Annotated in this window: 421 protein-coding genes, 3 tRNA genes, 3 pseudogenes and 1 riboswitch (1 of these 428 cut by a window edge); of the genes and pseudogenes, 265 read left to right on the top strand and 162 right to left on the bottom strand. The window is 72.4% G+C overall.

All coding sequences use genetic code 11. From position 1 onward, the window contains the following. Nucleotides 1-704, bottom strand: partial view of an SDR family oxidoreductase gene (locus ES689_RS07735; protein WP_146902524.1) — the 5' portion only. Its footprint begins 10 nt before the window's first position; only the first 704 of its 714 coding nucleotides appear in the window; the start codon lies at nt 702-704; the stop codon falls past the left edge of the window. A gap of 25 nt (nt 705-729) precedes the next feature. Beyond that, on the bottom strand, nt 730-1,185 hold the full coding sequence (locus ES689_RS07740) for a hypothetical protein (RefSeq protein ID WP_146902527.1): 456 nt from the start codon (nt 1,183-1,185) through the stop codon (nt 730-732). 109 nt (nt 1,186-1,294) lie between these two features. Between ES689_RS07740 and ES689_RS07745 the strand changes: the two genes are divergently transcribed. From ES689_RS07745 to ES689_RS07760, 4 genes are all read left to right on the top strand, one after another. Then, nucleotides 1,295-2,206 (top strand): hypothetical protein, encoded by a 912-nt coding sequence (locus ES689_RS07745; protein WP_146902530.1) that lies wholly within the window; start codon nt 1,295-1,297, stop codon nt 2,204-2,206. A gap of 462 nt (nt 2,207-2,668) precedes the next feature. Next, a complete protein-coding gene (locus tag ES689_RS07750; RefSeq protein ID WP_223269478.1) occupies nt 2,669-4,762 on the top strand; it encodes a glycosyltransferase family 2 protein in 2,094 nt (697 codons plus the stop codon). Then, nucleotides 4,759-5,490 (top strand): HlyD family secretion protein, encoded by a 732-nt coding sequence (locus tag ES689_RS07755; protein WP_146902534.1) that lies wholly within the window; start codon nt 4,759-4,761, stop codon nt 5,488-5,490. The genes ES689_RS07750 and ES689_RS07755 overlap by 4 nt, the downstream gene beginning before the upstream one ends. 74 nt (nt 5,491-5,564) lie before the next feature. Then, on the top strand, nt 5,565-7,661 hold the full coding sequence (locus ES689_RS07760; protein WP_146902537.1) for a glycosyl hydrolase: 2,097 nt from the start codon (nt 5,565-5,567) through the stop codon (nt 7,659-7,661). Nucleotides 7,662-7,700: 39 nt separating this feature from the next. On the opposite strand, the gene ES689_RS07765 is transcribed toward ES689_RS07760, so the two are convergent. After that, nucleotides 7,701-9,380: a PQQ-binding-like beta-propeller repeat protein gene (locus tag ES689_RS07765; RefSeq protein WP_146902540.1), complete on the bottom strand. Its 1,680-nt coding sequence runs from the start codon at nt 9,378-9,380 to the stop codon at nt 7,701-7,703. A 275-nt stretch (nt 9,381-9,655) separates the two neighbouring features. Here ES689_RS07765 and ES689_RS15590 point away from each other — a divergent pair, with 275 nt between their 5' ends. Further along, nucleotides 9,656-9,799 (top strand): hypothetical protein, encoded by a 144-nt coding sequence (locus ES689_RS15590; protein ID WP_191330286.1) that lies wholly within the window; start codon nt 9,656-9,658, stop codon nt 9,797-9,799. 208 nt (nt 9,800-10,007) lie between these two features. Here the strand turns inward: ES689_RS15590 and ES689_RS07770 are convergent, their stop codons facing one another. Then, nucleotides 10,008-11,990: a PQQ-binding-like beta-propeller repeat protein gene (locus tag ES689_RS07770; protein ID WP_146902543.1), complete on the bottom strand. Its 1,983-nt coding sequence runs from the start codon at nt 11,988-11,990 to the stop codon at nt 10,008-10,010. Nucleotides 11,991-12,150: 160 nt separating this feature from the next. Here ES689_RS07770 and ES689_RS07775 point away from each other — a divergent pair, with 160 nt between their 5' ends. Further along, on the top strand, nt 12,151-13,683 hold the full coding sequence (locus ES689_RS07775; RefSeq protein WP_146902546.1) for an APC family permease: 1,533 nt from the start codon (nt 12,151-12,153) through the stop codon (nt 13,681-13,683). Between the two features lie 115 nt (nt 13,684-13,798). Here ES689_RS07775 and ES689_RS07780 read toward each other — a convergent pair whose 3' ends face one another. From ES689_RS07780 to ES689_RS07795, 3 genes are all read right to left on the bottom strand, one after another. Next, the gene (locus ES689_RS07780; RefSeq protein ID WP_146902549.1) at nt 13,799-14,455 is read right to left on the bottom strand and encodes a peroxiredoxin-like family protein; all 657 of its coding nucleotides are present in this window, start codon (nt 14,453-14,455) and stop codon (nt 13,799-13,801) included. A gap of 525 nt (nt 14,456-14,980) precedes the next feature. Further along, the gene (locus tag ES689_RS07790; RefSeq protein ID WP_146902552.1) at nt 14,981-15,757 is read right to left on the bottom strand and encodes a DNA-formamidopyrimidine glycosylase family protein; all 777 of its coding nucleotides are present in this window, start codon (nt 15,755-15,757) and stop codon (nt 14,981-14,983) included. A gap of 60 nt (nt 15,758-15,817) precedes the next feature. Continuing rightward, a complete protein-coding gene (locus ES689_RS07795) occupies nt 15,818-20,740 on the bottom strand; it encodes a DEAD/DEAH box helicase (RefSeq protein ID WP_146902555.1) in 4,923 nt (1,640 codons plus the stop codon). 120 nt (nt 20,741-20,860) lie between these two features. On the opposite strand from ES689_RS07795, the gene ES689_RS07800 reads away from it, so the two are divergent. The 4 genes from ES689_RS07800 to ES689_RS07815 all read left to right on the top strand — a co-directional run bounded on the left by ES689_RS07800 (nt 20,861) and on the right by ES689_RS07815 (nt 23,715). Beyond that, nucleotides 20,861-21,505, top strand: coding sequence for an FMN-dependent NADH-azoreductase (locus ES689_RS07800; RefSeq protein ID WP_146902558.1), 645 nt, complete (start codon nt 20,861-20,863; stop codon nt 21,503-21,505). Beyond that, complete coding sequence (locus ES689_RS07805; protein ID WP_146902561.1) at nt 21,502-21,723, top strand: hypothetical protein; 222 nt, start codon at nt 21,502-21,504, stop codon at nt 21,721-21,723. The genes ES689_RS07800 and ES689_RS07805 overlap by 4 nt, the downstream gene beginning before the upstream one ends. Nucleotides 21,724-21,761: 38 nt before the next feature. After that, nucleotides 21,762-22,742 carry an aldo/keto reductase gene (locus ES689_RS07810; protein WP_146902564.1) on the top strand — a complete coding sequence of 327 codons (981 nt, stop codon included), beginning with the start codon at nt 21,762-21,764 and terminating at the stop codon, nt 22,740-22,742. 79 nt (nt 22,743-22,821) lie between these two features. Continuing rightward, nucleotides 22,822-23,715 (top strand): SDR family oxidoreductase, encoded by an 894-nt coding sequence (locus tag ES689_RS07815; protein ID WP_146902567.1) that lies wholly within the window; start codon nt 22,822-22,824, stop codon nt 23,713-23,715. A 273-nt stretch (nt 23,716-23,988) separates the two neighbouring features. Here the strand turns inward: ES689_RS07815 and ES689_RS07820 are convergent, their stop codons facing one another. Together ES689_RS07820 and ES689_RS07825 are read right to left on the bottom strand one after the other, a co-directional pair. Beyond that, nucleotides 23,989-24,840: an SDR family NAD(P)-dependent oxidoreductase gene (locus ES689_RS07820; protein ID WP_146902570.1), complete on the bottom strand. Its 852-nt coding sequence runs from the start codon at nt 24,838-24,840 to the stop codon at nt 23,989-23,991. A gap of 203 nt (nt 24,841-25,043) precedes the next feature. Then, the gene (locus ES689_RS07825; RefSeq protein ID WP_146902573.1) at nt 25,044-25,508 is read right to left on the bottom strand and encodes a DUF1810 domain-containing protein; all 465 of its coding nucleotides are present in this window, start codon (nt 25,506-25,508) and stop codon (nt 25,044-25,046) included. A gap of 197 nt (nt 25,509-25,705) precedes the next feature. Here ES689_RS07825 and ES689_RS07830 point away from each other — a divergent pair, with 197 nt between their 5' ends. After that, on the top strand, nt 25,706-26,839 hold the full coding sequence (locus tag ES689_RS07830; protein WP_146902577.1) for a GNAT family N-acetyltransferase: 1,134 nt from the start codon (nt 25,706-25,708) through the stop codon (nt 26,837-26,839). 158 nt (nt 26,840-26,997) lie between these two features. Here ES689_RS07830 and ES689_RS07835 read toward each other — a convergent pair whose 3' ends face one another. Further along, nucleotides 26,998-27,675: an SIMPL domain-containing protein gene (locus ES689_RS07835; RefSeq protein WP_146902580.1), complete on the bottom strand. Its 678-nt coding sequence runs from the start codon at nt 27,673-27,675 to the stop codon at nt 26,998-27,000. Nucleotides 27,676-27,697: 22 nt separating this feature from the next. Further along, on the bottom strand, nt 27,698-28,399 hold the full coding sequence (locus tag ES689_RS07840; protein ID WP_146902583.1) for an alpha/beta hydrolase: 702 nt from the start codon (nt 28,397-28,399) through the stop codon (nt 27,698-27,700). Between the two features lie 100 nt (nt 28,400-28,499). On the opposite strand from ES689_RS07840, the gene ES689_RS07845 reads away from it, so the two are divergent. Further along, nucleotides 28,500-29,057 (top strand): NUDIX hydrolase family protein, encoded by a 558-nt coding sequence (locus tag ES689_RS07845; RefSeq protein WP_146902586.1) that lies wholly within the window; start codon nt 28,500-28,502, stop codon nt 29,055-29,057. 247 nt (nt 29,058-29,304) lie between these two features. Continuing rightward, entirely contained in the window at nt 29,305-30,219 is a 915-nt protein-coding gene (locus ES689_RS07850; RefSeq protein WP_146902589.1) for a hypothetical protein, read from the top strand. Between the two features lie 199 nt (nt 30,220-30,418). Here ES689_RS07850 and ES689_RS07855 read toward each other — a convergent pair whose 3' ends face one another. From ES689_RS07855 to ES689_RS07865, 3 genes are all read right to left on the bottom strand, one after another. Then, nucleotides 30,419-32,287, bottom strand: a complete 1,869-nt coding sequence (locus tag ES689_RS07855; protein ID WP_146902592.1) for a DEAD/DEAH box helicase — start codon at nt 32,285-32,287, stop codon at nt 30,419-30,421. A gap of 393 nt (nt 32,288-32,680) precedes the next feature. Continuing rightward, nucleotides 32,681-33,307, bottom strand: coding sequence for a DUF1684 domain-containing protein (locus ES689_RS07860; RefSeq protein ID WP_146903578.1), 627 nt, complete (start codon nt 33,305-33,307; stop codon nt 32,681-32,683). A gap of 181 nt (nt 33,308-33,488) precedes the next feature. Beyond that, nucleotides 33,489-33,980 (bottom strand): hypothetical protein, encoded by a 492-nt coding sequence (locus ES689_RS07865; protein WP_146902595.1) that lies wholly within the window; start codon nt 33,978-33,980, stop codon nt 33,489-33,491. A gap of 241 nt (nt 33,981-34,221) precedes the next feature. Here ES689_RS07865 and ES689_RS07870 point away from each other — a divergent pair, with 241 nt between their 5' ends. Both ES689_RS07870 and ES689_RS07875 read left to right on the top strand, forming a co-directional pair. Continuing rightward, nucleotides 34,222-34,929, top strand: a complete 708-nt coding sequence (locus ES689_RS07870; RefSeq protein ID WP_191330288.1) for a hypothetical protein — start codon at nt 34,222-34,224, stop codon at nt 34,927-34,929. A gap of 51 nt (nt 34,930-34,980) precedes the next feature. Then, entirely contained in the window at nt 34,981-35,286 is a 306-nt protein-coding gene (locus ES689_RS07875; RefSeq protein ID WP_146902598.1) for a DUF427 domain-containing protein, read from the top strand. 132 nt (nt 35,287-35,418) lie between these two features. On the opposite strand, the gene ES689_RS07880 is transcribed toward ES689_RS07875, so the two are convergent. The 11 genes and pseudogenes from ES689_RS07880 to ES689_RS07925 all read right to left on the bottom strand — a co-directional run bounded on the left by ES689_RS07880 (nt 35,419) and on the right by ES689_RS07925 (nt 46,196). After that, nucleotides 35,419-36,096, bottom strand: coding sequence for a CGNR zinc finger domain-containing protein (locus ES689_RS07880; RefSeq protein ID WP_146902601.1), 678 nt, complete (start codon nt 36,094-36,096; stop codon nt 35,419-35,421). 294 nt (nt 36,097-36,390) lie between these two features. Continuing rightward, a complete protein-coding gene (locus ES689_RS07885) occupies nt 36,391-36,846 on the bottom strand; it encodes a SprT-like domain-containing protein (RefSeq protein WP_146902604.1) in 456 nt (151 codons plus the stop codon). A gap of 207 nt (nt 36,847-37,053) precedes the next feature. Further along, a complete protein-coding gene (locus ES689_RS07890; RefSeq protein WP_146902606.1) occupies nt 37,054-38,331 on the bottom strand; it encodes a tetratricopeptide repeat protein in 1,278 nt (425 codons plus the stop codon). Between the two features lie 129 nt (nt 38,332-38,460). Next, nucleotides 38,461-39,708 (bottom strand): sorbosone dehydrogenase family protein, encoded by a 1,248-nt coding sequence (locus ES689_RS07895; protein ID WP_146902608.1) that lies wholly within the window; start codon nt 39,706-39,708, stop codon nt 38,461-38,463. Between the two features lie 136 nt (nt 39,709-39,844). Further along, a complete protein-coding gene (gene fliW / locus ES689_RS07900; protein ID WP_146902610.1) occupies nt 39,845-40,237 on the bottom strand; it encodes a flagellar assembly protein FliW in 393 nt (130 codons plus the stop codon). Beyond that, entirely contained in the window at nt 40,234-41,103 is an 870-nt protein-coding gene (locus tag ES689_RS07905) for a flagellin (protein ID WP_223269479.1), read from the bottom strand. The genes fliW and ES689_RS07905 overlap by 4 nt, the downstream gene beginning before the upstream one ends. Nucleotides 41,104-41,120: 17 nt before the next feature. After that, nucleotides 41,121-42,536: a flagellar hook-associated protein FlgK gene (gene flgK / locus ES689_RS07910; protein WP_146902614.1), complete on the bottom strand. Its 1,416-nt coding sequence runs from the start codon at nt 42,534-42,536 to the stop codon at nt 41,121-41,123. After that, the gene (locus ES689_RS07915) at nt 42,536-43,063 is read right to left on the bottom strand and encodes a flagellar protein FlgN (RefSeq protein ID WP_146902617.1); all 528 of its coding nucleotides are present in this window, start codon (nt 43,061-43,063) and stop codon (nt 42,536-42,538) included. The genes flgK and ES689_RS07915 overlap by 1 nt, the downstream gene beginning before the upstream one ends. Before the next feature lie 430 nt (nt 43,064-43,493). Beyond that, the gene (locus ES689_RS07920; protein ID WP_223269522.1) at nt 43,494-44,261 is read right to left on the bottom strand and encodes a hypothetical protein; all 768 of its coding nucleotides are present in this window, start codon (nt 44,259-44,261) and stop codon (nt 43,494-43,496) included. A 159-nt stretch (nt 44,262-44,420) separates the two neighbouring features. Beyond that, nucleotides 44,421-44,963 (bottom strand): annotated as a pseudogene (locus tag ES689_RS16120) (DUF2510 domain-containing protein); the annotation flags it as partial. Between the two features lie 48 nt (nt 44,964-45,011). Further along, nucleotides 45,012-46,196 (bottom strand): ROK family transcriptional regulator, encoded by a 1,185-nt coding sequence (locus tag ES689_RS07925; protein WP_146902621.1) that lies wholly within the window; start codon nt 46,194-46,196, stop codon nt 45,012-45,014. Nucleotides 46,197-46,426: 230 nt separating this feature from the next. Here ES689_RS07925 and ES689_RS07930 point away from each other — a divergent pair, with 230 nt between their 5' ends. The 7 genes from ES689_RS07930 to ES689_RS07960 all read left to right on the top strand — a co-directional run bounded on the left by ES689_RS07930 (nt 46,427) and on the right by ES689_RS07960 (nt 53,838). Continuing rightward, nucleotides 46,427-47,155, top strand: a complete 729-nt coding sequence (locus tag ES689_RS07930) for an amino acid ABC transporter ATP-binding protein (protein ID WP_146903581.1) — start codon at nt 46,427-46,429, stop codon at nt 47,153-47,155. Between the two features lie 75 nt (nt 47,156-47,230). Further along, entirely contained in the window at nt 47,231-48,190 is a 960-nt protein-coding gene (locus ES689_RS07935; RefSeq protein WP_223269480.1) for a glutamate ABC transporter substrate-binding protein, read from the top strand. Nucleotides 48,191-48,339: 149 nt separating this feature from the next. After that, nucleotides 48,340-48,984, top strand: coding sequence for an amino acid ABC transporter permease (locus ES689_RS07940; protein ID WP_146902623.1), 645 nt, complete (start codon nt 48,340-48,342; stop codon nt 48,982-48,984). Next, nucleotides 48,981-49,919: an amino acid ABC transporter permease gene (locus ES689_RS07945; protein WP_146902625.1), complete on the top strand. Its 939-nt coding sequence runs from the start codon at nt 48,981-48,983 to the stop codon at nt 49,917-49,919. Before ES689_RS07940 ends, ES689_RS07945 begins: the two co-directional genes overlap by 4 nt. 35 nt (nt 49,920-49,954) lie before the next feature. Further along, complete coding sequence (locus ES689_RS07950; protein WP_146902628.1) at nt 49,955-51,001, top strand: asparaginase; 1,047 nt, start codon at nt 49,955-49,957, stop codon at nt 50,999-51,001. Then, nucleotides 50,998-52,833, top strand: a complete 1,836-nt coding sequence (locus ES689_RS07955; protein ID WP_146902631.1) for a copper homeostasis protein CutC — start codon at nt 50,998-51,000, stop codon at nt 52,831-52,833. The genes ES689_RS07950 and ES689_RS07955 overlap by 4 nt, the downstream gene beginning before the upstream one ends. 204 nt (nt 52,834-53,037) lie before the next feature. Beyond that, a complete protein-coding gene (locus ES689_RS07960) occupies nt 53,038-53,838 on the top strand; it encodes a DNA-formamidopyrimidine glycosylase family protein (protein WP_146902634.1) in 801 nt (266 codons plus the stop codon). 146 nt (nt 53,839-53,984) lie between these two features. Here ES689_RS07960 and ES689_RS07965 read toward each other — a convergent pair whose 3' ends face one another. Then, the gene (locus tag ES689_RS07965) at nt 53,985-54,545 is read right to left on the bottom strand and encodes a CGNR zinc finger domain-containing protein (RefSeq protein WP_146902637.1); all 561 of its coding nucleotides are present in this window, start codon (nt 54,543-54,545) and stop codon (nt 53,985-53,987) included. Nucleotides 54,546-54,634: 89 nt separating this feature from the next. Between ES689_RS07965 and ES689_RS07970 the strand changes: the two genes are divergently transcribed. Both ES689_RS07970 and ES689_RS07975 read left to right on the top strand, forming a co-directional pair. Continuing rightward, entirely contained in the window at nt 54,635-55,591 is a 957-nt protein-coding gene (locus tag ES689_RS07970) for a DMT family transporter (RefSeq protein WP_146902640.1), read from the top strand. Nucleotides 55,592-55,980: 389 nt separating this feature from the next. After that, nucleotides 55,981-56,802 (top strand): sigma-70 family RNA polymerase sigma factor, encoded by an 822-nt coding sequence (locus ES689_RS07975; RefSeq protein ID WP_146902643.1) that lies wholly within the window; start codon nt 55,981-55,983, stop codon nt 56,800-56,802. A gap of 59 nt (nt 56,803-56,861) precedes the next feature. On the opposite strand, the gene ES689_RS07980 is transcribed toward ES689_RS07975, so the two are convergent. After that, nucleotides 56,862-57,482: a hypothetical protein gene (locus ES689_RS07980; RefSeq protein WP_146902646.1), complete on the bottom strand. Its 621-nt coding sequence runs from the start codon at nt 57,480-57,482 to the stop codon at nt 56,862-56,864. Nucleotides 57,483-57,731: 249 nt separating this feature from the next. On the opposite strand from ES689_RS07980, the gene ES689_RS07985 reads away from it, so the two are divergent. From ES689_RS07985 to ES689_RS08000, 4 genes are all read left to right on the top strand, one after another. Beyond that, nucleotides 57,732-58,559, top strand: a complete 828-nt coding sequence (locus ES689_RS07985; RefSeq protein WP_223269481.1) for a flagellin — start codon at nt 57,732-57,734, stop codon at nt 58,557-58,559. A gap of 211 nt (nt 58,560-58,770) precedes the next feature. Continuing rightward, a complete protein-coding gene (gene fliD, locus ES689_RS07990; protein WP_146902649.1) occupies nt 58,771-60,153 on the top strand; it encodes a flagellar filament capping protein FliD in 1,383 nt (460 codons plus the stop codon). Continuing rightward, nucleotides 60,153-60,770: a flagellar export chaperone FliS gene (fliS, locus tag ES689_RS07995; protein ID WP_146902652.1), complete on the top strand. Its 618-nt coding sequence runs from the start codon at nt 60,153-60,155 to the stop codon at nt 60,768-60,770. Before fliD ends, fliS begins: the two co-directional genes overlap by 1 nt. Then, entirely contained in the window at nt 60,760-61,074 is a 315-nt protein-coding gene (locus tag ES689_RS08000; RefSeq protein ID WP_146902655.1) for a hypothetical protein, read from the top strand. Before fliS ends, ES689_RS08000 begins: the two co-directional genes overlap by 11 nt. 109 nt (nt 61,075-61,183) lie before the next feature. On the opposite strand, the gene ES689_RS08005 is transcribed toward ES689_RS08000, so the two are convergent. Beyond that, complete coding sequence (locus ES689_RS08005) at nt 61,184-62,737, bottom strand: CitMHS family transporter (RefSeq protein WP_146902658.1); 1,554 nt, start codon at nt 62,735-62,737, stop codon at nt 61,184-61,186. Nucleotides 62,738-62,898: 161 nt separating this feature from the next. Here ES689_RS08005 and ES689_RS08010 point away from each other — a divergent pair, with 161 nt between their 5' ends. Further along, nucleotides 62,899-64,803, top strand: a complete 1,905-nt coding sequence (locus tag ES689_RS08010; RefSeq protein WP_223269482.1) for a sensor histidine kinase — start codon at nt 62,899-62,901, stop codon at nt 64,801-64,803. Then, nucleotides 64,800-65,495: a response regulator gene (locus ES689_RS08015; protein ID WP_223269483.1), complete on the top strand. Its 696-nt coding sequence runs from the start codon at nt 64,800-64,802 to the stop codon at nt 65,493-65,495. Before ES689_RS08010 ends, ES689_RS08015 begins: the two co-directional genes overlap by 4 nt. 121 nt (nt 65,496-65,616) lie before the next feature. Here ES689_RS08015 and ES689_RS08020 read toward each other — a convergent pair whose 3' ends face one another. Then, entirely contained in the window at nt 65,617-66,207 is a 591-nt protein-coding gene (locus ES689_RS08020; protein ID WP_146902661.1) for a DJ-1/PfpI family protein, read from the bottom strand. Between the two features lie 242 nt (nt 66,208-66,449). On the opposite strand from ES689_RS08020, the gene flgB reads away from it, so the two are divergent. The 5 genes from flgB to fliG are packed head-to-tail and all read left to right on the top strand — an operon-like array spanning nt 66,450 to nt 70,342. After that, nucleotides 66,450-66,809, top strand: coding sequence for a flagellar basal body rod protein FlgB (flgB, locus tag ES689_RS08025; RefSeq protein ID WP_146902664.1), 360 nt, complete (start codon nt 66,450-66,452; stop codon nt 66,807-66,809). Further along, entirely contained in the window at nt 66,809-67,204 is a 396-nt protein-coding gene (locus ES689_RS08030; RefSeq protein WP_146902667.1) for a flagellar basal body rod protein FlgC, read from the top strand. The genes flgB and ES689_RS08030 overlap by 1 nt, the downstream gene beginning before the upstream one ends. Further along, nucleotides 67,204-67,569, top strand: coding sequence for a flagellar hook-basal body complex protein FliE (gene fliE, locus ES689_RS08035; protein WP_146902670.1), 366 nt, complete (start codon nt 67,204-67,206; stop codon nt 67,567-67,569). The genes ES689_RS08030 and fliE overlap by 1 nt, the downstream gene beginning before the upstream one ends. Next, a complete protein-coding gene (gene fliF / locus ES689_RS08040; protein ID WP_146902673.1) occupies nt 67,569-69,263 on the top strand; it encodes a flagellar basal-body MS-ring/collar protein FliF in 1,695 nt (564 codons plus the stop codon). The genes fliE and fliF overlap by 1 nt, the downstream gene beginning before the upstream one ends. Before the next feature lie 41 nt (nt 69,264-69,304). Continuing rightward, a complete protein-coding gene (gene fliG, locus ES689_RS08045) occupies nt 69,305-70,342 on the top strand; it encodes a flagellar motor switch protein FliG (RefSeq protein WP_255515950.1) in 1,038 nt (345 codons plus the stop codon). Nucleotides 70,343-70,521: 179 nt separating this feature from the next. Here fliG and ES689_RS08050 read toward each other — a convergent pair whose 3' ends face one another. Continuing rightward, nucleotides 70,522-70,851, bottom strand: a complete 330-nt coding sequence (locus tag ES689_RS08050; protein ID WP_146902680.1) for a transcriptional regulator — start codon at nt 70,849-70,851, stop codon at nt 70,522-70,524. Beyond that, entirely contained in the window at nt 70,848-71,291 is a 444-nt protein-coding gene (locus ES689_RS08055) for a hypothetical protein (RefSeq protein WP_146902683.1), read from the bottom strand. The genes ES689_RS08050 and ES689_RS08055 overlap by 4 nt, the downstream gene beginning before the upstream one ends. A gap of 227 nt (nt 71,292-71,518) precedes the next feature. On the opposite strand from ES689_RS08055, the gene ES689_RS08060 reads away from it, so the two are divergent. The 9 genes from ES689_RS08060 to ES689_RS08100 all read left to right on the top strand — a co-directional run bounded on the left by ES689_RS08060 (nt 71,519) and on the right by ES689_RS08100 (nt 80,604). Next, the gene (locus ES689_RS08060; protein WP_146902686.1) at nt 71,519-72,280 is read left to right on the top strand and encodes a hypothetical protein; all 762 of its coding nucleotides are present in this window, start codon (nt 71,519-71,521) and stop codon (nt 72,278-72,280) included. After that, nucleotides 72,277-73,614: a FliI/YscN family ATPase gene (locus tag ES689_RS08065; protein ID WP_146902689.1), complete on the top strand. Its 1,338-nt coding sequence runs from the start codon at nt 72,277-72,279 to the stop codon at nt 73,612-73,614. The genes ES689_RS08060 and ES689_RS08065 overlap by 4 nt, the downstream gene beginning before the upstream one ends. Beyond that, entirely contained in the window at nt 73,614-74,117 is a 504-nt protein-coding gene (locus ES689_RS08070) for a flagellar export protein FliJ (RefSeq protein WP_191330292.1), read from the top strand. Before ES689_RS08065 ends, ES689_RS08070 begins: the two co-directional genes overlap by 1 nt. Then, complete coding sequence (locus tag ES689_RS08075; protein WP_223269484.1) at nt 74,114-74,911, top strand: C40 family peptidase; 798 nt, start codon at nt 74,114-74,116, stop codon at nt 74,909-74,911. Before ES689_RS08070 ends, ES689_RS08075 begins: the two co-directional genes overlap by 4 nt. Then, nucleotides 74,911-76,695: a flagellar hook-length control protein FliK gene (locus ES689_RS08080; protein WP_146902692.1), complete on the top strand. Its 1,785-nt coding sequence runs from the start codon at nt 74,911-74,913 to the stop codon at nt 76,693-76,695. The genes ES689_RS08075 and ES689_RS08080 overlap by 1 nt, the downstream gene beginning before the upstream one ends. A 93-nt stretch (nt 76,696-76,788) precedes the next feature. Continuing rightward, nucleotides 76,789-77,229 carry a flagellar hook assembly protein FlgD gene (locus ES689_RS08085; RefSeq protein ID WP_123547645.1) on the top strand — a complete coding sequence of 147 codons (441 nt, stop codon included), beginning with the start codon at nt 76,789-76,791 and terminating at the stop codon, nt 77,227-77,229. A gap of 137 nt (nt 77,230-77,366) precedes the next feature. Then, nucleotides 77,367-78,539 (top strand): flagellar hook protein FlgE, encoded by a 1,173-nt coding sequence (locus tag ES689_RS08090; protein WP_146902695.1) that lies wholly within the window; start codon nt 77,367-77,369, stop codon nt 78,537-78,539. A gap of 287 nt (nt 78,540-78,826) precedes the next feature. Next, entirely contained in the window at nt 78,827-80,140 is a 1,314-nt protein-coding gene (locus ES689_RS08095) for a mannosyltransferase family protein (RefSeq protein WP_146902698.1), read from the top strand. A gap of 110 nt (nt 80,141-80,250) precedes the next feature. Then, nucleotides 80,251-80,604, top strand: a complete 354-nt coding sequence (locus ES689_RS08100) for a hypothetical protein (RefSeq protein ID WP_146902701.1) — start codon at nt 80,251-80,253, stop codon at nt 80,602-80,604. Between the two features lie 76 nt (nt 80,605-80,680). On the opposite strand, the gene ES689_RS08105 is transcribed toward ES689_RS08100, so the two are convergent. From ES689_RS08105 to ES689_RS08125, 4 genes are all read right to left on the bottom strand, one after another. Continuing rightward, nucleotides 80,681-80,965, bottom strand: coding sequence for a DUF4190 domain-containing protein (locus ES689_RS08105; RefSeq protein ID WP_146902704.1), 285 nt, complete (start codon nt 80,963-80,965; stop codon nt 80,681-80,683). A 122-nt stretch (nt 80,966-81,087) separates the two neighbouring features. Continuing rightward, the gene (locus ES689_RS08110; protein WP_370512349.1) at nt 81,088-81,936 is read right to left on the bottom strand and encodes a YitT family protein; all 849 of its coding nucleotides are present in this window, start codon (nt 81,934-81,936) and stop codon (nt 81,088-81,090) included. Nucleotides 81,937-82,152: 216 nt separating this feature from the next. Then, nucleotides 82,153-82,341: a hypothetical protein gene (locus ES689_RS08120; protein WP_146902710.1), complete on the bottom strand. Its 189-nt coding sequence runs from the start codon at nt 82,339-82,341 to the stop codon at nt 82,153-82,155. Between the two features lies 1 nt (nt 82,342). Further along, nucleotides 82,343-82,684, bottom strand: coding sequence for a hypothetical protein (locus ES689_RS08125; RefSeq protein WP_146902713.1), 342 nt, complete (start codon nt 82,682-82,684; stop codon nt 82,343-82,345). Nucleotides 82,685-82,823: 139 nt separating this feature from the next. On the opposite strand from ES689_RS08125, the gene ES689_RS15595 reads away from it, so the two are divergent. After that, nucleotides 82,824-82,994, top strand: a complete 171-nt coding sequence (locus ES689_RS15595) for a hypothetical protein (protein WP_191330295.1) — start codon at nt 82,824-82,826, stop codon at nt 82,992-82,994. Between the two features lie 106 nt (nt 82,995-83,100). Here ES689_RS15595 and ES689_RS08130 read toward each other — a convergent pair whose 3' ends face one another. The 6 genes from ES689_RS08130 to ES689_RS08155 form a co-directional block, all read right to left on the bottom strand. After that, entirely contained in the window at nt 83,101-83,616 is a 516-nt protein-coding gene (locus ES689_RS08130; protein ID WP_146902716.1) for a hypothetical protein, read from the bottom strand. 99 nt (nt 83,617-83,715) lie between these two features. Continuing rightward, nucleotides 83,716-84,264 (bottom strand): hypothetical protein, encoded by a 549-nt coding sequence (locus tag ES689_RS08135; RefSeq protein ID WP_146902719.1) that lies wholly within the window; start codon nt 84,262-84,264, stop codon nt 83,716-83,718. Further along, on the bottom strand, nt 84,261-85,595 hold the full coding sequence (locus tag ES689_RS08140) for a hypothetical protein (protein WP_146902721.1): 1,335 nt from the start codon (nt 85,593-85,595) through the stop codon (nt 84,261-84,263). The genes ES689_RS08135 and ES689_RS08140 overlap by 4 nt, the downstream gene beginning before the upstream one ends. Further along, nucleotides 85,586-86,224, bottom strand: coding sequence for a hypothetical protein (locus tag ES689_RS08145; RefSeq protein WP_146902724.1), 639 nt, complete (start codon nt 86,222-86,224; stop codon nt 85,586-85,588). Before ES689_RS08145 ends, ES689_RS08140 begins: the two co-directional genes overlap by 10 nt. Nucleotides 86,225-86,226: 2 nt before the next feature. Then, a complete protein-coding gene (locus ES689_RS08150; RefSeq protein WP_146902727.1) occupies nt 86,227-87,516 on the bottom strand; it encodes a hypothetical protein in 1,290 nt (429 codons plus the stop codon). Then, nucleotides 87,513-87,827, bottom strand: coding sequence for a hypothetical protein (locus ES689_RS08155; RefSeq protein WP_146902730.1), 315 nt, complete (start codon nt 87,825-87,827; stop codon nt 87,513-87,515). The genes ES689_RS08150 and ES689_RS08155 overlap by 4 nt, the downstream gene beginning before the upstream one ends. A gap of 363 nt (nt 87,828-88,190) precedes the next feature. Between ES689_RS08155 and ES689_RS08160 the strand changes: the two genes are divergently transcribed. The 13 genes from ES689_RS08160 (at nt 88,191) to csrA (ending at nt 100,066) form a co-directional block, all read left to right on the top strand. Beyond that, nucleotides 88,191-88,625: a flagellar FlbD family protein gene (locus ES689_RS08160; RefSeq protein WP_146902733.1), complete on the top strand. Its 435-nt coding sequence runs from the start codon at nt 88,191-88,193 to the stop codon at nt 88,623-88,625. Next, nucleotides 88,625-89,473 carry a motility protein A gene (locus tag ES689_RS08165; protein WP_146902736.1) on the top strand — a complete coding sequence of 283 codons (849 nt, stop codon included), beginning with the start codon at nt 88,625-88,627 and terminating at the stop codon, nt 89,471-89,473. Before ES689_RS08160 ends, ES689_RS08165 begins: the two co-directional genes overlap by 1 nt. After that, nucleotides 89,470-90,510 (top strand): flagellar motor protein MotB, encoded by a 1,041-nt coding sequence (locus tag ES689_RS08170; RefSeq protein WP_370512350.1) that lies wholly within the window; start codon nt 89,470-89,472, stop codon nt 90,508-90,510. Before ES689_RS08165 ends, ES689_RS08170 begins: the two co-directional genes overlap by 4 nt. 46 nt (nt 90,511-90,556) lie before the next feature. Further along, a complete protein-coding gene (locus ES689_RS08175) occupies nt 90,557-91,504 on the top strand; it encodes a flagellar motor switch protein FliM (RefSeq protein WP_223269485.1) in 948 nt (315 codons plus the stop codon). Continuing rightward, nucleotides 91,501-92,241 carry a flagellar motor switch protein FliN gene (gene fliN / locus ES689_RS08180; protein WP_146902739.1) on the top strand — a complete coding sequence of 247 codons (741 nt, stop codon included), beginning with the start codon at nt 91,501-91,503 and terminating at the stop codon, nt 92,239-92,241. Before ES689_RS08175 ends, fliN begins: the two co-directional genes overlap by 4 nt. A gap of 2 nt (nt 92,242-92,243) precedes the next feature. Then, nucleotides 92,244-92,918 carry a flagellar biosynthetic protein FliO gene (locus tag ES689_RS15600; RefSeq protein WP_191330297.1) on the top strand — a complete coding sequence of 225 codons (675 nt, stop codon included), beginning with the start codon at nt 92,244-92,246 and terminating at the stop codon, nt 92,916-92,918. Nucleotides 92,919-93,151: 233 nt separating this feature from the next. Then, nucleotides 93,152-94,033: a flagellar type III secretion system pore protein FliP gene (gene fliP / locus ES689_RS08190; protein WP_223269514.1), complete on the top strand. Its 882-nt coding sequence runs from the start codon at nt 93,152-93,154 to the stop codon at nt 94,031-94,033. After that, nucleotides 94,033-94,308, top strand: a complete 276-nt coding sequence (gene fliQ, locus ES689_RS08195) for a flagellar biosynthesis protein FliQ (RefSeq protein WP_123547654.1) — start codon at nt 94,033-94,035, stop codon at nt 94,306-94,308. Before fliP ends, fliQ begins: the two co-directional genes overlap by 1 nt. Before the next feature lie 39 nt (nt 94,309-94,347). Further along, entirely contained in the window at nt 94,348-95,067 is a 720-nt protein-coding gene (locus ES689_RS08200; protein ID WP_146903609.1) for a flagellar biosynthetic protein FliR, read from the top strand. Between the two features lie 2 nt (nt 95,068-95,069). Continuing rightward, nucleotides 95,070-96,326, top strand: coding sequence for a flagellar biosynthesis protein FlhB (locus ES689_RS08205; RefSeq protein WP_146902742.1), 1,257 nt, complete (start codon nt 95,070-95,072; stop codon nt 96,324-96,326). After that, nucleotides 96,326-98,377: a flagellar biosynthesis protein FlhA gene (locus ES689_RS08210; RefSeq protein ID WP_146902745.1), complete on the top strand. Its 2,052-nt coding sequence runs from the start codon at nt 96,326-96,328 to the stop codon at nt 98,375-98,377. Before ES689_RS08205 ends, ES689_RS08210 begins: the two co-directional genes overlap by 1 nt. A gap of 19 nt (nt 98,378-98,396) precedes the next feature. Continuing rightward, a complete protein-coding gene (locus ES689_RS08215) occupies nt 98,397-99,620 on the top strand; it encodes a hypothetical protein (protein ID WP_146902747.1) in 1,224 nt (407 codons plus the stop codon). A 191-nt stretch (nt 99,621-99,811) separates the two neighbouring features. Next, nucleotides 99,812-100,066 carry a carbon storage regulator CsrA gene (gene csrA, locus ES689_RS08220; protein ID WP_146902750.1) on the top strand — a complete coding sequence of 85 codons (255 nt, stop codon included), beginning with the start codon at nt 99,812-99,814 and terminating at the stop codon, nt 100,064-100,066. Between the two features lie 40 nt (nt 100,067-100,106). Here the strand turns inward: csrA and ES689_RS08225 are convergent, their stop codons facing one another. Beyond that, nucleotides 100,107-100,964 (bottom strand): spermidine synthase, encoded by an 858-nt coding sequence (locus tag ES689_RS08225; RefSeq protein ID WP_146902753.1) that lies wholly within the window; start codon nt 100,962-100,964, stop codon nt 100,107-100,109. 340 nt (nt 100,965-101,304) lie between these two features. On the opposite strand from ES689_RS08225, the gene rpoB reads away from it, so the two are divergent. From rpoB to ES689_RS08240, 3 genes are all read left to right on the top strand, one after another. Continuing rightward, a complete protein-coding gene (gene rpoB / locus ES689_RS08230) occupies nt 101,305-104,796 on the top strand; it encodes a DNA-directed RNA polymerase subunit beta (RefSeq protein ID WP_146902756.1) in 3,492 nt (1,163 codons plus the stop codon). A 49-nt stretch (nt 104,797-104,845) separates the two neighbouring features. Next, complete coding sequence (locus ES689_RS08235) at nt 104,846-108,727, top strand: DNA-directed RNA polymerase subunit beta' (RefSeq protein WP_133738215.1); 3,882 nt, start codon at nt 104,846-104,848, stop codon at nt 108,725-108,727. A gap of 182 nt (nt 108,728-108,909) precedes the next feature. Beyond that, entirely contained in the window at nt 108,910-110,031 is a 1,122-nt protein-coding gene (locus ES689_RS08240) for an N-acetyltransferase (RefSeq protein WP_146902759.1), read from the top strand. A gap of 21 nt (nt 110,032-110,052) precedes the next feature. Here the strand turns inward: ES689_RS08240 and map (ES689_RS08245) are convergent, their stop codons facing one another. Next, the gene (gene map / locus ES689_RS08245) at nt 110,053-110,823 is read right to left on the bottom strand and encodes a type I methionyl aminopeptidase (RefSeq protein ID WP_146902762.1); all 771 of its coding nucleotides are present in this window, start codon (nt 110,821-110,823) and stop codon (nt 110,053-110,055) included. 91 nt (nt 110,824-110,914) lie between these two features. On the opposite strand from map (ES689_RS08245), the gene ES689_RS08250 reads away from it, so the two are divergent. Next, nucleotides 110,915-111,217 (top strand): helix-turn-helix transcriptional regulator, encoded by a 303-nt coding sequence (locus ES689_RS08250; protein WP_146902765.1) that lies wholly within the window; start codon nt 110,915-110,917, stop codon nt 111,215-111,217. A 156-nt stretch (nt 111,218-111,373) separates the two neighbouring features. Continuing rightward, nucleotides 111,374-111,913, top strand: coding sequence for a GNAT family N-acetyltransferase (locus ES689_RS08255; protein ID WP_146902768.1), 540 nt, complete (start codon nt 111,374-111,376; stop codon nt 111,911-111,913). On the opposite strand, the gene ES689_RS08260 is transcribed toward ES689_RS08255, so the two are convergent. The 5 genes from ES689_RS08260 to ES689_RS08280 form a co-directional block, all read right to left on the bottom strand. After that, nucleotides 111,910-112,239, bottom strand: coding sequence for a hypothetical protein (locus ES689_RS08260; protein ID WP_146902771.1), 330 nt, complete (start codon nt 112,237-112,239; stop codon nt 111,910-111,912). The genes ES689_RS08255 and ES689_RS08260 overlap by 4 nt on opposite strands. A gap of 318 nt (nt 112,240-112,557) precedes the next feature. Next, entirely contained in the window at nt 112,558-112,917 is a 360-nt protein-coding gene (locus tag ES689_RS08265; protein ID WP_146902774.1) for a hypothetical protein, read from the bottom strand. Between the two features lie 179 nt (nt 112,918-113,096). Then, nucleotides 113,097-113,603 (bottom strand): roadblock/LC7 domain-containing protein, encoded by a 507-nt coding sequence (locus ES689_RS08270; protein WP_191330299.1) that lies wholly within the window; start codon nt 113,601-113,603, stop codon nt 113,097-113,099. After that, on the bottom strand, nt 113,600-114,202 hold the full coding sequence (locus ES689_RS08275) for an ATP/GTP-binding protein (RefSeq protein ID WP_146902777.1): 603 nt from the start codon (nt 114,200-114,202) through the stop codon (nt 113,600-113,602). Before ES689_RS08275 ends, ES689_RS08270 begins: the two co-directional genes overlap by 4 nt. Then, nucleotides 114,202-114,933, bottom strand: a complete 732-nt coding sequence (locus ES689_RS08280) for a hypothetical protein (RefSeq protein ID WP_146902779.1) — start codon at nt 114,931-114,933, stop codon at nt 114,202-114,204. Before ES689_RS08280 ends, ES689_RS08275 begins: the two co-directional genes overlap by 1 nt. A gap of 366 nt (nt 114,934-115,299) precedes the next feature. Here ES689_RS08280 and ES689_RS08285 point away from each other — a divergent pair, with 366 nt between their 5' ends. The 42 genes from ES689_RS08285 (at nt 115,300) to map (ES689_RS08490) (ending at nt 149,070) form a co-directional block, all read left to right on the top strand. Continuing rightward, entirely contained in the window at nt 115,300-116,973 is a 1,674-nt protein-coding gene (locus ES689_RS08285; RefSeq protein WP_146902782.1) for a GspE/PulE family protein, read from the top strand. Nucleotides 116,974-117,073: 100 nt separating this feature from the next. Next, nucleotides 117,074-118,924: a type IV pilus twitching motility protein PilT gene (locus tag ES689_RS16045; RefSeq protein ID WP_305038352.1), complete on the top strand. Its 1,851-nt coding sequence runs from the start codon at nt 117,074-117,076 to the stop codon at nt 118,922-118,924. Then, complete coding sequence (locus ES689_RS08295; protein WP_146902785.1) at nt 118,924-120,156, top strand: type II secretion system F family protein; 1,233 nt, start codon at nt 118,924-118,926, stop codon at nt 120,154-120,156. The genes ES689_RS16045 and ES689_RS08295 overlap by 1 nt, the downstream gene beginning before the upstream one ends. Nucleotides 120,157-120,417: 261 nt before the next feature. Next, nucleotides 120,418-120,918, top strand: coding sequence for a type II secretion system protein (locus ES689_RS16125; protein WP_146902788.1), 501 nt, complete (start codon nt 120,418-120,420; stop codon nt 120,916-120,918). Nucleotides 120,919-121,000: 82 nt separating this feature from the next. Then, on the top strand, nt 121,001-122,425 hold the full coding sequence (locus ES689_RS08305) for a prepilin-type N-terminal cleavage/methylation domain-containing protein (protein ID WP_146902791.1): 1,425 nt from the start codon (nt 121,001-121,003) through the stop codon (nt 122,423-122,425). Next, on the top strand, nt 122,422-123,093 hold the full coding sequence (locus ES689_RS15610; protein ID WP_191330301.1) for a type II secretion system protein J: 672 nt from the start codon (nt 122,422-122,424) through the stop codon (nt 123,091-123,093). Before ES689_RS08305 ends, ES689_RS15610 begins: the two co-directional genes overlap by 4 nt. Further along, entirely contained in the window at nt 123,090-124,976 is a 1,887-nt protein-coding gene (locus ES689_RS08315) for a hypothetical protein (RefSeq protein ID WP_223269486.1), read from the top strand. Before ES689_RS15610 ends, ES689_RS08315 begins: the two co-directional genes overlap by 4 nt. Further along, nucleotides 124,973-125,806 carry an A24 family peptidase gene (locus ES689_RS08320; protein ID WP_146902793.1) on the top strand — a complete coding sequence of 278 codons (834 nt, stop codon included), beginning with the start codon at nt 124,973-124,975 and terminating at the stop codon, nt 125,804-125,806. Before ES689_RS08315 ends, ES689_RS08320 begins: the two co-directional genes overlap by 4 nt. Nucleotides 125,807-125,837: 31 nt before the next feature. Then, entirely contained in the window at nt 125,838-126,887 is a 1,050-nt protein-coding gene (pilM, locus tag ES689_RS08325; protein ID WP_146902796.1) for a type IV pilus assembly protein PilM, read from the top strand. Further along, on the top strand, nt 126,884-127,546 hold the full coding sequence (locus ES689_RS08330; protein WP_146902799.1) for a PilN domain-containing protein: 663 nt from the start codon (nt 126,884-126,886) through the stop codon (nt 127,544-127,546). Before pilM ends, ES689_RS08330 begins: the two co-directional genes overlap by 4 nt. 4 nt (nt 127,547-127,550) lie before the next feature. Further along, nucleotides 127,551-128,351, top strand: coding sequence for a hypothetical protein (locus ES689_RS08335; protein ID WP_146902802.1), 801 nt, complete (start codon nt 127,551-127,553; stop codon nt 128,349-128,351). Nucleotides 128,352-128,439: 88 nt separating this feature from the next. Next, nucleotides 128,440-128,994 carry a DUF6121 family protein gene (locus ES689_RS08340; protein ID WP_146902805.1) on the top strand — a complete coding sequence of 185 codons (555 nt, stop codon included), beginning with the start codon at nt 128,440-128,442 and terminating at the stop codon, nt 128,992-128,994. Between the two features lie 335 nt (nt 128,995-129,329). After that, the gene (gene rpsL, locus ES689_RS08345; protein ID WP_043593380.1) at nt 129,330-129,704 is read left to right on the top strand and encodes a 30S ribosomal protein S12; all 375 of its coding nucleotides are present in this window, start codon (nt 129,330-129,332) and stop codon (nt 129,702-129,704) included. Beyond that, complete coding sequence (gene rpsG / locus ES689_RS08350; RefSeq protein WP_123547680.1) at nt 129,704-130,174, top strand: 30S ribosomal protein S7; 471 nt, start codon at nt 129,704-129,706, stop codon at nt 130,172-130,174. Before rpsL ends, rpsG begins: the two co-directional genes overlap by 1 nt. An 84-nt stretch (nt 130,175-130,258) precedes the next feature. After that, on the top strand, nt 130,259-132,373 hold the full coding sequence (gene fusA, locus ES689_RS08355) for an elongation factor G (protein WP_146902808.1): 2,115 nt from the start codon (nt 130,259-130,261) through the stop codon (nt 132,371-132,373). Between the two features lie 126 nt (nt 132,374-132,499). After that, nucleotides 132,500-133,693 (top strand): elongation factor Tu, encoded by a 1,194-nt coding sequence (tuf, locus tag ES689_RS08360; RefSeq protein ID WP_146902811.1) that lies wholly within the window; start codon nt 132,500-132,502, stop codon nt 133,691-133,693. A gap of 152 nt (nt 133,694-133,845) precedes the next feature. Further along, entirely contained in the window at nt 133,846-134,058 is a 213-nt protein-coding gene (locus ES689_RS08365) for an Rv0909 family putative TA system antitoxin (RefSeq protein WP_146902814.1), read from the top strand. Nucleotides 134,059-134,153: 95 nt separating this feature from the next. Next, the gene (locus ES689_RS08370; protein WP_146902817.1) at nt 134,154-135,128 is read left to right on the top strand and encodes a DNA topoisomerase IB; all 975 of its coding nucleotides are present in this window, start codon (nt 134,154-134,156) and stop codon (nt 135,126-135,128) included. Between the two features lie 115 nt (nt 135,129-135,243). Further along, nucleotides 135,244-136,074 carry a DarT ssDNA thymidine ADP-ribosyltransferase family protein gene (locus ES689_RS08375; protein ID WP_146902820.1) on the top strand — a complete coding sequence of 277 codons (831 nt, stop codon included), beginning with the start codon at nt 135,244-135,246 and terminating at the stop codon, nt 136,072-136,074. Between the two features lie 440 nt (nt 136,075-136,514). Beyond that, nucleotides 136,515-136,823, top strand: a complete 309-nt coding sequence (gene rpsJ, locus ES689_RS08380) for a 30S ribosomal protein S10 (protein ID WP_043593369.1) — start codon at nt 136,515-136,517, stop codon at nt 136,821-136,823. Between the two features lie 17 nt (nt 136,824-136,840). Then, nucleotides 136,841-137,491, top strand: coding sequence for a 50S ribosomal protein L3 (gene rplC / locus ES689_RS08385; RefSeq protein ID WP_191330343.1), 651 nt, complete (start codon nt 136,841-136,843; stop codon nt 137,489-137,491). Between the two features lie 3 nt (nt 137,492-137,494). Next, nucleotides 137,495-138,157 (top strand): 50S ribosomal protein L4, encoded by a 663-nt coding sequence (gene rplD, locus ES689_RS08390; RefSeq protein WP_123547686.1) that lies wholly within the window; start codon nt 137,495-137,497, stop codon nt 138,155-138,157. Further along, nucleotides 138,154-138,453 carry a 50S ribosomal protein L23 gene (gene rplW / locus ES689_RS08395; RefSeq protein ID WP_123547687.1) on the top strand — a complete coding sequence of 100 codons (300 nt, stop codon included), beginning with the start codon at nt 138,154-138,156 and terminating at the stop codon, nt 138,451-138,453. Before rplD ends, rplW begins: the two co-directional genes overlap by 4 nt. A gap of 19 nt (nt 138,454-138,472) precedes the next feature. Then, entirely contained in the window at nt 138,473-139,312 is an 840-nt protein-coding gene (gene rplB / locus ES689_RS08400; protein ID WP_123547688.1) for a 50S ribosomal protein L2, read from the top strand. Between the two features lie 12 nt (nt 139,313-139,324). Next, nucleotides 139,325-139,606: a 30S ribosomal protein S19 gene (rpsS, locus tag ES689_RS08405; protein WP_056057385.1), complete on the top strand. Its 282-nt coding sequence runs from the start codon at nt 139,325-139,327 to the stop codon at nt 139,604-139,606. A 24-nt stretch (nt 139,607-139,630) separates the two neighbouring features. Next, nucleotides 139,631-140,023 carry a 50S ribosomal protein L22 gene (gene rplV, locus ES689_RS08410; protein ID WP_123547690.1) on the top strand — a complete coding sequence of 131 codons (393 nt, stop codon included), beginning with the start codon at nt 139,631-139,633 and terminating at the stop codon, nt 140,021-140,023. Next, complete coding sequence (gene rpsC / locus ES689_RS08415; RefSeq protein WP_123547691.1) at nt 140,023-140,802, top strand: 30S ribosomal protein S3; 780 nt, start codon at nt 140,023-140,025, stop codon at nt 140,800-140,802. The genes rplV and rpsC overlap by 1 nt, the downstream gene beginning before the upstream one ends. A 2-nt stretch (nt 140,803-140,804) precedes the next feature. Then, nucleotides 140,805-141,224 carry a 50S ribosomal protein L16 gene (rplP, locus tag ES689_RS08420; RefSeq protein WP_043593355.1) on the top strand — a complete coding sequence of 140 codons (420 nt, stop codon included), beginning with the start codon at nt 140,805-140,807 and terminating at the stop codon, nt 141,222-141,224. Continuing rightward, nucleotides 141,224-141,556, top strand: a complete 333-nt coding sequence (gene rpmC, locus ES689_RS08425) for a 50S ribosomal protein L29 (RefSeq protein WP_123547692.1) — start codon at nt 141,224-141,226, stop codon at nt 141,554-141,556. The genes rplP and rpmC overlap by 1 nt, the downstream gene beginning before the upstream one ends. Continuing rightward, a complete protein-coding gene (rpsQ, locus tag ES689_RS08430) occupies nt 141,556-141,852 on the top strand; it encodes a 30S ribosomal protein S17 (protein ID WP_133738229.1) in 297 nt (98 codons plus the stop codon). The genes rpmC and rpsQ overlap by 1 nt, the downstream gene beginning before the upstream one ends. A gap of 34 nt (nt 141,853-141,886) precedes the next feature. Continuing rightward, entirely contained in the window at nt 141,887-142,255 is a 369-nt protein-coding gene (rplN, locus tag ES689_RS08435) for a 50S ribosomal protein L14 (RefSeq protein WP_043593350.1), read from the top strand. A 3-nt stretch (nt 142,256-142,258) separates the two neighbouring features. After that, nucleotides 142,259-142,618 carry a 50S ribosomal protein L24 gene (gene rplX, locus ES689_RS08440; RefSeq protein ID WP_133738230.1) on the top strand — a complete coding sequence of 120 codons (360 nt, stop codon included), beginning with the start codon at nt 142,259-142,261 and terminating at the stop codon, nt 142,616-142,618. Further along, nucleotides 142,618-143,205, top strand: coding sequence for a 50S ribosomal protein L5 (gene rplE, locus ES689_RS08445; protein WP_146902823.1), 588 nt, complete (start codon nt 142,618-142,620; stop codon nt 143,203-143,205). The genes rplX and rplE overlap by 1 nt, the downstream gene beginning before the upstream one ends. Before the next feature lie 141 nt (nt 143,206-143,346). Beyond that, a complete protein-coding gene (gene rpsH / locus ES689_RS08450) occupies nt 143,347-143,745 on the top strand; it encodes a 30S ribosomal protein S8 (protein WP_123547696.1) in 399 nt (132 codons plus the stop codon). Between the two features lie 6 nt (nt 143,746-143,751). Next, on the top strand, nt 143,752-144,288 hold the full coding sequence (rplF, locus tag ES689_RS08455) for a 50S ribosomal protein L6 (RefSeq protein WP_123547697.1): 537 nt from the start codon (nt 143,752-143,754) through the stop codon (nt 144,286-144,288). Nucleotides 144,289-144,290: 2 nt separating this feature from the next. Further along, nucleotides 144,291-144,662, top strand: a complete 372-nt coding sequence (gene rplR / locus ES689_RS08460) for a 50S ribosomal protein L18 (RefSeq protein ID WP_123355181.1) — start codon at nt 144,291-144,293, stop codon at nt 144,660-144,662. After that, nucleotides 144,659-145,414: a 30S ribosomal protein S5 gene (gene rpsE / locus ES689_RS08465; protein ID WP_123547698.1), complete on the top strand. Its 756-nt coding sequence runs from the start codon at nt 144,659-144,661 to the stop codon at nt 145,412-145,414. Before rplR ends, rpsE begins: the two co-directional genes overlap by 4 nt. Further along, nucleotides 145,414-145,599, top strand: coding sequence for a 50S ribosomal protein L30 (gene rpmD / locus ES689_RS08470; RefSeq protein WP_123547699.1), 186 nt, complete (start codon nt 145,414-145,416; stop codon nt 145,597-145,599). Before rpsE ends, rpmD begins: the two co-directional genes overlap by 1 nt. Beyond that, nucleotides 145,599-146,222 (top strand): 50S ribosomal protein L15, encoded by a 624-nt coding sequence (rplO, locus tag ES689_RS08475; protein ID WP_146902826.1) that lies wholly within the window; start codon nt 145,599-145,601, stop codon nt 146,220-146,222. The genes rpmD and rplO overlap by 1 nt, the downstream gene beginning before the upstream one ends. Nucleotides 146,223-146,291: 69 nt before the next feature. Continuing rightward, the gene (gene secY, locus ES689_RS08480; RefSeq protein WP_123547701.1) at nt 146,292-147,614 is read left to right on the top strand and encodes a preprotein translocase subunit SecY; all 1,323 of its coding nucleotides are present in this window, start codon (nt 146,292-146,294) and stop codon (nt 147,612-147,614) included. Beyond that, complete coding sequence (locus tag ES689_RS08485; RefSeq protein WP_146902828.1) at nt 147,611-148,231, top strand: adenylate kinase; 621 nt, start codon at nt 147,611-147,613, stop codon at nt 148,229-148,231. Before secY ends, ES689_RS08485 begins: the two co-directional genes overlap by 4 nt. 5 nt (nt 148,232-148,236) lie before the next feature. After that, the gene (map, locus tag ES689_RS08490; protein WP_146902831.1) at nt 148,237-149,070 is read left to right on the top strand and encodes a type I methionyl aminopeptidase; all 834 of its coding nucleotides are present in this window, start codon (nt 148,237-148,239) and stop codon (nt 149,068-149,070) included. Nucleotides 149,071-149,079: 9 nt separating this feature from the next. Here the strand turns inward: map (ES689_RS08490) and ES689_RS08495 are convergent, their stop codons facing one another. Further along, nucleotides 149,080-150,342, bottom strand: a complete 1,263-nt coding sequence (locus ES689_RS08495) for an LCP family protein (protein ID WP_146902834.1) — start codon at nt 150,340-150,342, stop codon at nt 149,080-149,082. Between the two features lie 180 nt (nt 150,343-150,522). On the opposite strand from ES689_RS08495, the gene infA reads away from it, so the two are divergent. The 13 genes from infA (at nt 150,523) to ES689_RS08560 (ending at nt 161,947) form a co-directional block, all read left to right on the top strand. Continuing rightward, nucleotides 150,523-150,744 carry a translation initiation factor IF-1 gene (gene infA / locus ES689_RS08500; protein WP_055857193.1) on the top strand — a complete coding sequence of 74 codons (222 nt, stop codon included), beginning with the start codon at nt 150,523-150,525 and terminating at the stop codon, nt 150,742-150,744. Nucleotides 150,745-150,812: 68 nt separating this feature from the next. Then, nucleotides 150,813-150,929: a 50S ribosomal protein L36 gene (gene rpmJ / locus ES689_RS08505; RefSeq protein ID WP_043593327.1), complete on the top strand. Its 117-nt coding sequence runs from the start codon at nt 150,813-150,815 to the stop codon at nt 150,927-150,929. A 195-nt stretch (nt 150,930-151,124) separates the two neighbouring features. Beyond that, a complete protein-coding gene (rpsM, locus tag ES689_RS08510) occupies nt 151,125-151,499 on the top strand; it encodes a 30S ribosomal protein S13 (protein ID WP_056057338.1) in 375 nt (124 codons plus the stop codon). A gap of 44 nt (nt 151,500-151,543) precedes the next feature. After that, on the top strand, nt 151,544-151,942 hold the full coding sequence (gene rpsK, locus ES689_RS08515) for a 30S ribosomal protein S11 (protein WP_055799944.1): 399 nt from the start codon (nt 151,544-151,546) through the stop codon (nt 151,940-151,942). Between the two features lie 188 nt (nt 151,943-152,130). Further along, entirely contained in the window at nt 152,131-153,123 is a 993-nt protein-coding gene (locus ES689_RS08520; protein ID WP_123547705.1) for a DNA-directed RNA polymerase subunit alpha, read from the top strand. A gap of 50 nt (nt 153,124-153,173) precedes the next feature. Then, nucleotides 153,174-153,731 (top strand): 50S ribosomal protein L17, encoded by a 558-nt coding sequence (gene rplQ, locus ES689_RS08525; RefSeq protein WP_146902837.1) that lies wholly within the window; start codon nt 153,174-153,176, stop codon nt 153,729-153,731. 238 nt (nt 153,732-153,969) lie between these two features. Continuing rightward, nucleotides 153,970-156,723, top strand: a complete 2,754-nt coding sequence (locus ES689_RS08530) for an ExeM/NucH family extracellular endonuclease (RefSeq protein WP_146902840.1) — start codon at nt 153,970-153,972, stop codon at nt 156,721-156,723. 82 nt (nt 156,724-156,805) lie between these two features. After that, entirely contained in the window at nt 156,806-157,762 is a 957-nt protein-coding gene (gene truA / locus ES689_RS08535) for a tRNA pseudouridine(38-40) synthase TruA (RefSeq protein WP_146902843.1), read from the top strand. Further along, a complete protein-coding gene (locus ES689_RS08540) occupies nt 157,759-158,241 on the top strand; it encodes a GNAT family N-acetyltransferase (RefSeq protein WP_146902846.1) in 483 nt (160 codons plus the stop codon). The genes truA and ES689_RS08540 overlap by 4 nt, the downstream gene beginning before the upstream one ends. 209 nt (nt 158,242-158,450) lie before the next feature. Beyond that, nucleotides 158,451-158,897: a 50S ribosomal protein L13 gene (gene rplM, locus ES689_RS08545; protein WP_146902850.1), complete on the top strand. Its 447-nt coding sequence runs from the start codon at nt 158,451-158,453 to the stop codon at nt 158,895-158,897. A gap of 32 nt (nt 158,898-158,929) precedes the next feature. Further along, nucleotides 158,930-159,415 carry a 30S ribosomal protein S9 gene (gene rpsI, locus ES689_RS08550; protein ID WP_123547710.1) on the top strand — a complete coding sequence of 162 codons (486 nt, stop codon included), beginning with the start codon at nt 158,930-158,932 and terminating at the stop codon, nt 159,413-159,415. A 30-nt stretch (nt 159,416-159,445) separates the two neighbouring features. After that, on the top strand, nt 159,446-160,807 hold the full coding sequence (gene glmM, locus ES689_RS08555; protein ID WP_146902853.1) for a phosphoglucosamine mutase: 1,362 nt from the start codon (nt 159,446-159,448) through the stop codon (nt 160,805-160,807). A gap of 102 nt (nt 160,808-160,909) precedes the next feature. Further along, a complete protein-coding gene (locus tag ES689_RS08560; protein ID WP_146902856.1) occupies nt 160,910-161,947 on the top strand; it encodes a YdcF family protein in 1,038 nt (345 codons plus the stop codon). A 42-nt stretch (nt 161,948-161,989) separates the two neighbouring features. Here the strand turns inward: ES689_RS08560 and coaA are convergent, their stop codons facing one another. Continuing rightward, complete coding sequence (coaA, locus tag ES689_RS08565) at nt 161,990-162,934, bottom strand: type I pantothenate kinase (protein ID WP_146902859.1); 945 nt, start codon at nt 162,932-162,934, stop codon at nt 161,990-161,992. A 93-nt stretch (nt 162,935-163,027) separates the two neighbouring features. On the opposite strand from coaA, the gene glmS reads away from it, so the two are divergent. The 9 genes from glmS (at nt 163,028) to ES689_RS08610 (ending at nt 173,516) form a co-directional block, all read left to right on the top strand. After that, entirely contained in the window at nt 163,028-164,887 is a 1,860-nt protein-coding gene (gene glmS, locus ES689_RS08570) for a glutamine--fructose-6-phosphate transaminase (isomerizing) (RefSeq protein WP_146902862.1), read from the top strand. A gap of 29 nt (nt 164,888-164,916) precedes the next feature. Beyond that, nucleotides 164,917-165,297, top strand: a complete 381-nt coding sequence (locus ES689_RS08575) for a holo-ACP synthase (protein WP_146902865.1) — start codon at nt 164,917-164,919, stop codon at nt 165,295-165,297. Further along, nucleotides 165,294-166,382 (top strand): alanine racemase, encoded by a 1,089-nt coding sequence (alr, locus tag ES689_RS08580; protein WP_146902868.1) that lies wholly within the window; start codon nt 165,294-165,296, stop codon nt 166,380-166,382. Before ES689_RS08575 ends, alr (ES689_RS08580) begins: the two co-directional genes overlap by 4 nt. Then, complete coding sequence (alr, locus tag ES689_RS08585) at nt 166,379-167,572, top strand: alanine racemase (protein WP_146902870.1); 1,194 nt, start codon at nt 166,379-166,381, stop codon at nt 167,570-167,572. Before alr (ES689_RS08580) ends, alr (ES689_RS08585) begins: the two co-directional genes overlap by 4 nt. Further along, on the top strand, nt 167,569-168,147 hold the full coding sequence (tsaE, locus tag ES689_RS08590; protein ID WP_370512351.1) for a tRNA (adenosine(37)-N6)-threonylcarbamoyltransferase complex ATPase subunit type 1 TsaE: 579 nt from the start codon (nt 167,569-167,571) through the stop codon (nt 168,145-168,147). Before alr (ES689_RS08585) ends, tsaE begins: the two co-directional genes overlap by 4 nt. Before the next feature lie 71 nt (nt 168,148-168,218). Then, nucleotides 168,219-169,811, top strand: a complete 1,593-nt coding sequence (locus tag ES689_RS08595) for a polysaccharide biosynthesis tyrosine autokinase (protein WP_146902874.1) — start codon at nt 168,219-168,221, stop codon at nt 169,809-169,811. Further along, a complete protein-coding gene (locus ES689_RS08600; RefSeq protein WP_223269488.1) occupies nt 169,808-170,941 on the top strand; it encodes a glycosyltransferase in 1,134 nt (377 codons plus the stop codon). The genes ES689_RS08595 and ES689_RS08600 overlap by 4 nt, the downstream gene beginning before the upstream one ends. Then, the gene (locus ES689_RS08605; RefSeq protein WP_223269489.1) at nt 170,938-172,503 is read left to right on the top strand and encodes a lipopolysaccharide biosynthesis protein; all 1,566 of its coding nucleotides are present in this window, start codon (nt 170,938-170,940) and stop codon (nt 172,501-172,503) included. The genes ES689_RS08600 and ES689_RS08605 overlap by 4 nt, the downstream gene beginning before the upstream one ends. Continuing rightward, complete coding sequence (locus ES689_RS08610) at nt 172,503-173,516, top strand: glycosyltransferase family 4 protein (RefSeq protein WP_146902877.1); 1,014 nt, start codon at nt 172,503-172,505, stop codon at nt 173,514-173,516. Before ES689_RS08605 ends, ES689_RS08610 begins: the two co-directional genes overlap by 1 nt. A 26-nt stretch (nt 173,517-173,542) precedes the next feature. On the opposite strand, the gene ES689_RS08615 is transcribed toward ES689_RS08610, so the two are convergent. After that, the gene (locus tag ES689_RS08615; protein ID WP_146902880.1) at nt 173,543-174,475 is read right to left on the bottom strand and encodes a glycosyltransferase family 2 protein; all 933 of its coding nucleotides are present in this window, start codon (nt 174,473-174,475) and stop codon (nt 173,543-173,545) included. 88 nt (nt 174,476-174,563) lie between these two features. Here ES689_RS08615 and ES689_RS08620 point away from each other — a divergent pair, with 88 nt between their 5' ends. Next, nucleotides 174,564-175,550: a glycosyltransferase family 2 protein gene (locus tag ES689_RS08620; protein ID WP_223269490.1), complete on the top strand. Its 987-nt coding sequence runs from the start codon at nt 174,564-174,566 to the stop codon at nt 175,548-175,550. A gap of 2 nt (nt 175,551-175,552) precedes the next feature. Here the strand turns inward: ES689_RS08620 and ES689_RS08625 are convergent, their stop codons facing one another. From ES689_RS08625 to ES689_RS15615, 3 genes are all read right to left on the bottom strand, one after another. After that, entirely contained in the window at nt 175,553-176,593 is a 1,041-nt protein-coding gene (locus ES689_RS08625; RefSeq protein ID WP_146902887.1) for a glycosyltransferase, read from the bottom strand. Further along, nucleotides 176,590-181,302: a PKD domain-containing protein gene (locus ES689_RS16050; RefSeq protein WP_191330303.1), complete on the bottom strand. Its 4,713-nt coding sequence runs from the start codon at nt 181,300-181,302 to the stop codon at nt 176,590-176,592. Before ES689_RS16050 ends, ES689_RS08625 begins: the two co-directional genes overlap by 4 nt. A gap of 141 nt (nt 181,303-181,443) precedes the next feature. Beyond that, nucleotides 181,444-182,106, bottom strand: a complete 663-nt coding sequence (locus ES689_RS15615; RefSeq protein ID WP_191330305.1) for a hypothetical protein — start codon at nt 182,104-182,106, stop codon at nt 181,444-181,446. 155 nt (nt 182,107-182,261) lie between these two features. Here ES689_RS15615 and ES689_RS08640 point away from each other — a divergent pair, with 155 nt between their 5' ends. Further along, on the top strand, nt 182,262-183,833 hold the full coding sequence (locus tag ES689_RS08640) for a glycosyltransferase family 39 protein (protein WP_146902896.1): 1,572 nt from the start codon (nt 182,262-182,264) through the stop codon (nt 183,831-183,833). Here the strand turns inward: ES689_RS08640 and ES689_RS08645 are convergent. After that, on the bottom strand, nt 183,775-185,070 hold the full coding sequence (locus ES689_RS08645) for a hypothetical protein (RefSeq protein ID WP_146902899.1): 1,296 nt from the start codon (nt 185,068-185,070) through the stop codon (nt 183,775-183,777). The genes ES689_RS08640 and ES689_RS08645 overlap by 59 nt on opposite strands. A 307-nt stretch (nt 185,071-185,377) precedes the next feature. Here ES689_RS08645 and ES689_RS08650 point away from each other — a divergent pair, with 307 nt between their 5' ends. Beyond that, nucleotides 185,378-187,909: a nitrous oxide reductase family maturation protein NosD gene (locus ES689_RS08650; protein WP_146902902.1), complete on the top strand. Its 2,532-nt coding sequence runs from the start codon at nt 185,378-185,380 to the stop codon at nt 187,907-187,909. A 138-nt stretch (nt 187,910-188,047) separates the two neighbouring features. Here ES689_RS08650 and ES689_RS08655 read toward each other — a convergent pair whose 3' ends face one another. Beyond that, nucleotides 188,048-188,896, bottom strand: coding sequence for a helix-turn-helix transcriptional regulator (locus ES689_RS08655; protein WP_146902905.1), 849 nt, complete (start codon nt 188,894-188,896; stop codon nt 188,048-188,050). Between the two features lie 144 nt (nt 188,897-189,040). Between ES689_RS08655 and ES689_RS08660 the strand changes: the two genes are divergently transcribed. The 6 genes from ES689_RS08660 (at nt 189,041) to ES689_RS08685 (ending at nt 193,818) form a co-directional block, all read left to right on the top strand. Beyond that, complete coding sequence (locus ES689_RS08660) at nt 189,041-189,787, top strand: SDR family oxidoreductase (RefSeq protein WP_146902908.1); 747 nt, start codon at nt 189,041-189,043, stop codon at nt 189,785-189,787. Nucleotides 189,788-189,978: 191 nt separating this feature from the next. Continuing rightward, on the top strand, nt 189,979-190,653 hold the full coding sequence (tsaB, locus tag ES689_RS08665; RefSeq protein WP_146902911.1) for a tRNA (adenosine(37)-N6)-threonylcarbamoyltransferase complex dimerization subunit type 1 TsaB: 675 nt from the start codon (nt 189,979-189,981) through the stop codon (nt 190,651-190,653). Then, nucleotides 190,650-191,192 (top strand): ribosomal protein S18-alanine N-acetyltransferase, encoded by a 543-nt coding sequence (gene rimI, locus ES689_RS08670; protein ID WP_146902914.1) that lies wholly within the window; start codon nt 190,650-190,652, stop codon nt 191,190-191,192. The genes tsaB and rimI overlap by 4 nt, the downstream gene beginning before the upstream one ends. After that, nucleotides 191,189-192,268, top strand: a complete 1,080-nt coding sequence (gene tsaD / locus ES689_RS08675; protein ID WP_146902917.1) for a tRNA (adenosine(37)-N6)-threonylcarbamoyltransferase complex transferase subunit TsaD — start codon at nt 191,189-191,191, stop codon at nt 192,266-192,268. Before rimI ends, tsaD begins: the two co-directional genes overlap by 4 nt. Nucleotides 192,269-192,369: 101 nt before the next feature. Continuing rightward, the gene (locus ES689_RS08680; RefSeq protein ID WP_146902919.1) at nt 192,370-192,741 is read left to right on the top strand and encodes a DUF4190 domain-containing protein; all 372 of its coding nucleotides are present in this window, start codon (nt 192,370-192,372) and stop codon (nt 192,739-192,741) included. Between the two features lie 159 nt (nt 192,742-192,900). After that, a complete protein-coding gene (locus tag ES689_RS08685) occupies nt 192,901-193,818 on the top strand; it encodes a DUF4190 domain-containing protein (protein WP_146902922.1) in 918 nt (305 codons plus the stop codon). 110 nt (nt 193,819-193,928) lie between these two features. Here ES689_RS08685 and ES689_RS08690 read toward each other — a convergent pair whose 3' ends face one another. Beyond that, on the bottom strand, nt 193,929-195,116 hold the full coding sequence (locus ES689_RS08690; protein ID WP_146902946.1) for an SAM-dependent methyltransferase: 1,188 nt from the start codon (nt 195,114-195,116) through the stop codon (nt 193,929-193,931). A 141-nt stretch (nt 195,117-195,257) separates the two neighbouring features. Between ES689_RS08690 and groES the strand changes: the two genes are divergently transcribed. From groES to ES689_RS08705, 3 genes are all read left to right on the top strand, one after another. Next, nucleotides 195,258-195,554, top strand: a complete 297-nt coding sequence (groES, locus tag ES689_RS08695; RefSeq protein WP_123355202.1) for a co-chaperone GroES — start codon at nt 195,258-195,260, stop codon at nt 195,552-195,554. 211 nt (nt 195,555-195,765) lie between these two features. Beyond that, nucleotides 195,766-196,782: an EamA family transporter RarD gene (gene rarD / locus ES689_RS08700; RefSeq protein ID WP_146902949.1), complete on the top strand. Its 1,017-nt coding sequence runs from the start codon at nt 195,766-195,768 to the stop codon at nt 196,780-196,782. Between the two features lie 108 nt (nt 196,783-196,890). Continuing rightward, entirely contained in the window at nt 196,891-198,225 is a 1,335-nt protein-coding gene (locus ES689_RS08705; protein WP_146902952.1) for an ABC transporter substrate-binding protein, read from the top strand. Between the two features lie 486 nt (nt 198,226-198,711). Here ES689_RS08705 and ES689_RS08710 read toward each other — a convergent pair whose 3' ends face one another. The 4 genes from ES689_RS08710 to ES689_RS08725 form a co-directional block, all read right to left on the bottom strand. After that, entirely contained in the window at nt 198,712-199,479 is a 768-nt protein-coding gene (locus ES689_RS08710) for an ABC transporter ATP-binding protein (RefSeq protein ID WP_146903628.1), read from the bottom strand. Between the two features lie 17 nt (nt 199,480-199,496). Next, nucleotides 199,497-200,567, bottom strand: a complete 1,071-nt coding sequence (locus tag ES689_RS08715) for an ABC transporter ATP-binding protein (protein WP_146903631.1) — start codon at nt 200,565-200,567, stop codon at nt 199,497-199,499. A gap of 94 nt (nt 200,568-200,661) precedes the next feature. Continuing rightward, nucleotides 200,662-201,648: a branched-chain amino acid ABC transporter permease gene (locus tag ES689_RS08720; protein WP_123547729.1), complete on the bottom strand. Its 987-nt coding sequence runs from the start codon at nt 201,646-201,648 to the stop codon at nt 200,662-200,664. An 11-nt stretch (nt 201,649-201,659) separates the two neighbouring features. Continuing rightward, nucleotides 201,660-203,027 carry a branched-chain amino acid ABC transporter permease gene (locus tag ES689_RS08725; protein ID WP_223269491.1) on the bottom strand — a complete coding sequence of 456 codons (1,368 nt, stop codon included), beginning with the start codon at nt 203,025-203,027 and terminating at the stop codon, nt 201,660-201,662. A 275-nt stretch (nt 203,028-203,302) separates the two neighbouring features. On the opposite strand from ES689_RS08725, the gene guaB reads away from it, so the two are divergent. Beyond that, the gene (gene guaB / locus ES689_RS08730) at nt 203,303-204,805 is read left to right on the top strand and encodes an IMP dehydrogenase (RefSeq protein ID WP_146902955.1); all 1,503 of its coding nucleotides are present in this window, start codon (nt 203,303-203,305) and stop codon (nt 204,803-204,805) included. A gap of 114 nt (nt 204,806-204,919) precedes the next feature. On the opposite strand, the gene ES689_RS08735 is transcribed toward guaB, so the two are convergent. Next, entirely contained in the window at nt 204,920-205,873 is a 954-nt protein-coding gene (locus tag ES689_RS08735) for a hypothetical protein (RefSeq protein WP_146902958.1), read from the bottom strand. Nucleotides 205,874-206,148: 275 nt separating this feature from the next. On the opposite strand from ES689_RS08735, the gene ES689_RS08740 reads away from it, so the two are divergent. From ES689_RS08740 to guaA, 7 genes are all read left to right on the top strand, one after another. Continuing rightward, nucleotides 206,149-207,270 carry a GuaB3 family IMP dehydrogenase-related protein gene (locus ES689_RS08740; RefSeq protein ID WP_146902960.1) on the top strand — a complete coding sequence of 374 codons (1,122 nt, stop codon included), beginning with the start codon at nt 206,149-206,151 and terminating at the stop codon, nt 207,268-207,270. A 117-nt stretch (nt 207,271-207,387) separates the two neighbouring features. Continuing rightward, the gene (locus tag ES689_RS08745) at nt 207,388-209,247 is read left to right on the top strand and encodes a glycerol-3-phosphate dehydrogenase/oxidase (RefSeq protein WP_146902964.1); all 1,860 of its coding nucleotides are present in this window, start codon (nt 207,388-207,390) and stop codon (nt 209,245-209,247) included. Nucleotides 209,248-209,460: 213 nt separating this feature from the next. After that, entirely contained in the window at nt 209,461-209,991 is a 531-nt protein-coding gene (locus ES689_RS08750; protein ID WP_146902966.1) for a cation:proton antiporter regulatory subunit, read from the top strand. 6 nt (nt 209,992-209,997) lie between these two features. Then, the gene (locus tag ES689_RS08755) at nt 209,998-211,524 is read left to right on the top strand and encodes a cation:proton antiporter (protein ID WP_146902969.1); all 1,527 of its coding nucleotides are present in this window, start codon (nt 209,998-210,000) and stop codon (nt 211,522-211,524) included. 76 nt (nt 211,525-211,600) lie between these two features. Then, on the top strand, nt 211,601-212,416 hold the full coding sequence (locus ES689_RS08760) for an SURF1 family protein (RefSeq protein ID WP_191330311.1): 816 nt from the start codon (nt 211,601-211,603) through the stop codon (nt 212,414-212,416). A 99-nt stretch (nt 212,417-212,515) separates the two neighbouring features. Beyond that, nucleotides 212,516-212,959: a DUF3817 domain-containing protein gene (locus tag ES689_RS08765; protein ID WP_123547737.1), complete on the top strand. Its 444-nt coding sequence runs from the start codon at nt 212,516-212,518 to the stop codon at nt 212,957-212,959. Beyond that, nucleotides 212,956-214,542, top strand: coding sequence for a glutamine-hydrolyzing GMP synthase (guaA, locus tag ES689_RS08770; RefSeq protein WP_123547738.1), 1,587 nt, complete (start codon nt 212,956-212,958; stop codon nt 214,540-214,542). Before ES689_RS08765 ends, guaA begins: the two co-directional genes overlap by 4 nt. Before the next feature lie 175 nt (nt 214,543-214,717). Here the strand turns inward: guaA and ES689_RS08775 are convergent, their stop codons facing one another. Then, nucleotides 214,718-215,557: a Bax inhibitor-1/YccA family protein gene (locus tag ES689_RS08775; RefSeq protein ID WP_146902975.1), complete on the bottom strand. Its 840-nt coding sequence runs from the start codon at nt 215,555-215,557 to the stop codon at nt 214,718-214,720. Between the two features lie 243 nt (nt 215,558-215,800). On the opposite strand from ES689_RS08775, the gene ES689_RS08780 reads away from it, so the two are divergent. The 3 genes from ES689_RS08780 (at nt 215,801) to ES689_RS08790 (ending at nt 219,914) form a co-directional block, all read left to right on the top strand. Beyond that, nucleotides 215,801-216,808, top strand: a complete 1,008-nt coding sequence (locus tag ES689_RS08780; RefSeq protein WP_146902978.1) for a glycerophosphodiester phosphodiesterase family protein — start codon at nt 215,801-215,803, stop codon at nt 216,806-216,808. Further along, nucleotides 216,798-217,424, top strand: a complete 627-nt coding sequence (locus tag ES689_RS08785) for a hypothetical protein (RefSeq protein WP_146902981.1) — start codon at nt 216,798-216,800, stop codon at nt 217,422-217,424. Before ES689_RS08780 ends, ES689_RS08785 begins: the two co-directional genes overlap by 11 nt. Before the next feature lie 66 nt (nt 217,425-217,490). After that, on the top strand, nt 217,491-219,914 hold the full coding sequence (locus tag ES689_RS08790; protein ID WP_146902983.1) for an ATP-dependent helicase: 2,424 nt from the start codon (nt 217,491-217,493) through the stop codon (nt 219,912-219,914). Between the two features lie 32 nt (nt 219,915-219,946). Here ES689_RS08790 and ES689_RS15865 read toward each other — a convergent pair whose 3' ends face one another. Next, a complete protein-coding gene (locus ES689_RS15865; RefSeq protein ID WP_146902986.1) occupies nt 219,947-220,570 on the bottom strand; it encodes an FHA domain-containing protein in 624 nt (207 codons plus the stop codon). 96 nt (nt 220,571-220,666) lie between these two features. On the opposite strand from ES689_RS15865, the gene ES689_RS08800 reads away from it, so the two are divergent. From ES689_RS08800 to ES689_RS08825, 6 genes are all read left to right on the top strand, one after another. Continuing rightward, complete coding sequence (locus ES689_RS08800; RefSeq protein WP_146902989.1) at nt 220,667-220,960, top strand: WXG100 family type VII secretion target; 294 nt, start codon at nt 220,667-220,669, stop codon at nt 220,958-220,960. A gap of 73 nt (nt 220,961-221,033) precedes the next feature. Further along, nucleotides 221,034-221,324: a hypothetical protein gene (locus ES689_RS08805; RefSeq protein WP_146902992.1), complete on the top strand. Its 291-nt coding sequence runs from the start codon at nt 221,034-221,036 to the stop codon at nt 221,322-221,324. Nucleotides 221,325-221,479: 155 nt separating this feature from the next. Beyond that, nucleotides 221,480-222,652 carry a hypothetical protein gene (locus ES689_RS08810; RefSeq protein ID WP_146902995.1) on the top strand — a complete coding sequence of 391 codons (1,173 nt, stop codon included), beginning with the start codon at nt 221,480-221,482 and terminating at the stop codon, nt 222,650-222,652. Between the two features lie 520 nt (nt 222,653-223,172). Next, nucleotides 223,173-223,823, top strand: a complete 651-nt coding sequence (locus ES689_RS08815; RefSeq protein WP_146902998.1) for a hypothetical protein — start codon at nt 223,173-223,175, stop codon at nt 223,821-223,823. A 51-nt stretch (nt 223,824-223,874) separates the two neighbouring features. Next, nucleotides 223,875-224,483 carry a hypothetical protein gene (locus ES689_RS08820; protein WP_146903001.1) on the top strand — a complete coding sequence of 203 codons (609 nt, stop codon included), beginning with the start codon at nt 223,875-223,877 and terminating at the stop codon, nt 224,481-224,483. A gap of 47 nt (nt 224,484-224,530) precedes the next feature. Beyond that, nucleotides 224,531-228,922 (top strand): FtsK/SpoIIIE domain-containing protein, encoded by a 4,392-nt coding sequence (locus ES689_RS08825; RefSeq protein WP_223269492.1) that lies wholly within the window; start codon nt 224,531-224,533, stop codon nt 228,920-228,922. Nucleotides 228,923-228,957: 35 nt separating this feature from the next. On the opposite strand, the gene ES689_RS08830 is transcribed toward ES689_RS08825, so the two are convergent. The 6 genes from ES689_RS08830 to ES689_RS08855 form a co-directional block, all read right to left on the bottom strand. Next, the gene (locus ES689_RS08830; RefSeq protein WP_146903007.1) at nt 228,958-230,886 is read right to left on the bottom strand and encodes a thioester domain-containing protein; all 1,929 of its coding nucleotides are present in this window, start codon (nt 230,884-230,886) and stop codon (nt 228,958-228,960) included. A gap of 191 nt (nt 230,887-231,077) precedes the next feature. Further along, nucleotides 231,078-231,398: a hypothetical protein gene (locus tag ES689_RS08835; protein ID WP_146903010.1), complete on the bottom strand. Its 321-nt coding sequence runs from the start codon at nt 231,396-231,398 to the stop codon at nt 231,078-231,080. A 2-nt stretch (nt 231,399-231,400) separates the two neighbouring features. Then, nucleotides 231,401-231,673, bottom strand: coding sequence for a hypothetical protein (locus ES689_RS08840; protein WP_146903013.1), 273 nt, complete (start codon nt 231,671-231,673; stop codon nt 231,401-231,403). 368 nt (nt 231,674-232,041) lie between these two features. Next, nucleotides 232,042-232,275 carry a hypothetical protein gene (locus ES689_RS08845; RefSeq protein ID WP_133738265.1) on the bottom strand — a complete coding sequence of 78 codons (234 nt, stop codon included), beginning with the start codon at nt 232,273-232,275 and terminating at the stop codon, nt 232,042-232,044. Between the two features lie 48 nt (nt 232,276-232,323). Beyond that, nucleotides 232,324-232,734, bottom strand: coding sequence for an ester cyclase (locus ES689_RS08850; RefSeq protein ID WP_146903016.1), 411 nt, complete (start codon nt 232,732-232,734; stop codon nt 232,324-232,326). Between the two features lie 104 nt (nt 232,735-232,838). Beyond that, nucleotides 232,839-234,572 (bottom strand): RecQ family ATP-dependent DNA helicase, encoded by a 1,734-nt coding sequence (locus tag ES689_RS08855; RefSeq protein ID WP_146903020.1) that lies wholly within the window; start codon nt 234,570-234,572, stop codon nt 232,839-232,841. A gap of 316 nt (nt 234,573-234,888) precedes the next feature. Between ES689_RS08855 and sucC the strand changes: the two genes are divergently transcribed. From sucC to ES689_RS08890, 7 genes are all read left to right on the top strand, one after another. After that, the gene (gene sucC / locus ES689_RS08860; RefSeq protein ID WP_146903023.1) at nt 234,889-236,052 is read left to right on the top strand and encodes an ADP-forming succinate--CoA ligase subunit beta; all 1,164 of its coding nucleotides are present in this window, start codon (nt 234,889-234,891) and stop codon (nt 236,050-236,052) included. 17 nt (nt 236,053-236,069) lie between these two features. Further along, nucleotides 236,070-236,957 (top strand): succinate--CoA ligase subunit alpha, encoded by an 888-nt coding sequence (gene sucD, locus ES689_RS08865; RefSeq protein ID WP_123547757.1) that lies wholly within the window; start codon nt 236,070-236,072, stop codon nt 236,955-236,957. A 196-nt stretch (nt 236,958-237,153) separates the two neighbouring features. Further along, nucleotides 237,154-239,079: a DUF6350 family protein gene (locus ES689_RS15870; RefSeq protein WP_223269493.1), complete on the top strand. Its 1,926-nt coding sequence runs from the start codon at nt 237,154-237,156 to the stop codon at nt 239,077-239,079. A gap of 72 nt (nt 239,080-239,151) precedes the next feature. Then, nucleotides 239,152-239,745, top strand: coding sequence for a phosphoribosylglycinamide formyltransferase (gene purN, locus ES689_RS08875; RefSeq protein ID WP_146903026.1), 594 nt, complete (start codon nt 239,152-239,154; stop codon nt 239,743-239,745). After that, nucleotides 239,742-241,409, top strand: coding sequence for a bifunctional phosphoribosylaminoimidazolecarboxamide formyltransferase/IMP cyclohydrolase (gene purH, locus ES689_RS08880; RefSeq protein WP_146903029.1), 1,668 nt, complete (start codon nt 239,742-239,744; stop codon nt 241,407-241,409). Before purN ends, purH begins: the two co-directional genes overlap by 4 nt. A 493-nt stretch (nt 241,410-241,902) precedes the next feature. Beyond that, nucleotides 241,903-243,735, top strand: a complete 1,833-nt coding sequence (locus tag ES689_RS08885; protein WP_146903032.1) for an ABC transporter ATP-binding protein — start codon at nt 241,903-241,905, stop codon at nt 243,733-243,735. Then, nucleotides 243,732-245,699, top strand: a complete 1,968-nt coding sequence (locus ES689_RS08890) for an ABC transporter ATP-binding protein (protein ID WP_146903035.1) — start codon at nt 243,732-243,734, stop codon at nt 245,697-245,699. Before ES689_RS08885 ends, ES689_RS08890 begins: the two co-directional genes overlap by 4 nt. A 198-nt stretch (nt 245,700-245,897) precedes the next feature. Here the strand turns inward: ES689_RS08890 and ES689_RS08895 are convergent, their stop codons facing one another. The 4 genes from ES689_RS08895 to ES689_RS08910 all read right to left on the bottom strand — a co-directional run bounded on the left by ES689_RS08895 (nt 245,898) and on the right by ES689_RS08910 (nt 248,213). Further along, nucleotides 245,898-246,323, bottom strand: a complete 426-nt coding sequence (locus tag ES689_RS08895) for a hypothetical protein (RefSeq protein WP_146903038.1) — start codon at nt 246,321-246,323, stop codon at nt 245,898-245,900. A gap of 34 nt (nt 246,324-246,357) precedes the next feature. Continuing rightward, on the bottom strand, nt 246,358-246,741 hold the full coding sequence (locus ES689_RS08900) for an MGMT family protein (protein ID WP_146903041.1): 384 nt from the start codon (nt 246,739-246,741) through the stop codon (nt 246,358-246,360). Then, nucleotides 246,738-247,211: a GNAT family N-acetyltransferase gene (locus ES689_RS08905; RefSeq protein ID WP_146903044.1), complete on the bottom strand. Its 474-nt coding sequence runs from the start codon at nt 247,209-247,211 to the stop codon at nt 246,738-246,740. Before ES689_RS08905 ends, ES689_RS08900 begins: the two co-directional genes overlap by 4 nt. Before the next feature lie 66 nt (nt 247,212-247,277). Further along, complete coding sequence (locus ES689_RS08910) at nt 247,278-248,213, bottom strand: ROK family protein (RefSeq protein ID WP_146903047.1); 936 nt, start codon at nt 248,211-248,213, stop codon at nt 247,278-247,280. 343 nt (nt 248,214-248,556) lie between these two features. Here ES689_RS08910 and ES689_RS08915 point away from each other — a divergent pair, with 343 nt between their 5' ends. From ES689_RS08915 to ES689_RS08945, 7 genes are all read left to right on the top strand, one after another. After that, complete coding sequence (locus tag ES689_RS08915) at nt 248,557-249,792, top strand: ROK family transcriptional regulator (RefSeq protein ID WP_146903050.1); 1,236 nt, start codon at nt 248,557-248,559, stop codon at nt 249,790-249,792. A gap of 181 nt (nt 249,793-249,973) precedes the next feature. Next, entirely contained in the window at nt 249,974-251,296 is a 1,323-nt protein-coding gene (locus ES689_RS08920; RefSeq protein WP_223269494.1) for an extracellular solute-binding protein, read from the top strand. A gap of 106 nt (nt 251,297-251,402) precedes the next feature. Continuing rightward, on the top strand, nt 251,403-252,365 hold the full coding sequence (locus ES689_RS08925) for a carbohydrate ABC transporter permease (RefSeq protein WP_146903056.1): 963 nt from the start codon (nt 251,403-251,405) through the stop codon (nt 252,363-252,365). Then, nucleotides 252,362-253,348: a carbohydrate ABC transporter permease gene (locus tag ES689_RS08930; protein WP_223269495.1), complete on the top strand. Its 987-nt coding sequence runs from the start codon at nt 252,362-252,364 to the stop codon at nt 253,346-253,348. The genes ES689_RS08925 and ES689_RS08930 overlap by 4 nt, the downstream gene beginning before the upstream one ends. A 4-nt stretch (nt 253,349-253,352) precedes the next feature. Continuing rightward, a complete protein-coding gene (locus tag ES689_RS08935) occupies nt 253,353-255,086 on the top strand; it encodes a beta-N-acetylhexosaminidase (RefSeq protein ID WP_146903059.1) in 1,734 nt (577 codons plus the stop codon). A 137-nt stretch (nt 255,087-255,223) separates the two neighbouring features. Further along, nucleotides 255,224-256,828 carry an amidohydrolase family protein gene (locus ES689_RS08940; RefSeq protein WP_146903063.1) on the top strand — a complete coding sequence of 535 codons (1,605 nt, stop codon included), beginning with the start codon at nt 255,224-255,226 and terminating at the stop codon, nt 256,826-256,828. Between the two features lie 208 nt (nt 256,829-257,036). Continuing rightward, nucleotides 257,037-257,657: an NAD(P)-dependent oxidoreductase gene (locus ES689_RS08945; RefSeq protein ID WP_146903066.1), complete on the top strand. Its 621-nt coding sequence runs from the start codon at nt 257,037-257,039 to the stop codon at nt 257,655-257,657. A gap of 76 nt (nt 257,658-257,733) precedes the next feature. On the opposite strand, the gene ES689_RS08950 is transcribed toward ES689_RS08945, so the two are convergent. After that, on the bottom strand, nt 257,734-258,615 hold the full coding sequence (locus ES689_RS08950) for a trypsin-like serine protease (RefSeq protein WP_146903069.1): 882 nt from the start codon (nt 258,613-258,615) through the stop codon (nt 257,734-257,736). 162 nt (nt 258,616-258,777) lie between these two features. Beyond that, nucleotides 258,778-259,182 (bottom strand): RidA family protein, encoded by a 405-nt coding sequence (locus tag ES689_RS08955; RefSeq protein WP_146903072.1) that lies wholly within the window; start codon nt 259,180-259,182, stop codon nt 258,778-258,780. A 138-nt stretch (nt 259,183-259,320) separates the two neighbouring features. On the opposite strand from ES689_RS08955, the gene ES689_RS08960 reads away from it, so the two are divergent. Continuing rightward, nucleotides 259,321-260,673, top strand: coding sequence for an alanine racemase (locus tag ES689_RS08960; RefSeq protein ID WP_146903075.1), 1,353 nt, complete (start codon nt 259,321-259,323; stop codon nt 260,671-260,673). A gap of 169 nt (nt 260,674-260,842) precedes the next feature. On the opposite strand, the gene ES689_RS08965 is transcribed toward ES689_RS08960, so the two are convergent. Together ES689_RS08965 and ES689_RS08970 are read right to left on the bottom strand one after the other, a co-directional pair. Continuing rightward, entirely contained in the window at nt 260,843-261,823 is a 981-nt protein-coding gene (locus tag ES689_RS08965) for an NAD-dependent epimerase/dehydratase family protein (protein WP_146903078.1), read from the bottom strand. 47 nt (nt 261,824-261,870) lie between these two features. Further along, nucleotides 261,871-262,743: a copper homeostasis protein CutC gene (locus tag ES689_RS08970; RefSeq protein ID WP_146903082.1), complete on the bottom strand. Its 873-nt coding sequence runs from the start codon at nt 262,741-262,743 to the stop codon at nt 261,871-261,873. Between the two features lie 232 nt (nt 262,744-262,975). Between ES689_RS08970 and ES689_RS08975 the strand changes: the two genes are divergently transcribed. Beyond that, nucleotides 262,976-264,715: an AMP-binding protein gene (locus tag ES689_RS08975; protein WP_146903085.1), complete on the top strand. Its 1,740-nt coding sequence runs from the start codon at nt 262,976-262,978 to the stop codon at nt 264,713-264,715. Between the two features lie 343 nt (nt 264,716-265,058). Here the strand turns inward: ES689_RS08975 and nagB are convergent, their stop codons facing one another. After that, complete coding sequence (gene nagB / locus ES689_RS08980) at nt 265,059-265,847, bottom strand: glucosamine-6-phosphate deaminase (RefSeq protein ID WP_146903088.1); 789 nt, start codon at nt 265,845-265,847, stop codon at nt 265,059-265,061. Nucleotides 265,848-265,850: 3 nt separating this feature from the next. Next, the gene (locus ES689_RS08985; RefSeq protein WP_146903091.1) at nt 265,851-267,107 is read right to left on the bottom strand and encodes a PTS transporter subunit EIIC; all 1,257 of its coding nucleotides are present in this window, start codon (nt 267,105-267,107) and stop codon (nt 265,851-265,853) included. A gap of 235 nt (nt 267,108-267,342) precedes the next feature. Between ES689_RS08985 and ES689_RS08990 the strand changes: the two are divergent. Then, nucleotides 267,343-267,579: pseudogene (locus ES689_RS08990) on the top strand (glucose PTS transporter subunit EIIB); the annotation flags it as partial. Further along, a complete protein-coding gene (locus ES689_RS08995; RefSeq protein ID WP_146903096.1) occupies nt 267,576-268,037 on the top strand; it encodes a PTS glucose transporter subunit IIA in 462 nt (153 codons plus the stop codon). The pseudogene ES689_RS08990 and the gene ES689_RS08995, both read left to right, overlap by 4 nt. 39 nt (nt 268,038-268,076) lie before the next feature. On the opposite strand, the gene ES689_RS09000 is transcribed toward ES689_RS08995, so the two are convergent. Continuing rightward, entirely contained in the window at nt 268,077-268,895 is an 819-nt protein-coding gene (locus tag ES689_RS09000) for a GntR family transcriptional regulator (protein ID WP_223269496.1), read from the bottom strand. Between the two features lie 165 nt (nt 268,896-269,060). Here ES689_RS09000 and ES689_RS09005 point away from each other — a divergent pair, with 165 nt between their 5' ends. After that, nucleotides 269,061-270,155 carry a M23 family metallopeptidase gene (locus ES689_RS09005; RefSeq protein WP_146903099.1) on the top strand — a complete coding sequence of 365 codons (1,095 nt, stop codon included), beginning with the start codon at nt 269,061-269,063 and terminating at the stop codon, nt 270,153-270,155. A gap of 140 nt (nt 270,156-270,295) precedes the next feature. On the opposite strand, the gene nagA is transcribed toward ES689_RS09005, so the two are convergent. The 4 genes from nagA to ES689_RS09025 are packed head-to-tail and all read right to left on the bottom strand — an operon-like array spanning nt 270,296 to nt 273,293. After that, complete coding sequence (nagA, locus tag ES689_RS09010) at nt 270,296-271,507, bottom strand: N-acetylglucosamine-6-phosphate deacetylase (protein WP_146903103.1); 1,212 nt, start codon at nt 271,505-271,507, stop codon at nt 270,296-270,298. Further along, nucleotides 271,504-271,890, bottom strand: coding sequence for a YrdB family protein (locus ES689_RS09015; RefSeq protein ID WP_123547788.1), 387 nt, complete (start codon nt 271,888-271,890; stop codon nt 271,504-271,506). The genes nagA and ES689_RS09015 overlap by 4 nt, the downstream gene beginning before the upstream one ends. Before the next feature lie 43 nt (nt 271,891-271,933). Continuing rightward, nucleotides 271,934-272,827, bottom strand: a complete 894-nt coding sequence (gene purU / locus ES689_RS09020) for a formyltetrahydrofolate deformylase (RefSeq protein WP_146903106.1) — start codon at nt 272,825-272,827, stop codon at nt 271,934-271,936. Between the two features lie 58 nt (nt 272,828-272,885). Beyond that, nucleotides 272,886-273,293: a DUF1304 domain-containing protein gene (locus ES689_RS09025; RefSeq protein WP_146903109.1), complete on the bottom strand. Its 408-nt coding sequence runs from the start codon at nt 273,291-273,293 to the stop codon at nt 272,886-272,888. Nucleotides 273,294-273,466: 173 nt separating this feature from the next. Between ES689_RS09025 and ES689_RS09030 the strand changes: the two genes are divergently transcribed. The 7 genes from ES689_RS09030 to rbsD all read left to right on the top strand — a co-directional run bounded on the left by ES689_RS09030 (nt 273,467) and on the right by rbsD (nt 280,908). Next, entirely contained in the window at nt 273,467-274,585 is a 1,119-nt protein-coding gene (locus ES689_RS09030; RefSeq protein ID WP_191330317.1) for an acyltransferase, read from the top strand. Between the two features lie 307 nt (nt 274,586-274,892). Further along, entirely contained in the window at nt 274,893-275,924 is a 1,032-nt protein-coding gene (locus ES689_RS09035) for a LacI family DNA-binding transcriptional regulator (protein WP_146903116.1), read from the top strand. Between the two features lie 2 nt (nt 275,925-275,926). Beyond that, nucleotides 275,927-277,450, top strand: coding sequence for a sugar ABC transporter ATP-binding protein (locus ES689_RS09040; RefSeq protein ID WP_146903119.1), 1,524 nt, complete (start codon nt 275,927-275,929; stop codon nt 277,448-277,450). 107 nt (nt 277,451-277,557) lie between these two features. Beyond that, nucleotides 277,558-278,529, top strand: a complete 972-nt coding sequence (locus ES689_RS09045; protein WP_146903122.1) for an ABC transporter permease — start codon at nt 277,558-277,560, stop codon at nt 278,527-278,529. Nucleotides 278,530-278,585: 56 nt separating this feature from the next. Further along, nucleotides 278,586-279,533: a substrate-binding domain-containing protein gene (locus ES689_RS09050; protein ID WP_146903124.1), complete on the top strand. Its 948-nt coding sequence runs from the start codon at nt 278,586-278,588 to the stop codon at nt 279,531-279,533. Next, nucleotides 279,533-280,528: a ribokinase gene (locus tag ES689_RS09055; RefSeq protein ID WP_146903127.1), complete on the top strand. Its 996-nt coding sequence runs from the start codon at nt 279,533-279,535 to the stop codon at nt 280,526-280,528. Before ES689_RS09050 ends, ES689_RS09055 begins: the two co-directional genes overlap by 1 nt. Further along, nucleotides 280,525-280,908, top strand: coding sequence for a D-ribose pyranase (gene rbsD / locus ES689_RS09060; protein WP_146903131.1), 384 nt, complete (start codon nt 280,525-280,527; stop codon nt 280,906-280,908). Before ES689_RS09055 ends, rbsD begins: the two co-directional genes overlap by 4 nt. Before the next feature lie 61 nt (nt 280,909-280,969). Here the strand turns inward: rbsD and ES689_RS09065 are convergent, their stop codons facing one another. Continuing rightward, on the bottom strand, nt 280,970-281,521 hold the full coding sequence (locus ES689_RS09065) for an AI-2E family transporter (protein ID WP_146903134.1): 552 nt from the start codon (nt 281,519-281,521) through the stop codon (nt 280,970-280,972). Nucleotides 281,522-281,839: 318 nt separating this feature from the next. Between ES689_RS09065 and ES689_RS09070 the strand changes: the two genes are divergently transcribed. From ES689_RS09070 to ES689_RS09100, 7 genes are all read left to right on the top strand, one after another. Further along, nucleotides 281,840-282,967 (top strand): LacI family DNA-binding transcriptional regulator, encoded by a 1,128-nt coding sequence (locus ES689_RS09070; RefSeq protein WP_146903137.1) that lies wholly within the window; start codon nt 281,840-281,842, stop codon nt 282,965-282,967. A gap of 280 nt (nt 282,968-283,247) precedes the next feature. Continuing rightward, nucleotides 283,248-284,516, top strand: a complete 1,269-nt coding sequence (locus tag ES689_RS09075; protein WP_223269497.1) for a hypothetical protein — start codon at nt 283,248-283,250, stop codon at nt 284,514-284,516. Between the two features lie 74 nt (nt 284,517-284,590). Beyond that, entirely contained in the window at nt 284,591-285,880 is a 1,290-nt protein-coding gene (locus ES689_RS09080) for a sugar ABC transporter substrate-binding protein (RefSeq protein ID WP_146903140.1), read from the top strand. Between the two features lie 5 nt (nt 285,881-285,885). Further along, on the top strand, nt 285,886-286,860 hold the full coding sequence (locus ES689_RS09085; RefSeq protein WP_146903143.1) for a carbohydrate ABC transporter permease: 975 nt from the start codon (nt 285,886-285,888) through the stop codon (nt 286,858-286,860). Between the two features lies 1 nt (nt 286,861). Then, nucleotides 286,862-287,695 (top strand): carbohydrate ABC transporter permease, encoded by an 834-nt coding sequence (locus ES689_RS09090; RefSeq protein ID WP_123547795.1) that lies wholly within the window; start codon nt 286,862-286,864, stop codon nt 287,693-287,695. Nucleotides 287,696-287,765: 70 nt separating this feature from the next. Continuing rightward, nucleotides 287,766-288,779, top strand: coding sequence for a glycosidase (locus ES689_RS09095; RefSeq protein WP_146903647.1), 1,014 nt, complete (start codon nt 287,766-287,768; stop codon nt 288,777-288,779). Between the two features lie 56 nt (nt 288,780-288,835). Continuing rightward, the gene (locus ES689_RS09100; RefSeq protein ID WP_146903146.1) at nt 288,836-290,926 is read left to right on the top strand and encodes a hypothetical protein; all 2,091 of its coding nucleotides are present in this window, start codon (nt 288,836-288,838) and stop codon (nt 290,924-290,926) included. Nucleotides 290,927-291,099: 173 nt separating this feature from the next. Here ES689_RS09100 and ES689_RS09105 read toward each other — a convergent pair whose 3' ends face one another. From ES689_RS09105 to ES689_RS09130, 6 genes are all read right to left on the bottom strand, one after another. Beyond that, nucleotides 291,100-291,777, bottom strand: coding sequence for an NADPH-dependent F420 reductase (locus tag ES689_RS09105; RefSeq protein WP_146903149.1), 678 nt, complete (start codon nt 291,775-291,777; stop codon nt 291,100-291,102). A 121-nt stretch (nt 291,778-291,898) separates the two neighbouring features. Beyond that, entirely contained in the window at nt 291,899-292,138 is a 240-nt protein-coding gene (locus tag ES689_RS09110; RefSeq protein WP_146903152.1) for a hypothetical protein, read from the bottom strand. A 347-nt stretch (nt 292,139-292,485) separates the two neighbouring features. Then, nucleotides 292,486-292,926: an OsmC family peroxiredoxin gene (locus ES689_RS09115; protein ID WP_146903156.1), complete on the bottom strand. Its 441-nt coding sequence runs from the start codon at nt 292,924-292,926 to the stop codon at nt 292,486-292,488. Nucleotides 292,927-293,006: 80 nt separating this feature from the next. Next, nucleotides 293,007-293,453 carry a MarR family winged helix-turn-helix transcriptional regulator gene (locus ES689_RS09120; protein WP_133738305.1) on the bottom strand — a complete coding sequence of 149 codons (447 nt, stop codon included), beginning with the start codon at nt 293,451-293,453 and terminating at the stop codon, nt 293,007-293,009. Between the two features lie 67 nt (nt 293,454-293,520). Beyond that, complete coding sequence (locus tag ES689_RS09125; protein ID WP_146903159.1) at nt 293,521-294,195, bottom strand: hypothetical protein; 675 nt, start codon at nt 294,193-294,195, stop codon at nt 293,521-293,523. After that, on the bottom strand, nt 294,192-295,316 hold the full coding sequence (locus ES689_RS09130) for a hypothetical protein (RefSeq protein ID WP_146903162.1): 1,125 nt from the start codon (nt 295,314-295,316) through the stop codon (nt 294,192-294,194). The genes ES689_RS09125 and ES689_RS09130 overlap by 4 nt, the downstream gene beginning before the upstream one ends. 191 nt (nt 295,317-295,507) lie before the next feature. Between ES689_RS09130 and ES689_RS09135 the strand changes: the two genes are divergently transcribed. Together ES689_RS09135 and ES689_RS09140 are read left to right on the top strand one after the other, a co-directional pair. Then, nucleotides 295,508-295,738 (top strand): hypothetical protein, encoded by a 231-nt coding sequence (locus tag ES689_RS09135; RefSeq protein ID WP_146903165.1) that lies wholly within the window; start codon nt 295,508-295,510, stop codon nt 295,736-295,738. A 54-nt stretch (nt 295,739-295,792) separates the two neighbouring features. Continuing rightward, entirely contained in the window at nt 295,793-296,368 is a 576-nt protein-coding gene (locus tag ES689_RS09140; protein ID WP_146903167.1) for a GIY-YIG nuclease family protein, read from the top strand. A gap of 69 nt (nt 296,369-296,437) precedes the next feature. Here ES689_RS09140 and ES689_RS09145 read toward each other — a convergent pair whose 3' ends face one another. Further along, complete coding sequence (locus ES689_RS09145) at nt 296,438-297,439, bottom strand: hypothetical protein (RefSeq protein WP_146903170.1); 1,002 nt, start codon at nt 297,437-297,439, stop codon at nt 296,438-296,440. Nucleotides 297,440-297,567: 128 nt separating this feature from the next. Between ES689_RS09145 and ES689_RS09150 the strand changes: the two genes are divergently transcribed. Together ES689_RS09150 and bla are read left to right on the top strand one after the other, a co-directional pair. Next, nucleotides 297,568-298,113 carry an MOSC domain-containing protein gene (locus tag ES689_RS09150; RefSeq protein ID WP_146903173.1) on the top strand — a complete coding sequence of 182 codons (546 nt, stop codon included), beginning with the start codon at nt 297,568-297,570 and terminating at the stop codon, nt 298,111-298,113. 149 nt (nt 298,114-298,262) lie between these two features. Beyond that, on the top strand, nt 298,263-299,306 hold the full coding sequence (gene bla / locus ES689_RS09155) for a class A beta-lactamase (protein ID WP_146903176.1): 1,044 nt from the start codon (nt 298,263-298,265) through the stop codon (nt 299,304-299,306). A gap of 129 nt (nt 299,307-299,435) precedes the next feature. On the opposite strand, the gene ES689_RS09160 is transcribed toward bla, so the two are convergent. Beyond that, on the bottom strand, nt 299,436-300,836 hold the full coding sequence (locus tag ES689_RS09160; RefSeq protein ID WP_146903179.1) for a LysM peptidoglycan-binding domain-containing protein: 1,401 nt from the start codon (nt 300,834-300,836) through the stop codon (nt 299,436-299,438). Between the two features lie 137 nt (nt 300,837-300,973). Here ES689_RS09160 and ES689_RS09165 point away from each other — a divergent pair, with 137 nt between their 5' ends. Continuing rightward, entirely contained in the window at nt 300,974-301,492 is a 519-nt protein-coding gene (locus ES689_RS09165) for a DinB family protein (protein ID WP_146903182.1), read from the top strand. 197 nt (nt 301,493-301,689) lie between these two features. On the opposite strand, the gene ES689_RS09170 is transcribed toward ES689_RS09165, so the two are convergent. The 3 genes from ES689_RS09170 to ES689_RS09180 are packed head-to-tail and all read right to left on the bottom strand — an operon-like array spanning nt 301,690 to nt 302,916. After that, on the bottom strand, nt 301,690-302,121 hold the full coding sequence (locus ES689_RS09170; protein ID WP_146903185.1) for a DUF202 domain-containing protein: 432 nt from the start codon (nt 302,119-302,121) through the stop codon (nt 301,690-301,692). A 28-nt stretch (nt 302,122-302,149) separates the two neighbouring features. Beyond that, a complete protein-coding gene (locus ES689_RS09175; RefSeq protein WP_146903188.1) occupies nt 302,150-302,524 on the bottom strand; it encodes a YidH family protein in 375 nt (124 codons plus the stop codon). Continuing rightward, the gene (locus ES689_RS09180) at nt 302,521-302,916 is read right to left on the bottom strand and encodes a DUF2256 and DUF3253 domain-containing protein (RefSeq protein WP_146903191.1); all 396 of its coding nucleotides are present in this window, start codon (nt 302,914-302,916) and stop codon (nt 302,521-302,523) included. Before ES689_RS09180 ends, ES689_RS09175 begins: the two co-directional genes overlap by 4 nt. A gap of 294 nt (nt 302,917-303,210) precedes the next feature. On the opposite strand from ES689_RS09180, the gene ES689_RS09185 reads away from it, so the two are divergent. From ES689_RS09185 to ES689_RS09195, 3 genes are all read left to right on the top strand, one after another. Beyond that, complete coding sequence (locus ES689_RS09185; protein ID WP_223269519.1) at nt 303,211-303,702, top strand: DUF805 domain-containing protein; 492 nt, start codon at nt 303,211-303,213, stop codon at nt 303,700-303,702. 192 nt (nt 303,703-303,894) lie between these two features. Beyond that, nucleotides 303,895-305,232 carry an MFS transporter gene (locus tag ES689_RS09190; protein ID WP_146903197.1) on the top strand — a complete coding sequence of 446 codons (1,338 nt, stop codon included), beginning with the start codon at nt 303,895-303,897 and terminating at the stop codon, nt 305,230-305,232. A gap of 489 nt (nt 305,233-305,721) precedes the next feature. Then, nucleotides 305,722-306,354, top strand: a complete 633-nt coding sequence (locus tag ES689_RS09195) for a hypothetical protein (RefSeq protein ID WP_146903200.1) — start codon at nt 305,722-305,724, stop codon at nt 306,352-306,354. On the opposite strand, the gene secA2 is transcribed toward ES689_RS09195, so the two are convergent. The 3 genes from secA2 to ES689_RS09210 form a co-directional block, all read right to left on the bottom strand. Further along, nucleotides 306,351-308,723 carry an accessory Sec system translocase SecA2 gene (secA2, locus tag ES689_RS09200; RefSeq protein WP_146903203.1) on the bottom strand — a complete coding sequence of 791 codons (2,373 nt, stop codon included), beginning with the start codon at nt 308,721-308,723 and terminating at the stop codon, nt 306,351-306,353. The two genes, ES689_RS09195 and secA2, sit on opposite strands and share 4 nt — an antisense overlap. A gap of 97 nt (nt 308,724-308,820) precedes the next feature. Further along, entirely contained in the window at nt 308,821-310,101 is a 1,281-nt protein-coding gene (locus tag ES689_RS09205; protein WP_146903206.1) for an SGNH/GDSL hydrolase family protein, read from the bottom strand. Beyond that, nucleotides 310,098-311,804 (bottom strand): ABC-F family ATP-binding cassette domain-containing protein, encoded by a 1,707-nt coding sequence (locus ES689_RS09210; protein WP_146903208.1) that lies wholly within the window; start codon nt 311,802-311,804, stop codon nt 310,098-310,100. Before ES689_RS09210 ends, ES689_RS09205 begins: the two co-directional genes overlap by 4 nt. Before the next feature lie 207 nt (nt 311,805-312,011). Here ES689_RS09210 and ES689_RS09215 point away from each other — a divergent pair, with 207 nt between their 5' ends. Beyond that, the gene (locus ES689_RS09215; RefSeq protein WP_123547822.1) at nt 312,012-312,197 is read left to right on the top strand and encodes a PspC domain-containing protein; all 186 of its coding nucleotides are present in this window, start codon (nt 312,012-312,014) and stop codon (nt 312,195-312,197) included. A 65-nt stretch (nt 312,198-312,262) separates the two neighbouring features. Here the strand turns inward: ES689_RS09215 and ES689_RS09220 are convergent, their stop codons facing one another. Both ES689_RS09220 and clpS read right to left on the bottom strand, forming a co-directional pair. Next, nucleotides 312,263-312,721 (bottom strand): DUF2017 domain-containing protein, encoded by a 459-nt coding sequence (locus ES689_RS09220; RefSeq protein ID WP_146903650.1) that lies wholly within the window; start codon nt 312,719-312,721, stop codon nt 312,263-312,265. Further along, nucleotides 312,721-313,023: an ATP-dependent Clp protease adapter ClpS gene (gene clpS / locus ES689_RS09225; RefSeq protein ID WP_123547824.1), complete on the bottom strand. Its 303-nt coding sequence runs from the start codon at nt 313,021-313,023 to the stop codon at nt 312,721-312,723. The genes ES689_RS09220 and clpS overlap by 1 nt, the downstream gene beginning before the upstream one ends. A gap of 162 nt (nt 313,024-313,185) precedes the next feature. After that, nucleotides 313,186-313,270, top strand: a riboswitch (ZMP/ZTP riboswitch). A gap of 63 nt (nt 313,271-313,333) precedes the next feature. On the opposite strand from clpS, the gene glyA reads away from it, so the two are divergent. After that, complete coding sequence (gene glyA / locus ES689_RS09230) at nt 313,334-314,653, top strand: serine hydroxymethyltransferase (RefSeq protein WP_146903211.1); 1,320 nt, start codon at nt 313,334-313,336, stop codon at nt 314,651-314,653. A gap of 179 nt (nt 314,654-314,832) precedes the next feature. Then, on the top strand, nt 314,833-315,726 hold the full coding sequence (locus tag ES689_RS09235; RefSeq protein WP_146903653.1) for a bifunctional methylenetetrahydrofolate dehydrogenase/methenyltetrahydrofolate cyclohydrolase: 894 nt from the start codon (nt 314,833-314,835) through the stop codon (nt 315,724-315,726). A gap of 268 nt (nt 315,727-315,994) precedes the next feature. Here the strand turns inward: ES689_RS09235 and galK are convergent, their stop codons facing one another. Next, the gene (galK, locus tag ES689_RS09240) at nt 315,995-317,224 is read right to left on the bottom strand and encodes a galactokinase (protein WP_146903214.1); all 1,230 of its coding nucleotides are present in this window, start codon (nt 317,222-317,224) and stop codon (nt 315,995-315,997) included. Continuing rightward, nucleotides 317,224-318,324 carry a galactose-1-phosphate uridylyltransferase gene (galT, locus tag ES689_RS09245; RefSeq protein WP_146903217.1) on the bottom strand — a complete coding sequence of 367 codons (1,101 nt, stop codon included), beginning with the start codon at nt 318,322-318,324 and terminating at the stop codon, nt 317,224-317,226. Before galT ends, galK begins: the two co-directional genes overlap by 1 nt. 90 nt (nt 318,325-318,414) lie before the next feature. On the opposite strand from galT, the gene ES689_RS09250 reads away from it, so the two are divergent. Both ES689_RS09250 and ES689_RS09255 read left to right on the top strand, forming a co-directional pair. Next, the gene (locus ES689_RS09250) at nt 318,415-319,263 is read left to right on the top strand and encodes a DeoR/GlpR family DNA-binding transcription regulator (protein ID WP_146903220.1); all 849 of its coding nucleotides are present in this window, start codon (nt 318,415-318,417) and stop codon (nt 319,261-319,263) included. A gap of 96 nt (nt 319,264-319,359) precedes the next feature. Next, nucleotides 319,360-320,319, top strand: coding sequence for an aldose 1-epimerase family protein (locus tag ES689_RS09255; protein ID WP_146903223.1), 960 nt, complete (start codon nt 319,360-319,362; stop codon nt 320,317-320,319). A gap of 415 nt (nt 320,320-320,734) precedes the next feature. On the opposite strand, the gene ES689_RS09260 is transcribed toward ES689_RS09255, so the two are convergent. Continuing rightward, nucleotides 320,735-320,807 (bottom strand) — tRNA-Lys (locus ES689_RS09260). Beyond that, on the bottom strand, nt 320,798-320,983 hold the full coding sequence (locus ES689_RS09265) for a hypothetical protein (RefSeq protein WP_146903225.1): 186 nt from the start codon (nt 320,981-320,983) through the stop codon (nt 320,798-320,800). Before ES689_RS09265 ends, ES689_RS09260 begins: the two co-directional genes overlap by 10 nt. A gap of 18 nt (nt 320,984-321,001) precedes the next feature. Between ES689_RS09265 and ES689_RS09270 the strand changes: the two genes are divergently transcribed. The 3 genes from ES689_RS09270 to ES689_RS09280 all read left to right on the top strand — a co-directional run bounded on the left by ES689_RS09270 (nt 321,002) and on the right by ES689_RS09280 (nt 323,741). Continuing rightward, complete coding sequence (locus ES689_RS09270; protein ID WP_146903228.1) at nt 321,002-321,631, top strand: DNA-directed RNA polymerase subunit beta; 630 nt, start codon at nt 321,002-321,004, stop codon at nt 321,629-321,631. A 602-nt stretch (nt 321,632-322,233) separates the two neighbouring features. Then, nucleotides 322,234-322,830 (top strand): ECF RNA polymerase sigma factor SigK, encoded by a 597-nt coding sequence (gene sigK, locus ES689_RS09275; RefSeq protein WP_146903656.1) that lies wholly within the window; start codon nt 322,234-322,236, stop codon nt 322,828-322,830. Next, complete coding sequence (locus ES689_RS09280) at nt 322,827-323,741, top strand: anti-sigma factor domain-containing protein (RefSeq protein ID WP_146903231.1); 915 nt, start codon at nt 322,827-322,829, stop codon at nt 323,739-323,741. The genes sigK and ES689_RS09280 overlap by 4 nt, the downstream gene beginning before the upstream one ends. A gap of 82 nt (nt 323,742-323,823) precedes the next feature. Here ES689_RS09280 and pstB read toward each other — a convergent pair whose 3' ends face one another. The 7 genes from pstB to ES689_RS09315 form a co-directional block, all read right to left on the bottom strand. Then, entirely contained in the window at nt 323,824-324,603 is a 780-nt protein-coding gene (gene pstB / locus ES689_RS09285; protein ID WP_123547836.1) for a phosphate ABC transporter ATP-binding protein PstB, read from the bottom strand. A gap of 69 nt (nt 324,604-324,672) precedes the next feature. After that, a complete protein-coding gene (pstA, locus tag ES689_RS09290; RefSeq protein ID WP_146903233.1) occupies nt 324,673-325,770 on the bottom strand; it encodes a phosphate ABC transporter permease PstA in 1,098 nt (365 codons plus the stop codon). Further along, complete coding sequence (gene pstC, locus ES689_RS09295) at nt 325,770-326,732, bottom strand: phosphate ABC transporter permease subunit PstC (protein WP_146903236.1); 963 nt, start codon at nt 326,730-326,732, stop codon at nt 325,770-325,772. Before pstC ends, pstA begins: the two co-directional genes overlap by 1 nt. A gap of 157 nt (nt 326,733-326,889) precedes the next feature. Next, nucleotides 326,890-327,987, bottom strand: coding sequence for a phosphate ABC transporter substrate-binding protein PstS (locus ES689_RS09300; protein WP_370512353.1), 1,098 nt, complete (start codon nt 327,985-327,987; stop codon nt 326,890-326,892). 250 nt (nt 327,988-328,237) lie between these two features. Continuing rightward, complete coding sequence (locus ES689_RS09305) at nt 328,238-329,182, bottom strand: NUDIX domain-containing protein (RefSeq protein WP_146903239.1); 945 nt, start codon at nt 329,180-329,182, stop codon at nt 328,238-328,240. Next, nucleotides 329,179-331,347, bottom strand: coding sequence for an RNA degradosome polyphosphate kinase (locus tag ES689_RS09310; RefSeq protein WP_146903241.1), 2,169 nt, complete (start codon nt 331,345-331,347; stop codon nt 329,179-329,181). Before ES689_RS09310 ends, ES689_RS09305 begins: the two co-directional genes overlap by 4 nt. Nucleotides 331,348-331,462: 115 nt before the next feature. Next, nucleotides 331,463-332,449: a DMT family transporter gene (locus tag ES689_RS09315; protein ID WP_146903244.1), complete on the bottom strand. Its 987-nt coding sequence runs from the start codon at nt 332,447-332,449 to the stop codon at nt 331,463-331,465. A 34-nt stretch (nt 332,450-332,483) separates the two neighbouring features. Between ES689_RS09315 and ES689_RS09320 the strand changes: the two genes are divergently transcribed. Next, nucleotides 332,484-333,104 carry a TetR/AcrR family transcriptional regulator gene (locus tag ES689_RS09320; protein ID WP_146903247.1) on the top strand — a complete coding sequence of 207 codons (621 nt, stop codon included), beginning with the start codon at nt 332,484-332,486 and terminating at the stop codon, nt 333,102-333,104. A 29-nt stretch (nt 333,105-333,133) separates the two neighbouring features. On the opposite strand, the gene ES689_RS09325 is transcribed toward ES689_RS09320, so the two are convergent. The 4 genes from ES689_RS09325 to ES689_RS09340 form a co-directional block, all read right to left on the bottom strand. Continuing rightward, entirely contained in the window at nt 333,134-333,352 is a 219-nt protein-coding gene (locus tag ES689_RS09325) for a hypothetical protein (RefSeq protein WP_123547843.1), read from the bottom strand. A 189-nt stretch (nt 333,353-333,541) separates the two neighbouring features. Further along, a complete protein-coding gene (locus tag ES689_RS09330) occupies nt 333,542-334,681 on the bottom strand; it encodes a hypothetical protein (RefSeq protein WP_146903249.1) in 1,140 nt (379 codons plus the stop codon). A gap of 103 nt (nt 334,682-334,784) precedes the next feature. Next, entirely contained in the window at nt 334,785-335,615 is an 831-nt protein-coding gene (gene mshD, locus ES689_RS09335) for a mycothiol synthase (protein WP_223269498.1), read from the bottom strand. Further along, nucleotides 335,612-336,292, bottom strand: coding sequence for a winged helix-turn-helix domain-containing protein (locus tag ES689_RS09340; protein ID WP_123547852.1), 681 nt, complete (start codon nt 336,290-336,292; stop codon nt 335,612-335,614). The genes mshD and ES689_RS09340 overlap by 4 nt, the downstream gene beginning before the upstream one ends. Nucleotides 336,293-336,412: 120 nt before the next feature. Here ES689_RS09340 and ES689_RS09345 point away from each other — a divergent pair, with 120 nt between their 5' ends. The 4 genes from ES689_RS09345 to ES689_RS09360 all read left to right on the top strand — a co-directional run bounded on the left by ES689_RS09345 (nt 336,413) and on the right by ES689_RS09360 (nt 339,771). Then, nucleotides 336,413-336,706, top strand: a complete 294-nt coding sequence (locus ES689_RS09345) for a hypothetical protein (protein WP_146903252.1) — start codon at nt 336,413-336,415, stop codon at nt 336,704-336,706. 197 nt (nt 336,707-336,903) lie between these two features. After that, nucleotides 336,904-337,539, top strand: coding sequence for an FABP family protein (locus tag ES689_RS09350; protein ID WP_146903255.1), 636 nt, complete (start codon nt 336,904-336,906; stop codon nt 337,537-337,539). Next, complete coding sequence (locus ES689_RS09355; protein WP_146903258.1) at nt 337,532-338,671, top strand: folate-binding protein YgfZ; 1,140 nt, start codon at nt 337,532-337,534, stop codon at nt 338,669-338,671. Before ES689_RS09350 ends, ES689_RS09355 begins: the two co-directional genes overlap by 8 nt. 5 nt (nt 338,672-338,676) lie before the next feature. Beyond that, a complete protein-coding gene (locus ES689_RS09360) occupies nt 338,677-339,771 on the top strand; it encodes an FUSC family protein (protein WP_146903261.1) in 1,095 nt (364 codons plus the stop codon). 3 nt (nt 339,772-339,774) lie between these two features. Here ES689_RS09360 and ES689_RS09365 read toward each other — a convergent pair whose 3' ends face one another. Further along, on the bottom strand, nt 339,775-340,551 hold the full coding sequence (locus ES689_RS09365) for a class I SAM-dependent methyltransferase (RefSeq protein WP_146903264.1): 777 nt from the start codon (nt 340,549-340,551) through the stop codon (nt 339,775-339,777). 41 nt (nt 340,552-340,592) lie between these two features. On the opposite strand from ES689_RS09365, the gene ES689_RS09370 reads away from it, so the two are divergent. After that, entirely contained in the window at nt 340,593-341,348 is a 756-nt protein-coding gene (locus tag ES689_RS09370) for a phosphoglyceromutase (protein WP_146903267.1), read from the top strand. Between the two features lie 113 nt (nt 341,349-341,461). Here the strand turns inward: ES689_RS09370 and ES689_RS09375 are convergent, their stop codons facing one another. Next, complete coding sequence (locus ES689_RS09375; RefSeq protein ID WP_191330321.1) at nt 341,462-341,995, bottom strand: AAA family ATPase; 534 nt, start codon at nt 341,993-341,995, stop codon at nt 341,462-341,464. 133 nt (nt 341,996-342,128) lie between these two features. Then, nucleotides 342,129-342,782, bottom strand: a complete 654-nt coding sequence (phoU, locus tag ES689_RS09380; RefSeq protein ID WP_146903273.1) for a phosphate signaling complex protein PhoU — start codon at nt 342,780-342,782, stop codon at nt 342,129-342,131. Between the two features lie 193 nt (nt 342,783-342,975). Here phoU and ES689_RS09385 point away from each other — a divergent pair, with 193 nt between their 5' ends. Then, nucleotides 342,976-344,166, top strand: coding sequence for a cell wall metabolism sensor histidine kinase WalK (locus ES689_RS09385; RefSeq protein WP_146903275.1), 1,191 nt, complete (start codon nt 342,976-342,978; stop codon nt 344,164-344,166). Beyond that, nucleotides 344,163-344,849, top strand: a complete 687-nt coding sequence (locus tag ES689_RS09390; protein WP_146903278.1) for a response regulator transcription factor — start codon at nt 344,163-344,165, stop codon at nt 344,847-344,849. The genes ES689_RS09385 and ES689_RS09390 overlap by 4 nt, the downstream gene beginning before the upstream one ends. Before the next feature lie 95 nt (nt 344,850-344,944). Here the strand turns inward: ES689_RS09390 and ES689_RS09395 are convergent, their stop codons facing one another. Further along, complete coding sequence (locus ES689_RS09395) at nt 344,945-345,574, bottom strand: hypothetical protein (RefSeq protein WP_146903281.1); 630 nt, start codon at nt 345,572-345,574, stop codon at nt 344,945-344,947. Between the two features lie 135 nt (nt 345,575-345,709). Here ES689_RS09395 and ES689_RS09400 point away from each other — a divergent pair, with 135 nt between their 5' ends. The 4 genes and pseudogenes from ES689_RS09400 (at nt 345,710) to rlmB (ending at nt 350,055) form a co-directional block, all read left to right on the top strand. Further along, on the top strand, nt 345,710-346,192 hold the full coding sequence (locus tag ES689_RS09400) for a CarD family transcriptional regulator (RefSeq protein WP_043597211.1): 483 nt from the start codon (nt 345,710-345,712) through the stop codon (nt 346,190-346,192). Then, a pseudogene (gene ispD, locus ES689_RS09405) lies at nt 346,182-347,465 on the top strand (2-C-methyl-D-erythritol 4-phosphate cytidylyltransferase); the annotation flags it as partial. The gene ES689_RS09400 and the pseudogene ispD, both read left to right, overlap by 11 nt. Nucleotides 347,466-347,599: 134 nt before the next feature. Continuing rightward, nucleotides 347,600-349,018: a cysteine--tRNA ligase gene (gene cysS, locus ES689_RS09410; protein ID WP_146903288.1), complete on the top strand. Its 1,419-nt coding sequence runs from the start codon at nt 347,600-347,602 to the stop codon at nt 349,016-349,018. Next, nucleotides 349,015-350,055, top strand: coding sequence for a 23S rRNA (guanosine(2251)-2'-O)-methyltransferase RlmB (gene rlmB / locus ES689_RS09415; protein WP_146903291.1), 1,041 nt, complete (start codon nt 349,015-349,017; stop codon nt 350,053-350,055). Before cysS ends, rlmB begins: the two co-directional genes overlap by 4 nt. A gap of 108 nt (nt 350,056-350,163) precedes the next feature. On the opposite strand, the gene ES689_RS09420 is transcribed toward rlmB, so the two are convergent. Further along, nucleotides 350,164-351,474, bottom strand: coding sequence for a DUF4032 domain-containing protein (locus ES689_RS09420; protein ID WP_146903294.1), 1,311 nt, complete (start codon nt 351,472-351,474; stop codon nt 350,164-350,166). Between the two features lie 164 nt (nt 351,475-351,638). After that, on the bottom strand, nt 351,639-352,739 hold the full coding sequence (locus tag ES689_RS09425; RefSeq protein WP_146903296.1) for an ABC transporter ATP-binding protein: 1,101 nt from the start codon (nt 352,737-352,739) through the stop codon (nt 351,639-351,641). 276 nt (nt 352,740-353,015) lie between these two features. Here ES689_RS09425 and ES689_RS09430 point away from each other — a divergent pair, with 276 nt between their 5' ends. After that, nucleotides 353,016-354,026 (top strand): thioredoxin domain-containing protein, encoded by a 1,011-nt coding sequence (locus ES689_RS09430; protein WP_146903299.1) that lies wholly within the window; start codon nt 353,016-353,018, stop codon nt 354,024-354,026. Here ES689_RS09430 and ES689_RS09435 read toward each other — a convergent pair. Next, nucleotides 354,023-354,574: a metallophosphoesterase gene (locus tag ES689_RS09435; RefSeq protein ID WP_146903303.1), complete on the bottom strand. Its 552-nt coding sequence runs from the start codon at nt 354,572-354,574 to the stop codon at nt 354,023-354,025. The two genes, ES689_RS09430 and ES689_RS09435, sit on opposite strands and share 4 nt — an antisense overlap. 32 nt (nt 354,575-354,606) lie before the next feature. Between ES689_RS09435 and ES689_RS09440 the strand changes: the two genes are divergently transcribed. The 4 genes from ES689_RS09440 (at nt 354,607) to ES689_RS09455 (ending at nt 359,430) form a co-directional block, all read left to right on the top strand. Further along, on the top strand, nt 354,607-355,416 hold the full coding sequence (locus tag ES689_RS09440) for a glycosyltransferase family 2 protein (RefSeq protein ID WP_191330323.1): 810 nt from the start codon (nt 354,607-354,609) through the stop codon (nt 355,414-355,416). An 83-nt stretch (nt 355,417-355,499) separates the two neighbouring features. Next, the gene (locus ES689_RS09445) at nt 355,500-356,642 is read left to right on the top strand and encodes an AI-2E family transporter (RefSeq protein WP_146903309.1); all 1,143 of its coding nucleotides are present in this window, start codon (nt 355,500-355,502) and stop codon (nt 356,640-356,642) included. A gap of 279 nt (nt 356,643-356,921) precedes the next feature. Continuing rightward, nucleotides 356,922-358,910 (top strand): MDR family MFS transporter, encoded by a 1,989-nt coding sequence (locus ES689_RS09450; RefSeq protein ID WP_191330356.1) that lies wholly within the window; start codon nt 356,922-356,924, stop codon nt 358,908-358,910. Beyond that, nucleotides 358,891-359,430, top strand: a complete 540-nt coding sequence (locus ES689_RS09455; protein ID WP_146903312.1) for a MarR family winged helix-turn-helix transcriptional regulator — start codon at nt 358,891-358,893, stop codon at nt 359,428-359,430. The genes ES689_RS09450 and ES689_RS09455 overlap by 20 nt, the downstream gene beginning before the upstream one ends. A gap of 245 nt (nt 359,431-359,675) precedes the next feature. Here the strand turns inward: ES689_RS09455 and ES689_RS09460 are convergent, their stop codons facing one another. Beyond that, entirely contained in the window at nt 359,676-360,719 is a 1,044-nt protein-coding gene (locus ES689_RS09460) for an NAD(P)-dependent alcohol dehydrogenase (protein ID WP_146903315.1), read from the bottom strand. A gap of 155 nt (nt 360,720-360,874) precedes the next feature. After that, nucleotides 360,875-361,804 carry an ROK family protein gene (locus ES689_RS09465; protein WP_146903318.1) on the bottom strand — a complete coding sequence of 310 codons (930 nt, stop codon included), beginning with the start codon at nt 361,802-361,804 and terminating at the stop codon, nt 360,875-360,877. 122 nt (nt 361,805-361,926) lie between these two features. On the opposite strand from ES689_RS09465, the gene ES689_RS09470 reads away from it, so the two are divergent. After that, nucleotides 361,927-362,817, top strand: a complete 891-nt coding sequence (locus ES689_RS09470) for a PfkB family carbohydrate kinase (RefSeq protein ID WP_146903321.1) — start codon at nt 361,927-361,929, stop codon at nt 362,815-362,817. 118 nt (nt 362,818-362,935) lie between these two features. On the opposite strand, the gene ES689_RS09475 is transcribed toward ES689_RS09470, so the two are convergent. The 3 genes from ES689_RS09475 to ES689_RS09485 form a co-directional block, all read right to left on the bottom strand. Further along, nucleotides 362,936-363,937 (bottom strand): NADP-dependent oxidoreductase, encoded by a 1,002-nt coding sequence (locus tag ES689_RS09475; RefSeq protein ID WP_146903324.1) that lies wholly within the window; start codon nt 363,935-363,937, stop codon nt 362,936-362,938. A gap of 133 nt (nt 363,938-364,070) precedes the next feature. After that, nucleotides 364,071-364,967 (bottom strand): neutral zinc metallopeptidase, encoded by an 897-nt coding sequence (locus ES689_RS09480; RefSeq protein ID WP_146903327.1) that lies wholly within the window; start codon nt 364,965-364,967, stop codon nt 364,071-364,073. 38 nt (nt 364,968-365,005) lie between these two features. Beyond that, nucleotides 365,006-365,455, bottom strand: a complete 450-nt coding sequence (locus ES689_RS09485) for a DUF5997 family protein (RefSeq protein ID WP_146903330.1) — start codon at nt 365,453-365,455, stop codon at nt 365,006-365,008. A gap of 321 nt (nt 365,456-365,776) precedes the next feature. Here ES689_RS09485 and ES689_RS09490 point away from each other — a divergent pair, with 321 nt between their 5' ends. From ES689_RS09490 to ES689_RS09515, 6 genes are all read left to right on the top strand, one after another. Beyond that, nucleotides 365,777-366,550: a LysR family transcriptional regulator substrate-binding protein gene (locus tag ES689_RS09490; protein WP_146903333.1), complete on the top strand. Its 774-nt coding sequence runs from the start codon at nt 365,777-365,779 to the stop codon at nt 366,548-366,550. A gap of 161 nt (nt 366,551-366,711) precedes the next feature. Then, nucleotides 366,712-367,116, top strand: coding sequence for an SRPBCC family protein (locus tag ES689_RS09495; protein ID WP_146903336.1), 405 nt, complete (start codon nt 366,712-366,714; stop codon nt 367,114-367,116). Between the two features lie 45 nt (nt 367,117-367,161). After that, nucleotides 367,162-367,926, top strand: a complete 765-nt coding sequence (locus ES689_RS09500; protein WP_146903340.1) for an SDR family oxidoreductase — start codon at nt 367,162-367,164, stop codon at nt 367,924-367,926. 15 nt (nt 367,927-367,941) lie between these two features. Further along, nucleotides 367,942-368,424: a YdeI/OmpD-associated family protein gene (locus tag ES689_RS09505; RefSeq protein WP_146903343.1), complete on the top strand. Its 483-nt coding sequence runs from the start codon at nt 367,942-367,944 to the stop codon at nt 368,422-368,424. A 151-nt stretch (nt 368,425-368,575) separates the two neighbouring features. Beyond that, nucleotides 368,576-368,782 (top strand): DUF2945 domain-containing protein, encoded by a 207-nt coding sequence (locus tag ES689_RS09510; RefSeq protein WP_123547883.1) that lies wholly within the window; start codon nt 368,576-368,578, stop codon nt 368,780-368,782. Nucleotides 368,783-368,793: 11 nt separating this feature from the next. Further along, nucleotides 368,794-369,030, top strand: coding sequence for a hypothetical protein (locus ES689_RS09515; protein ID WP_146903346.1), 237 nt, complete (start codon nt 368,794-368,796; stop codon nt 369,028-369,030). On the opposite strand, the gene ES689_RS09520 is transcribed toward ES689_RS09515, so the two are convergent. Then, entirely contained in the window at nt 369,021-370,316 is a 1,296-nt protein-coding gene (locus tag ES689_RS09520; protein ID WP_146903349.1) for an MFS transporter, read from the bottom strand. The two genes, ES689_RS09515 and ES689_RS09520, sit on opposite strands and share 10 nt — an antisense overlap. Nucleotides 370,317-370,392: 76 nt before the next feature. Here ES689_RS09520 and ES689_RS09525 point away from each other — a divergent pair, with 76 nt between their 5' ends. Continuing rightward, on the top strand, nt 370,393-371,046 hold the full coding sequence (locus ES689_RS09525; protein WP_191330325.1) for a TetR/AcrR family transcriptional regulator: 654 nt from the start codon (nt 370,393-370,395) through the stop codon (nt 371,044-371,046). On the opposite strand, the gene ES689_RS09530 is transcribed toward ES689_RS09525, so the two are convergent. Together ES689_RS09530 and ES689_RS09535 are read right to left on the bottom strand one after the other, a co-directional pair. Further along, nucleotides 371,033-371,881: an ABC transporter permease gene (locus ES689_RS09530; RefSeq protein ID WP_146903354.1), complete on the bottom strand. Its 849-nt coding sequence runs from the start codon at nt 371,879-371,881 to the stop codon at nt 371,033-371,035. The genes ES689_RS09525 and ES689_RS09530 overlap by 14 nt on opposite strands. Next, nucleotides 371,878-372,894 (bottom strand): ATP-binding cassette domain-containing protein, encoded by a 1,017-nt coding sequence (locus ES689_RS09535; RefSeq protein WP_146903357.1) that lies wholly within the window; start codon nt 372,892-372,894, stop codon nt 371,878-371,880. The genes ES689_RS09530 and ES689_RS09535 overlap by 4 nt, the downstream gene beginning before the upstream one ends. Before the next feature lie 204 nt (nt 372,895-373,098). Here ES689_RS09535 and ES689_RS09540 point away from each other — a divergent pair, with 204 nt between their 5' ends. Further along, the gene (locus tag ES689_RS09540; protein ID WP_146903360.1) at nt 373,099-376,587 is read left to right on the top strand and encodes a bifunctional proline dehydrogenase/L-glutamate gamma-semialdehyde dehydrogenase; all 3,489 of its coding nucleotides are present in this window, start codon (nt 373,099-373,101) and stop codon (nt 376,585-376,587) included. 190 nt (nt 376,588-376,777) lie between these two features. Here ES689_RS09540 and ES689_RS09545 read toward each other — a convergent pair whose 3' ends face one another. From ES689_RS09545 to ES689_RS09560, 4 genes are all read right to left on the bottom strand, one after another. Further along, complete coding sequence (locus tag ES689_RS09545) at nt 376,778-377,761, bottom strand: NAD(P)-dependent oxidoreductase (protein ID WP_146903363.1); 984 nt, start codon at nt 377,759-377,761, stop codon at nt 376,778-376,780. Continuing rightward, nucleotides 377,758-380,625, bottom strand: coding sequence for an alpha/beta fold hydrolase (locus ES689_RS09550; RefSeq protein WP_223269499.1), 2,868 nt, complete (start codon nt 380,623-380,625; stop codon nt 377,758-377,760). The genes ES689_RS09545 and ES689_RS09550 overlap by 4 nt, the downstream gene beginning before the upstream one ends. Beyond that, on the bottom strand, nt 380,622-381,584 hold the full coding sequence (locus ES689_RS09555; RefSeq protein ID WP_255515951.1) for a 3-oxoacyl-ACP synthase III: 963 nt from the start codon (nt 381,582-381,584) through the stop codon (nt 380,622-380,624). The genes ES689_RS09550 and ES689_RS09555 overlap by 4 nt, the downstream gene beginning before the upstream one ends. A 409-nt stretch (nt 381,585-381,993) precedes the next feature. Continuing rightward, nucleotides 381,994-382,275: a hypothetical protein gene (locus ES689_RS09560; protein WP_146903369.1), complete on the bottom strand. Its 282-nt coding sequence runs from the start codon at nt 382,273-382,275 to the stop codon at nt 381,994-381,996. Nucleotides 382,276-382,359: 84 nt separating this feature from the next. Here ES689_RS09560 and ES689_RS09565 point away from each other — a divergent pair, with 84 nt between their 5' ends. Next, on the top strand, nt 382,360-382,611 hold the full coding sequence (locus ES689_RS09565) for a hypothetical protein (RefSeq protein WP_146903373.1): 252 nt from the start codon (nt 382,360-382,362) through the stop codon (nt 382,609-382,611). A 23-nt stretch (nt 382,612-382,634) separates the two neighbouring features. On the opposite strand, the gene ES689_RS09570 is transcribed toward ES689_RS09565, so the two are convergent. Then, nucleotides 382,635-383,705 (bottom strand): FUSC family protein, encoded by a 1,071-nt coding sequence (locus tag ES689_RS09570; RefSeq protein ID WP_146903376.1) that lies wholly within the window; start codon nt 383,703-383,705, stop codon nt 382,635-382,637. Between the two features lie 127 nt (nt 383,706-383,832). Here ES689_RS09570 and ES689_RS09575 point away from each other — a divergent pair, with 127 nt between their 5' ends. Continuing rightward, complete coding sequence (locus tag ES689_RS09575; RefSeq protein ID WP_146903379.1) at nt 383,833-384,345, top strand: MarR family winged helix-turn-helix transcriptional regulator; 513 nt, start codon at nt 383,833-383,835, stop codon at nt 384,343-384,345. Nucleotides 384,346-384,401: 56 nt separating this feature from the next. Here ES689_RS09575 and ES689_RS09580 read toward each other — a convergent pair. After that, nucleotides 384,402-384,475 (bottom strand) — tRNA-Thr (locus tag ES689_RS09580). 166 nt (nt 384,476-384,641) lie between these two features. On the opposite strand from ES689_RS09580, the gene ES689_RS09585 reads away from it, so the two are divergent. Continuing rightward, nucleotides 384,642-384,824, top strand: a complete 183-nt coding sequence (locus ES689_RS09585) for a hypothetical protein (protein ID WP_123547894.1) — start codon at nt 384,642-384,644, stop codon at nt 384,822-384,824. A gap of 27 nt (nt 384,825-384,851) precedes the next feature. On the opposite strand, the gene ES689_RS09590 is transcribed toward ES689_RS09585, so the two are convergent. Next, nucleotides 384,852-385,412: a nitroreductase family protein gene (locus tag ES689_RS09590; RefSeq protein WP_146903382.1), complete on the bottom strand. Its 561-nt coding sequence runs from the start codon at nt 385,410-385,412 to the stop codon at nt 384,852-384,854. After that, nucleotides 385,412-385,840 (bottom strand): peptide-methionine (R)-S-oxide reductase MsrB, encoded by a 429-nt coding sequence (gene msrB / locus ES689_RS09595; protein ID WP_146903667.1) that lies wholly within the window; start codon nt 385,838-385,840, stop codon nt 385,412-385,414. Before msrB ends, ES689_RS09590 begins: the two co-directional genes overlap by 1 nt. A gap of 157 nt (nt 385,841-385,997) precedes the next feature. Between msrB and ES689_RS09600 the strand changes: the two genes are divergently transcribed. The 6 genes from ES689_RS09600 (at nt 385,998) to groL (ending at nt 392,281) form a co-directional block, all read left to right on the top strand. Continuing rightward, nucleotides 385,998-386,960 carry a DUF2332 domain-containing protein gene (locus ES689_RS09600; RefSeq protein ID WP_191330327.1) on the top strand — a complete coding sequence of 321 codons (963 nt, stop codon included), beginning with the start codon at nt 385,998-386,000 and terminating at the stop codon, nt 386,958-386,960. A gap of 90 nt (nt 386,961-387,050) precedes the next feature. Next, nucleotides 387,051-387,344 carry a DUF3263 domain-containing protein gene (locus ES689_RS09605; RefSeq protein ID WP_223269500.1) on the top strand — a complete coding sequence of 98 codons (294 nt, stop codon included), beginning with the start codon at nt 387,051-387,053 and terminating at the stop codon, nt 387,342-387,344. 25 nt (nt 387,345-387,369) lie between these two features. Next, nucleotides 387,370-387,984: a LytR C-terminal domain-containing protein gene (locus ES689_RS09610; RefSeq protein WP_146903388.1), complete on the top strand. Its 615-nt coding sequence runs from the start codon at nt 387,370-387,372 to the stop codon at nt 387,982-387,984. A 135-nt stretch (nt 387,985-388,119) separates the two neighbouring features. Next, complete coding sequence (locus ES689_RS09615) at nt 388,120-390,057, top strand: hypothetical protein (RefSeq protein WP_191330329.1); 1,938 nt, start codon at nt 388,120-388,122, stop codon at nt 390,055-390,057. 266 nt (nt 390,058-390,323) lie between these two features. Further along, nucleotides 390,324-390,527 carry a cold-shock protein gene (locus tag ES689_RS09620; protein WP_146903394.1) on the top strand — a complete coding sequence of 68 codons (204 nt, stop codon included), beginning with the start codon at nt 390,324-390,326 and terminating at the stop codon, nt 390,525-390,527. 134 nt (nt 390,528-390,661) lie between these two features. Further along, entirely contained in the window at nt 390,662-392,281 is a 1,620-nt protein-coding gene (gene groL, locus ES689_RS09625; RefSeq protein WP_146903398.1) for a chaperonin GroEL, read from the top strand. A 418-nt stretch (nt 392,282-392,699) separates the two neighbouring features. Here the strand turns inward: groL and ES689_RS09630 are convergent, their stop codons facing one another. The 6 genes from ES689_RS09630 to ES689_RS09655 form a co-directional block, all read right to left on the bottom strand. Next, nucleotides 392,700-394,472, bottom strand: a complete 1,773-nt coding sequence (locus ES689_RS09630; RefSeq protein WP_146903403.1) for a cell wall metabolism sensor histidine kinase WalK — start codon at nt 394,470-394,472, stop codon at nt 392,700-392,702. A gap of 67 nt (nt 394,473-394,539) precedes the next feature. Beyond that, nucleotides 394,540-395,232 (bottom strand): response regulator transcription factor, encoded by a 693-nt coding sequence (locus ES689_RS09635; protein WP_123355366.1) that lies wholly within the window; start codon nt 395,230-395,232, stop codon nt 394,540-394,542. Nucleotides 395,233-395,334: 102 nt separating this feature from the next. Beyond that, complete coding sequence (locus ES689_RS09640) at nt 395,335-395,904, bottom strand: hypothetical protein (protein ID WP_146903406.1); 570 nt, start codon at nt 395,902-395,904, stop codon at nt 395,335-395,337. Further along, a complete protein-coding gene (locus ES689_RS09645; RefSeq protein ID WP_146903409.1) occupies nt 395,901-397,535 on the bottom strand; it encodes a DNA repair helicase XPB in 1,635 nt (544 codons plus the stop codon). Before ES689_RS09645 ends, ES689_RS09640 begins: the two co-directional genes overlap by 4 nt. A 53-nt stretch (nt 397,536-397,588) precedes the next feature. Next, complete coding sequence (locus ES689_RS09650; RefSeq protein WP_146903412.1) at nt 397,589-399,442, bottom strand: helicase-associated domain-containing protein; 1,854 nt, start codon at nt 399,440-399,442, stop codon at nt 397,589-397,591. A 39-nt stretch (nt 399,443-399,481) separates the two neighbouring features. Further along, nucleotides 399,482-399,760: a hypothetical protein gene (locus ES689_RS09655; protein WP_146903415.1), complete on the bottom strand. Its 279-nt coding sequence runs from the start codon at nt 399,758-399,760 to the stop codon at nt 399,482-399,484. A 93-nt stretch (nt 399,761-399,853) separates the two neighbouring features. Here ES689_RS09655 and ES689_RS09660 point away from each other — a divergent pair, with 93 nt between their 5' ends. Both ES689_RS09660 and ES689_RS09665 read left to right on the top strand, forming a co-directional pair. Next, on the top strand, nt 399,854-400,231 hold the full coding sequence (locus tag ES689_RS09660) for a cold-shock protein (RefSeq protein WP_146903418.1): 378 nt from the start codon (nt 399,854-399,856) through the stop codon (nt 400,229-400,231). After that, the gene (locus ES689_RS09665; RefSeq protein WP_146903421.1) at nt 400,224-400,988 is read left to right on the top strand and encodes a DUF3027 domain-containing protein; all 765 of its coding nucleotides are present in this window, start codon (nt 400,224-400,226) and stop codon (nt 400,986-400,988) included. The genes ES689_RS09660 and ES689_RS09665 overlap by 8 nt, the downstream gene beginning before the upstream one ends. 112 nt (nt 400,989-401,100) lie before the next feature. Here ES689_RS09665 and serC read toward each other — a convergent pair whose 3' ends face one another. Beyond that, nucleotides 401,101-402,213: a phosphoserine transaminase gene (serC, locus tag ES689_RS09670; RefSeq protein WP_146903424.1), complete on the bottom strand. Its 1,113-nt coding sequence runs from the start codon at nt 402,211-402,213 to the stop codon at nt 401,101-401,103. An 87-nt stretch (nt 402,214-402,300) separates the two neighbouring features. Between serC and ES689_RS09675 the strand changes: the two genes are divergently transcribed. From ES689_RS09675 to ES689_RS09690, 4 genes are all read left to right on the top strand, one after another. Beyond that, entirely contained in the window at nt 402,301-402,993 is a 693-nt protein-coding gene (locus ES689_RS09675) for a metal-dependent transcriptional regulator (RefSeq protein ID WP_146903427.1), read from the top strand. Nucleotides 402,994-403,274: 281 nt separating this feature from the next. After that, complete coding sequence (locus tag ES689_RS15875) at nt 403,275-404,267, top strand: C40 family peptidase (RefSeq protein ID WP_223269501.1); 993 nt, start codon at nt 403,275-403,277, stop codon at nt 404,265-404,267. Between the two features lie 342 nt (nt 404,268-404,609). Continuing rightward, entirely contained in the window at nt 404,610-405,104 is a 495-nt protein-coding gene (locus ES689_RS09685; RefSeq protein ID WP_146903430.1) for an HNH endonuclease, read from the top strand. A 184-nt stretch (nt 405,105-405,288) separates the two neighbouring features. Beyond that, nucleotides 405,289-405,360, top strand: a tRNA-Arg gene (locus ES689_RS09690). A 100-nt stretch (nt 405,361-405,460) separates the two neighbouring features. Here the strand turns inward: ES689_RS09690 and ES689_RS09695 are convergent. Continuing rightward, nucleotides 405,461-406,531, bottom strand: coding sequence for a hypothetical protein (locus tag ES689_RS09695; protein WP_146903433.1), 1,071 nt, complete (start codon nt 406,529-406,531; stop codon nt 405,461-405,463). 271 nt (nt 406,532-406,802) lie between these two features. Between ES689_RS09695 and ES689_RS09700 the strand changes: the two genes are divergently transcribed. Further along, nucleotides 406,803-407,648 (top strand): phosphatase PAP2 family protein, encoded by an 846-nt coding sequence (locus tag ES689_RS09700; RefSeq protein WP_146903436.1) that lies wholly within the window; start codon nt 406,803-406,805, stop codon nt 407,646-407,648. A gap of 29 nt (nt 407,649-407,677) precedes the next feature. Here the strand turns inward: ES689_RS09700 and ES689_RS09705 are convergent, their stop codons facing one another. Continuing rightward, nucleotides 407,678-408,109: a hypothetical protein gene (locus ES689_RS09705; protein WP_146903439.1), complete on the bottom strand. Its 432-nt coding sequence runs from the start codon at nt 408,107-408,109 to the stop codon at nt 407,678-407,680. Between the two features lie 215 nt (nt 408,110-408,324). On the opposite strand from ES689_RS09705, the gene ES689_RS09710 reads away from it, so the two are divergent. The 4 genes from ES689_RS09710 to ES689_RS09725 all read left to right on the top strand — a co-directional run bounded on the left by ES689_RS09710 (nt 408,325) and on the right by ES689_RS09725 (nt 410,327). Beyond that, complete coding sequence (locus ES689_RS09710; protein ID WP_123547924.1) at nt 408,325-408,822, top strand: pyridoxamine 5'-phosphate oxidase family protein; 498 nt, start codon at nt 408,325-408,327, stop codon at nt 408,820-408,822. A 178-nt stretch (nt 408,823-409,000) separates the two neighbouring features. Beyond that, nucleotides 409,001-409,411, top strand: coding sequence for a CrcB family protein (locus ES689_RS09715; protein ID WP_146903675.1), 411 nt, complete (start codon nt 409,001-409,003; stop codon nt 409,409-409,411). Further along, nucleotides 409,411-409,785, top strand: coding sequence for a fluoride efflux transporter CrcB (crcB, locus tag ES689_RS09720; RefSeq protein WP_146903679.1), 375 nt, complete (start codon nt 409,411-409,413; stop codon nt 409,783-409,785). Before ES689_RS09715 ends, crcB begins: the two co-directional genes overlap by 1 nt. Before the next feature lie 140 nt (nt 409,786-409,925). After that, nucleotides 409,926-410,327, top strand: a complete 402-nt coding sequence (locus ES689_RS09725; protein WP_146903443.1) for an arsenate reductase ArsC — start codon at nt 409,926-409,928, stop codon at nt 410,325-410,327. Nucleotides 410,328-410,500: 173 nt separating this feature from the next. Here ES689_RS09725 and ES689_RS09730 read toward each other — a convergent pair whose 3' ends face one another. The 8 genes from ES689_RS09730 to ES689_RS09765 all read right to left on the bottom strand — a co-directional run bounded on the left by ES689_RS09730 (nt 410,501) and on the right by ES689_RS09765 (nt 415,563). Further along, on the bottom strand, nt 410,501-410,884 hold the full coding sequence (locus tag ES689_RS09730; RefSeq protein ID WP_223269503.1) for a hypothetical protein: 384 nt from the start codon (nt 410,882-410,884) through the stop codon (nt 410,501-410,503). Between the two features lie 68 nt (nt 410,885-410,952). Further along, nucleotides 410,953-412,056 (bottom strand): Asp23/Gls24 family envelope stress response protein, encoded by a 1,104-nt coding sequence (locus ES689_RS09735; RefSeq protein ID WP_146903449.1) that lies wholly within the window; start codon nt 412,054-412,056, stop codon nt 410,953-410,955. A 153-nt stretch (nt 412,057-412,209) separates the two neighbouring features. After that, on the bottom strand, nt 412,210-412,815 hold the full coding sequence (locus ES689_RS09740; RefSeq protein WP_146903452.1) for a hypothetical protein: 606 nt from the start codon (nt 412,813-412,815) through the stop codon (nt 412,210-412,212). Further along, nucleotides 412,812-413,393: a DUF6286 domain-containing protein gene (locus tag ES689_RS09745; RefSeq protein ID WP_146903454.1), complete on the bottom strand. Its 582-nt coding sequence runs from the start codon at nt 413,391-413,393 to the stop codon at nt 412,812-412,814. Before ES689_RS09745 ends, ES689_RS09740 begins: the two co-directional genes overlap by 4 nt. Further along, nucleotides 413,390-413,743 (bottom strand): hypothetical protein, encoded by a 354-nt coding sequence (locus ES689_RS09750; RefSeq protein WP_133738387.1) that lies wholly within the window; start codon nt 413,741-413,743, stop codon nt 413,390-413,392. The genes ES689_RS09745 and ES689_RS09750 overlap by 4 nt, the downstream gene beginning before the upstream one ends. Beyond that, nucleotides 413,740-413,928 carry a DUF2273 domain-containing protein gene (locus ES689_RS09755; RefSeq protein ID WP_123547931.1) on the bottom strand — a complete coding sequence of 63 codons (189 nt, stop codon included), beginning with the start codon at nt 413,926-413,928 and terminating at the stop codon, nt 413,740-413,742. The genes ES689_RS09750 and ES689_RS09755 overlap by 4 nt, the downstream gene beginning before the upstream one ends. Next, on the bottom strand, nt 413,928-414,359 hold the full coding sequence (locus ES689_RS09760) for an Asp23/Gls24 family envelope stress response protein (protein WP_146903457.1): 432 nt from the start codon (nt 414,357-414,359) through the stop codon (nt 413,928-413,930). The genes ES689_RS09755 and ES689_RS09760 overlap by 1 nt, the downstream gene beginning before the upstream one ends. Nucleotides 414,360-414,558: 199 nt before the next feature. After that, nucleotides 414,559-415,563 (bottom strand): helix-turn-helix domain-containing protein, encoded by a 1,005-nt coding sequence (locus ES689_RS09765; protein WP_146903460.1) that lies wholly within the window; start codon nt 415,561-415,563, stop codon nt 414,559-414,561. 419 nt (nt 415,564-415,982) lie between these two features. Between ES689_RS09765 and ES689_RS09770 the strand changes: the two genes are divergently transcribed. The 6 genes from ES689_RS09770 to ES689_RS09795 all read left to right on the top strand — a co-directional run bounded on the left by ES689_RS09770 (nt 415,983) and on the right by ES689_RS09795 (nt 422,009). After that, the gene (locus tag ES689_RS09770) at nt 415,983-416,471 is read left to right on the top strand and encodes an RNA polymerase sigma factor (protein ID WP_255515948.1); all 489 of its coding nucleotides are present in this window, start codon (nt 415,983-415,985) and stop codon (nt 416,469-416,471) included. Continuing rightward, entirely contained in the window at nt 416,468-417,103 is a 636-nt protein-coding gene (locus ES689_RS09775; RefSeq protein WP_146903465.1) for a hypothetical protein, read from the top strand. Before ES689_RS09770 ends, ES689_RS09775 begins: the two co-directional genes overlap by 4 nt. Next, a complete protein-coding gene (locus ES689_RS09780) occupies nt 417,100-417,495 on the top strand; it encodes a hypothetical protein (RefSeq protein WP_146903468.1) in 396 nt (131 codons plus the stop codon). The genes ES689_RS09775 and ES689_RS09780 overlap by 4 nt, the downstream gene beginning before the upstream one ends. Nucleotides 417,496-417,616: 121 nt before the next feature. Further along, a complete protein-coding gene (locus ES689_RS09785; RefSeq protein WP_146903471.1) occupies nt 417,617-419,827 on the top strand; it encodes an NADP-dependent isocitrate dehydrogenase in 2,211 nt (736 codons plus the stop codon). 212 nt (nt 419,828-420,039) lie between these two features. Then, nucleotides 420,040-421,257: a Gfo/Idh/MocA family protein gene (locus ES689_RS09790; RefSeq protein ID WP_146903474.1), complete on the top strand. Its 1,218-nt coding sequence runs from the start codon at nt 420,040-420,042 to the stop codon at nt 421,255-421,257. Then, nucleotides 421,254-422,009 carry a ThuA domain-containing protein gene (locus ES689_RS09795; protein ID WP_146903477.1) on the top strand — a complete coding sequence of 252 codons (756 nt, stop codon included), beginning with the start codon at nt 421,254-421,256 and terminating at the stop codon, nt 422,007-422,009. Before ES689_RS09790 ends, ES689_RS09795 begins: the two co-directional genes overlap by 4 nt. 36 nt (nt 422,010-422,045) lie before the next feature. Here ES689_RS09795 and ES689_RS09800 read toward each other — a convergent pair whose 3' ends face one another. Further along, nucleotides 422,046-422,582, bottom strand: a complete 537-nt coding sequence (locus ES689_RS09800) for a GNAT family N-acetyltransferase (RefSeq protein WP_146903480.1) — start codon at nt 422,580-422,582, stop codon at nt 422,046-422,048. A 226-nt stretch (nt 422,583-422,808) separates the two neighbouring features. Between ES689_RS09800 and glsA the strand changes: the two genes are divergently transcribed. Further along, nucleotides 422,809-423,807 (top strand): glutaminase A, encoded by a 999-nt coding sequence (glsA, locus tag ES689_RS09805; protein WP_223269504.1) that lies wholly within the window; start codon nt 422,809-422,811, stop codon nt 423,805-423,807. 67 nt (nt 423,808-423,874) lie between these two features. After that, nucleotides 423,875-424,447 (top strand): YdeI family protein, encoded by a 573-nt coding sequence (locus ES689_RS09810; RefSeq protein ID WP_146903484.1) that lies wholly within the window; start codon nt 423,875-423,877, stop codon nt 424,445-424,447. A gap of 598 nt (nt 424,448-425,045) precedes the next feature. Here the strand turns inward: ES689_RS09810 and ES689_RS09820 are convergent. Next, the gene (locus ES689_RS09820; RefSeq protein ID WP_223269505.1) at nt 425,046-425,675 is read right to left on the bottom strand and encodes a class F sortase; all 630 of its coding nucleotides are present in this window, start codon (nt 425,673-425,675) and stop codon (nt 425,046-425,048) included. A gap of 80 nt (nt 425,676-425,755) precedes the next feature. Then, nucleotides 425,756-426,499, bottom strand: coding sequence for a CHRD domain-containing protein (locus tag ES689_RS16055; protein ID WP_305038353.1), 744 nt, complete (start codon nt 426,497-426,499; stop codon nt 425,756-425,758). A 210-nt stretch (nt 426,500-426,709) separates the two neighbouring features. On the opposite strand from ES689_RS16055, the gene ES689_RS09830 reads away from it, so the two are divergent. From ES689_RS09830 to ES689_RS09845, 4 genes are all read left to right on the top strand, one after another. Further along, on the top strand, nt 426,710-427,906 hold the full coding sequence (locus ES689_RS09830; protein ID WP_146903496.1) for an FAD-binding domain-containing protein: 1,197 nt from the start codon (nt 426,710-426,712) through the stop codon (nt 427,904-427,906). Between the two features lie 134 nt (nt 427,907-428,040). After that, entirely contained in the window at nt 428,041-428,622 is a 582-nt protein-coding gene (locus ES689_RS09835) for a sigma-70 family RNA polymerase sigma factor (protein ID WP_146903499.1), read from the top strand. Further along, nucleotides 428,619-429,491 (top strand): hypothetical protein, encoded by an 873-nt coding sequence (locus tag ES689_RS09840; protein WP_146903502.1) that lies wholly within the window; start codon nt 428,619-428,621, stop codon nt 429,489-429,491. Before ES689_RS09835 ends, ES689_RS09840 begins: the two co-directional genes overlap by 4 nt. Before the next feature lie 167 nt (nt 429,492-429,658). Then, entirely contained in the window at nt 429,659-430,702 is a 1,044-nt protein-coding gene (locus ES689_RS09845) for a diacylglycerol kinase family protein (RefSeq protein WP_223269506.1), read from the top strand. Nucleotides 430,703-430,727: 25 nt separating this feature from the next. On the opposite strand, the gene ES689_RS09850 is transcribed toward ES689_RS09845, so the two are convergent. Beyond that, the gene (locus ES689_RS09850; protein ID WP_146903505.1) at nt 430,728-431,765 is read right to left on the bottom strand and encodes a Gfo/Idh/MocA family protein; all 1,038 of its coding nucleotides are present in this window, start codon (nt 431,763-431,765) and stop codon (nt 430,728-430,730) included. After that, nucleotides 431,762-433,099, bottom strand: a complete 1,338-nt coding sequence (locus ES689_RS09855; RefSeq protein ID WP_146903508.1) for an ROK family transcriptional regulator — start codon at nt 433,097-433,099, stop codon at nt 431,762-431,764. The genes ES689_RS09850 and ES689_RS09855 overlap by 4 nt, the downstream gene beginning before the upstream one ends. A gap of 91 nt (nt 433,100-433,190) precedes the next feature. On the opposite strand from ES689_RS09855, the gene ES689_RS09860 reads away from it, so the two are divergent. Further along, nucleotides 433,191-435,749: a glycoside hydrolase family 2 protein gene (locus ES689_RS09860; protein ID WP_146903511.1), complete on the top strand. Its 2,559-nt coding sequence runs from the start codon at nt 433,191-433,193 to the stop codon at nt 435,747-435,749. 89 nt (nt 435,750-435,838) lie between these two features. Further along, a complete protein-coding gene (locus ES689_RS09865; protein WP_146903514.1) occupies nt 435,839-436,717 on the top strand; it encodes a LacI family DNA-binding transcriptional regulator in 879 nt (292 codons plus the stop codon). Nucleotides 436,718-436,729 lie beyond the last annotated feature (12 nt).

Here is a 436,729-nt window from a genome sequence, read left to right on the forward strand (position 1 = left end):
CGGGTAGGCCGCACCGACACGACCTCGGCCGTGGCGCCGTGAGGCAGGTCCACGACGAGGCGGACGGCGTCGGCCACCGACTGCGGCTCGAGGTAGAGCGCCACGTCGTAGACGCCGCCCTCGCTCTCGACCAGCTCGTGCTGCATGTCGGTGTCGACGCGGCCCGGGTGCACCGAGCTGACGCGGACGCCGTGCCGCCGCTCCTCCTCGCGCAGCGAGTCGGTGAGCGCCCGCAGAGCGAACTTGCTCGCGGCGTAGGTGCTGCCGCCCGGGCCGGCGGTGAAGCCCGAGCCGCTGTTGACGGCCACGACGGTGCCCTGCGCGGCGCGGAGGGCGGGCAGCAGCTGCCGGGTCAGCTCGGCGACGGCGAAGACGTTGACCTCGAACACGCGGCGCCAGTCGTCACGGCTCGTGCCCTCGACCGCCCCGCCGCCGATCACGCCCGCGGCGTGCACGACGACGTCGAGCCGGTCGAGCGCGGGCGCCTCGAAGGGCGACCCCGCGAGGTCCGCGACCCAGGGCGAGGCCGACGGGAGCGACCCGGCGAGGGCGACCAGCGCCTCCTCGTCCCGGCCGTGCACCACGACGTGGTGCGTCCGCGACAGATCGCGGGCGATCGCCAGGCCGATGCCGCGGGTGGCCCCGGTGACGAGGGCGATCGGGCGTGACGTGTCGCGGCCCCGGGCGTTCGTGCTGCTGTCCATGCCCTCAGTCTGGCCCGTCGCGAGGTCAGCTGCGGATGATCGGCAGCGGACCCGTGAGCTGCGGCAGCTCACGGTCGCTGAGCAGCCAGCGCTCACCGGAGGCGGTCACCAGGAACGCGAGCGGCCCCGGCCGGCAGACCACCAGAGCCCCGCCGGACTGCTGCTGCAGCACCTGGTCGAGCGCTCCGCCGAGGTCGCGGTCGTCCTCGGAGCCGCTGGCCGAGAGCACCGCACAGCGCCCGTCGGCGCCCATCGCGGAGAGCAGTCGGCGCACGCCCTCGGGGTCGCGCAGCTCGGGAGCCATGGCGTGCACGACGCCCATGTCGACCCACTCGACCGACTCGAGCAGGGCGGCGAGGCGCTCACGAGGGGCGTCGGCGCCCTCGGCGGCCTCGTGGGCGAGGCTCTGGACGGCGTCGCGGGCGTCGGGCGCAGCGAAGGCCTCGAGCGCCGCGATCACGGGTGCGGGCAGCTGCGGCACGGAAATCTCCTTCGGGGTCTGGGCCTCCCATCCTCCCACCCGGTGCGGACGGGCGGGTCCTCCGCGCGGTCGAGGGCGCGACGACCGCGGCGACTGCGAGGATGGGCGGGTGACCACCGCCTCCTCGACCACCGCCTCCACGACGCCTCCGCTCCTCGGCCTCCTCCTCGACGTCGACGGGCCGATCGCCAGCCCGGTCAGCCGCAGCATCGCCCTGCCCCAGATCACTCGCGACCTGGTCGCCCTCGCCGCGGCGGGCATCCCGGTGGTCTTCAACACGGGCCGGTCCGACGCGTTCATCCGCGACGAGGTCGTGGGTCCGATGATCTCGGCGGGCCTGCCCGCCGGCGCCCGGGTGCACGGCATCTGCGAGAAGGGCGCGTCGTGGTTCTCGATCGGGCCCGAGCACGGCCCCGACGGCATGAGCGAGGTGCAGGTCGACTCCGACCTGGCGATGCCCGCCGACTTCGCCGCCGAGATGGACGAGCTCGTCACGGCCGAGTTCGCCGACCTGGTCTTCTTCGACCACACCAAGCGCGCGATGGTCTCGATCGAGCAGCTCACGACCGTCGAGTCGGCCGTGTACCTGGCCCGCCAGCGCGACTTCGACGAGAAGGCGATGGAGGCGCTCGTCCGGCGAGGTGCCGGCGTCCGGCGACTCGACGACGAACGTCGCGACGCCCGCGGCGAGGTGCAGTGGCGCGTCGACCCGACCATCATCTCGACGGACATCGAGTCGGTCCGGCTCGGCAAGGACCTCGGCGCCGAGCGCGCCCTCGAGCTCCTGGCCGAGGACGGCGAGCTGCCCCTGGCCTGGCGCACCGTGGGCGACTCGCGCAGCGACTACGCCATGGCCGACTGGCTGCACGCGAACGGCCACGACGTCGCCCACGTCGACGTGCGGCCGGCCGACGGGGTCCCGCCCACCGAGTACCCGGTGCTCACCAGCGCGTCGGGGCTGATCCACGACGAGGCCGGGGCGGAGTTCCTGGCGCGCTGGGTCCGCGACGTCGGCGCCTGATCCTGGGCACCCCGGGTGAGACTGTCCCTCGCCTGGGTGACACGACGGGCGATGTCTCCGGGTGCGAGGCCTGCAACCACGCGGGGTCCGAGCGGCATGTGCCCCTGAAGAGGGGTACGACCCCCCGAACGGGTGACAACCTGTTCAGGGGTCAGCCTGTATCGTTCTGACCAGTCGCCGCGAGGTCCCCCGAAAGGCCCACACGACGGCTGTTCCACCAGCACCACCGCATCACCCGCAGCCCGGCCACCCACCGGGCGCACCCGACAGGCCCGTCCGAGAGGACGTGCCGCGGAGGCCCCCTCCTCCGATCACCGCCGTCGCCGGCTCACACCCAGGCCGCCGACTGCACGCACATGTCGCCACAGCTGCCGACGCCCTCCCCGGACGTCTGCAGGCCACAGCTGCTGTTCTCTGCCGTCCGGGATCTCCGTAGTCCCGAACCAGGAGAGAAGCACTCGCATGTCCCGAACCATGCGCGGCAGCACCAGCGACGCCGTCCACCCCGTACGACCCGATGCGTCGGAGGGATCCCCCGAAGGGTCCTGGCCGCTGCGCCCCGTCGTCGCCGAGGCACCTCGCTCGCGCCGCGAGCTGAGGCACCTAGCAACCCTCGGCGACGCACGGGCGGGTCGTCCCGAGGCGAGCCAGCGCCTCTCCAGCGACCACCACGCGACGATCGTCGCGCGCACCGAGGGGCGGGCCCACTCGCCGTTCATGGTGCTGCTCGTGCTCGCCTGCACCCTCGGCATCCTGCTGTACGGGCAGTTCCTGCTGAACCCGGCGAACCGCGGCGACCTGCTCCCGTACGCGGCGGTCATCGTCGCCGAGGCCGTGCTCGTCGTGCAGGCCCTCCTCTCGATGTGGACGATCCTCTCCGGGGGGCAGAACCCCCGGGACTTCGACTTCCACTCGACCCAGGACACACTGTACGACGAGGCCGAGATCGACCGGCTCGGCGTGCGCGACCAGCCGCACCTGTGGCCGATCGTGGTCGACGGCGAGCGGAAGACGGTCGACGTCTTCATCACCGTGTACGGCGAGGAGCTGTCCAAGATCGCCATGACGGTCCAGGCCGCGATCGCCCTGCAGGGCGAGCACCGCACCTGGGTGCTCGACGACGGTCGGAGCGACGAGGTCCGTGACCTGGCGGGCACCCTCGGGGCCCGCTACATCCGTCGTCTCAGCAGCAACGGCGCGAAGGCCGGCAACGTGAACCACGCGCTGACGGTGGCCAAGGGCGACTACTTCGCGATCTTCGACGCTGACTTCGTGCCGAGGCCGATGTTCCTGCACGAGACCGTGCCGTTCTTCGTCGACGAGAAGGTCGCCTTCGTGCAGACCCCCCAGTCGTACGGCAACCTCGTCAGCTTGGTCAGCCGCGGCGCCGGCTACATGCAGGCCGTCTTCTACCGGTTCATCCAGCCGGGCCGCAACCGCTTCAACGCCGCGTTCTGCGTCGGCACGAACGTCATCTTCCGTCGCGCCGCCGTCGACGACGTGGGCGGCATCGACACCGACTCGAAGTCGGAGGACGTCTGGACGAGCCTGTTCCTGCACGAGGCCGGCTGGCGCTCGATCTACATCCCGTTGACCCTCGCGGTCGGCGACGCTCCCGAGACGATCGAGGCCTACAGCAAGCAGCAGCTGCGCTGGGCGACGGGCGGCTTCGAGATCCTCTTCCGCCACAACCCGCTGAGCCCCCGCCGCAACCTCACGATGGACCAGCGGTTCCAGTACATGCTGACCGCGACGCACTACCTGACGGGCATCGCGCCCCTGCTGCTGATCATGGTGCCGCCGATGGAGATCTTCTTCGACCTCCGGCCGATGAACCTGCACATCTCGGTGCTGCAGTGGCTGTTGTTCTACTCCGGCTTCTACCTGCTGCAGATCGCGCTCGCCTTCTTCACGCTGGGGTCGTTCCGCTGGGAGGTGCTGATGCTCGCGTCGGTGTCGTTCCCGATCTACGTCAAGGCGCTCTGGAACGTGCTCAGCGGCAAGGACACCGCCTGGAACGTGACGGGCGGCAAGGCCGCCTCGAGCCCCTTCAACGTGATCGTGCCGCAGGTGCTGTTCTGGGTGTTCCTCTCGCTCACCTCCCTCGTCGCGATCTGGCGGGACTGGGACAACCGCGTGCTGACCCTGGCGACCGTGTGGAACCTGATCAACACCGCCGTGCTCAGCGGGTTCCTCCTGGCCGCCCTGCGCGAGGCACGGGCGATCAAGCGGGCCGCTCGTTCCGGCTCGAGCGCGCGGACCACCGTCGGCGCTCCGATCGCTGCGGTGACGACGGTCGGGCAGCCGACGCCGGAGCTGCGCACCCAGGTGGCGCGCCCCCTGCCCCGCAGCCACGAGGAGCTCCTGGCGATGTCCGACGAGGCGGCCGCCCAGGCGCGCCGCGACCAGGACCGCCGTCAGCTGCTGGAGGCGCGTCTGGCCGTCGAGGACGACCAGCGTGACCACGGCGCCCGCCAGCACGACCCGTCGTCGGCCGTGGGCCGATCCGACTTCGACGCAAGAGATCTCGACGCAAGAGAGAAGGTGGACTCGTGACCTGGGCCAACCGCATCAAGATGACCGTGGGGATCCTCGTGGTCCTGGCCCTCGTGGCCGTGTTCACCGTGATCTTCACCCAGCGCCAGGCGCAGGTGATCAGCACCAGCGCGGCGATCGCCAGCCAGGACTTCGTCGTCGGAACCGACTACAGCGGCACGGTCACCTCGACCGACGCGGAGGTCGGCGACGTGGTCGCCAAGGGCGACCCCCTCTTCTCGCTGCAGAGCCTCACGTTGCAGAAGGACCTCGCCGACGACGTCGCCGTGCCCAGCACCGACGCCTACACGGTGTCGGCGGACGGCACCATGACGTTCCTCGCGACGGTCGACGGGCGCCTCTCGCAGCTCGACGTCCGTGAGGGCGGGTTCCTCGGCTCCGGCACGGCCGTGGCCACCATCGAGCGCTCCGGCACGCTGTTCGTCACCGCCGACTACACCCTCACGCCCCGCGACTACGAGCGCATCCAGGACGGCGCGGTCGTCGACGTGATGCTGCCGAACCAGGTGGTCGTCACGGGGAACGTCGACCTCGTGAGCGTCGAGACCAAGGAGGGCGAGGCAGCCGCGACGGTCCGCGTCGTCAGCGACGACCTCACGGAGGGCGCGTACAACGGCCTCGTCTCGAGCGGCACGCCCGTCGAGGCCACCATGCACCTCCGCGACGACGGCATCCTCGCCGGGCCCGTCGACTCGGTCCAGGGCTTCCTGCGCCAGATCGGGGTCTGAGGATCGTCCGCGGCAGCAGGGGCCCTGCACGCCTCCTCGCCGGGGTCGGCGCGGCCCTCACGCTGGTGCTCGTCGTGACGGCGTGCACGAGCGGCGACCGTGACGACGCCGGGGTCGACGCGACCCACGGCGGGCGCGCGGGCGACGTGCTGCCGGCCTCCCGGATCGACCCGCTCGTCGCGGCCCTCCCGCAGGAGTCGGTCGGCGAGGCGCCGACGACGCGCCTCGCCGACGGCCTCCTGCCGCCGACGAACCGCTGGTTCTCCGGCCTGGTGTTCGGCGACGAGCCGATGCCGGTCTTCCCGTTCCCCATCTCGTTCCAGCTGACCGACGACGGCTTCGCCGCCGGCCAGCCGGCCCCGGTGCCCTCCGCCACGGCGATCGTCGGGCCTGCCCTCACCGACGTCTCCGTCGACCTCGGCTCGTCCGACTCCGTCGTCAGCGGCTACGACGACGTGTCGGTGACCCTCGAGCACCGCGACGGCGACACGGTGCTCGGCCACACGACGATCGCCGAGGGCTCGCCCACGGTGTCGTACACCGCGGCGACTTCGCAGACCGACGCTCTCTCGGTGCTCGGCGACGGCACGTTCCGGGCCGCCGGCGACGGCCGTGCCACGGTCGAGGTCGGCGACGCCACGTGGGGGGTCGTCGTCACCGGCGGCACCCTCGACGTCGACGCGTCCTCCATGGCACTGGACGAGGGCGGCTCGCTCGTGCTCGTCTCCGTCCCGGCCGGCGCCTCCTCCGACCAGGCCGCGCAGGTGCTCGACGCGGCGACGTCGCCGCTGACCGGCGTCACCACCACGTACGGCACGAGCGGCAGCGGCGACCAGCAGCAGCAGACCACCGAGCTCGGCTACGCGACCGCGGCCGGCGGCGACGCCCTCGTCGTGGCGGCCCCGCACCAGGGCGACTCCGGCCCCGCGGCGGGCGGCACCGACACCGGTCTCACCTACCCGACCGTCTACGGCACCGTGCCCCTCTCGATCGGCACCGGCCTGGCGTTCTCGGCGCCGACCACGACGGCCTCTGCGGCCCTCGACCTGAGCGGGCTGAGCGACGCCGAGCGCGCCTCCGTGCGTGACCAGCTCGACGCCGACGTCAGCCTCACGCAGGCCTTCCCGGCCGACACCTACTACGGCGGCAAGGCGCTCTACCGGGCGTCGATGCTCTGGCAGCTCGCCGTGCAGCTCGACGACCAGGAGGCGGCGGCCGACCTGAAGGAGCGGATCGTCGACCAGCTCGACCTCTGGACCCGGCCCGACGGCTGCGAGTCGCGCGACCAGGAGTGCTTCGTCTACGACCCCGCGGTGGGGGGCGTCGTCGGCAAGGCGCCGTCGTTCGGCTCGGAGGAGTTCAACGACCACTACTTCCACTACGGCTACTTCCTCTACGCGGCCGGCGTCATGGCCGCCGACGATCCTTCGCTCGCCGAGGGCTGGCAGCCCGTGATGGACCTGCTCGCCGCCGACATCGCGTCGGGCTCGCAGAACGGGTCGTTCCCCGACCGCCGCGCGTTCGACCCGTTCTGGTCGCACAGCTGGGCGAGCGGGTACGCGCCCTTCGTCGACGGCAACAACCAGGAGTCGTCGTCGGAGGCGGTGGGCGCCTACGCAGGGCTCTCGCTCTGGGCGTCGGCGACGGGCGACGAGGCACTCGGCGCCGAGGCCAGCTGGATGCTGAGCGCCGAGTCGCAGGCCGCCCTCGCCTACTTCGTGGCCCCCGACCTCAGCGACCCGGTGTTCCGTGCTGACACTGCCGCCGGCGTCGCCGGCGCTGCCGACTCTGCCGGGGCGACGACCTTCGACCATCGCGTGGTGTCGCTCAACTGGGGCGGCAAGCGCGACTACGGCACCTGGTTCTCGGCCGAGCCGTCGGCCATCGCGGGCATCCAGCTGATCCCGCTGAGCCCGACGTCGGTCGACTACCTCACATCCGAGGCCGCAGGAGGCGCGGAGCAGGTCGACGCGTTCGTCGCGGAGGCGGCGCCTGACGGCTTCGACGGGCCGCTCGCGGACTACGTCCTGATGTACTCGGCGCTGGCCGGGAAGGACGCGGCCGCGTCGGCGCTGGCGACGCTCGCCGCACTGCCCGACACGAGCATCGACGACGGCAACTCGCGCTCGTACGCGATGGCGTGGATGCTGGCCGCGCAGGCACGCGGCTAGCGGCGGAGCGCGGTTCCTCGTGCTCCCGGCCGGCGGCCGTCAGCCCGCGACGCGGGTGTCGTCGACGAGCCGCGTGACGACGCCGTCGTCGCCGACCGCGACGAGGGAGCCGCCCCAGAGCTGCACGTCTCCGGTGCCGGCGGCGGCGGAGTCGGCCGCGCGCGCCTCCTCGTCCGTGGCCCCGCCCTGGCCGGGGACGAGCCGCCAGAGCTCGCGGCCGTCGGCGAGGTCGTAGGCGAGGACGGCCTGGCCGACCGCGCCGTCGGCCAGGCCGTAGCGGCCGGGCGAGGACACGTAGAGCACGGTGCGCGACGCGGCCACGGCGGTCGCCTCGAGGGGAGCCGAGATCCGCGTCCGCTCCGCACCCGTGGCGGCCTCGAGCACGATCAGCTCTCGTCGCGGCCCCGTCGAGCCCGAGCTGCGCGACGGTCTCCCCGCGACGCCGGTCTGCAGCAGGACGTCGCCGCCGCCCTGCCCGGGAGGCGTCGCCAGCACGAGCGGCAGCGAGCCGTCGGCGCCGCCGGACGGCACCGACCAGCGCTCGTCGCCCGTGTCGCGCTCGACGCAGGTGACGGAGCCGGCGTCGACGAAGACGACGCAGCCTCCCGCCACGACCGGCGGCCGGTCAGGGTCGAAGCCGCGGCTCCAGACCCGGCGGCCCTCGGCCGCGTACGCGACGCGCTCGACCGGGAACCCGTCGTCGCCGTCGGCCTGCAGGTCGACGAAGACGCGGTCGCCGTCGACGACGCTCGACGTGCCGCGGCCCCACGCCTCGCCCCACTCACGCGAGGTGCCGGTCGCCGGGTCGACGAGCGACGCCGCCCCCGCCGTGACGACGAGCACGCGACCGTCGACGAGCTGGGCACGCCCCACGGTGCCGAGGTCCGCCTGCCAGGTCGACCTGGCGATCTCGTCGCGCGGCATCGTCGCGACACGGGTGCGGGCGGGACCGTCGACGAAGCCCGTGCCCCGGTCGCCGCCCCCGCCCGCCCGCGTCTCGACCAGGACCCAGTCGTCGTCGGCCTCGAGCACGGTGACCGGGCCGTCCGGCGACGTGCGCCTCTCCAGCACGAGGCCCGTCGCCAGGTCGAGCCGCGCGACCACGGCGCTGCCCGAGCCGAGCTCTGCCGTCGCGTTCCCGACGACGGCCGTCGACACGTCGTCGTCGACCCACGCGCCGAGCTGCGCGGGCGAGACGACGTCGCTCACGTCGGAGGTCGGCGTGCTCCAGAGCACTGCGCCCGAGCGCGGGTCGACCCGGGCGATCCGGTCGCCGCGGGCGTCCTCGTCGAGGCACCCCGGACTCTCGGCGTCGAGCTGCGTGGTCGTCACGACGAGCACGTCGTCGCCCGCGCGCGCCAGCACGCGGACGTCCAGGCAGCCCGGCTGCACCGCGGGGACGCCGAGGTCGGCGGGCTCGATCCGCCAGCCCCCGGCGGAGGGCGCGTTCCGCAGCTCGTCGACGACGAGCCCGTCCGCGGGACGTCCCACCGGGTACCGGGGCTGCGAGGCCAGCCCCGCACCGACGACGAGGGCGGCCGCGACGACGCCCGCCGCGGCGGCCGTGCCCGCTCGCCGACCCGAGGAGGCGCGGTGCCAGCGCGCCCGCAGGCCGCCTCCTCGTCCGCCCGGCCGGGCGTCGCCGACGTGCGCGTCGCCGTCCGGACGACCGTGGTCGGACCGGGCGTCGTGGGGGCCTGCCTCCTCGTGATCCGTCACGGTGCTCGTCCCCTCTCGCGCGCCTCCGCCGATGGTACGGCTGCTGCCCTCGCGCGGATCCCTCTCGGATCCGAGCGTGGTCCGCGCTGTGCGGCCCCGTGGAGCCCGGAGCTGCGGCCGCCCGGCGACGGATGTCTCTCGGCGTGCCCGGAACCGCCCGCCGGTAAGCTGGTCCGGCCCGATCACCGCCGCCCAGCCCGGAGGACTCCCTCATCGAAGCCCTGGTCATCTCGATCCTCGCCGTCGCGGCGGTCGTCCTCATCGTGATGCAGGTCATGTACCGCCGCAGGGTCATGCGCCGCCGCCAGGCCGCCGGCCAGGACCCTGTCGGCCGCAGCACCTACGTGGTCTTCGCCGTGACCGCGGCCTTCTTCCTCTTCGCCGTCTTCGTCTTCCCGCTGCTCGTCCGCGGGAACTGACGGGCACGGTCCGCTGCTCGTCCGCGGGAACTGACGGGCACGGTCCGCTGCTCGTGCGCGGGAACTGAGGGGCACGGTCCGCTGCTCGTCCGCGGGAACTGGCCCGCGCCTCCTGCGGGTCGTGACGCGTTCCGGACGAGATGACGCGCTGGATCGCGTCAGATCGTCCGGAACGGATCAGCCCGGCAGGTGAGGCCGCTGCCGCAGCTCAGCCGGCGAGCTCGACGCCGGTCGTCAGGCCGTGCACGACCCCGTCGGGGTCGACGCGCACGAGCGTCGGCCCCCAGAACGCCGACGTGAACGAGCCCGACGAGAGCTCGATCGTCCACAGGCTGCGGCCGTCGGCCAGGTCGAAGGCGATCAGGGTGGGGGTGTCCCGGCCGCTCGGGAAGAACGTCGCCGCGTAGCCGGTCGTCCGCGAGGTGGCGATGACGTAGGAGGCGACCGGCAGCTGCGTCACCCACCTCTCGTCGCCGGAGCGCGCGGCCAGGGCGTGCACCTCCTTGCCTCGGTCCAGACCGCTCGGGTCGCCCTGCTCGTCCGCGTCGACGACCGCCGCCAGCACGTCGTCGGTCGCAGTGCCGAAGTACGCCTGCACCTGCTCGGCCTCGGCGCCCCCGCTGCCCTCGCCCCCGTCGCGCTCGCCGCTGCCGTCGCCGTCGCTGCCCTCGCCGTCGCTGCCCTCGCCGTCTCCCGGGGCCACGAGCGTGCGGCTCCAGAGCTGGTCGCCGGTGCGGGGGTCGAGGCAGGTGACCTCGCCGCCGGGGACGGTGATCGAGATGCACGCGTCCGTCACCGACGGGTAGCTCGTCGACGGGAGACGGATCGACCAGCGCAGCACGCCGTCCGAGTCGAGGGAGACCATCGTGGGGTCGCCGTCGGCACGGCCGCTGAGCACGACGCCGCCGAGCGAGGCCGCCCAGGACTCGACGTTGCGCAGGCCGCCCGGCAACGGCTCGACCGCGCCCGTGCGGGCGTCGACGAGGAGCGGCTCGTCGCCCACGTCGATCACGAGCAGGTCGCCGACGAGCCGCACGCTGAGGCCGGCGCCGGCGTCGCCGGTCCAGGTCGGCGCGGACAGGTCGTCGGCGCGGTAGAGGCGGTAGAGCGAGCGGCCGCCCTGCGCGACGGCGGCCCCGCCGTCCGAGAAGCGGTCGACGGGCTGCTCGGAGACGACCACGGCGGTGCTGCTGAGGCCCTCGACCTGGAGGACGGTGTCGGTGTCGGTGTCGGTGCCGGTCTCGGTGTCGGTGCCGGTCTCGGTGGACGGGCCGGAGCCCTCGGGGTCGTAGCCGGCGTCGCTCCCGTCCGCGGTGCCTTCCGTGGCCGACCCGGCCGACCCGTCCGATCCGTCGGACTCGTCCACCTCGCCGGCCGCGCCGTCGCCCGCCGGTCCGCGCAGCACCTCCCGCACCTCCCCGGTCTCCGTGTCGACCCGGGCGAGGCCCGATCCGACGATCGACTGCACCGCGACCAAGGCGTCCCCGGTCATCGGGTCGACGCTCACCTGCAGCCCGATCGCGTCGATGCCGACCGCCGCGGCCACGTCGACGACCCAGAGCACCTCCCCGGTGCGGGCGTCGAGACGGGCCAGCCGGCCGGGAGCGTCCTCGCAGCCGGAGTCGGGCACGTAGCCCTGCGCCGAGGTCGTGACGAGGACGTCGTCGGTGCCGACCCGCGTGCTCCCGTCGAAGCCGACGCAGTCCGCCTCCGCACCGGGGGCGAGGGCCGTTCGCAGGTCGGTGCTCCACGCCGTCGTCATGGGCGCCGTCCGGAGGTCGTCGACCTCGAACGAGGCCCGGGCGACGGGTGCGTAGACGGGCTCCGCCGCGACGCCCCCCACCGTCACGAGCGCGGCGACGAGGGCCGTCCCGCCGAGCACGCCGAGCACCCGTCGCGTCGGGGGCATCTGCCGCCAGCGGAGGGCCACGGCACGTGCGGCGCGGTTCAGGGCCGAGGAGGCGCGGCTCGGCGCGCGTCCGCGGTCGGCCGTCGAGGCGGCCGGGTCCGCCGTCCCGGGGCCGGGGTCGACGCCCGCGTCGGTGCCCGCGGCGGGATCGGTGCCGGTGCCGGTGCCGGGCCGGTCGCGGGGCCGGTCGCCGTGCTCGGACCGCGCCGGCACCGCCTCCCACACGGCCGTCGCACGGGCGGGAGTCGCCGGGCGCCAGGGCTGATCGTCGTCGTCCCGCACGTCTCCATGCTAGGTCGGGACCTGGTCGTCCGGCCCGGCCCGCGCCTCCTCGACGGTGCCTCGTGAGAGCCCCGCCCTGCCTCGCGCGCGTGCACGGGCCGCAGTATGCTGGCGCGTCGCCCCCGGTCGGGGGCCGCGTCCGCCCACCGAGGAGTCACCCATGGCGACCACCCCGCCGCCGAGCGCCCGCCGCGGCCTGATGCGCACCAAGTCCGTCGAGTCGTCGATCGCCGACTCGCTCGAGGGCGAGAGCAAGCTGAAGCGCTCGCTCGGCACCGCCGACCTCACGCTGATGGGCATCGCCGTCGCCGTCGGCGCGGGCATCTTCTCGGTCGGCGCCAACGCCGCCGCGAACTTCGCCGGGCCCGGCGTGATCATCTCGTTCATCCTGGCGGCCGTCACCTGCGGCCTCGCGATCATGTGCTACGCCGAGTTCGCCTCGACGATCCCCGTGGCCGGCAGCGCGTACACCTTCACCTACGCGACGATGGGCGAGTTCCTCGCGTGGATCATCGGCTGGGACCTGATCCTCGAGACCCTCACCGGCGCGGCCGTCCTCGCCAAGTACTGGGGCATCTACCTCAGCACCGTGTTCGAGCAGTTCGGCGTGCCGCTGCCCGACACCGTCGCGCTCGGACCGGTCGAGCTGAGCTGGGGGCCGTTCCTGATCGTCGCGGTCTTCACGGTGCTGCTCGTGCTCGGGACGCAGCTGAGCTCGCGGGTCGGCAGCGTCTTCACCGTGATCAAGGTCGGCATCGTGCTGTTCGTGATCGTCGTCGGCTTCTTCTTCGTCAAGGCGTCGAACTACTCGCCGTTCATCCCCGAGTCGCAGCCGCGCACCGGCGAGGGCTCGACCGACGCCTGGACGCAGTCGCTGTTCTCGTTCCTCAGCGGGGCCGCCCCGGCCCAGTACGGCGTCTTCGGCCTGCTGGCCGGCGCCTCCCTCGTCTTCTTCGCCTTCATCGGCTTCGACATCGTCGCCACCAGCGCCGAAGAGGTCAAGGACCCGCAGAAGACCATGCCGCGCGGCATCTTCCTCGGCCTCGGCATCGTGACGCTGCTCTACGTGCTCGTCGCCGTCGTGCTGACCGGCATGGTGTCGTACCGCGACCTCGCGGCCAGCGAGACGCCGAACCTCGCGACCGCCTTCGAGCTCGTCGGCATCGACTGGGCCGCGAAGGTCATCGCCGTCGGGGCCCTGATCGGCCTCACCACCGTGATCATGGTGCTGCTGCTCGGCCTCGCCCGCATCGTGTTCTCGATGAGCCGCGACGGGCTGCTGCCCCGCGGCCTCTCGAAGACCTCCGCGAAGCGCGGCACGCCCGTGCGCGTCCAGGTGCTCGCGGGCGTCGTCGTCGCCCTGATCGCCGGGCTGACCGACGTCGGCGTGCTCGAGGAGATGATCAACATCGGCACCCTGTCGGCGTTCGTGCTGGTCAGCATCGGCGTGATCGTGCTGCGCCGCACCCGCTCGGACCTGCCGCGTGCCTTCCGCGTGCCGCTCGTGCCGTTCCTGCCGATCGTGTCGGCGGTGCTCTGCATCTGGCTGATGCTCAACCTGACGACGCTCACCTGGGCGCGGTTCGCCGTGTGGCTCGCGATCGGCGTGGTCGTGTACTTCGCGTACGGACGGCGCCACTCGCGCGTCGGGCGTGAGCAGGCGGCCGAGCTGCAGGAGGCGCCCCGCCCGTAGGGTGCGCTGGCTGCCCGCGTGCGTGCGTGCGTGCGCGTAGCTCCGCGAAAGCGACAAACCAACGCGATAGCCCGCGTCGGTTTGTCGCTGTGGCGAAGGTTCTCGCTCGCCCGGGTCAGCTCAGCTGGTCGAGGGCGGCGACGATCTCGGCGACCTCCGTGCGGGTCGTGTAGTCGACGTGGACGTCGGCGAAGACGACCCGTCCGTCGCGGTCGACGACGAGCACCGTCGGGAACGGGATGTCGCCCGTCGAGTCCGCGTTGCTGTCGGCGACGTCGAAGCCGAGCTGGCCGTGGGCCGCCCGGGCGTCGGCGGTGGGCTCGGTCACGATGCCGAGTGCGCGGCTGAGGACGTTGCCCGGGTCGGACAGCACGGGGAACTCGAGCGAGCCGTTCGTCGTGGCGAGGTCGCTGCCCTCGGGGGTCTGCGGGCTGACGGCGACCAGGGCGACGCCGCGGTCGCGCAGGGTCGGGAGCAGCTCCTCCTGGTAGGTCTTCAGGGTCAGGTTGCAGTACGGGCACCAGGCGCCGCGGTAGAAGACGAGCACCGCGGCCGACTCGCCGATCGTCTCGGCGAGGGAGACCTCATCGCCCGCCGGGGTGAGCAGCGTGGCGTCCACGACCTGGTCGCCGACCGCGATCGCGTCCTCGGGGACTCCGGCCTCGCGGAGGCTGCGCTGCTCGGCGTCGAAGACGGCGCTGAGCTCGGGGCCGATCTGGGCCGTGAAGCCCTCGTTGAACGTGCTGACCTGCGTGGCGATGTCGGTCGTCATGGCGTGCTCCTCGGTGAGGCCGCGCGTCGGGTGCGGGCCGGGTGCGTGCGACTGTAGGGGCACCTCCTCGGCATCGGCTCCGGGCACGTCACGGTTCGTCACGAACGCGCGTGTGGTCGTCGCCGAGGAGGCGCGCGCAATTCAGGATCGGCTGGCCTGGGCCTCCTGAATCGTGCACCGTTCAGGACTCAGAGTCCTGCGTTCGCACCATTCAGGCCCCAGATTCCTGAAAGAGGAGCGGAGCGCGGAGCACGGTGCGCGGTGCGCAGAGCAGGGTGGCAGCCGCAGCCGCTGCCGCTGCCGCAGCCGCAGCCGCAGCCGCAGCCGCTGCCGCTGCCGCTGCCGGTGCCGGTGCCGGTGCGGCGCGAGCCAGGTCGGCATCGGCGGCGACGCACAACTCAGGAACACGCGGCCCGGCTCTCCTGACCTGTGCACGGTCCAGGACTCCGAGTCCCTCCCTCGCGCAGCTCAGGACGGAAGTTCCTGAATGAGGAGGGGCGACAGGGCGATCGCGGAGGAGGTGCGTCAGCTCTGGCAGTGCGGGCACCAGTAGGTGTCGCGCAGCTCGAGCTCCGACTCGCCGAGCTCTCCCCGGACGATCTTCGTGCCGCAGCGGAGGCAGGGCTTGCCCGCTCGCCCGTAGACCCAGTCGGTGGTGCCGCGGAGGTTGCCCGTGGTCGTGCGCTCGATCCTGTCCTTGTTCGCGACGATGAGCCGGTGCGCGAGGTCGATCATCTTCGGGCGGTTCTCGACCTCGCCGACAGGACGGGTCGGCAGCACCCCGCGCAGGAAGCAGACCTCGGCCCGGTAGACGTTGCCGAGCCCGGCGAGCACGCGCTGGTCGAGCAGGGCGAGCCCGACCTCGCGCCCGAGGTCGGCCTCGAGGTTGCTCAGGGCCAGCGCCGCGTCCCAGTCGGGGCCGAGCAGGTCGGGGCCGAGGTACGCGGTGACGCTGTCGTCGGGGTCACGGGCGACGAGCTCGACGATGCCGAGGTCGAAGCCGACGGTGACCCACTCCTCCGTCTCGAGCACGACCCGGGCCTGGTACGCGGGCCGCCGCCACTTCGTGCCGTGCTTGTAGACGTGCCACGAGCCCTCCATCTTGAGGTGCGTGTGCAGCGTGTGGTCGCCGATGTGGTGCAGGAGGTGCTTGCCGCGGGCGATCACGTCGTCGACCACCTCGCCGCTGAGGTCGACCGTGGCGAACGCCGGGACGCGGAAGTCGGTCGCCGTCAGCACCTGGCCGTGCAGCACGGCGTCGAGGTTCTTGGCGGAGCGGTAGACGGTGTCTCCCTCGGGCACGGTGGGGGCTCCTCCTGGTCGGTGTGGGTGCGGGTGCGGGTGCGGTGCGGTGGGCGCGGCCTACGACCGCAGGCGGATGCCGCTCGGGGTCGGGGCGAAGCCGGCGTCGCGCAGGGCGTCGCCGAGCCGCGTGCCGAGCACGAACTCGCCGTCGACGCGCTCGACCGCGAGCTTGCCCAGCCTCGTGCGCACGACCGACGCGAGCGAGCCCGCCGCCAGCGCCAGTTCACGGTCGTCGGGCTCGCCGAAGGTGAGCAGGGTCTTGCCGCCGCGCTCGACGTAGACGGTGAGGCGTCCGTCGACGAGCACGACGAGCGAGCCGGCCTTGCGGCCCGGACGGTGCCCGGTCTTCTTCGACGTGCCCGTGCTCGCCCCCGTGTTCGTGCCTGCGCCGGCGCCGGTGGTCGGCCGGTCCGCGACGCCGCCTGCTCCGTCGGGACGGGTCAGCCCCGCCGCCGAAGCCACGGCGCCGTCGCCGGCGGTGCCCTCGGCCGCGGCGGGCTGCCCGGGCCAGGGCAGCGCGGCTCCGTAGGGGTTCGCGGGGTCGGTCGCGGCCAGGGTCACGACCGGGATCTCGCGCCCGCGCCCGGCCGAGGCGAGCGCGTCGTCGTCGCGGCGGTCGGTCTCGTCGCGGACGAACGACCTCAGTCGGTCGACCGTCGGCCCGGTCGCGAACTGAGCGGCGCCCAGCCCCTCGACGAAGTAGCCACGGCGGGCCCGGCCCGTCTCCTCGAATCCGCTCAGCACCTTGTAGACCGTCGAGAAGCCGCCGCGCACGCCCTCGTTCATGACGGCGCCTCGCGTCACGACGCCGTGGCGCTCGAGCAGGATCTCGGCCTGGGCAGCCGCGCGCACGGTGGCGTCGGGCTCGGCCAGCGGCAGCAGGGACCAGCGTCCGCCCACGGTCGGCGGCCCGGCCTGGCGCGGCATCGTCACGCGACCCCGGCTGCGGTACGACGATCGCGACCTCGTGGGTGTGCGGGGGCGGGACGCCTTGCCGCTCACCTGGGTGCGCAACGGCGCGAAGGTGTCGTTGGTGATCTGACCTGCCCAGACGAGGTCCCAGATGGCGGTCACGAGAGCCGCGTCGTCGGTGCTGCCCACGGCGTCGGAGAGCTGCCGGAAGAAGTACGCGCCGCCGCCGGCCAGCGCGCCGAGCACCTCGCGCTGCAGCTCGTCGGTGTCGGTGCCGAGCGGCTCGGGCAGCGTCACCTGTGCGCCGTCGGCGAGGTGCAGGCTGACCCAGCCGTCGTTGCCGGCCAGGCTGCCGGAGCCCGACCAGATGACCTCGCCGGTGGCGGTCAGTTCGTCCAGCATGCCGGGGCCGTAGTCGGTGACGCGCGCGGGCAGGATCAGCGTCTCCCAGGCGGAGGCCGGCAGCGCGACGCCGCTCAGCTGGTCGACGACCTGGACCACGCCGTCGAGGCCGCGCAGGCCAGAGCCCTTCGTGCCGGTGGCGACGTGCTGCCAGGCGGGCAGGAACCGGCCGAGGGTGTCGGGCGCGACCGGCTCGACCTCGTGCCGCAGCGCGGCGAGCGACCTGCTGCGCAGGCGCTTCAGCACCTCGGAGTCGCACCACTCGCTGCCCTGCTGCTGCGGTCGGAACTCGCCCTCGACGACCCGCCGCTGCACCCCCAGCTTGCGCAGCGTGTCGAGCACGACCGCGGTGCCGAGCCCGAGTCGGTCGGCGACCATCTGCGGCGTGAAGGGCGCGTGGGTGCGCGCGAAGCGGCCGACGAGGTCGCCGAGCGGGTCATCGACCGGCTCGACGAAGGCCGTCGGCACGCCGATCGGCAGGGCGACGCCGAGGGCGTCGCGAAGTCGCGACGCGTCTTCGATGCCGGCCCAGCGGTCGGTGCCGCCATGGGTGAAGCGCAGCACGCGGTTGGAGCGCACGAGGTCGTTCAGGGCCGCCTCGAGCTTGACCCGGCCCTCGGTCGCCTCGTCGGGCCCGGTCGTGGCCAGCCAGCTCCGGTCGACGATCTCGGAGGTGGTCAGCGGCCCGAGCAGGCGCAGCAGGTCGACGACGCCCTCGATGTCGCGGGCGCGACGGTCCGGCGCAAGGCGCTGCAGCTCCAGCTCGTGCTGGTCGATGACGTCGGCGTCGAGTAGCTCGCGGAGCTCGGCCCGGCCGAGCAGTTCCTGCAGCAGCGTCGAGTCGAGCGAGAGCGCGGCGGCCCGGCGCTCGGCCAGCGGCGAGTCGCCCTCGTACATGAACGCGGCGACGTAGCCGAAGAGCAGCGACCGGGCGAACGGCGAGGGCACCTCGGTCTCGACCTCGACGACGCGCACGGCGCGGGTCTCGAGCTCGCGGGTGAGGCTCATCAGGGCGGGCAGGTCGTACACGTCTTGCAGGACCTCGCGCACGGCCTCGAGCACGATCGGGAACTGCGGGTACTTGCGGGCCACGTCGAGCAGCTGGGACGCCCGCTGGCGCTGCTGCCAGAGCGGCGACCGTCGACCAGGGTTGTAGCGGGGCAACAACAAAGCGCGGGCCGCGCACTCGCGGAAGCGGGAGGAGAACAGGGCGGAGCCGCCCACCTCCTCCGTGACGATCGCGTCGAGGTCGTCGCCCTCGAACCGGAAGAGCTCGGACCCGGGAGGCTCGGCGTCGGTGTCGGGGATCCGCACCACGATGCCGTCGTCGGCCGCCATGGCACCGCCGTCTACCCCGAGCTGGTCGCGGATGCGGGCCGAGATCGCCAGCGCCCACGGCGCGTGGACCTGCATGCCGTAGGGAGAGTGCAGGATCAGGCGCCAGTCGCCGAGCTCGTCGCGGAAGCGCTCGACGACGAGGGTCGTGTCGGAGGGCACGTGCCCGGTCGCCTCGCGCTGCTCGGTGACGAAGGCGAGCAGGTTGCGGGCGGCTCGCTCGTCGAGGCCGCCCTGCGTGACCCGCTCGGTGGCGTCGTCCGCCGAGGAGCTCGCGAGTTCTCGGATGTAGCCGCCGATGGCCCGACCCAGCTCGGCCGGGCGTCCGATGCCGTCGCCCTTCCAGAACGGGACGCGCCCCGGCTGCCCGTACGCCGGAGAGACCAGCACGCGGTCGTGCGTGATGTCCTCGATGCGCCAGCTCGTCGCGCCGAGCGCGAAGACGTCGCCGACCCGCGACTCGTACACCATCTCTTCGTCGAGCTCGCCGACGCGAGCGGCCTTCTCGCCGACCATGAAGACGCCGAACAGGCCGCGGTCGGGGATGGTGCCGCCGCTCGTGACGGCGAGTCGCTGGGCCCCGGGACGGCCGGTGAGCGTGCCGTGCACCCTGTCCCAGACGATGCGCGGGCGCAGCTCGGCGAACTCGTCGGACGGGTACTTGCCGCTCAGCAGGTCGAGCGTCGCGTCGTAGGCCGAGCGCGGCAGGGTCGCGAAGGGCGCGCTGCGACGCACGGTCTCGAACCACTCGTCGGCGTCGATCTCGTCGAGCGCGACGGCGGCGACCGTCTGCTGCGCGAGCACGTCGAGCGGGTTCGTGGGCACGCGCAGTTCTTCGATCAGGCCCGCCACCATGCGCTCGGCGGCGACCGCGGAGTGGATCAGGTCGGCTCGGTGCTTGGGGAACATCACGCCCCGGCTGATCTCGCCGACCTGGTGCCCGGCCCGCCCGACGCGCTGCAGCCCGCTGGCGACCGACGGCGGCGACTCGACCTGGACGACGAGGTCGACCGCGCCCATGTCGATGCCGAGCTCGAGCGAGCTGGTCGCGACGACGCAGCGGAGGCGTCCGCTCTTCAGGTCGTCCTCGATGATGGCCCGCTGGTCTTTCGAGACGGAGCCGTGGTGCGCCCGCGCGAGCAGCGGCTCGCTGCCCTGGGTCTGCCCGCTGCCGCCGATCAGCTGGGCAGGTGCGCCGCCTCCCACCATCGGGTTGCGGGGCGGGCTCGCCGGTGCGGACGGCGCGAAGGGGTCGACCACGGTGGAGGCGTTGGAGGCGTCGATGGGGTCGGAGCCGCCGGAGGCGCCGGCCGCGCCCTCGGGGACCGCACCTGCGGGCACCAGCTCGCCCCGCGCCTCGTCGGCGGCCTGCAGCGCGGCGGCCCTGGTCTCGACGTCGGCGCCGGTGCGCTCGAGGTAGATGTCGTTGAGGCGCGCGGTGAGCCGCTCGGCGAGCCGGCGCGAGTTCGAGAAGACGATGGTCGAACGGTGGTCGAGGATGAGGTCGACGATCCCCTCTTCGACGTGCGGCCAGATCGAGCCCTGGGGAGCACTGCCGGCGGCGGACCCCTCGAGGGGCGCCGCGGTGCCGAGCTCGGTCATGTCGTCGACGGGCACGACGACACGCAGGTCGAACGTCTTCTCGGAGCGTGGGTTCACGATCGTGACGGGCTTGCGGCCGGAGAGGAACCGGGCCACCTCGGTCGGCGGGCGCACCGTCGCGGACAGCCCGATGCGCTGCGCGGGCTTCTCGAGCAGCGCGTCGAGCCGCTCGAGCGACAGGGCGAGGTGGGCGCCGCGCTTCGTGGCGGCGACCGCGTGCACCTCGTCGACGATGACGGTGTGCACGCCCTTGAGGTTCTCGCGCGCCGCCGACGTGAGCATCAGGTAGAGCGACTCGGGCGTCGTGATCAGGATGTCGGGCGGGGTGCGCTGCAGGAGGCGGCGGTCGCCGGACGAGGTGTCGCCCGACCGCACCCCCACGGTCAACTCGGGGGCGTCGATGCCGAGTCGACGAGCTGTCTGGGTGATGCCGACGAGGGGCGAGCGCAGGTTGCGCTCGACGTCGACGCCGAGGGCCTTGAGCGGCGAGATGTAGAGGACCCGCGTGCGGTGTTCTTTCACCTCGGGCGGCGGCCCGCTCGCGAGCGTGTCGATGGACCAGAGGAAGGAGGCGAGGGTCTTGCCCGAGCCAGTCGGGGCGATCACGAGCGCGTCGTCGCCCTCGCTGATCGCCTGCCACGCCCCCTGCTGCGCGAGCGTGGGCGCCGCGAACGCGCCCCGGAACCACTCGCGGGTCGCGGGGGAGAAGCGCTCGAGGATGTCGGTCATCGTGAGGACCATCCTGCTCCGGACCACCGACACTGCGCCGAGCGCGGTGCGGCGGGCCCGCCGACGTCCAGCGCGCCGGGCGCAGCCCCGGACGTCGGGGGCCGCCGCTACGGTGGGCGCATGCCGAACCTGCTGCACCTCGACTCGTCCGCCGACACGGCGACCAGCCGGTCGCGCGCGATCACCGCCTCCTTCGCCGACGCCTGGCGGTCGCTCGACGACGACCACACGGTGACGCGCCGTGACCTGCACGTCGACCAGCTGCCGCACCTCAGCGACCCTGCGCTGCACTGGCCCGCGCGGCTGCGCCTCCCGGGGGCCGCCCCCGACCCTGCCGCCGAGGCGCTGCAGGCCGAGCTGATCGCCGAGCTCACGGCCGCCGACGTGGTCGTCGTCGGCGCCCCGCTCTACAACTACACGGTGCCGTCGACCCTCAAGGCCTGGCTCGACAACGTGCACTTGCCCGGGGTCACCGCGCCGTTCGACGGCGACGACCAGCAGCCGATGCTCGGCCGTCCGCTGCTGATCGCGACCAGCCGGGGCGGGTCGTACGACGTCGGATCGCCGACCGAGGGCTGGGACCACGCGGTGCCGGTGCTCGAGCAGATCCTGGGGTCGACGCTCGGCATGGTCGTCGAGGTGATCGCCGTGAACCTCACGTTGAGCGGGCAGATCCCGATGCCCGACGGAGCCCGCGAGCGAGCCGAGCGCGAGCTGTCCGAGGCCCTGGTGGCGGCTGCCGACGCCGCGCGCCGGCTCGGGTGAGCAGCCGTGCCGGCCGCCTGGGCCGCCGCGCCCAGGTCGTCGCCGCACGGGTGCTCGGCTACCTCTCGGCCCTGCTCGCCGTGGTCGGCGTGGTCACGCTCGCCAAGGGCAGCCCCGGCGTGGGCGGCCTGCTGCTGCTCGGCGCCTTCGTGCTCGTGGCGGTCGCCTACGCTTTCGTGCGCCGCGTGAACCGGCGCGCAGGCCGACCCCGCCGCTGACCGGCCCCGCTGTCGGGGGCTGCGCCTAGGCTCGCAGCATGCAGAGTCGAACCCTGGGCCGCACCGGCCGCGAAGTATCCGTCATCGGCCTCGGCACCTGGCAGCTCGGCGCCGACTGGGGCGACGTCAGCGAGAGCGACGCGCTCGACGTGCTCGGCGCCTCCGTCGAGTCGGGTGTCACGTTCTTCGACACCGCCGACGTCTATGGCGACGGCCGCAGCGAGAAGATCATCAGCACATTCCGGACGGCGAACCCCGACGTGCCGCTCACCGTCGCGACGAAGATGGGCCGCCGCCTCGAGCAGGTGCCCTCGAACTACGTGCGTGAGAACTTCATCGCCTGGACCGACCGCTCGCGCCGCAACCTCGGCGTCGACACCCTCGACCTCGTCCAGCTGCACTGCCCGCCGTCCGCCGTCTACGACGACGACGCCGTGTACGACGCACTCGACGAGCTCGTGCAGAACGGGGCGATCGCCTCCTACGGCGTGTCCGTCGAGGAGGCGCAGCAGGCGCTCACCGCGATCGCCCGCCCCGGCGTCGCCACCGTCCAGATCATCCTCAACGCGTTCCGGCTCAAGCCCCTCGACGAGGTCCTCCCCGCGGCTCAGCGGGCCGGGGTCGGCATCATCGCCCGCGTGCCCCTCGCCAGCGGGCTGCTCTCGGGCAAGTACACGGCCGAGACGACCTTCGCCGAGAACGACCACCGCACCTACAACCGCCACGGCGAGGCCTTCGACCAGGGCGAGACCTTCAGCGGCGTCGACTTCGAGCGGGGCGTCCGCGCCGCACAGGAGTTCGCGGCGGCCGTGCCCGACGGCGTCACCGTGCCGCAGGCGGCCCTCGCGTGGATCGTCGACCAGCCGGGGGTCAGCACCGTCATCCCCGGGGCCCGCAATGTCGGCCAGGCGAAGGCCAACGCGGCGGCCGGCGACGTCGAGCTCGAAGAGGGCCTCGACTCCGAGGTCGTGCGCATCTACGACGAGCACTTCCGCGCCGTGGTGCACGCCCGCTGGTGACGTCCCGCCGGCGAGCCCGCGCCGCTCGGGGTACAGGGACCTGATCGGGCGCGCGGGGGCCCCGGCGTAGACCGGGGTCATGGCCGACAACATGTACACGCCCCAGAACCCCGTCGAGCAGTACCCGCAGCCGCCCTTCGAGCCGCAGCAGCAGGGCGCTCCCGGCGACGTCCACGCGATGAAGCCCGAGCCCGACCACGGCGAGACCAGCTACGTCGGCAGCGGCCGTCTGGCCGGCCGCAAGGCCCTGGTCACCGGTGCCGACAGCGGCATCGGCCGTGCCACCGCCATCGCCTACGCCCGTGAGGGTGCGGACGTCGCGCTCAGCTACCTCGCCGACGAGCAGGCCCAGGCCGAGGAGGTCGCCGCACTCGTCCGCGAGGCCGGTCGTACCGCGGTGCTGCTGCCCGGAGACCTGCAGGACGAGCAGACCAACGTCGACGTCGTCGAGAAGACCGTCGCCGAGCTCGGCGGCATCGACATCCTGGCGATCATCGCCGGGGTCATGCCGACCGTGGACAGCATCGACGACTTCGAGACGAAGACGCTCGACCACGTCCTGAAGGCCAACATCTACCCGCTGTTCTGGCTGACGAAGGCGGCGTCGCCGCACCTGAAGCCGGGTGCGTCGATCCTCACCTGCTCGTCGATCCAGGGCTTCCAGCCGTCGCCCTCGCTGGCCGAGTACGCCGTCTCGAAGGCCGGCATCGCCAACTGGACCCGTGCCATGGCCCAGCAGCTCGCCGAGCGCGGCATCCGCGTCAACGGCGTCGCCCCCGGCCCCGTCTGGACCCCGCTGCAGCCTGCGTTCGTGCCGAACGAGAAGATCGAGTCGTTCGGGTCGGAGGCCGCCTACGGCCGGCCCGGCCAGCCCGTCGAGCTGGCCCCGTCGTTCGTGTTCCTCGCGAGCCAGGAGTCGAGCTACATCAGCGGCGAGACCATCGCGGTGACCGGCGGCACACCGATCCACTGACCCGCGCCTCCTGAGGTCGTCGACGGCCCGTCCCGCTGCTGCGGGGCAGGTCGTTCGCCGTCGCCGGGGCGGCGTGCTGTCGCGATCCGAGACGAGATCCGAGACGGATCCTGTCCTGGGCGGCCGTTCTGCCGCCTCCTTCGAGCCCTGGAGCGCGGATCACTCTCGAATTCGAGAGTGCCCCCGAGCCCGAGCCCGAGCCCGAGCCCGGCGCTGGGGCCGGTGCCGGCGCTGAGGCCGGGGCAGGGGCCGGTCCCTGGCCCCGCCGCGGCCCTACGCCCAGCGCGTGCCGTCGCCCGCGAGAACGGCCCGGTACCCTTCGCGGAACGTCGGGTACGCGAACGTGAACCCCGTCCCGCGCAGCAGCGCGTTCGAGAGACGCTTGTCGCCGCCCGCCTGTCGCCCCGCAGGAGGCGCGGGCCGGGGAGCAGGCACGCCCAGCTTCGCGGCCAGGAACACCAGGACGTCGTCGAGCCGCGCCGGCTCGTCGTCGGTGCCGAGGTAGACCGGCCCCACCATCGCGAGCCCGGCGAGGTGGACCAGCGCGGCGGCCGCGTCGTCCCGGTGGATCCGGTTCGTGTGCGGCGACGTGCCGGGAGTCTCGGCCAGGGTCGCCGACCCGCTCCGCACCTGCTCGATCAGCCGTTCTCGCCCGGGCCCGTAGATGCCGGACAGCCGCACGAGCGTCGCGTGCGGGGCCCGTTCCCGCAGCAGCGCCTCCGCCTCCACGAGCACCGCGGCGGTGGGGGTCCCGCCGCTCGCGGGGGTCTCCTCGGTGACCAGGCCGCCGTCCTCGACGTCGTACACCGCCGTCGACGAGACGACGAGGAGGCGAGGGTCGGCCCCCGAGCGCTCGATCCCGTCGAGCACGTGCGCCAGTCCGTCGACGTACGTCGCGCGGTACTCGTCGGGGTCGCGGCTGCCCGCGGCGAGGGCGACGACGACCACCGTCGCGTCGTCGTCGATCATGGGCACCTCGGTGCGCAGGTCGACGGCGCGGCCCTCGATCGCGTCGGGCAGCACCTCGGGTCGACGGCGCAGACCCACGACGCGGTGCCCCTCGGCGGCGAACCGCAGGCCGGTCTCGGTGCCCAGGTCGCCACAGCCGGCGATGACGATGCTCATCGATCGAGCGTACCCACGGAGGTGCGGAGCGGCCTGGGCAGGCCCGCGCCGCACCTCCTGCGCCCCCCGACCTCACCCTCCTGCGTCGGTTCCCCTCGCACATGCCGACCGGGATGCCTCCAATAGGGGCTTTTCCCGTCAGAGAGCACGGATTCTGCGCCGGATGGTCGGCATCTGCGGTGCCGCCGCTGCCGCCCGACCCGTCAGAGTCGCTCGAGCGTCGCCGGGTCGAGGGTCCCCTCGAAGAACCGCTCGATCGCCCGGGCGAAGCGCTGCTCGGACGGGTCCGCCTGGGCGAACAGCGTCAGCGACGAGTGCAGCTTCATCGCGTCGACGTCGCCGAGCACGTCGGCGGCAGAGGGCGCCCCCGCACCGTCGATCTCGCCGTCGGGCAGCTCGAGCAGGGCGTCGACGCAGTCGAGGAGGCGCGGGCCGAGCACCGGGTGCGCGAGGAAGGCCCGGGCGGCCCCGACCGTCTCGAGGGCGAAGCGTCGGGAGGTCTCGCTGGTGCCCAGCCCCGCCACCTGCGGGAACACGAACCACATCCAGTGGCCGCGCTTGTGGCCGGCGCGCAGCTCCCGCAGCGCGTGGTCGTAGGTGCCGTCCGCCTCCTGGGCGTCGACGAATCGGTCGAGGTCGTGGCGGGAGAGCAGGTCGTCGTCGGTCATGCTCCTGGTCTACGCCCTCACGGGCGTCGGGCGTCGGGCGTCGGGCGTCGGGCATCGAGCGTCGGCCACGCGGGGTGCTGGCTGCGCGGGGCAGCAGCAGGGGCTGGTGCGCCCGCCGCCGCACCAGCTAGTCTGGTCGGCTGCCCGGACGGGGCGGCGCGTCCCCGCCGCACGCCCCCGCGGCCCGAGAGACCACGATGCCCTCCACCAGCGAGTCCCCCAGCGCGTCGACCAGCGAGTCCGGTCCCGAGCCCCTGTCGACCGCCGTCGTCGAGCAGCTCTCCGTCCCCGCCTCCGTCGACGCGCCCGACGCCGCCGACTACGTCGCCGCGGTCGAGCTCGAGAACGCCGTGCGCGCCGCCGCGGTCGGCTCGGACGAACTCGCGTGGCTGCCGGACGAGCAGCTGCCGCACCTGCTCGACACGGTGCACGCCGACCACCGGCTGTTCGGCGTCCGCGAGGAGGGCCGGCTCGTCGCGGTCGGCTGGTGGGAGACGCGGCGCGACGGCGACGCCGCCTCGACCGCCTGGGTCGACGTCTCGGTGCTGCCCGGGGCGCGGCGTCGAGGTCACGGCACGCGGCTGGTCGAGCACCTCGAGCAGCTCGCCCGGGCCGAGGGGCGGACCCAGCTCATCGCGTACGTGCGCTCCCGCGGCGACGGCGAGCCGCGCCTCCTGCCGCCCACCGGGGTCGGCTCGGTGCCCCGGGGCAACGGCGAGGTGCAGTTCCTGCTCGGGCGCGGCTGGCAGCTCGGCCAGGTCGTGCGGTGCAGCAGGCTGCCGCTGCCCCCGGACGAGGAGGCGCTGGCGGGGGTCCGCGAGCGCGCGCGGTCGGCGGCGGGCGACGCCTACCGCCTGCACACCTGGGTCGGGCGCTCGCCCGAGCGTTGGATCGACGACCTCGCCGACCTCGAGACGCGGATGAGCACGGACGCCCCGGCGGGCGGTCTCGACGAGCCCGAGGACGTCTGGACGGCCGAGCGCTTCCGCGACTCCGAGGAGCGCTCGCTGGCCGGGCCTCGCACGCGCTTCACGGCCGTCGTCGAGCACGCCGCCTCCGGGCGCCTCGTCGGGTTCAGCCAGCTCGAGGCACCGGCCGACCGCTCGCGCCCGGCCTTCCAGCAGGACACCCTCGTGCTGCGCGAGCACCGGGGACACCGGCTCGGCTGGCTGCTCAAGGTCGCCACCACCGACCTGCTGCAGGCCGAGCGGCCCGGCCACCCCGCGGTGTTCACCTACAACGCCGAGGAGAACCGCCCCATGCTCGACGTGAACGAGGCCGTGGGCTTCGTGCCGTTCGAGCACGAGGGTGCGTGGAGCACGAAGCTGTAGCGGCCCCGGCCTCGGCCTCGGCCTCGGCCTCGGCCTCGAACGAGATTCAGGAACTCAGCGCTCGAGCATCCTGATCCGTGCACGGTTCAGGAACATCCGACCCCGCGCCGCACGGATCAGGACTCGAGTTCCTGAATGAGGAGGCGCAGGGACCGGAGCTACGCCGTGAAATCGGCGCTGATCTCGGCGTGCACCTCGATGTCGGCGGGGGCGAGGTCGAAGCCGCCGCCGCCTCCTGCAGGCGACATCGCGGCGCGAGCCAGGCCGAACGTGGCGGCGCCGCCCGCCGCTCCCGGACGCAGACCGGGCTCGAAGACGGCGACGAGCGCCGGCTGCGACAGCCCGAGGGCCTCGGCGTAGTCGCCCGCCCGGGTGACCGCGTCGGCCACGGCTGCGACGCGGGCCGCACGCTCGGCCTCCGCCCGCGAGTCGTGGCTGAGCGACCACTCGAGAGCGTCGACGGACACGCCGTCGACCCGCGCCAGCTCGGACACCCAGGACGAGAGGGCCGCGAAGTCGCTGAACCGCACGACGACGACCGAGCGCGCCCGGAAGCGGGCGGGCAGGTCGGGGTCGGGAGCCGAGGAGGTGCCGTCCGCGTCCCAGCGCGGCGGCTCGGCCACGGGGCCCACGGTCACGTCCTGCGCGCTCCACCACGTCGCGGCGCCCTGCCGCCGGTGCCCCGTGGCCTGCTCGGAGACCCGGGCGTGCAGGGCCTCGGCCTCGGCGACGACGGTCTCGCGGTCGGTGCCCTCGGCGACGAGCGACAGGTGGACGACCCCGCGCTCGGCACGGTGCCGGTGGACGACGGAGCCGTTGACGGCGATCGTGGTCATGGTGTCTCCTCTGACGAGGACCTCAGGCTACGGGCGCCTCGTCCGCGCCGTCGAGCACGGCGGGGGCCGTGACCCGGGACATGAAGGCGACCAGGTCGACGAGCTCCTCCTGCGAGACGCCGTGCGCGAGGCCCGGGTAGACGGTCTGCTCGGCGTCGGCGTGCTCGTCGAGCCAGGCCGAGGTGCGCTCGACCGCGGCGACCGGGATGATCGAGTCGACGTCGCCCCGACCGTAGAACACGGGCGGTCGGACCTCGGCTAGGGCCTCGTCGCGAGCGGCGGACGCGGCCGCGGTGTCGGGGTCCGCGTCGGGCGCGGTCGGCACGACGAAGCCCGCCAGCACCGCCGCGAACTCGAAGCGGCGCGGAGCGTGCCGCAGCAGCTGCAGCGACAACGACCCGCCCTGCGAGAAGCCCAGCAGGCTGACCGAGGGGTGTGCGTCGCCGAGCGAGTCCAGCCAGGTGAGGACCGCCTCCGCGGCGTCGTCCACCGCGCCGGCAGACGGGGCACCGGGCGTGCTCAGGGGGTACCACGAGAAGCCGTCGCCGTGCGGCAGCGGGGCACGGAGCGACGCGAGCACCACGGTCTGCGGCAGGTAGGGGGCCAGCCCGATCAGGTCGCCCTCGTGCGAGCCGACGCCGTGCAGCAGCACGACGAGCGGCCGCCCGGCCCGGTCGGGCTCCTCGACGGACCAGCGGACGAGGGCGGGATCGATCGTGACCATGTCTCGACCCTGCCAGACGGGTCGACGGGGCGCGCGCCTCCTCGGGGCTCGGAGAGCGTTTCGTCACCCGACCGTGACGAAGGCCTAGTAGACAGGGGCCATGAGCTCCGTCCAGACCCCCGACCCCACGCCCGGCGACCCCAACCCGGGCTGGCTGTCCGAGGAGGAGCTGTACACGATCCGGCAGCGCATGCCGATCCTCTACGTCGAGGCCGTGCCGGTGCGGACCGACGGCATGGGCGTCGTGACCGAGGTCGGGGTGCTGCTGCGCGCCTCCGAGGAGGGGTCGATCTCGCGGATGCTCGTCTCGGGCCGCGTGATGTACGGCGAGAGCCTGCGGACGGCGCTGTTCCGCCACCTGGAGAAGGACCTCGGGCCGATGGCGTTCCCGCAGCTGCCGCCGTCGCCGGTGCCGTTCCAGGTCGCCGAGTACTTCCCGCTGCCGGGGTCGTCGGTGTACACGGACGCCCGCCAGCACGCCGTGTCGCTCGCCTACGTCGTGCCCGTCACCGGCACCTGCGACCCCCGCCAGGACGCGCTCGAGCTCACCTGGCTGACGCCGCACCAGGCCGCGTCGGACGACGTCGCCGGCGAGATGGAGGGCGGCCGCGGGGCGCTGCTGCGGAGCGCGCTCGCCTCGGTCGGCGCGCTGCACTAGCGCTGCGCCGCGCCGCGCTGCGCTGCGCCGCGCTGCGCCGCGCTGCGTGGCGTGCCCGGCGGCATCGCTGCACCCCTGAACCAGCGCTGCACCCCTGGAACCGAGGGTGCCAAGCGGATCCGAGGGTGCAATTCGGATGCGAGGGCGCAATTCGAATGCGCGGGTGCGGCGGGCGACTTGTCCACAACCGAGGAGGCGCGGGTCGCGCCCCGAGGACCGCCTGCGACATGCTCGTCTCGTGCGTGACATGTCAGGACTGCTCATCCTCCGGCAGGAGGTCGTGGCCGACGGGGGCGACAGCTCGACCCTCGAGCGCGACGCTCGGCGCGGGCGCATCGTCCGCCTGACCGCAGGGGCGTACGTCCGCGCCGACGAGTGGGCCGCCCTGACCCGCGCAGAGCAGCACGGGGCCCGCGTGCACGCGGTCGTGCCGCGTCTCGGGCCGGACACGTTCGTGTCGCACGAGTCGGCCCTGGCGCTGCAGGGCTTCCCGCTGCTGGGCGAATGGCCGACGCGGGTGCACGTCGTATCCCGGGGACGCCCGCGCACCAAGGTCAGCTCGACCGTGCACCGACATGCCGTGGCCCTGCGGAACGACGAGACCAGCGTGGTCCAGGGGCTGCCGGTGGTCCTGCCGCGACGGGCAGCGGTCGACGTCGTCCGCCGGCGGGACCTCCGTGGCGGGGCCGTCGTCCTCGACCACGGTCTCGCGGTCGGCGCGTTCTCCCGAGGTGACCTCGAGGGAGTCCTCGCCGAGCACGGTCGTGCGCAGGGCAGCCGCCGAGCCGCCGCCTCCGTGGCTTTCGCCGACGGGCGAGCCGAGTCGCCTGGGGAGTCGATCAGCCGCGCTGCGATGCACTCCGCGGGGTTGACGCGACCCGAGCTGCAGGCCCGTCTGCCGGCCGAGGGGTCGCTCGTCGGGTTCGTCGACTTCTGGTGGCCGTGCTGCGGGGTGATCGGCGAGTTCGACGGAGAGGTGAAGTACAGGGACGCCGCGATGCGTGCAGGGCGCACCGCCGAGCAGGTCGTCGTCGAGGAGAAGCTGCGGGAGGACGCCCTGCGTGCACTGCCCGGCGTCCGCACCGTCGTGCGCTGGGGCTGGGCGGAGGCGCTCGCGGTCGAGCCGCTCCTCCGGAAGCTCGCCCGCGCGGGCGTCTGCTGAGGCGGTGCCGCCGGAGCGCCGCCCGAGCGCGTGGCCCCCGCCGGGCGGTGCACCCCCTGTTCGGCACTGCACCAACGGTTCCGGAGGTGTCGTGCGGGTTCGGGGGCGCGGCGCGGGCGCGCAGCGGGCGCAGCGCGACGCCCCCGGGCGGCGCGGTGGGCGCCGCCCGGGGGCGTGGGTGCAGGTGGTGCCGTGGGGCCTAGCGGCCGCCGCGCTGGCCGCCGCCGCTGCGGGGCTTGCCGCCGACGAGGCCGCCGACCTTGAGGCCGCCGGGGCGTCCGCCGTCCGAGGAGGCGCGACGCGAGCCACCGCCTCCGCTGCCGCCCCGCGAACGCTCGCCCTGCGACGCCGCGAAGTCGGCCTGGTCGTTGCGCACGGCGTTCGTGCGGCTCTGGCCGCCGTCGCTCTGGGCGCGGCGTCCGGGCTGGCGGGTGCCGCGAGCCTCGGAGTCGCGAGCTGCGCCGTCACGGCCGCCCGCGTCGCGAGCACCGCCGTCGCGCACCGGCGACACCGCGCCGCGGCCCGACTCGGTCGAGTAGAACGTGGAGGCACCGCCGCGGGGAGCCGCGTCGCGTGAGCGTCCGCCGTCACGTCCGCCACGGGCCGCTCCGTCACGACCGCCCGAGCGAGCGGGCCCGCCGTCGCGACCCGCGCCTCCTGCACGACCGCCGCCGGCTGCGGGACGACCCGAGCGGTCGGCACGCGCGATCGGGGCGCCGGTGCTGTCCTGGCGGGCGGCGCGCTTGCGCTGGGCGTTGGCGCCCTGCGAGCGACCTCCGCCGCCTCCGCCGTTGCCGCCCTGCTGCTGCTGCACGGCCGACTTCGGCAGGGGCTTCACGTACGCGGCGACCTCGCCGACGAGCGCCGCGACCTCGGGGGAGGAGGTCGTGACGGCCGTGGTGGTCGGCTTGATGTCGGCCTTCTTCATCAGCTGGGCGACGTCGCGCTTCTGGCTGGGGATGACGAGGGTGACGACGTCTCCCTCGGCTCCGGCACGGGCGGTGCGGCCCGAGCGGTGCAGGTACGCCTTGTGCTCGGTGGGCGGGTCGACGTGGATCACGAGCTCGATGTCGTCGACGTGCACGCCGCGGGCGGCGACGTCGGTGGCGACGAGGACGCGGGCGGTGCCGTCCTGGAACGCGGCGAGGTTGCGGTCGCGCTGCGGCTGCGACAGGTTGCCGTGCAGGTCGACCGAGGGGATGCCGGCCTCGGTCAGCTTCTTGGCGAGCTTCTTGGCGTGGTGCTTGGTGCGCATGAAGAGGATGCGGCGGCCCTTGCCCGAGGCGAGCTTCTGCACGAGGGCGTTCTTGCTGTCGAGGTCGGGCGTCTCGAAGACGTGGTGGGTCATCGCGGCGACGGGCGAGTTCGCCTCGTCGACCGAGTGCAGCACCTCGTTGTGGAGGAACTGCTTGACCAGCTTGTCCACGCCGTTGTCGAGGGTCGCGCTGAAGAGCAGGCGCTGGCCGTCGTTCGGGGTGGCCTTCATGATGCGGGTGACGCCGGGCAGGAAGCCCAGGTCGGCCATGTGGTCGGCCTCGTCGAGCACGGTGATCTCGACGGCGTCGAGCTTGATGAAGCCCTGCTTCATCAGGTCCTCGAGGCGGCCGGGGCAGGCGATGACGATGTCGACGCCCGACTTGAGGGCCTGGACCTGGCGGTTCTGCGAGACGCCGCCGAAGATCGTGGTGGTGTTCATGCCGTACGCGGCCGCCATCGGCGCCAGGACGGCGTCGATCTGCGTGGCGAGCTCGCGGGTCGGGGCGAGCACGAGGCCGAGCGGGCGGCCCGGGCGGCGCTTGCCGCCGGCGAGCTTGCCGCCGAGGCGCGCGGCCATCGGGATCGAGAAGGCGAGGGTCTTGCCCGAGCCGGTCTTGCCGCGGCCGAGGACGTCGCGTCCGCCGAGGGTGTCGGGGAGCGTGTCGACCTGGATCGGGAACGCGTTCTCCTTGCCGTCCTTCGCGAGGGCGGAGACGATCGGGGCGGGGACCCCGAGGGAGGCGAACGAGACGGCGGGCGCGTCGGTCGCGTCGGCGGCCGGGACGACGGGGGAGTCGGTGATGAGTGACATGCGTGCCTTTCAGGGGCAGGTGTCGAGCCGGGCCGAGGCTGCGGGCCACGCGTCTCGGTCGCCCCGACGCGTGGTCGTGGGGTTCCGGAGAACGGCGGTGCAGAGCCGGTGAGCGGCTGTCGTAGCCGGGCTCGAGGTGTGGCGACGGTGCAGGTGTGCACGATCGTTTCGCCGCAGAGTGAGCTTCGCGCGCCTGCTGGTGCCTGGGTGTGTGCCAGGGCGAGAGGCGAGGAGGGGCGTGCTACGACGCAGGGAGCCGGTCGGGCCGACTCGCAAGTGACCCCAGCTTAGCGGCACTCGTCGCAGAACGCGAGGAGGTGCGGGCCGGGCACCGCGGTCACGTGTCCGCCAGCAGGGGGAGGGACTCCCCACCGGTTCCCCGAGGCGGGGGATTCAGTGCGCCCCGGAGTAGCGCTCGCCCACCGGGATCTCGACGGCGACGCGGTTGCCGGGCTGTGCGAGCGGGCAGGCCCACGCGGGGTCGTAGGCGCAGCTCGGGTTGTAGGCGAAGTTGAAGTCGAGCACGATCGTGCCGGGCTCGGAACCCGGCCCCAGGTCGGCGCCCTTGACGGAGTCGATCAGGTACCGACCACCTCCGTAGGTGCCGCCCGGCTTGCCGGCGAGCGCGTCCCCGACCGGGACGAACAGGCCGCCCCCGTACGAGCGCAGCCGCCAGACGTCGAGCGAGCCGACGCCCGGCACCTCGACCCGGCCGACCCGGTCGAAGGGCACGTCGCCGTCGGTGCCCGTCTCGACGACCATGCGGTGCGGCTCCGCGGGCAGGATCGGCACCTCGAAGCGCCACGCGGCGTCATACGGCTTCGTCGGCAGGCCGGTGAAGTGCGGCCTGTCCTCGGGGAGCAGCGGCGTGACCGGGTTGGTCGTGAAGAGCTCGTCGCGCGTGCGCCGCCACAGGTCGTGCGCCGCCTCGAGGTCGGTCGCCTCGCGCACCTGCCGGTACAGCCCGTGGATCGTGCGGCGCCACGCGGCCAGGGCGAGGCCCGAGTCGGTGTCGGGCACGAGCGGCGCAGCCGCGCCGGCGTCGCCTGCGGCAGTGGAGGACGAGGAGGTGGGGGTCGGGTCGGTCACGCGGGCGACGGTAGTCGGACCGCCTCCTCGGGGACCGGGAGGGCGCCTCCTCGGCTCGGGGACCTCGGGGACCTCGGGGGCCTCGGGGGCCCCGGGTCCGGACCTGCCTGCCTCAGCCTGCGTGCCGCGGGTGCGCCTCGGGTGCGCGCCAGCCCGGTGCGAGGGCGCGCATCCGGAGCGCGCGCCACTGCCAGACGAGCCAGAGCCCGGGCCAGAGCGCGATGCCGATCGGGCCGGCGTGGAAGACCAGGCGGTCGCGCAGCAGGGTCTCGTCCTGGCCGAGCGGCGACACGGCCATGCGGTGGTCGATGCGCATCCGCGAGAACTGGCCGGCGGTGCCCTTCCCGGTGTCGCGCTGGATCCAGGCGCCGTCACGGTCGTGCCAGTCGAGGTCGACGTGCGTGTCGCCGAGGGGCAGCAGGCCGAGGATGTGGGCGGTCACGGGGTGCGCCTCCTCGGTCCAGCGGTCGGGGAAGCCCTCGGGCGCGAGCGAGCGGTAGCGCACCAGCGGCTTCGTCACGGCGACCATGACGGCGGGGTCGCGCAGGGCGTCGGCCGCGGCGTCGACGGGACAGGCGAGTCGGATCTTGAGCTGCACGTGCATGCGGACGAGTCTGCTCCCGTGGGCTGGGCGGCGGGCCCCGCGGCGTCGTCGTTCGTCTCTCCTCATTCAGGAACATGGGTCCTGAGTCGCGCGGCGGGGGGACTCGCGGCCCTGAGTCGTGCACCGTTCAGGAGGCGGGGGTCGCGACTTCCTGATTCGTGCGAGACCGGAGGTGGGGGAGGAACGCGTAACGCGGCGCAACCCACCGAGCCGAGGAGGCGGCGCGACCTACCCTGAGGAGGTGACGATCCCGCAGACGACACCGCAGCAGACCGCCGGGCAGCAGGCCCCCGGGCAGCAGGCCCCGCAGCAGGCCCGGCACCAGAACCCACCCCGGGCCCCGCACCAGTCCAAGTACCAGGTCCGCCTCGACCAGGGCGTGGCCGGTGCCGCCCGCATCGCGCCCGGGGCGCACGTCGTCGTCGTGGCGGACGTCCTCGACGGGCACGGCCTGCTCTCGACGGCGGACGTCCTCGACGCGGTCACGGCCGTCGCGGACGACGCGGCGATCGTGCTGCACGCGACGGCCGCCTCCTCGGCCGACGTCGCCCGCCGGGTGCTCGACCGCCAGGCCGAGCGGGGCGACCGCGCCGTCGTGGCCGTCGTCGCCGCGGGCGCGCTCGACGACGACGGGTTCCGGTCAGCCGTCGAGGACGTCCTCGCCGCGGGGGCCGTCGTCGACGCGCTCGCCGCCTCCGGCATCGACTTCTCGTCGCCCGAGGCCGCCGTCGCGTGCGCCGCCGCCGTCTCGCTGCGGAGGGCGCAGTCCCACCTGCTCACCGCCTCCTCGTCTGCCGCCGAGCTCGTGGAGGCCGGACGCGAGGAGGCGCTGGTCGCCGCCGGTGCGCCCGTCGCGGTGGCGACGGTGCACCGTGCACCCCTGGCTGCGGAGCCGGTGGGGGCGCACGGACCGGCCAGCTCGCACGGGGAACAGAGCGACTCGGCGTAGCGTTCCGACCAGGACGCGGGCCGATCGGGCCCCTGATCGAAGGAGTGGACGATGAAGGCAGTTCTGAGCGACGGCACGGTGGTGGCCGAGGCCCCGAAGGACGAGCTGATCTCGATCGAGGGCAACTGGTACTTCCCGCCGGCGAGCGTCAACGACGAGCTCTTCGAGGAGAGCCCCACCCAGTACCACTGCCCGTGGAAGGGCGACACGCAGTACTTCAGCGTCAAGGACGGCGAGACCCTGCTGCAGGACCGCGCGTGGAGCTACCCGACCCCGATCCCCGCGTCCTTCGACCGCGTCGGCAAGGACTACTCGGGCTACGTCGCGTTCTGGAAGGACGTGCAGGTCGTCGAGTAGCGACTGCTGCCGCGCTCTCTGTGTCGAGGGCGGGTCGAAGTGGTCGAGGGCGGGTCCGTGCGGACACGCCCTCGGCCGTTCTGACCCGCCCTCGACGGAGCCGGGCAGCAGGAGCAGCAGGAGCAGCAGGAGTCAGGCGTCGGTGCTGTTGGTGCTGGCGTTCGCGTCGCCGCCGGCGAGCCTGGCGCGGTGCGCGCGGACCTTCGCGCGGTTGCCGCAGCGCTGCATCGAGCACCAGCGACGGCTCCGGGCCCGGGACTCGTCGCGGTACACCAGGCCGCAGAGCGGGTTGGCACAGCGCCGGAGGCGCGACTCGTCCCCGCCGCCGAACCCCACCTCGTCGAAGAGCCGCACCCCGTCGCGGGCGACCGAGGCGAGCGCCTGACCCAGCCGCAGCCGGCCCGCGCCGGCCTGACGGCGACCCCCGGCGAGTGCGGGAGGCACGTCCGGCGTCGCGGCGAACAAGTTGAGCATGTCGACGTCGCCGGGGTCGGGCGAGGCTCCGTCGACGGCGGCGACGGCCAGGCGGGCCGTCGCGTCGCGGAGACCTCGGGCGTCCGCGAGCTCGCGGTCGGAGGCGCCGGTGCCGATCCCGGGGAAGCGCTCCGCGAGCCAGTCGTCGAGGTCGGCGGGCAGCAGGAGGCCGTCCCAGGGCGACGAGCCGTCGGTCGGCTGCGCGAGACCCGACTCGGGGCCGAGGCGCGAGCCCGCACGGAACCCGCCGAGGTACGCGAAGTCGAGCGCGAGGGCTCCGGAGTCGAAGAACCAGCGCGTGCCGGTGTCGGAGCGCAGCCACTGCCCAGTGCTCATCTGACCACCTTAGCTAGTTACGGGACCGGGCTCGCGCCTCCTCGGCCTTCCGTGTCCGCAAATGCCGACCGAGGAGGTGCGACACGCCACGTGTCGAGGCGCATCCCGGGCGTGGCGCAGCGCTGCGGTCGGCATCTGCGGGCCCGACGGGGCGGCGGCAGCAGGGCGAGAGAGATCCGGCAGATGACTCCCCTCGGGTCTGAGCCCTGGGTCGCCGACGGGCGGATCCCTCTCGAATTCGCGAGAAACGAAACGTGGCGCCGGGCGCAAGGCGCGACCTCGGGGCCCCGAGCCTCAGACCGCGCGCTTGGTCCAGGTGATGAGGTGAGCGGGGTCGTACCGGCGCGAGCAGCGGCCGCAGGCGAGGGGCCGCTTCGGCTCCCGGTAGCGGAAGTGCTCGTGCCCGGCGGCGCAGACCCCCACCCACGGGGCCAGCTCGGACGCGATCGCGCCGTCGTGCAGCCGCCCGCCGACGTAGCCCAGCTCGGTGGCGACGCTCTTCCAGCGCGGACCGTGGCCCGCCCGCGACCCGGCGACGGCGTGCGCGACCTCGTGCAGCAGCACCTGGTGGATCTCGTCGTCCTCGTACCTGCCCGCGAGGTGCCGCGAGACGGTGATCCGCTTCTTGCCGTAGTCGCAGAGTCCGGCACGCGTCTTGGCCGCGTCGAAGGCGAAGCTCCAGACGTCGGGGTCGAGGTGCAGGGCGATCAGGGCGTCGGCCCAGCGCCGCACCCGCTCGAGGTCGGCCACGCTCAGCGCCTCCCGGTCGTCGGCGCGGCGCGGCCAGGGAAGAGTGCGGCGCCGCACGGAGGCGACGTGGAAGCGACGAAGCGACGCGATGTTCCCGGTCGTCTTGTCGCCTTCGAGCAGGTTCTGCGGCCGAGAACCCGACCGGGCGACGGCACGAGGCGCGCCCGAGGCGTCACGAGGAGGTGCGGTGCAGCATCGACGCGCAGGTCAGCGCGCCGGGAACGGCCAGGTGGTCGGTTCGTCGTCGCGCGGCAGCCCGTCGACGGCGCCGGTGACCCCGGTGACCCCGGTGGTGCCGCGACGGGGCTCGCCCTCGTCGTCGACAGCGGGCGCGTCGACGACGACGGCGCGCTCGCCGTCGCGGTCCCGGTGCCCCGCGGCGTTCGCGGCCAGGCTCGAGATCTTGCCCCAGAGGCTGGTGTCGGCCCGGGTCGACGGCTTGTCGAGCACGCGCTCCGACGGGTCGGCAGGCGCCGAGGAGGCGGCAGGCGCCGAGGAGGCGACGGGCGCGTCGCCGGGATCGGTCCGCATCGCGGCCGCGAGGGCTGGCTCGATCGGGGCAGGGGCCTGAGGTGCGGGAGCCTGCGGAGCAGGGGTGTGAGCTGCGGGAGCAGCCGGGGAGGCGTCGGGCGCGGACGCGGGGACCGGGCCGGCGGACGAGTCCGCCGCCGTCGGGGACTGCTGCGCGCCTCCTTCGCCCTGTTCGCCGCGCCCTGCAGACGCAGACGCAGCAGCGGTCGCGGCCGACCCGCCCTCGACGCGGGGGAGACCGGTGGGGTTCGTGTCGCCCTCCTCGGGCGGCGAGGCGACGGCCGCGTGGGCACCCGGCGCGGACTGGCCGATCGGCGTGATCGATCCGGTCTCGCGGGCGTGCGCCGGTGCGTCGTGGGCAGCTCGCATCAGCCCGTCGATGACGGTGCGGAGCGCGTCGAGCCGGTCGCGAGCGGCACCCGCCCGCTCGTAGGCCGTCAGCGCGACGGCCAGGACCTCGTCGCTCTCGTCGTGGCGACCCAGGTCGAAGAGCGTGTAGCCCTCGAGCTCGGCGGCGGTGGCCTCGAGCACGCGCCATTCCTCGGTGGAGGCGGTGATGCGGCTGGTGTGCAGGTCGCCGAGCGCGCGCTCGAGCTTGCCCTGCTCGCGGAGCACGTGTGCACGACGGATGCGCGCCGCCGTGGAGTCGGCCCGGTCGCCGGTGAAGTGGGCGAGGCGGAACGCCTCCTCGGCGATGGCGAGGGCCTCGTCGAGGCGGCCGAGGGTGCGCAGCAGGTCGGCACGCTCGCCGAGCGCGGAGGTGCTGCGGCTCTGGCCGAGGGCCGCGAGACGGGCCTCGGCGGTCCGCACGTCGACGGCGACGCGGAGGCTGATCGGCTCGACGCCGGGCACAGGGCGGGAGGTGCGGCCCGAGGGCGCGTCGGAGCCCGGCGGCACGCTGCGGGGGCGGGTGCTGCCGGTCGCGGATCCGGGGTTCGAGTCGTGCTGGCTCATCGAGTACGAGGGTAACCGCAGCGCCCCCGATCGGACCGTGCGGCGCGCGCTCCGCGGCGGTCATCTCGAATTCGAGGGCGATCGGGCCCGAGGCGAGCGGCCAGCGGCGAGCGGCGAGCGGCGCGTCGCTCAGTCGAGCGGCTCGAGCGGCACGCTGACGATGCGGTCGTCACCGCCCCGGGCGTCGCCGCGACCGTCGGTGTTGTTCGTCAGGAGCCAGAGGGCCCCGTCGGGGCCCGGCAGCACGTCGCGGATGCGCCCCAGCGACTCGTCTCCCGAGAAGCGCTCGGTCGAGGTCGCGTCGCCGGTCTCGGGCACCTGGATCTCGAACAGCACCTCGCCGCCCAGCCCGGCCATGAACAGGGTCGAGCCGATCGCCGTCAGCCCGCTGGGGCTCGCCTGGTCGGTGCGCCACTGCAGCACCGGGTCGAGGAACTGCCCGGACGCCCCCGACGACCCGGACGCCCCCGAAGCCCCTCGCCCCTCGACCTCGGGCCAGCCGTAGTTCGCGCCCGGCGCGAGGGAGTTGAGCTCGTCCCAGGTGTCCTGACCGAACTCGGCGACCCAGCCGCCGCCCCACGCGTCCCAGGCGATGCCCTGCGGGTTGCGATGGCCGAGGCTCCAGACGGGCGAGCCGGGCATCGGGTTGTCGCTCGGCACGGCGCCGGTCGGGGAGAGCCGCAGCACCTTGCCGCCGAGCGAGATCTCGTCCTGTGCTGCCGTGTCGTCGGAGGCGTCGCCGGTCGTGGCCCAGAGCATGCCGTCCGGGCCGAAGGCGATGCGGCCGCCGTCGTGGTTCCGGGCTGCGGGGATGCCGGTGAAGACGTCCTCCACGGCGCCGAGGCCGTACGACCCCGGCTCGCCCGTGATCGGGGCCCGGACTATCCGGTTGTCGTCGGCGGTCGTGAGGTAGGCGTAGAGGTACGACGGCGACCCGGCCAGGACGGCGAGCCCGAGCAGGCCCGATTCGCCCTCGTGCACGACGCCGTCGATCGTCGCGACGTCTCGTACCGACCCGTCGCCGGTGAGCTCGACCACGCGGCCGCTGTCGCGGAGGCTCACGAACGACGATCCCGTGTCCAGGCGCACGACCGACCAGGGAGCCTCGAGGCCGGTCGCGACGTCGGTCGGCTCGGCGTCGGGGGCGACGCGGACCGCCGTGGTGTCGGTGGTGGCCGCCACCGGTCCGGGGCCGGGCACGCCGTCGACGGGCACGGCCGCGTCGCTCGCGGCGCGGGACGACGTCGAGCCCGTCGTGGGGGAGTCGCCTCCCGTGCAGCCGGCGAGCACCAGGGCGATCACGGCGGCGCCGACGGCGGCGGCGACCACGGGGCGCACGGGCCGTGCGGGCTGGCGGCGGGGCCTGTCTCGTGTCATGTCGTGCGCCTCCTCGGGTCTCAATCAGACACGAGGAGGAGCGGGTCGGGCGACGAGTGCGGCGCATCGTTGCACGACCGTGACGAGTCCGACACCGGACCGTGACGTGTGAGCCAGGCTCACCTGCGAGAGCGACTCAGGCGCGGGCGGCGAGCTCTGCGCGGAGCGGCCAGTCCTGGCCCTCGAGGATGAGCTGTGCGGCCTGGCCCGTGCGCGTGTTGACGACGATCGGCGCGAGCAGGTTGACGGTCATCCCGCTCGGGGCGGGCGTCGCGACGACGAGCAGCAGCGCCTCCGCGGCGTCGTGCAGGTCGAGCCCCGTCGTCTGCTCGTCGGTCAGCACCGGCGAGTAGTCGGGCAGGTGCACGGCCGCGTCGAGCACGTAGAGCCGGACCTCGGCCGACGCGTCCGTCGCCCGCAGCGCGAAGAGCCCGGCGGCCCCCTTGACCTCGTCGAGCACGAAGTCGACGAGCGGCTCGAGCCCGAAGGGAGGCGCGACGAACGCCACGGGGGCGGTCACGGTGCTCATCGGAGGAAGTCCATCAGCGAGACCTGCAGCACCTTCGCGGTGACCTGCAGGGCGGCCTGGTACGAGTTGTTCTGCAGCTGCAGGTCGAGCACGGCCTGGCCGAGGTCGAGGTCCTCGAGCCCGGCGCGCTGTGACTCCAGCGTGACCTTCGTGTCCATCAGGGTGTCCTCGGCTCTCAGCAGCTGGGCGTGGCGCGCGCCCATGTCGGACTGCACGCTGCGCAGGCCGGACACACGGGCGTCGACGGTGGTCAGGTGGGACGCGACGTCGCCTCCGGTGCGGAGGCTGGTCGCGATGTCGTCGATCAGGGCGAAGACGGAGGAGGCGCCGGTGCCGAACGCGACGGAGCCGTCCGAGTCGACCGCGACGGTCGTCTCCGGCCCGATCCGGCGGGTGACGCTGGAGCCCGGGGTGCCGGTCCAGCTGTAGTCGGCGCGGAAGGCCGCCCCGGCGTCCGAGGTGCCGGCGAAGACGCTGCGGCCGTTGATGCTCGTGTTGGCGACGCCCAGCAGGTCGGCCTTGAGGCCCTCCAGCTCGACGGCCACCGCCTCCTTGGCGTTCGGCGACAGCGCCCCGTTGGCGCCCTGGAGCGTCAGCTCGCGCACCTTCGCCATCAGCGAGTCGGCGGCGATCAGCGCGGAGTCGGTCGTGCTCAGCCAGCCGTCGCCGTCGGCGACGTTGCGGGTGTGCTGGGCGTGGGCCGACTGCAGGCTCTTGACGCGCAGGGCCTCGGCCGTGGCGGTGGGGTCGTCGGAGGGGCGGGTCAGCTTGTCGAGGCTGGTCGCCCGCTCCTGCGCCTGCGCGAGGCGCACGGAGCCCGCCTGCAGGTGCTGCTGCGACTGCAGCGCCGTCATCTGGTTCGTCACGCGTGTCAGCATCGTCCCTACCTCCCGACCCGGCCCATGCCGTTGATCAGCGTGTCGAGCATCTCGTCGATGGCCGTCATCACGCGAGCGGCGCCCTGGTAGGCGTGCTGGTAGCTGAGCAGCGAGACGTTCTCCTCGTCGAGGCTCACGCCTGAGCCCGACAGCTGCCGGTTCTTGGCGGACGACGCGGCGAGGTCGGCGAGCGACGACTGCGCCATCTCGCTCTTCGCGGAGGCGCCGATGCCGGCGACGATCGACGACCAGGCGCGGTCGGGGGACCCCGAGCCGACGCCGAGCTGCGCGATGCGCTGCGCGACGGAGCCGTCGAGGGCTCCCGCCCCGCCGCCCGAGGCGATCGAGGAGGCGCCGGTCGGCACGACCGTGAGGCCGCGTGCCGCCGAGACGCCGGGCGCCAGGGCGAAGAACTGCCCGGCGGGCTGGCCGTCGGCGCGGACTCCGCCGGCGTGCACGGCGTTGACCTGCGTCGCGAGCTGCGTCGCGAGGGCGTCGTACGACGCGGCCGCCTCGGCGAGGGCGCCGCCCTGTCCGCCGGCCGCGGGGCCGAGCAGCGAGACGGCGCCGGCCAGGCTGCCGCCGTCCATGGCCACGACGTCGCCGGGACGGTGCGCCCACTCGACGGCGACGCCGGTCGAGGCGCTCATGGTGAACTCGCCCGTGACGACGACGCTGCGGGCCGTGGTGCCGCTGACGAGCGCGTTGCCGCCGATCAGCACGTCGACCGTGCCGTCGCCCGCGTCGCGCACGGTGCCGCCGGCGATCGAGGCGATCTGCTCGGTGAGGCGGGCGCGGGCGTCGAGCAGCTCGTTGGCGCTCGTGCCGTCCTGCACGGCCGAGCGGATGCGCCCGTTGAGGTCGGCGACCTGGCGGGCGGCGTCGTTCAGCTGCACGCCGAGGGTCTGGGCGGTGCCGCGGGTGGCGCTCCACTGGTCCTCGACGGCCTGGTGGCCGGAGGCGATGCTCGCGGCGAGCGTCTTGGCCTGGCCGAGCAGCACCGACGCGGGGCCGGTCTGGTCGGGGTGGCTGCCGAGGTCGCTCCACGAGTTCCAGAAGGCGCCGAGCTGGGCGGTGATGCCCGTGCTGCGGGGCTCGCCGAGGCCCTGCTCGAGGGTCGAGAGCGCGTCCGCGCGCACCGACTGGTAGCCGGCGGCGGCTGCGGCGCCGCGGACCTGGCCGTCGACGACGGCGTTGCCGAGGCGGGCGATCGCGTCGACCGCGACGCCCTGGCCGGGCACGACGCCCGCGCTGAAGCGGCCCGTGCGGGCGGGGGCTTCGACCGAGCTCTGGCCGACGCGCTGGCGCGTGTAGCCCTCGGTGTTGACGTTGGCGATGTTCTGTCCGGTCACGTCGATGCCGGTGCGGGCGGCGACGAGGCCGGTGTAGGCGGTGTGCAGGCTGCCGAAGGTGCTGACCATCACAGCCGCCCGTCGAAGAGCTGACCGCCGGAGGCGGCGGTCGCGCCGGCACGGCCGGCCCGCGACGCCGAGGCGCCCCCGACCGAGCCGCGGGCGTCGTAGATGCTGCCGGCTGCCGCGTCGGCGGCCGTGGCCATCGTCTCCTGAGTCGCCCGGGCGGCGGCGCGGAGGAACCGCTCGTTCTCGTCGCGCAGCTGCGCGATGCGGGCGGTGAGGTCGGTCATCGACTTCAGGTGCGCCGTGAAGATCTCTCCCCAGGGGCCTGCGGGAGCCGCGGCGATGATCTCGCGCAGGGGCGCCTCCTCGTCGGTGCCCCACTCCTGGGCGACGGACGAGACCTCGACGGCACGGGCCAGCCCGGCCTCGCGGAGGCGCTCGAGCACCTGCTCGACCTCGCGGGTCGCGTGCTCGATCCAGCGGGTGCGGCCGGCGGTGAGCAGCAGCTGCTCCTCCTCCAGCTTGAAGGTCAGCAGCTCCAGCAGCTCTCGCTCGCGCCAGAGCAGCGCGGACAGCTCGTTCGCGCCCATGGGGCCTCCTCGGTCAGGGGGTCGTCGGGTGGTGCAGCGGAGCGGTGATGTCCTCTGCACGGGGGACTATCGGCGTCCCGCGTCCCGGCGTTAGGCGACGTCCGTCTGCGTGCGCTCCTCATTCAGGAACATGTGTCCTGCGTCTCGCGTCGGGGGGACCCGTGCTCCTGAATCGTGCACGATGCAGGAACCCGCGCGCGGATGTTCCTGCACGGCGCGCGGCGGGCGGCACGGCACTGCGCGGTGAGCCGCCGCGCCGAGCGGTCGATGGCGGCATCGCGTCGACTCTTCATGACGCCTAGGGCAAGGACGAAGGGCCAGGCGCGCGCTCGGCGTGCCTGGCCCTTGCGGGGAATACGTGGATCAGGTCGAGGTGAGGGATGAGGTCGATGCGCCTCGTTCGCCTTCTCGGTGACCCGAGCCGTCAGTTCTAGAACGAGATGTAGTTGCCGTTGTCGTACAGAACGAACGACTGTGCGCTCTCGGGCACGATGTAGGCGGTGTAACCGGTGAAGGCCGACCCGGGATAGAGGGTGGGGCCGTCGCTCATCGACGGCATCCCGTCGCCGAAGACGATGTACTCGGTGTCGTACCGGTTGCCCTCGGGAGTCGCCAGGGACAGGTCGTACGACGCGAGTGACGGCTCGACCCCGTCGGGGTCGATGCCTGTCATCGCGAGTTCTGCCACGACGTACTTGAAGCCCGCGGGGGCTTCGCTGTTGAACATGTTGTACTGCTCGACGGCTGCGTTGGCGTTGGCGTCCACGATCCGCGCGGTCAAGCTGTACTTCTCACCCCCCAGGAGTCCCTTCGCGACGTACGGCTGCGGCACGGGGTTCTCGACGGTGCCGGTCTCCGCGGGTGCCTCGCTCTCTGCCGGTTCGGGCTCGGACGCTTCGGATACGGGTGCCTCGGATGGTTCAGCTTCGACGCTGGCCTCTTCCGCCGGCTCCGCAGGCTCCGTCTCGCTCGCTGCGGTCGAGGAGGAGTTCGAGTCGTCCGCCCCGGCACCCGCGACGATGATCCCGGTCAGCAGAGCGACACTGCCCAGAGCGAGCCCCACGACGGCCAGGCCCTTCTGCTGCTTCTTGACGAGAGCCGCGATGCCCAGGGCGACGGCTGCGATCGCCAGGAGCAGGCCGAGCACCTTCACGAGACCCGTGAGGAACGCCAGGATGCCCAGGACGAGGGCGGCCACGGCCAAGTTCCTCGACGGTGAAGCCTGTCGGACTCCGTACGGCTGAGGAGGCGTGACCTGATCCGCGGGCTGGCCCGGTGCCGGAACCGTCGGCGGACCGGCCGGCGGACCGGCCGGCGGACCGGTCGGCGGACCGGCCGGCGGCATCGGAGGCGTCTGGGCAGGCGTCGGCGGTCCTTCCGACCAGCGCTGTCCATCCCAATAGCGCTGTTCGTTGTTGGCGTGCGGGGCTGGGTACCAGCCGGCGGGCGTCTCCTGGGGCAAGGTTCGTTCTCTCGGGTCTTGGCGCAGGGCGCCTCGGGTTCGTCGCTTCTTCACGATGAATGGCGACGTGGAAGGAGCATCAGGTCGACCGCCGCACAGCGACGTCGACTCATGAGAACTCGACGACCGTGATCCTGAGCGCGTCCGAGAACCTGTGTGCCCCCGGGTACAAGGTAGACGAAAACGAATGATTCTCGTGACTGGGCCGAGACCCCAGAACGGGTCCGGGTGCACTCGGCCGATCGCGGTCCGGGACCGGCGGGGCCCCACCCTGGGGATCCGCGCGCACCCTCGAGCGCGAGGGCTGGTAGGCGTGGGTTCGGCGAATGCGACCGGCCGACGCGCTGAGCTGCACCCCTGGTCCGGCGCTGCGCCCCTGGAACGGCGGGTGTCGCGCGGGGAACAGGGGGCGTAGCTCGAGGCCGCGGCGCGCGGCACTGCGCGGCGCGCGGCACTGCGCGGCGCGGCGCGGCGTCGGCGCGACGTTCAGGCCAGGCCGCGCACCGAGAACACCTGGTCGAGGAACACCCGCCCCGCCCCGCGCAGCCCGCCCGTGCCCTGGTGCCGCGTCACCTCGACGAGCAGCTGGTCGGTCGCCATCGGCAGGCAGTCGGCCCAGAGGGTCGAGCGGACGCCGGCGACGAAGACGTCCGAGTCGGCGAGCACCCCGCCGAGCACGAGCCGGTCGGGGTTGAAGAAGTTGACGATGGTCGCGAGCACGCCGCCCGTCATCACGCCGGCTCCGCGCAGCAGGCCGGTCGCGAGGGGGTGGGCGTCGCGCGCGAGGTCGATCATCGCCTCGACGGTGCCGACGTCGTGCCCCGCCAGCTGCATCTCGCGCACGAGCGCGTTGCCCGAGGCGAGCGCGTCGAGGCAGCCGGTGCGGCCGCACGAGCACGGCACGGCGGTGGCGCCGGGCACGGTGACGTGGCTGATGTCGCCCGCCCAGCCGTTGCTGCCCGTGTAGAGCTCGCCGCGCGAGACGATGCCGCAGCCGATGCCCGAGCCCACCTTGACGAAGACCTGGTCGGCGGGCACGGCCTCGTCGCCCTCGGCCACGAGCTCGCCGGCCGCCATGAGGTTGGCGTCGTTGTTCACGACGACGGGCAGGTCGACCTCGCGCTGCACCACCTCGGCGACCGAGATCCCGTTCCAGCCGGGCATGCGCGAGGGCGAGACGATGCGCGACGTCGCGGTCGAGACGGGCCCGGGCACGCCCACCGACAGCCCGCTGAGCCGGCCGTGGCCCGTCTCGTCGAGCTCGCCCAGCATGTCGAGGAGGTGCGCCAGCGACGCCGAGACCACCGCGGTCGGCCCCTCGGCCACGTCCAGGGCCACGTGGCGCTCGGCGAGCAGCACGCCCGCGAAGTCGACCAGCCCGAAGGAGGCGCGGTCGACGCCGAGGTCGACGCAGCCGACCAGGCCGGCGCCGCCGCGGACCTGCAGCCGGCGCGGACGGCGACCGCCGCGCGACTCGCCCTCGCCGGTCTCGACGACGTGGCCGAGGCGGATCAGGTCCTCCACGCGGGAGGCGACGGTCGAGGGCGACAGGCCGGTCACCCTCGCGAGGTCGGCGCGTGACCTGGCGCTGCCCGCCCGCAGCGGACGCAGGACCTCGACGGCCTGGGGCGTGTGCCGGAGCGGAGCGCGGAACGCGTCTGTCGTCGTCATGGGCCCCTCGTGCTGATCGGTCGCGAACGCCGCCGAGCCCGTCGCGTTTCTCCAGTATTGCATGAAGTTGATCGAAATCTACGTGTAACAATCGCACAGTAGGTTCCCGTCCACACGGACGACGACCTCACCGGACGGCGACGCGGCCCCCTTGCCGCACCTCTCGAGAAAGCGGCACCAGCGTGGACAGCACGGCCTCAGGCACCAGCTCGGGCACGAGCGCGACCGACATGGTCACGATGCGCGACGTCCAGAAGCACTTCGGCGAGCACCACGTCCTCAAGGACGTCACCCTCAGCGTCGCGCCGCGCGAGGTCGTCGTGGTCGTCGGCCCCTCCGGCTCGGGCAAGTCGACGCTGTGCCGGTGCCTCAACCGGCTCGAGACGACCACGAGCGGCGAGATCCTCGTCGACGGCGTGCGGCTGCCCGAGGAGGGCAAGGCGCTCGCCGCCCTGCGCGCCGACGTCGGCATGGTGTTCCAGTCGTTCAACCTCTTCGCGCACCGCACGATCCTCGACAACGTGACGCTGGCGCCGATCACCGTGCGGGGCGAGTCGAAGAAGGACGCCCAGGCGCACGGGCTCGAGCTGCTCGCCCGGGTCGGCATCGCCGACAAGGCCGACGCCTTCCCGGCACAGCTCTCGGGCGGCCAGCAGCAGCGTGCCGCCATCGCCCGAGCCCTCGCGATGCGTCCGAAGGTGATGCTGTTCGACGAGCCGACGTCGGCGCTCGACCCCGAGATGGTCAACGAGGTGCTCGACGTGATGGTCTCGCTCGCCGCCGAGGGCATGACGATGATCGTCGTCACCCACGAGATGGGCTTCGCCCGGCGCGCCGCGGACCGCGTCGTCTTCATGGACGACGGCCGCATCGTCGAGCAGGCCGACCCGGCCACGTTCTTCGACCACCCCGAGTCCGACCGGGCGAAGGCGTTCCTGTCGAAGATCCTCACCCACTGACTCCCTCCGCTCCTCCCCTCCGCACCTCCCGCATCACCACCTCCCACAGCAGCCCCATCGAAGAGAGGCACCACCGTGCGCACGTCCCCCTCCCCCCTCCGCCTGCGTCGGGTCGTCCCGGCAGCCGTCGCCGTCGTCGCGATGCTCGGCCTCGCGGCCTGCTCGAGCGACAGCTCGGCCGTCCCCGGGGCCGACCCCGGCGCCTCCTCGGCCGCCTCGGCCCTCGACGAGGTCTACGCGAACGCGGTCGTCGCCGACGCGGCCGACATCCTGCCCGACTCGACGATGGCCAAGATCAAGGAGCGCGGCACGCTGATCGTCGGCGAGGCACTCGACGCGCCGCTGCTCTCGCAGCAGGACCCGTCGAACCCCGACGACGTGCAGGGCTTCGACGCCGACCTCGCCAAGCTGCTCGCCATCTACATCCTCGGCGAGCCGAACGTCGAGATCGTGCCGCCCGCCTCCGAGACCCGCGAGGCCCTGCTGCAGAACGGCACCGTCGACGTCGTCTTCAACACGTACACGATCACGGAGGAGCGGGCCGAGCAGATCTCGTTCGCCGGCCCTTACCTCGAGTCCGGTCTCGCCGTCGCGGTGAAGGCCGACAACGACGACATCGAGGGGATCGAGGACCTCGGCGACAAGACCGTCATCGTCGGCGCCAACACGCCCGCCGTCACCGCCGTGCCCGAGGAGCAGCCGACCGCCACGCTCGTGTCGTTCGCGACCGACCCGCAGGCGATGCAGGCCCTCAAGCAGGGCCGCGGCGACGCGTACGTGCAGGACTTCACGCTGCTCGCCTCGAACGCCGCGTCGGACGACTCGATCAAGGTCGTCGGCCAGCCCTTCACGACCGAGGCCTACGGCATCGGCCTCGCCAAGGACGACGCCGACTTCAAGGCCTTCATCAACGACTGGCTCGTGAAGATCGAGGACGACGGCACCTGGGCGAAGGTCTGGGACGAGACGCTCGGCGCGGCCGTCGAGTCGGACACCCCCGAGGCGCCCGAGATCGGCTCCGTCCCCGGCTCCTAGCCGGACCACGGGCGCCGGTGCGCCGGCCGGCCGTCGGGGCGACCCGTCGACCGGCCGGCGCCCGGTCCCGTCGCTGCAGCCGCACCTCCTGCGGTCTGCGCACCTCCTGCCCGTTCTCCGCCCCGCCCGCCCTCAGCCCGAAAGACCCCATGGACTTCTTCGTCGACAGTGCAGGGCCGCTCCTCACGGCGCTCGGCACGACGATCGTGATGGCGCTCGTCGCCGGCGCCGGGGCCCTCGTGCTCGGCACCCTGGTGGCCGCCGCCCGGATCAGCCCGGTGCCCGTGCTGCGCGGCGCCGCCTGGGCGTACACGCAGTTCTTCGTGAACGTGCCGCTGCTCGCGCTGCTGATCCTGGCCGTGTTCGCCCTGCCCGACGCCGGGCTGATCATGCCGCTCGCGCCGACCACGGTGCTCGTGCTCGCCCTCTACGAGGCCGCGTACGTCGCGGAGGCGGTGCGCAGCGGCGTGAACACGGTCGGCAACGGCCAGGTCGAGGCGAGCAGGGCACTCGGGCTGACGCTCGGCCAGACGCTCCGGCTCGTCGTGCTGCCGCAGTCGCTGCGGGCGGCCGTGCAGCCGATCGGCAACGTCATGATCGCGCTCACGATGAACACGGCGCTCGCCGCGGCCGTCGGCGTCGTCGAGCTGACCAGCGCCGTCAACAAGCTCAACCTGGTGCAGGCGCAGCCGATCCTGATCTTCACCGCCGCTGGCCTCGTCTACATGGTGCTCGCCCTCGTCATCGGCCTCGGCGCCGGACGCCTCGAACGAAAGGCGGCGATCGTCCGATGACCACGCCGACCACCCCCTCCGCCTCCTCCCGTCCTGCCGGAGGCGCCACCGCCGTCACCCCCGCCGCCTCCGTCCGGAAGGCGCCCACGGTCTCGCTCTACGACGAGCCCGGCCCGCGGACGCGACGTGCCATCCGGCTCTGGTCGGTCGTCGTCGTGCTCGCCCTGGCGGGGCTCGTCGCGGCCGGGCTCGTCCAGTTCGGCTCGCGCGGGCAGCTCGACGCCGACCGCTGGACGCCGTTCCTCTCCTGGCCGATCTGGCAGTACCTGCTCGTGGGCCTCTGGGGCACGATCCAGGCCGCCGCCCTCGTCGCGGTGCTCGGCGGTGCGCTCGGGCTCCTCCTCGCGCTCGGACGGCTGAGCCCGCGTCGCCCGCTGCGCTGGCTGTCGACCGCGTACATCGAGGTCGCCCGCACGGTGCCCGTGCTGCTGCTCATCTACCTGATGCTGTTCGGGCTGCCGCAGCTCGGCCTCGACCTGCCGCTGATCTGGAAGCTCGTCGTGCCGCTCACCGTGGCGAACTCCGCCGCGTTCGCCGAGATCGTCCGCGCCGGCATCCTCGGGCTGTCGCGCGGCCAGCGCGAGGCCGGGCTCAGCCTCGGGCTCTCGTCGGCGCAGACGACCCGGCTCGTCGTGCTGCCGCAGGCGCTCCGCTTCGTGACGCCGTCGCTCGTGACCCAGCTGGTCAGCCTGGTCAAGGACACCTCGCTCGGCTACATCGTCGCGTTCACCGAGCTGCTCTACCGCGGCCAGGTGCTGTCGTCGTTCAACCACCTCCTGATCCAGACGTTCCTCGTCGTGACGCTCGTGTACCTCGTCTTCAACGGGGCGCTGTCGACCCTCGCCGCCCGCCTGCGGGCGCGGCCGTCGCGGCGCAGCCCTCGTCGGGCGACGGCTCCCGTCCCGACGCCGGCCTCCGCGCCCGCGCTCGACTGACCCTCCCGCCCTCCCCGTCACCAAGGAGCACCACCGTGGCCCCCTCCCTCACCGCTTCCCCCGACTCGTCGACCGCCGTCGCCGCTGCGGCGTCGCTCGCCGAGCTCGCCGTCGTCGTCCGCTCGGGCGTCGTCGAGAGCCGCCACCTCGGCTGGCTCGTCGCCCTCGACGCCGAGGGCCGGGTCGCCGCCGACCTCGGCAGCGGCGGGGCCCAGGTGCTGCCCCGCTCGACCACGAAGCCCGTGCAGGCGCTCGCCTGCCTCGAGGCCGGGGCCGACCTCGAGGGGGAGGAGCTCGCGATCGCAGCCGGCAGCCACACCGGCGAGGACGCGCACGTCGAGGTCGTCCGCCGCATCCTCGCGCGTGCAGGGCTCGACGAGTCCGCACTCGGCTGCCCCGTCGACTGGCCCGAGGACGAGGCGACGCGCGAGCGCCTGATCCGCGACGGCGAGACGCGGTCGCGTGTCCGCATGAACTGCTCGGGCAAGCACGCGGCCATGCTGCTGGCGTGCGTGTCCGCGGGCTGGGACACCGCCTCCTACCTGGACCCTGCGCACCCGCTGCAGCAGCTCGTCCGTCGGACGCTGGAGGCGGTGGCCGGCACGACCGTGGAGGCCACGGCCGTCGACGGCTGCGGCGCACCGCTCTTCAGCACCACCGTCGAGGGGCTGGCGCGGTCGTTCCGGGCGCTCGTCACCGCGTCGGCGGGGTCGAACGCCCGCCGCGTCGCCGACGCGATGCGCGCGCACCCCTTCTTCGTGGGCGGGAACGACCACGCCAACAGCGACGCGATGACGCGCGTGCCCGGCCTGCTCGCCAAGGGCGGCGCCGAGGGCGTGATCGGGATGGCCACGTCGACCGGCGAGGCGGTCGCGATGAAGGTCGTCGACGGCAGCCCGCGGGCGACGACGCTGGTCGCGCTCGAGGTGCTCGGAGCGCTCGGCGTGGACGTCTCCGCGGCCGGGTCGCTGACCGCGCTGCGCGTGCTCGGCGGCGGGGTGCCCGTCGGCGAGATCCGGGTCGGGGCCGACGTCGCAGCGTGGGTCGCGCAGGCGCGCGGCGCCGGGGCCGGCGCCCGATGACGGATCCCGCAGCGCCTCCCCGAGTCGTCGTCGAGCTCTGCGTCGACGACCTCGACGGCGCCCTCGTGGCCGACCGGGCGGGCGTCGAGAGGATCGAGCTCTGCGCCGACCTGGTCGAGGGCGGGACGACCCCGAGCGTCGGGCTGGTCCGCTCGGCGCTCCGGGCCGTGCGGCACGTCGGCGTGCAGGTGATCGTCCGCCCTCGCGGCGGCGACTTCGCGTACGACGACGGCGAGCTCGACGTGATGTGCGCCGACCTCGAGGCGATCGTCGAGCTCGCCCTCGCGGCCTCGGCCGGTAACGGGAACGGGAACGAGGGCCGGACCGAGGTCGGGGTCGTCCTCGGGGCCCTGACCGCCGCCTCCGAGGTGGACGTGCCGGCGATGCGCCGCCTCGTCGCCGCCGCCGGGCCGCTGCCCGTCACGTTCCACAAGGCGATCGACGCCACGCCCGACCTGCTCGCCGCGTACGACGTGCTGCACTCGCTCGGTGTGCGCCGCGTGCTCACGGCGGGCGGCCCGGGTACCGCGGCCGAGGGCGCGGAGGTGCTGGCCGAGCTCGTGCGGCGATCTGCGGCGAGCCCGGACGCCCCCGAGGTGCTCGTCGGCGGCGGGGTCAGGGCGGCCGGCGTCCGCGACCTGCTCGACGCGACCGGCGCCTCATCGGTGCACCTGCGGGCGATGTCGCCCTCGCCGCGCGGGGACGGGACGCTGCGGACCGACCCTGCCGTCGTCGCGGAGTTCCTCGCGGCCGTCGGGCGCCGGGCGGGCGACCCTGCCGCAGTGGATCTCGTGGATGCCGCGGACGCTTCGGCTGCCCAGCACGCAGGAGGCGCGGTGCCCGGCCCGGCGCCGTCCCGGTCCGCGGTCGTCGCGGTCGACATCGGGGGCACCTCCTTCAAGGGGGCGGTGGTCGACGACTCGGGGCGCACGGTCCTCTCCCTCTCGGTCGCGGCGGGGTCCACGGGCGAGGAGTCGATCGACCTCGTCGTCGGCCTGCTGCACGAGCTGCGGGCTGCGGCTCGTGCCTCGGGGCACGACGTCGTCGGCGTGGGCGTCGTCACGCCGGGCATGGTCGACGCCGAGCGCGGGATCGTCCTCTTCGCGTCGACGCTCGGCTGGACCGACGTCCCGCTCGGGCCGATCCTCTCGGCGGAGCTCGGCGTGCCCGTCGAGATCGACCACGACGTGCGGACCAGCGGCCTGGCCGAGAGCCTGTTCGGAGCGTCGGCCGGGGTCGCCGACTCGGTGCTGGTCGCCGTCGGGACCGGCGTGGCCGCCTCGATCACGAGCGGCGGGCACGCCGTCCGCGGGGCCCTGACGGCGGCGGGCGAGCTCGGCCACGTGCCCGCGGTGCCCGGCGGCGAGGCCTGCACGTGCGGCCAGCACGGCTGCCTCGAGGTCTACCTGTCGGGGGCCGGCGTCGCTCGGCGCTACGCGGCCCTCGGCGGAGAGCCCGGGCTGGACACGGCGGCCGTCGTCGCGCGGGTCGGGAGAGTCGAGGGCGTCGGGACCGGCGTCGACGCGATCGCCGACCGGGTCTGGGCGGACGGCGTCCGGGCGCTCGCGCTCGGCCTCACGTCGCTCACGCTGCTCGTCGACCCGGCGGTGATCGTGCTCGCCGGGGGAGTGTCCCGGGCGGGAGCGACCCTCGTCGACCCGCTGCGGGCCGAGCTCGCGGCCGGGCTGGCCTGGCGTGCCGCACCCGAGGTGCGGCTGTCGGAGCTCGGCACGCACGGCGGGCGCATCGGCGCCGCGGTGCTCGCGTTCCGCGCCGGCGGACGGGGGAGCGTCGTCGACTCGTGGTCGCGGGCGGACCTGCTCGCGGACTGAGCCGCGGCCGCTCGTCTCCTCATTCAGGAAGATGGCTCCTGCATGTTGCGAGGAGAGGAGCTTGGTTCCTGAACCGTGCACGATTCAGGAATCGACGGGCTGAAGTTCCTGAGTTGTGCGCGCGGTGCGGCCGTCGGCGGTCCGGCCGTGCGCGCGGTCCGGCCGTGCGGGACGCGTGTCGGAGGCGGCGGCTAACCTGCCCGCATGCCCGAGGGTGACAGCGTCTTCCGACTGGCCGAGCGCCTCCGTGCGTCCCTCGACGGGCAGCGCCTGGCGAGCGGCGAGCTGCGGTCGGGCGCCGCCGCGGGCACGCCCCTGGCGGGGTGGACGATCCTCGAGCACGACACGCACGGCAAGCACCTCCTCACGCGCTTCGACACCGGGCGCACGCTGCACACGCACCTCCGCATGCAGGGCTCGTGGACGATCACGGGGCCCGGTCGGCGTCTGCCGACGGCGGTCGCGAAGGAGGCGCGGGTCCGGATGCAGACCGAGGCCGGCTCCGCCGCGTGGGGCCTCGACCTGCCCGTGGTCGAGCTGCTCGACACCCGCGACGAGCGCTCCGTGGTGGGCCACCTCGGGCCCGACCCGCTCCGCGACGACTGGGACCCGGCGGAGGCCCGGCGACGGGTCGAGGCGACCGACCCGGGCCGCACGGTGGCCGCCGTGCTGCTCGACCAGCGGGTGCTGGCCGGGCTCGGCAACCTGTGGGCGAACGAGGTCTGCTTCCTGCGCGGGGTCTCGCCGTTCACCCCGGTGGGCGCGGTCGACGCGGCAGCGCTCGTGCGGGTCGCGGCGCGGGGGCTGCAGGCGTCGGTGCGGGTGCCCGGCATGTTCCAGACCACCACGGGGAACACCCGCCGCGGCGAGCGGCACTGGGTCGCCGGGCGCGCCGGGCGCCCGTGCCTGCGCTGCGGCACGACCGTGATCGTGCGTGCCGAGGTCGCGGACGACCCCGGCCGGCGCCGCACCTGGTGGTGCCCGAGCTGCCAGCCGCTGCGCTAGCCGTGCGCCGCCGGCGCTCGCGGGGCGCTCGCGCTGCGTCCGGACCCCTCGAAGCCGCGCGCACCCCGCTGCGCGCCGGAGGGTGTGCGCGGGTTCCGAGGGTCCGGGGGTGCAGCTCGCGGCGCGGCGCGGCGCGGCGCGGCGCGCTACGCGAGCGGGTCGGCGGCGCGCCGCTCGCGGAACGCGACCGCGTTCACGCGGTTGCTGCAGCGCACGCTGCAGAAGCGCTTGGAGGCGTTCCGCGAGAGGTCGACGAGCACGCCGTCGCAGTCGTCCGCCGCGCACTCGCGGAGCCGCCCGGTCTCGTCGGTGCGGACGACGTCGACGAGGGCCATCGCGGCCTCGACGAGGATGCGGTCCGCGAGGGGCGCCTCCTGCGGGGTGGCGTGCACGTGCCAGTCGAGGTCGCCGTGCCGCACGAGCCGCGGCACGGCCTGCAGGCGGGCGAGGAGCTCGTTGACGGCCTCGACCATCGGGTCGCGGTCGAGCGTCCAGAGCTGGCGGAGGCGCGTGCGGGCCCGCCGCACTGCCTCGAGCTCGGCCTCGTCGCCGTCGAACCGGCCCGAGAAGCCGAAGCGCGTCATCAGCGCCGTCAGCTGGTCGGTCGTGGCGAGCTGGTCGACGCCGCTGCGGGTCGCTCGGGCGGCCGTGTTGAGGATCGTCGCGTCGAACTCGAGCACGTCTTCCGTGTCAGGGGCGAAAAGCACATTGACTCCTTACTCGAGACCAGTCTACTGTCATGACTCATCACCCTTTAGGCCCTTACTCGCAGTGGGCCCTGACGAATCGAGCAGCCGTGGACCGCCGCCACCTCACGACCGGACTGATCGTCGCGGTCGTGGCCGCCGCCTCCTTCGGGGTGTCCGGTCCCTTCGTGAAGCCGCTGCTCGCCTCCGGCTGGAGTCCCGTCGCCGCCGTCGCCCTGCGCGCCCTGGTCGGCGGAGCGCTGCTCGCCCCCGTCGCGCTCGCGACGCTTCGCCTCGACCTGCGACCGATCTGGCGGGCGCGTCGGCGCGTGCTCGGCATGGCCGTCGTCGGCGTCGCCGGCACGCAGGTCTTCTACTTCGCGGCGATCCAGCACATTCCGGTCGGCACGGCCATCCTGCTCGAGTACATGGCCCCGCTGCTGCTCGTCGCCGTCGCGTGGGTCGCGTCGCGGCGTCGGCCGGCCGGGGTCGTGCTGATCGGCTCCGCGATCGCCGCCGCCGGGCTCGTCCTGGTCGTGTCGCCGAGCGGCGGGGGAGCGCTCGATCCCCTCGGCCTCCTCTTCGGCGTGCTCGCGATGATCTGCTGCGCCGGCTACTTCGTCATCGCGGCCCAGCCGTCGGGCGACCTGCCGCCCGTGGCACTGGCCGCCTCCGGCCTGCTCGTCGGGTCGGCGCTGCTCGGGCTGCTGGGCCTCACCGGGCTCGTGCCCTTCACGGCGTCCGCCGCCGACGTCGTGGTGCTCGGCGGGGTCGTCGCCTGGTGGGTGCCGATGCTGGTGATCGGGGTCGTCGCGACCGCGGTCGCCTACGCGACGAGCATCACCGCGAGCTCGATGCTCGGGTCGCGCCTGGCCTCGTTCGTCGGCCTGCTCGAGGTCGCCGCCGCAGCGGCCTGGGCGTGGGTGCTGCTCGACGAGGCGCTGACCCCGTGGCAGCTCGTCGGCGGCGCGTTGATCGTCGCGGGCATCGTCGCCGTGCGCTCGGACGCGAGCTCGGACGACCCGAGCCCGGCCCCCGAGGTGCTGGCGGCGGCACCGGCCGCCTGACGCGCCCACGCCCCTTATCGGCTGCCGCGCCTCCGCCGCTACGCCTCCGCCGCCCCAGCCCGGGGGCCACCGTCGAACGGCACCCCCCGAAGGCGCGCCGCCCGCGCCCCCTCACTGGGGACAGCGGAGCACTTATGGGCTTCCCAGCCGGTCGATAAGTTTGCTCTTGCACGGCGGAGGAGATCCGCCGGGCCGGGAGACCCGAAGTCCCTGGCCCGACGTCCACGGAGTCCGAGCCGCACCGCACACCACGCCACACCGCCTCGCTTGCCCGCGAACGCACCGAACGAGCGCACCGACGAACCAGCCCTGATCAGAGGGCTCATCGGCGCGCCCGGACCTTGAACCGGCCTGCCCCGTGCAGGCCCCCGTCCTGCTGGGAGCACCGGATGAACCGCACCGAACGCAACGCCATGGTGGTCGAGAACCTGCCGCTGGTGGGCTACCTGGTCAGCGAGGTGTGCGCCCGTGCCACCCACCTGTCCCGCGACGACCTCGCGAGCGTCGGCGCGGTCGCCCTCGTCCAGGCGGCGGACGCGTTCGACCCCACCCTCGGCATCCCGTTCGGCGCCTACGCCCGCACCCGCATCGTCGGCGCGTTCGCCGACGACATGCGCTCCGGCGACTGGGCCAGCCGCGGCACGCGCAAGCGCATCAAGGAGACGCTCTCCACGCAGGAGGCGCTGACCGCGTCCCTGGGGCGCGCCCCCTCGGTCGACGAGATCGCCGGTGCCCTCGGCGTCGACCGGCAGACCGCGTCGAGCGCCCTCGCCGACGCGGCCCGCACCGTCTCGACCCTCGACGACACGGTCGCGGACCACCTCGCGGCCGACGTGCCGATGCCGGGCGACCACCTCCTCGCCAGCGAGCGCAGCCGCTACGTGCGCGCCGCCGTCGAGGCCCTCCCCGAGCGCATGCGCCTCATCGTCGAGGCCGTCTACTTCGGCGACCGCACCGTCACCGAGGTCGCCGCCGAGCTCGGCATCACCCACAGCGCCGTCTCGCAGCAGCGCACGGAGGCGGTCCGCCTGCTCAGGGACGCCCTCGCCGCGCACTACGCGGACGACGAGCAGGCCGCGTTCGTGCCCGTCTCGAAGACGGCGCCCGCGCGCCGCAGCGCCTACCTCTCGAAGGTCGCCACGAACGCCGCCGTGGGCATCGCCCGCGCCGTGCGCGAGCCCGCCGTCGAGGGCTTCAGCGCCGCGGTCTGAGACGACGCAGGCGTCCGCGCCGGGCTGTGGCCTCGGCGCGGACGCTCTGCTGCCGGCCCTCAGATGATGCCGCAGGCGATGCCGTTCGCCTCGGGGAAGAACGCCGACAGCTCGTTCGAGAGGATCTTCTTGCCCGTGAAGACGTTCGTCTTCTGGACCTGGTAGGTCACGCGGGTGCCCACGGCGAAGGCGGCGAACGCCTGGCCCTTCCTCAGCGGCGGTGCCGAGCACCCGACGTTCATGGTCACCGTGAGCGACGACGACGCGTTGAAGCCGCCGGTGATCGTCGGGCCGAGTCCCTGCACGACGGCCTGCGCGCTCACCCCGAGGCTGATCCCGACGGTCGCCGTCGTCGAGACCCCCGCCGAGATCGTGCAGGACGTCTCGTCGCTCGCCGCGGCGCACTTCGCGATCGGCAGCTTGCCCGGCGCGTTGGCCGTCACCTGGGCGTTGACGATCCTGTACCGGTAGATGCTGCGCTCGTCGCCCGCGCCGGCGTCCCGGTCGGGCACCGAGGCGGTCGCCTCGGGGCCGGGGCGCACGTCGGTCGACCACGTCGTCGGCGTCGGCGCCGGTGCTGCCGTCGTCGCGCTCGCGTGGACCGCGGGCGTCACGGCGAGCACCGCGGCCAGGGCCATCGCCCCGCTCAGGGCCGCGGCGCGGCCTGTCGTCTTCCTCATGGGATCTCCTTCGTGTGGACGGCCCGTCCTCGAGGACGGGCCACCAGTCAAGGGGCCTCGTCGCGGCCCGACGTCCCCCGGAGGTGCCGTCTCAGCTCGTCCGCTGGTACGCGACCCGACGCGACCCGAGCCGGCACGGGAAATTCTTCCGACCCGTCGCTAACGCCTCCTCCACACCGGCCGATAGTCGTCTCTGTCAGCCCACGGACGGGCCGACGAACACCACCCAGTCACGGAAGAGGAACCACCATGGGCATGCAGATCAACACCAACCTCGCGGCGAACAACACCTACCGCAACCTGAACGCCACGCAGAACGACCTGTCGAAGAGCCTGGAGAAGCTCTCGTCGGGCCTCCGCATCAACCGTGCCGCTGACGACGCGGCCGGCCTCGCGATCTCCGAGGGCCTGCGTTCGCAGGTCGGCGGACTGACCGTCGCCGCACGCAACGCCCAGGACGGCATCTCGGTCGTGCAGACCGCGGAAGGCGCCCTGACGGAGGTCCACTCGATCCTCCAGCGCGTGCGTGACCTCTCGGTCCAGGCCGGCAACGACTCGAACAACACGGACGCCCGCGGCGCCATCACCACCGAGGTCACGGCCCTCACCGACGAGCTCACCCGCATCGCGGGCTCGACCAACTTCAACGGCATCGACCTGCTCAACGGCACGTCGGCGTCGCTGCAGTTCCAGGTCGGCGCCGGCAGCGCCACGGCCGTCAACCAGATCGCCGTCAAGCTGACCGACGTGACTGCCGTCGTCACGGGTCTCGCGGACCTCGACTTCACGGACGCCACCACGGCTGCCGCGTCGATCGCGCTCGTCGACACCCAGATCAAGGCCGTCTCGTCCGCTCGTTCCGAGCTCGGTGCCGTCCAGAACCGCTTCGAGCACTCCATCGCGTCGACCAACGTCGCGAAGGAGAACCTCACGGCGGCCGGCTCGCGCATCCGCGACGTCGACATGGCGGAGGAGATGGTCAAGTACACGCGATCCAACGTCCTCAGCCAGGCCGGCCAGGCGATGCTCGCACAGGCGAACCAGAGCACCCAGGGCGTGCTGTCGCTCCTCCGCTAGTCGTCACCGACCGGCGGATGACCGGTTCCCGATCCCAGCGGGAGCCTGACACCACCTGAGCTCGGCTCCCTCGGGAGCGAACGGTTCACGACCGGTGGTCGGGACGCAGCAGCTGATCCTCTGCGTCCCGGCCCTCGGTCATCCCGAGCGTCGACGACGACCTCGCCCGCACCTCCCAGTCCCCCCGCCCCCGCCCCCGAAGGAGCACCCGATGGCCTCGTTCGGCATCGACGGCCTCGTCTCCGGGCTCGACACCACCACGCTGATCAACGGCCTGATGGCGGCGGAGGCGGTGCCCCAGACGATCCTGAAGAACAAGGCGACCGCGAACCAGGCGCTGGTCACCGCGCTCCAGGGCCTCAACACGAAGGTCGCCGACCTCGCGACGCTGGCGAAGACGACGGCGAAGGCCGACTCGCTCGCCGCCTTCACCGCCAGCAGCAGCTCGAAGGACGTCACGGCCACGACGACCGCGACCGCGCTGCCCGGCTCGATCGACTTCACCGTCGGCGCCACCGCGCAGGCGAAGAGCGGCGTCACCGCCGCGATGACCGCCTGGCCCACGTCGCCCGCGACGCTGACCTTCACGTCGGCCGCCGGCAAGGCGGTGGAGGTGACCAGCGCCTCCTCGTCGCTCGACGACCTCGTGCGCGCCGTCAACTCGTCGGAGGCGGGCGTCAAGGCCGTCAAGGTCGCCTCGGGCAAGGACGCCGACGGAGCCGTCACGTACCGCCTGCAGCTCACGTCGGCCACGACGGGCGCGGCAGGCGGGTTCACCGTGCACCAGGGCACGGCCGCCGAGGTCGCCGCCGGCACCGCCCCGGACCTGCTCGCCGCCCCCGGCGCCGCCGTCGTCAAGCAGGCGCGCGACGCCTCCGTCACCCTCTGGGCCGGCACCGCCGCCGAGCAGGTCGTGACGAGCGCGACGAACACGTTCGCCGACCTGCTGCCCGGCGTCTCGGTCACCGTCACCGCGCCGAGCGCCGACCCCGTCACGCTCACCGTCGCCCGCGACGGCGCCGCGTCGTCGAAGGTCGCCTCCGACCTCGTGTCGGGGCTCAACGGCGTCCTCACCCTCATCGCCTCGAAGACGTCGACGTCGACCTCGACCAACGCCGCGGGCGTCGCGACGGTCACCTCCGGCGTCTTCACCGGCAACTCGACCACCCGCGACGTCGTGCAGAAGCTGACGACCGCGATGTCGGCGCCGATCGGCGGCGTCTCGCCGTCGAGCATCGGCATCTCGATCACCCGCACCGGGGCCTTCGAGTTCGACGAGGCCACGTTCTCGGCGGCCCTCGCCGCCGACCCCGTGAAGGTGCAGGCGGCCCTCTCCGAGATCGCCGGCCGGGTCGAGGCCGCCGCGACCGCCTCCTCGGACAAGCGCGACGGCAGCCTGACGAAGGTCATCACCGGCCAGCAGTCCGTCGTGAAGGACCTCACCGCCCAGATCGCGAACTGGGACGACCGACTGGCGTCGCGTCGCACCCAGCTCCAGAAGACCTACACCGCCCTCGAGGTCGCCCTCAGCTCGCTCACCGCGCAGCAGAGCTGGCTGACCAGCCAGATCTCGAGCCTGAACGCGAGCAGCTGATGGACGCCACCTCCTTCGCGGCATTCGCCGCCTCCCCGCCCACCGCCGTCGTGCAGCGACAGCGGTCGCACTTCGCCGAGCAGGCCGTGCTGTCGGCGACGCCGGTCCAGCTCGTCACGATGCTCTACGACCGCCTGCTGCTCGACCTCGCCCGTGCCGAGAAGGCCCAGGTCGGCCAGGAGTGGGCGATCGCGTCCGAGCAGCTGCTGCACGCGCAGGCGATCATCGCCGAGCTCACCTCGTCGCTGCGCGTCGACGTGTGGGACGGCGGCGAGGGCCTGCTCGCCCTCTACGGCTACACCTCGACGGCGCTCGTCAACGCGAACGTGCACCGCGACGTGGCCCTGACCCGTGAGGTCACCGGGCTGCTCGAGCCGCTCCGCCAGGCCTGGCACGAGGCCGCGACGTCGCTCGGCGGCGGCGCGGCTGGTGGGGCCGGTGCGGCCGGTGCGGCCGGTGCGGCCGGTGTGGCTGTGCCTGCCTCGCCGACGGCGTCGCAGCCCGGCGCGGGCTCGCCGCTGCCCGCGGGAGTCGCCGCCTTCGGGGCCGCGACCTCCGGCTACGGGGCGACCAACGCCTCCTCGACCTCTCTCGGGGGCGAGCTCGGTGTCGCCTAGGACCGACCGCACCCACGCCGCCTGGCTCGCCGCCCTCGACGAGCTCGAGGCGGTCGCGGGGCGCGACCCGCAGCTCGCCGCCGACGGTGCCGGCGTGTCCGGCGCCTGGGCTCCGCCCGCCGGTCTCGGCCCGATGCCGGCCGAGCTCGCCGACCGCGCGGCGGCAGTCGCCGGAGCGCAGCGCGGTGCCCTCGCCCGGCTCGACGCCGCCCGCAAGGCCGTGCTCGCGCACCTCGGCGCCGTGCGCAGCGTCGAGTCGTCGCACGAGCCCGAGCGCCCGGTCTACCTCGACGCCACCGGCTGAGCCGCCTGACTCTGTCGAGTGGTCAGGAACTGTCCCTCATGACCAGAGGAGGGACGAGTTCTGACCACTCAGCGTTCCGGTCGGGCCCACCGGCCGAGGAGGCGCCTCCTCAGCCCCAGGGGATGACCCCGACGACGATCGCCACGGCGAGCATCACCAGCGACACGATCGCCGCGCGCCACAGCACCTTCTTGTGGTGGTCGCCGAGGTTGACGTTCGCGAGGCTCACGAGCAGCAGGATCGCGGGCACCAGCGGGCTCTGCAGGTGCACGGGCTGCCCGACGACCGAGGCGCGGGCCATCTCGACGGGGTCGATGCCGAACGCGGCGCCGCTCTGCGCGAGCACCGGCAGGATGCCGAAGTAGAAGGCGTCGTTGCTCATGAAGAAGGTGAGCGGCAGGCTCAGCACCCCGGTGATCACGGCGAGGTACGGCCCCATCGAGGTGGGGATCACGTCGACCAGCCACTGCGCCATCGCGTCGACCATGCCGGTGCCGTTGAGCACGCCGATCAGCACGCCGGCCGCGAAGACCATCGACACGACGCCGACGATGCTGGGGGCGTGGGCGACGATCTCGGCGGACTGCTCCTTGACGCGGGGGAAGTTCACGAGCAGCGCGATCGCGGTGCCGACCATGAAGACGTAGGCGAGCGGGAACAGGTCGGCGACCAGCAGCACCATCACGGCGACGGTGAGCACGAGGTTGAACCAGATCATCCGCGGGCGCAGGGTGGGGCGGTCGGGGTCGAGCATCGTGTCGGCCATCGTGACGCCTCCGCCGAGCGAGCCGTTCGCGCTGCCGTCCGAGCCCGAGCCGGCACCCGGACCGGAGCCGGGGTTGTCGACCGCGCGCTCTCCCGGCCCGTCCGCCCGCGAGCCGTCGGCCCGCCCGCCGCGCACGCCGAGGGCGACCGTCGGGCTGGTGAACATCGAGACGCCCACGCCGGGCATGCCGGGTCCGCCGCCGCGCGAGGCGCTCGCGAGCTCCTGCGAGAGGGGCGACATCGCCGACGCCGCCGCGGCCAGCTTCGATCCGCCCAGCTCGAGCGTCCCGAGGCGACGGCGCTCGCTCAGCCCCATCAGCCACGAGAACACGAACACGAGGACGAGGCCGGCGATCAGCGACGGCACGAGCGGCACGAAGATCTCGCTCGGCTGCACGCCGAGGGCGGCGGCGGCGCGCACGGTGGGCCCGCCCCACGGGACGATGTTCAGCGTGCCGTTCGCGAGGCCGGCGACGCAGGTCAGCACCACGGGGCTCATGCCGAGCTTGAGGTAGATGGGCAGCATGGCGGCCGTCGTCACGATGAACGTCGTCGAGCCGTCGCCGTCGAGCGAGACGGCCCCGGCGAGCAGCGCCGTGCCGAGCACCACCTTCGCCGGGTCGTTGCCGGTCACCCGCAGGATCAGCCGCACCAGCGGGTCGAACAGCCCGACGTCGATCATCAGGCCGAAGTACATGATCGCGAACATCAGCAACGCGGCCGTGGGGGCCAGGTCGCCGATCGCCTCGATCACCATGTCGCCGATGCCGAGCCCCGCGCCGGCGAAGAGGCCGAAGATCGTCGGCACCATGATCAGCGCGAGCATCGGCGAGAGCCGCTTGGTCATGATCAGCACCATGAAGGTGAGGACCATCAGATAGCCGAGCAGTACGAGCATCAGGACTCCTTCGTCCGTCGGGCGCGGTGGCGCGTCCGGGCACGCTAGCCGGGCACGAGGAGGCGCGTCCTGCTTCTGCGCGTTGGGGCCGTTCCGCACGTTGGCCGCGTTCTGCGCGTTCTGCTCACGCGCCTCCTCGGCTGCCGCCTACGCTGGCCGTCGTGACCGACGACAGCTCACGGGCCGTGCCCGCCGCGCCCGCGACGCGGCCCCGCCGGCGCACCCGGTTCGCGACGCAGGTGCTCCTGCTGCAGCTGGGGGTCGTGACGGCGATCGTCCTGCTCACCAGCGCCGTGTTCGTCGGCATCGCCGTGCAGCGCCTCGAGCGCGAGGCCGAGTCGACGGCGCTCGCCGTGGCGCAGAGCGTCGCGAGCGACGTCGACGTCCGCACCGAGGTCGCGCGGCTGAGCGTCGACGGCACCGACCTCGACGAGGAGGCGCTGGCCGGCGGCGACCTGCAGCGCACGGCCGTCGCGGCGCAGCAGCGCACCGGGGCCCTCTTCGTCGTCGTCACCGACGACCGCGGGGTCCGCCTCGCGCACCCCGACCCCGACCGCATCGGCGAGGTCGTGAGCACGAGCCCCGACGCGGCGCTCCGCGGCGAGGAGACCGTCTCATGGGAGCGCGGCACCCTCGGCGACTCCGCCCGCGCGAAGGTTCCGATCTACGAGGCCGACGCCGATGCCGACGCCGCGGCGGGCGGCCGTGCCTCGGTCGTCGGCGAGGTCAGCGTCGGCTACACCCCGGCGCGGGTCTACGACACGCTGCTCCGCGACAGCCTCCCGGTGGCGGCCGTCGCCGTGCTCGCCCTCGGGCTCGGCGTCGTCGCGTCCGTGCTGATCCGCCGCAGGCTCGACCGGCTCACCCTCGGGCTGCAGCCCGACGACCTCGCGTCGCTCGTCCAGAACCAGGAGGCCGTGCTCGCCGGGGTCGGGGAGGGGGTGCTCGCGGTCGCGCGCGACGGGCGCGTGAGCGTGTGCAACGAGCAGGCGGCGCAGCTGCTCGGGCTCGGCGACGGGGCCGTGGGGCGCCTCCTCGGCGAGCTCGACCTGCCCGAGCCGCTCGTGACGCTGCTCGGCCGGGGCCCGGCCCGCCCCGAGTCGACGACCCTCGTCGTCGGCCTGTACGTGCTGTTCGTCGACGTGCGTCCGGTGCAGCGCGAGGGAGTCGACCTCGGACGCGTCGCCGTGCTGCGCGACCGCACCGCCGTCGAGGCCCTGACCCGCCGGCTCGACGCGGTGGGCGCGATGACGACCGCCCTCCGCGCCCAGCGGCACGAGTTCGCGAACCGGCTGCACGCGGTCAGCGGGCTGCTCGAGATCGGGCGGGTCGAGCAGGCGAGGGGGTACCTCGCCGACGTGCTCGAGCACGGGCCGCTGCGCTACCCCGTCAAGCACGCCGACCGGCTGACCGAGCCGCACCTGCAGGCGTTCCTCGGCGCGAAGGGGGTGGAGGCGGCGGAGAAGGGCGTCCTGCTGCGGCTCGGCCCGGAGACTCTCGTGTCGGGCTCCGTGGTCGATCCGGGAGACGTGACGACCGTGCTCGGCAACCTCGTCGACAACGCGGTGCGCGCCGCGGTCGCGGGCGGCGCCTCCCCGGCGTGGGTCGAGGTCGAGGTGCTCGACGACGGTCGCGACCTGCACCTGTCGGTGATGGACTCCGGCCGCGGGGTCGACGACGAGCACGCCGTGTTCGAGCGGCGGCCCGCCGCGGAGCTGCTCGCGGGCGACGCCGACGCTGCTGACGACGGCGACGCCGACGCTGCTGACGCCGCCGCCCTCGATCCCGATCGCGTGCACGGGCTCGGCTTCGGACTGCCGCTCTCGCGCGAGATCGCCCGTCGCGCCGGCGGCGACGTCTGGCTCGCGTCGCCGCGCGGCGACGGGCACGGCGCCGTGTTCTGCGCCCGGCTCGTCGGCGCGGTCGACCCGGCCGGCACCGACCCGGCCGGCACCGACCCGGCCGGCACCGACCCGGCCGGATCCGACCCGGCCGGCACCGACCCGGCCGGCACCGACCCGGTCGGCGAGCTCGACCCTGCCCCGACCCCGAGGAGCACCCCGTGACCGACGCGCCCGCCCCCGCATCCGCCGCCCCCGCGCCCGCCCCCGCCCCGCTGACCGTGCTCGTCGTCGACGACGACTTCTTCGTGGCCGAGGTGCACCGCGCGCAGGTCGACGCGCAGCCCGAGCTCCGGGCGCTGCCGGCGGTCGGCACGGTCGCAGAGGCCCGCCGGGTGGTCGCCCGCGAGCGCGTCGACCTCGTGCTGCTCGACCTCTACCTGCCCGACGGGCGCGGCCTCGACCTGCTCCGCGAGCTCGACGTCGACACGTTCGTGCTCAGCGCCGCGTCCGACGGCGAGACGATCCGCACGGCCCTCCGCCGCGGAGCCCTCGCCTACCTGATCAAGCCCTTCGCCGCCGAGCTGCTCGTGGACCGGCTGCGGTCCTGGCTGCGGTTCCGGCACGTGCTCGACGGCGGCACCGACCAGGAGGCGGTGGAGCGTGCCCAGCGCATCCTCCACTCGGGAGACGCGCGCGCCTCCTCGCGCTCGCGCTCGGCGACCGAGCAGGCCGTGCTGGAGGCGGTGGTCGCCTCCTCCGTCGAGGTCTCGGCCTCGGAGGTGGCCGACCAGGTCGGCGTCAGCCGCGCGACCGCGCAGCGCTACCTCGCCCAGCTCAGCGCCGACGGGCAGCTCGCGATGCAGCTGCGCTACGGCGCGACCGGCCGGCCCGAGCACCGCTACCAGCGCCGCTGACCCTCCCCGCGCCCGCGGGTGAGCAACGGTCATGTGTCGCGTGGCGCGGCCGCGCACTCCGCCAGAGCGCGCCAAGCGACACCTGACACGTCCTCACGTCGGAGCGTCAGCTGACCCTCGGTCACACGGGCGGCCGCGGGACGTACTCGATGCCGCGACGCACCTGCTTCGCTCGCGCCGCGCCTCCCAGGCGCATGACGAGGTGCAGCGCCATGTCGATCCCGGCCGAGACCCCGGCCGAGGTGATCACGTCGCCGTCGTCGACGAACCGCTCGTCCTCGCGCACGTCGATCGTCGGGTCGAGGCTGCCGAGCAGTACGGTCGACCCCCAGTGCGTCGTCGCGGCCCGTCCGGTGAGCAGGCCCGCGGCGGCGTACACGAGGGCGCCGGTGCAGACGCTCGTCATCAGCGGCACGGTCTCGGCCTGCTGCCGCACCCACTCGAGCCGCTCCTCGTCGTCGAGGTGGGCGCGGGTGCCCTTGCCGCCGGGGTAGATCAGCACGTCGAGCGGCGGCAGCTCGTCGATGGTGGTGTCGGGCAGCACGCGCAGGCCCTTCGCCGCGGTGACCGGCCCGGGAGCGTCGCCGAACGTGATCACCTCCCAGCCGTCGCCGGGGTGCCCCTTCGTCCAGTACGAGAGCACCTCCCAGGGGCCGATCGCATCGAGCTCCTCGTACTGGTCGAACAGGAAGATGCCGATCGTCTTGGTCATGCGCCCAGTCTCGTCGCCGCGCCCCCGCCCCCGCCGCGCCTCGCCGCGCCCCCGCCCCGCCCCGCCCCGCCGCGCCTCGCCTCGCCGCGCCGCGCCTCGGCGCGCCCCCACTCCGGGGGCACGCGCCCCGCGCGGCCTTACGCGCCCCCGGTCCGCGCCGATAGAGCGCCCTGAGCACGGATCGCTCGACCCCTCGGCCACGGATCGGCCCCCAGACCACACCACACCCCGGACGGGCACCAATGCCGATCGAATCCGTGACCCAGGCGGCGCTGCAGAGCGCCCTCGACGGCCTCTCGCTGCGCCAGAAGACCATCGCCGCGAACATCTCGAACGTGAACACGCCCGGCTACCAGGCCAAGCGCGTGCAGTTCGAGGAGGCGCTCGGCCGGTCGGTCTCCCAGGGCGGCGCCGTGCCGGGGGCCGGCCGCGTCGAGGCCACGACGCAGCGCTCGCTCGAGCCGACGCGGCTCGACGGCAACAACGTGAACCTCGACACCGAGACCCTGTCGAACATCGACACCGTGCTCCGCTACCAGTTCGCCACCCAGGCGATGAACGGCGAGCTGACCAGCGTGCGCGCCGCGTTCAGGATGGGCTGATGACCGCCTTCGACGCGATCGGCATCGCGAGCAACGGCCTCACCGTGCACCGCAAGTGGCTCGACGCCGTCTCCGACAACATCGCCAACGTCAACACGGTCAAGTCGATGGACGACACCGCGTTCCAGGCCCGTTACGTCGAGGTCCAGGAGGGCGCCGGCACCAGCGGCGTCTTCGTCAAGGCCGACCGCTACGGCAGCGAGGCCGGCCGTGTCACCTACCTGCCCGACCACCCGCTCGCCGACGCCGAGGGATACGTGCGCATGCCCGACATCGACCTGGGAGCCCAGATGGCCGACCTGATCATGGCCCAGCGCGGCTACCAGGCGAACGCCGCCGTGGTCGACCGCGCCAAGACCGCCTACGAGGCCGCTCTCCAGATCGGTCGCGGCTGATGCCGGTCGGAGGGATCCCCGCCGTCGGCGCGGTCGCGCAGTCGGGCTACGCCGACGTGTCCGGCCTGCTGCAGGGCGGTGCGGTCGGGAGCGCAGGAGGCGCCTCCTCCGTCACCGGGACGACCGGCGCCGCCAGCGCCTCCGGTGCCGCCTTCGGCTCGAGCATGGTCGGCGCGGTCGAGGGCCTGCAGCAGCTGCAGAGCGAGTCGAAGACGCTCGCCGTGAAGGCCGTCACCGGCGACCTCACCGACATCCACGACGCGACCATCGCGGCCACCCGTGCCCAGGTGACGCTCGAGCTCGTCGCCGCCGTCCGCAACAAGGGCGTCGACGCCTTCACCGAGATCATGAGGATGCAGGCCTGATGCCGACCGCAGTGCAGAACTCCCTCGCCCGGATGCGGGCGACGATGGGCGGCTTCTCCGTCGCCCAGAAGACCATCGCGGTGATCCTGATCGCCGCGCTCGTGCTCGGCACGGTCGCCCTCGTGAGCTGGCTGACGAAGCCGAGCTACTCGCCGCTCTTCAGCGGCATCGACCCGGTCGACGCGAGCGCGATCGTCGAGCAGCTCCAGGCCGACGGGGTGCCCTACGAGCTGACCGCGGGCGGCGGCACGATCCTCGTGCCCGAGGAGCACGTCTACCAGGAGCGCCTCACCGCCGCCGCGGCCGGCCTGCCCTCGACGAGCGGCCAGGGCGGCTACTCGCTGCTCGACACGATGGGCGTCACCTCGTCCGAGTTCCAGCAGGACGTCACCTACAAGCGCGCCATCGAGGGCGAGCTCGCCAAGACGATCGGGGCGATGGACGGCGTGAAGACCGCCAGCGTGCAGCTCGCGATCCCCGAGGAGTCCGTCTTCGTCGCGGAGCAGAAGGACCCCACCGCGTCCGTGTTCGTCGAGACGCAGGGCGGCGTGACCCTCACCGGCAAGCAGGTGCAGGCCATCGTCAACCTGACCAGCGCCTCCGTCGAGGGCATGGCGACGACCGACGTCGCCGTCACCGACTCGACCGGCGCCGTGCTCTCGCAGGTCGGCACCGGAGCCGTCGGCGGCGCCGGCGACCAGGTCAGCGACTACGAGTCGAAGGTCCAGACCGCGGTGCAGACGATGCTCGACAAGGTCGTCGGCCCCGGCAAGTCGTCGGTGATCGTCGCCGCCGACCTCGACCAGGCCTCGGGAACCAAGGTGACCGAGTCGTTCGCACAGCCCACCAGCGGCCCGATCGCCCTCAACGAGTCGAGCACGACCGAGCAGTACGGCGCGGGCTCCGGGGGAGCGGGCGGCGCCGGCTCGACCGGCGTGCTCGGCCCCGACAACATCGCCGTGCCGAACGGCACCGGCACGGGCACCGACGCGGCCGGCACCGCCACGGCGACCGGCGACGACGGCTACGTCAACGAGTCGGCCACCAAGAACAACGCGGTCGACAAGGTCACCGAGACCCTGAGCGTGCCCGCAGGAGGCGTCAGCCGGCAGACCGTGTCGGTCGCGCTGGACGCGGCCGCGGCCTCCGGCGTCAACATGCAGAGCATCAACGACCTCGTGCGGAACGCCGCGGGGATCGACACCGCCCGCGGCGACGCGGTCGAGGTCGCCCTGGTCGACTTCGACACGGAGGGCGCCGAGGCCGCGAAGGCGGCGCTCGCCGCGGCCGACGCGGCGGCCGCCTCCGAGGCGATGTGGGGCACGATCCGCACCGTCGGCATCGTGGCGCTGATCGTCATCGCGCTGATCGTCGGCCTGATCGTCTTCGCGAAGAAGAACAAGCGACACGACCGCGAGGACGTCGACCTCGGCGAGCTCTCGGCCGGCAACCCGGCCCAGACCTGGGACGCGACCATGCGGCTCGACCTCGACGACGCGGGCGCCGCCTCCCGCCGTCAGCTGCTCGCCGACGAGGCCGCCACCGTGGCCCTGCCCGTCGCCGCGCCCGAGCCCTCGCCCGAGTACGTGTCGGCCGAGCGTCGCCGCGCCGAGATCGACGCGCTCGCCGAGCGCGACCCGGAGAAGACCGCCGAGCTGCTGCGCGGCCTGATGGACGAGCGGGTGCAGTCGTGAGCCCGACCGCCGCCGACCTGACCCCGACCCAGGCGTTCGGCGTGCCGGGGGCGTTCGGCGCGCCGGCCGCGCGCCCGCCGCTGACGGGGCCGCAGAAGGTGGCGGTCATCCTCATGCAGATGGAGCAGGCGCACGCCGCCGTCGTCATGAAGCAGTTCAGCGAGGAGGAGGCCGAGGAGATCACGGCCGAGATCGTCAAGCTGCGCCGCGTCGACCCTGCCGTGGCCGAGTCGGCCGTGGCCGAGTTCCACGACCTGACGCGCTCGGGTCGCTACCAGCGCCGCGGCGGCCACGACGTCGCCGTCGGACTGCTCGAGGCGTCGTTCGGCTCGGAGCGCGCCGCCGGCGTCATGGAGCGCCTCGCCTCGAACGCCATGGGCAAGAGCTTCGAGTTCCTCGACGAGGCCGACCCCGGCCAGGTCATCACCCTGCTCGACGGCGAGCTGCCGCAGACCATCGCCCTCGTGCTCGCGCACCTGCGGCCGCAGCAGGCCTCCGCCGTCCTCGCCGGCCTCGACGTCGCCGCCCGCACCGACATCGCCCAGGCCATCGCCACGATGGGCACCGCGACCCCCGAGGCCGTCGGCATCGTCGCGACCACGCTCAAGGTGCGGGCCGGCGCCGTCGTCGCCCCGCGCGAACAGGTCGAGGTCGTCGGAGGCATCCAGCCCCTCGTCGAGATCATCAACCGCAGCGACAGCGCCACCGAGCGCGCCCTGCTCGACGGCCTCGACGAGCGCGACCCCGAGCTCGCCGAGGAGGTCCGCTCGCGCATGCTCACCTTCGAGGACATCGTCAAGCTCGAGTCGCGCGACATCCAGCAGGTGCTGCGCGGGATCGACGCCGCCGTGCTCGCGACCGCGATGAAGGGGGCGCTCGCCGCCGTCACCGAGGTCATCCGCGGCAACGTCTCCGAGCGCAACCGCGAGCTGCTCGACGACGAGCTGCAGTCGATGGGACCCGTCCGCAAGTCGCAGGTCGAGGAGGCGCGGGCCGAGGTCGTGCGCGCCATCCGCGAGCTCGAGGCGCTCGGCACGATCACGATCCACCGCGCCGACGAGGACGCCCTCGTCGAGTAGCCCCCGCCGCCGGATCACTCTCAGATTCGAGGGCGATCCAGCGTGTGACGACCATCGAGCCCAGGAGGCGCGGTCGAGCTGGGCAGGATCTCTCTCGTTCTGCGGGCGGCAGGTGCAGCCAGCCGGCGGGCTGACCGGCGGGCTGACCGGCGGCGAGGGCGCGGCGCTGGCCCGCGGCGCTAGCCCGCGGCGATCTCGCGCAGCACGGCGAGGTGCGCGGTCCAGGCGGCGCGCCCCTCCGACGTCAGCCTCAGCGAGGTGCGCGGCCGCTTGCCGACGAACCCCTTGGACACCTTCACGAACCCCGCGGCCTCGAGCGTGCTGATCTGCTTGCTCAGCGCGGAGTCGGTCACCTGGACGGCGTCGCGCAGGTCCTTGAAGTCGAGCTGGTCGGCCGCCGCCAGCGCCGCCACCATCGAGAACCGCACCGGCTGGTGCAGCGTCTCCGACAGCCGGAGGCGCGGGTGCGGATCGCCGGACGTGCGGCCACCTGCCGCACCGTCGCTCATCGCTCCGCCTGCCGAGCCTCGTGCGTCGCGGCGGCCACGGAGACGACCATCAGCGCGGCGGCCAGCACGCAGGTGCCCACCACGTCCTCGCCCTGGGACGACCCGACCACGACCATCGCCACGACGTAGATCGCGAAGATCGCGCCCAGGTAGAGGCCCCAGCGGCGGCCGAAGCCGATCCGGTGGGATCGGAGGAAGGCCAGCTGGAACCCGACCACGACGCCGATCCAGGCCAGCAGAGCGATCATGGCCACGAAGTAGTTCGTCCCGGTGGTGAGCCCCAGGGCGAGCGTGCCGAGCGACAGCACGGAGCCGAGCGACAGGAGCACGGCGACGCCCGGCCAGCCGGCCCTGGCGGTCGCGTGGCGTCCGGTCGAGTCGGCCTGGGCCAGCAGCTGGCGGGCCTCGTCCGGCGTGGGGAGCCTGGTCTGGTCGGTCATGGTGCCGTCCTCTCGTCGATGTCCTCCCACTCTAGGAAGTACTTTCCCTTTGAGCAAGTACTTTCCGGCGATCGACGAGCCGCACCGCGCACCGCGCACCCTGCCCCCGTTCGGGGCAACGCCTTACGCGCCCCCCGCGACCTGCCGAGAGTCGCCCTTGAGCACGGATCGCTCGACCCCTGGCCACGGATCGGCCGCACCGCCCTCCTGTCTGAACGGCCCCGTCGATGCTCGATCCCGCGATCTCCTCCCCGGAGACGATCTCCGCCCCGGAGTCGTTCTCGCGCGTCGTCTACCCCTCGCTCACGGAGGCGCGGTCCGGCTCGACGACGACCGCCCACGCGCTCAGCACCGGCACCGCCGGTCACGCCGGTCACGCCGCCACGCGCGCGGCCCGTGCCGAGGCTCGTGGCCACGCGGCCGGCTACGCCGCAGGCCTCCGCGCCGCCGAGGCCGACCTCGCCGCGCGCCGCATCGCGACGGAGGCTGAGCACGCCGAGGCCGTGACCCGTCTCGAGCGCTCGCTGGCCGCCTCCTTCGCCGCTCTCGACGCGGCAGCCGAGGCGCTGCGTCGGCGGGTCGCGCCGGTGCTCGCCGAGTCCGAGGAGGTGCTGGTCCAGACCGCGCTCGACCTCGCCTCGGCCGTGGTCGGCTACGAGGTCGCGGCGTCCGAGCCGGTCGCCGACCAGCCCGCCGCCGAGCAGCCCGCCGCTGACCACCCTGCCGGCCCGCGCGAGGGCCGCACGGCGCGTGCCGCCGTCTCCCGCGCGCTCGACGGGCTCGACCGCTCGCTCGTCGTGGGCGTGCGCCTGCACCCGGCCGACCTGGCCGCCCTCGGGGACGCGGCCGCCGCCTCCTCGGTGCCGTTCGTCGCCGACGCCCGGCTCGCTCGGGGAGACGCCGAGGTCGACCTCCCGGCCGGCCTCGTCGACGCCCGGCTCGTGACGGCGCTCGGCCGTGCGCGCACAGCTCTCCTGGGGGCCTCGTGACCCTCACCGCCCCCGTCGAGACCCGGCTGTCCGCCGCCCGCGCCGCCGCGCGCCCGCAGCGCGTGGGCAGCGTCGTCAGCGCCGTCGGGCTCGGCGTCACGGTGCGCGGGCTCGACGCCGCGGTCGGCGACGTGCTCGAGATCGGCACCACCACCTCCGCCCTGGCCGAGGTCGTCGCGACCACCCCCGACGGCCTCCGCTGCATGCCGCTCGGCCGCCTCACCGGCGTGACGGCCGGCACGCCGGCGCGCTCGACCGGCCGCCCCCTCCTCGTCCCCACCGGCACCGGCCTCTTCGGCCGCGTGCTCGACGGCCTCGGCCGTCCGATCGACGGTCGCGGCCCGCTCCGTGCGCCCGACGGCGGCGCCGTCGACCTCGTCCCGCTGCACCACGAGACCCCGTCGGCGATGCACCGTGCGCGCATCGACACCCCGCTGCAGCTCGGCGTCCGCGTGCTCGACACCCTCACGACCGTCGGCCGCGGCCAGCGCGTCGGCCTGTTCGCCGGCTCCGGCGTGGGCAAGTCGTCCCTGCTGTCGATGATCGCGCGCGGCACCGACGCGCAGGTCAGCGTCATCGCGCTCGTCGGCGAGCGAGGCAGGGAGGTGCGGGAGTTCCTCGAGGACGACCTCGGTCCCGAGGGCCTCGCCCGCTCCGTCGTCGTGGTGTCGACCAGCGACGAGCCGGCGCTGATGCGCCTGCGGGCCGCGTTCGTCGCGACCCGGATCGCGGAGTCGTTCCGCGACCAGGGCGCCGACGTCGTGCTGATGATGGACTCCCTGACCCGCGTCGCCATGGCGCAGCGCGAGATCGGGCTGTCGGTCGGCGAGCCGCCGGCGACCCGGGGCTACCCGCCGTCGACGTTCTCGGTGCTCGCCGAGCTGCTCGAGCGCGCCGGGACCGACCGGATCGGCTCCGTCACCGGCCTCTACACGGTGCTCGTCGACGGCGACGACCACAACGAGCCCGTGGCCGACGCGGCCCGCAGCATCCTCGACGGCCACGTCGTGCTCGACCGCAAGCTGGCCGTGACCGGGCACTTCCCGTCGATCGACGCGCTCGGCTCCGTGTCGCGCGTCGCCTCGAAGGTGACCACCGCCGAGCAGCGCGCCGCCGCGACGAGCCTCCGCAAGGTGATGGCCGCGCGTCGTGCCGCGCAGGACCTGCTCGACGTCGGCGCCTACCAGCGGGGCACGAACCCGCTCGTCGACGCGGCCGTCGAGCACCAGGGCGCGATCGACGCGTTCCTGCAGCAGGGCATGGACGAGCGCGCCGAGACCGCGGCGTCGTGGGCCGGTCTCGCCCAGCTCACCGCCCGTCTCGGAGGTGCCTGATGGCCCGCACGTTCTCGCTCGCCGGGCTGCTGCGGCTGCGCCACGCCCAGCAGGACCAGGCCGCCGGGCGCCTCGCCGAGGCGAACGACCGGCTCCGCGACGCGGCCGACCGCCGCCTCGCCGCCAAGCGCACCCTCGACGACGGGCCCGCCCAGGTGACGGACGCCGCCATGCTCAGCGCGATCGCCGCCTCCCGCGCGTCGAGCCGGGGCATGCTCGCCGAGCTCGACGCGGTCGCGGCCCGTCGTCGCGCCGAGGCCGACGAGGCGCAGGCCGAGTTCGGGGCCGCGCGCCGTGCCGCGATCGGCCTCGAGAAGCTCGAGGCCGCGCACGCCGTCGAGGCCGCCGCCGACGACCTCCGCACCGAGCAGGCCGCCCTCGACGAGATCGCCGGCCAGTCGTGGCGGATGCGCGAGGCCGAGACCGCCGCCTCCTCGTCCACCGCCCCGACCCGCACCCCGACCACCCCGACCCACACCCCGACCCGAGGAGGCGCCCAGTGAGCCCCGTGAGCGAGGTCCTGTCCCGGATCGACGACATCAGGACGCAGATCGACCAGCTGCGCAGCGGACGCACGCCGTCCGTGCTCGGCACGGCAGCCGCGGCGTCCGCCGGGTCGGGCGCCTCGGCGACCTCGGCCGGCGCGTTCGCCGACGCGCTCGCCGGCACGAGCGGTGCCGGCGCGACCGGGGCCGCAGGTGCTGCGGGCGGCCTCGCGACGACCCCCTCCGTGGCGGCCGTCAAGGGGTCCGTCGCGACCGGCAGCGGCGCGACCGGCGCCGACGTCGTCAGCGGCGCGAAGAAGTACCTCGGCGTGCCCTACGTCTTCGGCGGCGAGAGCGCGAGCGGCATGGACTGCTCCGGCCTCGTGCAGACCGTGTTCGGGGAGCTCGGCGTCTCGATGCCGCGCGTCGTGCCCGACCAGGCACGGATGGGCGCCGAGGTGCCGTCGCTGGCCGAGGCGAAGCCGGGCGACCTGCTCGTCGCCAAGGGCGAGGGGCACATCGTCATCTACCTCGGCGACGGCAAGGTGCTGCACGCGCCCCGTCCCGGCAAGGACGTCCAGATCGTCGACAACTGGTACAAGGACTCCGACCTGTCGACGATCCGCCGCGTCGTGCCCGCGACGGGGACGGCTGCCGCGTCCGGCGCTGGCTCCGCGGGCGCCTCCGCCTCCTCGCTGGCCTCGCTCGCGTCCTCGCTGGGCGTGACCGGTGCCGGTGCGGCCGGCGGGTCCGGCTCCACCGACCTGATGACCGCCGCGCTCCAGCGCATGATGAGCGGAGGGGCCGCCTGATGAGCGTCCTGCGCACCCTGCCCCCCGTCGTCCCCGGCCTCGCCGACCGGGCCGACGCCTCCTCCGGCTCCGACCGCGCGTCGGGCGGTCGCGCTGCAGGCGGGCGATCGTCGGCCGGACGCTCGGCCGCGGGCTTCGGCGAGGCGATGTCGAGCGCTGCGCCGCGCGACCCGGCCTCACGTCGTCCGTCGTCGGCCCCCACGCCCTCCACCGCCTCCGGCGCCTACGGGGCGCCCGCCGCGACCGCCGCCGCCGCCGAGCCTGCGGCGGGTGCGACTGCGGTCGTCGCTGCGGGGCCGGTCGGCTCATCGGAGCCGGCCGAGGGCGGGGCGCGGGATCGCGCCGCCGCTGTCCCTCAGCCCGCAGCGCCCGCCCAGGGTGCGGCTTCCCTGCAGGCGGCACTGGCCGCCGCCGGGCTCGGCTCCTCGCCCTCCGCGGCGGCCGTCCCTGCTGAGGCTGATCCGTCACAGGACGGATCGGCGACCCCTCCGCTCCCCTCTCTCCCCGGCCAGGACTCGCCCTCGGCGCTGGCCCAGGCGCCGACCCCTGATCCGTCTCGTGACGGATCAGCCGTCGACGAGTCCGGCCTGGCCGGCGGTCCGTCTCGTGACGGATCGATCGCTCCGGCCGCGAGCCCCCCGGCACCGGGCGAGCTCCGGCAGGAGGCGGCCCTCGCGCAGGCCGTGTCGGTCGCTGATCCGTCCCGTGACGGAACAGCCCTGAGCGCGAGCCTCCCCCCGACGACGCCCGTCGACCCCGCGACCGGCCGCGACGAGACCTCCGGTCTGGCGACCGCGACCGCCGCCTCGACCCCGGCCGCTGCCGCCACCGCCGTCGCAGCGGCCGCGGCCGCTGCCGCCACCGCCGTCGCAGCGACCGCGGCCGCGGCTGCGACCGGCGCGACGAGCTCGTCCGGCCGCGTCACGGCGACGGCATCACAGTCGGCGGCACCGGCACCGGCACCGGCACCGGGCGAGTCCCCGACGGAGGCCGCCGCACCGCCTCCCGCGCGCCCGACCGCGGTCCCGGCGGCCTTCGCGAGCGCGCTCTCGACGGTCGGTGCGAACCAGTCGGCGGCCACCTCGGCGTCTGCTGCCGACCGTGCCCGCATCGCCGACGCAGGCGTCGCCACGGCCACCACGACCACCACCTCCACCTCTGCTCTGCCTGTCGCCCCGCCCGTCGTGGCCGCGCCCGGCCCGGCCGCCCCGGCGTCCGCAGCGGGCGCGACCCCCGTCGCCGCACCTCCTGCGACCCCGGCGCCCCTCGGCCAGCAGCTCGCGCGTCCCCTCTTCTCGCTCGCCGCCGCGGGTGCCGGCACGCACGTCGTCACCGTCACCGTCAGCCCCGAGGCCCTCGGGCCGGTCACCGTCAGAGCCCACGTCGGGGCCCACGGCATGCACGTCGAGATGTTCGCCCCGACCGACGCCGGACGGGAGGCGGTGCGGGCGATCCTGCCCGACCTCCGCCGCGACCTCGGGGGAGCCGGCCTCCAGGCGAGCGTCGACCTCTCGAGCCAGAACCAGCCGTCCGACGACCGGGCCGACCAGCAGCGGCTGCTCGACCAGCGTGCCGCACAGCAGTCACCGCAGGAGGCGCGCTACGGCTCCGCAGAGCGCGACGCCTCGCAGACCGCCGGGTCGCGGGACCGCGGGGACGGTGCTCGTCGCGACGACCCCGACCCCGATCGCCTCCGGGCCGGCGCCCTCGCGGCCGCCGCCGATGCGGGCGGGCTGCACCGCGCCTCCTCGTCGCCGACCGTCTCGATCGACGTGCTGGCCTAGCGGCCGCCCAGCACCGCCCGCACCGCACCGCCCGCACAGCACCGCCCCTCCACAGCTCGTCCCCGCTCCGCCCTCCACAGGAAGACACAGCAGATGCCCTCGATCGACCAGATCTCCGGAACCGTCGACCCGACCGTCATGGCCGCGGCCCAGCAGTCGTCGTCGGCGCGCACGACGAAGACCGCCATGGACGGCGAGATGTTCATGAACCTGCTGGTCACGCAGCTGAAGAACCAGGATCCGTCGTCGCCGATGGACACCAACGCGATGATGGCGCAGACCACCCAGCTCGCGATGATGGAGCAGATCACCAACCAGACGACCACGGCGAACGAGGGCTTCTCGCTGCAGATGCGCACCTCGGCGTCCGCCCTGGTCGGCCGCGAGGTCAGCTACACGGGCCCCGACGGCAAGGCCGTCACCGGCACCGCGACGAGCGTCTCGTTCGCCGAGTCCGTGCCCAAGGTCACCGTCGGCGGGAAGGAGGTCGCGTTGGATCTCATCTCCGGCATCACCGCGACGCCCAAGGCCTAGCGACTCGCTCCCTCGCGGCTCGGCCGCACAGCACAGCACCGCCCCCACGTACTTCTCAGCACCGCCCCGGACGCAGGACGCGACCGGTCTCTCCGCGCAGGACGCGCCTCCTCAGCTCCGTCCGAAAGGCAGCTCCCATGCTCCGCTCCCTCTACTCCGGCATCTCGGGCCTCCGGTCGCACCAGACCATGCTCGACGTCACCGGCAACAACATCGCCAACGTCAACACCGCCGGCTTCAAGTCGTCGACCACCCAGTTCCAGGACACCCTGTCGCAGATGACCCAGGGCGCCGGAGGCCCCCAGACCGGCATCGGCGGCACGAACCCTGCACAGGTCGGCCTCGGCGTGCAGGTCGCGGGCATCTCGACGAACTTCGCCCAGGGCTCGGCCCAGGCGACCGGCAAGGCGACCGACCTGATGATCTCGGGCGACGGCTTCTTCGTCACGCGCCTCGGCAACGACACCGTCTACACGCGTGCCGGCGCCTTCGACTTCGACGCCGACGGCCGCCTCGTCTCGGCCGACGGCAAGATCGTGCAGGGCTACTCGGCCACGAACGGCGTCGTCAACGACGGAGGCGCGGTGGGCGACATCATGCTGCCCCTGAACGGCGCGGCGCCGGCCACGGCCACGACCGGCGCGAACGTCGCCGGCAACCTGCCGTCCGAGACCGCGGTCGGCGAGACCCTGACCCGCGACTCGAAGGTCTACGACGCCTTCGGCACCGAGCGCACCCTGACCCTGTCGTTCACGCGCACCGCGGGCGGCTGGAACGTGACCGGCACCGACGGCGTCGGAGCCCCCGGCAGCACCGCCCTGACCTTCACGAACGGCGCACAGAACGGCACCGGCTCGCTGACCGTCGGCGGCATCGCCGTCGACCTGTCCAAGATCACGGGCTTCGCCGCACTCAACACGGTCGCCGTCACCGACCAGAACGGTCGCGAGGCCGGCACGCTCAAGGGCTTCAGCCTCTCGAAGGACGGCACCCTCGTCGGACAGTTCAGCAACGGCGAGTCGCTCGCCGTCGGCCGCATCGCGCTGGCGACCTTCGCCAACCCGGGCGGCCTCGAGAAGTCGGGCTCGTCGGGCTACCGCGCCACGGCGAACTCGGGCAACGCGGCGCTCGGCGTCCCCGGCTCGCCCGGAGTCGGCTCGCTCTCGAGCGGCACCCTCGAGATGAGCAACGTCGACCTCTCGCAGGAGTTCACGAACCTCATCGTCGCCCAGCGCGGCTTCCAGGCGAACGCCCGCATCATCACCACCTCGGACGAGGTCCTCCAGGAGCTCACCAACCTGAAGCGCTAGCAGCTGCTGCTGCTGCTGCTGCTGCTGTCGGCGCAGCCGCAGCCGCAGCCCGGAGCGCAGGAGGCGCGGGCCCGGTCCTCGAGACCAGCCCGCGCCTCCTGCGTTCCCGCCCGCGCCCGCCCCACCACCTCCTCCCGCACCCCGAAGTGGACGATGCACCCCGTCGTTGCGGGGTGCATCGTCCACTTCGGGGTGCGCTGCCCCCGGCGGCTCGCGTGGGCGCGGGCGCACCGGCGCGCGGGGTACGGCGGCCTGCCCTCCCAGCGCCCGGCGGGTAGACAAGATCGATGACGACGGGGACGGAGGCGCGGCGCGGCACGCAGCCGGAGCCGTCCGCTCCCCGCACCGGCGGTAGCACCGTCCGCGGAGTTCCCGCCGTGCCCCGCCCCGGCCTCGTCACGGTGCTGATCCTCCTCGGCGTCTACGCCGCCTCGCGTCTGGTCACGACGGCGATCCTCGCGGCGGTGCACGCGCTCACGGCGACCGCGACCTGGGCGCAGCACGACGGCGGCCCCGGCTTCACGGGCTACCTCTCGTCGTGGGACGCCGTCTTCTACCGGGAGATCTCCGAGGAGGGGTACCCGACCGAGCTGCCGCGGAACGACGACGGCCAGGTCGTCAAGAACGCGTGGGCCTTCATGCCGCTGTTCCCCGTGCTGGTGCGGGTCGTGCGGCCGGTGGTGGGCGGCGACTGGCTGATCGCGGCGATCGTCGTGGCGGTGCTGGCGGGAGCCGGAGCGACGCTGGTGCTCCACCGGCTGATGCTGACGCGGTTCGGCGCCCGCGCCTCCTTCTGGGGTGCCGTCTTCTTCTGCACGGCGCCGATGTCGTTCGTGCTGCAGGTGCCCTACGCCGAGGGGCTGTTCCTGCTGCTGATGTTCGGTGCCCTGCTCGCGATGACGGCGCGGCGCTGGGCCTGGTTCACGGTGCTCGGCGTGCTCGCGGCGTTCGCGCACCCCGGCGGGCTCGCGCTCTCGGCGGCGCTCGGGCTGACCTGGCTGGTGCGGCTGGTCCGCGAGCGCCGAGCCCGACGCCACGCACAGGACGCGCGCGCCGACGAGCGCGAGCGCGAGGGTGAGCACGAGTTCGAGCGAGACCGCACGCCCCTCGCCGAGCACGTCCGCATCTGGGCCGCGGGCCTGGTCGTCACCGCGGCGGGCTTCGCGTGGCCGGTCGTCGTGGCCGTGGTCACAGGCGAGCGCGACGGCTACTTCGCGACGGAGTCGTCGTGGTGGCGGGACTACATCGGCACGGACGGCTTCGTCCCGTTCACCCCGTGGTTCCGCTTCGGCGAGGCGATGGCCGGCTGGCTCGGGGTGGTGGCCGTGGTGCTGCTGCTCGCGGTCGTCGTGCTCGGGCTGGTGCGTCGCTCGGGCAGGCTAGGCCTCGAGCTGCAGACGTACACGATCGGCTACGTCGCCTACCTCGTCGCGGTGTTCCTGCCGCAGCAGTCGAGCTTCCGCATGCTGATGCCGCTCGCGCCCCTGCTGGGCGATCCGCAGCTGTCAGCCACGAGGAGGCGCGTGGTCGTCACGATCGTCGCCAGCGTCGCGCTCCAGGTCGTCGCGATCGTCCTGCTCTGGACGGCCTGGCCGCCGTAGATCTCGTTCGCGTGGCGGAGTCGATCCTGGTGCGGCGTCCGTAGCCTCGTCGCACCGCACGCGTCGACCCTGTCGGACGTGCCCGCCACGAGCAGGACAGGAGTCCCACCATGACCCTCGTCACCCGCAGCGTCCACGGTGTCGCCACAGCCTTCCGGGGTCTCGTCACGGTCGTCGGCGCCGTGGTCGCGAGCGCGGCCGTCATGGTCGTGGTCCTGCTCGCGGCCGTGGCCGTCACCCTCACGACGGGCACGGCCGTCCGTCTGCCCGGTGTCCTGCGGACGTGGCCCAGCACCGAGAACGGCGCGCCGGCGGTGCTCTTCGAGCCCGACGGTGTCGGGACGGGGGTGGCGGTGCTCCTCGTGGCCCTCGTCCTCGTGATGGCCAGCGGGCTGTGGAGCCGGCGATCGCGCGCCCGCGCCCTCGCCCTCGCCCGCGCCCGCGCCTCCGCCTCCGCCTCCTGACGACCCCCTCGGAGACGAAGGAGGCGCGGTGCCCGTCGAACGGGCACCGCGCCTCCTGCAGGCGATCTCGCAGAGATCAGTAGGTCGGGACGGTGCCGACCTGCTCCATGATCATGGGCAGCAGCACCGTGATGTAGATGATGCCGAAGACGATCGACAGCAGGCCGATGATGATGCCGGCGATGGCGAGGCCGCGGCCGCGCTCGCCCGTCTTCTTGATCTGCGACAGGGCGATGAAGCTGACGACGACGCCGGCGATGTTCACGACGAAGGCCAGCACGAAGCCGACGATGGCGAGCGTGTTGAACTTGGCGGACGCGCCGGGGGTCGTGGTGGCGGGGGTGTTCTGGTCGTACGTCATGGTCGTGACTCCTCTAGAGCGGGGTGGCCTCGACGGTCGTCGGCCCGACTCCGAAGGTAGAGACTTTCTCGAGTCTGTGTCCGACCTGGGAGCGGTTCACCCACAGATCACCCCCGAAGTGGTCACGTGCGACCGAGGTACCGTCCCTGCTTGTGGTTGAGCGCGAGCACGAGGTTGAGCACCACCGCGCCCGCTGCCGAGAGCAGCACGATCCAGGGGGAGACGACGGTGAGCGAGAACAGGATGATGACGACGTCGACCGCCATCTGCACGTAGCCGGCCCGCCAGCCGAGCTTCTCCTGCAGCACGAGCGCGAGGATGTTGATGCCGCCGAGGCTCGCCCCGTGGCGGAACAGGATCAGCAGGCCGACCCCGACGAGCAGGTTGCCGCCGAGCGTGCCGTAGACCGGGTCGATGTCGTCGATGTGGAACACCGCGGGGTGCAGGTACGACATCGCCGACACCATGCCGACCGTCAAGACCGTCCGCAGCGTGAACGCGACCCCCTTCTTCCACACCGCGAGCGCGAAGAACGGCACGTTCACCAGCATGAACAGCGCGCCGAACGACAGCGGCCCGGCGTAGTCGAGCAGCAGCGCGATGCCGGCGGTGCCGCCCGAGACGGCTCCGCTCGCCTTCAGCAGGAACAGCCCGAAGGAGGCGATGAAGACGCCGGTCACCACCCCCATCACGTTCTCGACCAAGGTGTGCCGGTTGGCGTCGGCCGTCGCGGCGGTCTCGGTCAGGGCCGGGTCGTCGACCAGCGGGGTCGCCGTGTCGGGCGACAGCGCGGCGTCCGGCCCGGTCGCCTCGGGCGTCGAGTAGACGGGCGTCGAGCCGGTCGGCGTCGAGCTGGTCGAGCTGGTCGAGCCGGAGCCGGTCGCGGGGGCAGGGGAGGCGGAAGTGGGGGAGGAGGGCCGGGCGACAGGGGTGGCGTCGCGCGTGCCGTCGTTCGCGGGGGTGTCGGTCACCGCAGCATCTTGCCAGCCCGGTGTTGCGCGCATGTGTCGCCCGCCGCCTCCTGCGTCACGTCCCGCTAGTCCCTCCCTCCTCGATCGTGCCCCGCGCCGCTCGAGTGGTCAGTTCTGGTCCGTCAACGAGCCATGAGCGACAAGATCTGACCACTCGTCGACGCACGCGGCACGACCCGCTAGCGACAACCGTCCGCCGAGGGTCATCCGACCCGTCTACGGCTCGTCTCGCCGTCTCGTCCCCCGGCCAAAGAGGACGCGCTTGTCGATCAGGAGGGAGGCGACGGCCGCGGCGACGAACAGAACGGCTCCGCGGGCCACCGGGTGCCCCGCCAGGGCCACCTGCGCGCCGAGGGCGACCCCGACGATGACGCAGAGGACGATGATGCTCGCTGTCGTCCGCACGTCAGGCGATGAGTCCGCCGACGCAGGCGAGCACGCCGGCGACGACGACCCGGTACATGAGAACTCGGGCTGGTTCGCGCGCGAGACGCTGGCCGGCGAGGACGCCCGCGACCGAGATGCCAGCGCCCTTGACGCACCGGATCTCCGCGGCGGTGGGCTTGCGGTTCGTGGCGATCTTGGCGAAGCAGTCCGCCCTGCCCCGAGCCGTGGCCGCGGTCGCACAGATCTGGGCGCCCGTATCGAGGCGCGGCTGGATCGTGGCCGCCGAGGCTGCCCCGGCCGAGAGCGGCAGGAGCCCGATCACGAGAGCCGTGGTGACTGTGATGGTCGTGAGCTTCTTCATGTTCTTCCTTCCGGTAGCCCCTGCGGCGCGACCAACATTCCACACATGGAAGAGGAATACAAGAACGACTTGTCTGCACGTTTGCGACCAGCTGCCGGCGTCAGATCTGACAGAATCCCGGAGGCGCCCCGCGGCGCCCATGATCGTCGACCGCCTCACGGACCACGGGCGGGTCAGCAAGGCCCTTCTCTACGAGCCGCCCTTCACCGCGTGGGCGCCCACCGGGCCCGACGACCTCTTCGAGACGGCCGTCGTCCGCGACCTCTTCCACGTGCTCGACCGCATCGACGCCTCCGCCGAGGTCGGCTGACCCACGCGGGAGCGACAAGGCAACGTGATCTTCCGCGTCGTCTTGTCGCTCCCGCGCAGTCACGTCCTGGGTCGGCGCGCTCCGCGTCGCAGCGGCCGGAGTGCGCTCAGGCCATCCAGCGCGGGATGAGCCCTGGGGCGTGGCCCCGGATCTGCTTGCCGGTCAGCGGCTGGTCGGGCGAGGCGATCGGCACTCCGCAGCGCTCGGCGATGTCTGCCAGGACGGCGAAGTCGAAGTACCCCTCGGTGAGCACGATGCGCGTGCCGTCCGCGCCGCGGACCGCCAGCACGCCGAGCCGCTGGATCCTCTGGTCGACTAGGCAGAGCAGCCCGCGCTGCTGCCCGTCGAGCAGGACGACCTTCGTGGACCAGGGGCGGCGGTACGTGAGCTGCGTCGGCGAGGCGGTCACGGTCGTGCCGCGGAGGTACGACGCGAGCCCGACGGCGAGGATCGGCGCCAGCACGGCCAGGACGACCAATCCCGCCCAGTTGCCCCTGAGCACAGCCCAGGCGATCACGACCGCGACGAGCACGAAGCGGGTCTTGGCCACGGACACGAGCTGTCTGGACGACGGGCGGTGCACGACGGACGGGGAATGGGTGTCGGGGACGGGCGTGTTCATGGGCGGGGCTCCTGGGGGATGGGTGAGGGATGGGCAGTGGGGGGAGGGAAGGCGTGAGGGAGCCGAGGGCTAGGCGGCGACGGGCCGGGCGGCCCGTTGCTACGCGAGGTCGGGGCGGGGGCCGAAGCCCCGGGCGAGGTCGTCGAACAGAGGCAGCACCTCGGCGGCGGGGTGGGGCGCCGGGGTCTCCGTCCCGAGGCTGACGACGACCTGGTCGCCGTCGTCGACGATCTGCCAGAGCCAGATGACGTGGGTGAGGAGGACGCTGCCGAGCGACCCGGCGCCGTCGACGCGGAGGTGGTGGACGCGGTCGTGCTGCAGCCGGACCGCGCGCCCCAGCCGGGTCTCGACCCGATCGACGGTCGTCGCCGAGACCGCCGACGGAACGACGCGGAACCCCTCGACGACGGCCTCGACGGTGCACCCGGGCACGTCCTCGACGTGGACGGTCGCCCAGGACACCAGCGCCGCGGCAGGCTCGGCTGCATCGGCCAGCACGAACCCCGCGGCGGCCCCCTCGGTGAGCATGAGCTCGCGGGTGCGGTCGCTCCCGGCAGGCAAGGGCGGAGGAGGTGCGCCGTCGATCCGGCCGGGATCCAGGCCCAGCACGGGTACCCACCGCGGGTCGTAGTCGATGCCGAACGTCATGATCTCTTCTCCTTCCATCGCCGGACGACGCCGACGAGTCCTCCTCTGACGGGGTGTCCGAGCAGGGCCCAGACGACGACGGTGAGGACGGCGACGTCGGCTGCGACCAGGACGCACGCCGAGAAGGCGGCTACGACACGGGTCGGGGAGTCGTCGACGAGGTCACCCGCGAAGAGGAAGGGCAGGAGCATGCTCGAGGCCAGGATCGCGAGACGGGCGCTCACGTAGAGCGGAGGGACTCGCCACGGCCCGAGGCCGACGACGGCGTCGAGCCCGTCGAGGCGGCTTCGAGCGACGTCGAAGGGGGCCGGCAGATCGACGTCACGCCGCCGATGTGCAACCTCGGTCAGGCCTGCTCGCCGAAGCGTGGCGCGGAGCGCAGCGAGCGCAGTCTCGGTGGGGGCCCACAGCTCGAGAGGGAGGACCAGCCGGGGTGCGCCCGAGACGTCCCAGATGACGAGCGAGCCGCGCCGCGTCTGCGTCGACGGCCGGACGTCGAAGTCCTTGAGGCCGAGCGGCGAACTGTTGTCGGTGCCGCACCTCACACGTGACCAGACCCCGGTGCCGTCGACGGCGACGAGCTCGTCGTCGAGTGCCTCGATGCGTGCACGTCGTCGGAACCACGCTGGACAGGGCCCGGTTGGTGCGAGTGAGACCGATGGGTTCGCCTGAGCGGGGGCTCGGCGCCAGGACGGGAGCGGGGCGGCGGCAGCGACCGAGCAGAACAGCGCGATGGCGCACAACGGCAGCATCCACGGCGTGAACGAGAACGGGGTTCGCACGATGAGGGCCGCCACGGGAAGCGAGACGAGGAGGACGACGTAGCTGAGTGCCACGATGAGCATCGCGACGGCCTGGGCCCGCATGAGGGGAGACCGCCTCATGAGCACCAGGCTCTTGGACGGCACCACGGCGGCGAGGATGTCCTCGTGAACGGCCGGCGGGGGCGCCTCTGTCGACGGGGTGACGCCGGCGAGCTGGAACAACACGGCGAAGCCCGTGCTCTCCAGCGCCCCCTGGAGAGGGTCACCAGGGCGGAGGGGCCACCAGTCGTCCAGCGCGAAGGTGACCGTTCTCGTCGCCGTTTGCATCCACACGAAGCCCTTGTCGCCGACGTCGAGCCAGCCGCCGGGGATCCCGTGCCCGGGCGACCAGCCGCCGACGACGATGTCGGGGAGCGTGCACAGGCGGGTGCGGTGGCCGTCGCCGGAGACCAGCACCACGGCGTCCGCGGCATCCACCACCACGGAGGACGGCGAGCGTCGTCCTCCCACGAACGGGCTCATGGTCGTCCGTCGCGCGACGACCTGGTCGCGCAGAGTCACGTCCATCGCAGCGTCCTCACGATCGAGTCGGCATGGGCAGCCTCGGCATCGACGTGCCGGCCGCCGATCGCGCGGAACGAGATCACGAGTCGCACGCCGAGTTCGCCGGGCACGGCGACGAGGTATTCGACCGACGCGGAGTCGCATCGATGGCCCCGTGCCTCGCCCAGGGCGGTCTCTCGGTCCGCCACGGAGACGTCGGGACCCGCCACGGCGACGATGTCATCGACGACGTCGCCGAGCGGCACGGTCTCGCACCGTGCGCCGCGGAGTGCCTGCCCGACGGGGAGGTCGACGCGGACCAGGGCGGGTCCGCTCCCATCGACACCGGCGCGGAGGAGGGCTTCGTCGTCCAAGCCCGGCGCTGCGAGGACGGACACCGCCAGGGACATCGGGCCGATGCCGGTCCGGGTCGGGCCGGAGTGCACGAACAGGTCGACGACGCCGGTGGCACGGGCCCGGCCGACGAGATGGGTCACGGTCTCGCGGAAGCGATGACGGGCGAGCGCCGAGCGGGCGGAGTCGTCGTCACGCGCCAGGAATCGCCGCTCTGCCGTACGGACCACCGTGGCGTCGTCGTCCCCCACCTCGAGCCGATGCCACCCGAGGGGCAGCGCGAGTGAGTACCCCGGCACCGTCACACGCTCCCGATGTGGATCAAGGTCTTCTTGTCCCAGTAGGTGCCAGACCGGTAGTCCCGAAGATGTCCGATCGTCTCCCCTCCTGACCTGACGAAGTCCACGGCACCGTAGGGGCCGACCGTCGCAGCCCACGCGATCCCGGGTCGCCACACCTGGGCGGCCAGCGGCCCACCGCTGCCGACGGCGAGCCTCCGCAGCTGAGAGAGCTCCGACGCGCCTCCGGTCACCAGCCCGTCGAGAACGCGAGTCCGGAGGCTCGCCGCGATGGCGTCCGCCTGTCTCGTGACCCTTGCCGCCTCGGCGAGGCGAGCCCGGTGGAACACCGCCGCGGCCTTGCGCGCGGGCACCTTCCCGGCCACCGCCCTCCGCGCCGCCGCCATGGACCTGCTCGCGACGACCGACGTGCGGGTCGCCGAGACGGCCGAGGCCACGGCTCGTGCGCCGCCGAGGCCGACCACGGCCATCCCGACGTCGACGAGGTCGGCGAGCACGTCGCCCACGGTCGCGTCTCCCGCGACCGCCTGAGCCAGGGTGAGCAGCAGCGTGACCGCGGCGAGTGCGAGCCCGACGGCGAGCAGGGCGGGGACAGCAGCGATCGGGACGAAGATCGCCGCCACCGTGAGGAGCGGACCGAGGGCCCTGAGAACGTCCTTGACGACGTTGATGACGCCCCTGTTGTCGTGCACGAACTGCTTGGCCGGGTCGAGCCACGAGTCCTTCAGGTCATCGTCGCCGGCTGCCGCCAGGGCCACGACCAGGGCGTCGTCGAGGGCTGCCAGCTCGCCGCCCCCGCCCCCGTGGCCGACGAGCTGGCGGACGACCGCGAGGGCCGCGTCGCGGTCGTCCGAGCTGGCGGCGATCGCCCGCTGGCGGGCCTCGGCCTGGTCGGCCTCCTCCAGCGTGCCGGGCACCGCGTCGACGGTGAGGGCCTGCGCGCGGCGACCTGCGGCGGCGGCGGCCTCGGCATCGGCGAGCGCCGCGTCGGCCCGCCGCTGCAGGCCCTCGAGCCCGGTCGCGTAGTTGTCGAGCGTCGTGCCCAGCCCCTCATACCGCGCCTGGGCGCGGGCGATCGCGTCGGCGAGCACGGGCGCCTCGGTCGCGAAGGTTCGGCCGGAGTCGGCGTCCCAGCCCTCGGCGGTGCCGAGGCGGCGCAGGTCGCGGACCTGCGACTCGATGAGCTGGGCCGTGCCGCGGGCGTCCGTCGCCGCGGCCCGGATGTCGTCGGGGTGCCCCGGCGCCGGATCGGACGCGAGGTCGAGCGCCGACCAGTCGAGGGGTCGCGTCACCGCGTGCCCGCGACCGGCTGAGCGGGTGTGACGGACGCCGCGAGGTCGTCGTCGACCTGGGTGAACGCCGCCGCGGTCTGCTCGGCCATCGTGCCCACCGCCTCGATCGACTCGAGCAGTCGGCCTCGTCTGACCGCCCAGTCGTCGACGAAGTCGCGCACCGCCGCGAGGCTGCGGGGCGTGCCCAGGCCCGAGTGCGCCCCGGTCGTCAGGGCGGTGGCTGCCGTCGAGCCCAGCTGCGCGTGCAACAGCGACAGGCCGTCAGCGACTCGCCGCACCCTCTCGAGATCGATGTCGATCCGCTGTGCCATCCGCGCCTCCTTCGTGTCATGGGCAATGTGACATACCGTACTGACCTGTAGGTTCGAGGGGCAAGTCGCTCGTCGCTCCTGGGGAGAACCAGCGCGACACCGGGTGATCGTGCGGAATGACGCCCCCGCGTCGTCCCCGTGCCCCTCGACTGGTCAGTTCTGGTCCGTCGACGCGCCATGAGCGACAGGAACCGACCACTCGACGCCGCGAGCCGGGCGCGGCGTCCGCCGAACGGAGGACACCCACCACGCCAGCCCCTAACGCCCGCGCGCCCCCTGCCGATAGTCACCCGTAGCCGCTCAGGACGAGCAGCGATACCTGCCCCACGGACGGAGGCAGGAGACACAGACCTAGGACGGGCCATGATCGTCGTCACGCGACTCAACGACAGCAGATTCGCTGTCAACCCAGACCTGATCGAGCGCATCCACGAGACGCCCGACACGACGCTGATCATGGTGGACGGGGCGAAGTACATCGTCACCGAGCCGATGGCCGTGGTGATCGAGATGATCGCCCGCTACCGCGCCCGCATCGTCTCGCTCGCCTACGACGCGCCCGACCTCGCCGCTCCCGCGACGCAGCCGCTCGGCAGCCGCACGTCGACCGGCCCGCAGCTCGGCATCGTCCGCGGCTCGCGAGGCGGCACCGGCGGCACCGGCAGCACCGGCAGCGAAGGAGGCGGCGGTCTCGTCTCCGCCCTCCGCCCGGCCGAGCAGACCCCCGCGGCTGCAGTCGCCCCCGCCGTCGCACCCACCAGCACCACCACCGTGCCCGCACCGACCGGAGCCCGCTGATGGATCCGGCGACGATCATCGGCATCCTGCTCGCGTTCGGCGCGCTGTTCGGGATGATCAAGCTCGAGGGCGTCCACGTCGAGGGCCTGTTGCTGCCCGCGCCGATGCTGCTCGTCTTCGGCGCCACGATCGCGGTCGGCATCGCCGGCACGACGATCAAGGACGCGATGCTGAGCTTCAAGAAGATCCCGCACGCCTTCACGGGCAAGGTGATCCCGCCGCAGTCGGTCATCGACGACATCGTGGCGCTCGCCGAGAAGGCGCGCAGCGAGGGTCTGCTCTCACTCGAGGCGGAGGCCGAGAAGGTCGAGGACCCCTTCATGAAGGGCGCCCTGCAGAACATCGCCGACGGCACCGACGGCGAGGAGCTGCGGATCCTGCTCGAGGACGAGATGGAGTCCCGTCTGGCCGCCGACCGCACGGCGAGCAAGTTCTTCAACAGCCTCGGCGGCTACGCCCCGACCGTCGGCATCATCGGCACGGTGGTCAGCCTGACCCACGTGCTCGAGAACCTCGCCTCGCCCGACGAGCTCGGCCCGCTGATCGCGGCGGCGTTCGTGGCGACCCTGTGGGGCCTGCTCAGCGCGAACTTCCTCTGGCTGCCGTTCGCCGGCCGCCTGAAGAAGCTCGCCGACCTCGACGAGGCGCGCATGACGCTGCTGATCGAGGGCGTGCTCGCCGTCCAGGCCGGGAGCCAGCCGCGCCTCCTCGGCGAGCGCCTCAAGGCCATGGTGCCGGTGCACTCGCTCGAGGCCGGCGCAGGCAAGGGCGGTGCAGGCAAGGCAGGCAAGGCCGGCAAGGGCGCCAAGGCGGGGGCCGGCGCCGACGACCAGGGCCTCGCAGCGTGAGCGGCGCGCGCGGTGGCCGCCGCAAGAAGGCGCACGCCGAGGAGGAGCACCCCGACGAGCGCTGGCTGGCCTCGTACATGGACATGGTCACCGTGCTGATGTGCATGTTCATCGTGCTGTTCGCGATGTCGAGCGTCGACCAGGACAAGTACATCGCCCTCCGCAACTCGCTCGCCACCGGCTTCGGCCAGACCGACGTCGGCAAGGTCGACACGGCGTCGGGCACCGTCGTCACGGTCAACGACGTCACTCCGGAGGGCCAGGGCTACTCCACCGGCGACGAGACCGACATGAGCAAGGCGTCGGCGAGCGGCACGGCGGGCACCGCCGAGGAGCTCGCGCAGGCGCAGGCCGAGCTCGACGACCTGACCGCCATCAAGGAGGCGATCGCCGCGGGCCTCGCCAGCTCCGGCCTCACCGCCGACGTGCAGTTCTCCACCGACGCGCGCGGCCTCACCGTGCGCCTGGTCGGCTCGGAAACGTTCTTCGGCACCAACAGCGCTGACCTGAGCGACACCGCCCGCCGCGTGATGGACGCGATCGCGCCCGTGCTCCGCGGCGCCGGCCACGACGTGTCGATCGAGGGCCACGCCGACCAGCGCAGCTCGACCGCTCCCTACGCGACCAACTGGGAGCTGTCCTCCGCCCGGGCCACGCAGGTGCTGCGCGACCTGGTCGAGCGGGGCGGTCTCCCCGTCGAGCACGCGCAGGCCGTCGGCTTCGGCTCGTCGCGTCCGCTCTCGACCGGCGGCACCGAGGCCGACTTCGCCACGAACCGGCGGGTCGACATCGTCGTCCTGTCGAACCAGTCCGACGACGTGAGCGCGCTGCTGCCCCAGCTGCAGGCGGCTGCCGAGGGCGCAGGAGGCGCGGTGACCGCCGGCAGGAACGCCGCGGCCGAGAGCCCGCCCGCCGTCGAGGAGGCCGCCGCGACCACGACGACCACCGAGAAGAAGACCGAGAAGAAGACCGAGGAGAAGAGCGAGAAGGAGTCCGACGACGCCCACGCCGAGGGGGCCCAGTCCGGGGGTCACTGACGACGAGCGCCTAACGACGAGGAGGCGCGGGCCGAGAGTGCCGGTCGTGACGCTCCTCGAGACCCTGCCCCCGGGCACGCCCGCACCGGCCCCGGCCGTCGCTGCGCCGCGCCCGCCGAAGCAGGCCGAGATCTACGACTTCCGTCGTCCGACGACGCTTCCCCGCGAGCACTCGCGGGCGCTCGAGCTCGCGTTCGAGACCTTCGCGCGTCAGTGGGGCACCCAGCTGACCGCCAAGGTGCGCGTGCTCTCGCAGGTGACCTGCGAGCAGCTGCAGGTCCTCACCTACGACGAGTTCGCCGCCTCGCTGCCCGCGACGACCGCGATGGTGCTCTGCGGCATCGAGGGCACGACGCCCAAGGCCGTCATCCAGTTCCCGACCTCGGCGGCCCTCAGCTGGGTCAGCCACATGCTCGGCGGCACCCGCGCCGGGGCCGTGCCCGAGCGCACCTTCACCCCGATCGAGCAGGCCCTCGTGCGGCGCCTCATGGAGGACGCCCTCGACGACCTCCGCTACTCGTTCGGCAACCTGCTCGTCGCGCAGATCGTCGTCGGCGGCTTCCAGTACAACTCGCAGTTCGCCCAGGCCGCGCAGAAGTCCGACCTGATGATCGTCGCCTCGTTCGACATCCGGGTCGGCGAGCGCAGCGCCGCCGGCACCGTGGCCATCCCCGCCGAGGTGCTGCTGCCCCAGCTCGGCGAGTCCGAGTCCGCGGTCGACCCTGCCGAGGTGCGCCGTCTGCTCGGCGGCCAGCTGGCCTCCGTGCCCGTCGACGTCGCGCTCCGCCTCGCCCCTGCCGCCGTGCTGCCGAGCGTCGTGCTCGACCTCGCCGTCGGCGACGTGCTGCCCCTGCCTCACCCGCAGTCGCGCCCGCTGGCGATCACGGTCGACGGCCAGGTCGTCGGCCGCGCCGCCGTCGGCTCGGCCGGCTCGCGCCTCGCGGGCATCGTCGTCTCCACCTCCCTCACCGGCACCGAAGAAGGAACCTCATGACCGGCACGACCATCACCCTGCACACCGCCGCGGCGGAGGCGCTCGTCGCGCAGCTGCCGACGCCCGTGCCGCTGCGGGCCGTGCCCGTCGACGCCGTGACCGCCCAGGCTCGCCGCAGCACCGCCTCCTCGGCCGTCGTCACCTCGTTCGTCGGCTCGCTCTCGGCCGACACCGCGCTGCTGCTCGCCGACATGGACCAGGTCGCCGCCGCCGCGGGCACCGACTCGCCCCTCGTCTCGGTCGTCGACGTGCTGCGGCCGGCGCTCGAGGCCGCGACCTCGGTGCTCGGCGCCGGAGTCCTCGGCGACAGCCGCCTCGAGTCGGCCGACGCCCTCTTCGCCGACCACTCCACCGTCGTGTTCGACCTGACCGCCGCGGGCGAGACGGTCGGCTGGTTCGCCGTGCGGCTCCGTGAGGACGGCACCGTGGGCCTCGTCTCGTCGAGCGCGCCCGCCTCCTCGGCCTCGTCCGCCGCGCCGCTCGGCGCCGGCAACCTCGGCCGCATCAACAACGTCGAGATGGCCCTCACCGTCGAGATCGGCCGCACCCGCATGTCGGTCCGCGACGTGCTCGGACTCGAGCCCGGCGCCGTCGTCGAGCTCGACCGCTCCGCCGGGGCCCCCGCCGACGTGCTGCTCAACGGCCGCTTGATCGCGCACGGCGAGGTCGTCGTCGTCGACCAGGACTACGCCATCCGCATCACCCGCATCCTCGACGTCGCCGACGGCGTCGCCTGATCGTGGACACGCTCTTCGTCGCGCTGCGCGTCGCCCTCTCGCTGGGCGTCGTGCTCGCCCTGCTGTGGGTGCTGCAGAAGCGCCTCGCGAAGGGCGGGCTCCGCGGGGGCCGTGCCTCTGCCCCCGTCTCGATCGTCGCCCGTCAGGGCATCGGCGCCAAGGCCAGCGTCGTCGTGGTCGACGTCGAGGGTGAGCGTCTCGTGCTCGGAGTGACCGAGTCGTCGATCACCGTGCTGGCCGCGGCCGACGCTCCTGTCGCACAGCCGTCCGTCGTCGCGCTCGAGCCGGCCCCGCAGGAGGCGCGGGTCACGCCGATCGTCCCCCTCGCGTCGGTCGCCCCCGCGCCTGCCCCCTCCGCGGCCCCGAGCTTCGAGGCCGTGCTCGCCGCCGACGGCGCCGCGCACCCCGCTCGAGTTGCCCCGTCGCGGGCCTCTGACGCCGCCGAGGCCCCGCGAACTGGCAACTCCGCGATCGCCGCTCCGCTGCTGCGGCCGCGCGGGGCCGAGCGTCGCGCCGCGACGCTCGGCTCGCGTGCCGGCACGCGCGGCGGCGCCGCCGCGCGCGACCCGCGCGAGCGCGCCCGCGGCCGCGCCGCGAAGCCGCTCGAGGGCTCGATCCTCGCGCCCGACACCTGGCGGCAGGCGGCCGCCGCCGTCCGCGCCGGTCGAGCCGGATGAGCGGGTCCGCCGCGCACCGCGCGACCGTCACCGCCGCGCACCGCGCGACCCGCTCCTCCTTCGCCCCGGCCTTCGCCGCCGCCCTGCTGCTGCGCGTCCGCCCGACCCTCCGCGACGGCCTCCGCGGCGCACCGCTGCGGCACGCCCGCCTCGGCGCCCCCGCCGTCGGCGCAGCGCCCGTCCGCTTCGCGGACACCCGCCTCGCCCGCGCGGTCGTCGTCGCCCTGCTCGCGATGGTCGTCGCGTCCGGGCTCGTGATGCTGATCGGCCAGCAGGCCTCCGCCGCGCCCGTCGCCCCCACGTCGCCGACCGCGCCCGCGCAGCCCGGCACCGGCACCGGCACCGGCGGCACCGGCAGCACCGAGGGCACGACCGGCACCGGCACCGGCGAGACCCCCGACTTCACCGAGTCCGACCAGACCGTCACCGACGGCACGGGCACCGGCGGCCTGAACATCGACATCAACGGCCCCGACGGAGCCCCCAGCCAGGCGATCGTCACCCTGCTCGGCATCACGCTGCTCAGCGTCGCTCCGGCCCTGCTGCTGATGATGACGTCGTTCACGAAGATCTTCGTCGTGCTCGCGATGACGCGGAACGCGCTCGCGCTGCCGTCGATCCCGCCGAACCAGGTGCTCGCGGGCCTCGCCCTGTTCCTGAGCCTGTTCATCATGGCGCCGATCCTGGGGCACATCAACGACGACGCCGTGCAGCCCTACCTGAACGGGCAGCTCGACTTCCAGGGCGCGATCGACGCCGGTGCGGCGCCGCTCCGCGAGTTCATGCTGGCGCACACCCGCGAGGAGGACCTCGCGCTGATGACCCGCTCCGCCGACCAGCCGAACCCCGCCAGCCAGGCCGACGTGCCGATGCTGACGCTCATCCCGTCTTTCATGATCAGCGAGCTGCGCGCCGCGTTCATCATCGGGTTCGTCATCTTCATCCCGTTCCTCGTCATCGACCTCGTCGTCAGCGCCGCCCTCATGTCGATGGGCATGATGATGCTGCCGCCGGTGATGATCTCGCTGCCGTTCAAGATCCTGCTGTTCGTGCTCGTCGACGGCTGGGGGCTCATCATCACGAGCCTCATCGAGAGCTACCAGGTGGCTGCCTGATGGACTCCAACGCCGTCCTCGACCTGTCGATGCAGGCCCTCATCATTACGGGCAAGCTCGCCGCGCCCGTGCTGATCACCTCGCTCGTCGTCGGCTTCGCGATCTCGCTGCTGCAGTCGATCACGCAGATCCAGGAGGTGACCCTCGCGTTCGTGCCCAAGGCCGTCGCGGTCGGGATCGCCCTGATCGTCTGCGGCCACTGGATGATCAGCGAGATGGTCTCGTTCACGACCATGGTCTTCGACCGCATCCCCCAGCTGCTGAGCGGGGGCTAGGCCGCCGTGTCGATCGACCTCAGCTGGCTGGAGGCGACCATGCTCGCCGCCGTGCGCATGACCGCCTTCATCGTCATCGCGCCTCCGTTCTCGTACCGGGCGTTCCCCGGCCGCGTGAAGGCGATGCTCGGCGTCGGCCTCGCGCTCGCCGTGGCGCCGCGCGTCGCGCCCGGCTACGAGTCGCTCGACACGGGCGGCTTCGTGCTGGCGCTCGTGCTGGAGCTGGTCGTCGGCGCGGTGCTGGGGTTCCTCGTGTTCGTCGTCTTCGCCGCGATCCAGTCGGCGGGCAGCCTGATCGACCTGTTCGGCGGGTTCACCCTGGCCCAGGCCTTCGACCCGCAGTCGATGATCAACGGCGCGCAGTTCACCCGCCTGTTCCAGATGACGGCGCTCGCCCTGATGTTCGCCAGCGGCGGCTACCAGGTGCTGATCGGCGGCCTGACGCGCTCGTTCGACGCGTTCCCGCTCGGCCTCGGCATGGATCTCTCGCGCCCCGTCGAGCTGATGACGAACGGCGTCTCGCAGATGTTCCTCGCGACGCTGCAGATCGCCGGCCCGCTCTGCGTCGTGCTGTTCCTCGCCGACGTCGGGCTCGGACTGCTCAGCCGTGTCGCGCCGGCCCTGAACGCCTACGCCATGGGCTTCCCGCTCAAGATCCTGATGACCGTGATGCTCGCGGGCGGAGTGTTCCTCGCCCTCCCCGGCGTCGTGCAGAGCCTCACCGGCGACGCGGCCGACATGGTCCTGGGGGTGAGGTAGCGATGGCTGACGACAGCGGCGAGCGCTCCGAGGCGGCGACCGACAAGCGGATGAAGGAGGTCCGCTCCAAGGGCCAGCTCTCGCGGTCGCAGGACCTGAGCGCCTGGGTCGGCGTCGGCGCGGCCGCCGTCATGATCCCCAGCACGATCCAGCGCGGCGCCGAGGCCGGCACCGACCAGCTCTTCTCGATCGGCCAGGTGATCCGCCACCCCGACGACACCACCGTGCTGCAGCTGCTCGGCGGCGGCGTGGGCTCGATGGCCGGCACCCTCGGCCCGATGCTCGCGGTCGTCGGCGTGGCCGTGCTCGCGACCGCGGTCGTGCAGGGCGGCGTGCACGTCAAGCGCATGACCGGCAACTACGAGCAGTTCAACCTGCTCAACGGCCTCAAGACCACCTTCGGCACCCAGGCCCTCTGGAACGGCGCGAAGGCCCTGATCAAGACCTCCGTCGTCGGCCTCGTCCTCTGGATGGCCGTCCAGGGCCTCCTGCCCGTCCTCATGAGCGGAGGCGGCCTCAGCGTCTCCGCGATCATCGAGGAGGCGTCGGCCGGCACCACGGTCCTGCTCCAGGCCGCGATCGCGGCCGGCCTGCTCCTGGCGGCCGCCGACGTCTTCGTCGTCATGCGCCGCAACCGCAAGAAGACGCGGATGACCAAGAAGGAGGTGCGCGACGAGCACAAGAGCAGCGACGGCGACCCGCTGGTCAAGTCGCAGCGCCGCTCCCGCCAGCTCGCCATGAGCCGCAACCGCATGATGGGCGCGATCGTCGACGCCGACGTGGTGATGGTCAACCCGACCGACTACGCCGTCGCCCTCAAGTACGAGCCCGGCAAGGCCGCGCCCCGCGTCGTCGCCAAGGGCGCGGGCGCCGTCGCCGCGAAGATCCGCGAGCAGGCCGAGGCCGACGGCGTGCCGATGGTGGCCGACGTGCCGCTGACCCGGGCGCTGCACGCCTCGTGCGGCCTCGGCGAGGAGATCCCCGTCGACCTCTACACGCCGGTCGCCCGCGTCCTCACCTTCGTGATGGCCCTGAAGGCGCGCGGCGCGACCGCCGCCGTCGGCCGTGCCCACGCGAACCCCCGCCCCACCACGGCCGACGAGGTGTCGAGCGTGCTCGCCCCCGAGTCGCTGGCCCCCGACGCGGTGCCGCGCGCGATCCGCGCCGCCCGCGCCGCGCCTCCTGCGCCGGTCGCCCCCGCAGCCTCGGCTGCCCCCTCGCTCTCGCCCCGCCCCGCCGCCACCGGAGGAACCGCCTGATGAAGAAGACACTCCCCAAGCTCGCCGTGCCGGTCGGCGTCGTCGCGATCGTGCTGCTGCTCGTCGTGCCCGTGCCGGCGCCGATGCTCGACGTGCTGATCATCCTCAACATCCTGCTGGCGCTGGTGATCCTGCTCACGACGCTGTTCGTGAAGAAGCCGCTCGACTTCTCCGTGTTCCCGTCGCTGCTGCTCGTCGCGACGTTGTTCCGCCTCGGGCTCAACGTCGCCTCGACGCGCCTCGTGCTGGGCGAGGGCTTCGCCGGCCACGTGATCGAGGCGTTCGGCCACGTGGCGGTGAGCGGCTCGATCATCATCGGCGCCGTCATCTTCTGCATCCTGATCATCATCCAGTTCGTGGTCGTGACGAAGGGCGCCGAGCGCGTCGCCGAGGTCGGCGCCCGCTTCACCCTCGACGCCATGCCCGGCAAGCAGATGGCCATCGACGCCGACCTCAACGCCGGCCTGATCACCGACGAGGTCGCCAAGGAGCGCCGCGCCGCCGTCAGCGCCGAGGCCGACTTCTACGGCTCGATGGACGGCGCCTCGAAGTTCGTCAAGGGCGACGCGATCGCCGGCATCCTGATCATCGTCATCAACCTGGTCGGCGGCGTCGCGATCGGCGCGATCCAGAACGGCATGGCGATAGGCGAGGCGCTCAGCCACTACGGCCTGCTCACCATCGGCGACGGCCTCGTCACGCAGATCCCCGCGCTGCTGATGGCGGTCAGCACCGGCATGATCGTCACCCGCTCGGGCGCCGACAGCGACATGGGGTCGCAGGCGGCGGCGCAGCTCTCGCAGTCGCGCATCGCGATCATGATCGCCGGCGTCGCCGCGATCGGCATGGGCCTCATCCCCGGCATGCCGATCATCCCGTTCCTCGTGATCGGCGCCGGCCTGCTGCTGATCTCGCAGCGACTGGCGGCGAAGGCCAAGGCCGAGGAGGCGCAGGCGGCCCTCGAGGCGATCGCCGCGCCTCCTGCCCCCACCGACACGACCGAGGACCTGCTCGAGCAGATGCGGGTGCACGCGCTCGAGATCCTGCTCGCGCCCGACCTCGTCGACATGGTCAGCGGCTCGTCGGACGACCTGCTCGGCCGCGTCAAGGCGCTGCGCCGCAAGATCGCCGTCGACATGGGCATCGTCGTGCCGCCGGTGCGCACCCGCGACAGCGTCGACCTGCCGCCGTCGACCTACTCGATCCGCATCGCGGGCGTCGAGGCCGGCCGCGGCGTCGCCCCGACCCGTTCGGTGCTCGCCCTCGGCGACCAGCTCGACGGCCTGCCCGGCACGGCCACGGTCGAGCCCGTCTTCGGCCTCGCCGGCAAGTGGGTCCCGGCCGAGATGCGGCACAGCGCCGAGATGACCGGTGCGACCGTGATCGACCGTGTGTCCGTGCTCGTCACCCACCTGTCGTCGATCATCGGCGACAACGCCGCCCGGCTGCTCAGCCGCGAGGACGTCCGCGTGCTGACCGAGGGCCTCAAGCAGGTCAACGCGTCCGCGATCGACGACCTCGTGCCCGGCATGCTCTCGCTCGCCGAGCTGCAGCGCGTGCTGCAGGGCCTGCTCGCCGAGCGCGTCCCGATCAACGACCTCGGTCGCATCTGCGAGGGGCTCACCCTCCGTGCCAAGGTCTCGACCGACCCCGAGGGCCTGGTGGAGGCGGCCCGCGCCTCCCTGGGACCGGCCCTGACCGCGCGCCACCTCGACCAGGGCGTGCTCCGCGTCATCATGATCGACCCCGGTCTCGAGCAGTCGATGCTCGAGGGGCTGCGGCCGTCCGACCAGGGCACGCAGATCCTGCTCGACGGGCACCGCGTCGAGCAGGTGCTCGGCTCGCTGCGCGAGTCGGTCGCCTCCGTCGAGGCCCAGGGCCTCAGCGCCGTGTTGGTCTGCGCCCCGGCGCTGCGTCCCGCGATCCACCGCCTCGTCTCCGCTCAGCAGGGCGGGCTGCCGGTGCTGTCGTACCAGGAGGCCACGGCCGCGGGCTCGACCATCGAGACCGTGGGCGTCGTCCGCGCCGCCGACCCGATCACGGCGATCTGACGTGCCCGTGCGGAGGACGATGAGCGGCGAGTCGCTCGAGGCGCTGCGGGCCGAGGTCCGCGCCGTGCACGGCCCGGGCGCCCGGATCGTCGCGGCACAGAAGGTGACCGTCGGGGGAGTCGCGGGCGTCTTCGCCCGCAAGCACTACGAGGTCACCGTCGAGGTGCCCGACCCGCGCACCGACGTGCCGACGGCGCGCATCACGATCACGCCCCCGGCCTCCCGCGCCGGCATCGCTGCGCTGCTCGCCGACGCCGACGCGGCCGACGGGTTCGACCCGCGCGGCGGTGCCGACCTGGGCGGCGGTGCCGACCTGCGCGGCACGATCACCGCGCGACCCGAGGCCGGCCCGCGCGACCCGTTCGACGACGTGCTGGCCGGCCGCGAGGGCGCTGCGCCCCGGGTCGTCCGGGCCGTGCCGGCCGCGGGCGCAGGCGCCTCGGGCGCCTCGGGCAGCGCAGGCGCCTCGGGCAGCGCGGGTGTCGCCGGTGCCTCGGGTGTCGCGGGTGCCTCCGCGTCCGCCCAGCCGGTCCCGCCCGTCAGCCCCCGCCGTGCCGCGCGCGCCGCAGCTGCGGGCGCGCTCCCCTCGCCCCCGTCGCCCGCCGTCGCCGCGGCCGCCGGCGACCTCTCGACCCGCACGGACGCGTTCGCCGAGATCATGGACGACTTCACCTTCAACGGCATCGCCGTCCCCGAGGCCCCGGCGGCCGAGCTGCCCGACGCCGAGGAGGCGCCCGCCGGCCCCCTGACGACCGCCGCCGCGTTCCTCGCCGCGGCTGCCGCCTCCTCGTCCGCCCCCTCGGCGCTCGCCCCGGGCGATGCGGGCGACCGCCCCGCACCGTCCGTGCTGCGCGGGGCCGGCGACCTCGTGGTCGTCGTCGGGCGTCCGGGCGACGCGTTCCGCGTGGCCGCCCAGATGGCGACGTCGTTCGGGCTGCGCTCGGTCGACGCCGCCGACCGTCGCGGGGCGATCCTGGCCCGGGCGACCGGCGTGCACGAGGACTCCGCCGTCGTCACCGCCCTCGCGTGGGACGCCGCCGCGCCCGCCGCCCTCGAGGCGATCGCCGCCGACCAGGTCTGGGTCGCCGTCGACGTCGGCCGCAAGCACGACGACACCGCCCGCTGGGTCGAGGCCGTCCGGGCCGTGCAGCCGGTCGCGGCGGTCGCCGTCGTCGGCGAGGACGACACGTCGACGCCCGGCACCGTCCACCTGCTCGGCGTCCCCGTCGGCTGGCGCGCCTAGCGCCCGCGCCCGCGCGCCCGCCCCCGCGCCCCCGGCCGCGCCCGGCTGTCGCATCACGTTCCGAGCATCACGTCGCGTCACGGCGGGACGCGACGCTCGGAACGTGATGTGACACGAACTCCTGAGGTGGTCGCGCGGCGAGCGCCGCCGGTCTGCGCCGTCTCCGGCCCCGCACCTCCTAAGGTGGGGGGATGCTGGTGTTGACGCGCAAGGTCGGGGAGCGGATCCTCATCGGTGACGACATCGTCATCACCGTGCTCGACTCCCGTGGCGACGGCGTGCGCATCGGCATCGACGCCCCCCGCGGCGTGAAGATCCAGCGCGAAGAGGTCGTCAAGGCCGTGACCGAGGCCAACGTCGAGGCCGCCGGCGCGACCTCCGCGGCCGACGTCGAGGCCCGCCTCCGTGCCGCGCTCGGCGCGCCCGCCCCTCGCGCCGACCAGTAGCTCCGCAGGCCAGCAGCTTCCCGCCGGCAGGCAGCCGGCCTCAGCGGCTCCCGAACACGCTCCGCGACGGCTCCGGCGACGGCACCGCCGTGGCGTCCGTGACGACCGGCGCCCCGGCGACGAAGTCGCGCAGCTCGCGCCCGTGCACGACCTTGGCCGGCAGCGGGTCCGACGAGTAGAGCCGGGGCATGCGGTCGGTGGGCAGCGGCGAGGGCGAGCCGATCAGCACGACGTTGCCGAACCTCCTGCCCTTGAGGGTCGCAGGGTCGGCCACCGCGGCGACGTGCTCGAACACGGTCGACAACGTCGAGGCCTGCCCCCGGGCGAACGCCAGCCCGGCCCCGTCGGCCGAGTTCACGATCAGCATGCCGGTGGGCGACAGGAACGAGGACGCGGCCGTGTAGAACTCGAGGCTCGTCACGTGCGCCGGGATGCGCGACCCGCCGAAGACGTCGACGACGAGCAGGTCGACCGACCCGCGCAGCCCGGCCGGCAGCTTCTCCATCACCTCGCGGGCGTCGCCGTAGCGGAGCCGGATGGAGGCGCCCCTCGGGAAAGGCAGCCGCTCGCGCACCAGCGCGATCAGGTCGGCCTCGAGCTCGATCACCTGCTGGCGCGAGCCGGGCCGCGTCGCCTCGACGTACCGGGGCAGCGTGAGGGCGCCGCCGCCGAGGTGCAGGGCGGTCAGTGGCCCCTGGGGCAGCAGGTCGATCGCGTGGCCGATGCGGCGGACGTACTCGAAGGCCAGGTGCGTCGGGTCGTCGAGGTCGACGTGCGACTGCGGCGTGCCGTCGACGACGAGGGTGTACGAGCCGGGCCGGTGCCGGTCTTCGTCGACGCGGGCGAGGCCCGCTCCGATCGAGACCTCGGCGGGCGGGTCGTCGTGGGGTGCGGCCATGTCCCGATCTTCCCACCGAGGAGGCGCGGGCGGAATTCCGCGGGACCGCCTGCGTTATACCCGAGGTCAGCCCCGAGGTCAACGACAGGGCTTGCCAGGCGTGTCCCGGCTGCATAGTATTGACCTTTGCGCTCCCTCGTGCGTCCCGTCGTCATATCTCGGTCGACGACGCACATCCGAGACAGTCCCCCGAATATCGCGGCGGGGGCGTCCTCGGCCTCGGCTCCCGACACGGTCCTGTGACCCTGCCCTGCGGCCGACGGTCCCCGGGAGGGCCGTTCACCACCCACTCATACTGTCCGACAGTGATGACCCGACGGGGTCCACGGAGGTAACTTCCTTGGCTGCTGCGAACACCGCATCCACCAACTCGCCCAAGAACGGCCGTGGCGCATCGCGCCTCTCGTTCGCCAAGATCACCGACACGCTGACGGTCCCCGACCTCCTGGCGCTGCAGACCGAGAGCTTCGACTGGCTCGTCGGCAACGACATCTGGAAGACCCGCCTCGCCGAGGCGACGGAGCAGGGTCGTACCGACCTCGCCCTGCACTCCGGCCTGGAAGAGATCTTCGAGGAGATCTCGCCGATCGAAGACCTCGGCGAGACCATGCAGCTCAGCTTCACGGCGCCCGAGCTCGAAGACCCCAAGTACTCCATCGACGAGTGCAAGGAGCGCGGCAAGACCTACGCCGCCCCTCTCTACGTCAACGCCGAGTTCATGAACCACCTCACCGGTGAGATCAAGACCCAGACGGTCTTCATGGGCGACTTCCCCCTCATGACCGAGCGCGGCACGTTCATCATCAACGGCACCGAGCGCGTCGTCGTGTCGCAGCTGGTCCGCAGCCCCGGCGTCTACTTCGAGCGCGCCTCGGACAAGACCTCCGACAAGGACATCTACTCGGCTCGCGTCATCCCCAGCCGCGGTGCCTGGCTCGAGTTCGAGATCGACAAGCGCGACCAGGTCGGCGTCCGCATCGACCGCAAGCGCAAGCAGAGCGTCACCGTCTTCCTCAAGGCCCTCGGCCTGACCAGCGAAGAGATCACGGAGAAGTTCCAGGGCTTCGCGTCCATCGAGGCCACCCTCGAGAAGGACGCCATCCTCACGAAGGAAGAAGCCCTCAAGGACATCTACCGCAAGCTCCGTCCCGGCGAGCAGGTCGCTGCCGAGGCCGCGCGTGCGCTCCTCGACAACTTCTACTTCAACCCGAAGCGCTACGACCTGGCGAAGGTGGGTCGCTACAAGATCAACCGCAAGCTCGGCATCGACGCGCCCCTCGGCGACTCGGTCTTGACCGTCGACGACATCGTCGCGACGATCAATTACCTCGTCTCGCTGCACGCCGAGCAGAAGACGATCGACGGCACCCGCGACGGCGAGTCCGTCGAGCTGCGCCTCGACGTCGACGACATCGACCACTTCGGCAACCGTCGCATCCGCGCGGTCGGCGAGCTGATCCAGAACCAGGTCCGCACCGGCCTGTCCCGCATGGAGCGCGTCGTCCGCGAGCGCATGACCACGCAGGACATCGAGGCGATCACCCCGCAGACCCTGATCAACGTGCGCCCCGTCGTCGCCGCGATCAAGGAGTTCTTCGGCACCTCGCAGCTGTCGCAGTTCATGGACCAGAACAACCCGCTGTCGGGCCTGACGCACAAGCGTCGCCTCAGCGCGCTCGGCCCCGGTGGCCTGAGCCGCGAGCGCGCCGGCGTCGAGGTCCGCGACGTCCACCCGTCGCACTACGGCCGCATGTGCCCGATCGAGACCCCGGAAGGCCCGAACATCGGCCTGATCGGCTCGCTCGCCTCGTTCGCCCGCATCAACTCGTTCGGCTTCATCGAGACGCCCTACCGTCGTGTCAACGGCGGCAACGTCAGCACCACGATCGACTACCTCACCGCCTCTGAAGAAGACGAGTTCGTCGTCGCCCAGGCCAACGCTCCGCTCGACGACGACTTCAACTTCGTCGACGACAAGGTGCTGGTCCGCAAGAAGGGCGGCGAGGTGGAGCTCGTCGCCAAGGACGAGGTCGACTACATGGACGTCTCGCCGCGCCAGATGGTGTCGGTCGCGACCTCGCTCATCCCGTTCCTCGAGCACGACGACGCGAACCGTGCCCTCATGGGCGCCAACATGCAGCGTCAGGCCGTCCCGCTGGTCCGCAGCGAGAGCCCCCTGGTCGGCACCGGCATGGAGGGCTACACGGCCATCGACGCCGGCGACGTCGTCACCGCCGACGCCGCAGGTGTCGTCACCGAGGTCTCGGCCGACGTCGTCACCGTCCAGCTGGACGAGGGCGGCACGCAGGACTACTACCTGCGCAAGTTCGACCGCTCGAACCAGGGCGCCAGCTACAACCACCGCGTGATCGTCGACGCCGGTCAGCGCATCGAGGTCGGCGAGGTCATCGCCGACGGCCCTGCGACCGAGAACGGCGAGCTCGCGCTCGGCAAGAACCTGCTCGTCGCGTTCATGCCGTGGGAGGGCTACAACTACGAGGACGCGATGATCCTGTCGCAGAACCTCGTGAAGGACGACACGCTCTCCTCGATCCACATCGAGGAGTACGAGGTCGACGCCCGCGACACGAAGCTCGGCAAGGAGGAGATCACCCGTGACCTCCCCAACGTCAGCCCCGACCTGCTGGCCGACCTCGACGACCGCGGCATCATCCGCATCGGCGCCGAGGTCCGTCCCGGCGACATCCTCGTCGGCAAGGTCACGCCCAAGGGCGAGACCGAGCTCTCTGCCGAGGAGCGCCTCCTGCGCGCCATCTTCAACGAGAAGAGCCGTGAGGTCCGCGACACGTCCCTGAAGGTGCCCCACGGCGAGCAGGGAACCGTCATCGGCGTCAAGGTCTTCGACTCTCAGGACGGCGACGACGAGCTCGGCTCGGGCGTCAACCAGCGCGTCGTGGTGTTCATCGCGCAGCGACGCAAGATCACCGCGGGCGACAAGCTCGCCGGCCGTCACGGCAACAAGGGCGTCATCTCGACGATCCTCCCCGTCGAGGACATGCCGTTCCTCGCGGACGGCACGCCGGTCGACATCATCCTGAACCCGCTGGGCGTCCCCGGTCGCATGAACTTCGGCCAGGTGCTCGAGATCCACCTCGGGTGGATCGCGGCGCAGGGCTGGAACGTCGAGGGCATCCAGGAGTGGGCCAAGAACCTCCCGCCGGAGGCGCTCAGCGCGGCTCCCGGCACGAAGGTCGCCACCCCGGTGTTCGACGGTGCCGCCGAGCGCGAGATCGAGGGTCTCCTCGACTCGACGCTGCCCACGCGTGACGGCGACCGCCTGATCGGCTCCTCGGGAAAGACGATGCTGTTCGACGGTCGTTCGGGAGAGCCCTTCCCGAACCCGATCTCGGTCGGCTACATGTACATCCTGAAGCTGCACCACCTCGTCGACGACAAGATCCACGCGCGTTCGACGGGCCCCTACTCGATGATCACGCAGCAGCCCCTGGGCGGTAAGGCCCAGTTCGGCGGACAGCGCTTCGGCGAGATGGAGGTGTGGGCCCTCGAGGCCTACGGTGCCGCGTACGCGCTGCAGGAGCTCCTGACGATCAAGTCCGACGACATCCTCGGCCGCGTCAAGGTCTACGAGGCGATCGTCAAGGGCGAGAACATCCAGGAGCCCGGCATCCCCGAGAGCTTCAAGGTCCTCATCAAGGAGATGCAGTCGCTGTGCCTGAACGTCGAGGTCCTCTCGGCCGACGGCCAGACGGTCAGCCTGCGCGACACGGACGACGAGGTCTTCCGTGCTGCGGAAGAGCTCGGCATCAACATCTCCTCCCGCTTCGAGTCGTCGAACGTCGACGAGATCTAAGCCCCCTTCCCACAACGACACGTCGATACATCTGACAAGGGACTGAATTTTGATCGAAGCAACAACTTTCGATGAGCTGCGGATCGGCCTCGCCACGGCCGAGAACATCCGCGCCTGGTCGCACGGTGAGGTCAAGAAGCCGGAGACCATCAACTACCGCACGCTGAAGCCCGAGAAGGACGGCCTCTTCGGAGAGCAGATCTTCGGGCCGTCGCGTGACTGGGAGTGCGCGTGCGGCAAGTACAAGCGCGTCCGCTTCAAGGGCATCGTCTGCGAGCGCTGCGGCGTCGAGGTCACGAAGTCGTCGGTGCGCCGTGAGCGCATGGGCCACATCGAGCTCGCTGCCCCCGTCACGCACATCTGGTACTTCAAGGGCGTCCCGTCGCGCCTCGGCTACCTGCTCGACATGGCGCCGAAAGACCTCGAGAAGGTCATCTACTTCGCCGCCTACATGGTGATCTCGATCGACGACGAGGGCCGTCACGCCGACATGCCCGGTCTCGAGAACGAGCTCCGCCTCGAGATCAAGCAGCTCGAGACGCAGCGCGACACGCGCATCGCCGACCGTCTGCAGAAGCTCGAGGTCGACCTCGCCGCTCTTGAAGAAGAAGGTGCGAAGAGCGACCAGAAGCGTCGTGCGAAAGACGTCGCCGAGAAGGAGATGGGCCAGACCCGCAAGGCCTTCGACGAGGACATCAACCGCCTCGAGCGCGTGTGGGAGGACTTCCGCACGCTCAAGGTGGGCGACCTCAAGCCCGAGGACGCCGTCTTCCACGAGCTCCAGGACCGCTTCGGCATGTACTTCGAGGCCCACATGGGCGCCGAGGCCATCAAGAAGCGCCTCGAGGGCTTCGACCTGACCACCGAGGCCGAGAACCTGCACCTGCAGATCTCGGAGGGCAAGGGCCAGAAGAAGATCCGCGCGATCAAGCGCCTGCGCGTCGTCAGCTCCTTCCTCGCCACGGGCAACTCGCCCGCCGCGATGGTGCTCGACGTCGTGCCGGTGATCCCGCCCGAGCTGCGCCCGATGGTGCAGCTCGACGGTGGTCGCTTCGCGACGTCCGACCTGAACGACCTCTACCGTCGCGTCATCAACCGCAACAACCGCCTCCGTCGACTGCTCGACCTCGGTGCCCCCGAGATCATCGTCAACAACGAGAAGCGGATGCTGCAGGAGGCGGTGGACGCGCTCTTCGACAACGGTCGCCGCGGCCGTCCCGTCACGGGCACCGGCAACCGCGCCCTGAAGTCCCTGAGCGACATGCTCAAGGGAAAGCAGGGTCGGTTCCGCCAGAACCTGCTCGGCAAGCGCGTCGACTACTCCGGTCGTTCGGTCATCATCGTCGGCCCGACGCTCAAGCTGCACCAGTGCGGCCTGCCGAAGCAGATGGCGCTCGAGCTGTTCAAGCCCTTCGTCATCAAGCGCCTGATCGACCTGTCGCACGCTCAGAACATCAAGAGCGCCAAGCGCATGGTCGAGCGTTCGCGCCCGCAGGTGTGGGACGTCCTCGAGGAGATCATCCGCGAGCGCCCCGTGCTGCTGAACCGCGCGCCCACGCTGCACCGTCTCGGCATCCAGGCCTTCGAGCCCCAGCTGGTCGAGGGCAAGGCCATCCAGCTGCACCCGCTCGTCTGCGCGGCGTTCAACGCCGACTTCGACGGCGACCAGATGGCCGTGCACCTGCCGCTGTCCGTCGAGGCCCAGGCCGAGGCGCGCATCCTGATGCTCGCGTCGAACAACATCCTGAAGCCGTCCGACGGCCGACCGGTGACCCTGCCCGCACAGGACATGATCATCGGCCTGCACTACCTGACGACGGTCACCGAGGGCGCTGTCGGCGAGGGCCGTGCCTTCTCCTCCGTGTCCGAGGCGATCCTCGCCAAGGACCAGGGCACGCTCGACCTGAATGCCATGGCCAAGATCCGCATGAACGGCGTGCACTTCGCCGAGGGCGAGGCTCCCGAGGGCTACGAGGTCGGACAGGACATCCTGCTCGACACGACCCTCGGTCGTGCGCTCTTCAACGAGAACCTGCCGGCGGACTACCCGTTCGTGCAGCAGGTGACCGACAAGGGCATGCTCTCGACGATCGTCAACGACCTCGCCGAGCGCTACCCCAAGGTCGCCGTCGCTGCTGCGCTCGACAACATCAAGGACGCGGGCTTCTACTGGGCCTCGCGCTCCGGTGTCACGGTCGCCCTCTCCGACGTCCTCACGCCTCCGCGCAAGCCGGAGATCGTGGCGGGCTACGAGAAGCAGGCCGCCGCGGTGCAGTCCGAGTTCGACAAGGGCCTCATCAGCGACGCCGAGCGTCGTGCGGACCTGATCAAGATCTGGACGGAGGCCACGAACGAGGTCGCCGCCGAGATGCGGGCCAACTTCCCGGTCGACAACACGATCAACCGCATGGTCACCTCGGGTGCTCGTGGAAACTGGCTGCAGGTGCGCAACATCGCCGGCATGCGAGGCCTCGTGAACAACCCGAAGGGCGACATCATCCCCCGCCCGATCATCTCGTCGTACCGCGAGGGCCTGTCGGTGGCCGAGTACTTCATCGCGACGCACGGTGCCCGCAAGGGACTGGCCGACACGGCCCTCCGTACGGCCGACTCGGGGTACCTGACCCGTCGACTCGTCGACGTGTCGCAGGACGTCATCATCCGTGAGGACGACTGCGGCACCTCGCGCGGTCTCGAGATGCCCATCGCCGCACCCGACGCCGACGGCGTCATGGTGCGCGACGCGACCGTCGAGAACACCGTGTTCGCCCGTTCGCTGGCGGCTGCGGCCGTCGACGCGAAGGGCACCGTGCTGGCCGAGGCCGGCGCCGACGTCGGAGACGTGCTGATCGACGAGCTCGTGGCGGCAGGGGTCGAGACCATCAAGGTCCGTTCCGTGCTCACCTGCGAGGCCGCGGTCGGCGTCTGCGCCCAGTGCTACGGCCGCTCGCTCGCGACCGGCAACCTGGTCGACATCGGCGAGGCCGTCGGCATCATCGCGGCCCAGTCGATCGGCGAGCCCGGCACGCAGCTCACGATGCGCACCTTCCACACCGGTGGTTCGGCCTCGGCCGACGACATCACGCAGGGTCTTCCCCGCGTGACGGAGCTGTTCGAGGCACGTACCCCCAAGGGTGCGTCCCCGATCGCCGACGGTGCCGGTCGCATCACGATCGAGGACACGGACAAGGCCCGACGGGTCATCCTCAACCTCGACAACGGCGACGAGCCGGTCATCTACCCCGTGCTCAAGCGCTCGACCCTCCTCGTCGAGGACGGTCAACACGTCGAGCTCGGCGCGCAGATCATCGCCGGTGCGGTCGACCCGAAGGAGGTCCTGCGAGTCAAGGGCGTCCGTGCGGTGCAGCAGCACCTCGTCGGGGGCGTCCAGGACGTCTACCGTTCGCAGGGCGTGCCGATCCACGACAAGCACATCGAGGTCATCGTCCGTCAGATGCTCCGCAAGGTCACCGTCGTCGACCACGCCGACACCGACCTGCTCCCCGGTGAGCTCGTCGACCGGTCGAAGTACAACGAGATCAACCGTGCGGCGCTGACCGAGGGCAAGCGGACCGCGTCCGCCCGCCAGGAGGTCATGGGCATCACCAAGGCCTCGCTCGCGACCGAGTCGTGGTTGTCGGCCGCCTCCTTCCAGGAGACGACCCGCGTGCTCACGCAGGCTGCGATGGAGGGCAAGAGCGACCCCCTGGTCGGTCTGAAGGAGAACGTGATCATCGGAAAGCTGATCCCTGCGGGAACAGGGCTGTCGCGCTACCGCGACGTCTCGGTCGAGGCGACGGAAGAAGCGAAGGCCGAGCGGTACCCCAACCGCGTGTTCACGGACGACGCGTCGTTCACCGAGGCTGACCTCAGCTTCGTGGACTTCGACTCGTTCTCGTCGGACGACTTCACGCCCGGCACCTACAACTGAGCAGGCGGGCCAGACGACCTCCGGGTCTGACGGTCCATCCGGTCAGCAGCACCACGACGGGCCCCGGCCCTCGCACCACGCGAGGGACGGGGCCCGTCGTCGTCGGTCCGCGAGCCCACGAGGAGGTGCCCGTCGGCGGCGCCGGCTCGCGACCGGCCCCCGAGACCGGGCAGTATGGAGCGATGAGCTCCGAGCAGTCCGTGCCCTCGTCCCCGCCCGTCGAGCCCACTGTCGCGCGGGGAGAGGCCGCCGTGGGCGTCCGGCTCGACGCGGTCGACCTGCCCGTCAGCGCCCGGGTCCCGAGGCCGGACGCGCCCCTCCCTCATGATCGTGACGGCCTGTGCTGGCGCCCGGCCACCCTGGTCGACCTCGGTGCCCTGCACGCGCTCGACGGGCGCGTGGCGTCGCGCGACCACCCGCTGCACGTGACCTCGCTGTCGTCGATGCGACAGCTGCTCGAGATGCCCGGCATCGACCTCGAGCGCGACTCCCTCGTCGCCGACGAGGGGGACGGGCAGCTGGTCGCCTGGGGGCTCAGCTTCCTCTGGCCGGTGCGGGAGTCGGTCGTCCGCGTCTCCGTCGACGGCGGCGTCGACCCCCGCAGGCGCGGACTCGGCCTCGGGCGCGAGCTGCTCGAGTGGCAACGGCTGCGGGGCGAGCAGCACCTGTCGGGGTCGGACGAGGTGCTGCCTGCCGTGCTCGCCGGGGGCGTCGAGGAGGGGGCAGCCGCGCACGCGGCGCTGATGCAGCGTCAGGGCTTCGCTCCGGCCCGCTGGTGGAGCACGCTCAGCCGCGACCTGACCCGGCCGGTCGAGTCGGTGCGCCTCGACGACGCGGTGCGGCTCGAAGAGTACTCGACGGCCCTCGAGGAGGCGACGCGCCTCGCCCGCAACGAGGCGTTCGTCGACCACTGGGGCAGCCAGGCGAGCACGCCCGAGGTGTGGCGCATGCTCGTCGGGGCGGCGACGTTCCGAGCCGACCTCTCGTTCGTGGCGGTCGCCGAGGGCGACGACGGCGAGGAGGAGGTGGTCGCCTTCGTGCTCACCACCGTCGAGCCCGAGCAGTGGGCGGCCCACGGCGGCCGCAGCGCCCACGTCGACTACGTGGGCGTCCGGCGGGCCTGGCGCGGTCGGCACCTCGCGCAGTCGCTGCTCGCGACGGCCCTGGCCCGGCAGGCCGACGAGGGCTTCGAGCTCTGCGTGCTCGACGTCGACTCGACGAGCCCCACGGGCGCCGTCGGGCTCTACGAGCGCGCGGGCTTCACCGTCGCGGGTCGTCGCGCCGCGTACCTCCGCGAGTACTGACCCGAGGCCACGCCGGTCGCGCTAGCCGCGGACGGTCAGGATCTCCGCGCCGTCCTCGGTGATGGCGACTGTGTGCTCGCTGTGCGCCGTGAGGCAGCCGGTCGCGCTGCGGAGGGTCCAGCCGTCGTCGTCGGTCACGAGCTCGTCGGTGTCGGCCATGACCCAGGGCTCGAGGGCGAGCAGCAGGCCCGGGCGCAGCTTGTAGCCGCGGCCCGGGCGGCCGATGTTCGCGACGTGCGGGTCCTGGTGCATGGTCGAGCCGATGCCGTGGCCGCCGAACTGCACGTTCACGGGGTACCCCGCCGCGGTCAGCACCGAGCCGATGGCGTACGAGACGTCGCCCATCTTCGCCCCGGGAACGGCTGCCGCGATCGCCGCCTCCAGGGCGCGCTCGGTCGTCTCGATCAGCTCCGTGCTGCCCGCGGGGCGCGCGGTGCCGACCACGAAGCTCAGGGCGGAGTCGGCGGCGATGCCGTTCAGCACGACGGCCAGGTCGAGGGTCAGCAGGTCGCCGTCGCGCAGGGCGTAGTCGTGAGGGAGCCCGTGCAGCACGGCGTCGTTGACCGCCGTGCAGATCCAGTGGCCGAACGGCCCGCGGCCGAACGAGGGCGCGTAGTCGACGTAGCAGGACTCGCCGCCGGCCTCGACGATCATCTCGCGGGTCCACTCGTCGATCTCGAGCAGGTTCGTGCCGACGGTGACGCGCTGCGACACCGTGTGCAGGATGTGCCCGACCAGCGCTCCGGAGTCGCGGGCACGGCCCAGCTCGGCGGGGCTGAAGATCTCGATCACGGGGCGTCTCCTCGGGTCTGCCGGCGCGCGGCGGGACAACTGTCCCGGTAATGCTATCCCGACCATCGCCTCCTCGGGCTAGGCTCTGCGCATGGTCCGTCTGCCGCTGAGCCCCGCCGAGGTCGCTCGCGGCCGCCGCCTCGGGGCCCTGCTGCGGCAGGCGCGCGGCGAGCGGTCGATGCTCCGTACGGCCCTCGACGCCGGCGTCTCGCCCGAGACGCTGCGCAAGATCGAGTCCGGCCGGGTCGCGACCCCGTCGTTCCCCACCATCGCGGCGATCGCCCAGGTCGTCGGCGTCTCGCTCGACGACGTCTGGGCCGAGATCAGCCAGCCGACGCAGGGCGACCAGGCGCAGGAGGCGGTCGTCCCCGTCGACGCGCCGCTCGCCTCCTAGCACCCTCGGCCGCCGCCTCCCCGGCTGCTCGTCCCTTGCCCCGAGGCGGCGTAGGCGAGAAGGGACGCCGCAGGTGTGGGCCCTCGCCCACGTCGTCCCACGACGCCTGCGTCACCGTCCGCGGCGCCCGACGCGGGCGCGGCCTAGGGTCAGAGGGTGCAGTTCGAGCAGGCCCTCACCGACACCGTCCTCCTGCGGGAGGCGCGGGTCGGCGACGCCGCCGCCCTCGCCGAGGCGCACCGGCGCAACCGCGAGCACCTCGCGCCGTGGGACCCGGAGCGGGCGCCGTCGTTCTTCGAGCCCGCCGGCCAGCGGGCCATGCTCACGGCGCGCATCGCGTCGGCCGCCGCCGGCGAGCAGCAGCCGTTCCACCTGATGGACGGCGACCGCGTGGTCGGCACGATCGCCCTCAACCAGATCGTCCGCGGGCCGCTGCAGAAGGCAGCCGTCGGCTACTGGGTCGACCGAGAGCGGACGGGGCAGGGCCTGGCCAAGGCGGCGCTGGCGGTCGTCGTCGACCTCGCGGCGACCGTCCTCCGCCTGCACCGCCTCGAGGCGAGCGCCCTGCCGCACAACGCGGGGTCGCGTGCCGTGCTCGCCGCCTCGGGCTTCGAGCAGTACGGCACGGCGCCGGGCTACCTCCGCATCGCGGGGGAGTGGCGCGAGCACGTGCTGTACCAGCGCCTCCTCGACTAGGCCCGGTCGATCCGGGGATCGGTGAAGGCGAGGCCGACGTACTCCGCCTCAACCTCCGGGAACGACATGCCGGTCGACGGTTCATGGCGGACGACGAGTCGTCCGGCGAACAGGATGTCAGGGGGGGGTCCGCCGTCTCGGGCCAACTGGAGGAGCTGCACGGCGTCGTGACCGGTGAGGCCCAGGCGGTACGAGGTCGACCCTTGGCCTCCGAGATCGACGTACTCGTCATCGGGGCACTCGACCGTGACGCTGAGGTAGGCCGGATCATCATCCACGATGTCCGTGACTGCGACGACCGTCCCTCGTCTCACTAGATAGGACATGCAGGGTTCCTCTCCTCAGGCGATCAGCATCGTAGTTCAGGGCCGTGGGATGGCTGAGTCCCCCCGGGGCCCTGGTCCACGTCGCGACTCGGGGCCAGGAGGGCCCGAGAATCCACCTCTCTCCTTCGCCATCGGTTGGGCGTCCTCGAACCCTGCACCGTCATCGACCAGAGGCGCAAGATTTCATAGAATGTATTTCAGTGGAAATATCTCGTGGATCGCTCTGCTGGGCCGGGAGTCGGCGCACGACGACGGGGCGCCGACCTCAGTGGTCGACGCCCCGTCGGGGTGCTGCGGCGCAGGGAGCCGCGGCGTGGGTCAGAAGGCCAGCTGGCCCTCGACCTCCTTGGACTTCATGCGAGCGAGGGCGAGGTTCGCCTTCGAGCGGTCGAGCACGAAGTAGATGAAGACCTCGCGGTTGCTGGCGAGGGGCCGGATGATGTGGATCTGGCTCGAGAGGGTGATGAGGATGTCCTCGATCGAGTCGGCGAGGCCCAGCGACTTGGCGGTCTTGAGCTTCGCGCGGACGACCTCGGTGTTGCCGGCCGCGGCCAGCTCCAGGTCGATGCCGCTGCCGGCGCCGCCGAGCAGCATGCCGGACGCGCTGTCGACGACGGCGGCGGCCATCGCGCCGTCGACGGTGAGGAGGGTCTCGAGGGACTCGGTGATGTTGGCCATGGGTGCAGTGCTTCCTGTTCGGGTCAGGGCAGTTCGGGTGTGAGCTGTCCGGCCCTGACCTGGTCGGGTCAGGGGTGGTGCGGGCAGCGGCGCCGGCGTCGGGCGGGCACCGCTCGGCAGCCGGCCACGGAGGTGCGGCCGGAGCGGTCGGAGGGGCAGGGCTGCGTGCCTGGCCAGGGTCAGAGGGCGGGGACGGCGTGCGCGACGGCGGGTGCGTCGCCGTGCGCGTCGCAGTGCTCGACGGCGGCGTCCGGCTCGTGGGCGGCCGCGTCGGGCTGCACGGCCGGGCGGTCGGCCAAGGAGGCGGCCAGCTGCTGGGCGCAGCGGCGCGCGACCGAGAGGGCCTTGCCGAGCGTCTCGTCGTCGTCGAACAGCGCGCCGAGCACGACGGGGTGCCCGGGGACGCGCAGCTGGATGACGTGGCCCTTCTGGGACGCGATGATGACGTACTCGCTCGAGCCGATCCGCACCTCCCGGGCGACGGCCTCGCTGAGCGCCTGGATGGAGCTGGCCATGCTGGCGAAGCGGTTCGCGTCGACCTTGCCGTCGGGCACGTGGACGACCTCGAAGCCGTCGTCGGTGAGGAACGAGCCGTAGACGAGCGAGCGGCTCACCTCGCCCATCGAGAGCAGGGCCTGGCGGCCGAGGTCGACGACGACGGGGTCGAGGTGGGGTGCGAGGCTCACTCGGCCACCGCCACGGCGGGCTGGGCGGCGAGGGGCGCGGAGGCGACGGGCGCCGCGGTGAACATCTCGCGCATCTCGATGTTGGCGACGAGCGTCATGAGGACGGTGCGCATCTGGTCTTCCTGTCGGGGGTCGACCGTGAACACCGGCACGACCAGGTCGGGACGGCGCTCGGTCAGCGCCGCCGAGTAGTCGGCCACCGTCGGGGTGGCCGACACGTCGGAGCGCGTCGCCGCGACGACGACGCCGCCCCGGTCGTAGAGGTCGCGGAACTCGTCGAGGAACGTCAGCATCTCGCCGACGGGGTCGGCGGCGTCGTTGTTGACGAGCAGCACCATGCCCTTCGCGCGCTCCTTGAGGATCGTCCACATGAAGTCGAAGCGCTGCTGGCCGGGGATGCCGTAGAGGCGCACCTTGTCGGTCTCGCCGAGGGTGATCTCGCCGTAGTCGAGGGCGACCGTGGTCGTGTCCTTGTCCGCGGTGGCCCGGTCGGTGTTCGCGGCCTCGGTGCGGACGACCTCGGTCTCGCTGAGCGTCTCGATCGCGGTGGTCTTGCCGGCGCCCATCGGGCCGCCGAAGAGGATGACGTGCTCGGCCATCAGAGGCCGAGCCGGTCGCGCAGGCGGCTGAAGAGCCCGCCGCGGCGGGGCTGCGGGGCGACTCGGACCGCAGCGGGGTCGGACGGGGCCGTGGCCGAGCCGACGGCGGTGGCGGCGACCGCGGCCGGCTCGGGCGACTCGGCGCGCAGCAGGCGCATCAGGCTGAACGCGTTGACCAGGCGGCGGGCCTCGGACGGGTCCGACTCGCTGGCGTTGGCCAGCTCGCTCACCGGGAGGAACGTGTAGCCGAGCATCGCGGTCATCCGCATCTGCTCGGGGGTGTGCGCCAGCATCGTGAAGTTCGGCCAGCGCACCAGCTTGTAGCGGTCGTCGCGCTGCAGCCACCAGGCGAGCTCGCCCAGGAACGAGTTGTTGCCGATCAGCCACAGCAGCGCGTCGAGGTCGGTGCCGGGCGCGCGCGACGCCTCGACGGCGGGGTCCTTGGCCTCGACCACCACGTCGATGTCGACGGGCTCGGCGGGGAACGCCGTCAGGGGCGTGTCCCACCAGTACGAGTTCGTCTCCACGTCGACGACGAGGGGCAGGTGGTCGGCCTGGCGCACGACCACGATCGACGCGGTCGGCTGCTGCTGGAGTCGGTGGAGGGCGATAGCCACGCCGGTCCAGCCGAACGACGGCACGGTGATGCCCGTCGTCTCGAGGCCGGGGGCGCTGCCCGCGTGGGGGTCCTGCGGGGCCGCTGGCGCGGTCCGGGCAGGCTCGAACGTCATCTCGTGACCGTGCATCGTGCGTGGCTCCTAGGGGGGTCGGCGATCGTCATCCGTGAAACTGGGCCACACGTGTCGTCGGGCCCAGGATCGCCGTCGTCCACTAGACCAGTCGGGTCCGGCGGTGTGCCACCCCCTGTTCTGGGCGGCGACGACCCCCTTTCTGGGCGGTCGTCGCGCCTCCTCGTGGCTGCCGGCGACCCGGTCGGGAGCCCCCCGCCGAGGGCTGTGACGCAGACGGGGGGCACCCTCACTGGGACGTGTCGCACGAGCGGCCCCGCCGTAGCGTGGCGACTGCTCGGGACGACTCCCGAGGACCTGCGGCCAGGACCCCGACATGCCCGGCGCGCGTACCGAGGAGATGCACCCGTGGCTTCGATGACCGAGATCCTGATCCTGCACGGGCTGCTGCCCATGGAGCACCTCGACCGCGTGGGGCGCCGGGGCGCCGACGAGGAGGCGTCCATCAGGGAGCTGCTCGAGTCCGGCACCGTGACCCCCGCGCAGGTCGCCCGCGCCAGGGCCCAGGCCAACGGCGTCGACTTCGTCGAGCTCGTCGACTACCCGGTCGACCGCGCCGCCGTCACGATGGTGCCCGCCGCCGTCTGTCGCCGGCACAGCGTGCTGCCGATCGCGGTGCGCGACGGCCTCCTCCTGCTCGCGATGGCCGACCCGGGCGACGTCTTCGCCATCGACGACGTGCGCGCCGCCCTCCGGATCGGCGTCGAGCCGGTGCTCGCCGACCGTGCCGACCTGCAGGCCGCGCTCGACCGCTACCTCCGCGCCGACGACGAGCTCAACGACCTCACCTCGACCCTCGAGGAGGAGACCAGCGCGGTCGAGGCCGCCCAGGCCGACATCGCGTCCGCCGGCCCCGACGACGACGTGCCCATCGTGCGCTTCGTGAACCTGCTCGTCAGCCAGGCCATCACCGACCACGCCTCCGACATCCACATCGAGCCGGCCGAGCACGACGTGCGCATCCGCTACCGCATCGACGGGGTGCTGCACGAGATGCAGCCGGCCCCCAAGGCGATCCAGAACGGCGTCATCTCGCGCCTCAAGATCATGAGCGAGATCGACATCGCCGAGCGGCGACGCCCGCAGGACGGCCGCATGTCGGTGCGCCACGGCGGCCGGCAGATCGACCTGCGCGTCGCGACCCTGCCGACCGTGTGGGGCGAGAAGGTCGTCATGCGGATCCTCGACAACTCGAACACGTCGATGAGCCTGCGCGACCTGAACCTGCTCGAGCGCAACTTCGACGTCTACGCCGCGTCGTACTCGAAGCCCTACGGCATGATCCTCGTGACCGGCCCGACCGGCTCGGGCAAGTCGACGACCCTCTACACGACCCTCAACGCGGTCGCCCGGCCCGAGATCAACGTCATCACGGTCGAGGACCCGGTCGAGTACCGGATGGACGGCATCAACCAGGTGCAGGTGAACCCCAAGGCGGGCCTCACCTTCGCCGGCGCGCTGCGGAGCATCCTGCGGTCCGACCCCGACGTCGTCCTGCTCGGCGAGATCCGCGACCACGAGACGGCGCAGATCGCCATCGAGGCGTCGCTGACCGGGCACCTCGTGCTCAGCACGCTGCACACGAACGACGCCCCCAGCGCGATCACCCGCCTCACCGAGATGGGCATCGAGCCGTTCCTCGTCGGCAGCGCGATCGACTGCGTCGTCGCCCAGCGCCTCGCGCGCCGCCTCTGCGACCGCTGCAAGACGCCGACCTCGTACACGCCGCGTCAGCTCGAGCACCTGCGGTTCCCGGTGCGCCTCGACGAGCCCGCGCCGCTCGTCTACCAGCCCGTCGGCTGCGCGCAGTGCTCGAACACGGGCTACCGCGGCCGCATCGCCCTGCACGAGGTGATGAGCGTCTCCGAGGAGATCGAGCGCCTCGCCGTCTCCCGCGCCTCGAGCGCCGAGATCGCCCGCGTCGCCACCGAGCAGGGCATGGTCAGCCTCCGCCACGACGGCTGGGCCAAGGCGAAGCTCGGCCTGACCAGCGTCGAAGAGATCCTGCGGGTCGTCGCGTGAGCGCACGCCGCAGCACGTGCTCCCGCACGCCGCGCACCGCGCCCGCCCGCACCGCGCCCGCCCGCACCGCCCGCCGCACCGCACCCGAGGGAACGCCCGCATGAGCGACAACGTCTTCGAGATCCCCGACCAGGTCGACCCGGCCGACGGCTGGACCCCGGGCACGCCCGGCAACGACCTGGGCACGCAGACCCCCGCGACCTCGTGGGAGCTGCCCAAGGTCGTGACGCCCCTCGCGCCTCACGTCGACGAGGCCGGCCGCGGCCCGGTCTACACGATGGACGACGGAGGCGGGGAGGCGGTGCTCGGCTGGAGCCCCACCCCCGCGCCGACGAGCCGTCGCGCCGCGCGGCTCGCGAGCGCCCTCGAGGGCGGCGGCATGGCCGCGCGCACCCCGTGGAGCGACCCGCGCTTCGACGACTTCGACGACGCGGCAGCCCAGGTCGCCCCGACGAGCCCCGTCGTCGCCGAGCCGGAGCCCGGGACGGGCCGCCGCGCGGCCTTCATGCCGGCGTACCTCGCGGACGAGGTCGACCTCGACCTCGACGCCCCGGCCGCCGCCTCCTCGGCCCCCTCCTCGCCCGACGTCTCGTCGGCCGCGCCGACCTCGCCCGTCCTGCCCGCCGCCGCAGCGCCCGCTCCCGCACACGCACCTGCACCTGCCTCGCCCCAGCTCGGCGACGGCGGCCTGCTCCGCGTGCCGTCGTACGCGCCGTCCAGCGCCCAGCACGCCGCCGAGGAGGCGCCCCTCGCCGACCAGGTCGAGTCCCGACCCGGCATCGAGCTGCACGAGCACGCCCGCACGGTCGCGCACCCGGCGCTCATCTCGGCGCTCTGCGAGGTCGTGCTGCAGGGCGCCTCCGACCTGCACGTCACGGTCGACGCCGCCCCGACCCTCCGCGTCGACGGCGGCCTCCAGTCGGCCCTCGCGGGCGGCGAGCCCTGGGACGCCCCGACGGTCTCCGCAGCCCTCACGAGCCTGCTGACCCCGGCCATGCAGGCGCAGTTCGACGAGCACCTCGAGCTCGACTTCGCCTACTCGCTGTCGGACGAGTCCCGCTTCCGCGTGAACTTCTACCAGCAGCGCGGCGTGATGGGCGCGGCCTTCCGCCTCATCCCGACCGAGATCAAGCAGCTCGCCGACCTCGGCGTGCCCGAGGTCGTCAGCCGCTTCGCGAAGCTGCCCCGCGGCCTCGTGCTCGTCACGGGCCCCACCGGCTCGGGCAAGTCGACGACCCTCGCCGCCCTGATCGACCTGGTGAACCGCACACGCGCCGACCACATCGTGACGGTCGAGGACCCGATCGAGTTCATGCACCAGCACAAGAAGGCGATCGTCAACCAGCGCGAGGTCGGCCACGACACGCACAGCTTCGCGAACGCGCTCAAGCACGTGCTGCGCCAGGACCCGGACGTCATCCTCATCGGCGAGCTCCGCGACCTCGAGACCATCTCGGTCGCCCTGACCGCCGCCGAGACCGGCCACCTCGTCTTCGCGACCCTGCACACGCAGAGCGCCGCGCAGACGATCGACCGCGTCATCGACGTGTTCCCGCCGCACCAGCAGGACCAGGTGCGCACCCAGCTCGCGTCGACGCTGCAGGGCGTCGTCTGCCAGACGCTGCTGCCGAAGGCGGGCGGCAAGGGCCGGGTCGTCGCGACCGAGATCATGATGATGACCCCGGCCATCGGCAACCTCGTCCGCGAGGGCAAGACGTACCAGATCGCGTCGTCGATGCAGGCGGGGCGCGACCTCGGCATGCACACGATGGACCAGAAGCTGGCCGACCTCGTCAACACCGGCACCGTCACGCACAAGGCCGCCATGGAGAAGGTGCACGACGCCGAGGGCTTCGACCGTCTCGTCACCCGTGTGATCAACAAGTCCGAGACGGTCGGCCTCGACGCCGGCATCGACTTCGGCGACGCCTTCTCGATCGGGAGCAACTGATGGCCACCAGCACCGCCTACGCCTACAAGGGCCGCGACTCGGCCGGCAAGGTCGTCAAGGGCAAGGTCGACGCCTCCAGCGAGGGCGCCGTCGTCACCCGCCTGCGCACGATGGGCGTGCAGCCCATCTCGATCGCCGCGGCGAGCGACGGCACCGGCCTGCAGCGCGAGATCTCGCTCGGCGGCCTCGGCGGGGGCGGCGTCAAGATGAAGGAGATCGCGGTCATGTCGCGCCAGATGGCGACCATGATCGCGTCCGGCCTGTCGCTGCTGCGCACCCTGACGATCCTCGCCGACCAGGTCGACAACAAGACGCTGCAGAAGGTCATGCAGGAGGTGCGCGACGACGTCGAGACCGGCGTCTCGTTCTCCGACGCGGTCGGCAAGCACGACAAGCACTTCCCGCCCCTGATGATCAACATGATCCGGGCCGGCGAGGTCGGCGGATTCCTCGACAAGGCGCTCGAGTCGACCGCGGACAACTTCGAGAAGGAGGTGGCGCTCCGGTCGACGATCAAGTCGGCGATGACCTACCCGGTCGTCGTGCTCGTGATGTCGCTGCTGGCCGTCATCATCATGCTGACCTTCATCGTGCCGATCTTCCAGGACATGTTCACGAACCTCGGCGGCCAGCTGCCGCTGCCGACGATGATGCTGGTCTACGCGTCGCAGGCCATGCCCGTCGTGCTGCCCATCCTGATCGTCGGCGGGATCGGCGGCTCGATCTGGTGGAGGACGAACAAGAACTCCGTCAAGGTCCGCGCGAAGCTCGACCCGCTCAAGCTGAAGCTGCCGGTGTTCGGCGAGCTGCTCCGCAAGATCGCGATCGCGCGGTTCTCCCGCAACTTCTCGAACATGATCGGCGCCGGCGTCCCGATCCTCACCGCATTGCGCATCGTGGGCGAGGTCTCGGGCAACTACGTGCTCGAGGAGGCGCTGGTCGACGTCGCGGAGTCGGTGCGGCAGGGCGAGTCCATCGCCGCCCCCCTGACGGCCTCCGGGGTCTTCCCGCCGATGGTCACGCAGATGATCTCGGTCGGCGAGGACGCAGGCTCGCTCGAGACGATGCTCGAGAAGGTGGCCGACTTCTACGACCAGGAGGTCAAGTCGACCACGGAGTCGCTGACGGCCCTGATCGAGCCGCTGCTGATCGCGTTCCTCGGCGTCGTCGTCGGCGGCATGATCGTCGCGCTGTACCTGCCGATCTTCCAGATCACGTCGCTGATCAAGTAGCCGCGACACCGTTCTGCCCGAAGGGCCCGGCCGTTGGCCGGGCCCTTCGTCGTGCGCAACGGGTGTCGGATTGCAGCTGCCCCCTGAACAGGGGTTCTGCCCTTTCGGGGGGGACCCGGACTGGGGCCGTGTCGTCGACAGAAACCCCCCGTCTGCGGGATTCTCGCGGGTCTCGGGGGCTGGGAGAGTCATCTCCGGCGGGAACGACGTGACCGCCTCCGATCACCTCCCCCCGCATCGCACCGACCGAACGGACCAGTCATGTACTTCGCACTCATGGGCAAGCTCTCCGCCCGCCGCCAGAACCTCACCGAGGACAAGGACAAGGGCTTCACGCTCATCGAGCTCCTCGTCGTCGTCATCATCATCGGCATCCTCGCCGCGATCGCCATCCCCGTGTACCTCGGCGTGCAGAACAACGCCAAGGAGTCGGGCGTCAAGAGCGACCTGACCAACGCCAAGGTCGCCGTCATCGCCGTCCAGACCAGCACGGGCACGCTGCCCACCGCGGGTGTCCTGAACCCCGAGGGCACCTCGGCCCAGGACGTCGCCCTGAAGGCGGCTGGCCTCACCAAGGGCACCGACACGAACACCATCACGCTCTCGACCACGAGCACCGGTGGATTCTGCATCGTCTCCGGCCGCTCCGGCGCCGGCAACACGACCTTCGCGACCAGCGAGTCGAAGGGCGTCGACAAGGGCTCCTGCGCCTCCGGTGTCTTCAGCACGACCGCTGGAACCACCACCGCTCCCGCAGCCTAGCGACGAGCGTCGAGGGGGCCGGCTCACCGGCCCCCTCGATCTTCCCTGAACACCCTCGAACCCGACCGGGAGGTGACCCACCATGTTCCGACGCCTCAACGACGTCCTCCGCCCCGCCTCCCCGGCCGAGCGCGACTCCGGCTTCAGCCTCGTCGAGGTCATCGTCGCCATGATGGTGTTCGCCGTCATCTCGGTGGGGGTCGCCTACTCGATCACCAACTCCCTCGTCCTCACGCGGGAGTCCCGCGCCCGCGAGGTCGCGCTCAACCTCGCCGAGCAGGACCTCGACCTCATGCGCTCGCAGTCGGACTGGGCCAAGGTCGTCTCCGCCGACAAGACCACCGTCGTCGTCGCCGGAGCCCGCTACTCCGTGACCCGCAAGGTCACTCCCGTCACCCGCACGGACGGCACCGAGACCGACGCCTGCGGAGCCCCCGTCGGGGCGCTCGGCGCCGGCTCGACCGGGGTCGTCCAGAACAAGTCCGTCACGACGACCGTCGAGCCCGAGGTGAGGCGCAGCTTCGTCGGCGCGGTCCGCGCGGACACGGTCATCGCCCCGCCCTCACGGCTCAACGACCCGGAGAAGGGCACCATCATCGTCTCCGTCACGGGAGCGAGCGGCACCGGCACCCGGGGCGTCGTCCCCGTGGTGAGCGTCGCGGCCGCCGGCAACGGGGCCGCGGCCCTGTCGGCGCCCCTCGCCGCCACGGACGGGCAGGGATGCACCTACGCCTACATGGTCAAGCCGGGCAACTACGTCGTCACGCTCTCCACCCCCGGCTACGTGTCCAACGCACAGGTCGCCACGCCCTCGGTGCCCCTGACGGTCGCGGCCGCCAAGTCCTCGACCGCCAAGTTCGCCTACGACACGGCCTCCGTCTACTCCCTCAGCTACGCGAGCAACCGTCCCCTCGACCAGGCCGTCCCCACCCTCCCCTCCGGGCTCGTCACCACGTTCGCAGGCTCGGGCGTCGAGACCCTGACGACCTCGGTCGCCACGACCGGCCTCGTCGGCCAGCAGCGCCTCTACCCGATCGGCGGCTACAACATCGTCGCCGGTCCGGCGTCGCCGCTCTGCAAGAGCCCCGATCCCGGGAACTGGTCCACGCCCGTCGTCGGCACCACCCCGGGCGCACCGCCCGCGGGCGCCGTGGGCCAGGCCGTCGCGCCCGCCGTGCCCGGCACCGCCCCGGTCGAGATGGGCATCGTCCAGATCAAGAACGCGCTGCTCCGCGGCACCGTCACGGCGACCCTGCAGACCACCGGCGCCGCCGGCGACCCGGGCTGCGCGCTCTCGACGACGGCGGCGCCGATCAGCTACACGTTCCCGCCCGGCGCCAACGGCGCCGCGACGGTCGCCCTGCCCTTCGGCACGTACAAGTTCAGCACCAAGGTGGCGGGCCTGCTGGCCGTGGGCATCAGCTCGAACGACGTCGCGCTCCTGACGCCCGGCTCCAAGCCCGGCGGCGACGTCGTCGTGCTCGACCCTCGCAAGGCCCAGCCGTGATCCGCGTCGTGCGTCGCCGCCTCGGGCTCGAGCGGCCCGGCGCGGGGGACGCCGGGGTCTCGCTCGCCGAGCTCCTGGTCGCGATGATGGTCTTCGCCGTGCTGCTGTCGCTGACCGGCGGCTTCATGATCAGCGCGTACCGCGCGAACCAGACGAACAACTCGGTCGACCGGACCACGCGGACGGCCTCGACCGCCCTGCTCCAGATGACCCGCATGATCCGTGCCGCGAGCGACTTCAAGACGACCGGCGGCGTCAGCAGCTCGGCCTTCGTCACCATGGGGTCGTCCGACGTCACGCTCGTCTCGTACGTCAACCTCGCGGACGCCCTCGAGAAGCCGGTCAAGGTCCAGTACGTCGTCGAGGGCACCAAGCTGGTCGAGCGTCGCTGGGCCGGGCTCCAGAGCGTCAACGACGCCACCCTCTACACGTTCCCGACGCTGACCTCCACCGTGACCCTGGCCGAGCCGGTGCTCGCCCCGGCTGCCGGCGGTCCGGCCCTCTTCAGCTACTTCCAGGCCGACCGGACCACCGTCGCGGCCGACCCGACCGCCATCGGCGCCGTCCGCGTGCAGCTCCAGATCGGCACCTCCTCCCGCGGCTCGGACTCGACCCTCCTCGTGAACACCGTCGGCATCAACAACGGCTCAAGTCAGGGGACCCCGTGATCCGCCTCCTCCGCCACCGCCTCGCCGTCCTGCGACGCGACGACGACCGCGGCATCGCGCTCGTCACCGTCATCGGCCTGGGCATGGTCCTCGTGCTGCTCTCGGCCACGATCGTCTCGGTCGCCGTCTCGGGCCTGACCAAGTCCGCGAACGACGCGGACGCCTCGGCTGCCCTGTCCGCCGCCTACGCCGGCATCGAGGACTACCAGAGCAAGCTCCAGAACAACAACGCCTACCCGCTCTTCGGGGTCAAGGGCTCGTCGTTCAGCGCGTCCAGCAACTTCCCCAAGGGCGCCGACGACAACCCCGCCTTCGGGTACCTCCCCGACGACGGCGACGCCGACAGGCTCGACGGCGACGGCTGGAAGGCCGTGACTCCCGACCGGGCCGCCGAGTACCGCTACGAGGTGGACAACTCGCAGTACTACGGCACGGGCGTGCTCCGGGTCCGGGCGACCGGCCGGGTGGGCGAGGTCACTCGGTCGGTGGTCGCCGACCTCAAGCAGGACGGGTTCATCAACTACCTGTACTTCACCGACTACGAGCTCCTCGACCCCGACCAGGGCACCACCCCCGAGGCGCGGGCCTGCGTGCCCACCCGTGACTGGGAGCAGGCCCACGACGTCCCCGCCTGCACCGAGCTGTACTTCGACCCGAACTCGGTCTTCGACGGGCCCGTGCGCACCAACGACACGATGGTGGTCTGCAACTCGAAGTTCAAGAGCGCGGTCATGACGGCCTACACGCCGCTGCGTGCCGGCGACCGCAACTACAAGATCTCGAGCCTCGCGAACTGCGGCGCGCCGGTCAACAACCAGCCGGTCTCCGTCGACAAGCTCCCCATGCCCGCCACGAACCAGTCGCTCCTGCAGGAGACCCGCAGCGACCTGCAGGACAGCACCGTGCCGCGCCCGGGCTGCCTCTACACGGGCCCGACGTCGATCGTCCTGCTCGACAACGGCAAGATGACGGTGCGCTCGCCGTGGACCAAGGCGACGCAGATCGTCGGGGACCCGGCGATCGGGGGGTCGACCCCGGCCGCCTGCGGCACGGTCGGCACGGGCGCCAACCAGCTCGGCAGCACGGCGGGCCAGACGCTCGACGTGCCCCAGAACAACGTCATCTTCGTGCAGGACGTCACCCGTACGCCCAGCAACGCGGCGACGACGCCCGACCCGAACGACTGGAAGAACGGGGACTTCCCCTGGTACGACACCGCGAAGAGCTCGTCGTACTGCTCCGGCCAGCTGCGCACCGGCACGGGCAAGGTGACGACCACCGGCAACGGCGTCGGCTACCCGCGCATCGGGGAGACCCCGCCGTCGACCTCCAGCACCGACCCGTCGTACGGCTGCGAGCGAGCCGACGTCTTCGTCGAGGGCACGCTCAAGGGGAACCTCACCATCGGTGCCGAGAACTACGTCTACATCACCGACGACATCACCTACAAGAACCCGGACTCCGACGTGCTGGGGCTGGTTGGTCAGCAGGCGGTGCAGATCTACAACCCGGTGACGAGCTGCACGCAGAACTCGCGCACGCTGGCGTGGAGCGGCACCTACCTCGAGCCCGGCCGGACGGACCGTCTCGTCTCCGCCGCGATCCTCTCGGTGGGGCACACCTTCACGGTGCAGAACTACCAGTGCGGCCTCCGGGGCAACCTGCAGGTGACCGGCTCGATCGCACAGAAGTTCCGCGGAGCCGTCGGCACCGGCAACGGGACGACCACCGCCAGCGGCTACACGAAGGTCTACGGCTACGACAAGCGCCTCCGCTACACGGCGCCGCCGAAGTTCCTCAACCCCGTGTCCACGAGCTACGGAGTCAGCCGGATGACCGAGTCGAAGACGGCCTTCACCCCGAAGGGCAGGGAGATCCGATGACCGCCCTCCTCCTCGCCGCCCTCACCGCCGGCGGCCTCGGCCTCCTGATCGGCTCGTTCCTCAACGTCGTCGTCTACCGCGTGCCCGCCGGCATGTCGATCTCGTCGCCGCCGAGCGCCTGCCCCGGCTGCCACACGCCGATCAAGGCGTACGACAACGTGCCCGTGCTCAGCTGGCTGGCCCTCCGCGGCCGCTGCCGCAGCTGCAGCACGGCCATCTCGGCCCGCTACCCGATCGTCGAGCTCGCCACCGGCGGCTTCTTCGCCCTCGTGGCGGCCGCCGTCTGGCCCTGGACGGCCGTCCCGACCGAGGCCGCTCCGCTCGTCGCCGCGCTGCTCGAGCTCGTCGCGTTCCTCTGGCTGGCCGGCGCGAGCGTCGCGCTCGCCATCATCGACGTCGAGCACCACCGGCTGCCCGACGCGATCGTGCTGCCGTCGTACGTGGTCGGCCTCGTGCTGCTGGGCGCCTCCTCGGCCCTGTCGGGGGAGTGGGACGCCCTGCTCCGCGGTGTGGTCGGCATGGCTGCCCTGTTCGTCTTCTACCTCGCACTCGCCCTCGTCAAGCCCGGGGCCATGGGCCTCGGCGACGTCAAGCTCGCCGGCGTGCTGGGCCTCTGGCTCGGCTGGCTCGGCTGGGGCGAGCTCGTCGTCGGCGCCTTCGCCGCGTTCCTGCTCGGGGGCCTCTTCTCGGTCGTCCTGCTCGCCACCCGTCGTGCCCAGCGCACCGGCGGCATCCCCTTCGGCCCCTGGATGCTCGCGGGCGCCTGGGTCGGCGTGCTCGTCGGCGGCATCGTCGTCGCCTCCTACCTCCAGCTCCTCACCCTCGCGTGAGCCCGAACTCACGCAGAAAAGAGACCACCCCATGACGAAGAACATCGTCGGCGTCGACATCGGCAGCCGATCGCTCCGCGCGGTCGAGGTCGCCGACGTCGACAAGCCGCGCCCCACCGTCGTCCGCTTCTCCGAGATGGCCCTCAGCGACGGCGCTGCCAGCCGCGGAGAAGTGCTCGAGCCCCAGACCGTCGCCAGCGCCCTCAAGCAGCTCTGGAGCGCCGGCGGCTTCAAGAGCAAGAACGTCGTGCTCGGCATGGGCAACCAGCGCGTGCTGGCCCGCGACCTGACCGTGGCGAAGGCGTCACGCGAGCGGATCCGCGAGTCGCTGCCGTTCCAGGTGCAGGACATGCTGCCGGTGCCCGTCGCCGACGCGCTGCTCGACTTCTACCCCTACAAGGAGAGCGAGGGCGAGAACGGCCCCGTGCTCAACGGCCTGCTCATCGCGGCCGTCAAGGACGCCGTCGTCGGCAACGTGCGTGCCAGCAAGCTCGCCGGGCTGTCGACGATGGGCGTCGACCTCATCCCGTTCGCCAACACGCGCCTCCTGGTCAACCGCCCCGGCCTCACCGGCACCGTCGCCCTGATCGAGATCGGCCACAGCACCTCGTCCGTGATCGTCGCGACGGACGGCGTGCCCCAGTTCGTCCGCATCATCCCCTCGGGCGGCGACGACGTCACTCAGGCGATCGTGGCCAAGCGGGGCATCTCGGTCGAGGAGGCGGTGGCCGTCAAGCGTCAACGAGGCCTCAGCACCGTGATCACCAACGCCGAGGAGCAGGCCTCGTCGGCCGCCATCTTCGAGTCGGTCAACGAGCTGCTCGGCAGCTTCCGCAACACCGTCCAGTACTTCGTCAACACCCGGTCGACGGAGACGATCTCGCAGATCGTCCTCGCCGGAGGCGGCGCCCTGCTCCCGGGCCTCCCCGACGCGCTGTCCGAGGTGACGCGCCTGCCCGTGGTCGTCGCCGACCCGTTCGCCACCGTCGCGTTCGGCAAGAACGTCGACGAGGTCGCCCTCCGCGGGCGTGCCTCCGACATGACCGTGGCCCTCGGGCTCGCACTGGGGAGCGCCGCATGAGCCGCACGAAGAAGACCGCGACGGCGGTCGTCGGGGCGCTGCCCCGTGTCGACCTGCTGCCTCCCGAGGTCCGGGCCGAGCGCCGCAGCGGCGTCGCGGTCCGCCGGGCCTGGATGGGCGTGATCGGTGTCGCCGCCGTCGTCGGCATCGCCGTGGGAGGCGCCACCCTGCGCTCGATCGAGGCCCAGGACGAGCTGCTGTCCGCACAGGCCGACACGCAGCAGCTCCTGCTCGAGCAGGGGCAGTACTCCGACGTGCGTGACCTCAAGACCGAGATCACGAAGCTGGCCGCGGCACAGGCCGTCGCGGGCTCGACCGAGATCGCCTGGCCGTCGTACCTGGCCCAGATCGAGGCCACGCTGCCCGAGGGTGTGACCGTCTCCACGATCACCATCGACCAGGCGTCGCCGGTGGCCGAGTACGCCCAGTCCGAGAACTCGCTCCAGGCGCCCCGGATCGGCACGGTCATGTTCACCGCACAGAGCGTGACCCTGCCGAGCGTGCCGGACTGGCTGGACGGCCTCGCGACCCTCCCCGGCTACACGGACGCGACGCCGGGGACGGTCGACCTCAAGGACGGCTTCTACGAGGCGTCCGTCACCATGCACATCGACCAGCGCGCGTTCTCGAACCGCTTCGCGCCGACGGAAGGCGAGTGACCTCGTGGACCGCAATCGCATCAAGATGATCATCGCCGCGCTGAGCGGCGTCGCCGTGCTCGCCCTCGGCTTCCTCCTGGGGGTCCAGCCCCAGCTGACGGCTGCGTCCACCGCCGCGGACCAGCGGGTCTCGGTCGAGGCGCAGAACGAGGGGCTCCGGGCCACGCTCGCGCAGCTGGTCGCCGAGAACGACCAGCTCTCGACCCTGACGACGGATCGGGACACGCGTCGCGCGTCCGTCCCCGGGGCGGCGGACATGCCGGAGCTCATCCGCCAGCTCGACGAGATGGCGTCGCAGGCTGGCGTCCCCGTCACCTCCTTCACGACCTCGGACGCGGCGTCCTACGAGGTGCCGGCGTCGACCGCGGTCCCGACGACGGAGGCCCCGGCCGACTCCGCGGCACCGGCGGAGGGCGAGGACGCGGCCGCCGCGGCACCCGTCACGCCCGCGGCCCCGACCGCGCCGACGACCTACACCGACCCCACCATCACCGCCGCGAACTTCTCCACGATCGCCGTGACCGTCGACATCCAGGGCTCGTACGACCAGGCCCTCGACTTCGTCGACCGCCTCCAGAAGGGGCAGCGACTGTTCCTCGTTACCGCGATCACCAGCAGCGAGGCCGAGGAGGGCGCCGACGGCGAGGCCGCAGCCGCGGGCACCCAGACCTGGACGGTCGGCGGGCTCGTCTTCGTCATGCAGGACGGCGAGGCCGCCCCCGCCGACGGCGACGCCACGACGACGGCGCCGACTCAGGCCGAGGGCACCGACGAGGGCACGGACACGACCGCCAGCGGTCGCTGACCAGCTGACCCGCCGACGCCGGCACGGCCCGGTGCGTCCCCGACAGGGGAGGCGCCGGGCCGCTGTCGTCGCGGCGTAGCCTCGCCTCATGACCCGTGCCGTCTACGCCCTGATGGCGAGCGTCCTCTTCGGCGCCCTGCTCGTGGCGACGGCCGGCTTCGAGAGCCTGCTGCTCGACCGTGACGTCATCGCCGAGGCCGACGCCGGCCCCTTCCTCGGCCCGGCCATGGGCGCCGCCGCCCTCCTCGTCGTCCTCCTCGCCCTGATGCGCTCGGCCGCGCTCGCCGACGCCCGCGACGGGGGAGCGCCGGAGGTGCGGGGCACCTTCCCCGCCCAGCCCCTCCACGACGCCCGCCCGGCCCGCCGGGGCCCCCGCCCCGGAGACGAGGGCGGCGGCGTCCCCGGTCCCCGGCCTGCGCCTCCGAGCCCCTGGCCCGCCGTCGTCTCCGCGGCCGCCGCCGTCTGGGTGGTCATGCTCCTCGTCGGCAGCGTCGGCTACGCCGTGGTGCGGGGCGAGGCCGTCTGGCTCGTTCTCTTCGCCGCCCGCTACGCGCTGTCGCCGTTCGTGCTCGGCGCCGTCGTCTGCGCGGCGCTCGTGGTGCTCGGCACGGTGCTGCTGTCCCGGGCCGAGCCCGCCCGCTGACGGGCCGAGGAGGCGGCCGGCCGTTCGCCGTGGGCGTCCCGTCGGAGCCCGGAGACATTTGATTAACCCCCTGCCCGAAGCTATGCTCTATCGGGTGTGCGCTTCATCGCGCGCCCGAAAATCCCGCTCGTACCACGGTCGACGACCCGGCACGAGCAGGGTCACACCGTCCCCCAGCTGCTCCGCGTGCTCGTCTCGCGGCGGTCGCAGGGCGGGGCAAGGCCTCATCCGGGCCACGTCCCGACGAGACGAGGACGCCGACCATCCGGTCGGACAGAGCAGAGCACTGCACGGCGCATCACCGGCCGAGAGCAGAGCGCAACCAAGGAGAACCAGTGCCAACCATCCAGCAGCTGGTCCGCAAGGGACGCACGCCGAAGGTCGTCAAGACCAAGGCCCCCGCCCTGCGGTCCAACCCCCAGCAGCGTGGCGTGTGCACCCGCGTGTACACCACCACCCCCAAGAAGCCGAACTCCGCGCTCCGCAAGGTCGCCCGTGTGAAGCTCTCCAACGGCACCGAGGTCACCGCCTACATCCCCGGCGAGGGCCACAACCTGCAGGAGCACTCCATGGTGCTCGTGCGCGGCGGTCGTGTGAAGGACCTCCCCGGCGTGCGCTACAAGATCGTCCGTGGCGCCCTCGACACCCAGGCCGTGAAGAACCGCAAGCAGGCTCGTAGCCTCTACGGTGCGAAGAAGGACAAGAAGTAATGCCTCGTAAAGGACCCGCGCCCAAGCGCCCCGTCGTCGCCGATCCGGTCTACGGCGCGCCGATCGTCAGCCAGCTCGTCAACAAGATCCTCCTCGACGGCAAGAAGGGCCTCGCCGAGCGCATCGTCTACGGTGCTCTCGCCGGCGTCTCCGCCAAGAACGACCAGGACGCCGTCGTCACGCTGAAGAAGGCTCTCGACAACGTCCGCCCGACCCTCGAGGTGCGTTCGCGCCGCGTCGGCGGCTCGACCTACCAGGTCCCCGTCGAGGTCAAGCCGCACCGCGCGAACACGCTCGCGCTCCGCTGGCTCACCACCTACGCCAAGGCTCGTCGCGAGAAGACGATGACCGAGCGCCTCATGAACGAGATCCTCGACGCCTCCAACGGCCTCGGCGCCGCTGTCAAGCGCCGTGAGGACACTCACAAGATGGCCGAGGCGAACAAGGCCTTCGCGCACTACCGCTGGTAACAGCCACGGAGGCGCGGTGTGCGCACGACGTGCACCGCGCCTCCTCGGCTCCCGCTTTCCCCACCTACCCCTTCGGAGGAACCTGTGGCACAGGACGTGCTCACCGACCTGAACAAGGTCCGCAACATCGGCATCATGGCGCACATCGATGCTGGCAAGACGACGACGACCGAGCGCATCCTGTACTACACCGGCATCACCCACAAGATCGGTGAGGTCCACGACGGTGCGGCCACGATGGACTGGATGGCGCAGGAGCAGGAGCGCGGCATCACCATCACGTCCGCCGCGACGACGTGCTTCTGGAACAAGAACCAGATCAACATCATCGACACCCCCGGCCACGTCGACTTCACGGTCGAGGTCGAGCGCTCGCTCCGCGTGCTCGACGGCGCGGTCGCCGTGTTCGACGGCAAGGAGGGCGTCGAGCCCCAGTCCGAGACGGTCTGGCGTCAGGCCGACAAGTACGACGTGCCCCGCATCTGCTTCGTCAACAAGATGGACAAGCTCGGCGCCGACTTCTACTTCACGGTCGACACGATCATCAACCGCCTGGGCGCCAAGCCCCTCGTCATGCAGCTCCCGATCGGTGCGGAGTCCTCGTTCGAGGGCGTCGTCGACCTGGTCGAGATGCGTGCGCTGACGTGGCGCGGCGACGCCAAGGGCGACGTCGAGCTGGGTGCGAAGTACGAGATCGAGGAGATCCCGGACGACCTCAAGGAGAAGGCCGCGGAGTACCGCGCCAAGCTCCTCGAGACGGTCGCCGAGTCGGACGACACGCTGCTCGAGAAGTACTTCGGCGGCGAAGAGCTGACGATCGCCGAGATCAAGGGCGCCGTCCGCAAGATGACGGTCAACAGCGAGCTGTACCCGATCTTCTGTGGCTCCGCCTTCAAGAACCGCGGCGTCCAGCCGATGCTCGACGCCGTCATCGACTACCTCCCCTCGCCGCTCGACGTGCCTCCCATGGAGGGCCACGACGTCCGCGACGCCGAGAAGGTCATCATCCGCAAGCCCGAGTCGACCGAGCCCTTCTCGGCCCTCGCCTTCAAGGTCGCGGTGCACCCCTTCTTCGGTCGCCTCACCTACGTCCGCGTGTACTCCGGCTCGATCGAGTCAGGTGCCCAGGTCATCAACTCGACCAAGGACAAGAAGGAGCGCATCGGCAAGATCTTCCAGATGCACTCCAACAAGGAGAACCCGGTCGACAGCGTCACCGCCGGCCACATCTACGCGGTCATCGGCCTGAAGTTCACCACCACCGGTGACACGCTGTGCGACCCGTCCGAGCAGATCGTGCTCGAGTCGATGACGTTCCCCGAGCCCGTCATCGAGGTCGCCATCGAGCCCAAGACGAAGGCCGACCAGGAGAAGCTCTCGCTGGCCATCCAGAAGCTCGCCGAAGAGGACCCGACGTTCCGCGTCGAGCTCAACGTCGAGACCGGCCAGACGGTCATCAAGGGCATGGGCGAGCTCCACCTCGACATCCTCGTCGACCGCATGAAGCGCGAGTTCAACGTCGAGGCGAACGTCGGCAAGCCCCAGGTGGCCTACCGCGAGACGCTCAAGAAGGGCATCGAGCGCTACGACTACACCCACAAGAAGCAGACCGGTGGGTCGGGTCAGTTCGCCAAGATCCAGATCGCCCTGGAGCCCTACGAGGTCACGGCCGAGTCGACCTACGAGTTCGTCAACAAGGTCACCGGCGGCCGCGTCCCGCGGGAGTACATCCCCTCGGTCGACGCCGGCATCCAGGACGCCATGCAGGTCGGAGTCCTCGCGGGCTACCCGACCGTGGGCGTCCGGGCGCTGCTCCTCGACGGCGCGGCGCACGACGTCGACTCGTCGGAGATGGCCTTCAAGATCGCTGGGTCGATCGCCTACAAAGAGGCGGCTCGCAAGGCCCAGCCCGTTCTCCTCGAGCCGCTCATGGCGGTCGAGGTGCGTACGCCCGAGGAGTACATGGGCGACGTCATCGGCGACCTCAGCTCGCGACGCGGGCAGATCTCGTCGATGGAAGACGCCAGTGGTGTGAAGGTCGTTCGGGCCAGCGTGCCGCTGTCGGAGATGTTCGGCTACGTCGGAGACCTGCGGTCGAAGACCTCGGGTCGTGCCGTCTACTCGATGACGTTCGAGTCGTACCAGGAAGTCCCCTCGGCCGTCGCCGAGGAGATCATCCAGAAGAACAAGGGCGAATAGTCCCGAATCTCGCGGCCGTTCCTCGACCGCGTAACATGTACACACACCAATCCGCAGTGTCCGGTAGGCCGGGTCATCGACCCGGCCCCCGGCCCCACTGCAACCGAGTCCTGAGGAGGACCCACAGTGGCTAAGGCCAAGTTCGAGCGGACCAAGCCGCACGTCAACATCGGAACCATCGGTCACGTCGACCACGGCAAGACCACGCTCACCGCGGCGATCACCAAGGTCCTGCACGACAAGTACCCGAACCTCAACGAGGCGTCGGCCTTCGACCAGATCGACAACGCGCCCGAAGAGAAGCAGCGCGGCATCACGATCAACATCTCGCACGTCGAGTACCAGACGGAGAAGCGTCACTACGCTCACGTCGACGCTCCCGGTCACGCCGACTACATCAAGAACATGATCACCGGCGCGGCTCAGATGGACGGCGCGATCCTCGTGGTCGCCGCCACCGACGGCCCGATGCCCCAGACGCGTGAGCACGTCCTGCTCGCTCGCCAGGTCGGCGTGCCCTACATCGTCGTGGCCCTCAACAAGTCCGACATGGTCGACGACGAGGAGATCCTCGAGCTCGTCGAGATCGAGGTGCGCGAGCTCCTCTCCAGCCAGGACTTCGACGGCGACAACGCCCCCGTCGTGCAGGTCTCCGCTCTCAAGGCCCTCGAGGGCGACGAGAAGTGGGCCGCCACGGTCGCCGACCTGATGGACCAGGTCGACGAGAACGTCCCCGAGCCCGTCCGTGCCACGGACCAGCCCTTCCTCATGCCCGTCGAGGACGTCTTCACGATCACCGGTCGTGGAACCGTCATCACCGGTCGTGTCGAGCGCGGCATCCTGAAGCCGAACGACGAGGTCGAGATCGTCGGCATCAAGGAGAAGTCGTCCAAGACGACCGTCACCGCCATCGAGATGTTCCGCAAGACCCTCGACGACGCGCGCGCCGGTGAGAACGTCGGACTCCTCCTCCGCGGCACCAAGCGCGAGGACGTCGAGCGCGGCCAGGTCGTGGTCAAGCCCGGCTCGATCACGCCCCACACCGAGTTCGAGGCGAACGTCTACATCCTGTCGAAGGACGAGGGCGGCCGTCACAACCCGTTCTACGCGAACTACCGCCCTCAGTTCTACTTCCGCACCACCGACGTCACGGGTGTCATCACGCTGCCCGAGGGCACCGAGATGGTCATGCCCGGCGACACGACTGAGATCACCGTCCAGCTGATCCAGCCCATCGCCATGGAAGAGGGCCTGCGCTTCGCCATCCGCGAGGGCGGCCGCACGGTCGGCGCCGGCACGGTCGTCAAGATCGTCAAGTAGCACCAGACACACCAGCACCACTTGAACACCCGAGAGGGGTCGGGCCCGGAAGGGCTCGGCCCCTCTCGTCGTCTCCCGGGGGTGCGCCGGGCTCGCATTCGCGGCAGAGTGGTCGCGAGCCGGACACGCCGGCCCGTGACAGGAGGCGCACCATGGCAGGCTTCGACGACATCACCAAGAAGGCCCAGGAGTTCCTGAAGGACGGCAAGGTCCAGGACGCCCTGAAGAGCGAGAAGGCCGAGGGGGTCAGCGACAAGATCCTCGACGCCGTCGCCGGCGCCGCAGACAAGGCCACCGGGGGCAAGCACAGCGACAAGATCGCCCAGGCGAAGGAGCAGGCCGACAAGAAGATCGGCAACCAGTAGCACTGGTGCTCCCCGACGCCCCGTCCTCCTCGAGGGCGGGGCGTCCCTTGTGCGCGGGCCGACCGCGCAGCCGCCGCGGGTGGTTCGATCGACGGATGCCGCGCCTCCGCAGGACGAACTCGAGCTCGCCCGGCATCACCCGTGTCCGCAGCGGCGCCGGCTTCACCTACCGCGACGCGGACGGCGCCACGGTCACCGACCCCGAGCTCCGTGAGCGGTGCCAGCACCTCGGCATACCGCCCGCCTGGTCCGACGTCTGGATCGCCCCGTACGCCAACGGCCACATCCAGGCCACCGGGGTCGACGGTGCCGGTCGTCGGCAGTACATCTACCACCCGACCTGGCGCGAGCAGAAGGACCGCATCAAGTTTAACCGCGCCCTCGCCCTCGCGGAGTCGTTGCCGGCGGCACGGCGTCTCGTGACCCGCGACCTCCGCCTCGGCGAGCCGGTGCGTGAGCGTGCCCTCGCGGCGGCCTTCCGCATGCTCGACACCGGCTCGCTGCGGGTCGGGTCGGAGCGCTACGCCGAGGAGCACGGCAGCCACGGCCTCAGCACGTTGCTCTGCGCGCACGCGAAGGTGTCCGGCGACGTGGTCGCGCTGGCCTTCCCCGGCAAGAGCGGCCAGGACTGGGACTCCGAGATCCGCGATGCCGACCTGGCGTCCGTCGTGCGCAGCATGAAGCAGCGCGGCGGCCGGGCCCGGCTGCTCGCCTGGCGTCCCGAGGCGGGTTCTCCCTGGCGGCCGCTGCACGCCTCCGAGATCAACGAGTACGTCAAGCTCCGGGCCGGGGACGACTTCACCGCGAAGGACTTCCGCACCCTCCACGGTACGGTCGCGGCCGCGGTCAGCCTCTCGAGGACGGGTCCGCAGACGGGAGTCGGGAAGCGCAGGGCGGCGCTGGCTCAGGCCATGCGCGACGCCGCCGACGTCCTGGGCAACACCCCGTCCGTCGCGCGCTCCTCGTACGTCGACCCTCGTCTCGTCGACGCGTACCTCCACGGCGAGACGATCGACAGGGCCCGCCTGGCGTCCGCCGAGGCCGAGGTGCGGTCGCTGCTCTTCCGCTGACCTGCAGGGGAGGAGGTGCGTCGGCGTCCTGCGCACGGTCGCGCGACGGCGGTCCCATGACGTACCGTAGAGGGTTGCGTCCGTTCGAGTCGGGCGCTCGAGAGGACCAACTGCAGTGACTGACGAGTGCATCCACGGTTTCGAGCGAGAGCTGTGCGACATCTGCGCCCCGCGCAAGCGGGAGCCCCTGCTCGACGCCGACGGGCAGGCTCGGACCCTGGTCACGAAGCGCCGCGCGCCGTCGCGCAAGCCCGAGTCGTTGCGGAGCACGCCGGCTCTGGCGCGTGACTCCGCGGCCGTGGCCGTCGCCGCGCAGTCCGCGGCCCGCGTCGCGCCCGCCTTCGAGGCGCAGCGCGTCTACCACTGGACGCACGTGAGCAACCTGCCGGCCCTGTTCGCCGCCGGCGAGCTCGTCCCCGCCGCCGAGTCCGCTCCCGTCCTCGACGTGAGCTCGGAGGCGACGCGAGCCCTGCGTGCCTCGGTGACGACCGCCTCCGGCGCCCCTGTCGCCGCGCACGTGCCCTTCTCCCTCTCGCCGCACGCGTCCGCGTGGGACGTCCTGCGGTCCGGTGCCGAGGGCTACGAGTGGTCGGACGCCGCCCGCGGCGCCAAGGCCACCGACTTCGTCATGCTCGTGGTGCCCGTGACCGCCCTCGAGGACGACTTCGTCGTGACCGAGCGCGACGCCGCGGTGCAGGGAGTCCGTTCCGCGGCCGGTGTCGACGCCGCCTCCTCGATGGTGCGTCGCTTCTCGCTGGCCGACCCCGACCTGCTCGAGCCCGAGGTGCTCGTGCCGCACGCCGTCCCGCTCGACTCGGTGATGCTGATCGGCGTCGCGCACGACAAGATGCGCGACCGGGTCAAGCAGCTGCTGGTCGAGGCCGGCGGCGCCGCACCTCGCGTGGCCGTCTACCCGCCGTGGTTCCGCCCCGCCGAGACGGCCTGACGTCCGTCCGAGGGGGGCCGTCTGGCCCCCTCGACACCGCGGTGGACATCCGCGACACGCCCGGGTTGCAGCATGTGCTCGGGTGTGGCAAAATCGTCTAGTTCAACATTCCGAGCTCGCCGTGCGCGAGTGCCGGATCACTGCCAGGCAGTGCACAGACGTTCATCGTCTGGGCCGCGGGTAGCAGGACACATCTCACACAGGAACACCGCCAGGGCCGAGCTCTGCGCGACGGTGGACACGATGATGACCTCCCCGAGGTCTCCTCGCGCCAGATCCGTCGGGCGGCCGCCCGCATCGTTCCCGAGATGGCTTGACACCAGAACAGCGGTACGCGAGGGCGACAGCCCTCGGAGATCGTGTAGAGCCAGATGTTCGCCCAGCGAACAGCGTCAGGCGGCCCCAGAGGTGCGCGACGTCCGAACGAGAGAGAGTCACACATGGCGGGACAGAAGATCCGCATCCGGCTGAAGTCGTACGACCACGAGGTCATCGACACCTCCGCGCGAAAGATCGTCGACACGGTCACCCGCGCGGGCGCAACGGTGGTCGGCCCCGTGCCGCTGCCGACCGAGAAGAACGTGGTCGTCGTGATCCGTTCGCCCCACAAGTACAAGGACTCGCGCGAGCACTTCGAGAAGCGCACGCACAAGCGCCTCATCGACATCGTCGACCCGACGCCCAAGGCCGTCGACTCGCTCATGCGCCTCGACCTCCCGGCCGACGTCAACATCGAGATCAAGCTCTAGGGGAGGCGACCATGACCATCAGCAGCACCAAGAACGTCAAGGGCCTCCTGGGCAAGAAGCTCGGCATGACCCAGGTCTGGGACGAGAACAACAAGCTCGTCCCCGTCACCGTCGTGGAGATCGCTCCCAACGTCGTGACCCAGATCCGCTCGCTCGAGAAGGACGGCTACAGCGCCGTCCAGATCGCCGCCGGCCCCATCGACCCCCGCAAGTCGAACAAGCCCGCCACGGGCCACTTCGACGCCGCGGGCGTCACGCCCCGCCGCCACCTCACCGAGGTCCGCACCGCCGACGCCGCCGAGTACGCACTCGGCCAGGAGCTCACGGCCGCGACCTTCGAGGCCGGCCAGAAGGTCGACGTCGTCGGCACCTCCAAGGGCAAGGGCTTCGCCGGTGTCATGAAGCGTCACAACTTCAAGGGCGTCAGCGCCTCGCACGGTGCGCACCGCAACCACCGCAAGCCCGGCTCCATCGGTGCTTCGTCGACCCCCAGCCGTGTCTTCAAGGGCATGCGCATGGCCGGTCGCATGGGTGGGGACCGCGTCACCATCCTCAACCTCACGGTGCACGCCGTCGACGCCGAGAAGGGTCTGCTGCTCGTCAAGGGCGCCGTCCCCGGCGCTCGTGGCCGCATCGTCTTCGTCCGCACCGCCGTGAAGGGGAAGTAGCTCATGGCCACCATCAACGCAACGGCCACCTCGGTGGACGTCCTCGACGCCAAGGGCGTGAAGACCAGCACGGTCGAGCTGCCCGGCGAGATCTTCGACGTCGTCACGAACGTGCCGCTCATCCACCAGGTCGTCGTCGCCCAGCAGGCCGCCGCTCGCCAGGGCACGCACAAGACCAAGCGTCGCGGCGAGGTCTCCGGTGCCGGCCGCAAGCCGTTCAAGCAGAAGGGCACCGGCCGCGCTCGTCAGGGCTCGATCCGTGCTCCCCAGATGACCGGCGGTGGCATCGTCCACGGTCCGCAGCCGCGTGACTACTCGCAGCGCACCCCCAAGAAGATGATCGCCGCCGCTCTGCTCGGCGCTCTGTCCGACCGTGCCCGCGGTGCCCGCGTGCACGTCGTCGAGAGCTTCGTCGCCGACACGGTGTCGACCAAGGTCGCCCTCGAGCTGCTGTCGACCATCTCGTCGAGCAAGCACGTCCTGGTCGTCATCGACCGCGACGACGCGCTGACCCGCAAGAGCGTCAACAACGTGCCCACGGTCCACGTGATCACGTTCGACCAGCTCAACGCCTACGACGTCCTCGTCAGCGACGACATCGTCTTCACGAAGAGCGCCTTCGACGGCTTCGTCGCCTCGAAGAGCAAGAAGGAGGCCACCGCATGAGCGGCTACGGCAAGGACCCCCGCGACGTCATCATCGCGCCCGTCGTCTCCGAGAAGAGCTACTCCCTGATCGATCAGGGCAAGTACACCTTCATCGTCGACCCGCGGTCGAACAAGACCGAGATCAAGCTCGCCATCGAGAAGATCTTCGACGTCAAGGTCGACAGCATCAACACGTTGAACCGCGTCGGCAAGACCCGTCGCACCCGCTTCGGCACCGGCAAGCGCAAGGACACCAAGCGCGCCATCGTGACGCTCAAGTCGGGTTCCATCGACATCTTCACGGCTGTCGGCTAGGGCCCGGAGGGAAAACAAAATGGCTATTCGTAAGTACAAGCCCACGACTCCTGGTCGTCGCGGTTCGTCGGTCGCCGACTTCGCGGAGATCACGCGTTCCACCCCCGAGAAGTCGCTGCTCCGTCCGCTCTCCAAGAGCGGTGGCCGGAACAACGCCGGTCGGATCACGACGCGTCACATCGGTGGTGGCCACAAGCGCCAGTACCGCGTGATCGACTTCCGTCGCAACGACAAGGACGGCGTCAACGCCAAGGTCGCTCACATCGAGTACGACCCCAACCGCACGGCGCGCATCGCGCTCCTGCACTTCGTCGACGGCTCGAAGCGCTACATCATCGCTCCGAACAAGCTGTCGCAGGGCGACATCGTCGAGTCGGGTCCCGGCGCCGACATCAAGCCCGGCAACAACCTGCCGCTCAAGAACATCCCGGTCGGAACCATCATCCACGCGATCGAGCTCAAGCCCGGCGGCGGCGCGAAGATGGCTCGCTCGGCTGGTGCCTCGGTGCGCCTCGTCGCCAAGGACGGCCCCTACGCGCAGCTCCGTCTGCCGTCGGGCGAAGTCCGCAACGTCGACGCTCGCTGCCGCGCCACCATCGGCGAGGTCGGCAACGCCGAGCAGTCGAACATCAACTGGGGCAAGGCCGGCCGCATGCGCTGGAAGGGCGTCCGCCCGACCGTGCGTGGTGTCGCCATGAACCCCGTCGACCACCCGCACGGTGGTGGTGAGGGCAAGACCTCCGGTGGACGCCACCCGGTCAGCCCGTGGGGCCAGAAAGAGGGCCGCACGCGCCACCCCAACAAGGAGAGCGACAAGCTCATCGTCCGCCGTCGTAACGCTGGCAAGAAGCGTAAGTAGGAGTTGTAGAAGATGCCACGCAGTCTTAAGAAGGGCCCCTTCGTCGATGACCACCTGCTTCGCAAGGTCGTCACGCAGAACGAGGCCAGCACCAAGAACGTCATCAAGACCTGGTCGCGCCGATCGATGATCGTCCCCAACATGCTGGGACACACCATCGCCGTGCACGACGGGCGCAAGCACATCCCCGTGTTCGTGACCGAGAGCATGATCGGCCACAAGCTCGGCGAGTTCGCGCCCACCCGCACCTTCCGCGGCCACGTGAAGGACGACAAGAAGGGTCGTCGCCGCTAACGCGGCGACGTAAGGAGGAGAGAAATGGTGGAGTCGATCGCACGCGTGCGTCACATCCGCGTCACCCCCATGAAGGCCCGTCGCGTCGTCAACCTGATCCGCGGCAAGCAGGCCCTCGAGGCCCTGGCCATCCTGAAGTTCGCGCCTCAGGGCGCCAGCGAGCCCGTCTACAAGCTCGTCGCGTCGGCCATGGCCAACGCGCGTGTCAAGGCGGACAAGGACAACAGCTACCTGGACGAGCAGGACCTCTACGTGAGCCGTGCATTCGTCGACCAGGGCGCGACCCTCAAGCGGTTCCAGCCGCGTGCCCAGGGGCGTGCCTTCCAGATCCTGAAGCGCACCAGCCACATCACGATCGTCCTCGCGACGCCCGATGAGGTCGAGGCTGCCGCTGCTACGAAGAAGGCGAGCAAGTAATGGGCCAGAAGGTCAACCCGTACGGCTTCCGTCTGGGCATCACCACCGACCACGTGTCGCGGTGGTTCACCGACAGCACCAAGGCCGGTCAGCGCTACAGCGACTACGTCGCCGAGGACATCAAGATCCGCACGCTGCTCAAGACCTCGCTCGACCGCGCCGGCGTGGCCAAGATCGAGATCGAGCGCACCCGTGACCGCGTCCGCGTCGACATCCACACGGCCCGTCCGGGCATCGTGATCGGTCGTCGCGGCGCCGAGGCCGAGCGCATCCGCGGCGACCTCGAGAAGCTCACGAGCAAGCAGATCCAGCTGAACATCCTCGAGGTCAAGAACCCCGAGGCCGAGGCTCAGCTCGTCGCACAGGGCATCGCCGAGCAGCTCGCTGCTCGCGTGGCGTTCCGCCGGGCGATGCGCAAGGGCCTCCAGGGCGCCCAGCGCGCCGGCGCCAAGGGCGTCCGGATCCAGGTCTCGGGTCGCCTCGGCGGCGCCGAGATGAGCCGCTCGGAGTTCTACCGCGAGGGCCGCGTGCCCCTGCACACCCTCCGCGCCAACATCGACTACGGCTTCTACGAGGCCAAGACCACCTTCGGTCGCATCGGTGTGAAGGTCTGGATCTACAAGGGCGACATCACCAACAAGGAGCTCGCGCGCGAGCAGGCGAACCAGAAGTCGTCTCGCCCCGAGCGCCGCAACGACCGTGACGGTGCACGTCGCGGGGGCAGCGACCGCGCCCCCCGCGAGCAGAAGGCACCCGCCACCACAGGAGCTGAGGCGTAACCATGCTTATCCCCCGTCGTGTCAAGCACCGCAAGCAGCACCACCCCGGCCGTAGCGGCCAGGCAACTGGTGGCACCAAGGTCAGCTTCGGTGAGTACGGCATCCAGGCCCTCACGCCCGCCTACGTGACCAACCGTCAGATCGAGTCCGCTCGTATCGCCATGACGCGTCACATCAAGCGTGGCGGCAAGGTCTGGATCAACATCTACCCCGACCGTCCCCTCACCAAGAAGCCCGCCGAGACCCGCATGGGTTCCGGCAAGGGCTCGCCCGAGTGGTGGGTCGCCAACGTCAAGCCGGGTCGCGTGCTCTTCGAGCTCAGCGGCGTCAGCGAGGAGATCGCCAAGGAGGCGCTCACTCGTGCAATCCACAAGCTGCCCCTCAAGGCACGCATCATCAAGCGCGAGGAGGGCGACGCATAATGGCGATCGGTTCCAAGGAGCTCCGTCCTGTCGAGCTCGACACATTCGAAGACGAGCGTCTCGTCGACGAGCTGAAGAAGGCCAAGGAAGAGCTGTTCAACCTGCGCTTCCAGTCGGCCACCGGTCAGCTCGAGAACCACGGCCGCGTGCGCGCCGTGAAGCGGGACATCGCTCGCATCTACACGGTCCTGCGTGAGCGCGAGCTCGGCATCCGTGCCACCCCTGCCCCGGTCGAGGCCGCCCCCAAGGCGACCAAGAAGTCGACCAAGAAGGCTGCCGCCGCCGACGAGGCGCCCGCCGCCGACACCGTCGAGACTGCCGAGGAGAAGTAATGGCCACCGAGAACAAGACCGAGGTCGACTCGGCAGCCGTCGAGGTCCGCGGCTACCGCAAGACCCGTCGCGGCTACGTGACCAGCGACAAGATGGACAAGACCATCGTCGTCGAGGTCGAGGACCGCGTGAAGCACCCCCTGTACGGCAAGGTCATCCGCCGCACCTCCAAGGTGAAGGTCCACGACGAGGCCAACGCGGCCGGCGTCGGCGACCTCGTCGTGATCAGCGAGACCCGTCCGCTCAGCGCCACCAAGCGCTGGCGCCTGGTCGAGATCCTCGAGAGGGCGAAGTAGGCCTCGCGGTCTGCTCGCGTAGAAGGAGACAGAAGTGATTCAGCAGGAATCCCGCCTCAAGATCGCCGACAACACCGGCGCCAAGGAGATCCTCACCATCCGCGTCCTCGGTGGCTCTGGCCGTCGTTACGCCGGACTCGGTGACGTGATCGTCGCGACCGTCAAGGACGCGATCCCCGGCGGAAACGTCAAGAAGGGTGACGTCGTCAAGGCCGTCATCGTTCGCACCAAGAAAGAGGTCCGTCGTCCGGACGGCTCTTACATCAAGTTCGACGAGAACGCCGCAGTGATCCTGAAGGCCGATGGCGACCCCCGTGGCACGCGCATCTTCGGACCGGTCGGTCGCGAGCTTCGCGACAAGAAGTTCATGAAGATCATCTCGCTGGCGCCGGAGGTTATCTAAGTCATGGCAAACATCAAGAAGGGTGACCTCGTACAGGTCATCACCGGGGCGACCCAGGCCCGCGGCGGCGACCGCGGCAAGCAGGGCAAGGTCCTCGAGGTCCTCGTCGAGCGCAACCGCGTGGTCGTCGAGGGCGTCAACCTCGTCACCAAGCACGTGCGCGTCGGCCAGACCCAGCGCGGCACCAAGACCGGTGGCATCGAGACGCACGAGGCCCCCCTCCACGTCTCGAACGTCGCGATCGTCGACCCCAAGACCAAGAAGCCGACCCGCGTCGGCTTCCGCGAAGAGACGGTCACGAAGAACGGCGTCACCAAGACCGTCCGCGTCCGCTACGCCAAGGCGTCGGGAGAGAACCTCTGATGACTGACACCACCACGAGCACGCCGGCCGCGCTGCCCCGCCTCAAGGCGAAGTACCGCACCGAGATCCTGCCCCAGCTGAAGAGCGACTTCGGGTTCACGAACGTCCACCAGGTCCCTGGCCTGGTGAAGATCGTCGTGAACACCGGTGTCGGCGAGGCAGCCCGGGACAGCAAGATCATGGACGGCGCCATCAAGGACCTGACCGCCATCACGGGTCAGAAGCCGCAGGTCACCAAGGCCCGCAAGTCCATCGCGCAGTTCAAGCTGCGTGAGGGCCAGGCCATCGGCGCGCACGTCACGCTGCGCGGCGACCGTGCCTGGGAGTTCCTGGACCGCCTGCTGTCGCTGGCCCTGCCCCGCATCCGCGACTTCCGCGGTCTCAGCGACCGTCAGTTCGACGGCAACGGCAACTACACGTTCGGCCTCAACGAGCAGAGCATGTTCCACGAGATCGATCAGGACCGCATCGACCGTGTCCGTGGCTTCGACATCACCGTCGTCACCACGGCCCGGAACGACGACGAAGGTCGGGCTCTGCTCAAGGCTCTCGGCTTCCCGTTCCGCACGGCCGACCAGGCCAACTAAGATCGTCCGGTCGGCAACTCCTCATCGGAGTTGCCGACCGTTCCCCTGAGGTCACGGAGAATCGCTCCGTGACCGCCCGATCATCGAGGTCGGCACCCGGTGTACCGGATGTCGAAACCGGATGAGGAAGAGATCAACCGCATGACGATGACAGATCCGGTCGCAGACCTGCTGACCAGACTGCGCAACGCGAACTCGGCTCACCACGAGACCGTCTCGCTCCCCAGCAGCAAGCTCAAGTCCCACATCGCCGAGATCCTCAAGCGTGAGGGCTTCATCGAGTCGTGGAAGGTCGAGGACGCCCGCGTGGGCCAGACCCTCACGATCGACCTGAAGTACGGCCCCGACCGCCAGCGCTCCATCGTGGGCATCAAGCGCGTCTCCAAGCCCGGTCTCCGGGTGTACGCGAAGTCGACCGAGATCCCTCAGGTCTTCGGTGGCCTCGGCGTGGCGATCCTGTCCACCTCCTCCGGTCTGCTGACCGACCGTGAGGCCGAGAAGAAGGGCGTAGGCGGAGAAGTCCTCGCCTACGTGTGGTAACCCGCCATGTCTCGAATCGGAAGACTCCCCATCTCGATCCCTGCCGGGGTCGACGTGAAGATCGACGGCCAGGCCGTCTCGGTCAAGGGCCCGAAGGGCGAGCTGGCGCTCGTCGTCAAGAGCCCCATCGAAGCCAAGCTCGAAGAGGGCACCGTCGTCGTGACGCGTCCCGACGACGAGCGTGAGTCGCGTGCGCTGCACGGCCTGACCCGCACCCTGATCGCCAACCAGATCATCGGCGTGACCCAGGGATACACCAAGGGCCTCGAGGTCGTCGGCACCGGTTACCGCGTGCAGGCCAAGGGCTCGAACGTCGAGTTCGCGCTCGGCTACTCGCACCCCATCACCGTCGAGCCGCCCGCGGGCATCAGCTTCACGGTCGAGGGCAACAACAAGCTCACGGTCGTCGGCATCGACAAGCAGGCCGTCGGCGAAGTCGCCGCCAACATCCGCAAGCTGCGCAAGCCCGAGCCCTACAAGGGCAAGGGTGTTCGCTACGCCGGCGAGGTCGTCCGCCGCAAGGCCGGAAAGTCAGGTAAGTAATCATGGGTCTCGGTACACGAGGAAAATCCAAGTCGGCAGCCACCAAGCGCCGTCACACCCGCCTGCGCAAGAAGGTCGTGGGCACCGAAGAGCGCCCCCGTCTCGTCGTCACCCGCTCGGCCCGTCACGTCTTCGTGCAGGTCGTCGACGACAGCAAGGGCTTCACCGTCGCCAGCGCGTCGACCCTCGAGGCCGACATGCGCACCTTCGACGGTGACAAGACCGCGAAGTCCCGCAAGGTCGGCGCGCTCGTCGCCGAGCGTGCGAAGGCCGCGGGCATCGAGGCCGTCGTGTTCGATCGCGGCGGCAACAAGTACGCCGGACGCGTCGCGGCCATCGCCGAAGGCGCCCGAGAGGCTGGTTTGAACCTGTGAGCGACGCTACGAACACCACTCCCCCCGAGGCCCCGGCCGAGGCGACGACGGAGGCCGCAAAGGCTCCCGCCGAGGCCGTCGTCGAGCGCCCCGTCGAGACCGCTGCCGGCTCGGAGTCCAACAACCGCGAAGGCGGTCGTACCGACCGTCGTGGCGGACAGGGCCGCGGCGACCGCAACGCCGGCGGCCGTGGCCGTGGCGACCGCGACGACAAGAGCCAGTTCCTGGAGCGCGTCGTCACGATCAACCGCGTGTCGAAGGTCGTCAAGGGCGGTCGTCGCTTCAGCTTCACGGCGCTCGTCGTCGTCGGCGACGGCAACGGACTCGTCGGCGTCGGCTACGGCAAGGCCCGAGAGGTCCCCACCGCCATCAGCAAGGGCGTCGAGGAGGCGAAGAAGAACTTCTTCCGCGTCCCCCGCATCGGCAACACCATCCCGCACCCCGTGCAGGGTGAGGCTGCTGCCGGCGTCGTCATGCTGCGTCCGGCCTCGGCCGGTACCGGTGTCATCGCGGGCGGTCCCGTCCGCGCCGTGCTCGAGTGCGCCGGCATCCACGACGTGCTCAGCAAGTCGCTCGGCTCGTCCAACACGATCAACATCGTGCACGCGACCGTCACCGCGCTGAAGCTCCTCGAGGAGCCCCGTGCCGTCGCGGCCCGCCGTGGCCTCGACATCGACCAGGTGATGCCGGCGTTCCTGCAGCGTGCAGAGGACGCAGCGCGCACCGCCGCGACCGAGAAGGCAGGTGCCTGATGGCCGCCAACCTCAAGGTGACCCAGATCAAGTCCGTAATCAGCGAGAAGCAGAACCAGCGTGACACGCTGCGGAGCCTGGGCCTCAAGCGCATCGGCCACTCGGTCGTTCGCGAGGACACCAAGCAGAACCGTGGCTACGTCAACGTGGTCGCTCACCTCGTGAAGGTCGAGGAGATTGACTAATGGCTGACGAGAAGAAGGAGCCGGCCGAGAAGGCCGCGCCCAAGAAGGCCGCCGCCCCCAAGGCGACGACCACCAAGGCTGCCCCCAAGGCCGCCGCCAAGAAGCCGGCTGCCGACAAGGCCGCCGCATCCACGACGTCCACCACGAAGTCGGCCCCGGCCGCCTCGTCGGACGTCGCGCGTCCGCAGGTGCTCAAGGTGCACCACCTCCGCCCGGCTCCCGGTGCCAAGAAGGCGAAGACCCGCGTCGGACGCGGTGAGGGCTCGAAGGGCAAGACGGCCGGACGTGGCACGAAGGGCCAGAAGGCCCGGTACCAGGTCAAGGTCGGCTTCGAGGGCGGCCAGATGCCGCTGCACATGCGTACTCCGAAGCTGCGCGGGTTCAAGAACCCGTTCCGCGTCGAGTACCAGGTCGTCAACCTCGAGAAGCTCGGCGAGCTGTACCCCCAGGGAGGCGAGGTCACCATCGGCGACCTGGTCGCCAAGGGCGCCGTCCGCAAGAACGAGAAGGTCAAGGTCCTCGGACAGGGCGACCTCAGCGTCGCGCTGACCGTCGCGGTCGACAAGGTCTCCGGCTCTGCCGAAGAGAAGATCGTCGCCGCAGGCGGATCCGTCACCAAGTAATGCCCTGAGGGGGTGGTCCGTCAGGGCCACCCCCTTCAGTCGTCTATCCTTCACACCGGGAGGCCCACCATGTTCAGAGCTGTCGCGCGCATCATGCGCACGCCCGACCTTCGCCGCAAGATCGGGTTCACGCTCGGCATCATCGCGCTCTTCCGGCTGGGGTCCTTCATCCCTGCGCCGTTCGTGGACTACCAGAACGTGCAGCTCTGCCTCGCCGGCAGCCAGGGCACGTCGGGCCTCTACGAGCTCGTGAACCTCTTCAGCGGCGGCGCCCTGCTGCAGCTCTCCGTGTTCGCGCTGGGCATCATGCCCTACATCACGTCGTCGATCATCGTGCAGCTGCTGCGCGTGGTGATCCCACACTTCGACACCCTCTACAAAGAGGGCCAGTCCGGCCAGGCCAAGCTGACCCAGTACACGCGCTACCTCACCATCGCGCTGGGCATCCTGCAGTCGACCACGCTAATCACCGTCGCTCGCTCCGGCACCCTGTTCGCGGGCTCCGGCGCCGCCGAGTGCCAGCAGCTCATCACCAACGACGCCTGGTACGCCGTCCTCCTCATGGTCATCACCATGACGGCCGGTACCGGCCTCATCATGTGGATGGGCGAGCTCATCACCGAGCGCGGCATCGGCAACGGCATGTCTCTCCTCATCTTCACGTCGATCGCTGCTCGGTTCCCCACGGCCCTCTGGAGCATCGCCCAGGCCCGTGGCTTCGAGATCTTCCTGATGGTCATCGCGGTCGGGCTGGTCATCATGGCCGCCGTCGTGTTCGTCGAGCAGTCGCAGCGACGCGTGCCGGTCCAGTACGCCAAGCGCATGGTCGGCAGGCGCACGTACGGGGGCAACAACACCTACATCCCGATCAAGGTCAACATGGCCGGCGTCGTGCCCGTCATCTTCGCCTCGTCGCTGCTGTACCTGCCTGCCCTGGTCGCGCAGTTCAACCGGCCGACCGACGGGACGGCCCCGGCCGCCTGGGTCTCGTGGGTCGAGGCGAACCTCACCTCGGGCGACAACCCGCTGTACATGGCCGTCTACTTCGCGCTCATCGTCGGGTTCACGTACTTCTACGTCGCAATCACCTTCAACCCCGAAGAGGTCGCCGACAACATGAAGAAGTACGGCGGGTTCATCCCCGGCATCCGTGCCGGTCGTCCGACCGCCGAGTACCTCGACTACGTCCTGACGCGGGTGACGCTGCCCGGCTCCCTCTACCTCGGCATCGTGGCGCTCATCCCGCTGATCGCCCTCGCCACCGTGGGCGCGAACCAGAACTTCCCCTTCGGAGGCGCGAGCATCCTGATCATCGTCGGCGTCGGTCTCGAGACGGTCAAGCAGATCGACTCGCAGCTCCAGCAGCGGCACTACGAGGGGCTCCTCCGATGACCGGTGCACAGTCCAGTCCCGCACCGCGCCTCCTGATCGTCGGTCCGCCCGGGGCGGGCAAGGGCACCCAGGCAGTGCGCATCGCCGAGTCGTTCGGCGTCCCTGCCATCTCGACCGGCGACATCTTCCGGGCGAACGTCGCCGGTGAGACCGATCTCGGACTCAAGGTGAAGGCGATCATCGACGCCGGCGACTACGTTCCGGATAGCCTCACCAACGAGCTCGTCAGCGACCGCCTGGCCGAGGCGGACGCCGAGCAGGGGTTCCTGCTCGACGGCTACCCCCGCACCGTTCAGCAGGTCGAGTTCCTCGACGACTTCCTCGCCGGTCGCGGCGAAGCCCTCGCGGCCGTCGTGCAGCTCGTCGCCGACCGCGACGAGATCGTCGAGCGCCTGCGCCGACGCGCTCTCGACCAGGGACGCTCCGACGACACGGAGGAGGCGATCCGCCACCGGCAGGACGTCTACCTCCGCGAGACCGCTCCTCTGATCGAGACGTACCGCGACCGCAGCCTGCTCGTCGAGGTCGACGGGCTGGGCACGATCGACGAGGTCGCCGCTCGCATCGACGACGCTCTCGTGGCCGCCGGCTTCCGGCGCACCGCCTCCGCGTCCTGAACGACGTGTCCCTCCGCAAGCCCGGGATATACAAGACGCCCGACGAGCTCAGGCTCATGGTGAGACCGGGCGTGCTGACGGCGGAGGCCCTCGACGCGGTCGCGGCCGTCATCCGGCCCGGCGTCACGACGGGCGAGCTCGACCTCGTGGCCGAGCGCACGATCCGCGAAGGCGGAGGCGTGCCCAACTTCATGCTGGTGCCGGGGTACCGGCACACGATCTGCGCGTCCGTCAACGACGAGGTCGTCCACGGCATCCCCGGTGACCGTGTGCTGCAGGCCGGCGACCTCGTCTCGGTCGACTGCGGTGCGGAGGTGGACGGCTGGAACGGCGACAGCGCCCGTACCTTCGTGCTCGACGACGACAGCCGGCCCGAGCTCGTGGCAGAGCGTCGGTTCCTGTCCGAGGTGACCGAGGAGGCGCTCTGGCACGGCATCGCCGCGTTGGCGGGTGCCCGCGGCCTCAACGAGGTCGGCGACGCCGTCGAGGCCCTCGTGGAGTCCCGAGGGGAGTTCGGCATCGTCGAGGACTACACCGGACACGGGATCGGCCGGTCGATGCACGAGGATCCCCCCGTCTTCAACTACCGGGTGCGAGGTCGCGGTCCCGCGGTGCGGCCCGGCCTGGTCGTCGCCATCGAGCCCATGATCACCCTCGGACGCGCCGACACGGTGACCCGGGACGACGAGTGGACGGTCGCCACGGTCGACGGCTCGGGGGCCGCACACTGGGAGCACTCCGTCGCCGTCCACGCCGGCGGCATCTGGGTCACGACGGCCCACGACGGGGGAGCGGCCGGTCTGGCCGCTCTCGGTGTCGTGCCCGTCCCGATCCCCTGACCCGCAGCGTCAGCCCCGGGACGACCCGACCGAGCAGGTGGCCTCGGCGGCGGTCTGGCCGGTGATGGTCGAGGGCAGCGTGGTGGTCACCGGTGCGGGCTCTGCCGGCGTGCTCGTCGCCGGATCGGAAGGTGCGGTCGTCTCGGCCGGAGCCGGAGCCGTGGCCTCGGGCGCCGGTGCGGCCGACTCGTCCGCGGTGGAGCCGCGACCCTCCGACTGGTCGCCCAGGGTGAACTTCTGGTCGGCCTGCAGCGCGGCCTCGAGCACGGCGGCGTCGGACTCCGACGGGATCACCCTGCCCGCCTGGTCCGGGTCGTCGACGACCGGGTACTGGACGAAGACGATGTCGGAGGGCGTCAGGTCGCGGAGTGCGAGTGCCAGGGACACCAGTGTGTCGGGGGAGCTCAGGGACGAGGAGAGCGTCATGTTGCCGAGGGCGGCCGAGGCCAGCTTGTAGAGCGTGGTGGGGCTGCCGAGGGTGCCGCCCGAGATGATCGTCCGCATCATGGACGAGAGGAACACCTGCTGCGAGCTGATCCGGGCGAGGTCGCTGCCGTCGCCGACGCCGTGGCGGGTGCGGAGGAACTGCAGGGCGTCCACCCCCTGCAGCGAGTGCGTGCCGGCCGAGAGGTCGAGCCCCGTGTCCGTGTCGCGGATGCGCTGGGCGACGCACACGTCGACCCCGCCGAGCGCGTTCGACATCTCGATGACGCCGTCGAACGTGATCATGCCCGCGTAGTAAACGCTGAGCCCGGTCATGCTCTCGACCGCGGCGACGGTGCAGCCGATGCCGCCGTCCCCGTAGAGGGTGTTGAACTGCTGGTACGAGGCCGCAGGACGACTCGCCCCGTCGTCCCCCGTGCACGCCGGCCGGTCGATCATGAGGTCCCGCGGGAAGCTCACGGCCGTCAGCTGCGTCTGGTCCTCGGAGAGGTGGACGAGGATGTTCACGTCGTTGCGCACCCCGTCGACGACGCCGGCGGCGACGGCGCTGCCGGGATCGCGCTGGTCGCTGCCGATCAGCAGGATGTTCGCGCCGCCCGGCATCGCCGAGATCTCGTCGGGGACCGCCGTCTCGTTGTCGAGCGCCACCGACGTGACGGACGACGAGAGCTGCTGCGCGGTGATGGCAGCCAAGGAGGCGCCGCTCACCAGCAGCACCGCCAGCGTGCTCGCCACCACGGTGACCAGGGCGCGGACCGGCCCTCGGCGTCGGAGGCGACCGTGACGGGCGGCGCCTCGGCGGCCGGGCGTGCGTGTCTGCGGGGGCATGCGGAGCTCCTGGTCGGCGTCATCGTCGTCGACTCGGCGTGTCGGGTCGACGGGCGGGTTGCTGAAGTGTAGCGGCATCACCTAGGATCGATCTTTGGTGTTCCCAGGCCACATCTGTGTGCCCGGGGCCGCCGACTGCCCGCACGACCAACACCCCCAACTCTGAGCGACTGTGAGTCCATGGCCAAAAAAGACGGTGTCATCGAAATCGAAGGAGCTGTGATCGAAGCTCTGCCCAACGCGATGTTCCGCGTCGAGCTGACCAACGGTCACAAGGTTCTCGCCCACATCTCGGGAAAGATGCGTCAGCACTACATCCGCATCCTCCCCGAAGACCGTGTGATCGTCGAGCTGAGCCCCTACGACCTGACCCGCGGCCGGATCGTCTACCGCTACAAGTAGGGCGTGCTGGAAAGGAACGGCCCCGCGCACCCGCGGGGCACGAAGCCAGCGAGATCAAGGAAACAACGATGAAGGTCAACCCCAGCGTCAAGCCCATCTGCGAGCACTGCAAGGTGATCCGCCGCAAGGGCAACGTCATGGTCATCTGCAAGAGCAACCCCCGCCACAAGCAGCGTCAGGGCTAGGCAGCGGGAACGCTCCGGCCGCGTGAGCGGCCTGCAGCAACCGGGGCTCCCGAGCCCCACAGCACCACCCCACGAGCAGCACCAGAACTCGTCGACACGTCGCCCTGCGCGACGCCCGGCGGGGGACACCCCGGGACGGAGGCCCGGGCACCGGTGCTGCGACAGACCTCCACCACTCTCTGAGGAGAAGCCACCATGGCACGTCTAGCAGGCGTTGACATCCCGCGCGACAAGCGCGTCGAAGTCGCACTGACCTACATCTACGGAGTCGGCCGCACCCGCGCGCTCAAGACTCTCGCCGAGACCGAGATCGACGGCAACATCCGCGTCAAGGACCTCACGGACGACCAGCTCGTCCTGCTCCGCGACCACATCGAGGGCAACTTCAAGGTAGAGGGCGACCTCCGTCGCGAGGTCGCCGCCGACATCCGCCGCAAGGTCGAGATCGGCAGCTACGAGGGCATCCGCCACCGCCGCGGCCTGCCTGTGCGCGGCCAGCGCACCAAGACGAACGCGCGTACCCGCAAGGGCCCGAAGCGCACCGTCGCCGGCAAGAAGAAGGCTCGCTAGGCCCCGGCTCCCGCCGTACGCCTCTAGGTTCGTAGGAGATCAAAATGGCAGCACCGAAGTCGGCCGCGCGCAAGCCCCGCCGCAAAGAGAAGAAGAACGTCGCCGTGGGCCAGGCCCACATCAAGAGCACGTTCAACAACACCATCGTGTCGATCACCGATCCCTCGGGTGCCGTGCTGAGCTGGGCTTCGTCCGGCGCCGTCGGCTTCAAGGGCTCGCGCAAGTCGACCCCGTTCGCCGCGCAGCTCGCGGCCGAGTCGGCTGCGCGTCAGGCGCAGGAGCACGGCGTCAAGAAGGTCGACGTCTTCGTCAAGGGCCCGGGATCGGGTCGCGAGACCGCGATCCGCTCCCTCCAGGCCGCTGGCCTCGAGGTCGGCTCGATCAACGACGTCACCCCGCAGGCGCACAACGGCTGCCGCCCGCCGAAGCGTCGTCGCGTCTAACTGAGTTGCCGCCCGTCGTGCCTCCTCCGCCTCTCGCAGGCCGAGGAGGCGCGGCGGGCTCGACCGCGTCACCACCGCCTCCTGCGTCCGTCGCACGGGGCACCCACAACTCAAGAGACCGACGGGCCAGCCACCCTGTCGTACCGCCGAGAGTCATATAGCGGACTCTCCGCCGAAAGGAACCCACAGTGCTCATTGCACAGCGCCCCACCCTCACCGAGGAGAACATCTCGGAGTTCCGCTCGCGTTTCGCGATCGAGCCCCTCGAGCCCGGCTTCGGCTACACCCTCGGCAACTCGCTGCGTCGCACGCTCCTGTCGTCGATCCCCGGCGCGGCCGTCACCAGCATCCGCATCGACGGCGTGCTGCACGAGTTCACGACCGTCCCTGGCGTGAAGGAGGACGTGACCGAGGTCATCCTCAACATCAAGCAGCTCGTCGTCTCGAGCGAGCACGACGAGCCCATCACGGCGTACCTGCGCAAGCAGGGCGCCGGCCAGGTCACGGCCGCCGACATCTCGGCTCCGGCCGGGGTCGAGATCCACAACCCCGAGCTCGTCATCGCCACGCTCAACGACAAGGCGAAGTTCGAGCTCGAGCTGACGATCGAGCGTGGCCGCGGCTACGTCTCGGCCGTGCAGAACCGCGCCGAGTTCAGCGAGGCCGGTCAGATCCCGATCGACTCGATCTACTCGCCCGTCCTCAAGGTCACCTACCGCGTCGAGGCGACTCGTGCCGGTGAGCGCACCGACTTCGACCGCCTGGTCGTCGACGTCGAGACGAAGCCGGCGATCACGCCGCGCGACGCCATCGCGTCGGCCGGTCGCACCCTGACCGAGCTGTTCGGCCTGGCGCGCGAGCTCAACACCGCCGCCGAGGGCATCGAGATCGGCCCCGCGCCGGTCGACGCCGTCCTCTCCAGCGAGCTGCAGACGCCGATCGAGGACCTGGACCTGTCGGTCCGCAGCTACAACTGCCTGAAGCGCGAGGGCATCAACACGGTGTCCGAGCTCGTCGCCCTCTCGGAGACGCAGCTGATGAACATCCGCAACTTCGGTCAGAAGTCGGTCGACGAGGTGAAGGACAAGCTCGTCGAGCTGGGCCTCTCGCTCAAGGACACGGTCCCCGGGTTCGACGGAGCCCACTTCTACAGCGGCTACGACGAGGAAGAGACCAACTAGGTCTCGTCCGCCCGACGCCCTCCATCTTCGACAGCTAGGAACCAACCACCATGCCCAAGCCCACCAAGGGTCCCCGCCTCGGAGGCGGACCGGCTCACGAGCGCCTGATGCTCGCGAACCTCGCCGCCTCGCTCTTCGAGCACAAGAGCATCAAGACGACCGAGACGAAGGCCAAGCGCCTCCGTCCCGTCGCCGAGCGTCTCGTCACCTTCGCGAAGCGGGGCGACCTCGCGTCGCGTCGTCGTGCCATGCAGACGCTGCGCAACAACAAGGACGCCGCGCACATCCTCTTCACCGAGATCGCGCCGCTCGTCGAGAACCGTGAGGGCGGCTACACCCGCATCACGAAGCTCGGCTTCCGCAAGGGCGACAACGCCTCGATGGTGTCGATCGAGCTCGTGCTCGAGCCCGTCACCCCCAAGGTGAAGTCGTCGTCGAGCTCGAAGGCCACGCCGGCCGCCGAGCCCGCCGCGGCCCCCGTCGACGAGACCGAGACGGTCGAGCAGAGCGAGCCCGTCGAGGCCGAGGCCGAGACGGCTGCCGCCGACGAGGTCGAGACCGACGCCGCCGCGAAGTCGGACGACGCCGCGAAGTCGGACGACAAGTAGCACGAGGCACCACCGGCAGAGGGCCCGTCACCGCGAGGTGACGGGCCCTCCGTCGTTCCCCGGGACGCCGAGGGACGCTCTGCGGATGCGCGACGCGCGTCGCGTGGGCGGTTGTGCGGACAGGGCGCGTCCCCCGAACAGGTGTCGTTCATCTGGTCGAAACCTGCGGGCCTCCGAGCACCCGTAGCGTGATCTCGACCCGCCGGATCAGCGGGCCCGAACCGTCACGAAGGACGTCATGCACCCCCGACCTCGTACCGTCAGCACGGTCGCTCTCGCGACCGGTCTCGGCGTCGCCCTCGGCCTCGCGCCGCTGGTGCCCGCGACAGCTGCCCCCTCCTCGCCCTCCCTCGGCACCGACGCCGTGGACGGCTCGAGCCTCGTCATCGACGAGGCCTACCTCAAGGGCGGCAGCGCGAACGCCCCCTTCACGAACAAGTTCGTCGAGCTGTACAACCCGACCGACGGTGCCGTCTCGCTCGCGGGCTGGTCGCTGCAGTACCGGGCGGCGACGTCCTCGGCCGTGTCCGGCGTCGGCGTCCTCGCGGGAACCGTGCCCGCGGGCGGCAGCTTCCTCGTGCAGCTCGGCAGCAACGGCACGGCCGGGGCGGCGCTGCCCGAGGCCGACGCCGTGCTCGGGCTGAACCCCAGCGGCACGACGGGCACCCTGGTGCTCGCCGACCAGGCCACGGCCGTGACGCTCCCCGTGGGCGCCTCGTCGGTCGGCGTGGACGGCGTCGTCGACCTGCTGGGCTACGGCACCTCCAACACGTACGAGACCGCCGTCGCCGGCACGTCCGGCGCGAACTCCGTGCCGAACTCGCTGGTGCGCACCGACCACGTCGACACCGACGTCAACGCGGCGGACTTCTCGGTCAGCGACGTCGTGACCCCCGTGAACAGCGCAGGAGGCGCCCCCGCCGACCCCGAGGAGCCCACCGACCCCGAGCCCACCGACCCGGCCTCGCCGGCGGTGGAGGCGACCATCGCCGAGATCCAGGGCACGGGCGACGCCAGTCCCCTCGCCGGGCGGTCCGTCCGCACCCGCGGCGTCGTCACCGCCGCCTACCCGACCGGCGGCCTCGCCGGCTACGTGATCCAGACGCCGGGCACCGGTGGTGCGCTGGACCTCGCGACGCACGCCGCGTCGGACGCCGTCTTCGTCTTCAGCGCGGCCACCGCCTCCTCGGTCTCGATCGGTGACCACGTCGAGCTGACCGGCGAGGTCACCGAGTACTACGGCCTCACGGAGCTGACGGTCGCCGACGCCTCCGGCCTGGTGCAGCTCGACGCCGGGACCGTCGAGGTCCCCGAGGCGGCCGCCGTCGCGTGGCCCACGACGGACGCCGAGCGCGAGTCGCTCGAGAGCATGCTCATCGCGCCCCAGGGCGACTTCACCGTCTCGGACGTCTACACGACGAACCAGTACGGCGAGGTCGCTCTGGCGTCCGGCACGGGCCCGCTGCTGCAGCCGACCGAGGTGGGCCGCCCCGGCAGCGCGGAGGCGGCCGCGGCCGCGGCGGACAACGCCGCCCGTGCCGTGACGCTCGACGACGGCTCGAGCGTCAACTTCTTCACCGCGGCGAACCAGTCGATCCCGCTGCCCTGGCTCTCGCCCGAGACGCCCGTCACGGTCGGGGCCCCCGTGGACTTCTCCCAGCCCGTCGTCGTCGACTTCCGCAACGGCAGCTGGAAGCTGCAGCCGACCCTGCGCGTGACCGGCGACACCCCCGCGGCCGAGCTGCCCGCCTCGTTCGGCGTCGTCCGCGAGGCGACCCCGCTCGACGTCGGGGGCGACGTGTCGATCGCCAGCTTCAACGTGCTGAACTACTTCCCGACCACGGGCGACCAGCTCTCCGGCTGCACGTACTACCGCGACCGTGCGGGCGTGCCGCTCACCGTGAACAGCGGGTGCGACGCACGCGGCGCCGCCACGCAGGAGAGCTTCGAGCGTCAGCAGTCGAAGATCGTCTCGGCGATCAACGGCCTCGACGCCGACGTGGTCTCGCTCGAGGAGATCGAGAACTCGGCGCGCTTCGGGCAGGACCGCGACGCGGCCGTGTCGACACTGGTCGAGGCCCTGAACGCCGACCTGGGCACCGACGCGTGGAGCTACGTGCCGTCGCCTGCGACGGTGCCCACGAACGAGGACGTCATCCGCCTGGCCTTCATCTACAAGGCCGGCACCGTCGAGACGGTCGGAGGGTCGACCATCCTCACCGATGCCCCCGCCTTCAGCAACGCCCGCCAGCCGCTCGCCCAGGCGTTCCGCCCGGTCGCCGCGGCCGCGTCCGACGACGCGACGTTCGTCGCGATCGCGAACCACTTCAAGTCGAAGGGGAGCGGGTCGGGAGCCGACGCGGACCTGGGCGACGGACAGGGCGCCTCCAACGCCTCGCGCGTCAACCAGGCGGAGGCGCTGGTCGCCTTCTCCGAGCGCGTGCAGCAGGCCGCCGGCACCGACCTCGCGTTCCTGCTCGGCGACTTCAACGCGTACTCGCAGGAGGACCCCATCGAGGTGCTGCGCGACGCGGGATACGCCGACCTCGGCTCGACCGAGACCGACGAGTACAGCTATGTCTTCGGCGGCCTCAGCGGCTCGCTCGACCACGTGCTGGCGTCGCCCGCCGCCGCCGAGGCCGTCACCGCGGTGGACATCTGGAACATCAACTCGGGGGAGTCGGTCGGCCTCGAGTACAGCCGCTACAACTACAACGCGGTGCAGCTGTTCGAGGAGGGGCCGTTCCGGGCGAGCGACCACGACCCCGTCCACGTGGGCCTCTCCCTCGTGGCCGAGGAGGACCCGACCGACCCGACCGACCCGACGGACCCGACGGACCCGACGGACCCGGGGACGGGGCCGACGGACCCGATCGATCCCGGGCACGGCGGCGGCGCGCACCCGCTGCCCCCGGTCGTGCAGGTCATCGTCGCCGTCGTGACCGCGGTGGTCTCGTGGCTGACGAAGATCTTCGGGTGGCGCTGGCGCTGAGTCGGTGAGGTCGGCCCGCAGAGCGGGCACCGATCGAGGGGCGGACGGGCACGAGCCCGTCCGCCCCTCTCGTCGCCGTAGCATGGACGGCGTGACGAGCGACGCCCCTCCTGCTGCCCCCGGCCTCGCCCTCGACGACCCGGCCTTCGTGCAGGCGGGCCTGACGCGAGTCCGGCTCACCGTGGCCTACGACGGCACCGCGTTCTCGGGCTGGAGCGAGCAGCCCGGCAGGCGCACGGTGCAGGGCGAGATGGAGACGGCGCTCCGCACGCTCTTCGGCCGTCACGAGCACGTCCCGACCGTCACGGTTGCCGGCCGCACCGACGCGGGCGTGCACGCGCGCGGTCAGGTGGTGCACCTCGACCTGACGGACGAGCAGATCGCCCAGCTCCGGCGGCCGCACCGCGGCATGGTCGACAGGTCGCCGCTCGACGCCCCGACCGTGCTCGCCCGGCGGCTGAACGGGCTGGCCGGCTCCTCGGACGAGATCGTCGTCTCGGGGGCGAGACTCGCGCCTCCCGGGTTCCACGCGCGCTTCGGCGCGCTCTGGCGGCGCTACGAGTACCGCATCGCCGACCGCGGTGCGGAGCGCGACCCGACGAGGCGCAGCCACACGCTCTGGTACGACCACCTGCTCGACCTCGACCTGATGAGCGCGACGGCCGCGGGCCTCGTGGGCCTGCACGACTGGGCCGCGTACTGCCGGCACCGCGACTACGCGACCACCATCCGCGAGCTCCAGCACTTCACGTGGAGGCGCGACGCCGACGGCGTGCTCGTCGCGACCGTGCAGGCCGACGCCTTCTGCCACAACCTGGTGCGCAACCTCGTCGGGGCCTGCGTCGCGGTGGGGGAGGGCGCGATGCCCCCGCACCGGGCCGTCGGCGTGCGCCGCGAGGCCGCGCGCAACGGCGAGTTCCGCGTGGTGCCCGCGACGGGCCTGACCATGGTCGAGGTGGGCTACCCGCCCGACGACGAGGTCGCGGCACGCGTCGTGCTCACGCAGGTGAAGAGGTCGGCCGCTAGCCTCGACGGATGACCGCTCCCCGCCCCGCCGTCCCGTCCGACGTCCCTGAGCTGCTGCGCCTGATCGTCGAGCTCGCGGTCTACGAGAAGGAGCCGGACGCCGTCAAGACGACCGAGGGCGACCTCGAGCGCGCGCTCTTCGGCGAGGCGCCGGCCGTCTTCGCCTTCGTGGTCGACGGCGACGAGCCGGGCGAGCTGGCGGGCCTCGCGATCTGGTTCCTCACCTTCTCGACCTGGGAGGGCGTCCACGGCATCCACCTCGAAGACCTGTACGTCGTGCCGCGGCACCGGGGCGCCGGCCACGGCCGGGCCCTGCTGGCGAGGCTGGCGCAGGAGGCGGTGGACAGGCGGCTGGCCAGGGTCGAGTGGGCGGTCCTCGACTGGAACGAGCCCTCGATCGGGTTCTACCGGTCGCTCGGCGCCTCGTCGATGGACGACTGGACCACCTTCCGGCTCGACGGCGGTGCGCTCGCGGCGCTCGGCACCTCCTGACCAGGCTCGGCCGGCCGGCGAGGTCGTCCGGCCGTGGCCGTTTGACGCCCTTGGGCGTGTCCGGTATCGTCGACCCTTGGTGTCTGCGCAACTGCGCGCGGCACCCGAAGTTGAGCCCTCCACCTGACTCGTTCTCGCGACATCGTCGCGACAACGGCAACGGAGCGGGATTCACGGACACCTCACCTCGACCAGGAAGCAGCACTACTGTGACGCGCACTTTCTCCCCCAAGCCGGCTGACGTCCAGCCGCAGTGGCTGATCATCGACGCGAACGACGTCGTCCTCGGCCGTCTGGCCTCGCACGTGGCAGCCCTGCTGCGCGGCAAGCACAAGGCGACCTTCGCCCCCCACATGGACATGGGCGACTTCGTCATCGTCATCAACGCCGACAAGGTGGCCCTCACCGGCTCCAAGCTGGCCGAGAAGCTGTACTACCGCCACTCGGGCTACCCGGGCGGCCTGACGGCGACGACCTACTCCGAGATGGTCGAGAAGCACCCGACGCGTGCCGTCGAGAAGGCCATCCGCGGCATGCTGCCGAAGAACTCGCTGGGCCGTGCCCAGATCAAGAAGCTGAAGGTGTACGCGGGTGCCGAGCACCCCCACGCTGCTCAGCAGCCCACGGTTTACACCCTCGACCAGGTCGCCCAGTAGCGTCCGCCTTCAGACTTAAGGATTTCCACACAGTGGCTCAGATCGCAGATTCCATCGACCAGGCTCCCGAGAGCTTCACCACCGAGAGCTCGGCTCCCGAGGCCCAGGCGACGCCCCGCGCCGTCCTGAACGTCTCCGGCTCGGCCGTCGGCCGCCGCAAGGAGGCCATCGCCCGTGCACGCCTCGTGCCCGGCACCGGCACCTTCGTGGTCAACGGCCGCACGCTCGAGGAGTACTTCCCGAACAAGCTGCACCAGCAGCTGATCAACGACCCGTTCAAGGTCCTCGACCTGCTCGGTGCCTACGACGTCACCGTCAAGGTCACCGGCGGCGGCCCCTCGGGCCAGGCGGGCGCGCTGCGTCTCGCCATCGCGCGCACGCTGAACGAGATCGACCGCGAGAACAACCGTGCCACCCTCAAGAAGGCCGGCTTCCTCACCCGTGACGCCCGCGTCATCGAGCGCAAGAAGGCCGGTCTCAAGAAGGCCCGCAAGGCCTCGCAGTTCTCGAAGCGCTAGTCGCACTCCCACACACAGGCAGGTCTCGCGATGTCGCGTCTCTTCGGTACCGACGGCGTTCGGGGACTTGCCAACCGTGAGCTGACCGCCGCGCTCGCCCTGGGCCTCGCCCAGGCGAGCGCGGTGGTGCTCACGAAGGGGCACCATGCCGAGGCTCGTCGTGCCGAGGGCAGGCGCCCCGTTGCGGTGGTCGCCCGCGACCCCCGCATCTCGGGGGAGTTCATCACCGCCGCCGTCTCGGCGGGCCTGGCCAGCTCCGGCGTCGACGTGCTCGACGCCGGGGTCATCCCGACCCCCGCGGCGGCTTTCCTCGTCGACGACATCGGCGCCGACTTCGGCGTCATGATCAGTGCCTCGCACAACCCGGCGCCCGACAACGGCATCAAGTTCTTCGCGTTCGGCGGCACGAAGCTGCCCGACGAGGTCGAGGACCGCATCGAGGCCGCGATGAGCGAGCCGCAGCTGATGCCGGTCGGGGGCGACGTCGGCCGCATCCGCCGGTTCGCCGACGCCGAGGACAGGTACGTGCTCCACCTCCTGGGAGCCCTGCCGAACCGTCTCGACGGCATCCACGTCGTGCTCGACTGCGCCCACGGCGCCGCGGCCGCCGTGTCGCCCGAGGTCTTCACCGACGCCGGGGCGAAGATCACCCTGATCGGGGCAGACCCCGACGGCATGAACATCAACGACGGCGTGGGCTCCACCCACCTCGACAACCTGGCCGCGGCGGTGCTCGAGCACGGCGCCGACGTCGGCATCGCCCACGACGGCGACTCGGACCGCTGCCTCGCCGTCGACGCGACCGGCGCCGTCGTCGACGGCGACCAGATCATGGCGATCATCGCGGTGGCGCAGAAAGAGCACGGCAGGCTGGCACACGACACCCTCGTCGCCACGGTGATGAGCAACCTCGGCCTGATCCGTGCCATGGCCGATCACGGCATCACCGTGCGGCAGACGCGCGTCGGCGACCGGTACGTGCTCGAGGACATGAACGAGCACGGCTTCACCCTGGGCGGCGAGCAGTCGGGCCACATCGTCTTCAGCGACTACGCGACCACGGGCGACGGCATCCTCACGGGCCTGTCGCTGGTGGCGCGCATGGCCGAGACCGGCAAGTCCCTCGCCGAGCTGGCGAAGGTCATGACGGTGTTCCCGCAGATCCTGATCAACGTGGCCGGCGTCGACCGCGAGCGCCTGTCGGGCGACGAGGGCGTGGCCGAGGCCGTCGCCGCCTTCGAGCGCGAGCTCGGCGACTCGGGCCGTGTGCTGCTCAGGCCGTCGGGCACGGAGCCCGTCGTGCGGGTCATGGTCGAGGCCGCCGACCAGGCGACCGCCGACCGGGTCGCCCACGCGCTCGCCGACGTCGTCCGCGAGCGCCTCGCCCTGTAGCGCCTCGCCCGACAGCGCCCCGGCGCGTCGACGGCCCGACCGCGTCGACGTCCTGACCGCGTCGCGGCCCCGTCGCGCTCGTGGTGCGGGCACGATGGGCCCATGACCCTCCTCGTGCCGGCTGTCGTCTTCGCCGTCCTCTACGTCGTGAGTCGGCGCCGCGATGCTCGTCGACTCCGCAACGGGGTGTTCCTGGTGGGCGCGCTGGGCTCGCTGCTGCTCGCGGGGGTGCTGGAGCTCGCCGCGGCCAGCGCGCTGCTCCAGCTCCTCGTCCTCGCCGGAGTCGGGCTCGCGGGCGTGCTGGTCCTGGTGCTCGCCGGGTTCCTGGTCGGCAACGGCGTCACGATGCTCCGCCGGGAGGGACGCAGCCTCGGCAACCTGCTGTCGCTGATCGCCGGGCTCGCCCTCCTGGTGCTGCCCGCGGCGGCCCTGGCGCTGATCTTCGTCCCGGCCGGCACCGAGCTGCCCGCGGGCGTGGTCACGGTGTCGATCGCCCTCGGAGTGCTGATCGTGTTCGCCTGCCTCTACGCGGCAGGCACCTTCGCCGCGTTCGGGTTCTACTCCCTCGTCTACAGCCGGTACCGCCACACCCGCACCCCCGACGCGCTCGTCGTGCTCGGGTCGGGACTCGTCCGTGGCGAGGTGCCCCCGCTCCTCCGCAGCAGGCTCGACAGGGCCCTCGCGATCTACCGCTCGGTCCCCGAGGGCACGACGCGACCGCTGCTGGTGCCGTCCGGCGGGCAGGGCGCCGACGAGCCGCGGCCCGAGGGCGTGGCGATGGCCGAGTACCTGCTGTCCCAGGGGGCGGACCCGTCGGACGTGCACCCCGAGACCGCGTCCACGAGCACCCGCGAGAACCTCGTGCTCTCGCGCGAGGTGCAGCGGGCGGCCGGGCGCGAGGGGAGCACGCTCGTCGTGACCAACGACTACCACGTGCTGCGCGCCGCGTTGCTGGCCCGTGCCGCGGGCAGCGACGCGCAGGTGGTCGGGTCGCCGACGGCGGCGTACTACGTGCCGAGCGCGTTCCTGAGGGAGTACGTCGCCATCATGGTCGAGCACCGACGGCTGAACGCGGTGGCGGTCGCGTCCCTCGTGGGCTTCGTCGCCCTGCTGACGGCGGCGTCGCTCGCGCCCCTCTGACGCAGGCGGTGCCCGGGAGGCGGCCCGCGCCTCCTGCGGGCCCTAGATCTTGCGGAGCAGGACCGAGCTGACCTTGTGGTCGGCCGCCTTGCGGAGCACGAGGGTCGCCCGCGAGCGCGTCGGGAGGACGTTCTCGACCAGGTTGGGCTCGTTCACCGACCGCCACACGGTCGAGGCGAAGGCCCTGGCCTCGGTCTCGTCCATGTCGGCGAACCGGTGGAAGAACGACCGCTCCTGCGTGAAGGCGCTCTTCTGCAGGGCCAGGAACCGGTCGACGAACCAGCTCTCGATGTCGCTCGTGCGGGCGTCGACGTAGACGGTGAAGTCGAACAGGTCGCTGAGCGCGAGTCGCCCGGCGACGGGGGGCTGCAGCACGTTCAGGCCCTCGACGATCAGGATGTCGGGTCGCCGCACGACCACCTCGGCCCCGGGCATGATGTCGTAGCTCGTGTGCGAGTAGAACGGCGCACGCACCTCTTCCGCGCCGCTCTTGACCTGCGAGACGAAGCGCAGCAGGTGTCGTCGGTCGTACGACTCGGGGAAGCCCTTGCGGTCCATGATGCCGCGGCGCTCGAGCTCGGCGTTGGGGTAGAGGAACCCGTCCGTGGTGACGAGCTCGACGCGGGGCGTGTCGTCCCAGCGGCTGAGGAGCTCGCGCAGGAGGCGCGCGACGGTCGACTTGCCGACCGCCACCGAGCCCGCGACGCCGATGACGAACGGGGTGCGCTGCGCCCTCTCGCCGAGGAAGTCGCTGGTGGCCCGGTGCAGGTTGCGCGCGCCTGCGGCGTAGAGGTTGAGGAGGCGGCTGAGCGGCACGTAGACGTCCTGCACCTCGCGCATGTCGAGCCGGTCGCCGAGGCCGCGCAGCTGCACGATCTCCGTCTCGGTGAGCGGGAGGCGCGTCGCCGGGGCGAGGTCCGCCCACGCGTCGCGGCCGATCTCGACGAAGGGCGTGGCGTGGGTCGTCGGGGAGCTCGCGTCGGCCATGGGCCCGAGGCTACCCGGTCGCCGCGGCCCTGCCCCGGGGCGCGCCCCGGGGCCTCGTCGGCCGGTCGGCGCGAACGCCTTAGGATCGTCTGCATGTGTGGAATCGTGGGATACGTCGGCTCGGCGGGCGTCGGCGACAAGAGCGTCGATGTGCTGCTCGGGGGCCTGAAGCGCCTCGAGTACCGCGGCTACGACTCGGCCGGCGTCGCCGTGATCGGCGCCGACGGCACGCTCGACAGCCGCAAGCGCGCCGGCAAGCTCCAGGTGCTGGTCGACGACCTCGAGGCCGACCCCCTGCGCGACGGCCAGACCGGCATCGGGCACACCCGCTGGGCCACCCACGGCGGACCGACCGACGAGAACGCGCACCCGCACCTCGCCGACGACGGCAAGCTCGCCCTGATCCACAACGGCATCATCGAGAACTTCTCCGAGCTCAAGGCCGAGCTGCTCGCCGAGGGCGTCGAGTTCCTCAGCGAGACCGACTCCGAGGTCGCGGCGCACCTCGTCGCGCGGGCGTACCGATCCACCGGCGACCTGGCCGAGGCGCTGCGCACCGTCGTGGCGAGGCTCGACGGCGCCTTCACCCTGCTCGTCGTGCACGCGGACCAGCCCGGCGTCGTCGTCGGTGCCCGCCGCAACTCGCCGCTCGTGATCGGGCTCGGCGACGGCGAGAACTTCCTCGGCAGCGACGTCGCGGCGTTCGTCGCGCACACCCGTCGCGCGATGTCGATCGGGCAAGACCAGCTCGTCACCATCCGCCCCGACTCCGTCGAGGTCGTCGGCTTCGACGGGCTCCCCGTCGAGACCAGCGAGTTCGAGATCGACTGGGACGCCTCGGCCGCCGACAAGGGCGGCTGGTCGAGCTTCATGGCGAAGGAGATCAGCGAGGAGCCCGAGGCGGTCGCCAAGACCCTGCTCGGCCGCGTCTCCGGCGGCGGCGTCCACCTCAGCGAGCTCGACGGCGTGGCCGACCGCCTCGCGACGGTCGACCGCGTCATCGTCATCGCCTGCGGCACCGCCGCCTACGCCGGCATCCTCGGCAAGTACGCGATCGAGCAGTGGGCGCGGGTGCCCGTCGAGGTCGAGCTCGCCCACGAGTTCCGCTACCGCGACCCCGTGCTCGACGAGAAGACCCTGGTGGTCTCGATCAGCCAGTCCGGCGAGACCATGGACACGCTCATGGCCGTCAAGTACGCCCGCGAGCAGGGCGCACAGGTGCTCTCGATCTGCAACACGCAGGGCTCGACCATCCCGCGCGAGTCCGACGCCGTCATCTACACGCACGCCGGACCCGAGGTCGCCGTGGCCTCGACGAAGGCCTTCCTCGCGCAGGGGACGGCGCTGTTCCTGCTGGGGCTGCACCTCGCCGGGCTGCGCGGCACGCTCAGCACCGACGAGATCGCCGACCAGGTGGCCGACCTGCAGGCCATCCCGGAGAAGATCGAGCGCGTGCTCGAGTCGTCCGAGCGCATCCGCACCCTGGCGGGCTGGATGGCCGACACGCGGTCGGTGCTGTTCCTCGGCCGTCACGTGGGCTACCCCATCGCGCTCGAGGGCGCGCTCAAGCTCAAGGAGCTCGCCTACATCCACGCCGAGGGCTTCGCGGCCGGCGAGCTCAAGCACGGACCGATCGCCCTGATCGAGCCGGGCCAGATCGTCTTCGTCATCGTGCCGTCGCCCCGCGACCCGCGGTCGCTGCACCCGAAGGTCGTCTCGAACATCCAGGAGATCCGGGCGCGTGGCGCCCGCGTGATCGCGATCGCAGAAGAGGGCGACGCCGCCGTGCTGCCCTTCGCCGACGAGGTGCTGCACATCCCGCTCGCGGCGCCGCTCTTCGAGTCGCTGCTCGCGGTCGTGCCGCTGCACGTCTTCGGCATGGAGCTCGCGGCGGCCAAGGGCCTCGACGTGGACCAGCCGCGCAACCTCGCCAAGTCGGTCACCGTCGAGTAGCGGACGACGATGACGCACCTCCGCAGATCGTGATCGTGGGCATCGGGGTCGACGTGGTCGACCTGGCGCGCTTCGCGAGCTCGCTCGACCGCACGCCGGCCCTGCGCGCCCGCCTCTTCGGCGACGCCGAGCAGCTGCTGCGCGACGGCTCGCCCCGCCGCGTCGAGTCGCTCGCGGCGCGCTTCGCCGCGAAGGAGGCGCTGGTCAAGGCCCTGGGCGGCTCGGCCGGGGTGCGGTGGCACGACGTCGTCGTCGAGTCCGACCCCGACGGGGCGCCCAGCCTCGTGCTCGCGGGGGGAGCGCGGACGCTGGCCGACTCGCGGGGCGTCACGCGCCTCCACCTGTCCCTGAGCCACGACGGCGGGGTGGCCGTCGCGTACGTCGTCGCCGAGGGGGCGGTGGTCGCGTGACGCAGGACGTCCGGCTCGCCGTCGACACGGCGGCGCTCGCCCACAACGTCGGCGTGCTCCGCGAGAGGGCGGGCGCCGCCCTCGTGATGGCGGTCGTGAAGGCGAACGCCTACGGCCACGGCGCCGTCGAGAGCGCTCGCGCCTTCGCCGCGGCCGGCGTCGACTGGCTCGGCGTCGCGGACCTCGACGAGGCCCTCGAGCTCCGGAGGGCGGGCCTCACGACGCCGGTGCTCGCCTGGCTGCACGCGCCCGGCGAGACGTTCGAGCAGGCGGCGCGACACGACGTGACGCCTGCCGTCTCGGACCTCGCGCAGCTCGAGGCCGCCGCGGCCGCGGGCGTGCGCGCCGTCCACCTCTGCGTCGACACCGGCCTCAGCCGCAACGGCGCCGTCGAGTCGGAGTGGCCGGCCCTGTTCGACCGTGCGGCCGAGCTCGGCGACGTGCTGCCCGTCGAGGGCCTGATGAGCCACCTCTCGAACACGTCGCCCGAGGAGGACGGGCTGCAGCTCGCCTCCTTCCTCCGAGCCTCGGCCGCCCTCGGCGAGCGGGGGATCGAGCCGCCGCTGCGGCACGTCGCGGCGTCGGCGGCGGCCCTGCACTACGAGGGCTCGCACGGCACGATGGTGCGCTTCGGCCTCGCCGCCTACGGGCTCAGCCCGTTCCCCGACCGCACGTCCGCCGACCTCGGGCTCCGCCCGGCGATGACGATGACGGCGCCCGTGACGTCGACCAAGCGGGTGCCCGCCGGCGAGGGCGTCTCGTACGGCTACCTGTTCCGCCCCGAGCGCGACACCACCATCGCCGTCGTCCCCGTCGGCTACTCCGACGGGATCGACCGTGCCGCGAGCGACCGGGCGTCCGTGACGATCGGCCGGCGCACCTACCGCGTGCGCGGCCGCATCGCCATGAACGCCCTCGTGATCGACGTCGGCGACGACCCCGTCGAGGTCGGGGACGAGGTCGTGCTGTTCGGCGACCCGGCACTCGGGCGACAGGGCGCCGACGACTGGGCGCGCGCCTCCGGCAGCATCACCTGGGACGTCGTCGCCTCGCTCTCCGCCCGTCTCCCGAGGAGCACCACATGACGGCCTGGCTGCGCCGAGCGACGATCGACCTGGGCGCCTACCGCGCGAACCTGACCTCGTTGATCGAGCGCATGGCGCCGGTCGAGGTGCTCGCCATCGTCAAGGCCGACGCCTACTCGCTGGGCGCGGACGTGATCGTGCCCGAGGCGCTCGCCGCGGGGATCCGCTGGTTCGGCACGGTCGAGCCGCAGCCCGCGTACGAGATGCGCCGCGCGGGCGTCGGCGACGAGGCGTCGTTCTTCGCGTGGCAGCTCGGCCCAGACGAGGACTGGGACGCCGCCGTCCGCCTGCGCGTCGACCTCGGCGTCTCGACCCTCGAGCAGCTCGAGGCGTTCGCGGCGGCGGCGCGCGCCGCCGGGCCGGGGCACGAGGCTCTCGTCCACCTCACGATCGACACCGGCCTGCACCGCGAGGGCTGTCTGCCCGCCGACTGGCCCGCCTTCGTCGCGCGCGCCGTCGAGCTGCGCGACGAGGGCACGGTCCGGCTGCGGGGCGCGTTCTCGCACGTGTCCGAGACGAGCGAGGCCGACGACCACGCCGCCTCCCTGGTGTTCCGCAAGGCGCTCGACGACGCGGAGGCGCTGGGCGCGACGTTCGAGAAGCGCCACATGTCGTCCAGCTCGGCCGGCATGGAGCACCCCGAGCGACGGTTCGACATGGTCCGGATGGGGTCGAACGGCTACGGCAACCCCGTCACCGAGGGCGTGACCGCCGCCGACCGCGGACTCCGGCCCGTGCTGACCCTCGGCGCGCGCGTCGTCCGCGTCAAGCGGGTGGCGGCCGGCACGGGCGTCTCGTACGACTACACCTGGCGGGCCGAGCGCGACACCACCCTCGCCCTCGTGCCCCTGGGCTACGCCGACGGCGTGAGCCGCCGGGCGCAGGGGGCGGCCCCGGTCACGATCCGGGGTCGTCGCCACCCGATCGTGGGCCGCGTCGCCATGGACCAGTTCCTGGTCGACGTCGGCGACGAGGCGGTCGAGGTCGGCGACGAGGTGCTGCTGTTCGGCCCCGGCGACGACGGCGAGCTGACCATCGGCGAGTGGGCCGACCTGACGGACAGCATCCCGGAGGAGGTCTCCTGCCGCATCGGGGCGCGCGTCCCGCGGCACTACCTGGGGCGGACAGGCCGAGGTGCCGACCTGCCCGGGTCGGGACCCGACGGGACGGCTGCCGGGGCGTCCTCGTGACCGTGCCGCCGCCTCCTGCGGGCCGGGTGCTGTTCGCCGGCGACCTCGCCGACACCGAGGCCACGGAGGCGCTCGGCCGACGGCTCGCGGGCTTGCTGCGCGCCGGTGACCTGCTGGTGCTGACGGGGCCGCTGGGCGCCGGCAAGACCACGCTGACCCGCGGCCTCGGTGCCGGGCTGAACGTGCGCGGACAGGTGGCGAGCCCCACCTTCGTCCTGGCGCGCACGCACCCGACCGGGTCGGGCGTGCCGCTCGTGCACGTCGACGCCTACCGGCTGGGCGGCGCCGACGAGCTCGACGACCTCGACCTCGACTACGAGGGGTCGGTCGTCGTGGTCGAGTGGGGCGCCGGGCTGCTGGACGGCGTGGCCGAGTCGTGGCTCGACGTCGTGATCGAGCGGCCGACCGGCGCGGGCGGCCACCTGAGCGACGGCGACCGGAGCGACGGCGACCGGAGCGACGGAGTCGACGCCCTCGACGACCGCGACCCGGACGACGTTCCCGACGAGCCGAGACGCCTCACCGTGACTGCACACGGGCCCCGGTGGAGCGGCGTGCCGGCGCTGGTCCCCTGACGGGGGGCGAGGGGCGGCGCCACGGGCAGGTATGCTCGGCAGATTCGTCCTCGTACCCGGGAGTGTCGGCAATGGATCCACAGCACTACTGGCGCGCCCTCGTGCGCAGCTGGCCGCTCGTCGTGGTCCTGGCGATCGTGGGGGCCGTCGGCGGCTGGGGCTGGTCACAGACCCAGCCCGACAGCTACCGCGCCACGAGCAGCGTCTTCGTCGCCGCGGCGGAGGGCGCGAGCCCGACCGAGCTGCTGCAGGGCTCCACCTACACGCAGAACCTCGTGCAGAGCTACACCCGGCTCGCCACGACGTCGGCCGTGCTCGGCCCGGTCATCGCCGACCTCGACCTCGACACCACGCCCGCGAGGCTGTCCCGACAGATCACCGCCGAGAACCCCCTCAACACGGTCATCATCGACGTCTCCGTGGTCGACGGGAACGCCGACCAGGCGGCCAGCGTGGCCAACGCCGTCACGACCTCGTTGACCGAGCAGGCTCGTCGTCTCTCGCCGGAGAACTCCACGGGCGTCTCCACCCTCTCGGTCACGCCGGTCGCGACCGCCACCCCTCCCCAGTCGCCGATCGGGCCCAACCGCCGCCTCATCGCGCTCACGGGGCTGGTGGCAGGTGGGGCGATCGGCGTCGCCCTCGCCCTGCTGCGGTCCGTGCTCGACACGAGGCTCCGGTCGGCGCGCGAGGTCGACGAGCTCCGGCTCGCGCCGCTCCTCGGCGCGATCAGCCGGCGGCCCCCCGGGCAGAGCGCCCTGGCCGACGACCCGCGGGGCGTCGCGTCGGACGACTTCCGCCGGGTCAGGGCCCAGATCCAGTTCACGGACGTCGACGCGGAGGTGCGGTCCATCACCCTGTCGTCGTCCTCGGCCCACGACGGGGGAGACCGGGCACCGCTCGCCCTCGACCTCGCGCTCGCCTTCGCGGAGCAGGGCCTGTCGGTGCTCATCGTCGACGCCGACCTGCGCGGTCCCGGCCTAGCCTCCGCGGCCGAGGTCAGCGACGCGGTCGGCCTGACGGACGTCGTCCTCGGCCGGCGCGAGCTCGCCGACGCGGTCGTCACCTGGCGGGACGGGGTCGACCTCCTGCCCTCCGGCGAGGTGCCGCCGAACCCCAGCCCCGTCATCAGCTCCGTCGCGACCTCGCACCTGCTGGAGGACGCTCGTGAGGCCTACGACGTCGTCGTGGTCGACGCCCCGCCCGTGGTCAGCTCCTCCGACGCGCTCGAGCTCGGCCGCATGACCGACGGGGTCGTGCTCGTCACGACCGTCGGCCGGTCGCTCCGCCGAGACCTCGTGCAGGCAGTCGACGAGCTCCAGGCGGTGCAGGTCCCGATCGTCGGCATCGTGCTCGACGGGGTCCGAGCCGACCGGACCCGCACGGCGACGGCGGCCTCGCCGTCCCGCCCCGCGCCCTCGCCGGCGGAGCTGCGGCGCCGGGAGCGGGCGCTCACGGCCGACCAGGCGGCCGCCTCCTCCGCACGGTCGGGCGGCGACCAGGCGTCGGGGGCGACCGGTCGCGACCGGACGGCCCAGCCTGCGGCCACGCGGTCGGTCGCCGACCAGACCCGCGCCGGGGCAGGTGCCTCGTCCGGGACCAGGGCCACCGGCGGCCGCGCCGGGGGACGAGGCAAGGGCCGCCCGTCCGGCGCCCGGTCGTGAGCCCGTCCCGTCGCAGCGCCGTTCCCCGTCTCCCCGCCGTCAGGCTCTACGAGTCGCTGAGGACGGCGCACCTCGAGCGTGCCCACCAGCTGGCGCCGGCCAGCATCGTGCACCGGGTGACGCGGTACGACTTCGACGAGAGCCTGACCGAGGGGCTCGACCTCGTGCAGGCCGGCCCCGTCCGGGCCGCCTGGCTCGTCGCGCGCTCGCGCGTCCGGGTGCTCGAGGTGAACGAGCCCCTGATGACGTCGAGCCTCCCGGCGACTGCCCTCGTGCTCGCGGCGCTCGCGGGGCGGCGCGTGCTGACCCGTCGGCGCGTCACCGTCGTCAGCTACCTGATCGGCAACGCCGACCCCTTCGCGTCCGGCACGGCGCCGCGGCTCCGCACCCGTCTGCGGCGACGCGCCGAGCGAGTGCTGGCGCGGCTCGTGTGGCGCCGGCTCGACCGGGTGGTCTCGGGGACCGACTCGGCCCGCGAGACGTACGCGCGCCTCCTCGGCCCCTCGTCGCCCCGGACGTCCGCCGCGACGATCCCTGCCCTGCCGACCCGGCACCCCGAGGCTCGCGGCGGCGGGGTGCGGCCGCCGACCGTGGTGTTCCTCGGGGCCTTCGCCGAGCGCAAGGGCCTCCCCGTGCTGCTTGCCGCCTGGCCGGCGGTCCGCGAGGAGCACCCGGACGCCCGCCTCGTGCTGCTCGGCAAGGGCCCTCTCGAGCCCGACGCCCGCGCGCTCGCCGACGCCGACGACTCCGTGACGGTCGAGGTCGACCCTGCTCGGAGCCGCATCCACGACGTGCTCGACGCGTCGCGTGTCCTCGTGCTCTGGTCGCAGCCGAGCCCGACCTGGCGTGAGCAGGTCGGCCTGCCCCTCGTCGAGGGGCTGTCGCACGGCTGCACCGCCGTGACGACGACCGAGACCGGCCTCGCCGACTGGCTGGAGGCCCACGGGCACGTCGTCGCCCACGGCGACCCTGCCTCGTCGTCCGTGCTGGCGCACTCGATCGGCAGCGCCCTCGACGCCGGCCGGTCCGCGGACTCCGTGCTCGCCGATCTGCCGGAGCTCGACGGCCGCCTCGCCGCCGACGACCGCCTCTTCACCCCGGAGCTGTCCGCCCGCGAGGACTCGGCGTGAGCGGGGGCGGCTCTCCGCGGCCCCGTCGCGGCGGCGCCATGGCAGCGGTCGGCTCGACGGCGGCGATGAAGGTCGTCGTGATGGGCCTGTCAGGCGTGCTCGGCATCATCACGAGCCGCATGATCATCCAGAACTTCGGCACCGACGCCTACGCGCAGTACGGGCTGCTCTCGACGTTCCCGACCCTGCTGCCGTTCGCCGACCTCGGCATCGCCGCGATCGTCATCAACGCCGTGGCCGGGTCGTCGTCGGTGCGGACGGACGACTTCGTCAAGCGCTCGATCGTGACCGCGTTCCGGGTGCTGCTCGTCTCGGGCGGCATCATGGTCGCCGTCGCAGCCGTCATCACCCTGGCGGGCTGGTGGCCGGTGCTGCTCGGCGAGGGGCTGATGCCCGACGGCGGCTCGCTCGCGGCCGGGCTCTGCCTCGCCGTGTTCGGGCTCGTCATCCCGCTCACCGTGGGCCAGCGCATCCTCGTCGGCCTGAAGAAGACCAGCACACAGGTCGCCAGCCAGGCCGTCGTCGCTCCGTTCATGCTGCTCGCGATCGGCTCGGCCGTGATGCTCAGCGTCCCCGTGGACAGCTACCTCGCCGTGATCTCGTACGTCGCGAACAGCCTCGTCTCAGTGATCTGCCTGATCGTCGCCGCCCGTGCCCTGTCGCCGCAGATCGGATCCGCCGTGAGGCTGGTGCCCCGGGTCCGCAGCTACCGCGGCGTGCCCGCGCTGGGCCTCGCGTGGCCGATGCTCGTCCAGATGATCGCCCTGCCCGTGGCCATGCAGACCGGGCGCCTCCTGCTCAGTCACCTCGCCGGGCCGGACGAGCTGGCCCAGTACAACCTCGCCTCCCAGCTGTTCGGCATCGTGCTGCAGACCGTCGCCGCGGCGGGGATCGCGCTCTGGCCGGTGTACGCCGCGGCGCGCTCGGCGGGCAGGATCGAGTCGCCGACCGTGCCGACGCTGTGGTTCCTGCTCGGCGGCCTGGTGCTGGGCACGGCGCTCGCCGTGATCAGCCCCCTGCTCGTCGACTTCGTGTCGGACGGCGCGATCTCGCTCGACGGCTGGATGCTCGTCGGCTTCGTCGTGTTCGTCGGCCTGCAGGCGGCGAAGTACCCGGTCGGGATGTACATGACCGACAAGACCGGGCTGGTGTTCCAGGTGCTGCCCATCGTGCTGATGGTGCCCCTGAACCTCGGTCTGTCGTGGTGGTTCATCGGGCTCGTCGGGGCCGCGGGGCCCGTGCTCGGGTCGGCGATCTCGGTCGCCCTCTGCCAGCTCGTGCCGAACCTCTGGTACGTCTCGCGCGATCTCGGACGCCGTCGTGCCGAGGCCCTCGCGGGCGGCGGCTCGGACGGCGGCTCGGACGGCGTCGGCGCCTCGGTGAGCACGGCCGGTCTCGACGTCGACGAGCAGCGCGGCGACGAGACGGCGACGGACCAGGCGATCGCCGAGCGAGCCCTGGACGAGCGGTCCGTGGCCGAGCGGTCCGGTGACGACCCCGACGGCGGGGCCGACGACCGGTCCGGCGACGGGCGCGGCGACGCTTCGAGGGAGGTGCGGTGATGGAGGTCCTCTTCGCGACCGAGCGCGACGTGGCCGGCTGGGCCGCCGACCACGCGGCAGGGCTCCGCCCGGGGCTCTGGCCCTACGGCCTCGAGGCGCTGCGCGGCCCGGACCCTGCGGCGCGGATCGCCTCCGTCGCGGAGCCCGGCCGCCTGCAGGTGCTGCGCGACCGCGTGGCGCCGCGCCGCGCCTCCTCGGCCGTCGGTGCCCGTGGCGTCGACGGCGACGTCGGAGTGACCTGGGACGAGAACGTGGCACGACGGATGCTGCTCACGCGGCCCCACGACCGGATGTACACCGGCGTCATCTGGGTGACCGACCGGGTCGAGCGCGGCCAGGACGTCGGGCGCATGCGCGACGTGCTGCGCCGGATGAGCGGGCTCTGGGTGATCAGCCGAGGGCAGGTCGAGCCGCTGCGGCGCTTCGTGGGCGAGGACGGTCCTCCGGTCGGGTTCTTCACCTTCGGGGTCGACGAGGAGTTCTTCGCGGCGCGTCCGTGGCCCGAGCGACCGATGGTGCTGAGCATCGGGGGCGACCGCGACCGCGATCCCGCCACCCTCTTCTCCACGCTGGAGCGCGTGCACGCAGACCGGCCCGACGTCGAGCTGGTCGTCCAGACGACGAGCGACGCCGCGCCTCCTGCGGGCGTCGCCGTCGTGCCCCACGTCTCGCACCGCGAGCTCGCGGAGCTCTACGCGCGGGCGTCGGTCGTGGCCGTCGCCACCCGCGACAACCTGCACGCGTCGGGCATGACGGTCAGCCTCGAGGCCATGGCCACCGGCCGGCCGGTCGTCATGACCGACACCCCCGGCATCGAGGACTACGTCGAGCACGAGCGCACGGGCCTGCTCGCGCCCGTGGGCGACGCCGACGCGCTGGCCGGGCACGTGCTGCGGCTGCTGGGCGACGACGACGAGGCGCGCCGGTTCGGGGCCGCCGGGCGTGCCGCGGTCGAGGACCGGCTGACGACGCGGCACCTGGCGGCGTCGCTCGCGGAGTTCGTCGGCCGCTGAGCCGCGGCCCCCCGCCTGTGCTCACCTCAGGAGCGTCGTCGGCGCAGCTCGGCCGCGACGAGGCGCCTGCCCTCGAGCACGGCGCGCAGGCCCACGAGCAGGGTGCCGGGCGACCGCACGAACTGGCGCCGGCCGCCCTGCAACAGCACCTCCCACGCGACCGTCGGCGTGACGCGTCGCCAGCGGCGCAGATCGTCGTCGCCGAGGTGCTTCGCGGCGAAGAGCAGGCGGTTGCGGATGTTGTGGCGGTAGTAGCCGGCCGACTTCGCCTGGCCCGAGCTCTCCGCCCCGTCGGCGGCCTGCGTGCCGCCCTCGGCGTGGACGACCGTGACGTCCTCCAGCAGCTGCAGCGCGCCTCCTGCGGCCACGACGCGGCGCGACAGGTCCACGTCCTCCCAGTAGAGGAAGTAGTCGTCGTCGAAGCCGCCGCAGCGCCGCCACAGCTCGTCGCTGAGCACGAGGCAGGCGCCGCTGAGCCATGCGTCGACGCGCGCACCGTCGATGCGACGACGGCGTGAGCGGATGCGCCCGTCGTCGAGGTAGAGGTCGCTGCCCGCCGACCAGACGCTCCCGTCGGGGCGCAGCACCGTCGGTGCGCTCATCGTGAGGGGCTCGGACGAGGAGGCGCGGAGCAGCGCGGAGAGGGCGCCCACGTCGGCGACGGCGTCCGGGTTGAGCAGCACGTGGTGGCGTGCCCCGGCGGCCTGCGCCCTGGCGACGCCGAGGTTGACCCCGGTGCCGAAGCCCTCGTTGCCGTCGGGCGTGACGAGCAGCCAGCCCTCGGCCGTGGCCAGCTCCGTCACCCGGACGCGCTCGGCGGCTCCCGACCAGTTGTCGACCACGACCACGACCAGGTCGTCGACCACCCGGGAGACGGGTGCGAGGTTCTGCCGGAGCAGGTCGGTCGATCCGTAGTTGACGACCACCACCGAGAGGTCGGCCAGCGAGGTCCGGCTCACGGGGTCACCCACGGTTCGTCCCCTGCCCACCCGCAGGAGGCGCGGTGCGCCACCCGGCGCCGGCTGCCGACCTGACATGCTGGGGCTCGTGACGACCGACCCGACTGCGCCGCGCCTCCTGACGATCGCCGTGCTGACCTTCCGACGGCCCCGCGACCTCGACGCCGTGCTGCCCCTGCTCGTCGAGCAGGCGCGCCGCACACGCCCCCTCGGCGTCGAGGCGCGCGTGCTCGTGGTGGACAACGACGCGAGCGGGTCGGGGCGGGCGCGCGTCGAGGAGTCGGCGCTCGCGGCGGCCGCCCCTGGCGTCGGCGCCGGGCCCGTCAGCGTGGACTACGTCGTCGAGGCCGTGCCGGGCATCGCCTCCGCCCGCAACCGGGCCCTGGTCGAGAGCGTCGAGAGCGACCTGCTGGTCTTCATCGACGACGACGAGCGCCCGTCCGAGTCGTGGCTCACGGCCCTGCTGTCGCTGCAGGCCGAGACCGGCGCCGCGGCGGTCGTCGGCCCGGTGCGCAGCGAGTACGAGGTCGAGCCCGACCCGTTCATCGTCGAGGGGCGCTTCTTCGACCGTCGGCGCCTGCCGACCGGAACCGCGGTCGAGGTGGCGGCGACGAACAACCTGCTGCTCGACCTGGGCGAGGTTCGTCGCCAGGGGCTCTCCTTCGACCTGGCGCTCGGCCAGCTCGGCGGCGAGGACACGCTCTTCACCCGCGGCCTCGTCGCGGGCGGCGGCACGATCCTGTGGTGCGCGGAGGCCGTCGTCACGGACGTCGTGCCCGCGCACCGCGTCACGCGGCGCTGGGTGCTGCAGCGCGCGTACAGCAGCGGCAACGGCTGGAGCCTGACGTCGGTCATGCTGTCCGCGCGAGGGCCGGCGCGACTCGTGACGCGCCTTCGGCTCACGGCCAGGGGCGGCGTGCGGGTCGCCGGCGGCGTCGCGCGGCTGGTGGTCGGGACGGTGGTCCGCTCGCTCGGCCAGCGCGCGCGCGGCCTGCGCACGATCGCACGCGGCGCCGGCATGGTGGCGGGCGCGTGGGGCGCGGGGTACCGGGAGTACGGCCGCGTCGACGGCTGAGGTCACGCTCGGCCTCGCCTGACCGCGGCGACCGCACGACGGTACGCCTCGACGTGCGCCTCGCCGGCGCGGTCCCAGTCGCGGGCCGAGAGGTCGGGGCGTGCGTCGTCGCGGAGGCGTGCGGCCTCGCCCAGGGCGCGCTCGACGTCGGCGGACTCGAGGTCGTCGGAGTACTGCTGCACCCAGCCGGGGCCGACCTCGTCGGCCAGGCGGGCGTTGACCTCGTTGGCCGGCACCAGCACGGGGCGGCCGAGCGAGAGCGCGGTCAGGACGCCGCCGGAGTTGTGCATCTCGCGGTACGGCAGGACGACCAGCTCGGCCCGGCGGACCGTGTCGATCAGGGCCACGTCGTCGAGGAACCTCAGGTCGAGGCTGACCCGCGGGTCGGCGGCGGCGAGCTCCTGGAGCCCCCGCGCCAGGTCGGGCGACGACGGCGCGCCCGCCGCGTGCAGCCGACGGTCGTCGCCCCGCACCCCGCGGAAGGCCCGGAGCAGCCCGTCGACGCCCTTGTACCGCCGGATGAAGCCGAAGTACGAGACGCGGCCGGCCTCGCGGGCAGGCCAGGGCCACCGGGAGAACCAGTCGACGTAGTGGCCGTGGGGGATGAGGGCGCCCAGGGCGCCGGGCCGCTCGGGAGTCTCGTCGTTCAGCCGCACCCAGAGGGTCGTGCGCCGTTCGATCCAGCGCAGCAGCACCCGCTCGCGACGCGAGATGCCGCTCGGCAGCTCGAGGTTGTGCTCGGTGCGGACGATCGCGGTGCGCGTCGCCCACAACTTGACGACGAGGGCCACCGTCAGCCCCTGTCGCACCAGAGCCTTCAGCGGGCTCTGCCCCGAGACCAGGATCTCGGGCCAGTGCACGTGGAAGACGTCGTAGCGGCCGAGGAGCGCGCCCCTCCAGTCGAAGGTGCGCACCTCGACGCCCGGCACCGCGCCCACGGCGTCCCGGAGCATCACGAGGTAGGGGTTCGTCGTCGGGCGCGGTCGCGGGAACGACTGCTGGACGACGAGCCTGTTCGCGGGCTCCGGGACGACGCGGGTCACGGCTTGAAGACGCTCAGGTCGTCGAACGAGACCGTCTGCGGGGCGTTGGTGGTGTTGCCCGAGGCGTAGGCGCCCAGTGCGACCCAGCCCGGCGCCTGCAGGGCGGCGGTCCCGTCGGTGGCCGAGACCGTCCACGCGGTCGGCTCCGGCATGCCGTCGGCCCATACCTTGGCGCGGATCACGGTCGACCCGCTGCCGCTGACCTCGAGTCGCACGTTGACCTTGGCGCCCTGCGCCACCTTGCCCGGCACCAGCGTCTCGGCAGCGAGCGAGGTGCCCGTCGTCGAGCCCTTGAACGCGGTGAGGCCGACCACGACGCTGCCGTCGGGGCGGAAGCGCAGAGCAGCGCGGTACTCGGAGTTGGCGGCGACCTTGCGGCCGGTCACGTACACGTACGTGCCCGTGCCCGTCGGCACCTTGTCGAGGCTGACGCTCGTGCGGAGGTCGGCGTCGGTCGTGCTGACGCCGGTGAGGGCCATGGAGGTGTTCCAGCCGGCTGCGCCGAGGAACTGCGTGCCGACCCCGTTCGCGACGCCGTACTGCGACGCCGTCCCGGTGCGGGTCCAGGTGCCTCCGGTCTCGGCCGAGCCCCAGCCGTTCGCGACCGTCCGGCCGAAGCCGTCCTTCGCGGCGGCCGTGACGACGGGAGGCGCGGTGACCGTGACCGTGGAGGTGCGAGTCGCGGTGGCAGCCCGGTCGTCGGTCACGACGAGCGTGACCGTGTAGGTGCCGCCGGCGGCGTAGACGTGCGACGCCGTGCTGCCGGTGGCGGTGGCCCCGTCGCCGAAGTCCCAGGCCCACGAGGACACGGTGCCGTCGCTGTCGGCCGAGGCCTTGCCGTCGACGGCGAGGGAGAGCTCCTTGGCGGTGGCCGTGAAGGACGCGGTGGGTGCCGCGTTCGGGATCGGAGCGACCGTGACGGTGCCCGTGGACGAGCCCGTCGCGCCCTTGTCGTCCGTGACGGTGAGGGTCACCGTGTAGGTGCCCGCCGCCGCGTACGAGTGGGCGGCTGTCCTGCCGGTGGCCTCGCCGCCGTCGCCGAAGTCCCAGGCGAAGGCCGCGACGCTGCCGTCGGGATCGGCCGAGGCCGAGGCGTCGACCGTGGCGGAGAGGCCCGTCGTCGTCGAGGTGAACGACGCCGTGGGGGCGACGTTCGCCGGGGGAGCGGGTGCGACCGTGACCGGGGCCGTCGAGGTCGCCGTGGCGCCCTCGTCGTCCGTCACCGTGAGCGTGACCGTGTAGGTGCCGGCGGCGGCGTAGGTGTGCGACGTCGTCGCTCCCGTGGCCGTGGTGCCGTCGCCGAGGTCCCAGGCCCAGCCGGCGACGCGGCCGTCGGCGTCGGTCGAGGCCGACGCGTCGAGGGCGACCGCCAGGTGGTCGACGGCCGAGGTGAAGGAGGCGGTCGGAGCGGCGTTCACGCGAGGTGCGACGACCGAGACCGTCGCGGTCGTCGTGGAGACGGCCCCGAGGGAGTCCGTCACCGTGAGCGAGACCGTGTAGTCGCCGCCTGCGGCGTACGTGTGGTCCACCTGCGCCCCGGTCGCGGTCGTGCCGTCCCCGAAGTTCCAGGCCCACGAGGCGACGGTGCCGTCGGGGTCGGTCGACGTGCGTCCGTCGAACGAGGCCCCGAGACCGGTGGTGGTCGTCGTGAACGCGGCGGTGGGAGACGCGTTCGGCACGTCGGCGCCGAGGGCCCAGTGCTGCGCGACGGTGGTGGCGTCGAGGGGCCGTGAGTACACGGCGGCCTCGTCGAGGGAACCCGCGAAGTAGCCGGAGCCCGAGTTCCACGAGCTGTCGCCGCCGATGCGCCAGAAGCCGCGGAAGCCGTCGGACGACGCGGACGAGTTCGTGCCGACCGCGGCGCCGTCGACGTACAGGACCATGCCCTGGGCGCCCTGCGTCGCGACCACGTGGTGCCACCGGCCGTCGTTGTAGCTGGCGCTGCTCGTGGCGAGGTTCATGCGGCCGGTCCAGTTGCCGAACTGCAGGCGACCGTCCTGCTCCATGTACACGTGGCGGTCGTAGTTGCCGCTGTAGCCGGTCTGCTGGTTGCCGAGGCCGATCAACTTGCCGCCCTGGGTCGTGGTCGTCCTGAACCACGTCTCGAGCGAGTAGCTGTTGGGCGAGTCGTAGGAGGTGGTGGTCGCCACCCCGCCCGACTGCCCGTCGAAGCCAGCCGAGGTGCCCGTGTGGGAGGCGAGCGCCGAGGCGCCGCCTGCCGTCAGGCCACCGGTCGCCACGCCGGCGACCCCGGCGGGCGAGGAGTCGGCCCCGAGCGAGGCGCCGTCCCCGTCCAGGCGGAAGAAGACCTCAGGGTCGTCCTGGAACACGCGGGCGCCGTAGGCGTCCGTGGGTGCGGAGGGCAGGGTGCTGGCACGGCCGGAGGCGGTCCACTGGCCGTCGACCTGCTTGCGGTCGAGGGCGGTCGGGAAGATCGCGACGTCGTCGATGTCGCCCTGGAAGAAGGGCGCGCCGTTCCAGTTGTTGTCGCCGCCGATGCGCCAGAAGCCCGTGTAGTCCTGGGCGCTCGTCGTGCCGGCGTCGGAGCCGACCTTCTTGCCGTCGACGAAGAACGTCTGCCCGGCCGAGCTCAGGGTGCCGACGACCTGGTGCCACTGGCCGTCGTTGAGGGCGCCGGGGCTCGTGAGGATGCGGGATGAGCCGGGGTAGACGCCGAACGACACGCGCCCGGACGGGTCCATGTAGAGGTGACGGTCGTACGAGCCGGACGTGCCGGTGCGGTTGCTGCCGAAGCCGACGATCTTGCCGCCCGCGGTGGTCGTCGTCCTGAACCAGGCCGAGACGCTGAACGTCTGCGGGCCGGCGATCGCGTTGCGCGTCGACGACAGGCCCGTGTCGGTGCCCGAGAAGGTGCTCGCGCCGTCGGCGTCGACCGACGCCTGGCCCGTCGTTCCACGGGTCACGCCGGCTAGGGCGTCCTGGTCGTCGAAGCCGACGGAGTCGTAGACCGTCGAGCCGGTCTTCTCCCCGAGTCGCCAGAAGGCCGTGGCCCCGTCGGCTGCGACGCGGGTCGTGTAGGGCGACGCGGCCTGGGCCGTGACCGTGACGTCGGTCCCGTCGCCGAGCACGGTGTTGCCGAGCGGGTCGGTGGCGCGAAGGCGGTAGCTGTGCGTGCTGCCGGGCTCGAGCCCCTTGTCGACGAAGCCCAGCGCAGGACGCTTCCAGAAGGTCGATGCCGACGTCGTGGTGTAGACGGGCTCGGCGAGGTTGCCGTCGCGGTACACGGCGTAGGTCAAGTTGGCGTTGTCCTTGTCCCAGTTGGCCTGCCAGCTGACCCGCACGGTCCCCGTCGACAACGACACCAGGGTGGGGGTGAAGAGGGCTCCGGCGGCCTCGGGGCCGACCTTGTTGGGGGCGAGGCTCGACACGGCGAACCGCACCAGGCCGTTCTGGGCCTTGCCGTTCACGGTGGGGAACTCGCCGCCGTAGACGACGTACTTGTCGTTCGCCGCGACGCTCCACGGGCCCTGGCTGAGACCCGTGTAAGTGCCGGTGCCGAAGTCGGGGAACCAGTTCAGGATGCTGGGCGCGGGGGTGCCGGCGAAGTTGTAGTAGCCGTAGGGGTCGTTGCCGACGGTGCCCGTGGCGCTGTCGCTGAACGCCATGGCCCGCTGGAACGTCCACGGCTCGGTCTGCGGCTGGCCGCCGATGTTGCCGCAGTAGTGCGGGTGTCCGGCGACGAAGACGGCGGTGCTGTTCGCGGCCACCGAGTAGGTGTCGCCGTGGCAGTCCTCGACCCAGGCGAGGTCGCCGTTCCAGGTCGACTTGAAGGCGCCCTCGAGCCGGCCGCCGCCGCCGAACGTGTAGCCCGAGCCGTAGAAGCCGTTGGCCGTGGCGCTGAGGCTGTAGATGGCGGCCTGGCCTCCGCCGTTGCGGATGACGTCGTTCGTCTGGAGGGGCAGGTTGACTCCGGTGACGGTGTCGACCATGGCGAGTCCGTACCCTGGCTGCGACGAGCCGTTCACTGAGCTGAACGAGCCGCCGAGCACGACCTTCGAGCCGTCGGGGCTCGCCACGAGTGCGAGAGCGTCGCCGCCGACGAGCTGGGGGGCCCAGGCCGTGTTCGCGCCGTTCGACGCGGTGACGGCCGCAGCCTTGAGCCGAGTGTCCTTGCCGACGCTCGAGAACCCCCCGGCGAAGTAGACGTTCGGACCGACGGCCGCGATCGCGTTCACCGAGGCGTTCGTCCCTGGGTTCCAGCTCGTGATGAGCGAGCCCGTGGTGGGGTCGAGCGCAGCCAGGCGGTACTTGTTGACTCCGTTCACCTTCGTGAAGGCGCCGGCGATGTACAGGCGCTTGCCGTCGGGCGATGCCGCTATGGCCTTCACCTGTTGGTCGATGACCGGGGCGAAGGTCGTCGACAGTGCACCTGTCTTCACGTCGTAGGCGAGGAGGTACGTGCGCGTCACCTCGTTCTGTCCCGCCGGGGAGCCTGCCGGGCGAGCCTTCGTGAACTTCCCCGCGGCGTACACGGTGTCCCCGACGATCGCCTGAGCAAAGACGGATCCGTCGATCTGCGGCGTGGGCAGCGCGTCGGCGGTGACGGTCGCGGGCGTTGCGGGCGAGGTCGGGTCCAGAGGGGACGAGTCGGCAACGGCGGGCTGCAGACCGGTCATCACGGAGAGAAGGACGGCGGACGCAACGACGATCGCGGGCAGGCGAAAGCGCGACGAGACGGTTGTACCCATCGGGGGGTGCCTCATTCGGGTCGGGTGTCACCGCCGACGTTCGGGCGTCAGCGGAGCCGCCGGCATTCGGGTCCCGGCAGCAAGATGACTATAAGGTCCCCCCTTGGGGGGACAGTGGCCCCCGTTGTGGTCACACGAGGGTCAGGAGGTGCTGCCCTCGAACACGACGACGGGCACGCCGACGGCGTAGTCGAACGTCAGCCGGAGTGCGCCCTGATCGTCGACAGGGACGGCGAAGACGTAGACACCTGTAGCCGAACTGCCGGATTCCAGAGTCCCGACGAATGAAGAAGTGCCGGTGGCGAGCGTGTTCGCAGGAACCCGCCCTGTGCCGTACGCCACGGCGACCACCGAGGTCCCCAGGTCGACAGGGCCCGTGGATTCGTTCGTCAGCTCGAGCTCGACACGGACCGCCGGGCCGCTCACCTCGCCGGCGAGGCTCGCCGTGCCGTCCACGCTGGTGACGCCTTTCACCCTCAGGGTGACCCCTGGGACGACGACGGGCGAGGCGTCGAGACTGACGGGTGGTGCCTCTTGTGCGTCCGGGCCGGACGCCGGGAGCTCCTCGTCGGCGGTCTGCCCCGGTGTCGCGTCGGGCCCGGCCGTCGTGGTCGAGGCGGGGGAGGAGGCGCCGGGCGTCGGAGAGCCCGGACCTGCGCCGGGGCCGTCGGGACCGGTGCCGCGAGTCACGCCGACGGCGACGGCGACGCCGATGACGACGACCACAGCTCCCGCGGCGACGAGGATGGCGAGGGGCCGCCGGGGGCGGGCCTTCGCATCGGGAAAGGCGTCGTCGCGGTCCATGCGTGCTCCTCGTTGCCTCGACCTGCCCGGGTCCCGGGCGTCGCGACGGCCGCTGCTAGCATGCCAGCACTCCGGACCCGTCGTACCCGACCCGTCGGTCCCGTCCACGCCGTCCCCGACGGCGACGCCCCGGTCGGCCGTGCGCGAGGACGACGATGACCACTCCAGGGAACACCTCACAGCTCGCGTCGGCGTCGCGCGGGCACGTGATCGCGGACTGGTCGGGATCGGCAACCGCGTCGGTCGTGACCGGCGTCGTGGGCGTCCTCGTCGCGCTGGTCGGCGCCTCCACGGTCTCGCTCTGGACGGACGAGGCCGCGACCGTCTCTGCCGCCTCCCGGAGCCTCCCGGAGCTGTGGGCCCTGCTCCAGCGCATCGACGCCGTCCACGGCGCCTACTACCTGACGATGCACTTCTGGACCGGGCTGGCCGGTACGTCTCCCTTCGCCCTGCGGCTGCCCAGCGCCCTCGCCGTCGGAGTCGCGGTCGCCGGCGTCCACCGTGTGCTCGTCGTCGTGGGGCGGCGCGATGCCGCCCTCGCCGGGGCGGCCGTGGCGATCGTCCTGCCGCGACTCGCCTGGACGGGGATCGAGGCGCGCTCGTTCGGCCTGAGCGCGGCCGTGGCCGTCTGGGCCACCGTGCTGCTCGTGACCGCCTTGCGGGACGGCGGGCGTCGGCGCTGGGCGGGCTACGCGCTGCTCGTCGCCCTGGGGACTGCCCTGAACATCTACGTCGCGCTGCTCGTCGGGGCGCATGCCCTCACCGTGGCACTCATCGGCGGGACCGCCCTGCGGCGTCGCGGCGAGTGGCTCGGCGCGGCCGTCGCCGGCGTCGTGGTCGCGTCGCCCGTCGTGCTGCTGGCTGCCAGGCAACAGGGACAGCTCGGCGACAACCGTCTCGGGCTGATGCAGATGGCTCGGGGCGTGGTCGTCAACCAGTGGTTCCTGGGCGGGACCCCGACCCGTGTCGACTCGACCGCCTCCCCGACCGAGTACTGGGCGCTGGCCGCCCTGGCGCTCGCCGCGGTCGGCTGGGCGCTCGTGCTCGTCGCCGTCGTTCAGTCTGCGCGCGCCGGCCGAGTCGGTGCCTCCGCGCTCGCCGTCCGCGTGCTCCTGCCGATCCTCGTCGTTCCCGTGCTGGTCGTCGTCGCCTACAGCCTGGTCGTGAGTCCGCTGTACAACCCCCGCTACTTCACCTTCGCCGCGCCCGCGTGCGCCGCGCTCGTCGGGCTCGGAGTCGTGTCGCTGCCTCGACCCGGGATCCGTATCGCCGCCCTCGCGGTCGTCGTGGCGCTGAGCGTGCCCGTGCTGGTGTCGCAGAGGCAGGTCACATCGAAGAGCGGTACCGACTGGTCCGAGGCGGCCGGACGCCTCGAGGCCGGGGCTCGGCCCGGCGACGGCGTCTACTTCGCGCCGCTGGACCCGGACCCGGGCCAGGTCGTGCTCCGGACGACGGACAACGTCGCCGTCGTTTACCCCCAGGCCTTCGACGGGCTGGTCGACGTGACGCGCCGAACCGGTCCCCTCGAGCAGGACACCCTGCGAGGTACCTCTTGGCGCCTCGGCTCGCCGGCGGCGAGGCTCGACGACGTCGACCGCCTGTGGGTGGTCGCCCCCGACGACGATCCGACCGGGGACGCGGACGATGCGCTGCTCGAGCGTGCCGGGTTCACCGAGTTCTCGCGCTGGTCAGGCGGGATGACGGTCGTCGAGGAGTGGCGACGCTGAGCTCGTCCGGCACGGGGCGGGGCTGCGTCGGCACGAGCACCAGGGCAAGGGCCAGCACGAGCATCGGCACCGAGGTCAGGAACGGTGCGAAGAACACGTTCCAGGCGCTCTGGGCGGCGGCGTAGAGCAGGATGCCGCTGGCTGTGTGGTCAGCCAGGCGCTTCACCACGCCGGTGACGAGCAGCCCGAGCACGAGCGCGACCAGGGCGAGGCCGAACAGGCCTGACTGTGCCCACAGGTTGCCGAATACGGAGTGGAGCTCGAAGGCGCCGCCGAACATGAAGCGCTCGACGTACCCGTTGTCGGGCTGGTAGCCGATGCTGGACATGCCCTGCTTGGCGACCTGGATGTCGAACGGAGCCGGGACGGACCCTGCGCCGAAGCCCCAGGGGTGTTCGCGCATCAGCGCGAAGGTCGCCGCGAGCTCCGGCCGGCCCCCGAGGATCAGCGACCCGGACGAGCGCAGTTGTTCGAGGCTGCGCGCCTGTGTGTCAGTGCCCAGGTAGCCGTCGATGATGAGCGCTTGTCCCAGCTGGAAGACGATGGCTACGAGAGCGGCGAGGCCGACGACGATGCCCGTCGGCGAGACGCGGCGCTGGCTCCGGCTCAGTGCGATCTGGGCGAACAGCAGCAACGTGGCGAGGAGGAGGAGCCCGAAGGCCGACCGGAAGTCGTTGAGGGCCGCCACGACGGTGAGGACGGCGAGGGTCGCGAGCTCCCAGCGTCGTCCGAGGCGGTGGGCCAGGGCGAGCGCGATGACGGTCACGGGGATGGCGAACCCGAACTTCCACGGGTTGCTCGCGAAGAGCGTCGTCGAGGGGCTGACGGCGAGCGCCAATCCGAGGCCGTACCAGAGCACCGCCCGGTTGGCCCCGAGCACGTCGCAGGCCCATGCGAAGAGGCCCACGCTGACGAGGGCGCCGACGAGCGTGACGGTCATCGGCACAGCTGTCCCGGAGGAGACGGCGTGATCACCGTCGTTGGCCGCGCCGAGCCATATGCCCGCCACGGCCGCGCCTGCCCCGAGCGCCAAGAACGGCACGCCGCCCCGGCGGAGCCGCATCGACCCCCACCACACGGGCAACAGGACGAGCGCCACCACGTGACCGAGGAAGAGACCCTGAGGCAGGGCCAGCCGGTGGCCGAGCACGACGAGCGCTGCCGCCGCGAGGAAGCGCACCCACGTGCGCGGATCGCGCTGCGACTCAGGGGGCAGCGCAGCCCACGGGCGCGTCATGCGTGAACTCTAGCGAGGCCGTCGCGTCGCCGTGGGGTCGCTGAGGCCCCCGTCCGGGCGCCGAGACGACGTCGTCCTGACACGCCTTGTCCCCCGTACGGCGGGCACTCCCACTGGGGGTGCCGGTGGGCGACGCCTGACGTCTAGACAGTACTCAGCACGACGGAGGTCCCGTCTCGACCCAATGATTATGTCGACGACCGTAGCGGTGCCCCCCGTTCAGGGGGTACGCTCCTCCGGTCCGCCATCTGTACCCCACCGCCTCTCTGGCGCCGCGTCCGGCGTCACCACGACGAAACGAGCACCGATGCACGACGCCTCGCCCCTGCCCCGACGATCAGCCGTCCGCCTCCGCACGGCCCTGGGGGTTGCCACCGTCCTCGCCGTCGCGCTCTCCGGCGCCCTCGTTCCCACCTCCGACGCCCAGGCAGCGTCGACGACGGCCGGTTCCGACGCCTCCTCTCGTTCGGTCGCGAAGGGCTGGGGCTCAGCCGACAAGGGCGGCGCGTGGACCACGTGGTCGAGTCCGGCTGCCGGGTTCTCGGTCGGAGGCGGCCTCTCGAAGATCACGGGCCTCGCTCCCGGTGCATCCGCGACGGCGGTCCTCAAGGGCGTCACGGCGGGTCACGGAGAGGTTCGCGTCACGACCGTCCTCCCCAAGGGCCCGACGACGCTCTACCAGGGCTGGGAGCTCCGTCGCCAGGCTGACGGCTCGGCGTATCGCGGACGCGTCGAGCTGGGGCGCACCGGCAAGGTCGTCTTGGCGATCTCCAAGGTGCGCGGCGGCAAAGAGACGAACCTCGGTCGCTTTGCCCTCCCGTCCGACGTGACGGCGGGCTCGACCGTGTCACTGGCGTTCCGCGCCGTCGGCACCGCGCCCGTGACCCTCCAGGCCCGGGCCTGGGTGAAGGGCTCGGCAGTGCCCGGCTGGCAGCTGACGGCCAAGGACTCGGCGGGCGATCGCATCACGCCCGCCGGCACAGTCGGCCTCTGGCAATACGCCGCCGGCAGCAACGCGGCGGCGGTCTCGACCGCATTCGACGACCTGGTCGTCGTCTCGAATCCCCAGGAGTCTGCGCTGACCCCTGCTCCGTCGGATGTTCCGTCCCCGGCGCCCGACCCTGCACCGGCCCCTGCGCCCGCACCGGCCCCTGTGCCTGCACCGGCCCCTGTGCCTGCACCGGCCCCTGTGCCCACTCCGGCACCTGCTCCGGCGACTGGGGCCGGGCAAGGCTCGGCGGCCGTCGGCTCCGCGTCCTACCCGGTGCCGACCGGTGCCCTCTTCGTCAGCCCCGCTGGGAACGACGCCGCCTCGGGGACGCAGGCTGCCCCGTTCCGCACCCTCGCGGGCGCGGTGGCCCGTGCGGCGTCAGGCAGCACGATCGTCCTCCGTGCAGGGACGTACAACGACAGCGTCGTTGTCCCCTTCAACAAGAAGGTGACGATCCAGTCTTACCCGAAGGAGGCCGTCTGGCTCGACGGCACGGTCCCCGTGACGTCGTGGACGCGTGCCGGGTCGGGGTGGAGCACCCCGTGGTCGTTCTTCCCGTCCAGCGACATGGACGGCGCGCTCGACAACCCGAGGTTCGTCTCGCCGTCGTTCCCCTCCGCCGCGAAGCCCGATCAGGTCTTCCTGGACGGGGTGCAGCTCACCCAGGTGACGACGTCGCAGCTCGCGCCCGGCACCTTTGCGGCTGATGCGGCCAGCGGACGGATCCTCGTCGGCAGCGACCCCTCCGGTCGTGACCTGCGCATCAGCAACAAGAAGCAGGCCATCTGGGTCATGTCAGCCGGCTCGACCGTGCGGGGCTTGGGCGTGCGCGGATACGCGACTCCCTACGCCGACCGCGGCGCCATCCGCTTCGGCAACGTCGACGCCACCGCCGAGAACCTGGTCATCCAGGACAACGCGATGATCGGCATCAACCTCGAGAACAACGGGGGCACGCTCTCGCACCTGACGGTCGAGCGCAGCGGCCTCCTGGGGGTCGGGACGAACGCCTCCTACGACCTCGAGCTGACCGACTCGGTCATCCGCCAGAACAACTGGCAGCGCTTCAAGGAGGCGCCCGTCTCGGGCGGCGTGAAGATCACGCGGTCGCGTGGCGTGACGGTGTCGAACAACGACATCAGCCGCAACTACAGCTCCGGTCTCTGGCTCGACGAATCGGTCTACGACTCGAGGATCATCGGGAACACGGTGGTCGACAACGAGTGGACCGGCATCCAGCTCGAGCTCTCGAGCAAGGCGGTCGTCGCCGACAACACGGTGACGGGCGGCAAGGCCGGGATCCAGCTGATGAACACCAACGGCGTGCGCGTCTACAACAACTCGATCGGCGGGGTCAGCCAGTACGGCCTCAAGATCACGCAGGACGAGCGCCGCCAGGCCACGGCCCCGACCGGCCAGGACCGTCGCCGGCCGATCCCGGACGCGACGACGACCTGGGTGACCGGGGACATCACCGTCGCGAACAACGCGTTCGGCAGCGGCGGGCTGTACCAGGTGCTCGTCTTCGACAGCAAGACGGGCCGCTCGGCAGACTCGATGGGCATCCTCGTGACGGGCAACGCCTTCAACAAGCGAGTGACCACCGCGCAGGCCACGCTGCTGGGCTGGGGCGCCGCCGACAACAAGACGATCACCCGGCTCGACTCGGTCGCGGCGATCGCGGCGCGGAAGCCCTCCTGGCGGAACGTCGAGACGGGATCGGTGCTCGGCCTCGGCTCCATGCTGAGCCTGCTGGCGTCGTCCGTCGGGATCGCCGCCTCGCTCCCCGCCGACATCGCGGCCCTGGTCGGCCAGCCCGGCACGGCGAGGAAGATCGGCGCCTTCTGACCCGGCGTCCCCTCTCCGCTCCTCATTCAGGAAGATCCGTCCTGAGCGGTGCGGGGAGGGGACGCGGCGTCCTGAGGCGTGCAGCATGCAGGACCGCGCGAGCGCATCCTCCTGAGGAACGGCCGCAGCCCCGCCGACTCAGTCGCGGGCGGTGCTGAACCGCTGCTCGCCCACGACGCCGAGCAGCGCGAGCGCCTCGCCCGCGCCCGACCCCGGCATGGGCGTGAGCACCAGCAGCACCTGCGACTGGTCCTCGGTGAACAGCGCCTGGCAGTGCACCTCGATCTCGCCGACCTCGGGGTGCAGCAGGGTCTTGTGCTCGTCGAAGCGGCTGCCCACCTCCTGCAGGTCCCAGTAGCGACGGAACTCCTCGCTCGACGCGAGCAGGCTCGCCACCACCAGTGCCGCCAGGGGGTCAGGGTCGGCCATCGACGCGGCGACCCGCAGCTGGGCGACCTGGAGCCGGCCCTGGTGCTCGTGGTCGCGCTCCGGGTACTGGCCGCGCGCCTCCGGGTGGGCGAACCAGCGGTGGATGCCGCTGCGGTCGAGGCCGGTCCAGCCGAGCCCGTCGCCGAAGACCGCGGCGGCGAGACGGTTCTGCGCCAGGGTCTCGCCGAGCTCGGTGATGACGAGCGCTGGTGTGTCGTCGAGGCGGTCGAGCACGCGCATCAGGCCGGGGCTCACGTGGGGCGAGAGCCGGGCGCGGCGGGGAGCCTCATGGCCGGCGAGACGGAAGAGGTGGTCGCGCTCGTCGAGGTCGAGGCGCAGCCCGCGCGCGATGGCCGTGAGCATCTGGTCGGAGGGCTGCGGCCCCCGGCGCTGCTCGAGGCGGGCCCAGTAGTCGGACGACATGCCGACGACCGCGGCGATCTCCTCCCGCCGCAGGCCGGCCGTGCGACGACGGGCGCCGACGGGCAGGCCGACATCGGAGGGCTGCAGCGCCTCGCGGCGTGCACGGAGGAACTCGGCGAGTCCGGGACGGTCCATGGGCCCATCCTCGACCCTGGCCGCTGCGGGGACCAGGGACCGGCGCTCCCCCGATCGGCGCTCCCTTTCCCCCGAGGGAGGCGCGGCGCAGGCTGGACCGCGACGGGGCGCCGCGCCCCGACGGCCACTGACCGAGGAGACACCATGAAGACCACCGGCAACACAGTCCTGATCACCGGCGCCACGTCGGGCATCGGCCTCGGCCTCGCCGAGCGCCTGAGCGCCCGCGGCGACACCGTGATCGTCGCCGGCCGCCGCCGCGCCCTGCTCGACGAGATCGTCGCGACGCACCCCGGCGTGCACGCCGTCGAGCTCGACGTCGCCGACCCCGAGTCGATCCGCTCGGCCTTCGAGACGGTCACCCGCGAGCACCCCGACCTCGACGTCGTCGTCACGATGGCGGGCATCATGCTCCCCGAGGACCTGCGCGACCCTGCGCACCTCGCCGTCGCCGAGTCGATCGTCACGACGAACCTGCTCGGCACGATCCGCACCGCCGCCGCATTCGGCCCCTGGCTCGCGGCCAAGCCCGACGGCGTGCTGATGACCGTCTCGTCGGGCCTGGCGTTCGTGCCCCTGCCCGTGACGCCGACCTACTCCGCCACCAAGGCCGCGGTGCACTCGTTCACCCAGAGCCTGCGCGTGCAGTGGGCCGACACGCCCCTGCAGGTCGTCGAGCTCGTGCCGCCGGCGGTGCAGACCACGCTGATGGGCCAGCAGGACGACGAGTCGGCGATGCCGCTCGAGGAGTTCCTGGACGAGACCGTGAGCATCCTCGAGCAGCAGCCCGACGTCGAGGAGGTGCTCGTGCAGCGCGTCCGGTTCCTCCGCGACGCCGAGGCCGAGGGGCGCCACGCGGACGTGCTCGCGCTCCTCTCGCAGCACCGCTGACCCGCGCCTCCTGTCCCTCTCCTCATTCAGGAAGACGTGTCCTGATCCGCGCGGGGGAGGGAGCCGCGGTCCTGGATCGTGCACGGTTCAGGAAGTCGACCCCTCGGCCTCCTGAGTCCTGCTGCGTCGGGCATCCGACCCCAGCCGAGGAGGCGGCGGCCGCGTCGGCGGCACCGCCTACGATTGACCTCGTGATCCTGGCCATCGACACCTCAGCCGGCACGGCCGTCGCCGTCGTCGACCGCGACGGCGGGGTCCTCGCCGAGCGGTCCGTCGCCGACACCCGTCGGCACGCCGAGGTGATCGGCACGCTCATCGAGGCTGTCACGACCGAGGCCGGCGTCTCGCCGCGCGACCTCAGCGCCGTCGTGGCAGGGGTCGGGCCCGGCCCGTTCACCGGTCTCCGGGTCGGCATCGTCGCCGCCCGCGCGTACGCGTTCGGCGCCGGGGTGCCCTGTCTCGCCGTCGGCAGCCACGACGCGGTCGCCTTCCAGCGCCTCAGCGCCGCGGCCGGCAGGTCGGTCGCCGACGCGGGCGGCCGCCTCGACTCCCCGCTCGTCGTGGTGACCGACGCGCGCCGCCGCGAGGTGGCGTGGACGGCCTGGGCGGGCCTCGACGACGACGGCCTCCCCGTGGCGGCCGGGGGGCCCGCGCTCGTGGTGCCGGCGCTCCTCGGCGAGGCGACCGGCGCCTCCTCGACGTGGCCCCGCACCGACCCCGACGACACCGTCGTGTCGGCCGGGGCGCTCGGCATGCTGGCCGAGCGGCTCTTCGAGCACGGCCGGCCGTTCGCCGACGCGGCTCCTCTCTACCTGCGCGAGCCGGACGTGACGCCGGCGGCCCGGCCGAAGACGGTCAGCCAGTGAGCTTCCGGCTGCGTCGCGCCTCCGTCGACGACCTCGACGCCGTCATGGCCATCGAGACGTCCGTGTTCGTGAACGACGCCTGGTCACGCGAGGGCATGGCGCACGAGCTCGCCTCCCGCGACGGCTTCTACCTCGTCGCCGTGCCCGACGTCGACGACACCCGCATCGTGGGTTACAGCGGTCTGATGGTGCTGCCCGGGGCTCCCGACGCCGACGTGCAGACCATCGCGGTGCTGCCCGAGGCGCGTCGCGTCGGGCTCGGGCGGGCCCTCATGGGGCAGATGATCGCCGAGGCCAGGCGACGCGGCGTCCGCGACGTGTTCCTCGAGGTGCGCGCGGACAACCCCGGGGCGCAGAGCCTCTACGAGTCGCTCGGCTTCGAGGGGATCGCGGTGCGGCCCCGTTACTACATGCCCGACGGCGTGGACGCGGTGGTGATGCGCCTGCAGGTGCCGGCGACGACGACCGAGCTCGCGGGCACCGCCGCCGCGTCGGCGACCGCCGTGACCGAGACGAGCGAGAGCGAGCAGCTGCCGTGACCGAGACGACCGCCTCCTCGACGCCGGCCCACGCTCCCGTCGTGCTCGGCATCGAGACCAGCTGCGACGAGACCGGGGTCGGCATCGTCCGGGGCACCGAGCTGCTCGCCAACGTCATCTCGTCGTCCATGGACGAGCACGCGCGCTACGGCGGCGTCGTGCCCGAGGTCGCCGCGCGCGCCCACCTCGACGCGATGGAGCCTGCCCTGCGTGCGGCGCTCGCGGAGGCCGGGCTCACACTCGACGAGGTCGACGCGATCGCCGTGACGAGCGGCCCCGGGCTGGCCGGCGCGCTCATGGTCGGCGTCGGGGCCGCGAAGGCCCTCGCCCTCGCGACGGGCAAGCCCCTCTACGCCGTGAACCACCTCGTCGGGCACGTCGGCGCCGACGTGCTGCGAGACGACGGCAGCGACCTCGAGCTGCCGACCGTCGCCCTGCTCGTCTCGGGCGGCCACACCTCGCTGCTGCACGTGCGCGACCTCGTCGACGACGTGCAGCTGCTGGGCGAGACCATCGACGACGCGGCGGGCGAGGCGTTCGACAAGGTCGCCCGTCTGCTCGGGCTGCCCTATCCCGGCGGGCCCCACATCGACCGCGTGGCCGTCGGCGGGGACCCTGCGGCGATCCGGTTCCCGAGGGGGCTCACCCTCCCGAAGGACAGAGCCGCGCACCGGTGGGACTTCTCGTTCTCCGGCCTCAAGACCGCCGTCGCGCGGTGGGTCGAGCGCCGCCGTGACGAGGGGCAGGAGGTGCCGGTCGCCGACGTGGCCGCCAGCTTCCGCGAGGCGGTCGCCGACGTCCTGCTCACGAAGGCGCTCGACGCGTGTGCCGAGCTGGGCGTGCCGCGCCTCCTGCTCGGCGGGGGCGTCGTCGCCAACGCGCGGGTCCGACAGCTGGCGGAGGAGCGCTGCGCCGCCGCCGGGATCGAGCTGCGCGTGCCGCCCTTGTCGCTCTGCACCGACAACGGCGCCATGATCGCGGCCCTCGGCGCTCAGCTCGTCTCTCGCGGGCGTGCGCCGTCGCCGCTCGACTTCGGGGCGGACTCGACCCTGCCGGTGACGGTCGTCCAGGTCTGACGCGGGCCGCGCCCCGTTGTCCACAGGCGGCGTGCTCAGCCGAGCCGTCCCCTGCCCCTCGCGCTAGGGTGGGGGCCTCACGACCAAGGAGACCACGGGACATGACCGATCAGAACCCGGCCCCCCAGGGCCAGCCCTACCAGCAGGACGCCTACCAGCAGAACCCGTACCAGGCGCCGCCGGCGCCGAACGGCGGCTACGGTGCACCTGCGCAGCGCAACTCGCTCGCACTCGTCGCCCTCATCCTCGGCATCGCCGGCTTCTTCACGGGCATCGCGAGCATCGGCGCGATCGTCGTGGGCCACATCTCGCTCAGCCAGATCAAGAAGACCGGCGAAGAGGGCCGGAGCATGGCGCTCTGGGGGCTCATCCTCGGATACGTCGCGGTCGCGCTCTTCATCATCGCCATCGTCTTCGTGATCATCTTCGTCGCGGCCGCCGCCTCGACCGGCATCAACTACGACACCTACTGAGTCGGTCGCGCGCCTCCTGGCCCGGGCACCCCGGGCGCTCCAGGGCTCGATGGATAGCATGACGGGGTCCGCGCTCACCGGCGCGGGCCCCGTTCCCGCACCTTGAGCGCGTCGACCACGCGACTCGTCCGCAGCAGCCCCGCACGCGAAAGGCTCCTCATGGCCACCGACGACCCGAACACCGAGCGGCCGGCTCCCGGCTCCGCTCCCTCGCCTGCCCCGTCGGGCGACCACGACCGACCTGCCTCGTCGCCGCCGCTGCCGCCCACCGCCTTCCCCGGCGCCGCCTCGCAGCCGCCCGCGCCTCAGCCCTCGCACCACCCGTTCGTGGCTCCGGGGGCCGCGGCGTCGGCGCCGCAGGCGCCGGCGTCGGCTCCGTACGGTGCGCCGCAGGCGCCGGCGTCGGCTCCGTACGGTGCGCCGCAGGCTCCGGCGTCGGCTCCGTACGGTGCGCCGCAGGCGCCGGCGTCGGCTCCGTACGGTGCGCCGCAGGCGCCTCCTCGGCCCGTCTACGGCCAGCCGGGCCAACAGGCCTACGGTGCCCCGCAGCAGCACGCGGTTCCCCCGCAGCAGCCGTACGGCGCTCCGCAGCAGCCGTACGGCGCTCCCGCGCAGCAGTACGGCGCCGCGCCTCAGCAGTACGGTGCTCCCGCGCAGCAGTACAGCGCCGCGCCTCAGCCGTACGGCGCCCCGCCGCAGCAGTACGGCTCACCCCAGCAGCCCTACGGCGCACCCCAGCAGCCCTACGGCGCTGCCTACTCGCCGTACGCCTCCGCAGGTGCCACGAAGCCCTCGAGCGTGCTCAGCATCTTGTCCCTCGTCGCCGCCGTCGTGGGGGCCCTCGGCGTGATCGTCACGTTCGGGGCCGCCGTGGTGTTCTCGATCGCAGGGGTCGTCCTCGGGCACATCGCGAGCCGCCGCGAGCGAACGTCACGCAAGCTGTGGCTGCCGGGCCTGATCGTCGGCTACGCGGGCATCGCGCTCGCGGTGATCATCTGGATCGGGATCATCGTGTTCTTCGCGAGCATGCCCGGCGGGTCCTCCGGCACGTTCGACGGCGGCTACGGGCAGTCCTGACCCGCACCTCCCAGGGCTGACCGCGAGGGCGGCCGGCCCACAGGGCTGCGAGGCAGCCGCGCAGCCGGCCGCCAGCGCCCGCAGCCGCCACGACGGCGGGGGCACCGTCCTCAGACGCGCTCGCAGAGCAGCGCCGTGTGGCGGCCCGCCACCCGTGTCAGGACGAGTGTCGCCGCGTGCGTGCCCTGCAGCGACAGCCGCTTGCGGAACGCCGCGGGGTCGACGTCCACGCCGCGCTTCTTGATCTCGAGGCGACCGATGCCGCGGGTGCGCAGCTCGCGCTTGAGCGTCTTCTCGTCGAGCGGGAACGTCTCGACCACACGGAACACCTGAGCGAACGGCGTCTCGACCGCCTCGTCCGAGGTGAGCCAGGCGATGTCGCGGCTGAGGGTCCTGGCGCCGAGTCGCCTGGCCAGGTCGCCGATCAGCCGGGCGCGGATCACGGCGCCGTCGGGCTCGTAGAGGTACTCGCCGAGATCGCCGACCTCGACGTCGTCGGAGTCGGCGGGGGCCGTCAGCTCAGCCGCGCCGTGCGTGCCCACGACGAGGGCTGCTCGCCCCACGCCGGGGCGTGCGAGCGGCCCGAACCAGACGCCGACCTCGACGACCTCGCGGTCGACCGAGATCCACTGGCACTCCGCGTCGGCGGGCAGCAGCTCGCGGTCGACTCCCGGGCCCAGCTTGACGCCGGTCGGCAGGCGCTCTGCCCAGCCGAAGGCGACGTCGAGGGAGGGCGACCAGTCGGCAGGGTCTGCCAGGCGCCTCGTCGTGCCGTGGCCGGCGGTGCGTCGCGCCGGGTCGAGGAACACGCCCTGGACGTCGCCGACGTCCACCGTCGCGGCGTCGCCGTGCACGACGCGGGACGACGCCCACGGCGCGAGGTTGTAGGAGGCGACGGCCGCGGTGACCTCGTCGCGGTCGACCGCGAGCACGTCGAGCTCGAGGGCGGCCAGCGCCAGCGCGTCGCCGCCGATGCCGCAGCCGAGGTCGGCGACGCTGCCGAGCCCTGCGGTCCGGTAGCGACCCGCGTGACGGGCGGCGACGGGGAGGCGGGTGGCCTGCTCGAGACCGGCCTCGGTGAACAGCATGCGGCTGGCGAAGTCCCCGAACTTCGTGACGGCCTTGGCCCGCAGCCTCGACTGGCTCAGCACCGCGGCCACGAGGGAGGGGGAGTGGCCCTGGCGGCGGAGGGCCGCGACCGACGCGACGACGTCGTCCGACGCGCTCCACGGCGGGAGCGAGTCGAGCAGCCGGAGGCCCTCGGGCGAGAGAACGTCGAGGAGCTCAGCGGTGTCCATGCCCCCAGTCTCGCCCATCGCCGACCGACTCTGGCACTCGGATTGACCGAGTGCCAGTTCGGCTCTACAGTTGATCTGGCACTCGCACGTGGCAAGTGCCAGCCCACGTTCTACGAAGTTCCGAGAAAGCAGAGGTCAACCGTGTCGGTCTCCATCAAGCCGCTCGAAGATCGCATCGTCATCCAGCAGGTCGAAGCCGAGCAGACCACGGCTTCCGGCCTCGTGATCCCCGACACCGCCAAGGAGAAGCCCCAGGAGGGCGAGGTCGTGGCGGTCGGACCGGGTCGCATCGACGACAACGGCAACCGCGTGCCGCTCGACGTCGCCGTCGGCGACAAGGTCATCTACAGCAAGTACGGCGGCACCGAGGTCAAGTACGCCGGCGAGGACTACCTCGTCCTCTCGGCGCGCGACGTCCTCGCCGTCATCGTCCGCTAGTCAGACGACGCACCTGATCCACCCGAAGGCCCCCGCTCAGGCGGGGGCCTTCGTCGTGCCCGGCAGGCAGGACGGCACGCGACACTGCAGGCGGGACGGCAGGCAGCACGGCGGCCGGAACGGCAGCTGAGCGGGCCACGGTGGCAGGAGTGGCCGTGTCCGGTGACGGCGGCCCGCCCTAGAGTCGTCCCGTGAACCGCAGAGCGCTCTCGTGACCCGCACCCGCACCTCCTCGTCGGGCGGTCTGGCCTACGCCGTCAGCGCCTACGGCCTGTGGGGCGTGCTGCCGGTGTTCTTCCTGCTCATGTCGCCCTCGGGGCCGTTCGAGATCGTCTCGTGGCGCATCCTGTTCTCCCTCGCCTTCTGCGTCGTGCTGCTCGCCGTCACCCGCAAGTTCCCGGCGTTCCTGGCCCTGCTGCGGCAGGGGCGCATCGTCGGCACCATGGCGCTCGCCGGTGCGCTCATCGTCGTCAACTGGACGACCTTCATCGTCGCTACCCTGGCCGGGCACGTCGTCGAGGCGGCCCTCGGCTACTTCATCAACCCGATCGTCACGGTGCTGCTGGCGGTGCTGGTGCTGCGCGAGCGCCTCCGGCCGGTGCAGTGGGTCGCGATCGGCCTGAGCGCCGTGGCCGTCGTCGTCATCACGGTGGGCACGGGCGGCGTGCCGTGGCCCTCGCTGATCATGGCCTTCTCGTTCGGGGCCTACGGCCTGGTCAAGAAGCAGATGGGCGGCAAGGTCGACGCCGTCGGCGGGCTGACGCTCGAGACCATGGCGGTGGCGCCGTTCGCGGCGGTCGCGCTCGTCGTCCTGGCGGTCACGGGCATCGGCGGGGGCGTGGTGTTCGGCTCGGTCAGCCTGCTGCACACCCTGACCGTGGTCAGCTCGGGGATCGTGACGGCCGTGCCGCTCCTCCTGTTCGCCGCGGCCGCCCGTCGCCTTCCCCTCGCGACCATCGGGCTGACCCAGTACCTCGCGCCCGTCCTGCAGTTCGTCGTGGGCGTCGTCCTGCTGCGGGAGGAGATGCCGACGAGCCGGTGGATCGGCTTCGCGATCGTCTGGGTCGCGCTGATCGTGCTGACGACCGACATGGTGCTGACGAGCCGGAACAACCGGGCACGAGGCCGGGCGGCCGACCGTGCGGCGACGCTCGCGCCCGACCCTGCGGGCGGGCGTCCCGCAGGTGCTGAGTCGATGTCACGAATTGCTAACGAAACGGCAGGGTGACCGGGAGAACACACGCAGGAAACATTCCGCCCCTAGTTTCTTCTCAATCGCGGGGACCGTCCACCTAGTGTCGGTCCGGCTGTACGCGCTTCATGAAAGGGACCACGGATGATCCGATCCACCAAAGGGCTGAGGGCCCTGGCGCTCGCAGGAGCCGCCTCCGTTCTGCTCGCAGCCTGTTCCACCACCTCGTCCTCGACCGACGACCCGTCGTCGTCCGCGTCGTCGACGACCAAGGCCGACCCCGCGGCCTCCTGCGAGGCGCCCAGCAGCCCCGGCCAGGACGCCCTCCGCATCGGCACGATCCTGCCGAACACGGGCACGCTCGCCTACCTGGCCCCGCCCGCCGAGGCCGGCGTCGGCCTCGCCGTCGAGGACATCAACGCCGCCGGCGGCGTGCTCGGCCAGGACGTCACCATCGACCCCGCCACCGACTCGGGCGACAGCAACGACCTGACCGTCTCGAGCGCCGCGGCGACGCAGCTCATCGACGCGGATGTGCCGGTCGCGATCGGCGCCGAGTCCTCGAGCGTCACGCTCAACGTCATCGACCAGCTCACCGCCGCCTGCATCGTCGAGATCTCGCCCGCCAACACGGCGACCTCGCTCAGCGGCTACTCGTCGTACTACTTCCGCACCGCTCCGCCGGACTCGGTCCAGGGCAGCGCGCTGGGCACGCAGATCGTCAACGACGGTCGTGCCAACGTCGCGTTCCTCGTCTTCAACGACACCTACGGCACCGGCCTCCGCGACTCCGTCCAGGAGTCGATCGAGGCCTCGGGCGGCACCGTCGTCTACGGCGCCTCCGGCGAGGGCCAGGAGTTCCCCCCCGGCCAGACCACGTTCTCGTCCGAGGTGACGGCCGCCCTGGCCACGAACCCCGACGCGATCGTCGTGCTCGCCTTCGACGAGACCAAGTCGATCGTCCCCGAGCTCATCTCGCAGGGCGCCGACATCAGCACCGTCTACATGTCGGACGGCAACACGGCCGACTACAGCGAGGACTTCGACCCGGGCACCCTCGCCGGTGCCCAGGGCACGATCCCCGGCGCGTTCCCGTCGACCGACCTGCAGTCGCGCTTCGCCGAGTTCTACCAGCGCACCGCGGGCTCGGCCCTGGCCGACTACTCGTACGCACAGGAGTCCTACGACGCCGTCATCCTCGCAGCGCTCGCCGCGGTGAAGGGCGGCGGAACGGACTCCGGCACCATCCAGGCCAACATGGCCGCGGTGTCGGGTGCTGACGAGGGCACCGAGTGCAGCACGTTCGCGGACTGCGTCACGGCCATCGAGGCCGGCGACGACATCCACTACACGGGCCCCTCGGGCATCGGTGCGTTCGACGACAACAACGACCCGTCGAGCGCCTTCATCGGCATCTACAAGTTCGACGACAACAACGTCCCCGTCTACCAGACGGCGGTCGAGGGCCAGGTCGAGTAACACGGCCCCTGCCTGACGGAGAGGCCCCGGTGCTGCGGCACCGGGGCCTCTCTGCGTTCCCGGGTGCCCTGCGTGCTGTGGGCTCTCCGCGAGCCGGACCGCGGCCTCCCGGGGTGCTCGCGACGCACCTCCTCGAGACCGCCCGGCTCCACTGCCCGTGATCTGAGAGTGACCCGAGCTGCACGACGCCTCGGAGCCAGCCTCTACGGGGACGTCTCAGAGCATCTCTCTCGCTTCGGGGTGCAGGGCAGGTGTACTCAGCCGAGCGCAGGCAGCGAAGGAGGCGCGGTGCAGCACGGGCGCGACAGGCCCCGTCACCGGCGCCCCCGCCTCCACACCGTCCCCCACGCACGACGAAGGCCCCGCACGAGATCGTGCGGGGCCTGATCGTCGCACTGACGAGAGTGCGTGAGCTGCAAGGCGGAGGCGGCGGGCTGTGGCGGGGCCATGCCCGCCGCCGACAACGCCGCAGATCGCGTGCAGTCGTCAGTGCGACTCGTTGACGTCCTTGGCCAACGTGCCGAGGTAGAGCTCGATGACCTTGGGGTCGTCGGCCAGCTCGCGTCCGGTGCCCGAGTAGGCGTTGCGGCCCTGGTCGAGCACGTAGCCCCGGTCGCAGATCTGCAGGCAGCGGCGGGCGTTCTGCTCGACCATGATCACGGAGACGCCGGCCTTGTTGATGCGGCGGGTGCGGATGAAGGTCTCGTCCTGGCGCACGGGCGAGAGACCGGCCGACGGCTCGTCGAGCAGCAGCACCTTCGGGTCCATCATCAGCGCGCGGGCCATCGCGACCGACTGGCGCTCGCCGCCCGAGAGCGACCCGGCACGCTGGCCGCGACGGTCGCCGAGCACGGGGAACAGGTCGTAGATGTACTCGAGCCGCTCGGCGAACAGCTTGGGGCGGAGGAACATCCCCATCTGCAGGTTCTCCTCGATGGTGAGCGAGGGGAACACGTTGTTCGTCTGCGGCACGAAGCCGACGCCGGCCTGCACGAGCTTGTTGGCCTTGAGGTTCGTGATGTCCTCGCCGCCGAGCGTGACGCTGCCCGAGTGGATCTTGACGAGGCCGAACAGGGCCTTCAGCAGCGTCGACTTGCCGGCGCCGTTCGGGCCGATGATGCCGATCAGCTCGCCGGGGTAGCAGACGAGGTCACAGCCGTTGAGGATGTTCACCCCCGGCAGGTAGCCCGCCGTGAGGTCGCTGGCGTTCATGATGGGCTCGATGCCGGCGAACTTCTCGGTGCCGGGGTGCATCTCGGTCGTCGAGGCGCTCATCGCTTGTCTCCGCTCTGCTGGCCGTCGGCCGCGTTCGTGGCCGTCGGGGTCGACGGGTCGGGGGAGCCGGGCAGGTCGCGCCCGGGCGTGCCGCCACCGGAGCCGGCCGTCGAGGAGGCGCCCGTCGCGTCGGCCTCGCGGGCCGCGTCCTCGGCTGCCACCTCCTGCTCGAGCTCCTCGAGCACCGAGTCCGTCAGCAGCGAGTCGTCGCCGAGGTCGGTGTCGTGGTGCGCGCCGAGGTACGCGTCGATGACGGCCTGGTCGTCCATCACGGTGTCGGCCGGGCCCTCGGCCACGACCTTGCCCTCGGCCATCACGATGACCCAGTCCGAGATGTGACGCACCATGTGCATGTCGTGCTCGACGAAGAGCACGGTGGTGCCGTCGTCGCGCAGGCTCTGGATGTGGCCGAGCAGCGACTGCGTCAGGGCCGGGTTCACTCCGGCCATCGGCTCGTCGAGCATGATCATCTCGGGGTCGCTCATCAGGGCGCGGGCCATCTCGAGCAGCTTCCTCTGGCCGCCCGAGAGGCTGCCCGCGTAGTCGTCCTTCTTCTCATGCAGCTTGAACCGGTGCAGCAGGTCCTCTGCCTTGATCGTGATCTCGCGCTCGCGCGCCCGCCACAGCGGCGGCACGATGCCGACGAAGAAGTTCTCGCCGGGCTGGTCGCGGGCGCCGAGCAGCATGTTCTGCATGACGGTGAGGCGCGAGAGCGCCTTCGTCAGCTGGAACGTGCGCACCATGCCGGCCCGCGCGACCTTCGCGGCGCCGACGTTGCCCATGGGCTTGCCGTCGAAGACCCACTTGGCCGTGTCGACCCCGCGCTTGAATGTGGTCGGTGCCGACGACGCCTTGTCGAACCCGGTGAGCAGGTTGAAGAAGGTCGTCTTGCCGGCCCCGTTGGGGCCGATCAGCGCGGTGATCGCACCGCGCTGCACCTCGACGTGCTGCACGTCGACGGCCGTCATCCCGCCGAAGCGACGGACGACGTTGTCGACGGTGAGGATCGAGTCCGGCTTGGCCGAGCCGGGGGTGCGCTCGACGCTGCTGAGCTTGCCGCGCAGCACCTCGCGGTCGTAGTCGTAGCCGGGCTTGTCGCGACGGCCGGTCGTGCCGGTCGTGCCGGTCGTGTTCGTCGAGGTCGTGCTCGACGTGTTCGTCTCAGACACTGAACGACAACTCCTTCTTGTTCCCGAGGATCCCTTGTGGGCGGAAGATGATCAGGCACATCAGGGCGATGCCGACGAGGACGTACGAGAACTGGTCCGCCTGCTGGTTGCTCATGATGCTCGCGGGGATGAAGTCGCCTGCCAGGGTGCGGATCAGGAGGCGGACGACGAAGAACAGGATCGCTCCCAGCACCGGTCCGAACACCGTCGCGGCGCCTCCCAGCAGCAGGGCCGTCCAGATGAAGAACGTCGTCGAGCGGCCGAGGGCGTCCGGCTGCACCGACGAGGGCAGCACGTAGATGATGCCCGCCAACGAGCCGATCACGCCGCCGAAGACCAGCGCCTGCATCTTGTACGAGAAGACGTTCTTGCCGAGGCTGCGCACGGCGTCCTCGTCCTCGCGGATGCCCTTGAGCACGCGGCCCCACGGGCTGCGGCTCAGCAGGAAGACGATCAGGCAGAGCAGGGCGACGAGCGCCCAGGCCACGATGCGGATCCACCAGCCGTTGACGCCGTTGTTGTCGTAGGTGAACCACAGGATCGTGGTCTGGCCGTCGGGCAGCGGAGACAGGGCGGTGAAGGGATCGCGGTACGACGAGCCGGTGATGCCGTTCGAGCCGCCGGTGACGTCCGTGAGGATGCTCGAGCGGCCGACCATGCGGATGATCTCCGCGGCACAGATCGTCACGATGGCGAGGTAGTCGCCTCGCAGCTTCAGGGTCGGGACGCCCAGGATGAGCGCGAACACGAGACCGCCGGCGAGGCCGATGAGCACGGCGAGCCCGAGGGGAAGGCCGTTCACCAGCGAGATCGCGAAGCCGTAGGCGCCGACGAGCAGGAAAGCCGCCTGGCCCATGTTGATCAGGCCGGTGAAGCCGAAGTGGATGTTGAGGCCGATGGCCGCGAGCGCGAACGCCGCGGTGGTCGGGGCGAGCGCCTCGCCGGTGAGCTGGCGGATGAGGTCGATGACGTAGTCCATGGTTCTTCCCCTCAACCGATCCGCTCGGCGCGACCGAAGATGCCCTGCGGCCGGAACAGCAGGATGACGATCAGGATGAGCAGTGCGGTGGCGTACTTGAAGTCACCCGGGAGCACCAGGTTCGTGAGCTCGACGATGACGCCGATGATGAGCGAGCCGACGAGCGCCCCGAAGGAGGTGCCCAGTCCGCCGAGCGTGACGGCCGCGAACATGAGCAGCAGGATCTGCAGGCCCGTCATCCAGTTGACGCCGTTGAGCACGAGGCCGAGCATCACGCCGGAGAGGCCCGCGAGACCGGCGGCCAGCACCCAGACCAGGCGGATGATGCGGTCGACGTCGATGCCCGACGCGGCTGCGAGGGCCGGGTTGTCCGAGACCGCGCGGGTGGCACGACCGGTGCGGGTCTTGGTGAGGAACAGCCCGGTCAGCACGAGCACCACGATCGAGATGCCCATGGCCACGTACGACTGCACCGTCAGGGTGACCCCGGCGAGCGTGACCGTCGTCGGGTTGGCGGTCTGGATGCGCACCGTCGCGGCGCCGAAGAAGTACTGGAAGGCGTACTGCAGCGCGATGGAGAGGCCGATCGTCACGATCATCAGCTGCGTCAGGCTCAGGCCCTTCTTCCGCAGCGGTTTCCAGATGGCCGCGTCCTGCAGGAACCCGGTGGCGGCACAGATGACCACCGTCAGCGTCGCCGCCAGGAAGATGTTCATGCCGAGCTGGTTCGCGAAGACGTAGGCGAGGAGCCCGCCGAGCGTGACCTGCTCGCCGTGCGAGAAGCTGCTGAGGCCCGTGGTGCCGTAGATCAGCGAGAGGCCGATCGCGGCGAGGGCGAGCAGCAGGCCGAGGCGGATGCCGGACGCGAACTGCTGCGCGACGCGGTCCCAGCTGAACGACGAGGCCTGCGCGCCGCCGGTGGTGGCGCCCTCGGTCTCGCTGAGCTGGAAGATCACGCCGGCGTTGGCGCCGAGCGTGGCGTTCACCATGCGCTCGTCCTGCTCCGCGTTCGTGAGGAACTGGCCGTCGGGCAGCGAGTCGGTGTCGAGCGTGACCGTGTACTGGCCGGCCTCGGTGACGGGCAGCGCCCAGCGGCCGGTGCCGTCCACCTCCGCGGTCTGCTCGAAGCCGCCGGGGCCGGCCACCTGCAGGACGACTCCGCTCGCGGGCTCGCCCTCTGAGGTGCGGATGCTGCCCTGGATGCAGCCGGTGGCGGGGTCGACGGTGCACGAGGCGGTCGCACCGCCGGACGCGTGGGCTGCGGCGGGCGCCAGCATCACCGAGACGAAGGAGCCGGCGAGGCCGAGCAACAGCGCGAGGACGGTGACGATCAGGGCAGGCCGCAGCGCGCGCGGTGCGATGGTCGTGTCGGGTTTCACGGAACCTCCTGGACAGGTGCCAGTCGGGGCGATGCCCCGGGTGCCGCTGGCCCACCGTCGTTGGTGAAGATACTTTCGCTGTGTGTCGGCCGTGTTTCGTGCAGGACACAGGCGAGAGTCGAAAATTCGTCACCGAATCGTGTCCTCCTGGCCGGATCTCGGCGTGTCAGGGCCAGGAATGCAGGAGGCGCGGGCCGGGTTAAGATCGATCACCGGAGTCGACGGCGATCCGGTGCTCCCTCCTCCCACCTCACTCGCTCCTTCGAAGGGGACTCATGGACCAGCCGGATCCGTTCGGATTCATCGGACTCACGTACGACGACGTCATGCTCCTCCCCGGGCGCACGGACGTGATCCCGAGCGAGGCGGACACCTCGTCGCGCCTCACCAAGCGCATCCGCGTCGCCGTCCCGCTGCTGTCCGCCGCGATGGACACGGTCACCGAGTCGCGCATGGCGATCGCCATGGCCCGGCAGGGCGGCATCGGCATCATCCACCGCAACCTCTCGATCGAGGATCAGGCGGCGCACGTCGACAAGGTCAAGCGCAGCGAGTCGGGCATGATCACGAACCCCGTCACGACGTCGCCGGACGCGACCGTGGCCGAGGTCGACGCGCTCTGCGGCCAGTTCCGCGTTTCCGGCCTGCCGGTCGTCGAGCGCGACGGCACGCTCGTCGGCATCATCACCAACCGCGACATGCGCTTCGTCTCGCCCTTCGAGATGCAGACGACGTTCGTCCGCGACGTCATGACGAAGGCGCCGCTCATCACGGCGTCCGAGGGCGTCGACCCCGACTCCGCCGTCGCGATCTTCGCCCAGCACAAGATCGAGAAGCTGCCCCTGGTCGACGAGTCGGGCAAGCTGCGCGGCCTCATCACCGTGAAGGACTTCGACAAGAGCGAGAAGTACCCCGACGCCACGAAGGACGACGAGGGCCGTCTCCGCGTCGGCGCCGCGATCGGTTTCTTCGGCGACGCCTGGAAGCGCGCGTGCGCGCTCCGCGACGCGGGCGTCGACGTGCTCGTCGTCGACACCGCCAACGGCGAGAGCACCGGCGAGCTCGACATGATCAAGCGCATCAAGGCCGACCCGTCGTTCGCGGCGATCGACGTCATCGGCGGCAACGTCGCGACCCGCTCGGGCGCCGAGGCGCTCATCGAGGCGGGCGCCGACGCCATCAAGGTCGGCGTCGGCCCGGGCAGCATCTGCACGACCCGCGTCGTGTCCGGCGTGGGCGTGCCCCAGGTCACCGCCGTCTACGAGGCGTCGCTCGCCGCGCGTGAGGCCGGCGTGCCGGTCATCGCCGACGGCGGCCTGCAGTACTCGGGCGACATCGCCAAGGCGCTCGTCGCCGGCGCGGACACCGTCATGCTCGGCTCGCTGCTCGCCGGCTGCGACGAGAGCCCCGGCGACCTCGTCTTCGTGAACGGCAAGCAGTTCAAGAACTACCGCGGCATGGGCTCGCTCGGGGCCATGCAGACCCGGGGCAAGAACACGTCGTACTCGAAGGACAGGTACTTCCAGGCCGACGTCCCCACCGACGACAAGCTGATCCCCGAGGGCGTCGAGGGCCAGGTGCCCTACCGCGGCGCGCTCGGCAACGTCGTCTACCAGCTCACGGGCGGGCTGCGCCAGTCGATGTTCTACGTGGGCGGCCGCACGGTCGACGAGCTGAAGATGAAGGGCAAGTTCGTCCGCATCACGGCGGCCGGCCTCAAGGAGAGCCACCCGCACGACCTGCAGATGGTCGTCGAGGCGCCCAACTACCGCCGCTAGCCGCGCCGCGCGCCGCGCGCCGCGCGCCGGCCGCCGGCCGCGCCGCGCCGCGTGTCGTAGGCGAAAAGGGACGAGGTAGGGGTGGGTCCACCCCTACCTCGTCCCTTTTCGCCGTCACCGCTTGCGCGCGACGCCGGCACGGCGCAGCTTGTCCGGGAGTCGCGAAGCGTCGGCGATGTCTCGGCGCGTCCACCGGACGAAGCCCGCCGTCGAGGTCAGGGCACGGAGACGGTCTTCGCGTGACTTCTCGTCCTGGACGACCTGTTCCGGCGTGCGACCGTGCCGGTACGTCGCACCCCGGTACTTGACGTCACCGTCGAACTCGCCGAGCACGAGACGGTCCGGCTCGTCCGGGACGGGGAACGCGAAGTCGACGACCCCGATGAGTCCGTCCCCGTCGGAGAAGGGGACCTGCAGCTCGGGTACGACGAACCCGGCGTCGTGCGCGACGACGCGACTGACGGACTCGCCGGGTGACTCGCCACCGGGGTCCCCGAACTCGACGGCCCAGGCCGCTGTCCGACGTCGCCGTGCAGCGGCGCGGACGGCGAGCAGGGCACGGAGGCGCTCGCGCGTCGACAGCCCCGAGTGCAGCAGGTGGTCGGCGAGAACCACAGCCTGGACCCGGCTCCGCGACAGGAGCAGGTCCGTGACGGTTCTGTCGAGGGAGGTGACCGGGAGTCCCGAGCGCGTCGCGCGTTCCTCGAGAGGAAGGGGCGAGGCGCGGATGCGGAGGCGGGCGGTCGACGTGCCGCGTCGAGCGGTCGGGTCGACGAGCTCGACGGGTCCGGCGGGCCACCCCCATGTCGGGAGGCCCCAGACGAGCGCGGCTGACTCGTGGGAGAGGAGGAGCCCGTCCTTCCGGCGAGTCACGAGGGCGGCGACCGCACGGCGACGATGCTGCTCCCGTGGGTCGAGCGCGTGCCACACGCCGGCCTGGACGTAGGCACCGGGCCAGACACGCACGAGCGTCCCCGAGGCACATGCGCGGGCGAGCTCGCGGTCGTCACGACCCGACGCGACGAGATCACGGGCGAGCAGCAGGTCGTCGGCAGCGAGGGAGGCCATGAAGCGAGCCTGGAGGAGCAGGGAGCCCGGGCCGTGTCGAGTACGAAGCCCGGGGGAGAGTCACGCTGCCGGGTGCGGAGGTGGAGGGACCACGCATGGCGCCTCCTTCGCCCGCGGGCGGCGAGAAGGGACGCGGCAGGGGCGGGCCCACGCCTGCCGAGTCCCATGACGCCGACGCCGGACGAAGCGCGAAGGACAAGCAGCGCTGGGTGGCAGGGCGCGGCGGCGCAGGCAGGCCCCGGGGGCTCGGCCCGCGCCTCCGGTAGGGTTGCGGCGTGACTGAGGTAGAGATCGGCGTTTCCAAGCGCGCACGCCGCGCCTATGCGTTCGACGACATCGCGATCGTCCCGAGCCGGCGCACCCGCGACCCCCGAGACGTGTCCGTCAGCTGGTCGATCGACGCGTTCCACTTCGAGTCGCCGATCATCGCGGCGCCGATGGACTCGGTCGTCAGCCCGGCGACGGCCATCCGCATCGGCGAGCTCGGCGGCCTCGGCGTGCTCGACCTCGAGGGCGTCTGGACGCGGTACGACGACCCGGAGGCGGTGCTCGCGGAGATCCGCGACCTGCCCGAGGACGAGACGGTCGCCCGCATGCAGCAGATCTACGCCGAGCCGATCAAGCCCGAGCTGGTGACGGCCCGCATCGCCGAGATCCGCGCCGCCGGCGTGCCGGTGGCAGGCTCGCTCAGCCCGCAGCGCACCCAAGACCTGTACCAGACGGTCGTCGACGCCGGTGTCGACCTCTTCGTCATCCGCGGCACCACCGTGTCGGCCGAGCACGTGTCGAAGACGACCGAGCCGCTCAACCTCAAGAAGTTCATCTACGAGCTCGACGTGCCGGTCATCGTGGGAGGCGCCTCCACGTACACCTCGGCGCTGCACCTCATGCGCACGGGCGCGGCGGGCGTCCTCGTCGGGTTCGGCGGCGGCGCCGCCAGCACGACCCGCGCCTCCTTGGGCATCCACGCGCCGATGGCGACCGCGGTCGCCGACGTCGCCGGTGCGCGTCGCGACTACCTCGACGAGTCCGGCGGACGCTACGTCCACGTCATCGCCGACGGCGGGCTCGGCACCTCGGGCGACATCGTGAAGGCCGTCGCCTGCGGCGCCGACGCGGTCATGCTGGGCGCCGCGCTGGCCCGCGCCACCGACGTGCCCGGCGGCGGGTACCACTGGGGCGCCGAGGCGCACCACCCCGAGCTGCCGCGAGGCCGTCGCGTCCACGTCGGCCAGGTCGGCACCCTCGAGAAGATCCTCTACGGCCCTGCCGACTCCGTCGACGGCCAGGCGAACATCATCGGCGCGCTCCGTCGGGCGATGGCGACGACCGGCTACAGCGACCTCAAGGAGTTCCAGCGCAGCGAGGTCGTCGTCGCTCCCTACCAGCCGCACTAGGCGGCGTCGCCTCCCCGGGCGTCCCGATCTCACCTGGCGCTGCCAGCCGATCGGGCGTTGGATGGTCGCATGCACGGGTCCTCGGGCCCGCGACCGATCCGACGATGGAGGCACCGCATGGCCACGACCGCGACCGAATCCCTCTCCGCGAAGCTCGGGCCAGACGAGCGCGAGCGCGCCGTCGAGGCGCTGAAGACCGAAGAGCTCGACATCCTCGTGATCGGGGGCGGAATCGTCGGGGCAGGCTCTGCCCTCGACGCCGTGACGAGGGGCCTGAACGTCGGCATCGTCGAGGCTCGCGACTGGGGCTCCGGCACGTCGAGCCGTTCGTCGAAGCTGGTGCACGGGGGCATCCGCTACCTCGAGCAGCTCAACTTCCGCCTCGTGCGCGAGGCCCTGATCGAGCGCGGCCTGCTGCTGCAGCGCCTCGCGCCGCACCTCGTCAAGCCCGTGCGGTTCCTCTACCCCCTGAGCAAGCCGGTCTACGAGCGCTTCTACATCGGCGCCGGCATGGCCCTCTACGACATCTTCAGCTGGACGGGCGGGCGCCCGCCCGGGGTGCCCCACCACCGCCACCTCAGCAAGACCCAGGTCCTGCGCGCGATCCCGAGCCTCTCGAAGGACGCGGTCGTGGGCGGCCTCACCTACTACGACGCCCAGGTCGACGACGCCCGCTACGTCTCGTCGCTCGTGCGCACGGCGTCGAGCTACGGCGCCCACGCCGCCAGCCGGGTGCGGGTCGAGGGCTTCGTCAAGGTCGGGGAGCGCGTCGTCGGCGTCAAGGCACACGACTACCAGACCGGCGAGCACTTCGAGATCCGGGCCAAGCAGGTCGTCAACGCGACCGGCGTCTGGACCGACGACACCCAGGCCATGGTGGGCGAGCGCGGCCAGTTCAAGGTGCGTGCCTCGAAGGGCGTGCACCTCGTCGTGCCCCGTGACCGCATCCACTCCGACATGGGCATGATCTTCCGCACCGAGAAGAGCGTGCTGTTCGTCATCCCGTGGGGCCGCCACTGGCTGGTGGGCACCACCGACACCGACTGGGACCTCGACAAGGCGCACCCCGCCGCGACGGCGGCCGACATCGACTACGTCCTCGAGCACGTCAACAAGGTGATGGCCGTGCCGCTCACCCGTGACGACGTCGAGGGCGTCTACGCAGGTCTCCGGCCCCTCCTGGCCGGCGAGTCCGACCAGACGTCGAAGCTGTCGCGCGAGCACATCGTCGCGCACACCGTGCCCGGCCTCGTCGTCGTCGCCGGCGGCAAGTGGACGACCTACCGGGTGATGGCCGAGGACGCGATCGACGAGGCGGTCGCCGCGCTCGACGGACGCATCCCCGAGAGCACGACGATGGAGATCCCGCTGCTCGGCGCCGAGGGCTACCACGCCGCCTGGAACAAGCGCGGCAAGATCGCCAAGCAGCTGGGCGTGCACCGGGTGCGCGTCGAGCACCTGCTGAACCGCTACGGCACGCTGACCGACGAGGTCCTCGCGCTGGTCCGCGAACGGCCCGAGCTGGCCGAGCCGCTGCCCGGCGCCGACGACTACATCGGGGCCGAGGTCGTCTACGCGGCCAGCCACGAGAGCGCGCTCCACCTCGAGGACGTGCTGGCGAGGCGCACCCGGATCTCGATCGAGGCGTGGGACAGGGGCGAGTCCGCCGCTCCCGTGGCAGCCAAGCTGATGGCCGAGGTGCTCGGCTGGTCCGACGCCGAGACCGAGGAGGAGGTCGGCAACTACCTCAAGCGCGTCGCGGCCGAGCGCGCCAGCCAGCTCGAGCCCGACGACGAGTCCGCCGACCGTGTCCGCCTCGAGGCGCCCGACATCACGTTCGGCTTCGAGGAGGACGACATGGTGGTGCCCGGCGCCGACCAGGGCGGGGCGCCGAAGCCCGGCGAGGACGTCGTCGAGTCCGCAGGCACGCCCGCCGACGACACGTCGGCGGACGCCCCGGGCGGTCGCGCGAGCTAGCACCACGAGGTCGCGACGCGACCAGGACGCAGGAGGCGCGGTGCCCGCTCGGCGGGCACCGCGCCTCCTGCGTCCGCCCGCCGAGAACGACCCGTCGCTCCGGGAACACCTGGGGACGAGCGGGGGTTGTCCACCGCATGAGCAGCCCGGTGTCCGCGTCCGTGCCCGTCGCTAAGCTGAGACGACTGCCCCTGAGTGACCTGGAGTCGGACCATGGCTGATGTGCGTCGAGTGAAGCTCCCCGGTGTGGGCGTGCTGCACACCTTCGTCACCGACGACGGCGGCAAGTGCGGCGTGATCACGCACCGTTCGGGCCACAGCGACCTGATCACCTTCAGCGACGACGCCGACGGCGCCGACGTCAAGAAGGTCTCGCTCCGCCTCAGCGAGGACGAGGCGCACACGCTCGCCGAGCTGCTCGGCGGCACGCGCATCACCGAGTCGCTGTCGGCGCTCGACCAGATCCCCGGCCTCAGCATCGACTGGTTCACGGTCGACTACGACGACCACATCGCCGGCCAGCCGCTCGGCGACCTCGGCGCCAAGGGCGTCGTCGGCCTCACGGTCGTCGCCGTCGTGCGGGGCGACGCGGCCAACCCGGCGCCGTCGGGCGACTTCAAGGTGTTCCCCGGCGACACGCTGGTCGTGGCGGGCAGCCCCGAGAAGGTCGCGAAGGCCTTCGCCTGGTACCGTACGGGCCAGCTGCGCCACCGCAGCCCGGTCGACGCCCCGCCCGGGAGCTGATCGCCGGTGCACCTGGGTGAGGAGCTGGTCGTCCTCGGCGTCCTGCTGCTGATCGCCTACGGGCTGGGCAGGGCAGGCAAGCTGATCGGCCTGCCGTCCATCCCGATCTACATGATCGTCGGCCTGCTGGCGAGCACGAACACCGGCTGGTTCCCGATCAGCTTCGACTCGCACAACATCGAGCTCATCGCGATCTTCGGGCTCATCCTGCTGCTCTTCAACCTCGGCCTCGAGTTCGACCAGGACGAGTTCTTCTCCAACGCCGGCCGCCTGATCGTCTCGGGCGGCAGCTACATCGCCGTCAACATGGGCGTCGGCCTGGTCTTCGGCTTCATGCTCGGCTGGGGCACGCGTGAGGCGTTGATCATCGCCGGCATGACGGCGACGTCGTCGAGCGCCATCGTCACGAAGCTGCTCATCGAGCTCAACCGCCTGGCGAACCGCGAGACGCCGATGATCCTCGGCGTCACCGTCGTCGAGGACATCTTCATCGCCATCTACCTGGCCATCGTGTCGGTGGTGCTCAGCGGCGAGACCGACCCGCTGCCCGTCGTGCTCAAGCTGGTGGTCGCGTTCGCGTTCCTGGTCGCGATGTTCGCCGTCGCGCGGTGGGGCGGCGCCGTCGTGTCGAAGCTGATGCGCACCCGTGACGACGAGCTGTTCACGGTGTTGTTCTTCGGCCTCGCCGTGCTCTTCGCCGGCCTCGGCGAGATCCTCGGGGTGACCGACGCGATCGGTGCGTTCCTCATCGGCCTCATCATCGGCGCGACTCGGTACCGCAACCGGGTCGAGCAGTTCGCCCTGCCGATGCGCGACGTCTTCGGCGCCTTCTTCTTCCTCAACTTCGGCCTCGGACTCAACCCGTCGTTGTTCCCGAGCGTGCTCGGGCCCGTCGCGATCGCCGTCGGGATCACGATCACGCTGAACGTGATCGCGGGCCAGTTCGTCGCCTGGCTCAACAAGCTCGGGCCGCAGGCGGGCATCAACACCGCCGTGATCCTGCAGAACAGGGGCGAGTTCGCGCTGATCCTCGCGACGCTCTCCGCCGGCGCTGGGCTCGACGAGCGGCTGCAGCCCTTCGCCGGGCTCTACGTCCTCATCATGGCCGTTCTCGGCCCGGTGCTCGCGTCGAACTCCGAGCGCATCGGCGGCGTCGTGCTCCGCACCCGCCGCCGAGCGGAGCGCGAGGCGACCGAGGCGCGTCGCCTCGAGCGCGACGCCCGGCACTCGGAAGAGATCGCCCTGATGGAGGCGGCGCTCGCCGGGGACGAGCCGGCTGCGACGCGTCCCGGCGACGGCCGCGGCGCAGCCGGGGCCGATGCAGAGGCCGAGGCGGACGCCGACGACGAGGCCCTGCTCGGCACGCGAGAGCGCGCCGCGGCGGCGACCGCAGCCGCAGCCGCAGCCACGGCAGAGCCCGACGAGTACGACGACCTCGACGAGCAGGACCGGGCCCGCGCGGCGATCCTCGCCGACCAGGCCGGGCAGCAGTCCGACCAGAGGGCCACGCGCCGGCGCGACCCCGAGTACTGACCCGGGCGCGGACGCAGGCAGCGTGCACGGTCGACACCCAGCAGGCTCCCGCGAGGGCGCAGGTACCATCGGCCTCGTGACCCGCACCGAGAACGCTCCCGTCTCGAGCGACGTCGACGTCCCCGCCTCCATGTGGGAGGTCGCCCGGCGCCCCCGCTGGATCGCCATGCTCGCCCTCTGCCTGGTGATCGCGGGCATCTTCGCGTGGCTCGGACACTGGCAGATCGAGCGAAGCGTCGAGAGCGGTCAAGAGGTCAACCCCGAGACCGAGACCGTCAAGGTGCTCAGCGACGTCGTCGACCCGCAGTCGTCCTTCTTCGACCGCGTCGGCGGGCAGATGGTCACGGTCACCGGGCAGTTCGCGCCCGACGACTTCCGCGTCGTCGTCGACCGCTACAACGGCGGCGACCCCGGCTCGTGGCTGATCGGTCGTCTCGTCGACGACGCCGACGGGTCGTCGGTCGTCGTCGCCCTCGGCTGGAGCAGCGACGAGGGCGGTGCCGAGGCCGCCGAGCGCGCCGTGCCCACGGGCACGGTCACCGTGACCGGCCGCTACATGCCGAGCGACCAGCCCTCCGACGGCGACTTCCGCGAGGGGCGGGAGAACGTCGTGTCGGTGCCGATGCTCGTCAACGAGTGGACCGACCTCGACGGCGACGTCTACTCCGGCTACGTCGTGTCCGCCGACCCGGTCGACGGCCTCGCCGCCATCGACTCCGTCGCCCCCGAGAGCGACCGCTCGCTCAACTGGCTGAACGTCTTCTACGCGATCGAGTGGGTCGTGTTCGCCGGCTTCGCGATCTTCCTGTGGTTCCGGCTCGTGCGAGACCGCTTCGAGCGCGACGTCGACGAGGCCGAGGAGGCGCGGCTCGAGGGGGCGACCGCCTCCTGACCTGCTCCTCCTTCGCTCGCCGACCCGCGCCTCCTTCGCCGGCTCGACGACGACCGACCCCGCCCTGGCCCCGCCGCCTCCGCGGGTAGGATCGAGGCCATGCCCCTGAAGCCCCGGCAACGCGACATCCCGAAGATCCCGGGTGCCGTCAAGTTCTACAAGATCTCCGCCTACGTCACCGGCGTGATGCTGCTGTTGCTCGTCTTCGAGATGGCCTTCAAGTACACGCCCCTGCAGCTCGAGATGCAGCTCGGCGGCGAGGGCGGGTTCCTCGTGCCCGTCGACTCGATCACCACCGGCTTCAACCTGTCGACCGCGATCCTCATCGCGCACGGCTGGCTCTACGTCGTCTACCTCTTCGCCGACTTCCGCCTCTGGAGCCTGATGCGGTGGCCGTTCTCGCGGTTCATCATCATCGCCCTCGGCGGCGTCGTGCCGTTCCTCTCGTTCTTCGTCGAGAGCCACATGACCAAGCTGGCGATGCGTGAGCACGCAGCGCTGGTCGCCGAGCCCACCCCCAGCACCCAGGGAGCCCCCGCGTGACAGAAGCCACCGAGACGGCCCAGAGCCCCGTCCTCGTCGTCGATTTCGGGGCGCAGTACGCGCAGCTGATCGCGCGACGCGTCCGAGAGGCCAACGTCTACTCCGAGATCGTGCCGCACACGATCACCGCCGCCGAGATCGCGGCGAAGAACCCCGTCGGCATCGTGCTCAGCGGCGGTCCGTCGAGCGTCTACGAAGAGGGCGCCCCCGGTCTCGACCCGGCGATCCTCGAGCTCGACGTGCCCGTGCTGGGCATCTGCTACGGCTTCCAGGCGATGGCGAAGGCCCTCGGCGGCGAGGTCTCGCGCACCGGTCAGCGCGAGTACGGCGCGACGGACGTCACCCTCGCCGAGGGCGACAGCACCCTGCTCTCGGGCCAGCCGACCTCGCAGACGACGTGGATGAGCCACGGCGACTCGGTCTCGAAGGCGCCCGAGGGCTTCGACGTGCTCGCGTCGAGCGCCGCGACCCCCGTCGCCGCGTTCTCGAGCGACGCCCGCAAGCTCTACGGCGTGCAGTGGCACCCCGAGGTGAAGCACTCGTCGTTCGGCCAGGCCGTGCTCGAGAACTTCCTTCACCGCGCCGCCGGCATCCCCGCCGACTGGAACAGCGGCAACGTCATCGCCGAGCAGGTCGCCCGCATCCGCGAGCAGGTCGGCTCGTCGCGGGTGATCTGCGGTCTCTCCGGAGGTGTCGACTCGGCCGTCGCGGCCGCCATCGTGCACGAGGCGGTCGGCGACCAGCTCGTGTGCGTCTTCGTCGACCACGGCCTGCTGCGCGCAGACGAGCGTCGCCAGGTCGAGGAGGACTACGTCGCCTCGACGGGCGTCCGCCTCGTCACGGTCGACGCCGAGCAGCAGTTCCTCGACGCGCTCGCCGGCGTCACCGACCCCGAGCAGAAGCGCAAGATCATCGGGCGCGAGTTCATCCGCAGCTTCGAGGGCGCCGCCGAGGCGCTCGTGCTCGAGGCCGCGGCCGAGGGCGAGTCCGACGTCAAGTTCCTCGTGCAGGGCACGCTCTACCCCGACGTCGTCGAGAGCGGCGGCGGCACGGGCACCGCGAACATCAAGAGCCACCACAACGTGGGCGGCCTGCCCGAAGATCTGCAGTTCGAGCTCGTCGAGCCGCTCCGCACCCTCTTCAAGGACGAGGTGCGTGCCATCGGCCGCGAGCTCGGCCTGCCCGAGGTCATCGTCGGCCGCCAGCCGTTCCCCGGGCCGGGACTCGGCATCCGCATCATCGGCGAGGTGACCCACGAGCGCCTCGAGCTGCTGCGGCACGCCGACGCGATCGCGCGCGCCGAGCTGACCGCCGCCGGTCTCGACGGCGACATCTGGCAGTGCCCGGTCGTGCTGCTCGCCGACGTCCGTTCGGTGGGCGTGCAGGGCGACGGTCGCACCTACGGCCACCCGATCGTGCTGCGCCCGGTCTCGTCGGAGGACGCCATGACGGCCGACTGGACGCGACTGCCCTACGACGTGCTGGCCAAGATCTCGAACCGCATCACGAACGAGGTCGACGGGGTCAACCGTGTCGTGCTCGACGTCACGTCGAAGCCGCCGGGCACCATCGAGTGGGAGTGACGCCGCTCCGCCTCTGACGGCGCCAGCGCGACGCGAAAGCGACGAAACGACGTGATCTTCCACGTTGTTTCGTCGCTTTCGCGTTGGTACCCCGTCGTGGGAGGCGCGGCGGGGGCACGAAGAGGCGGGGCCCGTCCCTCTCGGAACGAGCCCCGCCTCCTGATGTCGCCGCTCGTTACTCGCTGCCTCGCAGGATGGCGAGCATGCGCAGGATCTCCACGTAGAGCCAGACCACGGTCATGACGATGCCGAACGCGGCAGACCAGCCGTAGATGCTCGGGGCGCCGCGCTCGACGCCGGTCTTGACCTGGTCGAAGTCGAGAACGAGGGAGTACGCGGCCATCAGGACGACGGCGATGCCGATGAGGAAGCCGATCGGGATGCCGAAGATGTCGCCGCCGCGGAGGCCCCAGGGGTTGCTGTTCGCGCCGAAGGCCATGAGCCCGAGGTTCAACAGCGAGAAGAGGCCGTAGCTCACCATGCCGATCATGAAGATCTTCGTGGCGCGCTTCGACGCGCGGACCTTGCCGCTCTTGAAGAGGAGCAGGGTGACGACGAAGACCGCGGCGGTGCCGAGCAGGGCCTGCGTGACGATGCCGTCGAACTGAGCCTCGAAGATCGACGAGATGCCGCCGACGAAGAGACCCTGGGCCGCCGAGTAGGCGAGCACGAGGCCGGCCGACGGGCGCTTCTTGAAGATGTTGACGAGCGCGAGCACGAAGCCCGCGATGGCGCCGACGATGGCGAGTGCCGGGACGAACCAGCCGACCGCCGCTCCGACGAGCAGGACGGCGAAGGCGATGACCGTCTTCGTGATCGTGTCCTCGTAGGTCATGCGGTCGGTCTCGGCCGGGCCGGCGGCGGGCTGCGTGTACAGATCCTGCAGCTGCTCGGCGGTCATGCCGTTGTACTCGACCGGGCGCTGTCCCGCAGCGGCGCGCTCCTGCCGGATGACGGCGGCGCCCTTCTCCGAGAAGGCCGGCGACTGACTGAAGCCGGGATTCGAGAATGCCAAGGGAGTTCCTCTTCTGGTCGTGAGACGTGGTCGCGACGCGAGGTGCTGTGTGCTGCGTCGCCGTACAGAAGAGGCTAACGGGTGTCGGCCAGGGGAGGGCTGGGGATTTGCCTGATGAGGCCCGTATTCGCGACAGGCGAACGTGCACCGGCTGCACGGTTGTACCCTCTCTCGGCCGGGGGCGCGGCTGCCTGCCGACGCCGCGCCTCCTCGGCGTCGCCCGCCGCCGGTACCGTGGCTGGCATGTCGCCTCGCCCCCTCGTCATCGCCCACCGCGGAGCCAGCGGGCACCGGCCCGAGCACGGGGAGGCGGCCTACCGCCTGGCGATCGAGCTGGGGGCCGACGCGATCGAGCCCGACATCGTGCCCACCCGCGACGGCGTTCTCGTGCTGCGGCACGAGAACGAGATCTCGGGCACGACCGACGTCGCCGACCACGCTGAGTTCGCCGACCGGCGCACCACGAAGCAGATCGAGGACAAGGAGGTGGCGGGCTGGTTCACCGAGGACTTCACCTGGGCAGAGCTCAGCACCCTGACCGTGCGCGAGCGCCTGCCGCACCTCCGTCCGCTCAGTGCCGCGCACGACGGCGAGGGTGGCATCCAGCGGCTGAGCGACCTGCTCCGGCTGCTCGACGACGCCCCTCGGCCGGTCGGCCTCGTCGCCGAGGTGAAGCACGCCCAGCACTTCGAGGCGCTCGGGCTGCCCCTCGACGAGCTCGTCGCCGCCGAGCTGGCCGAGCACGGCTGGGCGGACGACCCGCGCCTCACCGTCGAGAGCTTCGAGCAGACCGTGCTCTGGCAGCTCCGTGAGAGAGGCGTCGGCGGCCGCCTCGTGTGGCTGGTCGAGAAGGCGGGCTCGGCGGCCGACCAGGTCGCCCGGCTCGGCTCGGCGGCGCCGACCTACGCTGACCAGCTCGACGAGGCGTCGCTGGCCGCCCTGGCGCGGCAGGGCCTGCACGGGGTCTCGTTCGACAAGGCGATGCTGCTCCGCGCCTCCGGCGAGACCCGGCCCGAGCTGGTCGACCGGGCGCACGCGGCCGGTCTCGACGTTTTCACGTGGACGCTGCGGATCGAGAACGCGTTCCTCGCGAAGGGCAACCGCCAGGCCGGCGGCAAGGAGGCGGAGGGCGACTGGGAGTCGGAGTTCGCCGACCTGATGGCGCTCGGCCTCGACGGCGTCTTCGCCGACCACCCCGAGCGCGCGGTCGCGGTGCGCGAGGGGCTGTGGGGGCGAGGTCATGAGCGCTGACCGCTGGTGGCAGCGCTCGGAGGTGCTGCTGGTGCGGGCGGTCGTCGCCTGCCTCGGTGCCCTCGTGCTCACTCTCGTGCAGGTGCCGGTCGCCGTCTTCTGGGCCGGGTGGGTGGTGGCGGGCCCCGTCTCGGCCGCGCAGGGAACCGGTGCGGGCCTGTTCGTCGCCGGTCCCTTCGCCGCGACGATGTGCGGCCTGGTCGTGAGCTCCGTCCTGAGCACCAGCGTCGTGCCGGCCGTCTGGGGCGCGCGCGTCCGCGCACGACGACACGAGGAGGCGGTGGCCCAGCGCACGGGACGCTCGCCGCACCTCCCCGACTCCGACCTCGAGGTCCGCTGGCTGCTGACCGGAGTGCGGTTCGCGGGCTTCTTCTTCACGGCGGTGCACACCGGTGACGAGCGGAGGCCGGGCGCTGACGCGGCCCGGCGGCTGCCGCCCCGGCCGGAGCGGTGGCTCGCACCGGTGCGGCCGTTCCGGGCCCCCTGGCCGAGCCGGCTCTTCGACCACGTGCGCACGAGCGCACCGCGCGGGACGTGGTACGTCGTCTTCTTCGCCGCCCTCGCCCAGATGGGCCTCTCCGCGCTCGTGGCGTGGGCGGCCGGCGTCCCGCTCTGACCTCGGCGTCCAGCACTGCCCACGACCGGCTCGGATGTCGGGGGCCCGGCTTAGACTGGCCGCGCCATGACGATCGTGCTCGAGCCCTCTGACGCTTCCGGTTCTGCCGGTGATCCCCTGACCGCGGGGCTGAACCCGCAGCAGAAAGAGGCGGTCGAGTATCGCGGGCAGTCGCTGCTGATCGTCGCCGGTGCCGGCTCGGGCAAGACGAGCGTGCTGACCCGCCGCATCGCCGGGCTGATCGCGACGCGCGAGGCCTGGCCGAGCCAGATCCTCGCCATCACCTTCACGAACAAGGCCGCGGCCGAGATGCGCGAGCGCGTGCAGCAGCTCGTCGGCCAGGCGGCCGAGGGCATGTGGATCTCGACGTTCCACTCGGCGTGCGTGCGCATCCTGCGTCGTGAGGCCGAGCAGTTCGGCTTCACGAAGAGCTTCACGATCTACGACTCGGCCGACTCGAAGGCGCTGCTCAAGCGCATCCTCAAGCAGCTCGACGCCGACTCTCTCGGCTTCACCGTCAGCCAGGCGGCGGGCAAGATCTCGAAGCTCAAGAACGAACTCAGCGACGTCGAGACGTACGCACGGCAGATCAACGCGGGCGACCCGCAAGACGTGATGTTCCTCGAGATCTTCCGGCAGTACACGCGGTCGCTGCAGCAGGCGAACGCGTTCGACTTCGACGACCTCATCTCGCAGACCGTGTTCCTGTTCCGGGCGTTCCCGCACGTGGCGGCGACGTACCAGCGGCGGTTCCGCCACCTGCTCGTCGACGAGTACCAAGACACCAACCACGCGCAGTACGCGCTGATCCGCGAGCTGACGCGTCCCGTCGACCCCGAACACGTCGACGCCCTCGAGCGCGGCGGGCAGTTCGTGCAGTCGATGCGCGACGGCAGTGGTCGCATCCCCGGGGCGTCGCTGACGGTGGTCGGCGACAGCGACCAGTCGATCTACGCGTTCCGCGGCGCCGACATCCGCAACATCGTCGAGTTCGAGCGCGACTTCCCCAACTCGAAAGTGGTGCTGCTCGAGCAGAACTACCGCTCGACCCAGAACATCCTCGACGCGGCCAACGCCGTCATCGCCAACAACTTCGACCGGCAGGCCAAGAACCTGTTCACGACGGTCGGCGAGGGCGCCAAGATCGTCGGGTTCACGGGCTACACCGGGCACGACGAGGCGCAGTTCGTCGCCGACGAGATCGCGAAGCTGCACGAGCAGGGCACGGCCTACAAAGACGTCGCGGTCTTCTACCGCACCAACTCGCAGACCCGTGCACTCGAAGAGATCTTCATCCGCTCGGCGATCCCGTACCGGGTGCTCGGCGGCACGAAGTTCTACGAGCGTGCCGAGATCAAAGACGCGATGGCGTACCTGATCACGGTCGCGAACCCCTCCGACCCGATGGCGCTGCGCCGCATCATGAACGTGCCGAAGCGCGGCATCGGCCCGGCGACCGAGACGGCGATGCAGCGCTGGGCCGACGAGCGCGAGGCTCCTCTGCGCGACGCCATGCGCAACGCCCGTGAACTCGGCCTCGGCCCCAAGGTGACCGGGGCGATCACCGGTCTCGCGACCCTGCTCGACGAGGTGCAGGCGACGGCCGACACCGCGCCGGTGCACGAGATCCTCACCCGGCTGATCGAGGGCAGCGGCCTGGTGGAGGCGTTGCGGGCGTCGAGAGACCCGCAAGACGAGGCGCGGGCCGAGAACATCGACGAGCTCGTCGCGGTCACGAAAGAGTTCCAGCGGAACAACCCCGACGGCACCCTGCTCGACTTCCTCACCGAGGTGACGCTGGTCGCCGCAGCCGACGACCTCGACGACTCGAGCGGCACCGTTTCGCTGATGACGCTGCACACGGCGAAGGGCCTCGAGTACGAGGCGGTGTTCCTCACCGGCGTCGAAGAAGACCTGCTGCCGCACCGCATGTCGGCGAGCGAGCCCGGCGGCCCTGCGGAAGAGCGCCGGCTGTTCTACGTCGGCATCACGCGTGCCCGCAAGCAGCTGTTCCTGTCGCTCGCGATGACCCGCGCCCAGTTCGGCGAGGTGAACGTGGCGATGCCGTCGCGCTACCTACAAGAGATTCCGGTCGACCTGATCGACTGGAAGCAGTCGCCCGGCATGGCGAACAGCCGAGGAGGCACCCAGCCGCGGGCGCTCAACGCGCGTCGCGAGGGCGGCCCGGACACGAACCGCGGGGCGACCCCGCGCGCGTCGGGCGGCTACGGCAGCGGCAGCTACGACCGCGCCACGGCGGCGGCGAAGACGAAGCCGAAGACCGAGTGGGCGAACCGCGTCACCGGCACGGTGCGCGACAACGGCGACCTGGTGCTCGAGACGGGCGATCGCATCTCGCACGTCGACTTCGGCGAGGGCCGCGTCATGGCCGTCACCGGCGAGGGCGCCCGCCGCATCGCCGAGGTGCTCTTCGACACCGCCGGCCGCAAGAAGCTGCTGATCAAGGTCGCGCCGATCGAGAAGGTCTAGACGCCCAGGCGCAGCTGGGCGCTCCCGGAGCCCTAGGAGCTCGGGCGAGCCTCCTGCAGGGACGCCGTCGTTCCGCCCAGGTGGACGACGTCGCCGATGCTCAGCGTGAGCGGGGCTCCCGGCGCCAGCTCGACCATCGCGCCTCGGAGCTGCCTCACGGTCGTCCCGTTCCCGGAGCCCAGGTCGGTGATCGTCACGACGCCGTGGGCGTCGACGACGAGGCGAGCGTGTTCGCGCGACAGCGACCTCGACTCATCGGTGAGCTCGAGCCGCGCGGTCGTGGACACCTCCTGATCAGCCGCCGCGAGGCGACGACGGCCCACGATCAGGCCCTCGGAGGTGACCCGAGCCCTCGTCCCGTCAGGGAGGCACAGGTCGTGAGCGCGATGAGCGTCGTGAGCGCCGTCAGTGCGGTGAGCGTCCCGCGGGGCAGCTGGGACAGGCGCTGAGGTGGCCGACGCCTCCGACCAGGTGGTCAGGCCGATCCGCAGGGGAGGGGGGAGGTCGAGCGACGGGACCCCAGCCGGGAACGGCAGGCGGACCACCTTGCTGAGGAGGCCGTCGCGTCGCAGCACCTCGACATCGTCCTCGCTGAAGTGTTCTCGATGCTGCGGCGCCCGTCGGCGATCCCTCCACGAGTCCGATCTCCGTGCCATCTCGTCTCCTGCCTGTGGATGATTACCCGAACGGTCTGTCCATGTGACATGTTAATGCCATGCGATCCGCTGCGGGTCGCGCAGAGAGGACCACCCATGGCAAACGTCTCCGTCACCTTCGACGACATCCGGACCCAGGCGACACAACTCCGCAACGGACAGCGGACCATCGAGGACCAGCTGAGTCAGCTCAAATCGCAGATCGACGACCTGGTCGGCTCGGGCTTCGTCACCGACCGCTCCTCCAAGGCCTTCGACGCGTCGTACACCGAGTTCACCAGTGGTGCGAGCAAGACGATCCAAGCGATCGAGGGCATGGCCGGGTTCCTCGAGGGCGCTGCCGACGCCTTGCAGAGCACCGACGAGCAACTCGCCAGCAGCCTCCGCTGAGGCCTGGACCGCTGACGGATGCCCGTCTCGCCGAGGAGGCGGGGCGGGCGTCCCCCTGAGAGAAGGAGAAGACATGGCTCGATCGAGCCTCACCGTCGACACGGAAGACCTCCGTTCGCTCTTCGCGACGCTCGGAGAGGTGAAGTCGGCGTTCGAGTCGGGGCGCGACTGTGTCGACGACGCGGACGCCTGCGGCCACGCCGGCCTCGTGCAGCGCGTCCGGTCGTTCTCCACCGGGTGGGACGACACACGGCGGCGCCTGGCAGAAGCGATCGGCGACCTGGGCACGTCCGCGCGCGGCATCGCGGACGGCTTCGACGACGCCGACGCCGAACTGGCGGCGTCGTTGGCGGGTGACGACTGATGGCTTACTCGTGGGCGTCACCCCTGGCCGTGGTCCCGGGCGATCCGCTCGTCGTCGGGCAGATGGCCCGGCGCTTCTGCCTCACCGCCGAGTCCGTCGGATCGGCCGCGTCCTCGTTGAGGTCCCTCGACATCGAGTCGGCCGAGAGCGAAGCTGTGGCGGCCTTCATGCTCAAGGCGGCGGACCTCGAGTCCAGGCTGAGCGCCGCACGAGGTCGCTACGCCGAGACCGGGGCCGCCCTGGGGTCCTACGCCGACTCCCTCGCGAGTGCTCTCGATGACTCGCGTCCCGCGGTCCGTGACAACGACCGTGCGAGGGACGACTTCGACGCCGCTGATCGCCTCGTGACGACGTACGAAGGACGCGCCCTGCTCGAGCCCGAAGGGCCGGCGAAGCAGCAGTACGAAGACTGGGCCGCCGCGCAGGAGGTACGACGCCGAGAAGCCCGTGATCGGATGACGACGTCGGCTCGGCGGCTCGCTGCCGCCCACGCCGCGGCCGATGCCGCCGCCGTGGTCGCGATCCGGCGGATCGACGACGCCACGGACGACGGGCTCCGCGACTCGTTCTGGGACGACCTCGGCGGTGTCGCCCACGCAGTCGGCGCGGCTGTCGGCGACGTCGGGGACGGGATCGCCGACGCGTGGGACGCCTCGGCCCTGCGTGACGTCCTCGCGCCCGGCTTCGAGTCGTTCCAGGACTGGATGCAGGAGAACGACGCGTGGATCGCCCGTGTCCTGGAAGTCGTCGACCGCGTGGGGATGATCGTCGGCGTCTTGTCGATGGCATTCCCGTGCCTCGGCCCAGTGGCCCTGGCTCTGGCGCTCTTGAGCATCGGCATCACTGCGGCACGCGCGCTCGCAGGGACTGCGACGATTCTCGACGTGGGGTTGTCGGCTCTGTCCTTGATCACCTTCGGCACTGGGCGAATCCTGGCAAAGAGTGCGCGGAGTTCGTTGGTCGGCCTACGCACGGCGCGAGCTCAAGCCCTGATGGACGACGGCATGTCCACCTCCCTGGCACAGGCCACCGTGGCCAAGACCTTCTACCGCAGCAGGCCCCGCATGTTCGACTCATCGCTCTTCTTCGCAGGGGGCGACGCGACTGCCGCGCACCTCTCGATCTATCTGGTGAGGGGGCGGCCAGGTGTGTCTGCGGCCGAGCTCCAGCACGCCGCTGAGCTGGCGGGGCGCGTGAAGGCCCTGCAAGCTCTGGCATGGGCAGGACAGGCGCAGGGCGCCGCTCCTGATGTCTGGTCGGTCATGACGGACCTTCGCGGGCTGCTTCCCCTGGGGCAATCTCGCGCTCTGACCGGTGCAGCGTGGTGAGTCGGCGCCACCGGCAACCTAGGACGTGGTTCGACTGGGCAGTCTTCGCCTCGGTTCTCTTGGCCCATGTGACGTACTGGGGAGCCAGCGCCGTTCTTGGCGTGGTGTCCTTGATCCGGATGGCGAACGGCGAGGCCTCACCGCCCGCTGAGGAACTCATGAAGACGAGCGCAGACTGGCCGCCGGTGATCTTGCCGTCGTGGCCGTGGTGGGTCTCCGTCCCGCTGCTCGTCATCGCGGTGGCGCGGACCGTCCATGCACCCTCATGGCCGCCGACCACGTGGACCCCGACCACAGTGTCGATGTTCGCGATCCTCGCCGGTGCGGATGGTGTGCTCTTCGCCCTTGCATTCATCGGTACGCCGGAATGGCCTCGCGACTCGCTCATTCCCGGCGCTCTCCTCTGTCTCGTCGGCGCAGCTGGTCTCGGGAACGTCTTGATTCTCCGCGTACGAGCTGGCAGGGCACGTACGAAGGAGGCGCGACTCGCTCGCCAGCCTCGGACTCTCGAGGACCTCCGGTGAGGGGGGCGCAGTACGTGTCCCGCTCCTCGGGCGCCAGGGGCGCCTCCTACTCGATCGTGGTGCCGCCCGGCTTCGTTCGCATCCCTGGCGGTGCGGGTCCCGAGACTGCTCTCTCGATGGTGCTCGACCAGCTCGGGGAGACCAGCCCCGACCCTGAGTTCGAGACGCGCTTCGTCGACGCTCTGCGGCGGGTCGGCGAGGCAGACGTGCACCACGCGGTGCTCGACTCGTACATCACCGCCGGCCCCGTGCCGGACGCGGGCGTCGCGTGCAGCGTCGTCTTCGCGGCCGTGCCCGTCACACGCAGCGAGCACAGCGATCTCGACCGACTCCTCCTCGCCCGGATCGCCGGCGGCGCGACGCCCACCGTCGTCGGGGGCGACCCTGCCGTGTCGTGGGAGCTCGAGAGCGCGGCGTCTCACGAGCCCCAGCGGGTGCTCAGGCGCCGAGCGGTCCTCGCGCGCGTGGCCGGGCACGACCACCTGCTCGTCTCGATCGTCCTCACGGTCGTCGCCGACGCGACACAGCGGGGCGAGGGACGCGGGGAAGTGGCCGAGGCCTTCGTCGAGCTCTTCGAGGCGATGCTCACGACCGTGCGGTGGCGGGACGACCGTGGCCGCCTCATCACCGAACGGCCGATCGAGTGACGGGGCTCTCGACGTTCTGCAGACATCTCGACGACGACCAGGAAGACGCACATGACCGACGCACAGCTCGCCGCTGCCCCGAGTGAGGACCGTCCGATGGAGATCCTCGTCGGGTACGACCCGACGACGTGGATCTGCCTGCCCCCGTCGTGGCCGCACCACGGTCACGACGGGGCTCGCTCCTGGGTCGCCGCCACCGTCCACGACGTCTGTGCTCGCTCGTCCGGCACCACGAGGGCGAACAAGCGCTGGCTCACCAGGGCCCTCGAGCGCCTCGCCGAGTGGCAGGACGAGAACGAGCTCCGGTACCTGTACCTGCCGGCGGTCACGAGCGAGTTCCTCTTGCTGCGCATCCAGTACGCCTTCTGCGAGGGCGACCGTGACGACCTGCTGCGACACCTCGTCCTCACGACGGATCTCGACGCTCTGGAGCCGCCGGCGCTCCACGAGATCACGACCGCTGGGCTCGGCCGGGGACTCAGGGGCCTCCTGCACGCCGACGTGGCCGGGCAGTTGACCACGATGGTCGCGACCGCGTTCCGGTCAGAGCCCTTCGACCTCCGCATCACCTGCCAGCTAGGTCCGCCCGAGGACGTGCCTCACCTGCTGCCCCTCGTCGACGAGTTCATCGACGGCATCAGCGTCGTCCCCGCGGAGTGAGGCTTTCAGCGACTGTCCACGACGCCGTGAGCGGTCGGAGCGCGGACGTGGCTTGGGAGGTGGACCCGGGCACCACTGTCGGGCAACTCGTGACCGCTGCGCTGCCGCACCTCGGGCTCGCCACGATCGCCGATCGAGAGGCGCCGGGGCAGCGGGCCGTGACCGTCGACGGCTCTCTGGTGGCCCTCGACGCCTGTGTGGCCGCGGGGCACGTGCTGGAGGCGAGCGTGCTGTCGATCGGCGCGCCTCACGGGACGTCGTCACTTCCCGACGACGGGCCCAGCGTCCGTGTCGTCGGAGGGCCGGGCGCCGGGACGGTCTTCGTCGTCGATCCCGGTGCCTGCATCATCGGATCGTCGCACCGGGCCACGATTCGTCTCGTCGGCGACGTGCCGGCCTTCGTCGCGGTCCTGCGTCTCGACGGCGGGGGACGCTTCACCATCGAGCCCGCCTCGGCGTGCGCCCCCGACGGGCTCGGGGGAGACCTCGTCGTGACCGTCGACCGCCGTCCGCTCGTGGAGGCCGTCCCGTTGGGCGAGTCGTCGATCGTCCGCATCGGGGACGTCCTTCTCGCGGTCGCGGCCGGACGCCGGCCCGGGGCCGCACTCCACGTGGCCACGAGCGGGACGCGCCTGGAATTCGCCCGCCCGCCGCGGCTGCTCCCCGAAGCACCGCCGACCTCGTTCCGCCTGCCACCGGAACCGGAGGCTCCGGCCAGGAGGCCCCTGCCGGTCGTCGCAGCCCTCGCGCCGCTCGCGATGGCCGGAGTCATGGTCGGCATCTTCGGACACCTGATGTACCTCGCGTTCGGTCTCATGTCGCCGATCGTGATGATCGCCAACTACGTGTCCGACCGGCGGAACGGCAGACTGACCCATCGGCGGCGGCTCGCGGAGCACGAGGCCGCGACGACGTCGGTCCTGACCGCCGCGGACGACGCTGTGCACCGGCACGAGCAGGAACTCCGTGCGAGCTGTCCCGACCCGGCCGCCGTGCTCGACACCGCCGTGCGTCGTCGAGCGCGGCTCTGGGAGCGACGACGCGCCGATCCAGATCACCTCGCTCTCCGCGTCGGCACGGCCGACCACCCCTCCGGTGTCACCATCGACGACCCGCGCGAGCTCGAGCACCTGCGGACCGTCGCGCGAGAGGCCCACGCCGTCCCCGTCACGGTCGACCTCCCCCGCTGCGGAGTCGTGGGGATCGCCGGTCGTGACGAGCACGCCCGGCCGCTCGCCGCGTGGTGGCTGGCGCAGATCGGCGTGCTGCAGAGCCCCCGCGACGTCGAGGTCGTGCTGCTCACCTCGGGTTCCGGTGAGGAGCACTGGTCGTGGCTGCGATGGTTGCCGCACACCCGTCCCGGCGAGCCGACGACGTGCTCGAGCCGTGTTGGCCACGACGCAGAGGGCATCGCTCGACGGCTCGCCGAGCTCACCGCCCTCATCGCGGCCCGGCGACGGGCCGCCCGCGAGCCGCGCGGTGCCGTCGACGTCGACGCCCCCGACGTGGTGGTCGTCGTGGACGGGGCACGGCGGCTGCGCAGCCTGCCAGGTCTCGTCACGGTGCTCAAGGAAGGACCGTCGGTCAGGGTCTGGGCGATCTGCCTCGACGTCGACGAGCGCTCCCTGCCCGAGGAGTGCGTGGCCGTCGTGTCCGCCGAGGCCCATCGCCACCGTGTCGCCGCCCAACGGACCGCGAGCGTGCAGGAGGTGCTCGCGGACGAGCTGCCCGAGGGCTGGCACGAAGCGGTCGCGAGGGCCGTCGCCCCGGTCGTGGAGATCGACCACGGGGGCGAGGCGGGCGGCCTGCCCTCGTCCTCCCGCCTCCTCGACCTGCTCGGTCTCGACGAGCCGGACGGTGCTGCCGTCCTGGACCGCTGGAGGCGGCTGGGGCCGAGCACCCGTGTCGTGCTGGGGGAGAGCATCGACGGCCCGTTCGCCGTGGACCTCCGCGCAGACGGCCCCCACGCCCTCGTGGCGGGCACGACAGGGTCGGGCAAGTCCGAGCTGCTCCAGAGCCTCGTCGCGTCGCTGGCCGCCACCAACGACACCGACGCCGTGACGTTCGTCCTCGTCGACTACAAGGGCGGCGCCGCGTTCCGGGACTTCGCAGCGCTCCCGCACACGGTGGGGACCGTGACCGACCTCGACGGCCACCTCGTCGAGCGGGCGCTGACCTCGCTCCGGGCCGAGCTCCACCGGCGTGAGCTCATCCTGGCGGAGGCGGGCGCCAAGGACATCGAGGACCACGCGGACCAGGTCGCCCGCGGGCAGCTGGCGACCGCCCTGCCGCGGCTCGTGATCGTCATCGACGAGTTCGCCTCCCTCGTGCGGGAGCTGCCGGACTTCGTCACCGGTCTCGTCGACATCGCGCAGCGCGGACGGTCCCTCGGCATCCACCTCGTGCTCGCCACCCAACGGCCCACAGGCGTCGTCTCGGCCGACATCCGCGCCAACACGGCTCTGCGCATCGCCCTGCGCGTGACGGATCCCGCCGAGAGCACCGACGTGATCGACGCCCCCGACGCCTCTGCGATCTCGCCCACCACCCCTGGCCGGGCCTTCGTCAGGCTCGGTGCCGGCGCTCTCCTCCCGTTCCAGGCCGGTCGGGTCGGCGGGCGGCCGCCCGGCGCCGTCGTGACGAGGACGGGGCCCGTGTGGAGCTCTCGGCTGGAGTGGTCGACGATCGGCTCGATCCCGAGACTGCCTCCCGAGGTGGAACGGGCGGACGACGGCGAGCTCACGGACCTCGCGCTGCTGGTCGGTGCCGCGGTCGCTGCCCATCAGCTCGGCGGAGGATCGGCCCCGCACCGCCCCTGGCTCGACGCGTTGCCCGAGGTCGTGCTCCTCGACGAGCTGCCCGAGGCGCCGGGGACGGTTCAGGCCGGCCGAAGCGACGACACGCGGGTCGGAGCCGCCGAGAGGGCGGTGTTGCCCTTCGGCCTGCGGGACCTCCCGGCCCGACAGGCTCAGGCGCCGGCGGTCCTCGATCTCGACGCTGCCGGTCACTTGTTCGTCGTCGGGTCTCCTCGATCGGGGCGGTCGCAGGTGCTCCGGGCCCTGGCTGCCTCCGCAGCCGACCGGACGTCCTGTTCAGACGTTCACCTCTACGGCATCGACTGCGGCAGCGGTGCCCTGCTGCCGCTCACAGCCCTGCCCCACACCGGTGCAGTCGTGCAGCGGAGTGAGGTCGATCGTGTGCGCCGCCTGCTCACGCGCCTCGTCTCGGAGACGCTGCGCCGGCAGGACGAGCTCGCTCGGCGGGGACACGGCGGCATCGTCGAGCAACGACGGGCCTCGGCCCCTGCCGACCGCATGCCGCACGTCGTGCTGATGATCGATCGCTGGGAGGGGTTCACGGCGTCGATCGGCGAACTCGACCACGGGGAGCCCGTGGAGCAGGTGACCTTCCTGCTGCGAGAAGGCCCGGGCGTCGGGGTGCACCTCGTCGTCACAGGTGACCGTCAGCTCATCACCGGCCGGTTGGCGACCATGGTCGAGGACAAGCTCGTCCTCCGCCTCGCGGACCGCTCCGACTACGGGCTCGTCGGTCTGTCGCCCCGGGCGCTGCCGGAGAAGATCGGGGACGGGCGGGGGTTCACGTCGGAGACGGCCGTCGAGACGCAGGTCGCTCTCCTCTGTGGCGATCCCGCTGCCAGCGCCCAGGCCGAGTCCCTGCGGGTCCGCGGCTCGTCCGCGACGGAGCGGGACAGGACGGTACCGGCGGCCCGGCGTCCCTTCCGCCTCGAGCGCCTCGACGGGCCGGTGGGCTTCGCCGATGCGTGGGCCCGGCGCTCGCCGGGGATCACGGCCGACGCCATGGTCGCCATGGTCGGTCTCGGGGGCGACGACATGGGCGTGGTCGGCCCCGATCTCGCCGCCGGAGCAGGAACGTTCCTCGTCGCAGGGCCCGGTCGCAGTGGACGGAGCACCGTGCTCCTGAGCATGGCGCGATCCCTCCTGGCACAGGACGTCGAGCTCGTCGTGGTCGCCCCGCGTGCCTCGCCGCTCCGTGAGCTCGAGGCCGTGCCCGGCGTCCTCTCGGTGCTCGCGACGGCGGCCGTGTCCGCCGCCGACCTCGCGCCGTGGTTCGACGGCGGGCAGCGACGCCGTGTTCTCGTGGTGGACGACGCGGAGACGATCAAGGACTGCCCCGCAGCGGCATGGCTGGTCGACTTCATCGCGTCGTGTGGGGAACGGGGGCAGGGCCTGGTCGCCGGGGGTTCCTCGTCGGAGCTCGCCCTCGGGTTCACGGGGTGGCACGTCGACCTGAGACGGGGGCGCTGCGGCGCCCTGCTCAGCCCGCAGGTGCCCGCGGAGGGCGACCTGATCGGGGCTGTCGTGCCACGGAGCTCTCTGTCCGTCCGCCCGCGCGTCGGAGTGGCGCAGGTCAACGTCGGCGACGGCGTCGTCCAGCTGGCCCAGGTTCCGTCGCCCTGACCCGACCGTCGTGCTGCAGCGCTGCCCCCGTCCCGTCATCGAAGGTCGATCGCCGTCGAGGTGGTGGGCTCCGGGCTGAGATCGGACACGCGCGCGAGCCCGTCGCGTCGACGGCGCCTGGCGATGTGGGCGGTCGCCGCACCGAGGACGAGGAGCCCACCGGCGAGGGAGATGCCCAAGGCGATGCCGCCCGGTGCGCTCCCGGTGAAGGCCAATGCAGTCGGCTCGACCGGCGCGGGCGGCTCGACGTGCGCCTCGACCCGGAACGACTCGGCGGTGTGGAACCGAGTGTCGGCGAACGCCGGCACGACCTGGTGGTCGTCGGCTCCCGCAGGTGTGCCGCCAGACGAGTAGACGAACGCGTAGCCGCCTGCCTCGGACGCCTCGATGCACTCGGTCTCGACCGACCCGTCCCCGGTCAGGGTCGTGGAGGCACGTCCCGCGACGAGGCCGTCGGCCTCGAGGTCGTCGACGTCGCCCAGTTCGGTGCCCTCGGCCGGCAGCTCGGCGAAGGGGCCGACGAGCAGCGTGTCGACCACCACCTCCTCGACCTCGGGGTTCCAGCCGCTCACCTCGAGCGAGTCGCTGACGCACGTGCCGGGCTCGACGACCGAGGCGCCCACCACGGTCGTGTCGATGTGCGGAGCCCAGGGGACGACGGTCGACTCGGTCGCCGTGCCGAACGCGGACCTCCAGCCCTGCAGTCGATCGCGGCCCTCCTCGACGGCGGTGTCGGCAGGGTCGATCGTCTCGACCCAGGTGTACCAGCCGCCGTCGGGGAGCTCGCAGCCCGGCGTCGTGTACGTGCCCGGGCCCTCCACCACCCGCAGTGCGACATCGCAGACGACGGGCGCGTCGGCCGGCCAGTCGGCGGCCTCGACCGGGCGTTCGGAGAACGGGCCGAGGAGGCGGCTGCGCACCGTCACCGGGATCGGCGCCCAGCCTCCGTCGACCACGATGCGCCCCCACTCGGACAGGAGCCCCGCGCCCGGCTCCACGGCGAGTGCGAGCTGATCGGTGAGCACCGCGCCCCGCGCGGCGACGGCGTCGCTCGTCACGGTCGAGACACGAGGGCGGAAGGGCAGGGGCGACAACGCGCTGGCGCTCGCGGTGCCCGTCGCCGTGACGCTCGCGCCCCCGGAGAAGAGGATCATCTGCGAGCCCGCGGCGCTGTTGCCCACCGTCATCACGCGGCCGTACGGCAGGTCGTCGAAGCGGGCCTCCACTCCGACGGTCATCTCGGGCAGGTCGCCGGTCGCCCGGAAGGACACCGTCTCGCCGTTCCGTGGCGAGGAGGCGGCGCTCCCGTCGTCGAAGACGGCGCCGGTCAGCGAGACGGCTCCCGAGAACGCGGGGTCGAGGACTGCCGGGCCTCCGGCCACGCCGTCGACGACGACGTCCGTGCGCAGCGTGCCGCTGCCGTCCGGCTGCAGGTCGACTGCCATCGAGGCCGACACGGAGGTCGAGGCCTCACGGGCGGATTCGTCGAGCATCAGCTGCATCTTCTCCATGACGATCGGCCAGCGCTCGTTGGCGCGTCCTGCGTAGTAGCGCGCGCTCTTGCCGGCCAGGCCCGTGATGGTCCAGACGGCGAGCTGGCCGGCTGCCGCGGTGTCCTGGTCGTCGGTGCCGGCCCAGGTGCGTGCGATGTAGGCGAGCCGTGCGTGGTCGTCACTCGAGATGTCGAAGACGTCGGGTCCGGTCGCGGTGTCGTACTCGTTGCCCACCGGCGAGGACTTGCCGGCCTCGAGGCAGAAGGCCTTGCGGCCGTCGGCGAGGAGGTACGTACCGAGGTACGAGACGCCGTCGCCCCGCCAGAGGTACCCGGTGCCGAGACCCGTCGAGGTCACGGCCCTCGCGGGGGAGGCGAAGCCGAGCGGTGCGACGAGCACCGCCACGAGGAGGAGCAGGAGGGGAAGGAGCAGATGATGGTGTGCCCGTGGTGGGGCGGTCTGAGGTGTCATGCGACGACGATGACGGGGAGCGGGAGGGAGGGGCTCGCTCGTCACCGCCCGCTGTGGACGGCACGGGACGAGGCCGCGTCAGGGGAGGAAGGAGCCCCCCGCCTCTTCAGCGGCTGATGTGCCCGCCGGTACCGACGCGAAAGCGACGAAGGTCCGCGATGTTCCGCGGAGCTTCGTCGCTTTCGCGTCGGTCAGGCCGCATCACGCGGCGAGCCGCCGGTGGGACCGTCGTTGCCGTTGCCGTTGCCGAGGCTCGGGAGAACGGTCTCGCCGGCGACGGCGTCGTTCGTGACGATCTGCGGGCTCTCTTGCTCAGGTGAATCGTCGCCGGGCTTGGTCTTGCGCTCTGTCCGATCGCGCCGGAGAGCGCACGCGACGATGCAGATCAGGGCTGCCGCGATGGCGATGCCGACACTGATCGACCCGCCAGGTCGAAGGGCAGCCGCCGCTGCCTGCAAGATCGCGACCGCCGCGACGACGGCGAGGAAGATCTGAAGCTCGAGACGCGTCATGGTCAGATCATCGAGTAGAAGTTGTTCTCGAAGCCTGTCATGAAGATCGGGCCCCCGACCACGCCGAGGGCGCCCATGGCTGCCGTGCGAACTTTCCACTTGACGTTCTGGTACTCCTGGTTGCGCAGGCCGGCGTAGTAGGCCTTCTCGCCGGCTGCCGTCCCCATGCCGTAGTACGAGCCCCCCACGGCGATCGCGGCCATGACGATCGCGATGATCGGAACCGCAGCTGTCTCCGCGTCGTTGGCCTCAGGGGCGGCGGTCTCGGGAGCCACCGAGACAGAGGCCTCGGCGACTGGGCCCTGAGTTGCGGCCTGCGCCGAGACAGCATTCGTCACGACGAGACACGTCGAGAGGGCAATCGTGAGACCAGTGGTAGCGAGTGTGGAGCCTGCAGACATGAACGTCCTCGTTCCGATTCAGGTGGACGGTCCATTTGTCGGACCGGTTCCCAGACCCTCGCAAACAAAATGTCACATTGTCAAGTATCAATTACATCGGAAGTGACGTGCTGAGGCTGGGTGCCCCGAGGCCTTGGGCGAGAGGTGTAGCGGCGGGTTCTGCTGGGCCCTTCAATGAGCGCGGATACGACGACGCCCGCCAACCGCTGTGCGGTGGGCGGGCGTCGCGGTGGTGCTGCGCGCTACTCGGTCTCGTCGAGGTCGACGTCCTGGTCGTCGAGGTCGTTCTCGGCGAGGCTCGGCTCGGCCTCACGCGGCGAGCCGCCGGTGGGGCCGTCGTTGCCGTCGCCGAGGCCCGGCAGCACGGTCTCGCCGGCGACCGCGTCGTTCGTGACGATCTGCTGGCTCTCCTCGAACTGGGTCTCCTCGTCGTAGGGCTCGTCGCCCGAGGATGCGGGGGTCTGGGTGTCGCTCATGGTGCGTCCTTCCGATCGGTGGTGCGGTACTCCTGGTGGGGGAGCGGCTCAGGCCAGGCCGAGCTGCTGCATCAGGCCGGCCTCGTCGGTGGCGCCCCAGCGCTCGACGAGCAGGCCGTCGTCGTCGAAGCGACCGACCTGGATGCCGCGCACCGTGAAGCTCTTGCCCGTGGCCTGGTGGCCTTGGAACGGCCCGGTGTGCGTTCCCTTGATCGTGAAGACCGCCGTGACGTTCTCGTCGTCGGCGACGAGCGTCTCGACGCCCAGGTCGGCGTCGGGGAACGCGGTGAAGAAGTCGCGCCAGAACGCCTTGATGCCCTCGACGCCCGCGGGTGCGCCCGGCGCCGGGTCGTGGTCGACGACGGCGGCGTGGAAGCCCTCGCCGAGTCGGTCGATCTCGCGGGCGGTCAGGATCTCGCCGAGCAGCTGCTGGGTGGCGACGTTCTTGTCTTTCGACATCTCGTTCTCCGTGTCTCTCGTGTGTGTCAGGTGGTTCCCGTCTACTCCCGCCCCGTGCCCCGGCCCCTGCGGAGCTTCACAGGGAACGAGCGCCGGGATCGTGCTCAGACGGCCGTGAGCAGGTGGTTCTCCTCGACCGCCTCCAGCGCGAGCACCTTGTAGCCCTCGCCCTCGAAGAACACCGTCATGCGGTCGCCCTCGGTGCTCATCACCGTGCCCTCGCCCCAGGCAGGGTGCGAGACGCGGGTGTCGGGGTCGAAGAGGGGAGCGTGCTCCGGGTCGTCGACCCGCGCCTCCTCGGCGTCGGCCGGGCGGTCCGGCTCGGCCGCGGCGGCACGGCAGTCGTCGCAGTTGCCGCAGCGCTCGGGCGCCTCCTCGCCGAAGTAGCCGAGCAGGAACCTCCGCCGACAGCCGTGCGACTCGGCGTACGTGCGCATCATCTCGATGCGCGACTTCTCGACCCGCTCGCGTCCCTCGGCGATCTGGCGCGCCTCCTCGGCCGCCTCCTTCGACCCGAGATCGGTCGTGACCTCGTAGCCCGCCTTGGTCTCGGCGGCGACGCCCGCCTCGAGCAGCAGGTCGACGAGTCGCGAGACCTGCCGCGGCTTGAGCCCGGTCGCCTCGGTGATCACGGTGCGCTTCACCGGACCCGAGGAGGCGCGGATCGCCTCGTGCACCCGCCGCAGCTCGGCTCGTGACGGCAGCCCCGCCGCGAAGAACGACCGCAGCGACAGGTCCTCTGCCCGGTAGTGCAGGGTCGCGTCGGCGGGTTCGCCGTCACGCCCGGCGCGCCCGATCTCTTGGTAGTAGGCGTCGAGCGACTCGGGCACGTCGGCGTGCACGACGAACCGGACGTCGGGCTTGTCGATGCCCATGCCGAAGGCGCTCGTGGCGACGATCACGTTGATCTCGCCGGCGTGGAACCGCTCGTGCAGGGCACCCCGCTCAGCCGAGCGGAGGCCCGCGTGGTACGCCTCGACGGTGCGGTCGGGGCAGCGCTCGCCGATCTCGTCGGCGTAGCGCTCGCTCTCCTTGCGGGTGGCGACGTAGACGATGCCGGGCGTCGTGAGCTCGGCGACCTGCTCGACGATCGCGCGGCGCTTCTCGGCCTCGTCTTCGTGGCGGTGCACGGCGAGCGACAGGTTCGGGCGGTCGAAGCCGCGGCTGATCACGAGCGGGTCGCGCAGCCGCAGCCGCTCGATCACCTCGTCACGCACCGGTCCGGAGCCGGTCGCCGTCAGCGCGAGCACAGGGGGTCGGCCCAGCCGCTCGACGATCTCGCCGAGGTGCAGGTAGTCGGGCCGGAAGTCGTGGCCCCACGACGACACGCAGTGCGCCTCGTCGACGACCAGCAGGGCCACGCCCGCGCGCGCCAGCCGCTCGACCGTCTCGTCGCGGGCCAGCTGCTCGGGGGCCAGGAACACGTAGGTGACCTCGCCGGCGTCGACGCGCCCCCAGCTCTCGTCGTTCTCGTCGTCGGTGTGGCCCGAGTTGACGTCGACGGCGGGCGGGGCGTCGGGGTGCCCGACGAGCCCCGCGACCTGGTCGGCCTGCAGCGCGATCAGCGGCGAGACGACGGCGGTCGGGCCGCCGAGCAGCGCGCCCGCTACCTGGTAGATCGCGCTCTTGCCGAAGCCCGTGGGCATGATGCCGAACGTGTCGCGGCCGCCGAGGAGCGACTCGACCGCCTCGACCTGGGCGGGCTTGAGGTCGTCCCACTCGAAGAGGCGGGCGGCGACGTCGGCGATGCGGTCGCGATCGGTGTTGCCGTCGGTGCTGCGGGTGCTGCGGGTGCTGCGGGTGCTGCGGGTGCTGCGGGCGGTGCGGGTGGTGGTCATGCGACGTCCTCGTGGTGCGTCCCGGCGCCGGAGCGCGCCGAGACGGTCCATACGATGCCGGGGGCCACCGACACGCGCGTCGTCCACAGGGGATCGGCAGAGACTCCTCCCCCTCCGTACCCCGGGGCCGGGAGAGTACCCCTCCGCGCCTCCTCGGGTCCGCCCCCGGGAGGGGCCCGGAGGCCAGGCGCTAGGCTGGCCGAGGCCTGTTCGTCCCGACGTCGAGACAGACGCGAGGTGGGCGACGAGGCCGGTGCCGACTCGGTCGGCAGCCCCTCCAGAGCACTGGCGCAGCGATGCGGATTGGAAGAACAGCGTGGATCTTTTCGAGTACCAGGCCAGGGACTTGTTCGAGTCCTACGGCGTGCCCGTCCTGCCGGGAGTCGTCGCCGACACCCCGCAAGAGGCGCGAGCCGCAGCCGAGCAGATGGGCGGCGTGACCGTCGTCAAGGCCCAGGTCAAGGTCGGTGGCCGAGGCAAGGCCGGCGGCGTCAAGGTCGCGAAGAACCCGGACGACGCAGAGGCCGCGGCCGAGGCGATCCTCGGGCTCGACATCAAGGGCCACGTCGTCAAGCGCGTGATGGTCGCCGGCGGCGCGCAGATCGCCCAGGAGTTCTACTTCTCGGTGCTGCTCGACCGGGCGAACCGCTCGTACCTCTCGCTCTGCAGCGTGGAGGGCGGCATGGAGATCGAGCAGCTCGCCGTCGAGAAGCCCGAGGCCCTCGCTCGCGTCGAGGTCGACCCGCTCGCGGGCATCGACCTCGCGAAGGCAGAGGAGATCGCCCGTGCAGGCGGGTTCCCCGACGAGCTCGTCTCGAAGGTCGCCCCCGTGCTCGTCAAGCTGTACGAGGTCTACGCCGGCGAGGACGCGACGCTCGTCGAGGTCAACCCGCTCGTGCTGACCGAGCAGGGCGACATCGTCGCCCTCGACGGCAAGGTCACGATCGACGAGAACGCCGACTTCCGCCACCCCGACCACGCCGACCTCGAGGACGCCGACGCGGCGGACCCGCTAGAGGCCAAGGCGAAGGCCGCAGGGCTCAACTACGTGAAGCTCGACGGCGAGGTCGGCATCATCGGCAACGGCGCAGGGCTCGTCATGTCGACCCTCGACGTCGTCGCCTACGCCGGCGAGGCACACGGCGGCGTCAAGCCCGCCAACTTCCTCGACATCGGCGGCGGAGCGAGCGCCGAGGTCATGGCCGCCGGCCTCGACGTCATCCTCGGCGACGAGCAGGTCAAGAGCGTCTTCGTCAACGTCTTCGGCGGCATCACCGCCTGCGACGCCGTGGCGAACGGCATCGTCTCGGCCCTGGGCATCCTCGGCGACGCGGCCACCAAGCCGCTCGTCGTCCGCCTCGACGGCAACGCCGTCGACGAGGGCCGACGGATCCTGGCGGAGGCGGCGCACCCGCTGGTCACCGTCGTCGCGACCATGGACGAGGCTGCCGACAAGGCCGCCGAACTGGCTTCGAAGTAAAGGGACAGAGCACAACCATGTCGATCTTCCTCAACAAGGACAGCAAGGTCATCGTCCAGGGCATCACCGGCGGCGAGGGCACCAAGCACACGGCGCTCATGCTGAAGGCGGGCACCCAGGTCGTCGGCGGCGTCAACGCCCGCAAGGCCGGCACGACCGTCACCCACGGCGACGTCACCCTGCCCGTCTTCGGCACGGTCGCCGAGGCGATCACCGAGACCGGCGCCGACGTCTCGATCGTCTTCGTGCCGCCGGCGTTCGCGAAGGACGCCGTCGTCGAGGCCGTCGAGGCGGGCATCCCGCTCGTCGTCGTCATCACCGAGGGCATCCCCGCACAGGACGCGGCGGAGTTCTGGGCGCTCGCGAAGTCGAAGGGCGGCGCCACCCGCATCATCGGCCCGAACTGCCCCGGCATCATCACGCCGGGCGAGTCGCTCGTGGGCATCACGCCGGCGAACATCACCGGCGCCGGCCCGATCGGCCTCGTCTCGAAGTCGGGCACCCTGACCTACCAGATGATGTTCGAGCTGCGCGACCTCGGCTTCTCGACCGCCATCGGCATCGGCGGCGACCCGGTCATCGGCACGACGCACATCGACGCCCTCGAGGCGTTCGAGGCCGACCCCGACACCAAGGCGATCGTGATGATCGGCGAGATCGGCGGCGACGCAGAAGAGCGTGCGGCCGACTACATCAAGGCGCACGTGACGAAGCCGGTCGTCGGCTACGTCGCGGGCTTCACCGCTCCAGAGGGCAAGACGATGGGCCACGCCGGCGCCATCGTCTCCGGCTCGGCCGGCACGGCCCAGGCCAAGAAGGAGGCGCTCGAGGCCGCCGGGGTCAAGGTCGGCAAGACGCCGAGCGAGACCGCGGCCCTGCTGCGCGAGGTGTACGCGGCCCTCTGAGGTCGTCGCGCGGTGCCGTGACCGGCATCGCGCCTCCTGGGCGGGCGTGTTCGTCCGGCTCGGTCCATCACGACGGACCGCGGTCGACGCACACGCCCGCCTTCGTGCGTGCCCGGCCGCGCGGCTCGGCACGGGACGTCGGCTGCTCGGCACGGCACGTCGGCCGCCCAGCGGCCCGGCGGTACAGTCGTGCCCGATGAACCGCCCTGTCACCGCCGTCTTCGCCGCGCTCGAGGCCCTGCTCGTCGTCGGCATCGGCGTCGGGCTGCCCGTCGTCGTCCTCAGCCTCCTCTGGGCGTTCCAGTACGGACTCCAGATCGACTGGATCGTCTTCTGGCGTGCCGCCGTCGACATCTGGCTCGTCGGGCACGGCGTCGACCTCGACCTGCAGCTGGGAGCGGCGACCGCCGCCGCCTCCGGCGTCCCGGGGGCCGAGGCCCCCTTCGCCGTGACGATCGCCGCGCTCGGCTTCTCGGTGCTGACCGTGCTGCTCGGCGTGCGCGCCGGTCGTGCCGTCGCCGAGACGGCGCACCGTGTCGTCGGGGTCCTCAGCACGATCGGCGTCTTCGCCCTGCTGAGCCTGCTGGTCACCGCCACCGCCCAGCACCCCCTGGCCTCGCCCGTTCTGTGGCAGGGGATCGTCCTGCCGACGCTCGTCTACGCCGTGCCTGTCGTCGCGATGGCCGAGATCACCCGGCGGCGTCGAGGCGAGCCTGCCGACCCCGTCACGGCGGCCCTGGTCGCGCTGATCGGCCGTGCACCCCGCACCGCACGCGTCGTCGCCGCCGCCGGACTCCGCATCGGCACCGCCAGCGCCGCCGCCGTGCTCGCCGTCTCGGGCGTCGTCGTCGCGGTGCTGACGCTCACCCACTACGGCGAGCTCATCACCCTCTACGAGGGCGCGCACGCCGGGCTGCTCGGTGGCGTCGCCCTCACCCTCGGCCAGCTCGCCCTGCTGCCCGACCTGGTCGTCTGGGCCGCCTCCTGGTTCGTCGGCCCCGGCTTCGCGCTCGGGACCGGATCCGGCGTCTCGCCGCTCGGGACCGCGGTGGGGCCGATGCCGGCCGTGCCCTTCCTCGGGGCGCTGCCGACCGCCTCCTCGTCGTTCGCCTTCGTCGGCCTCCTCGTGCCGGTGGTCGCCGCGTTCGTCGTGACCACCCTGCTGCGTCCGCGGATCGAGCGGCTGCTCGCCGAGACCGGCTCGGCCGACGTGCTGCGCCGCGTCCTCGTCGGCGTCACGGGAGGCGTCGTCTCCGGCGTGCTGCTCGGCCTGCTCGCCTGGTCCGCCTCGGGAGCCGCCGGGCCCGGCCGGCTCGCCCACGTCGGGCCCGACCCGCTGCTCGTCGGCGCCTTCGCGGCGCTCGAGGTCGCCGTGCCCTCGGTGCTCGCGATGGTGGTCTCGCTGCGGAGCCTCCTCGGCCACGACGACGATGACGCGACGGCAGCCCCCGCAGGAGGCGCCCGTCCCGCCGACGACGTCGAGACGGGCCCGCAGCCGGTGCTGTCGGGCACGTCCTCGTGGTCGAGGTCGTCGACGGCTGCCGCGACGGCCGGCTCGTCGCCCGAGCGCGCGGCCGACGACAGGGCCAGCGTCGTCACCGGGCCGGCCACCGACCACGACGAGACGACCGACCTCGGCTCCGAGCCGCTCGTCGACGGGGGCACCGACGAGCGCGAGGGCGAGAGCGAGAGCGAGACCGGCAGCGTGGCCGGTCGGCGGCGGCGGCTGGCGGAGCGGCTCCGCCGACTCCGTCCGCATCGCAGCACGAGCGGAGCGGACGACGCAGACGACGCGGACGACGCGGACAGCGCGGACAGCACCGACGAGACGACAGGCGTGCACGACGTGCCGGCTGCCCGCCCGGACACCCGGGTGCCCGCGGTCGCCGAGGGCGCCACCGGCGAGACCGCAGTCGTCGAGACGGGGCCGCGCGAGTCCCGCGACCGCGACCGCGACCGGGAACGCACACGCGAACGAGACCGTGCCCGCGAGCGCGAGGAGCACGACGACGAGCGCGACGGCCCGGCCCCGTGGTGGCGACGACTCGGATCGACCGACGACACCCCCGCCCCGGGCCACGACGACGACGAGACGGAGCCGGTCCGCGGCCTCGACCGCTGACCCGCGCCTCCTCGGCCAGGCGGACCCGGCCTCGGCTCCGGGAGCCGCCGCCTCGGCCACTAGGCTTGCCGGGTGCTGAAGCTCGTGGTGCTCATCTCCGGTGGCGGCTCGAACCTGCGTGCCCTGCTCGAGGCCGCGCACCACGACAGCTACCCCGCCCGCGTCGTCGCCGTCGGCGCCGACCGAGAGGCCGACGGCCTCGAGCACGCCGAGCACTTCGGCGTGCCGACCTTCACCGTGCCGTTCTCGAGCTTCGACGACCGCGCCGCGTGGGGTGCCGAGCTGCTCACGCAGATCCGCCAGTGGCAGCCCGACCTCGTCGTGCTCAGCGGCTTCATGCGGCTGCTGCCCGTCGGGGTCGTCGACGCCCTCAGCCCGCACCTGATCAACACGCACCCGGCGTTCCTGCCCGAGTTCCCGGGGGCGCACGGCGTGCGCGACGCGATCGCGGCCGGCGTCGACCAGACCGGGGCGAGCGTCATCGTCGTCGACGCCGGCGTCGACAGCGGCCCGATCCTGGCGCAGCGCCGCATCCCCGTCGTGCCCGGCGACGACGAGTCGTCGCTCCACGACCGCATCAAGATCGTCGAGCGCGAGCTGCTGGTGCAGACCGTGCGCGAGATCGCCGACGGAACGACCGACCTCGAGGAGACGAGACCCGCATGAGCGGCCACCAGATCGACCCCACCCTCTACCGTGAGCGGGACGCCGTCCCCGTCCGGCGTGCGCTCATCAGCGTGAGCGACAAGACCGGACTGCTCGACCTGGCCGAGGCGCTCGCCGCCGCGGGCGTCGAGATCGTGTCGACCGGCTCGACCGCATCCACCATCCGCGACGCGGGCCACGACGTCACCGACGTGAGCGCCGTCACCGGGTTCCCCGAGTCGCTCGACGGCCGGGTCAAGACGCTGCACCCCGGCATCCACGCGGGCGTGCTCGCCGACCTGCGCCTCGAGTCGCACGAGCAGCAGCTCGCCGAGCTCGGCATCGCGCCGTTCCAGCTCGTCGTCGTCAACCTCTACCCGTTCGTCGAGACGGTCGCCTCGGGTGCCGAGGCGCCGGCCGTGATCGAGAACATCGACATCGGCGGGCCGGCCCTCGTGCGCGCCGCCGCCAAGAACCACGCGAACGTGGCCATCGCCGTGTCGCCCGCCAGCTACGGGCAGATCGTGAAGTCGCTGACGCTCGGCGGCACCACCCTCGCCCAGCGGCAGCGCCTCGCCGGCGAGGCCTTCGCGCACACCGCCGCCTACGACACGGCCGTCGCCGCCTGGTTCGCCGAGAACGTCGGGGCGCGGGCCGAGCACGAGGCCGGTGCCGGTGCCGACGCGGCGACCACAGCCGAGGAGGCGCGGGCCGGTTCGGCAGGGTTCGACGCCCCCCAGCACGTCGTCCTCGAGGGCACGCGGCAGGCCACGCTCCGCTACGGCGAGAACTCGCACCAGCAGGCGGCGCTGTACGCGTCGCCCGAGGGCGCCGGCATCGCCCAGGCCGAGCAGCTGCACGGCAAGGAGATGTCGTACAACAACTACGTCGACGCCGACGCCGCCCTGCGCGCCGCCTACGACTTCGCCGAGCCGGCCGTCGCGATCATCAAGCACGCGAACCCCTGCGGCATCGCCGTGGCCTCGGCCGACGCCGTCGACGCGATCGCCGACGCGCACCGTCGCGCCCACGCCTGCGACCCCGTGTCGGCCTACGGCGGCGTCATCGCCGCGAACCGCCCTGTGACCCTGGCCATGGCCGAGACGGTGAAGGACATCTTCACCGAGGTCGTCATCGCGCCTGCCTTCGAGCCCGACGCGCTGGCCCTGCTGCAGACCAAGAAGAACATGCGGCTGCTCGTGCTGCCGGCCGACTTCGCCCGCCCGACCGTCGAGGCGCGACAGATCTCGGGCGGCCTGCTCGTGCAGCAGGTCGACTCGTTCGACGGCTTCTCGTCGCAGGGCTGGACCCTCGCCGCGGGCGACGAGGTCGACGCCGCCACGCGCGCCGACCTCGAGTTCGCCTGGCGGGCCTGCCGCTCGGTCAAGTCGAACGCGATCCTGCTGGCCGACGCGGGCGCCTCCGTGGGCGTGGGCATGGGCCAGGTCAACCGGGTCGACTCGTGCCAGCTGGCCGTGACGAGGGCGGGCGAGCGAGCCCGCGGCTCGGTCGCCGCCTCCGACGCGTTCTTCCCGTTCGCCGACGGCCTGCAGGTGCTGCTCGACGCGGGCGTGCGCGCGGTCGTCCAGCCCGGTGGGTCCATCCGCGACGACGAGGTCGTCGCGGCCGCCGCCGCAGCGGGCGTCACCATGTACTTCACCGGCGAGCGGCACTTCTTCCACTGAGCCGTCGACCCCCTGACGACGAACGCCCCGGTCCGTGCGGCCGGGGCGTTCGTCGTCGCCGCGCCCACGGCTGCACCTGTCGTGCAGGTTCTGCCACCTCGCCCTTGCGGCGGAGGTGTCAGCACACATATCCTGAAAAGCTGCTCACAGCCGGTCGCTCGCGACCGACACGACGGACGAACGACGACCTGCACAGGAGGACACGATGAACTCGACGCTGACCACGGTGGCCTCGGCCCCCGCCGGTGCCCTCGTGCCCGCCTCCCGCACCTCCGTCGCCGCCCGCCGGGCAGCCCGGATCCTCGTCGGCTAGGCCGAGCGGGACGCTGGCCGGGCTCGCCCCCGCACCGCACCTCCTCCACCCGAGCGCCTCGTGCGCTCCACATCAGGGTCGCCGCCGTGCCCTCCCCAGGGCACCGGGCCGCGACTCCCTCCCCAGCCGGTCGTCGCCGTGACGGCACCGACGCTCCAGATCACGACACTTGGATCAGCCATGTCCCCGAAGTCCACTCCGCCCCCGTCCGCGCCGCAGCGTCGCCCGTCGACGTTCCGTGCGCTGATGCGGCTCCGCCCCTACGCGAAGCCGGCCATCCCGCGCATCGTGCTCGGCGCCGTCGCCGCGCTCGCCGCCGCCGTCGTCGCCCTGCTCATCCCCGCCGTGCTCCAGCTGCTGGTCGACGGTCCGCTGTCGAGCGGCGACCGTGCCCAGGTGTGGCCCGCATTCGCCGTCGTCCTCGGGCTCGGCATCGTCGAGGCCGTCATGATCGGCCTCCGTCGACGGCTCGTCCTCACGCCCAGCACCCATGTCGAGGCGTCGATGCGCAACTCGCTCTACGCGAAGCTGCAGGACCTGCCGGTGGCGTTCCACGACCGGTGGCAGAGCGGCCAGCTGCTCAGCCGGTCGGTCAGCGACCTCTCGCTGATCCGGCGCTGGCTCGCCTTCGGCGTCGTGCTGCTCGTCGTCAACGTGCTGACGATCATCGTCGGCTTCGCCGTGCTGTTCTTCTACAGCTGGGTGCTGGCGATCCTCTTCATGGTCGCGTCGATGCCGGTGTTCTTCGTCAGCTTCGCGTTCGAGAAGCGCTACTCGATCGTCGCGCGGCGCAGCCAGGACCAGGTCGGCGACCTCGCGACCAGCGTCGAGCAGAGCGTGCACGGCATCCGGGTGCTCAAGGCCTTCGGCCGCGGCAAGCACTCGCTCGACGAGTTCGCCAAGCAGGCCGACGACCTGCGCGGCACCGAGATCGAGAAGGCCCAGGCGATCAGCCGACTGTGGCTGTGGCTGCTGCTCGTGCCCGACGTCGCCTTCGCCCTCTGCCTGCTCGGCGGCATCTGGCTGGCTGCCGACGGTCAGCTGACCGTCGGGCAGCTGTTCGCGTTCTTCGCGACGGCCACCGTGCTGCGGTGGCCCGTCGAGTCGATCGGGTTCCTGCTCTCGATGACCTTCGACACCCGCACGGCGGCCGACCGGTTCTTCGAGGTGCTCGACAGCGAGAACGCGATCACCGACCCTGCCGAGCCGGTCACGATCGAGGCGCCGGAGGGGCGGCTCGAGTTCGCCGACGCTCACTTCCGCTACCAGGACAGCCCGGCCCAGTACACGGACCTCGTCAACGGCGTCGACCTCGTCGTCGAGCCGGGCGAGACCATGGCCCTCGTGGGGCTCACGGGCTCGGGCAAGACGACGCTGCTCGCGCTCGTCTCGCGGCTCTACGACGTCACGGGCGGCAGCGTCCGGATCGACGGCGTCGACGTGCGCGACCTGTCCCGGCAAGAGCTGCGCCGACTGGTCGGCATGGCGTTCGAGGACGCGACGCTGTTCAGCGCCTCCGTCCGCGACAACGTGCTGCTCGGTCGTCCTGACCTCGCCGACGACCCCGCGGAAGCCGAGCGCGTCCTGCGCGAGGCCCTCGACATCGCCCAGGCCGACTTCGTCGAGCGTCTGCCCGAGGGCGTCGACACCCGTGTCGGCGAAGAGGGCCTCAGCCTGTCGGGCGGGCAGCGACAGCGACTCGCCCTCGCCCGCGCCGTCGCGGCGCGCCCCGCGATCCTCGTGCTCGACGACCCGCTGTCGGCGCTCGACGTCGACACCGAGGCGCGGGTCGAGGCCGGCCTCCGTCGCGTGCTCGCGTCGACCACCTCGCTGATCGTCGCCCACCGTCCCTCGACGGTCACCCTCGCCGACCGCGTCGCCCTGCTCGAGAACGGCAGGGTCACCGCGGTCGGCACCCACTCCGACCTGCTCGCCACGAACGAGCACTACCGCTGGGTGATCTCGTCCCTCGACGACGACACCACGCCCGCCCGAGAGGAGGTGCCGGCATGACCGAGCAGACGACGCACGACCAGGCCACGCGCCGCACCGATGACACGCCCGACGGCGCGGTCCGTGACGATCGTCTGGTCGACGGCACCGGGGGCGGCCCCGCCCACGAGGCCCTCGACGGCCGCACCCCGGCCGAGAAGCGGGCCGAGCAGGGCTCGACGACCCAGGGCGTCCGGGGCGAGGAGCGCGACGACTTCACCAAGGCGGAGAGCAAGCGGCTCCGTCGTCGTTCGCTGCGCCTCCTCGGCTCGCTGATCCGGCCGCTGCGCTGGCGGCTGGCGCTGATGGCGGTCGTCGTCATCGTCAGCACCGCCTCCCAGGTGGCCGGCCCCGCCCTGATCGCGTTCGGCATCGACACGGCGCTGCCGGCGCTGATGGACCGACAGGACTGGGCGCCGGCGATCCTCGTGGTCGTCGTCTACCTCGTCACGGGCGTGCTCGGCGCCGTGCTGATGGCGCAGTACACGGTGCTGTCGGCACGGATCAGCCAGGCGATCCTGTTCGACCTGCGCAAGCGCCTGTTCCTGCACACGCAGCGGCTCAGCCTCGAGTTCCACGAGACGTACACGTCGGGCCGCATCATCTCTCGGCAGACGAGCGACCTCGACTCGATCCGCGAGCTGCTCGACTCGGGCATCAACCAGCTCGTCTCCGGCCTGCTCTACATGGGGTTCACCGCGATCGCGCTCGTCAGCCTCGACGCGCCGAGCGGGCTCGTGCTCGCCGTCGCGCTCGTCCCGCTCGTGCTCCTGACGCGGTGGTTCCAGGTGCGGTCGCAGAAGCTGTTCCGTGCGACGCGCGTCGCCAGCGCGCGGGTGATCGTGCACTTCGTCGAGACGATGACGGGCATGCGGGCGGTGCAGGCGTTCCGCAAGGAGGCGCGCAACGAGAAGGAGTACGCGGGCTACGTCGAGGAGTACCGCCAGGCCAACTCGAAAGTGTTCACGCTCTTCGGCACGTTCGACCCGGGCCTGGTGCTGATCGGCAACGCCACCCTCGCGGCCGTCGTGCTCTTCGGCGGGTTCCGCGTGATCGACGGCTCGCTCGAGATCGGCGCCCTGCTCGCGGCGGCGCTGTACGCGAAGCGCTTCTTCGACCCCGCAGAGGAGATGGCCATGTTCTACAACGGCTACCAGTCCGCCTCGGCGGCGCTCGAGAAGATCTCCGGCGTCCTCGAGGAGGAGCCGAGCGTGCCCGACCCCGAGTCGCCCGTCGACCTGCGGCACGCGAAGGGCGCCGTCGTGTTCGACGACGTCGAGTTCGCGTACTCGGCCGACACGGTCGTGCTGCCCGAGTTCGACCTCGACGTGCCCGCGGGGCAGACCATCGCGCTGGTCGGCTCGACCGGCGCCGGCAAGTCGACGCTCGCCAAGCTGATGTCGCGGTTCTACGACCCGACCCGAGGTCGAGTGACGCTCGACGGCGTCGACCTGCGCGACCTGCACCCGAAGGACCTGCGGCGGGCCATCGTCATGGTCACGCAGGAGGCGTACCTCTTCTCCGGCTCGGTGGCGGACAACATCTCGCTCGGCAAGCCGGACGCGACCCGCGACGAGATCGAGCGCGCCGCCCGGGCGGTCGGCGCCCACGAGTTCATCGTGGCGCTGCCCGACGGCTACGACACCGACGTGAACAAGCGCGGCGGGCGCGTCTCGGCCGGGCAGCGCCAGCTGCTGTCGTTCGCGCGGGCGTTCATCGCCGACCCGGCGGTGCTCATCCTCGACGAGGCGACCGCGTCGCTCGACATCCCTTCCGAGCGCATGGTGCAGGAGGCGCTGCAGACCCTGCTCGCGGACCGCACCGCGGTGATCATCGCGCACCGCCTGTCGACGGTGGCGATCGCCGACCGGGTGCTCGTCATGGAGCACGGGCGCGTCGTCGAGGACGGCACGCCCGCCGACCTCATCGCCGGGACCGGGCGCTTCGCGCAGCTGCACGCGGCCTGGCGCGATTCCCTCGTGTAGTCGTCGTCGCCGCCGCCGCCTCCTCCGCCTCCTCATTCAGGAAGATCGGTCCTGCGTCGTGCAGCGGGGGGAGCCGCACTCCTGAACTGTGCACGGTTCAGGAGGCGGCCCGCGCCTCTTCCTGAATTGTGAGAGGCCGCGAGGCCGCGAGGCCGCGAGGCCGAGAGCCCGAGAGGCCGCGAGGTGCAGCGGCGAGTCTCAGCCGCGCCAGGCCCAGATGGTGCCGTCGTCCGCGACCACGGTCCAGTCTCCGCAGCTCCAGCCGGCTGTCGGCCTCGACTCGGGCAGCCACTCCGGCGACAGCGGCGGGGCGGCGGTCACCGGCTCGAGGACAGCGCAGCCCGTGGTGTCGGCGAGGGAGGCGGCGCTGTGGAACGTGAGGACCGCCTCCTCTGGGACCTCGCGACGGGCGACCGCCCTGATGTCCACCGCGTCGGAGGGCACCCACGCGTCCAGCACGAACGAGCGCGTGCCTGCCTTCGGCGCGTCGCCGTAACGGTCGAACTCCCACGACTTCTCGTCAGAGCCGAGCCCGCCGAGGCCCAGGGCAGAGCAAGAGGAGACGGTGACGCCGACGACAGCAGCGACGGCGACGGCGGCGGCGAGACGGGTGAGTGAGGGCATGGTCCGATCGAAGCGCCCCGTCGGGCCGTACGCGTCAGCCGAAGGTGCCGCCCGGCTCGTCCGACAGGCTGATGTCGGGCCACCAGGAGGCGCGCTCGAGGTCGACCCTGACGGTGCCGGTCCGCGACCACCGCAGTGGGGTCCCCTCGGCGCGCCAGTGCTCGAGCGCACGCGGGCCGTGCCCCTCGGGGGCGTGCCCCGACGCCCGGACGACCCGCCACCACGGCAGCTCGGAGCCGGCGTGCGCCATCACCTTGCCGACGCCGCGCGACGATCGAGACCCGACCGCCGCCGCGACCGATCCGTACGACATGACCCGCCCCTCCGGCACGGACTCGACGACCGAGACGACGCGTGAGGTGAAGTCGTCGGCGGACGAGGCCGGGCTAGGGGAGGCCGGGACCGTGTCGTCCGTCACTCTGCCTGCGGCGTCGGACTGATGGTCAGCGCCGCGAGGTGCTCGCCGTACGGCGTCTCGCCGACGACCTCGAAGCCGATGTGGGCGAAGAAGCGCTCGGGCCCGTCGTCGCCCGGCTCGTAGATGACGGTGAGCGTGTCGAAGCCCCGGCTGCGCGCCTCGCCCGCGAGGGCGTGGATCGCGAAGCGCCCGACGCCCCGGCCCTGGTGCTCGGCGGAGACGTTGACCCGCCAGATGCAGCTGCGCAGGGATTCGTCGTCGGCGTCCGCGTCGAAGTTGCCCATGATGAAGCCGACGACCTTGTCGCCGTCGAGCACGACGCGGGGCCAGGCCGTGGTCGGGTTGACGTACGCCTCGGCGATCGAGTGCGAGACCGGCGCCACGTACTGTTCTTGGCCCGGCTTGAGCGTCAGGTTGTTGGCCGCCACGACGGTGGCGGCGGACAGTGTCTCGAGGCGCAGGTCCGACATGGCCTCAGGGTAACGGCGCACCCCCGCTCGGCACCACCGTCGACAGGAGGATGTGGACCACCGGCCTCAGCCCACGGTCGCGACCGCGACGGGGTCCGCCTGCGCGCCCGCCATGGCGGCGCCGACGGCGGCGGCCGGCAGCCCCGCCGGCAGCAGCACGAGACGAGACGCGAGGTCGAGGGACGCGATGAACGAGGAGGCGGCGGCCTGGGCCGCGAGCGACTCCCGCACCGGCCCCATCAGCTCCTCGCCGAGCGCGCTCATCCCGCCGCCGACGACGATCGTCTGCACGTCGACCGTCAGGGCGAGCAGCCGGACGGCCTGGGCGACGCCGTCGACCAGCGTGCGGCGAGCCTGGAGGGCCGCGTGGTCGCCGTCGGCCGCCGCGTCGAGGAGGGCGCGGGCCGGGTGCAGGGCGGTGGTCGGCCACAGCCGGGCCGCCGCCGATCCGGAGGCCACCGTCTCGAGGCAGCCGCGCTGCCCGCACGCGCACCAGGCGCCGGCCGGGTCCACGGGCACGTGGCCGATCTCGCCCGCGGCGCCCCGCGCCCCGCGACGGACCTGACCGTCGAGGACCAGCCCGGCGGCGAGGCCCGTCCCGAGGTTGAGGTAGGCGACCGAGCCCTGGAGCGACATCGCGTGCCAGGCGCCGAGGGCTGCGGCGTTGACGTCGTTCTCGACCCGGACGGGCACGCCGAGGCGGCGACCCAGCTCGTCGCCGAGCGCCGTGTCGACGAGGCCGAGGTTCACGGCGTGCCCGACCCGGCCGGTGGTGGCGTCGACGACCCCCGGGACGCCCACGCCCACCGACGACAGCCTCGCGAGCGGCACGCCGGTGAGCGCCGAGAGGCGCTGCGCGGCCTCGACGGCGTTGCCGAGCACCTCGTCGGCACCGAAGCCCGAGGCGAGCCGGACACGGTGCACCGGACGGGGCGATCGTGCGTCGTCGGCCACGGCCACGGCGTCGATCTTCGTGCCGCCGATGTCGAGGCCGAGCCTCACGAGGGTGCCCCCGAGCCTGCGGCGCGGGTGCGGAGACACGCCTCGCGCACGACCGGGACGGCCGGTGCGACGGCACCGGGGACGGCGGGGGCTGGCCTGCTCATGTTCGTTAGTAAAGCTTACTAACCGGGGGCGGGCAAGCATGGGATGCCCGAGATCTCCCACATATTTCGGCTATTGACCAGGCGTGTTTCCTGCTCGTAAACTCGCCGCACCAGCCTTGACAACGTGTTTGTAAGGCATTTTTACTAAACGGCAACGCTGCCGGGCCCGTCTCCACCACGAGACGGCGCACGCCTCTCGAGGCTCCGGTCGGCGACGCCCGAGACGAGAGGAGGCGACAGTGCCCCGAGCAGCCGCCCCCCGAGCAGCCGCCCCCCGTGCAGCCGGCGCCGCTCCCGCCGCGCTCTCCGGCGCCGCTCCCGCCGCCCCCGCGGTCGCAGAGCGCGCCTCCTCCACCGTGCTCCGCGTCACCGCCAAGTCGCTCCCGCAGCACACCAGGGCCCGCAACCGCTCGCTCGTGCTGCAGACCCTCTGGCACCAGGGCTCGATGAGCCGAGCCGACCTGGCCCGCGAGAGCGGCCTCACCCGGCCGACCGTCTCGGGCATCGTGCAGGAACTCGCCGACGACGGCGTCGTGGCCGAGCTCGGCCTGCGCGGCGACTCCCGGGTCGGCAAGCCCGCGACGCTCGTCGGGATCCGGCCCGACTCGTTCCACATCCTCGCGCTCGACCTCTCGTCGGCCGAGCGGTTCTCGGGCGCCGTCGTCGACGTCCGCGGCGAGGTCGTCGGCCGGGCCAGCGTCGACATCGACGGAGCGACGGGCGAGGGGGCCGTGGCGCTGGCCGAGCGCCTCGTCGACGAGCTGTCCTCGCTGACGACCACGCGCCTCCTCGGGGTCGGGGTCGGCACGCCCGGCATCGTCGACCACCAGGGCGTCGTGCGGACGGCCGTGCACCTCGGCTGGTGGGACCTGCCGCTCGCGGCACGACTGAGCGCCCACACGGGCGTGCCGGTGCACGTGGGCAACGACGCCAACCTCGCCGCCCTCGGGGTGCACACGTTCGGCGACGCGGAGCGCGACCCGTCTCGCAGCCTGATGGTGATCACCATCGAGCACGGCGTCGGCGTCGGCCTGATCGTCGGGGGAGCGCTCGTCGAGGGCGACCGCTTCTCGGCGGGCGAGATCGGTCACGTCACCGTCGACGAGGCCGGCGACGTGTGCGCCTGCGGCCGTCGCGGCTGCCTCGAGGTGTCGCTCGCGGCGCCGGGGCTGTCGGCCCGCCTCCTCGCCGTCGACCCGGGCTCGCGCGGCGCGGTGCTGCACGCCGCCGGCCGTGACCTCGGCTTCGTGCTCGCCCCCGTCGTGAGCGCGCTCGGGCTCGACGAGGTCGTGCTGTCGGGGCCGCGTGAGCTGCTCGACGGCGTGCTGCTGCGCGCGGCGCTCGACACCGTCAGGGCCCGCACGCTCGCGGCCGTCGGCCAGGGCCTCGTCCTGCGCTACGCGGGCGACGGCCGCGACCTGGCCGTGCTCGGCGCCGCCTCCCTCGTGCTCTCGGCCGAGCTGGGCGTCTCGTGACGCCGCGCGGCCGCTCGGCGCACGGCCCCTGCCCGGGCGGCCCCTCCCCAGGCGGCCCCGTCGCGCTCTCCACCACAGACCGCTCCACCCGCACCAGCACCGCACGCACCCGTTCGACCACCATCACTCTCAGCAACGCCCCGCGGCACCGCCGCCCCGTCCACGAGGAGAAACAATGCGAATGACACGTCACACCGCGGTCGCGGCCCTCGGCCTCACGGCCGCCCTGGCCCTGACGGCCTGCTCGAGCGCGGGCACGGCAGGAGGCGGCAGCAGCGACGGGCCGCAGACGGTGCCCACCACGAAGGGCGACGGCCAGACGCTGACCGTCTGGGTCATGACGGGCGACTACACCGACGAGACGATCACGGCGATCAACGACGAGTTCACCGAGCAGACCGGCGCGGAGGTGGACGTGCAGACCCAGCAGTGGGACGGCATCACCACCAAGATCAGCACGGCGCTCGCGACCTCGACCCCGCCCGACGTGCTGGACCTCGGCAACACCCAGGTCGCGAGCTACGCCGAGAACGGTGCCCTGCTCGACCTCACCGACTACGCGGACGACATCGCCCAGGGCCAGGAGTGGCTCACGGGCCTCGAAGAACCGGCCACGGTCGACGGCTCGCTCTACGGCGTCCCCGGCTTCGCGGGCGCCCGCGCCGTCATCTACAACAAGGACATGTGGGAGGCGGCCGGCATCACCGAGGAGCCCACCACGTACGAGCAGCTCACGGCCGACCTCGACGCGCTGGCGGCAGCGAACCCGGCGAGCGACTTCTCGCCCTTCTACATGCCCGGCGCCTACTGGTACGCCGGCATGCAGTTCGTCTGGGACGCCGGCGGGGAGATCGCGACGCAGGGCGACGACGGCACCTGGTCGGCCGGCCTGTCGTCCGACGAGGCGCAGCAGGGCCTCGAGGACTTCAAGGAGTTCCAGAACACGTACTCGACGGGCGCCTCGCAGACGCTCGACACCGACGTGCCGAACCAGGACCAGATCTTCGCCGACGGCAAGGCCGGCGCCATGCTCGGCACCAACGGCAAGATCGACCTGATCAAGGAGGCGAACCCCGCCCTGACGGACGACAGCTTCGGCACCTTCCCGTTCCCGGGCAAGTCCGGCGAGTCGCAGCCCGTCATGCTCGGCGGCTCGGACTGGGGCATCGCGGCCAAGAGCGCGAACACCGACCTCGCGCTGCAGTGGGTCAAGATCGCGGCCAGCCCCGAGATCCAGAGCGACTGGGTCTACGGCAACGACGGCTGGATCCCCAACAGCACCGACGGCATCGAGGCGGCGCAGAGCACGCTCGGCGACATCGACGAGGGCTTCTTCTCGGCGGCGCTCAACTCGAAGGCCACCCCCGCCAGCGGCAACTGGGCCGCTCTCGAGGGTGACCTGAGCATCAACGACCTGTTCAGCAGCGTCGCGTCGGGCAGCAAGTCGCCCGAGGCCGCCGCCGAGTCGTTCGACGGCACGACGGACGACGCCCTCAACAAGTAGCCCGGCAGACAGCGCCGGGCGGCGCACGATCAGGAACGCGCGTCGCCCGGCCAGTCCCCGCTCCACCGCTCGACCCGATCTCTGAGTCCCGACCCAGGAAGCAGCCATGGCCGTCACCACAGCGCCGCCCCTCCCGCCCCGCCAGCACGCCCCCGAGGGCCCAGCCCCGCGGCGCAGGAAGAAGCGCCAGCTCGCCCCGCTCTGGCTCCTGAGCCCGGCCGGCATCGTCCTGCTCGTCGTGATGGTCGCGCCGATCGTGTTCCTGGTCTTCACCTCGTTCACGAACTACGACCAGCGCAGCTTGTTCACCGGCGCCTACGAGTCCGTCGGCCTGCAGCAGTACGTCACGCTGTTCACCGACAGCGACTTCTGGTGGTCGCTGCTCCGCACGGTGCTCTTCACCGTCGCGATGGTCGCCGGCAGCGTCGTCATCGGCATGGGCGTCTCGCACCTGCTGACGCGGATCCACACGAGCATGCGGTACGTCGTCACCGTCGTGCTGATCTTCGCGTGGGCGATGCCGAACGTCGCCTCCTCGCTGGTCTGGAACTGGCTCTTCCAGCCCGGCTACGGCGTCGTCAACTGGATGCTCACCCAGCTGCGCGTCTTCGGCGACATGACCGACACGCAGTGGTCGAACGACCCCCTGTTGTCGTACACGTCGATCTGGATGCTGATCGTCTGGCAGGCGGTGCCCTTCATCGCGCTGACCCTCTACGCGGCCGAGACGCAGGTCTCGCCCGAGTACAAGGAGGCGGCCCGTCTCGACGGTGCCGGCGAGTGGCGCGTCTACCGCGACGTCACCCTGCAGTTCCTCAAGCCGACCCTGCTGCTCGTGACCATCCTCTCGATCATCTGGGACTACAACGTCTTCAACCAGATCTGGCTCGTCTCGCAGGGCGGCCCCGACGACGCGACGTCGACCCTCGGCGTCTTCATGTACAAGACGGCGTTCGTCGGCTTCGAGATCGGTCAGGGCGCCGCCATCTCGGTCGTCACGACCCTGCTGCTGCTCGGCCTGACCGCCTTCTACATCCGCAACCTGATCCGCTCGGGAGAAGACCTGTGACCACGACAGTCCCCACCGGAGTCGGCGCCTCGGCGACCGACGGCCCCTCCGAGACCGCTGCGGCCGCCGACTCGGCCGTCCCCGCCTCCGCCGCCCCTGCGCCGGGCTCGTCAGACGGCACCGCAGGAGGTGCGACGCCGGCCCGTCGGTCGCGACGCCGCAAGAAGCCCCGCTGGTTCAGCAACTCGCTGGCGGTGCTGTTCAGCGCGGTGTGGATCTTCCCCGTCTACTGGATGGTCAACACGGCGTTCAAGCCGCGGTCGGAGTCGATGACGTCGACCCCGCTGTTCCTGCCGCAGAACCCGACGCTCGACAACTTCGTCGTCGCCATCACGCAGAGCGGGTTCCTCGTGAACCTGCGCAACAGCGCGGTGGTGGTGATCGCGACGGTGCTGCTCGCGATCATCCTCGGCTTCTTCGCCGCCGCGGCGCTCTCGCGGTTCCGCTTCCGCGGTCGCCGCACCATCATGATCGTGATCCTCGCGGTGCAGATGCTGCCGACGACGGCGCTGCTCATCCCGCTGTTCCTGATCTTCAACAGCATCGGGCTGCTCGGCACGTACGCGGGCCTCGTGCTGGCGTACATCGCGACGGTGCTGCCGTTCTCCATCTGGGTGATGCGCGGGTTCTTCGTCGCCATCCCGATGGAGATCGAGGAGGCGGCACAGCTCGACGGCGCGAACACCTGGCAGGTGCTGACGCGCATCCTGTTCCCGCTCGTGGCGCCCGGCGTCATCGCGACGAGCATCTTCGCCTTCATCGCGGCCTGGAACGACTACATCATCGCCTACACGTTCATGAAAGATCAGTCGATGTACACGCTGCCGGTCTGGCTCGCGTCGTTCGTCTCGCAGAACACCGGCACCGACTCCGGCGGGCAGATGGCGGCCAGCGTGCTGTTCTCGCTGCCGGTCGTCGTCTTCTTCGTCATCATCCAACGCAACCTGGTGTCGGGCATGTCCGCCGGCGCCGTGAAGGGCTAGAACCGTGACCGACCCCCTGCTGCTGCCCCGTGTCGACCAGCTGACCGCCGCCTCCGGCGCGTACCTGCTCGACTGCGCCACCCGCGTCTCGGCGCCCGACGAGCTGGCGGGCACCGTCGCCTGGCTGCAGTCCGTGCTGCGGCCCGCGACCGGGCTGCCCCTGCGCGAAGGGGACGGCGACGGCGCCGGCATCTCGCTCGACCTCGACCCGGCGCTCGACGACGAGGGCTACCGCGTCGAGGTGCGACCGGCCGGCGTGCGCATCACCGGCGGCTCGGCCGCGGGCGTCTTCTACGGCGCGCAGGTGCTGCGGCAGCTGCTCCCGCCCGAGGTGTTCCGTCGCTCGCTCGTCGAGGGCGTCGAGTGGTCGGTGCCCGCCGTCGACATCGCCGACTCGCCCCGGTTCGGCTGGCGCGGCATGCACCTCGACGTGGCACGGCACTTCATGCCGACCCACGACGTGATGCGCCTGATCGACCTCATGGCGGCGCACCGCCTCAACACGCTGCACTGGCACCTCACGGAGGACCAGGGCTGGCGCATCGAGATCGTCAAGTACCCCCGGCTGACGACGGTGGGCGCCTGGCGCGAGTCGTCCCAGGTGGGCGCCGGCCCCGAGGCGACCCAGGACGGCCGGCCGCACGGCGGCTTCTACACGCAGGCCGACATCCGCGAGGTCGTGGCGTACGCCGCCGCACGGCACGTGACCGTCGTGCCCGAGGTCGACGTGCCCGGACACTCCATGGCCGCGATCACTGCCTACCCGCACCTCGGCGTCGGGGCGGTCGAGGTCGGCGGCCTGCCCGTGCCCGAGCCTCGCCAGATCGCGGTCGGCACCGAGTGGGGCATCTTCGAGGACGTGCTCAACACCGAGGAGTCGACGGTCGACTTCTACAAGGACGTCCTCACCGAGGTGATGGACCTGTTCCCCGGCACCTGGATCGGCGTCGGCGGCGACGAGTGCCCGAAGGCCCAGTGGGAGGCGGACCCCCGCACGCAGGAGCTCATGCGCGAGCGCGGCCTCGCCGACGAGGAGCAGCTGCAGGCCTGGTTCATCGGCCAGCTCGACGAGCACGTGACCGCCGCCGGCCGCCGCACCTTCGGCTGGGACGAGATCCTCGAGGGACACGGCCACGGCCACGGCCACGGCCACGGGGGAGCCGAGGCCGGAGCCGACGCGGAGGTCGACGGGGGCGGCCCGCGACCGATGTCGCCCGGCGCGACCGTCGCCTCCTGGCGGGGCATGACCGGCGCGGTGACCGCCGCCCGGCTGGGCTACGACGTCGTCGCGTGCCCCGACGACCAGGTGTACCTCGACTACCGCCAGTCCGACTCGCCCGACGAGCCCATCCCGGTCTCGATCGTCCTCGGCCTCGAGGACGTCTACGCGTTCGAGCCCGTCCCCGCCGAGCTGACGGACGAGGAGGCGCGGCACGTGCTGGGCGGCCAGGCGAACGTCTGGACCGAGCACATGGACTCTCCCCGCACCGTCGACTTCCTCGTCTTCCCCCGGCTCTGCGCGGTGGCGGACGTGCTCTGGTCGGACGCGCCGCGGGACTTCGCGGGCTTCTCCGCACGGCTCGACCACCACCTCCTGCGCCTCGAGGCCTCGGGGGTCGAGTACCACCGGGCGTCGGGCCCGCTGCCGTGGCAGACGCGTCCGGGCGTGCCCGGCCGGCCGGCCTCGCGCGAGGACCGCGCCGCGTACATCGCCTCGGTCACCGCCAACATCGCCTGACCGACGGTCGCGCGCTGCCCTCTCCTCATTCAGGAACTCGAGTCCTGATCCGCGCGGGGGAGAGAGCGCGAGTCCTGAGTCGTGCACTGATCAGGAACGCGCGGTCGCCCGTTCCTGAGTGAGGAGAGGAGAGTCCCGTGTCGACGCTGGTGCTGATCGGGGCGACGGTCCACGACGGTCGAGGAGGCGCGGCGCAGGTCGCCGACGTCGTCGTGCGCGACGGCGTGGTCGCGGCCGTAGGGCCGGGGGCCGCGGCGTCCGCCACGTCTGACGTCGCCACTGCGGACGAGGTGGTCGACGCTCGCGGACTCGAGGTGCTGCCCGGGTTCGTCGACGTGCACGCTCACGACGACGCGGCGCTGTTCCGACCCGGCGGCGTCGCGCCGAAGATCGCGCAGGGCGTGACGACCACCATCGTCGGCAACTGCGGCCAGGGCGTGGCGCCGTCGCCGACCGACACTCTCGATCGCTCGCTCGAGCAGTACTCGCTGCCGGTGCTCGGACCGTTCCCCGACCGACGCTGGGCGCGGTTCGGCGACTACGTCGACACGCTCGCCCGGGAGCCGCTCGGCGTGCACGCCCGCACACTCGTCCCGCACGCGCCGGTCCGCGCCTCCGTGCTCGGGATGGTGCGTCGCCCGGCCGCTGCCGACGAGGTGTCGCGCATCGCGGGCGCCGTCGGCGAGGCTCTCGACGCGGGCGCCCTCGGCGTCTCGCTGGGCCTGATGTACGCCCCCGGCGACACCGCCGACCGGCCAGAGCTGTTGTCGATCGCCAGGGAGGTGGCGGCCAGGGACGCGCTCCTCGTCGCCCACGTGCGCAACGAGGCTGACGGGCTCCGCGCCTCCGTCGACGAGCTCGCCTCGCTCGGTCTCGAGTCGGGCGCCCGCGTGCACGTCAGTCACCTCAAGGTCACCGGGCCGCGGAACGTCGGCGGCATGGGCGCGATCGTCGACAGGCTCGACGACCTGCGCGAACGGGGTCTCGACGTCTCCGCCGACGTCTATCCCTACGACGCGGGCAGCACGACGGTCGCCTCGCTGTTCCCGCCGTCGACGGCCGACCGCGGGGTCGAGAGCCTGCTCGAGGCGCTCCGCGACCCGTCGACCCGCACCGCGGTGCTGGCAGGGCTCGAGGAGCCGTGGCCGGACACGACCCTCGAGAACCAGTGGGCGGCGATCGGGCCTGCCCGCATCCTGCTCGCCGGCTTCTCCCTGCCCGAGCATGCCGGCCTCGAGGGCCGCAGCGTCGACGACATCGCGACCGAGCTCGGCGGAGACCCGCGCGAGGTGCTCGCCGACCTCGTGCTCGCCGAGCGCGGCGCGCTGACGGTGATCGTCTTCCACACCGACCTCGAGGGTATGCGCACTGCCCTCGCCTGGCCGCACACGCTCGTCGGCTCGGACGGCCTGCCGCGCGAGTCGGGCACCGTGCACCCGCGGCTGTACGGCACCTTCGCCCGGCTGCTCGACGTCTACGCCGGCACCGGGCCGTCGGCGGTGCTGGCCCGCGAGGAGGCGGTGCACCGGATGAGCGTCGCCGCGCACCGCCGCTTCGGGACCGTCGCCTCCTCGGCGCCCCTGGGGCTCGTGCCGGGGGCGGCGGCGGACCTCCAGCTCGTGGACCCGGCCGCGTACGCCGACCGCGCGACGTACGCGGAGCCGCGCCGCTCGCCGTCGGGGGTGCGTGCGGTCTGGGTCTCGGGCGAGCTCGTCGCGGGCGAGCTCGCGGGGCTCGCCTGAGGTCTGCTGGGCCGTGAGGCGACGTCACAGCGACAAAGCGACGTGACCTACCACGTCGTCTTGTCGCGGTCGCGTCGTCGCGACCGGGCGTGACGGCATCTGGGCGAACGCACGAGCTGCTCATGGCCGGGACACGACCCGGGGGTGTTCGCTCGACGTCAGCTCGTCGACGCCCGTCTCGACGCGCGCCGGACGACGAGGAGACGCCATGAAGCTGCTGTTGCTGGGAGCCACCGGGGGAGTGGGGTCGCACGTGCTGCGCCAGGCGCTCGCCGCCGGCCACGACGTCACGGTCCTGGTGCGGGACGAGACGGCCCTCGACGAGCGCCACGGGGTGCGGGTCGTCGTCGGCGACGCGACGTCCGCAGCGGACGTCGCGGCGGCGGTCGCGGGCCAGGACGCCGTCCTGAACGCGGTCGGCTCCCGCCGCGTGCGTCACCCCGTCGAGGTCGAGGTGGGCGAGGCGCTGCTGCCGGCGATGCAGGCGTCGGGCGTCCGGCGGCTCGTCGTCTGCTCGGCGTTCGGCGTCGGCGACTCGGAGGGCGACGCCAGCGCCCTGCAGAAGATCTTCTTCCACACCGTGCTCGGCAAGGTCTACGAGGCGAAGGAGGCGGCCGACGCGCAGGTGCGCGACAGCGGCCTCGACTGGACCCTGGTCTACCCCACGCGCCTCGTGGACGACCCCGCGACGGGAGACGTCGTGGCCTCCGAGCACCTGGCCGACGGAGCCTCGACCCAGGTGACCCGGGCCGACGTCGCCCGCTTCATGCTGGCGCAGCTCGCCGACGACGCCTGGCTGCGCCGCACGGCGGTGCTCACCGGGGCGTAGCGGCCGGCCTCCGGCCAGAGAGAGCGGATGCTGCCGTCGCCCCTGGCCCGGGAGACGACGGCAGCATGGGGCCACGTCACAGGAAGCCGGCCCGGAGGGCGGCGGAGCTCAGCGACGCGTACACGCCGGGGGCGCCCTGGTCGCCGCACCCGTGGCCGCGGGAGACGATGCCGATCTGGTACGTCCTGCCGTTGACCGAACGGAACAGGGGCCCGCCGCTGTCGCCCTGGCACGAGTCCTTCCCTCGTACGCCGGCGCAGATCTCGGTCGACGGGTCGAAGGTGTCGTAGCTGAGAGCGCACTCGTCCTGGTGAAGGAGGGGGACGTCCACTTCGCGGAGCCGGTCGGGGTAGTTCGGCAGCTGCGTGTCCGTGTTGCCCCAGCCGATGACCGTGGCCTGGTGGCCGGGGCGGATCAGCGCGTCCGTGCCCGGAGTGGGCAGCAGCACGGGGGCGATGCCCGTCAGGGGAGTCTCCAGGGTCACCAGGGCTGCGTCGTATCTGCCGCCCCCGGTGTCCGACTCGGGGTGCACGACGACGGACTGCGAGACGGGACCCGGGAGCAGCGACCGGACCTGCCCGGTCGTCGTGTCCGCGAGGTTCGTCCGCCCTGCGACGACGGTGAGGGCGTCGGCCTCCTCCTGGGTGAGCCCCTCCACGCAGTGAGCTGCGGTGAGCACGCGCTGAGGGTGCACGACGGAGCCGCCGCACTGGTGCTCCCCGTCGATCTGGAGGGACACCACGAACGGGTACCTGCCGTCGGGGACCTCCCCGCCGCCGATGATGAACGGCGCCGGCGCCGGCGCCGGCGCCGGCGCCGGGGCCGGGGCCGGCGCTGGCGCTGGCTGTGCAGCCACAGGTTGCGGAGTGAGGACGGCCGCGGCGGCGACCAGCGCCGCGACGCCCGCCGCGACGGCCACGCCCCGGACCGACCGTGACGACAGATCGTGATTCGACATGCGAGCTCCTTCGATCAGCAGTGAATGTCAGTCCAACATGTCACAGGATCGGGGGTGCTTCAAGAGGAGAGACCTCACCCGGGGGGATGAGATCACCACGGTCGTCGCGGCCGAGGGGTTCTCGGGCGCGCCTGCACGGGAGTGCGCTGCCGGGGCGGGCGCCTAGCCGAGCATGGCGAGAGCGTCGATCTCGACGAGCATCGCTTCGTTGGGCAGCTCGACGAAGATCGTCGTGCGGGTGGGGAACACGCCGCTGGTGACGTTCGCCCGCACCCAGGTCTCGTAGGCCGCGTTCATCTCCGCGAAGTCGCTGCGCTGCGTGAGGAACACGCGCAGGGACATGACGTCGTCGACGGTGCCGCCGGCCGCCTCCACGATCGCCTTCACGTTGTCGAGCGTGCGCAGGGTCTGCGCCGTCAGGTCGCCGCGGAACAGGTACTCGCCCGTCGCCGGGTCCTGCGGGCCCTGGCCGGAGACGGCGAGGAGCCCGTTCTTCAGCACCCCCTGCGAGAAGATCGGCATGGGGGTGGGGGCTCCGGTGGTGATCACCTGGGTCTTGTCGCTCACAGGGGGTCTCTCCTCAGTGTCGGTGGGGCTGTGGCCTCCTGGTGAAGGAGGCGGTGGCTGTGGACGGCGCGCTCTCACGGCGTCTCCCCTGCAAAGCTATCGGGAGACCGCACCGCGCCACGACGAGAGGACACCCCCGTGCAGACGTCCAAGGCCACCTTCGCGAGCGAGCACCGGCCGGCACCGTTGCTGCGCCTCCCCACGCCCCTCCTCACGCTCGACCTCGACGCGCTCGAGCACAACGTCGCGACGATGGCCGCGTGGTGCCGAGCGGCCGGGGTCGACCTGGCGCCGCACGGCAAGACCTCCATGTCACCCGACATCTGGCGGCGCCAGCTCGACGCAGGGGCGTGGGGGATCACGGTCGCGACGGCCTTCCAGGCGTCCGTCGCCCGCGAGGCCGGCGTGCGGAACGTCGTGCTCGCCGGGACGACGTTCTCCGAGGAGGCGCTCGTCGCCCTCGCTGCCGACCCCGGGTCGACGCGCGTGCTGATGTGGGTCGACTCGGTCGACGCCGTCCGCCTCGCCGACGAGGCGCTCGCCCGTGCTGCCGCCAGGGGGGCCGACGCCGCGGGGTCGGACAGCACGTCGGAGTCCGCCGCCCCGGCCGTGCCGCCGCTGGCCGTGCTGGTCGAGATCGGCTCGCCCGTCGGCCGGACGGGAGCCCGCAGCCTCGCCGAGGCGCTCGCCGTGGTCGACGCCGTCGTCGCGGCGCCGCACCTCGTGCTCGCCGGCGTCACCGGCTACGAGGGCGCCCTGACGCACGACGTCGACCCCGCCGGGATCCAGCTGATCGACGACTACCTGCGCACTGTGGTCGAGCTCCTCGACGCGATCGGCCCCGATGCGTTCGGGCCCTGGCTGGCGAGCGGCGGCGACGTGGTCGTGAGCGCGGGCGGCAGCGTCTACTTCGAACGCGTGGTCGCCGTGCTCGCCGGGCGGCACGACCCCCTCGGCGAGCGCGGGCCGCGGACGCGGGTGGTGCTCCGCTCCGGCTCGTACGTCGCGCACGACCACGACCTCTACCGGCGCCTGACGCCGTTCGCCCGCGACACGACCCCGCCGATCGACGGCGTCACGGGCCGCGAGTCGTTCCTGCCCGCGATCGAGCTCTGGGCGACGGTCATCTCACGGCCTGAGCCCGAGCTCGCCCTGCTGAACGTCGGCCGACGCGACACGGCAGACGACGAGGGCCTGCCCCTTCCCCTCGACGCGTGGCGACCGACCGCAGGAGGGGGTGCGGACGACGCGTCGGCGACGCACCTGGACGGCGTGCTCGACGGCGCCGTGGTGACCGCCCTGAACGACCAGCACGCGTTCCTCCGGCTGGGCGCCTCCTCGGGGCTGGCCGTCGGCGACCTGGTGCGCCTCGGCGTCTCGCACCCCTGCACGACCCTGTCGCAGTGGCGCGAGCTCTCGCTCGTGCGCGGCGGCACGACCGCCCGCGAGCAGCCCCCGGTCGTCGAGGGCACCTGGCTGACGCGCTTCTGAGCACTGCCGAGACGGAGCCCCCGAGACCGGTCGAGTTCGTCGTGGCCGGGCGGCGGCGACGGCCCGCCCACGACGGACCCGCCCGCACTCCGAGCGCCGTCGCCCCGACGAGCCGCACCGACGGCTGCGCACGCCCAGACCGCGCACGCGGCACCGGTCGGGTCGGCGATCAGCCCGCGACGAGCCGGTCGTAGAGGGCGTCGACCTCGGGGTCGACGACGCGGCGCGACGGGTCGGCATCGTGCCACGCGACGATCTGGCGGGCGCCCTCGGCGAAGGGCACCCGCGGCTCCCAGCCGACGGCGACCTCGCGCACCTTCGACGAGTCGAACAGGGCGGGGTGGCTGCGGTCGCCGCGCAGGTCGGCGTCCCACTCGGGCGCCGCCGCGACGAGGTCGTGGGTCGTGCGGTGGACGACGTGCAGCGATCCGCCGGCGGCGTCCGAGAGGCAGCGGGCGATCTCGTTCCAGGTGAGCAGCTCGGACGACATGATGTTGAAGGCCTCTCCCGACGCCTCGGGAGCGCCGAGCAGCGGCACGAACGCCCGGGCGAAGTCGTCGGAGTGGGTCATCGCCCACATCGAGGTGCCGTCGCCGTGCAGCACGACGGGGGCTCCGCGGCGCATCCGGTCGATCACGGTCCAGCCGCCGAGCAGCGGGACGTGGGTGCGGTCGTAGGTGTGCGACGGGCGCACGACGGTTGCGCGGACGCGGCCCGCGAGGTGCTCGTCGCGCAGCAGCCGTTCGCAGGCGATCTTGTCGCGGGCGTACTGCGACCAGGGGTTGAACAGCGGCGTCGACTCCGAGATCGGCAGCGCGGCCGGCGGCTTCTGGTACGTCGAGGCGGAGCCGATGAACACGTACCGGTCTGCGTGCGGCACGACGGCCCGCAGCACCGAGCGCAGGTCGTCGGGGGTGAAGGTCAGGAAGTCGGCCACGGAGTCGAACCGACGGCCTGCCAGGGCCGTGACCAGCGCCTCCTCGTCGCGCACGTCGGCGACGATCGACTCGACCTCCTCGGGCAGGGAGCGGCTGCTCGTGCTGCCGCGGTTCAGCACCGAGACGGACCAGCCGGAGCGCACCGCCTCACGGACGCACGCGGCACTGATCTGGCCCGTGCCGCCGATCACGAGGAGGGACTGCTCTGTCATCGCTCCACTGTGCACGCTCACGGGCGGGGCGGGCCGGGCCGGGCCCGTCAGTCGCCGTGGGGCGTCGGCACGCGCGTCGCGGCGTCGAGCGCGGCGCGCGCGGCTCGGACCACCGAGGGGTCGGTCACCGCGTACGCGTCGGTCGCGCCCGCCGAGCCGAGCGAGACGAGCGGTCGGTCGTGCCCGTCCTCGTCGGCGCCCGCGTGCGCCGGGGTGACAGCCGTCGTCGACGCCGACAGGTGCACGGCGGCCACGCCCGCGGCGACCAGCGCCGCGATGTCGTCGAGCCGGACGCCGCCGCCCGCCATGACCTCGACGCCGCCGGACGCCGCGACCATGTCGGGCAGGACGCCCGACGTGAGCCCGTCGCGTGCGCGGGAGGCGCCTCCCGAGGTGAGGACCCGGTCGACGCCGAGCGCGGCGAGGGCGGCGACCGCGTCGACCGGTGAGGCGGCCCGGTCGACGGCGCGGTGCACGGTCAGGTCGAGACGGCCGCCGCCGTGCCCCGCCGGGCGAGCCGCCGCCGCCTCGCGCGCGACCGACGCGAGCCGCGCGACGGCGTCCACGTCGAGGGAGCCGTCGGCCCGCAGCGCCCCCACGACGACCCCGGCGACGCCTGCCGCGACGAGGGTGCGGACCTCGCGCTCCATCACGGTGAGGTCCGCCTCGTCGTAGACGAAGTCGCCGCCCCGCGCCCGGACGAGGGCGTGCACCGGCACGCCCGTCGCGACGACCGCCTCCGTCAGGCCCTGCGACGGCGTGACGCCGCCGATCTCGAGCGCGGTGCAGAGCTCGACCCGGTCGGCTCCCTCGGCCTGCGCGGTGAGCGCGCCGCCCAGGGACGTCACGGCGATCTCGAGCACGACGCGTCTCGGGCCGGCGTCGGCAGCGGACGAGGAGGTGCGGGTGCGGTCGCTCATCCTCCGATCCTCCCAGAGGCACCCGCCCGTGATCCTCCGTGCGGAGCCGTCGAGGGCGGGCATTCCGGGTCGAGGGCGGGTCGCCGCCTACCCGCCCTCGGCCCGGAAAACCCGCCCTCGAGAAGAACAGCGCGTGCGGCACGGATCGCGGTCGGTCGATCGCGGACCACGGATCAAGGGAGCACCGCGCCGCATGCCGCGCCCGGCATGGGCGGGCGAGCATCATGGAGACATGGTCCCCGTCGCACCCTCCGTCGCAGCCTCCGCCGCCGAGAAGCCGTCCACCGCCGCGTTCCGCGCTGCCCGGGACGCGCTGTCGGCCCACGCCGGCGACCACGAGGCGGCGCGTGCGGCGTTCCGCTGGCCCGACGTCGGCGACTCCTTCAACTGGGCCCGCGACTGGTTCGACGCGATCGCGCAGGGCAACGACCGCGTCGCGCTCTGGATCGTCGACCAGGACGGCGCCGACCACCGGGTCACCTTCGACGAGATGCGGCGTCGCTCCGACCAGGTCGCCTCGTGGCTCGTCGAGCGCGGGGTCGCGAAGGGCGACCACGTCATGCTCATGCTCGGCAACCGCGTCGAGCTGTGGGAGGCGATGCTCGCGATCATGAAGATCGGTGCGGTCATCCTGCCCACCTCCGTCGTCCTCGCTCCCCGTGACCTCGCCGACCGGGTCGAGCGGGGGCTCGTCCGCCACGTCGTGGCCGCGGTCGCCGACGCTCCGAAGTTCGATCGTCTCGCCGAGGGCGTGGGACGCATCGTGGTCGGCGGGGAGCGCCCCGGGTGGGCGTCCTTCGACGACTCGCGCCGCGCCTCCGCGACGGCGCCCGTCGTCGACACGGCGACGAGCGACCCGTGCCTCGTCTACTTCACGTCGGGCACGACGAGCAAGCCGAAGATGGTCGTCCACACGCACGCGTCGTACCCGGTCGGGCACCTCACGACCACGTACTGGATCGGCGTGCGGCCGGGAGACGTGCACCTCACGATCTCGTCCCCGGGCTGGGGCAAGCACGCGTGGAGCCTGTTCTTCGCGCCGTGGACGGCCGAGGCCACCGTGTTCGTCCACGAGCAGGCGCGGTTCTCGGCCGCCGCCCTGCGCGAGCAGCTCGACCGAGCCGAGGTGACGTCGTTCTGCGCACCGCCGACCGTGTGGCGGATGCTGATCCAGTCGTCGCTCGGCGAGCGTCCCGGAGCGCTGCGCGAGGCGCTGTCGGCGGGGGAGCCGCTCAACCCCGAGGTCATCTCACGCGTGCAGCAGGCCTGGGGCCTCGACATCCGCGACGGCTACGGCCAGACCGAGACGACGGCGATCGTCGCGAACCCTCCCGGCTCGGTCGTCAAGGCCGGCTCGATGGGACACCCGTTGCCGGGCGTCGAGGTCGTGCTGGTCGACCCGGCGACGGGCGTGGTCGGCGACGCAGGCGAGGTCTGCCTCGACCTGCGGGTGCGGCCGGTCAACCTGATGGCCGGCTACCTCGGCGACGAGGCGCGCACGGCGGCCGCCCAGCGCGACGGGCTGTTCCACACCGGCGACGTCGCGACCCGGGACGCCGACGGCATGATCACGTTCGTCGGCCGCACCGACGACGTCTTCAAGTCGTCCGACTACAAGGTGTCGCCGTTCGAGGTCGAGAGCGTGCTGATCGAGCACCCCGCGGTCGCCGAGTCGGCCGTCGTGCCGGCGCCCGACGACGTCCGGCTCGCCGTCGTCAAGGCGTACGTCACGCTCGCCGCCGGCTGGGAGCCGACGGCCGACACGGCCCGCACCGTGCTGGCCCACGCGCGCACGGGCCTGCCGGCGTACGAGCGCGTGCGACGCCTCGAGTTCGTCGAGGAGCTGCCGAAGACCATCTCGGGCAAGATCCGCCGGGTCGAGCTGCGCGAGCGCGAGGAGGCGGCGGCCCGGCAGGGCGACCGTCTCGCCGCCGAGTGGCGCGACGCCGACTTCCCCGACCTGCGGGGCTGACGCCGCGCCTCCTGCGGGTGTCTGCGCCTCCTCATTCAGGAACATCGCGCCTGATCCGCGCGGCGGGGGGACTCAGGTTCCTGATCGGTGCACGGTTCAGGAACGACCGAGCCGCGCCTCCTGCATGGTGCAAGGAGGCGCGACGGCGGTCGGGACGGATGTTCCTGAATGCCGGATCGCCGGCCCTGGATCAGGACCGATGTTCCTGAATGAGGAGGGGACAAGCCCGGGGCGGCGCTCGAGCAGGCTGGCGCTCGAGCAGGTCGGCGCTTGAGCAGGTCGGCGCTCGAGCAAGCTGGCGCTCGAGCAGGCTGGCGCTCGAGCAGGTCGGTGCTCGGCCGGGTCAGCGCTCGAAGCGCTGCCAGGCCGGCTTGTTCGCGTAGGTGTAGCGGTAGTAGTCGGCGAGGGTGAGCAGCGCCGCCGCTTCCTCGTCGACGACGATCGTCGCGTGCTGGTGCAGCTGCAGCGCGCTCCCGGGACACATCGCCGAGAGCGGACCCTCGACCATGCCCGCCACGGCCGAGGCCTTCGACGAGCCCACGGCGACCAGCACCACCTCGTGGGCGTCGAGGATCGTGCCGAGACCCTGCGTCATGCAGTGCGTCGGCACCTGCGACGGATCGTCGAAGAAGCGCGCGTTGTCGGCGCGGGTCTGCGGCGCCAGCGTCTTGATCCGGGTGCGCGACGCGAACGACGACGTCGGCTCGTTGAAGCCGATGTGCCCGTTCGCCCCGATCCCGAGGATCTGGATGTCGATCCCGCCTGCGGCCGCGATCGCCTCGTCGTACTCGACCGCGGCGGCCTCGATGTCGTCGGCGCGGCCGTCGGGCACCCGCACGCGGGCGGGGTCCATGCCGAGCGGCACGACGACGTCGCGCCGGATCACCGACGCGTAGCTCTCGGGGTGCTCGAGCGGGATGCCGACGTACTCGTCCAGGGCGAAGCCGGAGGTGCGCGAGAAGTCGAGCTCACCCGCCTGCACCCGGCCCGCCAGCGACGCGTAGATCCCGGTGGGGGAGGAGCCGGTCGCCAGGCCGAGCACCGCCTCGGGCTCGCGCTCGACGACGGACGCGATCTTCAGTGCGGCGACGCGGCCCGCCTCGGCGGCGTCGCGGACGATGACGATCTCCACGCGTCAGGCCTTCGTCGCCGCGTCGGCGGACTCGGCCGACACGTCGTCGTCCTCGCGACCGGGAGTCTTGAGGTTCCACTTCTTGATGACGAAGCTGAAGACGACGTAGTAGATCACCGCGTAGCCGAGGCCGATCGGGATGAGCCAGATCGAGTTCTGCGAGATGTTGAAGTTCAGGACGTAGTCGATCAGGCCCGCCGAGAACGAGAACCCGGTGTGGATGTCGAGCGCGTTCACCAGCGCCATCGACGTGCCCGTCAGGACCGCGTGGATGAGGTAGAGCGGCCACGCGACGAACATGAACGAGAACTCGAGCGGCTCGGTGATGCCGGTGAGGAACGCGGTCAGGGCGGTCGACAGCATGATGCCGCCGATGAGCTTCTTCTTCTCGGGGCGGGCGTGGCGCCAGATGGCCAGGGCAGCCGCGGGCAGGGCGAACATGAAGATGGGGAAGAAGCCGGTCATGAAGACGCCCGCGCTCGGGTCGCCCTGGAAGAAGCGGGTCAGGTCGCCGCGGTAGAGGGTGCCGTCGTCCCCGGTGAAGTCGCCGACGAGGAACCACACGACGTTGTTGAGGATGTGGTGCAGTCCGGTCGGGATCAGGAGGCGGTTGACCACGCCGAAGACGCCGCCGCCGACGACGTCGTTCGCGGCGACGGCCGTGCCGATCCAGGTGAGCGCCGAGTTGAACAGCGGGTAGATGAACGACATGACGACGCCGACGACGAGTCCCGTGACGGCGGTGAGGATCGGCACCAGGCGGCGACCCGAGAAGAACCCGAGGAAGTCGGGCAGCTTCGTGCGGTAGAAGCGCTGCCACAGCATCGCGGACAGCAGGCCCATCACGATGCCGCCGAGCACCCCGTAGTTGATCACGGCAGGATCGCCTGCGGCGGTGGTCTCGCCCGCGAGCACGAGCGGCGACATGGCCGTGAAGACCCCGTCGATGACCATGTAGCCGACGACCGCGGCGAGGGCCGTGGAGCCGTCCGACTTCTTGGCCCAGCCGATCGCGATGCCGACCGCGAAGATCAGGGGCAGCCAGGTGAAGACCGCGTTGCCGGCGGCGCTGATGACCGAGCCGCCGGTCTCGAAGCCGGGGATCGCGCCGAGCAGGTCGGGCTGGCCGAGACGCAGCAGCAGGCCCGCCGCGGGCAGCACGGCGATCGGCAGCATGAGGCTGCGGCCGAGGCGCTGCAGCACCGCGAACGCGGCCGAGCCCTTCTTCGGCGTCGTGGCCGTGGTGTCGGTCGTGGTCATCTGAGGTCCTCTCATCGTGCGCAGAGTCGTGCGGCAGGTGCCGCTGCCGCGACTCGACGTCGGTGCAGGCGGGGCCCTGGGGCAGGAGGTGCGGGTCGGCCGGTCCTGTCCGGTCATGACCAGTGAGTGGTAGTTTCCTCAGACCCGCCGGTGGTGTCAACTAGGAGGCGCACCCGGTGTCGGGACGTCCCGCCCGGACGACCAGCACCACGAGCCCCACGACGAAGGAGAACAGCTCATGTCGAAAGCACAGGCCATGATCGACGGACTCGGCGGCGCCGACAACATCGAGGAGATCGAGGGGTGCATCACGCGCCTCCGCACCGACGTGAAGGACCTCTCCCTCGTCGACGACAAGGCCCTCAAGGCCGCGGGCGCCACGGCGGTCGTCCGTGCCGGCGGCAGCGTCCAGGTGATCGTCGGCACGATCGCCGACTCGCTCGCCGAGGACATCAACGACCTGCTCCCGTGACCGCCGCCGTCGCCCCCGTCACGGGTCGGGTCGTCTCGCTCGCGGACGTGCCCGACGCGGTGTTCGCCGGCCAGCTCGTGGGAGCGGGCGTGGCGATCGAGCCCAGCGCGCCTCCTGCGGGCAGCCGCCTCGTCGACGTCGTCTCGCCGGTCGACGGCGAGATCGTCAAGCTGCACCCGCACGCCTTCGCGGTCGTGCACGAGTCCGGCACGGGTCTGCTCGTGCACGTCGGCATCGACACGGTCAAGCTCGGCGGCGAGGGCTTCGAGCTCGCCGTCGCCGAGGGCGCGACGGTCTCGGCCGGCGACGTCGTCGTCCGTTTCGACCCCTCGGTCGTCGCGGCGGCGGGCTACTCGGCGGTCTGCCCCGTCGTCGTGCTCGACAGCGCGCCCGACAGCGTGCCCCAGGAATCGGTGGGCACCGACGTGGAGGCGCGGTCGCCGCTCTTCACGTTCTGAGCCCGCGTCGCCCAGGTCCGGGCCCGCGTCGCACGGGACTCAGGCGTCCTCGGGCTCGTCCGTCGACGTCACCTGCATCGTGAGGCGGTACCGGTCGGACCGGTACCAGCTCTCGGACCGCTCGATCGGGTCGTCGCGCGAGAACGACACCCGCTCGAAGTGCAGCACGGGGGCGCCGTCCGGCGTCCCCAGCAGGGTGGCGATGTCGACCGGGGCCTCTCGGGCGGCGACCGTCTGGGTGGCCCGGGTGACCGGCTGGTCGTACTCGTCGGCGAGCAGGCGGTAGAGCGAGAGGCTCAGGTCGCGGTCGAGGAGCCCCGGGAGCCGGGCGGACGGGTACCAGGCGTCGTCGATGCTGACCGGCTCGCCGTCGGCGAGGCGCAGCCGCTTGACGTGCAGCGCGGTCTCGCCCGGGCCGAGGTCGAGGGCCGCCGCGGTCTCGGGAGCAGGGACGCACTCGTCGCGCACGAGCACGACGGTGCTCGGACGGTGGCCGAGCGACGTCATCTCGCTCGTGAACGAGTTGAGGCGCAGGGTCGACTGCACCGCGCGGTGGGCCACGAAGGTGCCCTTGCCGCGGACCCGGGTCAGCCACCCCTCCGAGACGAGCTGCCCGACCGCCTGGCGCACCGTGATGCGGCTCACTCCGTGGTCGACCATGAGCTGACGCTCGCTCGGGACGGCCGCGCCGGCCGGCAGCTCGTCGGCCGCCAGGCGCTGCAGGATCATGCGGAGCTGCTCGTGCTTGGGCACGGCACCGTCGGTGATCCGCTGCCCCGTCGCCCGTGCCATCGCGTGCCCCCTCGGCTGTCCTCGGCTGTCGTCGTCGGGCCGGAGGCGGTGGTCCCGTCCGGTCATGACCTATCTGTCCGCACCTCAGACTACGCACCCTCGCCCCGTCGGCGCTGGCCCACGACCGGGGCGCGGCCCCTGGTGCGACGGGCGACCCTGGCCTACACTCGTCGGGACCCGTGGAGCGAGGAGGACCGTGATCGACAGCCCCGGCCCCTTCGTGACGGCCCTGTGAGCGCGTCCGACGGCATCTCCGTCGAGCCTGCTGCTCCGCTGACCCGGCGCGAGGCGCTGGCGCGAGAGCGCGCGGCGCTCGCCGCAGCATCCGGTCCGGCCGTCGCCCCGGCCCCGACTCGTGCTCCTGCCGCCGCGGCGGCACCTGCTGCCGCACCTGCACCTGCACCTGCACGTGCGCTCGCACCCGCACCCGCTGGGTCACGACGCACGGTCGTGGCGGTGCGTCCCCGTCGCGTGCCGGTCTCGGCCGTGCCGACCCGCGCCTCCTCGTCCGCCCGGGCGTCGTCGACGCCACCCGTCGCCCGCGCGACCATGTCGAAGGCCGCTCGTCGGCTCCGCGCCGCCGCGGTGCCCGCCGTCGCGTTCCTCGCGAGCGGGCTGTTCTTCTCGTCGAACGTCACGCCGGCGACCGCGAGCGACCTCGGCGGATCCGTGGTGCAGACCTCGGCCGCGGCGCCCGTCCCCGGCCAGACGCTCGCCGCGTCGCTCGTGGTGCTCACCGTCTCGGAGCGCGACGCGTTCGTCGTCAAGGACGCGCCGCCTCCGCCGCCCCCGCCCCCGGTCGTCGTGCCCACGCCAGAGGCCGGCACGTCGAACGCGAAGTCGACCCGCACCGGGGGCGTCGCCTCGGGTGCAGGCACCATCGTCAACTCGGGCACGGGCGACATCCGCTGGCCCTTCCCCGGCACGGTCGTGCTCAGCTCGGGCTTCGGCCCGCGTGCGGCGCCCTGTGCCGCGTGCTCGAGCATGCACATGGGCCTCGACATGACCCCGGGAAGCGGAACGCCGATCGGCGCGGTCGCGGCCGGCACTGTCCGCACGTCGGGCCTGCACGCGCAGTTCGGCCAGTACGCCGTGATCGACCACGTCATCGACGGCCAGAAGATCAGCACCCTCTACGCGCACATGGTCGTGGGCTCGAGCCCCCTGGTCGTCGGCCAGCAGGTCGCCGTCGGCGAGCTCGTCGGCCTCGTCGGCCGCAGCGGCGTGGCCACCGGCGCGCACCTGCACTTCGAGGTGCTGATCGGCGGCTCGACCCAGGTCGACCCGCGCGCCTGGCTCGACGCGAACTCCGGCCGCACGCTCTAGCCGCCCCACCCTGCGTTTGGGTCTCTCCTCATTCAGGAAGATGAGTCCTGAGTTCGCACGACGCAGGAGGCGCGGTCCTGAACCGTGCACAGTTCAGGAACTCAGACGCGTCGTCTCCTGAACTGCACGGACGCGGTACGTCAGCGACCGTCCGTCAGCTCGCGTCCCGCGGCCCACACGCGCGACACGTGCCAGTCGTCCGTCCACGCGACCGCGTCGGCGACGTAGCCGGGAGCGAGCAGGCCGATCCGTTCCTCCTCGCCGATCGCCTTCGCGGGGACGGTCGTCAACGCCTCCACGGCGCACGTCGGCGACTGCTGGGCCCCGGTCAGCGCGAGGCGCAGGGCGGCGTCCTGCGTCAGGGTCGACCCGGCGATGGTGTCGGTTCCGGCGAGCACGGCGACGCCGTCGCTCACGGTGACGGCGAGCTCGCCGAGCAGGTAGTCGCCGTCGGCCGAGCCCGCGGCGGACATCGCGTCCGTGATCAGCGCGACGCGGCCGGGGGCGGACGCGAACACCATGCGGACGACCTCCGGGTGCACGTGCACGCCGTCGAGGATCAGCTCGATCGTGACGCGCTCGTCGCTGACGGCCGCGACCACCGGGCCGGGCTCGCGGTGTCCGATGCCGGCGATCGCGTTGAATGCGTGGGTCATCATCGTCGCGCCACGGTCGAAGGCGGCGACCGCGAGGTCGTGGTCGGCGTCGGTGTGGCCCACGGCGACGACGGCCCCGGCGGCGACGATCCGCTCGACGGCGTCGAGCCCGCCGGGAAGCTCGGGCGCGAGCGTGACCTGGCGGACGACGCCGGGCACGGCTCCGAGCAGGGCGTCGACGTTCTCGGGGGAGGGGACAGCGAGGTGCTGCTCGGCGTGCGCGCCCTTGCGGTGCGGCGCGAGGAACGGCCCCTCGAGGTGGGCGCCCAGCACGAGCGGGTCACGACGTCGCAGCTCGGCGATGGTCTCGAGCGAGCCCCGGAGGCGGTCGATCGGGTTCGCGACGAGGCTCACCAGCGAGCGGGTCGTCCCGTGCGAGCGGTGCAGGGCCAGGCCGCGCTCGATCTCGTCGGCGCCTCCGTCGTGGCTGGCGCCTCCTCCTCCGTGCGTGTGCAGGTCGACGAGGCCCGGGGTGAGGCGGGCGCCGTCGAGGTCGACCACGACGTCGGCGACCGGCAGCGCGCCTCCCAGTCCGTCCCGGCCGTCCCGGTGCCGACCCGGGGCCTCGAGCGGGAAGGCCTGCTCGGCCGTGCTGCCGGTCGCGACGATGGTGTCGCCGTCGACGAGCATCCAGAAGCCCTCGGTCTCGCCCGTGGCGTCGACCGCGTGCGCGTTCGTGAAGAGGGTGGTGCTCATGCGCGGTCCTCCCGGCGGGCGGCGACGACGCCGGTGACGGCGGCGACCAGGGCGAAGGCGACCGCGACGACCGGGTGCCCGAGCTGGGCCCAGGCGATCGCAGCCGCGCCCATCACGGCGATCTCGACGAGGCTGCGGCCGACCCGGTCGGTCGGCACCACGGCCCGCGGCGAGCGGAACAGGGCCCAGACGACGACGGCGAAGCCGGGCGCCCCGAGCATGAACGCGAGGGCCGGCCACGGCCAGGCCCACGCCAGGTAGCCCCACAGTGCGAGGGAGAAGAGGGCGAAGAGCTCGACCGCGAAGCGGAGCAGGTCGAAGGGGGCAGGGCGGCGAGCCGCGGGCGGACGGTGGTCGGCTGTCGCGGCGTCGGTCGGGGTCACGGTGCCAGCGTACGACCGTGTGCCAGGAGCGCGGTGCGGCGGGTCAGCGGAAGACGATGGTGCGGGCGCCGTCGAGCAGCACGCGGTTCTCGGCGAACCAGCGGACGGCCTGGGTCAGCGTGCGGCTCTCCTCGTCCTGGCCGATCGCCATCAGCTCGGGGGCGCTCCGCGTGTGGTCGACCCGGACCACGTTCTGCTCGATGATCGGCCCCTCGTCGAGATCGCTCGTGACGAAGTGCGCCGTCGCGCCGATCAGCTTCACGCCGCGCGCGTGCGCCTGCCGGTACGGGTTCGCGCCCTTGAAGCCGGGCAGGAACGAGTGGTGGATGTTGATCGCCCGGCCCTCGAGCGCCGCACAGAGCTCGGGGCTGAGGATCTGCATGTAGCGGGCGAGCACGACGAGCTCGATGTCGTAGCGGTCGACGACCTGCAGCACGCGGGCCTCGAAGGCGGCCTTGCTGTCGGCGTCCGAGACGGCGTGGTGCTCGAAGCGGGTGCCGTAGAACTCCGCGAGCTCGCCGAGATCGGGGTGGTTGGCCAGCACGAGGGGGATCTCGACCGGCAGCTGGCCGGCGCGCTGACGGAAGAGCAGGTCGTTCAGGCAGTGCGCCGCCTTGCTCGCGAGCACGAGGGTGCGGGTCGGACGGCCGACGACGTCGAGCTCGTGCTGCATGCCGTAGCGCTCGACGACCGGGGCGAGCCGGGCCTCGAAGGCGGCTCGCTCGCCGGGCGCCTCGACCTGCAGACGCATGAAGAAGGTGCCGGTGTCGTGGCTCGAGAACTGGGCCGACTCGGTGATGTTGCCGCCCGCCTCCACCACCGCTCCGCTGATCGCGTGCACGATTCCGGGGGCGTCGTCGCAGACGAGCGTCAGGGTCCAGTGGGTCGTCGACGCGGCGGGGGCGGCAGCCGAGGAGGCGGTGGTCGGGTCGGTCACCAGACCAGGGTAGTGCGCGGGTCGGCCCTGTTCCGCGACGGCTGGTGCGCCACGGCTGCTACGCCACGGCCGAGACGAGCAGGGTCAGCAGTGTGACGAGGGGGAACAGCCCCTGGGTCGCGGCGGCGCGCGCCTTGCTGCGGTCGGTGACCGCGAGCACGAGGGCGGCGGCGAGCATCGACCCCGTGCCGGCGAGGAGGAGGGCGAGACCTGCGGGGGAGGCCTCGGGGGCCGGGCCCGCGCCTCCTGCGACCACCAGCACCGCGCCGACGATCGTCACGATCGCGAGGAACAGGTTGTAGAAGCCCTGGTTCAGGGCGAGGGGCTTCGTGTGCTCGGCCTGGGCGTCGCTCGTGATGCCGAACGTGGCGCGGACTCGGGGCGTCGTCCAGAGCACGGACTCCATCACGAAGATGTACACGTGCAGCAGGGCCGCGAGCGAGGCGGCGACGAGGGCGACGATCATGCGCCGACTCTAGGCCCGAGAGGCGCGGCTCGTGTCGTCGGCGAAGGGGTGGCACGGCGGGCGGTCCTGCGGCTCCTCCCTGGAGCCGCGCGCCGTCACGGGTTATGGTGTCGAACGGCCGATCACGAGGTCGGGCCTCCGAGAACCCGGACCGGAGGCGAGACGGAGGAACGATGACCGCGCCTGCCCGCGACGCGTCGGCGCGCTCGTCCGCCCCACGGCGGGCCCGTGCGGGGACCCTCGGCGCCGTGCTGGACCCGAGGCGGAACGCCTACAACTTGATCAGGCTCGTCATGGCCGCCTTCGTGGTCGTCTGGCACTCGTTCCCGCTGACGGGTCACGACATCGGCCTCGAGCCGGTGCGGCAGCTCGCCTCCCGCCTCCCCGTCGACGTGTTCTTCGCCATCTCGGGCTACCTGATCGCGATGTCGTGGTCGCGCACGCCGAGCGTCGTCGCGTTCCTGCGTGCCCGCGTCCTGCGCATCTTCCCCGCCTTCTGGGTGTGCCTCGTCCTGACCGCCGGCGTCTTCGCGCCGGTCGCCCTCCTCCTCCGGGGCGTGCCCGCACCGGACGGCTTCGTCGGTGACGCCGTCTCCTACGTCGTCAGGAACGCCGCGCTCAGGGTGTGGCAGTTCGACATCGCGGGCACGCCGCTCGGCACTCCCCTCGAGGGTGCGTGGAACGGCTCGCTGTGGACCCTCGGGTGGGAGTTCACCTGCTACCTCGGCGTGCTCGTGCTCGGGGTGCTCGGGCTCCTGCGGTCCCGCTGGGCCCTGCCCGTCGCCTACGTCGCCTGCACGGCGGGCGTGCTCGCCAGCTCGTACGGCGACGTGCACAACTGGTACCTGACCAACGGCTCGCGCTTCGGCATCGTCTTCGTCGCGGGGGCGATCATCTGGCGCTGGCGCGACAGCCTGCCGGTCAGGGGGTGGCTGCTCGCCGTGGCCGCGCTCGTCGTGGCCGTCTCGTCGACGCTGCCCGACTACGGGGTCGTGGCCGCGTTGCCCCTCGCGTACCTCGCGCTCGCCGCCGGGGCCCTGCTGAAGCAGCCTGCCCTGTCGATCAGGACGGACATCTCGTACGGCACCTACATCTACGGCTTCCCGCTGCAGCAGCTGCTGGCCACGGCGGGCCTGGCCTCGCTCGGGGTGCCGCTCTTCGCCCTGCTGTCGCTGGCGATCACGTTCGCCGCGGCGGCCGCGAGCTGGCACCTCGTCGAGAAGCCGACGATGAAGTTCAAGCGACGCCGGCCCGTGCCCGGACCGACCGACCCGGTGAGCACGGTCGCCTGACCTCCCGGGGCGTGGGGCGTGCGTCTGGCGCGGCGCGGCGCGGCGGTCGGTCGCTGCCGCCGCCGCCCCTGTCGCATCGTGTTCCGAGCTTCGCGTCGCGTCACGGCGGGACGTGATGCTCGGAACGCGATGTGACACGACAGCGGCCGGGATGCGAGTCGCCAGCTGAGGCTCCGTGGGCGCGGTTGACACTCGGGGCACACGCGGCTACCGTCGTGAAATCGGTTCCATGGAATCGATTCCACACCATGGTCCCCTGCGTGCAGGGCGACCTGCCGAACCACCCGAGCTCACGACGGAGTAGCTGATGACCGCTGTCACGATCAAGGACGTCGCACAGCGCGCCGGGGTCTCCCCGGCGACGGTGTCACGCGTCCTGTCGGGCAACCCGGCCACGTCGGCCGAGTCGCGGCAGCAGGTCGAGCAGGCCGTCCGCGAGCTCGACTTCCGGCCCAACGCGCAGGCCAGGGCGCTGCGCTCGACCCGGTCCGACACCGTCGGCCTCCTCGTCTCGGACGTCCGCAACCCGTTCTTCGCCGACCTGGCCCACACGATCGAGCAGGGCCTGCTCGAGCTCGGCTACGTGACCCTGCTCGGCAACGCCAACGAGAACCGCGAGCAGCAGGACCGCTACCTCGACACCCTCATCTCGCGCCGCGTGGACGGGGTGATCGTCGCGCCGCAGGGCGGCGACTCCGCGAGCATCGACGCGCTGCTGACGCGCGACGTGCCCACGGTCTTCGTCGACCGGACCATCCCGGGCGTCGACGTGCCGAGCGTCACCACCGACAGCGGTCCCGGCATCCGGGCGGCCGTGCGGCACCTCGCCGACCTCGGGCACGTGCGCGTCGGCTACATCGCGGGGCCGCAGAGCGTCTCGACCGGCCGCGAGCGACTCGAGTCGTGGACGAGCGCGGTCGCCGAGAGCGGCCTCAGCGACGACCCGGCCCTCGTGCACGTCGGCGACTTCCAGAGCGCCAGCGGCTCCGAGGGCGTGCACGCGCTCTTCAGCCTCGACGAGCCGCCGACCGCCATCCTCGCGGCGGACAGCCTCATGGCCGTCGGCGCCATCGCGATGCTGCACCGCCTCGACCTCCGCATCGGCGAGGACGTCGCCGTCGTCGCCTTCGACGACGTCGAGTGGTTCTCGCTGCTGAACCCCGCCCTCACCGTCGTCGCGCACAGCGTCGACGAGATGGGGCGACGCGCCGTCGAGCTGCTGCAGGACGTCATCGCAGGGCGTCGTCCCGACTCGGTGACGCTGCCGAGCGAGCTCGTCGTCCGCGCCTCCTCGTCTTCTCCCGTCCCCACCCCGTCCCGACCCCTCGGCAGGAACTGACCATGACCACCTCGATCAGCGACGATCGTCCCCTCCTCACCCTCGACCGCGTGAGCAAGTCGTTCGGGCCCGTGCGGGTCATCGATGACGTCACGGTGCACGTGCGCGCCGGCCAGGTGCAGGTGCTGCTCGGCGAGAACGGCGCGGGCAAGTCGACCCTCATCAAGATGATGTCGGGCGTCTACCAGCCCGACGGCGGCCGCGTCGTCGTCGACGGCGAGCCCGTCTCGCTGCCCGGCACCCTCGCCGCCGAGAAGCTCGGCATCGCCACCATCCACCAGGAGCTCAACCTCGTGCCGTCGCTCAGCGTCGCCGAGAACGTGATGATGGGCCGGTTCCCGACCCGCTTCGGCATGGTCGACCGGCGGGAGCTGAAGCGTCGGGCGCGCGCGGCGCTCGAGCTGATCGGGCTCGACGTCGACGTCGACACGAAGGTGGCCGAGCTCGGCATCGCCCGTCAGCAGCTGGTCGAGATCGCGAAGGCGCTGAGCATCGACGCGCGCATCCTCATCCTCGACGAGCCGACGGCGGCGCTCACCCGGCACGAGACCGAGCAGCTCTTCGCCGTCGTCGCGCAGCTGCGGGCGCGCGGCGTCGGCATGCTCTTCATCAGCCACCACCTCGACGAGATCGCCGAGATCGGCGACACGGTCGCGGTGCTCCGCGACGGACGCTTCGTCGCCGAGGTGCCCGCGTCGACGCCCGAGGCGGAGCTCGTGCGCCTCATGGTCGGCCGCGACATCGACGAGCAGTACCCGCGCGGCACCGGCGCCGAGAACGGCGCGGGCGACGTGCTCGTCGTCTCGGGCCTCACCGGCGAGCGGTTCCGCGACGTGTCGTTCACGGTGCGGGCGGGGGAGGTGCTGGGCATCGCCGGCCTCGTCGGAGCCGGTCGCACCGAGGTCGTCCGCGCGATCGCCGGCGTCGACCGGTACTCGTCGGGCACCGTGAGCGTCCGAGGCCAGGCCCTCCGGAAGGGCGACGTCGCCGGCGCGATCGCCGCGGGAATCGGGCACGTCCCCGAGGACCGGAAGGGGCAGGGCCTCGTGCTGGGCGCCTCCGTCAACGACAACCTCGGGTACGCGACCCTCGCCTCCAGCGCCCGGGGCGGTCTCGTGGACTTCACGGGTCAGCGCCAGCGCGCCGAGGCGGTCGCCGCTCGCCTGCGGATCCGGATGCGCGACATCGACCAGCCGATCGGCGCGCTCTCGGGCGGCAACCAGCAGAAGGCCGTCTTCGGCCGTTGGATCATCGCCGGCTCCACGGTGCTGCTGCTCGACGAGCCCACCCGCGGCGTCGACGTCGGCGCGAAGGTCGAGATCTACGAGCTGATCAACACCATCACGGCCGCCGGCGGAGCCGTCGTCATGGTCAGCAGCGAGCTGCCCGAGGTGATGGGCATGAGCGACCGGATCATCGTGATGCGGGACGGCGTCGTGGCCGGCGAGCTCGCCGCGGCCGACGCCACCCAGGACGCGCTGATGACGCTCGCCGCCCGCGACGTCCCGGACGCCGACGCGGCCTGACGGCGCCCGACGCGTCACGCGACCCGGCGCGCCCTCGCGACCGCCGCCTCCTCGGCGGTCGCTTCCCCCCACGACTCGACGAACCCGACCAGACCAGGAAGACACCCATGACCACCACCACCGTGAAGGCGCAGCGACGCTCCTTCGACATCAAGGCGTTCCTCGCCGCCAACGGCGCCCTCGTCGGGCTCGTCGTGCTCTGCCTCGCCCTCTTCATCGCGACGCCCGACTTCCTGACCGGCCGCAACCTCCTCAACATCGGCATCCAGGTCTCGACCGTGGCGGTGCTCGCCTTCGGCATGACCTTCGTCATCGTCGCGGGCGGCATCGACCTCTCGGTCGGCTCGGTCGCCGCTCTCTCGGCGATGGTCTCGAGCTGGACCTTCGCGACGGCGGGCCTGCCCGGCGGGCTCGCCCTCGTCGTGGGCCTCGCGACCGGCCTCGTCGCCGGCCTCGTCAACGGGTTCGCCAGCGCCTACGGCAAGTTGCCGTCGTTCATCGCGACCCTGGCGATGCTCAGCGTCGCCCGCGGACTCACGCTCGTCGTCAGCGACGGCCGCCCGATCTCGACGCCCGCGGCCGTGTCGTTCCTCGGCGGCAACGTCGGGCCCGTGCCGGTGCCGGTCATCGTGCTGGTCGTGGCCGCCGCGATCGCGTCGTTCATCCTCAACCGCACCGTGATCGGCCGCACCATGTACGCGGTCGGCGGCAACGCGGAGGCGGCCCGCCTGTCGGGCCTGCCCGTCAAGCGGATCGTCGTCACCGTCTTCGGCCTGGCGGGCCTGTTCGCCGCGCTCGCCGGCCTGCTGCTCGCCGGGCGCCTCGACTCGGCCCAGCCCCAGGCGGCGGCGGGCTACGAGCTCGACGCGATCGCCGCCGTCGTCATCGGCGGGGCAAGCCTCGCCGGCGGTGTCGGCCGCATCTCGGGCACGGTGATCGGCGCCCTCGTGCTCGTCGTCATCCGCAACGGGCTGAACCTGCTGAACGTCACGTCGTTCTGGCAGCAGGTCGTCATCGGCCTCGTCATCGCGCTCGCCGTGGGCGTCGACGTGCTGCGCCGCAAGACGCGCAGCGCCTGACGCCCACTTCCCCTGAACCCCCACCCCACCACCAGAACCCCACCGAAGGACACACGATGAAGTCTTCCTCGTTCCGCAAGGCCGCCACCGTCGCCGCCGTCGTCGCAGTGGTCGTGACCGGCACCGCCGGCTGCAACCGCACCCCCGCAGGAGAGGCCGAGCGCCCCACGGTCGTCCTGTCGCTGTCGACGCTCAACAACCCGTTCTTCGTCGAGCTGCGCGACGGCGCGCAGGCCGAGGCCGACGAGAAGGGCGTCGACCTGCAGGTCGTCGACGCGCAGAACGACTCGGCGACGCAGAGCAACCAGCTGGCCACCGCCGCGTCGAACGCCGACGCCGTCATCCTCAACGCCGTCGACAGCGACGCCGCCGGCCCCGCCGCCTCGCAGCTGAACGACGCCGGCGTGCCGATCGTCGCCGTCGACCGCGCGGTCAACGGCGCCGACGTCGCGTCGTTCGTCGCGAGCGACAACGTCGCCGGCGGCGAGCAGGCCGCGAAGGCGCTGGCCGAGGCCATCGGCGAGCAGGGCGAGGTCATCGTGCTGCAGGGCGTCGCGGGCACCTCGGCCAGCCGCGACCGCGGCGAGGGCTTCACGAAGGGCATCGCCGAGTTCCCCGGGATCACCGTCGTCGCGCAGCAGACCGCGAACTTCGACCGCGCCACCGCTCTCGACGTCACGACCAACCTGCTGCAGGCGCACCCCGACGCGGTCGGCGTCTTCGCCGAGAACGACGAGATGGGCCTCGGCGCGATCCAGGCGCTCGGCTCGCGTGCCGGCACCGACGTGAAGGTCGCCGCGTTCGACGGCACAGAGGACGGCCTGAAGGCCATCGAGGCCGGCACCCTGTCGAGCACGATCGCGCAGCAGCCGGGCGAGCTCGGCGCCCTGGCCGTCGACCAGGCCGTCAAGGCGATCGACGGCGGCGAGGGCGACGACGGCCCCTCCGACCAGGCCGTCGAGGTCATCACGGTCACGAAGGAGAACGTGGGTGACTTCTCCTGATGCACGGCTCTGCTGAGGCGGCCGGCGCCGGCGTGGTCGTCGTCGGGTCGATCAACGTCGACCAGGTCGTGACGGTCGACCGCCTCCCCCTCCCCGGCGAGACGCTGATCGGCACGTCGATGACGTTGCTGCCCGGCGGCAAGGGCGCGAACCAGGCCGTCGCCGCGGCCCGGCGCGGCGCGGCCACGACGATGATCGGCGCGGTCGGCGACGACGTGCACGCCTCGGCGGCGCTGCCGCTGCTCGTCGAGAGCGGCGTGGACGTCGAGCGGGTCGCCACGGCGGAGGGCCCCACCGGGCTCGCCGTGGTGAGCGTCGGCTCCGACTCCGAGAACACGATCGTCGTCGTGCCCGGCGCCAACGCCTCGGTCGACGAGGAGGCGGTCGCCCGGCACGCCGAGGTCGTCTCGCGCGCCGCCGTGGTCGTGCTGCAGGGCGAGATCCCCGTCTCGGGGATCGAGCGCGCGGCACGCCTCGCGACGGGGCGCCTGGTGCTCAACCTGGCGCCCGTCGTGGCGGTCTCGGCCGAGGTCGTCCGGCTCGCGGACCCCCTCGTGCTCAACGAGCACGAGGGGCGCCTGCTGCTCGAGCTCGTCGCGCCGGAGGCCGCCGAGCGCCTCGCGGGACGGGACACCTCGGACGCCTCCGCGGGCGGCGACGCGGCCGTCGTCGGCGAGCTTCGTGCGCTGGGCGTCGCCTCCGTCGTGCTCACGCGCGGTGCGGCCGGCGCCCTGGTCTCGGACGCCTCCGGCTCGTGGTCGGTGCCGTCCCCGCGGGTGCGGGCCGTCGACTCGTCGGGAGCCGGCGACGCGTTCGTCGGCGCCCTGAGCGCCGCGCTCGCGGGCGGCTCCTCGCTGCTCGAGGCCGCGCAGGAGGCGGTGCGCGTCGGCGCCTACTCGGTCACGACCGCGGGCACCCAGCCCTCGTACCCGGGCGTCGACGACGAGCTGCCGTCGACGGACGAGCAGGTCACGCCCATCGAGGTGCAGTCGTGAAGCGCGGCGGGATCCTCAACGCCCAGCTGAACGCGGCGATCAGCGGCCTCGGCCACGGCGATCTCGTCGTCGTCGCGGACTGCGGCCTGCCCCTGCCGGCCGGCGTGCCGGTGGTCGACCTCGCGGTCGTGCACGGCCTGCCGTCGTTCGCCGGGGTGCTCGACGCCTTGCTGACCGATGCCGTCTTCGAGGCGTGCACCGCGGCGGACGAGAGCGTCGGCACCGCGGCGGGCGAGCAGATCGCCGCACGGTTCGACGACGTCGCGCACGTGTCGCACGACGAGCTGAAGGCGCTGAGCGGGCGGGCGCGGCTGCTCGTCCGCACGGGCGAGGCGACCCCGTACGCCAACGTCGTGCTGCGCTGCGGGGTGCCGTTCTGAGCTGAGCCGAGCTCCGCGCCCGCGTCGGTCCGGCCGACCCTGCCGCCCGCCAGCCCGCGCCTCAGGCGCTGGCGGGCGGCGCCCCGTGCACGGTGGCCGGGCCCGCACGTCGGGCCTTCCCGCGGCCCGACGCGACGTACTCGACCATCACGTTGACCGTCGCCGCGCGCGGGAAGAGACGGACGACCCAGTGCCACACGCCCCGCCCGTCGATCAGCAGGAAGATCGTCGCGAACAGCGTCAGCAGACCGCCCGCGACGAGGTGCCCCGCCGCCGAGCCGATCGCCGCGACGCCGCTGAGGATCTGCTGGCTCGCGTCCTGCAGCGCCTGCCCTGCCTGCCCGACGTACTGGTCGAACTCGCCGGCGGTGAGCTTGAGCGGCGACGTCCGCAGGAACTGCCGCAGGCTGTCGTACGCCGCCATGCCCTCGTCGCTCAGGTCGCCCGCGCCGGCGCGCACCTGGGTCACGACGAGCACGAGCAGCCCGCCGACCAGGACGACGAGCGCGAGCAGCGCCACCACGATCGATGCCCGGCGGCACCGCGCCGGGTGCGAGGGCGCGGCCGGGCGAGCCGGCCCGCGCCTCCTCGGCCTCGCCCGGGACGGGGACACGAGGAGGTGCTCTGGGCTCGCCGGGAGCGGCCCCGGTCGTCGAGGTGGTCGGGTCGGTCGTCGCGCTGCGGCGGCGCCAGGGGTGGTCCATGGTCGGAGTCTCCGGTCGGTCGGCCATCAGTGGGCTGTGACTTCGCCGATCGGGGCGTGGACGCGCGCTGGACGGCCATCCGTCGGCGCGTGCGCCGGTGCGCACGACTGCTCCTGCGTCGTCTCGGTGGCCGGGCACGGGGTGCTCGCGAGGCCTGCCGTAGCATCGACGGGTCCCCGGCCGCCGCCGAGGACCAGCCGACAGGCCGACCGACGAGGAGGCGCGACGTGACGGACCGGGTCACCATCGTCGAGGTCGCCGCCCGTGCCGGCGTCGCCATCAGCTCCGTGTCGAGCGCGCTCAACGACCGGCCCGGCGTCTCGGAGCAGACGCGGGCACGGATCAAGCAGGCCGCCTCCGACCTGGGCTTCGTGCCCAGCGTCCGTGGCCGCTCGCTCAGCGCGAAGCGGGCCTTCACCGTCGGGCTCGTCGTGCACCGCGACCCGTTCGTGCTCGAGTCGGACCCGTTCTTCGGCAGCTTCATCGGCGGTCTCGAGTCGGTGCTCGACCCGCGCGGCTACGCGCTGATCCTGCAGATGGGCTCGGCCGCCGACGAGACGCTCGACCGCTACCGACGCCTCGCTGCCGGTCGTCGGGTCGACGGGGTGTTCCTCAACGAGCTCGTCGTCGACGACCCGCGCGTCGCCCTCGTGCAGCAGCTCGGGCTGCCGGCCGTCGGCGTGAACCCGGCCCCGGGGTTCCCCCTGCCCGCGGTGCACCAGGACGTCTCGGCGGGGGTCCACGAGCTCGTCGCCCACCTCGTGTCGCTCGGGCACCGACGGTTCGCCCACGTCGCCGGGCCGTCGCGGTTCGTCCACGCGGTGCACCGGGTCGAGGCGTGGCGCGAGGCGCTCGTCGCCGCGGGGTGCGACCCCGGCGTGCTCGTCGAGGCGGACTTCACGTACGAGGGGGGACGTCGCGCCGCGGCCGAGCTGCTCGGCGGGGCTGCTCGCGACGGGGGTGCCGGCGACGGTGCTGCCGACCGCGGCGACCGGCCGACCGCCGTGTTCTGCGCCAACGACCTCGCCGCGATCGGGTTCATGGCCGAGGCGGACGCCCGGGGCGTGCGCGTGCCCGAGGACGTCAGCGTGGCCGGGTTCGACGGCATCGAGCTGGGCACCTACGTGCGGCCTGCGCTCACCACGCTGACGACGGCGCCGCGACTGCTCGGCGCGGAGGCCGCGCGGCTGCTGCTCGCCGCCGTCGAGGGCCCCGATGCCGGGAGCGCGGCCTCGGGTGTCGCCGCGTCTTCCCGTGTGAGGGTGGATGAGGGGGCGGTGCCCGCGGTCGCGCACGCGGACATCGAGCCGGCGCGCCTCCTGGTCCGCGCCTCCACCGGTCCCGCTCCGCGCTGATCCCTCCCCGCTCTCTCCCGTCGCGCCCCCGCTCCGTCGTTCCGCGCGCCTCGGACCGCCCCTGTGCTGCCCCGTTCCGGACAAGATGACGCGGCACATCGCGTCATCTTGTCCGGAACGGGGCATTCGGCAGGTGCGGGCTCGGGCGGCGAGGGCGCGGGAGGCGGGAGGCGGGAGGCGGGAGGCGGGGGTTACGTTCCCGGCGGCTCCGTGCTAGCTTCACCTCTACCGAAACGTTTCGGTAGATCGAGACAGCCACCCGACGACGAAGTTGGTGCCCATGGACCCCGCGACGACCACCGCCGCCCGCGACCTCGCCCGAGCCGCCTCCCTGCCCGCGGGCGGCGCCGACCACGCGGCGACCGACGTGACCGGGGCGACCCCCCTCTCAGCGCACCTCGTCCCGCTGACGCGCGACCGCCTCCGGCAGGTGCTCGACGACGCGCTCGCGCACCGGAACGCGCTGACCAGCGCGCTCGCCCAGCTCACCTTCTCGGGCGAGGACGCCTACGGATCCGAACGCCCCGACTGGGCCGTCGGCCCCTTCGCGCCTGACCCCGCGCTGACCTTCACCCTGGACCACCAGTGGGACGATCCCGACGACATCGGCTGGACCAGCTCGTCGCTCTACAACCCGACGATGATCGAGCACGAGGGCGTCCTGCACCTCTTCTACCGCGCCTCGCCGGTCAAGGAGAGCCTCGGCAGCCGCATCGGCCACGCCACCCGCGACCTGACGGTCGGAGGCACCGGCACCGGCACCGACACCGACACCGACGCTGACACTGCCGCCGCCTGGGTCGACGACCCGGCGAACCCGGTCGTCCGGCCGACCCGCGACCTCGAGCTGCTCGGCACGGAGGACCCGAAGGTCTACCGGGCCGAGGGCCGCTTCTGGCTCTTCTACAACGGCATCTGGCCGATCACCGAGGAGGCGCGGGCCGCGTTCCCGAGCACCGGCTACCCCGTCGAGGCGGTCGGCTGCGACATGATGCTCGCCGTCAGCGACGACCTCGTCACCTGGGAGCGCCTCGGCCCGATCGCCGACCCCGAGCAGACGCGGCTGTGGGCGAAGGGCGCGGTGATCCCGCGCGACGAGCACGGAGATGCCGTCCGCATCGGCGGCGAGTACCTGATGTTCGTCAGCGAGGGCTTCGACGGCGTGCTGCACGTCGGCCGGTCGGACGACATGCGCACCTGGCGCTTCGAGCCGACCCCGTACCTCGACCTGTCGAGCGTCGGCGGGCACCTGCACGAGGTCGCCGCGGCGATCGTCACCGGCGACGGACGGCTCGTGCTCGACGTGTTCCACGACGACGCCGAGGGCCGCTTCGCCGCGAGCCAGGCGCTCTACGACGTCGACCGCCCCTTCGAGCAGCTCGCGCTCACGCCCGGCGGCTCCCTCTGCTGGGGCGGGCTCGGCCGGGTCGACGGTCGCTGGACCTTCGCGCAGGGCTGGGACGCGCCTCCTGGTCGCCGCGACCTCTACGTCTACCGCGAGGCGGACGGCGGCGGCGTCGACGACGACCCCGTCGACCGCCCCTCCTGACCCGCACCGCACCCGCACGACACCACGCACCACCTCTGCACCGCAGCGCACCACCCGAACCCAAGGAGAACACCGTGCAACGACGCACCGCACTCATCGGAGCCACCGTCCTGCTCGCCGGCCTCGGCCTGACCGCCTGCTCGGGCGGCGGGGGAGGCGGCGGCGGCGACGCCCTCACCGCGAAGGGCCCCATCACCATCTGGTACTCGAACAACGAGTCCGAGGTCGAGTGGGGCAAGGCCACGGTCGCGTCCTGGAACGCCGACCACCCGGACGAGCAGGTCAAGGGCCAGGAGATCCCCGCCGGCAAGTCGAGCGAAGAGGTCATCGGCGCCGCCATCACGGCCGGCAACGCCCCCTGCCTCGTCTACAACACGGCCCCGAGCGCGGTCGGCCAGTTCCAGAAGCAGGGCGGCCTCGTCGACCTGTCGAGCTTCGACGACGGGCCTGCGTACATCGAGGACCGCAGCGGCGACCTCGCCGAGCAGTACCAGGACGCCGACGGCAAGTACTACCAGATGCCCTGGAAGTCGAACCCGGTGATGATCTTCTACAACAAGGACCTCTTCACCCAGGCCGGCCTCGACGCCGAGAACCCCGAGCTGTCGACCTACGACGACTTCCTGGCCACGAGCAAGACCCTCGTCGACGCGGGCGTCTCCGACTACGCGATCCACCCGGCCCCGACCAGCGAGTTCTTCCAGTCGCAGTTCGACTTCATGCCGCTCTACGCGGCCGAGACCGGCGGCACCGGCCTGATCGAGGACGGCAAGGCCACCTTCGCCGACGGCGCGGGCGAGGACGTCGCGGGCTTCTGGCGCGACCTCTACGACCAGGGCCTGGCCGGCCAGGAGCAGTACACGGGCGACAGCTTCGCCGACGGCGAGGCCGCGATGTCGATCGTCGGGCCGTGGGCGGTCAACGTGTACGAGGACGTCAACTGGGGCGCCGTGCCGGTGCCGACGAAGGACGGCACCGACGCCGACGAGACCTACACGTTCAGCGACGCGAAGAATGTCGGCATGTACACGGCGTGCGAGAACCAGGGCACCGCGTGGGAGTTCCTGAAGTACTCGACCAGCGAGGACTCCGACCGGGCCCTGCTCGAGACCACGGGCCAGATGCCCATCCGCACCGACCTCGCCTCGACCTACTCCGACTACTTCGACGCCAACCCGTCGTACGCGCTGTTCGGCGACCAGGCCGCCCGCACGATCGAGGTGCCGTCCGGCCCGAACACCGTGGCCGAGCTGCAGGCGTTCCGTGACGCGTGGTCGAAGAGCGTGATCTTCGGCGAGGGCGACGTCGGATCGTCGCTCAAGGACGCCGCGTCCGAGATCGACGAGCTCGCGGCCCAGGGCTGAGACCCGTGTCCTCCCTCCGTGCCGGGGCGACCGCCCCGGTCACCGGCAGCCGACCCGAGGAGGCGCCCCCCGCCTCCTCGGGTCGGAAGGCCCGCGGGCGAGGCTCGCTGCTGGGCAAGAACCCGCTCGGCCTGCTCCTCAGCGCGCCGTACCTGATCTTCGTGCTCGCGGTCTTCGCGTACCCGCTGGTCTACGCGGTGTACATCGCGTTCCACGACTACTTCTTCACCGCGCCGGGCGCGGTCGTCGACCGGCCGTTCGTCGGGCTGGCGAACTTCGTCACGGCGTTCACGGACCCGGCCGTCCTGCGGTCGTTCGGCAACGTCGGGATCTTCCTGGTCATCAACGTGCCGCTCACCGTCGTGCTGAGCATGGTGCTGGCGTCGGCGCTCGACAAGGTGTCGCACTTCAAGGGCTTCCTCCGCGTCGCCTTCTACGTGCCGTACCTCGCGGCCAGCGTCGCCGTCGTGGCCGTCTGGCTGTTCCTGTTCACCGGGAGCGGCCTGGTCAACCAGGTGCTGGGGCCGCTGGCGCCGTCGCCGTCGTGGTTGATCAACTCGGCCTGGGCGATGCCCTCGATCGCGCTGTTCGTCACGTGGAAGCAGCTCGGGTTCTACATCCTGCTGTACCTCGCGGCGCTGCAGAACGTGCCGAAGGAGCTCTACGAGGCGGCGTCGAGCGACGGCGCAGGCCCGATCCGGTCGTTCTTCACCGTGACCGTGCCCGGGGTGCGCCCCGCGACCGTGCTGGTGCTGCTCGTGTCGACGGTGACCGGGGCGAACCTGTTCACCGAGCCGTACCTGCTCACCGGCGGAGGCGGCCCGAACGGCGCCTCCACGTCGCCCGTCCTGCTGATGTACCAGAAGGGCATCGAGCAGGGGAACCCCGACCAGGCGGCCGCCATCGGCGTCGTGCTCGTCGTGCTCGTGCTGATCATCGCGCTGCTGCAGAACCGGTTCGCCGGCGGCAAGGAGGACTGAGATGTCCAGGACCCAGACCACGCTGCGAGGCGTCGTGCTCGCGCTCGGGGCGCTCGCGTTCCTCTTCCCGTTCTACTACATGGTGATCGGCTCGCTGCAGGCGCGGCCCGACCCGACCGTCGCGGGCGCGTTCCCGCACCCCTCGAACCTCACCCTCGAGAACTACGCCGCGATCGACAGCCGCATCGGGCTGCTCACGGGGCTCGTCAACTCGGGCATCTTCACCGCGGGGGTGCTGATCTGCACGGTCGTCTTCGGGGTGCTCGTCGGCTACGCGCTCGCCGTGCTGCAGTGGCGGGGACGCGGCGTGACCTTCGCGCTCGCGCTGCTCGTGCAGGTGGTGCCGTTCCAGCTGCTGGTCATCCCGCTGTACGTCCTCATCGCGCGGAACTACGGGCTGAGCGACAACTACCTCGGCATGATCCTGCCGTTCGCCATCAACTCGACGGCGGTGATCATCTTCAGGCAGTACTTCCTGCAGCTGCCCCGCGAGCTGTTCGAGGCGGCACGGATCGACGGGACCGGCGAGTTCCGGCTGCTGTGGAACATCGCCCTGCCGCTCGTCCGCCCCGCGCTCGTCACCGCCCTGCTGCTGACGTTCATCGGGCCGTGGAACGAGTTCCTCTGGCCGTTCCTGATCACCAAGGAGGCGTCGATGCAGCCGCTCGCCGTCTCGCTGGCGAACTACATCTCGAACGTCGCCGCCACCGCCGCCAACCCCTTCGGCGCGACCCTGGCCGGAGCCGTCGTGCTCGCCGCCCCGGTCGTGCTGCTGTTCATCGTGTTCCAGCGCTACTTCATCTCGACCGACGTCGGCTCGAGCGTGAAGGGCTGACAGGAGATCCCCCGTGACCGACACCGCACCTCCTCCGTTCCCCTACCGCCTGACGCGCCTCGGCGTCGTCATGGCGCCCGACCCCGACGAGCCGCTCGAGGCCGAGGGCGTGCTCAACCCCGGCTCGGGCCGCGGGCCCGACGGCGAGCTGTACCTGCTGCCGCGGCTCGTCGCCGCCGGCAACGTCTCGCGCGTCGGCCTCGCCCGCGTGCTCGTCGACGACGGCGTGCCCGTCGGCGTCGAGCGCCAGGGCGTCGTCCTCGCCCCCGACCGCGGCTGGGAGCGCGGCGCCACGCACTCGGGCGTCGAGGACCCGCGCGTCACCTGGGTCGACGAGCTCGGCCTGCACGTGATGACCTACGTCGCGTACGGTCCGCTCGGGCCCCGCACCGCCGTCGCCGTCAGCGACGACCTGCGCGAGTGGCGCCGCCTCGGGCCCGTGACGTTCGACTACGTCGACGAGCTCGACACCGACCTCGGGCTGTTCCACAACAAGGACACGACGTTCTTCCCGTCGCCCGTCACCGCGCCCGACGGCGTCCGCAGCTTCGCCGTGCTGCACCGGCCGATGTGGCACATCGGCGCCACCGTGCCGGGCGAGGGCAGCCCGCTGCCCGCCGGCGTCACCGACGGGCGGCACTCGATCTGGATCAGCTACGTGCCCGTCGACGCGGTCGCGGCCGACGAGCGTGCGCTGGCCCGCTGGGGGCAGCACGCACCCGTGGCCGGCCCCGAGTTCCCCTTCGAGGAGCTCAAGATCGGCGGCGGCCCGCCCCCGCGTCGCGTGCCCGAGGGGTGGCTGCTGCTGCACCACGGCGTGACGGGCGTCATCGACGACGTGTTCGCGCAGCAGCAGAACGTCAACTACGCCGCGGGCGGCATGATCCTCGACGCGGACGACCCCTCCCGCGTCGTGACCCGCTCGGCCGTGCCCCTGCTCGAGGCCGAGACCGCCGACGAGCGCGACGGCATCGTGCCGAACGTGGTGTTCCCCACCGCGATCGAGGAGGTGGACGGGGTCCCGTTCGTCTTCTACGGCATGGCCGACTCGAAGATCGGCGTCGCCCGGCTCGACCGCGCCTGACGCCCCCGCACCATCCCGCACCATCCCGAACACCCGACAGAAGGAGGCGGTCGACGATGACCGCACGCACCTCACGATGGACCGGGCTCGCCCTGGCCGCCACCACCGCGATCGCGCTGGGGGTGACGGGGGCGCTGCCGGCGTCCGCCGCGCCTCCTGCGGCACCGGCTGCGCCTGTTGCGCCGGCTGCGCCGAGCGCTGCCGCGCCGACGGCTGCCGCCACGCCGGCGCCGCTGACGAACCTCGCACACCTCGACTTCTTGCTCGACCAGACGACGCCCGCTGCCGAGGAGGGGCACACGTCGTACCGCCTCGACAGCGAGCCGACGCTGACCCTGCCCTGGACCTACGCCGACGCCCGTGACGGCGGCGCGTTCGCCCGGGTGGGCGGCGGGCCGCTCGACCCTGCGACCGGGTACTGGGGGCAGGGCGCGTACAACTCCGACGACGTGTCTCGCGCCGCGGTCGTGTACCTCCGCGACTGGCAGCAGACCGGCGCGGAGGCGAGCCGCGACAAGGCCTACGAGCTGCTGCGCGCGACGGCGTACTTCCAGACCACGACCGGCCCGGCCTCGGGCAACGTCGTGCTCTGGATGCAGCCGGACGGCACGTTCAACCGGAGCCCCGTGCCGGTCGAGCTGCCCGACCCCTCCGACAGCGGCAACAGCTACTGGCTCGCCCGCAGCATCTGGGCGTTCGGCGAGGGCTTCGCGGCGTTCCGCGACGAGGACCCGGAGTTCGCCGCGTTCCTGCAGCAGCGCCTCCAGCTCGGTGTGACCGCGCTGCAGCGCGACACGCTGTCGCGGTACGGACAGTACGACGTCGCCGACGGCACGAAGGTGCCCGCGTGGCTGATCGTCGACGGTGCGGACGCCACGGCCGAGGCCGTGCTCGGCCTCAGCTCGTACGTCGCCGCCGCCCCCGACGACGCGACCGTGCGCACCGCGACGACGCAGCTCGCGGAGGGCGTGGCGCGCATGGCGTCGGGCGACCCGCAGACCTGGCCGTACGGCGCCGTGCTGCCGTGGACGAACTCGCGCTCGATGTGGCACTCGTGGGCGTCGCAGATGCCCGCGGCCCTGGCGCGCGCCTCGACCGTGCTGGGGCGCAGCGACCTGCTGGCTCCCGCGGTCGTCGACACCGCCTCCTTCACGACGACCCTGCTGACTGCCAGCGGCCCGGACAACGCCTGGTACCCGACGCCCGTCGACCAGACGCAGATCGCCTACGGCGCGGACTCGCGCCTGCAGTCGGCGCTCGCCGTGGCCGACGCCTCGGGCGGCGCGGGCTTCCGCCAGGTGGCCGCCGTCGCGGCCAGCTGGTACTTCGGCACGAACCGCTCGGGGAAGCCGGTCTACGACAGGGCGACCGGCGTGACGAACGACGGCGTGCAGGCCGACGGCTCGGTCAACCGCAACAGCGGCGCCGAGAGCACGATCCACGGCCTGCTCTCGATGATCGCGCTGGACGGCGCCCCCGACGTGTCGGCGCTGGCCCAGGCGTCGACCACGGTCGCCTCGCGGGACGGGCTGACGACGATCGAGGCCGAGGGCGCGTCGCCCACGACGGGCACCGTCGTCACCCCCGACTCGGCGTGGACGGGCGAGTCGCAGTACAGCGGCGGCGCCGCGCTGACGCTGCAGCCGGGTCAGAGCGCCACGATCACGGTCCCCGCGGGGTCGGGGCTGCGTCACGTCGAGCCGGTGTTGCTCGGCGCCGAGGGAGTCGTGTCGACGTCCGTCTGGAGGGCCGGACGGGTGCCGCTCGGCACGCTGACGACGCGGGTCGGCGCGCAGGGCGTGACCGCCGCCTCCGGGGCGCTGCTGCCGCAGACGCTGCCGGTCCCCGTCGGGCCGGGGGCCACCTCCGTGACGGTGACGGCCCGCGGGTCGCAGCCGGTGACGGTGGACGCGCTGATCGTGCGGCCCCTCGTGCAGCGGCTCGCGCTGACCGGGGCCGGCGGCCGGGCGACGGAGCTCGTCTCGTCGACGTCGAAGCTGCCGCTGCCGGCCACGGTCGGCGCGCGCGGCGTGCGGTCGACCGTCGCGAGCTACGACTCGCGCGGGGCGCTCGTGTCGCAGCGGACGGTCTCGGGTCAGTCGGTCGCGCTGGTGCGCGGCGGCGGGTTCGTCGTCGTGACGCGCTAGGGGTCACGCGGGGCCAGGTCTCGGCCCTGCGCTCGTCCTGGACGCACGAAGAACCCCGTTCCGTTCGAAGAACCGCGAAGCAATGCGGTTCTCTGAACGGAACGGGGTTCTCTGGCGCGATGAGCGCTCGCAGGAGGCGCGGGTCGCGTCCCCGAGGGGAGAAGCGGCGGCGGCTACGCCTCGCTGGGGTGCGGCGCCGGCTCGTTCGTCGCCGTCGCGCGGGTGGCCTTGGCCAGGTTCTCGACGAGCTCCGAGCGGGTCTGCGACACGACGTAGGCGGGCTGGTCGCGCTCGACGCGCCAGCTCTCGCTGAGCGGGCCGACGTTGACCGTGTCGAAGCCGACCTCGTCGTAGAGGCGCTGCACGAGCTCGGCGGCCTCCTCGAAGTCGCTCGACGTCGCGAGGGCGCGACGGCCCTCGGTGCCGGCGGGCTTGCCGTCGGTGGTGATGTCCTTGGCCATGATGTGGTTGAAGCCCTTGGCGACCTTGCTCTCGGGCAGGTGGCGCTGCAGCATGCCCGACACCGTGTCGAGTCCGTTGTCGAGGGCGGGGATCTGGCCGTCGCGCTCGAAGTAGTAGTTGTTGGTGTCGATGACGACCTTGCCCGCGAGCGGTGCGACGGGCACCTGCTCGTAGTTCTTCAGCGGGACCGTGACGACCACGACCTCGCCTGCCTCCGCCGCCTCCTCGGACGTCGCGGCACGCGCCTTGTCGCCCAGGTCGGCGACGAGGTCGGTCAGGGTCTCGGGACCGCGCGAGTTGCTGATCACGACGTCGTGGCCGTGCTCGATGAGTGCCCGGGCGACCTGGCTGCCGATGTTGCCTGCTCCGATGATTCCGTACGTAGTCATGCCACGAGCCAACGCCCGCGGGGTGGTCGGGTGTTCCCGCTCCCAGGCAGCTCGGAGGCAGCGCCCAGTCGCCGGGAGCGTGGTGGGGCGGCTGCGCTGAGCCGCGCTGAGCCGCGCTGAGCTAGCGGCGACCGAGCCGCGCGGCGAGCCGGGCCCATGCCCCGCGTCTCCGCACCGGGCACGCGCGCCGCTCTCGTGGCTCCTGCCGCGGCACGAAGGTCGACGACGAGCAGGCCGTGCAGGTGAGCACCCACGGGTGCACGCTCAGCCCGGAGCCGTAGTACGGGTTGTCGACGAGCCTGGCCGGACCGTGGCAGTCGGGACAGGTGGGGGTCGCCGTGGGGCGCGTCTCGTCGTTCATGGTCGGGCCTTCCGTGGAGGGTTCGCCCGGTCGTCCGTGCCCGAGCGCTGCTTCGTCGTCTCGGGTTCGGAGTGCCGCCTCCTCGTGACTGGCCCCGGCCTGGCCCCAGATCGGGGCCCGGCCGCTGCCGTCCCGGGGGAGGAAGACTCCTGTCAGGTCTGATCCGTCTCGTGACGGATCAGGTACGTGACGGATCAGGTACGTGACGGGTCAGGTACGTGACGGGTCAGGTACGTGACGGATCGGCGCACGACGAGGCCCGCCCCGCCGACCGCTCCACGGTGATCCGTGGGCGGTCGCGCGGAGCGGGCCTCGTCGCTGGTGCCGGCGGTGCGGGCAGGTGCTGCCTAGCTCTCGAACGTCGCGTCGAGCGTGATCTCGACGCCGGTCAGCGCCTTGCTCACGGGGCAGGTCTCCTTGGCGTCCTGCGCGGCCGCCTGGAACTGGGCCTCGTCGATGCCGGAGACCTCGCCGCGGACGGTGAGGGCGATGCCGGTGAGCTTGAAGCCGCCGGCCGAGTCCGGGCCGAGCGAGACGTCGGCCTTGACGTCGAGCGACTCGACGGTGCCGCCGGCCTGGCCGAGCACGGCGCTGAACTGCATGGCGTAGCAGGCGGAGTGGGCGGCCGCGAGGAGCTCCTCGGGGCTGGTCGAGCCGGCGGCGTCGTCGGCGGCGCGCTTCGGGAACGAGACGTCGTAGGTGCCGAGCTTCGAGCTCGAGAGCTCGACCTGGCCCTCGCCGGTCTCGAGGCTGCCGTTCCATGCGGTGCGGGAGGTGCGAGTGGGCATCGTGTTCCTTCTTTCGTGTGGGGAGGGGGAGTCGGGGGAGTCGTGGGGCGGCGGGTCGCCGGCGCGAGGCGGCGGCAGGCCTAGGAGGCGGCGCGGACGCTGTCGCCCAGCTCGCCGACCTGGGCCGTGAGGGCCGCGATCGCCGCGGGGTCGAGCCCGGTCGCGGCGCAGATGCTCGCCGGGATGCCGGCCGCCGAGGCCCGGAGCGCCTCGCCGTCGGCGGTGAGCTCGACGCGCACGCTGCGCTCGTCGTCGGGCACCCGGGTGCGGGTCACGAGGCCCTGGCCCTCGAGGCGGCGCAGCAGCGGGGAGAGCGTGCCCGAGTCGAGGTGGAGGCGCTCGCCGAGCCCGGAGACGCCGGTCGGCCCCTGCTCCCACAGCACCAGCATCACGAGGTACTGCGGGTACGTGATGCCGAGCGGCTCGAGCAGTTCGCGGTACCGGGTGGTCAGCGCCCGCGACGCGGCGTAGAGCGCGAAGCAGATCTGCTCGTCGAGCAGGGGGGTGGTCGGGGCGGCCGCGGTCATGGTCCCGACACTAGCACGTTGTGCGCAACTCAGTTGTGCGCAATTGATGGAGTGCGCTCCTTCGGCGTCAGGGGCGTGGGGGCGCTGCCGGGGCGACCGGCGCCTCCTTCGCTGCGGGGTGCCCCTCGGCGAGGTCGACCGCGACGGCGGCGCGACCGAGGCACTCGAGGCTCGCGGCCGTGGTGAGCGGCAGGCTGAGGAGCGAGAGCAGGGCGCCGGCGAAGCCGAATCCGGGGAACCCCTCCACGACGGCGATGAGGACCACGCCGACGATGCCGACCGTGAACGCGGCGGCGCCGCCGAGGCCGATCGTGAGCGTGCCCACGAGGCCCAGCCGCTGCTTCCGGGCAGAGGCGAGGAGGCGCGGCGCCAGCGTCGCGGACAGCTCCGGCGCGCCCTCGCTCGTGTAGTCGACGACGAGCCGGTCGTCCCGCCACGACACCGGTGCCAGTGCTCGGCGCTCGCGGCGCAGCCAGACGCCGACGGCCACGGGGACGACCAGGGCGACGGCCATCGAGGCGAAGGCGAGCACCGCGACCGCCCTGACGGCGCTGGACCACTCGAGGTCGTCGAAGCCGGAGAACAGCCGATCGGTGCCGAGGGCGGCCGCCGAGCCGACCACGACCGCAGCCGCCGCGAGGACGACTCGGCGACGCGGCGTGACGAGCTGCGCGGACCCGATCCGCCACTCGTGCCAGCCGCGGCGGCGCAGTTCGCGCCGAGCGGGCGCAGGGTCGGTCACGAGTCGCCGCCGGCGGCGGGGCTCGACGCAGTCGTCGTCCGGTCCGCAGCGGGCGCGAGCAGGTGCGACCGGGCCTCGGCCCAGCGGCGCACGCGGCGGATCCGCACGATGAAGAGGGGGACGAACGCGACCATGGCGACCGCCATGCAGACGACCAGGACGCGTGCGAACGTGGCGAACCCTCCGTCCCCGCCGAGGGCCTGGGCGAGCTGCTGGCAGACGAGGCCCGCGAAGAGCAGCTCCGTCTGGGCCAGCTGCACCGGCAGGGTGACGGCGGTGACCGACGCCCAGCGGGCGGAGAGGCGCTCGTCGTCCGGGCTCAGGTCGACCTCGCGTCGGGACAGCACCGCACGCCCGATCCGGCGCGCCCTGTCCTGGTCGCGACCGAGCAGGGCGACGAGCTGTCGCTGCAGCCGGAGGAGCACGACGACGCACGCGACCGAGGCGGCGATGAAGGCCAGGCCGCCCGCCACGACGAGGAAGCCCGTGTCGTCGTCGGTGGGCACGAACGACAGAGCCACGGCGACGGGGACGAAGGTCAGGGCGAAGGTCAGGGCGACCGATCGGACCGCCCGTCGGATCTCTGCGGGCGTGACGGCGGCCCACTCGACCGGCGCGCCGAGCTCGTCGACGCGCCTGCGTGCCCGTTCGCCGAGAGCGGGCCCCGCCACGAGGGCGCCGACCGTGAGCAGCGCTCCGACGGCGATGAAGGAGGCGGCGAGCCAGACCGGCGACCCCGCCCACGCTGCGGACGCGACGACCAGGGCGGCGCCCGCGGCCTGTCCGCCGAGGAGCGACCAGAGGAACCGGCGGTGCCGCCGCCGCCCGTCGTCGGTCGGCGACTCGTCCCAGGCGGCGAGGACGGCCCCCAGCACGAGCGGCGGCACGGCGAGGAGGAGGACGCCGAAGCAGCCGACGAGCAGGGAGCCGATGCCGTCGTCCCCGAGGATCACCAGCAGGACCGTGCCGCCCATCTGGACGCCCGTCACGACGAGGACGGCGAGCACGAACACCACGACGCCGACGGGGTCGCGGCGTCGGGCCCGGTCGGGCGCAGGGATCGGCGTGCGCGCGGGCGGGGAGGTCGGCGCGTGTGCGGGCGGGTGGTCGTCGTCGGTCACGCTCCCAGTCTGGACGGCCCGCGTTCGGGGGGCACGGGCGTCGACGGGTGGGAGCGGGTGAGCCGCGGGCGGGGCCGCGAGCCGCGCCGCGCAGCGCCGTGCCGCGTCACATCGCCTTTCGAGCGTCGCGTGCCGCCGTGACGAGACGTGATGCTCGGAACACGATGCGACGGCGGCGTAGCCTCGTCCGCATGAGCAGCGACGCGACCGCGCACGACGACACCGCCGGGCACGACGACACCACCGGCATGACCGCCGACGAGAAGCGGCACGACCAGCTGACCCGGGCGCCGAAATCGGACGAGACGGACGCCGCGCCTCGCATCACCGCCGAGGACCGATCCCACGGCGTCACCAGGATCGACGTCGCCGACACCGCGAAGGTCCGTCCCGGCGGGGGAGAGGCGCACACGCGCGACTGACCCGTCTCGGCGACGGCCGGCCCCGATGTCGGCGGCGGGACCTACGGTGACGACGTGACCGGGTCCTCGAGCGCAGACCGCGCCTCCTTCGCGTGCTGTGTCCCCGGGTGCCCCCGACCGGTCGAGGCCGACGGGCCCGCCCCGCTCTGCGCCCGGCACCTCGACGCCGCCGCCGACTGGTCCGAGCGCGAGCACGGCCTCACCGACCTGCTGCCCTCGCCGTGCGTCGCGTGCGGTTCTCGCCTCGGCGTGCACTGGCCGTCGGGCTGGCTCTGCGCCGTCTGCGAGTGGCGGCACGGCGACTCGCCGGACGGCGAGCTCGCACCTCCCCGGGTCGACGTCGTCTACTACCTCCGCTTCGACGACCGGGTCAAGATCGGCACCTCGTCCGACCCTCGTCGGCGGCTCGCCCGCATCTGGCACGACGACCTGCTCGCCTTCGAGCGCGGCGACCGGCTCGTCGAGCACCGCCGCCACGTGCAGTTCGCCGAGCACCGCTTCGCCCGCACGGAGTGGTTCGCGGCCGCGCCCGAGCTGCTCGCGCACGCGGCGGCGCTCCGGGCGGGCTCGGACGACCCGTGGAGCACCTGGGCGCGCTGGCGCAGCGAGGCCCTGGCCCTGCGAGGCTGACGCACTCGGCACTCGGCACTCGGCACTCGGCGCTCGGCGCCCATCGCAGGGACCAGGTTCGTGCTCGGATCAGCGCAGCCAAGCGTCGACGTAGAGGTCGCCGCGCACCTCGCGGAACACGTCGAGCAGCTGCGGCACGGTGCGCCGCGTCAGCCCGGAGACGACGAGGTCGTGCGGGCCGAGGGCCTCGAGGCCGCCGGTGCGGATGCGGACGACCTCCCACCCGGCGGAGCGGAGCGCGCGGTCCTTGCGGCGGTCCGCCTCCTCGCGGTGGCCGACGTGCTCGAGTCCGTGCCGCCCCGTGGAGTCGTACTCGACCGCGACACGGAGCTCGGGCAGCAGCACGTCGGGCCACGCCTCGAGGTGCTCGAAGAACGGGCGTGCGAGGCGGACCGCGTTCACGCCCGCGGTGAACGTGATCACGGCGGCGAGGTCGGCCCGCAGCTGCTCCTCGACCGCGGACGCAGGAGGCGGTGCGCACGCACTCGAGAACGCCTCGCCGACGGGCAGGTCGGGGGTGCGGTCGCAGAGCTGGTCGCGTCTCGCCGGGAGGCGGGAGGAGCGGGGTGCACGGGCGGTGCGGGTCGCCGACGGCGTGGCGGGGGACGGCGCTCCCACTCGTCGCAGCAGGGCGGCCCGTTCACCGCCGTCGACGACGGGCACCGGTCGACGAGCGTCGCCCGCGACCTCGGAGCCGGACGCTCGGTCGCCGGGCTCGCGGGCACGCTTGGGAGCCGGGTCCATGGGCACGGCCGGCAGGCGTCGCGGCGAGGCGAGGTCGGCGCAGGTCGGGCACCACGACGAGCGGCGTCGCTCGCGCCCCGGCCGGTGCCGTTGCTCGTCGGGGGTGGCGACGAACTGGTGGCCGGCGTCGCAGAGCCAGGTCAGCCACACGTCCGCCGCGGGAGGCACCTGACTGAGCAGCAGCCCTCGGTTGTGCTCCGGCCGGTACTGCCGCACGAGCACGGGGTAGCGCGTCCACGCGTCGCGGTACTCGCCGGGCGCGTACGGCACCTCGGCGCCACGGGACCGCTGACGGCGGGCCCACCAGCTCTCGATCGGTTCGGGCACGCCGCGACGCTACGACCCGCCACCGACACTCGCGCGGAGGCGGAGGCGGAGGCGGAGGCGCAGGCGCCTGGCCGACACCAGGAGGCGCGCCTCTCGACCCGGCGCCCGTCGCGACGGATGATGGGGGCATGACCAGCGCCTCCGTCGTCTCCGTCAGCCGCGATCCCGAGCACCGCTTCTCGAAGCCGGTGGTCGACGACATCGTGCTCGTCGCGGGGCTCGGCGTCGAGGGCGACGCCCACGCCGGCACGACCGTGCAGCACCGGTCACGGGTCGCCCGCGACCCCTCGCAGCCGAATCTGCGTCAGGTGCACCTCGTCCACGCCGAGCTGTTCGGCGAGGTGCAGGGCTCGGGTTTCGAGGTCGCCCCGGGCGAGCTCGGCGAGAACGTCACGACGCGCGGCGTCGACCTGCTCGGGCTGCCTCGCGGCGCGGTGCTGCGGCTCGGGCCGGACGCGGTCGTCGAGATCACCGGGCTGCGCAACCCGTGCGTGCAGATCGACGGGCTGGAGTCGGGACTGATGCGCGAGCTCGTCACCCGCGACGACGAGGGACGGGTCGTGCGCAGGGCCGGCGTCATGGCCGTGGTGCTCGTCGGCGGGCGGGTGGCCCCGGGCGACGACGTCTCCGTCGAGCTGCCCCAGGGCGAGCACGAGGCGCTGCAGCCGGTCTGAGGACGGAGGCCGGGTCATCCTCGGGGACGAACTCCGCGCCTCCTCGTGTCGTCCGCCCCCGGCGAGGCCACGACGGCGGCCATGCTGTCGGGGACGTCCCCGCCCGGTCGTGACCGCGGCCCCGGCGGGGGGACGCCAGGAGGAGCTCCGTGAGGACCAGGTCGCACACCAGCACCAGCACCAGCACCAGCACCAGCACCAGCGCCAGCGCCGCCGCTCGCGGCAGGACGCGCCCCACCAGCACCACGGCGGCGCTCGCCACGGCCGCGCTCGTCGCCGTCGTCGTCGCCGTCGTCGTCGCCGGCTGCAGCGCGCCGCCCTCGGGTGCCGCCGGGACGGCGGACCCGTCGTCGAGTGCCCCCGCCACCCCGTCCGCGACGCCGACGGTCGACGTCTCCGCGGACGTGGCCGACGACCTCGCCGCGCTCGAGGCCGAGTTCGACGCCCGCGTCGGCGTCAGCGTCGTCGACACGGGGACCGGGGCCACGGTCTCGCACCGTGCCGACGAGCGCTTCGGGCACGCCTCGTCGCTCAAGGCCCTCGCGGCGGCGCAGTTCCTGCACGACGTCCCCGTCGACCAGCGTGACGAGGTCGTCACCTGGACGGCCGGCGACGTCGAGGCGGCGGGGTACTCGCCCCTCACGAGCGAGCACGTCGCCGACGGGCTGCCTCTCGCGCAGCTCGCGGAGGCAGCCGTGCGGCAGAGCGACAACACGGCCCTGAACCTCGTCCTCGACCGCATCGGCGGGCCGGCCGGCCTGGACCGCGGGCTCGACGACATCGGGGACTCGACCACCGAGGTCGTGAACCGCGAACCCGCCCTCAACACGATCGAGCCCGGCAGCACCGACGACACGACGACGCCGGCGGCCTTCGCCGCCGACCTCGTCGCGCTGCTCGACGGCCGCTGGCTCGACGACGCCGACCGCTCGCTGTTGCTGGACTGGATGAGCGGCAACGCCACGGGCGACACGCTGATCCGCGCCGGGGCTCCGGCCGGCTGGGTGGTGGCCGACAAGTCAGGAGGTGCCGGCGGCATCCGCAACGACGTCGCCGTCGTCACTCCTCCCGGCCGGGCACCGGTCGTGGTCACCGTGTTCACGGCGAGGAACGACCCCGACGCTCGCTACGACGACGCGCTCGTCGCCCGCGCGGCGTCCATCGTGCTCGGGGCCCTGCCGGCGCCGTCCTGACCTGACCTGGCTGGCGCGGCCCGGCCCGGTCCGGTCCGAGGTCGAGTGGTCAGTTCCGGTCCTTCGACCGCTTCTGGAGGACGGGAACCGACCACTCGCCAGCTGCCTGCTGCGGGTGTCGCCGACTCGTCAGAGGCTGTCCGGGTCGAGCAGCAGCGTCGTGCCCTCGTAGAGGTGCTGCTCGGCGTCGAGCACCTGGAGGCCCTGGTTCAGGTAGATGAGCGCGGCCACGGAGATGCCGAACCGCTGCGCGACCACGTCGGTCAGGTCGCCGGGGGCCACGAGGTAGCGCTTCGGCGCACCGCTCGGCGTGGTCGCGGTGACCGTCCCCTCGGCGAACGTCGCCACGCCGGAGTCGGCGGGGGCGATGTTCGTCGACTTCGGGGGCACGGCCCAGCGCACCGGCGCCACGGCGAGCACCTTGCCGGTCGAGATCTCGACGGGCACGTCGGCCGGGGCCTCCGCGGTCGACACGACCAGGGTGCCGAGGTACGAGGGCTGGCCGATCGGCAGCGACGCCGAGCCGGACGTCGGTGCCGTGGTGGGCCCCCCGAGGACGGCCACGCCGTCGCCGGGCGAGGTCAGGCCGTCGAAGACCGCGGGCGCGATCTCGAAGTACGAGAGCTGGACGGTCACCGGCAGGGTCGAGGTGTAGCCCGACCACTCGGTCGAGAAGGTGCCGTCGCCGACGGCCACGACGCGGTAGTGGAACGCGATGCTGCCCTTGGGCGACCTCACGTCGGCCTCGGCGACGACCGTGCCCGCGGCGACCGAGGTGACGTACGGCGCCTCGACGGCCTCCTGCGGGGGAGGCGTCGCGGCGCGGGGCGTCTCCGACGGAGCCACCGTGGGGGTGGGCGTCGCGGTGGGGGTCGGGGTGCCCGTGGGGCGTGCGCTCGTCGAGGTGGTCGAGGCGGGCTCCGACGTCGTCGATGGAGCCCCGGACGCGAGTGGGCTGCCGCCGGTGAAGGCCAGCACCGTGCCGAGCACCACGGCGACCACTGCGGCCCCGCCCACGACGGCCAGCACCACCGCGGGGCGCACGCGCCCTCGTCCGGGCTCGTCGTCCTCGGTGTCCGTGTCGGCACTCGCGGCGGCACCCGCGGGGCCCGCAGCTGCGGCTGCTCCGGCGGCACCTGCCGCACCGGTGCCCCCCGAGGAGGCGGCGGCCGACTCGGACGTGCTCCCTGACGTCGTGGGGCGGTGCGTCCACGGCACGAGCCGCGGGCCCGCGCCCGTCGCGGGGGCCGGCCCGTCGCCGGGCGTGTGCGCCGCGGGCGTCGCAGGCTGCACCTCGGTCGGCTGCGTCGTGGCTCGCGTCGACGTGTCGGCCGCGCCGGAGCGATCGTCGGCGCCGCCACGTCGCTCGGCAGCGGCCTGCTCGGCACGGGCCTGCTCGGCACGGACCTGCTCGGCACCGGCCTGCTCGGCCGTCGCCGCTGCGGCGTCCTCGTGCGGCTCGGGCGCGCGTCCCGCGGCGTCGCGCTCGACGTCGTCGTCGTGCGGCCCCGGTGTCTGATCGTTCGTCATGTTCCCCCTGCGGACGATCCTAGGACAGGCCGCCGACACGGTCGAGCCGGGCTGCCCCGCCCGCCGTGGCGGTCGCTCGACGCAGGTCGGCAGGATCTCCCTCGCGCACCTCCTCGGCCGCTGGCTACGGTCAGGGCATGCCGATCGTCCCCGACACGAAGAACTGGACCTGGGTGCTCGACGAGCCCTGCCCCGAGTGCGGCTACGACGCCGCCGAGGTCGATCTGGGCGACGTGCCCGGCCTGGTGAGGGCGAACGCGGCCGCGTGGCCTGCCGAGCTCGGCCGCGACGACGTCCGCATGCGCCCCGACGACTCGACCTGGTCGACGCTCGAGTACGGGGCGCACGTGCGCGACGTGTTCCGTGTCTTCGACGGCCGCCTCCTGCGCATGCTCGACGAGGACGCCCCCGCCTTCGAGAACTGGGACCAGGACGCCACGGCCCGCGACGACGACTACGCCGGCCAGGACCCGGCCGTCGTCGCCGAGCAGCTGCTCGCCGCGGCCGAGGTCGTCGCCCGCCGCTTCGAGGAGGTGCCCGCCGACCAGGTGCACCGCACCGGCCTGCGCGGCGACGGCGCCGCCTTCACCGTCGAGACGCTCGGCCTGTACTTCGTGCACGACCCCGTGCACCACCTGCACGACGTCCGCCGCTGACCTGCTGACCCGCTGTCGCATCACGTTCCGAGCATCACGTCTCGTCAGGGCCAGACGCGACGCTCGGAACGCGATGCGACACGACGTGGGCGACACGACGTGGGCGACACGACGCGGGCGACACGACGCGGGCGACACGACGCGGGCGACACGACGCGGGCGACACGACGACCGCAGGAGGTGGCGGTCCCGTCCGGTCAGCGGGCTCCGAGTGCCACGACGAGGCCGCCGAGGCCGGCCGCGAGCGCGAGCGCCGCGGTCGCCGCGGGCAGCGCGCCCCCGGTCGTGGGGACCCGGGCGGGCGAGCTCGTCGAGCCGACGTCGTCACCGGGGCCGCTGCCGCTGCCTGAGCCGTCGCCGCCGGCTCGTCCCGTCCCGCGGGCGGCCAGCAGGAGGCGGTGCACCCGTCGGTACCGCCGGTGCGCGGCCGCGAGCACGGCGAGCGACGCGACCACGCCCAGCCCGGCCAGCAGGTACGCAGCCGGGCCGAGCAGCGGCGGCAGCACGCGCAGGCCGATCAGCGACCCGACGGTCAGCGCCAGGCCGGTGCGCCGCCAGGCGAGAGCGGTGCGCTCGGGCTGCAGGCCGGGATCCCACGGCCCGTCGGCCCGCGACGGCGGCGCGCTCACGACCTGCACCGGCACGGAGTCCGGCGGCTCACGCCAGCACGACCCCGAGCAGCACGAGCACCCCGGCGACCGTCACCGCGACGCCGAGCGGGAGCGCGAGCGGCGCGGACGGCAGCGGCTGGTCGGCCCGCAGGGCGCGCTCTGTGCGGGCCCAGCCGACCCAGGCCTGGACTGGGGCTGCGATCCCCGCGACGATCAGGACGAGCGACGCCGCGAGCCGCAGCCCCGGCTGCAGGCCGAGACCCAGGGCCTCGAGGGCGACGCCGCCCGCCACGAGCGCGAGCGAGGTGCGCACCCACGCGAGGAACGTGCGCTCGTTGGCCAGGCTGAACCGGACGTCGGGCTCCTGCCCCGTGCCGTAGACGCGACGGGGGAACCGGCTGTCGCGGTCCTCGGCGGTCACCGGCCGCCTCCTGCGCGCCGCCGCCGGATGCGGATCGGGCCCTTCGCGGTCGACGGGTCGACGACGGAGCCGCCCTGCGTGATGTCGACCTCGCCGGTTGCCACGAGCCGTCGGGCGGCCCGTCGGACGGGCTCCATGAGGTCGCGCCAGGCGGCCTCGTCGTCGGGGGCGATCGACCGGGCGACGTCCGACGGGCAGATCGTCGAGGTCGCGGCGCGCGCGGCGAGGAGCTCGCGGATCCGCTCCTCGAGCTGCCGGTCGAGAGCCGTGACCTTGCGGCGGCGGCACGCGTCGCTGCAGTACGCGACCTCGTCCCAGTTCGACTCCCACTTCTTGCGCCACTCGATGCGGCGGCCGCACGAGCGGCAGGTCTTCTCGTCGGGCGTGCTCACCCGTCCATGCTGCGCCTCGGGGCTGACGCGTGCCTGACGAACCGACGCGACGACGACGAAGCGCCGCGATCTTCCGCGGAGGTTCGTCGCTTCCGTGTCGCTTCCCCGTCGCGATCCGGCCGCCGCCAGGCCCTCGACAGGGCGGTCTGCTCTCGGTAGCGTCGAGGGGCGACGGCGCCGACCGGGCCGCCGTGCGACCACGACGGCCACGGCCGTCCGACTCGAGGAGGCGCGCGCATCCGACTGCCCGACTCGCTGACCGTCACCGGCCCCGTCCCCGTCTCGCGGCCCTGGATCGCCTGGGCCCGGGCCGTCACCCGCCTCACCACCACGGGGCGCGCCAGTCGCTCGGAGTTCTGGTGGACGTGGCTGCTGCAGACCGCCGTCGCGGCGGTGCTGCTCCTGCTGGTCCCGTTCCTGCAGGGCCGCACCCGCGACCTGCGGCTGCCCACCGGCCCGTTCGGCGCCGGCCCGCTCGGCACGCAGCCGCTCTTCTCCTGGACCGACACCTCCGGCGACGCGGCGGGCGGCACATCCGTCGCCCTCTGGACGGTGTGGTCGCTCGTGACGCTCGTGCCCATGGTCGCCCTCGCGATCAGACGACTGCACGACGCCGACATCTCGGGCTGGTGGGCGCTCGTCGCCGTGCTCGTGCCTGTGCTGTCGTTCCTGATGCTCGTGCTGCTGGCGCGGGGATCGAGGGTGGCGGGCGTCCGCTTCGACCGCCTGCCCGCCGACGGGCCGGGCGGCGGCGGGGCCCTGGTGCCCCCGCAGGGCAGCCGGTAAGATCATTCTCGGTCGTGCGTCACGCGCGCCCCCGGGCGTGCACGACAGCGCGCAGTCGGGATCACCATCCTCCCCGCCGAGCCGGCACCGCAGCACCGCTGAGAGACAGCATCGCTGAACCGCAGCACTGCTGTCGGAGCCACGGCACCTCGGGTCGAGGGAACGGCGCCCGCCGACTGACCGAGACTCCCCATGACACCTGCTGCCCAGGGTCGTCCCTCGACGACCGCCACCTCTGCGTCCTCCTCGACTCGCGCCTCCTCGACGGGCCGCCCCGCGACGCCCGCGAAGTTCCCCCTCGCCGGGCTGCTCGCGCTCGCCGTCGCCACGTTCCTCAGCATCTCCGGCGAGATGCTGCCCACGGGCCTGCTGCCCGAGATGAGCGGCGAGCTCGGCGTCAGCGAGTCGAGCATCGGCCTGCTCGTCAGCGTCTTCGCGTTCACCGTGGTGCTCACGAGCACCGGGCTCACGCACCTGACCCGCAAGCTGCCCCGCCACCTCATCGTGGTCGGCCTCATCACGGTGCTCGCGATCAGCGCGGCGCTCACGGCGATCGCGCCGACCTACGAGCTGGTCGTCGCGTCGCGCGTGCTGGGCGGGCTGGCCCACGGCATGTTCTGGGCGATCGGCGGCGCGTACGCCGCGCACCTCGTTCCCCGTGAGCAGGTCGGGCGTGCGCTCGCCGTCGCGATGAGCGGCGGCACGCTGGCCTTCGTGCTCGGCGTGCCCCTCGGCACGGCGCTCGGCCAGGCGCTCGGCTGGCGTGCCGCGTTCGGCATCCTCGCCGGGGCCATGGCCCTCGGCGCAGTGCTCGTCTGGCGGCTGCTGCCGCCGGTCCCGTCGACGCACACGGCACGGCCCGCGGGCGACTCCGAGGAGGCGCTGGCCGCCTCGACCGCGACGGGCAGCGTCCCGACGCTCACCGGCTCGACCCCGACCCCGTCGCGGCACCTGCCGCCGCCGTCGGTCACGGGCATCGTCTTCAGCTGCCTGATCACGGCCGTGTTCATGATCGGCCACTACTCGTTCTTCACCTACATCGCGCCGTACCTGCTGCGCTCGACGGGCATCGCGGAGTCGAGCCTCAGCGTCGCCCTCTTCGCGTTCGGCATCGCGGGCGGCGTCGGCCTGCTGATGGTCGGCTGGTTCCTCGGCAAGCGGCCGCGGGTCAGCATCCCGGTCGGCGTGGGCGTCGTGGTGGTCTCCGTGCTGGCGCTGGTGCTGCTCGAGGGGCAGCCTGGCCCCTCCTTGGTGGCGTTCGTGATCTGGGGCGTGACCTTCGGGGCGCTGCCCCCGCTGTTCCAGACGAAGATGCTGCAGGTCAGCCCCGAGAAGCACCGCGACATCGCCAGCGCGTTCTACACGACCGCGTTCAACACCGGCATCGGCGGGGGCGCGCTGATCGGCGCCCTCGTGCTCGACGGCTCGGGGCTCGACACCCTGCCGCTGCTCTACGTCGGCATCGCCGCCGTGGTGCTCGTGGCCGTCGTCGTCACGGACCGCGTGCTGGTCGCCCGCGCGCGCCGCTAGCTCCGTCTGGTCCGCGTGCCCGCTGCGGCCTGACGCGAGAACCGCCGAGTGAACGGGACACCGCGTAGTTCGGCGGCGTTCCGTTCACTCGGCGGTGTCGGAGCGGTGAGGTGCGGGCGCCTAGCGGCGGCGGCCGGAGCCGGAACCGGCCTGGCCGTTGCCGCCGCCCTTCCGGTTCTGGAACTTGCGGATGATGATGGGGATGAGCAGGGGCGCGAGCCTGCGGAGCAGCGAGGCCATGGGTGACTCCGTATCGTCGGTGGAGACTCGACGGTACCCGCTGGTCGCCGCGAGGGTGCCCGAGCAGGTCGACGCACCTCCCGCCCTGCGCCCAGCGGCCAGCGGCCAGGCTGCCAGGTCGGGCAGGGCCACCGGAGCGGCCACGAGGAGGCGCGGTCCTCGACCCGAGGAGCGCTGTCGGCGCATCTCGATAAGGTGGCACGGCCCGTCGGCGCAGGGAGCCGGCGGCGAGTCCCGGGGGAGACACCCATGACACTGACCATCTCGACGACGCGCTCACGCAGGGCCGTGGCGACCGCCGCCTCCGGCGCGCTGGCGCTCGCCCTGCTCCTCACCGGCTGCACGGGCGGCGGCGACTCCGACGACGAGGCGAGCCAGAGCGCGACCGGCAGCTCGGGCAGCGGCAGCTCGGCAGCCGCCGGTGACGGCGAGCCCGGCACGATGGTCGCCTTCGGCTCCTGCGAGGCCGTGGGCGAGACCCTCGGGTCCGCGATCGAGGGCCTCGAGCTGCGGGACGAGAGCACCGCGACCGACGAGGGCTTCCAGTGCTCGTGGGCCTCGTCGACCGAGGACACCGAGGACGCGAGCGCCGTGCAGGCGGTGATCGCGGTCGCCCAGGTGCAGGAGTTCGACGCCGACACCATCGCCGAGCAGGCCGACACCGTGGCCGCGACCGAGGGCGTCACCGCCGTCGACGACAGCCGAGCCGCCGACCTCGACGGACGCGCGTTCACGCAGACCGGCGAGAGCACGGGCATCCTCGTCAACGGCGGCACGGTCATCACGACGCACGGCCTGTTCAACGTCACGGCGACCGCGACCACCGAGACGTCGCTCGACGCCGAGCAGGCCCTCGACGCGGCGTTCTCGCTGATCAACTAGCTCGTCGTCTCGGGTTCGTCCCCGAGGACCTTCTCGCGCCAGAGCGTTCCCATCCGTCGGGTGAACCGGTCTCCGTGGCTGCCGTAGGGGTCGTCGGTGACGAGGTAGGTCCAGGTGGCGGACGGCCGCCGGAGGCCCAGCTGATCAGCAGGGCCCCCGATCTGGTCAGGGTCGAGTCGGGCCACGGTCGCGGCGGCGGTCTCGAGGACACGTTCGAAGAAGCCGTCGAACCGCCGGAGAGCCAGTGCGTGGAACTCGTCGAGCGGGGCGCCCCCGGCGAGCGCGCGCAGGTGGATCCCGTCCCGCACCTCTGACAGGTAGCCCAGGTGGTCGCTCCAGTGCTCGTCGAGCGTGAGGACGAGCACGGCGGAGATGGTCCTCGTCACCGCTGCCCCGTCGGCCTCGACCCCGAGCCCACGCAGGTGGTCCGCCAGGCGGGCTCGGAGGGTGCCGAGCAGGTCCTGCGTGTCGCTCGCCGCCCCGTCTGCCCCCGTCACGGCGGCACGTGCGTCGAGCACCACTGCCCTCTGGCGGGCGATCGCCCGGGCGTAGGCCCAGGTGGTGCGATGCCGATCACGCCGCACCCCCTCGGCGATGACCTGTGCGGAGTCGACGATCCGTCGGCGCTGCGCCGCGGACAGGCGCGGGCCGTGCCGCTCGGCGAGTGCGAGCGTGCGGGGGGTGACGTTCGTCGTGACGAGGTCGTCGGTCAGGGCGGCGAACGTCCTCGTGCCGCCCGGGTCGCCCTGCCTCCCCGCCCGGCCTCGGAGCTGGGCGTCGAGGCGTCGTGAGGCGAAGCGGCCCGTCAGGACGATGTACAGGCCCCCTGCCTCGACGACACGTCGTCGATCTGCTCCCTCGGGCCCTCCGAGGACGATGTCGGTTCCCCGGCCCGACATCTGCGTGGAGATCGTGACGGCGCCGAGCTCGCCGGCGCGCGCGACGATCGCCGCCTCGTCGGCGTCGTTCCGCGCATTGAGGACGACAGGGTCCGCTCCCCGGCTCCGCAGCATGTCCGCGACCTCCACCGACTCCGCGACGCTGTGCGTGCCGACGAGCACCGGGCGGCCCGTTCCGTGCTGTGCGAGGACCTCGCGGACCACCTCGTCGAACTTCTCGACCTGGGTCACGGTCACGACGCCGTCCGCATCGACACGAGCATCCGGGACGCGGCGCTCGACGCGCCCGGACTGGAGGCCCCCGTAGAACTCCTGCAGCTCGCGCGCCACGGGGACGACCGTCCCGCTCATCCCCGACAATGTCGCGTAGCGGCCCATCAGGTCCTGCACCGTCACCGAGTCGAGGACGAGCCCTGCCGGGCTGACGGCGAGCCCCTCCTTCGCCTCGACGGCGGCGTGCAGGCCGTCGGGCCAGCGTCGTCTCTCGGCCACACGGCCCCTGCTCGCGTCGATGAGGGCGACCGCGCCTGCATCGACCAGGTAGTCGACGTCGCGGTGCATCAACGCTCGTGCGTGGAGGGCGAGAGTGAGCCCCGTGAGCACCGCTCCTCCCGACGTCGAGTACAGGTCGACGCCGCCCAGCTCGCGCTCCAGCTGATCGAGGCCCGCATCGGTGAACGTCGCGTTGGCGCGTTCCGCGTCGACGGTGAAGTGGTCGTGCTCGACGAGGTCGGCTACGAGCCGGGTGGTCTCGACCATGTCGACGGGGGCTTCCTCCGACGTGCCGGCGAGGACCAGCGGCACCATCGCCTCGTCGATGAGCACGGCGTCGACCTCGTCGACGACGGCGACGTCGGAGGCGGGCGAGACCCGCTCGGAGTCTCGGGTCGCGAAGCGGTCGCGGAGGACGTCGAACCCGAGCTCGCTCACCGAGGCGTACACGACGTCCCGAGACCACGCCTCGCGTCGGTCGTCGTGCTCCGTCCTCTGACCGACCCAGCCCACGCTGGCCCCGAAGGACTCGAGGAGCGACCCCATGTCCGTCGCGTCGCGCTCGGCGAGGTAGTCGTTGACCGACACGACGTGGACGCGACGCCCGCTGACCACGAACCCGACCGCCGCCACGGCACCCGCGAGGGTCTTGCCCTCGCCCGTGTCGAGCTCGACCGCGTGGCCGGTGAGCAGGGCGCAGGCGGCCACCAGCTGGTGGTCGTGTGGGCGCAGCCCGAGCCGGCGTGCCGACATCTCGCGCGCGGTCGCGAGGAACTGCGGTGCGACGCCGCCGGCGAGGGCTGTCCCGGCGAGCGGCGCCGAGTCCCGAGCGGCACGCGCGAGGACGTCGTCGTCCAGCCTGCGCGTGCTCGCCTCGAGCTCACCGGCTCGACGGACGACCGCGTGGAAGGACCGGAAGGACGTCGCCCCGGGGAGCCCCAGCACGGTCGCCGCCCCTCTGCTGATCGAGAATCTCACATGTCGAGTTTCGCACGGGTCCCGGGTGCCGACAAGGGCGGCACGGAACGGGGGACAGCCGACGGGAGGGGAGGCTCCCTCGGTGTCTCGTCGAGTCTCAGCGCGCCAGCACGCCCGTCATGAACGCGGCGATCGTGCGCTGGCCGACGTCGTTCGGGTGCAGCCCGTCCGACGACAACAGGCTGCGCAGGTCCGCGCCGTCGCCCGCGCCGGAGAGCGCGTCGCCGAGCGACACGGACACGACGCCCGTCTCGGCGACGACCTCGTCGAGCGCGGTCTCGTAGTCCGCGATCGGCGCCTGACCGGAGTCGGCCAGCCCGGCCGCGACCGGGAACTCGTCGACGACGACGACCGTGGGAGGCGCGTCCAGCGCCTGCAGGCCCTCGACGACGTCCCGGTAGCCGTCGGCGAACTCCTCGGGGCTGCTGCCCCGCAGGTCGTTGGCGCCGAGCGTGATCGTGACGACGTCGGGCTCCGCGGCGGCGACCGCCTCGAGCCAGCCGGCGAGGTCGTCGGTGAAGGTCGCGGTCGTGGCGCCCGAGCGTGCCGAGTCGTACAGGGTCACTCCGCGCTCGCGGTCGCCGTCGAAGGCGGCCAGGCCGTGCAGCACGACGGGGTCGTCGGAGCGGTCTCCGGCCGCCACGGTCACCGTGACGGTGTGCGGCCCGGAGTCGAGGCCCCCGACGGGCGTCACCGACGACGACGCGGCCGAGTCGCCCGTGTCGACCCGGCCCTGCCGGGTGCCGTCGACGTCCCACGTGAACGAGCCGCCGCCTCCTGCCCACCACAGGTCGACGTCGGTGCCCGTCACCGGCCAGCTCACCTGCGCTCCGGGCTCGAGCTCGAGGCTGCGGAAGCCCAGGGCGGGCGAGGTGCCGTCGAGGTCGACGCCGCCCTGCCGGTCGGTCGCCCAGTCGCCCCAGGGGGAGTCGGGCCCGTACGTCGCGAACACCGCCGGTCGGTAGCCGACGCCGCCGGTGACGCCGTCGACGGGGTGCGCGGCGCGGAGGGCGTCGCGGGTGAGGTCGACCCATCGGCTGTCGACCGAGGAGGCGCCCTGCCCCTCCGTGATCGAGTCGCCGACCGCGAGCCACCGGGCGGGCGACCCGTCGGCGTCGGCGAGGGCGGCGTCCCACGCGGCCCAGGCGTCGTCGGAGCCGGCGCTCGTGCCGGTGCCCCCGTCGGGTGCGGCCGAGGCGCTGCCCGTCGCGCCGGACGTCGCGTCGTCGTCCGCGGCGGACCCGCCAGCCCCGCCGGTGCAGCCCGTCAGCAGCAGTGTCGCGGCGAGCAGCCCCGCGACGGGGAGGGCGTGTCGCGTCGACGAGCGCCGCGAGCGGGTCGTCGAGCGCCAGCGGGACATCGAGGAGGCGCGCTTCACGACTCCGTCACCCGGCCGCCCTCGACGCGCCACTGGCGGTCGAGCCGCACCGTCTGCAGCATCCGCCGGTCGTGCGTCACGAGCAGAAGCGTCCCCTCGTACGACTCGAGGGCCTGCTCGAGCTGCTCGATCGCGGCCAGGTCGAGGTGGTTCGTCGGCTCGTCGAGCACGAGCACGTTGACGCCGCGGGCCTGCAGCAGGGCGAGGCCGGCACGGGTGCGCTCGCCCGGCGACAGCTCGTCGACGGGGCGCGAGACGTGGTCGGCCTTGAGCCCGAACTTGGCGAGCAGCGTGCGCACCTCGGCCTGGGGCCACTCGGGCACGAGCGCCTCGAAAGCCTCGACCAGGGGCTCGTCGCCGGCGAGGAGCGCACGCGCCTGGTCGATCTCGCCGACGGCGATGCTGGCTCCGCGGCTGGCGCCTCCTTCGCTCGGGGCCTGGCGCCCGAGGAGCCCGCGCAGCAGCGTGGACTTGCCGGCCCCGTTGGGTCCGGTGATGCCGATGCGGTCGCCGCCGTCGACCTGAAGCGAGACGGGACCGAGCACGAACTCGTCGCCCGGCTCGCCCTGGCGGAACACCGCGCCGCTGAGCGTCGCGACGACGGCGCTCGACCGCGGCGCCGAGCCGATCGTGAACTCGAGCTGCCACTCTTTGCGGGGCTCGTCGACCTCCTCCATGCGCGCGATGCGGCTCTCCATCTGGCGGACCTTCTGGCCCTGCTTCTCGCTCGACTCGGCGGACGCCTTGCGGCGGATCTTGTCGTTGTCGGGGGCCTTCTTCATCGCGTTGCGGACGCCCTGGCTCGACCACTCGCGCTGGGTGCGGGCACGGCCGACGAGGTCGGCCTTCTTGTCCGCGAACTCGTCGTAGGCCTCGCGGGCGTGACGCCTGGCCGTCTCGCGCTCCTCGAGGTAGGAGTCGTAGCCGCCGCCGAACACCCGGTTCGACGACTGGGCGAGGTCGAGCTCGAGCACCTTCGTGACGCAGCGCGCGAGGAACTCGCGGTCGTGGCTGACCAGCACGACGCCGCCGCGCTGGCCCTGCACGAAGCGCTCGAGCCGCTCGAGGCCGTCGAGGTCGAGGTCGTTCGTGGGCTCGTCGAGCAGGGCGACGTCGAAGCGGCTGAGCAGCAGTGCGGCCAGGCCGACGCGGGCGGCCTGGCCGCCGCTGAGGGAGGTCATCGGACTGTCGGGGCCGACGGCGGCCGTGCCAGGCTCGCCCGTCGCCGTCGCCGTCGCCAGGCCGAGCTCGGCCAGCACCTGCGGGAGGCGATCGTCGAGGTCGGCCGCGCCGCTCGCGAGCCAGCGCTCGAGCGCCGTCGAGTAGACGTCGGCAGGGTCGAGTCCGTCGGCTCGCGGGGCGGCGTCCACCTCGCCGAGGGCCGAGGCCGCCTCGTCCATCTCGGCGGCGGCCTGCGTGCAGCCGGTGCGGCGGCCGATGTAGCCGGCGACGGTCTCGCCGGGCACGCGCTCGTGCTCCTGCGGCAGCCAGCCGACGAAGGCGTCGCCGGGGCTCAGCACGACGGAGCCGTCCTGCGGCTGGTCCACCCCGGCGAGGAGGCGCAGCAGCGTCGACTTGCCGGCCCCGTTCACGCCGACCACGCCGACGACGTCGCCGGGCGCGACCGTGAGGTCGAGGTGGTCGAAGAGGGTGCGGTGCCCGTGGCCGCCGGCCAGGTCCTTCGCCACGAGGGATGCGCTCATCGGACCATCTTCCCAGCCCGCCGTCGTCGCCGCGATCGCGCGCCCCGCCTCCTCATTCAGGAAGATGTGGCCTGATCCGCGCACCCGGGGGATGACGAGTCCTGAACGGTGCACGGCGAAGGAACGCCGCCGTTCGACTTCCTGGATCCGGCCGAGCGCCCCTGGCGAGTCCAGCCCGCGGCGCGCGCGACCTGGCAGGGTGGGGCCATGGCTACCCTCACTCGTCCCCGCCGCGGCAAGGTCATCGCCGGAGTCTGTGCCGCACTCGCGAACCGATTCGGCCTCAGCCCGTTCCTCGTGCGGCTGCTGTTCGTGCTGTCGCTGTTGCTGCCCGGCCCGCAGGTGCTGCTGTACCTCGTGCTCTGGGTGGTGTTCCCGAAGGAGGGGCGCTAGCCGCTCGCAGGACCGGTCGCAGCCGAGAGCGGATCGGGTCTCGCACCACCCGGAGCAGGCCGGGCTCAGTCGAGCGTCTGCACCAGGCTCTCCTGCAGGTAGCCGAGCCAGTCGAACACGTCGTGCATCACGACCACGTGCGGGTCGTCGCTCGGCGCCGGGCCCTCGGACGTGACTCCGAGCCGGCTGCCGAGCACGAGCCGCAGGTCGGTCAACGTCCGCAGCCACGACTGCTGCCCCGCGACGTCGAGCCGCTCGGCGGTCGGCGCCGCCACGTCGTCGAGCACCCGTCGCGCGTTGGCGAGCTTGCGTGCGGTGAGGTCGTCGGCGGTGAACCTGCGGAACTCGGCAGCCGCCTCCTCGTCGTCGGGGTAGGCGGAGGGAAGGAGGCGCGCCACGGCAGGGTCGCCGGGGTCCCCGCCCTCGAGCACGGTCACGAGCTGGGCGACGAGGTCGCCGAGCAGCCTCGCCTCGTGCGCGGGCAGGTCGAGCAGCAGCTCGTCGCCGCGACGCCGGAACGGCATCACTCGTCGGCCTTCGCGACGGTCGCCCAGAGGCCGAAGTCGTGCAGGGCCTCGACGTGCCGCTCCATCGCCTCGCGCGGGCCGGTGGCCACGACGGCGCGACCGGTCGTGTGCACCTGCATCATGAGGCGCTCCGACTCTGCCGCCGCATAGCCGAAGTAGCTGCGGAACACCCAGCTCACGTACGACATCAGGTTCACCGGGTCGTCCCAGACGAGCACGACCCAGGGCACGTCGGGCGCGACGAGGAGGCGCTCGCCGGTCTCGGTCCCGGTGCGCGTGTCGTCGAGGGTCTGCGTCACCGCACCAGCGTGCCACGGCTCGCCCGACAGAACGAACCGTCTGGTCTGCCCGTGCTCCGGAGACGAGCCCGGCCAGGGTGGTGAGCGGGTCGCGACCGCCGCCTCCTGCGTGCCCGGCAGCACCCCCCGGTCTCGCGTCCGCCCAGCCGCCCGAGTTATGATCGACCCCGTCGCGACTGGCGTTCAGATGGTCACCATCGGGGAGCGACGCACACACGGTACGTGGCCGTACGCCTGGGCCACCTCACCACCTGAAGAACCGGCACCTCGTGCCGCCCTCGTCCCGTGACCGTGTAGAGAGAGACCCGCCATGACGATCCAGTCAGAGTCCACCGCCAGCGCCGCCGGGGCCAGCTCCGCCGGCCAGAAGCTGCCCTCGACCTTCAACGCCCCGCTGAGCGAGGTCGACCCCGAGATCGCCGCCGTCCTCGAGCAAGAGCTCGGCCGTCAGCGCGACTACCTCGAGATGATCGCCTCCGAGAACTTCGTGCCGCGTGCCGTGCTCGAGTCGCAGGGCTCCGTTCTCACGAACAAGTACGCCGAGGGCTACCCGGGCCGCCGCTACTACGGCGGCTGCGAGTTCGTCGACGTCGCCGAGAACCTCGCCATCGAGCGCGCGAAGTCGCTCTTCGGCGCCGACTTCGCCAACGTGCAGCCGCACTCAGGCGCGCAGGCCAACGCCGCCGTGCTGGCGGCGCTCGCCGACATCGGCGACACGATCCTCGGCCTCGAGCTGTCGCACGGCGGCCACCTGACCCACGGCATGAAGCTCAACTTCAGCGGCAAGATGTACAAGGCCGTGGCCTACGAGGTCGACCCCGAGACGTACCTGATAGACATGGACGTCGTTCGTCGCCAGGCGATCGAGCACAAGCCGAAGGTCATCATCGCCGGCTGGTCGGCCTACCCCCGTCAGCTCGACTTCGAGGCCTTCCGGGCCATCGCGGACGAGGTCGGCGCGTACCTCTGGGTCGACATGGCGCACTTCGCCGGGCTCGTCGCCGCCGGGCTGCACCCCTCGCCCGTGCCGCACGCCCACGTCGTCTCGTCGACCGTGCACAAGACCCTCGCCGGTCCCCGCTCCGGCGTGATCCTGTCGAACCACGAGCCGCTCTTCAAGAAGCTCAACTCGGCGGTGTTCCCCGGTCAGCAGGGCGGCCCGCTGATGCACGTCATCGCCGCCAAGGCGACTGCGTTCAAGCTCGCGGCCGAGCCCGAGTTCAAGGACCGCCAGGAGCGCACCATCCGCGGCGCCCAGGCCCTCGCCGCGCGCCTGATGCAGGCCGACGCGAAGGCGGCCGGCGTCGACGTGCTCACCGGCGGCACCGACGTGCACCTCGTGCTCGTCGACCTTCGCGCCAGCGAGGTCGACGGCAAGCAGGCGGAGAACCTCCTGCACGAGGTCGGCATCACCGTGAACCGCAACTCGGTCCCGTGGGATCCTCGCCCGCCGATGGTCACCTCCGGCGTCCGCATCGGCACGTCCGCACTGGCGACCCGCGGCTTCGACGACGCCGAGTTCGCCGAGGTCGCCGACATCATCGCCACGACGCTGATGCCCGAGCCCGACATCGCCGCGCTCGCCGCGCGGGTGAAGGCGCTGACCGACGCGTTCCCGCTCTACGCGTGAGCGCGGGCGTGGGCGCCGTCGACTCGACCGGCGCCTCCTCGTCCTCTGACCCGACCGGCGCCTCCTCGTCCTCTGGCGTGGTCTCAGGCGCCGGCGCAGGTGCCGGCGCGGGCACGGGCGCGGGCGCAGGTGCCGGCGCGGGCGCTGAGGTCGCGGTCGACGCCCAGGGGCGGCCGCTGATCGCCGGGCCCGGCAGCGCCGTGAAGATCGACGGCACGGCCCTCGCCGCGACGGTCAAGGCCGACCTGCGCGAGCGGGTCGACGCCCTCAAGGCGCGAGGCACGGCACCGGGGCTCGGGACGATCCTGGTCGGGGCGAACCCCGGCTCGCTGTCGTACGTCGCGGGCAAGCACCGGGACTGCGCGGAGGTGGGGATCGAGTCGATCCGCATCGACCTGCCCGACACGGCGTCCGAGGGCGAGATCCGCGCAGCCATCGAGACGATGAACGCGGACGAGGCCGTGACGGCCTTCATCATCCAGCTCCCGTTGCCCGAGGGCATCGACCCGACCGCGATGCTCGAGCTCATGGACCCCGCCAAGGACGCCGACGGCCTGCACCCCGTCAACCTCGGCGAGCTGGTGCTCGCCGTGCCCGGGGGCAAGGGCTCGATCGACACGCCGCTGCCCTGCACGCCGCGGGGCATCGTCGCCATGCTGCGGGCGTACGACGTGCCGATCGCCGGCGCGCACGTGACGATCGTCGGCCAGGGGCTGACGGTGGGACGCCCGCTCGGGCTGCTCCTGACGCGGCTGGAGGCGACGGCCACGCTCACGCACTCGCGCACGGCGGACGTGGCCGCGGAGGTGCGCCGGGCCGACATCGTCGTGGCAGCCGCCGGGGTGGCCGGCCTGGTCAAGCCGGACTGGGTGCAGCCCGGCGCGACCGTGATCGACGTGGGCATCACCCGCGTCCTGAACGAGGAGACCGGCAAGTACAAGCTGCGCGGCGACGTCGACCCGGGCGTGGCCGCCGTGGCGGGTGCCCTGTCGCCGGTGCCCGGGGGAGTCGGGCCCATGACCCGCGCGATGCTGCTCGCCAACGTGGTGGAGGCCGCCGAGCGCGTCGCCTGAGGCGCCGTGCCGCGCCGCGCCGTGCCGTGCCGCGCCGTGCCGTGCCGCGCCGCGCCGTGCCGCGCCGCGCCGCGCCTGCTGCGCGTGGGAGATGCTCGAAAAGGGACGAAGTAGGGGCGGGCCCAGCCCTACATCGTCCCTTTTCGCGTAAGTCCTGCTGGCGCCTGTGCTTGCGCCCGGCGGCCCGGTCAGGCTCGCCGGCCCGCCCACGACGAACCCGCCCGGCCCCGGGAAGGGACGAGCGGGCAGGTCGAGCGCGCGGGTCGCGTCAGGCGTCGCGGCGGGCGCCCTCGGCGGGGTGCACCGTGAAGACGGTCGGCGCGGCGAAGCCGGCGTCCGCGAACGCCGCGGTCACGGCGGACGCGACGGCGTCGCGGTCGGCCGACCGGACGAGCGCGATCGCCGAGCCGCCGAAGCCGCCGCCGGTCATGCGTGCGCCGACTGCACCGGCCGCGTGGGCGGTCGAGACGGCGAGGTCGAGCTCGGGCACCGAGATCTCGAAGTCGTCGCGCATCGAGACGTGCGAGGCGTCGAGCAGGGCGCCGATGCCGACGGCGCCCTCGGTGCGGAGCGTGCGGACGGTGTCGAGCACGCGCTGGTTCTCGGTGACGACGTGGCGCACGCGGCGGAACGTCTCGTCGTCGAGCACCTCGGCGGCGCGGGTCAGGTCGTCGAGGTCGAGGTCGCGCAGGGAGCTGACGCCGAGTGCCTCGGCACCGCGCTCGCACGAGGTGCGGCGGTCGACGTAGCCGCCCGTGGCGTGGGCGTGCTCGACGTGCGTGTCGACGACGAGGATCTCGAGGCCGGCCGCGTCGAACCCGAGGTCGACCACGTCGGCGTCGAGGCTTCGGCAGTCGAGGAACACGGCCGAGTCGGCCTGGCCGAGCAGCGACGCGGACTGGTCCATGATGCCGGTGGGCGCGCCCACGGCCTCGTTCTCGGACAGCTGGCCGACGGCGGCGAGGGTCGCCCGGTTCACGTCGAGGCCCCAGAGCTCGGCCATCGCGACCGCGACCGAGCACTCGAGCGCGGCGGACGACGACAGGCCGGCGCCCACGGGGACGTCAGAGGTGACGAAGAGGTCGAGCCCGGGCACGGTCGACAGGTCGATGGTCGACAGGTCTCCGCCGGCCGCGGCGAACGACGGCGACGCGGCGCGCGTGGGGGCCACCGAGAGCGCCCAGGCGATGCCGAAGACGTAGGCGGACCAGCCGTCCATGCGCGCCGGGTCGAGCTCGTCCAGCGAGATCTCGTGGACGCCCTCGTCGAACGTGCTCGCCACGCGGAGGAGGCGGTCGTCACGGACGCCCACGGTCACCATCGTGCGTCGGTCGATCGCGAACGGGAACACGAAGCCGTCGTTGTAGTCCGTGTGCTCGCCGATCAGGTTCGCGCGCCCGGGCGCCGACCAGCGACCCGCGACGGGGGTGTCGAAGACGGAGCCGAAGTCGCGGGCGTGACCGGCGCCTCCTGCGGTGTGGGGGGTGGGGGTGCTCATCAGCGCGTCATCGCCTCTCTCAGTCGGTCGGCCTGGACCTCGGGCACGAGGTCGCCCACCCAGGCTCCCATCGCGGCCTCGGAGCCCGCCAGGAACTTCAGCTTGGTCTCGGCGCGTCGCGGCGACGTGATCTGCAGCATGAGCCGGACGGTGTCGCGTCCGACGTTGACCGGAGCCTGGTGCCAAGCGCCGATGTAGGGCGTCTCGTCGCCGTAGAGGGCGTCGAGGCCCGTGAGGAGGCGCTTGTACATGACCGCGAGCTCGTCGCGTTCGTCGCTCGTGAGGCCCGCGAAGTCGGGCACGTGGCGGTGGGGGAGCAGGTGGATCTCGATCGGCCACCGCGCGGCGAACGGCACGAAGGCCGTGAAGTGCTCGCCGGCGAGGACGACGCGCGGACCGGTGCGCTCGCTCTCGAGCAGGTCGGCGAAGAGGTCGGGCCCGTAGGCGTCGATGCTGCGCAGCAGCGCCGAGGTGCGGGGCGTGACGTAGGGGTACGCGTAGATCTGGCCGTGCGGGTGGTGCAGGGTCACGCCGATCGCCTGGCCGCGGTTCTCGAACGGGAACACCTGCTCGACGCCGGGCAGGGCCGAGAGGGCCTCGGTGCGGTGCGCCCACGCCTCGACGACCGTGCGCGCACGCGAGTCGCTGAGGCCGGCGAACGAGCCGTGCGTCTCGGGGCTGAAGCAGACGACCTCGCAACGGCCGACGCTGCGGCGCGTGCGGCCGAGGCCGACCTCGGCGAGGTCGGCGAGGCCGGCGGGTGCGTCGGGGCCGTCGAGGGTCGGGCCGAACGAGGGGGAGCGGTTCTCGAAGACGGCGACGTCGTAGACGTCGGGGATCTCGGAGGGGTTCGTCGCGGAGGCGGGCGCCAGGGGGTCGAGCTCGGCCGGCGGCAGGAACACGCGGTTCTGTCGCGACGCGGCGATCGAGACCCACTCGCCCGTGAGCGGGTCCTGCCGCATCGAGGCGGTCTCGGGCCGCGGGTCGAGCACGCGCGCGTCGGCCCGCCGCTCGGCGCCGAGGGTGGTGTCGGCGTCGTCGAAGTAGATGAGCTCGCGGCCGTCGGCCAGCGTCGTCGGGCGGATGGCGATGGGCGCCATGGTGCCTCCTAGAGGGGCGGGAGCGGGACCTGCGGACGCTCCCGCGACTTGCACTTGCGAAAGCAGGTGAAAGCATACGAAGATCGGAGGGTGACTCGCAACCCCGACGCCGCCCCGCTCCCCGGTGAGCGTCGTCGCGGCCGGATCGCCGACCTGGTCGGCCGTCGCGGGTTCGTCTCGACCGCCGAGCTGGCCCGCGAGTTCCGCCTCTCGGAGGTGACGATCCGCACCGACCTCGAGAGCCTCGCCGCCGAGGGCCTCCTCTCGCGGGTGCACGGCGGCGCCCTGTCCGTCGACCGGCCGGTCGAGCGCCCCTTCGAGGAGGAGAGCGCGGTCGGCACCGACGCCAAGAAGGCGATCGGGGTGCGTGCCGCCTCGCTCGTGCGCTCGGGAGACTGCGTCGTGATCGACGTCGGCACCACGACGACGCAGATCGCGCTGGCGCTTCTCGACCGGCACGACCTCGAGGGGGTCGTCGTCGTCACCAACGGGCTCACGATCGCCCTGGCCCTCGAGCAGGCCGTGCCGCGGTTCACGGTCATCGTCTCGGGCGGCACCCTGCGTCCCCTGCAGCACTCGCTCGTGAACCCCTTGGCCACCAGCGTCTTCAGCTCGATCACCGCCGATCTCGCGTTCATCGGCTGCACCGGCGTCCACGCCGAGCACGGCGCGACCAACGTCAACCTGCCCGAGACCGACCTCAAGCGCCTCATGACGCAGACGGCGAGACGGTCGTACATCGTCGCCGACGGCGGCAAGCTCGGCGAGGCGCACCTGGGCGTCATCGGCCCCCTCGACCGGTTCGAGGCGCTCATCACCGCCGACGCCGACGCCGGGCAGGTCGACGCCCTGCGGCGAGCCGGGCTCGAGGTCGTCGAGGCCGAGCTGCCGGACGACGGTCCCGGCCCGGACGGGGCCGACGACGACCTGGCAGGCTGACGCCGGAGGCGCGGTGCCGGCCACCGGCAGGGCCGCGGCTCCCGCAGTCCGCACCCGCACCTCCTGCGCCCACGACGCCACGACGAAGGGACGACCATGCCGACCCCACCCACCGGACACCAGCACGAGCTGACGCTCGAGGCGGACGGCCGCGTCGTCACGGCGACGGTGACCGAGGTCGCCGCCGGGCTGCGCGCCCTGGCCGTCGACGGCGAGGCGCTCACCGAGACGTTCGCCGAGCACGAGACGCCCCCGTCGGCGTGCGGCATCACCCTCTTCCCGTGGCCGAACCGCGTCGACGGCGGCCGCTGGACGCTCGACGGCCGCGAGCTGCAGCTCGACCTCACCGAGCCGGCCAAGGGCAACGCGAGCCACGGGCTGCTGCGGTACACGGCGTACCGGGCGGTCGACGTCGAGCCGCACGCGGTGACGCTGGCGGCGACGGTGTACCCGCAGCACGGCTGGCCCTTCACGCTCGAGACGACGGTGCGGCACGAGCTCGTCGCCGGCGGCATGCGGGTGGTGCACACCGTGTCGAACGTCGGGGCGTCGCGGGCGCCGTTCGCCGTCGGCTCCCACCCGTTCCTGCGCGTCGGCGAGCACGACCCGGCGACGCTGACGATCACGCTGGAGGCGGCGACCCGGTACGAGGTCAGCGAGCGCGGCATCCCGACCGGCACCTCGCCCGTGGCGGGCACGTCGGTCGACCTCCGTGGCGGGCCCCGGCTCGGCGACCTCGACCTGGACACGCCCTACCGCGACGTGCGGCCCGGCGCCGACGGCGTGCGCCGCACGCGGCTGACGGCACCCGACGGCACGGCGACCGAGCTCTGGCAGGACGAGGCGTTCCCGTACGTGCAGGTGTTCACCCCGCGGAACTTCCCGCGCGCGGGGGTCGAGGGGCTGGCCGTGGCGGTCGAGCCGATGACGGCGCCGCCGAACGCCCTCGCGACCGGCGAGTCGCTCGTCTGGCTCGAGCCGGGCGAGACCTGGACGGCCGCGTGGGGCATCCGCCGGATCGTCGCGGGCGCCGCTGGCGGCTCCGCTCGGGCCTAGGCGGCGCAAGAACGACGAAGCGACGCGATGTCCCGCGTCGTCTTGTCGTCATCGCGTCGCTGTCGTCTCGCAGGCATCGACGCACGAGCCGGTTCAGCTACGCGACACGTGCTGTCCAGAGAAACCGACCCGCTGACCTGTTGTCCGATATGCGCAAGCGGTCAGTGCCGCACGTCCGCATCTGCTCGTTCTGGCGCTAACGTGTGTCCGTTCGGCTGGTTACCGGACACAAGTCGCCGGGAGGTCCGTGCGCCGATCCCCACCTGATCCGGGGACCGGAGCCGCTCCTGGTGCACCGTGCCCCCGCTGGCTCCGCCGGTCGGGGGCACGCTCGTCTCCCGGGTGGTCTCCGCGACCGCCTGCACGACGAAGGAGGCGCCCCGCCGGCCGTGCCGGAGGTCGCCTCCCGAGGTCGTGGGCCCCATGGGGCTCGAACCCATGACCCGCGGATTAAAAGTCCGATGCTCTACCAACTGAGCTAGAGGCCCTCGGTGTTCGAGGATACGGGATCGCGGGCGTCCTCGCGGGTCGGCAGCGCGCCTCCTGCGCAGTTGCGGGCGACGACGCCCGACGACCCGACCCGACCCGAGCCGACCCGAGCCGAGCCGACCCGAGCCGACCCGACCCGAGCCGGTGCCCGGCCCACACGCCGCTGTCGGTGCACGCGCGTATCGTCGAGGCGATGCCCAGAGACTTCCACCGCCCGACCCAGTTCCCCAGTGCCGCCTTCGAGGCGTTCCAGGGGGGCGAGGACCCGGCGACCGTGAACCGGATCGCTCACGAGTCGGCGGCCGCCCTCGTGGCGCGGGTGAAGCACGACCCCAGTCCCGAGATCCTCGACCGGCTCGTGTCGTTCAGCGACGAGCACGGCATCGACGTCGTGGCCGAGCTGTGGGCGCGTGCCGCACCGCACACCCTGCCGGGTGCCCTGTGGCGCATCTACCTGGTCCGAGCGGTGATCCGCCAGGCGCCGGACGAGGTCACGTACCTCTTCGACCGCGGCGTCGAGACGTCGACCACCATCGACCCGATCGTCGCCGGTGCCCCGACGCCGGCGACACCGGCCGAGGTGCTCGCGCTGGCCGACCTCATCCTGCGAGGGGTGTTCGACGGCGACTTCGCGGTCGCGCTCGAGCGCGGCGCGGCGTTCTGCCGGCTCGCGTCGGCCGGCGCCACGACCGTCGCCGACGAGCAGGACACGATCGGCTCCGACCTCGCGTCGACCCTGACCCGACGTGCGCTCCGCCTCTCTGAGCTCGGCGTCGACCTCACCGCCTGCGCCGCGCTCTGGCGCGCCGGCAGCCTCGACTGACGCCTCGGCGTTCGCACCCGGCGAACGCTCGGGCGAGGGGCGACGAGGGCGGTTAGACTCGATCACTGTCGGGCCGTAGAAACCCCGGGCTCCAAATTCAGCCGCTTCGAGCGGACTCGCGCCGAGAGGCGTTCCTGCGGCTCGACACCCTCTTCCTCCTCCCGAGCGTGGTCATCCCGCCCGGCTGACGTGAGGTCCCCGTCCCTGTCCCCGTCCCTCTGCTCAGGGCACGAGGTCGAGTGGTCCGAAGTGGTCCCTCCCGACGCGGTCACCGACAGTTCGTGACCACTCAGCCAGCTGCCACCAGGCGTTCCCTGCAGCTGAGGCAAACTCGCCCAAACCAGCAGCCCCCCGGTGCCGAACCATGAGCGTGAGGGATCGAGAGATCCTCCGCTGACTTCCCGCCGCCCTGACTGGCGGGACGACGCGGTCGTTCCCCCCGCCCGGCCCGGGCCTGAACGCCATCCCAGACGGTCACCGGGCGGGGGGAGCGACTCACACCAGCAAGAACAAGCCCGACCAGCAAGAACCGGAACCAGCACGAACCCGTCACGATCCTGTGACGGTCAGCCCGACACGAGCGGATCGAGGTGAACCCTGACATGCTGAAGCTCGTGACCCATGACATCGAGACTCCCCGGGAAGAGGCGCGAGCCTCCACTCCTGACGAGCTCCTCACCAGGGTCGCCCAGGCCGATCGAGTGGCCTTCGCCGAGCTGTACGACCAGACCGCACCTCGTGTGATGGGCCTGATCAAGCGGCTCCTGAAAGACCACTCGCAGTCCGAGGAGGTCACCCAAGAGGTCTTCCTCGAGATCTGGCAGAACGCCGCTCGCTTCGACACCACCCGGGGCAGCGCCTCGAGCTGGATGTTGACGATGGCCCACCGTCGGGCCGTCGACCGTGTCCGCGCCTCCCAGGCCGGCCGCGACCGCGACCTCAAGATCGGCGTCCGCGATCTGGAGCCCGGCTACGACTCGGTCACCGAGTCGGTCGAGATCCGCATCGAGCACGAGCGCGTCGAGCGTGCACTGGGACGACTCACGGAGCTCCAGAGCCAAGCCGTCAGGCTGGCGTACTACGGCGGCTACAGCCACAGCGAGGTGGCCGCGATGCTGGGGGTGCCGATCGGCACCGTCAAGACGAGACTGCGCGACGGCATGATCCGCCTGCGCGACGAGATGGGAGTGGCATCGTGACCTACCGCGACGACTCCGCCACCGGGGGCGGCCCGCCCCACGACTCGCTCGAGGCGATGTCGGGCGCCTACGCGCTCGATGCCCTCAGCGACGACGAACGACACGACTTCGAGACTCTGCTGGAGGAGTCCGAGAGCACCAGAAGGGAAGTGACCGAATTGAGAGAGACCGCATTGCTGCTCGCCCACGCGGCACCGCCCGTGATGCCTTCGGCCGCCCTCCGCGCGAGCATCATGGACGCCATCGTCGGGCTGCCTCAGCTGCCCGCCCTGACCACCTCCGAGTCGCAGGCCGATCAGGGCTCGACGGCCACGCAGTCCGCAGGAGGCGCGGGTGACGACCACGAGATCGCCCGCCCCGGCCGCCACGCCGTCCCCGAGATGGAGCCGAGCGAATCCGAGACCGCTGCCCGCGTGCTCGAGCCCACCGGCGCCGCCCGTGCCCGCTGGTTCACCCGTCCCGTCGCGATGCTCGGCGTCGCCGCGGCAGCCGCCGCGCTCTTCTTCGGAGGAGGTGCGCTGCTGTCCGAGGTCACCGGCCCGAGCCAGCAGCAGGAGGCCACCGCCTCCTCGATCGACGAGATCTACGCCGCAGGGGACTTCCAGCGAACCGTCACCGACGTCAGCACCGGCGGGACCGCGACGCTGGTGTGGTCGAACGAGCTCAAGCGCTCGGCGGTCGTCCTCGACGGCCTCACGTCGCTGCCCGGCGACCAGACCTACGAGCTCTGGTACATCGGCTCCGACGGTGCGGTGCCTGCCGGCACGTTCGACACGGCCTCCGACTCGACGGTCACGAAGGTGCTCAAGGGCGAGATGTCGCCCGGCGACACCATCGGCCTGACGGTCGAGCCGGCCGGTGGCTCCGAACAGCCGACGAGCGACCCGATCATGGCCGTGCAGGCCGCCTAGCAGCGGCTGCACCGCACCGCACCACACGACGAAGGAGGCGGCCCACCATCAGGTGGGCCGCCTCCTTCGCGTCGTGCCGGGCTCAGCCGAATCGGCCGGAGACGTAGTCCTCGGTCGCCTGGACGCTGGGCTTCGAGAACATCGTGGCGGTGTCGTCGTACTCGATGAGCTTGCCGGGCTTGCCGGTGCCCGCGATGTTGAAGAAGGCCGTCTTGTCGCTGACGCGGCTGGCCTGCTGCATGTTGTGGGTCACGATGACGATCGTGTACTGCTGCTTGAGCTCCTCGATGAGGTCCTCGATGGCGAGCGTCGAGATCGGGTCGAGGGCCGAGCAGGGCTCGTCCATCAGGATCACGTCGGGGGAGACGGCGACGGCGCGAGCGATGCAGAGGCGCTGCTGCTGGCCGCCCGAGAGACCGGAGCCGGGCTTGTCGAGGCGGTCCTTGACCTCGTTCCAGAGGTTGGCGCCCTGCAGCGAGCTCTCGACCAGGTCGTCCTGCTCGCCCTTGCCCATGCGGCGGTTGTTGAGCTTGACGCCCGCGAGCACGTTGTCGCGGATGCTCATGGTGGGGAACGGGTTCGGGCGCTGGAACACCATGCCGACCTGGCGGCGAACGAGCACCGGGTCGACGCCGGGGCTGTACAGGTCGTTGCCGTCGATCAGCACCTCGCCGTCGACGTAGGCGCCGGGGATGACCTCGTGCATGCGGTTCAGCGTGCGGAGGAACGTCGACTTGCCGCAGCCGGACGGGCCGATGAAGGCCGTGACGGTGCGCGGCTCGATGGTGATGTTGACGTCCTCGACGGCCTTGAACTTGCTGTAGTAGACGTTGAGGTCCTTGACCTCGATGCGCTTGGACATTCAGGTTCCTTCGGTGAGGTGCGGCGTCGTACGGGGACGCGGGGGAAGAGTGGGGGAGGCGCGTGGCCGTCAGCGGCCGAGCTTGGGGGCGAAGAGGCGTGCGATGAGGCGGGCCAGCAGGTTCAGCGCCATGACGATGAGGATCAGCGTCAGGGCCGAGGTCCACGCCCGGTCGATGTAGGCGGCCGCGTCGGTGCCCTGGCTGACGTACGAGCTGTAGGCGAAGACCGGCAGCGACTGCATGCGGCCGTCGAAGAGGTCGTAGTTCATGCTCGCCGTGAAGCCGGCGGTGATCAGCAGCGGGGCCGTCTCGCCGATGACGCGGGCGATCGAGAGCATGACGCCGGTGGTGATGCCCGCGATGGAGGTGGGGAGCACGACCTTGAGGATCGTCAGCCACTTCGGCACGCCGAGCGCGTAGGCGGCCTCGCGCAGCTCGTTCGGGACGAGCTTGAGCATCTCCTCCGTGCTGCGCACGACGACGGGGATCATCAGCACGGCCAGCGCCACGGAGCCGGCGGCACCCATCCGGACGCCCTCGCCGAAGAAGATGACGAAGAGGGCGTAGGCGAACAGGCCGGCGACGATGGACGGGATGCCCGTCATGACGTCGACGAAGAACGTGATCGCACGGGCCAGGCGGCCGCGGCCGTACTCGACGAGGTAGATGGCGGTCAGCAGGCCGATCGGCACCGAGATGACGGCCGCGAGGGCCGTGATCAGCAGCGTGCCGGTGAGGGCGTGCAGCCCGCCGCCGCCCGCGCCGACCACGTTGCGCATCGACATCGAGAAGAAGTCGCCGTCGAAGCGCGCGGCGCCGGAGGTGACCACGGTGAGGAGGACGGACACGAGCGGGATCAGCGCCAGGACGAAGGCCGCGCTGACCAGGGTCGTGACGACGCGGTCCTTCGCGCGGCGGATGCCCTCGACCTGCATCGAGATGACGAACACCAGGGCGGCGTAGAGGATCGTGCCGAGCACGATCGCGGCGACCCAGTTGAATGTCTCGGTCACGCCGCCGGCCTGCAGCAGGCCGAAGACGACGAGCATGATCGCCCAGCTGCCGACGAGGATGACGAGCGGCGAGGCCTTGGGCAGGCGGCCCGTGGTGAGGGTGTTCACGGTGCGGCTGGCCGTGCGGGGACGGTCCTGGGTGGTCGTGGCCATCAGTTCGCTCCCGAGAAGGCCTTGCGGCGGTTGATGACGACGCGGGCGATCGAGTTGACGACCAGCGTGATGACGAACAGGACGAGGCCGGTGGCGATCAGGGTGTTGATGCCGATGTCGTGGGCCTCGGGGAACCTGAGGGCGATGTTCGCGGCGATGGTCGACGAGTTCGTCGAGGTGAGGATCGCCGGGTTGATCACGAGCGCCGGCGAGAGCACGAGCGCGACGGCCATGGTCTCGCCGAGGGCCCGGCCGAGGCCGAGCATCGAGGCCGAGATGATGCCGGGGCGGCCGAAGGGCAGGACCGCGACCTGGATCATCTCCCAGCGGGTCGCGCCCAGCGCGAGTGCCGCCTCCTCGTGCAGGGTCGGCGTCTGCAGGAACACCTCACGGCTGAGCGCGGTGATGATCGGCAGGATCATCACCGCGAGCACGATGGAGGCGGTGAGCAGCGTGCGTCCGGTGCCCGACACGGGACCGGCGAACAGCGGGAACCAGCCGAGGTGGTCGGCCATCCACGCGTAGACGGGCTGCACGGCGGGGGCGAGGACGATGCTGCCCCACAGGCCGAAGACGACCGACGGCACGGCGGCCAGCAGGTCGATGACGTAGCCGAGGCCCGCGGCGAGGCGGCGGGGGGCGTAGTGCGAGATGAAGAGCGCGATGCCGATGGCCACAGGGAGGGCCATCACGAGCGCGAGCGCCGCGGCGTAGACCGTGCCGAAGGCGAGCGGCCCGACGTACTGCCAGAACGAGTCGGGGAAGCCCGACAGCGAGATGTCGGCCGGGTCGGCGACCACGGCGGGGATGCTCTGCACGACGAGGAAGATCGCGACGGCGGCGAGGATGGCGAGGATCAGGCCGCCGGCGACGACGGTGCTGCCCGAGAAGATCCGGTCTGCGGGGCGACGCGGCGCACGAGGTGCTCTGACCTTCGTGGCGGTCGATGCGGGGGCGGTCATCGGACGAGGTCCTCCGGGTGGGTGCTCGGTGTGCGGGCGGTGCTCGGGTGGCGGTGCGGTGCAGCCGGTGGTGCTGGTGCCGATGGTACGGGTGCCCCTGTCAGGGCGACGGCCCGGGACCGCACGGCGTGCGGTCCCGGGCCCGGTGTGGCTGGTGCTACTTGATGAGCGCGATCGCGTCGGCGACCTGGCCCGAGAGGGTGCTCGAGATGGGAGCGGATCCGGCGGCGTCGGCCGCGACCTGCTGGCCCTCGTCGCTGGAGACGTACTCGAAGTACGACTTCACGAGCTCGCCCTGGGCGGCGTCCTCGTAGGACTCGCAGCCGATCAGGTAGCTGACGAGCACGAGGGGGTAGACGCCCGCGGCGGTCGAGGTGCGGTCGAGCTCGATGGCGATGTCGCCCTCGGTGCGGCCCTCCTCTTCCGGGGACTCGTCGACGATCGCGGCGGCGGCCTCGGCGGAGTACTCGACGAACTCGTCGCCGACCTTGATCTTCGCCACGCCGAGGTCGCCGGCGCGCGAGGCGTCCGCGTAGCCGATGGTGCCGGTGCCGTTGGTCACGGCGTCGATGACGCCCGAGGTGCCGGAGGCGCCCTCGCCGCCCTCGAGGGGCCAGACGCCGTCGGGCTCGGAGGTCCACACGTCGGGGCTGTTGGCGTTGAGGTAGTCGGTGAAGTTCTCGGTGGTGCCCGAGTCGTCCGAGCGGTGCACGGCCGTGATCGGCGTGCTGGGCAGGTCGGCGTCGGGGTTGTCGGCCTTGATCTCGGCAGCGTCCCAGCTGGTGATCGCGCCGCTGAAGATGCCGGCGATGGTGGCGGGGGAGAGGTTCAGCTCGTCGACGCCGTCCAGGTTGAAGACGACTGCGATGGGCGAGACGTAGACGGGCAGCTCGACGATGCCGGTGTCGGGCGTGCAGCCGGCGAAGGTGCTCGACGAGATCTCGTCGGACTTGAACGCGCGGTCCGAGCCGGCGAAGGCTGCGGCGCCGGAGATGAAGCTCTCACGGCCGCCGCCGGAGCCCTGCGGGTCGTAGTTGACGGTGACGTCGGGGTTGGCGGTCTGGAAGCCGGCGACCCAGGCCTCCTGGGCGGCCTGCTGCGACGAGGCGCCGATGCCGGCGATCGTGCCGGAGAGGTCGGAGGAGGCGCCGTCGGTCGAGGTGCCGGAGCCGCCCTCGTTGGAGGCGCAGGACGCGAGGAGCATGGTGCCGACCGCGGCGATCGCCACGATGCTGCCGGTGCGCTTGAAGTTCACAGAGGTTCCTTTTCGGATGTAGTGCCGTGGGGTGCTGGGGGCCGGTGCTGACCCGAGGCGAGACGCTACGTCGAGTGGTTAACCACGGTCGTCTGCGATGGTGAACGGGAGGTTAACGCAGGAGGAACATCGGCCGGGCGTGCCCGCCGCCGCCCGCATGCCGGGCCAGGATCACCGCCGCGCACCCGGCACGACACAGCGCGCGCCCCGCGGCAGGGCCACGGGGCGCGCGGGCCGACCGGCGTCGGGCCTAGAGCACGGGGCCGTGCGTCTCGACGGCCACGAGGGCGGCGTCGGCGCACGACACGTGCAGCACGGTGTACTCGCCAGGGCTCAGCGAGGAGGCGCGGCGCAGGTCGAGCCGGTGCCCGCCCACGGTCGCGGCGGCGATCTGGCGCACGAGCTCGGGCAGCACCGGGGCGTGCGTGCAGAACACGGCCGGCACCCGCTTCTTCACGCGCTTCGCGACGACGCCGGGCACGTCGTCGTCGTGACGCTCGAACGCGTCCTGGCTGATCGAGTCGGTCTGCTTGACCCCGACGCGCGTGAGCGCCGACAGGGGCTCGAGGGTGGCGAGGCACCGCGCGGCCGTGCTGCTGATCAGACGCTGCGGAGCCCACGCCGCGATGCCGGGCGCGATCGACTTCGCCTGCCGACGGCCCTGGGGCAGCAGGGGCCGGGTGGCGTCCGAGCCGCTCCAGTCGCCGGGCGAGGTCGTCTTGGCGTGCCGCAGCGCCACGAGGGCGAAGGTGCGGGCGGCGCCGGAGGCGACCCGGTCGGCGAACCGGTCGAGCACCTCCGCGTCCCGTTCGTAGGTCAGCTTCGCTCGTGCCTTCTCGATCGACACCCACTCGATCGCCGCGACCTCGCTGTTGGGCGTGAAGCGCCCTGCGGCCGCGAACGACTCGTCGGTGACCTCGGCGGCCCAGTAGTGCACGACCTTGTCACGGCCGCCGGGCATGACGTACTCGGCGGTGCCGAGCGGGGCGCCGAGCGCGACCCGGTACCCGGTCTCTTCGTGGATCTCGCGGACGGCCGTCTGCGGAGTCGACTCGCCGGGGTCGACCTTGCCCTTCGGCAGCGAGACGTCGCCGTGGTGCTCGCGGTGGATGAGCAGCACGCGCGCCTTGCCGTCGACCAGGCGGAAGCAGACCGCGCCCGCGGCGACGATCGTGGTCGGCGCGACGGTACTCACCGGCTGGCCCGGCGGCGCTGCGTGATCTGCTTCATCAGCACGTTCTGCATGTCGGCGAGCGGGGCGTCCGACGCGTCACGGGCGTGGCGCGTCCAGGTGCCGTCGCTCTCGAGCCACCACGACGCGGTCTCGTCGGACATCGCGCGCTCGAAGAGCTCGGCGACCTGGTCGAGGTGGTCCTGCTGCGTGAGGCGGACGAGCGCCTCGATGCGGCGGTCGAGGTTGCGGTGCATCATGTCGGCGCTGCCGATGAAGACCTGGGGGTCGCCGTCGTTCGCGAACCAGAACAGACGCGAGTGCTCGAGGTAGCGCCCGAGGACGGACCGCACGCGGATCGTGTCGCTCAGGCCGGGCTGGCCCGGCTTGATGGTGCAGATGCCCCGCACCCACACGTCGACGGGCACGCCGGCCTGGCTGGCCTTGTAGAGCGCGTCGATGATCTGCTCGTCGACGATCGAGTTGATCTTGATCTTGATGCCCGAGGGGCGACCGGCCTGCGCGGCCTCGATCTCGCCCTGGATCTGCTTGAGGAGCCCGCGCCGCAGGTAGCGCGGCGCGACGAGCAGGCGCTTGAACTTCTTCTCGATCGCGTAGCCCGACAGCTCGTTGAAGAGCCGCGTCAGGTCCTTGCCGACCTGGTCGTCGGCGGTGAAGAGGCCCATGTCCTCGTAGATGCGGCTCGTCTTCGGGTTGTAGTTGCCCGTGCCGATGTGCGTGTAGTGCCGCAGCCGGCCCTTCTCCTGACGGATGACGAGGGCGAGCTTGCAGTGGGTCTTGAGCCCGACCAGGCCGTAGACGACGTGCACGCCGGCCTTCTCGAGCTTGCGGGCCCAGGTGATGTTGTTCTGCTCGTCGAAGCGCGCCTTGACCTCGACGAGGGCGAGCACCTGCTTGCCCGACTCGGCAGCGTCGATGAGCGCCTCGATGATCGGGCTGTCGCCGCTCGTGCGGTAGAGCGTCTGCTTGATGGCGAGGACGTTGGGGTCGGCGGCCGCCTGCTCGAGGAACGCCTGCACGCTCGTCGCGAACGACTCGTACGGGTGGTGCACCAGGATGTCCTGCCGCGCGATGCTCGCGAACATGTCGGGCTTCATGTTCGGCTCGGTCGGCTGCAGCTGCAGCGCCGTCTGCGGCAGGTGCTTCGGGTACTTGAGGTCGGAGCGCGGCATCTTCGTGATCTCGAAGAGGCCTGCGAGGTCGAGGGGAGCCGGCAGTCGGTACACCTCTTGATCGGTGACGTCGAGCTCGCGGACGAGCAGCTCGAGCGTGACCGGGTCCATGTCGTCGGTGATCTCGAGGCGGATGGGCGGGCCGAAGCGGCGACGCAGCAGCTCTCGCTCGAGCGCCTGGATCAGGTTCTCCGACTCGTCCTCGTCGACCTCGACGTCCTCGTTGCGGGTGACGCGGAACACGTGGTGCTCGACGACCTCCATGCCCGGGAACAGGTCTTGCAGGTGGTTCGCGATCAGGTCCTCCAGCGGGATGAACCGCACGCGCCCGCTGTCGTTGTCGGGCAGCTGCACGAAGCGCGGCAGCATCTGCGGCACCTTGAGGCGTGCGAACTCCTGGCGCATCGTCTTGGGGTTGCGCACGCGCACCGACAGGTTCAGCGAGAGGCCGGAGATGTAGGGGAACGGGTGAGCAGGGTCGACGGCGAGGGGCATCAGCACGGGGAAGATCTGCTCGGTGAAGATCTCGCGCATGCGCACGCGGTCGGCCTCTTCGAGGTCGGACCACTTCTCGATGTGGATGCCGGCGTCGTCGAGGTCGGGCTTGACCAGGTCGAGGAAAGCCCGGGCGTGCCGTTCTTGCAGGTCGTGCGCCTTGGTGTTGATGTCGGCCAGCACCTCGTTCGGGCCCCGGCCGACGTTCGTGGGCACGGCGAGCCCGGTGGCGATGCGCCGCTTCAGCCCGGCGACGCGCACCATGAAGAACTCGTCGAGGTTGCTGGCGAAGATCGCGAGGAAGTTCGCGCGCTCGAGCAACGGCGTCGTCGGGTCCTCGGCGAGCTCGAGCACGCGCTGGTTGAAGGCCAGCCAGCTGAGCTCGCGGTCGAGGTACCGCTCGGCGGGGAGGGTGCCCTCCTCGAAGCTGACGATCTCGTCGAAGTCGTCGAGGAAATCGGGGGTGACGCCGGCGCCGTCGACGCGTGGTTCGCTGTCCATCGCACCATCGTGCCACCCCTGGTGCCCGCCGACGTCCCCGCCACGTGAACGGCTGGTGACGAGGCCCGGTTCCGCGGCTGTGGAGGAGGCACGGGAGGGGTGCGACGGGGGCGCCTCAGGCGGTCGCGAGGGCCTCGCCGACCGGCGCGCGCCTCCTTCGCCCGCCCGCCAGCACGAGGGCGGAACCGGCGCCGCTGAGCACGAACCCCGCGAGGGTCCAGGCCGTGAGCGGCTCGCCGAGCAACAGAGCGCCGGACGCCGCGGTCGTCGGCGCGACCAGGAACAGCAGCGCGTTCAGGGCTGTCACGCCCAGCCGGCGCAGCAGCCACCAGTAGAGCCCGTACGCGGCCAGCGTCGGCACCAGCGCCGACAGCACCGTGGCGACCCAGAACGAGGGCGACGGAGGCGGCACGAGCGTCCCGGTCGCGGCCGCGAGCAGCACGAGCGCTGCGGCCGTCACGCTCACGTGCACCGTCAGCGTCGTGAGCACCGGCAGCTCCGCACCTCCGCGGCGCTCGACGAGCGTGCCGGCGATCAGGCTCGCCATGGCCAGCGCCGGGAGCGCCCACGCCCAGGCAGGCGCGTCGGAGCCGCCGAGCTGCGACCCGACGACGAGCACCACGCCGACCGCTCCGACCCCGAGCCCGGCCCACTGCCCGCCCCGCACCCTCAGCCCGAGCAACGGGCCGACGAGGGTGGCCACGACGAGGGGCTGCACCGCGTCGACCAGCGCCGTGCTGCCGGTCGCCACCCCGGCGCCGACCGCCGCGTAGACGAAGACGACGTAGCCGAACTGCGCGAGCAGGCCGATCACGGCCTGGCGCCCGAGCTCGACGCCAGGGACGCCGCGCAGCCGACCCCGGGTGGCGGCCACCACGACGAGCAGCACCGCGAGCGGCAGGAACCGCCAGAGCAGCAGCGTCGTCGCGGGTGCGTCGACGGTGGCGACGGCAGCGATGGTGAAGCCCGAGCTCCATGCGAGGACGAACCCGGCGGGGGCGAGCACCGTGACGACCCCGGGCGCACGGCCCGACCAGCCGCCCTCACCGTCGCCGTCGCCGTCGCCGTCGCCGTCACTGAGTACACCGATCGGTTTAGTCATACCCTTGACTATACAGATTGGTATAGTCACGGGCATGGTCGATCTCACCGCACCCGAGCTGCCCTCCCTCACGCCCGGTGCGCGCCGCCTCCTCGACGCCGCCTCCGACCTCTTCTACGACCGCGGCGTGCACGCGGTCGGCGTCGACACGATCGCCGACGCGGCCGGCGTCACGAAGAAGACCCTCTACGACCGCTTCGGCTCGAAGGAGGCGCTGGTCGTCTCGTACCTGCAGCACCGCGACGCCAGATGGCGCGCCCACCTCGCCGCGGAGCTGGCCCGCACGCCCGAGCCCGGCCCCGAGCGGGTGCTCGCGGTCTTCGACGCGACGCTCACCTGGGCCGCCGACAACTCGCCCAAGGGCTGCGGCGTGATCAACGCCCGCGCCGAGGTGGGCGGCCCGGACGACGGCGGGCCCGTGCTGCCCGAGCTCACCCGGCAGAAGCGCTGGATGCTCGCACTGGTCGCCGATCTCCTCGCGGAGGCAGGACTCGGGCAGGACGACGACGGCGCCCTCGCACGGCAGCTGATGCTGCTGCACGAGGGCGCCCTGGTCACGCTCGGGATGGCGACGTTCCCGCGGCCGGTCGAGACGGCACGGGACCTCGCCGCGGCGCTGCTGGGCCGCGTCTCACGACCGGACGTCGCCTCCTGAGCTGAGCGTGCCGCCCTGAGGGGCGGTGCCTACTTCTCTTCCTGCTTCAGGGCGATGCCGAGGGCGAAGAAGGTCGGCGCCCAGTGGCCGATGAAGATGCCCCAGCGGTCGGACTGCGCCTTGTCGTTGGAGTCCTTGCCCTGGGAGGCGAGCCACGCGACGAGCGCGATGACGATGGAGGCGAAGCCGCCCCAGTAGGCGTGCTCGCTCTTGACGCCGAGGTCCGAGATGAATTTGACGGGGTTCATGGTGTTCTCCTGCAGGTCGTGGACGATCCGATGACGACAATCCACTCCCTCAGGCTGTGAGCGGCGTGCCAGGACGGGGTGCATCGCCGAGTAGGCCGTCGAGGCACCTCGTCGTACCCCGATCCGTACCCCGATCCGGCGGCCCTGCGCCGGCGTCAGTGCTGCCCCGGCGTCAGTGCTGCAGCAGCGTCAGTACTGCAGGAGCGTCGACGTGAAGCTCGCGCCCTCGGCCGTCACGTCCGGGATGACGCCCTGGATCGGCACGCGCACCGCGCCGACCGAGTTGAAGGTGCCGGTGCCCCCCGCGCCGTCGCTGAGCGTCGACGTGAACGTGGCCGACCCCTCGGTCGTGGCGTCGACCTGCCAGCCCGCGCTCGTCCAGTCGCCGATCTCGTAGGCCGGTGCCGCCTCCAGCGTCCACTTCTGGTCGGACAGCGTGTAGCCCGTCGGCTCGTTGATGATCTGGAAGCTGCAGCCGTCCGGTGCGAGGTCGGTGCTGGCCAGGCAGGCGGAGAGCCAGCCGTCGACGGCGGTGCGGGCCGCCGCCTCGCCCGTGTCGGTCAGCGTCGCGACGAGCGTGGCGGGGCTGCCGGTCGAGGAGGCGCCGGTCGCGATCCCGACGACGTCGTCCGCCGCGTAGGCACCCGCCCCGTCGAGCGTGGCGGGGTAGCTGCCGGGGAACGCGCGCAGCTCGACCGTGTCGCCCTCGGCACCTGCGTGCGGCACCTCGACGCCCGCCGCCGTCACGACGGCGGCGTCGGGTGCGCCGACCTGGACGGTGAGGGTGCCGAGCTCGACGGGCGCGAGCACCCATCGGTCGAAGAGGAGGAGGTCGGTGCCGTCCTTCTCGAGGGTGAACTGCTGGTCGTAGACGGTGCCCGCCTCGCCGCCCTGCTGGACGACGGCGAACACGGCCGCGGAGTCGCCGTCGACGCGAGAGCCCGTCACGCGCCAGCCCGTCACGCCGTCCGTGACGCCGGCGTAGGCGTCGTCGGTGAGCAGCACGTCGTCGTCGCCGGCCTCGGTGCCGTCGAGGGACATCGCGCGCTCGACCTCGCCCTGCTGCACGGCGTCCAGGTAGGCGACGACGGCGGCTTGGGGCTGGTGCGTGGCGGCGGTGCGGCCGACGACCACGGCGGCGACGACGCCGAGCGCGAAGAGCACGGCGGCACCGCCGAGCAGCAGCGTGCGGCGACGACTCCAGGGGCGACGCCCGCCCGGCGACGGCGAGGGCGAGGGCGACGTCTCCCGACCGGGCCCCGACGCGGTCTGCTGCCGCGCCTCCGGAGAGGCATGCTGATCGGCCTGTGGCAGCGCGTCGTCGCTCATCTGGTCCCCCTGGTCAGTCGTGACCGGCCAACACTATCGCCGCCCTCGTCGGCGGTCGGGGCGCCGGCGCTCCCGGCGCTCGCCGGTGCGGCACCGTCCCGGGTCAGCGCGTGAGCGTGTACTGCACGTCGACGGCGTGGTCGACGAACCCGCGTGCCGCGTAGAGCCGCAGCGCGGCGGCGTTGTCGCCCTCGACGTAGAGGGCGGCGGTGGTGACGCCCCTGTCGAGGAGGCGGGCGAGACCGGCGTCGACCACCGCGCCTCCCAGGTGCTCGCCCTGGTGCTCGGGGCTGACGGCGACGGCGTAGAACTCGCCCGGCTGGTCGGCCTCGAGCTTGAGCCAGCACGAGGCGAGCAGCTCGTCGCCCCGCCACAGCAGCAGCAGGTCGCCCGGGTCGAACCAGTCGTCGGCCTGGCGGGCGTCGAGGTCGGCCTGCGTCAGCGAGCCCTGCTCGGGGTGGTCGGCGAAGGCACGGGCGTTGAGGTCGAGCCAGGCGGCGTCGTCGACGCCGGGCCGGAACGCGGCGATGCGGTCGCCGTCCCGGAGGCGCGGCGTGCGTCGCTCGACCGTCGCGCGCTGTTGGAGCAGTCGGCGCGTCTCGACGAGTCCGAGCTGCGCTGCGAGGGCGCGGGCACCCGGGTGGCCGCCGTGCGCCCAGAAGGCCAGGGGGCCCGTCGTCTCGTCGACGACCCGTCGGGCGAGCGCCGCGCCGAGCCCGCGTCGTCGGTGGTCGGGGTGCACCACGAGCTCGACCTCGCCGGGGCGCAGCACCGCGGCCGCGTGGACGTCGCCGAGGAGGCGCGCCTCGCCCGTCCTGGCCTCGACGAGCGCCTGGTCGTTCACCGGCGGGCTCCCGTCGACGGCCTGGGCCGCGCGGGCCAGGTCCTCGAGGTCGGCCGCGTCGAGCTCGGACGCGTCGAGAGGGGAGGTCACCGGACGACCGCGCCCGGCTCGTCGTCGTACACGTTGAAGCGGTAGCCCACGTTCCGCACCGTGCCGATGAGCGACTCGAGGTCGCCGAGCTTGGCGCGGAGGCGGCGGACGTGCACGTCGACCGTGCGCGTGCCGCCGAAGTAGTCGTAGCCCCAGACCTCGCTGAGCAGCTGCTCGCGCGTGAAGACGCGGGACGGGTGCGTGGCGAAGAAGCGCAGCAGCTCGAACTCCTTGAACGTGAGGTCGAGAGGGCGACCGTGCACCTTGGCCGAGTAGCTGGCCTCGTCGATCACCACGCCGGACGCGTGGATCTTCGAGCCCGTCTGCGACTGGGCGAGGCGCCCGACGACCAGGCGGATGCGGGCGTCGACCTCGGCAGGGCCGGCGGTCTCGAGGACGACGTCGTCGGCGCCCCACTCGTGGTTGACCGCCGTGAGGCCGCCCTCGGTCAGCACCAGCACGAGCGGCACGGTGACGCCGGTCGTGCGGAGGATCTTGCAGAGCGACTTCGCGCTGGCGAGGTCTACGCGGGCGTCGACGAAGATCAGGTCGCTCGACGGGGCGTTGACGAGCTGGGCGGGCTCGGCCGGGATCTGCCGCGTACGGTGGCTCAGCAGGGCGAGCGCCGGGAGCACGTCGGAGGAGCCGGCAGAGGTCAGGACCAACAGCTGTGCCACGCGAGCCTCCAGTGAATGTACTGTCGAACAGCCTAGGACAAGCGCGACGACCGCCACGACCAGCCCGGCCACCCCGATGCTAGGGCAGGAGGCGCCGGTCACGAACGAGGGACGACCCCAGTGAGCACAGCACCCGACAGCACCCCGAGCCGTCTCGCGCGCCTCAAGCCGGCCACCATCGTCCCGGTCTGGCTCTTCGCCCTGGTCGCCGGCGTCGTCATCGCCCTCACGGCCACGGGCGACGACCACTGGACGTGGCTGTCGCTCGCCCTCGGCGGCTCGATCCTCCTCACCTTCGTCCTCCAGCTCGCGGCGAGCGAGAAGGACGGGCTGGTCTCGCGGACGATGTTGGCGCTGTGCGGCAGCCTCGTGCTGCTGGCCGCGGCCACGGCGGTGGTGGCGCTGACGGGCTGACGCAGGTCGTTCGACGCTGCGGGCACCGCGCCTCCTTCGCCTGTCCATCTCGTCGCCCCCCGGGTAGGCTCGTGGCATGGATTCCTTGCTCGCCCTCGAGATCTTCTACATCGGGCTCCTCGGCCTCGCGTCGCTGGCCATCGCCTTCGTCTCGGTCGTCGTGCTGGTCAAGCTGTTCAAGGGACAGCGCTAGACCCGTGATCGACATCCCCACCGACCTGCCGGCCGAGCTCGTCCCGCTGTCGTGGCTGATCGGCGTCTGGGAGGGCACCGGCGTCGTCGACTACAAGATCGGCGACGGCGACCCCGACGCTCCCGTCGACGGCGCGCCGCCCGCCGTGCGCCGCACGCACGAGTTCGGACAGCGCGTCAGCTTCAGCCACGACGGCGCTCCCTGGCTCAACTACAGCTCGTTCTCGTGGGAGCTCGACGACGAGCGCACCCCCCTGGCGAGCGAGACCGGCTACTGGCGCCTCGAGCGCCCGGCCGAGGTCGGCGACCGCGGGCCCGGCATGCTGCCCGGCCAGGGCGTGGCGCCGTACTCGACGGCGCAGACCGTCGAGATCCTCCGCCGCCCCGACGACGGGTTCGGCCTCGAGGTCCAGCTCGTGCACCCGACCGGCGTCAACGAGCTCTACCTCGGCCGCGTCAAGGGCCCGCGCATCGACCTGTCGACCGACGCGGTGCTCCGGTCGAGCAACGCGAAAGAATACTCGGCGGCGACCCGCATGTACGGCCTCGTCGAGAACGACCTGCTCTGGGCCTGGGACGTCGCGGCCCTCGGCCAAGAACTGCGCACTCACGCGTCGGGTCGGCTGGCCCGCGTTGGCTGACGCCGAGCTCCCGGTCGTCCCGCCGTTCGCCGTCCCCTCGCCGTTCTCCGCCCGTGAGGGCTTCGTCGACGACGGCACCGGCGTCGCGGCGCACTACGGCACCCCGGTCGCCGAGCAGCGCGCCCTGGCCGCCGGCACCGCGATCGTCGACCTCTCGAGCCGGGGCGTCCTGACCGTCACCGGCCCCGACCGGCTCACCTGGCTGCACTCGCTCACGAGCCAGAGCCTCACCGGCCTCGCCCCCGGCGACTCGACCGAGACGCTCCTGCTCGACGCCAACGGCCGCCTCGAGCACGCGGCGCGGGTCGTCGACGACGGCGAGACGGCCTGGCTGCTGGTCGACCTCCCCGAGGCCGAGCCCCTTCGCGCCTGGCTCGACAGGATGCGCTTCATGCTCCGTGTCGAGGTGGCCGACCGCACCTCCGACGTCGCGACGATCGGCTCGCTCGGCGAGGTCGAGCTGCCGGTGCCCGTGCTGGCTCCGGCCGGCGTCCCCGTCGTGTGGGTCGACCCCTGGTCCGAGGTCGCCGTCGGCGGCCATTCGTACGCCGACGCCGAGGGGCACCCCGGTCGCGAGTGGACGGCCCGGGAGACGCTCGTCGCGCGCTCCGACCTCGACGCTCTCGCCGCCTCCTCGGTGCTGGCTGCCGGCACGCTCGCGCTCGAGGCCCTGCGCATCGAGGCCTGGCGTCCGCGCCTCACGACCGAGGTCGACGAGCGGAGCATCCCGCACGAGCTCGACTGGATGCGCAGCGCGGTGCACCTCGCCAAGGGCTGCTACCGCGGCCAGGAGACCGTCGCCAAGGTGCACAACATCGGGCACCCGCCCCGGCGTCTCGTGATGCTGCACCTCGACGGCAGCGACTCGGTGCTGCCCGCGCACGGCGACCCTGTCGTGCTCGCTGCCGACACGACCCGCGAGGTCGGCCACGTCACCTCCTCGGCCGTGCACCACGAGCTCGGCCCGATCGCCCTCGCCCTGGTCAAGCGCACCACCGACGAGGCCGCGCCGCTCGCGGTCCTCTCGGCCGACGTCGTCGTCGCCGCCTCCCCGCAGACGATCGTGCCGGCCTCCGCGGGCGCCTCAGCCGGGGTGCCCCGGCTGCCGCGCCTGGGGGCCGTCCGCCGCTAGCCGTCGTGGTGCGCGGGCCGGGCGCCGCCCCGACCCCTCGGGCGCTCGACGTCCGGGCCTCGGGGCGCCGCACGCTCGCGGCGCTGCCCGCGATCGTGCAGATCGTCGTCGCGGTCACCGCGTCGTACTCGATCGCGCACTACGGTCTCGGCCACGCCGTGCCCCTCCTCGCCGTCACCATCACCATCTCGTCGCTGGGCCTCGCGCGGGACGCCCGGCCGAAGGTCGTGCTCGAGAACGCCGTCGGCATCCTGATCGGCATCGCCCTGAGCGAGGTGATGCTGCTCGTGCTCGGCAAGGGCCTCTGGCAGGTGGCCGTCGTGCTGCTGGTCGTGCTCGCCGTGGCGCGGTTCGCGTCGCCGAGCGCGGGCTTCGCCGCCGCGGCCGCGACCCAGGCGATGCTCGTCATGCTGCTGCCCGATCCGGACGGCGGCCCGTTCGTCCGCAGCATCGACGGCGCCGTCGGGGGAGCGGTCGCCCTGGCCGTCACCGCGATCGTGCCGCGTGACCCGATCCGGCTCGTGCGCCTCGACGCCCGGATGCTCTTCGCGGAGCTCGCGGCCGCCTTCGCCGCTCTGGTGGCGGCCCTCCGCACCGACGACGTGCGCCGGGCCGACGAGGCCCTCCGCCGCCTCCGCTCGACGCAGCCCCTGCTCGACGACTGGGCCTCGACGCTCGAGTCGGCCGTGTCGATCTCTCGGCTGTCCCCCTTCCTCCGCTCGCGCCTACCGTACCTGCGGCAGCAGCAGGAGCTGCGGCAGGACGTCGACCTCGCCGTCCGCAACCTCCGCGTCATCGCGCGGCGCATCGACACCGCGGTCGGCGACGGCCGCGATCGTCTGGGTCTCGCCGACGTGCTCGAGAGCACCGGACGAGCCGTGGCCGTGCTCGGCGAGTCCGTCGACGACGTGGAGCGCGTGCCGGTCGCGCGGGATGCCCTCAGCGCGGTCGCCGCACGCCTCGACCCGGCGGTCGTCGCGCCCGGGGCGCCCGTGACCGAGTCCATGGTCGTGCTGATGATGCGGCCGCTCGTGATAGACCTGCTGATGGCGACCGGTCTCGACCACGCCGAGGCCCGGCGCCGACTCGCGGACGTCTGACCGTCAGTCGAGCGGCGCCACCGCGGCCCAGGGCAGCGTGAGCTCACCGAGTCGCCAGCGCGTGCGGCCGTGCCGGACGGGCCAGCCGCCCGCCCGCAGCCCCTCGACCGTCGCGACCCAGCGCTGCACCGGCCCGTAGACCGACAGCGGCGCCGCGACGGCCCAGGCGCGGTCGAGGTCGACGAGCAGGTCGTGCACCCGCTCGCCCGCCACGTTGCGGTGGATCAACGCCTTCGGCAGGCGCTCCGCCACGATCGAGGGCAGCTCGAGCGAGGCCAGCCGCAGCGAGATCGTGAACGTGCGGGGCCCCTCCTCGTCGACGTCGACCCAGCTCGAGACGCGACCTATCTCGTCACAGGTGCCCTCGACGAGCACGCCCCCTGGCTGCAGGCGCGAGGTCATCAGCGCCCACGAGGCGGCGACCTGTGCCTCGTCGTACTGACGCAGCACGTTGAAGGCGCGGATCACGACGGGCCTGCGGCCGCCGTCGAGGGGCACCTCGAAGCCCCCGAGCCGGAAGCTGACGCCCGGCCGTGCCGAGAGCTGTGCCCGTCGCACGCGCTCGGGCTCGATCTCGATGCCCACGACCTCGACGTCGGGGCGGGCCCGAAGGAGGCGCTGGTGCAGCTCCAGGGGAGTGGTCGCGCTCGCCCCGTACCCCAGGTCGACGACGAGCGGGTCGTCGGCTCGGCGCAGCGCCGGGTGGGCGGCGATCCACCGGTCGACCCGACGGAGGCGGTTGGTGCCGGTGGTGCCGCGGGTGACGGATCCGACGGGCATGCGCCAAGTCTCGCACCGGGGCGCAGCGATACGCTGGAGGCATGACTTCGACGCTCATCCTCCTGCGACACGGCAACAGCGAATGGAACGCCAAGAACCTCTTCACGGGATGGGTCGACGTGCGGCTCACCGAGCAGGGGCGTGCCGAGGCGAAGCGCGCCGGCGAGCTGCTGCGCGAGCACGACCTGCTGCCCGACATCCTCTACACGTCTCGCCTGACGCGCGCGATCCAGACCGCCGACATCGCCCTCGACGAGGCCGACCGCCTCTGGATCGACGTGAAGCGCTCCTGGCGCCTCAACGAGCGCCACTACGGTGCGCTCCAGGGCAAGGACAAGGCCCAGACCCTCGAGCAGTACGGCCCCGAGCAGTTCCAGACCTGGCGCCGCTCGTTCGACGTGCCGCCGCCGCCGCTCGACGACGACAGCGAGTTCTCGCAGGCGCACGACAAGCGCTACGCCGAGCTCGGCATCGACGCGCCCCGCACCGAGTCGCTCGCCCTGGTCATCGAGCGGATGATCCCCTACTGGGAGAGCGACATCACCCAGAGCCTCGCCGCCGGCGACGTCACGCTCGTGGTCGCGCACGGCAACTCGCTGCGCGCCCTGGTGAAGCACCTCGACGGCATCAGCGACGACGAGATCTCCGAGCTGAACATCCCGACGGGCATCCCGCTCGTCTACGAGCTCGACGACGAGTTCCGCCCCACCGGGCCGGCTCGCTACCTCGACCCCGAGGCCGCCGCGGCCGGAGCCGCGGCCGTCGCGAACCAGGGCAAGAAGCGCGCTGGAGCTTAGGCGACGCGAAGCGTCGCGCGACGCCAGCGCCGACTCGGCTTGCCGAGTCGGCGCCACGGTGACGAGCACGAAGCCCACACCTGGCGCCGAGCGAGGTGTGGGCGTCGCCTTCCTCAGACGAACTGCTCGCTGATCTTCATCACGAGGGCGTCGACGTCGACCGGGGTGCTGGTGTCGACCCGCAGCACGGGCCAGTCGCCGAGCGGCGCGGCGGCCTCGGCCCACTCGGTCCACGACGCGCGGGTCGACTCGACGGTGCCGTGCGCGGGGTGACGACCGCCGGCGGCGAGCCGGTCGACGACACGCTGCAGCGCCACCTCTGGGTCCACGTCGCACCACACCTCCAGCGTGCGCGGCGACCCTGCGCGGGCGACCCCGGCGCGGGCGAGCTCGAGGTCGCGCGGCCGGTGCCAGAACGAGTCGACGACCACGCCGGCCTCGACCTCGGCCGCCATCGACCAGACCGTGTCCATCGCGATGGAGCCGAGCGCCTCAGGGGCGATCATCGGCCCGGCCAGGTCGGCCAGCGCCTCCTTGATCGGGTCCTTCGCGAGCAGAGGGCAGCCGAGCACGCCGGCGAGCGTGGCCGAGAGGGTGGTCTTGCCCGAGCCGGGAAGACCGTTGACGAGGATCGCGACGGAAGCCATGCCCACCATCCTCTCGTGCAATCCAGGAGGTGCCGGCCGGCACCTCCTGAACTGTGCACGATTCAGGACCAAAGTCACCCGAGTCTCGCGACGCAGGACCGATCTTCCTGAATGAGGAGAGGCGAACGGCGGGTCAGACCTCGGGGACGACCCAGTCGCCGGTCGCCAGGTACTGGACCTTCTTGGCGATCGAGACCGCGTGGTCGGCGAAGCGCTCGTGGTAGCGCGACGCGAGGGTCGAGTCGACGGTGTCGACGGCGGCGCCCTTCCAGGTCTCGCCGAGCACCTTGTCGAAGACGCTGAGGTGCAGCTCGTCGATGCGGTCGTCGTCGTTGCGGATCTCCTCCGCGAGGCGGACGTCCTCCGTCGTGAGCAGCTCGGTCAGCTTGTGCGCGATCGCGACGTCGAGCTCGCCGAGCTCCTTGAAGGTGGGGCGCAGCGACTTCGGCACGACCTTCTCGGGGAACCGGTACCGCGCCAGCTGGGCGATGTGCTCGGACATGTCGCCCATGCGCTCGAGCGACGAGCTGATGCGCAGCGCGCTCACGACGATGCGCAGGTCGCGGGCGACGGGGTTCTGGCGGGCCAGGATGTCGATCGCGAGCTCGTCGAGCGCGACGGCGCGCTGGTCGATCTGGTCGTCGTCGGCGATGACCTTCTCGGCCAGCGTGACGTTCGACTCGTTGAAGGCGGTGGTGGCGTTGTCGATCGAGATCGCGACGAGGCCCGCGATCTCGACGAGGCGCTCCTGCACCTCTTGCAGCTCCTGCTGGAATACCTCGCGCATGTGGTGATGGGACCTCTCGTGGTGTCGGGGCGGGTGTGCGCCCGTGCCGCAGACGACGTCGCCCGCACATTCCAGACGACTCTCTCGGGTGGAGGTTAACGACTGGTGCCCAGCGACTGAACAGTCACCAAAGTACAGCGGATGGGCAGGGGGCGGTCGATCCGGCCCCCGGCTGTTCACTACAGTCGGTCGCATGGACTCCGCCTGGCTGGTGCCGGCGTCGCTGCTCTTCGGCGCCGTCGTGGGTGCGGCGATCGTGCTCGTCGTCGTGGCGGCGCAGCACCGTGCGGCGCGCGTCGCGGCGCTCGTCGACAGCACCCTGCCCGACGGCATCGACGCGGTGCTCGACGCCCTCGAGTCCGCGGGCATGGTGGTCGATCCCTCGGGCAACGTCCTCAAGGCCTCGGCGGCGGCGACGCAGCTCGGCCTGGTGTCGGCCCAGCACCACCTCGTCCACCCCGAGATGGAGGCGATGGTCGGCCGGGTGCGCCACGAGGGCGAGCCGCAGGAGGCGCAGCTCACCCTCGCGCGCCTCCCCGGTTCCGAGGCCACCATCCAGCTCGGCGTGCGGGCGGCGGCCCTGGGCGGTCGCTACGTGCTCGTGCTCGCCGAGGACCACACCGAGGGGCGACGCCTCGACGACATGCGCCGTGACTTCGTGGCCAACATCAGCCACGAGCTCAAGACGCCGATCGGCGCCGTCGGGCTGCTCGCCGAGGCCCTCGACGCCGCGTCGGCCGACCCTGCCAGGGTGCGCCACTTCGCGGGCCGTCTCACGCAGGAGGCGGATCGCCTCGGCCGCCTGACGCAGGACATCATCGAGCTCTCCCGCCTGCAGGCCGTCGACGCGCTCGAGTCCTCGCAGACCATCGACCTCCGCTCGGTCGTCGACACTGCCGTCGACCGCAACCGCGTCGTCGCCGAGGCGCGTGCCGTCGAGCTCGTCGTCCGCGGGGGCAAGAGCGCGAAGGTGCTCGGCGACGAGGCCATGCTCGTCACGGCCGTCGACAACCTCGTCGCGAACGCCATCGCGTACTCGCCCGACGGCTCGCGGGTCGGCATCGGCCTGGCCGCGGGGGGAGACGGCACCGTCGAGGTGGCCGTCACCGACCAGGGCTTCGGCATCCCCGAAGAAGAGCTCGAGCGCGTCTTCGAGCGCTTCTACCGCGTCGACCCGGCGCGCTCGCGGCGCACCGGCGGCACGGGCCTCGGCCTCGCCATCGTCAAGCACGTGGTGCAGAACCACGGCGGCGACGTGCGCGTCTGGTCGCAGGTCGGCAGCGGGTCGACCTTCACCGTCCGTCTGCCCCAGGTCGAGACCCGTCCTGAGACCCGCAGCGTCCCCATCCCGGTCACCACACGAGGAGACACCGATACCCGATGACCACCCACATCCTGATCGTCGAGGACGAAGAGTCGCTCAGCGAGCCCCTGGCGTTCATCCTCGAGCGCGAGGGCTACCGCGTCACCGTGGCCGACGACGGCCCCTCGGCGCTCGCCGCCTTCGACAAGACCGGCGCCGACCTCGTGCTGCTCGACCTGATGCTGCCCGGCATCCCGGGGACCGAGGTCTGTCGGGTGCTCCGCTCGAAGTCCCAGGTGCCCATCGTCATGCTCACCGCGAAGGACAGCGAGGTGGACATCGTGGTCGGGCTCGAGCTGGGCGCCGACGACTACGTCACGAAGCCCTACTCGACGCGTGAGCTGCTGGCCCGCATCCGGGCCGTCCTGCGCCGCCGGGTCGACGACGACGACGACCTCGCCGACGGCGTGCTGGAGGCAGGCGAGATCCGGATGGACGTCGAGCGGCACGTCGTGACGGTGCGGGGCGAGGACGTCGCGATGCCCCTCAAGGAGTTCGAGCTGCTCGAGCTGCTGATGCGCAACGCCGGCCGGGTGCTGACCCGCGGCCAGCTGATCGACCGCGTGTGGGGCTCCGACTACTTCGGCGACACCAAGACCCTCGACGTGCACATCAAGCGCATCCGCTCGAAGATCGAGCCGGTGCCCTCCGAGCCGAAGGCGCTCGTGACGGTGCGCGGGCTGGGGTACCGCATCGAGGCCTAGCGCCCCGTCGCCGCGACGACACGTCGTGGGACCACATGAGAGAGGCCCGGCTCCCGCGTCTGCGGGGCCGGGCCTCTCTCGTGGTACTGCCGGGGCTAGCGGTCGGCGGTCGCCGACGGGCTGGGCTCCGCCTCCTCGACGTCGCTCTCGGGCAGCGGGGTCGACGTCACGCCGGGCTCGACCGTGGTGCCGCTCGGCGTCGGGGTGGGCAGCAGCGTCGCGTACTCGGGCAGGGCGCCGGTGAGGACGGGCACCTGGAGCATCTTGCCCGTCTCGGTGCCGTACTGGACGAAGACCGGCAGCAGCTGCCCCGGGGTGACGTCGAGGTCGGTCATGACGAACTGGTCGACGTCGGTGCTCGTGCCGCGGTCGACCTGCGAGCGGGCGTCGACCTCGACGGTCTGCGTCTCGTCGCCGGCCTCGGTCTCGTACTGGAACGACACCTCGACCGCGTCGTCGCTCTCGTTGATGACGGTCATCACGAGGCTTGCCTCGGCGCCGTCGTCGGTCAGGGCGATGGCGTTGCGGACCTTGACGTCGCCGACCGTGATGCTCGTGCCGTCGCTCGCGTCGTAGATCTTGGTGGTGCGCTGCGGGCTGATGAAGTTGCAGCCCGCAACCAGGGTGACCACGGCCAGGGCGGTCGCCGTGACGGCGGCCCCGCGGGAGAAGCGTCGCGCTCGGGCGACCGTCGAGTTCGTCTCGAGCACAGGTCCGACTCGCACGGGTGACCTCCAGGTTCCAGTTCACGGCAAGGGTTCTCGTCTAGCCTAGGCGATGCCGTCCACCCCGGCTTCTCAGGCATGCCTGGCCGCGGGGCGCGCATGTTATCCTGGGTGCCGCAGAACGGAGCCTGATTCATGCAGTTCGAGGTCGGAGAGACCGTCGTCTACCCCCATCACGGGGCCGCGACCATATCTGAAGTCAAGAAGCGGATCATCAAGGGCGAAGAGAAGCTGTACCTCAAGCTTCGCGTCACCCAGGGTGATCTGACCATCGAAGTACCCGCGGACAACGTCGACCTGGTCGGCGTCCGCGACGTGATCGGCAAAGAAGGGCTCGACCGCGTCTTCGACGTGCTCCGTGCCCCCTTCACCGAGGAGCCCACCAACTGGTCCCGCCGCTACAAGGCGAACCTCGAGAAGCTCGCGTCCGGCGACGTCATCAAGGTGTCCGAGGTCGTCCGCGACCTGTGGCGCCGCGACCAGGATCGTGGGCTGTCCGCCGGCGAGAAGCGCATGCTCGCCAAGGCTCGCCAGATCTTGATCAGCGAGCTCGCGCTCGCCGAGAAGACGGACGAAGAGAAGGCGTCGAGCGTCCTCGACGAGGTTCTTGCCTCCTAGCACCACCGACGACCGCGCGGTCGGCGCCCCCGGGGTCTCACCCCTCGGCGGCACCGTCCGCGCGGTCGTCGTCGTAGCGGCGGGCAGCGGCACCCGCCTCGCCCAGGGCCGCCCCAAGGCGTTCGTCGAGGTCGCGGGCCGCAGCATCCTCGAGCGCTCGCTCGAGGCCGTCTTCGCGTCGTCCGTCCCGACCCACGTGGTCGTCGTCGTCCCCGTCGCCCTCGTCGACGAGGCGACCGCCCTCGCACACGGCGTCGCCGGGGTCGCGGCCGACCACGTGTCCGTCGTCGTGGGCGGCGACAGCCGCCAGGCGTCCGTCGCGGCCGGCCTCGCCGCGGTCTCGCCCGGCGTGCGCACGGTGCTGGTGCACGACTGCGCACGCCCCTTCACGCCTGCTCGCCAGTTCGACCTCGTCGCCGAGACGGTCGAGGCCACCGGGCACGGAGTCGTGCCCGGGCTGCCGGTCACCGACACGATCAAGAGGGTCTCCGCGGGAGGCGCGGGCCGGGTCGTCGGCACCGTCGACCGTTCCGAGCTGGTCGCCGTCCAGACCCCGCAGGGCTTCCCCCGCGCCGAGCTCGACGCCGCGTACGCGTCTGTCGCGACCCCGTCCGACGAGACCGGGACCGAGCCCGTCGTCGAGTTCACCGACGACGCAGCCCTCTTCGCCGCGGCCGGCCACGAGGTCGTCGTCGTCACGGGCGACCCCGAGGCGTTCAAGATCACCACGACGTGGGACCTGCGCCGGGCCGAGACGCTGGCCGCGGAGCGCGCCGGCGGACCTCCTGTCGCTGACGGCGTCCGTGCGGCCGCGGACCGGCTCCGCACCGGCCTCGGCGTCGACGTGCACGCCTTCGACGCGGACGAGCCGCTGCACCTCGGCCTCCTGCACTTCCCCGGGGAGGCGGGCCTCGCCGGCCACAGCGACGGCGACGCCGTCGCGCACGCGATCGTCGACGCCCTGCTCTCCGCCGCGGGCCTCGGCGACATCGGCTCGGTCTTCGGCACCTCCGACCCCCGCTTCGCCGGGGCGAGCGGCGAGGTGTTCCTCACCTCGGCGCTGGAGCGCCTCACGCACGCGGGCTTCGACGTCGTCAACGTCGCCGTCCAGGTGATCGGCAACCGTCCCCGCGTCGGCGGCCGCCGCCTCGAGATGGAGGCGCGGCTCATCGAGGTCGTCGGCGCGCCCGTCAGCGTGTCCGCGACCACCACCGACGGGCTCGGCTTCACCGGCCGAGGGGAGGGCGTGACCGCGATCGCGACCGCGCTGGTCTCGGTGGTCGAGCCTCGGGAGCGGACCGCGCCTCCTCGTGGCACCTCGACGGCGGGGCCCGGTGACCAGCGGGACCGGCCAGACCAGACCGACCAGCCAGACCAGCCCGACACCACCGAAACGGACCGATCCGCGTGACCATCCGCCTCTACGACTCGCGCGAGCAGGCGCTCGTCGACTTCGTCCCCCTCGTCCCCGGCAAGGTCGGGCTGTACGTCTGCGGGCCGACCGTCCAGTCGTCGCCGCACATCGGCCACCTCCGGAGCGCCCTCGTCTACGACCTCTGGCGTCGCTGGTTCACCTACCGAGGGCTCGACGTGACGCTGGTGCGGAACGTCACCGACGTCGACGACAAGATCCTCGCGCTCTCGAGCGGCACCGACGAAGAATGGTGGGCCCGTGCCTACCGCTACGAGCTCGAGTTCACCGCCGGCTACCAGGCCCTCGGCGTGCTGGCCCCGACCTACGAGCCGCGCGCGACCGCGAGCGTGACCGAGATGCAGCAGCTCGTGACGACGCTGCTCGAGAAGGGCCACGCCTACGTCGCGCCCGACGACTCGGGCGACGTGTACTTCGACACGGCCAGCTGGCCGAGCTACGGGGCCTTGACGAACCAGGGCCTCGACGACATGGCGCCGGCCGCCGACGCCGACCCGCGCGGCAAGCGCGACCCGCGCGACTTCGCCCTGTGGAAGGGCGCGAAGGCCGACGAGCCCGCGTCCGCCGCGTGGTCCTCGCCGTGGGGCGACGGCCGACCCGGCTGGCACATCGAGTGCTCGGCCATGTCGCGGCGCTACCTCGGCACCGCGTTCGACATCCACGGCGGCGGCCTCGACCTGCGGTTCCCGCACCACGAGAACGAGCTCGCCCAGTCGACGGCCGCCGGCGACGACTTCGCGTCCCACTGGCTGCACAACGGCCTCGTCGCCGTCGAGGGCCAGAAGATGTCGAAGTCGCTCGGCAACTCGATCTTCGCGAGCGAGTTCCTCGCCGCGGCGCGTCCCGTCGTCGTCCGCTGGTTCCTCAGCTCGGCGCACTACCGCTCGACCATCGACTACCACGACGGCGCGCTGCTCGAGGCAGAGGCGGCCCTCGACCGGATCGAGACGTTCCTCTCCCGTGCCGGCCGCCGCCTGGCCGGCACCCGCTTCGCCGGGGTCGGTGCGCGCGTCGTGCCCGACGACTTCGCCGAGGCGATGGACGACGACCTCAACGTGCCGCAGGCCCTGGCGGTGCTGCACGACGCCGTGCGCACCGGCAACTCCGCGCTCGACGACGGCGACCTCGACACGGCAGCCCGCGAGTGGCAGCACGTCCAGGCCATGGTCGCCGTCCTCGGCGTCGACCCGCTAGCGCCGGAGTGGCGCGGAGCGGACGAGGAGGACGCGCACCGCGCGCTCGGTACCATCGTCGAGACCCTCCTCGCACAGCGTCAGCAAGCCAGGGCCGCGCGCGACTTCGCGCAGGCCGACCGCGTACGCGAGATGCTGGCGTCCGCCGGCATCACCATCGAAGACACCCCCAGCGGGTCGCATTGGAGCCTCGAACAGTGAAGAACACCAGCGGAGCGAACAAGGGGCGGCCGAGCAGCAGCGCCGTCCGCAAGGGCAGCAAGGGCAAGCAGGTCGGCAGCGGCGGCCAGGGGCGCCAGGCCCTCGAGGGCAAGAAGCCCACGCCCGCGGCAGAAGACCGCCCGTACCACCCCGCAGGCAAGGCGAAGGCGGCGCGCGAGCGCCTCGACGCCGCCCGCGGCCGCGCCGGCAACGGCCCGCGCGCCGGGTCGGCCGTGGCCGGGCGAGGCGGGCAGGAGGCGCCCCGTCGTCGCCCCAAGACGGCGGACGACAGCGAGATGGTCACCGGCCGCAACTCGGTGCTCGAGGCCCTGCGCACGCGCATCCCCGCCTCGACGCTCTACATCGCCGCGCGCATCGAGATGGACGACCGCACCAAGGAGATCCTCACGCTGGCGACCCGTCGCGGGCTGCCCGTGCTCGAGGTCATGCGTCCCGAGCTCGACCGCCTGACCGGCCCCGACTCCGTGCACCAGGGCGTGGCTCTCAAGGTGCCGCCGTACCAGTACGCGCACCCGATCGACCTGCTCGAGGCCTCGGTCAAGCGCCAGCAGACGCCGCTCTTCGTGGCGCTCGACGGCATCACCGACCCCCGCAACCTCGGCGCGATCATCCGCTCCGTGGGCGCGTTCGGCGGCCAGGGCGTCATCATCCCGCAGCGTCGCTCGGTCGGCCTCACCGCCTCCGCCTGGAAGACCTCGGCGGGCGCCGCCGCGCGCATCCCCGTGGCGATGGCGGCGAACCTGACCCAGACGCTCAAGTCGTTCAAGGAACAGGGCGTGTTCGTGCTCGGCCTCGACGGCGGCGGCGACGTGATGCTGCCGGGGCTCGAACTCGCCGACCGCCCGCTCGTCGTCGTCGTCGGCAGCGAGGGCAAGGGCCTCTCGCGCATCGTCGCCGAGACCTGCGACGCGGTGGTGTCGATCCCGATCACGACGGCCGTCGAGTCGCTGAACGCCGGCATGGCCGCGAGCGTGACGCTCTACGAGATCTCGAAGCTGCGCGCCGAGCGCAAGTAGCGCCTCCTTCGCCTCGCCCGGTCGCGAACACCCAGTAGTGGACCAAGCACCTCGTCGTTGCGGGGTGTTCTGTCCACTACGGGGTGTTCGGCCGGGCGGCGGGCGGCGTCAGACCTTCGCGCGCCAGTCCTCGAGCTCGTCGTCCTCGGCCTCGTCGTCGTCCCCGTCGAGATCCGCGTCGGGCAGTCGGATCGACTCGGTGGCGGGGGCGATGACGGTCCGCTCGTCGCGGCGGTGGCGCAGCACGTCGTTGATGTACGAGGTCAGCGCCTCGGCGATCGGCACGTCGCGGCCCTCCTGCTGCGACTGGTACCAGCGGTGCTCGAGCAGCTGGTGGAACACCTCGGCGGGCTCGAGCCGGCCGCGCATCTCGCGGGGGATCGACCGCACGACGGGCTCGAAGACCCGAGCGGCCCACTCGTGCGCCACCATCTCCTCGTCGGCGTCGATCTGCCCGGTGCGCAGGCGGTAGGCGTCGAGGTCGTTCAGCAGGCGGCGAGCCTGGTTCTCCTCGACGTCGAGGCCGGTGAGGCGCAGCAGCCGCCGGGAGTGGTGGCCTGCGTCGACGACCTTGGGCTGGATGCGCACCTGCGTGCCGCCCTCGGTGGTCTTGATCGCCAGCTCCTCGATGTCGAAGCCGAGGTCGTTGAGCCTCTCGACGCGGTCGTTGATGCGCCAGCGCTCCGAGCTGTCGAAGGTCTCGCTCCCCGTGAGCTCCGTCCACAGGCTGCGGTACTTGGCGACGATGCCGTTGCTGACGTCGACGGCGTCGAGGTTGTCGTCGAGGCGGCCCCCGGCCTCGAGGTCCAGCAGCTCACCGGCGATGTTCACGCGGGCGACCTCGAGGTCGTTCTCGCGCTGTCCGTTCGACAGGCCGCCCGGGTAGAGCTTTCCCGTCTCGGCGTCGACGAGGTAGGCGGCGAAGGCGCCCGCGTCGCGGCGGAAGAGCGTGTTCGACAGCGACACGTCGCCCCAGTAGAAGCCGATCACGTGCAGGCGCACGAGCAGCAGGGCGAGCGCGTCGACGAGGCGCGTGGCCGTCTCGGGTCGCAGGGTCTGCGAGTACAGCGCCCGGTAGGGCAGCGAGAACTTGAGGTGTCGCGTGACGAGCACGGGGTTCAGCAGGCTGCCGTCGACGTCGTGCCGGTTCGTGATGACGGCGAGCGGGTCGACGCAGGGGATGTCCATCCGCTGCAGCGTGCGGAGCATCTCGTACTCGCCGCGGGCCATCTCGCCCGAGGTCTCCTTGATCGCGATGACGTAGCCGCTGAGGTGCGCGAAGCGGACGAGGTGCCGGGAGATGCCCTTCGGGAGCGTCGCGATGGCGTCGTCGGGCCACTCGTCGAGGGGCAGGGCCCAGGGCAGGTCGAGGAGCGCGGGGTCGGCCGTGGCGGACGTGATGTTGAGGGAGTCGCTCATGGTCGCTTTCGGGGAGGAGGCGGGGCCGGCGGGCCGGATGGTGCCAGTGTCGCAGGAGGCGCTGGTCACGTCGTGCAGGAGGAGCGGCTGCGGACAGCCGAACGGCCCGCCGAGGCGTGCGGAGCAGTGCTCCGGACGGTCTCGACGGGCCGATCAGGGTGTCGCTAGGCGCTGACGACGGCCTTGTCGCCGAGGCGCTCGCCCGACTCGGTGTCGAAGACGTGCACGTGGTGCGCCTGGGGCGTGATGTGGATGGTCTCGCCCAGCTTCGGGTGGTTGCGACCGTCGACGCGCACGACGATGTCGACGCGCTGGCCGCTCACCTCGGTGTGGCCGTAGAGGTAGCCGTCCGCACCCAGTTCTTCGACGACGTCGACGGTGACCGCGAGGCCCTCGCCGGCGGTGTTGACGACGACGTCCTCGGGGCGGACGCCGATGGTGACGCTCGTGCCGTTGGCCTGGCCGACGGTGTCGCGGTCGACGGCGGTGACCGCGGTGCCGAACTGGATGCCGCCGGCGACGACGTCGGCGGGCAGCAGGTTCATCGCGGGGGAGCCGATGAAGCCGGCGACGAAGACGTTCTGCGGCTTCTCGTACAGGTCGCGGGGGGTGCCGACCTGCTGGAGGACGCCGTCCTTGAGGACCGCGATGCGGTCGCCCATGGTCAGGGCCTCGGTCTGGTCGTGCGTGACGTAGACCGTGGTGACGCCGAGACGACGCTGGAGCGAGGCGATCTGGGTGCGGGTCTGCACGCGCAGCTTGGCGTCGAGGTTCGACAGCGGCTCGTCCATGAGGAACACCTGCGGCTGGCGCACGATGGCGCGGCCCATGGCGACGCGCTGACGCTGACCACCGGAGAGGGCCTTCGGCTTGCGCGAGAGGTAGGGCTCGAGGTCGAGCAGCTTGGCCGCCTCGAGGACGCGGGTGGCGCGCTCGTCCTTGCCGACGCCGGCGATCTTGAGCGCGAAGCCCATGTTCTCGGCGACGGTCATGTGCGGGTACAGCGCGTAGTTCTGGAACACCATCGCGATGTCCCTGTCCTTCGGCGGCACGTCGGTGACGTTGCGGTCGCCGATGAAGATGTCGCCGCTGTTGACCTCTTCGAGGCCGGCGAGCATGCGCAGGGTGGTCGACTTGCCGCAGCCCGAGGGGCCCACGAGGACGAGGAACTCGCCGTCGGCGACCTCGAGGTCGATCGCGTCGACCGCGGGGCGGGTCGAGCCGGGGTAGAGACGGGTTGCCTTGCTGAACGTCACGGACGCCATGATTCATTTCTCCTTCACCGGCAGGTACGTGCCGGACGATCCTTCGTGAACGGATTGGTGATCACCCTGGGTCAGCGGTGACCACTCCGCCCAGCATGCCACAGGAGGTGACTCATCCCCACCTCTCCGGGGGTCACGGAGTCACGATCCGGCCACGACCTGTTTGGACTTTTCCCAGTCCCCGCTCGTACCATCGACCGGGCCCTGCACCTCCTCGGGCCCGTTCAGCCCCCTACGACGCGACCGCCACCTCGTCGCGCATCGGAGAACCGTTCCATGACTGACACCGGCCCCTCAGGCTCCGAGCCGCTGAGCAAGAACCAGAGCAAGAACCAGCGCCGCGCAGCCGCGCGCGAGCGCGCTCAGCTCGCCCGCAAGAAGCAGAAGCGCCGCCAGAGGCAGGGCCGCTGGCTGCTCCAGGGCGGCCTCGTGGTGGTCGTCCTCGCCATCGTCGTGGGCGTCGTGCTCGTGATCACGAACAGCATCCGCCCCGCGGGCCCCGGCCCCGCCAACATGGCGAGCGACGGCATCCGGATCGGCCAGGACTTCGTCGCCGAGACGACCCCTGCCCTCGGCGCCGACGACGAGCCGACGGCCACGGAGACCACCGCGTCGTCCGACACCGTCGACATCGTGGTCTACCTCGACTACCTGTGCCCGATCTGCGGCGGTTTCGAGGAGGCCAACAACGAGTACATCGCCGGCCTCGTCTCGTCCGGCGCCGCCACGGTCGAGTACCACCCGATCGCGATCCTGACCAACAGCTCGCTCGGCACGAAGTACTCGAACCGGGCCGCGAACGCCGCGGCGTGCGTCGCGAACTACTCGCCGAACTCGTTCTTCGACTTCAACACCGCGATGTTCGAGAACCAGCCCGAAGAAGGCACGCGCGGTCTGGACGACGCCCGCCTGGCGGAGATCGCGACCGGCGTCGACGGGGTCACCTCGGCCTCGCAGATCACGCAGTGCATCGACGACCAGGAGTTCGCGTCGTGGGTGGGCGCCGCCACCGAGCGTGCGCTCGACGGCCCGCTGCCCAACAGCAACGTCCAGTCGTTCCGGGGCACCCCCACCGTGCTCGTCAACGGCCAGCAGTACGAGTTCAGCCAGCCGTTCACCAACGAGGAGTTCCGCAACTTCGTCGTGACCGCCGCCGGCAACAGCTACGCGGACGCCGCCACCGCGACTCCCACGCCGACGGAGGCCCCCGCCGAGGAAGCCCCGGCTGAGGAGGCGCCGGCCGAGACGCCCGCCGAGCAGGCGCCGGCCGAGACGCCCGCCGGCTAGGTCGTCATGCGGGGGTGCGGCAGCACCCCGTCCAGCGCGTCGGACCGCAGCGGCAGCTCGTGCAGCTCGACGTCGCGCACGGTCCCCGCGTCGAGCGTCAGGGTGAGGTAGGTGGCTCGCGGCTGACGCCGTCGGTCGGTCGGCGAACCGGGGTTCAGCAGCCGGAGGCCGGCGGGGGTGGTCGTGTCCCACGGGATGTGGCTGTGGCCGAAGAGGAGCAGGTCGGTCTCGGGGAACGCGCGGTCCATCCGGGTCTCGCGCGCCTCCTTCTGTCCTGTCTCGTGCACGACGGCGACCCGGACGCCGTCGATCGTCGTGCGGGCCACCTCGGGCAGGCGGGCGCGGAGGTCGTCGCCGTCGTTGTTGCCCCAGACGGCCACGAGGAGGCGCGCCCTGGCCTCGAGCTCGTCGAGCAGCGGCACGCCGGTCCAGTCGCCCGCGTGGACGACGACGTCCGCCCTCTCGACCGCGCTCCACACGGCCGCGGGCACGGCCCTCGCCTTCTGCGGGACGTGGGTGTCGGACACGACGACGACGGAGGTGCTCATGGCGCCCAGGGTAGGCGGGCAGGATGGGGCCCGTGCGTGTCTCCGTCGTGATCCCGGTCCGTGACGACGCACGTCACCTCGAGGTCTGCCTGCGGTCGCTGGCCCGCCAGACGGTGCAGCCCGACGAGGTCGTCGTCGTCGACAACGGCAGCTCCGACGACAGCGTCGCCGTCGCCCTGGCCGCCGGGGCCCGCGTGCTGCACCAGCCCGTCGTCGGCATCGCGGCCGCGGCGTCGACCGGCTACGACGGCGCGCTCGGCGACCTCGTGGGGCGCTGCGACGCCGACAGCGTGCTGCCGCGCACCTGGGTCGAGGAGCTGTCGCGCACCTTCGACGAGCACCCCGAGGCCGTCGCGGCGAGCACCGGCGCCCGCTTCTACGACGCCCCCGTGGGCCTGCAGCGCATCCTCTCGCTCGGCTACGTCGGGGCCTACCACGTGCTCGTCGGCGCAGGCCTCGCGCACTGGCCGCTCTTCGGCTCGACGATGATGATGCGGCGCTCGGCCTGGGAGGCGGTGCGCGACGAGGTGCACCGGCGCGACGTGGGGCTGCACGACGACATGGACCTCGCGGTGCACCTCGGCGACCTCGTGCTCGGGCAGCCGGGCCGCATCGTGTGGCGCCGCGACGTCGTGACCTCGATCTCGGCCCGCCCCTTCGCGCGCGGCGGCCGGCAGTGGCTCCGCAGCACGCGTGCCGTCCGGTCGTTCGCGGTGCACGGGCGGGACGGGGTCCCGTTCGTCCGCTGGTGGCGCCGCGACCCGTTCTCGCTGCGCGCCGGGCTCGCGGGCGGCGGATCGGGCGGGGCACGCCGGGCGAGATCCGGCCCTCGGACACGCTGACGCGGTTCGATGGGTGCGGTCGACCGCTGGGGTCGACGACCCGTGCTGCCGAGACCGGCGCACCGAGACGAAGAGGACACCACGTGGCCATATTCCGCAGCCGCGAGGGCGACGCGACGGCCGACGCCGCGCAGGCAGTCGCCACCCAGGCCAACCAGTGGGGCGACCCCTTCGGCCGCCTCGCCACGCGCTCGATCCAGATCATCGTGGTCGTGGTGGTCGCCGCCGGCCTGATCTACTCGTTCAAGACCCTGAGCCTCGTCACCATCCCGGTGCTGCTCGCCCTCATCTTCGCGTCCGCGATGCACCCCCTGGTGTCGTTCCTGCGCAAGCACCGCGTGCCCTCGCTGGTCGCGACGCTGATCGCCCTGTTCGGCATCCTCGCCGTGCTCGGCCTCGTCGGCTGGCTCGTCGTCTGGGCGGTCGAGAACCAGGCCTCGTCGCTCGTCTCGTCGGCCGAGAAGGGCATCGGCCAGCTGCAGGACTTCATCACGACGCTGCCGTTCTCGATCACCGACCAGCAGATCGAGGACGTCCGCGACACCGTCGTGAACTTCGTGACCAGCGCCTCCTTCGGCTCGGGCGCCCTCGCCGGCGCGAGCGCCGTGGGCAGCTTCGCCACGGGCCTCGTGCTGATGATCGTGGTGCTGTTCTTCTTCCTCAAGGACGGGCCCGCGATCTGGGAGTTCATGCTCCGTCCGTTCCGCGGCCAGCAGTACGCCCGTGCCCGCCGCATCGGCGACAAGACCGTGCAGACGCTCGGCGGGTACGTGCGCGGAACGGCCACCGTCGCCGCCGTCGACGCGATCGGCATCGGCCTGGGCCTCTGGATCATCGGCGTGCCCCTCGCGCTGCCGCTGGCGGTCGTCGTGTTCCTCACCGCGTTCATCCCGCTCGTCGGAGCGACCGCGGCCGGCATCCTCGCCGCGCTCGTCGCGCTCGTCGCCAACGGGCCGATCGACGCCATCTGGGTCATCGCCGTCGTCGTGCTCGTCAACCAGCTCGAGGGCAACCTGCTGCAGCCCGTGCTGATGGGCCACACGCTGCGCCTGCACGGCCTCGTCATCCTCGTCGCGCTGACCGCGGGCACCGTGCTCGGCGGCATCGTCGGCGCCGTGATCGCCGTGCCGCTGACGGCCGTGGCCTGGGGCATCGTCGGCGTCTGGAAGGGCCCGGACCAGCCGGCCGAGATGTTCCGGCAGAAGAGACCGGAAGAAGTCCGCTAGCTCAGCGCCGGTGCGCGCAGGAGGCGCGGTGTCCGTTCGACGGGCACCGCGCCTCCTTCGTGTGGCCGCTCCGAGAGAAAAGTGCGCAATCTGCACGAAAATGGTTGCGGATCGTCAACTGAGGCGTATGGTTGTGGTTCTACAACTACCTGGCCGACGACGTCCGGGCCCCCACATCTCAGAGTCACCACGGAGCCGACCTTGTCGCAGACCACCACCACCGCCGCGGGCGCGGGCACGAAGCCCGCAGCGCCGCACGAGCCGGGCGAAGCGCCCGGCATGAGCCACCGCGAAGTCCTCACGGCCCTGTCGGGCCTGCTGATGGGCATGCTCGTGGCGATCCTGTCGTCGACCGTCGTGTCGACCTCGCTGCCGCGCATCGTCAGCGACCTGAACGGCAGCCAGACCTCGTACACCTGGGTCATCACGGCGACGCTGCTCGCGACCACCGTCAGCACGCCGCTGTGGGGCAAGTTCTCCGACCTCACGAACCGCAAGGTGCTGCTGCAGGTGGCGCTCGTGCTCTTCGTGCTCGCGTCGGTCGCGGCCGGCTTCTCGCAGAACACCGCGACGCTGATCACGTTCCGCGTGTTCCAGGGCCTCGGCGCCGGCGGCCTCACCGCCCTGGTGCAGGTCGTCATGAGCGACATCATCAGCCCGCGTGAGCGCGGCCGGTACATGGGCTACCTCGGCGCCGTGATGAGCGTCGGCACCATCGGCGGCCCGCTGCTCGGCGGCGTCCTGACCGACTCGATCGGCTGGCGGTGGAACTTCTTCGTCGGCGTCCCCGTCGGCGTCGCCGCGCTCATCGTCATCCAGCGCACCCTGCACCTGCCCCCGAAGCCCAAGAAGGCCGTCGTCGTCGACTACTGGGGCGCCGGCCTGATCGCCGGCGGCGTCTCGCTGCTGCTCGTCTGGGTGTCGCTCGGCGGCAAGCAGTTCGACTGGAACTCGACCACCAGCTGGCTGATGGGCGTCGGCGCGGCCGTGCTGCTCGCGCTGGCCGTCGTCGTGGAGTTCCGCTCGAAGGAGCCGATCATCCCCCTCACGCTCTTCAAGAACCGCACCTTCACCTTCGCAGTCGTCGCCTCGCTCAGCGTGGGCGTCGCGATGTTCGGCACCAGCGTGTTCCTCGGCCAGTACATGCAGCTGGCCCGCGGCCAGTCGCCCACCATGGCGGGCATCCTGACCCTGCCGATGGTGCTCGGCCTGCTCATCTCGTCGATGGTCGCCGGTGCGCTGATCTCGAAGTACGGCAAGTGGAAGCCCTACATGATCGTCGGCTCGATCCTGCTGGCGGCCGGCCTGTTCCTCATGTCGACCATCGAGTACGACACGAACTTCGCGATCGTCTCCGTCTTCATGGCGATGATGGGCCTCGGCATCGGCATGGTGATGCAGAACCTCGTGCTCGTCGTGCAGAACTCGGTCGACGTCAGCGTCGTGGGCGCCGCCTCCTCGAGCGTCGCGTTCTTCCGCAGCCTTGGCGGCACCATCGGCGTCTCGGTGATGGGCGCCGTGCTCGGCACCAAGGTCTCCGGCTACATCACGGACGGCCTCACCGACGCCGGCGTCGACCCGAGCGCACTCGGCAGCGGCGGCTCCACGAGCATCCCCGACCTCAGCACCGTGCCCGGTCCGATCCGCACCGTCATCGAGTCGGCCTACGGCCAGGGCGTCGCCGACGTGTTCCTCATCGCGGCCCCGCTCGCCGTCATCACCATCGTGTTCGTCTGCCTGCTGCCGAACGTCGAGCTCGGGACGAAGACCGGCATCCAGCGGGCTGCCGCGTCGGGCGACGGTGCTGGTGCGACGGCTGGTGCCGGTGCTGCTGGTGCCGGTGCGGGTGCTGCCGCGTCTGACGACGCCTCGGCGGTCGAGAAGGGCGTCGCGGCCACGGCAGGGCTCGCCCCGTCCGTGTCGAGTGCACCCGCCACCACGACCGACGGCGCCTCGACGCCTGCCCCCACGTCGCCCGTCGACCACGGTGGCGACGACGAGACCGTGGTCGACCCTGCGGACACGGACACGGACACGGGCTCGCACACGGACCCGAAGACGGCTCCGCACTCGGCTCCGCACTCGGCTCCGGCCGCGGCCGGGCGACGCCACCACTCCCACGCCACGACGGGCACCGGTACCATCGACACGATCATCGCCACCGGTGCCGCCGAGGTGGCCGGCCACCCCGTGTCGGACGACGAACTGGCCGAGAGCCCGGTGTTCTCGTCCCTGGTCGAGGAGAAAGATGTCGCAGCCGACCGATGACGCCACGCCCGCGGGCGCGGTGCTCGACGCACCGCGCCCGGTCGGCGTCACTGCGCCTCGCCTGGCCAGCCCGGACGACGACGGGCGCGAGGGCCTGATGGCGAGCGTCGTCGACGAGATCGGCTCGATGATGGTCGAGGCCAAGCGGACGATCGCCGCGGCGGCCTCTCGGTTCGACCCGGACGTGCCGCCCACCGCGTTCTACGTGCTCCGGTACGTGATGAAGCACCAGCCCTGCACAGCCGGCGACATCGTCAAGGCGATGGCCCTCGACAAGAGCGCTGTGAGCCGCCAGGTCGCGTTGCTGCGCGAGGCCGGGTTCGTCGACGTCGTGCCCGACGCGGCCGACGGCCGAGTGATGACGCTCGGCAGCACCGACCGCGCCGAGGCCCGCATGCTGGAGGTGCGGCACGAGAACCGCGCCGTCTTCCGCAGCCACGTGGAGGGCTGGACCGACGACGAGCTGGCCGAGTTCGCCGGCTGGCTGCACCGCTTCAACACGCCCGCCGACCCGCGGTAGCGACCCGCGCCTCCTCGGGGCTGCGTCGTCGACCTGGCCGGCTGGCCGGATCAGCGCGCACCGACGCGAAAGCGACAAAACAACACGGGGCCCCGCGTCGTTTTGTCGCTTTCGCGTCGGAACGTCCCCGGTCGCCGGTCCGCAGGCCCGGCCCGCGGTCCCGAGGCAGGGGCGGCCGCGCTCGGCCCGGCGGGACGACGAAGGCCCCCTCCCGCAGCGGGAGGGGGGCCTTCGTCGTGGGCGCGCTAGATCGTCGCGGTGTCGATCACGAAGCGGTAGCGGACCTTGCTGCCGACGACGCGCTCGTAGGCGTCGTCGATGTCGTCGGCGCTGATCGTCTCGATCTCGGCGCCGATGTGGTGCTCGGCGCAGAAGTCGAGCATCTCCTGCGTCTCGGGGATGCCGCCGATGTTCGAGCCGGCGAGGCTGCGACGGCCGCCGATGAGCGAGCCGGCGCCGAACGACTGCGGGTTCTCGGGCAGGCCGACGAACACCATCGTGCCGTTGAGGCGGAGGGTGCGGGCGTAGGCGTCGATGTCCATGTCGGCCGAGATCGTGTTGATGATCAGGTCGAACGAGCTGCGCAGCTGCTTGAAGGTCTCGGGGTCGCTCGACGCGTAGTAGTGGTCGGCGCCGAGCTTGAGGCCGTCCTCCTGCTTGGAGAGCGTCTGGCTGATGACGGTGACCTCGGCGCCCATGGCGTGCGCGATCTTGACGGCCATGTGGCCGAGGCCGCCCATGCCGACGACGGCGACCTTCTTGCCGGGGCCTGCACCCCAGTGCTTCAGGGGGGAGTAGGTCGTGATGCCGGCGCAGAGCAGCGGCGCGGCCTCGTCGAGCGCGATGCCCTCGGGGATCGACAGCACGTAGTTCTCGTCGGCGACGATCTGCTTGGCGTAGCCGCCGTAGGTCTCTTCGCCCGAGTACTGGCGGCCGTTGTAGGTGGGCACGTTGCCCTTGACGCAGAACTGCTGCTCGCCTGCGAGGCAGTTCTCGCACTCGCGGCAGCTGTCGACGAAGCAGCCGATGCCGACGCGGTCGCCGACCTCGTGCTTCGACACGTCGGAGCCGACCTGGGTGACGACCCCGGCGATCTCGTGACCGGGGACCATCGGGAAGATGGCCTTGCCCCACTCTTCGCGGGCCTGGTGGATGTCGCTGTGGCAGACGCCGGCGAAGGCGATGTCGATCTGGACGTCGTTCGGGCCGACGTCGCGCAGCTGGACGGTCGAGCGCTCGAAGGGCGCGCCGGCCGAGGGGGTCTGGATGACGGGGACGGTGGTGGGCATGGAGATACCTCCGTGTGGTGGCGGGTCGTGCGCACCCGGGTGCGGGCGCGCGGGATCCCGACGTCGTCGTGGGGAACCCGACGAGCCTATTCCTGGCCCCCGACAACGGCTCCCAGCCTGGGGGGCTGGGCAGGCGGCCCGCAGGAGGCGCGGGCTCAGCCGAGCAGGTCGGCCTGCCAGACGAGGGCGGCGGCCCCGACGAGCGGGCTCTCGTCGCTGAGGCCGGAGCGGACGACGCGGACGCGACGGGCGTAGCCGTTGACGGGCGCCTCCTCGACGGTGGCCCTCACGAGGTCGAGGTAGTCGTCGCTGACGCGCGAGAAGCCCCCGCCGATCGCGGCGACGTCGAGGTCGAGCAGGGTCGTCACCGACGAGATGGCCTCGCCGACGGCGTTGGCCGAGCGGCGCACGGCCGCGACGGCGATCTCGTCGCCGGCGACGTAGCCCGCTGCCAGGTCTTCGCCGCGCTCGCCCTGCCAGCCCTGCTGCTGCGCCCAGCGCACCACGTTGGGGCCCGAGGCGATGACCTCGAGCGTGGCGGCCCAGGCGTTCTCGCCCTCGGGGCGGTCGGCGATCTGGATCTGGCCGATGTGGCCGGCGTTGCCGGTGCCCCCCGACAGGAGGCGGCCGTTCACGATGAGCCCGCCGCCGACGCCCGTCGAGACGGTGATCGCGACGGCGTTGTCCGCACCCTGCGTGGCGCCGACCCAGTGCTCGGCGAGGGCGAGGCTGACGCCGTCGAGGCGGAGGGTGACGGGGAGGTCCTCGGCCAGCAGCTCGGCCACGACGGTGCGCAGCGGGAAGCCGCGCCAGGCGGGAAGGTTGATCGGCGAGACGGTGCCCTCGACGAGGTCGACCGGGCCCGCGCTGCCGATGCCCGCGCCGACGAGCACGTCGTCGCTGCCGAGCGACGCGAGCGCGTGGCGGACGACGTCGCGCACGGCGTCGGCCAGCTGGTCGCTCGTCGAGTCGTGGCCGGTGGGGCGGCGGTCGCGGCTGCCGGGGGAGAGGACGCCGTCGGCCGCGACGAGCGCGGCCTCGACCTTGGTGCCGCCGACGTCGACGGCGAGAGCGTAGTCAGTCACCGCGCCAGCGTAGTGCGGCAGGTCGTCCGGGCGGCGGTGCGGGGACCGGCACGGGCGCCGGACCCGAGCCGCAGGACGAGCGGCGGGAGGGCGACCGGCGCGCACGCCCGTAGGGTGTCGACATGGACCAGTCTGCACGCCGCGTCGTCGTCATCGGCGACGCGCTCATCGACGAGCTGCGCACTCCCTCCGGCTCCGACGACCACGTCGGCGGCGCCGGCCTCAACGTCGCTGTCGGGCTCGCCCGGCTCGGCGTCCCCACCACGCTGCTCGCCTCGGTCGGCGACGACGGCGACGGAGCGTCGATCCGCTCGTACCTGGCCGAGCACGGCGTCGAGCTCGTCGCCACGACCAACCCGCTCGGCACCGGCCGCGCGGTGAGCGAGCGCGTCGACGGCGAGCCGACCTACGCCTTCAGCGACGCGGCCGTGGCCAGGGGCCTCGACTTCGGCGAGGCACAGCTCGCCGCCATCGCCGTCGCTCCCCTCGTGGCGGTCAGCTCGTACCCGTTCGACGACTCCCGCCTGACCGAGCGCCTGCTCGACGCCGTGGGCGCCGAGCCGCCGCGGCTCGTCGTCGACCCGAACCCGCGCCCCGGGTTCCTGCGCGACCCCGAGGCCTTCGCGACCGGCTTCGCCCGGGCGGCCGCCGCCTCCTTGCTGGTCAAGATCGGCGAGGACGACGCGGCGCTGGTCGCCGGCGGCTCGCTCGACGACTGGCAGGAGGCGCTGCTCGCGGCCGGCGCCGGGGGAGTGCTCGCGACGCGCGGCCCGGACGGGGCCAGCCTGACGCTCGCCGGGCACGAGACGATGCGGCAGGGCATCGTGGCGCTCGAGGGCGACGTCGTCGACACGATGGGCGCGGGCGACGCGACCTTCGCCTCCGTCGTGGCGTCGCTGCTGTCGCAGACGGCCGCGCCGGGCAGCGTCGACTGGGAGGCGGCGCTCACGGACGCGATGCGGGTCGCCGCCGCGACGGTGCGGGCCCCCGGCGCCCTGCTCCGCCGCCCTTAGCCCTCTGCTCACCGCCCCCGAGCCCGCAGGCCTGCGGGCCGCCGTCGAGTGGTCAGTTCTCGTCCTTCCCGGCCCGCTGGGGGACCGGAACCGACCACTCGACGGTGAGGAGCCGCCCCTAGCCGCGCTGCTCGGCGAGCGTGCGGGCCTTCGCCGACAGGTACCAGTGCGAGCGGGCACCCGTCTCGACGGGCTGCATGCCGACGACGACCTTGCCGCGGGAGTGGTGCTCGGCCAGGTCCTCGTAGGCCTGGGCGATGTTGTCGAACGGGTAGAAGCCCGAGATCAGCACCCGCACCTTGTTGTCGGCGATCAGCTTCGCGAGCGCCGCCAGGATCATCGACGGCTCGGTGTCGCCGCGCTCGGCGGTGATGAACCGGATCTCGACGTCGAGGCGGTGCTCGCTCGAGCTGAAGCGCGACTCGGGCACGCCGAGCGCGGTGCTCAGCGCCGGGTTGTCGCCGCCGAAGTTGTCGATGAACGCCGTGACCGGACGGCCCGCCGCCTTCTCGATGCGCTCCTGGAGACCGTCGCCGTAGTCGACGGGCGTGACGCCGATCTGGCGCAGGTAGTCGTGGTTGCCGGGGCTGCAGGTGCCGATCACCTTGGCCCCGGCCGCCAAGGCGAGCTGACACTCGATGTGGCCGACGCCGCCCGCCGCGGCCGTGATGACGACGACGTCGCCCTCGCCGAGGTGCAGCGAGCGGACGACGTCGTAGGCCGTGGCGCCGGCCAGGTAGAGCCCGCCCGCGACCTCCCACGAGACGCTGCTCGGCTTGCGGACGACCGCGGTCGCCGGGACGGTGATCCACGTGGCGTGGGCGCCGCCGCCGACGGCGTGGCCGATCACCTCGGCACCGACCGCGAGGTCGCGCACCGCGGAGCCGCGCTTCTTGACGATGCCCGCGAAGCACGAGCCCTGGTGGGCCGGGAAGGTCTGGGGGAGGCGGTCCTGGAAGTCGCCCTTGCGGGTGAAGTTCTCGATGTGGTTCAGCCCGGCGCAGACGACCTCGACGACCACCTCGTCGTCGGCCGGGATCGGCAGCTGCTGCGGGACGAAGTGCAGCTCGTCGATGTCCCCGTACCGGTCGTACTCCACTGCTCTGCCTGTCTTGACCATGGCGTGCCTCCTCGCGACGTGAGCAGAGTCTGCTCCTGCGGAGGCGCGGCCGGGCGGGGAACCGGCTGGGAGTTCTGCCGGGCGCCCGCACTGCGGCCAGCTCGCCCCCCGGGCGACGCGGCCGTCTTCCTGGCTAGAGCTCGCTCGCCGGCACGCTGAAGGTGTCACAGGCCGTCGGGCCGCCGGCACGACCGGCCTCGAACCACTTCGTGCGCTGGTCGGCCGAGCCGTGGGTCCACGTGTCCGGGTCCACCCGGCCGCCCGACGCCTCCTGGATGCGGTCGTCGCCGACGGCCGCCGCGGCGTCGAGCGCGTCGGCGACCTGCTCGCGCGTCACCGGCTCGAGGAACGTCTCGCCGTACTCGTTCTGGATCGTCGTCGCGGAGCCCACCCAGGCGCCGGCGTAGCAGTCGGCCTGCACCTCGAGGCGGATCGTGTCGGATCCCGGGCCCGTCTGGCTGCGATCGGCCCGGTCGAAGGCGCCGCTGAGCTGCTGGATGTGGTGCCCCCACTCGTGGCCGACGACGTACATCTGGGCGAGGGGCCCGGCCGAGGCGCCGAACTGCTCGCGCAGCTGGTCGAAGAAGTCGGTGTCGACGTAGAGCGCCCTGTCCGGCGGGCAGTAGAAGGGGCCGGTCGCGCTGGTCGCGCCGCCACAGCCCGTGTCGACGGAGGCGGTGAACAGGAAGAACTCGGGGCGCTCGTAGCCCTGGATGCCCACCTCGGGCGCGGCCGACGCCCAGTAGGTGTCGAGGGAATCGGCGGCCCCCGCCATGCGGCAGTCGATGCTCGCGTTCGCGTCGGCGCCCGTGGAGCAGCCCTCGAGCGATTCGCCCTCGATCTGCTGCGCCGGGCCGACCTGCGCGCCGCCGACGAGGCCGGACAGGTCGACGCCGGTGAACTGGCTGATGAGCGCGACGACGATGACGCCGACGATGCCGACGCCGCCCGCGGCGATGCCGGTCGTGCGGCCGCGGCCCGCGCGCTTGACCTTGCTGCTGTCGATGCGGGTGTCGTCGTTGAAGGACATGGCTGTGACGCTACTGCCCGGGGAGGCCGGAGGTGCGGCTAGAGGCCGCGGCGCTCCTGCTCGGCCTGCTCGGCGGCCTCGCGCTCGGCGCGCAGCACGGCGCGGCCGGCGTCGCGCTCCTTGACGCGGAGCTCTTCGTCGCGCACCTCGGCCAGGTTGGCGCGCTCGGTGACCAGCCACTGCGGCATCTCCTCGAGGAGCGCGTGGATCTGGTCGGTGGTCAGCGCGTCGTCGACGCCGGCGCGGGCGAGGCCGGAGATCGTGACGCCGAGCTTCTGCGCGACGACGGGGCGCGGGTGCGGGCCGGTGCGACGCAGCTCGGCGAGCCACTCGGGCGGGTTCGCGGTCAGCTCGGCGAACTGCTCTCGGGTGACGGGGCTGGTCTGGAAGGACTCGGGGGTCGCCGGCAGGTGCACCCCGAGCTTCTTCGCGGCCGTGAAGGGCTTGAGGGTCTGCGGGCTCTTGCCGCTGGGGGTCTCCGAGGTCATCCCGCAAGGGTACCGCCCGGGCGTGGCCGGCCCGGGGCCGCGCTGCTCCGCTGTGGAGAACCGGCTGCCGCCCGATCCGACCGTCCGTGCCGCCTCCTTCTCGGCCCCGTGCGGTCGAGGGCGGGTCAGCTGCGTCGAGGGCGGGTCCGCGGCGACCCGCCCTCGATGCAGGCGACCCGCCCTCGACGGTCCGAGGCGGCGAGCCCGCGGCCGGAGGCGCGTGCGGGGTCGGGCGTGGGGGAGCCGGAGGCCGGAGGCGCGCGTGCGGGATCGGCCGCGGGGCCGGACGGGGGGACGCAGGCCGCCCGGTAGCCTGGCGCGATGACGACCGAGCCGAGCCGCGCCTCCTTCCGCATCGGCTTCGTGCCCGGCGTGACCCTCTCGAAGTGGTCGCGGCTCTGGGAGGAGCGGCGCGCGGACCTGCCCCTCGACGTCGTCGAGGTGAGCGGCGACGCGACCGACGTGCTCGACGTGCTGCGCGGCGACGACCGCGTCGACATGGTGCTGGCCCGGCTGCCGCTGGCGCTCGGCGACGACTTCTCGTCCATCGCGCTCTACGACGAGCGTGCCGTCGTCTGCTTCGGCAAGGAGCACCCCCTCGCGGCCGCCGACAAGGACGACGAGCTGTCGCTCGGCGACCTCGCGGGTGAGGTCCGGCACGACCTCGACCCGGCCCTCGACGAGGCGCAGGCGATCGAGGTGGTGGCGACCGGCTCCGGCGTCGCCGTGATGCCGCAGTCGCTGGCCCGGCTGCACGGCCGCTCGGGCGTGACGCACCGGTTCCTCTCCGACGTGCCGCCGACGACGATCGCGCTCGTCTGGCCCATCGGCGAGCTCGACGACGACATCGACGACTTCATCGGGGTCGTGCGCGGACGCACCCGCAACAGCAGTCGGTCGAGGAGGCGCGACGACGACCCGCAGGAGGCGCCCGTCGCGGGGGCCAAGGGTCCCGGCAAGGGCGGCGGTGCCGGCGGCAAGGCCGGCGCCGCTGGTGGCCGCGGCTCGGGCCCCGGCCAGAGGAAGACGCCCCCCGGCGGCCGCGGCGGCCCGCAGCGCGGCACCGGCCGCAGCCGCCCGCGCCGCGGCCGCTGACCCGACCCGCGCCTCCTACCCGCGCCTCCTCATTCAGGAAGACCAGTCCTGATCCGCGCAGCGGAGGTGCCCTGGATCCTGGATCGTGCACGACTCAGGAAGACGAGGAGGCGCGTTCCTGAACCATGGTCGGGGCGGCGGCCCGCTGGTACCGTCCACGCATGACCTGGCCCGCCGTGCACGTCTCTCGTCCGATCGAGCACGACGTGGCTGCCGTGTCGCGGGTCGCGGGCGACCCGGCTCAGCTGCCCTCATGGGCGGCGGGCCTCAGCAGCGGCGTGCGGCACGAGGCCGGGCGGTGGCTCGCCGACTCGCCGATGGGCGTCGTCGAGGTGGCGTTCACCGGGCCCGTCGAGCTGGGCGTCCTCGACCACGACGTGACGTTGCCCGACGGGACCGTCGTGCACAACCCGCTGCGCGTGCTGGCGAACGACCAGGGCAGCGAGGTCGTCTTCACGCTCTTCAGGCGGCCTGGCACCTCCGCCGCCGACTTCACCGCCGACGTCGAGGCCGTCGGGCGCGACCTCGACCGGCTCGCCGCCCTGCTCGACGAGCTCGCGCACTGAGCTCGCACGCGGCGGCAGCGGCGGCTCGCCCCCTACGCTGGCTGCATGTCGATGAAGACCTGCCTCCTGACCGGCGCCGGACGACGCGAGAGCATCGGGCGGGCGATCGCCAGAGACCTCGCGGCCGACGGCTGGGACCTCGCCCTCGCCACCTGGGACCCGTACGACGACTCCATGAGCTGGGGCGCGCGACCGGGTGACCTCTCCGAGTTGGTCGCCGACGTCGAGGGCCTCGGCCGCAGGGCGCGCGTCTACCAGGCCGACCTCTCCGACGCCGCGACCCCTGCGCGCCTCTTCGCCGAGGTGGGCGCCGACCTCGGGCCCGTCACCGGCCTCGTCCTGTCGCACTCGCAGAGCGTCGACTCGTCGATCCTCGACACCTCGGTCGAGGCCTTCGACCGGCACTTCGCCGTCAACACGCGCGCAGCCTGGCTCTGCATCAAGGCGCTGGCCGAGCAGCTGCCTCCCCTCGACGAGCTGCACGACGGCGCCCGCGTCGTGGCCCTGACGAGCGACCACACGGTGCACAACCTGCCCTACGGCGCGAGCAAGGGCGCGCTCGACCGCATCGTGATCGCCGCGGCCCGCGAGCTCGCCCACCTCGGCATCTCGTCGAACGCCGTCAACCCCGGACCGGTCGACACCGGCTGGATGGACGACGACACCCGCCGCACCCTGACGGCGATGCAGCCCACGGGCCGCCTCGGCACCCCCGACGACGTCGCGCGCACGGTCCGGTTCCTCATGTCGACCGAGGGCCGCTGGGTCACCGGCCAGCTGATCACGACCGACGGCGGCATCTCCGTCTAGTCGTACGCTCTGCCCATGACCGACTCCGTGCCCGCCGTCTCCTTCCCCACCGTCGTGTTCGAGGCGCGTCCGGGCGTCACCGGTCTCGTGGTGCCGCCGGACGAGCTCGCAGGGCTCGGTGCCGGGAAGCGTCCTGCCGTCGTCGTGACGGTGCACGGCATCGGCGACGCCCCGACCGAGCCGTACAGCTACCGCAACACGGTCGGCAGCATGGGCGGTCGGTCCTTGGTGTCGCTCAGCAGGGAACACCGTGCTGCCTCCGGGCTCGTCGGCGGCCAGCAGGTCGAGGTGACGCTGGTGCTCGACACGGAGCCACGGGTGGTCGAGGTGCCCGCAGCGCTCGCCGAGGCGTGGGCCGGCGACGACGCACTCCGCGCCTCCTTCGCCGCCCTGTCGCCCAGCAGGCAGAAGGCCCTGACGCTGCCGATCGCCGACGCGAGGACCGACACGACCCGCGAGCGTCGCGTGGCCGCGGCGCTCGACGCGCTCCGCGGCTGACGCTGTCACCGCGGCCGGCCGCGCACCCGGCCGCGCACCGGGCCGCGCACCCGGCCGGGCACCCGACCGCGCGCCCTGCCTGTGCCCCGCCCGGGAAGGCCCGAGGAGGCGCGGGTACCGTCCAGCCCATCCGACAGCCTGAGGAGGCACGATGACGTTCAGCAAGGGCGACCACGTGACGTGGAACACGCCGCAGGGCGAGACCCACGGCACCGTGGTGGACAAGCGCGTGAAGGAGTTCCAGTTCGACGGCCAGACCTTCAAGGCCTCGGGCGACGAGCCGTACTTCATCGTGAAGAGCGACAAGACCGACGCGGAGGCGGCTCACAAGGAGTCGGCCCTCTCGAAGAAGAAGTAGGGGACAGCACCATGGCAGATCTGACCGACGTCACCTGGAACCAGGAAGCCCGCGACAAGATCCTCACGGACGCCGACCGTGTGCTGCAGGACGCCGTCCGCGAGGTCGCGGCCGAGCACGAGGGCGACGACTGGGAGCCCGCCTTCGCGGCGCTGAACGAGCGCCTCAAGGGCCGGTTCATCGACTACGAGCCCGGCCCGGACGTGCGCAAGTACGCCGAGGCGATCGCGCGGGGCGACTACTCCTGACCGGAGCGTCCGTGGCCGACCCGTTCGTCCGCTGACTGGACCGCGGGTGCGTCGATCCGGCGCACCCGCGGGCTGACGGCCACCACGACGGCCACGACGACGACCAGGCCGGCCAGCGCGAGGAGCGCGCCAGGGGTGCCGACGCGGTCGGCCAGCGGCCCGACCACGAGCTCGCCGACGGGGATGCCGGCGAGCGTGGCGAGCGTCAGGGCACCGAAGACCCGGCCGAGATAGGCACGCGGCACGAGCGTCTGGACGGCGACGTCGAGCGGGACGGTGAACAACTCGAGGCCGATGCTCGACACGAACAGGCCGAGGCACAGCCAGAACGCCCAGTGCAGGGGATCCACGTACGGTGCGTCCAGTACCTCGGGCTGGTCCAGGTGGGCCCCTGCGAGCAGCGCGAGGGGCAGCGCCAGCGCCGACGTCGCGAGGCACGCGACCGCGAGACGGAGCCGCCCGCGCAGCTTGCCCGCCCAGACGGCCCCGACGACGAGGCCGAGGGTCTGGACCGCGCCGGCGAAGCCCCACAGCACCCGCCCGAACGACTCGTCGGCCACGAGCGGACCGACCACCTGCACGCCGCCCGCGAAGCTGAGCTGGTGCACGAAGGCGAGCGCGACCGTGGCCCGGAGCCAGGGCGACCGGGCCACGAAGGCGATCCCCGAGCCGAGGTCGTGCAGAAGCGAGCCCGAGCCGGAGGCGCCCGTCACCGACCGCGGCACGCGCGCGAACGCCACCGCCGCCACCACCGACAGCCCGGCGCCGACGAGCAGCGCGCTCGCCGTCCCGGCGACGCCGACGAGCGCTCCGCCCACGGCGGTGCCGACGATCAGGCCCACGTTCATGCTGATCCTGGCCAGGACGGTGCCGTCGCGGACGAGCGGCTCGACGAGCACGTCGCGGAGCATCGCGCTCGACGCCGGGCCGAAGAACGCGGCGGCGGCACCCGTCAGGGCGGCCGCGACGGCCAGCGTCACGAGGGTCTCTCGCCCTGCGAGCAACAGTGCCCCGGCAGCGACCAGGGAGGCGGCGGAGACCACCGAGGAGGCGGTGGCCACCAGACGCCGCGGCAGCCGGTCCGCGAGGGCCCCGCCCACGAGGACGAGGACGACGTTCGGCACGGCACGGGCGGCCACGACGAGACCGAGCTGCGTGGCGTCCGCGCCGAGGTCGACGGCCGCGAAGACGAGGGCGAGAGGGGCGAGCCCGCCGACCACCCACGACAGCAGACGTCCGACCCACAGGGCGCGGAACGCCGGGATGCGCAGCAGCGACCACCTCACGCGGCGAGCCTACGCTCGGCTGATGAGGGCGCCGGAGGCGGCACGACCGTCCGCCGTCCGCCCTAGGCTGGCCCCGATGTCCGCACTCGACGAGCCCGCCGCCCCGCCCGGCCGCTACCGCAAGGGCGTCGCCAAGCGCGAGGCGATCCTGGAGGCGGCTCTGCCGGTGTTCGGCAAGGTCGGCTTCCACGGTGCCTCCCTGCGCGAGATCGCCCGCAGCTGCGGTGTGTCGCACCAGTCGTTGATGCACTACTTCGCGACGAAGGACGAGCTCCTCATGGCCGTCCTTCGTCGACGCGACGAGCGCCTCCGGCAGCACTTCGACGACGAGGGCGGCATGCGCCTGGCCGAGCTGGTCGCGCTCGCCGAGTACAACGTCGACGTGCCCGCCGTGATCTCGCTGTTCATCACCGCGTCGGCCGAGGCCACGTCGAGCGACCACCCGGCACACGACTACTACGCCGATCACTACGACCGCATCATCGGCTCGACCTCCGCCTACCTCGCGGTGGCCGAGGCTCGCGGCTGGCTGCGGGAGGGGTTCACCGCCGAGTCGGCGGCCCGCGTCGTGCTGGCCGTGCAGGACGGCCTGCAGCTGCAGTGGCTGTACCGGAGGGACGAGGTGCAGGTGGCCGACCTCATGCGGCTCGTGATCGGCACGGTCGTGACCGTGCCGACCGCACAGCTCGACGAGGCCGTGCGCGACGTGGTCGCGGTTACTTCGCGCTGATGCGCTGGAACTTGCGGATGCTCAGCGGCACGAAGACGACGAGCATGACGGCGAGGCCGACGAGCACCGTGACGTAGGGGTGCTGCAGCGTCCAGATGTCGGGCACCGGGGTGTCGCCGAGGTTGCCGAACGACGTGCGGGCGGCCTGCACGAGCGACGACACCGGGTTCCACTCGGCGAAGACGCGCAGCACCGTCGGCAGCGTGTCGCTCGGGACGAAGGCGTTCGAGATGAACGTGAGCGGGAACAGGATCATGAACGACGCGTTGTTGATCGTCTCGGGCGTCTTGACGCTCATGCCGAGCAGCGCCATCACCCAGCTGAACGAGTAGCTGAACAGCAGCAGCAGCGCGATGCCCCCGAGGAACATCAGCGGCGGCGTGTTCACCCTCCAGCCGACAGCGAGCCCGGTGAGCATCATGATCACCATGGAGATCGAGTTCAGCACCAGGTCGCTGTTCGTCCGGCCGATCAGCACCGCCGACGGGCTCATCGGCAGGGTGCGGAACCGGTCGATGATCCCTTCTTTCAGGTCTTGTGCCATCGCGGCGCCCGAGAAGGTCGAGCCGAAGACGACGGTCTGGGCGAAGATGCCGGCCATCAGGAACTGCGTGTAGTCGGTGCCCTGCACGGCGATCGCGCCGCCGTAGACCTGGCTGAACAGCAGCACGAACATGATCGGCTGCAGCACCGCGAAGATCAGCATGTCGGGCGAGCGCTTCACCTTGATCAGGTTGCGCTTCGTCACCGTCCAGCCGTCGGAGGCCCAGGTGCCGAGCCCCGAGGGGCCCAGGGGGGTGAGGGTCTGCGCGAGCGCACTCGTCGTCGTGGTCATCGCCGCGCCTCCTTCTTGCTCGTCTTGCCCGTCGGGACGGAGCCCGTGTCGGGGTCGTCGTCGTCGACGGCCTTGCGGCCGGTCAGCTGCAGGAACACGTCGTCGAGCGTGGGCCGGCGCATGCCCGCGTCGTGCAGCTCGATGCCGGCGGCGCCGAGGTCGGCCAGGGTGCGCTGCAGGGCGGTCGGCCCGTCCGTCACGGCGACCTCGACCTGCCGGCCGTCGCTGCCGAGGGTCGGCTCGGCGTCGCCGTGGCGGCGCAGCACCTCGAGGGCCTGGGCAGCGCGTGCCTCGTCGACGAGGGCCACGACGAGCCGGTGGCCGCCCACCTGCGCCTTGAGGTGGTCGGCGGTGCCCTCGGCGATGACGCGACCGCCGTCGATCACGGCGATGTCGTCGGCCAGCCGGTCCGCCTCCTCCAGGTACTGCGTCGTCAGCAGGACCGTGGTGCCGCCCGCGACGAGGGAGGTGATGATGTCCCACAGCGCGAGGCGGCTGCGGGGGTCGAGCCCCGTCGTCGGCTCGTCGAGGAACAGCACGCGCGGGTTCGTCACCAGTGCGCCGGCGAGGTCGATTCGACGGCGCATGCCGCCCGAGAAGCCCTTGACGGGCCGGTCGCCTGCTGCGGAGAGGTCGAAGACGTCGATCAGCTCGCGGGCCCGCTCCCGCGAGACCCTCGCGCCGAGGTGGTAGAGCCGGCCGATCATGTCGAGGTTCTCGAAGCCGGTCAGGTTCTCGTCGACCGCGGCGTACTGGCCCGAGACCCCGATGGTGCGGCGTGTGGCCTGCGGGTCGCCCACGACGTCGATCCCGTTGATGTGCGCCGTGCCCGCGTCGGGCACCTCGAGCGTCGTCAGCATCTTGACCACGGTCGTCTTGCCGGCGCCGTTCGGACCCAGCAGGGCCTTGACGGTGCCCTCGGGCACGCTCAGGTCGAAGCCGGTCAGGGCGTGTACCGGACCCGACTTCGAGCGGTACGTCTTGGTCAGGCCCGAGGCCTCGATCATCGCCATCTGCGTGCCTCCGACATGGGGTGACGTCGCCGAACCCCCTGGTCCGGTGACGAAGAGAAAGGTAACATTCCACCTCCTCGTCCCGCTAGTGGACAGCCCGTGCGCCCCGAGTCGCAGCGCGACGACCTTGCGCCGGCCCCGTGCCGCGTTACGGTCGTGTGTCAAACCTTGCCACCTGGCAAGTTCCGGACTTATCGTGACCGCATGACCACCATCGACCAGCCGGCCCGGCCGGCAGCTGCAGCCCTCCCCGAGTCGATCGGCGACGACGCCGTCGCCCTGGCCCGCCGCTGGGCGCACGAGGCGTCGTCGGCCCCCAGCACCGACTCGGCCCACCTGCTCGCGCAGGTGCTCAAGGACGAGTCGGGCCTCGCCTTCACCATCGGGTTCGTCGACCGTGTCGTCCGCCCCGAGGACCTGAGCGTGGCCGCCCGCAACCTGTCGCGTCTCGCCTCGCAGGTGCCCGCGTTCCTGCCCTGGTACATGCGCGGCGCCGTCCGGGTCGGCGGCGTCGTCGCCCCCGTGCTGCCCGGCGTCGTCGTGCCCGTCGCGCGACGCGTGCTGCGCGGCATGGTCGGCCACCTGATCGCCGACGCCCGGCCCGCGAAGCTCGGCGCGGCCATCAGCAGCATCAAGGCGGAGGGCACGCGCCTCAACCTCAACCTGCTCGGCGAGGCCGTGCTCGGCGACGCCGAGGCCGAGCACCGCCTCGCGGGCACCAGGGCGCTGCTCGAGCGCGACGACGTCGACTACGTGTCGATCAAGGTGTCGTCGATCGTCAGCCAGCTGTCCATGTGGGCCTTCGACGAGACCGTCGAGCGCGTCGTCGAGAAGCTCACGCCCCTCTACGAGCTCGCCGCCCGCTCGCCCCAGCCGAAGTTCATCAACCTCGACATGGAGGAGTACCGCGACCTCGACCTGACGATCGCGGTCTTCACGCGCCTCCTCGACCAGCCGCAGCTGCAGGGCCTCGAGGCCGGCATCGTGCTGCAGACGTACCTGCCCGACGCCCTCGGCGCCCTGCAGGGGCTGACCGAGTGGGCGACCCGACGGGTCGACGCGGGCGGGGCGTCGATCAAGGTCCGCGTGGTCAAGGGCGCGAACCTCGCCATGGAGACCGTCGACGCCGTCGTGCACGAGTGGCCGCTCGCCACCTACGACACGAAGCAGGCCAGCGACACGAACTACAAGCGCGTGCTCGCCTGGGCCCTGACGCCCGAGCGCACGCGTGCGGTGAAGATCGGCGTCGCGGGCCACAACCTCTTCGACATCGCCTTCGCGCACCTCCTCGCCGAGGCGCGCGGCGTCGGCGGCCGCGTCGAGTTCGAGATGCTCCTCGGCATGGCCGAGGGCCAGGCCGAGCTCGTCAAGGCCGACGTCGGCGGGCTGCTGCTCTACACGCCGGTCGTGCACCCGCGCGAGTTCGACGTCGCCATCAGCTACCTGATCCGCCGCCTCGAGGAGAACGCCTCGAGCGAGAACTTCATGTCGGCCGTCTTCGAGCTCGCCGCGAACGAGGCGATGTTCGAGCGCGAGAAGGGCCGGTTCCTCGCCTCGCTCGCCGACGTCGACGCCGAGGCACCCGCTCCGCACCGTGTGCAGAGCCGGCTCGACGGCGCCCAGGCGCTCCGGCCGCGCGAGGCCGGCAGCGGCTTCGACAACGAGCCCGACACCGACCCCGCCAAGGCCGACAACCGCACCTGGGGCCGCGAGATCCAGCGCCGTTCCGTCGACTCGGTGCTCGGCGTCGACCTGATCGAGCAGGCGCGGGTGACCGACGCCTCCGTGCTCGACGAGATCGTCGCCGGCGCGGTCGCGGCACAGCCCGCGTGGGCGGAACGAGGAGGCGCGGGCCGGGCCGAGGTGCTCCGTGCCGCCGCCGTCACGCTGGCCGCCCGGCGGGCCGACCTGATGGAGGTCGCCGCGAGCGAGACCGGCAAGACCGTCGCCGAGGGCGACGTCGAGGTCAGCGAGGCGATCGACTTCGCCAACTGGTACGCCCACCTCGCAGAAGAGCTGGACGTCGTCGACGGCGCCGACTTCGTGCCCGAGCGCCTGACGCTCGTCACCCCGCCGTGGAACTTCCCCGTCGCGATCCCGGCCGGCTCGACGCTCGCGGCGCTCGCCGCGGGCAGCAGCGTCGTCGTCAAGCCCGCCGGCCAGGCGAAGCGCTGTGGCGCCGTCATGGTCGAGGCGCTGTGGGAGGCCGGTGTGCCCCGTGACGTGCTGAGGCTCGTCGACGTGGACGAGGGCGACCTCGGCCGCCACCTCGTCTCGCACCCCTCCGTCGACCGCGTCATCCTCACCGGTGCCTTCGAGACGGCCGCGCTGTTCACGAGCTGGCGCACCGACCTGCCCCTGCTCGCCGAGACGAGCGGCAAGAACGCGATCATCGTCACGCCGAGCGCCGACCTCGACCTCGCGGCCGCCGACGTGATCAAGTCCGCGTTCGGCCACGCCGGGCAGAAGTGCTCGGCCGCGAGCCTCGTGATCCTCGTCGGCTCGGTCGGCAGCTCCGAGCGGTTCCGCCGCCAGCTGGTCGACGCGGCCTCGACCATGCGCGTCGGGTACCCGTCCGAGCCCACGACCCAGATGGGCCCGATCATCGAGCCTGCCTCGGGCAAGCTCGAGCGCGCGCTGACGACGCTCGGCGCGGGGGAGTCGTGGCTCGTCGCGCCCCGTCGGCTCGACGACAGCGGCCGCCTCTGGTCGCCCGGCGTGCGCGCGGGCGTGGCTGCGGGCAGCGAGTTCCACCTGACCGAGTACTTCGGCCCGGTGCTCGGCGTCATGACGGCCGCGACCCTCGACGAGGCGATCGCGCTGCAGAACGCCACCGACTACGGCCTCACGGCCGGGCTGCACACCCTCGACCCGGCAGAGCTGTCGACCTGGCTCGACGGCGTCGAGGCCGGCAACCTCTACGTGAACCGCGGCATCACCGGCGCGGTCGTCCGTCGTCAGCCGTTCGGCGGCTGGAAGAAGTCGTCGGTCGGCGCCGGAGCCAAGGCCGGCGGTCCGAACTACCTCGTGCACCTCGGGTCGTGGACGCCGACGACGCTCGCCGGTGCTGCCTCGCAGGAGGCGCGGCCCGGCCGGGCCGTCGCCGCGGCCCTCCGCGCCGCGACCCCGTCCCTCGGAGCCGACGCCGACCTGGTCGCCGCGGCCGTCGCCACCGACGAGCACTTCTGGGCCTCCGAGTTCGGCGTCGCCCGTGACGTCAGCCAGCTCGGGCTCGAGCGCGACCTGCTGCGCTACCGCCCGCTCGCCGTGACGGTGCGCGCCGCCGAGGGCGCCCCCCTCGCCGACGTGGTGCGCGTGCTGCTCGCCGCCCTGCGCTCGGGATCCCCCTTCACGGCCTCCGTCGCCACGGCCCTGCCCGAGCCGTTCGTCACGGCGCTCGGCCTCGGAGTCGGTGCGATCCGGGTCGAGAGCGACGACGCGTGGCACGAGCGAGTCCGCTCGGGCGGGCTCCGGACCGAGCGCGTGCGCCTCGTGACCGGTACTGCCGGCGGGGGTGCCGCCTCCTCGGCCCTCGCCGACGCGCTCGGCGGCGACCCGGCGGTCGCGGTCTTCGCCGCGCCGGTCACGCCGACCGGACGGCTCGAGCTGCTGCCGTTCCTGCGCGAGCAGGCCGTCTCGATCACGGCGCACCGCTTCGGCAACCCGGATTCCTGGTCGGACGCGGTCATCTAGCCTCTCGCGTGCACTGAGATCGACTCATGTGACGCGTCGCGTGCCTCGCGGGTGGCTCGATGCGCCTGACGCGTCACATGAACGATCGTCACCTGGGCGCGCGGGCGCGCGGGCGCGCGGGCGGGCGGGCGCGCGGGCGGGAGGGCGCGCGGCCAGAGCGCACGGGTGCGTGAGGGCTCGAGCGCGCGGGTCAGACGGCGGGGCTGCCCGCGTCGTACCAGGCGGCCAGGCGGCGGAGGCCCTCGTCGACCGAGACCTCGGGCGTCCACTGCAGGTCGTGCTGCGTGCGCCGCTGGTCGAACCAGTGCGCCGTCGAGAGCTGCTCCGCGAGGAACCGTGTCATGGGCGGCTCGTCGGCGCCGGGCCGCACGGCCCAGACGCGCTCGACGAGCGATCCCGCGACCCGGGCGAGCCCGGCGGGCACGCGGAGGTGCGGCACCGGCGCGCCGCCCGCGGTGCAGATGCCCGCCATGAGGTCGGCGACCGTGCGGGGCTCCCCGTTGGTGATGACGTAGGCGCGGCCCGAGACGGCGTCGACCTGCTCGAGCGCGGCCGCGATGCCCGAGGCGGCGTTGTCGACGTAGGTCGAGTCGATCAGCGCGGCTCCGTGGTCGAGCAGCGGCAGGCGCCCTCGCCGGGCGCGTTCGACGATGCGCTCGACGAGCTGCGTGTCGCCCGGGCCCCAGACCAGGTGCGGACGGACGGCGACGACGCGCAGGTCGTCCGTGGCCGCGGCGAGGGCGAGCAGCTCGGCCGCCGCCTTCGTACGGGCGTAGTCGCCGCGTGCTCGCGCGGGCGACGCAGGGGCGGCGTCCTCGCCGACGATCGACGCGCCTCCGTGGGCCACCGAGGGCGACGAGACGAAGACCAGGCGGGCGACGCCGGAGGTGCGCATCGCGTCGAGCAGGGAGGCCGTGCCCCCGACGTTGACGGCCTCGAACTCGGCGGGGTCGCCGGCCAGCGAGACCTTCGCGGCCAGGTGGACCACCGCCTCCTGCCCGTCGACCGCCGCGGCGACGGCGGGGGAGTCGGTCATCGAGCCGGCGACGTCGCGCACCCCGGAGACGCCCGACGGTCGGCGCTGGAACGTCGTGACCTCGTGCCCGGCCGCCGCGACCTCCCGGGCGACCGCGCCGCCGAGCAGGCCGCTCGCGCCGGTGACCAGCACCCTCACGGGCGGCGCATCCGTCCGCCCGCGAGCACGGACTCCGCCCACGCCGCGAGGCGCGCGCGGTCGATCTTGCTGTTGTGGCGCACGTCGGTCGGCAGCGCGGGCACGACGAGCACGGCGGCGACGCGGTGGCCGACGGCGTCGTGGACGGCGGCGCGGACCGCGGTCGAGAGCTCAGGCGACGCGAGTCCGGGTCGCCTCGCGCCGGGAGACGCCTCCGCGACCACGACGACCTGCTGCGTGCCGGCCGGTCCGACCCCGACGACGGCGGCTCGTGCCACGCCCGCGAGCGACTCGACGACCTGCTCGGCGGCGACCGGGGTCAGGGGGCCGGAGGCGGTCGTCACGACGTGCGGCAGGCGCCCCTCGACCCAGAGCCGGCCCAGCTCGTCGACGTGCCCGACGTCGCCGGTGCGGTGCCAGCGAGCGGACGACCCTGCCGAGGAGGCGCCGGACCCGACTGCAGTACCGCTCACGTCGGTCGTGTCGCCCACGCCGGCCACGCCGCGCACGCTCGCCCGGTCGGTGAGCCACAGCCGGTCGTACCCGTGCTTGAGGTGCGGCGCGGACACGACGATCTCGCCCGTGACGCCGGCGGCGTCCGAGAAGTCGTCGGAGGCGCGCCCCGCCTCGTCGAGCGGAGCGATGCGCACCTGCACGGTCGCCGCCGGCAGGCCGACGCAGACGCCGTTCGCCGACGGGTCGCCCGAGGCGGCGCGGACCTCGTCGAGCGTGACATCGGTCATCAGCAGGCCCTCGGTCATGCCGTAGGGGGTGTGGGGCACCGCCCCGGGCATGAGGTCGCCCGCGGCGGCGAGCAGCGTCGCCGACACGGGGGCACCGGCCGACAGGAACGTCGACACCCCGGCGAGTGCGCGGCGACCGGCGTCGTCGAGCTCGTCCGCGGTGGCGACGACGTTCGTGAGGGCGGCGGGGGAGAGGAAGACGACCGTCCCGTCGACCGCCTCGGCCGCCGCCGCGACGGCGCGGGCGGTCAGCGTGCGCGGCGAGGTGACGTCCATGTCGGGCGTCACGCTCGTCGCGCCGAGCGCGGGCCCGAGCAAGGCGAAGGGAGCGAAGCCGGCGACGAGGCCGGTGCCGGGCCCGACGCCGTACCGGTCGGCGAGGGCGTCCCGCAGCGCCGTCAGCTGACCGTGCCGGTAGACGACGCCCTTGGCAGGCCCCGTCGAGCCGGACGTGAAGAGGATCGCGGCGGGTGCCTCGGCAACGGGCGGATCGGGCAGCTCGGCCATCGCCTCGTGCGCGCGGCGCCCGAGGGCGGCGATCTCGGGCAGCGAGGTCTCGACGCCGAGCGAGCGCGCCAGCACGGGCGAGAGGCGCTGGGTCGAGACGACGCGGCCCGGCCAGCCGAGGGCGCGTGCTGCCGTCAGGCCGGGCAGCTGGCCGATGACGTGGTCCGGCCACGCGCCGCGCACGGCGCGGGTGAGCCCGCGGACGCCGAGCCCGGCGTCGGCGACGACGACCACGGCGCCGATCCGCACGCAGGCGTAGAGCACCGCCGTGAGGTCGGCCCCGGGCTGCACGAGCAGCGACACCCGGTCGCCCGGGCGCACGCCGTGCTTGCGGAGGCCCAGCGCGATCTCGTGCACGCGTCGGCTGAGCAGTCGCCAGCTCACCCGGCGGGGGCCGGAGCCGCGCGCGGCGCCGTGCGGCACCATCTCGATCAGCGCGGCGTCGGGGCTGTCGGCCAGGGAGTCGAGGTGCGACCAGAGCGGGCGGTCCTGGACGGTGCCGGGCGCCTCCTCGGTGGTCGTGGACGCCGTGCCTCGCGGGTCGGTGTCCGCGGACGCCGTGGCCGTCGCCGCGGGACCGCCGCCAGCCGAAGAGGCTCGGCCGACCTCCGACGAGGAGGCGCGGCCCGGTCCCCCGGGGAACCGGTCGCCCAGCCAGGTCAGCACGGCGGCCGCGTAGTCGACGTCCTCGGCGATCATGTGCCCGGCGCCCTCGAAGCGGTGCACGTCGGCGTGCGGGAGGCGGTCGGCGAGGTCGTCGAGGTAGCGGTCGCCGAAGATCGGGTCGCGCGGTCCCCAGAGCATCAGGCTCGGCACGGCGACGTCACGGAGGGAGGCGGCGATGCGGTCGAGCTCGGCACGGCTCGGGTGCCGCCGGTCGACCGGGATGTCCGCCACGAAACCGCCGACGCCGCCGCGGCGTGCGGCCGTCAGGTAGGGCGCCCGGTAACCGGTGCGGACGGCGTCCGTGAGCCTCGGCCGCGCGAGCCCGAGCGTCACGTCGATGAACCCGGTCGTCGCGACGGTCGCGCGGCCGAGGACGCCACGGGCGAGCGTCAGGCGGAGGGGCGCCGGGATCGGCTCGTCGGCCGCCTGGTGGATCGCCGTGTTGAGCATCGTCACCGCGGCGAGCTGGCCGGGGTGGTCGACCGCCCAGCCCATCGAGACGACGCCGCCCCAGTCGTGGCCGAGGGTCACGACGGGGCCGTCGAGGCCGAGCTCGGCGGTGAGCGCGGCGAGGTCGGCGACTCTCTGCGGCAGGCCCCGCTCGACGCCGGTCCGCTCGGAGAAGCCCATGTCGAGCTGGTCGACGGCGACGACGCGCCACGCCGGCCGGCCGGCCACGGCGGCCTCGGTCGCCTGCGCCACGAGTCGGCGCCAGAGGTACGACCAGGTCGGGTTGCCGTGCACGCAGAGCACGGTGCCGACGGGCTCGACCCCGAGTGCCTCGAGGGCGGCAGCGTTGTCGAGGAGGTGCCAGGTGCGCTCGACGCGCTCGGCGCCTCCTGCAGGGACGGTCACGAGCCGCGACCACGACGGGTCGAGGCCGTCGAGCCCGGCCGGGGGGAGCGTCGCGGGCGACGTCGCCCGCGCGGCCGAGGGGAGCCGACTCACCAGGCGAGCTCCATCATCGCGGTGTTGATGCCCGAGCCGACGCCCATCAGCAGCACGCGGTCTCCCTTCGAGAGGGTGCGCGACTCCTCGACGAGCGTGATCGGGATCGACGCGGGGCCGACGTTGCCGAGCGTGGGATAGGTGAGCGGGACGCGCTTGCGGTCGATGCCGGCGGCCTTGACGAAGGCGCCGGTGTGCACGTCGCTGACCTGGTGCATGATGTAGCGGTCCATGCGCTGCCAGTTCCAGTCTCGGGCCGCCTCCTTCCAGGCCGAGACCACGAGCTCCATGCCGCGCTTGAGCAGGGCCTTCGCGTCGGTGAACATGCCGTCGACGCTGCCGACGCAGAGGTCGTAGTTCTCGGTCGCGGCACGGGTCACGCCGCCGAGGATGCGGTGCCCCTCGGGGTGGCGGTCGGCACGGCCGATCACCGCCGCAGCAGCGCCCGAGCCCAGCGTGAGGCTCGCGAACTCGCTCATGAAGTCGTCGCGCTCGTAGCCCTTGGTCAGCAGGCGGTCGATGGTGTTGACCTGGACGTCGTCGGCGTCCTCGCCGTCGATGATCACGGCGTAGTCGATCTGGCCGGCGTCGATCAGCTGCGCGGCGAGGGTCATGCCGTTGACGAAGCCGAGGCACGCGTTGGCGATGTCGAAGTTCGTCGCCGACGAGGGCAGCCCGAGGCCGTGGTGCAGCCGCACGGCCACCGAGGGCTCGAGGTGCGGGCGCGTGACCGAGGTGTTGATGAGCAGGCCGACCTGGTCGGGCCGGACGCCGGCCTCGGCCAGGGCGCGTTTGCCGGCGTCGATCGCGGCCTCGTCGAAGCTCTGCCCCTCGGCCCAGTTGCGCCGCTCGTCGACGCCCGCGACTCGCTGGAGCAGGCCCGTGGGCAGCTTGAGGCGCTTGAGCACCGGCCGCAGCTTCTCGTCGATGCTCGCCGAGGTGGTGACGCGGGTCGCCATCGTGCTCGCGACGCTGAGGAGCGCCACGTTGCGGTGACGCGTCGTGGCGTTGCCGGCGCCGACGGCGGGGACCGCCGCGTCGTCGTGTCGGGCGGGTGCGGCCCCGGCGTCGCGCTCGGCGGCGTCCCGTTCCGCAGCGTCGGCCTCGAGGGTCGCGGCGTCGGCTCCGAAGAGGGCGGCGTCGGTGGGCGCCGCGCCTGTCGTGGCGTGTCCTGTCAACGGGACTCCCTGTCGAATTGTCTCGGGCGTGTGCACCGGCTCGGGCGACGAACGGTGGTCGTCGGCAGCCGGGAGATCGTGAGCACCGGTCGGGTGCATCGGTCGAGTTTACGGCGCAGTTCTCTGTGCGGTTGCCAGGATCGCGGGGCACGAACATGCCCTCCGGGGCATGTCTCGCCGCCGAGGCGCGTCAGGCGCTCGGGTCGCGGGGCAGCCGGACGATGCGGCGGCGGCCGCCGAGGGTCCACCAGATGACGTCGACGACCGCCCACACGGTCGCGGCGGCGGCCACGACGAGCAGGAGGACGGCGACGACGGTCAGGCTGCCGCCCCCGACGAGCAGGCTCGTCGTGATGCTCGCCGCGAGCAGGGTCGCGGAGAGGACGGTCAGGACCGGGCGGACGAGTCCGCCGTCCTTCGTCAGCAGCCAGTTCGGCACGTCGGGATCGACGCGCACCTGTCGGGTCCTCACGGTGGCCTCCTGAGCGCTGGCGAGTCGTGTCGTGCCGTCCTGCCGGCGGCTCGGTCGAGGATACGTCGTCCCTAGACTCGCTCCATGAGCGAACTCCGCCGCCCCTGGTTCACGCTGACGAAGAACGGCTCCGTCCTGCCGGCCGTCATCGAGGTCGTCCTCGGCGCGCTCGGGCTCGTCGTGCAGCTGCTGACCATCACCTCCGGCGGGCCGGTCGAGACGATCACGCTGATCGTGTGCGTCGTCGCCGTGCTGCTGGTCGCGCAGGGCGTCGCGGACCTGGTCTGGTGGTCTCGGGGCGACCGGCGGGCGCGCGCCCAGTCCGACGCCTCCTAGAGGCGTCGGCACCGCGCCCGCGCTCAGGCGGGTGCACGGCGGAGCCGGTGCGTCGCGAGGAGCACCAGCACGACGACGCCGACCCCGATCGCCGTGTCGGCGGCACGGGCAGCGACCAGGGCGCCCACGTCGACCTGGCCGCCGGCGATCGCGGGCATGCCGAGAGCCATCGGCGTGATGAACACGAGGGCGAGGCCGTAGTTCCGCGCCACGACGAGCTCGGTCGCGAACTGGAGCACCCCGAACGCGACGACGAGCGCGACGGCGGGCGGCTGCCAGACGAGCAGCAGCGCCGCGAGGCCCAGCCCGACGACCGTGCCGAGGAGGCGGTGGCCGGCTCGGAGCAGCTGCCCCGACGTCGCCCGTCCGACGACGGGCACCACGGCGGAGACCATCGCCCAGTACGGGTTCTGCAGCCCGAGCCCGACGCTGATCAGGCCCGCACCCAGGGAGGCCACGAGGCACACCGCGGCGTGCAGGAGGGCGCGTCGGAGGTCGACGACGGCGGCCGTCCGACGGAGGGCGACGGCGCCGGGCTCGGCCAGGGCCAGCCGGCCGGGACGCCGGACGAGTCCGACGAGCGAGGTCGCGAGGGCGAGCAGCACGCTCAGCGACGACACGACCGCCGCGACCCCGATGCTCGACGGCTCAGCCGGGACGAAGGCGCAGACGCCGAGCCCGAACACCGGGAAGAGGGGCCCGGGCGGGTTCCAGCCGCGCACGTCGGCGACCACCGAGGCGAGTCCCGCCACGAGCGCCACGACCGGCACCAGGGCGACGGCGGGCAGGGACGCCGCCGACAGCGCCGTGCCGAGCACGACGGCCGCGACGAGGAGGGCGCCTGCCTCGAGCTGCATGCCGAGCCGCGGCACCCGACCGAGGCCGCGGCCGAACGCGGAGGCGAACGCGCCGAAGGTCGCGTAGGGCGCCCACTCGGCGTGCCCGATCGCCACCAGCACCGCGAGGGGCAGCACGACCGACACGGCCACGCGGAGCGCCGGCAGGTGGGCGCGGTCGTGGGGCCCCACGCGCAGCAGGTCGCGGGGTCGCGGGAACGGGCTGTCGGAGGCGGCGGAGAGCGGGCGGGACGGCACGGTCGAGAGGTCCTCTCGTCGGGAGCGCGCGTCGTCGGGTGCTGTGGTCGGTGAGGCGCGGCGGCAGGCGCAGGGCGAGCCGGGGCCGGAGAAGTAGTTTACCCGTGAATCAAAGTAGGGTCGACCCGTGACTGATCAGACCAGCGTGCCGCGCGCCACCACCGACGCCCTCGACCTCGTCCACGACCAGTGGAGCCGGCTCCGACCCGACCTCGACGTCTCGCCCGTGCTCGTCGTGGGGCGCATCACCCGGCTCGCCCGGATCATCCAGCGTCGCAGCGACGATCTGCTGGGCGACCACGGCATCGGCCGCACCGACTTCGACCTGCTCGCCGCGCTGGTGCGCACCGACGTGCCCACGTCGCCGGGTCGGCTCGCGGAGCAGACGCTGCTGTCGCCTCCTGCGGTGACGAAGCGGCTCAGGGGCCTGACCGCCGCGGGGCTCGTCGAGCGCTCCGAGAACCGCGCGGACGCCCGCGGCTACTTCGTCTCGCCGACGGCACGGGGTCGTGAGCTGCTGCACGGGGTGCTCGACGCGCAGCTCGACCTCGAGGGGGCGATGACGGCGTCCCTCGATCCGGCCGCCGTCGCCGCGGTGACCGCGGGGCTCCGGTCGATGCTGCTGGACCTCGAGGACTGAGGCCCGCAGGACATCGAGGAGGCCCCGCCTCGCCGGGGGCGGGACGGGGCCGGGGGAGCCGCCTGTCGGATTCGAACCGACGACCTTCGCTTTACAAGAGCACTGCGCTACCGGACTGCGCCAAGGCGGCGGGCGGGACCATCTTACCGACAGGGCGACGGCGAGGCGACGGGCCGAGGTGCGGAGTGCGCGTCGCGCAGGATTGGCGTCGGCCCCGGGGAAGTGGTGAAGTAGGAGCTGCAGCGACCCGTGCGGTCGCGCCCGGTCGCCCCGGGCACCGACCACGAGGAGCTCCCATGACCAACGTCCTGACCGCCATCGGCTCGATCATCCTGCTGCTCGCGAGCTTCGCGCTCTTCGCGTACTCGTTCGGGCAGGACGAGCCCAACGCCTTCGTCTTCTTCGCGGGCATCGTGCTGATGACCGGCTCGTTCTGGCTGCCGATCACCGTCGTGGGGCAGAGCCGCAAGTCGTGGTAGGCGCAGCCTGGTAGATCTGCTGCTGGCCTAGGCCGTCTCCGAGCCCGGTGCGCTGACGAAGCGCCCGGGCTCGAGCAGCTTGCGGGGCTTCTCGTCCCGCTCCGTCCGTCCGCCGACGTAGAGCCAGCCGAGCAGCTTCTCGTGGGGCGCGAGCCCGTGGGCCCGGTGCACCGCCTCGTGGCGGGTGTCGGTGCCGGTGCGCCAGAACACGCCCCAGCCCTCGTCGTCGAGCACGAGCGACAGCAGGTGGGCGACGCCCGAGGCGACGCTCTCCTGTTCCCACTCGGGCACCTTGCGGCTCTCGACCGGCGAGAGCACGACGGCGAGGACGAGCGGCGCCCTGAGCGATTTCTGCTCGAGCTTGTCGGACGACTTCGCGTCCGCGCCGCTCGCCTCCGCGAGCCCCCGGCCGATCAGCAGCCGGTCGTCGCCGCGCAGCTCGATCAGGCGCCACGGGCGCAGCGACGAGTGGTCGGCCACCGTCGCCGCCGCCTGCACCAGCTCGAGCAGCTGTTCGTGCCCGGGCGCCTCGTCGGTGACCTTCGAGCGGGACCGTCGCCGGCGGGCAGCGTCGGCGACGGCGCCCATCAGGCGCCGGCCTGGTCGCCGGTCGGGGTGCCCTCGGCCTTGAAGTCGAGCGAGATGGAGTTCATGCAGTAGCGGTCGCCGGTCGGCGTGCCGAAGCCGTCGGGGAACACGTGGCCGAGGTGCGACCCGCAGGTGGCACAGCGGACCTCGGTGCGGACCATGCCGAGCGAGTCGTCCTCGATCAGCTGCACGGCCTCCGGGTCGACCGACTCGTAGAAGCTCGGCCAGCCGCAGCCGCTGTCGAACTTGGTGCCGCTCTTGAAGAGCTCGGCACCGCAGGCGGCGCAGGCGTAGATGCCGGCACGGCTCTCGTCGAGCAGCTCGCCCGTCCACGGGCGCTCGGTCGCCGCCTGGCGAAGCACCTGGTAGGCCTGGGGGTCGAGCTCACGGCGCCACTCTTCGTCGGACTTCTCGACCTGGTACGACACGGGCTCGTTCGCCATCGTGCACTCCTCTGCGTCAGGGGGGACTCGCGGCCGTGAGGGCCTGCTCGTCGGGGACTCCCCATTGAACACCGCGCCGCCGACGCTCATTCCTCGCCGCCGCCTCCTCGGGGCTGCCTCCCAGGGGTGCGAGACTCGGCCGGTGACACAGTCGCCGACCCTCTCCGACCGCTTCTCCGCCTACGCGGACGCCGTCCTGCGCGAGGGGTCGCCGAGCTGGGCGGCCGCGGCCAGGGGCGTCGCCGACGACGCCGAGGTGCTCGCGCTGGTCGAGCGAGCCGAGGAGGCGCGGCGCCAGCCGGTGCTCGTGCTCGCGGTCGCGAGGTGGCTGGGCGCGCCCCTCGGTCCCTGGCCCGATCTGCGACGCTGGCTGCTCGACCACCAGGAGCGGTTCCTCGACGAGCTCGGTCGCCGGCTCACGCAGACCAACGACGTGCGACGGACCAGCCCCGTGTCCCTCGCCCTCGCCCGGGTCGCGGGGCCGGTCGCGTTGCTCGAGGTGGGCGCGTCGGCCGGCCTCGGGCTGCTGCCCGACCGGTACGGGCACCGCGCGGGCGGCGTCCGCTGGGGCGACGCCGCAAGCCCCGTGCAGCTCGACGTCGTCGTGCACGGCGACCTCGGCGAGGTGCGGCTGCCCGAGGTGGTCTGGCGCGCCGGCCTGGATCTCGACCCGCTCGACGTCTCCTCCGCCGCCGACGTGGCCTGGCTCGACGCGCTGCTCCCGCCCGGGGCGCCGGACCGGGCCGCGCTGCTGACGCAGGCGGTCTCGGTGGCCCGCGCCGCGCCTCCTCGTGTCGACCGGGGCGACGCCGTCGACGACCTCGCGCGCCTCGCGTCCGAGGCGCCGGGGGACGCGACGCTCGTCGTCGTCTCGACGGGCACCCTCGTCTACCTGCCCGGCCGTCGTCGACAGGAGTTCGTCGAGGCGGTGCGCGGCCTGGGCGCCCGGTGGATCTCGTACGAACGGCGGGGCCTGCTGCACGCCGTGCCCGTCGCGGTGCCGGACGGGACGCCCGACGCCGAGTCCTTCGCCGTGCTCGCGCTGGACGGTCGCGCGCTCGCCGTCGGCGACGCCCACGGCACGCGTCTGTGGACGACCGGCTGACGACGCGAGCCGACCCGGCGAACCGCCCGGCGCCTCCCCGGCTGCTCGGTCGCCCGCCCCTAAGCTGACCAGGACCGAGAGGGCAGGGCAGTGGACGACCAGGGCAGCGGCAGCGGGGACGTGCGCACGAGCGCGCTGTCCGAGCGCGAGCGCGCCCTGCTCGACTTCGAGCAGCACGCGCCTGCCTCGCCCGGACTCAAGGAGGCGGCGGTGCGGCGCGAGCTCGGCCTCACCACCGCGCGCTACCAGCAGATGCTCGGCTCCCTGCTGGACAGACCTGCTGCACTGGCCTACTCGCCCATGCTCGTGGGGAGGCTCCTGCGACTGCGCGACGAGCGCTCGCGGGCGAGGGCCGCCCGTTCGTTCGGGCCGACCGACCGCTGACCACACGGAAGACCGACACCACACCATGGCGAAACACCCCCGCGACCGATTCGACGAGGTGCCCGCGGACCTGCACAGGGTCGGGGCCCACCGCGCCGAGGCGCGCCGAGGCCGCGGCTGGGTGGTCTTCGCCTGGTGCGCCCTCGCGGTCGGCGTGCTCGTCGGCGCCGGCGTCGTCTACCTCGGCGTCGCGAACGACAGCTTCCAGTTCGTCTCGCCGACCTCGGACGAGACGGCAGAGGCCGGCTCCGGCACGCCGAGCGACGGGGCGAGCGACGGGGCCGGCGACGACGCGACCGACGACACGGCGGCCCCGACGACGCCCGCCGAGACCGTCGCCCCCGCCGATCCGGCGTCCGTCGACCCCGACGTCACCACGATCACGGTGCTCAACGGCACGACGACGAGCGGGCTCGCGGGCCGCGCGTCGCTCGCCCTCGCCGAGACCGGCTGGACGGTGGCAGGCCAGGGCAACGCCGACGGCACCGTGGCCACCACGGTCGTCTACTACGCCGACGAGGCGGACGAGGGCGTCGCCCTGGGGGTCGCCCGCGACCTCGGCACGACGACCGTCGAGCTGAGCGACGCGTTCCCCGACTCGTCGGTCACCGCCGTGCTGGGGGCGGACTACACGCCGTAGTCGTGCGGCCCCGGTACTTCTGACCCGGGCGACGCGGTCCTCCTGGCGGATGTCCGGCCCGGACCCGGCTCCCTAGCGTGAGGTCTCGTCGCGCAGCGCACCCAGGCGCTGCGCCTGATGAGAAGGGTGCCGCCAGTGCCGATCAGTCCTCCCCTCCGACGCCGACGCCGGCGGCCCGGCGTCGTTCTCGCCGCCCTGATCCTCGGGGTCGCGCAGCTCGCGGTCGCCCTCGTCCCGGTGGATCCCGTCATCGACCGGCTGCGGGAGGAGCACCAGCTCGTCTACCGGTCGGACCAGCGGCACCCGACCGAGGTCTTCCCGAGGGGCTTCGAGCCGAACGGGACGGGGACCAACGAGAACCTGCTCGACCACGTCGCCGGCCTCAGCAACGGCGACGACACCGCTTTCGTGTCGACCACGACCGATCTGGGGTTCGCCAAGGACTGGCAGGCCAACGCGTGGGTGTACGAGATCGTCCCCGCCGGCGACTACGTCGACGTCACCGCGACCTTCGAGGCGGCAGCAGGCACGGCGGACGAGGCAGTCCGGACGGAGGCGGACCGACTGCTCCGCGAGTACGGCTACCAGAGCGAGTGGGCGGCGGTCGGGGACATCCCACGGGCCCACGTCGTCTCGGCGGTGCCGGTCGTCGAACGGGACGGCGAGTACGTCCTGGACGAGGGCGGCAGGCTGCTGAACGTCGCGTTCGACGCCGATGTCACGCCCCGTGCCGCTCGCGTCCTCGATCCCGAGGAGCTCGCCTTCGTCCCCTGCACAGCCTCCCCGCAGTCGGCGGGGCGGCTCACCGCAGGGTGCCGCCGGACCGTCGACCCGGGAGAGGTCCGGGAGCGGCACCGGGCGACGTGGGAGGAGTCCGGCGGCACGGCCGACCTGTCCCTCGACGCGTCAGAGGTGGCGCGGGGCGACAAGGTCATCGCGCCGCTGCCGGAGTCGGCGGCGACCCTCGACGCCCTGGCCCGCGGGGCCGGGGACGCATCGGACGGCGCCTGGGTCTCCGAGTTCGCAGGGGCGCTCGAGCGCGACCTGGACACCCTCGAGGAACTGTCCCTGAGCACCCGCCTCCTGGAGAGGGTCGGTGGCGCCTCGGCACGTGCGCTCTCGGCGGGTGCGGAGTTGCTGCCCTACGCGGGTCTCGTGGCCACCGGCTACGCCCTCGAGCAGGACGTCGCGTCCGGCGACGACACCGACCTCCTGTTCGACGGGATCGCCGAGGGGCTCCAGGTGGCCGAGGCCGCGCAGCCCGAGTTCGTCCCGTTCGTCGAGGTCGCCCTCGTCGTCGACATCGCGGTGCAGCAGATCGTCGACGTGGTCCGGGACGCATTCGGGCCGAGCCCGGCCCCGCCGGCCTGGGAACGCGAGGCGCGGAAGCGCGAGGAGGTCCATCGAGCTGCGTGGGACGACGCGCCCCTCGCCCTGCGACAGCACTTCCAGGACGAACTCGAGACGCGCATGCGTGAACGGGTGCGACAGTCGGTCGAGTGGACCGTCGGCCCCCGGGTCGACGGCGCGACCCGACACGACCTCTCGCTGCTCGACGCGGCACGCCGAGCTGCCCGGACGGAGGTCTTCCGGACGACCTACGCCGTGGCGAAGCAGACCGGTCAGCCCGTCGCGTCGCGCGCCGCCGCCCTCGAGGCCGTCGACGAGGCCTTCCGGGCCCAGGCCGACGACCGCGTCCGCGCCCGGGGAGGCCAGCTGCTGGATGCCGCCGACGTGCTGGCGGCCCAGACCTTCGCGGAGACGGTGAACGGCCGCGGCCTGGTCCGCTACGAACACGAGTTCCACCAGACCGTCGCGACTCCGTACGTGCAGGCACTGAGCGACCGTCTCTGGTTCGACTTCGTGAACGAGACCCGGCCGCCCCGCGTCTTCAGCCCGAAGCAGCAGGCCTTCTTGGACGCGAAGTACGCGGAGGAACGAGAGGTCAAGCTCGGGGAGATCCGCGCCGTCGACTTCGCGGCCGGCCTCCCGTCGCCCGGGGGGCGGATCCTCGCGGAGGACGCCCTGCTGAGGTACGTCCCCGACTGGAGCGAGCTGTACGCGGGCTGGTGACGCGAGCGCGGTCTGCGTGCTCGGGGGCGCCTCCTCGTCGACGCTCTGCGATCGCCCGGCAGCCGCGGTGTTGCCGCCGCGTTGCCCCGATGTTGCCACCGCGTTGCCGAACGTGTTAATTCGTCAGTTCTGACGGGTGAACCGCCGCCCCGGGGCTTCTCCAGGCCTAGGCGACCTGCCTAGTGTCGTGTCCTGGTCGGCACCGGCACGACCTCACGCGCGGCACGACCGCGCGCGGCACCGAGAACGGCAAGGGGAGCGGCACCATGGCACAGGGCACCGTCAAGTGGTTCAACGCGGAGAAGGGCTACGGCTTCATCACCGTGACGGACGGCGGGCAGGACGTCTTCGTCCACTACTCGGCCATCGACATGAGCGGCTACAAGGTCCTCGAGGAGGGCCAGGCGGTCGTCTTCGAGGTCGGCACGGGCGACAAGGGCCCGCAGGCGGAGAGCGTCCGCCTGGCCTGACCCCCGTCGAGCGTCACGAGGTGCGGGGCTCACTTGCACTCCATAGGTGAGAGTGCCAGAATCGTCCCTGGCACTCGCCGTTGGTGAGTGCCAATGCTTCTGCTTCATGACGTCCGGGAGGGACGAGGAAACACATGGCTAAGATCATTGCTTTTGACGAAGAGGCCCGTCGTGGCCTCGAGCGCGGCCTGAACATCCTGGCCGACGCGGTGAAGGTCACGCTCGGCCCGCGCGGCCGCAACGTCGTGCTCGAGAAGAAGTGGGGCGCCCCCACCATCACGAACGACGGCGTCTCCATCGCCAAGGAGATCGAGCTCGACGACCCGTTCGAGAAGATCGGTGCCGAGCTCGTCAAGGAGGTCGCCAAGAAGACCGACGACGTCGCCGGCGACGGCACCACCACCGCCACCGTGCTCGCCCAGGCTCTCGTCCGTGAGGGCCTCCGCAACGTCGCCGCAGGCGCCGACCCCATCTCGCTCAAGCGCGGCATCGAGAAGGCCGCAGCGGCCGTCTCGGCTCAGCTGCTCGCCGACGCGAAGGACATCGAGACCAAGGAGCAGATCGCGGCCACCGCCTCGATCTCCGCCGCCGACCCCACCATCGGCGCGCTCATCGCCGAGGCCATCGACAAGGTCGGCAAGGAGGGCGTCGTCACCGTCGAGGAGTCGAACACCTTCGGCACCGAGCTCGAGCTGACTGAGGGCATGCGCTTCGACAAGGGCTACCTGTCGCAGTACTTCGTGACCGACCCCGAGCGCCAGGAGGCCGTCTTCGAGGACGCCTACGTGCTCATCGTCAACTCGAAGATCTCGAACATCAAGGACCTCCTCCCCGTCGTCGACAAGGTGATCCAGAGCGGCAAGCAGCTGCTCATCATCGCCGAGGACGTCGACGGCGAGGCGCTGGCGACCCTGGTCGTCAACAAGATCCGCGGCATCTTCAAGTCGGTCGCCGTCAAGGCCCCCGGCTTCGGCGACCGCCGCAAGGCCCAGCTGCAGGACATCGCCATCCTCACCGGTGGCCAGGTCATCGCGGAAGAGGTCGGCCTCAAGCTCGAGAACGCGACGCTCGACCTGCTCGGTCGTGCCCGCAAGGTCGTCATCACCAAGGACGAGACGACCATCGTCGAGGGCGCCGGCGACCCCGAGCAGATCGCGGGCCGCGTCCGTCAGATCCGCTCGGAGATCGAGGCGACCGACAGCGACTACGACCGCGAGAAGCTCCAGGAGCGCCTCGCCAAGCTGGCCGGCGGCGTCGCCGTCATCAAGGCCGGCGCGGCCACGGAGGTCGAGCTCAAGGAGCGCAAGCACCGCATCGAGGACGCCGTCCGCAACGCGAAGGCAGCCGTCGAGGAGGGCATCGTCGCCGGTGGTGGCGTCGCTCTCATCCAGGCCGGCAAGACCGCTCTCGCCGAGCTGCACCTCGAGGGCGACGAGGCGACCGGCGCGAACATCGTGCGCGTCGCCATCGACGCTCCGCTGAAGCAGATCGCCTTCAACGCGGGCATGGAGCCCGGCGTCGTCGCCGACAAGGTCCGCGGCCTGCCCGTCGGACACGGCCTCAACGCCGCGACCGGCGAGTACGTCGACATGATCGCCGCCGGCATCATCGACCCCGCCAAGGTGACCCGCTCTGCGCTGCAGAACGCCGCCTCCATCGCTGGTCTGTTCCTGACCACCGAGGCCGTCGTCGCCGACAAGCCCGAGCGCAACCCGGCCCCGGCCGGCGACCCCACGGGCGGCATGGACTTCTAGTCCGCGCTGCACCAGCTGCACCAGTCACACCGCAAGGGCGGCTCTCCTCCGGGAGGGTCGCCCTTCGGCGTTCGGTGCGAGTGCGTGCGCGGGTGCGTCTGCGCTCGTGCCGGTGCTCTTCCGCAGATGCCGACCAGGCGCTGTCTTGCGTGTTGCAACAACGGGAAGAGCCGCTGTTGTGGGCGAGCAGGTCGGCATGTGCGGACCACCGGGTGCGCGGGAGCCGCAGAACCCGACCGCAGCGTACTGAGAGGCCCTTTCTGCACCCGGAATCTCCGTTACCGGGCGCTCGTTTGTCGGCATGTGCAGAGACCCCACGATCTGCGAGGGATCCGCGCGGCGCGTGCCTCGGCGACCGGCCTCTGCGGCGTCCGGACGGCGGATCACGCGCGAATTGCGGGCACGGCCCCGGAAGCGACTAGGAGGAGGCGGGCGTCGTGGGCGGCTGCTCGCCGGCAGCAGCTGGGGCAGCACCAGCCGCGGCAGCAGCTCCACCGGCACCGGCGGCGCCGGCGTCCGGGAGGAGGGGCAGCGCCACGCGGAAGGTCGCACCGCCCCCGGGGGTGTCGAAGACGTCCACGCTGCCGCCGTGCGCCGAGACGATGCCGGAGACGATCGCCAGGCCGAGGCCCGAGCCGCCCGTGTCGCGGGTCCTCGACGAGTCGGCACGCCAGAAGCGCTGGAAGATCTTCTCGCGGATCTGCGGCGGGATGCCCTCGCCGTGGTCGACGATGTCGATCGTCGCGACGCCGCGACCGGGATCCGACTGCACGGCCAGCTCGATGGGGCTGTCGTGCTCGGTGAAGCGCATGGCGTTGCCCATCAGGTTCGTGATGACCTGACGCAGCTTGTTCTCTTCGCCGAGCACCACGGCGGGAGCCTGGGGCCCGTGGCCGGAGGGGTCGCCGGCGAGCTCGTCTCCCACGGGCTCGCCCGCCCTGACCGCTCGGGCCCTGAGCCCCCGGAGGCGCGCGAGGGTCGCGCCCGCGAACGAGATGGCTCCTGTCGACCCGGGCGGCACGGCCGCGGCGTCGTCCGGCGCGGCGGGCGCGGCGACGTCCGGCACCGCGTCGGGGACGCCGCTGACGACCGGGTCGTGCACGACGACGGCGATGTCGCGGTCCGGGTTGGACGCCATCGTGTCGAGGGCGGAGTCGCGGGCGATGGCGACCAGGTCGACCGGGCCTAGCTCCAGCGGCTTCGACTCGTCGAGACGGGCGAGGGCGAGCAGGTCCTGAACGAGGACGCCCATCCGGATCGCCTCCTTCTCGATGCGGTCCATCGCCTGGGCGACGTCCTCCGGCTTGGTCAGGGCGCCCATCCGGTAGAGCTCGGCGTAGCCGCGCAGGCTGACGAGCGGCGTGCGGAGCTCGTGGCTGGCGTCGCCCACGAACCGCCGCATCTGGTCGATGGTCCGCGACCGGTCGTCGAACGCCGAGTCGATGCGGCTCAGCATCGTGTTGAGCGAGCGGTTCAGCCTGCCTACCTCGGTGTTGGGGGTCGTGGAGTCGAGCCGCTGGCTGAAGTCGCCGTCGGCGAAGCGAGCCGCCGTCGCCTCGACGTCGCGCAGCGGGGTGAAGGTCGACGTGACGAGCAGGCGCGTCAGGGCGGCGCCGAGCACGACGACCGAGACGCCGAAGCCGAGGAAGATGCCGCTGAAGCGACCGATCACGGCGTTCGTGCTGGCCAGGTTCGTGCCGGTGACGATGGTGGCGTCGATCTGCTCGACGACGCCGGTCGCCTGGTCGCGCTGCGTCAGCGTCGTGTCGTAGGCGTAGACGCGCCACTGCTGGTCGTGGTCGGAGTTGTAGACGCTCATCGGCTCGGCCTTCGATCCTGCTGCAGGCAGGTCGACGGCCGAGAGATCGGGTCCCGTGCCGCCCTTCAGCTCGTCGGCGTTGTCGCAGAGGCGGGTGCCGTCCTCACGGAACAGCGCGACGAAGCTGCTGCTCGTGGCGCCGAACGTGACGGTGCACGACTGTGCGTTCGTCGCGCTGGGGGAGGCCGCCGTGAAGCCCTCGGCCGCCGACTTGAGCGACAGGTCGACCTGGCCGTAGAGGTACGTGCTGAGCACGGTCATCGTGCCGAGGCCCGCCACGAGCAGCCCGAGGGTCACCAGGGTGACCGTGATCCCGGTGATCTTGGTCCGGATGGAGATCTCGTTCCACCACTGCGACAGGCGTTCGTGCATGAGTAGCGAAGATACCGGTGGCGCCTGGGAGCCGAGGCTCCCGGGCGCCGCCGGTGGTCGTTCCGCGTCAGGCCTTGGCGGCCTTGAGCATGTAGCCGAAGCCGCGCTTCGTCTGGATGATCGGCTCGGCGGAGAACTGGTCGAGCTTGCGGCGCAGGTACGAGATGTAGCTCTCGACGATGCCGGCGTCGCCGTTGAAGTCGTACTCCCAGACGTGGTCGAGGATCTGGGCCTTCGACAGCACGCGGTTGGGGTTCAGCATGAGGTAGCGGAGCAGCTTGAACTCGGTGGGGCTGAGCTCGATGGCGGTCTCGCCGATGGTGACCTCGTGGGTGTCCTGGTCCATGGTGAGCTCGCCGGCGCGGATGATCGCGTCCTCGTCCTCGTTCATGGTGCGGCGGAGGATCGCCTTGATCCGGGCGACGATCTCGTCGAGGCTGAACGGCTTCGTCACGTAGTCGTCGCCGCCGACGGTGAGGCCCGTGATCTTGTCCTCGGTGTCGTCCTTCGCCGTGAGGAACAGGATCGGCGACGTGTAGCCCGACGAGCGGAGGCGCTTGGTCACGCCGAACCCGTTCATGTCGGGGAGCATCACGTCGAGAATGATCAGGTCGGGCTCTTCTTCGAGGACCGCGGAGATCGCCTGGGCGCCGTTGCCGACCGCGCGCACGGCGAAGCCGGCGAACCGGAGGCTGGTGGTCAGCAGGTCGCGGATGTTGGGCTCGTCATCGACGATGAGAATCTTGGGGCCGTCACTCATGGCCCCAGTATCTGTCCGCGGCCTCGGTGTTCCCTGTGAGTCGTGAGTGCGCCGACCGCGTGCGAGCAGCGAGCGCGCCGTCAGTGAGCCGTCAGCCGACCGTCAGCGATCCGCGTCGTCCCACTCGGTGTTGGGCACGAGTGCGATCCGTGTCGTGAGCTCGAGCAGCTCGTCGGGCACCGCGAGCGTGAAGGCGACGCCGTCGCGCTGCTCGAGCACGGCCGTGTAGCCGGAGGCGCGGGCGATCTCCCATCCCGGGAACCGCTCGACCGGGGCCGTGACGACCCGCGCCTCCTCGGCGTCGTCCAGCTCGCCGAGCGCGCTGAGGCCGGCGTAGAGGTGATCGACCACGGGAGAGCCCGCGAGCAGGTCGCTGCGCTCGAGGACCTCGGGGTCGCGCGTCCAGGTCACGACGCTGAGGCTGGCACCGGCGTGCAGTCCGCCCTGCACCTCGTAGGTGCGCTCGACGGACACGACGACCGTGTCGTCCCACGGGGCCGTGCGCGAGCGCTGGCCCCGGTACTCCACGGCCTCGTGGTCGAGGGAGGCGACCAGCGGTCCGAAGGCCGCCCACGGCGACTGGTCGGCCAGGAACACGCGGCGCAGGCCGTCGCGCCAGAGCTCGTCGTCGCCGAGGGGGACGTCGCCGGGCCCGAGGTCGGCCCCGGTCACGCGGCCAGCACCGGGGAGTCGAGGATCGTGTAGCTGTAGCCCTGCTCGGCGAGGAACCGCTGACGGTTCTGCGCGAAGTCCTGGTCCACCGTGTCGCGGCTGACGAGCGTGTAGAACGACGCGGGCAGACCCGACTTCTTCGGCCGCAGCAGGCGCCCGAGTCGCTGAGCCTCCTCTTGCCGCGAGCCGAACGAGCCGCTGACCTGGACCGCGACCGTCGCCTCCGGCAGGTCGACCGAGAAGTTGGCCACCTTCGAGACGACCAGCACCTTGATCTCGCCCGAGCGGAAGGCCTGGAACAGGCGCTCGCGCTCGTCGATCGGCGTCGCGCCCGTCAGGGTCGGGGCGTCGAGCACTTCGGCGAGCTGGTCGAGCTGGTCGAGGTACTGGCCGATCACGAGGATCTGCTCGCCCTCGTGCCGCTCGACGAGGTGCTTGACGACGTCGAGCTTGGCGGGGGCGGTCGCGGCGAGGCGGTACCGCTCGTCGTCGGGGGCGGCCGCGTACTCGAGCCGGTCCTGCTGCGGCAGGTCGACGCGGACCTCGAAGCAGCTGGCGGGCGAGATGTAGCCCTGCGCCTCGATCTCCTTCCAGGGGGCGTCGAACCGCTTGGGGCCGATCAGGCTGAACACGTCGCCCTCGCGACCGTCCTCGCGCACGAGCGTCGCGGTGAGGCCGAGGCGGCGGCGTGCCTGCAGCTCGGCCGTCAGCTTGAAGACCGGGGCAGGCAGGAGGTGCACCTCGTCGTAGACGACGAGGCCCCAGTCGAGGGCGTCCAGCAGCGAGAGGTGCGTGTACTTGCCCGCACGGCGCGCGGTGAGGATCTGGTAGGTGGCGATGGTGACCGGCTTCACCTCCTTGACGGAGCCCGAGTACTCGCCGATCTCGTCCTCCGTGAGGGAGGTGCGCTTCAGGAGCTCGTCGCGCCACTGCCGTGCGCTGACCGTGTTCGTGACGAGGATGAGGGTGGTCGTGCCGGCGGCGGCCATCGCCCCGGCCCCCACCAGCGTCTTGCCGGCGCCGCAGGGCAGCACCACCACGCCCGAGCCGCCCGAGAAGAACTCGTCGATGGCCTGCTGCTGGTAGCCGCGCAGCTGCCAGTCGGTCTGGTCGAGCTCGATCGGGTGCGGGGTGCCGGGCGTGTAGCCGGCGTGGTCCTCGGCGGGCCAGCCGAGCTTGACCAGCTGCTGCTTGATCTCGCCGCGCGCCCAGGGCAGCAGCTCCCACACGGTGTCGCTGCGGCGGACGCCGAGCAGCTCGCCGATCTTCTTGACGCGGGTGACCTCGCGCAGCACGGCGTCGTCGGTGCCGCGCAGCACGAGCGTCTCACCGTCGCGCTCGATCACGATGCGGCCGTAGCGCGCGACCGTCTCGGCCACGTCCACCGTGACGCTCTGCGGCACGGGGAACTTGCTGTACTTCTCGAGCGTGCCGAGCATGTCCTCTGCGGTGTGGCCCGCGGCGCGCGCGTTCCAGAGGCCGAGGCGCGTGATGCGGTACGTGTGCACGTGCTCGGGGGCGCGCTCGAGCTCGGCGAACACGCTCAGGTCGTGGCGCGCGTCCTCAGCCTGAGGGTGCGCCACCTCGAGCAGGACGGTGCGGTCGCTCTGCACGATCAGGGGGCCGGTCATGAGGGTCGAGTCTAGGCGCGACCTGCCTGGGGACGGCCCAGCTCGACGCCGGCCTAGCTCGACACCGAGACGACGTGCGACAGCGGCAGCGTGCGCTCGACGTCGGACTTCTTGTCGCGGCCGCGCACCCGGCCGCCGCCGACGCCGGTGGGCTCCATCAGGAGCTGGCTCGTGCTGCCGTCCGGCATCGCGATCGCGATCGTGACCGTGAGCCTGCCCTTGACCGCGGCGTCGAGCTGGCGCGTGATCCAGGCGCGATCCGTGGTCTCGCTGCTGGCCTCGCTGCCGGCGGTGAGCCTCTCGACCATGTCGCGCACGGCGTCCCGCGGCGGGACGGGCGTCGGCCGGTGCAGGCGCCGACGCGCCGGGGGAGCGGCCTCGCCGTCGTCGTCGACCACCACGACCGGGTAGCGCTCGTCGCTCAGCGCCCAGAAGACCGTGTCTCGGTCGAACGTCGTCGCGACGCGTCGGGCGTCGACCCGCTGCAGCGCGAGGGGCGCCAGGGCGTGGTCGACCTCGAGGGTGTCGACGCTCGTCCGCTCGTCGGAGCTGACGACGGTGACCGCTCCGGCAGGCAGGTCGGCGCCGCCCACGACGCGCTCGACCCGGTACCGGCCGTGTCGCTCGGCCGACTGCTGGAGGAGGTAGTCGAGCGGCTGCGGCACGCCGGTGAGGCTGATGCCCTCGAGGAACGACCGGAGGCTGTCGGCGGTCTCGCCCGCGGTGAGCGCGCGCTGGATGCCGCCCTCGGTGATGCGGTAGGTGGCGGCGAGCCCGGAGCTCTCGACGTCGGCGATGACCCGGAGGCGGGCGTCCAGCCCCGGGGCCAGCGGACCGGGCGCGACGACGGTGAGGTCGTGCTGCAGGTACACCTGCTCGATGGCGTCGGGCAACAGGTCGGCCACGCGTGCCCTGGCCGCCTCCGGCCCTTCGCGCAGCAGCGCGATCGCGGCCCGGGTGGGCGCCGTGCCGCTCGTCAGCCCGAGCAGCTCGGCCGCCCGGGCGAAGACCGCGAGCCTGTCCGGGATCCACGCCTCACCGGCCGGGTAGGCCCATCGTGCGTACTCGGTGAGGGGCTCGCCCCACGAGGTCTCGACGCGCTCGTGCAGCACCGCCAGGATCTCGGCGGGGAGCGAGGCCAGCCACGCGCGGGTCAACGACTCCCACCGGTCGGGCCACGAGGACGCGAGCCAGGCGGCCGCCTCCTGCGTGCTGGCGACGCCGTCGGGGCCGGCAGCCGCGAGGCCGGCGCGCGAGGCGACCGCCACGACGGTCGGGACGTCGTCGACCTCGAGACGTGCGGCCTCGGCCAGGCGCCGCACCTCGGGCAGGGCGAGGCCGCCCTTGGCCAGTTCGCGGGCCGGCGACCGGTCGAGCGCGCGGAGGATCTCGGCGACCTCGATCACGACCGCGTAGAGCCGCTCGGCCGAGCGCGCGTCGGTGGCGTCGCGGTCGACGTCGGCGACGGCCTCGAGCACGACGGGCGGGTGCTCGGCGCCGAGCCGGTCGGGCGAGAGCGCGGGGTCGTCGTCGAGGCGGTCGCCGACGCCGTCGAGGGTGCTGACGCTCGCGCCGGGCCCGTCGCCCTGGCGCACGACGAGGAACAGCTCGGCGAGGTGGTCCACGGCGACGGCGACGGCGCCCCTGGCCACCTCGAAGACGGCGTCGATGCGCCCGACGAGCGCGTCGAGGTCGCCCGGAGTGCGGGCCGCGTGCAGCACGAGGAGCTCGGTGCGGTCGAGGTGCGAGAGCGCGTCGCGCACCGACGACGGGTCGAGCAGCGTGTCGGCGAGGTCGAAGGCGTCGTTCACCGAGGAGGCGCGGAGCAGACGCGAGGACAGCAGCCGGACGAGGTCGTCGGGCGCGGAGGAGCGGAGCACGCCCGCGAGGTCGAGTGCACTGGACATGGGCATGGCCTCCTGGTGGTGAGCAGCGCCGTGCTGCGTCTACCGTGTGGTGTCGCGACTCGCCCTGCTGCGCCGGACGACGCCGACCACCACCGACGCGATGATCAGCAGGATCGCGAGCGGCAGCCCGATCAGCGGGAGGACCGTGACCATCGGCCACGCCCCGCCCGAGTAGTCGTCGACGCCGACGACCGCGCCCACGAGTCGCGCCACGAACGCCGCGATCGAGAGCGCGACGATCGTGACCATCATCACGATCAGCACACGTTCAGTACGATGGACGCCCTGAGGTGCGTTCTGCTCGTTCTTGTCTGCCACCTCCACAGGATAGTGGCTGACCGCCGGGCAGGGCGGTCCCGCGCCTCGCGTCCTGGGCTCAGGACGCATCCCCACACCACGAGGAGTCACATCGTGCCCACCGGCAAGGTCAAGTTCTACGACGACGAGAAGGGCTTCGGCTTCATCAGCAGCGATGACGGCCAGGAAGTCTTCCTCCACGCGTCCGCCCTGCCCGCCGGCACCGTCGGCGTCAAGGCGGGCACCCGCCTCGAGTACGGCATCGCCGACGGCAAGCGGGGCGCCCAGGCGCTGTCCGTGCGCGTCCTCGAGTCCGCCCCGAGCCTCGTCAAGCGCAACCGGCGGAGCGCCGACGACATGGCCGTCATCGTCGAGGACCTCGTCAAGGTGCTCGACCAGGCCGGCGGCGACCTGCGCCACGGCCGCTACCCGCAGAACGGCGCCAAGCTCGCCGTCCTGCTGCGCACCGTCGCGGACCAGTTCGATGCCTGACGCCGCCTCGACGCCTGACGCCGCCTCGACGCCCGACGCCGCCGCCACGCCTGAGGTCGCCGCGACCGACGGGCCCCTCACGTCGCCCTTCGCCGGGCTGGCCCGCACCGCCCTGCTCGAGATCACCCCCGACGAGACCGTCGGTGCCGAGGCGCCCCCGGTCGACGAGGTCGACGGGGTCGTCTCCGTCCGCTTCGCGACCCTGCTCCCCGGCTACCCCGGCTGGTTCTGGACGGTCAGCGTCGCCCAGGTCGAGGGCTCCGAGCCCACCGTCCTCGAGGTCGAGCTGCTGCCCGGCGACCACGCCCTCATCGCGCCCGACTGGGTGCCGTGGGCTGATCGTCTCGCCGAGATGAAGGCGCAGGAGGCGGGCGACGCGGACGAGGACGAGGACGAGTCGGACGACGACGAGGACGGGGACGACGACTCGGACGACGACGAGGACGACGACTCGGACGGGGACGACGACTCGGACGGGGACGACGACTCGGACGGGGACGACTCCGACGAGGACGAGGACGACGACTCCGACGAGGACGACGGCCCCCGCCCGGTCCACGGCGGGGACGTCGACGGCGTCGACATCGACGACCTGGACGACGAGGACGACTCCGACGAGGACGACTCGGACGACGACGACGAGGACGACGAGCCCGTCGTGCCGGCCGCGCACCCCGAGGCGGACGCCGACGACGACGCGCACGTCGCCGACTGGGACGGCGAGGACGAGGACCCGCTGGCCCGCCGACGTCGCTGATCTGCGCGACGCGGCCCGCGCCTCCTCGGCTCGGAACTGACGCCCGGCACGACTGACGTGCGGAGGCCCCGACACCAGTTGGCGTCGGGGCCTCTCGCGTGCGGGGCGGTGCCTAGAGGGCGCCGACCACGTGCTCGATCGAGCGGATCAGCTGGCGCACGTCGTCGGGCTCGATGGCCGTGAACGTGGCGACCCGCAGCTGGTTGCGGCCGAGCTTGCGGTACGGCTCGGTGTCGACGATGCCGTTCGCGCGGAGGGTCGCGGCGATCGCGGCGGCGTCGATCGACTCGGCGAAGTCGATCGTCGCCACCACCTGGGACCGGTGCGTCGGGTCGACGACGAACGGCGTCGCGTACTCGGAGGCGGTGGCCCAGTCGTAGAGAGCGGACGACGACTCACGGGTGCGGGCGTCGGCCCACGACAGACCGCCGTTCTCGAGCATCCACCGGGTCTGGTCCTCGAGCAGCAGCAGCGTCGTGAGGGCGGGGGTGTTCAGCGTCTGGTCGAGGCGCGAGTTGTCGACGGCGTTCTTCAGGCTCAGGAACTCGGGGATGTACCGGCCGCTCGCGGCGATCCGCTCGATCCGCTCGAGCGCCGCCGGCGACATGAGGGCGAACCAGAGGCCGCCGTCGGAGGCGAAGTTCTTCTGCGGCGCGAAGTAGTAGACGTCGGCCTGCGAGGCGTCGAAGTCGATGCCGCCCGCGGCGCTCGTGGCGTCGACCACGGTGAGGGCGCCCGGATCGCCGGCGACGCGCGTGACGGGCGCCATGACGCCGGTCGAGGTCTCGTTGTGCGGCCAGGCGTAGACGTCGACGCCCTCGACGACCTCGATCTCGCTGCGCGAGCCGCCCTCGGCGGTGCGGACGACGGGGGCCTCGAGCCAGGGTGCCGCGACGGCCTTCGCGAACTTCGAGCCGAACTCGCCGAACGAGAGGTTCTCGGCGCGCTTCTCGACGAGCCCGAACGCCGCGGCGTCCCAGAAGGCCGTCGAGCCGCCGTTGCCGAGCACGACCTCGTAGCCGTCGGGCAGGCCGAAGAGCTCGGCCAGGTCGGCGCGGACGCGGCCGACGAGCTGCTTCACGGGCGGCTGGCGGTGCGACGTGCCGAGGATGGTCGCCCCGGAGGTGACGAGGTGCTCGAGCTGGGCTCCCCGGATCTTGGACGGGCCGCAGCCGAAGCGCCCGTCGCGGGGGAGGAGGTCAGTGGGAATCGAGAGGTCCGCCATGGCACGATCCTAGTGACGCGGCACGGGCCGCCCCGCGCAGCCGGTAAGCTGACGAGGTAGTCCACGCGTTCCACCGGGAGGCCCCTGTTGACCGATCTCGTCGACACCACTGAGATGTACCTGCGCACGATCCTCGATCTCGAAGAAGAGAACATCGTGCCCCTGCGGGCCCGCATCTCCGAGCGCCTCGGCCACTCCGGCCCGACGGTGTCGCAGACGATCGCGCGCATGGAGCGCGACGGGCTCGTCGTCGTCTCCGGCGACCGCCACCTCGAGCTGACGCACGACGGCAGGTCCAAGGCGACCCACGTCATGCGCAAGCACCGCCTGGCCGAGCGCCTGCTCGCCGACGTGATCGGGCTCGACTGGGCCTACGTGCACGACGAGGCCTGCCGGTGGGAGCACGTGATGAGCGAGCAGGTCGAGCGCCGCCTGCTCGAGATGCTCGACCACCCGACCGAGTCTCCCTACGGCAACCCGATCCCGGGTCTCGACGAGCTGGGCGATTCGCCCGCCGGGCGGTTCCTCGACGGCGTGGTGAACCTCGTGCAGGTGCTCGCCGAGAACCCCGAGGGCGTGACGCGCGCCGTGCGCCGTCTCGCCGAGCCTGTGCAGTTCGAGCCCGAGCTGCTCCAGCAGCTGCAGGACGCGGGGGTCCTCCCCGGCGGTGTCGCGACGGTCACGTCGGCCGGCGCCTACGTGCTCGTGCGCGTCGAGGGGCACGAGGACGGCCTCGAGCTGCCGACCGAGGTCGCGCAGCACATCTACGTGACGGCCTGACGCCTCCTCGGTTCTGCGCCCCCTTCGCCGGGGTTGCTCTCAGGGCGCGTACGGGAAGCGCATTGCTCGCACAATGGCTGTTACCAATTCGTGACGAATGTCCCCCTGCAGGATGATTTCTCGGCATCGATGACGTAACGTCGCAGGGTCCCCGAGCCAGGAATCAGGCATCGGGGCCCGTGGCAGGACGTCTCGTGCATCCGTCTCCTGCCTCGCGTCGACGATCTGACGTCGGACGGAGCACCACCCGACAGGTGTCGAGACGCAGGAGACCCGACCTCTTGACCACACCCGTCCTTCCTCCCGAAGGAGACGGCGGCGCTGCCCTGCGCCCCGACTCCGCCGAGTTCCCCACCCGCGCCTCACTCCGTCGTGCCGAGGCCGCCGCTTCCGGACGCCGCGTTCAGGCCGCTCCTGCCGCACGGCGCGTGCTGCGGTCCGATCTGGTCGCTCGCCGTGCCGCCGAGCACCGCGCCACGATGGCCGCCGCCACGGTGCCTGAAGTCCGCTCCCGTCTGTCCGTCCGTCGCAGCGTCGTCAGCGTGACGGTGATGACGGTCACCGCGGGCCTCTTCGGCACGGTGGCGCTCCCGGCCTTCGCCCTCGACCAGGACGACCCGGCCACGAGCGAGGCGGCCGCGGCGGGCGCCGTCACGGACTCGCGGATCGCCGACGGGCAGACCCTCGCCGTGGACGCCGCCGCGACCGGGGCCGACGCCACGCGGGCCGACTGGTCGGCCACGTCGCAGGCCACCCTCGACGCCGCGGCCGCCGCCGCGGCCCTCGCGGCCCAGCAGCAGGCCGAGCAGGCGCGCGCAGCGGCTGCCGCAGCGTCGTCGGCGTCCTCGACGTCGTCGGCCGGAAGCTCCGCGGGCACCGGGACGTCGTCGCGCTCGATGGCCACCGAGGCCATCGCCTCCTCGGGGTCGACGGGCCAGGCCGCCGTCTACCCGGCGGCCCTGCAGTACGTCGGCACGCCCTACGTCTTCGGCGGGGCGACCCCGGCCGGCTTCGACTGCTCCGGCTTCATCATGTACGTCTACGCGAAGTTCGGCGTCTCGCTGCCGCACTCGGTCGGCAGCCAGGCAGCCCTCGGCACCACCATCTCGGCCTCCGAGGCGCGTCCCGGCGACGTCGTCGTGTTCAACGACGGCTCGCACGACGGCTTCTACGCCGGCAACGGGATGATCCTCGACGCGCCGAAGCCCGGCGGCTACGTCAGCGTGCGCCCGCTGTGGACCAGCGCGGTGCACTACGTGCGCTACGCCGTCTAGGGGACGCTCGCGCGCCTCCTCGTCTCGGCCCTCGATCGGGCAGCAGCGGACGGGCAGCAGTGAACGAGCAGTGAAGAGCCGCCCCGCCCCTAGGCAGGGCGGCTCTCGCGGGTTAACCTGGCGGTCTCGGAGTTCCGCTGAGACCAGGAGCGTCACATGAGCCGCACGACAGCCACCCGCACCATGGGCGAGCTGTCGCACGAGCACATACGACACACCGCCGTTCGATAGAGCACCGTCATCCGTGACGGTGCTTTTCTCGTTCGTCGGCCTGCTGGCCCCCGCTGCCCCGAGAGCAGTCGAATCCCTGGAAGCCGTCCAGGGTGCTTCGAAAGGGAAAGCATGCGCACTCTCGTCCTCAACGCCGGCTTCGAGCCCCTCGCCGTCGTGTCGTTCCGTCGGGCCCTCGTGCTCGTCATGACCCAGAAGGCGACGGTCGTGACGGCCGACGCCGACCACCCCGTGCTCGGCGCCGGGTTCGCCTTCGACCGCCCGTCGGTGATCGTGCTGACGCGCTACGTCCGCATCCCGCACGGCCGCACCGTGCCCGTCTCGCGCCGCGGGGTGCTGCGCCGCGACGCGCACCACTGCGCCTACTGCGGCCGGTCGGCGTCGACGATCGACCACGTGCAGCCGCGGTCACGAGGAGGCGCGGACAGCTGGGAGAACCTGGTCGCGTGCTGCCTCCGCTGCAACAACGTCAAGAGCGACCGGACGCCGGCGGAGATGGGCTGGGCCCTGCGCTGGCAGCCGAAGGCGCCGCACGGCGTCGGCTGGGTCGTGCGCGGGACCGACCGGCCGCAGGCCGAGTGGGACGAGTACCTCGCGGCGGCGTGAGCTCGCGCGCTGCAATTGGTGGGTCTCGCGCCGGCACGGGCTTCACACCGACTTTCGTACACTGCACCGCGTCTAGTCCCGGTGCAGTGCACGGAACCCGGTGCGCTGTGCAAGTTCCGTTGGGCTGGCCAGGAGGTGCGGCGCCGCGACGAGGAGGTGCGGGTTCGGTAGACTCGTCCGGTCAGCCTCTGTAGCTCAATGGAAGAGCAGTTCCGTCCTAAGGAAAGGGTTGGGGGTTCGAGTCCCTCCAGGGGCACAGGTCGCCGTGGTGCGCTGTCCCGTCCTCAGGGTCGCGGTTCGTTCCCGAGCATGTGACGGTCAGAGCGGCGGGACTCCGAGAGCGTCCACGTGCCTCGTCATCCGTCCTCTCGGAGGAGGGTCCCGTCGGCCAGGTCGCTCAGGCCGCGGATGAACAACGTGAGTGCGAGACCGAGCAGGACTCCTCCGAACAGCAAGAAGTTCTGGTCCTCCTTGACGGCATCCCGGTTGGCTAGGATGAAGGTCGGCCCCGTCGCGTACCCGAAGTTGCCTTCTTGGCCCAGTTCGCCGTTCCACTGGTTCGAGTAGGTCGTACGCCAGTCTCGCGCTCCGACTTCGCTCTCCGGGTAGGAGCGGACGAGGTCTAGTCCGTCAGCCCGCGCCAGCGACATCGTGATGTCCATGTCCCGTTGGTAATCGGACGTCGTTCCCTGCGGGCCGAAGTCGAACTCCGGGGCGAAGAAGGTCGCCTGGGCCTGCTCGACCGGTTCCGCCGCGTCCGTCGTCCGCCAGACCAGGGCGTTGTCGATCCGGCACTCGACCGCCCAGGTGAACCCGTTGCTCTCGCTGGCGGTGTCGTAGACATAGGAGTCATCCAGGAGCGACATCTGTGTCGTGTATCGGTCGAAGACGAAGTCGTCGTAGAGGGCCTCGAGGTTCGGGGCCTGGCCCGACGGGGCCGGGGCGCCACCTCCTGCAGCAGGATCGAGGTCATCACCCCCCGTGGCCTGGAGGGTCGACGAGCGTGACCCGGAGTTCGCGTCGACGGCCAGCATCCGGCGGGCCCCGGCGTTCAGGCTTGCCGTCTCGACAGTCGAGGCAACCCCGCTCTCCGGACCGCAGCTCATGCCCGGGCTCGAGGCGAGATGGGCCATCGTTATCTGGACATCGACCTCGAACGCGTTGCCTCCGCTGTCGTAGGTGACGTCGTCATCGACTATGGAGAGGACGAACGAGTACTCGCCGTGATCGTCGACGTAGTTGCGGACCCTCAGCTGGTAGTCGCGATTTCCTCCCGTCGTCGTCACCATCACGAGAGGGCGAGTGCCTTGATCGATCGTCGGCTGTCCGATGATGGTCATCATCTGCGGCACCACGAACACGGCGATGACGAGTGCCCCGATGAAGGCGATCACTGCCTTGAACAACGAGAGGCCGCGCTTGGACATGTGTCTCCGATCATCGGCATCGCCACCGCCGGCAGAGTTCGGGCCTCGTCTTCTTCCGGTGTAGGGAAGGTCAGCGAAGTCGGAGGGAGGCGGTGTTCCTGCTGTGGAGCGCGAGCCGACGGATCCTCGACTACGGCGTCAGCATAGGGGATCGCCGACGATCCGTGCACTGGTCCTTCGGCCTGCTTCCTGCGCCCCGGAGGGAGGCGGAACGGGACTCGGGGCGAAGCCCTCTGAGAGGCGAGGCGCACCAGCCAGGCAGACTGACTCCATGACTCGCACCTCTGATGCTGCCGACGTGACGACGACGCGGAGGGGCGCTTCCCGAAGTGGGCGGTCGGACAGGGCGGACCGGCGGATCGGGCCCCGTGACCTCACCGAGTGGCGGTCCCCGGCGGGACGGCGGCTCGCGTCGCAGCACCGGGAGGTCGCCAAGCGCGTGGGCGCTCGCCGCGCGCTCGTCGGCACGCTCGTCGTCGGGGGGAGCATCCTCGCCGCCGCGACGGCCGGAGCCGCCTACATCTATGACGGCGTGACCGATCGCGACGGCATCGGCCGCCTCGATCGTCCGGCGCTGGAGAAGGCGAAGTCGCTGCGTTCTCCCGTCGTCAACGGTGCCGCCGCCACCATCGCCCACGTGTTCGGCCCGATCGCGATGCCCGCGCTCACCGTCGGCGCCGCCGTGGCCTTCGGCGTGCGCGACAGACGAGCGAACCCGGTCACCGTGATCGTGGCCGCGGGAGCCGGCTCACTGGCCATGACCCTCATCGGCAAGAAGCTGATCGCCCGCAACCGGCCGCCGCAGCACGAGGCGATCCCGCCCTTCGAGAAGTCGCCGTCGTTCCCCTCAGGGCACACCCTGAACACGACCACGATCCTCGGCGTGCTCGCCTACCTCGTCGCCCTGCGGCAGGAGAGGAACGGCCCGCAGGTCGCCGTCATCAGCGGGGCCGCCGCCGCTGCGGTCACCGTCGGGCTGTCCCGGGTGCTGCTCGGCGCGCACTGGTTCACCGACGTCGCCGTCGGCTGGGTGACGGGCACCGGCTGGCTGGCGGTCATCATCACGAGCCACCGCCTCTACCTCAGCGCCCAGGACGACGCGGAGATCACCGAGTAGCCGCTTCCGTCGCAGTGCCCCCAGTCCGCCTAGAAGACCGCCGTGACGGCGAGCGCCAGCACCGCGACCAAGGCGATCGCCGCGACGACGCGAGAGGTGCCCATGACGAGCCGTCGCCGTCGACCGGGGACCCAGTCGTCGTCGTCCGCGTTGCGCAGCTCGGGCGGCAGCTCGGCCTCACGCAGGCGCGCGGCCCGCTCGCGTCGGGTGCGCTCGGCGGCCTCGAGCTCGCGACGGCGCAGGGACTCGACCTCGCGGTCGTGCTCGAGGTAGAGCTCGAGCTCGCGGTGCCTCTCTTCCGACCAGGCGTCCAGGTCGGACGCGGGAGGCGCCTCCTGCGCGACAGCGTCGGTCACGGGGCGTTCCCGCCCCGCCTCGTGCGCCTCCCCGGCCGGTCCCGTCGCCGGACCGTCGTCGGAGAGGTCGGCAGGCTGGTCGTCGGGGTGACCGTCGTGTCGCATGGGAGTCCTTCGCGCCGGGGGACGTGCAGGGACAGCGTACGTCGGGACCTCTGCGAGCGGGAGTCGGAGCGGGAGACGCGCCTCCGGCTGGGAACGGTCTCCGAGGTCCCGCGTCGGGAGCCGTGCATCCGGGGCGCCCGGGGGAGCAGTGTGGGCGGAGCACCACCCCCGCTCGACTCGTGTCGGCCCAGGCCGACGGACGGAAGGAGCCACTCGTGGCCGACAGCACCAGCACCACCCATCACGACGACGTCGCCAAGCTCGCCAAGCTGCTCGGCGACTTCGACTTCGCGATGCTCACCACCATCGACGAGAAGGGGGCCCTCGTCGGGCACCCGATGACCCTGCAGGAGACGGAGTTCGACGGCGACCTCTGGTTCATCGTCGGCCTCGGCTCGACGGCCGTCGCGCACCTCCAGCGCAAGGACACCGTCGGCGTCACCCTCAGTGCCCGCGACTCGTGGGTCTCGCTCGCCGGCACCGCAGCCGTCGTCGACGACCACGCGAAGCTCGAGCAGCTGTGGAACAGCCGCGTCGAGGCGTGGTTCCCGGAGGGCCCGTCCGACCCGACCGTCGGACTCGTCAAGTTCTCCGCCGACAGCGCCGAGTACTGGGACAGCCCCGGCGGCAAGGTCGCCTCGGCCCTCTCGTTCGTCAAGTCGAAGGTGACCGGCGACGCACTGGACGCCGACAACCAGAAGATCGAGCTCTAGGCGCACCACTCGCTCGTGCAGGGCCTCGGGTCGTCGCCGACCCGGGGCCCTCGTGCGTGGTTGACTGCCGAGGTGCCGCGCCCGTCGGCACGAGACCGGGGAGGCGCACGTGACCGCACCGCCGCCGGCCGACCCCGGGGACGGCGACCTGCGAGCCGAGGAGGCGGCGGCCCGGCCGGTGCACCTGCGCTGGCGGTCGCTCGGCCTCGTCGTCGTCGGGGGCACCGTCGGCACCGGGGCCCGGGAGGCACTGGCCCTGTCCATCCCTGCGGCGCCCGGCACGCTGCCCGTCACGATCGCCGTGATCAACGTCGTGGGCTCGTTCGCCCTCGGCCTGCTGCTCGAGTCGCTGGTGCGCCGTGGGCCCGACCACGGACGACGGCGTGACCTCCGCCTCCTCGTCGGCACCGGCGTGCTCGGCGGCTTCACGACGTACAGCGCGCTCGCCGTCGACACGGGGCTGCTGCTCGACGGGCACACCGGCATCGCGCTCGCGTACGCGCTCGGGTCGGTCGTCGCCGGGGCGCTCGCCGCGGCCGGCGGCATCGCGCTCGGCGGCGTGCTCGCCCGCGCACGGGGTCGCTCGTGATCGCCCCGTGGCTGTTCGTCGCCGTGGCGCTGGCCGGCGGCGTCGGCGCCGCGTTGCGGCTCGTCGTCGACGGGGTCGTCCGGGCAGCGGCGTCGACGCGCCTTCCGCTCGCCACGGCGGTGGTGAACGTGGGGGGCTCGTTCGTGCTCGGCCTGCTCACCGGGCTCGCCGCCTCCTCGGCTCTCGCGCCCGCGTGGCTGCTCGTGCTCGGAGGCGGCCTGATGGGCGGCTACACGACCTTCAGCACGGCCAGCGTCGAGACCGTGCGGCTGCTCGCCGAGCGCCGCTGGGGGCCGTCTGTCGCGTACGGGCTCGGCGTGCTCGTGCTGGCCGTCGCGGCCGGCGCGCTCGGCGTCGTGCTCGGCTCGGCCTGAGCACCCGCCCGCTCGCTGCTCGCCCGTGGATCTGGTCGAGGGCGGGTCGCTTGCGCCGAGGGCGGGTCGCCGCGGACCCGCCCTCGACGCAGGGGACCCGCCCTCAGGAACGGGAGAGCGATGTGGGCCAGGATGACGTCATGAGCTCGAAGCCCGTCGTCCTGTTCGTCTGCGTCCACAACGCTGGGAGGTCGCAGATGGCCGCCGGCTTCATGCGCTCACTGTCCGACGGAGCTGTGGAGGTGCGGTCGGGCGGCAGCGAGCCCGGCGAGAGCGTCAACCCCGTCGCCGTGCAGGCGATGGCCGAGGTCGGCATCGACATCTCGACGGCCGTGCCCCAGCTCATGACGACCGAGCAGGTGCACGCCTCGGACGCCGTCGTGACGATGGGCTGCGGCGACGTCTGCCCGATCTTCCCCGGCAAGCGCTACGAGGACTGGGAGCTCGCCGACCCCGCCGGCCAGGGCATCGAGGCGGTCCGGCCGATCCGCGACGACATCCGCGGCCGCGTCGAGCGGCTGCTCGCCGAGCTGCAGCGCTGAGCCCCGGCGCCGAGTCGCGGGCGGAACACGTCGAGGGCGGGTCTTCCGGGCCGAGGGCGGGTCGCGGAGGACCCGCCCTCGACCCGAATCACCCGCCCTCGACCCGAATCACCCGCCCTCGAGGGAGTCGGCGGCAGAGCGGCGGAGCGGCGGCAGAGCGGCGGAGCAGCGGGTCAGCTGAAGCGCTGGAGGAGCTCCTGGATGAACGGACCGACGTCGCGCGCCTGGTCGACTCCCGCGAGCGCGGTCGCGAGCAGCGGCCAGAGCGACACGAGCAGCGTCGAGATCACGGCGGCGACGCCGAGCACCCAGGCGAGCGCCCCGTTGCGGACCACGAGGATCAGCGCCAGCAGCACGACCGCGAGCAGGTAGCCGATCACGGCGGCCGCGGCGATCGAGCCGACCGGGACGTCGAGGGCCCCGGCCGTGCCGCCGTCGGCCGCACCGATCAGGCCGAGGACGGGCACGAAGACCCCCACCACGACCAGGAAGCAGAGCACCGCGGAGGTGACGAGCGCCGCCCAGACGGCACGGGGCCGCGCTCGTCGGGTCGACATTGTGGTGCGTCCGAACATCGTCGTGGCCTCTCGCGGTCAGGTGGTGGTGGTGGTGGTGGTGCTGCGGATCAGCGGGCGGAGGTGCCCTGGTCGTCGGTGTCGCCGTCGCGGCGAGCGTCGTCCGGGGTGTCGACGACGACGGTGGTGTCGCCGTCCTCGACGGTGACCGTCACGGTCGTGCCGTCGGGGACGTCGGTGACGACGTCGTCCGAGGCAGCAGCAGCGTCGGTCGAGGAGGCGCTGGTCGACGAGGAGGCGTCGCTCGCGGTCTCGGCACGGTCGCGGTCCTGGTCGTCGCCGGCCCGGTCGGACGCGTCCGAGAGGGAGTCGAGAGCGTCGGCGGCGCGGGTACGGGCGGCGTCCAGGAGGTCGCCGGCGGCGTCCTTCGCGTCGGAGGCGGCGCCTCCTGCGCTCGCGGCCGCGTCGTCGCCGCGACGGCTCGCCTCGTCGCGGAGGTCACGCGCCTGGTCGCCGAGCTCGTCGGCCTTGCGGCTCGCCTGGTCGCCGAGCCCGCCGGCCTTGCCGGACGCTGCCACGCGGACCTCGTCGGCCTTGTCGGACGCGGCCTCGCGGACCTCGTCCGCCTTGTCGGCGACCTGCGCGGCCTTCTCCTGGATGGTGTCGGAGGCCTTGTCGGCCCCCTCCTTCAGTGCGTCGCCCACCTGGCCGGCGCGGTCGGCGACGGTGTCGCGGACCTGCCCGGCCTTCGCCTTCGCCGAGTCGCGGGCGTCGGCGAGCGCCGCCTTGCGCTTATCGGCCGCGGCCTGACGGCGGGCCTCGTCGGCCTCGTCGAACGGGCCGTGGACGTCGGTGACGGCCACGTCGACCGTGACGGCCTCGTCCCCGACCTGGCCGACGGCGTGCTGGACGGCCGTGCGGACGTGGTCGGCGACGTCTGTCACCTTCGCGGGGTACTCGGCCACGACCGACACCTCGACCAGCAGCCCGGCGTCGGTGGTGCTCGTGCGGATGCCGGGGGTGGAGGTGGCGCCGACGGCGGTGCGGAGGGCACCGGCCACGCGGGCGGCCGTGGTGCCGAGCTTGTGGACGCCCGTGGTGCCGAGGGCCGTCACGGCGATCATGCGGTGCAGGGCCTGCTCGGGCTTCTCCGCCTCGGCGGGGCCTGCGTCGTCGAGGTCGATGGGGGTCACGTGGTGCGCGGAGTCGGTCACGAGGGGCCGTCCTTCCTGGAGGGTGCGGACCGTGTGGTCCGGAGGTTCGGGGGAGCGCCGGTGGCTGCTCGCGGGCGTCCCGGGCGGGACGCGGACGGCCCCCGCCCTCGTGTGAGAGCGAGGGCCGTCCGGGTGGTGCGGGGTGGAGCGGCGTCAGTCGAGGCGCGTGGCCGACGACATCTGCGTGCGGAGGCCGCCGTTGATCTGGACGACCACCGGGGTGACCGTGCCGAGCAACTCGTCCCAGCGGACGACCGCCTCGTCGACGGCGCGGCGCAGATCGACCGGCGAGGCGCCGCGGCGGGCGTCCACGGTCACGCGGAGGACGTTCTCGCCCTTCACGCGGAACGCGACGACGTCGGCGGCGAGGACGCCCGGCGTGTTCGACAGGGCCTCCTCGAGCACGTTCGCGGCGACCTTCGCGTCCACGACCACGTGGCCGCCGGTCGGCGAGTGGCTGTCGCCGGACTCGGAGAGGTCGATCAGCGTGCTCGTGCGGCCGCCGCCCTGACGGACGATGAACGCGACGAGCAGGACGATCAGCACGGCGCAGGCCGCTGCAGCGACCCAGAGGATCCAGACCTGGCCGCCCGAGAGGGCGTCCGTCACCTGGCCCTCGGCGTCGGACGCGCCGTCCGAGACCGTCTGCTGCACGTCTGGCCAGAGGGCGCCCACCGCGACGGCAGCACCGGCGAGGAGGAGCACCAGGCCCACGAGGAACACGACGAAGCGGTTGAGACCGCGGTTGGTGTCGTTCATCGGCCGACCTTGCCCTTCTTCTTCGACAGCTTCACGCGGGGGCGGAGCGCCGGGGTGTAGTCGTAGCCCGAGATCTCGTCGCGGACCGCCTCCTCGATGCTGCGGAGGTCGGCCGTGCGTCCCGTGACGGGGTCGATCTCGACCAGTGCGACCTTCTTGCCGACGCTGACGCTCACCCGGTCGGGGTGGACGTCGCCGGCGAAGCTGGCGGTGCGGGCGAGCGACCGGGCGATGACCCGGTCGTCGACGACGGCCGCGGTGCGGTCGGCACCGGCGGCACGGCGACCACGGCGACCGGGGGCGAGCGACACGACGATCAGCACGAGGCCGATGATCGCGACGACGACGCCGATCGCGGTGAGCGCGCCGACCGGTGCGCCGGCTGCCCCGAGGACCGCGGACGCGGCATCGGCGGGAGCGACCAGGAGGGGCGCGGTGCCGACGGCGGCCAGGACAGATTCTGTGCCGATCCAGGCGAACACCAGGATGAGCAGGACGGCGAGGGTCACGGCGATGCCGGACCTCGACGAGTGCGTCTCCCGGCGGAGGATGCGGCGGTAGGTGGTGCTGGTGCTCATGAGACCCGCCTCCTCTGGCTGAGCTCGGCGCCGGTGATCTGCAGGTCGACGCGTTCGACTTCGGTTCCGGTGAGCTTCAGGACGCGCTCCCGGATGGTGGACTGGGCCGACGTCAGCCGGTCCAGCAGGGTGCCCGACGCGCGGTTCGGCAGGCCGAGCGGCGTGATGCGCACGGGTGCCTTGGCGACGAGGGTGAGCCCGCCGTCACGGTCGGTCAGCTCCACGGACACGTCGGACGCCTTCGCGTCCAGTGCCTCCGCGGTGACGGCCGACACCACACGGCGCACGGCGCGCGACGTGATCACGGTGCGGCCGTGGGAGGCCTGGTCGGCCGTCACCGCCGCGGTCACGAGGACCGCCGCCCGCGGAGGGCGTCCGCGACACCGCGGACGTCCAGCTTGCCCTCGGTGAAGCGACCGACGAAGTAGCCGATCACGATCGCGAGGGCGACCAGGAGGAGGCCTCCGAAGCCGAACTGCAGGGCCGCCAGCGCGAGGACCGCGCCGACGAGCATGCCTCTGTTCGTCGCAGTCATTACTGGACGCGGCTGTCGTTGTTGTCGTCGTTGTCGTCCTCGGAGGGGATGTACACGTCGGAGACGGTGACGTTGACCTCGGTGACCTCCATGCCGACGACCTGCGAGATGGCGTCGGTGACGGACGAGCGGACCTCGTCGGCGACCTGCTGCAGGTCGACGGGGTACTCGGCGACGATCACGATGTCGGCAGCGACCTGCTTCTCGCCGACCTCGACGGAGACGCCCTGGCCGCGGTCCTGCTGGTTGATGGCGTTGCGGATCGCGCCGATCGCACGGGCGGCTCCGTTGCCCAGGTCGTGCACGCCGGGGACCTGGCGGGCGGCGATGCCGGCGACCTTCGAGACGACGCCGTCGGCGATCGTGTTCTTGCCCGCGGCGTCGGAGGTGTGCTTCGCGACGGAGTTGGTGGCGGGGGCGACGTTGGTCATGTGGTGCTCCTCAGTTCGTGGTGTGCGTGGGTTGTTCGTGTGGACGACCAGGTGGTCTTCCGGGGCCCCGGTGTGGGACTCATCATTCAGACGCATCGAGGGCTGGTGGTGTCACGGTCGTTCAGCTTGCTCTCAGCATCCGGGGAGGCGGGGCTCGTTTTCTGGACGAGGGCCGTCGCCTCCCCGGCTGGGGGATGCCCTAGCGGGCCAGGGTGTCGCGGGGGTACTCGCCGAAGCGGGCGAGGTAGGCCGCCGAGAAGCGGCCCAGGTTGCCGAAGCCCCAGCGACGGGCGACCTCGGAGACGAGCGCCTCCCGGGGAGACGCCTCGAGCAACTCCCGGTGGGCGCGGTCGAGCCGCACCTGCCGCAGGTAGCTCGTCGGCGACATGCCGAGGTGGGTGCTCATGGCCTGCTGCAGCGTGCGGGTGTGCATGCCGACGGCATTCGCCACGTCGGTCGGCGTGATGGCCTGGTCGGCGTAGGCGTGCACGTACTCGGCGGCCTCGCGGAGCCGCGCCGTGCGCGGCGTGCGGATGCTGCGCGGCACGTCGACGGCGCGCCACGGGAACAGGTCGAGCATCGCCCGCGCGAACGTGAGCTGCCCCTCGAGGCGGGCCAGCGGCGGGACGTCCTCGTCGACGACGGCGGCCGTGGCCCCCGCGACGCTCGTGCGCCAGGTCGCCAGGGCCTCGGCCGACAGCGTGGGACCGGGCTGGAAGAGGACGCGCTGCGGCGGGCCGCCGTGGCGCTCGGTGGCGACCTGCTCGAGGAAGTCGGCCGAGGCGTGCACCAGCGAGTTGCGGTGCGGCGTCAGCGTGAACGAGAACGACGCCTCGGCGGGCAGCAGGAACGGCTCGCCGCCGATGCTCGCGAACGAGCCGCCCCGGCTGGCGAGGGTGCCGCTGCCGTGCCGGAACCACGACATCACGTACTCCGTCGACCAGGGCACCTCGCCCTGGAGGTGGCCCGTGATGGTCGAGGTGCGGAGGCTCAGCCGGTCGTCGCCCGCCGAGGCGTAGCGCCAGCGGAACGGCTCGGTGCTGGTGCGGACCCGGAAGCGGCGACCGCCGTAGAGCTCCTCGAGCCGGGCGGCGGCCTCGCCGAGGTCGTCGCCGCCGTCCTCGGAGCGGCGGAACGGGGCGGGGAGGTCGGCGTCGGTGGTGGGTCGCGCCGTGGTGACGGGTCCTGTGCTCGTCGTGGTCATGCGTGGTCCTCTCGGTGCTCTGCCCTGCTGCGCGCGCCTCCTGGTGAGGGGCTCGTGCACCTTCAAGACGTCCGCCGAGGCGAGAACGTCACAGATCCACAGGACATGAAGGATCTTCGGCACCCGTCAGCGCGGCGACTGGTCGAGGAGGTGCCCCAGAACAGGGGCAGAACGACCGCCCCGGGCGCGCCCCGCGGCTGCCCGGCCACTCGGTCAGCGGCCAGTGCTGGACGCCCGCGCCGCACGCGGTGGCATCCTCGGAGGCGCGACGGCCGTGACCTCGGCCGCGGGCCGAGCCGGAGGAGGACGACATCTCCGGCAAGCCGACGCCCGACGAGGTCCCCGGTCCCGAGCCCGTCGTCGACCCGCTCTCGTCCGCGACCGACGCGACCCTGGCGGTCCGCGCCCGCGACGGCGACGTGCACGCGTTCGAGGTCGTCGCCCGCCGGCACGGCCCGCTGATGCGCGTCTACGCCGGCCGACTGCTCGGCACCGACCTCGAGTCGGACGACGTCGTGCAGGACGCGTTCCTGACCGCCTGGAGGCGCCTGTCCGACCTCGAGGACCCGTCCCGCCTGCGGCCCTGGCTGATGCGCATCGTGAGCAACAAGAGCATCGACCGGCTCCGCGTGCGCCGCGACCACGACGACATCGACGCCCACGACGCCCCGGCGTCGCGCGCCGCGGGACCGGAGCGCGTCGTCGAGTCGCGGCTGCAGCTGGACGCGATGTGGACGGCCCTCGACAAGCTGCCCCTCGACCAGCGACGGTGTTGGCTGTTGCGGGAGACCGGCGGCTGGTCGTACGCGGAGATCGCGGAGGCCCTGCAGCTCCCCGTCTCGACCGTGCGCGGGCAGATCGCCCGGGCCCGCAAGTTCCTGCTCCACGAGATGGAGGCCTGGCGATGAGCGACCACGACGACGACGTGCGCGTGCCGGAAGCGTCCGGCGTGCCCCAGCAGCCTGCGGACCAGGACGAGCTCGTGGACGGCCGCACGCTGGACGAGCTCGAGGACTACCTCGACCGCGGTCGCACGCCCCGCGACCCCGGCATCGAGGCGAGCGCGGAGTGCCGGCTCGCGCTGCGGGCGCTCGAGCGGGTCCGCGGCCTCTCGCTGTCGGTGCTCGAGGACGAGGCGTCGCGCCTGCCTTCGCGCGACGACACCTGGATCGCCGGGCTGATCGACTCGATCAAGGCCGAGGTCGTCGGCGGACGCGACATCCCCCTCCGGCACCCCGACCCCGGCGTGCGCCTCGGCGTGACCGAGGCCGCGGTCCGCGGGCTGCTGCGCCAGGTCGGCGACGCCGTCGACGGGGTGGTCGTCCGGTCGAGCGAGCTCGACGGCGACGTCACGGAGGCGGACGCCCCGATCGAGGTGACCCTCACGATGACCGCACAGTTCGGCGTGCCGCTGCGCGATGCTGCCGGCGCCCTGCGCGCGGCGGCGGTCTCCGCGCTCGCGCTGCACACCGAGCTGCGGATCGCTGCCGTCCACGTCGTCGTCGACGACGTGTGGCTGGACGAAGGAGGCGCGTCGTGAGCACCGAGGACCGAGCGAGCGGCCAGCACCACGGCGCCCACGACGACGGGGCCGCGGCCGAGCTGGACGACCTCTCGCTCGACCTGACCGACGCCCTGCGCGGGGTCGACGGCGTCGTCGAGGTGCTCGACGCGAGGCCGGTCGTGGTCGCCGCGATCGCCGCCGTGGCGGACGGCATCGACGGCGGCGGGCCCCGCGGCCTCGTGGACGTCGTCCGGACCGGGGGAGTGCTGACCGTCGCCGCCTCGGTCGCCACCGACGTCGGGCAGGCCACGCCGGAGACCCTGGCCCGCGTCGCCGCGGTGCTGCGCGACCGGGCCGGGCGCGGCTCGGGCGCCGAGGTGGTCGTGTCGGTGACGTCGCGCGTCATCGAGCCGGCGCTGCCTCGCTGAGCCGGCCCGCGCCTCCTCAGGGGACCGTCGGAGGCGGCATGTATCTTGATGTCGAGAGACCCCCGCCGAGTACCGTGGGGGCGACCGCACGCACGCGCGACACCAGAGGAGCACCTGCCGCATGGCCACGATCATCTACACGCTCACCGACGAGGCGCCGATGCTGGCGACCTACTCGTTCCTGCCCATCGTCCAGGCGTACGCCCGCACCGCGGGGGTCGACGTCGAGACCCGCGACATCTCGCTGGCCGGACGCATCATCAGCCAGTTCCCGGAGCGGCTCACCGACGAGCAGCGACAGGGCGACGCGCTCGCCGAGCTGGGGGCCCTGGCGAAGACGCCTGAGGCCAACATCATCAAGCTGCCGAACATCTCCGCGTCGATGCCGCAGCTGAAGGCCGCCGTCCGCGAGCTGCAGGGGCAGGGCTACGACCTGCCCGAGTACCCGGACTCGCCCTCGACCGACGAGGAGCGCGACGTCAAGGCCCGCTACGACAAGGTCAAGGGCAGCGCCGTGAACCCGGTGCTCCGCGAGGGCAACAGCGACCGCCGTGCGCCGCTCTCCGTCAAGAACTACGCACGCAAGCACCCGCACCGCATGGGCGCCTGGACGGGAGACTCGAAGACGAACGTCGCCACCATGGGCGCCGACGACTTCCGCTCGAACGAGAAGACCGTCGTGATCCCCGGCGACGACGTGCTGCGCATCGAGCACGTGGGCACCGACGGCACGACGACCGTGCTGCGCGAGTCGATCCCCGTGCTCGCCGGCGAGGTCGTCGACGGCACGGTGCTGCACGTCGCGGCGCTGCACGAGTTCCTCGCCGCGCAGATCGCCCGTGCCGAGGCCGAGGGCGTGCTGTTCTCGGTGCACCTCAAGGCCACGATGATGAAGATCAGCGACCCGATCCTCTTCGGGCACGTGATCCGTGCCTTCTTCCCGCAGGTGTTCGAGAAGTACGGCGACGACCTGCGCGCCGCCGGGCTCGACCCGGCCAACGGCCTGAACGGGATCCTGCAGGGGCTCGCCTCGCTGCCGAACGGCGACGAGATCCGTGCCGCCTTCGACCAGGGGATCGCCGACGGGCCCGACCTCGCCATGGTCGACTCCGACAAGGGCACGACGAACCTGCACGTGCCGTCCGACGTGATCGTCGACGCCTCGATGCCCGCGATGATCCGCACCTCGGGCCACATGTGGGGCCCCGACGGAGAAGAGCACGACACGCTCGCGGTCATCCCCGACTCGAGCTACGCCGGCATCTACCAGGCCGTGCTCGACGACTGCCGCGCGAACGGCGCCTTCGACCCCGCGACGATGGGCTCCGTGCCGAACGTCGGGCTCATGGCCCAGGCCGCCGAGGAGTACGGCTCGCACGACAAGACCTTCGAGATCCCCGCCGACGGCAGCGTGCGCGTGCTGAACCAGGCCGGCGACGTCCTGATCGAGCACGAGGTCGCGACCGGCGACATCTGGCGCGCCTGCCAGACCAAGGACGTCCCGATCCGCGACTGGGTCAAGCTCGCCGTCACCCGGGCCCGCGCGAGCGGCACGCCCGCCGTCTTCTGGCTCGACGAGACCCGCGCCCACGACGCGACCCTGATCGGGCTCGTGCGCGGCTACCTCGCCGAGCACGACACCGACGGCCTGCAGATCGAGATCATGTCGCCCGTCGACGCCATGGCGTTCTCGCTCGAGCGGATCCGTCGCGGCGAGGACACGATCTCCGTCACGGGCAACGTGCTGCGCGACTACCTGACCGACCTGTTCCCGATCATGGAGCTCGGCACCTCGGCCAAGATGCTCTCGGTCGTGCCCCTGATCAACGGCGGCGGCCTGTTCGAGACCGGTGCCGGCGGCTCGGCGCCGAAGCACGTGCAGCAGCTCGTCGACCAGGACTACCTGCGGTGGGACAGCCTCGGCGAGTTCCTCGCGCTGGCCGTCAGCTTCGAGCACCTCGCGGTCTCGACCGGCAACGCCCGGGCCCAGGTGCTGGCCGACACGCTGGACCGCGCGACGGGCACGTTCCTCGACGAGAACAAGTCGCCCGGCCGCAAGCTCGGGTCGATCGACAACCGCGGCAGCCACTTCTTCCTGGCGAAGTACTGGGCCGACGAGCTCGCCGCGCAGGCCGACGACGCCGAGCTGGCAGCGGCGTTCGCGTCGCTCGCGGCGACCCTCGGCGGGCAGGAGGAGACGATCGTCTCCGAGCTGATCGCGCCGCAGGGCAACGCCGTCGAGATCGGCGGGTACTACCACCCGGACGCGGCCGCGACCGAGGCCGTGATGCGGCCGTCGGCGACGCTGAACGCGGCGCTCGCGACGCTGTAGCCGCGCGCGGCCGCGGCTCGCCCGCACATGCCGACCGTGAGGGTCCGACACGCCACGTGATGACGAACGTGAGCGGCGTGTCGACCCTCGCCGGTCGGCATTTGCGGTCCCAGGGGCTGTGTACGGTGGAGGGGATGGCGCTGCGTCGCGTCCGTCGGACGGCCGCCGGACCAGCACGCACCGCGAGCAGCGCCGCACGACGAGAGGGAACGATGACGTCCGACCAGACCCGCCCGACCGACCCTGCCGAGCTGCGCGTGGGCGTGATCGGCCTCGGCTTCGCCGGCTCCACGCACCTCGAGGCGTTCTCGTCGCTGCCGGGCGCCCGCGTCGTCGCCCTCGCCGGCCAGGAGGAGGCGCGCCTGCACGAGCTCGGCAGCGCCCACGGCGTCGAGCGACTCGTCGCCGACTGGGAGGACGTCGTCGCCATGGACGACCTCGACGTCATCTCGATCGGCGTGCCCAACGCGCTGCACCACCCGATCGCGATGGCGGCCCTGCGCAGCGGCAAGCACGTCTTCTGCGAGAAGCCCCTCGCGACCACCGGCGACCTCGCCGCCGAGATGGTCCGTGCGGCGCGTGACGCCGACCGCGTGCTCGAGGTCGCGTACAACCACCGTCGCCGCGCCGACGTCGCGTTCCTCGCCGACTGGCTCGCCGACGAGCCGATCGGCGACGTGTACCACGCCCGCGCGAGCTGGATGCGGCGGGCCGGCGTCCCCGGCATGGGCTCGTGGTTCACGAACAAGCAGGCCTCCGGCGGCGGCCCGATGATCGACCTCGGCTCGCACGTGCTCGACATCGCCCTGCACCTGCTCGGCGAGCCCAGGGTGACGAGCGTGTCCGCCGTCGCCTACGGGGTGCTCGGCGCCGCCGGTCGCGGCGGTCGCGTCTACGGCGTCTCGTCGGCGCCGACCGGCTCGGCCTTCGACGTCGAGGACTTCTCGAGCGCCCTGCTCCGCCTCGACGACGGCGGCAGCCTCCAGCTGCAGGCGTCGTGGGCCTCGTACTCGAAGGTGCACGAGGACATCGAGGTCGAGCTGCTCGGCGCGACCGGGGGCGCCCGCCTGCACGTGGACGACTACGCGACCGACGGCACGCTCACCCTCTACTCCGACGTGCTCGGGCAGCCCGCCGAGACCCGGCCCGCCGTGCACGTGCCGGCCGGGCACCACCGCACCGTGATCGAGGGGTTCATCGCCTCGGTTCGGTCGGGCGCGTCGGCCCAGCCGGGCGGGCAGCCCGCAGGAGGCGCGGTGCCGGCGGGCGGCGAGGCCCGCTACCAGGGCCGGTACGGCGAGTACGCGCTGCACCGCAGCCGCGTCGTCGACGCGATCTACGCCTCGGCAGAGCAGGGGCGCGAGGTCGAGGTGCCGCAGGACGACGTCGACGCGGGCGTGCGCGCCGGCTCCGAGGGAGGCGTCCGATGAGCGACGTCACGACCGGCCGGACGCAGGTCGTCGTCTGGAACGAGAACGTCCACGAGACCCGTGGCGACGAGACGGTCGCCCGGAACTATCCGCACGGCATCCACGGCGCCGTCGCCGACGGCCTCGTCGAGCTGCTCGGCGACGAGGTCGACGTCTCGACGGCCACCCTCGCCGATCCCGAGCACGGCCTCACGGAGGAGCGCCTCGCCGCCACCGACGTCCTGCTCTGGTGGGGGCACATCGCCCACGAGCAGGTCGCCGACGAGGTCGTAGAGCGCGTCGTGCGGCACGTGCAGGCGGGCATGGGGCTGATCGTGCTGCACAGCGGGCACTACTCGAAGCCCTTCACGCGCCTCCTCGGCACCACCTGCTCGCTGCGCTGGCGCAACGAGGCGGAGCGCGAGCTCGTCTGGACCGTGGCGCCGACGCACCCGATCGCGGAGGGCGTGCCCGACCCGCTCGTCATCCCCGAGCAGGAGACGTACGGCGAGTTCTTCGACATCCCGACGCCGGACGAGCTGATCTTCCTGTCGACGTTCACGGGCGGCGAGGTGTTCCGCTCGGGAGCGACCTGGCGGCGCGGGCTCGGCAAGCTGTTCTACTTCTCGCCCGGCGACCAGGAGTACCCGGTGTACCACCAGCCCGAGATCCGGCGGGTGCTGGCGAACGGGGTGCGCTGGGCCCGGCCGACGCAGGCGCGGCGCGACCTGACCGCGGACATGCACCCGCGCGGCTGGTTCGAGCAGCGCTGAGCCGCCCGGCGCTGAGCCGGGGCGGCCGGCTCCGGCTCAGTCGCGCTCGGCGAGCGACCGGCCGAGCGAGACCGTCTCGGGCTCGTCCGCGTAGTGCCCGTAGGCGGGGATCGGCGCGTAGCCGACCGACTCGTAGAGCCGGATCGCCTCGGCGTGCACCGTGTTCGTCTCGATCACCATGTCGACGACGCCGGCCTCGCGCGCGGACTGCTCGAGCCAGCCCAGCACGAGCCGGGAGAGCCCGCGCCCCCGCTGGTCGGGCCGCACGAACATGCGCTTGAGCTCGGCGCGACCGTCGGGCAGGAGGCGCCAGGCGCCCATCGCGACCGGCGCCGGCGTCGGTGCCTCGACCGCCGTTCCGGCCGCCCTGCCGCCCTTCGTGCCGCCCGCCGTGTCGTACGCGACGGCGAACGTGCCGCGCGGCAGCACGAACTCGGAGCGGTCGATCGGGCTGTCGTCACGTCCGCCGTACAGCTCGACGTAGAGCTGCTGCAGCCCCTCGACGAGCTGCTGGACGTCAGGGTGGTCGTACGGCAGGGCGCGGATCTCGACGGCGTCGTGCGGGGTGGTCACCCGTCCAGTCTGGCCGACCGGGCTCGGACTCGTCGGGTGAGTCCGGACGGCCCGGCAGCGGAGAGCGAGAGTGATCCGCCGTTTCTCGTCGCACTTCACCGGTCGCACCGGCCGACGACCGACGGATCACGCGCAAATTCGAGAAGGAGGCGGGGGAGAGGGACGCAGGGGAGGAGGCCTGGAGTCCGCCTGGGCCGGACCGGAGGAGGCGCGGGAGGATGGGGACGTGACCGACCCCGATGACTCGACCCGCGCCTCCTCGACCCCTCGTCAGCGCGACGACCTGCGCGACGGGCAGCGCGACGACCTGCACGAGCGGCTGGCCGCCCTGCTCGACGGCGTCCGCGACCTCGACGGCGGCGAGGTCGACGACAGCGTGCCGCAGCTCGCCGAGGCGGACCCGGGCTGGCTGGGCGTCGCGATCGCACGCCCCGACGGCACCGTCGTCTCGGCGGGCGACGCCCGACAGGCGTTCTCGATCCAGTCGGCGGTCAAGCCGTTCCTGTTCGCCCTGGCGCTCGCCGACACCGACGGCGCGGCCATCGACGCCGTGGGCATCGAGCCGACCGGTGAGGCCTTCGACGCGATCAAGCTGGAGGGCGGCACGGGGCGCCCGCCGAACCCGATGGTCAACGCGGGTGCCCTGCTGACCGCCGCCCTCGTCGACGGCGGCGACGCGGACGGACGTGCCGAGCGGACCCTCCGCGGCCTCGGTGCCTTCGCGGGCCGCGAGCTCGAGGTCGACGGCGACGTGGCCGGCTCCGAGATGCTGCTCGGCGACCGGAACCACGCCCTCGCCCACCTGATGCGCTCGGAGGGCACCCTGCACGTCGGGGCCGACGACGCGGTCTCGGCCTACGCCCGGGCCTGCGCCGTGCTCGTCGACGCCGAGGCGCTCGCGGTCATGGGCGCGACGCTCGCGCTCGGCGGACGGAACCCGGTGACCGGCGAGCAGGTCGTCTCCGCGGCGATCGCCCGCGACGTCGTGTCGGTGATGGCGACGTGCGGCGTCTACGACGGCTCCGGGCGGTGGATGCGCCAGGTCGGCGTGCCCGCCAAGTCGAGCGTCTCGGGCGCGCTGGTCCTCTCGTCCCCGGGACGTCTCGGCGCCGCGTCGTACAGCCCGCCGCTCGACGAGCTCGGCACGAGTGTCCGGGGCGCCGTGCTCATGGAGCGGCTGAGCGGCGAGCTGGGCCTGCACTCGTTCGACACCGAGCGCCGCTGACCCGGCGCCGCTGACCCGGCGCCGCTGTCCGGCCCGCGCTGTCGGGGGCCGGCGCTACCCTCGCCCCATGGTCAGCGTCGCCGACAAGCCCGTGCTCGAGCTCACCGTCGAGCAGTGGCGCGCCTGGCTCGCCGCCACCGACGACGTCGTCGGCGTGCGGCTGAAGCTCCGCAAGAAGACGAGCAGCGCACCCGGCATGACCTGGTCCGAGGCGCTCGACGTCGCGCTGTGCCACGGCTGGATCGACGGGCAGGGCGCACGTCTCGACGACGACTACATGCTCACCGCGTTCCAGCCCAGGCGACGGAACAGCCCCTGGTCACAGGTCAACCGCGAGCACGTCGCCCGTCTCGTCGAGGAGGGGCGGATGCAGCCGGCAGGGCTCGCCGAGGTGGAGCGCGCGAAGGCCGACGGCCGATGGGACGCCGCGTACCGGCAGCGCGACGCGGTGGCCCCCGACGACCTCCAGGCCGCCCTCGACGCCGACCCGGCCGCCGCCGCGTTCTTCGCCGGACTCACGAAGACCGAGCGGTTCCGCGTGTTCTTCCGGCTCGCGTCGATCAAGACGCCCGCGGTGCGGGCGGCCCGGGTCCGCGACGTCGTGGAGAAGGCGGCACGGGGAGAGCAGCACTACCGCTGACCGGGCCGTCGCCCCGGCCCTCCGGCGTCGCCGAAGGCACGTGTCCTTTGCCGAGGGCGGGTCATCCGGGCCGAGGGCGGGTCCGTGCCGACCCGCCCTCGGCCCGGAACACCCGCCCTCGACGGAACTGCCTCCGGCACCTGTCTGCGCGTCCGTGCGGGTGTGGGTGTGGGTGTGGGTGTGGGTGTGGGTGTGGGTGTGGGTGTGGGTGTGGGTGTGACGCACGTTCTCGCGCTCTCGGCTCTCGTCTCTCCTCATTCAGGAATGCGAGTCCTGATTCCCGGAGGCTCAGGCGTCAGAGTCCTGACTGGTGCACGATTCAGGAGCCCATGACCGCGGCATCCTGAATTGCGGAAGGCGTGTCTCGGTCGGTCAGACCTCCTCGCCGTCCGTCGGCGAGTCGGACCAGCTCGGCGCGCGACGTTCCCGTGCCCTCCGGCCGAGGGCGGGTCATCCGGGTCGAGGGCGGGTCCGCGCCGACGCGCCCTCGACCCGGATCACCCGCCCTCGACGGAGTTCGCGGCGCGAGTTCGAGCGGCGCAACGCGTGCGGGGGTGCGGGAGTGCCGGCGCAGCGCGCACGCGGCAACGAGGAAGGCTCAGGCGGCGGGCGACGCGAAGACGACGCGGTTCTGGTCGTAGTGGCCCGAGCCAGGGTCGAACACGCCGCCGCAGGTGATCAGCCGCAGCTGGTCGGCGGGCTGGGCGCCGAAGACCCGGGCGGTGGGGAACTCCGCCTTGGGCACGTCGACGACCTCGTCCACGACGTACCGCACGGCTGTGCCCTCGACGGTCGTCACGGTCACCTCGTCACCGGCCACGAGCTCCGACAGCCGGAAGAACACGGCGGGCCCCGACGTCGAGTCGACGTGGGCGGCGATGACGGTCGGGCCACGCCCTCCGGGACGCCCGCCTCCCGTGAACCAGCCGACCTCGTCCGCGTCGACGGGCACCTCCATGGCGCCGGTCGGGGCGATCCCGAGGCCGATCAGCGGCTCGTCCAGCTCGATGGCGGGCACGGCGACGCGGGCCGGCTCGGCGCCGACCTCCACGGCGGGCGCGGGTGCCGGTGCAGCAGGCGACGGCGCCGCAGGAGGTGCGGGTGAGGAGGGCGCACCGGTCGCCTCGGCTCGCGGAGAGCCCGACGGCGCCGGCTCGGCTGCGCCCGTGGCGCATCCCGTCAGGGCGACCACGGCGGCGAGGCCGAGGCCGAGCGCGACCCCGCGCACGCCCAGGCCTCTGCCGAGGCGCGCCGGACGGGCGCCTCCCCGAGGGGAGCCGCCCGTCCGGCGCGCGCCGACCCGAGGGGTCATGCCCGTGCGGCAGCCCGACGACGCAGCACCAGGCCGGTCGCCCCGACGAGCACGAGCCCGCCGACCGCGGCTGCGCCCACGAGCGCTCCGCTGTCCGTGCCCGCCGACGCCGACGTGCCGGCGGCGACCGCGGAGGACGCTCCGCCGGCGCCGGTGTCGACTCCGCCGACCGGCACCTGGGTCAGCTGGCCGCGGACGACGCCCGCGGCGAAGGACGCCGTGTGCGAGTCGCCGGTGAAGCCTGCCGGGTTCGCCTCGATCTGCGCGAGCGTGAAGCCGGTGCCCGTGTCGGCGCCCGCGTCGTTGGTGACGCCGGTGGTGAAGGGGCCCTGCAGGCAGCCGCTGGCCTCGCGCACGCCGTCGCCGTCCGCGTCGGTCGGGTTCGGGAACGAGATGCGCGGCGGGCCGGGCTGGCCGGCCGCGGCCTGGTGGATGTGCGTCGCCGTCTTCGCCGGGCTCTGGTAGTCGCCGGTGACGCCGGTCAGGGTGATGTCGTAGCAGATCACCTCGGTGTCCGAGTTGATCCGGAAGTCGAAGGTGCCGGTGGCCCCTGGCTCGCCGGCGACGGCCACGCCGTCGTTGTTGATGACCTGGTCGGGCGTCGCCATGACGGTGAACGCGCTGGTGAACGAGCTGGGCTCGGGCACGGTGGTCTCGGCCGCGGCGGGCGCGGCCACGATCAGGGTGGCGGCGGCGGCTGCCGCGCCTCCGATGGTCAGGTGTCGGACGGAACGCTTCATCGTCATGCTTCCTCTGCCTCTCGTGGACGCCGGCCCGTCGGGGGCGGCGCGTCACGCCGCCCGGTCGGACGACGCCTGTCACGAGGGCCTACGACGACGACCCGTCCGGCGTTCACCGACGACACGAGAAAGTCCGGACGAGGCCACGGCCGAGCACGACGAGACGGTCGTGGTCAGCGTCCGCCACACCGCGAGTCGCATGATGGGCGGGTGTTCATCCCCACCAGGGCCGCCGGCCTCGACGCGCTCGACGACTTCGTCCCCCGTGCCGGCGGCGCCTACGCCCGCGATCGGAACCACGACCTCGGGCCGTCGCGGAGCAACGTCTCCGGGCTGTCCCCGTACCTTCGCCACCGCCTCCTGACGGAGCAGGAGGTGGTCGCGGCGGTCCTCGAGGACCACACGCCGGGAGCAGCCGAGAAGTTCGTGCAGGAGGTGTTCTGGCGCACCTACTGGAAGGGCTGGCTGGAGCAGAACGAGGAGGTGTGGCGTCGGTACCGGCTCGAGGTCCGCGACCTGCTCGCGGGCGAGCTGCCGGACGGGTACGAGGCCGCGGTCGCGGGGCGGACGGGCATCGACGCGATGGACGCCTGGGTGCGCGAGCTGGTCGACACCGGGTACCTGCACAACCACACGCGGATGTGGTTCGCGAGCATCTGGGTCTTCACGCTCGGCCTGCCCTGGCAGCTGGGCGCCGACTTCTTCTACCGGCACCTGCTCGACGGCGACGCCGCCTCGAACACCTTGTCGTGGAGGTGGGTCGCCGGCCTGCAGACGAAGGGCAAGACGTACCTGGCCACCGCCTCCAACATCTCGCGCTTCACCGACGGGCGTTTCTCGCCGGGCGGCCTCGCCGACACGGCTCGCGCCCTCGACGAGGAGCCGCTGCCGCCCCGGACCCCCCTCGAGCCGGACGACGTCGTCGGCTCCGTCGGAGACAGGGCCGGGCTGCTGCTGCACGAGGAGGACCTCGAGGCGCGGAGCCTGCTCGCCGAGCGCCCCGGCCTCCTCGGCGAGGTGGCGGCCACGGCGGTGCACGGGGACCCGGGGCAGCGTTCTCCTGACGGTGCCTCCTCCGTCGTCGAGGCCTTCACGTCGGGCGCGCTCGCGGACGCCGCCGAGCGGACCCGGGACGCGAGCGGGCGGGCAGCTCAGACGCTGGCCGACGCAGAGCCGGGCTGCGTCGTCGGCTGGGCGCTGTCCGAGGAGCTCGACACGGTCGTCGTCCCGTACGCCCCCGTCGGCCCGGTCCACGAGCGGCTCGCGCAGCTCCGTCCCGCGCTCGGCGCCGAGGGGATCTCCCTGGTCACCGTGCGTCGGCGCTGGGACGCCGTCGCGTGGCCGCACGCCTCACGAGGGTTCTTCCCGTTCCGCGAGAAGATCCCGGGCCTCGTCCGTCAGCTCTGACCTGCCGCCAGCTCTGACGCGCCGCCAGCTCTGACGCGCCTCGTCGGTGAACGCGCAGGTCCTCCCCGCCGTAGTCCCCCTCGAGAGCACCCGGCGACCCGCCGGGTGCAGCCCCGTAGGCTGAGAGGTGCTGGATGTCGCTCGTCTTGACGCGTCCCGTCACGCAGGAGGGGAGCACGGTGGACCAGTCGACGCCCGGCTCCTCGCCGCCGGCCCCTCCCACGACCGGCCTCGACGTGTCCGCGGCCTTCGCGGAGCACGGCTCTGCCCTCCTCGGCTTCGCGGTGAACGCCCTCCGGGACCGCGCCCTCGCCGAGGACTGCGTGCAGGAGACGTTCCTCCGCGCCTGGCGGGCCCGCGCCTCCTTCGACCCGGCCCGCGGCGGCGAGCGCACCTGGCTGTTCGCGATCGAGCGACGCGTGGTGCTCGACGTGCACCGAGCCCGGCAGCGCACGCCGGTGCTGGTGCCCGACGAGCACGCGCCCGAGCAGGCGGCCCCGGCGGCCGACCCGCTCGAGCGGCTCGGCATCGTCGAGGGGCTCGCGAGGCTCAGCGACGAGCACCGCGAGGTCGTCGTCGCCGTCCACCTGACCGGGCTCAGCTACCAGGAGTTCTCCGACGTGTCGGGCGTCCCGGTCGCCACCCTCCGCACGCGCTGCTTCTACGCGCTGCGTGCCCTCCGCAGCCACCTCGACGACGGGGAGAACCGCTCGTGACCGACCCCACGTCCGACCCTGCCGCCGGTGCCGACGACGCTGCCGGCGCCGCCGACCGCCGCGCCGAGCTGATCGCCGCCGCCCTCGCCTCCGACCTGTCGGGCGACGAGGCCGTCGAGCTCGACGCGCTGCGCGTCGTCGACCCGACGGTCGACGACGAGATCGCCTCCCTCGGCGGGGTCGTGGCCCGGCTCGAGCCCGTGGGCGCCTGGCAGGACGCCCCGGCCGACACCGCGCTGCTCGACCGGGTCGAGTCGGCTGTCGCCCGGGACGGGGCGGTCGACGCCGCGGAGCGAGCTGAGCCGGCCGCCGCTGCCCGGCGAGCCGAGCAGGCCGACCCCTCAGGCCGAGCCGAGGAGGCGGCGGTCGCGCCGGGCGCCCCGGCTCCGCGCCCCGGGGACGCGTCGGCCCCGGTGGTCCCCCTGCGTCCCCGCCGCTCGCGGCGTCTGGCGCTCACCGTGCTCGGAGCAGCCGCGTGCGTCGCGGTGGGCGTCGGCGGCGGCGTGCTCGCCGCGACGCCCCGCGACGCCCACGTCGCCGGTCCGCCCGGCACCCTCGGCGCCGTCGAGCCCGTGGCGTTCGGCGGCGAGCCCTCGGGGGTCGCCGTCGACGGCGACCTGGTCGCGCACACCTGGGGCACCGAGACCGTGCTCACGGTCGACGGCCTCCCGACCGGGGAGGCGTTCTCGGTCGTCGTCGTCGACGACACCGGCGCCGAGCACGAGTCGGGGGCTTTCCTCGGCACGGACGTGACGATCGACTGCCGGATGAACGCGGCGGTGCTGCGCGAGCACGTCGTCTCCGTCGAGGTGCGCGGGGCCGACGGGGCGGAGATCGCGACCGCCTCGGTGCCCTCCGTCGACGCCTGACCCGCGCCTCCTGCTCTCCTCATTCAGGAACGCGAGTCCTGAGTCTGCGCTGCGCAGGACTCGCGGTCCTGAATCGTGCACGATCCAGGAGGCCGGCATCGCGAGTTCCTGAGTCGTGGAGTCCACCCGCCCGGCCCGCCGCGCCGTCGCGGTGGCATCATCGACGGGTGACCACTGACACCGACCCGACGCCCCCCGTGACGTCCGGAGCCGACGCCGCGACCGCCTCCTCGACCGACTCCACGGCGTCCCAGGCCACACGTGTCGCCGCGGTCGTCTACAACCCGATCAAGGTCGACCTCGACGCGGTGAAGGCCTCCGTCGCCCGTGCCGAGGGCGCCGCCGGCTGGGGCACGACCCTCTGGTTCGAGACGAGCGAGGACGACGCCGGCCAGGGCCCCGCCCGCGAGGCCCTCGAGGCCGGGGCGACGATGGTCATCGCGGCCGGCGGCGACGGCACGGTCCGTGCGGTGGCCGAGGCCGTGCACGCCTCCGACGCCTCGCTCGCCCTGCTGCCGAGCGGCACGGGCAACCTGCTCGCCCGCAACCTCAAGCTCACCCTCGAGGACCTCGACAACTCGCTCGAGACGGCGTTCTCGGGCGAGGACCGCGACATCGACCTCGGCATGCTCGAGATCCGTCGTGAGGACGGCTCCTCGAGCGAGCACGTCTACGTCGTGATGACCGGCCTCGGCATCGACGCGAAGATGCTCGCGAACACCGACGACGACCTCAAGGCGAAGGTCGGCTGGCTCGCCTACGTCAAGGCGCTGGTCGCGACGCTCCGCGACGAGAACCAGCTCGTGTTCCGGTACAAGATCGACGGCGGCAAGCAACGGGACATGCACGCGCACACGATCATCGTCGGCAACTGCGGCGCCCTGCCCGCGAACATCGTGCTGCTGCCCGACGCGGCGATCGACGACGGGCTCTTCGACATCCTGCTGCTGCGCCCGAAGGGCGTCCGCGGTTGGGCCCACATCCTGTTCAAGGTGTTCTGGGAGAACGGCGTCGTGCGCCGCCTGCCCTTCGCCGACAAGCTGCCGGGCACCGAGAACGAGGCGCTGCGCTACGTCAAGGCGAAGCAGATCGAGGTCGAGCTGAAGGCGCCCGAGGACATCGAGGTCGACGGCGACGGCTTCGGCGTCGCCACCGGCTTCCGCACCTGGATCGAGCCCGGCGGGCTGACCGTGCGGGTGCCCCGCTCCTAGGGGCAGGAGGCGCCGGCGAGCGGCCTCAGAGCACCGTCAAGGAGGCGCGGGTCGTCTCGAGCACGGCCGTCACCGACCGTGCGTCGGCGAGCGAGTGCAGCGGCGAGTCCGTGCGGCCCTCGGCGACGAACGCGGCCAGGGCCGCGGCCTCGTAGGCGAGTCCGTCCCGGCCCCGCAGCACCGACGGGTCCCGCCACGTCGCCGTGCCGGCGGCGGTGGACACCTCGAAGGAGGCGGGGAAGACCAGGTGCTCGAGCATCCGCACCGTGCCGGTCGAGCCGCTGATCGTGCCGAGGCCCGGCGACGTCGTGAGCAGGCTGGTCACCGCGGCGCCGACGCGGCCCTCGGCGGTGCGGAGCGCGATCGCGGCCTCGAGGTCGACGCCGTCCGCGCGGGTCGTGCCCGTCGCCCGGACGTCGACCGGCCGGCCGATCGCGAACTGCGCGAACCAGACGGCGTAGACGCCGATGTCGAGCAGGGCCCCGCCCCCGAGCGCGGGGTCTGCCATGCGCCCGCCCGACGACAGGTCGTTCGCCCAGGCGACGTCGGCCGTCGCGAGCCGGACGTCGCCGATCGCGCCGTCGGCGAGCAGCCGGGCGAGCACGGTGCTGTGCGGCACGTAGCGCGTCCACATCGCCTCCATGACGAACACGCCGGCCGCGCGGGCGGCGGCGATCAGCCGGTCCGCCTCCTCCGTGGTCGTCGCGAACGGCTTCTCGACCAGCACGTGCTTGCCTGCGGCGATCGCGAGCAGCGCGTCGGGCACGTGGCTGGTGTGGGGCGTGGCGACGTAGACGACGTCGACCTCGGCCAGGGCGACCAGCGCCTCCTGCCCCTCGACCGCCGCGGCGACGCCGTGGGACGCGGCGAAGCGCTCGGCCTTGTCGAGCGTGCGCGACGAGACGGCCACGACCCGCTGGTCGGTGTGCGCGTGCAGGGCGTCGGTGAAGTCGCCTGCGATCTCGCCGGTGCCGACCACGCCCCAGCGGAGGGCAGGACCGCCGCGCAGCGGGGTCGCGGTCGACTCGGGGAAGGCGAAGGGGGACGAGGACGGGCTGGTCATGGTGCCTCCGAGGTGGTCGGTGCAGGGGGAACGGACGGTGCGGCGGGAGCGGACGGGCTGGCAGGCGCGGACGGGCTGGCGGGCGCGGACGGGCTGGCCGGGGCGGACGGGCTGGCCGGGGCGGACGCTCCGCCGGCCGGGCGGGACGCGATCTCCCGCTGCAGCACGAGCGCGGCCCCGCCGACGGCCGCGGCGTCGGCGACGTACGCCGACAGCTCCACCCTCACGCCGTGGGCTGCCTGGGCGAAGAAGTCCTCGTCGACCCGGCGCCGGACCGCCTCGAGGTAGAGCGCCCCCGCGATGGCCAGGTTCGGCCCGGCGAGAACGATCGAGTCGAGGTCGAGCACGTTGGCGATCGAGACGACGGCGGCCGCCAGGTGCTCGGCCGAGTCGCGGATCAGCTCGAGGGCGAGCGGGTCGCCGTGCACGGCCGCCGTGGCGACGACGCTGAAGTCGGCGTAGGGGTCGGTCAGCCCGGTGAGCGCGAAGCCCGCCTCGCGCCCGGCAGCCACGGCGGCCCGCGCCCTGAGCGCGACGCCGACCGGCCCGGCGAGCTTCTCGACCGTCGTGTTCGCCAGGAACGGCCCGGGCGCCCGGCTCATCACCTGGCCGAGCTCGCCGGCGTTCGAGCTGGCCCCGCGGAACACCACCCCGTCGAGGACGATGCCCGCGCCGATGCCCGCTCCGTAGTAGACGGTGCAGTGCGCGGCCGAGTCGGCGACGGAGCCGCCCCAGAACTCGCCGATGGCGGCCGCCGTGGCGTCGTTGTCGAGGACGACGGGCAGGCCGGTCGCGTGGTGGACCGCGCTCACCAGCGGGAACCCTGCCCACGCCTCCAACGGGGGAGCGCCGTGGATGCTGCCGTGGTCGAGGTCGATGGGCCCCGGGGTGACGAGGCCGAGACCCGCGACGCGCGCGGCGGGGACGCCCAGCCCGCCGAGGAAGTCGGCGACCACGGCGGCGATGCGGGCGACCGCCGCGTCGGGCGCCTCGCCGTAGACGCCGTGCGTGCGGAGGCGCCCGACCATCGCCCCGCCGAGGTCCGTGAGCACCACGGTGACCGCGTCGGCGCCGAGCTGCACGCCGAGCGCGAAGCGGGCGAGGGGATCGATGCTGAGCAGGGTGCGCGGCTTGCCCCCGGTCGACTCGCGGCGGCCCGCCTCGACGACCAGCCCGTCGACCATGAGCTGCCGCACGACGTTCGACATCGTGGCCTGCGTCAGGCCGGTGCGCTCCGCGAGCTCGACCCGGCTGATCGGCCCCTGCGAGCGGATCAGGTCGAAGGCGAGCCCGCGGCTCGTCGGGGCGCTCGAGAGCAGGCGCGGGTTGACCATGTGGTACCTCCACCCCGTAGTCTAGGGTCCAGGCGGCTTACTTAGGCCGCTTGACGAAGGGGTCGGAGACTCCTGAACGCAAAGGGACACCATGGCCTTCTCCCCCCTGCACGACGACTGGACCGTCGAGGCCGTGAGCGGCCCGGTGCCGGAGGGCGTCGTCGGCCGACGCGTCCCCGCGACCGTGCCCGGCCAGGTGCACACCGACCTGCTCTCCGCGGGCCTGATCATCGACCCGTTCGACGGCGACGCCGAGTCGGCCCAACAGTGGATCGGCGACACCTCGTGGCGCTTCTCGACCACGTTCAGCTGGCACGACGACGGGTCCGTGCGGCACGACCTCGTCGCGCTCGGCCTCGACACGGTCGCGACGATCGAGCTCAACGGGCGTGTCGTCGCCCGGACCGAGAACCAGCACCGCAGCTACCGGGTCGACGTGAGGGAGGCGCTGGTCGAGGGCGAGAACGCGCTCACCGTGACCTTCGCGGCGCCCGTCGCCGAGGCCGAGGCCCGGGCCGAGCGCCACGGCGCCCTGCCCCACGTCAACCACCACCCCTTCAACATGCTGCGCAAGCAGGCGAGCTCGTTCGGCTGGGACTGGGGCGTCGACGTCGCCGGCGCCGGCATCTGGCGCGCGATCGGGCTCGACGCGTGGTCGGGCGTGCGGATCGCCTCGGTGCGGCCGCTGGTCGGCGTGGATCAGGACACGGACCAGGGCACGGACGCGGCGACCGGCACGCTCGACGTCCGCGTCGCGCTCGAGTGGGACGGCGTGACGACTGCCGACCAGCGCGTCGCCGTCGAGGTGACCTCGCCCGAGGGCGACCGCGTGGCCGACGCGAGCGTCGAGGTCACGACCGGCACGGCGGACGCCGCGCTCGAGCTCGTCGTCCCCGACGCGCGGCTCTGGTGGCCCCTCGGCCACGGCGACCAGCCGCTGTACGCCGTCTCCGTGACGGCGGCGCCCGCGGGCGACGGCGAAGGAGGCGGTGCGCCCGACGCGACGACCGCCTCCTGGGCCTCGAGGGTCGGCTTCCGCACCGTGCGCGTCGACACGACGCCCGACGCCGACGGCACCCCCTTCGTGGTGCTCGTGAACGAGCGCGTCGTGCAGGTGCGCGGGGCGAACTGGATCCCCGACCACGCGTTCGTCACCGAGATCGACCGCGACCGCTACCGGCGCCGCGTGGCCGACGCGACCGAGGCGAACATGAACCTGCTGCGCGTGTGGGGCGGCGGCATCTACGAGTCCGACGACTTCTACGACGCCTGCGACGAGGCCGGCGTGCTGGTCTGGCAGGACTTCCTGTTCGCCTGCGCCGCCTATGCCGAGGAGGACTGGCTGGCCGTCGAGGTCGAGGCCGAGGCGCGCGAGGCGATCACCCGGCTCAGCCCGCACCCCTCGCTGATCATCTGGAACGGGAACAACGAGAACATCTGGGGCTTCGTGGACTGGGGCTGGAAGGCCGAGCTGCAGGGACGCACCTGGGGCGAGGGGTACTACCGCGAGCTGCTGCCGCGCCTCGTCGCCGAGCTCGACGGCACCCGGGCGTACTCGCCGGGCAGCCCGTTCTCGTTCGGCGACCCGGTCCAGTCGTACGACGACGTGCACCCGAACGACCACCGCCACGGCACCATGCACATCTGGGACGTCTGGAACCAGCGCGACTACACGGCCTACCGCGACTACCCGGCCCGGTTCGTCTCGGAGTTCGGGTTCCAGGGGCCGCCCGCCTGGTCGACGCTCGTCGGCTCGGTGCACGACGAGCCGATGGACCCGTACGGCCACCAGATGCTCGTGCACCAGAAGGCGGACGAGGGCAACCTGAAGCTCGAGCGCGGCATGCGGGGCCACCTGCCCGCCTCGGCCACGATCGAGGACTGGCACTGGGCAACGCAGCTGAACCAGGCCGCCGCGATCCGCTTCGGGATCGAGCACTTCCGGTCGCTGGCGCCCCTGAACACGGGCACGATCGTCTGGCAGCTGAACGACGACTGGCCCGTCACCTCGTGGGCCGCCGTCGACTTCGCCGAGCACCGAAAGCCGCTCTGGTTCGCCCTGCGGGACTGCTACGCGCCGCGCCTCGCGACGATCCAGCCGCGCGGCGACTCGCTCGCGCTGGTGCTGCTCAACGACGTCGACGACGCGTGGGCGGGCGACGTCGTGCTGCGCCGCACGACGTTCGCGGGCGAGGTGCTCGACGAGGTCGTCCTTCCAGGGGTCGTCGACGCCCGGGGCAGCGCCGAGCTGGTCGTGCCGCCGGCCCTCGTCGACGCGCTCGACCCTGCCGCCGAGCTGCTCGTCGCCCTGCTGCCCGGCTTCGGCTCCGGCCGTGCGCTCTGGGACGCGGCCGAGGTCGTCGACCAGCGCCTCGACCCGGACCCCGTCACGACCGAGGTCGTCCGCGACGGCGACGCGTGGGTCGTCACCGTCACGGCGCGCAGCTACGCCCGCGACGTGACGCTGCTCGTCGACGTCGTCGACCCGGGGGCGACGGTCGACCGCGGGCTCGTCACGCTGCTCACGGGGGAGTCGGCGGCGTTCCGCGTCACGGTCGTCGACGGCGCCGACGCTGTCGACGGGGCCGCCTTCGCGGGCAGCGGAGTGCTCCGCCACGCGAACGGGCTGCTGCAGGCGGTGGCGCCCTGAGCGGGCTCCTGACCCGCCCCGTCACGCAGGAGGCGCCTCCTCGGCGCCCGGGGTCGGCCCCCGTCCCGGCGGTGCGCGATACTGCAGGGGTGTCCCCGCCCGTGGGCGCCGGCACGGCCGGCGCGCCTCCCTCCCTCCCGGCCATCGGCTTCGTGCAGCGCCGGGCGCCCTTCAGCCTCGGGATCGACCCGTTCAAGACGGCGTTCCTCGCGGGCATGGAGGCGGCGGCGACACGGGCCGGGGCCACGGTGCTGCTGCAGCTGGTCGCCGACCACCACGACGAACTCGCCTGCTTCCGGCGCTGGGCGGAGCAGGGCTGGGTCCGCGGCGTCGTGCTCGCCGACCTCGTCGACGACGACCCGCGACTGCCGGCACTCGCCGCCCTCGGGCTGCCCACGGTCGTCCTCGGCCAGGAGCCGCAGGGCGGCGGCGTCTCGACCGTCGAGGTTGACGACCGGGGCGCCATGCGCCAGGCGGTCGCCCACCTCGTCGGCCTCGGCCACTCGGTGATCGGGCGGGTCAGCGGGCCCGTCGAGCTCGGCCACACCCGGGCGCGCTCGGAGGCCTTCGACCTCACCGCCGGACGAGGAGGCGCCAACGGCCTGGTGCTGCCGGGCGACTACTCGGAGGCGAGCGGCCGGGAACAGACGCGGCTGCTGCTCCGTGGGCCGCTGCGGCCCACGGCGATCGTGTACGACAACGACGCGATGGCGGTCGGCGGCCTGGCGGCCGCTGCCGACCTCGGCATCTCGGTGCCGGACGACCTCTCGCTGCTCGCGTGGGACGACTCGCCGCTCTGCCAGCTCACGACGCCCCCGCTCTCCGTCGTCAGCCGCGACGTCCCGTCGCTCGGCGAGTCGGCGACGCGCACCGTGCTCGCGATGCTCGGCGGGCGGCCCGCGATGCTGGTCCGCGCCCCCGACAGCGAGATCGTCGTCCGCGGCACCACCGCCCCGCCCCGCCCCTGACCTGCCCGCCCC

Origin of the sequence: Frigoribacterium sp. ACAM 257 (genome assembly GCF_007954365.1) — a bacterium.
Lineage (GTDB): Bacteria > Actinomycetota > Actinomycetes > Actinomycetales > Microbacteriaceae > Frigoribacterium.

What these genes read in the sequence shown, in the direction of transcription:
- ES689_RS07750 (WP_223269478.1), top strand. Translation starts at nt 2,669, where the DNA reads ATGTCCCGAACCATGCGCGGCAGCACCAGCGACGCCGTCCACCCCGTA.
- ES689_RS15590 (WP_191330286.1), top strand. Translation starts at nt 9,656, where the DNA reads ATGTACCGCCGCAGGGTCATGCGCCGCCGCCAGGCCGCCGGCCAGGAC.
- ES689_RS07775 (WP_146902546.1), top strand. Translation starts at nt 12,151, where the DNA reads ATGGCGACCACCCCGCCGCCGAGCGCCCGCCGCGGCCTGATGCGCACC.
- ES689_RS07780 (WP_146902549.1), bottom strand. Translation starts at nt 14,455, where the DNA reads ATGACGACCGACATCGCCACGCAGGTCAGCACGTTCAACGAGGGCTTC.
- ES689_RS07795 (WP_146902555.1), bottom strand. Translation starts at nt 20,740, where the DNA reads ATGACCGACATCCTCGAGCGCTTCTCCCCCGCGACCCGCGAGTGGTTC.
- ES689_RS07800 (WP_146902558.1), top strand. Translation starts at nt 20,861, where the DNA reads ATGCCGAACCTGCTGCACCTCGACTCGTCCGCCGACACGGCGACCAGC.
- ES689_RS07810 (WP_146902564.1), top strand. Translation starts at nt 21,762, where the DNA reads ATGCAGAGTCGAACCCTGGGCCGCACCGGCCGCGAAGTATCCGTCATC.
- ES689_RS07815 (WP_146902567.1), top strand. Translation starts at nt 22,822, where the DNA reads ATGGCCGACAACATGTACACGCCCCAGAACCCCGTCGAGCAGTACCCG.
- ES689_RS07820 (WP_146902570.1), bottom strand. Translation starts at nt 24,840, where the DNA reads ATGAGCATCGTCATCGCCGGCTGTGGCGACCTGGGCACCGAGACCGGC.
- ES689_RS07825 (WP_146902573.1), bottom strand. Translation starts at nt 25,508, where the DNA reads ATGACCGACGACGACCTGCTCTCCCGCCACGACCTCGACCGATTCGTC.
- ES689_RS07830 (WP_146902577.1), top strand. Translation starts at nt 25,706, where the DNA reads ATGCCCTCCACCAGCGAGTCCCCCAGCGCGTCGACCAGCGAGTCCGGT.
- ES689_RS07835 (WP_146902580.1), bottom strand. Translation starts at nt 27,675, where the DNA reads ATGACCACGATCGCCGTCAACGGCTCCGTCGTCCACCGGCACCGTGCC.
- ES689_RS07840 (WP_146902583.1), bottom strand. Translation starts at nt 28,399, where the DNA reads ATGGTCACGATCGATCCCGCCCTCGTCCGCTGGTCCGTCGAGGAGCCC.
- ES689_RS07845 (WP_146902586.1), top strand. Translation starts at nt 28,500, where the DNA reads ATGAGCTCCGTCCAGACCCCCGACCCCACGCCCGGCGACCCCAACCCG.
- ES689_RS07850 (WP_146902589.1), top strand. Translation starts at nt 29,305, where the DNA reads ATGTCAGGACTGCTCATCCTCCGGCAGGAGGTCGTGGCCGACGGGGGC.
- ES689_RS07855 (WP_146902592.1), bottom strand. Translation starts at nt 32,287, where the DNA reads ATGTCACTCATCACCGACTCCCCCGTCGTCCCGGCCGCCGACGCGACC.
- ES689_RS07865 (WP_146902595.1), bottom strand. Translation starts at nt 33,980, where the DNA reads ATGCACGTGCAGCTCAAGATCCGACTCGCCTGTCCCGTCGACGCCGCG.
- ES689_RS07875 (WP_146902598.1), top strand. Translation starts at nt 34,981, where the DNA reads ATGAAGGCAGTTCTGAGCGACGGCACGGTGGTGGCCGAGGCCCCGAAG.
- ES689_RS07880 (WP_146902601.1), bottom strand. Translation starts at nt 36,096, where the DNA reads ATGAGCACTGGGCAGTGGCTGCGCTCCGACACCGGCACGCGCTGGTTC.
- ES689_RS07890 (WP_146902606.1), bottom strand. Translation starts at nt 38,331, where the DNA reads ATGAGCCAGCACGACTCGAACCCCGGATCCGCGACCGGCAGCACCCGC.
- ES689_RS07895 (WP_146902608.1), bottom strand. Translation starts at nt 39,708, where the DNA reads ATGACACGAGACAGGCCCCGCCGCCAGCCCGCACGGCCCGTGCGCCCC.
- fliW (WP_146902610.1), bottom strand. Translation starts at nt 40,237, where the DNA reads ATGAGCACCGTGACCGCCCCCGTGGCGTTCGTCGCGCCTCCCTTCGGG.
- flgK (WP_146902614.1), bottom strand. Translation starts at nt 42,536, where the DNA reads ATGGTCAGCACCTTCGGCAGCCTGCACACCGCCTACACCGGCCTCGTC.
- ES689_RS07915 (WP_146902617.1), bottom strand. Translation starts at nt 43,063, where the DNA reads ATGGGCGCGAACGAGCTGTCCGCGCTGCTCTGGCGCGAGCGAGAGCTG.
- ES689_RS07925 (WP_146902621.1), bottom strand. Translation starts at nt 46,196, where the DNA reads ATGACGACGACAGACGCGTTCCGCGCTCCGCTCCGGCACACGCCCCAG.
- ES689_RS07930 (WP_146903581.1), top strand. Translation starts at nt 46,427, where the DNA reads ATGGTCACGATGCGCGACGTCCAGAAGCACTTCGGCGAGCACCACGTC.
- ES689_RS07940 (WP_146902623.1), top strand. Translation starts at nt 48,340, where the DNA reads ATGGACTTCTTCGTCGACAGTGCAGGGCCGCTCCTCACGGCGCTCGGC.
- ES689_RS07945 (WP_146902625.1), top strand. Translation starts at nt 48,981, where the DNA reads ATGACCACGCCGACCACCCCCTCCGCCTCCTCCCGTCCTGCCGGAGGC.
- ES689_RS07955 (WP_146902631.1), top strand. Translation starts at nt 50,998, where the DNA reads ATGACGGATCCCGCAGCGCCTCCCCGAGTCGTCGTCGAGCTCTGCGTC.
- ES689_RS07960 (WP_146902634.1), top strand. Translation starts at nt 53,038, where the DNA reads ATGCCCGAGGGTGACAGCGTCTTCCGACTGGCCGAGCGCCTCCGTGCG.
- ES689_RS07975 (WP_146902643.1), top strand. Translation starts at nt 55,981, where the DNA reads ATGAACCGCACCGAACGCAACGCCATGGTGGTCGAGAACCTGCCGCTG.
- ES689_RS07980 (WP_146902646.1), bottom strand. Translation starts at nt 57,482, where the DNA reads ATGAGGAAGACGACAGGCCGCGCCGCGGCCCTGAGCGGGGCGATGGCC.
- ES689_RS07985 (WP_223269481.1), top strand. Translation starts at nt 57,732, where the DNA reads ATGGGCATGCAGATCAACACCAACCTCGCGGCGAACAACACCTACCGC.
- fliD (WP_146902649.1), top strand. Translation starts at nt 58,771, where the DNA reads ATGGCCTCGTTCGGCATCGACGGCCTCGTCTCCGGGCTCGACACCACC.
- fliS (WP_146902652.1), top strand. Translation starts at nt 60,153, where the DNA reads ATGGACGCCACCTCCTTCGCGGCATTCGCCGCCTCCCCGCCCACCGCC.
- ES689_RS08005 (WP_146902658.1), bottom strand. Translation starts at nt 62,737, where the DNA reads ATGCTCGTACTGCTCGGCTATCTGATGGTCCTCACCTTCATGGTGCTG.
- ES689_RS08020 (WP_146902661.1), bottom strand. Translation starts at nt 66,207, where the DNA reads ATGACCAAGACGATCGGCATCTTCCTGTTCGACCAGTACGAGGAGCTC.
- flgB (WP_146902664.1), top strand. Translation starts at nt 66,450, where the DNA reads ATGCCGATCGAATCCGTGACCCAGGCGGCGCTGCAGAGCGCCCTCGAC.
- ES689_RS08030 (WP_146902667.1), top strand. Translation starts at nt 66,809, where the DNA reads ATGACCGCCTTCGACGCGATCGGCATCGCGAGCAACGGCCTCACCGTG.
- fliE (WP_146902670.1), top strand. Translation starts at nt 67,204, where the DNA reads ATGCCGGTCGGAGGGATCCCCGCCGTCGGCGCGGTCGCGCAGTCGGGC.
- fliF (WP_146902673.1), top strand. Translation starts at nt 67,569, where the DNA reads ATGCCGACCGCAGTGCAGAACTCCCTCGCCCGGATGCGGGCGACGATG.
- ES689_RS08050 (WP_146902680.1), bottom strand. Translation starts at nt 70,851, where the DNA reads ATGAGCGACGGTGCGGCAGGTGGCCGCACGTCCGGCGATCCGCACCCG.
- ES689_RS08055 (WP_146902683.1), bottom strand. Translation starts at nt 71,291, where the DNA reads ATGACCGACCAGACCAGGCTCCCCACGCCGGACGAGGCCCGCCAGCTG.
- ES689_RS08060 (WP_146902686.1), top strand. Translation starts at nt 71,519, where the DNA reads ATGCTCGATCCCGCGATCTCCTCCCCGGAGACGATCTCCGCCCCGGAG.
- ES689_RS08070 (WP_191330292.1), top strand. Translation starts at nt 73,614, where the DNA reads ATGGCCCGCACGTTCTCGCTCGCCGGGCTGCTGCGGCTGCGCCACGCC.
- ES689_RS08080 (WP_146902692.1), top strand. Translation starts at nt 74,911, where the DNA reads ATGAGCGTCCTGCGCACCCTGCCCCCCGTCGTCCCCGGCCTCGCCGAC.
- ES689_RS08085 (WP_123547645.1), top strand. Translation starts at nt 76,789, where the DNA reads ATGCCCTCGATCGACCAGATCTCCGGAACCGTCGACCCGACCGTCATG.
- ES689_RS08090 (WP_146902695.1), top strand. Translation starts at nt 77,367, where the DNA reads ATGCTCCGCTCCCTCTACTCCGGCATCTCGGGCCTCCGGTCGCACCAG.
- ES689_RS08095 (WP_146902698.1), top strand. Translation starts at nt 78,827, where the DNA reads ATGACGACGGGGACGGAGGCGCGGCGCGGCACGCAGCCGGAGCCGTCC.
- ES689_RS08100 (WP_146902701.1), top strand. Translation starts at nt 80,251, where the DNA reads ATGACCCTCGTCACCCGCAGCGTCCACGGTGTCGCCACAGCCTTCCGG.
- ES689_RS08105 (WP_146902704.1), bottom strand. Translation starts at nt 80,965, where the DNA reads ATGACGTACGACCAGAACACCCCCGCCACCACGACCCCCGGCGCGTCC.
- ES689_RS08125 (WP_146902713.1), bottom strand. Translation starts at nt 82,684, where the DNA reads ATGAAGAAGCTCACGACCATCACAGTCACCACGGCTCTCGTGATCGGG.
- ES689_RS15595 (WP_191330295.1), top strand. Translation starts at nt 82,824, where the DNA reads ATGATCGTCGACCGCCTCACGGACCACGGGCGGGTCAGCAAGGCCCTT.
- ES689_RS08130 (WP_146902716.1), bottom strand. Translation starts at nt 83,616, where the DNA reads ATGAACACGCCCGTCCCCGACACCCATTCCCCGTCCGTCGTGCACCGC.
- ES689_RS08135 (WP_146902719.1), bottom strand. Translation starts at nt 84,264, where the DNA reads ATGACGTTCGGCATCGACTACGACCCGCGGTGGGTACCCGTGCTGGGC.
- ES689_RS08140 (WP_146902721.1), bottom strand. Translation starts at nt 85,595, where the DNA reads ATGGACGTGACTCTGCGCGACCAGGTCGTCGCGCGACGGACGACCATG.
- ES689_RS08155 (WP_146902730.1), bottom strand. Translation starts at nt 87,827, where the DNA reads ATGGCACAGCGGATCGACATCGATCTCGAGAGGGTGCGGCGAGTCGCT.
- ES689_RS08160 (WP_146902733.1), top strand. Translation starts at nt 88,191, where the DNA reads ATGATCGTCGTCACGCGACTCAACGACAGCAGATTCGCTGTCAACCCA.
- ES689_RS08165 (WP_146902736.1), top strand. Translation starts at nt 88,625, where the DNA reads ATGGATCCGGCGACGATCATCGGCATCCTGCTCGCGTTCGGCGCGCTG.
- fliN (WP_146902739.1), top strand. Translation starts at nt 91,501, where the DNA reads ATGACCGGCACGACCATCACCCTGCACACCGCCGCGGCGGAGGCGCTC.
- fliP (WP_223269514.1), top strand. Translation starts at nt 93,152, where the DNA reads ATGGTCGTCGCGTCCGGGCTCGTGATGCTGATCGGCCAGCAGGCCTCC.
- fliQ (WP_123547654.1), top strand. Translation starts at nt 94,033, where the DNA reads ATGGACTCCAACGCCGTCCTCGACCTGTCGATGCAGGCCCTCATCATT.
- ES689_RS08200 (WP_146903609.1), top strand. Translation starts at nt 94,348, where the DNA reads ATGCTCGCCGCCGTGCGCATGACCGCCTTCATCGTCATCGCGCCTCCG.
- ES689_RS08205 (WP_146902742.1), top strand. Translation starts at nt 95,070, where the DNA reads ATGGCTGACGACAGCGGCGAGCGCTCCGAGGCGGCGACCGACAAGCGG.
- ES689_RS08210 (WP_146902745.1), top strand. Translation starts at nt 96,326, where the DNA reads ATGAAGAAGACACTCCCCAAGCTCGCCGTGCCGGTCGGCGTCGTCGCG.
- ES689_RS08215 (WP_146902747.1), top strand. Translation starts at nt 98,397, where the DNA reads ATGAGCGGCGAGTCGCTCGAGGCGCTGCGGGCCGAGGTCCGCGCCGTG.
- csrA (WP_146902750.1), top strand. Translation starts at nt 99,812, where the DNA reads ATGCTGGTGTTGACGCGCAAGGTCGGGGAGCGGATCCTCATCGGTGAC.
- ES689_RS08225 (WP_146902753.1), bottom strand. Translation starts at nt 100,964, where the DNA reads ATGGCCGCACCCCACGACGACCCGCCCGCCGAGGTCTCGATCGGAGCG.
- ES689_RS08240 (WP_146902759.1), top strand. Translation starts at nt 108,910, where the DNA reads ATGAGCTCCGAGCAGTCCGTGCCCTCGTCCCCGCCCGTCGAGCCCACT.
- ES689_RS08250 (WP_146902765.1), top strand. Translation starts at nt 110,915, where the DNA reads ATGGTCCGTCTGCCGCTGAGCCCCGCCGAGGTCGCTCGCGGCCGCCGC.
- ES689_RS08260 (WP_146902771.1), bottom strand. Translation starts at nt 112,239, where the DNA reads ATGTCCTATCTAGTGAGACGAGGGACGGTCGTCGCAGTCACGGACATC.
- ES689_RS08265 (WP_146902774.1), bottom strand. Translation starts at nt 112,917, where the DNA reads ATGGCCAACATCACCGAGTCCCTCGAGACCCTCCTCACCGTCGACGGC.
- ES689_RS08275 (WP_146902777.1), bottom strand. Translation starts at nt 114,202, where the DNA reads ATGGCCGAGCACGTCATCCTCTTCGGCGGCCCGATGGGCGCCGGCAAG.
- ES689_RS08280 (WP_146902779.1), bottom strand. Translation starts at nt 114,933, where the DNA reads ATGACGTTCGAGCCTGCCCGGACCGCGCCAGCGGCCCCGCAGGACCCC.
- ES689_RS16045 (WP_305038352.1), top strand. Translation starts at nt 117,074, where the DNA reads ATGAGCGACAACGTCTTCGAGATCCCCGACCAGGTCGACCCGGCCGAC.
- ES689_RS08295 (WP_146902785.1), top strand. Translation starts at nt 118,924, where the DNA reads ATGGCCACCAGCACCGCCTACGCCTACAAGGGCCGCGACTCGGCCGGC.
- ES689_RS16125 (WP_146902788.1), top strand. Translation starts at nt 120,418, where the DNA reads ATGTACTTCGCACTCATGGGCAAGCTCTCCGCCCGCCGCCAGAACCTC.
- ES689_RS08305 (WP_146902791.1), top strand. Translation starts at nt 121,001, where the DNA reads ATGTTCCGACGCCTCAACGACGTCCTCCGCCCCGCCTCCCCGGCCGAG.
- ES689_RS08320 (WP_146902793.1), top strand. Translation starts at nt 124,973, where the DNA reads ATGACCGCCCTCCTCCTCGCCGCCCTCACCGCCGGCGGCCTCGGCCTC.
- pilM (WP_146902796.1), top strand. Translation starts at nt 125,838, where the DNA reads ATGACGAAGAACATCGTCGGCGTCGACATCGGCAGCCGATCGCTCCGC.
- ES689_RS08330 (WP_146902799.1), top strand. Translation starts at nt 126,884, where the DNA reads ATGAGCCGCACGAAGAAGACCGCGACGGCGGTCGTCGGGGCGCTGCCC.
- ES689_RS08340 (WP_146902805.1), top strand. Translation starts at nt 128,440, where the DNA reads ATGACCCGTGCCGTCTACGCCCTGATGGCGAGCGTCCTCTTCGGCGCC.
- rpsG (WP_123547680.1), top strand. Translation starts at nt 129,704, where the DNA reads ATGCCTCGTAAAGGACCCGCGCCCAAGCGCCCCGTCGTCGCCGATCCG.
- ES689_RS08365 (WP_146902814.1), top strand. Translation starts at nt 133,846, where the DNA reads ATGGCAGGCTTCGACGACATCACCAAGAAGGCCCAGGAGTTCCTGAAG.
- ES689_RS08370 (WP_146902817.1), top strand. Translation starts at nt 134,154, where the DNA reads ATGCCGCGCCTCCGCAGGACGAACTCGAGCTCGCCCGGCATCACCCGT.
- rpsJ (WP_043593369.1), top strand. Translation starts at nt 136,515, where the DNA reads ATGGCGGGACAGAAGATCCGCATCCGGCTGAAGTCGTACGACCACGAG.
- rplD (WP_123547686.1), top strand. Translation starts at nt 137,495, where the DNA reads ATGGCCACCATCAACGCAACGGCCACCTCGGTGGACGTCCTCGACGCC.
- rplW (WP_123547687.1), top strand. Translation starts at nt 138,154, where the DNA reads ATGAGCGGCTACGGCAAGGACCCCCGCGACGTCATCATCGCGCCCGTC.
- rplB (WP_123547688.1), top strand. Translation starts at nt 138,473, where the DNA reads ATGGCTATTCGTAAGTACAAGCCCACGACTCCTGGTCGTCGCGGTTCG.
- rpsS (WP_056057385.1), top strand. Translation starts at nt 139,325, where the DNA reads ATGCCACGCAGTCTTAAGAAGGGCCCCTTCGTCGATGACCACCTGCTT.
- rplV (WP_123547690.1), top strand. Translation starts at nt 139,631, where the DNA reads ATGGTGGAGTCGATCGCACGCGTGCGTCACATCCGCGTCACCCCCATG.
- rpsC (WP_123547691.1), top strand. Translation starts at nt 140,023, where the DNA reads ATGGGCCAGAAGGTCAACCCGTACGGCTTCCGTCTGGGCATCACCACC.
- rplP (WP_043593355.1), top strand. Translation starts at nt 140,805, where the DNA reads ATGCTTATCCCCCGTCGTGTCAAGCACCGCAAGCAGCACCACCCCGGC.
- rpmC (WP_123547692.1), top strand. Translation starts at nt 141,224, where the DNA reads ATGGCGATCGGTTCCAAGGAGCTCCGTCCTGTCGAGCTCGACACATTC.
- rpsQ (WP_133738229.1), top strand. Translation starts at nt 141,556, where the DNA reads ATGGCCACCGAGAACAAGACCGAGGTCGACTCGGCAGCCGTCGAGGTC.
- rplX (WP_133738230.1), top strand. Translation starts at nt 142,259, where the DNA reads ATGGCAAACATCAAGAAGGGTGACCTCGTACAGGTCATCACCGGGGCG.
- rplE (WP_146902823.1), top strand. Translation starts at nt 142,618, where the DNA reads ATGACTGACACCACCACGAGCACGCCGGCCGCGCTGCCCCGCCTCAAG.
- rpsH (WP_123547696.1), top strand. Translation starts at nt 143,347, where the DNA reads ATGACGATGACAGATCCGGTCGCAGACCTGCTGACCAGACTGCGCAAC.
- rplF (WP_123547697.1), top strand. Translation starts at nt 143,752, where the DNA reads ATGTCTCGAATCGGAAGACTCCCCATCTCGATCCCTGCCGGGGTCGAC.
- rplR (WP_123355181.1), top strand. Translation starts at nt 144,291, where the DNA reads ATGGGTCTCGGTACACGAGGAAAATCCAAGTCGGCAGCCACCAAGCGC.
- rpmD (WP_123547699.1), top strand. Translation starts at nt 145,414, where the DNA reads ATGGCCGCCAACCTCAAGGTGACCCAGATCAAGTCCGTAATCAGCGAG.
- rplO (WP_146902826.1), top strand. Translation starts at nt 145,599, where the DNA reads ATGGCTGACGAGAAGAAGGAGCCGGCCGAGAAGGCCGCGCCCAAGAAG.
- secY (WP_123547701.1), top strand. Translation starts at nt 146,292, where the DNA reads ATGTTCAGAGCTGTCGCGCGCATCATGCGCACGCCCGACCTTCGCCGC.
- ES689_RS08485 (WP_146902828.1), top strand. Translation starts at nt 147,611, where the DNA reads ATGACCGGTGCACAGTCCAGTCCCGCACCGCGCCTCCTGATCGTCGGT.
- ES689_RS08495 (WP_146902834.1), bottom strand. Translation starts at nt 150,342, where the DNA reads ATGCCCCCGCAGACACGCACGCCCGGCCGCCGAGGCGCCGCCCGTCAC.
- infA (WP_055857193.1), top strand. Translation starts at nt 150,523, where the DNA reads ATGGCCAAAAAAGACGGTGTCATCGAAATCGAAGGAGCTGTGATCGAA.
- rpmJ (WP_043593327.1), top strand. Translation starts at nt 150,813, where the DNA reads ATGAAGGTCAACCCCAGCGTCAAGCCCATCTGCGAGCACTGCAAGGTG.
- rpsM (WP_056057338.1), top strand. Translation starts at nt 151,125, where the DNA reads ATGGCACGTCTAGCAGGCGTTGACATCCCGCGCGACAAGCGCGTCGAA.
- rpsK (WP_055799944.1), top strand. Translation starts at nt 151,544, where the DNA reads ATGGCAGCACCGAAGTCGGCCGCGCGCAAGCCCCGCCGCAAAGAGAAG.
- rplQ (WP_146902837.1), top strand. Translation starts at nt 153,174, where the DNA reads ATGCCCAAGCCCACCAAGGGTCCCCGCCTCGGAGGCGGACCGGCTCAC.
- ES689_RS08530 (WP_146902840.1), top strand. Translation starts at nt 153,970, where the DNA reads ATGCACCCCCGACCTCGTACCGTCAGCACGGTCGCTCTCGCGACCGGT.
- truA (WP_146902843.1), top strand. Translation starts at nt 156,806, where the DNA reads ATGGACGGCGTGACGAGCGACGCCCCTCCTGCTGCCCCCGGCCTCGCC.
- ES689_RS08540 (WP_146902846.1), top strand. Translation starts at nt 157,759, where the DNA reads ATGACCGCTCCCCGCCCCGCCGTCCCGTCCGACGTCCCTGAGCTGCTG.
- glmM (WP_146902853.1), top strand. Translation starts at nt 159,446, where the DNA reads ATGTCGCGTCTCTTCGGTACCGACGGCGTTCGGGGACTTGCCAACCGT.
- ES689_RS08560 (WP_146902856.1), top strand. Translation starts at nt 160,910, where the DNA reads ATGACCCTCCTCGTGCCGGCTGTCGTCTTCGCCGTCCTCTACGTCGTG.
- coaA (WP_146902859.1), bottom strand. Translation starts at nt 162,934, where the DNA reads ATGGCCGACGCGAGCTCCCCGACGACCCACGCCACGCCCTTCGTCGAG.
- glmS (WP_146902862.1), top strand. Translation starts at nt 163,028, where the DNA reads ATGTGTGGAATCGTGGGATACGTCGGCTCGGCGGGCGTCGGCGACAAG.
- alr (WP_146902870.1), top strand. Translation starts at nt 166,379, where the DNA reads ATGACGGCCTGGCTGCGCCGAGCGACGATCGACCTGGGCGCCTACCGC.
- ES689_RS08595 (WP_146902874.1), top strand. Translation starts at nt 168,219, where the DNA reads ATGGATCCACAGCACTACTGGCGCGCCCTCGTGCGCAGCTGGCCGCTC.
- ES689_RS08610 (WP_146902877.1), top strand. Translation starts at nt 172,503, where the DNA reads ATGGAGGTCCTCTTCGCGACCGAGCGCGACGTGGCCGGCTGGGCCGCC.
- ES689_RS16050 (WP_191330303.1), bottom strand. Translation starts at nt 181,302, where the DNA reads ATGGGTACAACCGTCTCGTCGCGCTTTCGCCTGCCCGCGATCGTCGTT.
- ES689_RS15615 (WP_191330305.1), bottom strand. Translation starts at nt 182,106, where the DNA reads ATGGACCGCGACGACGCCTTTCCCGATGCGAAGGCCCGCCCCCGGCGG.
- ES689_RS08640 (WP_146902896.1), top strand. Translation starts at nt 182,262, where the DNA reads ATGACCACTCCAGGGAACACCTCACAGCTCGCGTCGGCGTCGCGCGGG.
- ES689_RS08645 (WP_146902899.1), bottom strand. Translation starts at nt 185,070, where the DNA reads ATGACGCGCCCGTGGGCTGCGCTGCCCCCTGAGTCGCAGCGCGATCCG.
- ES689_RS08650 (WP_146902902.1), top strand. Translation starts at nt 185,378, where the DNA reads ATGCACGACGCCTCGCCCCTGCCCCGACGATCAGCCGTCCGCCTCCGC.
- ES689_RS08655 (WP_146902905.1), bottom strand. Translation starts at nt 188,896, where the DNA reads ATGGACCGTCCCGGACTCGCCGAGTTCCTCCGTGCACGCCGCGAGGCG.
- ES689_RS08660 (WP_146902908.1), top strand. Translation starts at nt 189,041, where the DNA reads ATGAAGACCACCGGCAACACAGTCCTGATCACCGGCGCCACGTCGGGC.
- ES689_RS08680 (WP_146902919.1), top strand. Translation starts at nt 192,370, where the DNA reads ATGACCGATCAGAACCCGGCCCCCCAGGGCCAGCCCTACCAGCAGGAC.
- ES689_RS08685 (WP_146902922.1), top strand. Translation starts at nt 192,901, where the DNA reads ATGGCCACCGACGACCCGAACACCGAGCGGCCGGCTCCCGGCTCCGCT.
- ES689_RS08690 (WP_146902946.1), bottom strand. Translation starts at nt 195,116, where the DNA reads ATGGACACCGCTGAGCTCCTCGACGTTCTCTCGCCCGAGGGCCTCCGG.
- ES689_RS08705 (WP_146902952.1), top strand. Translation starts at nt 196,891, where the DNA reads ATGATCCGATCCACCAAAGGGCTGAGGGCCCTGGCGCTCGCAGGAGCC.
- ES689_RS08710 (WP_146903628.1), bottom strand. Translation starts at nt 199,479, where the DNA reads ATGCACCCCGGCACCGAGAAGTTCGCCGGCATCGAGCCCATCATGAAC.
- ES689_RS08720 (WP_123547729.1), bottom strand. Translation starts at nt 201,648, where the DNA reads ATGGACTACGTCATCGACCTCATCCGCCAGCTCACCGGCGAGGCGCTC.
- guaB (WP_146902955.1), top strand. Translation starts at nt 203,303, where the DNA reads ATGGACCAGCCGGATCCGTTCGGATTCATCGGACTCACGTACGACGAC.
- ES689_RS08735 (WP_146902958.1), bottom strand. Translation starts at nt 205,873, where the DNA reads ATGGCCTCCCTCGCTGCCGACGACCTGCTGCTCGCCCGTGATCTCGTC.
- ES689_RS08745 (WP_146902964.1), top strand. Translation starts at nt 207,388, where the DNA reads ATGGCCACGACCGCGACCGAATCCCTCTCCGCGAAGCTCGGGCCAGAC.
- ES689_RS08750 (WP_146902966.1), top strand. Translation starts at nt 209,461, where the DNA reads ATGGCTGATGTGCGTCGAGTGAAGCTCCCCGGTGTGGGCGTGCTGCAC.
- ES689_RS08765 (WP_123547737.1), top strand. Translation starts at nt 212,516, where the DNA reads ATGCCCCTGAAGCCCCGGCAACGCGACATCCCGAAGATCCCGGGTGCC.
- ES689_RS08780 (WP_146902978.1), top strand. Translation starts at nt 215,801, where the DNA reads ATGTCGCCTCGCCCCCTCGTCATCGCCCACCGCGGAGCCAGCGGGCAC.
- ES689_RS08785 (WP_146902981.1), top strand. Translation starts at nt 216,798, where the DNA reads ATGAGCGCTGACCGCTGGTGGCAGCGCTCGGAGGTGCTGCTGGTGCGG.
- ES689_RS08790 (WP_146902983.1), top strand. Translation starts at nt 217,491, where the DNA reads ATGACGATCGTGCTCGAGCCCTCTGACGCTTCCGGTTCTGCCGGTGAT.
- ES689_RS15865 (WP_146902986.1), bottom strand. Translation starts at nt 220,570, where the DNA reads ATGGCACGGAGATCGGACTCGTGGAGGGATCGCCGACGGGCGCCGCAG.
- ES689_RS08800 (WP_146902989.1), top strand. Translation starts at nt 220,667, where the DNA reads ATGGCAAACGTCTCCGTCACCTTCGACGACATCCGGACCCAGGCGACA.
- ES689_RS08805 (WP_146902992.1), top strand. Translation starts at nt 221,034, where the DNA reads ATGGCTCGATCGAGCCTCACCGTCGACACGGAAGACCTCCGTTCGCTC.
- ES689_RS08820 (WP_146903001.1), top strand. Translation starts at nt 223,875, where the DNA reads ATGACCGACGCACAGCTCGCCGCTGCCCCGAGTGAGGACCGTCCGATG.
- ES689_RS08830 (WP_146903007.1), bottom strand. Translation starts at nt 230,886, where the DNA reads ATGACACCTCAGACCGCCCCACCACGGGCACACCATCATCTGCTCCTT.
- ES689_RS08835 (WP_146903010.1), bottom strand. Translation starts at nt 231,398, where the DNA reads ATGACGCGTCTCGAGCTTCAGATCTTCCTCGCCGTCGTCGCGGCGGTC.
- ES689_RS08845 (WP_133738265.1), bottom strand. Translation starts at nt 232,275, where the DNA reads ATGAGCGACACCCAGACCCCCGCATCCTCGGGCGACGAGCCCTACGAC.
- ES689_RS08850 (WP_146903016.1), bottom strand. Translation starts at nt 232,734, where the DNA reads ATGTCGAAAGACAAGAACGTCGCCACCCAGCAGCTGCTCGGCGAGATC.
- ES689_RS08855 (WP_146903020.1), bottom strand. Translation starts at nt 234,572, where the DNA reads ATGACCACCACCCGCACCGCCCGCAGCACCCGCAGCACCCGCAGCACC.
- sucD (WP_123547757.1), top strand. Translation starts at nt 236,070, where the DNA reads ATGTCGATCTTCCTCAACAAGGACAGCAAGGTCATCGTCCAGGGCATC.
- ES689_RS15870 (WP_223269493.1), top strand. Translation starts at nt 237,154, where the DNA reads ATGAACCGCCCTGTCACCGCCGTCTTCGCCGCGCTCGAGGCCCTGCTC.
- purH (WP_146903029.1), top strand. Translation starts at nt 239,742, where the DNA reads ATGAGCGGCCACCAGATCGACCCCACCCTCTACCGTGAGCGGGACGCC.
- ES689_RS08885 (WP_146903032.1), top strand. Translation starts at nt 241,903, where the DNA reads ATGTCCCCGAAGTCCACTCCGCCCCCGTCCGCGCCGCAGCGTCGCCCG.
- ES689_RS08890 (WP_146903035.1), top strand. Translation starts at nt 243,732, where the DNA reads ATGACCGAGCAGACGACGCACGACCAGGCCACGCGCCGCACCGATGAC.
- ES689_RS08895 (WP_146903038.1), bottom strand. Translation starts at nt 246,323, where the DNA reads ATGCCCTCACTCACCCGTCTCGCCGCCGCCGTCGCCGTCGCTGCTGTC.
- ES689_RS08905 (WP_146903044.1), bottom strand. Translation starts at nt 247,211, where the DNA reads ATGTCGGACCTGCGCCTCGAGACACTGTCCGCCGCCACCGTCGTGGCG.
- ES689_RS08920 (WP_223269494.1), top strand. Translation starts at nt 249,974, where the DNA reads ATGACACGTCACACCGCGGTCGCGGCCCTCGGCCTCACGGCCGCCCTG.
- ES689_RS08925 (WP_146903056.1), top strand. Translation starts at nt 251,403, where the DNA reads ATGGCCGTCACCACAGCGCCGCCCCTCCCGCCCCGCCAGCACGCCCCC.
- ES689_RS08945 (WP_146903066.1), top strand. Translation starts at nt 257,037, where the DNA reads ATGAAGCTGCTGTTGCTGGGAGCCACCGGGGGAGTGGGGTCGCACGTG.
- ES689_RS08950 (WP_146903069.1), bottom strand. Translation starts at nt 258,615, where the DNA reads ATGTCGAATCACGATCTGTCGTCACGGTCGGTCCGGGGCGTGGCCGTC.
- ES689_RS08965 (WP_146903078.1), bottom strand. Translation starts at nt 261,823, where the DNA reads ATGACAGAGCAGTCCCTCCTCGTGATCGGCGGCACGGGCCAGATCAGT.
- ES689_RS08970 (WP_146903082.1), bottom strand. Translation starts at nt 262,743, where the DNA reads ATGAGCGACCGCACCCGCACCTCCTCGTCCGCTGCCGACGCCGGCCCG.
- ES689_RS08975 (WP_146903085.1), top strand. Translation starts at nt 262,976, where the DNA reads ATGGTCCCCGTCGCACCCTCCGTCGCAGCCTCCGCCGCCGAGAAGCCG.
- ES689_RS08985 (WP_146903091.1), bottom strand. Translation starts at nt 267,107, where the DNA reads ATGACCACGACCGACACCACGGCCACGACGCCGAAGAAGGGCTCGGCC.
- ES689_RS09000 (WP_223269496.1), bottom strand. Translation starts at nt 268,895, where the DNA reads ATGACCGGACGGGACCACCGCCTCCGGCCCGACGACGACAGCCGAGGA.
- nagA (WP_146903103.1), bottom strand. Translation starts at nt 271,507, where the DNA reads ATGAGCACCACCCTCTTCACGAACGCGCACGCGGTCGACGCCACGGGC.
- ES689_RS09025 (WP_146903109.1), bottom strand. Translation starts at nt 273,293, where the DNA reads ATGATCGTCGCCCTCGTCGCCGCCTCGCTCGCGGCCCTGCTGCACGTG.
- ES689_RS09030 (WP_191330317.1), top strand. Translation starts at nt 273,467, where the DNA reads ATGACCGCGCCTGCCCGCGACGCGTCGGCGCGCTCGTCCGCCCCACGG.
- ES689_RS09035 (WP_146903116.1), top strand. Translation starts at nt 274,893, where the DNA reads ATGACCGCTGTCACGATCAAGGACGTCGCACAGCGCGCCGGGGTCTCC.
- ES689_RS09040 (WP_146903119.1), top strand. Translation starts at nt 275,927, where the DNA reads ATGACCACCTCGATCAGCGACGATCGTCCCCTCCTCACCCTCGACCGC.
- ES689_RS09045 (WP_146903122.1), top strand. Translation starts at nt 277,558, where the DNA reads ATGACCACCACCACCGTGAAGGCGCAGCGACGCTCCTTCGACATCAAG.
- ES689_RS09050 (WP_146903124.1), top strand. Translation starts at nt 278,586, where the DNA reads ATGAAGTCTTCCTCGTTCCGCAAGGCCGCCACCGTCGCCGCCGTCGTC.
- ES689_RS09055 (WP_146903127.1), top strand. Translation starts at nt 279,533, where the DNA reads ATGCACGGCTCTGCTGAGGCGGCCGGCGCCGGCGTGGTCGTCGTCGGG.
- ES689_RS09075 (WP_223269497.1), top strand. Translation starts at nt 283,248, where the DNA reads ATGGACCCCGCGACGACCACCGCCGCCCGCGACCTCGCCCGAGCCGCC.
- ES689_RS09090 (WP_123547795.1), top strand. Translation starts at nt 286,862, where the DNA reads ATGTCCAGGACCCAGACCACGCTGCGAGGCGTCGTGCTCGCGCTCGGG.
- ES689_RS09095 (WP_146903647.1), top strand. Translation starts at nt 287,766, where the DNA reads ATGGCGCCCGACCCCGACGAGCCGCTCGAGGCCGAGGGCGTGCTCAAC.
- ES689_RS09100 (WP_146903146.1), top strand. Translation starts at nt 288,836, where the DNA reads ATGACCGCACGCACCTCACGATGGACCGGGCTCGCCCTGGCCGCCACC.
- ES689_RS09105 (WP_146903149.1), bottom strand. Translation starts at nt 291,777, where the DNA reads ATGACTACGTACGGAATCATCGGAGCAGGCAACATCGGCAGCCAGGTC.
- ES689_RS09110 (WP_146903152.1), bottom strand. Translation starts at nt 292,138, where the DNA reads ATGAACGACGAGACGCGCCCCACGGCGACCCCCACCTGTCCCGACTGC.
- ES689_RS09115 (WP_146903156.1), bottom strand. Translation starts at nt 292,926, where the DNA reads ATGCCCACTCGCACCTCCCGCACCGCATGGAACGGCAGCCTCGAGACC.
- ES689_RS09120 (WP_133738305.1), bottom strand. Translation starts at nt 293,453, where the DNA reads ATGACCGCGGCCGCCCCGACCACCCCCCTGCTCGACGAGCAGATCTGC.
- ES689_RS09135 (WP_146903165.1), top strand. Translation starts at nt 295,508, where the DNA reads ATGAGCAGCGACGCGACCGCGCACGACGACACCGCCGGGCACGACGAC.
- ES689_RS09150 (WP_146903173.1), top strand. Translation starts at nt 297,568, where the DNA reads ATGACCAGCGCCTCCGTCGTCTCCGTCAGCCGCGATCCCGAGCACCGC.
- ES689_RS09160 (WP_146903179.1), bottom strand. Translation starts at nt 300,836, where the DNA reads ATGACGAACGATCAGACACCGGGGCCGCACGACGACGACGTCGAGCGC.
- ES689_RS09165 (WP_146903182.1), top strand. Translation starts at nt 300,974, where the DNA reads ATGCCGATCGTCCCCGACACGAAGAACTGGACCTGGGTGCTCGACGAG.
- ES689_RS09190 (WP_146903197.1), top strand. Translation starts at nt 303,895, where the DNA reads ATGACACCTGCTGCCCAGGGTCGTCCCTCGACGACCGCCACCTCTGCG.
- ES689_RS09195 (WP_146903200.1), top strand. Translation starts at nt 305,722, where the DNA reads ATGACACTGACCATCTCGACGACGCGCTCACGCAGGGCCGTGGCGACC.
- ES689_RS09210 (WP_146903208.1), bottom strand. Translation starts at nt 311,804, where the DNA reads ATGAGCGCATCCCTCGTGGCGAAGGACCTGGCCGGCGGCCACGGGCAC.
- ES689_RS09215 (WP_123547822.1), top strand. Translation starts at nt 312,012, where the DNA reads ATGGCTACCCTCACTCGTCCCCGCCGCGGCAAGGTCATCGCCGGAGTC.
- ES689_RS09220 (WP_146903650.1), bottom strand. Translation starts at nt 312,721, where the DNA reads ATGCCGTTCCGGCGTCGCGGCGACGAGCTGCTGCTCGACCTGCCCGCG.
- glyA (WP_146903211.1), top strand. Translation starts at nt 313,334, where the DNA reads ATGACGATCCAGTCAGAGTCCACCGCCAGCGCCGCCGGGGCCAGCTCC.
- galK (WP_146903214.1), bottom strand. Translation starts at nt 317,224, where the DNA reads ATGAGCACCCCCACCCCCCACACCGCAGGAGGCGCCGGTCACGCCCGC.
- galT (WP_146903217.1), bottom strand. Translation starts at nt 318,324, where the DNA reads ATGGCGCCCATCGCCATCCGCCCGACGACGCTGGCCGACGGCCGCGAG.
- ES689_RS09255 (WP_146903223.1), top strand. Translation starts at nt 319,360, where the DNA reads ATGCCGACCCCACCCACCGGACACCAGCACGAGCTGACGCTCGAGGCG.
- ES689_RS09270 (WP_146903228.1), top strand. Translation starts at nt 321,002, where the DNA reads ATGCCCAGAGACTTCCACCGCCCGACCCAGTTCCCCAGTGCCGCCTTC.
- sigK (WP_146903656.1), top strand. Translation starts at nt 322,234, where the DNA reads ATGCTGAAGCTCGTGACCCATGACATCGAGACTCCCCGGGAAGAGGCG.
- pstB (WP_123547836.1), bottom strand. Translation starts at nt 324,603, where the DNA reads ATGTCCAAGCGCATCGAGGTCAAGGACCTCAACGTCTACTACAGCAAG.
- pstA (WP_146903233.1), bottom strand. Translation starts at nt 325,770, where the DNA reads ATGGCCACGACCACCCAGGACCGTCCCCGCACGGCCAGCCGCACCGTG.
- pstC (WP_146903236.1), bottom strand. Translation starts at nt 326,732, where the DNA reads ATGACCGCCCCCGCATCGACCGCCACGAAGGTCAGAGCACCTCGTGCG.
- ES689_RS09310 (WP_146903241.1), bottom strand. Translation starts at nt 331,347, where the DNA reads ATGGACAGCGAACCACGCGTCGACGGCGCCGGCGTCACCCCCGATTTC.
- ES689_RS09315 (WP_146903244.1), bottom strand. Translation starts at nt 332,449, where the DNA reads ATGACTAAACCGATCGGTGTACTCAGTGACGGCGACGGCGACGGCGAC.
- ES689_RS09320 (WP_146903247.1), top strand. Translation starts at nt 332,484, where the DNA reads ATGGTCGATCTCACCGCACCCGAGCTGCCCTCCCTCACGCCCGGTGCG.
- ES689_RS09325 (WP_123547843.1), bottom strand. Translation starts at nt 333,352, where the DNA reads ATGAACCCCGTCAAATTCATCTCGGACCTCGGCGTCAAGAGCGAGCAC.
- ES689_RS09330 (WP_146903249.1), bottom strand. Translation starts at nt 334,681, where the DNA reads ATGAGCGACGACGCGCTGCCACAGGCCGATCAGCATGCCTCTCCGGAG.
- ES689_RS09365 (WP_146903264.1), bottom strand. Translation starts at nt 340,551, where the DNA reads ATGCCCGTCGGATCCGTCACCCGCGGCACCACCGGCACCAACCGCCTC.
- ES689_RS09370 (WP_146903267.1), top strand. Translation starts at nt 340,593, where the DNA reads ATGACTTCGACGCTCATCCTCCTGCGACACGGCAACAGCGAATGGAAC.
- ES689_RS09375 (WP_191330321.1), bottom strand. Translation starts at nt 341,995, where the DNA reads ATGGCTTCCGTCGCGATCCTCGTCAACGGTCTTCCCGGCTCGGGCAAG.
- phoU (WP_146903273.1), bottom strand. Translation starts at nt 342,782, where the DNA reads ATGCGCGAGGTATTCCAGCAGGAGCTGCAAGAGGTGCAGGAGCGCCTC.
- ES689_RS09385 (WP_146903275.1), top strand. Translation starts at nt 342,976, where the DNA reads ATGGACTCCGCCTGGCTGGTGCCGGCGTCGCTGCTCTTCGGCGCCGTC.
- ES689_RS09390 (WP_146903278.1), top strand. Translation starts at nt 344,163, where the DNA reads ATGACCACCCACATCCTGATCGTCGAGGACGAAGAGTCGCTCAGCGAG.
- ES689_RS09400 (WP_043597211.1), top strand. Translation starts at nt 345,710, where the DNA reads ATGCAGTTCGAGGTCGGAGAGACCGTCGTCTACCCCCATCACGGGGCC.
- ES689_RS09420 (WP_146903294.1), bottom strand. Translation starts at nt 351,474, where the DNA reads ATGAGCGACTCCCTCAACATCACGTCCGCCACGGCCGACCCCGCGCTC.
- ES689_RS09425 (WP_146903296.1), bottom strand. Translation starts at nt 352,739, where the DNA reads ATGGCGTCCGTGACGTTCAGCAAGGCAACCCGTCTCTACCCCGGCTCG.
- ES689_RS09430 (WP_146903299.1), top strand. Translation starts at nt 353,016, where the DNA reads ATGACTGACACCGGCCCCTCAGGCTCCGAGCCGCTGAGCAAGAACCAG.
- ES689_RS09435 (WP_146903303.1), bottom strand. Translation starts at nt 354,574, where the DNA reads ATGAGCACCTCCGTCGTCGTCGTGTCCGACACCCACGTCCCGCAGAAG.
- ES689_RS09450 (WP_191330356.1), top strand. Translation starts at nt 356,922, where the DNA reads ATGAGCCACCGCGAAGTCCTCACGGCCCTGTCGGGCCTGCTGATGGGC.
- ES689_RS09455 (WP_146903312.1), top strand. Translation starts at nt 358,891, where the DNA reads ATGTCGCAGCCGACCGATGACGCCACGCCCGCGGGCGCGGTGCTCGAC.
- ES689_RS09460 (WP_146903315.1), bottom strand. Translation starts at nt 360,719, where the DNA reads ATGCCCACCACCGTCCCCGTCATCCAGACCCCCTCGGCCGGCGCGCCC.
- ES689_RS09470 (WP_146903321.1), top strand. Translation starts at nt 361,927, where the DNA reads ATGGACCAGTCTGCACGCCGCGTCGTCGTCATCGGCGACGCGCTCATC.
- ES689_RS09475 (WP_146903324.1), bottom strand. Translation starts at nt 363,937, where the DNA reads ATGGTCAAGACAGGCAGAGCAGTGGAGTACGACCGGTACGGGGACATC.
- ES689_RS09480 (WP_146903327.1), bottom strand. Translation starts at nt 364,967, where the DNA reads ATGTCCTTCAACGACGACACCCGCATCGACAGCAGCAAGGTCAAGCGC.
- ES689_RS09485 (WP_146903330.1), bottom strand. Translation starts at nt 365,455, where the DNA reads ATGACCTCGGAGACCCCCAGCGGCAAGAGCCCGCAGACCCTCAAGCCC.
- ES689_RS09490 (WP_146903333.1), top strand. Translation starts at nt 365,777, where the DNA reads ATGACGACCGAGCCGAGCCGCGCCTCCTTCCGCATCGGCTTCGTGCCC.
- ES689_RS09495 (WP_146903336.1), top strand. Translation starts at nt 366,712, where the DNA reads ATGACCTGGCCCGCCGTGCACGTCTCTCGTCCGATCGAGCACGACGTG.
- ES689_RS09500 (WP_146903340.1), top strand. Translation starts at nt 367,162, where the DNA reads ATGTCGATGAAGACCTGCCTCCTGACCGGCGCCGGACGACGCGAGAGC.
- ES689_RS09505 (WP_146903343.1), top strand. Translation starts at nt 367,942, where the DNA reads ATGACCGACTCCGTGCCCGCCGTCTCCTTCCCCACCGTCGTGTTCGAG.
- ES689_RS09510 (WP_123547883.1), top strand. Translation starts at nt 368,576, where the DNA reads ATGACGTTCAGCAAGGGCGACCACGTGACGTGGAACACGCCGCAGGGC.
- ES689_RS09515 (WP_146903346.1), top strand. Translation starts at nt 368,794, where the DNA reads ATGGCAGATCTGACCGACGTCACCTGGAACCAGGAAGCCCGCGACAAG.
- ES689_RS09525 (WP_191330325.1), top strand. Translation starts at nt 370,393, where the DNA reads ATGTCCGCACTCGACGAGCCCGCCGCCCCGCCCGGCCGCTACCGCAAG.
- ES689_RS09530 (WP_146903354.1), bottom strand. Translation starts at nt 371,881, where the DNA reads ATGACCACGACGACGAGTGCGCTCGCGCAGACCCTCACCCCCCTGGGC.
- ES689_RS09535 (WP_146903357.1), bottom strand. Translation starts at nt 372,894, where the DNA reads ATGGCGATGATCGAGGCCTCGGGCCTGACCAAGACGTACCGCTCGAAG.
- ES689_RS09540 (WP_146903360.1), top strand. Translation starts at nt 373,099, where the DNA reads ATGACCACCATCGACCAGCCGGCCCGGCCGGCAGCTGCAGCCCTCCCC.
- ES689_RS09555 (WP_255515951.1), bottom strand. Translation starts at nt 381,584, where the DNA reads ATGGCGACCCGCGTCACCACCTCGGCGAGCATCGACGAGAAGCTGCGG.
- ES689_RS09565 (WP_146903373.1), top strand. Translation starts at nt 382,360, where the DNA reads ATGAGCGAACTCCGCCGCCCCTGGTTCACGCTGACGAAGAACGGCTCC.
- ES689_RS09585 (WP_123547894.1), top strand. Translation starts at nt 384,642, where the DNA reads ATGACCAACGTCCTGACCGCCATCGGCTCGATCATCCTGCTGCTCGCG.
- ES689_RS09590 (WP_146903382.1), bottom strand. Translation starts at nt 385,412, where the DNA reads ATGGGCGCCGTCGCCGACGCTGCCCGCCGGCGACGGTCCCGCTCGAAG.
- ES689_RS09610 (WP_146903388.1), top strand. Translation starts at nt 387,370, where the DNA reads ATGGCGAAACACCCCCGCGACCGATTCGACGAGGTGCCCGCGGACCTG.
- ES689_RS09620 (WP_146903394.1), top strand. Translation starts at nt 390,324, where the DNA reads ATGGCACAGGGCACCGTCAAGTGGTTCAACGCGGAGAAGGGCTACGGC.
- groL (WP_146903398.1), top strand. Translation starts at nt 390,662, where the DNA reads ATGGCTAAGATCATTGCTTTTGACGAAGAGGCCCGTCGTGGCCTCGAG.
- ES689_RS09630 (WP_146903403.1), bottom strand. Translation starts at nt 394,472, where the DNA reads ATGCACGAACGCCTGTCGCAGTGGTGGAACGAGATCTCCATCCGGACC.
- ES689_RS09635 (WP_123355366.1), bottom strand. Translation starts at nt 395,232, where the DNA reads ATGAGTGACGGCCCCAAGATTCTCATCGTCGATGACGAGCCCAACATC.
- ES689_RS09645 (WP_146903409.1), bottom strand. Translation starts at nt 397,535, where the DNA reads ATGACCGGCCCCCTGATCGTGCAGAGCGACCGCACCGTCCTGCTCGAG.
- ES689_RS09650 (WP_146903412.1), bottom strand. Translation starts at nt 399,442, where the DNA reads ATGTCCAGTGCACTCGACCTCGCGGGCGTGCTCCGCTCCTCCGCGCCC.
- ES689_RS09665 (WP_146903421.1), top strand. Translation starts at nt 400,224, where the DNA reads ATGCCTGACGCCGCCTCGACGCCTGACGCCGCCTCGACGCCCGACGCC.
- serC (WP_146903424.1), bottom strand. Translation starts at nt 402,213, where the DNA reads ATGGCGGACCTCTCGATTCCCACTGACCTCCTCCCCCGCGACGGGCGC.
- ES689_RS09685 (WP_146903430.1), top strand. Translation starts at nt 404,610, where the DNA reads ATGCGCACTCTCGTCCTCAACGCCGGCTTCGAGCCCCTCGCCGTCGTG.
- ES689_RS09695 (WP_146903433.1), bottom strand. Translation starts at nt 406,531, where the DNA reads ATGTCCAAGCGCGGCCTCTCGTTGTTCAAGGCAGTGATCGCCTTCATC.
- ES689_RS09700 (WP_146903436.1), top strand. Translation starts at nt 406,803, where the DNA reads ATGACTCGCACCTCTGATGCTGCCGACGTGACGACGACGCGGAGGGGC.
- ES689_RS09705 (WP_146903439.1), bottom strand. Translation starts at nt 408,109, where the DNA reads ATGCGACACGACGGTCACCCCGACGACCAGCCTGCCGACCTCTCCGAC.
- ES689_RS09725 (WP_146903443.1), top strand. Translation starts at nt 409,926, where the DNA reads ATGAGCTCGAAGCCCGTCGTCCTGTTCGTCTGCGTCCACAACGCTGGG.
- ES689_RS09730 (WP_223269503.1), bottom strand. Translation starts at nt 410,884, where the DNA reads ATGTCGACCCGACGAGCGCGGCCCCGTGCCGTCTGGGCGGCGCTCGTC.
- ES689_RS09740 (WP_146903452.1), bottom strand. Translation starts at nt 412,815, where the DNA reads ATGAACGACACCAACCGCGGTCTCAACCGCTTCGTCGTGTTCCTCGTG.
- ES689_RS09745 (WP_146903454.1), bottom strand. Translation starts at nt 413,393, where the DNA reads ATGAGCACCAGCACCACCTACCGCCGCATCCTCCGCCGGGAGACGCAC.
- ES689_RS09755 (WP_123547931.1), bottom strand. Translation starts at nt 413,928, where the DNA reads ATGACTGCGACGAACAGAGGCATGCTCGTCGGCGCGGTCCTCGCGCTG.
- ES689_RS09760 (WP_146903457.1), bottom strand. Translation starts at nt 414,359, where the DNA reads ATGACCAACGTCGCCCCCGCCACCAACTCCGTCGCGAAGCACACCTCC.
- ES689_RS09765 (WP_146903460.1), bottom strand. Translation starts at nt 415,563, where the DNA reads ATGACCACGACGAGCACAGGACCCGTCACCACGGCGCGACCCACCACC.
- ES689_RS09775 (WP_146903465.1), top strand. Translation starts at nt 416,468, where the DNA reads ATGAGCGACCACGACGACGACGTGCGCGTGCCGGAAGCGTCCGGCGTG.
- ES689_RS09785 (WP_146903471.1), top strand. Translation starts at nt 417,617, where the DNA reads ATGGCCACGATCATCTACACGCTCACCGACGAGGCGCCGATGCTGGCG.
- ES689_RS09790 (WP_146903474.1), top strand. Translation starts at nt 420,040, where the DNA reads ATGACGTCCGACCAGACCCGCCCGACCGACCCTGCCGAGCTGCGCGTG.
- ES689_RS09795 (WP_146903477.1), top strand. Translation starts at nt 421,254, where the DNA reads ATGAGCGACGTCACGACCGGCCGGACGCAGGTCGTCGTCTGGAACGAG.
- ES689_RS09810 (WP_146903484.1), top strand. Translation starts at nt 423,875, where the DNA reads ATGGTCAGCGTCGCCGACAAGCCCGTGCTCGAGCTCACCGTCGAGCAG.
- ES689_RS16055 (WP_305038353.1), bottom strand. Translation starts at nt 426,499, where the DNA reads ATGAAGCGTTCCGTCCGACACCTGACCATCGGAGGCGCGGCAGCCGCC.
- ES689_RS09835 (WP_146903499.1), top strand. Translation starts at nt 428,041, where the DNA reads ATGTCGCTCGTCTTGACGCGTCCCGTCACGCAGGAGGGGAGCACGGTG.
- ES689_RS09850 (WP_146903505.1), bottom strand. Translation starts at nt 431,765, where the DNA reads ATGACCAGCCCGTCCTCGTCCCCCTTCGCCTTCCCCGAGTCGACCGCG.
- ES689_RS09855 (WP_146903508.1), bottom strand. Translation starts at nt 433,099, where the DNA reads ATGGTCAACCCGCGCCTGCTCTCGAGCGCCCCGACGAGCCGCGGGCTC.
- ES689_RS09860 (WP_146903511.1), top strand. Translation starts at nt 433,191, where the DNA reads ATGGCCTTCTCCCCCCTGCACGACGACTGGACCGTCGAGGCCGTGAGC.